The 453,737-nt window shown below is 64.4% G+C and carries 426 protein-coding genes, 5 tRNA genes and 1 pseudogene (2 of these 432 cut by a window edge); 227 read left to right on the forward strand and 205 right to left on the reverse strand.

Features of this window, described 5'->3' with window-relative positions; all coding sequences use genetic code 11:
- The 3 genes from V8V93_RS01855 to V8V93_RS01865 all read right to left on the reverse strand — a co-directional run.
- Positions 1-270 carry the 5' portion of an Hsp20/alpha crystallin family protein gene (locus tag V8V93_RS01855; protein ID WP_338668669.1) on the reverse strand. Its footprint begins 99 nt before the window's first position, so 270 of the gene's 369 nt are visible here — the first part of the coding sequence; it begins with the start codon at positions 268-270; the stop codon falls past the left edge of the window.
- A gap of 10 nt (positions 271-280) precedes the next feature.
- The gene (locus tag V8V93_RS01860; protein WP_338668670.1) at positions 281-694 is read right to left on the reverse strand and encodes an Hsp20/alpha crystallin family protein; all 414 of its coding nucleotides are present in this window, start codon (positions 692-694) and stop codon (positions 281-283) included.
- A gap of 248 nt (positions 695-942) precedes the next feature.
- Positions 943-1,131: a Trm112 family protein gene (locus tag V8V93_RS01865; RefSeq protein ID WP_338668671.1), complete on the reverse strand. Its 189-nt coding sequence runs from the start codon at positions 1,129-1,131 to the stop codon at positions 943-945.
- Positions 1,132-1,265: 134 nt separating this feature from the next.
- On the opposite strand from V8V93_RS01865, the gene V8V93_RS01870 reads away from it, so the two are divergent.
- The 3 genes from V8V93_RS01870 to V8V93_RS01880 are packed head-to-tail and all read left to right on the forward strand — an operon-like array spanning position 1,266 to position 4,335.
- Positions 1,266-2,126, forward strand: a complete 861-nt coding sequence (locus V8V93_RS01870) for a PHP domain-containing protein (protein ID WP_338668672.1) — start codon at positions 1,266-1,268, stop codon at positions 2,124-2,126.
- Between the two features lie 6 nt (positions 2,127-2,132).
- Positions 2,133-2,885 carry a DUF362 domain-containing protein gene (locus V8V93_RS01875; protein WP_338668673.1) on the forward strand — a complete coding sequence of 251 codons (753 nt, stop codon included), beginning with the start codon at positions 2,133-2,135 and terminating at the stop codon, positions 2,883-2,885.
- A 55-nt stretch (positions 2,886-2,940) separates the two neighbouring features.
- Complete coding sequence (locus tag V8V93_RS01880; RefSeq protein WP_338668674.1) at positions 2,941-4,335, forward strand: peptidase U32 family protein; 1,395 nt, start codon at positions 2,941-2,943, stop codon at positions 4,333-4,335.
- A 296-nt stretch (positions 4,336-4,631) separates the two neighbouring features.
- Here V8V93_RS01880 and V8V93_RS01885 read toward each other — a convergent pair whose 3' ends face one another.
- The 5 genes from V8V93_RS01885 to ilvN all read right to left on the reverse strand — a co-directional run bounded on the left by V8V93_RS01885 (position 4,632) and on the right by ilvN (position 9,339).
- Entirely contained in the window at positions 4,632-5,852 is a 1,221-nt protein-coding gene (locus V8V93_RS01885) for an HDOD domain-containing protein (RefSeq protein WP_338668675.1), read from the reverse strand.
- 3 nt (positions 5,853-5,855) lie between these two features.
- A complete protein-coding gene (locus V8V93_RS01890; protein ID WP_338668676.1) occupies positions 5,856-6,728 on the reverse strand; it encodes a CheR family methyltransferase in 873 nt (290 codons plus the stop codon).
- A gap of 104 nt (positions 6,729-6,832) precedes the next feature.
- Positions 6,833-7,918 carry a butyrate kinase gene (gene buk, locus V8V93_RS01895; protein ID WP_338668677.1) on the reverse strand — a complete coding sequence of 362 codons (1,086 nt, stop codon included), beginning with the start codon at positions 7,916-7,918 and terminating at the stop codon, positions 6,833-6,835.
- Complete coding sequence (locus V8V93_RS01900; protein ID WP_338668678.1) at positions 7,915-8,859, reverse strand: bifunctional enoyl-CoA hydratase/phosphate acetyltransferase; 945 nt, start codon at positions 8,857-8,859, stop codon at positions 7,915-7,917. The genes buk and V8V93_RS01900 overlap by 4 nt, the downstream gene beginning before the upstream one ends.
- Positions 8,860-9,339, reverse strand: a complete 480-nt coding sequence (gene ilvN, locus V8V93_RS01905) for an acetolactate synthase small subunit (RefSeq protein WP_338668679.1) — start codon at positions 9,337-9,339, stop codon at positions 8,860-8,862. It lies immediately after the preceding gene.
- 135 nt (positions 9,340-9,474) lie between these two features.
- Here ilvN and V8V93_RS01910 point away from each other — a divergent pair, with 135 nt between their 5' ends.
- Positions 9,475-10,917 (forward strand): SLC13 family permease, encoded by a 1,443-nt coding sequence (locus tag V8V93_RS01910; protein ID WP_338668680.1) that lies wholly within the window; start codon positions 9,475-9,477, stop codon positions 10,915-10,917.
- 10 nt (positions 10,918-10,927) lie between these two features.
- Positions 10,928-11,860, forward strand: a complete 933-nt coding sequence (locus V8V93_RS01915; protein WP_338668681.1) for a universal stress protein — start codon at positions 10,928-10,930, stop codon at positions 11,858-11,860.
- 534 nt (positions 11,861-12,394) lie between these two features.
- Here V8V93_RS01915 and murI read toward each other — a convergent pair.
- The 6 genes from murI to hcp form a co-directional block, all read right to left on the reverse strand.
- Positions 12,395-13,234 carry a glutamate racemase gene (murI, locus tag V8V93_RS01920; RefSeq protein ID WP_338668682.1) on the reverse strand — a complete coding sequence of 280 codons (840 nt, stop codon included), beginning with the start codon at positions 13,232-13,234 and terminating at the stop codon, positions 12,395-12,397.
- 109 nt (positions 13,235-13,343) lie between these two features.
- Positions 13,344-14,594: an EAL and HDOD domain-containing protein gene (locus V8V93_RS01925; RefSeq protein ID WP_338668683.1), complete on the reverse strand. Its 1,251-nt coding sequence runs from the start codon at positions 14,592-14,594 to the stop codon at positions 13,344-13,346.
- A 51-nt stretch (positions 14,595-14,645) separates the two neighbouring features.
- Positions 14,646-15,557, reverse strand: a complete 912-nt coding sequence (locus V8V93_RS01930) for an HD domain-containing protein (RefSeq protein ID WP_338668684.1) — start codon at positions 15,555-15,557, stop codon at positions 14,646-14,648.
- 4 nt (positions 15,558-15,561) lie between these two features.
- On the reverse strand, positions 15,562-16,800 hold the full coding sequence (locus V8V93_RS01935) for an HD domain-containing phosphohydrolase (RefSeq protein ID WP_338668685.1): 1,239 nt from the start codon (positions 16,798-16,800) through the stop codon (positions 15,562-15,564).
- Between the two features lie 162 nt (positions 16,801-16,962).
- Positions 16,963-17,310, reverse strand: a complete 348-nt coding sequence (locus V8V93_RS01940; RefSeq protein ID WP_338668686.1) for a cupin domain-containing protein — start codon at positions 17,308-17,310, stop codon at positions 16,963-16,965.
- A 177-nt stretch (positions 17,311-17,487) separates the two neighbouring features.
- Positions 17,488-19,095 (reverse strand): hydroxylamine reductase, encoded by a 1,608-nt coding sequence (gene hcp, locus V8V93_RS01945; protein ID WP_338668687.1) that lies wholly within the window; start codon positions 19,093-19,095, stop codon positions 17,488-17,490.
- 302 nt (positions 19,096-19,397) lie between these two features.
- On the opposite strand from hcp, the gene V8V93_RS01950 reads away from it, so the two are divergent.
- From V8V93_RS01950 to V8V93_RS01965, 4 genes are all read left to right on the forward strand, one after another.
- On the forward strand, positions 19,398-20,084 hold the full coding sequence (locus V8V93_RS01950; RefSeq protein WP_338668688.1) for a VOC family protein: 687 nt from the start codon (positions 19,398-19,400) through the stop codon (positions 20,082-20,084).
- 80 nt (positions 20,085-20,164) lie between these two features.
- Positions 20,165-23,668 carry a PAS domain S-box protein gene (locus V8V93_RS01955; protein WP_338668689.1) on the forward strand — a complete coding sequence of 1,168 codons (3,504 nt, stop codon included), beginning with the start codon at positions 20,165-20,167 and terminating at the stop codon, positions 23,666-23,668.
- 98 nt (positions 23,669-23,766) lie between these two features.
- On the forward strand, positions 23,767-24,936 hold the full coding sequence (gene ercA, locus V8V93_RS01960; protein ID WP_338668690.1) for an alcohol dehydrogenase-like regulatory protein ErcA: 1,170 nt from the start codon (positions 23,767-23,769) through the stop codon (positions 24,934-24,936).
- The gene (locus V8V93_RS01965; protein ID WP_338668691.1) at positions 24,902-26,206 is read left to right on the forward strand and encodes a PAS domain-containing sensor histidine kinase; all 1,305 of its coding nucleotides are present in this window, start codon (positions 24,902-24,904) and stop codon (positions 26,204-26,206) included. The genes ercA and V8V93_RS01965 overlap by 35 nt, the downstream gene beginning before the upstream one ends.
- Positions 26,207-26,490: 284 nt before the next feature.
- On the opposite strand, the gene V8V93_RS01970 is transcribed toward V8V93_RS01965, so the two are convergent.
- Positions 26,491-27,252 carry a TrmH family RNA methyltransferase gene (locus V8V93_RS01970; RefSeq protein WP_338668692.1) on the reverse strand — a complete coding sequence of 254 codons (762 nt, stop codon included), beginning with the start codon at positions 27,250-27,252 and terminating at the stop codon, positions 26,491-26,493.
- Positions 27,253-27,488: 236 nt separating this feature from the next.
- Between V8V93_RS01970 and V8V93_RS01975 the strand changes: the two genes are divergently transcribed.
- Positions 27,489-29,081 (forward strand): LysM peptidoglycan-binding domain-containing protein, encoded by a 1,593-nt coding sequence (locus tag V8V93_RS01975; RefSeq protein WP_422394433.1) that lies wholly within the window; start codon positions 27,489-27,491, stop codon positions 29,079-29,081.
- A 428-nt stretch (positions 29,082-29,509) separates the two neighbouring features.
- On the opposite strand, the gene V8V93_RS01980 is transcribed toward V8V93_RS01975, so the two are convergent.
- Positions 29,510-30,415 carry an HD-GYP domain-containing protein gene (locus V8V93_RS01980; RefSeq protein WP_338668694.1) on the reverse strand — a complete coding sequence of 302 codons (906 nt, stop codon included), beginning with the start codon at positions 30,413-30,415 and terminating at the stop codon, positions 29,510-29,512.
- Positions 30,416-30,700: 285 nt separating this feature from the next.
- Here V8V93_RS01980 and V8V93_RS01985 point away from each other — a divergent pair, with 285 nt between their 5' ends.
- Complete coding sequence (locus V8V93_RS01985) at positions 30,701-31,462, forward strand: substrate-binding periplasmic protein (protein WP_338668695.1); 762 nt, start codon at positions 30,701-30,703, stop codon at positions 31,460-31,462.
- A gap of 98 nt (positions 31,463-31,560) precedes the next feature.
- Here the strand turns inward: V8V93_RS01985 and V8V93_RS01990 are convergent, their stop codons facing one another.
- Genes V8V93_RS01990 through V8V93_RS02000 form a run of 3 tightly spaced genes read right to left on the reverse strand, consistent with a single transcriptional unit; the run spans position 31,561 to position 35,374 of the window.
- Positions 31,561-33,123 (reverse strand): c-type cytochrome, encoded by a 1,563-nt coding sequence (locus V8V93_RS01990; RefSeq protein WP_338668696.1) that lies wholly within the window; start codon positions 33,121-33,123, stop codon positions 31,561-31,563.
- Positions 33,123-34,478, reverse strand: coding sequence for a cytochrome ubiquinol oxidase subunit I (locus tag V8V93_RS01995; protein WP_338668697.1), 1,356 nt, complete (start codon positions 34,476-34,478; stop codon positions 33,123-33,125). Before V8V93_RS01995 ends, V8V93_RS01990 begins: the two co-directional genes overlap by 1 nt.
- Positions 34,475-35,374 (reverse strand): c-type cytochrome, encoded by a 900-nt coding sequence (locus tag V8V93_RS02000; RefSeq protein WP_338668698.1) that lies wholly within the window; start codon positions 35,372-35,374, stop codon positions 34,475-34,477. The genes V8V93_RS01995 and V8V93_RS02000 overlap by 4 nt, the downstream gene beginning before the upstream one ends.
- Before the next feature lie 278 nt (positions 35,375-35,652).
- Between V8V93_RS02000 and V8V93_RS02005 the strand changes: the two genes are divergently transcribed.
- The 3 genes from V8V93_RS02005 to V8V93_RS02015 all read left to right on the forward strand — a co-directional run bounded on the left by V8V93_RS02005 (position 35,653) and on the right by V8V93_RS02015 (position 40,057).
- Entirely contained in the window at positions 35,653-37,077 is a 1,425-nt protein-coding gene (locus tag V8V93_RS02005) for a DNA integrity scanning protein DisA nucleotide-binding domain protein (protein ID WP_338668699.1), read from the forward strand.
- Between the two features lie 19 nt (positions 37,078-37,096).
- Positions 37,097-37,324 carry a competence protein ComEC gene (locus V8V93_RS02010; protein WP_338668700.1) on the forward strand — a complete coding sequence of 76 codons (228 nt, stop codon included), beginning with the start codon at positions 37,097-37,099 and terminating at the stop codon, positions 37,322-37,324.
- 177 nt (positions 37,325-37,501) lie between these two features.
- On the forward strand, positions 37,502-40,057 hold the full coding sequence (locus V8V93_RS02015) for a methyl-accepting chemotaxis protein (protein WP_338668701.1): 2,556 nt from the start codon (positions 37,502-37,504) through the stop codon (positions 40,055-40,057).
- Between the two features lie 446 nt (positions 40,058-40,503).
- Here the strand turns inward: V8V93_RS02015 and V8V93_RS02020 are convergent, their stop codons facing one another.
- The 5 genes from V8V93_RS02020 to V8V93_RS02040 all read right to left on the reverse strand — a co-directional run bounded on the left by V8V93_RS02020 (position 40,504) and on the right by V8V93_RS02040 (position 44,929).
- A complete protein-coding gene (locus tag V8V93_RS02020; protein ID WP_338668702.1) occupies positions 40,504-41,556 on the reverse strand; it encodes an ABC transporter substrate-binding protein in 1,053 nt (350 codons plus the stop codon).
- 101 nt (positions 41,557-41,657) lie between these two features.
- Entirely contained in the window at positions 41,658-42,701 is a 1,044-nt protein-coding gene (locus V8V93_RS02025; protein WP_338668703.1) for a GGDEF domain-containing protein, read from the reverse strand.
- 619 nt (positions 42,702-43,320) lie between these two features.
- Entirely contained in the window at positions 43,321-43,587 is a 267-nt protein-coding gene (locus V8V93_RS02030; RefSeq protein WP_338668704.1) for a hypothetical protein, read from the reverse strand.
- A gap of 71 nt (positions 43,588-43,658) precedes the next feature.
- Positions 43,659-44,096: a DUF2784 domain-containing protein gene (locus V8V93_RS02035; RefSeq protein ID WP_338668705.1), complete on the reverse strand. Its 438-nt coding sequence runs from the start codon at positions 44,094-44,096 to the stop codon at positions 43,659-43,661.
- Positions 44,093-44,929, reverse strand: a complete 837-nt coding sequence (locus V8V93_RS02040) for an alpha/beta hydrolase (protein ID WP_338668706.1) — start codon at positions 44,927-44,929, stop codon at positions 44,093-44,095. Before V8V93_RS02040 ends, V8V93_RS02035 begins: the two co-directional genes overlap by 4 nt.
- A 72-nt stretch (positions 44,930-45,001) precedes the next feature.
- On the opposite strand from V8V93_RS02040, the gene mobA reads away from it, so the two are divergent.
- Together mobA and V8V93_RS02050 are read left to right on the forward strand one after the other, a co-directional pair.
- Positions 45,002-45,607, forward strand: coding sequence for a molybdenum cofactor guanylyltransferase (gene mobA, locus V8V93_RS02045; protein WP_338668707.1), 606 nt, complete (start codon positions 45,002-45,004; stop codon positions 45,605-45,607).
- 81 nt (positions 45,608-45,688) lie between these two features.
- Entirely contained in the window at positions 45,689-46,480 is a 792-nt protein-coding gene (locus V8V93_RS02050) for an HAD hydrolase family protein (protein ID WP_338668708.1), read from the forward strand.
- Here the strand turns inward: V8V93_RS02050 and V8V93_RS02055 are convergent, their stop codons facing one another.
- Entirely contained in the window at positions 46,481-47,002 is a 522-nt protein-coding gene (locus V8V93_RS02055) for a thermonuclease family protein (RefSeq protein ID WP_338668709.1), read from the reverse strand.
- Between the two features lie 61 nt (positions 47,003-47,063).
- On the opposite strand from V8V93_RS02055, the gene V8V93_RS02060 reads away from it, so the two are divergent.
- A complete protein-coding gene (locus tag V8V93_RS02060) occupies positions 47,064-47,894 on the forward strand; it encodes an MBL fold metallo-hydrolase (RefSeq protein WP_338668710.1) in 831 nt (276 codons plus the stop codon).
- Between the two features lie 28 nt (positions 47,895-47,922).
- Here the strand turns inward: V8V93_RS02060 and V8V93_RS02065 are convergent, their stop codons facing one another.
- The 4 genes from V8V93_RS02065 to V8V93_RS02080 form a co-directional block, all read right to left on the reverse strand.
- The gene (locus tag V8V93_RS02065) at positions 47,923-48,258 is read right to left on the reverse strand and encodes a CPBP family intramembrane glutamic endopeptidase (RefSeq protein WP_338668711.1); all 336 of its coding nucleotides are present in this window, start codon (positions 48,256-48,258) and stop codon (positions 47,923-47,925) included.
- A gap of 321 nt (positions 48,259-48,579) precedes the next feature.
- Positions 48,580-49,200, reverse strand: a complete 621-nt coding sequence (locus V8V93_RS02070; protein WP_338668712.1) for a hypothetical protein — start codon at positions 49,198-49,200, stop codon at positions 48,580-48,582.
- Positions 49,201-49,301: 101 nt separating this feature from the next.
- Entirely contained in the window at positions 49,302-49,547 is a 246-nt protein-coding gene (locus V8V93_RS02075; RefSeq protein ID WP_338668713.1) for a hypothetical protein, read from the reverse strand.
- A gap of 43 nt (positions 49,548-49,590) precedes the next feature.
- Positions 49,591-50,424: a phage capsid protein gene (locus tag V8V93_RS02080; RefSeq protein WP_338668714.1), complete on the reverse strand. Its 834-nt coding sequence runs from the start codon at positions 50,422-50,424 to the stop codon at positions 49,591-49,593.
- A 256-nt stretch (positions 50,425-50,680) separates the two neighbouring features.
- Between V8V93_RS02080 and V8V93_RS02085 the strand changes: the two genes are divergently transcribed.
- The 11 genes from V8V93_RS02085 (at position 50,681) to V8V93_RS02135 (ending at position 60,595) form a co-directional block, all read left to right on the forward strand.
- On the forward strand, positions 50,681-51,727 hold the full coding sequence (locus V8V93_RS02085; RefSeq protein WP_338668715.1) for a tRNA dihydrouridine synthase: 1,047 nt from the start codon (positions 50,681-50,683) through the stop codon (positions 51,725-51,727).
- A 12-nt stretch (positions 51,728-51,739) separates the two neighbouring features.
- A complete protein-coding gene (locus tag V8V93_RS02090; RefSeq protein ID WP_338668716.1) occupies positions 51,740-52,375 on the forward strand; it encodes a cyclase family protein in 636 nt (211 codons plus the stop codon).
- Between the two features lie 92 nt (positions 52,376-52,467).
- Entirely contained in the window at positions 52,468-53,181 is a 714-nt protein-coding gene (locus V8V93_RS02095; protein WP_338668717.1) for a DUF6125 family protein, read from the forward strand.
- Between the two features lie 123 nt (positions 53,182-53,304).
- Positions 53,305-54,123: a bifunctional DNA-formamidopyrimidine glycosylase/DNA-(apurinic or apyrimidinic site) lyase gene (gene mutM, locus V8V93_RS02100; protein ID WP_338668718.1), complete on the forward strand. Its 819-nt coding sequence runs from the start codon at positions 53,305-53,307 to the stop codon at positions 54,121-54,123.
- 261 nt (positions 54,124-54,384) lie between these two features.
- Entirely contained in the window at positions 54,385-55,929 is a 1,545-nt protein-coding gene (murJ, locus tag V8V93_RS02105; RefSeq protein ID WP_338668719.1) for a murein biosynthesis integral membrane protein MurJ, read from the forward strand.
- Positions 55,926-56,699 carry a tRNA1(Val) (adenine(37)-N6)-methyltransferase gene (locus V8V93_RS02110; RefSeq protein WP_338668720.1) on the forward strand — a complete coding sequence of 258 codons (774 nt, stop codon included), beginning with the start codon at positions 55,926-55,928 and terminating at the stop codon, positions 56,697-56,699. The genes murJ and V8V93_RS02110 overlap by 4 nt, the downstream gene beginning before the upstream one ends.
- Positions 56,700-57,194, forward strand: a complete 495-nt coding sequence (locus V8V93_RS02115) for a C-GCAxxG-C-C family protein (RefSeq protein ID WP_338668721.1) — start codon at positions 56,700-56,702, stop codon at positions 57,192-57,194.
- Positions 57,195-57,308: 114 nt separating this feature from the next.
- Complete coding sequence (locus tag V8V93_RS02120; protein ID WP_338668722.1) at positions 57,309-58,667, forward strand: AAA family ATPase; 1,359 nt, start codon at positions 57,309-57,311, stop codon at positions 58,665-58,667.
- Positions 58,657-59,616, forward strand: a complete 960-nt coding sequence (locus V8V93_RS02125; protein WP_338668723.1) for a metallophosphoesterase family protein — start codon at positions 58,657-58,659, stop codon at positions 59,614-59,616. Before V8V93_RS02120 ends, V8V93_RS02125 begins: the two co-directional genes overlap by 11 nt.
- A gap of 37 nt (positions 59,617-59,653) precedes the next feature.
- Entirely contained in the window at positions 59,654-59,929 is a 276-nt protein-coding gene (locus V8V93_RS02130) for a hypothetical protein (RefSeq protein WP_338668724.1), read from the forward strand.
- Positions 59,930-60,595: a hypothetical protein gene (locus tag V8V93_RS02135; RefSeq protein WP_338668725.1), complete on the forward strand. Its 666-nt coding sequence runs from the start codon at positions 59,930-59,932 to the stop codon at positions 60,593-60,595.
- A gap of 33 nt (positions 60,596-60,628) precedes the next feature.
- Here the strand turns inward: V8V93_RS02135 and V8V93_RS02140 are convergent, their stop codons facing one another.
- Positions 60,629-61,408 carry a nitroreductase family protein gene (locus V8V93_RS02140; RefSeq protein ID WP_338668726.1) on the reverse strand — a complete coding sequence of 260 codons (780 nt, stop codon included), beginning with the start codon at positions 61,406-61,408 and terminating at the stop codon, positions 60,629-60,631.
- Positions 61,409-62,228: 820 nt separating this feature from the next.
- Here V8V93_RS02140 and V8V93_RS02145 point away from each other — a divergent pair.
- From V8V93_RS02145 to V8V93_RS02155, 3 genes are all read left to right on the forward strand, one after another.
- Positions 62,229-63,359, forward strand: coding sequence for an efflux RND transporter periplasmic adaptor subunit (locus V8V93_RS02145; protein ID WP_338668727.1), 1,131 nt, complete (start codon positions 62,229-62,231; stop codon positions 63,357-63,359).
- Positions 63,359-66,616, forward strand: coding sequence for an efflux RND transporter permease subunit (locus V8V93_RS02150; RefSeq protein WP_338668728.1), 3,258 nt, complete (start codon positions 63,359-63,361; stop codon positions 66,614-66,616). The genes V8V93_RS02145 and V8V93_RS02150 overlap by 1 nt, the downstream gene beginning before the upstream one ends.
- Positions 66,617-66,737: 121 nt before the next feature.
- Positions 66,738-68,126 carry a class II fumarate hydratase gene (locus V8V93_RS02155; protein ID WP_338668729.1) on the forward strand — a complete coding sequence of 463 codons (1,389 nt, stop codon included), beginning with the start codon at positions 66,738-66,740 and terminating at the stop codon, positions 68,124-68,126.
- Here V8V93_RS02155 and V8V93_RS02160 read toward each other — a convergent pair.
- Positions 68,123-68,716, reverse strand: a complete 594-nt coding sequence (locus tag V8V93_RS02160; protein ID WP_338668730.1) for a LysE family translocator — start codon at positions 68,714-68,716, stop codon at positions 68,123-68,125. The two genes, V8V93_RS02155 and V8V93_RS02160, sit on opposite strands and share 4 nt — an antisense overlap.
- A 149-nt stretch (positions 68,717-68,865) precedes the next feature.
- Between V8V93_RS02160 and V8V93_RS02165 the strand changes: the two genes are divergently transcribed.
- Complete coding sequence (locus V8V93_RS02165; protein ID WP_338668731.1) at positions 68,866-70,188, forward strand: PLP-dependent aminotransferase family protein; 1,323 nt, start codon at positions 68,866-68,868, stop codon at positions 70,186-70,188.
- A 39-nt stretch (positions 70,189-70,227) separates the two neighbouring features.
- Here the strand turns inward: V8V93_RS02165 and V8V93_RS02170 are convergent, their stop codons facing one another.
- The 5 genes from V8V93_RS02170 to V8V93_RS02190 form a co-directional block, all read right to left on the reverse strand.
- Positions 70,228-71,961 (reverse strand): PAS domain S-box protein, encoded by a 1,734-nt coding sequence (locus V8V93_RS02170; RefSeq protein ID WP_338668732.1) that lies wholly within the window; start codon positions 71,959-71,961, stop codon positions 70,228-70,230.
- A 615-nt stretch (positions 71,962-72,576) separates the two neighbouring features.
- Entirely contained in the window at positions 72,577-73,314 is a 738-nt protein-coding gene (locus V8V93_RS02175) for a LutC/YkgG family protein (RefSeq protein ID WP_338668733.1), read from the reverse strand.
- The gene (locus tag V8V93_RS02180) at positions 73,307-74,086 is read right to left on the reverse strand and encodes a 4Fe-4S dicluster domain-containing protein (protein WP_338668734.1); all 780 of its coding nucleotides are present in this window, start codon (positions 74,084-74,086) and stop codon (positions 73,307-73,309) included. Before V8V93_RS02180 ends, V8V93_RS02175 begins: the two co-directional genes overlap by 8 nt.
- A gap of 59 nt (positions 74,087-74,145) precedes the next feature.
- Complete coding sequence (locus V8V93_RS02185; protein WP_338668735.1) at positions 74,146-74,757, reverse strand: LUD domain-containing protein; 612 nt, start codon at positions 74,755-74,757, stop codon at positions 74,146-74,148.
- Position 74,758: 1 nt separating this feature from the next.
- The gene (locus tag V8V93_RS02190) at positions 74,759-75,505 is read right to left on the reverse strand and encodes a (Fe-S)-binding protein (RefSeq protein WP_338668736.1); all 747 of its coding nucleotides are present in this window, start codon (positions 75,503-75,505) and stop codon (positions 74,759-74,761) included.
- Between the two features lie 155 nt (positions 75,506-75,660).
- Between V8V93_RS02190 and V8V93_RS02195 the strand changes: the two genes are divergently transcribed.
- Positions 75,661-76,626, forward strand: coding sequence for an ABC transporter substrate-binding protein (locus V8V93_RS02195; RefSeq protein WP_338668737.1), 966 nt, complete (start codon positions 75,661-75,663; stop codon positions 76,624-76,626).
- Positions 76,627-76,707: 81 nt separating this feature from the next.
- Here V8V93_RS02195 and V8V93_RS02200 read toward each other — a convergent pair whose 3' ends face one another.
- The 3 genes from V8V93_RS02200 to V8V93_RS02210 all read right to left on the reverse strand — a co-directional run bounded on the left by V8V93_RS02200 (position 76,708) and on the right by V8V93_RS02210 (position 82,817).
- A complete protein-coding gene (locus tag V8V93_RS02200; RefSeq protein WP_338668738.1) occupies positions 76,708-78,738 on the reverse strand; it encodes a methyl-accepting chemotaxis protein in 2,031 nt (676 codons plus the stop codon).
- A gap of 252 nt (positions 78,739-78,990) precedes the next feature.
- Positions 78,991-79,599, reverse strand: coding sequence for an HD-GYP domain-containing protein (locus V8V93_RS02205; RefSeq protein WP_338668739.1), 609 nt, complete (start codon positions 79,597-79,599; stop codon positions 78,991-78,993).
- Between the two features lie 521 nt (positions 79,600-80,120).
- Positions 80,121-82,817, reverse strand: coding sequence for a cation-transporting P-type ATPase (locus V8V93_RS02210; protein WP_338668740.1), 2,697 nt, complete (start codon positions 82,815-82,817; stop codon positions 80,121-80,123).
- 187 nt (positions 82,818-83,004) lie between these two features.
- Here V8V93_RS02210 and V8V93_RS02215 point away from each other — a divergent pair, with 187 nt between their 5' ends.
- From V8V93_RS02215 to V8V93_RS02255, 9 genes are all read left to right on the forward strand, one after another.
- Positions 83,005-83,652 (forward strand): TetR/AcrR family transcriptional regulator, encoded by a 648-nt coding sequence (locus tag V8V93_RS02215; protein ID WP_338668741.1) that lies wholly within the window; start codon positions 83,005-83,007, stop codon positions 83,650-83,652.
- Positions 83,649-84,725 carry an HlyD family secretion protein gene (locus tag V8V93_RS02220; RefSeq protein WP_338668742.1) on the forward strand — a complete coding sequence of 359 codons (1,077 nt, stop codon included), beginning with the start codon at positions 83,649-83,651 and terminating at the stop codon, positions 84,723-84,725. Before V8V93_RS02215 ends, V8V93_RS02220 begins: the two co-directional genes overlap by 4 nt.
- A complete protein-coding gene (gene rbbA, locus V8V93_RS02225) occupies positions 84,722-87,463 on the forward strand; it encodes a ribosome-associated ATPase/putative transporter RbbA (RefSeq protein ID WP_338668743.1) in 2,742 nt (913 codons plus the stop codon). Before V8V93_RS02220 ends, rbbA begins: the two co-directional genes overlap by 4 nt.
- Before the next feature lies 1 nt (position 87,464).
- Positions 87,465-88,604, forward strand: a complete 1,140-nt coding sequence (locus V8V93_RS02230) for an ABC transporter permease (RefSeq protein WP_338668744.1) — start codon at positions 87,465-87,467, stop codon at positions 88,602-88,604.
- Positions 88,605-88,872: 268 nt separating this feature from the next.
- Complete coding sequence (locus tag V8V93_RS02235; RefSeq protein WP_338668745.1) at positions 88,873-89,829, forward strand: lysylphosphatidylglycerol synthase transmembrane domain-containing protein; 957 nt, start codon at positions 88,873-88,875, stop codon at positions 89,827-89,829.
- Between the two features lie 323 nt (positions 89,830-90,152).
- Positions 90,153-91,226 carry an NAD-dependent epimerase/dehydratase family protein gene (locus V8V93_RS02240; RefSeq protein WP_338668746.1) on the forward strand — a complete coding sequence of 358 codons (1,074 nt, stop codon included), beginning with the start codon at positions 90,153-90,155 and terminating at the stop codon, positions 91,224-91,226.
- A gap of 2 nt (positions 91,227-91,228) precedes the next feature.
- Positions 91,229-92,674 (forward strand): glycosyltransferase, encoded by a 1,446-nt coding sequence (locus V8V93_RS02245; protein ID WP_338668747.1) that lies wholly within the window; start codon positions 91,229-91,231, stop codon positions 92,672-92,674.
- Between the two features lie 237 nt (positions 92,675-92,911).
- The gene (locus V8V93_RS02250) at positions 92,912-94,339 is read left to right on the forward strand and encodes a B12-binding domain-containing radical SAM protein (RefSeq protein ID WP_338668748.1); all 1,428 of its coding nucleotides are present in this window, start codon (positions 92,912-92,914) and stop codon (positions 94,337-94,339) included.
- Between the two features lie 5 nt (positions 94,340-94,344).
- Entirely contained in the window at positions 94,345-95,847 is a 1,503-nt protein-coding gene (locus tag V8V93_RS02255) for a hypothetical protein (protein ID WP_338668749.1), read from the forward strand.
- 163 nt (positions 95,848-96,010) lie between these two features.
- Here the strand turns inward: V8V93_RS02255 and V8V93_RS02260 are convergent, their stop codons facing one another.
- Positions 96,011-96,961: a UDP-glucuronic acid decarboxylase family protein gene (locus V8V93_RS02260; RefSeq protein ID WP_338668750.1), complete on the reverse strand. Its 951-nt coding sequence runs from the start codon at positions 96,959-96,961 to the stop codon at positions 96,011-96,013.
- 225 nt (positions 96,962-97,186) lie between these two features.
- Here V8V93_RS02260 and V8V93_RS19455 point away from each other — a divergent pair, with 225 nt between their 5' ends.
- The 3 genes from V8V93_RS19455 (at position 97,187) to V8V93_RS02275 (ending at position 99,347) form a co-directional block, all read left to right on the forward strand.
- Complete coding sequence (locus V8V93_RS19455) at positions 97,187-97,450, forward strand: tyrosine-type recombinase/integrase (protein ID WP_422394434.1); 264 nt, start codon at positions 97,187-97,189, stop codon at positions 97,448-97,450.
- Between the two features lie 114 nt (positions 97,451-97,564).
- Complete coding sequence (locus tag V8V93_RS02270; protein ID WP_338668752.1) at positions 97,565-98,596, forward strand: virulence RhuM family protein; 1,032 nt, start codon at positions 97,565-97,567, stop codon at positions 98,594-98,596.
- 91 nt (positions 98,597-98,687) lie between these two features.
- Entirely contained in the window at positions 98,688-99,347 is a 660-nt protein-coding gene (locus V8V93_RS02275) for a hypothetical protein (protein WP_338668753.1), read from the forward strand.
- A gap of 105 nt (positions 99,348-99,452) precedes the next feature.
- Here the strand turns inward: V8V93_RS02275 and V8V93_RS02280 are convergent.
- Together V8V93_RS02280 and V8V93_RS02285 are read right to left on the reverse strand one after the other, a co-directional pair.
- Positions 99,453-99,528 (reverse strand) — tRNA-Glu (locus V8V93_RS02280).
- Between the two features lie 6 nt (positions 99,529-99,534).
- Positions 99,535-99,610: transfer RNA gene (locus V8V93_RS02285), tRNA-Lys, on the reverse strand.
- A 198-nt stretch (positions 99,611-99,808) separates the two neighbouring features.
- On the opposite strand from V8V93_RS02285, the gene V8V93_RS02290 reads away from it, so the two are divergent.
- Positions 99,809-101,074 (forward strand): phenylacetate--CoA ligase family protein, encoded by a 1,266-nt coding sequence (locus V8V93_RS02290; protein ID WP_338668754.1) that lies wholly within the window; start codon positions 99,809-99,811, stop codon positions 101,072-101,074.
- Positions 101,075-101,477: 403 nt separating this feature from the next.
- Here V8V93_RS02290 and V8V93_RS02295 read toward each other — a convergent pair whose 3' ends face one another.
- Both V8V93_RS02295 and V8V93_RS02300 read right to left on the reverse strand, forming a co-directional pair.
- On the reverse strand, positions 101,478-102,464 hold the full coding sequence (locus V8V93_RS02295; protein WP_338668755.1) for an arsenic resistance protein: 987 nt from the start codon (positions 102,462-102,464) through the stop codon (positions 101,478-101,480).
- An 18-nt stretch (positions 102,465-102,482) separates the two neighbouring features.
- A complete protein-coding gene (locus tag V8V93_RS02300; RefSeq protein WP_338668756.1) occupies positions 102,483-102,701 on the reverse strand; it encodes a hypothetical protein in 219 nt (72 codons plus the stop codon).
- Positions 102,702-102,805: 104 nt separating this feature from the next.
- Here V8V93_RS02300 and V8V93_RS02305 point away from each other — a divergent pair, with 104 nt between their 5' ends.
- Positions 102,806-103,453 carry a Crp/Fnr family transcriptional regulator gene (locus tag V8V93_RS02305; RefSeq protein WP_338668757.1) on the forward strand — a complete coding sequence of 216 codons (648 nt, stop codon included), beginning with the start codon at positions 102,806-102,808 and terminating at the stop codon, positions 103,451-103,453.
- A 596-nt stretch (positions 103,454-104,049) separates the two neighbouring features.
- On the opposite strand, the gene V8V93_RS02310 is transcribed toward V8V93_RS02305, so the two are convergent.
- Complete coding sequence (locus V8V93_RS02310) at positions 104,050-104,691, reverse strand: DUF2959 domain-containing protein (RefSeq protein WP_338668758.1); 642 nt, start codon at positions 104,689-104,691, stop codon at positions 104,050-104,052.
- 66 nt (positions 104,692-104,757) lie between these two features.
- Complete coding sequence (locus V8V93_RS02315) at positions 104,758-105,651, reverse strand: LysR family transcriptional regulator ArgP (protein ID WP_338668759.1); 894 nt, start codon at positions 105,649-105,651, stop codon at positions 104,758-104,760.
- A gap of 226 nt (positions 105,652-105,877) precedes the next feature.
- Here V8V93_RS02315 and V8V93_RS02320 point away from each other — a divergent pair, with 226 nt between their 5' ends.
- On the forward strand, positions 105,878-106,489 hold the full coding sequence (locus tag V8V93_RS02320; protein ID WP_338668760.1) for a LysE/ArgO family amino acid transporter: 612 nt from the start codon (positions 105,878-105,880) through the stop codon (positions 106,487-106,489).
- An 84-nt stretch (positions 106,490-106,573) separates the two neighbouring features.
- On the opposite strand, the gene V8V93_RS02325 is transcribed toward V8V93_RS02320, so the two are convergent.
- Together V8V93_RS02325 and V8V93_RS02330 are read right to left on the reverse strand one after the other, a co-directional pair.
- Entirely contained in the window at positions 106,574-106,858 is a 285-nt protein-coding gene (locus tag V8V93_RS02325) for a hypothetical protein (protein WP_338668761.1), read from the reverse strand.
- A gap of 107 nt (positions 106,859-106,965) precedes the next feature.
- On the reverse strand, positions 106,966-107,175 hold the full coding sequence (locus V8V93_RS02330; RefSeq protein ID WP_338668762.1) for a TOBE domain-containing protein: 210 nt from the start codon (positions 107,173-107,175) through the stop codon (positions 106,966-106,968).
- Between the two features lie 203 nt (positions 107,176-107,378).
- Between V8V93_RS02330 and V8V93_RS02335 the strand changes: the two genes are divergently transcribed.
- The 8 genes from V8V93_RS02335 to V8V93_RS02370 all read left to right on the forward strand — a co-directional run bounded on the left by V8V93_RS02335 (position 107,379) and on the right by V8V93_RS02370 (position 112,314).
- Positions 107,379-107,831: a cereblon family protein gene (locus V8V93_RS02335; protein WP_338668763.1), complete on the forward strand. Its 453-nt coding sequence runs from the start codon at positions 107,379-107,381 to the stop codon at positions 107,829-107,831.
- A gap of 22 nt (positions 107,832-107,853) precedes the next feature.
- Positions 107,854-108,672: an HD domain-containing protein gene (locus V8V93_RS02340; protein ID WP_338668764.1), complete on the forward strand. Its 819-nt coding sequence runs from the start codon at positions 107,854-107,856 to the stop codon at positions 108,670-108,672.
- Positions 108,673-108,719: 47 nt separating this feature from the next.
- Positions 108,720-109,331: a YigZ family protein gene (locus tag V8V93_RS02345; RefSeq protein WP_338668765.1), complete on the forward strand. Its 612-nt coding sequence runs from the start codon at positions 108,720-108,722 to the stop codon at positions 109,329-109,331.
- 93 nt (positions 109,332-109,424) lie between these two features.
- Complete coding sequence (locus tag V8V93_RS02350) at positions 109,425-109,871, forward strand: hypothetical protein (protein ID WP_338668766.1); 447 nt, start codon at positions 109,425-109,427, stop codon at positions 109,869-109,871.
- A 97-nt stretch (positions 109,872-109,968) separates the two neighbouring features.
- Complete coding sequence (locus V8V93_RS02355) at positions 109,969-110,568, forward strand: LemA family protein (RefSeq protein ID WP_338668767.1); 600 nt, start codon at positions 109,969-109,971, stop codon at positions 110,566-110,568.
- A gap of 13 nt (positions 110,569-110,581) precedes the next feature.
- A complete protein-coding gene (locus tag V8V93_RS02360) occupies positions 110,582-111,361 on the forward strand; it encodes a TPM domain-containing protein (protein ID WP_338668768.1) in 780 nt (259 codons plus the stop codon).
- 15 nt (positions 111,362-111,376) lie between these two features.
- Complete coding sequence (locus V8V93_RS02365) at positions 111,377-112,015, forward strand: TPM domain-containing protein (RefSeq protein ID WP_338668769.1); 639 nt, start codon at positions 111,377-111,379, stop codon at positions 112,013-112,015.
- 86 nt (positions 112,016-112,101) lie between these two features.
- The gene (locus V8V93_RS02370; RefSeq protein WP_338668770.1) at positions 112,102-112,314 is read left to right on the forward strand and encodes a hypothetical protein; all 213 of its coding nucleotides are present in this window, start codon (positions 112,102-112,104) and stop codon (positions 112,312-112,314) included.
- Positions 112,315-112,456: 142 nt separating this feature from the next.
- Here the strand turns inward: V8V93_RS02370 and V8V93_RS02375 are convergent, their stop codons facing one another.
- From V8V93_RS02375 to phnF, 7 genes are all read right to left on the reverse strand, one after another.
- Positions 112,457-113,464 carry a DEAD/DEAH box helicase gene (locus V8V93_RS02375; RefSeq protein ID WP_338668771.1) on the reverse strand — a complete coding sequence of 336 codons (1,008 nt, stop codon included), beginning with the start codon at positions 113,462-113,464 and terminating at the stop codon, positions 112,457-112,459.
- A gap of 414 nt (positions 113,465-113,878) precedes the next feature.
- Positions 113,879-114,058: a hypothetical protein gene (locus V8V93_RS02380; RefSeq protein ID WP_338668772.1), complete on the reverse strand. Its 180-nt coding sequence runs from the start codon at positions 114,056-114,058 to the stop codon at positions 113,879-113,881.
- Between the two features lie 62 nt (positions 114,059-114,120).
- On the reverse strand, positions 114,121-114,273 hold the full coding sequence (locus tag V8V93_RS02385) for a hypothetical protein (RefSeq protein WP_338668773.1): 153 nt from the start codon (positions 114,271-114,273) through the stop codon (positions 114,121-114,123).
- A 482-nt stretch (positions 114,274-114,755) separates the two neighbouring features.
- Positions 114,756-115,325 (reverse strand): phosphonate metabolism protein/1,5-bisphosphokinase (PRPP-forming) PhnN, encoded by a 570-nt coding sequence (phnN, locus tag V8V93_RS02390; RefSeq protein WP_338668774.1) that lies wholly within the window; start codon positions 115,323-115,325, stop codon positions 114,756-114,758.
- The gene (locus V8V93_RS02395) at positions 115,322-116,056 is read right to left on the reverse strand and encodes a DUF1045 domain-containing protein (RefSeq protein ID WP_338668775.1); all 735 of its coding nucleotides are present in this window, start codon (positions 116,054-116,056) and stop codon (positions 115,322-115,324) included. The genes phnN and V8V93_RS02395 overlap by 4 nt, the downstream gene beginning before the upstream one ends.
- On the reverse strand, positions 116,053-116,703 hold the full coding sequence (locus V8V93_RS02400) for a DapH/DapD/GlmU-related protein (RefSeq protein WP_338668776.1): 651 nt from the start codon (positions 116,701-116,703) through the stop codon (positions 116,053-116,055). The genes V8V93_RS02395 and V8V93_RS02400 overlap by 4 nt, the downstream gene beginning before the upstream one ends.
- Before the next feature lie 230 nt (positions 116,704-116,933).
- Positions 116,934-117,653 carry a phosphonate metabolism transcriptional regulator PhnF gene (gene phnF / locus V8V93_RS02405; RefSeq protein ID WP_338668777.1) on the reverse strand — a complete coding sequence of 240 codons (720 nt, stop codon included), beginning with the start codon at positions 117,651-117,653 and terminating at the stop codon, positions 116,934-116,936.
- Positions 117,654-117,734: 81 nt separating this feature from the next.
- Here phnF and phnG point away from each other — a divergent pair, with 81 nt between their 5' ends.
- From phnG to V8V93_RS02480, 15 genes are all read left to right on the forward strand, one after another.
- Positions 117,735-118,214, forward strand: a complete 480-nt coding sequence (gene phnG, locus V8V93_RS02410; RefSeq protein WP_338668778.1) for a phosphonate C-P lyase system protein PhnG — start codon at positions 117,735-117,737, stop codon at positions 118,212-118,214.
- Positions 118,215-118,223: 9 nt separating this feature from the next.
- Positions 118,224-118,820, forward strand: a complete 597-nt coding sequence (gene phnH / locus V8V93_RS02415) for a phosphonate C-P lyase system protein PhnH (RefSeq protein ID WP_338668779.1) — start codon at positions 118,224-118,226, stop codon at positions 118,818-118,820.
- A 1-nt stretch (position 118,821) separates the two neighbouring features.
- Positions 118,822-119,949, forward strand: a complete 1,128-nt coding sequence (locus V8V93_RS02420; RefSeq protein WP_338668780.1) for a carbon-phosphorus lyase complex subunit PhnI — start codon at positions 118,822-118,824, stop codon at positions 119,947-119,949.
- On the forward strand, positions 119,946-120,899 hold the full coding sequence (locus tag V8V93_RS02425) for an alpha-D-ribose 1-methylphosphonate 5-phosphate C-P-lyase PhnJ (RefSeq protein WP_338668781.1): 954 nt from the start codon (positions 119,946-119,948) through the stop codon (positions 120,897-120,899). The genes V8V93_RS02420 and V8V93_RS02425 overlap by 4 nt, the downstream gene beginning before the upstream one ends.
- On the forward strand, positions 120,896-121,678 hold the full coding sequence (gene phnK / locus V8V93_RS02430; RefSeq protein ID WP_338668782.1) for a phosphonate C-P lyase system protein PhnK: 783 nt from the start codon (positions 120,896-120,898) through the stop codon (positions 121,676-121,678). The genes V8V93_RS02425 and phnK overlap by 4 nt, the downstream gene beginning before the upstream one ends.
- Positions 121,679-121,686: 8 nt before the next feature.
- Entirely contained in the window at positions 121,687-122,394 is a 708-nt protein-coding gene (phnL, locus tag V8V93_RS02435; protein WP_338668783.1) for a phosphonate C-P lyase system protein PhnL, read from the forward strand.
- Positions 122,395-122,396: 2 nt separating this feature from the next.
- On the forward strand, positions 122,397-123,557 hold the full coding sequence (locus V8V93_RS02440) for an alpha-D-ribose 1-methylphosphonate 5-triphosphate diphosphatase (RefSeq protein ID WP_338668784.1): 1,161 nt from the start codon (positions 122,397-122,399) through the stop codon (positions 123,555-123,557).
- A 156-nt stretch (positions 123,558-123,713) separates the two neighbouring features.
- Positions 123,714-124,535, forward strand: coding sequence for a phosphonate ABC transporter ATP-binding protein (gene phnC, locus V8V93_RS02445; protein WP_338668785.1), 822 nt, complete (start codon positions 123,714-123,716; stop codon positions 124,533-124,535).
- 74 nt (positions 124,536-124,609) lie between these two features.
- Complete coding sequence (locus tag V8V93_RS02450) at positions 124,610-124,993, forward strand: MetQ/NlpA family ABC transporter substrate-binding protein (RefSeq protein ID WP_338668786.1); 384 nt, start codon at positions 124,610-124,612, stop codon at positions 124,991-124,993.
- A gap of 23 nt (positions 124,994-125,016) precedes the next feature.
- A complete protein-coding gene (phnD, locus tag V8V93_RS02455; protein WP_338668787.1) occupies positions 125,017-125,496 on the forward strand; it encodes a phosphate/phosphite/phosphonate ABC transporter substrate-binding protein in 480 nt (159 codons plus the stop codon).
- A gap of 2 nt (positions 125,497-125,498) precedes the next feature.
- Positions 125,499-126,602 carry a phosphonate ABC transporter, permease protein PhnE gene (phnE, locus tag V8V93_RS02460; protein WP_338668788.1) on the forward strand — a complete coding sequence of 368 codons (1,104 nt, stop codon included), beginning with the start codon at positions 125,499-125,501 and terminating at the stop codon, positions 126,600-126,602.
- A 452-nt stretch (positions 126,603-127,054) separates the two neighbouring features.
- Positions 127,055-127,765 carry a DUF429 domain-containing protein gene (locus V8V93_RS02465; protein ID WP_338668789.1) on the forward strand — a complete coding sequence of 237 codons (711 nt, stop codon included), beginning with the start codon at positions 127,055-127,057 and terminating at the stop codon, positions 127,763-127,765.
- Between the two features lie 10 nt (positions 127,766-127,775).
- A complete protein-coding gene (locus V8V93_RS02470; protein ID WP_338668790.1) occupies positions 127,776-129,077 on the forward strand; it encodes a ChaN family lipoprotein in 1,302 nt (433 codons plus the stop codon).
- On the forward strand, positions 129,078-129,560 hold the full coding sequence (locus V8V93_RS02475; RefSeq protein WP_338668791.1) for a hypothetical protein: 483 nt from the start codon (positions 129,078-129,080) through the stop codon (positions 129,558-129,560).
- Positions 129,561-129,620: 60 nt separating this feature from the next.
- Positions 129,621-130,163 (forward strand): acyloxyacyl hydrolase, encoded by a 543-nt coding sequence (locus V8V93_RS02480; protein WP_338668792.1) that lies wholly within the window; start codon positions 129,621-129,623, stop codon positions 130,161-130,163.
- A 96-nt stretch (positions 130,164-130,259) separates the two neighbouring features.
- On the opposite strand, the gene V8V93_RS02485 is transcribed toward V8V93_RS02480, so the two are convergent.
- From V8V93_RS02485 to V8V93_RS02535, 11 genes are all read right to left on the reverse strand, one after another.
- Positions 130,260-133,481: an efflux RND transporter permease subunit gene (locus V8V93_RS02485; RefSeq protein WP_338668793.1), complete on the reverse strand. Its 3,222-nt coding sequence runs from the start codon at positions 133,479-133,481 to the stop codon at positions 130,260-130,262.
- 18 nt (positions 133,482-133,499) lie between these two features.
- Positions 133,500-134,597: an efflux RND transporter periplasmic adaptor subunit gene (locus V8V93_RS02490; RefSeq protein ID WP_338668794.1), complete on the reverse strand. Its 1,098-nt coding sequence runs from the start codon at positions 134,595-134,597 to the stop codon at positions 133,500-133,502.
- Between the two features lie 12 nt (positions 134,598-134,609).
- Positions 134,610-135,245: a TetR/AcrR family transcriptional regulator gene (locus V8V93_RS02495; protein WP_338668795.1), complete on the reverse strand. Its 636-nt coding sequence runs from the start codon at positions 135,243-135,245 to the stop codon at positions 134,610-134,612.
- Between the two features lie 85 nt (positions 135,246-135,330).
- Positions 135,331-135,840 (reverse strand): DUF2867 domain-containing protein, encoded by a 510-nt coding sequence (locus tag V8V93_RS02500; protein WP_338668796.1) that lies wholly within the window; start codon positions 135,838-135,840, stop codon positions 135,331-135,333.
- On the reverse strand, positions 135,827-136,453 hold the full coding sequence (locus V8V93_RS02505; protein ID WP_338668797.1) for a TetR/AcrR family transcriptional regulator: 627 nt from the start codon (positions 136,451-136,453) through the stop codon (positions 135,827-135,829). The genes V8V93_RS02500 and V8V93_RS02505 overlap by 14 nt, the downstream gene beginning before the upstream one ends.
- Before the next feature lie 206 nt (positions 136,454-136,659).
- Positions 136,660-137,880, reverse strand: a complete 1,221-nt coding sequence (locus tag V8V93_RS02510; RefSeq protein WP_338668798.1) for an ABC transporter permease — start codon at positions 137,878-137,880, stop codon at positions 136,660-136,662.
- 12 nt (positions 137,881-137,892) lie between these two features.
- Complete coding sequence (locus V8V93_RS02515) at positions 137,893-138,558, reverse strand: DUF3431 domain-containing protein (protein WP_338668799.1); 666 nt, start codon at positions 138,556-138,558, stop codon at positions 137,893-137,895.
- Positions 138,559-138,560: 2 nt separating this feature from the next.
- On the reverse strand, positions 138,561-139,328 hold the full coding sequence (locus V8V93_RS02520) for a LarC family nickel insertion protein (RefSeq protein ID WP_338668800.1): 768 nt from the start codon (positions 139,326-139,328) through the stop codon (positions 138,561-138,563).
- 6 nt (positions 139,329-139,334) lie between these two features.
- Positions 139,335-140,087 (reverse strand): nickel pincer cofactor biosynthesis protein LarB, encoded by a 753-nt coding sequence (gene larB / locus V8V93_RS02525; protein WP_338668801.1) that lies wholly within the window; start codon positions 140,085-140,087, stop codon positions 139,335-139,337.
- Positions 140,084-140,845, reverse strand: a complete 762-nt coding sequence (larE, locus tag V8V93_RS02530) for an ATP-dependent sacrificial sulfur transferase LarE (protein WP_338668802.1) — start codon at positions 140,843-140,845, stop codon at positions 140,084-140,086. The genes larB and larE overlap by 4 nt, the downstream gene beginning before the upstream one ends.
- Positions 140,846-140,876: 31 nt before the next feature.
- Positions 140,877-142,274 carry an MATE family efflux transporter gene (locus V8V93_RS02535; RefSeq protein WP_338668803.1) on the reverse strand — a complete coding sequence of 466 codons (1,398 nt, stop codon included), beginning with the start codon at positions 142,272-142,274 and terminating at the stop codon, positions 140,877-140,879.
- 176 nt (positions 142,275-142,450) lie between these two features.
- Between V8V93_RS02535 and V8V93_RS02540 the strand changes: the two genes are divergently transcribed.
- The 3 genes from V8V93_RS02540 (at position 142,451) to V8V93_RS02550 (ending at position 144,108) form a co-directional block, all read left to right on the forward strand.
- Positions 142,451-142,966, forward strand: a complete 516-nt coding sequence (locus V8V93_RS02540) for a MarR family winged helix-turn-helix transcriptional regulator (RefSeq protein WP_338668804.1) — start codon at positions 142,451-142,453, stop codon at positions 142,964-142,966.
- Positions 142,967-143,441: 475 nt separating this feature from the next.
- Entirely contained in the window at positions 143,442-143,693 is a 252-nt protein-coding gene (locus V8V93_RS02545; RefSeq protein WP_338668805.1) for a helix-turn-helix domain-containing protein, read from the forward strand.
- Positions 143,694-143,703: 10 nt separating this feature from the next.
- Positions 143,704-144,108 carry a hypothetical protein gene (locus tag V8V93_RS02550; RefSeq protein ID WP_338668806.1) on the forward strand — a complete coding sequence of 135 codons (405 nt, stop codon included), beginning with the start codon at positions 143,704-143,706 and terminating at the stop codon, positions 144,106-144,108.
- A 351-nt stretch (positions 144,109-144,459) separates the two neighbouring features.
- Here V8V93_RS02550 and V8V93_RS02555 read toward each other — a convergent pair whose 3' ends face one another.
- The 3 genes from V8V93_RS02555 to V8V93_RS02565 all read right to left on the reverse strand — a co-directional run bounded on the left by V8V93_RS02555 (position 144,460) and on the right by V8V93_RS02565 (position 147,889).
- On the reverse strand, positions 144,460-145,755 hold the full coding sequence (locus V8V93_RS02555) for an ATP-dependent 6-phosphofructokinase (protein ID WP_338668807.1): 1,296 nt from the start codon (positions 145,753-145,755) through the stop codon (positions 144,460-144,462).
- 38 nt (positions 145,756-145,793) lie between these two features.
- Positions 145,794-146,807, reverse strand: coding sequence for a D-glycero-beta-D-manno-heptose-7-phosphate kinase (rfaE1, locus tag V8V93_RS02560; RefSeq protein WP_338668808.1), 1,014 nt, complete (start codon positions 146,805-146,807; stop codon positions 145,794-145,796).
- A 164-nt stretch (positions 146,808-146,971) separates the two neighbouring features.
- A complete protein-coding gene (locus V8V93_RS02565; protein WP_338668809.1) occupies positions 146,972-147,889 on the reverse strand; it encodes a ParB/RepB/Spo0J family partition protein in 918 nt (305 codons plus the stop codon).
- A 96-nt stretch (positions 147,890-147,985) separates the two neighbouring features.
- On the opposite strand from V8V93_RS02565, the gene V8V93_RS02570 reads away from it, so the two are divergent.
- A complete protein-coding gene (locus V8V93_RS02570) occupies positions 147,986-148,411 on the forward strand; it encodes a hypothetical protein (protein ID WP_338668810.1) in 426 nt (141 codons plus the stop codon).
- Positions 148,412-148,476: 65 nt separating this feature from the next.
- Here V8V93_RS02570 and V8V93_RS02575 read toward each other — a convergent pair whose 3' ends face one another.
- The 6 genes from V8V93_RS02575 to V8V93_RS02600 form a co-directional block, all read right to left on the reverse strand.
- Positions 148,477-149,250 carry a ParA family protein gene (locus V8V93_RS02575; RefSeq protein WP_338668811.1) on the reverse strand — a complete coding sequence of 258 codons (774 nt, stop codon included), beginning with the start codon at positions 149,248-149,250 and terminating at the stop codon, positions 148,477-148,479.
- A 229-nt stretch (positions 149,251-149,479) separates the two neighbouring features.
- Complete coding sequence (locus V8V93_RS02580) at positions 149,480-150,487, reverse strand: NAD-dependent epimerase (protein WP_338668812.1); 1,008 nt, start codon at positions 150,485-150,487, stop codon at positions 149,480-149,482.
- A gap of 358 nt (positions 150,488-150,845) precedes the next feature.
- Positions 150,846-151,544, reverse strand: coding sequence for a hypothetical protein (locus V8V93_RS02585; protein WP_338668813.1), 699 nt, complete (start codon positions 151,542-151,544; stop codon positions 150,846-150,848).
- Positions 151,545-151,546: 2 nt separating this feature from the next.
- Complete coding sequence (gene coaBC, locus V8V93_RS02590) at positions 151,547-152,773, reverse strand: bifunctional phosphopantothenoylcysteine decarboxylase/phosphopantothenate--cysteine ligase CoaBC (RefSeq protein ID WP_338668814.1); 1,227 nt, start codon at positions 152,771-152,773, stop codon at positions 151,547-151,549.
- Between the two features lies 1 nt (position 152,774).
- Positions 152,775-153,236 (reverse strand): hypothetical protein, encoded by a 462-nt coding sequence (locus tag V8V93_RS02595; RefSeq protein ID WP_338668815.1) that lies wholly within the window; start codon positions 153,234-153,236, stop codon positions 152,775-152,777.
- A 34-nt stretch (positions 153,237-153,270) separates the two neighbouring features.
- Positions 153,271-153,963 carry a hypothetical protein gene (locus V8V93_RS02600; RefSeq protein ID WP_422394409.1) on the reverse strand — a complete coding sequence of 231 codons (693 nt, stop codon included), beginning with the start codon at positions 153,961-153,963 and terminating at the stop codon, positions 153,271-153,273.
- 157 nt (positions 153,964-154,120) lie between these two features.
- Here V8V93_RS02600 and queA point away from each other — a divergent pair, with 157 nt between their 5' ends.
- Genes queA through V8V93_RS02625 form a run of 5 tightly spaced genes read left to right on the forward strand, consistent with a single transcriptional unit; the run spans position 154,121 to position 157,865 of the window.
- Complete coding sequence (queA, locus tag V8V93_RS02605) at positions 154,121-155,203, forward strand: tRNA preQ1(34) S-adenosylmethionine ribosyltransferase-isomerase QueA (protein ID WP_338668817.1); 1,083 nt, start codon at positions 154,121-154,123, stop codon at positions 155,201-155,203.
- Between the two features lie 43 nt (positions 155,204-155,246).
- On the forward strand, positions 155,247-155,480 hold the full coding sequence (locus V8V93_RS02610; RefSeq protein ID WP_071545384.1) for a 4Fe-4S binding protein: 234 nt from the start codon (positions 155,247-155,249) through the stop codon (positions 155,478-155,480).
- Position 155,481: 1 nt separating this feature from the next.
- Positions 155,482-156,552: a 3-methyl-2-oxobutanoate dehydrogenase subunit VorB gene (locus V8V93_RS02615; RefSeq protein WP_338668818.1), complete on the forward strand. Its 1,071-nt coding sequence runs from the start codon at positions 155,482-155,484 to the stop codon at positions 156,550-156,552.
- Complete coding sequence (locus V8V93_RS02620) at positions 156,553-157,323, forward strand: thiamine pyrophosphate-dependent enzyme (RefSeq protein ID WP_338668819.1); 771 nt, start codon at positions 156,553-156,555, stop codon at positions 157,321-157,323.
- Complete coding sequence (locus V8V93_RS02625; protein WP_338668820.1) at positions 157,323-157,865, forward strand: 2-oxoacid:acceptor oxidoreductase family protein; 543 nt, start codon at positions 157,323-157,325, stop codon at positions 157,863-157,865. Before V8V93_RS02620 ends, V8V93_RS02625 begins: the two co-directional genes overlap by 1 nt.
- Before the next feature lie 381 nt (positions 157,866-158,246).
- Here V8V93_RS02625 and V8V93_RS02630 read toward each other — a convergent pair whose 3' ends face one another.
- Entirely contained in the window at positions 158,247-159,416 is a 1,170-nt protein-coding gene (locus tag V8V93_RS02630; protein ID WP_338668821.1) for a homocysteine biosynthesis protein, read from the reverse strand.
- A gap of 368 nt (positions 159,417-159,784) precedes the next feature.
- On the opposite strand from V8V93_RS02630, the gene V8V93_RS02635 reads away from it, so the two are divergent.
- The 9 genes from V8V93_RS02635 (at position 159,785) to V8V93_RS02675 (ending at position 172,043) form a co-directional block, all read left to right on the forward strand.
- A complete protein-coding gene (locus tag V8V93_RS02635) occupies positions 159,785-161,083 on the forward strand; it encodes a DnaA ATPase domain-containing protein (RefSeq protein WP_338668822.1) in 1,299 nt (432 codons plus the stop codon).
- A gap of 147 nt (positions 161,084-161,230) precedes the next feature.
- Positions 161,231-162,400, forward strand: a complete 1,170-nt coding sequence (gene dnaN / locus V8V93_RS02640; protein ID WP_338668823.1) for a DNA polymerase III subunit beta — start codon at positions 161,231-161,233, stop codon at positions 162,398-162,400.
- Entirely contained in the window at positions 162,401-164,794 is a 2,394-nt protein-coding gene (gyrB, locus tag V8V93_RS02645) for a DNA topoisomerase (ATP-hydrolyzing) subunit B (RefSeq protein ID WP_338668824.1), read from the forward strand.
- A gap of 193 nt (positions 164,795-164,987) precedes the next feature.
- The gene (gene gyrA / locus V8V93_RS02650; protein ID WP_338668825.1) at positions 164,988-167,432 is read left to right on the forward strand and encodes a DNA gyrase subunit A; all 2,445 of its coding nucleotides are present in this window, start codon (positions 164,988-164,990) and stop codon (positions 167,430-167,432) included.
- Between the two features lie 5 nt (positions 167,433-167,437).
- Positions 167,438-168,262 (forward strand): tetratricopeptide repeat protein, encoded by an 825-nt coding sequence (locus V8V93_RS02655; protein ID WP_338668826.1) that lies wholly within the window; start codon positions 167,438-167,440, stop codon positions 168,260-168,262.
- 72 nt (positions 168,263-168,334) lie between these two features.
- Entirely contained in the window at positions 168,335-169,447 is a 1,113-nt protein-coding gene (locus tag V8V93_RS02660) for a glycosyltransferase family 4 protein (RefSeq protein ID WP_338668827.1), read from the forward strand.
- 1 nt (position 169,448) lies between these two features.
- The gene (locus V8V93_RS02665) at positions 169,449-170,042 is read left to right on the forward strand and encodes a histidine phosphatase family protein (RefSeq protein ID WP_338668828.1); all 594 of its coding nucleotides are present in this window, start codon (positions 169,449-169,451) and stop codon (positions 170,040-170,042) included.
- A complete protein-coding gene (locus tag V8V93_RS02670) occupies positions 170,042-171,202 on the forward strand; it encodes a glycosyltransferase family protein (protein WP_338668829.1) in 1,161 nt (386 codons plus the stop codon). The genes V8V93_RS02665 and V8V93_RS02670 overlap by 1 nt, the downstream gene beginning before the upstream one ends.
- Before the next feature lie 76 nt (positions 171,203-171,278).
- The gene (locus V8V93_RS02675) at positions 171,279-172,043 is read left to right on the forward strand and encodes an enoyl-ACP reductase FabI (RefSeq protein ID WP_338668830.1); all 765 of its coding nucleotides are present in this window, start codon (positions 171,279-171,281) and stop codon (positions 172,041-172,043) included.
- A gap of 387 nt (positions 172,044-172,430) precedes the next feature.
- Here the strand turns inward: V8V93_RS02675 and V8V93_RS02680 are convergent, their stop codons facing one another.
- Positions 172,431-172,607, reverse strand: a complete 177-nt coding sequence (locus V8V93_RS02680) for a hypothetical protein (RefSeq protein ID WP_338668831.1) — start codon at positions 172,605-172,607, stop codon at positions 172,431-172,433.
- Positions 172,608-173,024: 417 nt separating this feature from the next.
- Between V8V93_RS02680 and V8V93_RS02685 the strand changes: the two genes are divergently transcribed.
- Positions 173,025-173,906, forward strand: coding sequence for a LysR family transcriptional regulator (locus tag V8V93_RS02685; RefSeq protein ID WP_338668832.1), 882 nt, complete (start codon positions 173,025-173,027; stop codon positions 173,904-173,906).
- Positions 173,906-174,796, forward strand: coding sequence for a LysR family transcriptional regulator (locus V8V93_RS02690; protein ID WP_338668833.1), 891 nt, complete (start codon positions 173,906-173,908; stop codon positions 174,794-174,796). The genes V8V93_RS02685 and V8V93_RS02690 overlap by 1 nt, the downstream gene beginning before the upstream one ends.
- Before the next feature lie 3 nt (positions 174,797-174,799).
- Here V8V93_RS02690 and V8V93_RS02695 read toward each other — a convergent pair whose 3' ends face one another.
- Entirely contained in the window at positions 174,800-175,681 is an 882-nt protein-coding gene (locus V8V93_RS02695; RefSeq protein ID WP_338668834.1) for a LysR family transcriptional regulator, read from the reverse strand.
- A 175-nt stretch (positions 175,682-175,856) separates the two neighbouring features.
- Here V8V93_RS02695 and V8V93_RS02700 point away from each other — a divergent pair, with 175 nt between their 5' ends.
- On the forward strand, positions 175,857-176,018 hold the full coding sequence (locus V8V93_RS02700) for a hypothetical protein (RefSeq protein WP_338668835.1): 162 nt from the start codon (positions 175,857-175,859) through the stop codon (positions 176,016-176,018).
- Positions 176,019-176,235: 217 nt separating this feature from the next.
- The gene (locus tag V8V93_RS02705) at positions 176,236-177,135 is read left to right on the forward strand and encodes a class I SAM-dependent methyltransferase (RefSeq protein WP_338668836.1); all 900 of its coding nucleotides are present in this window, start codon (positions 176,236-176,238) and stop codon (positions 177,133-177,135) included.
- Positions 177,136-177,403: 268 nt separating this feature from the next.
- Here V8V93_RS02705 and V8V93_RS02710 read toward each other — a convergent pair whose 3' ends face one another.
- The gene (locus tag V8V93_RS02710) at positions 177,404-178,288 is read right to left on the reverse strand and encodes a DMT family transporter (protein ID WP_338668837.1); all 885 of its coding nucleotides are present in this window, start codon (positions 178,286-178,288) and stop codon (positions 177,404-177,406) included.
- Positions 178,289-178,396: 108 nt separating this feature from the next.
- Here V8V93_RS02710 and V8V93_RS02715 point away from each other — a divergent pair, with 108 nt between their 5' ends.
- Positions 178,397-178,984 (forward strand): TetR/AcrR family transcriptional regulator, encoded by a 588-nt coding sequence (locus V8V93_RS02715; protein WP_338668838.1) that lies wholly within the window; start codon positions 178,397-178,399, stop codon positions 178,982-178,984.
- 133 nt (positions 178,985-179,117) lie between these two features.
- Here V8V93_RS02715 and V8V93_RS02720 read toward each other — a convergent pair whose 3' ends face one another.
- The 4 genes from V8V93_RS02720 to V8V93_RS02735 all read right to left on the reverse strand — a co-directional run bounded on the left by V8V93_RS02720 (position 179,118) and on the right by V8V93_RS02735 (position 182,275).
- Positions 179,118-179,993, reverse strand: a complete 876-nt coding sequence (locus V8V93_RS02720) for a cell division protein FtsX (RefSeq protein WP_338668839.1) — start codon at positions 179,991-179,993, stop codon at positions 179,118-179,120.
- On the reverse strand, positions 179,990-180,724 hold the full coding sequence (ftsE, locus tag V8V93_RS02725) for a cell division ATP-binding protein FtsE (RefSeq protein ID WP_338670223.1): 735 nt from the start codon (positions 180,722-180,724) through the stop codon (positions 179,990-179,992). The genes V8V93_RS02720 and ftsE overlap by 4 nt, the downstream gene beginning before the upstream one ends.
- 111 nt (positions 180,725-180,835) lie before the next feature.
- Positions 180,836-181,333, reverse strand: a complete 498-nt coding sequence (locus V8V93_RS02730) for a rubrerythrin family protein (RefSeq protein WP_338668840.1) — start codon at positions 181,331-181,333, stop codon at positions 180,836-180,838.
- A 171-nt stretch (positions 181,334-181,504) separates the two neighbouring features.
- Positions 181,505-182,275, reverse strand: a complete 771-nt coding sequence (locus V8V93_RS02735) for an aminotransferase class IV (RefSeq protein WP_338668841.1) — start codon at positions 182,273-182,275, stop codon at positions 181,505-181,507.
- Positions 182,276-182,500: 225 nt separating this feature from the next.
- On the opposite strand from V8V93_RS02735, the gene V8V93_RS02740 reads away from it, so the two are divergent.
- Positions 182,501-183,277, forward strand: coding sequence for a transporter substrate-binding domain-containing protein (locus V8V93_RS02740; protein WP_338668842.1), 777 nt, complete (start codon positions 182,501-182,503; stop codon positions 183,275-183,277).
- Positions 183,278-183,350: 73 nt separating this feature from the next.
- Here V8V93_RS02740 and V8V93_RS02745 read toward each other — a convergent pair whose 3' ends face one another.
- The 4 genes from V8V93_RS02745 to V8V93_RS02760 form a co-directional block, all read right to left on the reverse strand.
- Positions 183,351-184,358 (reverse strand): MerR family transcriptional regulator, encoded by a 1,008-nt coding sequence (locus V8V93_RS02745; protein ID WP_338668843.1) that lies wholly within the window; start codon positions 184,356-184,358, stop codon positions 183,351-183,353.
- Between the two features lie 374 nt (positions 184,359-184,732).
- Positions 184,733-185,281 carry a hypothetical protein gene (locus tag V8V93_RS02750; RefSeq protein WP_338668844.1) on the reverse strand — a complete coding sequence of 183 codons (549 nt, stop codon included), beginning with the start codon at positions 185,279-185,281 and terminating at the stop codon, positions 184,733-184,735.
- Positions 185,282-185,501: 220 nt separating this feature from the next.
- A complete protein-coding gene (locus tag V8V93_RS02755) occupies positions 185,502-187,421 on the reverse strand; it encodes a methyl-accepting chemotaxis protein (RefSeq protein WP_338668845.1) in 1,920 nt (639 codons plus the stop codon).
- A 136-nt stretch (positions 187,422-187,557) separates the two neighbouring features.
- Positions 187,558-189,039: a GNAT family N-acetyltransferase gene (locus tag V8V93_RS02760; RefSeq protein WP_338668846.1), complete on the reverse strand. Its 1,482-nt coding sequence runs from the start codon at positions 189,037-189,039 to the stop codon at positions 187,558-187,560.
- A 164-nt stretch (positions 189,040-189,203) separates the two neighbouring features.
- Here V8V93_RS02760 and V8V93_RS02765 point away from each other — a divergent pair, with 164 nt between their 5' ends.
- The 3 genes from V8V93_RS02765 (at position 189,204) to V8V93_RS02775 (ending at position 191,593) form a co-directional block, all read left to right on the forward strand.
- Positions 189,204-190,739, forward strand: a complete 1,536-nt coding sequence (locus V8V93_RS02765) for a YifB family Mg chelatase-like AAA ATPase (RefSeq protein WP_338668847.1) — start codon at positions 189,204-189,206, stop codon at positions 190,737-190,739.
- Between the two features lie 380 nt (positions 190,740-191,119).
- The gene (locus tag V8V93_RS02770) at positions 191,120-191,359 is read left to right on the forward strand and encodes a hypothetical protein (RefSeq protein ID WP_338668848.1); all 240 of its coding nucleotides are present in this window, start codon (positions 191,120-191,122) and stop codon (positions 191,357-191,359) included.
- A 27-nt stretch (positions 191,360-191,386) separates the two neighbouring features.
- Positions 191,387-191,593, forward strand: coding sequence for a hypothetical protein (locus tag V8V93_RS02775; protein ID WP_338668849.1), 207 nt, complete (start codon positions 191,387-191,389; stop codon positions 191,591-191,593).
- A 151-nt stretch (positions 191,594-191,744) separates the two neighbouring features.
- Here the strand turns inward: V8V93_RS02775 and V8V93_RS02780 are convergent, their stop codons facing one another.
- The 5 genes from V8V93_RS02780 to V8V93_RS02800 form a co-directional block, all read right to left on the reverse strand.
- Positions 191,745-192,770 (reverse strand): caspase family protein, encoded by a 1,026-nt coding sequence (locus tag V8V93_RS02780; protein ID WP_338670224.1) that lies wholly within the window; start codon positions 192,768-192,770, stop codon positions 191,745-191,747.
- A gap of 11 nt (positions 192,771-192,781) precedes the next feature.
- On the reverse strand, positions 192,782-193,750 hold the full coding sequence (locus tag V8V93_RS02785) for a hypothetical protein (RefSeq protein ID WP_338668850.1): 969 nt from the start codon (positions 193,748-193,750) through the stop codon (positions 192,782-192,784).
- Between the two features lie 1,570 nt (positions 193,751-195,320).
- Complete coding sequence (locus V8V93_RS02790; RefSeq protein WP_338668851.1) at positions 195,321-195,959, reverse strand: LysE family translocator; 639 nt, start codon at positions 195,957-195,959, stop codon at positions 195,321-195,323.
- A gap of 2 nt (positions 195,960-195,961) precedes the next feature.
- Complete coding sequence (locus tag V8V93_RS02795) at positions 195,962-196,411, reverse strand: PACE efflux transporter (RefSeq protein WP_338668852.1); 450 nt, start codon at positions 196,409-196,411, stop codon at positions 195,962-195,964.
- A 69-nt stretch (positions 196,412-196,480) separates the two neighbouring features.
- Complete coding sequence (locus tag V8V93_RS02800; RefSeq protein ID WP_338668853.1) at positions 196,481-197,236, reverse strand: substrate-binding periplasmic protein; 756 nt, start codon at positions 197,234-197,236, stop codon at positions 196,481-196,483.
- Positions 197,237-197,396: 160 nt separating this feature from the next.
- Here V8V93_RS02800 and V8V93_RS02805 point away from each other — a divergent pair, with 160 nt between their 5' ends.
- Genes V8V93_RS02805 through V8V93_RS02825 form a run of 5 tightly spaced genes read left to right on the forward strand, consistent with a single transcriptional unit; the run spans position 197,397 to position 200,825 of the window.
- Positions 197,397-198,338, forward strand: coding sequence for a DUF134 domain-containing protein (locus V8V93_RS02805; RefSeq protein ID WP_338668854.1), 942 nt, complete (start codon positions 197,397-197,399; stop codon positions 198,336-198,338).
- Positions 198,335-199,201: an ATP-binding protein gene (locus V8V93_RS02810; RefSeq protein WP_338668855.1), complete on the forward strand. Its 867-nt coding sequence runs from the start codon at positions 198,335-198,337 to the stop codon at positions 199,199-199,201. The genes V8V93_RS02805 and V8V93_RS02810 overlap by 4 nt, the downstream gene beginning before the upstream one ends.
- Entirely contained in the window at positions 199,189-200,067 is an 879-nt protein-coding gene (locus tag V8V93_RS02815; protein ID WP_338668856.1) for an ATP-binding protein, read from the forward strand. Before V8V93_RS02810 ends, V8V93_RS02815 begins: the two co-directional genes overlap by 13 nt.
- A gap of 22 nt (positions 200,068-200,089) precedes the next feature.
- A complete protein-coding gene (locus V8V93_RS02820) occupies positions 200,090-200,464 on the forward strand; it encodes a NifB/NifX family molybdenum-iron cluster-binding protein (protein WP_338668857.1) in 375 nt (124 codons plus the stop codon).
- A 1-nt stretch (position 200,465) separates the two neighbouring features.
- Entirely contained in the window at positions 200,466-200,825 is a 360-nt protein-coding gene (locus V8V93_RS02825) for a hypothetical protein (protein ID WP_338668858.1), read from the forward strand.
- A gap of 421 nt (positions 200,826-201,246) precedes the next feature.
- On the opposite strand, the gene V8V93_RS02830 is transcribed toward V8V93_RS02825, so the two are convergent.
- Entirely contained in the window at positions 201,247-201,417 is a 171-nt protein-coding gene (locus tag V8V93_RS02830) for an HTH domain-containing protein (protein WP_338668859.1), read from the reverse strand.
- A 165-nt stretch (positions 201,418-201,582) separates the two neighbouring features.
- On the opposite strand from V8V93_RS02830, the gene V8V93_RS02835 reads away from it, so the two are divergent.
- Positions 201,583-203,223, forward strand: a complete 1,641-nt coding sequence (locus V8V93_RS02835) for a SpoIIE family protein phosphatase (RefSeq protein ID WP_338668860.1) — start codon at positions 201,583-201,585, stop codon at positions 203,221-203,223.
- Positions 203,220-204,629: a transglycosylase SLT domain-containing protein gene (locus V8V93_RS02840; protein WP_338668861.1), complete on the forward strand. Its 1,410-nt coding sequence runs from the start codon at positions 203,220-203,222 to the stop codon at positions 204,627-204,629. Before V8V93_RS02835 ends, V8V93_RS02840 begins: the two co-directional genes overlap by 4 nt.
- 66 nt (positions 204,630-204,695) lie before the next feature.
- Here the strand turns inward: V8V93_RS02840 and V8V93_RS02845 are convergent, their stop codons facing one another.
- Positions 204,696-204,956 (reverse strand): RNA recognition motif domain-containing protein, encoded by a 261-nt coding sequence (locus V8V93_RS02845; RefSeq protein ID WP_338668862.1) that lies wholly within the window; start codon positions 204,954-204,956, stop codon positions 204,696-204,698.
- 28 nt (positions 204,957-204,984) lie between these two features.
- Positions 204,985-205,061 (reverse strand) — tRNA-Met (locus tag V8V93_RS02850).
- 259 nt (positions 205,062-205,320) lie between these two features.
- Here V8V93_RS02850 and purD point away from each other — a divergent pair.
- The 10 genes from purD (at position 205,321) to V8V93_RS02900 (ending at position 214,067) form a co-directional block, all read left to right on the forward strand.
- A complete protein-coding gene (gene purD, locus V8V93_RS02855; RefSeq protein ID WP_338668863.1) occupies positions 205,321-206,598 on the forward strand; it encodes a phosphoribosylamine--glycine ligase in 1,278 nt (425 codons plus the stop codon).
- 310 nt (positions 206,599-206,908) lie between these two features.
- Positions 206,909-207,391: a 5-(carboxyamino)imidazole ribonucleotide mutase gene (gene purE / locus V8V93_RS02860; RefSeq protein ID WP_338668864.1), complete on the forward strand. Its 483-nt coding sequence runs from the start codon at positions 206,909-206,911 to the stop codon at positions 207,389-207,391.
- Between the two features lie 148 nt (positions 207,392-207,539).
- On the forward strand, positions 207,540-208,067 hold the full coding sequence (locus V8V93_RS02865; protein ID WP_338668865.1) for a hypothetical protein: 528 nt from the start codon (positions 207,540-207,542) through the stop codon (positions 208,065-208,067).
- Between the two features lies 1 nt (position 208,068).
- Positions 208,069-208,566 (forward strand): hypothetical protein, encoded by a 498-nt coding sequence (locus V8V93_RS02870; RefSeq protein ID WP_338668866.1) that lies wholly within the window; start codon positions 208,069-208,071, stop codon positions 208,564-208,566.
- A 3-nt stretch (positions 208,567-208,569) separates the two neighbouring features.
- Positions 208,570-209,316, forward strand: coding sequence for a hypothetical protein (locus V8V93_RS02875; protein ID WP_338668867.1), 747 nt, complete (start codon positions 208,570-208,572; stop codon positions 209,314-209,316).
- Between the two features lie 42 nt (positions 209,317-209,358).
- The gene (locus tag V8V93_RS02880) at positions 209,359-209,964 is read left to right on the forward strand and encodes a glycosyltransferase (protein ID WP_338668868.1); all 606 of its coding nucleotides are present in this window, start codon (positions 209,359-209,361) and stop codon (positions 209,962-209,964) included.
- A gap of 101 nt (positions 209,965-210,065) precedes the next feature.
- The gene (locus tag V8V93_RS02885) at positions 210,066-210,485 is read left to right on the forward strand and encodes a universal stress protein (RefSeq protein WP_338668869.1); all 420 of its coding nucleotides are present in this window, start codon (positions 210,066-210,068) and stop codon (positions 210,483-210,485) included.
- Between the two features lie 48 nt (positions 210,486-210,533).
- On the forward strand, positions 210,534-211,340 hold the full coding sequence (locus V8V93_RS02890) for a substrate-binding periplasmic protein (RefSeq protein ID WP_338668870.1): 807 nt from the start codon (positions 210,534-210,536) through the stop codon (positions 211,338-211,340).
- A gap of 233 nt (positions 211,341-211,573) precedes the next feature.
- Positions 211,574-212,917, forward strand: a complete 1,344-nt coding sequence (locus V8V93_RS02895; RefSeq protein ID WP_338668871.1) for a glutamine synthetase family protein — start codon at positions 211,574-211,576, stop codon at positions 212,915-212,917.
- A gap of 271 nt (positions 212,918-213,188) precedes the next feature.
- Positions 213,189-214,067 (forward strand): hypothetical protein, encoded by an 879-nt coding sequence (locus tag V8V93_RS02900; RefSeq protein WP_338668872.1) that lies wholly within the window; start codon positions 213,189-213,191, stop codon positions 214,065-214,067.
- On the opposite strand, the gene V8V93_RS02905 is transcribed toward V8V93_RS02900, so the two are convergent.
- The 5 genes from V8V93_RS02905 to V8V93_RS02925 all read right to left on the reverse strand — a co-directional run bounded on the left by V8V93_RS02905 (position 214,045) and on the right by V8V93_RS02925 (position 216,710).
- The gene (locus tag V8V93_RS02905) at positions 214,045-214,419 is read right to left on the reverse strand and encodes a putative zinc-binding protein (RefSeq protein ID WP_338668873.1); all 375 of its coding nucleotides are present in this window, start codon (positions 214,417-214,419) and stop codon (positions 214,045-214,047) included. The two genes, V8V93_RS02900 and V8V93_RS02905, sit on opposite strands and share 23 nt — an antisense overlap.
- Positions 214,420-214,442: 23 nt before the next feature.
- On the reverse strand, positions 214,443-214,673 hold the full coding sequence (locus V8V93_RS02910; RefSeq protein ID WP_338668874.1) for a thioredoxin family protein: 231 nt from the start codon (positions 214,671-214,673) through the stop codon (positions 214,443-214,445).
- A gap of 21 nt (positions 214,674-214,694) precedes the next feature.
- Positions 214,695-215,783, reverse strand: coding sequence for a permease (locus V8V93_RS02915; RefSeq protein WP_338668875.1), 1,089 nt, complete (start codon positions 215,781-215,783; stop codon positions 214,695-214,697).
- A gap of 79 nt (positions 215,784-215,862) precedes the next feature.
- Positions 215,863-216,165 carry an ArsR/SmtB family transcription factor gene (locus V8V93_RS02920; RefSeq protein WP_338668876.1) on the reverse strand — a complete coding sequence of 101 codons (303 nt, stop codon included), beginning with the start codon at positions 216,163-216,165 and terminating at the stop codon, positions 215,863-215,865.
- A gap of 95 nt (positions 216,166-216,260) precedes the next feature.
- Positions 216,261-216,710: a hypothetical protein gene (locus V8V93_RS02925; protein WP_338668877.1), complete on the reverse strand. Its 450-nt coding sequence runs from the start codon at positions 216,708-216,710 to the stop codon at positions 216,261-216,263.
- Between the two features lie 188 nt (positions 216,711-216,898).
- On the opposite strand from V8V93_RS02925, the gene V8V93_RS02930 reads away from it, so the two are divergent.
- Complete coding sequence (locus V8V93_RS02930) at positions 216,899-217,330, forward strand: MOSC domain-containing protein (RefSeq protein ID WP_338668878.1); 432 nt, start codon at positions 216,899-216,901, stop codon at positions 217,328-217,330.
- Here V8V93_RS02930 and V8V93_RS02935 read toward each other — a convergent pair.
- The gene (locus V8V93_RS02935) at positions 217,237-218,520 is read right to left on the reverse strand and encodes an ankyrin repeat domain-containing protein (RefSeq protein WP_338668879.1); all 1,284 of its coding nucleotides are present in this window, start codon (positions 218,518-218,520) and stop codon (positions 217,237-217,239) included. The two genes, V8V93_RS02930 and V8V93_RS02935, sit on opposite strands and share 94 nt — an antisense overlap.
- 157 nt (positions 218,521-218,677) lie before the next feature.
- On the opposite strand from V8V93_RS02935, the gene V8V93_RS02940 reads away from it, so the two are divergent.
- Positions 218,678-219,136 (forward strand): NfeD family protein, encoded by a 459-nt coding sequence (locus tag V8V93_RS02940; RefSeq protein ID WP_338668880.1) that lies wholly within the window; start codon positions 218,678-218,680, stop codon positions 219,134-219,136.
- 2 nt (positions 219,137-219,138) lie between these two features.
- Positions 219,139-220,137, forward strand: a complete 999-nt coding sequence (locus V8V93_RS02945; protein ID WP_338668881.1) for an SPFH domain-containing protein — start codon at positions 219,139-219,141, stop codon at positions 220,135-220,137.
- Between the two features lie 553 nt (positions 220,138-220,690).
- Here V8V93_RS02945 and V8V93_RS02950 read toward each other — a convergent pair.
- Positions 220,691-222,514, reverse strand: coding sequence for a hypothetical protein (locus tag V8V93_RS02950; RefSeq protein WP_338668882.1), 1,824 nt, complete (start codon positions 222,512-222,514; stop codon positions 220,691-220,693).
- A gap of 212 nt (positions 222,515-222,726) precedes the next feature.
- Between V8V93_RS02950 and V8V93_RS02955 the strand changes: the two genes are divergently transcribed.
- A complete protein-coding gene (locus V8V93_RS02955) occupies positions 222,727-223,353 on the forward strand; it encodes a chloramphenicol acetyltransferase (RefSeq protein WP_338668883.1) in 627 nt (208 codons plus the stop codon).
- Between the two features lie 97 nt (positions 223,354-223,450).
- Here the strand turns inward: V8V93_RS02955 and V8V93_RS02960 are convergent, their stop codons facing one another.
- A complete protein-coding gene (locus tag V8V93_RS02960) occupies positions 223,451-224,947 on the reverse strand; it encodes a sensor domain-containing diguanylate cyclase (RefSeq protein ID WP_338668884.1) in 1,497 nt (498 codons plus the stop codon).
- A gap of 249 nt (positions 224,948-225,196) precedes the next feature.
- Here V8V93_RS02960 and V8V93_RS02965 point away from each other — a divergent pair, with 249 nt between their 5' ends.
- The 19 genes from V8V93_RS02965 to V8V93_RS03055 all read left to right on the forward strand — a co-directional run bounded on the left by V8V93_RS02965 (position 225,197) and on the right by V8V93_RS03055 (position 244,280).
- Entirely contained in the window at positions 225,197-226,819 is a 1,623-nt protein-coding gene (locus tag V8V93_RS02965; RefSeq protein ID WP_338668885.1) for a glycosyltransferase family 4 protein, read from the forward strand.
- A 34-nt stretch (positions 226,820-226,853) separates the two neighbouring features.
- Positions 226,854-227,285 carry a 4Fe-4S binding protein gene (locus V8V93_RS02970; protein ID WP_338668886.1) on the forward strand — a complete coding sequence of 144 codons (432 nt, stop codon included), beginning with the start codon at positions 226,854-226,856 and terminating at the stop codon, positions 227,283-227,285.
- Positions 227,278-229,038, forward strand: a complete 1,761-nt coding sequence (locus tag V8V93_RS02975) for an aldehyde ferredoxin oxidoreductase N-terminal domain-containing protein (protein WP_338668887.1) — start codon at positions 227,278-227,280, stop codon at positions 229,036-229,038. Before V8V93_RS02970 ends, V8V93_RS02975 begins: the two co-directional genes overlap by 8 nt.
- 90 nt (positions 229,039-229,128) lie before the next feature.
- A tRNA-Phe gene (locus V8V93_RS02980) sits at positions 229,129-229,204 on the forward strand.
- 242 nt (positions 229,205-229,446) lie between these two features.
- Positions 229,447-230,232: a hypothetical protein gene (locus tag V8V93_RS02985; RefSeq protein WP_338668888.1), complete on the forward strand. Its 786-nt coding sequence runs from the start codon at positions 229,447-229,449 to the stop codon at positions 230,230-230,232.
- A 466-nt stretch (positions 230,233-230,698) separates the two neighbouring features.
- Positions 230,699-231,691, forward strand: a complete 993-nt coding sequence (locus tag V8V93_RS02990; RefSeq protein WP_338668889.1) for a BMP family lipoprotein — start codon at positions 230,699-230,701, stop codon at positions 231,689-231,691.
- Between the two features lie 169 nt (positions 231,692-231,860).
- Positions 231,861-232,850, forward strand: a complete 990-nt coding sequence (locus V8V93_RS02995) for a BMP family lipoprotein (RefSeq protein WP_338668890.1) — start codon at positions 231,861-231,863, stop codon at positions 232,848-232,850.
- A 1-nt stretch (position 232,851) separates the two neighbouring features.
- Positions 232,852-234,426 carry an ABC transporter ATP-binding protein gene (locus tag V8V93_RS03000; protein WP_338668891.1) on the forward strand — a complete coding sequence of 525 codons (1,575 nt, stop codon included), beginning with the start codon at positions 232,852-232,854 and terminating at the stop codon, positions 234,424-234,426.
- Positions 234,427-235,524, forward strand: coding sequence for an ABC transporter permease (locus tag V8V93_RS03005; RefSeq protein ID WP_338668892.1), 1,098 nt, complete (start codon positions 234,427-234,429; stop codon positions 235,522-235,524). It abuts the gene before it with no gap.
- The gene (locus tag V8V93_RS03010; RefSeq protein ID WP_338668893.1) at positions 235,521-236,495 is read left to right on the forward strand and encodes an ABC transporter permease; all 975 of its coding nucleotides are present in this window, start codon (positions 235,521-235,523) and stop codon (positions 236,493-236,495) included. The genes V8V93_RS03005 and V8V93_RS03010 overlap by 4 nt, the downstream gene beginning before the upstream one ends.
- On the forward strand, positions 236,496-236,909 hold the full coding sequence (locus V8V93_RS03015) for a cytidine deaminase (protein WP_338668894.1): 414 nt from the start codon (positions 236,496-236,498) through the stop codon (positions 236,907-236,909). It begins immediately after the preceding gene.
- 2 nt (positions 236,910-236,911) lie between these two features.
- The gene (deoC, locus tag V8V93_RS03020) at positions 236,912-237,697 is read left to right on the forward strand and encodes a deoxyribose-phosphate aldolase (RefSeq protein WP_338668895.1); all 786 of its coding nucleotides are present in this window, start codon (positions 236,912-236,914) and stop codon (positions 237,695-237,697) included.
- Between the two features lie 203 nt (positions 237,698-237,900).
- Positions 237,901-239,247 (forward strand): thymidine phosphorylase, encoded by a 1,347-nt coding sequence (deoA, locus tag V8V93_RS03025; protein ID WP_338668896.1) that lies wholly within the window; start codon positions 237,901-237,903, stop codon positions 239,245-239,247.
- On the forward strand, positions 239,247-240,467 hold the full coding sequence (locus tag V8V93_RS03030; RefSeq protein ID WP_338668897.1) for a phosphopentomutase: 1,221 nt from the start codon (positions 239,247-239,249) through the stop codon (positions 240,465-240,467). Before deoA ends, V8V93_RS03030 begins: the two co-directional genes overlap by 1 nt.
- Before the next feature lie 216 nt (positions 240,468-240,683).
- The gene (locus tag V8V93_RS03035) at positions 240,684-240,953 is read left to right on the forward strand and encodes a hypothetical protein (protein WP_338668898.1); all 270 of its coding nucleotides are present in this window, start codon (positions 240,684-240,686) and stop codon (positions 240,951-240,953) included.
- A gap of 1 nt (position 240,954) precedes the next feature.
- A complete protein-coding gene (locus V8V93_RS03040) occupies positions 240,955-242,706 on the forward strand; it encodes a portal protein (RefSeq protein ID WP_338668899.1) in 1,752 nt (583 codons plus the stop codon).
- Positions 242,699-242,929: a hypothetical protein gene (locus V8V93_RS03045; protein ID WP_338668900.1), complete on the forward strand. Its 231-nt coding sequence runs from the start codon at positions 242,699-242,701 to the stop codon at positions 242,927-242,929. The genes V8V93_RS03040 and V8V93_RS03045 overlap by 8 nt, the downstream gene beginning before the upstream one ends.
- Complete coding sequence (locus tag V8V93_RS03050) at positions 242,926-243,768, forward strand: hypothetical protein (RefSeq protein WP_338668901.1); 843 nt, start codon at positions 242,926-242,928, stop codon at positions 243,766-243,768. The genes V8V93_RS03045 and V8V93_RS03050 overlap by 4 nt, the downstream gene beginning before the upstream one ends.
- Before the next feature lie 173 nt (positions 243,769-243,941).
- Positions 243,942-244,280 (forward strand): hypothetical protein, encoded by a 339-nt coding sequence (locus tag V8V93_RS03055; RefSeq protein WP_338668902.1) that lies wholly within the window; start codon positions 243,942-243,944, stop codon positions 244,278-244,280.
- 562 nt (positions 244,281-244,842) lie between these two features.
- Here the strand turns inward: V8V93_RS03055 and V8V93_RS03060 are convergent.
- The 8 genes from V8V93_RS03060 to V8V93_RS03095 all read right to left on the reverse strand — a co-directional run bounded on the left by V8V93_RS03060 (position 244,843) and on the right by V8V93_RS03095 (position 249,810).
- Complete coding sequence (locus V8V93_RS03060; RefSeq protein ID WP_338668903.1) at positions 244,843-245,259, reverse strand: hypothetical protein; 417 nt, start codon at positions 245,257-245,259, stop codon at positions 244,843-244,845.
- A 77-nt stretch (positions 245,260-245,336) separates the two neighbouring features.
- The gene (locus tag V8V93_RS03065; protein ID WP_338668904.1) at positions 245,337-245,555 is read right to left on the reverse strand and encodes a hypothetical protein; all 219 of its coding nucleotides are present in this window, start codon (positions 245,553-245,555) and stop codon (positions 245,337-245,339) included.
- Positions 245,552-246,415 carry an NAD(P)H-hydrate dehydratase gene (locus tag V8V93_RS03070; RefSeq protein ID WP_338668905.1) on the reverse strand — a complete coding sequence of 288 codons (864 nt, stop codon included), beginning with the start codon at positions 246,413-246,415 and terminating at the stop codon, positions 245,552-245,554. The genes V8V93_RS03065 and V8V93_RS03070 overlap by 4 nt, the downstream gene beginning before the upstream one ends.
- Positions 246,403-246,954 carry a DUF3343 domain-containing protein gene (locus V8V93_RS03075; protein ID WP_338668906.1) on the reverse strand — a complete coding sequence of 184 codons (552 nt, stop codon included), beginning with the start codon at positions 246,952-246,954 and terminating at the stop codon, positions 246,403-246,405. The genes V8V93_RS03070 and V8V93_RS03075 overlap by 13 nt, the downstream gene beginning before the upstream one ends.
- A 2-nt stretch (positions 246,955-246,956) precedes the next feature.
- Entirely contained in the window at positions 246,957-247,175 is a 219-nt protein-coding gene (locus V8V93_RS03080) for a sulfurtransferase TusA family protein (protein ID WP_338668907.1), read from the reverse strand.
- Between the two features lie 9 nt (positions 247,176-247,184).
- A complete protein-coding gene (gene yedE, locus V8V93_RS03085) occupies positions 247,185-248,270 on the reverse strand; it encodes a YedE family putative selenium transporter (RefSeq protein WP_338668908.1) in 1,086 nt (361 codons plus the stop codon).
- A gap of 189 nt (positions 248,271-248,459) precedes the next feature.
- On the reverse strand, positions 248,460-249,398 hold the full coding sequence (locus tag V8V93_RS03090) for a PA2778 family cysteine peptidase (protein WP_338668909.1): 939 nt from the start codon (positions 249,396-249,398) through the stop codon (positions 248,460-248,462).
- A gap of 10 nt (positions 249,399-249,408) precedes the next feature.
- Positions 249,409-249,810, reverse strand: a complete 402-nt coding sequence (locus V8V93_RS03095) for a PA2779 family protein (protein WP_338670226.1) — start codon at positions 249,808-249,810, stop codon at positions 249,409-249,411.
- A 153-nt stretch (positions 249,811-249,963) separates the two neighbouring features.
- On the opposite strand from V8V93_RS03095, the gene rlmN reads away from it, so the two are divergent.
- Positions 249,964-251,004, forward strand: a complete 1,041-nt coding sequence (gene rlmN, locus V8V93_RS03100; RefSeq protein WP_338668910.1) for a 23S rRNA (adenine(2503)-C(2))-methyltransferase RlmN — start codon at positions 249,964-249,966, stop codon at positions 251,002-251,004.
- 3 nt (positions 251,005-251,007) lie between these two features.
- On the opposite strand, the gene V8V93_RS03105 is transcribed toward rlmN, so the two are convergent.
- Positions 251,008-251,832: a hypothetical protein gene (locus V8V93_RS03105; protein ID WP_338668911.1), complete on the reverse strand. Its 825-nt coding sequence runs from the start codon at positions 251,830-251,832 to the stop codon at positions 251,008-251,010.
- 222 nt (positions 251,833-252,054) lie between these two features.
- On the opposite strand from V8V93_RS03105, the gene V8V93_RS03110 reads away from it, so the two are divergent.
- The 3 genes from V8V93_RS03110 to V8V93_RS03120 all read left to right on the forward strand — a co-directional run bounded on the left by V8V93_RS03110 (position 252,055) and on the right by V8V93_RS03120 (position 254,027).
- Positions 252,055-252,336: a hypothetical protein gene (locus V8V93_RS03110; RefSeq protein ID WP_338668912.1), complete on the forward strand. Its 282-nt coding sequence runs from the start codon at positions 252,055-252,057 to the stop codon at positions 252,334-252,336.
- A 15-nt stretch (positions 252,337-252,351) separates the two neighbouring features.
- Positions 252,352-253,197, forward strand: coding sequence for a deoxyribonuclease IV (locus tag V8V93_RS03115; protein WP_338668913.1), 846 nt, complete (start codon positions 252,352-252,354; stop codon positions 253,195-253,197).
- A gap of 164 nt (positions 253,198-253,361) precedes the next feature.
- The gene (locus tag V8V93_RS03120; protein WP_338668914.1) at positions 253,362-254,027 is read left to right on the forward strand and encodes an HAD family hydrolase; all 666 of its coding nucleotides are present in this window, start codon (positions 253,362-253,364) and stop codon (positions 254,025-254,027) included.
- 128 nt (positions 254,028-254,155) lie between these two features.
- On the opposite strand, the gene V8V93_RS03125 is transcribed toward V8V93_RS03120, so the two are convergent.
- Positions 254,156-255,286 carry a tyrosine-type recombinase/integrase gene (locus V8V93_RS03125; RefSeq protein WP_338668915.1) on the reverse strand — a complete coding sequence of 377 codons (1,131 nt, stop codon included), beginning with the start codon at positions 255,284-255,286 and terminating at the stop codon, positions 254,156-254,158.
- A 1,291-nt stretch (positions 255,287-256,577) separates the two neighbouring features.
- Here V8V93_RS03125 and V8V93_RS03130 point away from each other — a divergent pair.
- A complete protein-coding gene (locus V8V93_RS03130) occupies positions 256,578-256,688 on the forward strand; it encodes a hypothetical protein (protein ID WP_338670227.1) in 111 nt (36 codons plus the stop codon).
- Between the two features lie 210 nt (positions 256,689-256,898).
- On the opposite strand, the gene V8V93_RS03135 is transcribed toward V8V93_RS03130, so the two are convergent.
- From V8V93_RS03135 to cooS (V8V93_RS03145), 3 genes are all read right to left on the reverse strand, one after another.
- Entirely contained in the window at positions 256,899-258,524 is a 1,626-nt protein-coding gene (locus V8V93_RS03135; RefSeq protein WP_338668916.1) for a sigma-54-dependent Fis family transcriptional regulator, read from the reverse strand.
- A gap of 169 nt (positions 258,525-258,693) precedes the next feature.
- A complete protein-coding gene (locus V8V93_RS03140; RefSeq protein ID WP_338668917.1) occupies positions 258,694-259,458 on the reverse strand; it encodes an HPP family protein in 765 nt (254 codons plus the stop codon).
- Positions 259,459-259,656: 198 nt separating this feature from the next.
- Positions 259,657-261,648 (reverse strand): anaerobic carbon-monoxide dehydrogenase catalytic subunit, encoded by a 1,992-nt coding sequence (cooS, locus tag V8V93_RS03145; RefSeq protein WP_338668918.1) that lies wholly within the window; start codon positions 261,646-261,648, stop codon positions 259,657-259,659.
- Between the two features lie 221 nt (positions 261,649-261,869).
- Here cooS (V8V93_RS03145) and V8V93_RS03150 point away from each other — a divergent pair, with 221 nt between their 5' ends.
- Both V8V93_RS03150 and V8V93_RS03155 read left to right on the forward strand, forming a co-directional pair.
- Positions 261,870-262,130, forward strand: a complete 261-nt coding sequence (locus V8V93_RS03150) for a hypothetical protein (protein WP_338668919.1) — start codon at positions 261,870-261,872, stop codon at positions 262,128-262,130.
- Positions 262,131-262,267: 137 nt separating this feature from the next.
- Positions 262,268-263,041 (forward strand): DUF169 domain-containing protein, encoded by a 774-nt coding sequence (locus V8V93_RS03155; RefSeq protein ID WP_338668920.1) that lies wholly within the window; start codon positions 262,268-262,270, stop codon positions 263,039-263,041.
- A gap of 141 nt (positions 263,042-263,182) precedes the next feature.
- Here V8V93_RS03155 and V8V93_RS03160 read toward each other — a convergent pair whose 3' ends face one another.
- The 4 genes from V8V93_RS03160 to V8V93_RS03175 all read right to left on the reverse strand — a co-directional run bounded on the left by V8V93_RS03160 (position 263,183) and on the right by V8V93_RS03175 (position 270,221).
- Positions 263,183-265,165: a hypothetical protein gene (locus V8V93_RS03160; protein WP_338668921.1), complete on the reverse strand. Its 1,983-nt coding sequence runs from the start codon at positions 265,163-265,165 to the stop codon at positions 263,183-263,185.
- Between the two features lie 1,234 nt (positions 265,166-266,399).
- Positions 266,400-267,305, reverse strand: a complete 906-nt coding sequence (locus tag V8V93_RS03165; RefSeq protein WP_338668922.1) for a TIGR01777 family oxidoreductase — start codon at positions 267,303-267,305, stop codon at positions 266,400-266,402.
- Positions 267,306-267,432: 127 nt separating this feature from the next.
- Complete coding sequence (locus tag V8V93_RS03170) at positions 267,433-269,622, reverse strand: sensor histidine kinase (RefSeq protein WP_338668923.1); 2,190 nt, start codon at positions 269,620-269,622, stop codon at positions 267,433-267,435.
- Between the two features lie 11 nt (positions 269,623-269,633).
- Positions 269,634-270,221: a DUF4390 domain-containing protein gene (locus V8V93_RS03175; RefSeq protein ID WP_338668924.1), complete on the reverse strand. Its 588-nt coding sequence runs from the start codon at positions 270,219-270,221 to the stop codon at positions 269,634-269,636.
- Positions 270,222-270,336: 115 nt separating this feature from the next.
- Here V8V93_RS03175 and V8V93_RS03180 point away from each other — a divergent pair, with 115 nt between their 5' ends.
- Positions 270,337-271,221 carry a universal stress protein gene (locus V8V93_RS03180; protein ID WP_338668925.1) on the forward strand — a complete coding sequence of 295 codons (885 nt, stop codon included), beginning with the start codon at positions 270,337-270,339 and terminating at the stop codon, positions 271,219-271,221.
- A gap of 18 nt (positions 271,222-271,239) precedes the next feature.
- Here V8V93_RS03180 and V8V93_RS03185 read toward each other — a convergent pair whose 3' ends face one another.
- Positions 271,240-273,036 carry a sigma-54 interaction domain-containing protein gene (locus V8V93_RS03185; protein ID WP_338668926.1) on the reverse strand — a complete coding sequence of 599 codons (1,797 nt, stop codon included), beginning with the start codon at positions 273,034-273,036 and terminating at the stop codon, positions 271,240-271,242.
- A 326-nt stretch (positions 273,037-273,362) separates the two neighbouring features.
- On the opposite strand from V8V93_RS03185, the gene V8V93_RS03190 reads away from it, so the two are divergent.
- From V8V93_RS03190 to V8V93_RS19465, 4 genes and pseudogenes are all read left to right on the forward strand, one after another.
- The gene (locus tag V8V93_RS03190) at positions 273,363-274,337 is read left to right on the forward strand and encodes an agmatinase family protein (protein ID WP_338668927.1); all 975 of its coding nucleotides are present in this window, start codon (positions 273,363-273,365) and stop codon (positions 274,335-274,337) included.
- A gap of 103 nt (positions 274,338-274,440) precedes the next feature.
- On the forward strand, positions 274,441-275,244 hold the full coding sequence (locus V8V93_RS03195; protein WP_338668928.1) for an ABC transporter substrate-binding protein: 804 nt from the start codon (positions 274,441-274,443) through the stop codon (positions 275,242-275,244).
- Between the two features lie 196 nt (positions 275,245-275,440).
- Positions 275,441-275,977: pseudogene (locus V8V93_RS19460) on the forward strand (amino acid ABC transporter permease); the annotation flags it as partial.
- 123 nt (positions 275,978-276,100) lie between these two features.
- The gene (locus tag V8V93_RS19465; RefSeq protein WP_422394435.1) at positions 276,101-276,886 is read left to right on the forward strand and encodes an amino acid ABC transporter ATP-binding protein; all 786 of its coding nucleotides are present in this window, start codon (positions 276,101-276,103) and stop codon (positions 276,884-276,886) included.
- A 55-nt stretch (positions 276,887-276,941) separates the two neighbouring features.
- On the opposite strand, the gene V8V93_RS03205 is transcribed toward V8V93_RS19465, so the two are convergent.
- On the reverse strand, positions 276,942-277,514 hold the full coding sequence (locus V8V93_RS03205) for a dienelactone hydrolase family protein (RefSeq protein WP_338668930.1): 573 nt from the start codon (positions 277,512-277,514) through the stop codon (positions 276,942-276,944).
- A gap of 141 nt (positions 277,515-277,655) precedes the next feature.
- Positions 277,656-278,288 (reverse strand): peroxiredoxin, encoded by a 633-nt coding sequence (locus V8V93_RS03210; RefSeq protein ID WP_338668931.1) that lies wholly within the window; start codon positions 278,286-278,288, stop codon positions 277,656-277,658.
- Positions 278,289-278,503: 215 nt separating this feature from the next.
- Here V8V93_RS03210 and V8V93_RS03215 point away from each other — a divergent pair, with 215 nt between their 5' ends.
- The gene (locus tag V8V93_RS03215; protein WP_338668932.1) at positions 278,504-281,413 is read left to right on the forward strand and encodes an insulinase family protein; all 2,910 of its coding nucleotides are present in this window, start codon (positions 278,504-278,506) and stop codon (positions 281,411-281,413) included.
- Between the two features lie 615 nt (positions 281,414-282,028).
- On the opposite strand, the gene V8V93_RS03220 is transcribed toward V8V93_RS03215, so the two are convergent.
- From V8V93_RS03220 to V8V93_RS03265, 10 genes are all read right to left on the reverse strand, one after another.
- Positions 282,029-283,057, reverse strand: coding sequence for a caspase family protein (locus V8V93_RS03220; protein WP_338668933.1), 1,029 nt, complete (start codon positions 283,055-283,057; stop codon positions 282,029-282,031).
- On the reverse strand, positions 283,050-283,952 hold the full coding sequence (locus V8V93_RS03225) for a hypothetical protein (RefSeq protein ID WP_338668934.1): 903 nt from the start codon (positions 283,950-283,952) through the stop codon (positions 283,050-283,052). The genes V8V93_RS03220 and V8V93_RS03225 overlap by 8 nt, the downstream gene beginning before the upstream one ends.
- A gap of 240 nt (positions 283,953-284,192) precedes the next feature.
- Complete coding sequence (locus tag V8V93_RS03230) at positions 284,193-284,933, reverse strand: hypothetical protein (protein WP_338668935.1); 741 nt, start codon at positions 284,931-284,933, stop codon at positions 284,193-284,195.
- Positions 284,934-285,444: 511 nt separating this feature from the next.
- Positions 285,445-286,680 carry a glycosyltransferase family 2 protein gene (locus V8V93_RS03235; RefSeq protein WP_338668936.1) on the reverse strand — a complete coding sequence of 412 codons (1,236 nt, stop codon included), beginning with the start codon at positions 286,678-286,680 and terminating at the stop codon, positions 285,445-285,447.
- Between the two features lie 4 nt (positions 286,681-286,684).
- The gene (locus V8V93_RS03240) at positions 286,685-287,401 is read right to left on the reverse strand and encodes a class I SAM-dependent methyltransferase (RefSeq protein WP_338668937.1); all 717 of its coding nucleotides are present in this window, start codon (positions 287,399-287,401) and stop codon (positions 286,685-286,687) included.
- A gap of 120 nt (positions 287,402-287,521) precedes the next feature.
- Positions 287,522-288,070 (reverse strand): MarR family winged helix-turn-helix transcriptional regulator, encoded by a 549-nt coding sequence (locus V8V93_RS03245; RefSeq protein ID WP_338668938.1) that lies wholly within the window; start codon positions 288,068-288,070, stop codon positions 287,522-287,524.
- A 2-nt stretch (positions 288,071-288,072) separates the two neighbouring features.
- The gene (locus V8V93_RS03250; RefSeq protein WP_338668939.1) at positions 288,073-288,588 is read right to left on the reverse strand and encodes a hypothetical protein; all 516 of its coding nucleotides are present in this window, start codon (positions 288,586-288,588) and stop codon (positions 288,073-288,075) included.
- A gap of 260 nt (positions 288,589-288,848) precedes the next feature.
- Complete coding sequence (locus V8V93_RS03255) at positions 288,849-290,249, reverse strand: sigma-54-dependent transcriptional regulator (RefSeq protein ID WP_338668940.1); 1,401 nt, start codon at positions 290,247-290,249, stop codon at positions 288,849-288,851.
- A gap of 102 nt (positions 290,250-290,351) precedes the next feature.
- On the reverse strand, positions 290,352-291,500 hold the full coding sequence (locus V8V93_RS03260) for an NAD(P)/FAD-dependent oxidoreductase (RefSeq protein ID WP_338668941.1): 1,149 nt from the start codon (positions 291,498-291,500) through the stop codon (positions 290,352-290,354).
- A gap of 25 nt (positions 291,501-291,525) precedes the next feature.
- Entirely contained in the window at positions 291,526-292,011 is a 486-nt protein-coding gene (locus V8V93_RS03265) for a hypothetical protein (RefSeq protein WP_338668942.1), read from the reverse strand.
- 172 nt (positions 292,012-292,183) lie between these two features.
- Between V8V93_RS03265 and V8V93_RS03270 the strand changes: the two genes are divergently transcribed.
- Entirely contained in the window at positions 292,184-293,953 is a 1,770-nt protein-coding gene (locus V8V93_RS03270) for a 6-hydroxymethylpterin diphosphokinase MptE-like protein (protein ID WP_338668943.1), read from the forward strand.
- On the opposite strand, the gene V8V93_RS03275 is transcribed toward V8V93_RS03270, so the two are convergent.
- Positions 293,950-295,608 (reverse strand): NAD+ synthase, encoded by a 1,659-nt coding sequence (locus V8V93_RS03275; RefSeq protein WP_338668944.1) that lies wholly within the window; start codon positions 295,606-295,608, stop codon positions 293,950-293,952. The two genes, V8V93_RS03270 and V8V93_RS03275, sit on opposite strands and share 4 nt — an antisense overlap.
- A gap of 306 nt (positions 295,609-295,914) precedes the next feature.
- On the opposite strand from V8V93_RS03275, the gene gmd reads away from it, so the two are divergent.
- The 27 genes from gmd (at position 295,915) to V8V93_RS03410 (ending at position 322,199) form a co-directional block, all read left to right on the forward strand.
- Complete coding sequence (gmd, locus tag V8V93_RS03280) at positions 295,915-297,009, forward strand: GDP-mannose 4,6-dehydratase (protein WP_338668945.1); 1,095 nt, start codon at positions 295,915-295,917, stop codon at positions 297,007-297,009.
- Positions 297,009-297,953 carry a GDP-L-fucose synthase gene (gene fcl, locus V8V93_RS03285; protein WP_338670228.1) on the forward strand — a complete coding sequence of 315 codons (945 nt, stop codon included), beginning with the start codon at positions 297,009-297,011 and terminating at the stop codon, positions 297,951-297,953. The genes gmd and fcl overlap by 1 nt, the downstream gene beginning before the upstream one ends.
- Entirely contained in the window at positions 297,953-298,774 is an 822-nt protein-coding gene (locus V8V93_RS03290; protein ID WP_338668946.1) for a glycosyltransferase family 2 protein, read from the forward strand. Before fcl ends, V8V93_RS03290 begins: the two co-directional genes overlap by 1 nt.
- A 90-nt stretch (positions 298,775-298,864) precedes the next feature.
- The gene (locus V8V93_RS03295; RefSeq protein WP_338668947.1) at positions 298,865-299,593 is read left to right on the forward strand and encodes a cytidylyltransferase domain-containing protein; all 729 of its coding nucleotides are present in this window, start codon (positions 298,865-298,867) and stop codon (positions 299,591-299,593) included.
- Positions 299,590-300,438, forward strand: a complete 849-nt coding sequence (locus V8V93_RS03300) for a hypothetical protein (protein WP_338668948.1) — start codon at positions 299,590-299,592, stop codon at positions 300,436-300,438. The genes V8V93_RS03295 and V8V93_RS03300 overlap by 4 nt, the downstream gene beginning before the upstream one ends.
- 42 nt (positions 300,439-300,480) lie before the next feature.
- Positions 300,481-301,467 (forward strand): UDP-N-acetylglucosamine 4,6-dehydratase (inverting), encoded by a 987-nt coding sequence (gene pseB, locus V8V93_RS03305; RefSeq protein ID WP_338668949.1) that lies wholly within the window; start codon positions 300,481-300,483, stop codon positions 301,465-301,467.
- A gap of 22 nt (positions 301,468-301,489) precedes the next feature.
- Positions 301,490-302,956, forward strand: a complete 1,467-nt coding sequence (locus V8V93_RS03310) for a DegT/DnrJ/EryC1/StrS family aminotransferase (RefSeq protein WP_338668950.1) — start codon at positions 301,490-301,492, stop codon at positions 302,954-302,956.
- Complete coding sequence (locus tag V8V93_RS03315) at positions 302,953-303,651, forward strand: formyltransferase family protein (RefSeq protein WP_338668951.1); 699 nt, start codon at positions 302,953-302,955, stop codon at positions 303,649-303,651. The genes V8V93_RS03310 and V8V93_RS03315 overlap by 4 nt, the downstream gene beginning before the upstream one ends.
- Positions 303,644-305,365 (forward strand): methyltransferase domain-containing protein, encoded by a 1,722-nt coding sequence (locus tag V8V93_RS03320; protein WP_338668952.1) that lies wholly within the window; start codon positions 303,644-303,646, stop codon positions 305,363-305,365. The genes V8V93_RS03315 and V8V93_RS03320 overlap by 8 nt, the downstream gene beginning before the upstream one ends.
- Entirely contained in the window at positions 305,362-306,198 is an 837-nt protein-coding gene (locus V8V93_RS03325; RefSeq protein WP_338668953.1) for an amidohydrolase family protein, read from the forward strand. The genes V8V93_RS03320 and V8V93_RS03325 overlap by 4 nt, the downstream gene beginning before the upstream one ends.
- A complete protein-coding gene (locus V8V93_RS03330; protein WP_338668954.1) occupies positions 306,195-306,920 on the forward strand; it encodes a WbqC family protein in 726 nt (241 codons plus the stop codon). Before V8V93_RS03325 ends, V8V93_RS03330 begins: the two co-directional genes overlap by 4 nt.
- Complete coding sequence (locus V8V93_RS03335; protein WP_338668955.1) at positions 306,917-307,981, forward strand: N-acetylneuraminate synthase family protein; 1,065 nt, start codon at positions 306,917-306,919, stop codon at positions 307,979-307,981. Before V8V93_RS03330 ends, V8V93_RS03335 begins: the two co-directional genes overlap by 4 nt.
- Before the next feature lie 56 nt (positions 307,982-308,037).
- The gene (locus V8V93_RS03340) at positions 308,038-308,877 is read left to right on the forward strand and encodes a sulfotransferase (protein WP_338668956.1); all 840 of its coding nucleotides are present in this window, start codon (positions 308,038-308,040) and stop codon (positions 308,875-308,877) included.
- Between the two features lie 45 nt (positions 308,878-308,922).
- The gene (locus tag V8V93_RS03345; protein ID WP_338668957.1) at positions 308,923-310,077 is read left to right on the forward strand and encodes a radical SAM protein; all 1,155 of its coding nucleotides are present in this window, start codon (positions 308,923-308,925) and stop codon (positions 310,075-310,077) included.
- 29 nt (positions 310,078-310,106) lie between these two features.
- Positions 310,107-310,817 (forward strand): acylneuraminate cytidylyltransferase family protein, encoded by a 711-nt coding sequence (locus tag V8V93_RS03350; RefSeq protein WP_338668958.1) that lies wholly within the window; start codon positions 310,107-310,109, stop codon positions 310,815-310,817.
- The gene (locus V8V93_RS03355) at positions 310,811-311,545 is read left to right on the forward strand and encodes a PIG-L deacetylase family protein (RefSeq protein WP_338668959.1); all 735 of its coding nucleotides are present in this window, start codon (positions 310,811-310,813) and stop codon (positions 311,543-311,545) included. The genes V8V93_RS03350 and V8V93_RS03355 overlap by 7 nt, the downstream gene beginning before the upstream one ends.
- Complete coding sequence (locus tag V8V93_RS03360; protein ID WP_338668960.1) at positions 311,545-313,170, forward strand: hypothetical protein; 1,626 nt, start codon at positions 311,545-311,547, stop codon at positions 313,168-313,170. Before V8V93_RS03355 ends, V8V93_RS03360 begins: the two co-directional genes overlap by 1 nt.
- A 10-nt stretch (positions 313,171-313,180) precedes the next feature.
- Positions 313,181-313,513, forward strand: a complete 333-nt coding sequence (locus V8V93_RS03365) for a hypothetical protein (RefSeq protein ID WP_338668961.1) — start codon at positions 313,181-313,183, stop codon at positions 313,511-313,513.
- Positions 313,514-313,569: 56 nt separating this feature from the next.
- Entirely contained in the window at positions 313,570-314,226 is a 657-nt protein-coding gene (locus tag V8V93_RS03370; protein WP_338668962.1) for an acyltransferase, read from the forward strand.
- Positions 314,227-314,234: 8 nt separating this feature from the next.
- Positions 314,235-315,095, forward strand: a complete 861-nt coding sequence (locus tag V8V93_RS03375) for a radical SAM/SPASM domain-containing protein (protein ID WP_338668963.1) — start codon at positions 314,235-314,237, stop codon at positions 315,093-315,095.
- Entirely contained in the window at positions 315,095-315,982 is an 888-nt protein-coding gene (locus tag V8V93_RS03380; protein WP_338668964.1) for a class I SAM-dependent methyltransferase, read from the forward strand. The genes V8V93_RS03375 and V8V93_RS03380 overlap by 1 nt, the downstream gene beginning before the upstream one ends.
- A 73-nt stretch (positions 315,983-316,055) precedes the next feature.
- Positions 316,056-316,838 carry a TylF/MycF/NovP-related O-methyltransferase gene (locus tag V8V93_RS03385; protein ID WP_338668965.1) on the forward strand — a complete coding sequence of 261 codons (783 nt, stop codon included), beginning with the start codon at positions 316,056-316,058 and terminating at the stop codon, positions 316,836-316,838.
- A gap of 9 nt (positions 316,839-316,847) precedes the next feature.
- Complete coding sequence (locus V8V93_RS03390; RefSeq protein ID WP_338668966.1) at positions 316,848-317,663, forward strand: glycosyltransferase family 9 protein; 816 nt, start codon at positions 316,848-316,850, stop codon at positions 317,661-317,663.
- A gap of 10 nt (positions 317,664-317,673) precedes the next feature.
- Positions 317,674-318,708 (forward strand): glycosyltransferase family 4 protein, encoded by a 1,035-nt coding sequence (locus V8V93_RS03395; RefSeq protein WP_338668967.1) that lies wholly within the window; start codon positions 317,674-317,676, stop codon positions 318,706-318,708.
- Positions 318,709-318,711: 3 nt separating this feature from the next.
- A complete protein-coding gene (locus V8V93_RS03400; protein WP_338668968.1) occupies positions 318,712-319,923 on the forward strand; it encodes a glycosyltransferase in 1,212 nt (403 codons plus the stop codon).
- Positions 319,924-320,067: 144 nt separating this feature from the next.
- A complete protein-coding gene (locus V8V93_RS03405) occupies positions 320,068-321,138 on the forward strand; it encodes a class I SAM-dependent methyltransferase (protein ID WP_338668969.1) in 1,071 nt (356 codons plus the stop codon).
- Between the two features lie 44 nt (positions 321,139-321,182).
- Positions 321,183-322,199 carry an elongator complex protein 3 gene (locus tag V8V93_RS03410; protein ID WP_338668970.1) on the forward strand — a complete coding sequence of 339 codons (1,017 nt, stop codon included), beginning with the start codon at positions 321,183-321,185 and terminating at the stop codon, positions 322,197-322,199.
- Here V8V93_RS03410 and V8V93_RS03415 read toward each other — a convergent pair.
- Complete coding sequence (locus V8V93_RS03415) at positions 322,147-322,470, reverse strand: hypothetical protein (RefSeq protein WP_338668971.1); 324 nt, start codon at positions 322,468-322,470, stop codon at positions 322,147-322,149. The genes V8V93_RS03410 and V8V93_RS03415 overlap by 53 nt on opposite strands.
- Positions 322,471-322,655: 185 nt before the next feature.
- Between V8V93_RS03415 and V8V93_RS03420 the strand changes: the two genes are divergently transcribed.
- From V8V93_RS03420 to V8V93_RS03440, 5 genes are all read left to right on the forward strand, one after another.
- Positions 322,656-323,786, forward strand: coding sequence for an amidohydrolase family protein (locus tag V8V93_RS03420; protein ID WP_338668972.1), 1,131 nt, complete (start codon positions 322,656-322,658; stop codon positions 323,784-323,786).
- A 22-nt stretch (positions 323,787-323,808) separates the two neighbouring features.
- Positions 323,809-324,738, forward strand: coding sequence for an aspartate carbamoyltransferase catalytic subunit (locus tag V8V93_RS03425; RefSeq protein ID WP_338668973.1), 930 nt, complete (start codon positions 323,809-323,811; stop codon positions 324,736-324,738).
- A gap of 246 nt (positions 324,739-324,984) precedes the next feature.
- Positions 324,985-326,268, forward strand: a complete 1,284-nt coding sequence (locus V8V93_RS03430; protein WP_338668974.1) for a dihydroorotase — start codon at positions 324,985-324,987, stop codon at positions 326,266-326,268.
- Between the two features lie 135 nt (positions 326,269-326,403).
- Positions 326,404-327,738 (forward strand): HD domain-containing protein, encoded by a 1,335-nt coding sequence (locus tag V8V93_RS03435; protein ID WP_338668975.1) that lies wholly within the window; start codon positions 326,404-326,406, stop codon positions 327,736-327,738.
- Positions 327,739-327,956: 218 nt separating this feature from the next.
- Entirely contained in the window at positions 327,957-328,802 is an 846-nt protein-coding gene (locus V8V93_RS03440) for a hypothetical protein (RefSeq protein WP_338668976.1), read from the forward strand.
- Between the two features lie 79 nt (positions 328,803-328,881).
- On the opposite strand, the gene V8V93_RS03445 is transcribed toward V8V93_RS03440, so the two are convergent.
- A complete protein-coding gene (locus V8V93_RS03445) occupies positions 328,882-329,775 on the reverse strand; it encodes a LysR family transcriptional regulator (RefSeq protein ID WP_338668977.1) in 894 nt (297 codons plus the stop codon).
- A gap of 111 nt (positions 329,776-329,886) precedes the next feature.
- Here V8V93_RS03445 and V8V93_RS03450 point away from each other — a divergent pair, with 111 nt between their 5' ends.
- Complete coding sequence (locus tag V8V93_RS03450) at positions 329,887-331,176, forward strand: APC family permease (RefSeq protein ID WP_338668978.1); 1,290 nt, start codon at positions 329,887-329,889, stop codon at positions 331,174-331,176.
- 121 nt (positions 331,177-331,297) lie between these two features.
- Here the strand turns inward: V8V93_RS03450 and folD are convergent, their stop codons facing one another.
- The 4 genes from folD to V8V93_RS03470 form a co-directional block, all read right to left on the reverse strand.
- The gene (gene folD, locus V8V93_RS03455; RefSeq protein ID WP_338668979.1) at positions 331,298-332,155 is read right to left on the reverse strand and encodes a bifunctional methylenetetrahydrofolate dehydrogenase/methenyltetrahydrofolate cyclohydrolase FolD; all 858 of its coding nucleotides are present in this window, start codon (positions 332,153-332,155) and stop codon (positions 331,298-331,300) included.
- Between the two features lie 177 nt (positions 332,156-332,332).
- The gene (eno, locus tag V8V93_RS03460) at positions 332,333-333,619 is read right to left on the reverse strand and encodes a phosphopyruvate hydratase (protein ID WP_338668980.1); all 1,287 of its coding nucleotides are present in this window, start codon (positions 333,617-333,619) and stop codon (positions 332,333-332,335) included.
- A gap of 777 nt (positions 333,620-334,396) precedes the next feature.
- Positions 334,397-335,167, reverse strand: a complete 771-nt coding sequence (locus tag V8V93_RS03465; RefSeq protein ID WP_338668981.1) for a type III pantothenate kinase — start codon at positions 335,165-335,167, stop codon at positions 334,397-334,399.
- A 98-nt stretch (positions 335,168-335,265) separates the two neighbouring features.
- Positions 335,266-337,479, reverse strand: a complete 2,214-nt coding sequence (locus tag V8V93_RS03470; RefSeq protein WP_338668982.1) for a methyl-accepting chemotaxis protein — start codon at positions 337,477-337,479, stop codon at positions 335,266-335,268.
- Positions 337,480-337,665: 186 nt separating this feature from the next.
- On the opposite strand from V8V93_RS03470, the gene V8V93_RS03475 reads away from it, so the two are divergent.
- From V8V93_RS03475 to V8V93_RS03485, 3 genes are read left to right on the forward strand one after another with little or no spacing between them, the layout of a single operon-like run.
- Entirely contained in the window at positions 337,666-338,709 is a 1,044-nt protein-coding gene (locus V8V93_RS03475; RefSeq protein WP_338668983.1) for a hypothetical protein, read from the forward strand.
- Positions 338,710-338,712: 3 nt separating this feature from the next.
- A complete protein-coding gene (locus V8V93_RS03480; protein WP_338668984.1) occupies positions 338,713-341,223 on the forward strand; it encodes a cytochrome ubiquinol oxidase subunit I in 2,511 nt (836 codons plus the stop codon).
- Positions 341,224-341,276: 53 nt separating this feature from the next.
- Entirely contained in the window at positions 341,277-342,137 is an 861-nt protein-coding gene (locus tag V8V93_RS03485) for a pirin family protein (RefSeq protein WP_338668985.1), read from the forward strand.
- Positions 342,138-342,305: 168 nt separating this feature from the next.
- On the opposite strand, the gene V8V93_RS03490 is transcribed toward V8V93_RS03485, so the two are convergent.
- The 3 genes from V8V93_RS03490 to rocD form a co-directional block, all read right to left on the reverse strand.
- Positions 342,306-342,635, reverse strand: coding sequence for a cupin domain-containing protein (locus tag V8V93_RS03490; protein WP_338668986.1), 330 nt, complete (start codon positions 342,633-342,635; stop codon positions 342,306-342,308).
- 15 nt (positions 342,636-342,650) lie between these two features.
- Entirely contained in the window at positions 342,651-343,838 is a 1,188-nt protein-coding gene (locus V8V93_RS03495; RefSeq protein WP_338668987.1) for an anaerobic nitric oxide reductase flavorubredoxin, read from the reverse strand.
- Between the two features lie 109 nt (positions 343,839-343,947).
- Entirely contained in the window at positions 343,948-345,147 is a 1,200-nt protein-coding gene (gene rocD / locus V8V93_RS03500; RefSeq protein WP_338668988.1) for an ornithine--oxo-acid transaminase, read from the reverse strand.
- Between the two features lie 171 nt (positions 345,148-345,318).
- Between rocD and V8V93_RS03505 the strand changes: the two genes are divergently transcribed.
- Positions 345,319-348,423 carry a PAS domain-containing hybrid sensor histidine kinase/response regulator gene (locus tag V8V93_RS03505; RefSeq protein ID WP_338668989.1) on the forward strand — a complete coding sequence of 1,035 codons (3,105 nt, stop codon included), beginning with the start codon at positions 345,319-345,321 and terminating at the stop codon, positions 348,421-348,423.
- Here the strand turns inward: V8V93_RS03505 and selD are convergent.
- The 11 genes from selD to V8V93_RS03560 all read right to left on the reverse strand — a co-directional run bounded on the left by selD (position 348,420) and on the right by V8V93_RS03560 (position 358,246).
- Positions 348,420-349,463 (reverse strand): selenide, water dikinase SelD, encoded by a 1,044-nt coding sequence (selD, locus tag V8V93_RS03510; RefSeq protein ID WP_338668990.1) that lies wholly within the window; start codon positions 349,461-349,463, stop codon positions 348,420-348,422. The genes V8V93_RS03505 and selD overlap by 4 nt on opposite strands.
- A 225-nt stretch (positions 349,464-349,688) precedes the next feature.
- Positions 349,689-350,321, reverse strand: coding sequence for a redox-sensing transcriptional repressor Rex (locus V8V93_RS03515; protein ID WP_338668991.1), 633 nt, complete (start codon positions 350,319-350,321; stop codon positions 349,689-349,691).
- 115 nt (positions 350,322-350,436) lie between these two features.
- Positions 350,437-350,748 carry an ATP synthase F0 subunit C gene (locus tag V8V93_RS03520; protein ID WP_338668992.1) on the reverse strand — a complete coding sequence of 104 codons (312 nt, stop codon included), beginning with the start codon at positions 350,746-350,748 and terminating at the stop codon, positions 350,437-350,439.
- Between the two features lie 73 nt (positions 350,749-350,821).
- Positions 350,822-351,544 (reverse strand): F0F1 ATP synthase subunit A, encoded by a 723-nt coding sequence (gene atpB, locus V8V93_RS03525; protein WP_338668993.1) that lies wholly within the window; start codon positions 351,542-351,544, stop codon positions 350,822-350,824.
- Positions 351,545-351,571: 27 nt separating this feature from the next.
- Positions 351,572-351,985 carry an ATP synthase subunit I gene (locus V8V93_RS03530; protein WP_338668994.1) on the reverse strand — a complete coding sequence of 138 codons (414 nt, stop codon included), beginning with the start codon at positions 351,983-351,985 and terminating at the stop codon, positions 351,572-351,574.
- Positions 351,957-352,259 carry an AtpZ/AtpI family protein gene (locus V8V93_RS03535; protein WP_338668995.1) on the reverse strand — a complete coding sequence of 101 codons (303 nt, stop codon included), beginning with the start codon at positions 352,257-352,259 and terminating at the stop codon, positions 351,957-351,959. The genes V8V93_RS03530 and V8V93_RS03535 overlap by 29 nt, the downstream gene beginning before the upstream one ends.
- A gap of 315 nt (positions 352,260-352,574) precedes the next feature.
- A complete protein-coding gene (locus tag V8V93_RS03540) occupies positions 352,575-353,768 on the reverse strand; it encodes a DUF3426 domain-containing protein (protein ID WP_338668996.1) in 1,194 nt (397 codons plus the stop codon).
- Positions 353,769-353,801: 33 nt separating this feature from the next.
- Positions 353,802-354,332 carry a hypoxanthine phosphoribosyltransferase gene (gene hpt / locus V8V93_RS03545; RefSeq protein WP_338668997.1) on the reverse strand — a complete coding sequence of 177 codons (531 nt, stop codon included), beginning with the start codon at positions 354,330-354,332 and terminating at the stop codon, positions 353,802-353,804.
- A gap of 14 nt (positions 354,333-354,346) precedes the next feature.
- Positions 354,347-354,805: an N-acetyltransferase gene (locus V8V93_RS03550; protein ID WP_338668998.1), complete on the reverse strand. Its 459-nt coding sequence runs from the start codon at positions 354,803-354,805 to the stop codon at positions 354,347-354,349.
- A gap of 5 nt (positions 354,806-354,810) precedes the next feature.
- On the reverse strand, positions 354,811-355,341 hold the full coding sequence (locus V8V93_RS03555; RefSeq protein ID WP_338668999.1) for a TlpA family protein disulfide reductase: 531 nt from the start codon (positions 355,339-355,341) through the stop codon (positions 354,811-354,813).
- 493 nt (positions 355,342-355,834) lie between these two features.
- Positions 355,835-358,246, reverse strand: a complete 2,412-nt coding sequence (locus tag V8V93_RS03560) for a homocysteine S-methyltransferase family protein (protein WP_338669000.1) — start codon at positions 358,244-358,246, stop codon at positions 355,835-355,837.
- A gap of 297 nt (positions 358,247-358,543) precedes the next feature.
- Between V8V93_RS03560 and V8V93_RS03565 the strand changes: the two genes are divergently transcribed.
- The 8 genes from V8V93_RS03565 to V8V93_RS03600 all read left to right on the forward strand — a co-directional run bounded on the left by V8V93_RS03565 (position 358,544) and on the right by V8V93_RS03600 (position 366,574).
- Positions 358,544-359,626 (forward strand): sigma-70 family RNA polymerase sigma factor, encoded by a 1,083-nt coding sequence (locus V8V93_RS03565; RefSeq protein ID WP_338669001.1) that lies wholly within the window; start codon positions 358,544-358,546, stop codon positions 359,624-359,626.
- A gap of 29 nt (positions 359,627-359,655) precedes the next feature.
- A complete protein-coding gene (locus V8V93_RS03570; protein WP_338669002.1) occupies positions 359,656-361,410 on the forward strand; it encodes a tetratricopeptide repeat protein in 1,755 nt (584 codons plus the stop codon).
- Positions 361,407-362,282, forward strand: a complete 876-nt coding sequence (locus tag V8V93_RS03575; protein ID WP_338669003.1) for a hypothetical protein — start codon at positions 361,407-361,409, stop codon at positions 362,280-362,282. The genes V8V93_RS03570 and V8V93_RS03575 overlap by 4 nt, the downstream gene beginning before the upstream one ends.
- On the forward strand, positions 362,279-362,608 hold the full coding sequence (locus V8V93_RS03580; RefSeq protein WP_338669004.1) for a hypothetical protein: 330 nt from the start codon (positions 362,279-362,281) through the stop codon (positions 362,606-362,608). Before V8V93_RS03575 ends, V8V93_RS03580 begins: the two co-directional genes overlap by 4 nt.
- Positions 362,605-363,045: a ribose 5-phosphate isomerase B gene (rpiB, locus tag V8V93_RS03585; RefSeq protein WP_338669005.1), complete on the forward strand. Its 441-nt coding sequence runs from the start codon at positions 362,605-362,607 to the stop codon at positions 363,043-363,045. Before V8V93_RS03580 ends, rpiB begins: the two co-directional genes overlap by 4 nt.
- 25 nt (positions 363,046-363,070) lie before the next feature.
- The gene (tkt, locus tag V8V93_RS03590; protein ID WP_338669006.1) at positions 363,071-365,032 is read left to right on the forward strand and encodes a transketolase; all 1,962 of its coding nucleotides are present in this window, start codon (positions 363,071-363,073) and stop codon (positions 365,030-365,032) included.
- Between the two features lie 9 nt (positions 365,033-365,041).
- Positions 365,042-366,025 carry a class II fructose-bisphosphatase gene (glpX, locus tag V8V93_RS03595; protein ID WP_338669007.1) on the forward strand — a complete coding sequence of 328 codons (984 nt, stop codon included), beginning with the start codon at positions 365,042-365,044 and terminating at the stop codon, positions 366,023-366,025.
- Between the two features lie 192 nt (positions 366,026-366,217).
- Positions 366,218-366,574 carry a PilZ domain-containing protein gene (locus V8V93_RS03600; protein ID WP_338669008.1) on the forward strand — a complete coding sequence of 119 codons (357 nt, stop codon included), beginning with the start codon at positions 366,218-366,220 and terminating at the stop codon, positions 366,572-366,574.
- 10 nt (positions 366,575-366,584) lie between these two features.
- Here V8V93_RS03600 and V8V93_RS03605 read toward each other — a convergent pair whose 3' ends face one another.
- The 5 genes from V8V93_RS03605 to V8V93_RS03625 all read right to left on the reverse strand — a co-directional run bounded on the left by V8V93_RS03605 (position 366,585) and on the right by V8V93_RS03625 (position 371,218).
- Entirely contained in the window at positions 366,585-367,472 is an 888-nt protein-coding gene (locus V8V93_RS03605; protein ID WP_338669009.1) for a DMT family transporter, read from the reverse strand.
- Between the two features lie 44 nt (positions 367,473-367,516).
- Positions 367,517-368,350: a substrate-binding periplasmic protein gene (locus tag V8V93_RS03610; protein ID WP_338669010.1), complete on the reverse strand. Its 834-nt coding sequence runs from the start codon at positions 368,348-368,350 to the stop codon at positions 367,517-367,519.
- A gap of 87 nt (positions 368,351-368,437) precedes the next feature.
- Positions 368,438-369,256 carry a TatD family hydrolase gene (locus tag V8V93_RS03615; RefSeq protein WP_338669011.1) on the reverse strand — a complete coding sequence of 273 codons (819 nt, stop codon included), beginning with the start codon at positions 369,254-369,256 and terminating at the stop codon, positions 368,438-368,440.
- 10 nt (positions 369,257-369,266) lie between these two features.
- Positions 369,267-370,253 carry a glycosyltransferase family 1 protein gene (locus tag V8V93_RS03620; RefSeq protein WP_338669012.1) on the reverse strand — a complete coding sequence of 329 codons (987 nt, stop codon included), beginning with the start codon at positions 370,251-370,253 and terminating at the stop codon, positions 369,267-369,269.
- Between the two features lie 278 nt (positions 370,254-370,531).
- The gene (locus V8V93_RS03625; RefSeq protein WP_338669013.1) at positions 370,532-371,218 is read right to left on the reverse strand and encodes a response regulator transcription factor; all 687 of its coding nucleotides are present in this window, start codon (positions 371,216-371,218) and stop codon (positions 370,532-370,534) included.
- A gap of 256 nt (positions 371,219-371,474) precedes the next feature.
- Between V8V93_RS03625 and V8V93_RS03630 the strand changes: the two genes are divergently transcribed.
- The 3 genes from V8V93_RS03630 (at position 371,475) to V8V93_RS03640 (ending at position 373,608) form a co-directional block, all read left to right on the forward strand.
- On the forward strand, positions 371,475-371,690 hold the full coding sequence (locus V8V93_RS03630) for a hypothetical protein (RefSeq protein WP_338669014.1): 216 nt from the start codon (positions 371,475-371,477) through the stop codon (positions 371,688-371,690).
- Between the two features lie 149 nt (positions 371,691-371,839).
- Positions 371,840-373,027 carry a GGDEF domain-containing protein gene (locus V8V93_RS03635; RefSeq protein WP_338669015.1) on the forward strand — a complete coding sequence of 396 codons (1,188 nt, stop codon included), beginning with the start codon at positions 371,840-371,842 and terminating at the stop codon, positions 373,025-373,027.
- Between the two features lie 134 nt (positions 373,028-373,161).
- Positions 373,162-373,608 (forward strand): VOC family protein, encoded by a 447-nt coding sequence (locus tag V8V93_RS03640; RefSeq protein ID WP_338669016.1) that lies wholly within the window; start codon positions 373,162-373,164, stop codon positions 373,606-373,608.
- Between the two features lie 61 nt (positions 373,609-373,669).
- Here the strand turns inward: V8V93_RS03640 and V8V93_RS03645 are convergent, their stop codons facing one another.
- On the reverse strand, positions 373,670-374,833 hold the full coding sequence (locus tag V8V93_RS03645) for a DegT/DnrJ/EryC1/StrS family aminotransferase (protein ID WP_338669017.1): 1,164 nt from the start codon (positions 374,831-374,833) through the stop codon (positions 373,670-373,672).
- A 130-nt stretch (positions 374,834-374,963) separates the two neighbouring features.
- On the opposite strand from V8V93_RS03645, the gene V8V93_RS03650 reads away from it, so the two are divergent.
- From V8V93_RS03650 to hisG, 3 genes are all read left to right on the forward strand, one after another.
- Positions 374,964-376,001, forward strand: coding sequence for a PrsW family glutamic-type intramembrane protease (locus V8V93_RS03650; RefSeq protein WP_338669018.1), 1,038 nt, complete (start codon positions 374,964-374,966; stop codon positions 375,999-376,001).
- Positions 376,002-376,137: 136 nt separating this feature from the next.
- Positions 376,138-376,491, forward strand: a complete 354-nt coding sequence (gene hisI / locus V8V93_RS03655) for a phosphoribosyl-AMP cyclohydrolase (RefSeq protein WP_338670229.1) — start codon at positions 376,138-376,140, stop codon at positions 376,489-376,491.
- Positions 376,488-377,366: an ATP phosphoribosyltransferase gene (gene hisG / locus V8V93_RS03660; protein WP_338669019.1), complete on the forward strand. Its 879-nt coding sequence runs from the start codon at positions 376,488-376,490 to the stop codon at positions 377,364-377,366. The genes hisI and hisG overlap by 4 nt, the downstream gene beginning before the upstream one ends.
- Before the next feature lie 1,767 nt (positions 377,367-379,133).
- Here the strand turns inward: hisG and V8V93_RS03665 are convergent.
- From V8V93_RS03665 to V8V93_RS03675, 3 genes are read right to left on the reverse strand one after another with little or no spacing between them, the layout of a single operon-like run.
- Entirely contained in the window at positions 379,134-379,859 is a 726-nt protein-coding gene (locus V8V93_RS03665; protein ID WP_338669020.1) for a TerC family protein, read from the reverse strand.
- 58 nt (positions 379,860-379,917) lie between these two features.
- On the reverse strand, positions 379,918-380,538 hold the full coding sequence (locus V8V93_RS03670; protein WP_338669021.1) for a class I SAM-dependent methyltransferase: 621 nt from the start codon (positions 380,536-380,538) through the stop codon (positions 379,918-379,920).
- Positions 380,539-380,540: 2 nt separating this feature from the next.
- Complete coding sequence (locus V8V93_RS03675) at positions 380,541-380,714, reverse strand: hypothetical protein (RefSeq protein WP_338669022.1); 174 nt, start codon at positions 380,712-380,714, stop codon at positions 380,541-380,543.
- Positions 380,715-380,825: 111 nt separating this feature from the next.
- Here V8V93_RS03675 and V8V93_RS03680 point away from each other — a divergent pair, with 111 nt between their 5' ends.
- Positions 380,826-381,485: a Crp/Fnr family transcriptional regulator gene (locus tag V8V93_RS03680; protein WP_338669023.1), complete on the forward strand. Its 660-nt coding sequence runs from the start codon at positions 380,826-380,828 to the stop codon at positions 381,483-381,485.
- Here V8V93_RS03680 and V8V93_RS03685 read toward each other — a convergent pair whose 3' ends face one another.
- Positions 381,486-381,734 carry a hypothetical protein gene (locus V8V93_RS03685; RefSeq protein WP_338669024.1) on the reverse strand — a complete coding sequence of 83 codons (249 nt, stop codon included), beginning with the start codon at positions 381,732-381,734 and terminating at the stop codon, positions 381,486-381,488. It lies immediately after the preceding gene.
- 434 nt (positions 381,735-382,168) lie between these two features.
- Here V8V93_RS03685 and cooS (V8V93_RS03690) point away from each other — a divergent pair, with 434 nt between their 5' ends.
- The 3 genes from cooS (V8V93_RS03690) to V8V93_RS03700 all read left to right on the forward strand — a co-directional run bounded on the left by cooS (V8V93_RS03690) (position 382,169) and on the right by V8V93_RS03700 (position 387,284).
- Positions 382,169-384,046, forward strand: coding sequence for an anaerobic carbon-monoxide dehydrogenase catalytic subunit (gene cooS / locus V8V93_RS03690; RefSeq protein ID WP_338669025.1), 1,878 nt, complete (start codon positions 382,169-382,171; stop codon positions 384,044-384,046).
- 287 nt (positions 384,047-384,333) lie between these two features.
- The gene (locus tag V8V93_RS03695) at positions 384,334-385,131 is read left to right on the forward strand and encodes an ArsA-related P-loop ATPase (protein WP_338669026.1); all 798 of its coding nucleotides are present in this window, start codon (positions 384,334-384,336) and stop codon (positions 385,129-385,131) included.
- A gap of 149 nt (positions 385,132-385,280) precedes the next feature.
- On the forward strand, positions 385,281-387,284 hold the full coding sequence (locus V8V93_RS03700; protein WP_338669027.1) for a methyl-accepting chemotaxis protein: 2,004 nt from the start codon (positions 385,281-385,283) through the stop codon (positions 387,282-387,284).
- 82 nt (positions 387,285-387,366) lie between these two features.
- On the opposite strand, the gene V8V93_RS03705 is transcribed toward V8V93_RS03700, so the two are convergent.
- On the reverse strand, positions 387,367-387,702 hold the full coding sequence (locus tag V8V93_RS03705) for a peptidoglycan-binding domain-containing protein (RefSeq protein WP_338669028.1): 336 nt from the start codon (positions 387,700-387,702) through the stop codon (positions 387,367-387,369).
- 325 nt (positions 387,703-388,027) lie between these two features.
- On the opposite strand from V8V93_RS03705, the gene V8V93_RS03710 reads away from it, so the two are divergent.
- From V8V93_RS03710 to V8V93_RS03750, 9 genes are all read left to right on the forward strand, one after another.
- On the forward strand, positions 388,028-390,208 hold the full coding sequence (locus V8V93_RS03710) for an MASE3 domain-containing protein (RefSeq protein WP_338669029.1): 2,181 nt from the start codon (positions 388,028-388,030) through the stop codon (positions 390,206-390,208).
- 145 nt (positions 390,209-390,353) lie between these two features.
- A complete protein-coding gene (locus tag V8V93_RS03715) occupies positions 390,354-391,463 on the forward strand; it encodes an NADH:flavin oxidoreductase/NADH oxidase (protein WP_338669030.1) in 1,110 nt (369 codons plus the stop codon).
- 230 nt (positions 391,464-391,693) lie between these two features.
- Complete coding sequence (locus V8V93_RS03720; protein ID WP_338669031.1) at positions 391,694-393,844, forward strand: methyl-accepting chemotaxis protein; 2,151 nt, start codon at positions 391,694-391,696, stop codon at positions 393,842-393,844.
- A 629-nt stretch (positions 393,845-394,473) separates the two neighbouring features.
- Positions 394,474-395,352 (forward strand): amino acid ABC transporter permease, encoded by an 879-nt coding sequence (locus V8V93_RS03725; protein WP_338669032.1) that lies wholly within the window; start codon positions 394,474-394,476, stop codon positions 395,350-395,352.
- 2 nt (positions 395,353-395,354) lie between these two features.
- The gene (locus V8V93_RS03730) at positions 395,355-396,125 is read left to right on the forward strand and encodes an amino acid ABC transporter ATP-binding protein (protein ID WP_338669033.1); all 771 of its coding nucleotides are present in this window, start codon (positions 395,355-395,357) and stop codon (positions 396,123-396,125) included.
- Between the two features lie 194 nt (positions 396,126-396,319).
- Complete coding sequence (locus V8V93_RS03735) at positions 396,320-397,168, forward strand: ABC transporter substrate-binding protein (RefSeq protein ID WP_338669034.1); 849 nt, start codon at positions 396,320-396,322, stop codon at positions 397,166-397,168.
- Between the two features lie 89 nt (positions 397,169-397,257).
- On the forward strand, positions 397,258-397,941 hold the full coding sequence (locus tag V8V93_RS03740; RefSeq protein WP_338669035.1) for an AroM family protein: 684 nt from the start codon (positions 397,258-397,260) through the stop codon (positions 397,939-397,941).
- Between the two features lie 46 nt (positions 397,942-397,987).
- Entirely contained in the window at positions 397,988-399,259 is a 1,272-nt protein-coding gene (gene hutI, locus V8V93_RS03745; protein WP_338669036.1) for an imidazolonepropionase, read from the forward strand.
- Positions 399,256-399,945 (forward strand): GntR family transcriptional regulator, encoded by a 690-nt coding sequence (locus V8V93_RS03750; RefSeq protein WP_338669037.1) that lies wholly within the window; start codon positions 399,256-399,258, stop codon positions 399,943-399,945. Before hutI ends, V8V93_RS03750 begins: the two co-directional genes overlap by 4 nt.
- Positions 399,946-400,263: 318 nt before the next feature.
- On the opposite strand, the gene hpsH is transcribed toward V8V93_RS03750, so the two are convergent.
- The 5 genes from hpsH to V8V93_RS03775 form a co-directional block, all read right to left on the reverse strand.
- The gene (gene hpsH / locus V8V93_RS03755; protein WP_338669038.1) at positions 400,264-401,199 is read right to left on the reverse strand and encodes a (2S)-3-sulfopropanediol dehydratase activating enzyme; all 936 of its coding nucleotides are present in this window, start codon (positions 401,197-401,199) and stop codon (positions 400,264-400,266) included.
- Positions 401,200-401,279: 80 nt separating this feature from the next.
- Positions 401,280-403,760, reverse strand: a complete 2,481-nt coding sequence (gene hpsG / locus V8V93_RS03760; protein WP_338669039.1) for a (2S)-3-sulfopropanediol dehydratase — start codon at positions 403,758-403,760, stop codon at positions 401,280-401,282.
- A 421-nt stretch (positions 403,761-404,181) separates the two neighbouring features.
- Positions 404,182-406,077, reverse strand: a complete 1,896-nt coding sequence (locus V8V93_RS03765) for a TRAP transporter large permease subunit (RefSeq protein ID WP_338669040.1) — start codon at positions 406,075-406,077, stop codon at positions 404,182-404,184.
- 77 nt (positions 406,078-406,154) lie between these two features.
- Positions 406,155-407,093 carry a TRAP transporter substrate-binding protein gene (locus V8V93_RS03770; protein WP_338669041.1) on the reverse strand — a complete coding sequence of 313 codons (939 nt, stop codon included), beginning with the start codon at positions 407,091-407,093 and terminating at the stop codon, positions 406,155-406,157.
- Positions 407,094-407,530: 437 nt separating this feature from the next.
- Entirely contained in the window at positions 407,531-408,367 is an 837-nt protein-coding gene (locus V8V93_RS03775) for an amidohydrolase family protein (RefSeq protein WP_338669042.1), read from the reverse strand.
- A 130-nt stretch (positions 408,368-408,497) separates the two neighbouring features.
- Between V8V93_RS03775 and V8V93_RS03780 the strand changes: the two genes are divergently transcribed.
- Entirely contained in the window at positions 408,498-409,235 is a 738-nt protein-coding gene (locus tag V8V93_RS03780) for a sulfite exporter TauE/SafE family protein (protein ID WP_338669043.1), read from the forward strand.
- On the forward strand, positions 409,232-410,671 hold the full coding sequence (locus V8V93_RS03785) for a sigma-54 interaction domain-containing protein (protein ID WP_338669044.1): 1,440 nt from the start codon (positions 409,232-409,234) through the stop codon (positions 410,669-410,671). The genes V8V93_RS03780 and V8V93_RS03785 overlap by 4 nt, the downstream gene beginning before the upstream one ends.
- A gap of 145 nt (positions 410,672-410,816) precedes the next feature.
- Here the strand turns inward: V8V93_RS03785 and V8V93_RS03790 are convergent, their stop codons facing one another.
- The 4 genes from V8V93_RS03790 to V8V93_RS03805 form a co-directional block, all read right to left on the reverse strand.
- Positions 410,817-412,682, reverse strand: coding sequence for a methyl-accepting chemotaxis protein (locus tag V8V93_RS03790; RefSeq protein WP_338669045.1), 1,866 nt, complete (start codon positions 412,680-412,682; stop codon positions 410,817-410,819).
- Between the two features lie 493 nt (positions 412,683-413,175).
- Entirely contained in the window at positions 413,176-414,126 is a 951-nt protein-coding gene (locus V8V93_RS03795; protein WP_338669046.1) for a site-specific integrase, read from the reverse strand.
- Positions 414,127-414,240: 114 nt separating this feature from the next.
- Positions 414,241-414,317, reverse strand: a tRNA-Arg gene (locus tag V8V93_RS03800).
- 58 nt (positions 414,318-414,375) lie between these two features.
- Positions 414,376-414,792, reverse strand: a complete 417-nt coding sequence (locus tag V8V93_RS03805; RefSeq protein WP_338669047.1) for a secondary thiamine-phosphate synthase enzyme YjbQ — start codon at positions 414,790-414,792, stop codon at positions 414,376-414,378.
- A gap of 397 nt (positions 414,793-415,189) precedes the next feature.
- Between V8V93_RS03805 and speD the strand changes: the two genes are divergently transcribed.
- Positions 415,190-415,597 carry an adenosylmethionine decarboxylase gene (gene speD, locus V8V93_RS03810; protein ID WP_338669048.1) on the forward strand — a complete coding sequence of 136 codons (408 nt, stop codon included), beginning with the start codon at positions 415,190-415,192 and terminating at the stop codon, positions 415,595-415,597.
- Positions 415,579-416,520, forward strand: a complete 942-nt coding sequence (locus V8V93_RS03815) for a spermidine synthase (RefSeq protein WP_338669049.1) — start codon at positions 415,579-415,581, stop codon at positions 416,518-416,520. The genes speD and V8V93_RS03815 overlap by 19 nt, the downstream gene beginning before the upstream one ends.
- Before the next feature lie 376 nt (positions 416,521-416,896).
- On the opposite strand, the gene V8V93_RS03820 is transcribed toward V8V93_RS03815, so the two are convergent.
- Together V8V93_RS03820 and V8V93_RS03825 are read right to left on the reverse strand one after the other, a co-directional pair.
- Positions 416,897-417,322, reverse strand: coding sequence for a pyrimidine dimer DNA glycosylase/endonuclease V (locus tag V8V93_RS03820; RefSeq protein WP_338669050.1), 426 nt, complete (start codon positions 417,320-417,322; stop codon positions 416,897-416,899).
- Between the two features lie 6 nt (positions 417,323-417,328).
- The gene (locus tag V8V93_RS03825) at positions 417,329-417,877 is read right to left on the reverse strand and encodes a hypothetical protein (protein WP_338669051.1); all 549 of its coding nucleotides are present in this window, start codon (positions 417,875-417,877) and stop codon (positions 417,329-417,331) included.
- A gap of 360 nt (positions 417,878-418,237) precedes the next feature.
- On the opposite strand from V8V93_RS03825, the gene V8V93_RS03830 reads away from it, so the two are divergent.
- Both V8V93_RS03830 and sppA read left to right on the forward strand, forming a co-directional pair.
- Positions 418,238-420,085, forward strand: coding sequence for a 30S ribosomal protein S1 (locus tag V8V93_RS03830; protein WP_338669052.1), 1,848 nt, complete (start codon positions 418,238-418,240; stop codon positions 420,083-420,085).
- Positions 420,086-420,103: 18 nt separating this feature from the next.
- On the forward strand, positions 420,104-421,000 hold the full coding sequence (gene sppA, locus V8V93_RS03835; RefSeq protein WP_338669053.1) for a signal peptide peptidase SppA: 897 nt from the start codon (positions 420,104-420,106) through the stop codon (positions 420,998-421,000).
- A 137-nt stretch (positions 421,001-421,137) separates the two neighbouring features.
- Here sppA and V8V93_RS03840 read toward each other — a convergent pair whose 3' ends face one another.
- The 7 genes from V8V93_RS03840 to V8V93_RS03870 all read right to left on the reverse strand — a co-directional run bounded on the left by V8V93_RS03840 (position 421,138) and on the right by V8V93_RS03870 (position 428,016).
- Positions 421,138-423,441, reverse strand: coding sequence for a PAS domain S-box protein (locus V8V93_RS03840; RefSeq protein WP_338669054.1), 2,304 nt, complete (start codon positions 423,439-423,441; stop codon positions 421,138-421,140).
- Between the two features lie 90 nt (positions 423,442-423,531).
- A complete protein-coding gene (locus tag V8V93_RS03845; RefSeq protein WP_338669055.1) occupies positions 423,532-424,410 on the reverse strand; it encodes a zinc dependent phospholipase C family protein in 879 nt (292 codons plus the stop codon).
- Positions 424,411-424,545: 135 nt separating this feature from the next.
- Entirely contained in the window at positions 424,546-425,355 is an 810-nt protein-coding gene (locus tag V8V93_RS03850) for an AraC family transcriptional regulator (protein ID WP_338669056.1), read from the reverse strand.
- A gap of 12 nt (positions 425,356-425,367) precedes the next feature.
- On the reverse strand, positions 425,368-425,751 hold the full coding sequence (locus V8V93_RS03855) for a cupin domain-containing protein (protein ID WP_338669057.1): 384 nt from the start codon (positions 425,749-425,751) through the stop codon (positions 425,368-425,370).
- A gap of 66 nt (positions 425,752-425,817) precedes the next feature.
- The gene (locus V8V93_RS03860) at positions 425,818-426,384 is read right to left on the reverse strand and encodes a GrpB family protein (RefSeq protein ID WP_338669058.1); all 567 of its coding nucleotides are present in this window, start codon (positions 426,382-426,384) and stop codon (positions 425,818-425,820) included.
- Complete coding sequence (locus tag V8V93_RS03865; protein ID WP_338669059.1) at positions 426,381-427,154, reverse strand: HD-GYP domain-containing protein; 774 nt, start codon at positions 427,152-427,154, stop codon at positions 426,381-426,383. Before V8V93_RS03865 ends, V8V93_RS03860 begins: the two co-directional genes overlap by 4 nt.
- Position 427,155: 1 nt before the next feature.
- Positions 427,156-428,016, reverse strand: coding sequence for an NmrA family NAD(P)-binding protein (locus V8V93_RS03870; RefSeq protein ID WP_338669060.1), 861 nt, complete (start codon positions 428,014-428,016; stop codon positions 427,156-427,158).
- Between the two features lie 227 nt (positions 428,017-428,243).
- Here V8V93_RS03870 and V8V93_RS03875 point away from each other — a divergent pair, with 227 nt between their 5' ends.
- The gene (locus V8V93_RS03875; RefSeq protein WP_338669061.1) at positions 428,244-429,947 is read left to right on the forward strand and encodes a hydantoinase/oxoprolinase family protein; all 1,704 of its coding nucleotides are present in this window, start codon (positions 428,244-428,246) and stop codon (positions 429,945-429,947) included.
- Between the two features lie 3 nt (positions 429,948-429,950).
- Positions 429,951-431,285 carry a histone deacetylase family protein gene (locus V8V93_RS03880; protein ID WP_338669062.1) on the forward strand — a complete coding sequence of 445 codons (1,335 nt, stop codon included), beginning with the start codon at positions 429,951-429,953 and terminating at the stop codon, positions 431,283-431,285.
- 57 nt (positions 431,286-431,342) lie between these two features.
- Here the strand turns inward: V8V93_RS03880 and V8V93_RS03885 are convergent, their stop codons facing one another.
- The 12 genes from V8V93_RS03885 to V8V93_RS03940 form a co-directional block, all read right to left on the reverse strand.
- On the reverse strand, positions 431,343-432,539 hold the full coding sequence (locus tag V8V93_RS03885; protein WP_338669063.1) for an MFS transporter: 1,197 nt from the start codon (positions 432,537-432,539) through the stop codon (positions 431,343-431,345).
- A gap of 39 nt (positions 432,540-432,578) precedes the next feature.
- Positions 432,579-433,988: a sensor histidine kinase gene (locus V8V93_RS03890; protein WP_338669064.1), complete on the reverse strand. Its 1,410-nt coding sequence runs from the start codon at positions 433,986-433,988 to the stop codon at positions 432,579-432,581.
- Positions 433,985-434,665 carry a response regulator transcription factor gene (locus V8V93_RS03895; RefSeq protein ID WP_338669065.1) on the reverse strand — a complete coding sequence of 227 codons (681 nt, stop codon included), beginning with the start codon at positions 434,663-434,665 and terminating at the stop codon, positions 433,985-433,987. Before V8V93_RS03895 ends, V8V93_RS03890 begins: the two co-directional genes overlap by 4 nt.
- 68 nt (positions 434,666-434,733) lie before the next feature.
- Positions 434,734-435,363 carry a DedA family protein gene (locus V8V93_RS03900; protein ID WP_338669066.1) on the reverse strand — a complete coding sequence of 210 codons (630 nt, stop codon included), beginning with the start codon at positions 435,361-435,363 and terminating at the stop codon, positions 434,734-434,736.
- Between the two features lie 29 nt (positions 435,364-435,392).
- Entirely contained in the window at positions 435,393-435,785 is a 393-nt protein-coding gene (locus V8V93_RS03905; RefSeq protein ID WP_338669067.1) for a hypothetical protein, read from the reverse strand.
- Between the two features lies 1 nt (position 435,786).
- Positions 435,787-436,392 carry a fused DSP-PTPase phosphatase/NAD kinase-like protein gene (locus V8V93_RS03910; protein WP_338669068.1) on the reverse strand — a complete coding sequence of 202 codons (606 nt, stop codon included), beginning with the start codon at positions 436,390-436,392 and terminating at the stop codon, positions 435,787-435,789.
- 50 nt (positions 436,393-436,442) lie between these two features.
- Complete coding sequence (locus tag V8V93_RS03915) at positions 436,443-436,985, reverse strand: hypothetical protein (protein WP_338669069.1); 543 nt, start codon at positions 436,983-436,985, stop codon at positions 436,443-436,445.
- A gap of 14 nt (positions 436,986-436,999) precedes the next feature.
- Complete coding sequence (locus tag V8V93_RS03920) at positions 437,000-437,752, reverse strand: ABC transporter permease (RefSeq protein WP_338669070.1); 753 nt, start codon at positions 437,750-437,752, stop codon at positions 437,000-437,002.
- Positions 437,749-438,675: an ABC transporter ATP-binding protein gene (locus V8V93_RS03925; RefSeq protein WP_338669071.1), complete on the reverse strand. Its 927-nt coding sequence runs from the start codon at positions 438,673-438,675 to the stop codon at positions 437,749-437,751. The genes V8V93_RS03920 and V8V93_RS03925 overlap by 4 nt, the downstream gene beginning before the upstream one ends.
- An 83-nt stretch (positions 438,676-438,758) precedes the next feature.
- Positions 438,759-439,175, reverse strand: a complete 417-nt coding sequence (locus tag V8V93_RS03930) for a PepSY domain-containing protein (RefSeq protein WP_338669072.1) — start codon at positions 439,173-439,175, stop codon at positions 438,759-438,761.
- Positions 439,176-439,394: 219 nt separating this feature from the next.
- Positions 439,395-439,970, reverse strand: a complete 576-nt coding sequence (locus tag V8V93_RS03935) for a flavodoxin family protein (protein WP_338669073.1) — start codon at positions 439,968-439,970, stop codon at positions 439,395-439,397.
- 9 nt (positions 439,971-439,979) lie between these two features.
- Entirely contained in the window at positions 439,980-440,489 is a 510-nt protein-coding gene (locus V8V93_RS03940; RefSeq protein WP_338669074.1) for a nitroreductase family protein, read from the reverse strand.
- Between the two features lie 164 nt (positions 440,490-440,653).
- On the opposite strand from V8V93_RS03940, the gene V8V93_RS03945 reads away from it, so the two are divergent.
- Both V8V93_RS03945 and V8V93_RS03950 read left to right on the forward strand, forming a co-directional pair.
- Positions 440,654-441,034 (forward strand): winged helix-turn-helix transcriptional regulator, encoded by a 381-nt coding sequence (locus V8V93_RS03945; RefSeq protein WP_338669075.1) that lies wholly within the window; start codon positions 440,654-440,656, stop codon positions 441,032-441,034.
- Between the two features lie 135 nt (positions 441,035-441,169).
- Complete coding sequence (locus V8V93_RS03950) at positions 441,170-441,493, forward strand: Hpt domain-containing protein (protein WP_338669076.1); 324 nt, start codon at positions 441,170-441,172, stop codon at positions 441,491-441,493.
- A gap of 84 nt (positions 441,494-441,577) precedes the next feature.
- Here the strand turns inward: V8V93_RS03950 and phoU are convergent, their stop codons facing one another.
- From phoU to V8V93_RS03980, 6 genes are all read right to left on the reverse strand, one after another.
- Positions 441,578-442,243 (reverse strand): phosphate signaling complex protein PhoU, encoded by a 666-nt coding sequence (gene phoU, locus V8V93_RS03955; protein ID WP_338669077.1) that lies wholly within the window; start codon positions 442,241-442,243, stop codon positions 441,578-441,580.
- Between the two features lie 27 nt (positions 442,244-442,270).
- A complete protein-coding gene (gene pstB, locus V8V93_RS03960; RefSeq protein ID WP_338669078.1) occupies positions 442,271-443,032 on the reverse strand; it encodes a phosphate ABC transporter ATP-binding protein PstB in 762 nt (253 codons plus the stop codon).
- Positions 443,033-443,152: 120 nt separating this feature from the next.
- A complete protein-coding gene (locus V8V93_RS03965; protein WP_338669079.1) occupies positions 443,153-443,854 on the reverse strand; it encodes an AMIN domain-containing protein in 702 nt (233 codons plus the stop codon).
- A gap of 74 nt (positions 443,855-443,928) precedes the next feature.
- Positions 443,929-445,077, reverse strand: a complete 1,149-nt coding sequence (locus tag V8V93_RS03970; RefSeq protein WP_338669080.1) for an Hpt domain-containing protein — start codon at positions 445,075-445,077, stop codon at positions 443,929-443,931.
- A gap of 127 nt (positions 445,078-445,204) precedes the next feature.
- Positions 445,205-446,044 carry an acetolactate decarboxylase gene (gene budA, locus V8V93_RS03975; RefSeq protein ID WP_338669081.1) on the reverse strand — a complete coding sequence of 280 codons (840 nt, stop codon included), beginning with the start codon at positions 446,042-446,044 and terminating at the stop codon, positions 445,205-445,207.
- A gap of 8 nt (positions 446,045-446,052) precedes the next feature.
- Positions 446,053-446,601, reverse strand: a complete 549-nt coding sequence (locus tag V8V93_RS03980) for a chemotaxis protein CheD (protein ID WP_338669082.1) — start codon at positions 446,599-446,601, stop codon at positions 446,053-446,055.
- A 196-nt stretch (positions 446,602-446,797) separates the two neighbouring features.
- Between V8V93_RS03980 and V8V93_RS03985 the strand changes: the two genes are divergently transcribed.
- Positions 446,798-449,401, forward strand: coding sequence for a PAS domain S-box protein (locus tag V8V93_RS03985; RefSeq protein WP_338669083.1), 2,604 nt, complete (start codon positions 446,798-446,800; stop codon positions 449,399-449,401).
- Here the strand turns inward: V8V93_RS03985 and V8V93_RS03990 are convergent.
- The 4 genes from V8V93_RS03990 to V8V93_RS04005 all read right to left on the reverse strand — a co-directional run.
- Positions 449,398-450,411: an HD domain-containing phosphohydrolase gene (locus tag V8V93_RS03990; protein WP_338669084.1), complete on the reverse strand. Its 1,014-nt coding sequence runs from the start codon at positions 450,409-450,411 to the stop codon at positions 449,398-449,400. The genes V8V93_RS03985 and V8V93_RS03990 overlap by 4 nt on opposite strands.
- Positions 450,411-451,559 carry an HD domain-containing phosphohydrolase gene (locus tag V8V93_RS03995; RefSeq protein WP_338669085.1) on the reverse strand — a complete coding sequence of 383 codons (1,149 nt, stop codon included), beginning with the start codon at positions 451,557-451,559 and terminating at the stop codon, positions 450,411-450,413. The genes V8V93_RS03990 and V8V93_RS03995 overlap by 1 nt, the downstream gene beginning before the upstream one ends.
- A gap of 2 nt (positions 451,560-451,561) precedes the next feature.
- Complete coding sequence (locus V8V93_RS04000; protein WP_338669086.1) at positions 451,562-452,815, reverse strand: response regulator; 1,254 nt, start codon at positions 452,813-452,815, stop codon at positions 451,562-451,564.
- Positions 452,816-452,935: 120 nt separating this feature from the next.
- Positions 452,936-453,737: the 3' portion of an MFS transporter gene (locus V8V93_RS04005; protein ID WP_338669087.1), read on the reverse strand. Its footprint extends 353 nt past the window's final position; the window shows 802 of its 1,155 coding nt (coding positions 354-1,155); the start codon falls outside the window, past its right edge — the gene reads right to left on this strand; it ends in the stop codon at positions 452,936-452,938.

Raw genomic sequence — 453,737 nt, forward strand, 5'->3', positions numbered from 1 at the left:
CCGGTCCACGATGTCGGAGATGGAGATGGACCGCACGTATTCGCACGCGCCGAACTGCGCCTCCACGAACTTCTCGCCCGAAACCGGGCACTGGGCCGAGCGGCCGGTCACGGTCAGTTCGTCCTCTTCCAGATCGATGGCCATGTCGTCCTTGCTCACGCCGGGCATGTCCATGAAGATGTGGAACCCGTCCTCGCGCTCCAGGATGTCCGTGGCCGGACGGAAGCGGCTCAGTTCCTTGCCTTCCTCTTTCTTCGCGACTTCGCTCATGACACCCTCCTTAGGCAACGTCGATGCTGATGGTGCGCGGCTTGACTTCGGCGGACTTGGGCAGGGTCACGGTCAGCACCCCGTCCCGCATGGCCGCGGTCACCTTGTCCCGGTCAACCGGTACGCCGATGTTGACAACTCTGTGGAAAATTCCGCTCGGGCGTTCCTGACGATAGAATTTGCCTTCCGGGGCGGTGCGCTCGCCCTTGATGACCAGCGTCTTGTCGGTCAACGTCAGTTCCACGTCGTCGATGGTCACTCCGGGCACTTCCGCGCGGACGTAAATGTTCTCATCGTCGTTGCTCAGATTGAGCGGGGGGTAGGCCAAACGCCGGTCGTCGCCCATGGGCGATCGCAGAATTTCCTCAAAGACACGATCCAACCGGGACGGAAAATTGTAGAGCGTATTGAAATCGATAACCATGAACGGCACCTCCTTTTCGTTCGTTCGAACTGAAAATAGGCACCATTCCCTGATCGTCAAGACTCCCTGTGGAAAAAATTTGGCTCTCGCTCGCGGTCTGCGATAACGGGCCGTCCGCGCCGTTTCCAAGGCTGCGGTAGCCGCCACCCCCCTCTCGCAAACCCGGCCGTGAGGAAAGCCCGCTGCGAAAAAGCCGTCCTGCCCGCAAATGCAGGCAGGACGGCTTTTTTTGCCGTTGAACCGGACGGCTACTTCGAGCCGGTCCATTCCTCTTCGGGCACTGCCTGGTCCACGAGCATGATGGGGATGTCATCCTTGACCGGGTAGACCACCTTGCACCGGGGGCAGGCCAGCCCGTCGCCGCCGGGTTTGGGCATGAGTTCGCCCTTGCACTGCGGGCAGGCCAGAATATCGAGCAGTTCTTTCTTCAGGGTCATGGCGTTCTCCTTTTCAGTGCGAGCAGGATAGCCTCGGGCGCGGAGATTGGCAACCACGCCGCGCTTTACCTCCATGCGGAGAATCTGTAACTTGATGCATTGAACAACCGACAATCTTACGGGACAATACATCCATGAGCATAGACCTGCACACACACACCACGGTCTCGGACGGCACCCTGACGCCCACGGAACTGGTCAAGCTGGCCAAGGAGAGCGGGCTGGACGCCATCGCGGTGACCGACCACGACACCTTTCAGGGCATCCCCGAAGCCCTGGAGGCCGGCAGGAAGTACGGCATCGAGGTCATTCCGGGCGCGGAGCTGAGCCTGGAATCCCCGGAGGGAACGGGCTGGATCCACATGGTCGCCCTGTGGCTGCCCGAACGGGCGGACGAACTCCAGAAGGCGTTTGACTGGGTCATCGAGGGACGCGCCAACCGCAACCACGAGATTGTGGCCAAGCTGCGCGCTCTGGGCGTAAACATCACCTACGAAGCCGTGGCCGCCCGCGCCGGCGGGACCGTCGGCCGCCCGCATTTCGCTCAGGAGCTGATGGCGCTCGGCGTGGTCTCGTCCATGGACGAGGCGTTCAAGGTCTGGGTCGGCGACAACGGCCGGGCCTACGTGCCCAAACGCAAGCTCACGCCCGAAAAGGCCCTGGCCATCCTGAAAAACATCGGGGCCACGTCCATCCTGGCCCACCCCTACGCCTTGAGGCTGAGCTACCCGGAGACCGAAAAGCTGGTCCGCCGCCTCATGGACCTCGGCCTGGACGGCATGGAGGTCATCTACTCCGAGCACTCCGAGGCCGACACCAAGGCCTTCGGCGAGATGGCCGACCGCCTGGGCCTGCTCAAGAGCGGCGGATCGGACTTCCACGGGACCAACAAGCCGGACATCAGGCTCGGCGTGGGCCGGGGCAACCTGGACATCCCCAACGAGCTGCTCGACAAAATGAAGGCTGCCCGGCGGGCCAAGGGCCTGCCCGTCTAAACGATCATGTCCGAAGTCGTCACCCTCCCCTGCGAAAGCTACGCGCAGACCGTCCGCCGGGCCTTTGAACAGGCGGGCGGGCCGGACGCGTTGGCCGGATTTGCGCGCATCCTGCTCAAGCCCAACCTGGTCAACGCCTCGCCGTTCCCGGTGACCACCCACCCCGCGTTCACGGCCGCGGCCATCGACGCCATACGCGCCCACACCGACGCACCCATCACCATCGCCGAGGGCACCGGCGACAGGGACAAGGAGACCGACGAGATCTTCGCCGTCCTGGGCTACCAGGAACTTGCCCGGTGCAAGGACGTCGACCTGCTGGACCTCAACCACGCCCCCCTGGTCGAGATATCGAAGCCCGGCTGTACGGTCTTCCCGACCATGTGGCTGCCCGAGGCCGCCTTTGACCACTGCATCGTGTCCCTGCCCGTGCTCAAGGGCCACTCCATGGCGGCCGTAACCGGGACCATGAAGAACATGATAGGCTTCGCCCCGCCCTCCCACTACCAGGGCGGCGGTTGGAAAAAGGCCCTCTTCCACCGCGACATGCACGGCTCCATCCGCGACCTGAACCGCTACGTCACCCCGCACTTCACCCTCATGGACGCCACGGTAGGGCTCAAGGACTACCACCTGGGCGGGCCCCGGTGCTGTCCGGAAGTGGGCATGATCCTGGCCGGGGCCGACCCCCTGGCCGTGGACCGCGCCGCCGCAGGACTGCTCGGCATCGACTGGCACGGCGTCGGCCACCTGCGCTGACCAGGCGCCAACATTCCCCTTGGCGAAACGAACCCCCATCAGGTATTCTGCGATCATGCCCGACTCCCCGTTCACCCCGGAACTGCTCGCCCCGGCGGGCGACATGGAAAAGCTCGAGACCGCCGTCCTGTACGGCGCCGACGCCGTCTACCTCGGCGGCGAAGGCCTCAACCTGCGCGCCGGCGCGGGCGGGTTCGACCGCCAGGCGCTCGAACGGGCCATCGCCCGCGCCCACCAGGCCGGGGTCAAGGTCTATTACACCCTCAACGTCTACCCGCGCCAGTCGCACATGAGCGCGGTGCACGAACAGATCGACACCCTGGGCGAACTTCGGCCCGACGCGGTCATCGCCGCCGACCCCGGCGTCATCCGCCTGCTCCGCCGCGAACTGCCCGAAATCCCGGTACACATCTCCACACAGGCCAACACCTCCAATGTGGAGGCCGTGCGCTTCTGGCGCGAAAACGGGGCCAAGCGCGTCAACGTGGCCCGCGAACTGCGCTCGGCCGAACTCGGCGAAATGCTCGACGCCTGCCGCAAGCAGATGCCGACCATGGAGCTCGAAGTCTTTGTCCACGGGGCCATGTGCATGGCCGTGTCCGGCCGCTGCTACATGTCCGCCCTGCTCAACGACCGGCCCGGCAACCTCGGGCAGTGCTCCCACCCCTGCCGCTACGAATACCGGCCCGTGTCCATGACCTTCGAGGAACGCACCCGGCCCGGCGAAAAGCTCTGGGAAATGCGCGAATACGAAAACCCCTTCACCGAGGACTTCACCTTCGACGCGCCCGACGACTTCGCCTTCTCCTCCCCGGACAGTGATTCCCCCGCGTCCCAGCCCCCGGCCGACCGCGCCCTGTCCGCCGCGCTCGACACCGACAACTGGACCAAGTTCTTCGCCGCCGAAGACCTCTGCCTGCTCCACTACCTCGAATGGTTCCGGGGCATGAAGGTCGCCTCCCTCAAGCTCGAAGGCCGGACCAAGAGCTCCGCCTACCTCGCCCAGGTCGTGGACGCCTACAAGACCGCCCTGAACCACGCCGCCACCGGCCGGTTCCAGCCCGAACTCTATTTGTCCGAACTGGTCAACGCCGCCTCCCGGCCCCTGACCACCGGCTTTTTCGACCCGGCCAACCGGGGCGTCATTGCCCAGCCGCCCGACGAAACCGAAAAACGCCCCGTGCTCGCCCGCATCCTCGCCCCCCTGGCCTCGGGCCGCTGGCTCGTCCAGACCAAGTCGCGCTGGACCACCGCCGAGCCCGTGGAAATCCTCGTGCCCGGCCTCATCCGGCCCCACATCTCCGCCGAAGACTACGGCCTGGTCAACGAACAGGGCCAAGGCGTGGACACCTCCCACCCCGGCCAACGCGCCGTGTTCATCTGCGACCACCCGGAAATCAAAACCGGCATGTTCATCAGAAAACCCTGGGATATGGACAGGCTCGACTAGCCAGGCCGGGGAGGAATGCCTCCGGCGGGCCCTCGCCGGGCGGCGTCTCCGACGGCCAAAGAACCTTTCGGAAAAGGTTCTTTGGAATCTCCAAAACTTTTTGGGTGCCTTCGGCAGGGGCGTGCGGGGACGGGGGAAAAAGGTCTTTCGCGGGAGGGGGGAGGTAGCTTGGCTGGCGGGGGCGGAACCCGCTAAAGCGCCCTTGCGGCGTTTTCTTACTTTCAAGAAACGGTGACGCCTTTCGCTCGCACCCTTTCCCCAAAAAGCACCCCGCGATTTCAGGCAGAAAAAACGGCCTAGAAAAAGGCGCTCATAACGATGTCGATCTGGCCGGCGTATTGGCTGACGGCTTCGTTCAGGACTTTTTCGGGGTCGATGCCGAGGAGTTCCCAGGCCTCCTCGTCGAGGCCCGGCATGACGTACATGCCGCCCTGGGCGATTTCCACGGCGTTGGTCAGGTTGTCGGCCACGTGGACGATGGCGGGTTCCAGGGGGTTGGGGTATTCCATGGGGTCGTGGTGGTAGTTGATCATCACGGCCAGGCTTTCGGGGAACTTCCAGGCGGCGAGCAGGGGTTTGCTGATGTCGGTGTGGCAGAACTCCATGACGGCCGTCTCGGCCTCGACCAGGGGCAGGCAATTTTCGCGGGCGAAGAGCATGGCCTCGGTGGAGGCGTAGGGCAGTTTCTTGAACAGGATGAGCCGGCCCACGTCGTGGAGCAGGCCGCCGATGAAGAACCGCTCCGGGGACAGGCCGCTCTGGGTCCCGGCGAGCATGCGGGCGAAGATCCCGCAGGTGATGGAGTGCCGCCAGAAGGACTGCATGTCCACCAGCTCGGGCGGGATGTCCTGGAAATAGTTGATGGCCGAGATGCCGAGCGCCAGGGTGGACAGCTCCTTGCCGCCCACCAGGGCCACGGCCCGGCTGATGGAGTCGATGGTCTGGGGGAAGCCGTAGAGCGGCGAGTTGACCAGCTTGAGGAGCTTGGCGGACAGGCCGACGTCGGTGCTGACCACCTTGGCGATGCGGTCCGCCGAGGCGGCCTCGTCTTCGAGGACCTCCTTTATGCGGAAGAAGATATCCGGGAAACTGGCCAGTTCGGTCTCGTGCTCGACGATGGTCTCGGGGGTGCCCATGCCGGTGACGAAGATGTCGTCCAGGTGCTCGACGTTGGAGGCCCGGCGCTCATTCAGGTCGGGCAGTTGCCAGCCGCCGGCTACCGCCCGTGCGGTCAGTTCCAGGGCGATGTGGAACATCTCGATGACCGCGGGGTGGTCCGGATTCACGTACAGGAAAAATTCGCGCACGTAATCTTCGATGGCCAGGACGTCGTCCTCGGTCAGGTCGGACAGGTCCGGGGCCACGTCGGCCTCGCCGATGCCCACGCGCTTGAGCAGCTGGATTTGGTTGTCCGCCAGTTCGGTGCCGCTCTTGAAGAGCAGCCTGCCGTCCTTGGCGATCAGGTCGGAGGCCAGGACCATGCCCGCCTTGAGCTCGTCTATGCGCTTCGTGCCCACGGCCTACTCCTCCTTCTTGTACGCGATGGCGCCCGCGTTGTGGATCGGCTTGAACGACCGGGATATCTTGTGCAGGGATTCGGAGTGCCCGACCAGCAGGTAGCCGCCGGGCAGCAGGTTGTCGTAGAACGCCTGCACCACCCTGCGCTTCATGGCTGCGTCGAAATAGATGATCACGTTGCGGCAGAACACGATGTGCGACCGGGGAACCCGCTTGACGGCCAGGGGGTCGTTCAGGTTCATGGGCGCGAAGTTGACCAGCTTACGGAGGCGCGGGTCGAGTTCCCAGCCGCCGTCGACCTCTTTAAAATAGCGCTTGCGGACCTCGTCCGGCGTGGTTTTGAAGGCGTACTCCGTGTAGATTCCGGCCTTGGCCCGGGCGATCATCTCCTCGGACAGGTCCACGGCGGTGATGTTGATCCGCCAACGGGCTATCTCGGCCTTGAGGGTCTCGAGCAGGAGGAAGACCAGGGTGTAGGGCTCCTCGCCCGAGGAGCACCCGGCGGACCAGATGTTCAGTTCGAGCTTGCCCGCCTCGCGTTGGCGGTCGAGGACCTCCTTGAGCAGGTTGTCCCGGAAGGAGGTGAGCTGCTTGGTGTCCCGCCAGAAGCTGGTCTCGTTGGTGGTGACCATCTCGAAGAGCTGCTTGAGTTCCGGCCCCCGGTCCACGCTGAGAAATTTGATGTAGTCGGTGAAGCTGGTCAGGCCGAGCTCGCCCAGCCGCCGGGAGAACCGGCTCTCGAACAGGTACTTGCGCTTCTCGTCCACGAAGATGCCGCTCTTGTCGTAGATGAAGTCGCGCAGCCGGACGAATTCCTCGTCCGTGATCTTGATGCCCTTTCGTAAGGCAGTGGATTTGCTAAACAAGGCCCCCATGCACCGTCATCCTTTTCGAAATACCGACCGATTCTCCACCCTGACCATTACTGCATAGCGTCCGGGGAAGACCAGTATTTATTAAGGAATATAATGACTGGCGGCTATTCGGGAGGATAAGTCCTCACGGGCTCGTCTCCGCACAGGGCTCGGGCCGCGCCTGCGGCCAGGGCGGACATCTCCACCTCGCCGGGGACGACCTCCACCGGGCCGAGAAAGCCCACCTGCCGGGCGATCTCCTCCACCAGCGCCTGGCTCCGTGAGAGCCCGCCGGTCAGGACCACGGCGGCCAGGTCCAGGCCGCCCTCGTCGTCGGCCAGGGCCGGGGCCATGGACGCGATGTACCGGGCGATGCCGTAGGCCATGGCCCGGAAGACCAGGCCCGCCCGCTCGTCGCCCTGGTCCATGCGGGCCAGGACCTCGCGCGGGTCGTTGGTGCCCAGGTGGGCCACCAGGCCGCCCCGGCGCAGGATGGTCGTGCGCAGCTCGGCGTAGTCGCGTTGGCCGTGGTGGACCATGTCCAGGACCGGCACCAGGGGCAGGCTGCCGGTGCGCTCCGGAGTGAACGGGCCCTCGCCGTCCAGGGCGTTGATCACGTCCACCACCTTCCCCTTGCGGTGCGCACCGATGGACACCCCGCCGCCCATGTGGCAGACGATGAAATTCGAGCGCTCGTAGCGGATGCCGAGCCGTTCGGCCACGATGCGGGCCACCCCGCGCTGGTTCAGGGCATGGAAGATGGACCGCCGCGAGAGCCCCGGCAACCCGGTCAGCCGCGCCTTGTCCATCATCTCGTCCGTAACCACCGGGTCGACCACGTAGGCGGGCACGTTCCACTGCCGGGCCAGGGCGCGGGCCAGGATGCCGCCCAGGTTGCAGGCATGTTCACCATACCGTGCGTCCAACAGATGGCTAACCATTTCGTCCGACACTTCGTAAACACCACCCTCCAGAGGACGGAGCAGGCCGCCTCGGGCGACCACGGCCTGGATGCGCCCGAAATCCGTGGCGGTCTTGCCCAGGAACTCGGCCACCACGCGCATGCGGAAATCGTACTGGTCCGCCACCCTGGGAAACCCGGCCATCTCCTCGCGGGAGTGTTGCAGTTCCTCGGCGGCCAGGGTGTCGCCTCCCCGATACAGGGCCACCTTGGTGGACGTGGAGCCGGGGTTGATGACCAGTATGCTCATGACCGGCTCCTTTTCGCCAGAACCGAGGCCAGGGCGATGGAGTGGAACTTGGACGCGTCCGAATCGCCCCTGGACGGGACCACCACCGGCACCCGGCTGCCCACGACCACGGCGGCCATGATGCAGCCGCACAGGGTGGACAGGGACTTGTACAGGACGTTGCCCGCCTCGATGTTCGGGGTGACCAGAATGTCCGCGTTCCCGGCCACGGGGCTGTCGAAACGCTTAGTGGCCGCCACCTTGCGGGACACGGCCAGGTCCAGCGAGAGCGGGCCGAGAATCCTGGCGTCGCCGAATTGGCCCTGGCGGGCCATCTTGGTCAGGATATCGCCGTCCAGGGTGGCGGGCATGGCCGGATAGTTGACCTTTTCCGTGGCCGCCAGGATGGCCGCCTTGGGCTCCTTCATGCCCAGGGTCCGGGCCACGTCCAGGGCGTTCTTGAGGATGTCCACCTTGCGTTGCAGGGAAGGCGCGATGTTCACGCCGGGGTCGGTCAGGAGCATCAGCCTGCCGTCCACCGGGGATTCGAACACCCCGACATGGCTGAGGATGCGCCCACCGTGGGGTACGCCGGTCTCCTTGTTGAGTACCGCCTTGAGCAGGGTGGCCGTGGGCACCAGCCCCTTCATGATCAACTGGGCCTCACCCTCGCGGAAGAGCCGGACCGCCTCGAACACGGCCCCGGCGTCGTCGGTGACGTGCACCTGCCGAAAGGGGGAGATGTCCAGCCCCCGCTCGTCCGCGATGCGCTTCGTCTCCTCCATGTCCCCGACCAGGACGGGCTCGGCCACGCCGCGTTCAAACGCCTCGATCCCGGCGCGGAGTACGAAGCCCTCGGCGGACCGGGCGATGGCCACCTTGGGCATGCTCCCGCCCCGGCCGTAATCCAGGGCGGCCTGGACCACCTCGTTCAGACTTGTGATGGGGGGAAAATCGGACACTTACTCATCCCCGCGCTTGAGCGCTATCATCCCGGACCGGCACATGGACTTGATCCCGTAGGGCACGAGCATCTTGATCAGCCCGTCCACGCGCTCCTGGTCGCCGGAAAGCTCCACCGTGACCGTTTCCTGACCCATGCCGACCACGTTGGCCCGGAAGACCTCGAAGACCTGCATCAACTGGCTGGTCTGCGCCGGGTCCATGGCCACCTTGATCATGACCAGTTCGCGGTCCACGAAGCCCTTGCGCGACAGGTCGTCCAACTGGATGACCGCGTCCAGGGACTCCAGGTAGCGGCCGATCTTGTCGACGGCCTCGTCGTCGCCGTCCACGCACAGGATGATGCGGGAGACCTGCGGGTTTTCGGTTTCCCCGGCGGCCAGGGAGAGGATATTGGCGTCGTATTTGCCGCATTCCCGGGCCATCATGGCCAGGACGCCGGGTTCGTTGCGGCACAGGGCGGACAGAGTGCGTTTCAAGGGAAATCTCCTCGTTGCGGTTGGCGTGCGCGGATTTCCGCGCCCAAGCACAATACCCGATACTCGGTTCAATGCAAATCTCGGCATGGGGCTGTCGTCCTGCTGCGCTTTCGACTGGCGGCGACCTGCCGGGACATGTATAGTGCCCGTATCGTGATCCACTTTCTCCGCGAAAAACGCTGGTTTTTCCTCACCCTGGCCATCCAGGCCGCCATGCTTCTCCTGCCCGCGCCCGAGGGCGTCACCCAGGAGGGCTGGCGCGTGCTGGTCATGACCGTGGGCGCGACCATCCTGTTCATCACCGAGCCCATCCCCCTGCCCGCCGTGGCCCTGCTCATCGTGCTCGGCCAGGTCTTCCTGCTCGGCCTGGACTCCTCGCTGGTGGCCAAGTCCCTGATGAAGGACTCGGTCCTGTTCATCATGGGCTCGCTCATGCTCGCCGTGGCCCTGGTCAAACAAAAACTCGACAAGCGCCTGGCCCTGCTGATCATCAAGGTCACGGGCTCCTCCACCTACGCCATCGCCTTCGGCATCTCGGTCTTCTCCGGCCTGCTGGCCTCGTTCATCGGCGAGCACACCGTGGCCGCCATGATGCTGCCCGTGGCCCTGTCCCTGATCCAACTGGCCACCAACGACCCCAAACAGCAGCGCGCCCTGGCCGTGCTCTTTCTCTTCTCCATCTCCTACGCATGCGCCATGGCCGGGATCGGCACCCCGTCGGGCGGCGCGCGCAACGCGATTATGATCGACTACCTGCGCGACTTCTTCTACGCCTCAGACGATCCGGCCACCTACGGCTACTCGGTCTCCTACCTGCACTGGATGATATACGCCTACCCCATCTTCCTCATCCAGCTGCCGCTCATGCATGTCATCCTGCGTTACACCTTCAAGACCGACCTGCGCGACCTCGGCCCGGCCGTGGCCAAGCTCAAGGAGCAGGTCGGCAGCGAAGGAGCGCTGACCGGCCGCCACTACGTGGCCATCCTCCTGTTCCTCCTGACGCTGGCGGGCTGGGTGGGATTCTCCTCGAAATACGGCATGGGCACCATCGCCATCCTCGGCGCGGTCCTCTTCCTGGTCACCGGCCTGGTCCGCTGGCAGGACCTCAACTCCGGCGTCAACTGGGGCGTGGTTCTGCTCTACGCCGCGGCCATCTCGCTGGGCGTGCAGATGCGCGACACCGGCGCGGCCGCCTGGGTGGCCGGCATGTTCATGGACGGGCTCGCTCCGTTCGGGCTGGGCTCCGGCCTCGGCCTGCTGGCCGCTATCATGCTCCTGACCACCTTCATCACCAACACCATGAGCAACGGCGCGGCCGTGGCCGTGCTCGGCCCCATCGTCCTGACCATCGCCCTCGCCACCGAGACCAACCCCCTGGCCGTGGGCATGGTCACCTCCATCTCCAGCGCCTTTGCCTATTTCACGGTCATCGGCACTCCGGCCTCCACCATCGTCTACTCCTCGGGCTACCTGCGCCCTTCGGATTTCATGAAAGTAGGCTGGCGCATGGCCCTCATGTCCTTTATCGTGCTCCTGGCGGCATCCAAACTGTACTGGCCTCTCATCGGCCTTTAAGGAGTTGTCCATGAACACGGACGACAAACTGCGAATCCTCATCTGCATCGGCGGCGGCCCCGAGGCCTACGCCAGCCTGCGCTACGCCGTCCGCCTCTCCAAGACCAGCTGTGCCGACATCGTCCTGCTCTACGTCCGCCCCCTGGACAGCGGCCTCAACTCCGGCGGCATGGAGGTGCGCGTGGCCCGCGAAAACGTCCTGGACTGGGGCCTCGAACTGCCCGGCCTGCGCCAGCTCAAGGCCGCCCGCGACATCCTCGTGGAATTGGGCGAGATCGAACCCGGCGAGCACCGCGAATGGAAACACCACGAACTCAAGGGCGACCCGGCGGGCGAATACATCCGCGACTACGAGAACCCCTGCGGCGGCATCGTCTCGCTCCGGCTGCGCACCGCCTCGGACGTAACCACCGCCGTGTCCGACGAGGCCAAGCGGTTCCAGGCCGACGTGGTCATTGTCGGCGCTTCGCCCGAACCCATGAGCGGGCTCAAGAAGCTCCTCTCCCGCAAGCCCCTGGCCCTCAAGATCGCGGCCCATGCGCACTGTTCCGTGATCGTCGCCCGGCACCTCGAACCCGGCCGCAACCACCTGGTCTGCGTCCAGGACACCGACCAGTCCCGGGCCATGCTCCCCATGGTCGGCCGCTACTTCCAGTCCTGCCAATACCCCGTGTCCATCCTGTCGGTGGCCCGCACCGAGGCCGATCTGGCCTCGGCCCAGAAGGCCGCCCAGGAAGCCGCCCAGATCCTCGCCGACCTCGGCACCCCCCCGGCCGAAATCCTCGTCGAGGTCGGCGACCCCGTGGAGACCATCATCACCATCGGCTACGACTTCTCCCTCATCCTCGCCTCCGAGTCCCTCAAACCCTGGTTCGCCAAAGGCTTCAGCGTGTCCCACGAAGTGGCCGAAAAAGCCCGTAATTCCGTCATGATCGTGAAATAGGCGGAAGAGAATGCCTCCGGCGGCCGGGGCGCTGCCCCGGACCCCGCCAAAGAACCTTTTGAAAAAGGTTCTTTGGAATCTCCCAAACTTTTTGTGTCGCCTACGGCGAAGGGGGGCGCGGGATGGCGGATTGTTGCGCGTGGGGTTGGGAGTCGTTTGGCCCTTCGGGACGGTTGCCAACGCCGCTGGCAGGCGTGGGCGGAACCCGAAAGAACGCCCTTGCGGCGTTTTCTTACTCCCGAAAAGCGATAGAGCTTTCCGCGCTCTGCCTTTCCCAAAAAACAACCCGCGATTTCGGGCAGGAAAAACGGCGTGCGTCTTCCGGTGAAGAAGCACGCCGCTTGATCCGTTGTTCCTGCCCGAAATCGCCCACCGGCACAGCGGAAGGCGTTCGCGTCTCGTCCTTCCGCGCCCGCACGTCCCTGAGCGAAGCGAACAGGGGATTCTTAAGGCCCTCGGCCTTAAGCGGGTGCAGGGCAGCGCCCTGCCCGTCGGAGACGCCCGCCCGGCGAGGGCCCGCCGGAGGCATTCCCCTTACAGATCGACCAGTTCCACGTCGGTCTCGGCGATGGGTGTGCCGAGGAAGCGGGAGCCGGTACGGGCGAAGCGGGGGACGTCGTCGGTGGTCAGGTAGCGGGTGGAGCCGCAGCCGTTTTCGGGTCGGCCGAGGCGCAGGCGGTCGAGTTCCCGGTACACGGTTTCGGCGGTGGTGGCGGCGGAGTCCACGATGGTGGTTGGGGCGGGCACCACGTTGCGGATGGCGGGTGCCAGCAGCGGGAAATGGGTGCAGCCGAGCACGAGGGTGTCGGGGATGACGGGGTGGCCGGTGCCGGACGCGGGTTTGAAGATGGGGTCGAGATAGCGGGCGGCCACGGCCTCGGGCACCTGGCCGTCGGTCCAGCCCTCTTCGGCCAGGGCCACGAACAGCGGGCAGGGGTGGCCGATGATCCGGGCCTGGGGCTTGAGGGCGTGGATGGCGCGCTGGTAGGCTCCGCCCGCGATGGTCGATTCCGTGGCGATGACGGCCACGGCCTGGTTGGCAGTGGCCTCGCAGGCGGCGCGCGCGCCGGGTTCGACCACGCCGATGACGGGCACGCCGGGGTTGGCCCGGCGCAGGGCGTCGAGCGCCACGGCCGAGGCGGTGTTGCAGGCCACCACGAGCAGCTTGATGCCGCGCTTGATCAACTCCGCGCCGCACTGCACGCCGTAGCGGGTGACGGTCTGGGGCGACTTGGTCCCGTAGGGCAGGCGCGCGGTATCGCCGAGATAGACGACGTCCTCGCACGGCATGCGCTCGCGCAGGGCCTTGAGCACGGTCAATCCGCCCACGCCCGAATCGAACATGCCAATGGGCAACTTTGCCTGATTTTTCATTTTTTCCGACTCCATGCGATGCGTTTCTCCCCTTCGCGCCTCGAAGTCTACACATTTTCATGAAAATGTCTAAATAATCGGGATTGTGGCGACGGGCCGGACTCGCGGGTCATTCGGCCTTGGAGTAGCCGAGCGTCTTCTGGGTCCAGCTACGGGACTGGATGTAGAGCAGTTCGGCCTGGAAGGAGTCCAGTTCAAGCCTCTTCAGGCGCTGCGAAGTCTCGCCCCACTGGCCACGCTCGTAGCTGGCGGCCAGGCGCAGGAGATCGTAGAGGTCGCCGGTGCCGTGCAGGGCCTGGACCACGGACTCCTCCAGGGGGAGGGCCTTGAGGATGTCGCTCATATCCATGCCGAGCATGGCGTCGAGCAGGGAGAAGAGCCCGGTCATGAACAGGGTGTCGGGCTCGCACACGGGCCGGTTGGAGCAAGAGCAGGCGGACTCCAGGAACTTGGCCCGGTGCACGGCCAGGTAGGCCAGTTCCGCGGCCCTGGGCGACGGGTTGAGGTCGGCGATGATCACGCTGCGCAGCCACTGCTTGGCCCGGATCATGCCGAGCATGTCGATGGCCCGCTTGGCCGAGGTGATCTTCTTGGCCAGGCCGAACCCGGCGGAGTTGACGTAACGGAAGAGGCGGTAGGTCAGGCTCGGATCGGACTGGAGGATGGCCGCCAGGCGGGCGGGCTCGAAGTCCGGCTTGGCCAGTTCGCCGAGGACCTGGAGCTTGGTGGTTTCGGCCGCGGTCAGCTTGCGGCCGGGGATGATCTCCGGGCGGCTGAAGAAGAACCCCTGGAACAGGGAGAAATCCAGGTCGCGCAAGGTCTTGAAGGTCTCGTTGTCCTCGACCTTTTCGGCCAGCAGGGTCAGGCCTTCGGGCAGCCTGGCGACAGCCTCCGTGATGCGCGCCGGGTCGGCGTCCAGGGCCAGGATGTCCATCTTGACGATGTCGGCCAGCTCCAGGAAGGGGCGTAGCGCGTCCTGGCCGAAGAAATCGTCCACGGCCAGCGTGTAGCCCGCGTCCTTGAGGCGGCGGGCCGCGGCCAGGGTCTTCTTGTTCGGGCGGACGTTTTCCAGGATCTCGATCACGCAACGGTCCCTGGGCAGGGCGAATCCGGCGTCGTCGACGAGCAGCTTTTCCGGGAAATTGATAAGGATGCGGGCGGCCTGATCCATACCCTCGGCGGCCAGGGTCAGGCCGTCGGCGATGACCGAGGCCGTGGCCTGGGACTCGTCGGCGATGACGGCCACGTTGTCCCGGCCGGCGCGGAAGAGCAGTTCGTATCCCCACACGGACTCGTCCGGCGTGAAGACCGGCTGCCGCGCAATGAACATGGATTCAAAAGGTTCGGTCTTGCCCTGCATATGTCGTCGTCTCCTGTATGGCCCTGTTCCGCGGGGGCCGGACGCGGCCCGTCAGCAGAGGGGCTCCTGGCTGTTGTTGCGCCTGAGCCCGGCCATGAATACATCCAGGTCGTCGCCGCATTCGGCCAGTATCTTGTCCAGGTAGGTCAGGTTGCGGTCTATGGCCTCCCGGTAGAGGTCCTTGTCCACTTTCCGGCGCGACCGGAAATAACCGAGCATGTTGCGGTCCGCGCCCTTGAATTCCTCGTCCAGCCGTTTGCGGGCCACGTCCTTGTAGAAGGACCGGGTCTTGAGCACCAGGTCGAAGGCGCTGTCGTAGCCGGGCAGCTTGGCCTCCTTGAACTCCTCGAAGAGCAGGAGGAGCTTTTCCAGGTAGTAGCGGTCGGCGATCTGGGCCAGCAGGTCGGCGGAACCCGTGAAATGACCCATTCTGCGCATGGCCTCGGTGCGGAAGACGATCTTGGACGGGGACATGGCCAGGATCGTGCAACGGATGCAGTCGGCGATGTCCTCGATGTCCTGTTCGTCCAGCACGCCGTCCAGGTAACAGCGCATGAACTGGATGGAGCGTTCCTCGTGGCCCACGGTGTGCTTGGCCCCGGTGCCCTGGGTGTCGTCCACGTCCTGGATCAGCCCGACGTCGTGGAACAGGGCGGCCAGCAGCCCCTTGAGGCAGTCGGCCTCGGCAAAGGGTTCGTCACCGAGCATGGCTCCGTAGATCAGCCGGGCCGCGGCCAGGACCACGGAGCAGGTGTGCTCGAAGTTGTGGTATTTGGTGTTGCTCGCCCGGTAGCCGGGGTAGCGGCCCGCGAAGAGCCGTTCCACGTCGTCGAAGGCGCGGCGAAAGACCCGGCCGTCGTAGTCGGGGAAGAAGGCCCGCATGAGGTCCTCGCTCTCCCGGCGCACGCACTCGGCGTCCACCGGGTCGACAAAGTCATACAGTTTCATCTCGGAGGATGCCATGCGCCTACGCCCCGGGGGTTTCCACCCACTTGTCGCGGATGGCCTTGATGACGTCGAAAATCTCCAGGAAGATTTCCACTATCTCGGGGTCGAAGTGGGTGCCCGCGTCCTTTTCCAGGATGCCCAGGCACTTCTCGTCCGGGAACGGGTCTTTGTACGACCGGGGGGAGGCCAGGGCGTCATACACATCGGCCACCGCGCAGATGCGCGCCGACAGGGGAATGCCCTCGCCGCTCATGGGCGCGCCGCCGATCTCCGGGGCCTCGGCCCAGACCTGGTCCCGGGGGATGGAGGGGTAGCCCCGGCCCGCCCATTTTTCGTGGTGGCACAGGGCGATCTCCATGGACATGCGGTCCAGTTCCGAGGTCTGGTTCTTGAAGAGCCGGGCCCCGTAGACCGTGTGCCACTTCATGATGTCGTACTCCTCGTCGGTCAGCTTGGCGGGCTTCTTGAGGATGGCGTCGGAGATGCCGACCTTGCCCACGTCGTGGAGCATGGCGGCCAGGCGCAGGTTGTCGCGGGTGTTCTTGATCTCCTTGGCGGAGTGACCCCGGCGGGCGGCCCAGGTGCCGTAGATTTCCGCGCAGTACGCGCCCACCCGCTGGACGTGCGCCCCGGTCTCGGCCGGGTCGCGCAGCTCGGCCATCTGCATCATGCGCAGAATGAGCTCGCGGTTCATGATGCCGCGCTCGATGGCCACCGAGGCGTTGTTGCAGAACAGGGGGATGTAGGTCCTGGCCTCGTCGGAGAAGGGAACCACCGCGCCGGACTCGTTCTTGGCGTTGATCAACTGCATGACCCCGACCAGCCTGCTCTCCTGGGCGATGAGCGGGATGGTCAGCATGCTGGTGGTCCGGAAGCCGGACTTTTCGTCAAAGGACTTGTTGAAGGAAAAGGGCAAGGTCGGGTCCAACTCGTAGGCGTCGTCGATGGCCAGGCTCTGCCGGGTCTTGGCCACGTAGCCGACGATGGACTGTTCGCTGATGGGGATGCCGAAATTCTGGTACAGGGCGGCGTTGGCGGCCTCGGCCTTGAACAGGGTGTCGTTCTGGACGTAGCTGAAGATCAGCCGGTCGTTGTCCACCAGGAATATGGACCCGGCGTCCGCGCCGGAAAACCGCCTGGATTCCTGGAGGATCTTGTCCAGGATCGTGTCCACGTCCTTGAGCTGGTTGACCTCGTCCGTGATCTTGAGAATCGTCAACACCGCGTCGTCGCGGCCCTCCAATCGTTCGATGCCCATGTCGGCCCCCTCCGGGTTGCTGCTTCTCCAACTATCCCCATTCCCGAGGATAAATCAATGATTCTATCGGGTGCGGCGTCTCCTGCGCGGACGCCCGCGCGGGGAAAAAGGGGTGGGGCCTTGTGCCGGGGTACCCTCCCCCTTTCCCCCGGACGCGGCGGCCTAGATTTCCGGAATGCCTTTGGGGATGAGGCAGACGAGAACCATGGGCACGTCGCCTGTGTTGACCACGTGGTGCTCCTCGTCCGGGGCTACGTAGACCACGCTGCCCGGCCCGAGGGCCAGCTTTTCGCCGTTCCTGACCACGTAGCCGGTGCCCGCGTGGTAGAACTGCTGGTGTTCCCACGGGTGGGCGTGAGGCGGGATCTGCGCGCCGGGTTCGAGCTCGATGACCCGCATGCAGAAATTGACGTCGTCGTCGGCCTTGCCGATGACCACCCGGCCCGTCACGCCCGGCCCGGCCACCTTCAGTTCCACGGGATCCACGTCCGTATACTGGATAACCTTCATCTCGTTTTCTCCTGTCTGTTGGCGTTGCGCCCCACCCTTGAACCGGATGGGCCAAGGCAGGCTAGCACAGCCCCGGAGCGGACGCCAGACGCGCAGGCCCGCTTCCGGACGGGCCTGCGCGCAAAAAAAAGCCCGCCGGTTCGCACCGGCGGGCCGTGTTTTCGTCGCGCCCTTGGGCTAGCCCAGGATCTCGGCCAGGTCGGCCTCGGGGGTGGTGATGGGGGCGATGTTGTAGTTCTCGACCAGCAGGTTGAGGACGTTGGGGGTGATGAAGGACGGCAGGGACGGCCCGAGCTTGATGTTCTTGATGCCGAGCGCGAGCAGGGACAGGAGGATGGCCACGGCCTTCTGTTCGTACCAGGACAGGATCAGGGAGAGCGGCAGGTCGTTGACCCCGCAGTCGAAGGCCTTGGCCAGGGCCAGGGCGATCTGGACCGCGGAGTAGGCGTCGTTGCACTGGCCCACGTCGAGCAGGCGCGGGATGCCGCCGATATCGCCGAGCTGCTTGTCGAAGAAGCGGAACTTGCCGCAGGCCAGGGTCAGGATGACCGTGTCGGCCGGGGCCTGCTCCACGAACTCGGTGTAGTAGTTGCGGCCGGGCTTGGCGCCGTCGCAGCCGCCCACCAGGAAGAAGTGGCGGATGTCGCCGGACTTGACCGCGTTGATAACCGTGTCGGCCACGGACATGACCGCGTTGCGGGCAAAACCGGTCATTACCGATCCCTTATCGATATCCGCTTCAAATCCCGGCATGGCCAGGGCCCGCTCGATGACGGGAGTGAAATCGTCATTCCCAACATGGACCGCGCCGGGCCAGCCCACCAGGCCGGTGGTGAAGATGTTCTCGATATACTTTTTGGGGTCCTGGATGCAGTTGGTGGTCATCAGGATGGCGCCCGGGAACTCGGCAAATTCCTTTTTCTGGTTCTGCCAGGCAGTGCCGTAGTGGCCGGCCAGATGCGGATACTTGTGCAGCTCGGGATAGCCATGGCAGGGCAGCATCTCGCCGTGGGTGTAGACGTTGATGCCTTTGCCCTCGGTCTGCTTGAGCAGGGTTTCGAGGTCCTTGAGGTCGTGGCCGGAGACCAGGATGGCCTTGCCCGCGGTGGGGCCGAGCTTGACCTGGGTGGGCACGGGATGGCCGTAGGCCGAGGTGTTGGCGTCGTCCAGCAGCTCCATGGCCCGGATGTTGATGCGTCCGCACTCGAGCCCGGCCTCCACAGCCTGCTCCAGGGTCAGGCCGGTGGCCAGGGTGGCGACCAGCAGCCCCTGGAACTTGGCGTACAGCTCGTCGTCCTCCTTGCCGAGGATGGCGGCGTGGTCCATGTAGGCGGCCACGCCCTTGAGGCCGTAGGTCAGGGTGTGCTTCAGGGACTTGATGTCCGCATTCGGCTCGGGGTCGGACTCCACGCCGACCGCCTTGCCCTGGGCCACCATGCCGGGGATGTCGAGGGCCGGGGCCATCGTGGCCGGGCCGCCGAACTCCACGCCCGAGACCTTGGCCTTGAGCCCTTCGCGCAGGGACACGCACTTGTTGATCAGGGTGACGAACCGGGCGTCGTCGAAATTCACGTTGGTCAGGGTGGAGAAGACCGCCTCGGAGATGAAGCGGTTCACCTCATTATCTTCAATGCCCTGTCCGCGGGCAGCCACGGCCACCTGGGCGAGGCCTTTGGTCAGGTGGAGGAGAAGGTCCTGGAGGGTGGCGGTGGAATCGGTCTTGCCGCACACGCCGATTTTGGTGCAACCGCCCTTGGCGGTCTGTTCACACTGGTAACAAAACATGGTTCGCTCCTTTGTTTTGATGAATTGCTCTCGATGCGTCCAAGGATAGGGCTCCCGGGGAAACGGGAGTATGATTTAAGTCAAAAAACAGGGAAAAAACGAAAAAGATCATCTCGACCCGCGGGTTGAGATTCAAGCCCGAAAGGACTATCCTCCCGGCATGACTCGAACAATCGCCGTCCTCCCGGCCGATGGCGCAGGCGCATAGCCGGGCGCGGGCAAGGAGCTGCCCGGAGGCCGCTCCGTGTGACAATACCGACGGCGATCGAACAACCTTTTTGTAGTACACGCGAGGCGGAGACATGCGTACCCGACTGGATCATATCGTCATTGCGGCCACGGACATGGAACAAGGCGTGATCTGGGCCGAGAAACGGCTCGGCGTGCGCGTGCCGCGCGGCGGAGTGCACGAGACCATGGGCACCCGTAACCACGTCATGCGCATCGGCGAGGAAATGTTCCTGGAGATCATCGCCATCAACCCGGACGGGCCGGTCCCGGCCAAGCCGCGCTGGTTCGGCCTGGACGACCCCGCGGTGCGCGAGCGGCTGGACCGTTCGCCCGCCTTCCTGGGCTGGGTGGCCAACACCGACGACCTCGACGCCTTCCTGGACGCGGCCCCCATGTCCTTTGGCCGGGCCACGCCGGTCAGCCGGGGCGAGCTCAACTGGCGGTTCGCCCTGCCCTCGGACGGGCGGCTCCTGGCCGGAGGCATGCTGCCCTACGCCATCCAGTGGCAGACCGGGTCCCACCCGGCCCTGGCCATGCCCGATCTGAACTGCCGCCTGCTCGGACTGGACATCTACCACCCGTACCCCGAGTGGCTGGGCGGAATCCTTGAGGCCGTGGGCCCGGTGGACATGGTCGAAATGCACCCTCTGCCGCCCATGGAGCTGCCTCGCATGGCCGCGCGCATCGACACGCCGGAGGGCGTTCGCCTGCTGGAGACCATGCCCGGCGCCTGCGGTTGCCCGCCGCACCGGGGATAGCACGACCAGACGGGCACCGGCTTTATTTATTCCCGCGCATTTGTTAAAGAACGGACGGTTGTCCCCTGCCAGGAGTGGTCATGCCCCAGCCGGATCGTTTTTCCAGGGTCTTTTGCCCCTTGCTGCTCGCCGCCCTGGCGCTGTGGGTCCTGCTCGCGCCCGCCACGGCGCGGGCCTCGGACAGCAAGCAGATCCTCCTGCTCAACTCCTTCCACCAGGGGTACCTCTGGACCGACGAGGTTGGCCGGGGGCTTAGGGACGTGCTGCGCCCGCGCGAGACGGGCATCACCCTGCACGTGGAGTACATGGACACCATGCGGGTGGAGTTCAACGGCCGCTACGAACAACAGCTCATGAACGTCTACGCCCACAAATACAGGGGCGTGGGCCTGGACCTGATCCTGGCCACGGACAATGCGGCCTACGAATTCCTGCGCCGCCACCACGACGAACTCTTTCCGGGCATTCCCGTGGTCTTCGGCGGGGTGAATTTCTTCCGGCCCGATCAGCTCAAGGGCCACCCCCTGTTCACGGGCGTGGCCGAGGTCCTGGCCGCCCGGCAGACCATCGACTGCGCCCTCAACCTCCTGCCCGGCACCAAGACCGTCTACGTGATCAACGACTACTCCTGCACGGGCGTGGCCGTGCGCAAGTCCATCGAGGCGCAACTGCTCGGCCTGGACCCGGCGATCGCGGTGGTCTTCTGCGGGAACTCGGACCTGGCCTCCATCCTCAAACACGTGGACCGGCTGCCGGCCAACGCCATGATCCTGCTCAGCGTGTTCAATCGGGACGGTTCCGGACGCTTCTACGACAAGAGCGAGGTGGCCGAAGCGGTCTCGGCCCGCGCCAAGGTGCCGGTCTTCGGCATCCTGCAGACGGACCTGGGCCACGGCATCGTGGGCGGCATGCTCTCCAACGGCCACGACCAGGGCCAGGCCATGGCCCAGATCGCCCTGCACGTGATGGCCGGCCGCGCCCCCCGGGAAATCCCGGTCCTCCAGGGCAGCGCCTATGTCCCCGAGTTCGACTACGCCCGGCTCAAACGCTTCGACCTCAACCTGGCCAAGCTCCCGGCGGGCAGCGTCACCCGCAACCGCCCCAATTCCTTTTACCGCGAGCACTCCGGCGTGCTCCTGGGCGTGGCCGGGTTCGGTATCCTGCAATCCCTGATCATCCTGGCCCTGGTCCTGAACATCACCCGCAGGCGGCGGGCCGAAAAGGAACTGCGCACCGCCCACCGGACACTGGAGCAGCGGGTCAAGGAACGGACCAGCGAGTTGCGCCAGTCCGAGGAGGTCATGCGGACCATCTTCGACTACTCCTATGACGCCATCATCATCCACGACGGGAACGGACACATCCTGGAAGTCAACCAACGCATGATCGAGATGTTCGGCCTGGAGGGCATGGACCCGTTGGGCGTGTCCCTGGCCCGCGACCTGTCGAGCAAGGACAACCCCCTGTACGCCATGGCCGGGATCATGCGCGAAGTCCTGGGCGGCAAGCCCCACCACATGGAATGGCGCGTACGCCGCTACCGGGACAGCCGGGAATTCGAGGTGGAGGTCCATCTGAGCCGCATCACCTACCGGGGCGAGGAGGCCATCCTGGCCAACATCCGGGACATCTCCGTGCGCAAAGAGTCGGAGAACGCCATCCGCCAGGACCTGGTCAAGTTCGAGGCCATCCTGGAGAACTCCCTGATGGGCATCGCCATGTCCGTGGGGCGCAGGATCGTGACCATCAACCGGCGCGGCGCGGCGATCTTCGGCTATTCCACGGAGGATATCCTGAACAACACCCTGGACCTGCTGCTCGGCCACTACCAGACCGAGGACGACTTCGTCCTGGCGGCCAAGAGTGCCCTGACCGAGCGCGGGGAGTTCAACACCGAGCAGGCCTTCCGCAGCAGGAACGGCTCCACGGTCTGGTGCCGCATGTACGCCAAGACCGTGGACCGCCGGGACCTGTCCAAGGGCGTCATCTGGGCCTGGGACGACGTCACCGAGAACCGGAGGGCCCAGGAGGACCTGCTGCGCACCCGCGAGGACGCCGAGGCCGCCAACCGGGCCAAGTCCGAGTTCCTGGCCGCCATGAGCCACGAGATCCGCACCCCCATGAACGCCATCGTGGGCATGACCGAGATCACCCTGCAGACCGACCTGACCGAGGACCAGCGCGACTACCTCAAGACGGTCAAGGACTCGGCCCAGCACCTCCTGTCCATCATCAACGACATCCTCGACCTGTCCAAGATCGAGGCCCGCAAGCTCGAACTGGACCACGTGGACTTCGACCTGCCCTTCCACGTCAAGACGACCATCAAGGGGCTGGAAATCCAGGCCCGGCAGAAGGGGCTCGACATGGCCCTGGAAATTGACGGGGCCGTCCCCCACTGCGTCAAGGGCGACCCCCTGTCGCTCAGGCAGGTGCTCGTCAACCTGGCGGGCAACGCGGTCAAGTTCACCCACCGCGGGACCATCACCATCCGCGTGCGGGGTGCCTCGGGCACGGCCCCGGACGAGGCCCGGACCGTGGGCGTGACCTTTTCCGTGGAAGACACGGGCATCGGCATCCCGCGCGAATTCCTGGACTCCATCTTCCAGAGCTTCTCGCAGTCCACGCGCGCCTTCGGCGGCACCGGCCTGGGCCTGGCCATCTGCAAGCAGCTCATCTCGCTCATGGGCGGGGACATCCGGGTGGACTCCACCGTGGGCAAGGGCAGCACCTTTTCCTTCACGGCCTGGTTCGAACCCGGCTTCTCCTGTCCCATCCCCGACGAGAACGACCTCGACCGGCCGCTCGACTCCCCGTCCCGGCCCGTGCGCGTACTCGTGGCCGAGGACAACGACGTCAACATCATGGTCACCACCCTCAAGCTTGAGGAGATGGGCTACACGTTCGCCGTGGCCAAAACAGGCCTCGAGGTCCTGGACCTGCTCAAACGAGAGCCCTTCGACCTCATCCTCATGGACATCGAGATGCCGGTGCTGGACGGCATCTCCACCACCAAGGCCATCCGCTCGGCCGTTCCAGGCGGCCCCATCCCGGACCCGCACATCCCGATTATCGGGGTCACGGCCCACGCGCTGAAGGAATTCCGCGACAAAAGCCTGGACGCGGGCATGGATGACTACGTGGCCAAGCCCGTGGATTTCCACGAACTGGCCGTGATCATCAACCGGCTCATCGGCGCCTCACCCGCGCCCCTGCCGCCCCCGGATGCGGGCACGACCCAGCCCGAGGCCGAACCCATGGACGCCCTGCCGCCCTGGACCCCTGAGTCGGCCATGGAGCACCTGGGCGTGGATGAGGCCATCTTCGCCGACTTCCTGGTCACGGCCAGAGGCGAGCTCGCGCTCCTGCTCGAAGAGCTGGAACAGGCGACCGGCGCGGGCAATACGGCCAAGGCCGGGGAACTCGCGGGCACCGCCCGGTCCGTGTGCACGGCCATCGGGGCCAACGCGGCCGCCCTGGCCGCCGCCACCATGGCCGCCGCCTGCACGGAGGGGGGCGACGAGAACGTCGCTTTCTCCCGGCTCCGCAACGAGATAGAGAGCCTGATGAAAATCATGGACTAAGATTTTACAGGGACATAATGTCCCAAGTAGAGGTGAGAGATGTCCAATCCACCATTGTCCAGGTCCACAGGCCCACGCTTTCGAAAAGGAGGGGATCCATGTCCGCGGAGGAGTTTGCCGAGTTACGAAAATTCGTAGCCCCGGAGTTCGTCTTCGGCCCGGGCGCGGCCATGCTGGCCGGACAATACGCCGCCAACCTGTCCTCCAAGAAGGCCCTGGTGGTCTCCTGCCGTGCACTGGAGGAAATCGGCTGCACCGGACAGGTCGTGGATTCCCTGACCCGGGAGGGCGTGACCTGCACGATGTTCTCGGACGTGACCCCGAACCCGCGCCACGAAGAGGTCATGGCCGGCGCCGAAGTCTACCGGCAAGAGGGGTGCGACTCCATCGTGGCCGTGGGCGGCGGTTCGCCCATGGACTGCGCCAAGGCCATCGGCATCGTCTGCACCAACGACCGGCACGTGCTCGAATTCGAGGGCGTGGACAACGTGGAGCGGCCCGGACCACCGCTCATCTGCATCCCCACCACCGCCGGGACGGCTGCGGACATCTCCCAGTTCTGCATCATCAACGACACCGACCGGAAGGTCAAAATCGCCATCGTGTCCAAGACCATGGTGCCGGACGTGGCGCTCATCGACCCCCGCCTGACCCTGACCATGGGCAGGCAACTCACCGCGCACACCGGCCTGGACGCCCTGACCCACGCGGTCGAGGCCTTCGCCTCCAACGCCTCTTCGGCCATCACCGACCTGAATGCCCTGGAGGCTATGCGCCTGATCCGCCTGCACCTGCGCAACGCGGTGGAACGGCCCGACGACATGGAGGCGCGCACCGGCATGATGCTGGCCTCCACCTACGCGGGCCTGGCCTTCTCCAACGCCATCCTCGGCGCGGTCCACGCCATGGCCCACAGCCTGGGCGGCCTCCTGGACCTGCCCCACGGCCTGTGCAACGCCATCCTGCTGGACCACGTCATCGCCTACAATTACGACGCGGAACCCGAGAAATACCGCCGCCTGGGCATCACGCTGGGCGCGGACATCCCGGAGGGGACTTCCATGGAGGAGGCCAGGGAGCGCACCCTGGAGGCCGTCCGCGCGCTGAAGCGGAGCGTGGGCGTGACCGACAACCTCTGCGACCTGGGCATGACCGACGAGGACCTGCCCCTGCTGGCCCAAAACGCCCTGGCGGACGCCTGCATGCTGACCAACCCCAAACAACCGACGGCCGATGAGCTCATCCAGATTTTCAAACAAACCTGCTGACCCCGAACCGGTCCAGGTCACGGAGCGCGAAAAGCTCATCGGGCTGGGCAAACGGTCCATCAGCAAGAGCTACTATCCGGAACTCAAGAGCCGGCTGGACGAACTCGAACATTTCCGCGCCCTGCTCGACAGGGTCAACGACGCCATTTTCGTGGTGGACGCGGACAGCGGCTCCATCCTGGACATCTCCGGCGCGGCCGACGCCCTGCTCGGCTGCGGCCCGGAGCAGCTCAGGGGGCTGTCTTTCAAGGAGATCCTGCCGCCTCACATCCGCCGCCACGCCGACAACCTCTTCCACAACGAGACCAAGACCGTGCGCATGGAGACCGAATTCTCCTGCCCCCTCTGTCCGGGAAAACCGCCGATCCCGGTGGACCTGACCCTCAGCCTGGTCTCCTTCCAAAACCAGCGCCAGGCCATCATCGTGGCCAGGGACATCAGCGAACGCAAACGCACGGAACGCGCCCTCAAGCGCAGCCACGACCTGTTGGAGATCCGGGTCCGCGAGCGGACCGAGCAATTGGACCGGGCCAACCGGGCCAAGTCCGAGTTCCTGTCCACCGTGTCCCACGAGCTGCGCACCCCCCTGACGGCCGTGCTCGGCTTTGCCAAGGTCACCCGCAAGAAGCTCGTCGGCTCCATCTTCCCGGCCGTGGACCGGATCGCGGACGAGGGACTGAAGAAGGAGATGGAGGTGGTCCGCAAGAACCTTGAGATCATCGCCGGGGAAGGCCAGCGGCTGACCATGCTCATCAACGACGTCCTCGACCTGGCCAAGATGGAGGCCAACCGCGTCGAATACGCCATGGCCCCCATTCGGCCCGAGGATTTCATCAACAAGACCGTGGAAGTCACCTCGTCCCTGTTCGACGACAACGACCTGGCCCTGAAACTGGACATCGAGCCCCACCTGCCCCAGGTCCAGGGCGACATGGACCGGCTCATGCAGGTCATGGTCAACCTCTTCTCCAACGCCGTGAAGTTCACCTCGAAAGGCGGGGTCACCTGCACGGCCCGGGCAGAGGGCGACGCCGTGCGCATCAGCGTGGCCGACACCGGCATCGGCATCCAGCCCGAGCTCCTCGAATCGATCTTCGAGGAGTTCACCCAGGCCGGGGAGCACCTGTCCAACCGCCCCGCCGGAACCGGCCTCGGCCTGACCATCTGCAAACACATCATCCACGAACACGGCGGCCGCATCTGGGCCGAGAGCAAGCCCGGACACGGCAGCACGTTCATTTTCACTCTGCCCGCCCTGAAAAGCGCCTAGCGACCTGGCGCAAGAGAGAATGCCTCCGGCGGGCAGGACGCTGCCCTGCACCCGCCAACGAATCCTTTGGAAAGGGTTCTCTGGACTCTCCCAAACTTTTTGTGTCGCCTGCGGCGAGAGGAAAAGGACTTGGCCCATGTCCGCACACGCCGTGAAGATTCAGGAACACCGCATGGGCAAGCGACATCCGTAAATCCGCACCCGCTTACCGCGAAGCGGCACCCAAAAGTTTAGGAAGGAAAGGGGGATGGGGGGGGCCGGGGGCGCCCCCCTGAATTCTCGTGTTATCCCAGCCGCCTGGCGAATTCCGAGACGATGATGGCGCCTGCCTGGGCCACGTTGAGAGAGTCGAATTCCCGCAGGAAGGGGATGTGGAGGCTGTGGTGCGCGAATTTGGCCACGCCGGGTCGGACGCCTTTTTCCTCGTTCCCGAGCAGGAGCACGGCCGGAGTCCGGAGTTCGGCGGTGTAGACGTTGTCGGAGTCGGGCGTCATGCGCGCGCAGTACAGGGTATAGTCGTAGTTGACGCAGTCCTTCATGGCGTTGGCGAGGTTGCCGACCTTGGCCACGGGGAGTTTGTTCAGGGCGCCCGCCGAAGAGCGCACGGCCCCGGCCCCGATGTAGGCGCCGTGGTGTTGGCAGACGATGAGTCCGGCCCCGCCCAGGGCGTGGACGGTGCGGGCGAGCACCCCCACGTTGCCGGTGTCCTGGACCTGGTCCAGGGCCACGATGAGCGGCAGGGGCGCTTCCGGGGCCTGTTCGAGGAGCCGTTCGAGCGGGGTGTAGTCGAGTGCGGCGCAGCGGGCGGCCACGCCCTGGTGGTTGCCCCGGTACATGTAGTCGAGGTCCTTGGCGGAAACGGACTTGTAGGGCACGTTGCCGGTGCGGCACAATTCCAGGATTTCCTCCATGGCCTGGTCGCGCCGTCCCTTGCGGAAGGCCACGAAATCCACCCTTTGTGGAGAGTCCAGCAATAGTTCCTTGACCGGCTTGTTGCCAACTATGTAGATTTTCGAATCTTTTTTATCCCGGCCGTGATCTTGCATAATTAATTCCTTATGATAAAGACAGCAAAATGCTGCACATGGTTGCATTCGGCAAGGGGCTCTAGTAGGCGTTTATCGCTCCTATTGCAATCCATGGCAAGGTGGGCTAGCTGGTAGTCTCACGCTTCCGGTACTCATGATTTTTTCTAGACTTTTCAAAGCCGGACTTATCTGATAATGGTGTGCCGAAGTCGGAGGATCGCTTGAGAGTTTTCAACTATGCATATTTACTTGCGATGGGTCTGCTCATCGCGAGCCTGGCCGCGGGATGCGCGCCCAAGACGCCCCAGGAGGCGGCCCCGCCCGTGGAGGAACAGGTCACCGAGAACCTGGTGCCGGATGACGCCGAGGCGCTCGAACCCGAGATCGAGGCCGCCCCGGAGGTGGCTCCCGGTGAGGACCTGACCCAGACCGAACAGGCCGTGCTCAATCAGCGCTTCGGCCTGCTCTTCGACCTGGAGCAGCACGAGAGCAAGGAAGTCGAGCTCTTCTTCACCTATTACAACCACAAGGCGCGCAAGACCATGGAGCGCTGGTTGGAACGGTCCCAGCCCTACCTGCCCTACGTGCGCCGCGTCTTCACCAAGTACGGCCTGCCCCAGGACCTGGTCCTGCTGCCCTTTGTCGAGTCCGGCTACAACGTCCGGGCCTACTCCTGGGCCGGAGCGGGCGGCATGTGGCAGTTCATGCGCGGCACGGGCCGGTTGTACGGCCTCAAGTCCGACTGGTGGATCGACGAACGCCGCGATCCCTACAAGGCCACGGACGCCGCGGCCCGCCATCTGAAGGACCTGTACGACAAGTTCGGCGACTGGTACCTGGCCCTGGCCGCGTACAACGCCGGTGAAGGCAAAATTTCCCGCGCCCTGAAACAGGCCAACTGCGACGACTTCTTCGAGTTGACCGAGAAGAACCGCAAGCTCTCCAGGCGCAACCGGTTGAAGCGGGAAACCCAGCACTACGTCCCCAAATTCATTGCCATTTCAAAGATCTTCCAGAACCTCGACACCCTCGGCTTCGAGCCCGTGTCCTGGGACATGGAATACGAGATCACCCCGGTCAAGGTGCCCGGCGGCACCGACCTGCTCGCCCTGGCCCGCGCCGGGGGCCTGTCCTGGAAGGAATTCCACGACCTGAACCCCGCCTTCCGCCGCCAGGTCAGCCCGCCGCACATGGAGGCCACCGCCTACCTGCCCACGGACAAGGCCGACAAGATGGTCGCCTACCTGAACGAACCCGGCGCACAACCCTATGCGGGCTACATCCGCTACCGCGTGCGCTCCGGCGATTCCTGGTGGCGCATCTCCCGGCGCTACGGCGTTCCCATCAACGTGCTCAAAAGCGTGAACAATACCCGCTCCAACACCCTGCGGCCCGGCCATTACGTCATGGTGCCCGGCCACGGATCGAGCAAGACCGTGACCGCGTCCGCCTCCCCGTCTTCGTCCTCCGCGGCCAAGACCCGGGCCATCGCCGCACAGCGCGGCAACTACGTGGTTCGCTCCGGCGACACCCTGTGGTCCATCGCCCAGTCCTTCAACACCACGGTGTCCACCCTGCGCAAATCCAACGGACTGCGCTCCAGCCGCCTCAAGATCGGCCAGAAGCTCTACATCCCCAACAGCTCCAGCGCGGCCACCAAACAGGCCGTCAAGGAAGCCGAAAAGGTCAAGGCTCAACTGGTCCAATACAAGGTCCGGCGCGGCGACAACCTCTACTCCATCTCCCGCAAGTTCGGCGTCAAGGTCTCCGACCTCTGCCACTGGAACGCCATCAGCACCAAGACCACCATCTACGCGGGCCAGAAACTCAAGGTCTACGTCCAGTAGTCTTACGCACGACTCAAAGGAAGTCCCGGCCAGCTTACCGCTGACCGGGACTTTTTTATGCCTCCGGCGGCCGGGGGAAGGGGATGGAAAACCCTTTGAAAAGGGCTTTTCCTTCCCCTTCTCCCGGACCCCCATCCCCTTCCTTTCCTAAACTTTTTAGCGCCGCTTCGCGGGGTGGGAGCACAAAAAAGACCTCCGACTCACCAACAAGTCGAAGGTCCAATCATTCTCTTTGGAGCGATTCGGGTGCGGCAGCACCCGACAGCGGCTCTCCGCGCTCGCACTAGGCTTTCGAGAGTGGGTCAGATGTGCATTTGTCGAGGGTTCGCCTGACCGCAACGTAGTGGGGTACGCTGCGGTCAGGCGAACCCTCGGGAAATGTGCAGATGGCCCGCTATCGGAAGCCGCCCTCTTGCAACACAATAGTATTAAATAATCTCAGCGCCGCTCAGTACCGCAACAAAACGCTTGAAGACATTCATATCCACATTCTCCCGCATCTCGTTGCGTATGAGGGAGAGGGCTTCGTAGGGCTCCATGGCTTCGGCGTAGGGGCGGTCCGTGGTCAGGGCGTCGTAGATGTCGGACAGGGAGATGATGCGGACCGGCATGGGCACGTTGTCTCCCTTGATGCCCGCGGGGTAACCCGAGCCGTCCAGGGTCTCGTGGTGGAACAGGATGCAGTTGATCGTGTTCTGGGTCATGGGCAGGTGCGCGCACATGGACACCCCGTGCACCGGGTGCTCCTTGATGATCTCGCGCTCCGCCGTGGTCAGCGGCCCGCGCTTGTTCAGGATGCGCTTGGGAATCTTGGCCTTGCCCACGTCGTGCAGCAGGGCGCCCAGGCCGTACTCGAAGGTCTCGCTCTCGGTCATCTCGAAAGTCTGGAACAGGGCCACGGAATAGACGAACACGTGCATGCAATGGGTGTACGTCTTGTAGTCGTGCGAGATGAACGGAGCCACGGCGGACAGGGAGTTGTCCTTGGCCAGAAATTTGATGGAGTTGCGCACGATCTCGGTGATGCGGTCCAGGTGCCGGGCCCGCAGCGCGCTCGGCAGCTTGCGGTCGAACACGTCCTGCAGGACCACCGTGGTGGCCTCGAAGAATATCCTTGAGCGGGCCTCGATGGGCAGGGTCTCGTCCAGCAGGATCTTGCCCAGGTTGCGTTCGATGTACTTCTCGTACTCCGCCCGCTCCGAGCCCTGGACATAGACTTCCTTGACCCCGTTTTGGTGCAGGGTCTGGCGGTGGCGGGTGGTGAATTTCTGGCCGGAAGCGGTGTACAGGACGAAGTCCCCACCCTGCCAGAGGTAGACGGAGAAGTTCCCCAAGGCTTCCGGAAAGAGCATGACCGGAGAGACGGGAAAGTAGGATACCGGCCGAGCGGCGCGAGAGTTCGTATCCATTTCCGCCATGCATATAATATTAGTTTGACGAATGCTAGTAAAAATCAGGAGAATGTCTAGAAGATAAAGTACAATCTATGTGACGAAATGTGTCGGACTGTGCACAAGAACGGCGATACTGCCGGTCCCGCGCCGGTTGCGGCTTTTCTTGTGCAATAATACGGAACACGGTAGGGTTGCTTGCACACCGTACCCTCCAGGAGCCCCTCCATGAAAAAATGCCTGATCGCCTGTCTGCTCGTCCTTTTCGCCGCCACCGCCAGGGCCGAAGACCCGCTCCACTTCGTCGCGGATGGGGATTTCGCGCCCTACTCCATGGTCATCGACGGGGTGCCCACGGGCATCGACGTGGACGTTTTCACCGAGGCCGCCCGCCGGGCCGGGCTCGAAATGGATATCCGGACCCACCCGCTGGAGACCGTCCTCGCCATGGTCCGTGACGGCCGCTGCGACGGGGCGCTGGCCCTGTTCCGCAGCCCGGACCGCGAACGCTACGCGCTGTTCATGGAAGCCACCCCGGTCCACTACAGCGACTACGTGCTCTTCACCAAGGTCGGCACCCGGTTCCCCTTCAACTCCTACCAGGATCTGGCGGGCAAGGTCATCGGTCTGGTCGCCGGCCTGGACCTCGGCCCGGACTTCGCCGCCGCCCGCGCCAAGGGCGACATGCTCGTCAAGGAATATCCCGACCAGCGGGCCATCATCGCCGGACTGCTCGGCGGCGAGATCGACGCCTTTGCCGGGAACATCGACGTCACCTACTACCGCCTCAAGGACATGGGCCTGACCAGCTCCATCGTCTATCTCAACCATAAGCTCCTGACCGGTAAACCCTCCTACGCGGTGATCTCTCGGGCCGCCCCGCGGAAGGACAAGGAAGAGATCATCCAGGCCCTGGAAAAAGCCCTCGACCAAATGGCCAAGGACGGCACCTACAACGCTATCGCCCGCCGCTACCTGTTGCGTTTCTAGGCTCGGACACCGGGACGCGGCATCAGCCGCAGGAGGCAAGACAAAGCCCCCGTTCCTTCGGGATCGGGGGCTTTGTCGGTTGTGTGCAGGCCGGAGAGTCAACGGCGCAGGTTGGCGGCGATGGCGACCAGATCGCGGCGGGTAGCCTCGGGCAGGGCGCGATAGGGCTGCATGACCGTGCCGGGGTAGCCCTCGGTGATGATCTGGAGGGACCGCTCGGGTTCAAGCGAGAACCGGCTGAGGTCCGGGGGCGCGGGCCGCAGGGTCAGGCCGAACGCGGAGGGTTGCCCGGTCGCGCCGTGGCAGGTGGCGCAGGTGTTTTTCCAGAGATCGCGGGCCTGTTGGCCGACCGCGCGCTTGGGCACGGTGGTCGGGCCGAACATGGTGAAGGTGGTGTTCAACTGGTCGAGCAGGGAGTCGATCTTGTCTTTGTCGAACACGGTGAAGTAAGGCATGCCCGAGCCGGGCCATCCGGCCAGGACGATCTGGCGCACGTAGTCGCGGTCCGCGCGCACGGCGGCGATGTCTTCGGCGCGCACGAGCAGCCGCGTGGCCGCCGGGCCGTCGCCCAGGCCGCCCACGCCGTGGCACGGCTGGCAGCTCTTCGCGTAGATGGTCGCCCCGTTGTCGTAGACCGTGGCCAGCTTGAGGCGGAAGGCGTCCAGGGCCGGTTTCTGGAATCGGCCGAGATCGGCGGACTCCTGGGCCAATGCGGTGCGGGCCTGTTTGTGCAGGGTCATGAGGGTGGCGTCCTGCAGGGACTGGCGGGCGGCGAGCATAGACACGAAAACGACCGGCAGCAGCAGGAGCAGGGCGCGGCCGCCCCGGATGGAGCCGTCGGTCAGGGTCATGACCGGTGCCGGACGCAGGGCCCAGGCCATGGCCATGGCCGCTGCGGACCCGAGGGTCACGGCGGCCAGCACGGTCCAGTTGAACACGTTGGCCACGGTGAACAGCAGCGGTACGCCCACGGCCACCTGGAAGAGGACGCCGCCGAACAGCCAGGCGCGCAGCCGGGCGCGTTTCTCGGTGTCCTGCCCGGCGGTGAAGAACAGGTGGAAGGCCGCGCCGAAGACGATGGCCGCGCCGAGCACGTGCAGGTAGCGGAAGAGCCAGTGCGGCAGGTAGATGGAGCCGGGCGCCATGGCCTTGGCCGCGAAGCCGGGCCATTCGCCGGGCCGCTCCATGAGCGACAGGGCCCCGGTGAAGATGGCCGGGACCGTGAGCAGCGCGCCCAGGCCGATGACGCCGCTGATAAACGGCAGCCACGGACGGGAGAGCATCTTGTGTTCGAACAGTTCGATGGCCAGGAAGGCGAGGATGAGCAGCGGGATGACCGACAGCCAGGTGAAGGCCTGCAACCCCGTGGCCGTGAAAAAGCCCAGGGAGTAGATGACCTGGATGATCAGCAGCGGGCCCACGCCCAGGACCACGGCCAGGCTCTTGAGGCCCAGGTGGGATTTAACCATGCGCTGGCTCCAGCCCATCTCCACCCGGTTGCCGGAGCAGCAGTCCTTGAGGAAGTAGGTGAAGCCGAGCATGGCGGTGCCGAGCATGAGCAGGACGAAGAGCAGGTGCAGGCCGAAGGTCACGAAGAGCAGGATGCGCAGCCATATCTCGGGCAGCGGCAGTGCGAGGAAGAGATCTTTCCAGGGTGCCATCACTTGACCTCCCCTTGGAGTTGCGGCCGGGGCAGGGTGTTCTTGTTGGCCATGGAATAGAGGTAGGTGGACATGGTCAGGCGTTCCTCCTCGGTGCCGTTGAACGGGGGCATGAACGGGACCATGCTCTCGGTGATGGAGGTCAGGGCATTGACGCTTTCGAGGGTCCGGCCCTGCAGCCGTACGGTGATGTCGTTGATCCCGCCGATGCTGTGGCAGACCCCGCAGTTGGCGTCGAACAGGGCGCGGCCCGCCTGGGCGGCCGGGGCCTTGTCCGTGGTGGTGTTGACCCAGTCCAGGGTGGCCAGCAGCGGGCGGACCTGCTGCAAAGCGGCCTCCTGGCGGACCATGCGCGTCTGGTTGGCGTACATGTAGCCGGGCAGGAGGTAGGGGCCGCGCACGAACTCGCGGACCCGCTCGAACTCGGCGACCATGCCCACGGCCAGGATCAGGGCGGGCACGAACAGGAGCATGGCGGTCCGGCGTTGCCGGAGCAGTCCGGCCAAGGCGGCCAGGGCCAGACAGGCCACGGCCACGCCGTTGAGCACGGGCAGCAGGTTCGGCACCTGGGACCAGACCGAGGTGGCCACCGCGAACTTCCAGTGGGTCAGGTAGGTCTCGGGGATGCGCGAGAAGTAGATCCAGGCGAACACGGCCGTGGAGGCCATGGCCGCGAGCATGACCAGGCCGGTCAGGCGCAGCACCCGGCCGCGCTCATTGGCCGTGCCCTTGAACCGCCACCCGGTCCAGCCGAGAATGAGCAGCGCGCCCAGGGCGATGCCCGCCGAGATGCGCAGCATGAACTGGGGCACGAAGGTCGGGTTGAAGTAGGCCTGGGTGAAGGTCCCGCCACTGGGCCAGCCGTCCGGGGTGAGCATGAACCCGAGGATGCCGGAGATGAGCACGGCGGAGCTCAGGGCCACGGCCACGTAGCCCCAGCCGAGCGCCATGAGCAGGCGCGGCCTGCGTTGGGCCAAGCGGTCCCACAGGAAGTAGTAGATGAGCAGGAGGACGACCTCGGTGGTGAAGGCCCACCACTCGATGAACCACGGCCAGAAGAAGAGGTGGATGAGCGAGCCGATGCCCTCGGGCGCGAGGATGCCGGTGATGAACCAGATGCCCACGCCGGTCACCGCACCCACCGAGGTGGTCACGATGACCACCGGCTTGAGCAGGGTGCGCGCGGTCTCCTCCCAGAAGCTGCCGCGGCCCGTGGCCCCGAGGTTCTGGAAGATGACGATGAGGATGGTCATGCCGATGGCCACGCCGTGGCTGATGAGCACGTGGAGGACGGCGTTCAGGGCGATGGTCATGCCGTCGCCGAGAACCGGAACGTGGATCAGGGGGAAGGTCATTGCTGCGCCTCCCCGGGGAGCGGGATGACGCGCTCGATCTTGTTCGGGTGGGTGGCCACGAACTTGGGCCGGGGCTGTTCATGGGCGTAGGCGGCCACGTCCAGGGCCTGTTCCTGGGTCAGGGTCGGGTCGGTCTTGGGCATGAACCGCCAGGCAAAGACCGCAAAGGTCCGGATGCGGTTCATTCCGGCCCCGTCGTTGTAAGCTCCGTCGCCCCATAGGGGCGGAGCGATGGGCGTACCGAGTCCGTCCTCGCCGTGGCAGCGCGAGCAGACGTCCGCGAAGACCTTCTTGCCTGCGGCGGCGTCCGGCTTGTGCGCGTTCTCCAGGTGGTGGGCCAGGATCGCCCACGGCGGGGTCGAGTAGATGGGGATGCCCTTGGATATCCATTGGTAATAGACCAGCAGGGACTGCATGATCTGGCTGTCCGGGGCCGGGGCCTTGCCGTTCATGCTGCGCTCGAAACACCCCTGGGTGCGCAGGGCCAGGTCGGCGGTGTACTCGCGGCGGGCCCGGTAGAGCGGATACTTGGCGGCCACGCCCACCAGGGAGATGGTGTCCTTGCTCCGCCCGCCGTCGAAGTGGCAGTTGGTGCAGGCCATGTCGTTGCCCACGTATCCGGGCGCGTATTTCTTGGTCTCGGTCATGATCTTGTAGCCGAGCAGGACCATGGGCCGGATCTTTTCGGGAGCGTCCTCGAGCGCCGGGGGGTTGAAGACCGGTTCGAGCGGCGCGGGGGCCGGCGCGGCGGCAGTGCCCGTCCCCGCCCCGGCCGCGGCCGGGGCGGCCACCCTGGGCATGGGCGCGGACCACTGGAAGAAGAACACCAGCCACGCGCCGAAAATCAGCAACAATACCAACAGGGTCAATGAGAAAAAGAGTTTTGCTTGATTCATGGGTTCTCCGTTTGAGCAGGCAGGGACATCATCATGACGGGCTTCCACACCGGCGGCCCGAGGGATCGCCGAGCCCATCCTATGCGATATTTATGTAATTGTTCAACCATCAATGCAGAAAGTTGCAATAGATTGCTCTTTCATGTTTTCCGCGTCAACGGCCGGCCGGTCCGCACTCGGTCGCTTTCCCGGTCCAACCTTTTCTGGACATTTTCGAGACTTTTGGTCTACGGATGGGCCAAGGTCGGAGCAGCAATTTGTCAGTGGGAGCGGGAAGCATGTCGCAAGCATCATTCGAGAACATCTGCATATTCCATATACTGGACGGCCTCCGGGAAGGGTTGTCGCACTTTTCGCCGCCGAGCCGGGTGGCCGTGGTCTACGCCGTGGGCCGGGGCGAGCCGCCGCGCATCTGCGACCCGCAGGGATTGCTCGAAGGGCACGAGCCCAAGCTCCAGGACTATTTTCTCTATTCGAGCCGCTGGCGGAGCAAGGACAGGGAGATCGAGGGGCTGCACATCCTCAGCCAGGAGGAAGCCGGCCTGGACCTGGCCGGGCTGATCACTCTGGGGGCGCGGTCCAATTCCGTGAGCTACCAGATGTGGTTCACCGAGGAACACCCGGACATGTGCTCGCTGGGCCCCACCCGGAGCTGGTTGGAATACGCGGCCGAGCTGCTGTCCCAGCACTTCGCCATCGGCAACGTCATGGGTCTGGACACCGCCGGGTTCATGCTCCAGCACTGCGCGGTCCACGCCATCCGCGACTTCATCGTGGACGAGCGCTCGCGCCTGGGCTGGCTGGACACCCACATCCGAGTCTACCCGTTCCTGGACGCCATCCTGGGCGTGTCGGCCACCAAGGAGGAGGGCGCGTCGCCCAGGGGCCGCATCGTGGTGGTGGAGCCCAACCAGTTGGACCAGGTGCGCTTCATCTGCCGCTTCCCGGAGAACGAGCAGCCCCAGACCGCAAATTTCAAGCACGTGCGCAAGCTGTTGCAGGCCGTGGAGGACTCGGGCCGTGTCCTGGTCTCCAACGGCACCTCGGTGCTCGGCATCGCCATCGGCCCCATGCCCGGCGCGTACCTGGCGGCCCAGTTCTCGGGCTCCTACGGGTTCTTGTGGATCCGCGACCAACTGGTCTGCAGCTTCTCCGACGGACGCTTCCACTCCTCCAACCTGCGGGCCAACCTGGTCCAATTGGAGGAGCAGATGCTGGAGTCGGACATGAGCATGGAGAAGCAGAACGCCCTGTTCAAGATCGCCTCGACCCTGGTCAACCGGGTCCGCGACCGCAAGCACGGCTGCACCCTGGTGGTGGACATGGCCCGCGAACCCATGACCATGTCCGGTCAGCACCTGGTGGAGCCCCTGGACCTGACCCGGTCCAGCCAGCTCAAGCTGGCCTGCTCCCTGGCCAAGCTGGACGGGGCCGTGCACATCGGCCGGGACCTCAAGCTGCACGGGTTTGCCTGCCTCATGGACGGCCGCAGCGTGCCCGGCGAGAACCGGGCGCGGGGGGCGCGCTTCAACTCCGCCCTGCGCTTCACGGCCGAGCACGGGGACCTGGTGGTCGTGGTCGTGTCCGCCGACCGGCCCGTGTCGATCATCAAGGACGGGGTGGAACTGACCGCGCGCTGCCATTTCCAGCACATCTGCGGGCTACGGCGGCCGCCGCTTTTGGCCGAATGGGTCATGAGCTAGCCGGGCCCGGTCTTCGAGCATGCGCGCCGACTGGCTGTCCGATCCCCTGTTCTGGGTCCTGGCCCTGCCCGCCCTGGCCGTGTCCGGGCTGCTCTTCCAGATGATCCTCTCCCTGTTCAACTGCTGCGCGGCCTTCAAATTCCGAGGCCGGGCCGTGCAGCTCAAATGGTGGATGATCCCGGCCGCTTCGGCCGTGAGCGGACTGTTGTGGCTGCTGGCCGCGCTGTATGCCGCGTTCCTCGCCTGACCCTTCCATCCCTTGATAATCATTACGGTTGTCGACGTAACAGAAAATCCCCCCAGATGTAACGTGAGTGTTACGCCACTGTAACAAATCGGGTCGCCAAAACCGTGCCCGCAGGTAGTCTTCCCCCTTCAATCGTACGCATCCGAGCGGCCCGGCGGCGCCGCACAAGGGGGGATAATGCGACTCAGCGTGAAGATGATTCTGTTCTGCCTGCTGGTGGCGATTGTGCCTTTGGCGGGCATGGCGGGTTACAGTTTGCACAACGCCTCGGTCAGCCTGAAGGAGCAGTCCTTCAGCAAACTGGTCTCGCTCCAGGAGGCCAAGTCCCACGAGCTGGACACCCTGACCGAACTGTGGAATCGGGACATCACCATGTATTCCGAGGCCAAATACGTGTACAGCGCCCTGGTCCGGCTTCGGGACATCATCTTCTACGCCGCACAGCCCGGCCAGCCCATGGACCTCAACGACGAGGACTACGCCCACGCCCTGAAGCGGGTCGAACCGGACTTCACCCCATGGGTCAAGGTGCGCGGCTATGCCGACGCCCTGATCTTGGACGACACCGGGCGCATCGTCTATTCCCTGGCCCGCGGCAAGGAGCTGGGCGAGGACATCGCCAAGGGACCGCTGGCCAAGAGCCAGCTCCTCGACGCCTGGAAGCGGGCCCTCAAGGGCGAGACCGTGTTCGTCGACTTTTCCCCCTACGCCCCGCTGAACGGCCAGCCCTGCGCCTTCATCGCCGCGCCTATCCGGCGCTACGGCGAGGGCATCGAGGGCGTGGCCATGCTGCGCATCCCCATCGAGTCCGTGAACACGGTCATGCGCACCCGAGCGGGCATGGGTGAGACGGGCGAGGCCTACCTGGTCGGCCCGGACGGGCTCATGCGCTCCGACCTCCACTCCGACCCCGACGGCCACAGCGTGGTCGCCTCCTTTGCCAATCCCCGGGGCGGGGACATGCGCTCCGAGCCCGCCCGGCGTGCGCTCGAAGGCCGGACAGGCCGGATGGACAGCGTGGATTACCGAGGCCGCGAGGTCCTGGCCGCCTATTCCCCGGTCAAGGTGGGCGGCACCTCCTGGGGCCTGGTGGCCAAGATCGATTCCTCCGAGGCCCTGGCCCCGGTGCGCAAGCTCAAGGAGGCCGCCATGGTCGTGAGCGGCGGATCGGTGGCGGGCATCGTCCTGATCACCCTGTTTTTCCTGCGCCTCGTCCTGCTCAAGCCGCTCAAGGAGCTGCGCGTCTACGCGGGCCGGGTGGCCGAGGGCGACCTGGCGGCCAGGCCGCGCGGACGGTTCAAGGGCGAACTCGGCGAGGTCACCGAGGCCATCGAGCGGATGGTTCACAATCTGGGCGAGAAGATGGAGGAGGCCGAGGAGGCCTCGCGCCTGGCCCAGACCCGCGCCGTCGAAGCCGAGGCCGCCGTGGTCCGGGCCGAGGGCGAACGCCGGGCGCGCACGGACGCGGCCCGCTCCCAGCGCGAGGGCATGCTCCAGGCCGCGGGCATGCTCGAAACCGTGGTTTCGGGTATGCGCGAGGCATCGGCCACGGTCAACCAGGAGTCCGACCGGATCATGGAAGGGGCCAACAGCCTGAGCACCCGGGTGGAGACCACGGCGGCCTCCATGGAGGAGCTGGCCGGTTCCATCCGGGAGGTGGCCGAGAACGCCGAGACCGCGTCCGAGGACGCGGCCAACGCCCGGCAGCGGGCCCAGGAGGGGTCCGAGGTGGTCCGCCGTACCGTGGAGTCCATCGGCGACGTGCACGCCATCACCGAAAAGCTCCGGGCGCAGGTCGCCAGTCTCGGGTCCAAGGCCGACTCCATCGGCAAGGTCATGAACGTCATTTCCGACATCGCGGACCAGACCAACCTGCTGGCCCTGAACGCGGCCATCGAGGCGGCCCGCGCGGGCGAGGCCGGGCGCGGTTTCGCGGTGGTCGCCGACGAGGTCCGCAAGCTGGCCGAGAAGACCATGGACGCCACCCGCGAGGTGGGCGGGTCCATCGCGGCCATCCAGGCCGACGTGCGCGAGAACATCAGGGGCATGGATCAGGCCGCGGACCAGGTGGACGTGGCCAACCGGCTGGCCGGGGAATCGGGCCGGGCCCTGAACGAGATCATGGAATTCTTCGAGACCGTGACCCGCCAGGTGGAGGCCATCGCGGCCGCGAGCACCCAGCAGTCCAACGCGGGCGAGGAGATCAACCGGGCCGTGAGCGAGGTGGACGCGGTCTCCACCCAGACCGCCGAGGCCGTGGCCCAGACCGGCGGGGCCATCGGCGAATTGACCGGCCAGATCGAGACCCTGTCCAAGCTCTACGGGCTGTTCATGCTCCTGGGCCAGGGCGTGGTCCAGAAGCAGGTCGAGTCCCTGGCCAAGGCCCCGGATCTGATCACCGGGAGCGCGGGGAAGCAGTTCGACCTGCTCCAACGGGTGGTCCGGGACAATCCCAGCCTGGAGATGGCCTGGGTCATCGACCCGCGCGGCGTGCAGGTCACGGAGTTTGCCATGGCCCACGGCAAGGGAGACGGCTCCAAGGGCGGCCCCGGCACCAGTTGGGCCGACCGCGACTGGTTTCGCGAGCCCGTGCGCACGGGCGAGAGCTTCATCTCGAACATCTACTATTCCAAGACGATAGACGACTACTGCCTGACCGTGGCCACGCCGGTGAAGAACCGCGAGGGGAGCATCCTGTCCGTGCTGGCCGTGGACGTCCGCCACGCGGGCTAGGCGACGCGGACCTGTCGGCCAATCGCCGCGAACCGGTCAGGAATCGATAGCGGCCGGGGACGAGTCTTCCCACTGAACCCCGCGCCGCAGGCGCATGAAAGGGAGGCAAAGGTGTGCCCCTTGCCCGCCGACCAATCCGCAGGACAGCGAATTTGGACGTTGCGGTCTTTCCGCAACGCCCCGAAGGGGTGAGCTCCCTGGAGGGGGCGAATCAAGGCGAAATCACCCGACAATGCCACGCAGCGGCCTTCCCTCCCTGATTTCCTCTTCAGAGAACCAACGCGGGAGAGCGCGATCTGATTCCAGCACAAGACCTATACGCATGAATTCTTCGCCGCCGAGTTGGGCGACCTGCGCAGGCTGTCCCGGACGGCCAAACGCGGCATGACTGCGGTGGCGGGCGTCGCGCTGCTGGCCATGGCCGTGGTGGCCCAGGCGTCCGTCATCTACGCCCTGTAGCGGCGGCGCAGAAGCGCTATCAGAGCGGCCATCGCGGCCAGTCCGGCGGCCCAGGCCAGGCCCGTGGCCGGCAGGACCGGGCGCTCCTCCACCTTTCCGGCGGGCGGGTTGACCACCTCGGCCTTGTCCGGCGCCTTGAGCCCGAACCGGGCCAGGGCCGTGCCGTCGAAGCGCAACACCGGCTGCGTGGACCGGGGCAGCATCTCGCGCACGTTCCCGCCCCGCAGGACCTTGAGGACCACGCGGGCCGCGTCCGCGCCCACCCCTTTGGCCGAGAGCATCCACCCCCCCACCGCCCCGGACCCGAAGACCGCGTCGCTGAGGAGATAGACGGGCGAGGCCGCCCGCTCACGGATCAGGGCGGCCAGATCCTCGTCCGAGACCGGGTTGCCGTCCCGGTCCTCGGCAAACCCCAGGAACAGCACCGCGCCCGTGGACGGTACGCTGGCCAGGGTGGTGCCCAGTTCGTGGAGGTCGAGCCCCCGGTCGTCACCCGCCTCGAAGCCGGGGAACATGATCTGCGCCCGGTCCAGATAGGGCCGCATGGCCTGGTCGACCCGGTCCATGAGCCGGGCCGATTCGGGTGTGCGGTCCGCGATGGCCACCACCAGCCGGGTCTCGGGGCGCATGGCGAAGATGAGGTCCACGCTCTCCCGCACGGCGCTGGCCGCGGACAGGCCGGTGCAGTTGCCGCACTCGGAAAGGGCCTCGGGATCGGGTCGGGCCATGGCGCAGAAGATCACCGGCGCGTCCGGAAACAAATTCAAGTACTTGCGGGCAAAGGCGAAGGCCACGGGCCCCTCGGTGACCACCGCCTCGGGCGCGTCCCCGGCCAGGGCCTCGGACAGGTGCCGGTAGACGTCGTCGTAGGCGTCCTCGTCCGTGCCGGTCGCCTGGAGAAAGGCTTGGCGCACGGAGGCCGCGCTGCCGAGCCCCTCGATGAGGCCCGCGGCCAGCCGCTGGTTCCAGGGCGTGGGGCCGGGCCCGGAATGGAGCAGAAGGACCTCGGCGGCCAGGGCCGGTCCGCAAAGCGACAGCAACCAGGCTACGACGAATACCGGTAATAATCGGAAGTGTATAACGCTTTCTTTTAACAAACGATTCTCCATCGACAGCTATCGATAACCGCCGATGTAGTGCGCTATTTCGGGGCCGTGCAGACCCGGTTGCGGCCCGAGTTCTTGGCCTGATACAGGGCGACGTCCGCGGCCCTGATCAGCTCCCCGGCGGACCAGCCGACCTTCAGGCGCGCCACGCCCACGGACACGGTGAAGTTGATGGGCGTGTCCAGTTGACCGTTGGTCCGGACGCGGAAGTCGTAGTGCTCCACGTCGGCCCGCAGGGCCTCGGCCTTGACCGCCGCCTGGTTCAGGTCCATGTCCTGTACGACCACGACCAGCTCCTCGCCGCCGTAGCGGGCCGCAAAGCCGCCGTACTGGATGGCGTGGGTGGTGACGATCCCGGCCAGGGCCCGGAGCACGTCGTCGCCCGCCTGGTGGCCGTGGGTGTCGTTGACGTTCTTGAAGAGGTCCACGTCGATCATCATCAGGCACAGGGGCGTGCCCGAGCGGGCGAACTCCTCCACCGCCGCCTTGAGGTGGGCCTCCAGAGAGCGGCGGTTGTGCAGCTCGGTGAGCAAGGGGTCGAAGTCGGCGGTCATGCGGAAATGCTCGGCCTTGGCGTTGAGCACGCGCGCCTCCTCGCGGAACTCCTCGATGAGCTCCTGGAACATGCCGCGCACCCTGGACAGGATATGGGATTTCTGGCTGCCCTCCCGGATGACCTCCGCGGTCTCCTCTCGGAAGGAGTTCAACCGGTGGTCCTGGCGCTCGTTGGCCCCGTGCATGCTCGTGATCATCTCGTTCATCTCGTTGATGAGCAGGCCGGCCGTGCGCTTCTCCTGGCTCAGGGCATCCTCCATCTCCAGGGCCCCGATGGTCTGCAACAGGTACCCGTCGAGCAGGGCAAGGACCGTCTCCAGCCGCTTCTCGGAGAAATCATTCTCCATGAGCTGCTCGCAGACCTCGAACTGGATCTCGGACTTCTTGTCGTCGGAATAAATGGTCAGTCGGGGGAGGAGGTTGCGGACGAACAGGATGACGGCCATCCACTCCCCCTCGTGGGGGTTGTCGGTTTCGTGCAGGTTCCTGAAAAAGAGATCGATCTCGCTGGAGCTTTTGGACATCGCTGAAGTTTCCCGGTGTGATGGACTCTGGAAATGCCCGGCCCCGCTGTCGGCCGGGTAAAAGCGCCGCCTTTCCGGTTTGATAGCACCGGTTGTCGTCCCGACTCAAGGGGAAAGGGGGACGGATGGGCATAAAAAAAGTGCGCCTTGCCGGGTTTCCCGGCGGGCATCAGGGCCTGACATTTCAAAATATGCACTTTATGACGGCCTGGTGCGTGGTTATTTTGGCGCACGGTGCTCTTTCTGTGAGCGGGGCGACTCCATTCGCCACATGTCTGTTCGAAGAAATCGGTGTCTATTTCCTCCCATCCTCCGTCTGCGTTCTTCGTAAGCCTCTTTCGAGGTCCCTTGCCGTTGAGTAAAATATACGCCCCCTGGAAATCGGACGCAAGGGTGCGGGCCGCACAAACCGTCACATTGGGCGCAACCTTCGGTCAGGCTTGGAGATAAAAATGCATTTTTGTCGGGAGGCGGGTCGGGTCACCGGGCAGGGACAGTTGGAAAAGAGAAGGTTCAATTATGACAATATATTGTGTCTACAACCAAAAAGCAAGCACAAAGGCGGACAGACCTATTTTCAGGCCTGCCCGAACCGTTTTCGTCGGACGAAATTCCGGATCTAGTCGTCTTCGAAGGGATCGCTGATCAGGTCCAGGACCCTGGCGTGGTCGAGGCGATGTGCGTCCGCCCCCTGCGCGGCCAGATCGAGGCCCAGGTCTCCCAGACTTCTTTCCGCCTCGGTCGCTTCGCGGCGGCCCAGGTTCCGGGTCACGGCGGACATGGCGTCGTCCAGGCCCTCGGTGGCCCGGGCCTTGAGTTGCTCTATGCGTTCACGGGCGGCCCCGGCCGCATCGGTCCGGGTCGAGACAGGTTGGATAGCGGGCATTTTCGTCTCCTTCTTGTTGGCTGTCCAACAGAAAGCAAGACCCGTGCTCCAATAAAAATATCCTTTTATATTTAGTTGTTGAGTTTTTCCCGGTCGCGCGGATCGGCAGGTTTTGCCGCCCGGCGGACCGGGACCAGGAGCAGGGTCAGGACAATAAGCCCGAAAAACAGGCCGTAGGCCACCGCGAACCAGACCGGCGCGAAGTCCAGAAAGAGCACGCGCCCCAGCCAGTAGCCCACGAACGAGGCAGGCTCATTGCCACCCTCGCCCGCAGCGCGCCGCAGGGCCGCCTCCCAGACGGTCAGCGGGCAGAGTTTCCCGGCCACGGTCTCGGCCAGGACAACGCCCATCAGTCCGGCATGGGTCCAGCGGAACCACGGGTTGCGCACGAACCGCCATCCGGCGGCCGCCCCGATCCAGATGACCGGCAATCCCAGGGTGAGGGAGGCCGCAATGCCGAAATGGATGACCAGGACCACGTCCGCCCAGAAAGCCGGGATTCCCGTCACCCGCACCGCTCCGACAGCCCGCGCAGGAACCGGCCCAGCCCCTCGGCGTATCCCGAGGTGCTCATGAACCCGCAGTTGTGGTCGCCGGACAGGGCCCAAAACAGCTTGGGCCCGGCATAGCCCTCGTACAGCGCCCGGCCCATGGAATAGGGCACCAGGTCGTCCTCCGGGCTGTGCAGGAACAGGGCGGGCACCCGCACCCCGCGCAGGGCATGCACGCTGTCGTACCGGTTCCGCACCAGCCAGCGGACCGGCAGCCACGGGTAGCGCGCCGCGCCCATGGCCGTGACCGAGGTGAACGTGGATTCCATGATCAGCCCGCCCGGCTCCGTGCCCGCCTTGGCCAGGTCCGCGGCCAGCCGCGCGGCCACGCCCCCGCCGAGGCTGCGCCCGAACAGGACCACCCGCCCCGGCGCGATGCCCTTGTCCCGGACCAGCCAGTCCCAGGCCGCCCGCGCATCGCTGCGGGTGGCCTTTTCCGACGGCCGCCCCCCGCTTCGCCCGTAGCCCGAATAGTCGAAGGACAGCACCGACAGCCCGAGATCATGAAAAATCCGGTACGTCTCCATCAGATACGAGACGTTGCCGCCGTTGCCGTGGCAGAGCAGCAACACCCGCTCCGCCCCCTCGCAGGGCAGCCACCAGCCGTGGAGGCGCGTGCCCTGCCCGGTGATCAGCCAGACGTCCTCGAACGCCAACCCCGCCTGGTCCGGGGTGGCGGCCAGCCCCCGCCTCGGGCAATAGACCAGCCCGCGCTGGGTGAGAAATACCCAGGCCGCGATGGCCGCGTACACCACCCCCGCGCCGCCCGCTATCTTCAACGCCGTCCACATGCGCGGACCATACACCCGGCAGCCCGATTTTGCACCCTTTCCATTTCCCGCCCCTTGTTCTATTTTGCCCCCATGGACATCGCAGGCATCATCCTGGCCGGCGGGCTCGGCACCCGCATGGGCCACGTCAAGAAGGCGTTCCTGACCATCAACGGCCGGACCATCCTCGACCGCCTGCTCGCTGTCTACCGGCCCCTGTTCACCGAAATCCTGATCGCCGCGCGCGACAAAAACGACTACAAGGCGTATGACTACCCGGTCGCCGAGGACCGGTTCGAGGCCCGCTCGTCCCTGACCGGCATCCACGCGGGCTTAAGCGCCATGCGCGCCTCCCACGGGTTCATGGCCGCCTGCGACGGTCCGTTCCTCCAGCCCGGCCTGGTCCGGGCGCTCCTCGACCAGGCCGCCCCGGAGGACGACGTCGTCGTCCCCCTCAAGGAGGACGGCTACGTCGAGCCCCTCTGCGCCGTCTACTCCAAACGCTGCATCCCCCATATCGAGGCCCAACTGAAGCGGGAAAATTTCCGCATCATCGGCTTCTTCGACCAAGTCCGCGTCAAAGAGGTCCCGGTCTCCCTGCTCCTTCCCGGCGACCCCCACCAGGTCTCCTTCTTCAACGTCAACTCCCCGGACGACCTGCGCCAGGCCGAACACCTGGCCGCCGAACTCGGCCTCTAGGCCGAAAGCTCCCCCCGGATGTTGCGCGGTGGGGCCCGGCAAGGTAGGTTATCCGGCAAACCGTGCAGCCAAGGAGTCGAGATGGCCACATTCCCGCCTGTCACCGTATTGGTTCGAAACATTGACAAATCCGCGCGCTTCTACAAGGCGGCGCTGGGGTTCGACCTGGCCTGGGACGGGCTGCTGGTCGGTCCGTACGGCCAGTCGCTGCGGTTGGTGGAGGGGCCGGGGACCACGGCCGGGGGGTGCGTCATCGTGACCATCGAGGTGCCGGACGTGGCCCGTGCCGTGGACGCCATTCTGGACAACGGCGGGGGCCGGGCCGAGAAGCTCATGGGCGACGCCCCACTGTACCTCGGACCGGATGGCGAGATGCTCGCCTTGTCCGGGCGCGGGCTGCCGGGTGCGGAGCGGATACGCATGGTCATCTACGACTTTGACGGGGTCATGACCGACAACCAGGTCCAGATCGACCAGGACGGGCGCGAGGCCGTGCGGGCCAACCGCAGCGACGGGCTGGGCGTGGGGCTCATCCAGGCGCTGGGCATCCGGCAGCTCATCCTGTCCACCGAGGCCAACCCCGTGGTCAAGGCCAGGGCGGACAAGCTCGGCCTGGAGGCGCTGCACGGCATCCGCCACAAGAGCTCGGCCCTGCTCGGGCTGGCGGAGAAGTACGGGATTTCCGTGGGCGACGTCCTGTTCGTCGGCAACGACATCAACGACGCCGGCGCCATGGGACTGGCCGGGTTCAAGGCCGCGCCCGCCGACGCCCACCCATCCATCCTGGCCATGGCCGACTACGTCACCGACGCCAAGGGCGGCTGCGGCGTGATCCGCGAAATGGCCGACGTGCTGACCGCGGCGCGGGAGTAACTATTTCCTGGGGTGGGTCCTGCGCCACCGGCCCGGGGTCATGTCCAGGCCGCCCTTGATCCAGAAACCGCGCTTTTCCCGGCGCGCCTCCTCTTCGGCCTGTTTGATCCGGTCGCAATACCGGGTGTTCGGCTTAATCCGCAGGGGGACGGCCAGCCCGGCGCGCACCAGCTCCTCGTTGAGCATGCGGCCGTCCGCATAGACGTAGGCCAGGGTGCGGCCGTAGCGGTCGCGGCGCTCCCTGTCGAACTCCAGACGCAGGGTCTTGCCCCGGCAGAAGCGCCGGGAGAAATCCCTGGCCTTGCGGCTGTATTCCTGCCTGTACTCCGGGGCATCCACGCCGATGAGCCGGACCTCCAGGACCTCACCCGCGTGATCAACGCGCAAGGAGTCGCCGTCCAGGGCCCGCAGGAAGCGGGCGTCCAGGCCGTTTGCCCCGGCTTGGGCGGATAGGAGGCAGGTCCAGGCGAAGACCAGGACGAGAAGAAACGCGTTGGGGAAAAGGGAGTTGCGGCGGCGCATGGATTGAGCATAGACTCTTTTCCCATGTCCTGCCAGTAGACCGAAACCACGGAGGCACCTGATGGAACTGACCTTTCTGATAGACAACAACGCCCTGGTGGGCACCCGGCTCCTGGCCGAGGCCGGGCTGTCCATGCTCATCGAAGCGGACGGCAAGCGTGTGCTGTTCGACGCCGGCTATTCGGACGCGTTCCTGGCCAACGCCCGGTGCCTGGGCGCGGACATGGACCACCTGGACTGGATCGCCCTGTCCCACGGCCACTCGGACCACACCTGGGGGCTGGGCATGCTGCTGCGGCACTACGACATGACCCCGTGCGGGGACCGCACCCGGGCGGGGCTGCTGGCCCACCCCAAGGCGCTGGGCACCAAACGGCACCGGGGCATCCCCGAGTTCGGCTCCTTGGTGGCCGAAGACAAACTGGCCAGCTATTTCGATTTGCAACTCACGGCCGAGCCCGTCCGGCTGACCGACTCCCTGTTCGCCCTGGGCGAGATCGAGCGGGTAACGGATTTCGAGAAGCCCGCGCCCCTGGGCGAGCGGCTGGAGGACGGCGCGTTCGTGCCCGACGACATCCCGGACGACACGGCGCTCGCGTACGTCACGGACACGGGGCTGGTGGTCATAGCGGGCTGCGCCCACGCGGGCATCTGCAACACCGTGGAGCAGGCCAGGCGGGTCACGGGCGTGGACAACGTCCGGGCGGTGCTGGGCGGATTCCACCTGCAAAAGGCCCGGCCCGAGCGGCTCGGCCCCACGGCGGACTACCTGGCCGCGCTCGACCTGGAAGGGCTGTGGTGCTGCCACTGCACGGACCTGGCCGCCAAGATCAGCCTGGCCGCCAAGTGCCCTGTCCTGGAGGTGGGCTCAGGGATGAAACTGGTGTTCTAGACCGGGCCTGCGGGATTCCGAAGCCGGGTCAGGCCCGAGCGAGCAGGTAGAAATCCAGGCAATAGTGGATGACCGTGGCGGGCACGATGCTCCCCGTCCGCAAGGTCACGGCCATAAACAGCAGGCCGTAGGCGAAGCAGTCGAGAATGTTCCCCAGCCCCGTGGACCAATGGACCAGGGCGAAGATCAGGGACGAGACCAGGAGTATGATGACCGGATTGCGGGTGAAGGGCTTCAGGGCGGACAGGGCCAACCCCCGGAAGACGATCTCCTCGCTCACGACCACCAGCCCCAGGCCCAGGGTCATATCCAGGGCGAACAGCGCCGATCCCCGATCGTAGGCTACTGACGATACCGCCCACACTCCATCCAGCGGCGCAAGCCATGGCCCGCTCGCCAAATGATAGCCAAAGCTCATGGCCGCCAAGAGCAGCGTCCAATACACCAATGCCCCTTTATCCCTGAAGGAAAGAAAGAGGTCCGCCGGCTTAAGGTTCCTCCGGCGGACCATCGCGGCGACAAACCCCAGCACGACCAATCGGCAGGCGTAGTCAATCAATACCCACTGACTGTAAGATGAACCGTAAACGTTGCTGAAGTCATTGAAAATAAAGGGAATGATCGCAATCAGGTAGATCATCCCTTTGCTCTTGCTTGCGTTTATCCTGACCTTGATCATACATCCCTATCCGCGAAGACCGGAAGTTCCACCTCGAGGCCTATCATCTCGTTCCTCCAGGCCATGCTCATGCAACCATTTCGTCACCCCTCGGAGCATACGGATCGTCGGCGACGCTGGTTCCCTGAATTTCTCTTCCGCTTTCAACTTCGCCGCATCCTGTGCCGAACTGCGTTGCACCGTGCCCGCATCCTGCTCAGTCTCTTGGTTCCTATCCGCATTGGAACCGGTTGGTCTTTGCTCCGCCAGGGCAGCCCCGTCCTCTTTTACCGCCTGCCCTCCCATGGCGAGCAGGGTGCGGGGCAGTGCTGTAGGCTGGGGCCCGGCGAACGCGGGCCGGTCCGTCGGCGCGTTCGCCTGTTTGCTCGCGGCCCCTTCCGGTCGGCCGTAGTCGTGATTCAGGGAGACCTTTCTCCCCTCCTCGGCGGGGTCCCAGTCGAGCGGCTTTTCCACGGTCCACCAGTCCAGGGACCGTTTGTTGCCGTGGAACTTCTTGGCCAGGCTGCCCTCCTTGCGGACCGGCTCCATCACGCCGTCCGCGTATTCGAGCCACTGCCGACGGGGTTCGCCGGTGAACCTGTCCACTCTTGTACGGGTAAATGCATCGCTTTTCAACAGGTCGTTCATATCGATTGTCCTTTCTAGGCTGTTTTCTTGTAAAAAGGGCCTCCCGAAGGAGGCCCATAGAGGGGGAAGTGCCCCCAACGTCAATCTCCTCTGTTTGTCCGTTAGGCGGTGATCACGGTGACCGCGCCGTCCGTGTTGGCCGCGACCATCAGGTCGATGGCGGCGGCGTAGTTGGCGCCGGTGCAGGCGATGACGATGTCGCCGGTCTCCAGATTGTAGTCCTCGGCCGCCTGGTCGAAGTAGCCCGGCCCGGATACGGTGGCCGCGTCGTCCTCGGTGCGGTAGATGAACAGCTGCTGGCCGGGAACGCCGCCCATGAGCCGCATGTCTTCGCTGGTGTATGCCATGGTGTGTTTCTCCTTTTGCGGTTGGTTGTGGTCGGTTGCGGTCCTAGGCGATGGCCGCGTCGTCGTCGCACTGAATCTGGACCACGCCGTCCGGATCGATGAGGCAGGCCCCGGCCGAGAGCATGTGGTCCACCATGTGGGCGGCCTTTTCCGGCACCCAGTCAACGAACGCCTGGACCTTCTGGCCCTCGGCCAGGCCCGCGGCGTTGCGGTGGTAGATGTAGCACTTGCGCATGCCCGCCTCGTCCAGCGGCAGGCCGGTGTGGAACATCCAGGTGATGCCCAGCCAGGTGCGGGACTCGGTGCCCTTGAGCCAGGCGTACTGCTCGCCCGCGTAGTCGCTGGACTTGAACTCCTGGATGTTCAGCAGTTCGTTCCACTGATGCGGGCCGACCACGGCGAAGCGGTGGCCGTCGTCGGGCACGTCGTTGGCGTTCAGAGTGCCGAAGGCCTGGAGGATCTTGTCCTTGGTCAGGCCGGTGGCCGCCTCGGCGACCACGTTGGTGGCCCCGTCGAGCTTGGTGATGATCAGTTCGTCGATCTTGCGGCCCAGCGCCCAGGCGCCCGCATTGGCGGCCACCTGCTTCTCGTCGCTCTTGTCCTTGAGCTCGTCGAGCTTGTCGATGTACTCGGCGGCGTACCAGTCGGACAGGGTGCAGGACACGTTTGAATGGTTGAGGTTCATGAGCGGCACGTTGCCGTGGCGGGTCTTCTTCCCGGCCGCGCCCTTGCCGACCTTCTGGAAGATGCACTTGGAGCCCTCCACCTCGGTCTGCAGGCGGACGGTCTGGCGCATCTTGGAGCCCTGGGCCTGATAGGCCTGATGGACCATCTCGACATACTGGGAGACAAAGGCATTGCTGACAGTCGTGGACATCGGTTTCTCCTTGTCCGTTGCGGTTGTGACAGGCCGGGTATCCGAGCTGCGTCCGCAGGGCGGGTGTCCGGGAGCGGGCGGGCGAACCGTTCGCCTCCACCACCGGGCCGCGTGCAAGACCTCCGGGCCGGGTGCGCAAACCGTACCACCGGTTTTTCGCAACTCCCGGTTTCGTTGAAGAATGTCAGGGAAAAACAGCCAGGAGGTATAAAAAAGCAACTTGACAGGGTTTCAAATCCGGGCAGATTCGGCCGGTATGCAACTGCTCGACGACAACCGCAAACAGAACCTGGCCGGACGCCTCGACCGACCGCTGGCCATCGGCTCCAAGACCGTGGCCAACCGCCTCTGGCTCGCGCCCCTGGCCGGGCTGGGCAACGTGGCCTTCCGCGAAGTGCTCGACGGCTACGGCGGGTGCGGGCTGATGTTCACCGAGATGTGCGGGGCCAAGAGCGTGCCCACCGAGAGCCCGCTGGTCTCGCCGGTCTTCCGCTGGCGCGAGGCGGAGTTGCCCCGCCTGGTCTGTCAGGTGGCGGGCGCCACCCCGGAGCAGATGGTCCCGGCCGCCCGGCGCGTCCAGGACTGCGGCTTCTTCGGCTTCGACATCAACATGGGCTGCTCGGTCTCCGGCATCGTCAAGAAGAACGCGGGCGCGGCCCTGCTCAAGGACCCGAACCAGGCCGTGCGCGTGGTCGAGGCCGTGCGCAAGGCCATCTCCATCCCCCTGTTCATCAAGTTCCGCACCGGCTGGACCCCGGACATCGAACCCGCCGTGGCCCTCGCCCGCCGGTTCGAAGACGCGGGTGCGGACTGCCTGGTCTTCCACCCGCGCATGGCCCCGGACAAACGCACCCGGCCGCCGGTCCGCGAACACATCAAGGCCGTGGCGGACGCGGTCTCCATCTCGGTCTTCGGCAACGGCGACGTGGTCACCCCGGCCGACTGCCTCGACATGCTCGAAACCACGGGTTGCGCCGGGGTCTCGGTGGGCCGCATGGCCATAGCCCGCCCCTGGCTGTTCGCCGAGTGGACCGCGGGCCACACCCCGGCCGAGACCTGCTTCCGCGACTACGCCCTGCGGCTGGCCGACGCCCTGGACCGCCACTTCGACCCGGTGCGCGCGCTCAAGCGCTACCGGCTGTTCACCATCTATTTCGCGGCCAATTTCCTGTTCGGCCACTCTCTGCAATCCCGGTTCCTCAAGGCCAAAAATATGGATGAAATACGAGACGTAATACGAGAGCACATCCAACCCGATCTGCAACTCGTCAAACGGCCGAACCTGAGCATGTACAATATCTGACGGAGGGAAGCCATGCAGACCATCGATCTCAGCCATACCATCCGCACCGGCATGCCAGTCTATCCGGGCGACGAAGCGCCCGTTGTCCGCCGCACCCATTTCATCAAAAAGCACGGGTTCGCCCAGACCGCCCTTGCCCTGCCCACCCATGCCGGGACGCACGTGGACGCGGCCGCACACCTGTTCCTCGAAGCGCCCGGACTGGACGGACTCGGCCCGGACAACTTCACCGGCTGGGGCGCGGTCCTCGACCTGACCGCGCTTTCGGCCCCGGTCATCGACCAGCCCGACCTCGCCGCCCTGGCCGACATCGACAGCCTGGACTTCGCCTTGCTGCGCACCGGCTGGGACCGATACTGGGACAGCGACCGCTACTACCGGGATTTCCCCGCCCTGACCCCGACCGCAGCCCGCTTCCTGGCCGGGCTCGGGCTCAAGGGCGTCGGCCTCGACACCCCGTCGCCCGATCCCGTGGATTCCCATGACCTGCCCGCCCACCGCATCCTCTTCGACCACGGCCTGGTGATCGTCGAAAACCTCACCCGCCTCGGCGAGCTGCCCGACGAAAGCTTCCTGTTCTGCTGCCTGCCCCTGAAGATAGCCGACGGCGAAGCCTCGCCGTGCCGAGCCGTGGGGATTGCCCTGTAGGGGATGGGCGAGGGGTCTCCCCGCCAGCCCTCCCTCGCCCTTGCCTCGGGCCCTGATTCCCGTGTAGTGCTGACCGAAACCGGGAGGCAGACGTGAGCGATTCGAGCGCGGACAAGGCGGCGGAGTTGGCCGGGGTGATCCGGCAGTTGGCGGCGCACTACGGGTTGTGGCTGGCCGAGAGTGTGCACCAGCTCGGGCTGGACGCGGCCCTTACCGCCGAAGGCGAGGCCGGGGACCGTCTGGAGTCGATCCTGCGCGGCAAGCTGGAGCGGGCCCTTGGCAGGGAGCCGGGCGGGCTGCTGGCCGGCGTGGCCCCGGCGGTCCTGGACGATGCGGCCCAGGCGTTGCGCACGGGCTGGCTGGCTGCGGACGGGGTCTGGTTCCAGGCCGTGGAGCGCATGGCGGGCATGGACGCGGCCAAGCGGGTCAACGACACTTGCTGGGCCCGGTTCGCGCCGCTGGAGGCCCGCCGGGTCAAGGCCCTGCTCAAGCTGCCGGAAAACGGCGGGATCACCGCGCTCAAGGCCGGGCTGGCCGCGCGCATGTACGGGCATCTCAATGAGTGGGAGTTCGTCGAGGAGACGGAGGACTCCATCGTTTTCCGCATGACCGACTGCCGGGTGCAGACCGCTCGCAAACGGCGCGGCCTTGCGGATTATCCATGCAAATCCGGTGGCACCACCGAATATGCCGGGTTTGCGCGCGAGATCGATTCCCGGCTGCGCTGCGAGTGCGTGGGCTGCCCGCCGGACCCGCACCCCGACGAATGGGCCTGCGCCTGGCGCTTCACCCTGGTGGAAGAGTAGGCCTGGACCGGATTTTCGGCCCGGCCTGTCATCGGGCCGGGCGATTTCCCCTTTGAAACTTCCGATGCCCGGAGCGGGGCGAGCCGCTTTTCACCCGCACGGATTTCGGGTACTCACCAAACCATGCCGGAACTGCCTGAAGTGGAAGTGATTGCGCGCGGGCTGAACGCGTCGGTAACGGGCCGGACCATCGAGTCGGTGGAGGTGCCGGGCCTGACGCGGTTGAGCGAGTCCGAGGAGACCCTGGTGCCCAAGGTGCTGGGCCGTACGGTCACGCGCGTCCGGCGGCGGGCCAAGGTCCTGCTCGTGGAGCTGGACAACGGCTCGACCCTGGCCTTCCACCTGAAGATGACCGGGCGCGTGGTCCACGGGCCCCGGCGCGCGGCGGAGAAACACGACCGCATCCTGTTCCACCTGGACGACGGTTCCTTGTTGTCCTTTGCGGACATGCGCAAGTTCGGCTACGTGCGCTGTTTCGGGCCGGGCGAGTTGGACTGCTGGGATTTCCTGTGCAAGGCCGGGCCCGAGCCGCTGGAGACCGCGCCCGAGCTGCTGGCCGAGCGGGTCACCGGGCGCAACTGCGCCATCAAGGCCCTGTTGCTGAACCAGTCGGTGGTGGCGGGCGTGGGCAACATCTACGCGGACGAATCCCTGTTCCGGGCGGGCATCAATCCCGAGACACGGGGCAGCCGGGTGGGCCGCGAGCGGGCGGTGAAGCTGTTCACCGAATTGCGGGCCGTGCTCGAACAGGCCATTGCCGAAAACGGCAGCTCCATCTCCGACTATGTGAACGCGCACGGCGACGCCGGGGCGTTCCAGAACAGCTTCAACGTGTACGGACGGAAGGGTCAGCCGTGCAAGCGGTGCGGCGGGACGTTGCGCGCCGTGACCGTGGCGGGCCGGACCTCCACCTTCTGCCCCCAGTGCCAACGCAGACGATGAATTTCGAACCGCAACGGCCCGCGAAAGGAGGTTGCGCTTCAAGCGCAGCGGTCGGGCCGGGTCCCGGACCGGGTGGACGGCGGTGCCGGGCGACGGTTGCAGCGCCGGGACCGGCGGCTCCTCAGCCGGTCGGTCGCGAAGGAACAGATGGATAAAACAGGCAGTCATTCCGGATGGAAAGATCATTTTCTAAAATTTTTCTAGAGCTTATCCTGTGCAGAAAATCGAACAACGGCGAAACGAATCCGGACGGTTGATCCAGTGAGCGATCACGGCAGGCGCATAGCCCGAAACGCGGCGGTGGTGGCTGGGGCCACCCTGGTCTCGCGCCTCCTGGGGTTCGTCAGGGACATCATCGTGGCCTTTGCCCTGGGCGCGGGGCTGTTCGCGGACGCCTTCTTCGTGGCCTTCCGCATCCCGAACCTGCTCCGGCGGCTGTTCGGCGAGGGGTCGCTGACCATGGCCTTCATCCCCATCTACTCCCGGATCATGGAGGAGGAGGGGGAGGAGGCGGCCCAGGCCATGGCTCGGTCGGCCGCGGCCTGGCTGGCCGTGGTGCTCATCGGCATCACCGTGGTTGTGGAGTTGCTGGCCCGCCCGCTGACCATGGCCATCGCGCCGGGATTTTTGGACAACCACGAGCAGTTCGCGGTCACCGTGGATTTGGTGCGCATCTGCTTCCCCTACGTGGTGCTCATCTGCGGGGTGGCCCTGTGCATGGGCATCCTCAACTCGCGCAACCACTTCCTGGCCCCGGCCCTGGCCCCGGTGGCCCTGAACGTCTCGCTCATCGGGGCGGCCCTGTTCGGTTATTTCATGGGCTACAACGTGGCCTACTGCATGGCCTACGGCGTACTCGTCGGCGGTGCGGCCCAGTGGCTGCTGCAACAGCCGTTTCTGGCGCGTACCGGGTTTTCCTGGCGCGGACCGTGGTCCTGGCACAACAAAGGCGTGGCGCGGATGGGCATGCTCATGCTGCCCACGGTCTTCGGCGCGGCCGTGTACCAGTTGAACATCCTGCTCGGCACCCTGCTGGCCTCGTTCCTGCCGGTGGGCTCCGTGTCCTATCTCTATTACGCGGACCGGCTGGTCCAGTTCCCGCTGGGCGTGTTCGGCATCGCCATCAGCACGGCGGCCCTGCCGTCCCTGTCCCGGCTGGCGGCCAAGGGCGAGATGGCGGAGTACGACGAGGCCCTGTCCGCGTCGCTCGGCTTGACCCTGTTCATCAGCCTGCCCGCCGCGGCCGGGCTCATCGGCCTGGCCGGACCGGTCATCGGCCTGCTCTTCGAACGCGGCGCGTTCACGCCCGAGGCGGTCACGGCCACGGCCAACGCCCTGGTGGCCTATTCCGTGGGGTTGCCGTTCATCGCCCTGTCGCGCCCGCTGGTGGCCGGGTTTTATGCCCTGGAGGACACCCGCACCCCGGTCAAGATCGCGGTCCTCTGCCTGGTGGCCAACATCGGCCTGGGCCTGTTGCTCATGCAGTCCCTGGCCCACGTGGGACTGGCCCTGGCCGTGAGCGCGTCCTCCCTGCTCAATTTCTGCCTGCTGTACGTGCTGCTGAGCCGCAAGCGCGGCTCGTCACCCCTGCCCGCGTGGGCCGCCCTGCGCATGCTGCTGCTGTCCGCGCTCATAGGCGGGGGCGCGTATATCAGCGCAGGCTGGCGGCCGTGGTGGGTGCTGCTCATCCCGGCCTGGGTCGCGGTCTATATGTTGCTGTCTCTGGCCCTGGGGTTGAAGGAGGCCCGCCTGTTCGTGGACATGTTCCGCTCCAGGGTGCGACGCAAACTGTCGGGCACCAAATGAACGGCGTGGACACCAGGACGATCCTCGACCGACGCGCCTATTTCCCGCGCGGCCTGGTCCAGCCCGAGAGCGGCTACCGCTTCTCCCTGGACTCCCTGCTCCTGGCCTCCTTCGCCAACGTGACCAGGGGCCAGAGGGGCGTGGACCTGGGCTGCGGCTGCGGCGTGATCGGCCTGGCCCTGCTCCTTCGTCAGCCTGGGCTCCGCCTGACCGGAATCGAACTGAATCCCCATGCCGTGGCGGCTGCCGAGGAAAACGCGGTCAATTTGCATCTTACCGATAAGTTGACGATAAGACAGGGCGACGTGGCCGACTGGCGGCCCGATGGGGTGGTCGATTTCGTGGTCGCCAACCCCCCCTACCGCAAACTCGGCAAGGGCCGGGCGAGCGCGGAAGCGGACCGGAGAAACGCCCGCTTCGAGGGGACCGGGACCTTTGCCGCCTTTGCCCGGTGCGCGGCCGTGGCCCTCAAGACGCGGGGCCGGTTCGCCTTCGTGCACCTGCCAGAGCGGCTGCCCGAGATCATGACCGACCTCGCCGAGGCCGGGCTGACCCCCAAGCGTCTGCGCATGGTCCACGGCAAGACGGACCAGGAGGCCCGCATGGTGCTCATGGAGACGGTCAAGGCGGCCGGGCACGGCCTTCGCGTGGAGCCGCCGCTGATTCTGCACGAGGGGACGGGAAAGAAGACCCGCCTGAGCGGGCAGGCCCTGGAGTTCTGTCCGTTTCTGGCCTGCAACCCCAAAGGGGACGAAGAAGAGGAGACATAGATGGCGAGCGATTTCGTGAAGGACCGGCTGCTGGAGCTGTTCGGGGATAATAAATTTCTGTGCGCCGAGTCCGTGGTCCAGGTCATTGCCGAGGCGGGCGGGCGCGAGAGCCGGGACGCGGTCCGCGCGGCCACGGGCTTTTGCAGCGGCCTGTCGCGGACCTGCGGCCAGTGCGGGGCCGTGTCCGGCGCGGTCATGGGCATCGGCCTGTACGCCGGGCGGAGCAAGGCCGGGGAGGACCACGAGGCGTGTTACGCCCTGGTCCAGGAACTGCTGGACCGCTTCGACGGCCAATACGGGTCCATCAACTGCTTCGAACTGATCCAGTGCGATTTCACCGACCCGGACGACAAGGCGCGCTACCGCCGGGACAACCTGCGCCGCGACTGCTACCGCATGGCCGTGTTCGCCGCCGAGACCGCCCTTTCCATTCTCCGGGAACACGGCTACCTTCCGGATGAGGCGGGCCGGGACAAGTCCGGTCTCGCTTCGTAAGAACTGCTTCGGGGCCAGCGCGCGGCCTCGCCGGAGGAAGGGCGGAAATATGCGCCGAAGGCGGTGCCGGGAATCGTATCGAAATTCAGAGGTAAGCAGGTATATCTTTAATATATGATTACTAAAATCATTATCGATAACTTCATGGCGCACGAGCACACCGAGCTTGCGCTCGGCCCTGGCGTGACCATCCTGACCGGCTCCAACAACACCGGCAAGTCCGCCGTGGTCGAGGCCCTGCGTTGCCTGGCCACCAACCCGGCGCGCAGCCCGAACCCGGCCCTGTACATCCGCCACGGGGCCAAGGAGGCGCGCGTGGAGGTGGAGGTGGACGACGGCACCCGCGTGGCCTGGGTGCGCACCAAACGGTGGGCCAAATACGAAGTCTGGGCACCGGGCGCCGAGGAGCCCGAGGAGTACCACAAGCTCCAGGGCAGGGTGCCCGAGGACGTGGCCAAGATCCTGCGCCTGGACCAGGTGGAGCTTGAAACGCGCAAGGACTCCGTGGACGTGCACCTGGGCAACCAGCGCGATCCGGTCTTCCTGCTCAACCAGCCCGATTCGGTCATGGCCGAATTTTTCGCCGCGTCCACCGAGTCCGCCCACCTGCTGGCCATGCAGAACGCCCTCAAGATACGCGTACGCGACGCCAAGCGCGAGGAGCGCGGCCTGGACGAGCAGGCCGGCCGCATCGGCTCGGACCTGGACCGCCTCGTCCCGCTGCCGGACATCACTCTGCGCATGGACGAGGCCGAGAACCTGGAGCGCGCCGCCACCGCATTGGAACAGGCCATCCCGGCCCTGGAAGCGGGATTGGCGGAGCATCGCACCCTGATCGCCGCCCTCGATCGCGAGCGGGCCGCGAGCGCGGTCCTGGAGGCGATCCAACCTCCCCCGTCGGTCCAGGACGTGGACCGGCTCAAGCAGTACATCGCGTCCATGGGCACGGTCTCGGCCCAGCGCGACCGGGCGACCCGCACCGCCGGCGCTCTGGCCGGGCTCGACACCCCGCCCGAAGCGGCGGACACCGGCCCCCTGCGCCATCTCCTGCGCGACCTGGCCCTGACCGGGGCGACCCTGCACCGGGCCTCGATCCATCAGACGGCCCTGGCCGGGCTGACCACCCCCCCGGACCGGGAGGACACCGCGCGGCTGGCCGGGATGGTGGACGAACTGTACGTCCTGCGCACCCGCAACAAGCGGCTGACCCGCCTGGAAGCGGCCTTGGGGAAGATTGCGGAACCGCCCGTGCCCGTCCCCCTGGTCGGCCTGGGCGGCACGGTCACTGAACTGGCCGGATTAACGAATAAAATTTCTGCGCGCCGGGCCGAGCTGGACGGCCTGGAGACGGACTTGCGGTCCGTTGTGGTCGCCATGGACGAGCGCATCCGGGCCGTCGGCTGCTGCCCGGTCTGCGGCGGCGACCTGACCACCGACTCCTTCCTGGACCACGGGTGCGGACATGACACTTGAGCATATCAAGGCGAACGGCCTGTTCCTGGTGGCCGACCCGCACCTGGCCGACCATCCGCCGGGCCAGCGGCTGGAGGGGTATCTGGACCAGATCATGGCCAAGCTCGCCGCCTGCCTTGCCCGGGCCGACGAACTCGGCATGGCCCTCGTCCTGCTCGGCGACCTCTTCCACTGGCCGCGCGACAACTCCAACCGCATGCTCGTGGAACTCATCCGCCTGTTCGGCGGCCGCACCGGCGATCAAACCGTGTTTGTGCTGGTGGGCAACCACGACAAGTACCAGTCGCGCTTCACGGACGACGTGTCCCTGGCCGTGCTCGAAACCGCGGGCGCGGTCCGGCTGATGAAGGAACTCGGCCCGCAGTTCGTCCTGGACACCCCGGACGGCGCGGTCCTGGTCGGGGCCAGCCCGGACGGCGCGCCCCTGCCCAAGGCCTACGAGCACGAAGAGGGCGACCCGGACACCGTGGTCTGGCTGACCCATCACAACATCCGCTTCCCGGAGTTCATCGACAAGGCCTACTCCATCAAGGAACTGCCGGGCATCGACTGGGTCGTCAACGGCCACATCCACCGGCCCCAGCCCACGGTGACCAAGGGCGGGACCACCTGGGCCAACCCCGGCAACATTACCCGCCTGACCTTCACCCGGCGGTCCATGGTCCGCGAACCCGCAGCCGCCGTCTGGACGCCCGGCTGCACGGAGCTGGAACCATGGGTGGTCCCGTACCTGCCCTTCGACCAGGTCTTCCCGGACCAAGACCTGCCCCCCGAGGAGCAGGAGGCCGAGGGCGAATCGAATTTCATCAAGGGGCTGGAACGGCTGGCCTGGCAACGTACCCACGAGGGCACGGGCCTGAAGCAGTTTCTGACCGAAAACCTGAGCACCGAAACCCCGGAAGGCAAGCTCATCTGGGAACTCTACGAGGAGGTCGTCAACGGTGAATAGCAACCCCAACCAAACAGGGACAACCAGGGATTCCCAGGTGGAACAGGAACTTAACACCCTGCGCCGCCAGTATGAGCAGTTGCGCGACCGCAAGGTGCGCACCGAAGAGGCCGTGGCCCAACTCTCCCACCAGTTGGAGACCCTGAAGCAACAGGCCGAGGCCGAGTACGGGACCAGCGACCTCAAGGAACTGCAACAGCTGCTTGAAGAGAAACGCAAGCAAAACGAAGAGGTTGTCGCCAAGTACCGCGAACACATCCAAGAGGTGCAGGCCGACCTCGCCCAGGTGGAAAACGCGGTGGAGGACGACTAGGTGCCCGTGTCCACGGACCTCAGCGAACTGCGCCGAGCCCGCCGGGAGGCCGAGGGACGTCTGCACCGGCTGTCCGCCCTGGGCGAGCAGTGGCACGCCGAGCACGGCCGCGTGCGCCGCAAGCTCGCCGAGATGCGCGAGTTCCTGGACCTCGCCCCCAAGGCGCGCGACACGCTGGAGGAGCTGTCCACCGCCCTGTTCGGCCGCATCCTCGACGAGGTGGAGGCCAACCTGACCCACGCCATCCGCGAGATTCTGGGCCAGGACCGGGTGGTGGTCACCGAACGCGAGGTCAAGAACAACCGCCTCCAGATCCATTTCCTGATCCGCAACCAGGGGCGCGAAGACGAGATCGAGGACATCATGTCCGGCCAGGGCGGCTCGGTCTGCAACATCCTGTCCGTGGGCCTGCGGCTCATCGCCCTGTCCCAACTGCCCGAGGTCTCTCACCGGCCGTTCCTGGTGCTCGACGAGCAGGACTGCTGGCTCAAGCCCGGCCTGATCCCCAAGTTCATGAAGCTGATCCAGGAGATCGCCACCCGGCTGGAACTCCAGCTCCTGGTCATCAGCCACCACCCGCTCGACCTCTTCGCCGGGTCGGCCGACCGCATCTTCGAGCTGACCCCGGACCGCGAGGCCGGAGCCGTGGTCAAGCAAGTGAAGTGACCCTCCCGCAGGAGGGCCACGCCATTCTTCCTCTTACAGCCAGGTGACCCGCGCCGCGTCCCGGGGCGGGATCAGACGGTGCTTCAGCCGGGGGTGCCCGAGCATGATCGCGCCGCCCACCTTGCTGCCTTCGGGCACGCCGAGCACCGGGAGCAGTTCCGGAACGACCGTGCTCGCGTATGTGACCAGCCCGGCCCAGCAGGTGCCGAGCCCCATGGTCGCGGCCAACAACTCCATGTAGGTCAGGGCGAGGGTGGAGTCGATGGCGGTCCAGAAAGAGCGCGCGGGCCCGTGCACTACGGCCAGAGCGGTGGCGTCGCGCAGGATCACGTCCCGCCCCTGCCGGGCGGCCTCCATGTAGTGCGAGCGCGCCGGGTTGGTGCCCATCCATTCGAGAGACAGCTCCCGAACGCGGTCGAGCCGTTGCGGATCCTGGATCATGGTCCAGGACAGCTTTTGGGCGTTGGACGCCGTGGGCGCGCACCGGGCCGTTTCCAGCAGCCGTTCCAACTGCTCCCGCTCGACCGGCTTCTTGCGGAAGGATCGCGCCGAGCGCCGCGAAACGAGCAGGTTCTCCATGGCCTCGGCGTCGGGCCGCTTGTCGGGCACCGGCAGGTACTCCCCGGCGGGCGTAAGCGCGTTGTCCAGGGCGCCCGTGGGGCATACGGCCACGCAGTGTCCACAGCGGATGCAGCGGTCGGCGGCCCCGTCGACCTCCTCGGGGAAGCCACCGTCCATCTTGATGATATTCACGGGACAGGCCAGGACGCAGAGCCCATCCTGGGTACATTTCCGGGCATCGATGGTGATCATGACAAAATATCTCCTGTATGTGGTCCTTGGATCCCGCTGACCATACCACTTGGCGGCCGCAAGACAAGAAGGCACGATGCGGTGCCCCGGTTTCCTGGCGGGAACCGCCCCACGGTACCCGCTTCCGTTGCCGATTTCGCTGGGCGGCCTCTGGACAAATCCGCCGGAGTGCTTACTTCTATAGTGCCAAAGATGGCCATAAGGGAAAGGCCCGAAAGGGATCGGCCCATGACATATATGACGACAACCCGAACGGAGGATTCCACCCGTTAAACCACAGCAGACCATATATCAGCGAATCGAGTCGCGCCCCCAAAAAGCATAGTGTGCGCATGGACCCCCGAGGCAAGCAGAGCCAGGGACCGCCGGGTAATCCGGCCAGCGCACTTTTTTTGCGCCCGATTTTCGGGAGAGGCCCTCGCCGGGCGGGCGTCTCCGACGGCCAGGGCGCTGCCCTGGACCCGCCAAAGAACCCTTATCGCTGCTGTCGCCATCTCTAAAGCTCGAAGACTCGCTAAGAGCTGCCGCTGAAAAGGGTTCTCCGGACTCTCCGAAACTTTTTGTGTGCCTTCGGCAGGGACGTGCGGGGGCGGGAGGGCATGCTTCTTTTTAGTTCAAAGGGCAATCTCCCGCGCTCCCTCCCCGCGAAGCGACGCCAAAAAGTTTAGGAAGGGAGAGGAGATGGGGGGGCCGGTGGAAGGGGAGAGGGGGACCCTTTTCTCAAAGGGTCCCCCTCTCCCCTTCCATCGGCCGTCGGAGGCACCCGCAAAGACATCTTCACCGTGGCGGGGGCGGGGGATTGTGTGGTAGGAGTTTGGTTATGCGAAAAATAATCCTGAACATATTGTCAATTGTCTTGTTCTCGGCCGTGCTGGCCGGTTGCGGGCAGGAGCCTCCGGCAGCGGTGAAAAGGGGGCCGGGGTACGAGCCCGAATCCTCGGCCGTGGCCGAACGCACGGTCCTGCCGCGCCTGTTCGACGCCGTGGGCACGGTCCAGGCCAAGACCGACATCCGGGTGGAGGCCCAGGTCACGGGCCGCGTGCTGGAAGTGCTCGTCCGGCCCGGCGACCGCGTGGCCAAGGGCGACAAGCTGGTGGTCCTGGACAGCCGCGCCTCCAACACCCGCCTGGAACGCTCCCGCCAGGCCCTGGCCTCGGCCCGCAGCCAGGTTGCCCAGGCGCGCGACGCACTGGATTCGGCCAAGGCCGCCTACAACAAGTCCGAATCCACCTACCGGCGTATGAGCACCCTGTTCGAACAGAAGGTGGTCACCGCCGAGGAAGTGGAAAAGGCCGAGTCCGCCTACCTGCAGGCCAAGGCCGCGCTGAGCCGGGCCGAGCAGGGCGTTTCCGGGGCGGAGGCCCAGGCCCGCGAGGCGGGCAAACTGGTCCAGGAAGCCGACATCGACATGGGCTACACGACCATCACGGCCCAAGAGGCGGGCGAGGTGGCCAAGCGGCTGGTGGAGCCGGGCGACCTGGCCTTTCCCAACAAGGCGCTGCTGATCCTGCACACGAGCGGGGCCATGCACCTGGAGGCCATGGTCCGCGAGGCGCTCATCGGGCGCATCAGGCTCGGCGACTCCCTGTCCGTGGTCATCACCGCCCTGAGCGACAAGACGCCCCTGACCGGCGTGGTCCAGGAGATCGAGCCCCTGGCCGATCCCGTGACCCGCTCCTTCCTGGTCAAGGTCCGGCTGCCCGACCGGCCCGGCCTGTATCCGGGCATGTTCGGCCGGTTGCTGATCCCCCTGGGCGAGCGTGAGACCGTGCTGGTGCCCAGGGAGGCCGTCCGCCACGTGGGCCAGCTTGAGACCGTCATGGTCAAGGGCGACGGCACGTGGCAGCCGGTCTACGTGCGTACCGGCCGGACCGTGAACGGCAAGGTCGAGATCCTGTCCGGCCTGTCCGGCGGCGAGACCGTGGGGTTGAGCCCGGAGGGAGGCCGTTGATGGAGCCCGACAAGTCCAGAGTCCAGGGACTGCTGCCGTCCTTTGTCCGCTATTTCCTGACCTCGCAGATGTCCATCATCCTGGCCCTGGCCTCACTTCTGGTCGGCGTGGCCGCCATCATGGTCACACCGCGCGAGGAGGAGCCGCAGATCGTGGTGCCCATGGCCGACGTCATGGTCCAAGTGCCGGGCGCGTCCGCCGAAGAGGTGGAAAAGCTCGTGACCACGCCGCTTGAGCGGCTGCTCTGGCAGATCGACGGGGTGGAGTACGTCTACTCCACGTCCAGCAAGGACCACACCGCCGTGACCGTGCGCTTCTATGTAGGCGAGAACCGCGAGGACTCGCTCATCAAGCTGTACAACACGATCATGAAGAACCAGGACATGGTGCCGTCCGTGGTCTCGGGCTGGGTGGTCAAGCCGGTGGAGATCGACGACGTACCCATCGTCACCCTGACCCTGCACGCGGACCACGGGTTTGAGGGCCGGTACACCGATTTCGACCTGCGGCGCATGGCCGAGGAGCTGTTCCACCGGTTGGCCGAGGTCGAGGATATTTCCAGGGTGCGCCTGTACTCGGGCCGCTCCCGCGAGGTGCGCGTGGAGCTGCACCCGGACCGCATGGCCGGGTTCCACGTCTCGCCCCAGGAGATCGCAAAAGCCCTCAAGGGCGCGGACAGTTCCCTGGCCGCCGGGCATTTCATGGCCGACGACAAGGACACCCCGGTGGTCAGCGAGTCCTTCCTGCTGTCCGCCGACGACGCCGCCTCCCTGGTGGTCGGCGTGTTCAACAACAAGCCCGTCTACCTGCGCGACGTGGCCGACATCATCGACGGCCCGGCCGAACCGACCAGCTATTCACGCATCGGATTCTCCGACCTGTACATGACCGAGCACGGCAAGGAGCCCGAGAACGTCTCCCGGCCCGCCGTGACCATCGGCTTGTCCAAGAAAAAGGGCGTCAACGCCGTGGGCGTGGCCGACGCGGTCATCAAGCGCGCCCATGAACTCGAACGCGACGTCCTGCCCGAGGGTGTCACCCTGACCGTGACCCGCGACTATGGCCAGACCGCCCACGCCAAGGTCAACGACCTGCTTTCCTCCCTGCTCTTCGCCATCATCACGGTCATCGCGCTCCTCGCCTTCACCCTGGGCTGGCGCGAGGCCCTGGTGGTCGCCCTGGCCGTGCCCATGAGCTTCTCGCTGGCCCTGTTCGTCAACTACCTTCTGGGCTACACCATCAACCGGGTCACCCTGTTCGCCCTCATCCTTTCCCTGGGCCTGGTGGTGGACGATCCCATCACCAACGTGGACAACATCCAGCGGCACATCCGCATGGGGCTGCGCGACCCGCTCGAAGCCACCCTGGCCGCCGTGAAGGAGGTCCTGCCTCCGGTCATCCTGTCCACTCTGGCGATCATCGTCTCCTTTGCCCCGCTCTTCTTCATCACCGGCATGATGGGCCCGTACATGGCCCCCATGGCCGCCAACGTCCCCCTGACCGTGTCCTTCTCCACCGTGGCCGCCCTGACCGTGGTGCCGTGGATGGCCTACTTGCTGCTGCGCAATCACAAGTTCAGGAAACCCGCGCCCAAGGACGGCACCTCCGGCGGCAAAACCGGCACCCGGCTCCAACGCTGGTACGGCGCGATCATCACCCCGTTCCTGAACAGGGCGCGCAACCGCTGGCTGCTGCTCTTCGTCATCCTGGCCGGGCTCGGCCTGTGCGCCGGGCTGGTGCTCATGCGCATGGTGCCGCTCAAGATGCTGCCCTTCGACAACAAGAACGAATTCCAGATCCTCGTGGACATGCCCGAAGGGACCACCCTGGAGCGGACCGACCGCGCCGTGCGCGACTTCGAGGCGTACCTGCGCACCGTGCCCGAGGTGACCGACTTCGTGACCTACGCGGGCACCCCCTCGCCCATGGACTTCAACGGCATGGTCCGCCACTACTACTGGCGCGAACAGCCCAACCTCGCGGACATCCGCGTCAACCTGAAGGACAAGTCCGAGCGCTCCATGCAGTCCCACGCCATCGGCCTGCGGCTGCGCAACGACCTCCAGGCCATCGCCGACCGCAACGGCGTGCGCATGAAGCTCGTCGAGACCCCGCCCGGCCCGCCGGTCATCGCCACCCTGACCGCCGAGATCTACGGCAGGCCCGGCATGGACTACCGTTCCCTCATCCAGGGCGCGCGCCACGTGGAATCGGTCATGTCCACCCTGCCCGGCCTGGTGGACCTGGACGACTCGTCCGAGACCGACCGGACCATGTACGACTTCGTCCTGGACAAGGAAAAGGCCGCCCTGCACGGCGTGACCACCGCCGATGTGGTCGATACCCTGCGCATGGCCCTGTCCGGGTCCATCCCGGCCAACGTGCACCTGCCCAACGAACGCCAGCCCCTGCCCGTGCGCATGGTTCTGCCCGTCGGCCTGCGCACCGGCCCCGACACCCTGGGCGAACTGCGCATGAAGACCGCGTCCGGGGCCATGGTCCCCCTGGCCGAACTCGGCTCCTTCCGTGAAGTTCCGGCCGAACAGCCCATCTATCACAAGAACCTCAGGCGCGTGGCCTACGTCTACGCGGAGACCGCGAGCATCCCGCCCGGCGAAGCGGTTATCGACCTCCAGTCCATGCTCAAGAAAGATCCCGCCCAACCCGGCCTGACCACCGAGTGGGCGGGCGAGGGCGAATGGAAGATCACCCTGGACGTGTTCCGCGACCTGGGCATTGCCTTCGCGGCCGCCCTGGTCGGCATCTTCATCCTGCTGGTCGGGCAGACCGGCTCGTTCGTCATGCCCACGCTGATCATGTCCGCCATCCCGTTGACCCTGCTCGGCATCCTGCCGGGATTCTGGCTGCTCAACCTGGTGGCGGGCGACACGGTCGGCGGGTTCGGCGACCCGGTCTTCTTCACCGCCACCTCCATGATCGGCATGATCGCGCTCGGCGGCATCGTCATCCGCAACTCGCTCGTGCTCATCGAATTCATCCAGTCCGAGGTCGAGGACGGCGTGCCCCTCAAACAGGCCATCGTCCAGTCCGGCGCCGTGCGCATGCGCCCCATCGTGCTCACCGCGCTGACCACCGCGCTGGGCGCCTGGCCCATCACCCTGGACCCCATCTTCTCCGGCCTGGCCTGGGCCCTGATCTTCGGGCTGGTCGCCTCGACCCTGTTCACCCTGGTCGTGGTCCCGAGCGGGTACTATGCGCTGTACGGCGGCAAGGAAAGCGACGGAGAGACGGCGTAGGGGATGCCTCCGGCAGCCTTCGGGGAGCCCCCTCGCCGGAGACACCGACAAAATCCAATCCATGTGTTGAGCAGGCCTCCCGTATGGGCTATTGTGGCGGGAAGCAGACATTGGAGGTCGCATGTTTCGAATCGAGACGGACAGCCTGGGCGAGGTCCGGGTGCCGGAAGAGGCGTTGTGGGGTGCGCAGACGCAGCGGGCGTTGACGCTGTTCACCATAGACGGCGAGCTGATGCCCAGGGAGATGATCCGGGCGTACGCGATCCTGAAGAAGGGATGCGCCCTGGCCAACGGCGGGGCCGGGAAGCTGGATGCGGAGCGGCGCGACCTGATCGTGGCGGCCTGCGACGAGATCCTGGACGGGCAGCACGCGGACATGTTCCCGTTGCCGGTATGGATCTCGGGCAGCGGCACGCAGTTCAACATGAACGTGAACGAGGTCGTCGCCAACCGCTGCTCGCAACTGGCGGGCAGGCCCATGGGCTCCAAGGAGCCGGTCCACCCCAACGACCACGTCAACATGAGTCAGTCAACCAACGATAACTTTCCGACAGTCATGTATATGGCTGTTGCAAATGAAATTATTGACCGGCTCCTGCCATCGTTAACCGCCATGCGCCAGGAGCTTTCGGCCAAGGCCGGTGCGTGGGCGGAGATCGTCAAGATCGGGCGGACGCACATGCAGGACGCCACGCCCCTGACCCTGGGGCAGGAGTTTTCCGGCTACGCCTCGATGCTGGAGGACGACGAGCGGCGCATCCGGGCGGCGCTCGAAACCGTGTTCGAGCTGACCTTGGGCGGCACCGCGGTGGGCACCGGGGTGAACAGTTGGCCCGGATTCGCCGAGGCGGCCATCGGGCATATCGCGGAACTGAGCGGGCTGCCGTTCGTCCCTGCCCGGAACCGGTTCGCGGCGCAGGGCAGCCACGACGCGCTGGTACACGTCTCGGCGGCGCTCAAGACCCTGGCGGGTTCCCTGAACAAGATCGCCTCGGACATCCGGCTGCTGTCCTGCGGGCCGCGCGCCGGGCTGGGCGAACTGATCATCCCGGCCAACGAGCCGGGCTCGTCGATCATGCCCGGCAAGGTCAACCCGACCCAGTGCGAGGCCCTGACCATGGTCTCGCTTCAGGCCGTGGCCAACGACCTGGCCGTGACCCTGGGCGGCACGGGCGGAGTGCTGGAGATGAACGTGTACAAGCCGCTGATCGTGCGCAACGTGCTCCACTCCGTGCGCCTGCTCGGCGACGGCATGAACAGTTTCACGGAACATCTGCTCAAGGGGCTTGAGCCCGACCGGGGACGCATTGCCGCCCACGTGGCGCATTCGCTCATGCTGGTCACGGCCCTGACCCCGGTCATCGGCTACGACAAGTCGGCCAAGATCGCCCTGCATGCCCATAAGACCGGGCAGAGTCTGCGCGAAGCGGCCCTGGAGCTGGGCTTCGTCACGGCCGAGGAGTTCGACCGGGTGGTGGTTCCCGAGGAGATGATCAGGCCCAAGGGCTAGACGAACAGAGCATACATGGTCGCCCCGACCATGACCGCCACGAGCGCGCAGTTGACCCCGGTGAGCACGGCCCCGGACTTGAGGGTGCGCAGGATGGCGGCTCCGGCCAGGCCCCAGGCCGAGTGGAAGGACACCTGGAAGACCATGAAGGTCAGGACAAAGACCGCGACCTGCCCCGGCAGCGGCAGGGACGGGTCCGCGAACTGCGTGAACCCGACCAGGGCCATGGCCCAGCTCTTGGGGTTGAGCGGGTGCAGGATGACCCCTTCCCAGAAGGTGAACCGGCGATTCACCGTGTGGCTCCCCAAGCGCATGGTCAGGAGTTTCCAACCGAGGTACAGAATGTAACACGTTCCGCAAACTTTCATTATCATCGCGAGGTTGGGTGAGGTCTGGATGATCTTTCCCAGGCCGAGCGCCACGGTGGTGTCCAGGCTGACCGCGCCCACGGTGGCCCCGATCAAAAAGGGGATGGCGGACTTGAAGCCCGTTGTCTGGCCGATGCCCATCATGGTCAGGTTGCCCGCGCCGGGCGTGCCGGTCATGACGATGACGAAGAGGACGAAGGCGGCGTATGTTTCCATGTTCATGGCGCTAACTCCCCGGACCGCCACGTTTTCGGGCGGTCCTGCTGCGATTTTTCGTCCTTAGACGACTACGGTTGACTTTGTGTGTAGTCAATGAATATATTGTCTGCATGACAATATACGCACCCGCACTGGGCAGGGATGAAGGTCCCTTGTACCTGGCATTGGCGGACGCCATCGAACGGGATATCACGGCCGGGACGCTCGCGCCCGGCGAACGGTTGCCCACGCACCGCGATCTGGCCGACGTGCTCCGGCTGAACGTGTCCACGGTGACGCGCGGCTATCGCGAGGCCGAGAAGCGCGGATTGATCTCCGCCACCGTGGGGCGCGGCACCTTCGTCACCTCGGACGCGGTGACGAACTCGTCCATGGTCTCCTTCGAGCCGTGTGCGCCCGGAATGCTCGAACTCGGGCTCATCGCGCCGCTCGACCACCTGGACCCGGAGATATCGGAAGGCTTCCGGCGCATTGCCCGGCGCAAGGACCCGTCCGCGCTGCTGCGCTATTCCGATCCCCGCGGCCAGGCCGAACACCGCAAGGCGGGCGCGCTCTGGGCCGAGCGGTACGGCGTCCCCGCCAGCGCGGAGGACATCATCGTCTGCGCCGGGTCCCAGCATGCCCTGACCTGCGCCCTCGGCGGCCTGCTACAGCCCGGCGACCGGGTGGCCGTGGACGGGCTGACCTATCCCGGCCTCAAGACCCTGGCCGCCATGCTCGGCCTGCGGCTCGTGTCCATCGCCATGGACGAATACGGCATGATCCCGGCCAGCCTGGACGCGGCCTGCCGCCGCGACGACATCAAGGCCCTCTACCTCATGCCCGGCGTGCACAACCCGACCACCGCCTCCCTGCCCGAAGCCAGGAGGAACGAGATCGCCCGACTGGCCGACAAGCACGACTTCATCCTCATCGAGGACGACGCCTACGACCTGACCGACCCCGGCCGCATCGCCCCGGTGGGCAACCGTGTGCCGCACCGCTCCGTGTACATCGCGGGCATGTCCAAGTCCCTGGCCGCAGGCCTGCGCGTGGCCTTCACCGTCGCCCCGCAACACATGCTCAAACCCCTGGCGCAGGCCGTGCTCAACACCATCTGGATGGCCCCGCCCCTGAACGTGGAACTGACCGCCATGTGGATCACGGACGGCACCGCCGACCGCGTCGTGGCCGCCAAACGGGCCGAGGCCGCCCGCCGATACATGCTCGCCTGCGACATTCTCGAGGGACTGCGCTTCCGCGGCAAAGGGACCGGCTTTTTCCTCTGGCTCGAACTTCCCGAGCCCTGGACCGGCTACGCCCTGGAACAGGCCGCCGCAAGGCACGGCGTCAACGTCTTCGGCGCCGAAAAATTCGTGGTCGGGCAAAGCCCCGCGCCCAACGCCGCCCGCGTCTCGCTCACCGGGACCGAGTCCCTGGACCAGTTGAAGCAGGGCTTGCTGACCCTGCGCGAGATCCTGCGGGGCCGTCCGTAGAGAGGAAGTGAGCCCCCCTGACGGCCGGAGGCCTCCCGATCAGATGGCGGTTTCGCCTCGGGGCAGGGTGACGCGGACAACGGTGCCGGTTTCCGGCGAGGTGTCCATGGCTATGTTGCCGCCGTGCGCTTCGGCGGCGAGGCGGGCGGAGTAGGTGCCCAGGCCGGTACCGTTGTGCTTGCCGTGGGTGGAGTACTTGTCGAAGAAGGAATGGCGGACCTCTTCGGGCACGGGCAGGTGGTTGCGGATTTCGAGTACGCAGGGGTCGCCGCTGGTCACGTCCACGCGCACGGGCTGACCGCCCGAGGCCTCGACCGCGTTCTTGAGCAGGTTGGCGGCCATGCCGTAAAGCAGGGTGCCGTCCCCCTGTATGACGAGCTGCATGCCCTTTTTTACCTTTTGGCCGTCCAGGGTGGTTTCCACCGAGCAGGCGGGTTCGCGGTGCATGGAGGTATCGCGCACGGCACGCATGATGATGGCGAGCCAGTCCACGGACTGGGGCTGGTGTTCGTAGGTCCCGGATTCGAGCTTGTACAGGGTCAGGGACTGGTTGATCAGGTCCATCATCTGCATGCCCGCCTCTTCGACCACCTGGAGCATCTCCTTTTGCCGGTCCGAGAGGTTCTCGTCCTCCTGCATGATGCGGGGCAGGCCGATGATGCCCATGAGCGGCGATTTGAGGTCGTGGCGGACGATGCGTTCCACGTCTTCTTTCAGTTTTTCCGCTGCCTTGCGTGCAGTGATGTCGATCCCTATGCAGAGGATGCCCGTGGCGTGGCCCAGCTCGTCCACGATGACCGAGGTGCCGAGCGACAGGGTGGCGCGGGTCTCGTTGCGGCGCATGACCTCCACCTCGGTGAAGGTGTGGCCCGGATTGCGTTCGAGCAGGTCCCGAAAATGGGCGCGCAGGTCGCGGCCCTGATCGTCGGTGGCGGGCAGGAGCAGCCCCACCGCGTCGCGGCCGGTCAGCTCCCCTTCGCGGAACCCGTAGAAGTCCAGCCCCCAGCGGTTGATGAAAAAGACCTTGCCCTCGGTATCCACCTCCAGGACGATGAAATGCGATTGCTCCACCAGGTCGCGGTACAGCCGGCGGCTCTCGCGCAGCCGGTTCTCGGCCTCTACCCGCTGGTCGATGATCCGGTTGCTGGCCCGTGCGCCCAGAAAGGTGCCCTCCTCGTTGGTCACCGGCACGCAGCGGTGGGACAGCCAGTGTTGCGTGCCGTCGGGCCGGATGATCCGGAAATCCAGGGTATCCGTCTCCAGCGTCCGGTGCTCGTTGAACAGGTGCGTCTTGACCATGGGCCGGTCTTCGGGATGCACCATCCTGAACATCAGGTCCGGGTCCTTCATGAACGCGGACGGGGGATACCCCGTAATCCGCTCGCACGACGGCGACATGTACAGGAATTCACCCTCAGGGCCGCGCCAGTACTCCCAGTCGTAGGTGAAGTCCGCCACGGTCCGGAACCGCTCTTCGCTCCGGGCCAGCTTCTCGTTGGCCGCCTTGAGCTGTCGGAAGATCGGCCGGATCTGCAGGACCCCGAGCAGGATGATGACCGAAACCAGCAGGCCGATGAGCTCGAAGGCCGGGTCGGGCTGTGCCCTGCCCTCCCAGAACATGTACAGGGTGTGCACCCGCCGATGGACCATGCCGATCAACCCCGCCGCGATCAGTATCCACGACCAGCGGCGGCCCGTCTCCGGGATCAAAAACAGCGCCAGCCCGGCGGCCGCAAGCTGTATGCCTATGGAAGCAATGATGATCAGGTCCATGCATCCCCCTGTACGTTGCAACGGAGCCCGTTCACCCAGCTTAGCCTTTAATCCATTTATTAGGCAAATACCATTCATGGACCGCCCCGGCGGCCTGCCTCCGGCGGCCGGGGCGCTGCCCCGGACCCCGCCAGGAAACCTTTTGAAAAAGGTTCCCTGGACCCTCCCAAACTTTTTGTGTGCTTTCGGCAGGGGTGAGTGGGTGCGGGGTGGAGGATTGCTGCGCGTGGAGGAGGGAGTAGCTTGGTCGGGACGGTTGCCAACGCCGCAGGCGGGACAGGCGGAACTCAAAGAATGGGGTTTGCGGCATTGGGGAACGGGGAGAGGGATTTTTTAGCAAGCTATTTCATTCCCCAAAAAAACAAAACTCGCGATTTCGGACGGGGAAAACGGCGCAATTCGTTGCGGGAAGCGGCACGCCCCCCCCCCACCGTTTTCCCCGCCCGAAATCGCCAACCGGCACGACGGAAGGCGTTCTCGTCGCGGTCTTCCGCTGCCGCACGCCCCTGAGCGAAGCGAACATGGGGGTCCAGGGGGCTTTGCTCCCTGGCAGGTCCAGGACAGCGTCCTGGTCTCTCCGAAGGAGCCCCCCGGGAAGGCCGCCGGAGGCAGCCCTTACCCCGTAATGACGACCAGGTGCATCTCTCTGGGGCCGTGTGCGCCGTGGACGAGCTGGGCTTCGATGTCGGCGGTCTTGGACGGACCGGAGATGAAGGTAAAGGAGGCGGGCAGGTCGCCGTAGTTTTCGAGCAGGGCGTAGCCTTCGGGCAGATCGGCCACGAGGCGGTTCAGGGGCAGGACAGCGATATGGATGGACGGGACCAGGGACACGGCGCGGCCGTGGCCGGGGCCGGACAGCAGGGCGATGGCCGCGCAGTCCGCGGCGCACCAGTCCACGCCGGTCAGGCCGATGTAGGCCTGTTCGGCGATGGCGCGGAGACGCTGCTTGCCCGCTGGTTCGTCCTCGCCGGGGTGGAAGCGGGCCACGTCCACGGCGATGGGGTCGTCGGCCAGGAGTCCGGGCAGGTCGAGACTGTGGAGCAGCGGGTCGTCGTGCATGAGGACGTGCTTGTCGCCGCCCCATTCGGTGTCCGAGGCACGGGCCAGATCGGCGATGCGGCGCCCGGCCTCCTGGACGTCCTCGGCCACGTGGACGTTGAGGTTCAGGGGCGCGGCGGATTGCTGGAGCAGGCCGAGGAGCTCGAGCCGCTCGTCGCGGCTGCGGTCGGCGCGCGAGAGCAGCCCTTCGAGTTCGCCTTGGGGGCGGCTGGTGAAGAGGGTTTCGGCGGCGGGCGCGCTTTTGCGGCCAAGGGCCTTGCGGATGCGTTTGAGGAAGTATTCTTCGTTAGTCATGATCGGTCTCGTTGAGGCGCTTGGCGTGGTCGGTCTTCCACCGTTCGGCGAAGGTCTTTTTGGCGACGGGCGGGAAGTCGCGGGTGGCGGTCCATTTGGCCAGCGGGCCGACGCCTTTGGAGAGCGCGCCGTCCTTGACGAACGGGGCCTGAGCGAGACGTCCGGCCTTGACCAGCAGGTTGTAGGCGATGCGGCTGGACATGGCCGCGCTCCAGGCCTTGAAGGCCCGCGCCTCGCTCCTGTCCACGGGTTCAACCTCCCAGGTCTCGTCGCCGTAGGCGAGCATGTGCCTGAGTTCGGAGAGCATGCGCGGCAGGTCGTTGTTGACCGGGCAGATGTCCTTACACGCGCCGCACAGAGACTCGCCCCGGCAGAGGTCGGCGTGCTGGTTGACGCCCTGGAACAGGGGCATGACCACCGCGCCGATGGGACCGGGGTAGGGGCCGTTGTAGGCGTGGCCGCCGATGCGGCCGTAGACCGGACAGATGTTCAGGCAGCCGCCGCAGCGGATGCAGGACAGGACCTCGCGGAACCGGGGGTCGGCGAGCATCTTCATGCGCCCGTTGTCGATGACGACCAGGTGGAATTCCTCGGGCCCGTCGGTCTCGCCGGGCTGGCGGGGGCCGCCCAGAAAGGAGACGTAGGTGGAGACCTTCTGGGCCGCGGCGCCTCTGGTCAGCAGGCGCAGGAGCATGTCGTGCTCGGCCAGGGTGGCGGTGACCCGCTCCATGCCCATGAGGGCGATATGCACCTTGGGCATGGTCGTGGACATGCGGATATTGCCCTCGTTGGACACCAGGCAGACGTGGCCGGTCTCGGCGCAGGCGATGTTCAGCCGCTCAGGCCCATGTCCGCGGTCAGAAGCTTTTCGCGCAGGGCCTTGCGGGCGGCCCTGGTCAGGGTGGGCGGGTCCTCGGAGTAGGGGATGCCGAGCTTTTCCTGGAAAAGCTTGCCGATCTGGCGCTTGTTCATGTGGATGCACGGGGCGATGATGTGCGAGGGCGTGTCCCCGGCCAGTTGGATGATGTACTCGCCGAGGTCGGTCTCGACCACCTCGATGCCTTCGCTCTCGAACAGGGGGTCCACGCCGATCTCGGCCGAGGTCATGGACTTGCCCTTGACCACGCGCCTGACGTCGTGCTTGCGGGCCACTTCCAGGCAGTAGTGACGCGCTTCCTCGGCCGTGGCCGCGAAATGGACGTGCCCGCCGCGGGCGCGGATCTTTTCGGCCAGCGCGGCCAGGACCTCGTCGAGGTTGTCCAGGGTGCGCAGACGCGCCTCCTTGGCCAGGCGGCGGTGTTCCGGGGTGATCTCGTCCCGCCACAGGGCCTGGGCGGACTTGCCGATGCGGTCCTGGATCATGCGGATAGCCGCGTGCAGTTCCTCGTTGCCGATGGCGTCGTGGGCCAGCTCGGCGTAGGTCTTGTCGCTCGGTTGGTTCATGCTATTTCCCCTCCCCGGCCAGGATTTCGGCGATGTGCAGGGCGCGCACGTTCGAGCCCAGGCGGGAGAGTCGGCCCTGGATGTTCATCAGGCAGCTCACGTCGCAGCCGACCACGGCTTCGGCCCCGGTGTCCAGGATGGTCTTGACCTTGTCGTCGACCATGGCCGTGGAGATTTCCGGATACTTGACCGCGAAGGTCCCGCCGAAGCCGCAGCAGCGGTCGGACTCGTCCATCTCGATGAGGGTCAGGCCGGGGGTGTTCTCCAGGAGCAGGCGGGGTTGCCGGCGGATGCCCAGGCCGCGCGACAGGTGGCAGGAGTCGTGGTAGGTCACGGCCCCGTCGAAGCGGCAGCCGAGCTGCGCGCCGGGGTCGGTCACGCCCAGGACGTCGACCAGGTATTCGGTGAACTCGAAGGTCTTGTCCGCGACCATGCGCGCCCGGGCCAGTTGGGCGGGCTCGTCGCGGAAGAGATCGAGGTAGTGATGGCGGACCATGTGCACGCAGGAGCCGGACGGGCAGACGATGGCCTCGCTGTTTTCAAAAATGTCGAGGAACCGTCGGGCGGCCTTGGCCGCTTCCCTGCGATACCCGGAATTGAAGGCGGGCTGGCCGCAGCAGGTCTGGTCCGGCGGGTAGTGCATGCGCACGCCGAGCCGTTCCAGCACACGGACCATGGCATCCCCGGTCTCGGGCGACAGGGAATCCACCAGGCACTGGATGAAAAGGGTCACGGTGGGTCGGGTCATTTTACAAAATCCGGAATGTAGGTAAGGGTGGCAGGGGCCGGATGTTGCACCCTTAGGCCGCAACTTGCAAGTCCTTTAATGTTGCTATAGAAAAATCGACACGTTAGCGGATTTTACGGGATTGTCCCAGCTTCTGTTCCTTTCGAGGGGGTTCCATGAAACGTTGTCTCTGTCTTTTCGCCATGCTGCTCGTTCTGGGCGCGGCGACGCTCGCCCACGCGGGCAAGGTTCTCATCGACATCAGCCAGTTCGTCGAGCACCCGGCCCTGGACGCCGTTCTCAAGGGGTTCCAGGATGAACTCAAGGACGGCGGGATCGACGCGGAATACAAGATCTACAATTCCCAGGGCAACATGAGCATGGCCTACCAGATCGCCACCCAGGTGGCGGCCGATAAACCGGACATGATCGTGGCCATCGCCACGCCCAACGCCCAGGCCCTGGTCAAGCAGTACGACAAGAGCGAGTCCCTCAAGGGCACGCCCATGCTCTTCACGGCCATCACCGACCCGCTGCTCGCCGGTCTGGTGACCAACTACGAGCATCCGGGCGGCGACGTGACCGGCGTGTCCAACCAGATGCCCATGGACAAGCACGTTGAGATGCTGCTCAAGTTCCTGCCGGACATGAAGAAGCTCGGCTTCCTGTACAACGCGGGCGAGATGAATTCCGTATCCAACCTGAAGCGGATCACGGTTGCGGCCAAGGAGCGGGGCATCGAGGTCGTGCCCGTCACGGTGAGCAGTTCCGCCGACGTGCAGCAGGCCGCGTCCAGCCTGGTGGGCAACGTGGACGCCATCTATATTCCCACGGACAACACCGTGGTCTCGGCCATGGAGGTGGTCGTCAAGGTGGGGCAGCGGAGCAAGACGCCGGTCTTCGTGGCCGACGTGGACTCCGTGACGCGCGGGGCCATCGCCGCGCTCGGCTTCGACTATTACCTGCACGGCCGCCAGACCGGGGCCATGGCCATCCGCATCCTGAACGGGGCCAAGCCCGGCGACACTCCCGTGGAATTCCAGAAAAAGCTCTCCTTCCACATCTACCCGGCAGCGGCCGGAAAGATGGGCATCAATATCCCTCCCGCGCTTCTTGAGGAAGCCGACGTGATCCACCAATAGACGCGGGTGCCGAACCGACGACAAGGGCCGCCCCTCCTGCGAGGAGGGACGGCCCTTTTCCGTCGGGATGGCGATGCCGGGCTAGAACCGCTCGAAATCGGCCGCGCCGTCGTCGTCCATGTCCAGATTCATACCTCCCTCGAGCCCGCCGGACGCGGGGGCCGGCCTGGCCGCGGGCAGGGCGGCCGCCGGGGTCTTGCGCACCTGTACCTTCGCGCGGCTGCCCCGGGCGGAGGTGCCCACGTTGAAGAACGACATGGTCTCCTGGAGCTGCTGGCTCTGCCCGGCCAGTTCCTCGCTGGTGGAGGCCATCTCCTCGGAGGCCGAGGCGTTCTGCTGGATGACCGTGTCGAGCTGGCTGATGGCCTGGTTGATCTGGGTCGCGCCCGCGTTCTGCTCGTTGCTGGCCGCGGTGATCTCCTGGACCAGGGAGGCGGTCCGCTCAATGTCCGGGACCAACTGGCCGAGCATGGTGCCCGCCTTTTCGGCCACCTCCACGCTGGACGAGGAGAGGTCGCTGATCTCGGCCGCGGCCGTGCCCGAACGTTCGGCCAGCTTGCGGACCTCGGCGGCGACCACGGCGAATCCCTTGCCGTGCTCCCCCGCCCTGGCGGCCTCGATGGCGGCGTTCAGGGCCAGCAGGTTGGTCTGCCGGGCGATCTCCTCGATGATGGAGATCTTTTCCGCAATCTCCTTCATGGCCTCCACGGTCTGGCCCACGGCCCCGCCGGTCTCGCGGGCGTCCGAGGCCGCCTTGGAGGCCAGAGCCTCCGTCTCGCGGGCGTTCTCGGCGTTCTGGCTGATGTTCGAGGCCATCTGCTCCATGGAGGAGGAGACCTCTTCGATGGACGCGGCCTGCTCCGTGGCCCCCTGGGACAGGGACTGGGACGAGGCGGACAGCTCGGCGCTGCCCCCGGCCACGTTGTGAGTGGCGGAGTCCACGTCGGCCACCACGACCTGGAGCCGGGAGACCATGTTGTTCAGGGCCTGGGCCAGGATGCCGATCTCGTCATGCTGGTCGATGGCCAAGGTGCTGGTGAAATCGCCTTCGCTCATGCGCTTGGCGAAGTCCACCCCCTGCAGGATCGGCCGGGTGATCATGCGCGTCAGCGCCCAGGCCAGGATGACCCCGATGAGGAAGGCGGCGCCCAGCCCGATGGCCATGACCATGGACGCGGTGTCCATGGACGTCACGGCGGCGTTGGCCCGGTCCTGGGTGGCCTCCACGCCCGCCGTGGCCGTGTTCCGGGCCGCATCGAGCACGGCCTGACCGGCCGCGTTCCGGCGCTGGTTCAGTTCGCTCAGCGACTGGAAATTGCTCGCGAATGCGCGCATGGCCGTGCCGTATTTTTCGCCGGAGTCCAGGATCGCCTGCAGTTGACGGAGGTTTTCGGCCCGCCGGGTGACGGCCTTGAGGGCCTCGTACTTGGCGCGCATGAGCGGGAAGCTCTCCAGGGTCGTCTTCATGATCTCGGGATCCCTGGCGGCCTGGGACTTGAAGTTGCCGATACGGATGGCGTTGCACAGGTCGATGAGCTCGTGGGCCATAGAGATCTTGTTGTGCCGCTCGGTGAGCTCACCCATGGTCGCGCCGGACGCGATCTCCCGCTCCAGGGCCTGGTCCTGCGAGCTCAGGAAATCCATGCAGTTCTTCATGAAGGCAGCCGCCGCCGCATCCATGGTCTGTCTGTTCCCGGCGATGTCGGTAATCAGCTTCCTGGTCTCGCCCGCCAGTCCGTCATACACGGAGACGCCCTGTTGGGCGGCCTCGGCGTCCTGTTTCAGCTTAATCAGGCGGGGGTATTGCTCGGCATGGGCCTTGGCCTTGCGCAGAGTTTCCCCGACCTCGTCCAGCCGTTTGCGGCCCTCGGTCCAATATGCCTCGGACTCGCTCAGGGAATAGCCCCGGAAGGCATACATGGTCAGCAGGGCGACCCGCTCCAACTGGTTGGCAATGGCCACCTCGGGGACGTACTCCTCGGCAAGTTGACGCGAATCCTCCCCCACGGCCAGCATGTCGTAAATGGCCATGCCGCCCAGCGCGGCGGCGATGAGTATCAGGCACCCGAAGCCTAATCCGAGCTTCAGGCCAAGATTGAGATTCTTGAACATATGCCCTCCAAGATGCGTGTTTGGTTGCCGGGGGAACCCCAGGGACCCCTGCTTAGGCACGGATCCCGCCTATATGTTTCATTGCATACCGGAGCGGGGTGCGCGCGGACTATTATATTTAGGTTATAAATGGGTTGGATAGATATAGCAGACCGCATTGGTGCGGTTTTCCCGACGCCGGGGCGGGGAATCAGCCTTCGGGGAAATACTGCACCACGGACCGGGAATCGAGGTATCCCTTGACTTCGCGGTCTATTCCCCCGGGTTCAGAATGCCGGTGATGGACAGGTCGATGTCCTCGCCCAGCCGGTAGATCATGGCGTCGCGCTTGGGGATGTTCGCGTCGTAAATGACCACTTCCGGCAACAGGGGGTTGGCCGGGTCCACCGAGACCACCACGCCCACGTCGCCGGAGCTGAACCGGCACACGGTGCCGGGCGGGTACACCCCGAGCATCTTGATGAAGGTCTCCAGGTATTCGCCCTGGAATTCCTTCCGCTTCTTGGCGAACATCAGGGCGAGGGCCTTGTGCGGGGCGAGCCCGCGCTTCACGTCCCGGGCGTTGACCAGCCGGTCGTACACGTCCGCGATGGCCACGATCTTGCTGAGGTCGGAGATAGTGTCGCACTTGAGGGCCTTGGGGTATCCCCTGCCGTGGCACTGCTCGTGATGTTGATAGACGATCTTCATGACCGTCGGGTCGATACCGGGCAGCTTGGAGAGCAACTGCACGCCGGTCAGGGGGTGCCGCTTGACGAGAATCCACCCGGCCTTGCTCAGTTTGGGGCTGCTCGCGATGCCTTCGGGCAGAAGCAGTTGCCCCACGTCGTGGAGCAGAGCGCCCAGGCTCAGGGGGTTCATGTCCTCCCTGGAGAGGCCCGACTGCCCGCCGGGCACGCAACTCCGATGCCTTTTCCCGCTTGCGGCGGGATTTGGTAACCGACCCCGCGCCGTGGGCGGAGGCCTCCAGGGCCCGATCCTCGGCAAGCGGGGTCGAACGGTTCTTCTGGGGATCATAGAGCACGGTGGCCCGGCCGATGGCCGTATGAAACTTCTTGCTTTCGTCGATAACGAGCAGTTGCAGCATGGGAGTGCTCCTGTGTTCCGTATAGGATTCGGATGTCGCTCCGCCTGGAAAAGAGGGCCTGAGGCGTCACTGGCAACTGCACGATCAGATGTAACGACCCACAACCTGTGGTGGCGGAAACCGCCGGTTGAGGGCTTCGTATTTTTTAATCAGTATAGTATAGTGTATATACCAGCGATTGGTAACAAGCTACAATAGTTACTATTTCCATAGATTCATAATTTGAATCATGGGTATATCTGTCAATGGTTACCGTTCTCTGATCGGCAACCTTCCGAAGCGGGGCCGCATACCGTCAGCCGTCCTGGGACGCACGCTTCTTGTCGAACTCCACGATGGCGTAGGCGGCCAGGCCGCAGCCGAGGACCCTGGCCCACTGCACGAGGCCCAGGGGCGCGCTGGCGAACAGTTGGTGCATGACCGGGGCGTAGGTGTACAGGAGCTGGAGGACGAACATCAGGCCGCAGCCGCCCAGGACCCACTTGTTGGTGCCCAGCCCCAGGGCCAGGGGCGAGCGGGTGAACGACCGGGCGTTGAGCAGGTAAAAGGCCTCGATGGTCACGAAGACGTTGACCGCCACGGTCCGGGCCACTTCCATGGACGCCCCGGCCGCCAGTTCCCATTGGAACATGCCGAAGGCGCAGGCGAGCAGCAGCAGGCTGACCACGGCGATGCGGCGCAGGATGGGCCGGCCCAGGAGGGGGCTGTCCGGCCGCCGGGGCGGGCGGTCCATGCTGCCCGGCTCCATGGGCTCGAAGGCGAGCGTGATGCCCAGGCAGCCGGCGGTGGTCATGTTGATCCACAATATCTGCACCGGCAGGATGGGCAGGGCCGCGCCGAACAGGACGGCGGTCAGGATGACCAGTCCCTCGCCCGCGTTGGTGGGCAGGGTCCAGGCGATGAACTTGACAAGGTTGGCGAACACGCCGCGCCCTTCCTCCACGGCGGCCTCGATGGTCGCGAAATTGTCGTCGGTCAGGACCATGTCCGCAGCATCCTTGGCCACTTCGGTGCCGGCCTCGCCCATGGCTACGCCGATGTCCGCCTGCTTCAGGGCCGGGGCGTCGTTGACCCCGTCGCCGGTCATGGCGCAGACCTCGCCGTTCTTTTGCAGGGCCATGACCAGGCGGAGCTTCTGCTCGGGCGAAACCCGGGCGAAGACCGGGATGCCGGGCACCCGTTCGATCAGCTCCGCGTCGTCCAGTTCGGCGATCTCGTGCCCGGTCATGACCGGGCACTTCCCGTCGCAGTCCCCGCCGCTCAGGCCGAGGCGCAGGCCGATGGCCTGGGCGGTCAGGGCGTGGTCGCCGGTGATCATCTTGACCTTGATCCCGGCGTGCAGGCAGGCGGCTATGGCCGCCTCGGCCTCTTCGCGCGGCGGATCGATCATGCCCTGGAGCCCGAGAAAGGCCATGCCCGCGCACGCGGCCGAGCGTTCAAGCCGCCCGTCGCCGGGCAGCTCCCTGCGGGCGAAGGCCAGGACGCGCAGCCCCTTTTCGGCCATGGCGCGCTGGGCCCGGATCACGGCCCCGGCATCCAGCTCCCCGACCTCGCCCGAGGGCAGCAAGGTCTCCTTGCAGCAGTCCAAGACCTTCTCCACCGCGCCCTTGAGATAGACCACGCGGCCCTCGTTGCCGGGCGCGTCGTGCAGGGTGGCCATGTACTGCCGCCCGGATTCGAAGGGCAACTCGTCCAACCGCGGAAAGGCATCGCGTTCCCGGTCCCTGTCCAGGCCGTACTTCCCGGCCGAGACCAGCAGCGCGCCCTCGGTCGGGTCGCCCTCCACCCGGTGGCGGCCATCACGGACGCCGATGCCCGCATCGTTACACAGCAACCCGGCCCGCAGGCACTCCGCGAGGGCCTCGCCGGGACCGTCCCCGCCCTCCGCCGGGGTGACCTCCCCCCGCGGCGCGTAGCCCAGGCCCGAGACCGCGTAGGCCCTGCCCCCGGCGTAGATCTCCTGGACCGTCATCTGGTTCTCGGTCAGGGTCCCGGTCTTGTCCGAACAGATGACCGTGGTGCCGCCCAGGGTCTCCACGGCCGGGAGCTTGCGGATGATCGCCTTGCGCCCGGCCATGCGCGACACGCCCAGCGCCAGGATGATGGTCACGGCCGCGGGCAACCCCTCGGGGATCGCGCCCACGGCCAGGGCCACGGCGGCCATGAACATCGCGGTCACGGGCTCGTCGCGGAGCACGCCCAGGACAAAGGAGGCCGCGGCCAGTCCCAGGATGGCCAGCAGGAGCACCCGGCTGAACCGGGCGATCTTGCGGGTCAACGGGGTCTGGAGCTCGTCGGCCGAGTCGATGAGCCCGGAGATGCGCCCGATCTCGGTGTGGTTGCCCGTGGCCACGGCCACGCCCGCACCCTGGCCCGAGCTGACCAGGGTGCCCGCATAGGCCATGTTCCGGCGCTCGGCCAGGACCGTGTCCGGGGGCAGGGGGGAGCCGTCCTTGGCCGCGGGCAGGGATTCGCCGGTGAGCATGGACTCGTCGATGCGCAGCTCCTTTTCCGAGAGCAGGCGCAGGTCCGCCGGAACCTTGTCGCCGGAACGCAGCAGGACCACGTCGCCGGGGACCACCTCGGGCGCGGGGAGCCGGACCGCCTTTCCGGCGCGCAGGACCCGGGCCTCGGCGCTCAGGTTGGCGGACAGGGAGTTCAGAGCCCTGACCGCCTTGGATTCCTGGAAATGCCCGACCAGGGCGTTGACCAGGACCACGCCGAAGATGACGCCCGAGTCTATCCACTCGCCGAGAAAGGCGGTCACCGCCCCGGCCGCGATGAGGATGTAGACCAGGGGCTGGTGGAACTGAAGCAGGAACCGGGCCAGGGCGGACGCGCCTTTCCTGCCGGAGATGCTGTTTTCGCCGAACCGCTTGCGCCGCCTGTCCACCTCGAACTCGTCGAGGCCCCCGGCCGGGTCCGTGTCCAGGAGACGGGCCGCCTCCGCGCCTTCGAGGTGATGCCACTGCTTGTTCAATATGGTTTCCATGGGGATCGTGCTCCGTGTGTTCTTCAGGGTCGGCCTCAGTATAAAGCCTGAAACAAAGGGGAGCCCGCGTCAAGGTGGCCTCGCGTTTCGGCCTTCCCGTTCCGGCTGCCCGAGAGGCTGTTCCCGCCCGTCCAGCTCCGCTCATCTCATCTTGACTTTCCTTAGTGAATGACCGTTAACTGACAACATGAGGAAACGTCTCGACAGCGACGTCCGCAGAGGACAGATAGCCGAAGCGGCCCTGGAACTGGTGGTCTCCGAGGGGATCTCCGCCCTGACGGTCAAGAACATCGCCAGCCAGGTGGGGGTCACGCCCCCGGCCCTGTACCGGCACTATGCGGGCAAGACCGAAATCCTGGCCGCCGTGGTGGATCACATCCTCGGCGTGTACACCGAGAGCCGGGATCGGGCCTTCCGCGAGGCGACCGGGCCGGTCGGCCTGCTGCGCGAGCTTTTCTTCTCCCATGTGCGCCTGTTCAAGCGGCACCCGGCCGTGCCGGTGCTCTTCTATTCGGACCTGCTCTGGCTGGAGGAGCCCTCCCTGGGCGAGCGCCTGAACCGCCACCTGGACGGGTTCGCGGACGAGGTGGCCGGGGTCATCCGCCGGGGCCAGGACGGCGGGCGCATCCGGGCCGACGAGACGGCCGAGCGGCTGTTCATCGCCTTTCTCGGGCTGTTCTCCACCCTCGGCATACTGGCCGGGCGGGGACTGTGCCAGGTGGACGTGGCCTCCCAGGCCGGGACCAACTGGAAAATTTTCGAAGACTACATCACCCGGACGGACGGACGCCCCTCGGAGGACGTCCAACGCGACAACTGCGAGGTGGTCCCATGAAACGCAAGTTCGGCCCGTTGCTGACGGGCATGCTCATTCTGATCGTCTTGGGCGGCGCCGGGGCCTGGTACTGGCTCAACCGGGACGTGACCGAGGCCGGGTTCGCCGAGGGCAACGGGCGCATCGAGGCCACGGAGATCGACGTGGCCGCCAAATGGGGCGGCAAGGTGGCCGAGGTCCTGGCGGACGAGGGCGACTACGTACAGGCGGGCGACGTGGTGGCGCGCATGGACATGCAGACGGAAAAGGCCCAGGTGGCCGAGGCCCGGGCCGACCTGGCCAGGGCCCGGAGCGCCTTGGAAACGGCCAGAGCCCAGGTCTTTCAGCGCCAGGCCGAGGTGGCCACGGCCCAGGCCGACCTGGCCCGGCAGCAGAGCGTCCTCGACGTGGCCCGCAAGAGCGACAAGCGCATCCAGACCCTGGTCAAGAGCGGGGTGGTCTCCCAGCAGGACGCGGACAACAGCCAGGGCGACCTGCGCACGGCCCAGGCGGCCTGGCGCGCGGCCCAGGCCCAGGTCAAGGCGGCCCAGGCGGCGGCCCAGGCGTCCAAGGCCCTGGTGGCCCAGGCCGGGGCGAACATCAATGCGGCCCAGGCCGTGGTCGACCGCCTGGAACAGGTCCTCGAAGACGGCGTGCTCCGCGCGCCCAAACCCGGCCGGGTCCAGTACCGCGTGGTCGAGTCCGGCGAGGTGGTCGCAGCCGGGGGCAAGGTGGTCAGCCTGGTGGACCTGAGCGACGTGTACATGACCTTCTTCCTGCCCGAGGTCCAGGCGGGGCGTGCGGCCATGGGCGGCGAGGCCCGCGTCGTTCTGGACGCCGCGCCCCAATACGTCATCCCGGCCAAAATCTCCTTCGTGGCCAGCGTGGCCCAGTTCACGCCCAAATCCGTGGAGACCAGCGACGAGCGCCAGAAGCTCATGTTCCGGATCAAGGCCCGCATCGACCCGGAACTGCTCCGGCGCTATGCCCGGTACGTCAAGACCGGCCTGCCCGGCGTGGCCTGGGTGCGCATCGACCGCGACGCCCAATGGCCCGACAGGCTGGCCGTGAAGCTCCCGGAGGAGAGGAAGTGAGCCACGCGCCGAGCGTCGGGGAGCGGCCGGACCCCGTCGTCCGGCTCAGGTCCGTGACCCACCGCTACGGCCGGACCCTGGCCGCCGACAACGTCTCCCTGGAGCTGCCCGCCGGGAAGATGGTCGGTTTCATCGGCCCGGACGGGGTGGGCAAGTCCACCTGGCTCGGGCTCATGGCCGGGGCGCGCCGCATACAGCAGGGCGCGGTCACTGTGCTCGGCGGCGACATGCGCTCCCGCCGCCACCGCGAAGCCCTGTTTCCGCGCATCGCGTACATGCCCCAGGGGCTGGGCAGGAACCTCTACCCGACCCTGTCCGTGCGCGAAAACATCGACTTTTTCGGCCGCCTGTTCGGCCAGTCCCGGCCCGAGCGCGACCGGCGCATCCGGGACCTGCTGCACAGCACGGGCATGAGCGACTTCGCGGACCGGCCCGCGCGCAAGCTCTCGGGCGGCATGAAGCAGAAGCTCAGCCTGTGCTGCGCCCTGGTCCACGACCCGGACCTGCTCATCCTGGACGAACCGACCACCGGCGTGGACCCCCTCTCCCGGCGGCAGTTCTGGGAACTCATCGAGCGCATCCGGGCCGGACGGCCGTCCATGAGCGTGCTCATCGCCACGGCCTACATGGAGGAGGCCGGGCGGTTCGACTGGCTGGTGGCCGTGGACGACGGCAGGAAACTGGCCGAGGGCCCCCCTGCGGAACTGCTTGAACGCACCGGGGCCGAGGACCTGGAAGGGGCGTTCCTGGCCCTGCTGCCCGAGGAGCGCAAGCGCGGCCACCACGAACTGCGGATACCGGCGCTCGACAAGGGCGAGACGGTCATCGAAGCCACGGGCCTGACCATGCGCTTCGGCAACTTCACCGCCGTGGACGACGTCAACCTGTCCGTGGACCGGGGCGAGATCTTCGGCTTCATCGGCTCTAACGGGTGCGGCAAGTCCACGACCATGAAGATGCTCACCGGCCTGCTCGAACCGACAAGGGGCGAGGCCCGGCTCCTGGGCCGCAAGCTGGACGCCCGGAACATGGCCACCCGGCGGCGCGTGGGCTACATGTCCCAGGCCTTCTCCCTGTACGGCGAGCTGTCCGTGCGCCGCAACCTGGAGCTGCACGCCAGGCTCTTCCACCTGCCCCCGGACAAGGCCGTCCGGCGCGTGGACGGGCTGGAGGAGCGTTTCGGCCTGGCGCGCTACCGCGACGACCGCCCCGACGACCTGCCGCTGGGCATCCGGCAGCGGCTGCAACTGGCCGTGGCCGTGCTCCACCGGCCCGACGTGCTCATCCTGGACGAACCCACCTCGGGCGTGGACCCCGTGGCCCGCGACCGATTCTGGGAGCTGATCATCGACCTGTCGCGCAAGGACGGGGTGACCATCTTCATCTCCACCCACTTCATGAACGAGGCCTCGCGCTGCGACCGGGTGGCCCTGATGCACGCGGGCAAGATCCTGGACACGGACGCCCCGCGCACCCTGCAGGAGAAGCGCCGGGCCGGGACCCTGGAGCAGGCCTTCATCGCCTACCTGGAGGAGGCCGCGGCCGAGACCTCCGGGGCTGGAAACGGAGAGGGCGTCTTCACGGCCGAGACACCGGGGAAGAGGGGCGTGCCCCACCCCCGGTTCAGCCCATCCCGGCTGCTCAGCTTCTCCATCCGCGAATCCATGGAGCTCAAGCGCGACCCCATCCGGCTGGGCATGGCCCTGTTCGGCACGCTCATCCTCATGCTGGTCATGGGTTACGGCATCAACCTGGACGTGGAGGACCTGTCCTTCGCGGCCCTGGACCAGGACCGGACCACGGCCAGCCACGGATACATCCTGGAATACGAGGGGTCGCGGTACTTCTCGCCGAAAAGACCGGTCCTGAGCCCGGCCGGGATGGACCGGCGCATGGTCGCGGGCGAGTTGTCCGTGGTCATCCAGGTTCCGCCGAACTTCGGCCGCGACCTGGACCGGGGCGCCGTGCCCGAGGTCGGAGCGTGGATCGACGGGGCCATGCCCAGCCGGGCCGAGATCGCCAGGGGCTATGTCCAGGGCGTACACGGCGAATACCTGTCCAGGCTGGCGGCCCTGTCCGGCAGGACGGCCTCCCCGTACGCCATGCAGGTCCGCTACCGCTACAACCCGGAGATGAAGAGCATCATCGCCATGGTCCCCAAGGTCATCCCCCTGCTCCTGGTGTTCATCCCGGCCATGCTCACCGCACTCGGCGTGGTCCGCGAAAAGGAGATGGGCTCCATCCTCAACGTGTACACCACGCCGGTGACCAAGTTCGAGTTCCTGGTGGGCAAGCAACTGCCCTACATCGGGCTTTCGCTGATCAACTTCGCCTTCCTGTTCGTCATGGCCGTGACCCTGTTCCGGGTGCCCTTCTCGGGCAGCCTGGCGACCCTGACGGCCGGGGCCGTGGTCTACGTGGTGGCCACCACCGGACTCGGGCTGCTGGCCTCGACCCTGACGTCGAGCCAGGTGGCGGCCATCGCGGGCACGGCCATCTTCACCCTGCTCCCGGCCATCCAGTTCTCCGGGCTCATCGATCCGGTCTCCACCCTGGAGGGCGCGGGACGGCTGGTCGGGTCCCTGTACCCGACCACCTACTACCTGCTCATCAGCGAGGGGACCTTCTCCAAGGGGTTGGGCCCGGCCCACCTGGCCGGGTTCTTCTGGCCGCTGCTGGCGGCCATTCCCGTGACCACGATCCTGAGCGTGCTCTTCCTCAGGAAACAGGGGGCCTAGGATGGCAAACGCGCTTTTGGGCAGCCTGTCCAACATCTTCACGCTCGGGGTCAAGGAGTTCCGCAGCCTGCTTTACGACAAGGCCATGCTCTTCCTGATCCTGTTCATGTTCACGGGCACGGTCTACGCCGACGCCAGGGCCAAGCCCGAGTCCCTGAGCCGGGCCACCGTGGCCGTAGTGGACGAGGACCGGTCCCAATTGTCCGGCCGGATCATCGCGGCCCTGCACCCGCCGCAGTTCATGTCCCCGGTGCTCATCGGCCTGGCCGAAATGGACAAGGGCATGGACTCCGGGCGGTACACCTTCGTCCTGGACATCCCGCCCGACTTCCAGCGGGACGTCGCCGCCGGGCGCACCCCTGACCTGCAACTGAACGTGGACGCTACGCGGTTGTCCCAGGCCCAGACCGGGACGGCCTACCTGCAGAACATCGTGGACGGGGAGATCCGGGCCTGGGCGCAGCGATACCAGTCCTCGGCGGCCGTGCCCGTCAAGCTGAACATCCGGGTCTTCTTCAACCCCAACGTCCGCCAGTCCTGGTTCGCGGCCATCAACTCCATCGTCAACAACATCACCCTGCTCGGCATCCTGCTGACCGGGGCGGCGCTCATCCGCGAGAGCGAGCACGGGACCATCGAGCACCTCCTGGTCATGCCCGTGACCCCGCTGGAAATCATGGTCTCCAAGGTCTGGTCCATGGGGCTGGTGGTCCTGGCGGTCTCGACCCTTTCGCTCCATGTCATGGTCCAGGGCGCACTCGGCGTGACCCTGAACGGCTCCACCCCGCTGTTCGCCTGCTGCACCCTGCTCTACCTCTTCGCCGCAGCCTCCATCGGCATCTACATGGCCACCCTGGCCCGGACCATGCCCCAGTTCGGCCTGCTGGCCATCCTGGTCCTCCTGCCCCTGGAGATCCTGTCCGGCGGGACCACCCCGCGCGAGAGCATGCCCCAGGTCATCCAGTGGGTCATGTCCCTGGCCCCGACCACCCACTACGTCTCCCTGGCCCAGGCCATCCTCTTCCGGGGAGCGGGCCCCTCGGTCATCTGGCCCGATTTCCTGGGCATGGCCGGGATAGGCGGGTTCTTCTTCTGGTTCGCCCACCGGAGGCTGCGCCGGATGATCGGCTCCCTGCACTGACCGGGCCGGCTGTCCAAGCCCGTTGACTCCCGGCCGGAAAATCCGCAGCAAGAGGGAGACGGCGGACGCTGCGGCAAGCCCCCCGAGGACCCGGAGGGCCGCTCCGCGTCCGGGAGCATGGCCGCAGCGCCCGGACCAGGAAAGCGGGGAACGGCCGCACGGCACTGCGTTCCGTGCCGGTCGACGGCGGGTGGACTTCGCCGGACATTTGCCAAACGGCGCCGAAGGGCATAAGTACGGGAATTCATCGGGACCGCCGAAACAGACCATGAAAATACGCATCCTCTTCATCCTCGTGCAGTTGGCCATTCTGGCCGCCTGCCTCTATTACCTCTGCACGGACGTGGATTGGCCGGTCCTGGCGGACACGTTCTCGCACTACTCGCCGCTCAGGGCGCTGGGCGTCCTGGCCTCGACCCTGCCCATCTACGCGTTCATGGGGCTGCGCCTGAGCCAGCTTTCGGAAGGGCGGCTGACGGTCGCCCTCGGGGTGTTGGGGACCCTGCTCGCCCTGGCCCTCAACAACGTCCTGCCGACCAAGTTGGGGGAATTCGCCAAGGCCGCGTATTTCAAACGCAAGTCCCCTCTGGGATTCTCCCGGTCCATGGGCATCATCTTTCTGGAACGGTTCCTGGACGTGAACATCCTGGCCCTGACCGGGCTGGCCGTGGCCCTGGCCTTCGGCCTGGGAGGGTATGCGCTGCCGCTGATCCTGGCCGTGGTCGCGGGCTGGGCGGTGCTGGCCGTCGCCGCCCGCCGCATCCCCCCGGAGGGGCTGCACCTGGCGCGCATCCCCAGCGAGCCGGTGCGCCGCTTCGTGCGCCTGGGGACCGCCGCCGTCCGCCAGGCCCTGCAGGGCCGGGTGCTGGTCAAGCCGCTGTGCTCCACGCTGGTCCTGTGGGTCTGCAATTTCTTCTACCTGGGCCTCATCCCCATCTGGCTGATGGGTATGGACCTCAGCGCGGCCCAGTTGCTGGGCGTATACGGCGCGGTGTACCTGGGGTTGACCGTGCCCGGCCTGCCCGGGGGCATCGGCATGACCGAGGGGGCCATGGTCGCCGTCCTCGCTCTGGGCGGCCTGCCCAAGACCGAGGCCCTGGCCATCGCCCTGACCGTCCGGGCCTACAATTTCATCCCGCCCACCCTCCTGGGGCTCGCCGTACTCGCCACGGCCGGACACTCAAGGGAGTTGCTCCACGTGCGCGAAAAGGACGCTGAATCCTGAGCCCCGCCTGTCGACGGGAGCGTCCCGGCGGACAATGCGGCTCCTTTCCGCCGCCAGCCCCCGCTTGCGGGGCCAAAACCGGCTTTTGCCTTGACAGAAACGGCGATTTGGGGTGAATCAATCTTTTTTATATTAAAAGTCCGAGAGACTTATTTTTCGCAACTATTCCGAAAGCAGACAATTTTTGACCGCATCCCGATCCGAGGTGCCTCGGTTCGTTTCCACCCCGGCCACTCCACGCACGGCGCAGGAACCCGACCCCACCCCCATATGATCCGAGACGGCGACCTTTCGGCAACAAACGGATTTAAGGAGAACCATACATGGCAGTCATCATCGTAACCGGCTCGTGCGGCCTGATCGGCGCGGAGACGGTCCGCTTCTATGCCGCCAAGGGATTCGACGTGGTCGGTGTGGACAACAACATGCGCTCGTATTTCTTCGGCGAGGAGGCTTCCACCCACTGGAGCCAGCTCAAGCTGGAACACGACCTCCCCCGATACACCCATGCCGCGATCGACATCCGGGACGAGAACGCCGTTGACGAACTTTTCGCCAAATATTCCAGCGATATCAGCGCGGTGATCCACACTGCGGCCCAGCCCTCGCACGACTGGGCGGCCCGCGAGCCGATCACCGATTTCTCCGTGAACGCAACGGGCACTCTGGTCCTGCTGGAGGCCACCCGCAAGCACTGCCCCGAGGCCGCCTTCCTGTTCACCTCCACCAACAAGGTTTACGGCGACACCCCCAACGCCCTGCCCCTGGTCGAGCAGGAAACCCGCTGGGAACTGGAGCCGTCCCACCCGTTCGCGGAACACGGCATCGACGAGACCATGAGCATCGACCGCTGCACCCACTCCCTCTTCGGCGTGTCCAAGGCCGCGGCCGACCTGCTGGTTCAGGAATACGGCCGGTACTTCGGCATGAACACGGGCGTGTTCCGCGGCGGCTGCCTGACCGGCGGCGGGCACTCCGGCACCGAGCTGCACGGGTTTCTTTCCTATCTGGTGCGCTGCTGCCTGACCGGCCGCCACTACTCGATCTTCGGCTACAAGGGCAAGCAGGTCCGCGACAACATCCACTCCTCGGACCTGGTCAACATGCTCTGGCACTTCCACCAGAAGCCGCATCCGGGCGAGGTCTACAACGTGGGCGGCAGCCGGCACTCCAACTGCTCCATGCTGGAGGCCATCGACATGTGCGAGCGGCTCACCGGCAAAAAGATGGACTACACCTACACGGACGACAACCGGATAGGCGACCACATCTGGTACATCAGCGACGTCCGCAAGTTCAAGGCCCATTACCCGGACTGGGAATACACTTACGACATCGAGGCGATCATCCGGGAGATCATCGACGGATGGCGCGTCCGAGGCGCAGAGCAGGGATAACCATGTCCACTATCTTCGAGCTGTACGAACAGTGCAGGAAAGAGCACCGGCAGGAATATATCGACGTCTACGGCGCCAGGGCCGAGGAGCGCATAAGCGACCTCTCCGGGGCCAAGGGATACCTCTACCGGAAACTGCGCGACATGGTGCGGTTCTACGTCGAGCCCGGCAAGCGCGTGCTCGCGGTCAACGCCGACGCGGGCCAGTACCTCGCCTGGACGGAGCCCTCCTACGGCGTGGGCGTCGAGACGGCGCCGAAGCTGGTCGAGGAGGCGCGCAGGGCGCACCCGGAATTCACCTTCCATACCTGCGCACCCGAGGAGTTCGAGGCCACCGAGCAGTTCGACTACATCCTCATCCTGGATGCGGTGAACAACATGTTCGACGTCCAGACCGCCCTGGAAAGGCTCCAGGGCGCCTGCCATCCCGGGACCCGGCTGATCATCACCTGGTACAACTTTTTCTGGAAGCCGTTCCTCCGGTTCGCGGAGCGGCGGGGCATGAAACGCCCGTCCACGCCGCAGAACTGGCTGTCCAAGGCGCACATCGAGCAGCTCGTCACCCTGGCCGGGTTCGAGCCGACCGCCCACACCCGCAAGATCCTCGCGCCCTACAAGGTCCCGATCCTCTCCGAGCTGGTCAACAACTACATCGCGGGCCTGCCGGTCATCAACCACCTGTGCCTGATGAACATCATGGTCGCCCGTCCGGTCCCGGCGGTGGACAGGGGCGAGTTCGGCGTATCGGTGATCGTGCCCTGCAAGGACGAGGCGGACAACATCGAGGCCGCCGTGCTGCGCACCCCCGAGATGGGCAGCCATACCGAACTGATCTTTTGCGACGACAAGTCCACGGACGGTACGCCGGACGTTGTCCGGCGTATGCAAAAAGAGCACCCGGACAGGGACATCAAGCTGGTCGACGGCCCCGGCATCAGCAAGGCCGAGAACGTCTGGACCGGCTTCAACGCCGCCACCCAGGACATGGTCATGATCCTGGACGGCGACCTGACCGTGCCGCCCGAAGACCTGCCCAAGTTCTACAACGCCATGGCGTCGGGCAAGGGCGAATTCATCAACGGCACCCGGTCGGTCTACCCCATGCGCGACGACGCCATGCGGCTGGCCAACATCTTCGGCAACAAGGCCTTCAGCCTGCTCTTCTCCTATATCCTGAGCCAGTCCGTCACCGACACCCTGTGCGGCACCAAGGTCCTCTGGCGCGAGGACTGGCTGCGGCTCAAGGAGCTGCTCGGCAGTTGGGGCATCGACGACCGCTGGGGCGACTACGAACTGATCTTCGGCGCGGCCCGCCTGGGCCTCAAGCATCAGGACCTGCCCGTGCGCTACATGGAGCGCGTCAACGGCGAGACCAAGATGACGGGGCGGCTGAAGAACGCCATGATCATGCTGCGCATGTGCTTGGCGGCGTACAGAAAATTCAAGTAGCGGCAGGGCCGGGCCGCTTCGCCGAGGCGTTCCTCGCGCGGCCGGGCCTTCGTACCGGCGAGAAGGCGGAGCCCGTGCGGCCCGCCATCCGCTGGAGCCTCCCCGCGCGACCTGCCGCCGGACTGGATTTTTTGCCTCCGGCGGCTTAAGGAAAAATTTCTGCGGCCCCTCGGTTCGCGGCAGGCGATGCCCGCCGCGAACCTTTTATGAACGACCACCCGAAGCGGATAACAGCTCATGGCAAACGTACTCCTGGTCCTTCCCTCCATTTTATCCAATGAAAACGACGGTATCGTCACCAAGACGACGGCCAGTTTCCTGCCGCCGCTCGGCCTGGCGTCCATTGCCGCCGTGCTGCGCGAGAACGGCCACGGCGTGGCCATCATCGACGGCGTGGCCGAACACACCCCGCTGCAGGAGATCGTGGACCGGGCGCGGGACTTCGACATCGTCGGCGTCAGCGCCATGACCGCCCACGCCAAGCGGGCCCACGAACTGATCCGCATGCTCCGTTCGCAGCTCGACAAGCCAATCATGGCGGGCGGCGTGCACGCCACCACCATGCCCGCAGAATTTCTGGAAAACGGCGCCGATTTCGTGGTCGTGGGCGAAGGGGAAATGACCACGCTGGAGCTGGCCCAGGCGCTGGACAGCGGCCTGCCGAGAGAGCGGTTCGCCGAGATCAGGGGCCTCTGCCTGCTGCGCGACGGCGAACTCTTCCGCACCCCGAGGCGCCCGCTGATCGAAGACCTCGACAGCCTCCCCCAGCCCGCCCGCGACCTGCTGCCCATGCACCTGTACAGCGCCACCGTGGCCCGGACCACCCGCCAGCCGTCCCACATGCTGCTCGCCTCGCGCGGCTGCCCCGGCGTGTGCAGTTTCTGCGTACACAAGCTCTTCGGCAAAAAGGTGCGCTACAACTCGCCGGAACGGATCATCGACGAGTTCCTCCTCCTGGTGAACGAATACGGGGCCAAGGACGTGGCCATCTTCGACGACAACTTCGCGGCCAACCGGGAGATGGTGATCAAAGTCTGCAACAAGCTCATCGAGCTGGACCTCGACCTGACCTGGTCCATCGAGTCCAGGGTGGACAACGTGGACCGGGAGATCCTGGAGTTGCTCGCCAAGGCCGGGTGCACCTTCATCGCCTACGGCATCGAGTCGGGCTCCCAGCGCGTCCTCGACCAGATGAACAAGGGCGTCACCCTGGACCAGATCCGCGAAGCGGTCAGGATCACCAACGAGGTGGGCATCAAGACGCGCGGCTATCTGATGCTCGGCCACCTGGACGAGACCCCGGAGGAGATGCGCAAGACCATCGAATTCGCCAAGAGCCTCGACCTGGACGTGGCCTCGTTCACCCTGTTCGTGCCCCTGCCCGGCACCCAGGACTACAAGCGCGCCCAGAAATTCGGCCAGTTCGATCCGCAGTTCTACATGAAGGACCTGCTGCTCGAATACAACATGCCCAAATACCCGGTGTACGTGCCCGCGGGCATGACCTCGGAAGAGCTCATGGCCATCCATCGCGAGGCGTACAACAAGCTGTACCTCCGCCCCGGGTACATCTTCAAAAAACTTTTCGAGGTCAGGAACTTCCATGACGTCCGGTCGCTGGTCAAAGGCGGCCTGACGGTGATGAGCAACTTCTTCAGGAGATAAGCCCCATGCCCTCCCGCCTCGACAGAATCTTCGCCTGGGCCGAGAGGCATCCCGCCCAGGTACTCCTCCTGCTTTTCCTGTTCAGCCTCCTGGTCCGGTTCGTGACGGCGGAATACCTGATGGACGGCGACAACGCCAGCAAGTGGATGGAGGCGCGCCGCCTGGCCGCCGGATTGGGCATCTCCCACTGGTACAACCACTCCATGCGCTGGGCCGTCATCCTGCCCCTGGCCGGGCTGATCAAACTCTTCGGGCCGAACCCCCTGTTGACCTATGTGCTGCCTTTCACCCTGGCGTCCGTGGCCTCGGTCTGCATCTGCCTCATCGGCGAGAAAATCCACTCGCTCAAGCTCGGCATCGCCGCTTCCCTGCTGACCACCCTGCTGCCGCTCATGGTGGTCACGGGCAGCCAGATATTTCCCGGCGTGTTCGAACTCGGGTTCACCGCGCTCATGGTCTGGCTGGTCATGGTCTGGATAGACAGGCGGTCCTCCTGGCTCCTGGTCCTGGCGGGCGTCTGCTTTTTCCTGGGCTGGGGGGCGCGCGTGACCGAGCTCTACACCTACCCCGGCATCATCCTGCTCATCTGGCTGCCCACACGCGACGTCAAGGCCGTGCTCCTGTTCACCGCCGTGGCCGCGGGACTGTGTTTCGCGGAGTGGGGCTGGTTCTGGTGGGATTCCGGCAATCCCATGGGGCGGCTCGGCCTGCTCAGCGCCACCAGGGGCGATCATCCGGACCTCCCCATCACCCTCAAGAACTACCTGCTGCAATTCGTCGAACTGAAAAAACTCAAGGGGCTCCTGCCCATAGCCGTATTGACCCTGGCCGCATCCGGAGCCGCCCTGCGCGACAGGGACATGCGCGTGCGCGGCCTCGGCGCGCTGTACCTGGGGTGCATGTTTCTGGTCCTGTACATGATCTCCGGGGTTGCGCCCCTCAAGCTGGCCCTGCCGTACGGCGCGCGATACTACCCCCAGATGGCCCCCTACGGCCTGCTGCTGCTCCTCTACTTCCTGTTCAAGCTGAAGGACCGCCACAGGCGCACGGGGATCGCGCTCATCGCCATCCTGTTCATCAGTTTCGCCGGGTTCTCCATCAAGCGGATTCCGCCCACCAACTCCCTGGTCCAGATGTCCCGCGATTACGCGCTTCTCAGGCCGGTACTCGCCGCGGACAGGCCCATCGTCCTGGTCAACGAGCCGTGGGAGCCCAATTTCATCGAAAAGATACTCATAGAAACCTTCACCAATCCAGCCAGGAAGAAACCTCGGGGTGACAGCTCCATACGCCTCGACATGAGCCGCGACCAGGAGCGCATGGGCGCCCTGTTCCTCGACGACATCGGTCGGTACGCCCAGTTCATCAACGCCCCGCTTGTCCGGGTGGAGAAGTACCGTTACATCCTTCCGTCTTCAAACGGCGGCATCGAGTCCCCAGCGGCCGAATCCGTCTTCGGTCGGAAACTGCACCGCGCGTTCCCCCTGCCTGCGAAAAGCGACTCCTGACCGCCTGGGCGGCCTTCTGCGGGCTGAACCGGACACAGGGGGATAGAAGAACGCCGCCGACGGTTCGCCGGTGTTAAGACCGGCACTCGATAGGGCGGGCATGCGGGGTTGCGCGCCGGACGAAATCCGGCCGCGGGACGTCGGAGCGAACGCCCCCGGGACGTCAGTTGTTTTTCAGGAATTCCTCGAAATAGGCGATCGTCTTGACCAACCCGTCGCGCAGGGCGACCTTCGGCTCCCAGTCCAGGGTCTCTTTGGCCAGGGATATGTCCGGCTTGCGCTGGGTCGGATCGTCCACGGGCAGGTCCTGAAACACGATCCTGGACTTGGAGTTGACCAGATCGAGGACGGTTTCGGCCAGTTCCAGGATGGTGAATTCACTGGGGTTGCCCAGGTTCATGGGGCCTGTGAAGTCATCCGGCGTCCGTTCCATGAACCGGACGAAGGCCTCGATCAGGTCGTCCACATAGCAGAAGCTGCGGGTCTGCTCCCCCTTGCCGTAGACCGTGATATCCTCGCCGCGCAGGGCCTGGACCACGAAGTTGGAGACGACCCGGCCGTCGTCCAGGGCCATGTGGGGGCCGTAGGTATTGAAGAGGCGGGCCACCTTGATGCGCAGGCCATGCTGGCGGCGGTAATCGAAGAACAGGGTCTCGGCGCAACGCTTGCCCTCGTCGTAGCAGGCGCGCGGTCCGATGGGATTGACGTGCCCCCAGTAGGATTCCGGCTGGGGATGGACGGCGGGGTTGCCGTAAATCTCGCTGGTCGAGGCCTGGAATATCTTGGCTCCGGTGCGCTTGGCCAGGCCGAGCATGTTGATGGCACCGTGCACGCTGGTCTTGGTGGTCTGCACCGGGTCGTGCTGGTAGTGGATGGGCGAGGCCGGGCAGGCCAGATTGTAGATCTCATCCACCTCCACATACAGGGGGAAGCAGATGTCGTGACGGAGGACCTCGAAATAGGGATTGTCCATCAGGTGGAGGATGTTGCTCTTCTTCCCGGTGAAGTAATTGTCCACACAGAGGACGTTCCGCCCCATGTCGAGCAGCCGTTCGCAAAGGTGCGAGCCGAGAAAGCCGGAGCCGCCGGTGACGAGGACACTCTTTTTCTTCATGCGGTGACTTCTTACAGTAAAACAGCGTGCTGTCAACTACCGGGCCCCGCGACTTGCCGTTCGCGGACCGGGCGAAATTGAAGTGCCCCCACTTCCGACCTGGATTTCGAGAATGGCAAGATCAGGCCGTGGGCTCGCAAGCGGGAGGGCGGTTCTCTGGAGTACGATTGGCTTCCGCTGACCAATCGACTGCGGCAAGCGCTTTCAGAACACCATAAACAGCGGATTGGTGAACATGTCTCCAGCACCGAGGACGGCTCCCCGTATAAGTGGCGACAGCACCTCATGAAAATCCTGTGCAAGCGGGCGGGAGTGAAGCACTTCACGTTTCACGGAATCCGACACCTGACGGCCTCCATCCTTGCGCAAGAGGGGGTGGACATCCCGACCATTCAAGCCATCCTGCGGCACAAGAACTCGATGACTACGACTCGATATATACACCGGCTGGGCATCACCAAAAATGTCTTGGAGGACGTGTTCGGTTAGCTGGCAACAGACCCCGCAAGTGGACGTCTTCAGGCTTTCCCTTCGTCCATGTGTACTTGTTGAGAATAGGCGCCTGTACTATGCTCGGCCAACCAATCTCAAAAAGGACCTATAATGAGTGATACTAAAGCCGCACCAGACTCTCGAATAGAGATATTCAACGCCCCGGACGGCGGAGTTTCCGTCAAAGTTCACGTGGAAGACCAGACAGTCTGGTTGACGCAGCGATCCATGGCCGAATTGTACCAAACCACCACGCAAAACATCGGAATGCATCTTAAATCGGTTTATGAGGAAGGGGAGCTGGATGAGCAAGCAACTTGTAAGGAATACTTACAAGTTCGAAGTGAGGGGAATCGCGAAATAAATCGCAATTTGAAGCACTACAGCCTGGATGCCATCATTGCTGTGGGATACCGAGTTCGCTCTGCCGTGGGTGTCCAATTTCGGCGATGGGCCACCGAACGGTTGCGGGAGTACATGGTCAAGGGCTTCACCATGGACGACGAGCGGCTGAAGAATCCCGGCGGCTGGGATTACTTCGATGAACTGCTTGAGCGCATCCGGACGATCCGGGCCTCGGAGAAGCGGTTTTACCAGAAGGTCAAAGACCTGTTTTCTCAGACCAGTGCCGATTATGACGGCAAGTCGGAAACAGCCCAGATGTTCTTTAAGACCATCCAAAACAAGATGCTTTTTGCCACTACGGGCAAGACTGCCGCAGAAATTGTGGTGGAACGCGCAGACGCGGCCCTGCCCAACATGGGGCTAACCAGCTTCAAAGGGGATGTGGTCCGCAAGGGTGACGTAATGACCTCCAAAAACTACCTCCAACAAGACGAACTCACCAAGCTGGACCGCCTTGTGGTCATGTTCCTCGACTACGCCGAGGATCGCGCCGAGCAGAGACAGCGCATCACTATGGACGAATGGATTGAAATGACTGACCGCTTCTTGACCTTTAACGAGCGCGACGTCCTCACCAATGCCGGGAAGGTCTCCCACAAGCAGGCTGAAAAGCATGCCCACGGTGAATACAAGACGTATGACGATGCTCGTAGGCGGCGTGAGTTGGAAGAGGCCGAAATCGAAGCCGAGCGGGACTTTGAGGAATTAGTGAAGGGGATTGAGCGGGGAAAAGCTTAATTGGGAAGGGGTTCCGAATGATAGCCACAATCAAAACCTGATCCATGGCTTGATATCGGTGTGAAATTTTTTTCACTAGCGAGGAATGTCTATGCCTCCAATCGACAGAAAAGCTATGCGGGCTAGTCTGAGGTCAACCCATGTGCGTATGATGAAATGTTGGCTTACGACTAACCCCTTCCCGACAAACCCGATCGAATATCATGAGTCTGAATGGGCTGGGTGGATTGACCGTGTGAAAGGTGGTGCAGAAGCTGCATTAAATGCTATTCCCCAGCTCCCAGCGGGTTGCCCCCCAGATTATTATGCCGAAGAGATTGTAAGAGAACGTGAGCTATCTCGGATTATGCTCGCAGCTTTAACCGTCGGAATGTGGGCAAAGCTTGAAGACTTTTTGAGACGCTGCATTAGAGCGTGGAACTATGATGCCCTCTCTCCAATTCAATACGATTGCCATAAGATAGTAGATTTCGTTAAGTGCTTTGACCAAGCTGTTGGCATAAAACTAGACGATCTCCCAAGATATGAATATGCCAATGCCATTAGGGTCCTCGCGAACACATTTAAGCACAATAACGGACGCTATAAACCAGATTCCTTTCCGATAAATACCACAATTGCAAAACGATGGGGAATTGAGGAGCGCCAAAAGGTGGACTATGAAGGACTGCCTTTTGCCGATTTACTGCTTGATTGTGGAGCATTTTGTGGCGAGTTGTCGGAAAGAGTGCGTTCCAAATTGACTATTTGAACCAGAAGGTTCGTTCTCTGGGGTTTTTCGGCATCATTTTACACGTAATTTTACACGCAAACAAAAACGGGCTACAGCGATTTGCTGTAACCCGTTGATTTGTCTTGGCGTCCCCAAGGGGGTTTGAACCCCTGTTGCCGGCGTGAGAGGCCGGAGTCCTAGGCCACTAGACGATGGGGACGCATTCTGGTGGGTCGTACTGGGCTCGAACCAGTGACTCTCTGCTTAAAAGGCAGATACTCTACCAACTGAGTTAACGACCCATGACCCGTCAGGGAAAGTATGAGTATCCATTTGGTATCCCGGTGTCAAGCATATTCTGCAACTTCCCGTTATGGCAAATTGTGCTTGCAACTGTTCGGAATGTCTGTAAAATTAAAGTTTTTCTTGCAAAATTATTCCGGTGTGTTATAGTCCCGCTCCCTGTCCGATATGGAATCCAAGCCACCAAGGAGCTACATATGACACGAAAAGACCGTACCGAGGGAATCTATTCCCGCCGCGAGGTGCTCGACGAGTCCGAGCGCAGGCAGTACTGCCAGTTGCAGTTAAAAGAGCTGCTTTCCTATGCCTACAGGTACTCCGAGGACGTCAAGAAGCGGTTCGACCGCGCCCAGTTCAACGTGGACAAGTTCCGCGTGCTCAACGACCTCAAGCATATCCCCATCATCAAGAAAAAGGAACTGATCTTTCTCCAGTCCATGGGCCCCCGCCTCGGCGGGCTGCTGACCAAGGACCTGGGCGAATTGCAACGCGTGTTCCTTTCCCCGGGCCCGATCTTCGACCCCGAAGACCGCTCCGAGGATTACTGGGGCTGGACCGAAGGCTTCTACGCCGCGGGCTTCCGCTCCGGCGACCTGGCCCAGATCACCTTCAACTACCACCTGGCCCCGGCCGGGCTGATGTTCGAAGAGCCCCTGCGCAACCTGTCCTGCGCCGTGGTGCCCGCCGGTCCCGGCAACACCAACTCGCAGATCGAGATCATGCAGAAGCTGCGCGTCACCGGCTACGTGGGCACCCCCAGCTACCTCATGCACCTGGCCCAGAAGGCCGAGGAAGCGGGCCTGTCCCTGCGCAAGGACCTGTTCCTGGAAGTGGCCTTCGTCACCGGCGAAAAGTTCTCCGAGAAGATGCGCTCCACCCTGGAAAAGAAGTTCGACTGCATCATGCGCCAGGGCTACGGCACCGCGGACGTGGGCTGCATCGGCTACGAGTGCTTCCACAAGTCCGGCCTGCACCTGTCCAACCGCGCCTTTGTCGAGATCTGCCACCCCGACACCGGCATCCCGCTCAAGGACGGCGAGGTCGGCGAGATCGTGGTCACCGCCTTCAACCGCACCTACCCGCTCATCCGCCTGGCCACCGGCGACCTCGGCTACCTGGACCGCACCCCGTGCGCCTGTGGCCGCACCTCCCCGCGCCTGGGCGGCATCGTCGGCCGCGTGGACACCACCGCCCGCATCAAGGGCATGTTCGTGTACCCGCATCAGGTCGAGCAGGTCATGGCCCGGTTCGAAGAGGTCAAACGCTGGCAGATCGAAGTCACCAACCCCGGCGGCATCGACGAGATGATCCTGTCCATCGAGGCGGGCCAGTTCAACCAGGAGGACGAACTCCTCCACCTCTTCCGCGAGAAGATCAAACTGCGTCCCATCCTCAAGGTCCTCGCCCCCGGCACCCTGCCCCCGCAGATCCGCCCCATCGAAGACAAGCGCACCTGGGACTAACCGTCCACTGACGCTCACAATAAACCCCGCCCGACGAGTCCGTCGGGCGGGGTTTTTTTTGATGCCTCCGGGCCTCCAGCCGTTGGCGAGTCTTCGAGCCCTACGGATGAGGACAGCAGCGATCGGCCAGGGGGAAACTTTTGAGAGAAAGTTTCCCCTGGACTCCCTTCCGACTTTTTGTCGCCGCTGTCGCGGGTCAGTGCTCGGTATGACGTGCCGTTTTACGAACAGGTTTCCCGACCCGTTACGATGGTACCGTGAAGCAGCACGCCTTGTCGTGTCCACACCCGCGAAGCGGCGCCAGAGAGTTCAGGAAAGGAGGGATGGGGGGCCGGGGAAGGGAGGAAAGAACCCTTTCCGAAGAGTTTTCCTCCCCTTCCCCGGCCGCCGGAGGCTTCTTCTCCTAAGCCGGTTGGCGGGCCATCTCCTCGGGCAGCCCGAAGACCTTGGGAGTGAAGCGGACGTACCAGGCCGCGGACTGGACCTGGACGATATAGGCCATGGCGATGACCAGGGCTGCGTCCGAGCCCTGTGTGCCGAAGGCGTTGATGGCGATGGCGAGCGCGATGGACAGGTTGCGCATGACCGAGCCGTAGACCAGGGCGATGGCGTCGCCGCGCGGCAGCAGGGATTTGCCGATGATCGTGGAGAGCAGGAAGTTGAAGCCGTAGAGCAGGAGCAGGGGCACGAGGATGTCCAGGAGCAGGCCGGGCGCGGCCGCGATGGTCCGTGCCTTGAGGGCCAGGGCCACGAACACGATGCCGAGCACGCCCACGGTGGACAGGCCCGGAAACTTCGGGCCGATGTCGCGCTGGAAGGCCTGTTGCCCGTAGCGCTTCACCAGGAACCGCTGGGTCAGGTAGCCCAGTGCCATGGGCAGGAAGACGATGAACAGGATCTGCTTGAACACGGCGGATAGCTGCATCTGGATGGCCGTGCCCATCAGGGCCTGGACGTAGAAGGGGGTGGTCAGCGACCCTGCGATGAGGCCGATGACGGTCATCTTGACCGCGGCGGACATGTTGCCCTTGGCGAACCCGGTCCAGGAGATGGTCATGCCGCTGGTGGGCACCAGCCCGGCCAGGAGCAACCCCAGGGCCATATACGGCCTGTCGCGGAAAAAGAGCAGGCCGACGCCGAAGGTCAGGAAGGGAATCAGCCCGAAATTGATGAGCTGGGTCAGGAATTGCGCTTTGGCGTCGCCCCCCTCGAAGACCTTGCGGATCTTGAGCGTGACCATCATGGGATAGACCATGAGGAAGGTGAACGGGATGATCGCGGTTTTCAGCCAGCCGGTATCCGCCCACAGGCCGTAGGCAAACCCGGCAACCATCATCCCCGGAATGGCGTAGATCAAGTTTCTGGTCAGTTTCTGCAATATGCCGAACATGGGATACTCCTTGCGGTGTTATTCCTGGCCCGACCCGGCCATTTCGGTGGCGCGGCACTCGGGGTCGGAGCAGCAGGGGGCCTCGCCGTCGCGGTAGACGACGACCCCGTGGCGCACCGGCTCGACGATGTACCGCCTGGAACATTCCTCGCAATTGACGTAGAAGGGGGCGTAGTTGTCGAATTCGCCCACCACCTGGCCTGCGTTGCAATACGGACAGCGGATGGTTGCGCTCATGGGGGGACCTCCTTGCTTTTTCTCGTTGTCGCCCCCAAACTAGGCGTGCGACGCCCCTTTTGCATTGATCTCGATCAACAATCAGCACTTTTTCGGGGAATTTCATGCCACCAAGCGAACTCAAGAGCGAAATCCGCGCGTTTCCCATCTTCGACCGGCTCGACGACGCCCAACTCGACCGCATCGCCTCGCACGCCGAGGTCCTGCGCTTTCCCAAAAAATCCATGTTCTTCAGCGAGGACAACTCGGCCCAGGGGCTGCACGTGCTCCTGACCGGGCAGGTCAAGCTCTTCCGCCTGGCCGAGGACGGCAAGGAACAGACCATCTTCGTGTTCGGCCCCGGCGAGCCGTTCTGCCTGTGCTCCACCTTCTCGGACGGCAAGCTGCCTGCCAACCTCGGTGCGCTTGAGGACAGCCGCGTCCTGTTCATCCGCCCCAAGGAATACGAACGCCTGGTGCGGGAGGACCCGTCCATCCTCCTGACCATGATGCGGGTCATGTCCCGACGCCTCAAGGAGGCCATGGACATGATCGATTCCCTGTCCCTCAAGCAGGTCCCCTCCCGGCTCATGGCCTACTTCGAAAGCCGGCACCAGGGCGGCCGCGTCACCCTCGATCTCTCCCAACGCGAACTCGCCAAGATCATCGGCATCACCCCCGAGGCCCTGTCCCGCACCCTGCGCAAAATGGCCGACAACGGCGACATTCGTATGGACGGGAACGACATCTTTCTGCTCGACATGGAGGCGTAGGGGGCTGCCTCCGGCGGCCCTCCCGGGGGGCTCCTTCGGAGAGACCAGGGCGCTGCCCTGGACCCGCCAGGGAGCAAAGCCCCCTGGACCCCCATGTTCGCTTCGCTCAGGGGCGTGCGGCTGCGGAAGGCTGCGACGGGACGCCTTCCGCCGTGCCGGTGGGCAATTTCGGACGGGGAAAACGGGTGAAAGGACGAGCCGCTTCTTGAAACGAATTACGCCGTTTTCCCCGCCCGAAATCGCGGGTTTTGTTTTTTGGGGAAAGATATAGCCTGCTAAGAAAGATTTCTTTCACTGTTTCAACACGCCGCAAACCCCATTCTCCGAGTTCCGCCTGTCCCGCCTGCGGCGTTGGCTACCTACGCGAACCCTTCGGGGCACCACCCGACCAAGCTACTCCCTCCTCCACGCGCAGCACTCCGCCATCCCGCGCCCGCACGCCCCTGCCGAAGGCACACAAAAAGTTTGGGAGGGTCCAGGGAACCTTTTCCAAAAGGTTCCCTGGCGGGGTCCGGGGCAGCGCCCCGGCCGCCGGAGGCGAAAAAAAGGGCCCGCAACCAGTGGTTACGGGCCCCCTTTATCGTCTGGAGTCAGTGTTATTCCAGGGTCTTGATGAAGGAGTCGGCCTCGGCGATGGACTTGTCCATTTCCTTGATGAGGGAGTCCACGTTGGTGCGGATGGAGGTGAGTTCGCCCTGGAGCGAGGCGATGGCTTTGGCGTTGAGGTTGTGCTTGAGATAGAGGACCTGATCGTGGAAGGCGTTGAGCACCGGGTGCATTTTCTTTTCGGCGTTGCGCATGGCCTTGATCAGACCGTTGTATTTCTTTTTGGTGGCGGCGAGTTTCTGTTCGCTGGACCGGCGCAGTTTGGCGCTGGAGTATTGTTTGATCTCGCCGCTCCATTCGTCGAACAGGGCGTTGGCCACGTCTTCGACGGAGTCGATGCGCGCCTTGACGTCGTCCGCCTGGTCCTTGCAGTCCTCGTATTCGCCATTGAGCTTTTCGTAGACTTCCTGGAGCTTGCCGCCGTCGAAGTCGACCACGGACTTGAACTGTTCCAGAGCGGAGGCAAACTGTTCCTTGGCGTCTTTCTGGGATTCGCGGGCGTTCTCGACCCGGTCGGACAGGATCTCGCGCTTGTCGTAGCCCATGGACTCCATGGCTGAATAGTAGGTCTTGGAGCAGCCGTAGGCGAGGAAGAGGGTGAGGATGGACAGGGCCAGGGCGAACCGTTTCATACGTAACTCCTTGAAGGCGGCGAATGTTTTTCCGGTAAATACAACAAAGGGTCGGGATGGGCAAACCTAAGTGCGCTGCGCGAGCAGGCTGCGCGCGCCCCGGACCAGGGCGTCGGTAAAGGAGGTCAGGCGGGCGGATTCGAGGTTCCAGCACTGCCAGTGCAGGCGCACGGTGAAGACGTGGCCCGGCAGGAGATCGACGAGTTCGCCGCGTTCCAGGTAGGGCGCGGCCTGCTGGTCCGGGAGCATGCCGGACACCCGGCCCGAAGCGATGGCCGGGGCGAACTTTTCGGACGAGGGCAGGTAGAAGGGCGACCGCAGGCCGGGCCGCTGCCCGAGGGCCTCGGCCAGGAGGAGCTCATGCATGACATCCTTGCGGTTGAAGACCAGAATCGGGGCAGTTTCAACGTCCTCCAACACTGCGCCGTTACTATACCATTTCATTTTGTATGACGGCGTAGCATACATTCGGTAATCCATGTCGCCGAGGTATTCCACGCGGCAACCCTGGACCGGTTCGGCGCGGTCCGCGACGCAGCCGAGGACGTCGCCGGCCTTGAGGAGTTTGAGGGTCTCGGCCTGGTCGTCCACGGACAGGTCCAGGAGCACGGGTTCGCCGTCCAGGTAGTCGTCCACGGCCGGGAAGAACCAGGTGGCCAGGGAGTCGGCGTTGACGCCCACGGCCAGGGTGTCGAACCCGGCGTCATTTTGGCCCAGCCCGGCACCCAGGTCCTCTTCGAGCCGCCGCACCTGGCGGAAATGCTTGAGCATGGCCTGTCCGGCCACGGTGGGCCGGGGCGGCGAGGAGCGCACCAGGAGCACGCACCCGGCCTGCTCTTCCAGCAGCTTGACCCGCTGGGACACGGCCCCCTGGGTCAGGTGCAGGACCCGCGCCCCCTTCTCGAACCCGCCCTCCCCGACCACGGCGGCAAAGGCCTCGACCAACTTGTAATCCAGCATCCTGCTTCATTAGCATTTCTAATGCACCCAGAAAACAATTAGTTTTACACCATCGCCCTTCCAGCTCTACAACGCCCCCAACAACAACCTGAACCAACACCCACCCCTCCCCGCGAAGCGGCCCAAAAAGCTCAGGAGGGAGAAGGGATGGAGGTCCGGGGAGGGAAGAGGGAAGCCCTTTTCAGAGGGTTCCTCTTCCCTTCCCCGGCCGCCGGAGGCACAACACATGACACCATTCATACAGGGGTACGCTATGGGGGGCGGGTTGATCGTGGCCATCGGGGCGCAGAACGCGTTCGTTTTGACGCAGGGGGTCCGGCGCAACCATCACCTGGCGGTGGCGGCCCTGTGCATCCTGTGTGACGGGCTGCTCATCGGCCTGGGCGTGACGGGCGTGGGCGCGGTGGTGGCGTCCAACCCGACTCTGGGGCTGGTCGCAGCCTGGGGCGGAGCGGCCTTTCTGGCCTGGTACGGGCTGGGCGCGCTTAGGGCGGCATTGCGCGGCGGTTCCATGGAGACGCGGCGGGAGGTGGAGCAGGGGCTCAAGCGCACCCTGGTCCTGACCCTGGCCGTGACCCTGCTCAACCCGCATGTCTATCTGGACACCGTGGTGCTCATGGGCTCGGTCAGCGGACAGTATCCGGGCTCGGCACGGTACGCCTTCGGCCTGGGTGCATTCGCGGCCTCGACCACCTGGTTCCTGGGCCTGAGCCTGGGCGGCCAAGTTCTGGCCCCGCTCTTTTCCCGCGACCTGACCTGGCGCATCCTGGACGGCGCGGTCTGCCTGACCATGTGGACCATCGCCGCCTCCCTGCTTCGGCCCGTGCTCTTTGCCTGACCAGCGGTGCTACCGGCCAGGAACGACATATAGCCTGCTATTTCTTTGGTCGGATGTTCCCGAAATACACTAATAAAATCAGTTCTATTCGTTGTCCTTCGACCGACCGTGAAGGAAGAGGCTCTCCCAGTCCAGGGGCACGAGGCTGCGGCTGTTCCGCCACTGGAGATAGGCCCACCCTTCGGCGGGAATGGTGCGCACCAGGACCTTGTTGACGAACTGCTTGCCGTCGTCGCCGCAGCACTTGCAGGCCCAGCCGCAGATGTCGCAGGTACAGCCGCCGGTCTTGACCATCTCCTTGTTGGTGCCGGAGTTGTCGCAGCAGGCATCGCACAGGCGCAGGTGGGGGGAATCGGTTTCTCGGGGCATGCTCCACCTCTACGGCTGGGCGGCGCGACGGTCAACCCCGCTCCATGGACGCAAAAAGGCGGACGCCCCGAGAGGCGTCCGCCTTGCTATCAGCCGTTGGGCTTCGGTTAGTCCTTGGCGATCATGACGCTGGTGGCCTTGACCATGGCGTCGACCTTGTCGCCGACCTTGATGCCCATGCGTTCCACGGAATTCTTGGTGATGACCGAGACCATCTCCACGCCGGGAGCGATTTCGATGACGACCTCGGCGTTGACCATGCCGATGGTGACTTCCTTGACGGTGCCGGGGATGAGATTGCGGGCGCTTAATTTCATGATTCCTCCAATGATTCAAATGTGTTCTATTTTGACGAATGTCAGTCTCGACGCCACGTTGGGCCGGACGGCATCATGCTGCTCCAGACATAATGTAACCTCCTCCGAAAAAAAGGGAAGCACAAGATGCACCCGGGGCGGAAAAAATACGGCGCGCTCGACCAAAGGCGGCCGGTGTCGTATAGGCGAGGTGGAGGCCGAGTATGACCATTCATTGCAAGACACTGAAACGCGCGTTGCGCGGGGAACCGGACCGTGATCCGCCGTCCTCCGGGGATTTGCCGGACGGTCCGGGTGCGGGCGCGCGTCTGGAGCCCGCGGCCGTGGAGACCGGCGGGGTGCTGGTCTGCCGGGCCTGCCGCAACCGGATCACCCGGCGCGACCTGGGCATGGAGATCAACGGCAGGCACCGACACGTGTTCTTCAACCCGGAGGGGCTGGTCTTCGAGCTGGGCTGCTTCGCCTCGGCCAGAAACCTGGCCCCGGCCGGGCCCGAGACCGACGAATTCACATGGTTCCCCGGCTACCGCTGGCAGGTGGTCCTGTGCACCGGCTGCTCCACCCAGTTGGGCTGGCGGTACGTGGGCCGAGACGGCGGGTTTTTCGGGCTTATCCTCAAGGCGCTGCGGGAGGAGGAACCGGGGATCCGGCCATAGCCCTCTGGCAAGCCGCGGCCACTTGCGCTACAACGTTGCCATGGATACCCGCATCACCCGCTGCCTCCGCTGGCTCGTCGACTATGCCCGGACCTTCGAGGACCGCGCACCCGAGGAACTCCGCGTCCGGGTCCGGCGCAAGATCGTCCACCCCATGCGCGTACTGGCCCACGTGCGCCACATCCTGAAAGAAGAACGGCCCACGCCGGAGCTGGCCCTGGCCGCCGAGATCGCGGCCATCCTGCACGACGCAGGGCGGTTCGCCCAGTTGGTGGACCGCAGGACCGCGGACGACGGCAGCGAATACGACCACGGCCGGGAGGGCGCGCGCATCCTGGACGGAAGCGACGTCCTCGACGTGCTGGACGGCCATTGGCGGTCGGTGGTCATCGAGGCCGTACGCCTGCACAATCGGGCCGCCCTGCCCGAAGGGATGGAACCGGACGCGCGGGTGGTGACCGAAATGGTCCGGGACGCGGACAAGCTCGACGCGGTGCGCAACAGCGTGGGCGGCCTGCTGCGCAAGGAACTGACCGGCAGGGCGATCAAGTACGGCATCACCGTGCACCCCACCGAGGTCTCGGCCGACACGGTCCGCCGCACGCGGGAGCGCAAGCTCATCCCATACGCGTCCATGCGCTGGTCCAACGACTTCGTCCTGTTCCTGTGCGCCTGGGTCCACGACCTGCACTTCTCCTACGCCTACAACCGGCTGATCGACACCGGCCACTTTGAGCAGTTGCTGGCCCTGCTGCCAAACCAGGGGGTGTTCCCGGAGCTCAAGGCGCAGTTGCGCGGCGACCTCCACCGGCTGGCCGGGCGGAAACGTACCGTGGCGTGAGCCGGGCCGGGGTTGACCCTGCTCGAATAGCCGGGCTACACCGGCCCATGGCCGAACGATACCCCATCCCCGCCGCCTTCCACAGGGTGGAGGAGACCATCAAGCGCAGCCGGTTCATGGCCTCCCTGGGCCACGCCCCGGACACCGAATCCGCCCGCGCGTTCGTGGCCGCCGTCAAAGCGGAATTCCCGGACGCCACGCACAACTGCTGGGCCTTCAACGCCGGTCCGCCGGGCGACACGGCCTGCGTGGGCCTGAGCGACGACGGCGAGCCGGGCGGCACGGCGGGCAAGCCCATGCTGGGCGTCCTGCACCACTCGGGCGTGGGCGAGATCGCCGTGGTGGTCACCCGCTGGTTCGGCGGCACCAAGCTCGGCACCGGCGGCCTGGTCCGGGCCTACGGCGGGATGGTCAACCTCGGCCTGGAAACCCTGCCCCTCCGCGACCGGGTCGTGACCAAGCGTCTCGGAGTTTCCCTGCCCTACCCGGCCGTGACCCTCTTCAAGCGGCTGCTGCCCGACTTCGAGGCCGAGGTGACGGAAGAGGCCTTCAGCGACGTGGCCGGGTTCGGCGTGGAATTGCCCGAGGAGCATGTGGACCCGTTTTCCGACGCCGTGGCCGAATTGACCGGCGGACGCGCGGAAATACACGAAAAATGATGGGTTCACCGGTTGCGGACCGCCCGGAAAATGGGCTAGCCTAAACTAGGCTTTTGATAATCCGGGGTAACAGCAAGGTGAAAAGCAGGTTCCATGTCCACACAAAAATTGCGAGCGATCTATAAACAACTTACCGACAAAATTGACATTTCAAAAGAAAAGGCCCTGTTTGAGATCAAGGAGCTGAAGACAGACCTCAACGAACTCCAACGGCACCTCTCCGGACGCAAGAAGGAGACCGACATCCAGCCGGAGGACCTCATGCGGTCCGTCTACGAGATCGCCCAGTTTCTGCGGGACATGCAGAAACGCGAGGAAATCCTGGCCGAGCTGGAAGAGGTGGCCGCCGAGACCGAAGCCGAGGAATACCTGCTCTCGCGCGGGGCCAAGCTCCTGACCCGGCCCGCCGGCTGGCACTTCCAGACCGCCAAGGAGCGGTTCCTGCTCCACGAATCCGACATGGTCAAGGCCGCGGCCGAGCTGCGCAAGCTCCTGGCCGCGGGCAAGCGGCTCAAGAAGCCGGCCAAGAAGAAAAAATAGCCGGATTTAGGGCAATCCTCCCGGCCCGCCTTGACTTTCGCGCCGCCGGGCGCATTTGTAACCCATGACGACAACCCCAACCAAGGGAAAACAAGCCATGCTCAAACGACTTGTCACGGTCCTTGCGGCCCTGTTTATCGCCGCGTCCCTGGCCGGATGCGGCTACAACTCCATGCAGCAGCAGGAGGAAGAGGTCTACGGCGCCTGGGCCAACCTGGAATCCGCCCTGCAACGCCGCGCGGACCTGATCCCCAACCTGGTGGAAACGGTCAAGGGCGCGGCCGCGCACGAAAAATCCACCCTGACCGCCGTGGTCGAGGCGCGCGCCAAGGCCACCCAGACCAAGCTCACCCCGGAGATGCTGACCGACAAGAACGCCCTGGCCAATTTCCAGGCCGCGCAGGGCGCGCTCTCCTCGGCCCTGTCCCGGCTCATGGTCGTGGTCGAACGCTACCCGGACCTCAAGGCCAACCAGAATTTCCTGGCCCTCCAGCACCAGCTCGAAGGCACCGAGAACCGCATCAACGTGGCCCGACAGCGCTACAACGAGGCGGTCAAGACCTTCAACTACTCCATCCGCAAGTTCCCGAACTCACTGACCAACTCGCTGCTGCTCCACCTGGAGCGCAAAGAGTTCTTCGAGGCCGAGCCGGGCGCCAAGACCGCCCCCAAGGTCAACTTCGGGTCCGAGTCCTAGGCGGGGAGTCACGGTGCGCTTCCTCAAGATCGGACTGTCCGCCCTCTTTCCGGCCCTGATCCTGGTCCTCGGCCTGAGCGCCGCGGCCCTGGCCCTGGACGTGCCCCCGTACACCACGCGGGTCAACGACCTGGCCAAAATGATGTCCCCCCGGACCCGGCAGACCCTCGAAAGCCAACTGGCCGCCCTGGAGGAGTCGGACTCCACCCAGGTGGCGGTCCTGACCGTCCCGTCGCTCAAGGGCGACTCCATGGAGGACTTCTCCATCCGCGTGGCCGAGGCCTGGAAGGTCGGCCAGAAGGGCTTCGACAACGGGGTCATCCTCCTGGTCAGCAAGGCGGACCGCAAGATCCGCATCGAGGTCGGCTACGGCCTGGAAGGACGCCTCACCGACGTCCTTGCCGGGCAGATCATCGACAACATCATCAGCCCGCAGTTCCGGGCCGGACGATTTGACCGGGGCTTCCTCGAAGGCGTCACCGCCATCACCGGGGCCGTGCGCGGCGAGTTTACCGCCCTGCCCAAGAAGCCCAAAAGCAAGCTCAACATCCTGGCCATCCTCATCGGCCCCATGATCTTCATCATCCTGCTGACCGAGAAGTTCGGCCGCCGCCGCATACCCGGCGCCGCTCAGGGGGCCGACACGGTCCGGCGCAGCGGCCCCGGCTTCATCTACATGCCCGGCCCGCGCAGCGGCGGCGGAGGCTTCGGCGGCGGTGGCTTCGGCGGCGGCGGATTCGGCGGGTTCGGCGGCGGCGGATTCGGAGGCGGCGGGGCCTCCGGCGGCTGGTAAACAACAGGACATCCCATGCGCAACGCAGAGACCTTTCTCACTCAAGCGGAACAGGACGCACTCGTACAGTGCGTGCAGGCGGCCGAATCCACGACCTCCGGCGAGATCGTGCCGGTCATAGCGACCATGAGCTACGACTACCCGAGGGCCGGGCTCATCGGCAGCCTCATCCTCGGCGCGCTCGCGGCCGTGGCCCTGACCCTGGCCCTGGGCCGCGAGGACATGTGGGTCTTCCTGGCCCTGTTCCTGGCCCTGTTCCTGTGCTTCTCGCGCCTGTTCGACGCCTTCCCGGCCCTCAAGCGCCCCTTCCTGTCCAAGCGCGAGATGCGCGAGGAGGTGGCCGAGGCCGCCTTCACCGCCTTCCACGCCCACGGCCTGCACGACACCCGCGACAAGACCGGCATCATCCTCTACGTCTCGGTCTACGAGCGCTCTGTCCAGGTCCTGGCCGACAAGGGCATCAACGACCTGGTCAACCCGCAGGCCTGGGAAGAGGTCGTCGCCATGGTCACCGAGGGCATCCGTGCGGGCAGGCCCGGGCAGGCCCTGTGCAAGGGCGTGACCCGCTGCGGCGAGATGCTCTCCGAACGGTTCCCCATCAAGCCCGACGACACCGACGAGTTGCCCAACCTGATCATCGAAAAAGCGGACTAGCCCCGGCAACGTCACCCAAGGGTCACCCGCCCTCCATACTCCCGTAACACCGGTCTGGTCTCCTGTGCCAAACATGGAGGTCCGTCATGTGTGCCGCCGTTCCGGTCGCGCTCCTGCTGCTCGTCGTCCTCGCCGCGCTCACCGTCCTGCGCCTGTCCAAACCCGCGCCCAACGCCCGGCTGCTGGCCGGGCTTCTCGATTCCGTCGGCCATGACGCCGCCCCGGCCGGCCGCCGCGACACGATGCCTCCCGCTTCAACCTCCAACCCCATCCGCGCCGGCAAGGCGGGAACCGCCTGACCAACCACCCCGCTCCCTGCCGCCGCGAACACGCGCGTCCTCCTCCGGGAGGGCGCGTCTCTTTTGGGGAGGACCGGCCGGAGGCACGAAAAAAGCCCCCAGCAGGTGCCGGGGGCTTGGAATGGACTTGTGGGCAGGAGCCCTAGAGGGTCTGCTGTTTGAGCTTGACGCGCATGACGCGTTCGATGTCGCGGACCTGGGTTTTGTCTTCACTGGTGACGAGGCTGACGGCGTGTCCGGAGCGGCCCGCCCGGCCTGTGCGACCGATGCGGTGGGTGTAGGTTTCCACGGTTTCGGGCATGTCGAAGTTGATGACGTGGGAGATGCGGTCGCAGTCGATGCCTCGGGCGGCGATGTCGGTGGCGACCATGATGTCGAACCGTCCGTTGCGGAAGCCGTCCAGGGCGCGTTGGCGCTGGCTCTGGCTCATGTTGCCCTGCAGAAAGGTGGAGTTGTAGCCGGAGTTGGCCAGCTTGCGGGCCAGGTTCTTGGCCTTGTGCTTGGTCCGGGTGAAGACGAGCACGCTCTGGCGGTCGCCATTGTCGAGGAGCCGGGTGAGCAGGTCGCCCTTGAGGTTGTTGGCGGTGGCGTAGAAGCAGTGTTCCACGGACTCCACGGGCTTGGTGTTGGCCACCTGCACGGTCTTGGGGTCGTTCAGGATGTTTTCGGCCAGCTTGCGGATGTCCTTGGGCATGGTGGCCGAGAAGAGCAGGTTCTGCCGCTTGGCGGGCAGCTTGGCCAGGATGCGCTTGATATCGGGCATGAAGCCCATGTCGAGCATCCGGTCGGCCTCGTCCAGGACCAGGGTATCAATGTGATTGAGGGACACGGCGCCCTTGCCGAGCAGCCGGACCAACCGTCCGGGGCAGGCCACGATGATGCGGCAGTGCCCGAAGGCCTTGATCTGCGGATTCATGCCCACGCCGCCGATGACCACGCCGGAGCGGATGCCGGTCTGCTTACCCAGATCGTTAAAGTTCTCGTCGATCTGCAGGGCGAGTTCGCGGGTGGGGGCCAGGACCAGGACGGTGGGCAGCGCCCGGCCGGACTTGTTGCTGGTCAGCAGCCGTTGCAGAATGGGCAGGGCGAAAGCGGCGGTCTTACCGGTGCCGGTCTGGGCCAGGCCCATGACGTCGTGGCCTTTAAGCACGAGAGGAATTGCCTGCTCTTGAATGGGGGTGGGGGTTTCATAGCCGCACCCTTTGATGCCGGCGAGAATACGCCGATCCAGGGAAAAGTTGGAAAAAGTCATATAAACCTTTGGTAAAAAGGGAATTTTTTCGACGGCGCGCGACAGCGGTCGGGGTCCGGGGCTGGCCCGGTGTATCGGAAGTGCTCTGGTACGGGAGTAAATCTTGGTTCGACGGGGTGTGGAACGTTGGGTGCCCAATGGGGGCTAAGAAGTATTCGTACGTCCAGTCACGCTGAGCTGACCCTTTATCGGCCTTCGGCCAGCAAAAGTAAAGGGGTTTTTTAAAGGGGTTCGCAGGCAAAAGACAAGGCCCCTGCAGGAGAGGGCAGGGGCCTTGCATTCGGGGCGTCTCCAGCCGGAAGGCCGGAGGGGTCAGCCTCGCTGCGGTGGACCGGGCACGACGCCGGGTTGCAGGCCGGACGAAGCCTGGCCGTTGGCACCTTTTTCTTCACGCTTGGGGGTGACGCTCGAGCGGCAGAGCGGGCAGAGCGTTTCGAGGATCAGGGCATCCCAGGTTCCGGTCCATTGGCATTTGTCGCATTCGTAAAACATACGTCCTCCTGAGTACTTTGGGCTCGACCAGCAAGCCGGGCCCGAGGGTGAGAGAGAGGGATTCAGGCCGTGTCCGGACTGTCGACGCGGACATTTCCACATCGGTTCTCCGGTTTGGCGGTCTCCTGCGCCGTTGTGCACGAGACGCCCTTGCCGAGCTTGGCGCTGATCCGGTAGCGGTCGAAATAGCCGGGCGAACAGGGTGCTATGGCCACCGATCCCCTTCCGGTTTTCCAGAATCCCTTTTGATACAGGACAAGGACTTCGGCCGTTCGTAACGGAAGAATCCTTATGCAGACGCCAAAGCGGTCAAGCCGGACGGCGTGTTCCTGGTTGGTGCCGCAAACGTCCGCCCCTTGAGGGGGGGGTGAAGACATCCGCGTGCGGGATTGCGTGAAACCGGGGTGTTCGGCGGGCAAGCTGCCCTGAGCCGGAAAACATGGATTCGACCATGTCGTCGAAGGCGGTGCGGAAGCGAACAAGCGGTACGGCGTTTGCGCCTTCTTCGGGTCGTCTTGTGGAGACGGATCTTTGCTTGTGTTCCTCCCCGCTTGAGCCTGTACCGGAGAGCGACCGGCTGGAACCGGAATGCGTTCCGGGACCGAGGCAAGGGGGATGCCTTTCGACTGTGCCCACTATAGCGACTATCGCGAGATAGTCAAGGCGGGGTCCCGACGCCCCACCCCCGTTACCCGGCTCAGACCGCCCGGCGCATGCGCGGCGGCCGCTTCCGGGCCAGCTCAAGCAGGGCGCGGCCGGCCGAGGACAGCTCCCCGCTGTTGTCGATGGTCCGCAGGGCCGGGTGGCTGACGGCGTAGTCCCCGGCGCGTTGCAACCGGCCTTCGACCTCTTCGGCGGTCTCCCGGCCGCGCAGGACGAGGCGCTGGCGCAGGATGTCCGGGTCCACGGTGACCAGCGCCGGAACAAGGTCCGGGTAGCGCCGGACGGCCTCGGGCAGATAGGCGCGGGAGCCGTTGACCACCACGTTCAGGCCCGCCTCCAGCCAGGCGTCGATCTCGATGCCCACGCCGTAGCGGTTGCCGTGGCTGTCCCAGGCAAGGGCGAACAGGCCCAGGTCCAGGCGGGCACGGTACTCGTCGGGCAGCAGGGCCACGTGGTTCTCGCCCCCGGCGTCGGCCGGGCGGGTGATGTAGCGGTGGGCGAAGGCCGCCTCGCTTCCGGGGCAGTGCTTGCGGGCGTAGAGCATGATGGAGTCCTTGCCGCAGCCGGAAGGACCGATGACGTAGATCAGGTTGCCTCGGGTCATGAATTCTCCTTGGTATTGCCGAGCCGGGCCCGGTAGGTCAGCCGAAACGGCGCGGACCGGTCGGGCTGGTGGAAGAGACAGAGTTCGCGGACCGGATAGGGGCGCCCGGTGACGGACGCGGCCAGGCCGGACAGGATGTCCGCAAGGCGTGCGCGCCGGTCCGGGTCCTCGACGCGACCGGTCAGGGTGATGTGGAAACGAAATTCCGAAAGCACGTAGGGGTAGCCCCACTCGTCGAGCAGGCGGCTTTGGGCCGGTGTCATGCCCGGGGTCCGGCGGGCCTCGTTCTCCTCGGGGGTGGCCGGAATCCGCAGGGGGGTCATGGCCCGCAGGCAGGCCTCGGCGGCCTCGCCCAGACGGACCTGGTCGGCCGGGACCAGGGCCAGGAACGAGCCTATCACGCGCACGGACAGGGAGGGCAGGTCGAACGGGGCCAGGGATCCGGCCAGGGTCTCCAGCCGGTCGACTATCCCGGCCTCGTCCACGCCGGGCAGGGGCGCGAAGGGTGGCATGAGCGTGCCGTGGAAGCCGTAGTGGCGCGGCGGCTCGGTGGCCGCCCGCCATGCCTCCGGAGACAAGGCCTCCGGAGAGAGGCCGTCCGGCGGGACCGGGGCGGCGGGCGGGACGGACTCGTTGTCCCGGCCGAGCCAGGCCGCGCCGAAGCGGTCCAGGTCGCCGCCCCGCTCCGGGGCGTAATAGACGCCGTAGCGTCCGCTCGTCTGTCCGGTCATGAGGCCGCGCCCCCCTCGTACTTGTCCAGGAACGCTTCGATGTCCAGTTCCCGGAAGTCGGGCAGCGCCTTGCCCAGGAAATCATGGGGCCAGTCCCACCAGGCCAGGCGCAGGAGACGCTGGCGCACCTCGGCCGGGAACCGCTCGCGGATCATCCGGGCCGGGACCCCGCCCACGATGGCGTAGGGAGGCACGTCCCTGGAGACCACGGCCCCGGCCCCGATGACCGCGCCGTGGCCGATGCTTACGCCGGGCAGAACCACCGCCCCGTGGCCGACCCAGACGTCGCAGCCGATGCGGGTGCGCTGGGTGCGCCGCCACTCGAACACGGCCTCGTCGTCCGGGCCGAAGCCGTAGCGCGTGCTGCGGTAGGTGAAATGGTGCTGGGACGGCCGCCACATGGGGTGGTTGGTCGGGCCGATGCGCACGTTCGACGCGATGGAGGCGAACTTGCCGATGTCGGCGTAGGCCACGTCGCAGCCGGGACTCAGGTAGGCGTAATCGCCCAGGACGGATTCGAGCATCAGGCAGTGCTCCAGGACCTCGGTGTAGGGACCGAGGGAACTGTCGCGGACGTCCGCCGTGGGGTGGACCGCGGGGTCCGGGCCGAGCCGGACGTCCTCTTGGGGGTACGGGTGCGTGTTCATGGCTCCTGACTGACAAATGCGCCGGGTTTGGAAAAGCACGGGAGCGCATCATTTCCGCGACGAATTTGACGGTTAGGTTACAACAAGTTGAAATCCCTGTCTAAAGCGGACAAGTGCGGAACTTGTCTAGTGTGCCTTGTCCGCCCTTGTCCTACCACGTTCCCGAACGCGGCCCGAACCCCGGGCCGGACAAACCCGAACCGCGGGCCCGAGGCACGGACATGACCCTATCACGGCTCCACCAGAATCTGCACCCAGTCGCTGGCGAACAGGCAGACCCCGAACTCCACGGGCACGCCGGTCTCGTCCACGTTGACGCTCTCGGTGACGAGCACCGGGCGGTTCCTGGGCTGGCGCAGCTCCCCGGCTTCCTCGCCGGTGGGCATGCGGGCGATGATCCGGGTCTGCTTGCGCGAATAGTCGGACACCCCGAAGTATTCGAGCGTACGGGTCACGGACTTCAATTCGCGGTAGACCCGGACCATGCCCGGAAACAGGGTCTTGGGGAAAAAGGCCGTGGAATAGCTGATGCGCCTGCCGTCCGCCTCGCCCGCGCTGGTGATGCGGGTGACGACCTCGCCCGGCTCGATGCCGAGGGCCTCGGCCACGCGCGGTTCCGCCTCGGTGTCCACGGCCTGGAGCAGGATGTTGCCCGGCGTGCGCCGCTGGCGGGACAGGTTCTCGCTGAACCGCGTCCGGCGGCTGACCGGATAGTGGATGACCGGTTCGCGCACGAAGGAGCCGCGCCCCTGTTCCACGCGGATGAGCCCGTCCTCCTCGAGCACGGACAGGGCGCGCCGGATGGTGTGGCGGTTGACCCCGAACTCCACGGACAGGCTGTTTTCCGACGGCAGCCGGTCGCCCGGCCCGAATCGTCCGGACGAGATGGCCGCCTCCAATTGCGCATGGATCTGCCGCCACAAGGCGACCCCGTTTCCGCGCGTGAGCATACATGTACCTCGACTCGTTTTTCGCCCGGCAGAGCACAGGCTTCGCCGGTTGTCTAGACAACTTATGAGGATTTCACAGAAATGAAACCCGATAGTGACATGAAGGCCCCCATGGACCGGCAAACCCGAGCCAGAAAGGAATGGATGGGGGTCCTCGCCCGGACCGGCACGGACCGCCTGGAGGCGGCCTACGCCCGGCTCGACCCCGAACCACGGTTCGAGCACCTGCGCCCGCCCGAGGTGGGCATGACCATGGTCCGCGCCAGGGCCGAGGCCCGCGGCGAACGGTTCAACCTCGGCGAAATGACCATGTGCCGCTGCTCGGTCCGTCTGCCGGACGGCAGCGTGGGCCACGGCTTCGTGGCCGGACGCGACCGGCGGCACGCCGAACTGGCGGCGCTGTTCGACGCGCTGCTCCAGGACCCGGACTCCGGCCCCGCCCTGCGCCGGGCCGTTATCGACCCGCTTTCGGCCTCCCTCGCGGAGGGGCGCCGCGGGCGGGCAGCCAAAACCGCAGCCACCAAGGTGAACTTCTTCACCATGGTTCGCGGCGAAGACTAGGGGGAACCCATGCAAGGACACGCCCTTGACGCGGCCAAAGAACCGCGCGAACCGGCCCTTGAAAACCAGCGCATATTCCGGGCCATACTCCTGACCATGTCCCATCCGGGCACGGTCACCGTGCTCGGCAACTGGCCCACGCCGCCCAAGGGGCTGCACCCGGCCGCGGCCGCGGTCTGCCTGGCCCTGGTGGACATGGACACGCCCCTGTGGATCGGGCCGAGCGCCCCGCTGGATATCCAGACCTACCTGCGCTTCCACTGCGGCTGCACCGTCTCCCGCAGACCGGAGAGCGCCACCTTCGGCCTGATCCCCGACGGGCTGGAGCTGCCGGACCTCGGCCAGTTCCATCCAGGCGATCTCGAATACCCGGACCGCTCGGCCACCCTGATCATCCAGGTCAAGGCCATGAACGTGGGCCGGGGGATTCCCCTTTCCGGCCCCGGCATCAAGGGCGAGACCCGGCTGCACGTGGACGGGCTGAACCCCGACTTCTGGCGGTCGCTGCAACGCAACGCCCGGCGATTTCCGCTGGGCTTCGACGTGATTCTGGCAACACAAACGGAGATCGTCTCCCTGCCGAGAACGATCCAGGTGGGAATATAACGTGTACGTAGCCGTCAAGGGTGGCGAACAGGCCATCGAAAACGCCCATCGGCTCATGGCCGAGGAGCGCCGGGGCGATCCCGGCGTCCCGGAACTGACCGTAGAACAGATTCTTGAACAGATGCGCCTGGCCGTGGACCGGGTCATGAGCGAGGGCGCCCTGTACGACCCCTGGCTCGCGGCCCTGGCCGTGAAGCAGGCGCGCGGCGACCTGGTGGAAGCGACCTTCCTCCTGCGGGCTTACCGGACCACCCTGCCCCGGCTGTACGACAGCCTCCCGGTGGACACCACGGCCATGGAGGTCCGCCGCCGCGTCTCGGCCACCTTCAAGGACATCCCCGGAGGCCAGGTCCTCGGACCGACCTTCGACTACACCCACCGGCTCCTGGACTTCGACCTGGCCGCCGGAAACCGCCCGGAGCCCGCGGCCACGGCGCCGGACGCCCCCCCGGACGAGACCGGCGGCGAGCCGCCCCTGTCCAGGGTCATGGACCTGTTGTCCGAGGAAGGCCTGGTGGACCGTCCCGGCGAAGGACCTGAGCGCGCGCGGCCCGTGGGCGACATCACCCGCGACCCGCTGACCTATCCGGCCGCCCGCGACGTGCGCCTGCAGAACCTGGCGCGCGGGGACGAGGGGTTCCTGCTGGCGCTGGGCTATTCCAGCCAGCGCGGCTTCGGCGACAACCACCCCTTTGCGGGCGAGATCCGCATGGGCGAGGTGGCCGTGTCCATCTGCCCGGACGAACTCGGCTTCGAGGTGGAGATCGGCGACGTGACCGTGTCCGAGTGCGAGATGGTCACCAGCTTCAAGGGCTCCAAGGACGAATTGCCCCGGTTCACGCGCGGCTACGGCCTGTCCTTCGGCTACAACGAGCGCAAGGTCATGGCCATGTCCCTGGTGGACCGCTCCCTCCAGGCCCGCGAACTCGGCGAGGACATCAACGCCCCGTCCCGGGACGAGGAGTTCGTCCTGTCCCACAGCGACAACGTGGAGGCCCAGGGCTTCGTCCAGCACCTCAAGCTCCCGCACTACGTGGACTTCCAGGCCGACCTGGTCATGGTCCGGGGGATGCGGGCCGAGATTCTCAAACGGGCCGAGTCCAAGGCCGAAACCGAGGAGGCCGCATGACCGCCGTCAAGACGCCCGCCGCCCCCGGAACGTCCGCCGTGGAAACGGGCTACAACTACGGCTACCTGAACGAGCAGACCAAGCGGATGATCCGCCGGGCCATCCTCAAGGCCGTGGCCATCCCCGGCTATCAGGTGCCCTTTGCCGGGCGCGAGATGCCCATGCCCTACGGCTGGGGCACGGGCGGCATCCAGCTATCCGCCTCCATCCTCGGGCCGGATGACGTCTTCAAGGTCATCGACCAGGGCGCGGACGACACCACCAACGCGGTCTCCATCCGCAAGTTCTTCGCCAAGGTTACCGGGGTCGAGACCACGGAGCGGACCGGTGAGGCCACAGTCATCCAGACCCGCCACCGCATCCCCGAGACCCCGCTCAAAGAGGGCCAGATCATGGTCTACCAGGTGCCCATCCCCGAGCCCCTGCGCTGGGTGGAGCCGCGCGAGACCGAGACGCGGACCATGCACGCCCTGGAGGAGTACGGGGTCATGCACGTCCAGCTCTACGAGGACATCGCCCGGCACGGGCGCATCGCCACCAACTTCATGTACCCGGTCAAGGTCAACGGCAGGTACATCATGAGCCCGTCGCCCATCCCCAAGTTCGACAACCCCAAGCTCGACGACTCCCCGGCCCTGCACGTCTTCGGCGCGGGCCGCGAGAAACGCATCTACGCCATCCCGCCCTACACCGAGGTCAGGAGCCTGGATTTCGAAGACTATCCCTTCGAGGTGGAGACCTGGGACGGGTGCTGCGCCCTGTGCGGGGCCGAGGACAGCTACCTGGACGAGATCATCCTGAACGACGCGGGCGAGCGCATGTTCGTCTGCTCGGACACGGACTACTGCGCCACCCGCCGCGCCCAGGGCCACACCGGCCCCATGGCCGACCAGGAGGAGTTGGCGGAACTCACGGGCAAGACGCCCGGCAAGGAAGGAAACAAGGCATGACCAAGCTGCCGCAACCCATGATCCGCGTGCGCAACGTCACCAAGAAATACGGCGAGATGATCGGCTGCCGCGACATCTCCTTCGACCTCTGGCCCGGCGAGGTCATGGGCATCGTGGGCGAGTCCGGCTCGGGCAAGTCCACCCTGCTCGGCTGCCTGTCCGGGAGGCTCGAACCCACCGCCGGATCGGTCGGCTACGCGTCCCGCGAGTTCGGCGACATCGACGTGCACGGCTGCGCCGAGCCCGTCCGCCGCAAGCTGCTGCGCACCGAGCTCGGCGTGGTCCACCAGAACCCGCGCGACGGCCTCAGGCTGGGCGTCACCGCCGGGGCCAACCTGGGCGAGCGGCTGATGAGCATCGGCGCGCGCCACTACGGCAACATCCGGACCGAGGCCCTCAAGTGGCTGGCCGAGGTGGAGATCGAGGCCGGGCGTATCGACCACTTTCCCAAGACCTTTTCCGGCGGTATGCAGCAGCGCCTCCAGATCGCCTGCAACCTGATCACCCAGCCCCGGATCGTGTTCATGGACGAGCCCACCGGCGGCCTGGACGTGTCCGTGCAGGCCAAGCTCCTGGACCTGCTGCGCAACCTGGTCTCCCGGCTCGGGCTGTCGGTCATCATCGTCACCCACGATCTGGCCGTGGCCCGGCTCCTGGCCCACCGGCTGATGGTCATGCAGCGCGGCGAGGTGGTCGAGACCGGGCTGACCGACCAGGTCCTGGACGACCCCCAACACCCCTACACCCAACTGCTGGTCTCCTCGATCCTGCAGGCCTAGGAACGACAATGCCCACCGACAACACCATGATTTCCGTCCGCAACCTGGACAAGACCTTCATCCTGCACACCCAGGGCGGCACGGTCATCCCGGTCTTTTCCGGCCTGACCCTCGACGTCGCCGCCGGCGAGTGCGTGGCCCTGGCCGGGGCCTCGGGCGCGGGCAAGTCCTCGCTGATCTGCTCGCTCTACGGCAACTACCGGCCGCAAAACGGTTCGGTGGCCATCCGCCACGAGGGCGGGATGGTCGACATCGTCAGCGCCACGCCCAGACAGGTCCTGGACATCCGCAGGAAGACCATGGGCTACGTCAGCCAGTTCCTGCGGGTGGTGCCGCGCGTCCCGGCCCTGGACGTGGTGGCCGAGCCCCTGGTCAGCCTGACCGGCGACGTGAAGGATGCCCGCGACCGGGCCGCCTTCCTGCTCAAGCGGCTGAACATCCCGTCCGCCCTGTGGTCCCTGCCACCGGCCACCTTTTCGGGCGGCGAGCAGCAGCGGGTCAACATCGCGCGCGGCTTCAGCGTGGAATACCCGGTCCTGCTCCTGGACGAGCCGACCGCCTCCCTGGACGCCGAGAACCGGCGGGTGGTGGTCTCTCTCATCAACGAAGCCAAGGCCCGCGGCACGGCCGTGGTCGGCATCTTCCACGACGAGGAAGTGCGCGACCTGGTGGCCGACAGACTGTTCGAAATGCGCAGCTTCAAGGAGGCCGCATAACCATGGACCGCATTCTCAAGAACGCCCGCATCGTCCTGCGCCACGAGGTCGTCACCGGCTCGGTCAGGATCACGGACGGGGTCATCCAGTCCATCGACCTCGGCCCGTGCAACGTGACGGGCGCGGAAGACCTGAACAACGACTATCTCCTGCCCGGCTTCGTGGAGCTGCACACCGACAACCTGGAACAGGAGCTGGAGCCGAGGCCGGGGGTCTTCTGGCCCGACCCCATCGGCGCGGTCCTGGCCCACGACAACACCATGGCCGGCGCGGGCATCACCACGGTGCTCGACGCGGTCTCGCTCGGCGAATACCACGACGGCCCCAACCGCTCGGAGATGATGGACATGTCCCTGCGGGCGCTTTCCCGGGCACGGGCCACCGGGGTGCTCAAGGCGGACCACCGGCTGCACCTGCGCTGCGAATTTTCCGACCCCAAGGTCCTGGACATGCTCCTGCCGCACATCGACGACCCGGAGCTCATGCTCGTCTCGCTCATGGACCACACGCCGGGGCAACGCCAGTTCACGGACACGGACAAGTACCGCAAATACTACAAGAAAGGCTGGAGCGACGAGGAGTTCGCCGAGATCGAAAAGCGGCTGCACGCCACCCAGCAGGCCTGCGCGGCCGGCAACCGCGAGCGCATCGTCTCCCTGTGCCGCGAGCGGTCCCTGCCCATGGCCAGCCACGACGACACCCTGGCCGAACACATCGCCCAGGCCGTGGCCGAGGGCATGGCCATCTCCGAGTTTCCGACCACCGTAGAAGCCGCCCGCCTGGCCCGCGAAGCGGGGATCCGCATCGTCATGGGCGGCCCCAACCTGGTCCGAGGCGGGTCCCACTCGGGCAACGTCTCGGCCCGCGAACTGGCCGAAGCGGACCTGCTGGACATCATCTCCTCGGACTACGTGCCGGGCAGCCTGGTCGCCGGGGCGTTCGCCCTGCACCACAGCCTGGGCTTCTCCCTGCCCGAGGCAGTGGCCCGGATCAGCGCCAACCCGGCCGAAGCCATAGGGCTGGCGGACCGGGGGAGTATCGCCTGCGGACTGCGCGCGGACCTGGTCCGGGTGCGCGAGATCGAAGGCGTACCCGCCGTGTTACGGACCTGGCCGGCCGAAACTTCCGGACCGCTTGAAATGACTGCTAAAAACGCGGCCTGAATGTGACAGCCGCAAGCGACGATTTCGTCAAACCGTCACCCGGTCACAATACCCCTGTTGCAGGGAGTGTGTAGACCCTTCACGGTGAGGGAAGCTGCCGCCTTCGGGCCGGGCGCCTCCCCCGAACATATCCACAGAACGAGTCGGGAGGCTTTCATGAAATCCATCAATATCCGCAACCGCCAGCAGCGCGAGGCCATCCAGGCCAAGGGGCTGAGCAAGGTCTACCCCAACGGCACCGTGGCCCTGAAGGACGTGTCCGTGACCGTCAACGCCGGCGACTTCTGCGTCATCATCGGCCTGTCCGGGGCCGGAAAATCCACGCTGCTGCGCTGCATGAACCGGTTGATCCGCCCGACCCAGGGGTCCATCGCCCTGTTCGGCGAGGACGTCACCCGGGTCAACGGCGGGCAGCTCAGGCAGGTGCGCCGCCGCGTGGGCATGATCTTCCAGCAGTTCAACCTGGTCCGCCGCCTGACCGTGATGGAGAATGTCCTGGTCGGCCGGTTGCGCTTCAACGCCCACCCGGTCAAGCGCTGCCTGTCCATGTTCCGCCAGTTCTCCAAGGCCGAACGCGAGTTCGCCTTCGAGTGCCTGCAACAGGTGGGCATCGGGGACCTGGCCTTCCGCCGGGCAGACGCCCTGTCCGGCGGCCAGCAGCAGCGCGTGGCCATCGCCCGCGCCCTGGCCCAGGAGCCCGAGGTCTTCCTGGCCGACGAGCCCATCGCCAGCCTCGACCCGCGCAGCTCGGAGACGGTCATGCAGATCCTGGCCAAGATTCACGAGGACAAAGGCATCCCTGTGCTCGTGAACCTGCACCACATCGATTTCGCCCAGCGCTTCGGCAAGCGCATCCTGGGCATGTCCAAGGGTGAACTGATCTTTGACGGCACGGCCCGGGACCTCGACGCCGAGACCGTGTCGTGCATCTACGGCGACAAGGCGGAGGAAGCCCTGGAAGAGCTCTCCGCCGCCTGATCCATATCCGGCAGCGAACCGGCCGCCGATCGGCAAGAACTGCGTCAACCTCAACAACCACAGGAGATTCCCCAATGTTCTCGAAACTGTCCAAAGTGTTCATGATGGCGGCCCTGGTCCTGACCGTGGCCCTGCCCGGCCTGGCCAACGCCGGCCCCGAACAGTGGCCCACCACCCTGAAGCTCGGCTTCATCCCCACCGAGGGCGCGGCCGACTCCGCCAAGCGCGCCAAGCCCATCGCCGCAGAACTGGAAAAGGACCTCGGCGTCAAGGTCGAGATCTTCACCGCCTCCGACTACAACGGCATCATCACCGCCATGGCCAACAAGCACATCGACCTGGCCTACTTCGGCCCCAAGAGCTATGTGGAGGCCGCTGAAAAGGCCAACGCCGAAGCCATCGTCATGGAGCTGAACAAGGACGGCCAGCCCGGCTACACCGGCATCATCATCACCTAAAGAAGGGTTCCGGCATCACCGACATGGAAAAGGCCAAGGGCAAGACCTTCGCCTTCACCGATCCCAACTCCACCTCCGGCTACCTGGTGCCCAACGTCATCTTCGCCCGCGACATGAAGGTCGATCCCGAGAAGTACTTCGCCGAAGTGCGCTTCTCCGGCTCCCACGGCGCGTCCATCCTGGCCGTCAAGAACGGCTCCATCCAGGTGGCCGCCACCAACAACATCGACATGGACCGCATGATCGAGAAGGGCGCCGTCTCCCTGCAGGACTTCAACATCATCAAACGTTCCGACATGATCCCCGGCGCGCCCATCGCCGTGCGCAAGGACCTGCCCGAGAGCCTGAAGTGCGCCATCGCCGGTTCCCTGCTCAAGATCAACGACGACCCCGAGGCCCTGGAAGTCCTGCAGAACGGCGGCTACCGCCACACCTCGGACAGGGACTACGACATGGTCCGCTACCTCAAGCGGCTCAAGGCCGAACTGGCCAAGAAGAAGTAACGATGACTCATGATCTGACACTCGATCAGGTCACCCCCAGGCGGAGCTTCCCCCGGAAGCTCGCCCTGGGGGGCCTGGTGGCCATCGTCCTGGCCGTACTCGTGGCCTCCTACATCTCCACGGACATCGACCCGTTCAAGCTCTACGCCAAGCGCCAGAACGCCTTCGAATATCTGTTCGGCAGGCAGCTCAACGACGCGGACAAGCAGGCGGCCCTGGACCAGGCCAAGCGGCTGCCCGCGATCATCGCCTTCGAGGAGTCCTACCAGGCCGTCAAGGCGGAATATGCCGCCACCGGCAAGACGCTCGACCCCGTGGCCATGCAGCGCGAGGCCCAAAAACGTGCCGACGCCCGCATGAAGGCCATGACCCCGGCGGACCGCGACCGTATCGTCCAGAGCGAATACGACCGCATCGCGGACGAAAAGACCGGCGGCTACTTCCCGCCCGAAACCGCCTGGCCGCACCTCATGGAGTACTCCAAGGCGCTCATCGAGACCGTGGCCATCGCCATATGGGGCACGCTCATCGCCTTTATCGCGGCCATCCCCATGGCCATGTTCGCGGCCAGCAACACGCTTGAGCTGATGGTCCAGGGCGACGGCGTCTGGCAACGCATGGTCCGCTGGTTCGGCCAGTTCGTTGCCCGGCGCATGCTCGACTTCTGCCGCGGATTCAACGAGTTCGTCATGGCGTTGATCTTCGTGGCCGTCATCGGCCTGGGCCCCTATGCGGGCGTCCTGGCCCTGGCCATCCACACCTTCGGCATCCTGGGCAAGGTCTTTTCCGAAGCCATCGAACAGATCGAACCCGGCCAGGTGGAGGCCGTTACGGCCTCGGGCGCGGGCCCGGCCCAGATCATGGCCTTCTCGGTCATCCCCCAGGTCATGCCGCTCGTGGTCAGCTACACCCTGCTGCGCTTCGAATCCAACGTCCGCTCGGCCACCATCCTCGGTTTCGTGGGCGCGGGCGGCATCGGCTTCCTCATGTTCGACAAGATCAACGGCTACCTCTACCGCGAAGTCTGCACCATGATGATCATGGTCATCGTCTCCGTGACCATCATCGACTACCTCTGCGGCATCTTGCGCCGTAAATTCGTGTAAAAGACGCCTCCGGCGGCCGGGGGAAGGGAAGGAAAACCCTTTGAAAAGGGCTTTTCCTTCCCCTCCCCGGACTCCCATCCCATCCTTTCCTAAACTTTTTGTGCCGCTGCGCGGATTCTGCGCGCGCGGTAACGTCACCCTGCTCCGCTGTCCCAAAACGCCGCGAAACCGCTTTGACGGGTCCCGCCAACCCCGCCTATGGCGTTGGCAACCGGCGCGAACACTTCGGGACACCGCACAGCCGAGCTCCTCCCACCACCACCACCCGCAAAACACCCCGCCACCGCGCCCGCACGCCCCTGCCGAAGGCACACAAAAAGTTTTGAAGGGGAGTCCAGAGGGGAAACTTTTTCAAAAGTTTCCCCTCTGGCCGCCGGAGGCATCTTCACCCCCCATGTGCGGACTGTTGCAGTTGGTTGCGACCGCTGCCCGGGGCGCGTATAGGTGCTGGTATGAAATTCGTGGGCGTGGACGGATGCAAGGCAGGCTGGTGCGCGGCCTGGGGGGCGGACGGCCGGTGGGACGTGGGCGTGTACCCGGCGTTTGTGGACCTGTGGGCCGAGCACCGGGACGCGGAAAACGTGCTGGTGGACATTCCTATCGGGCTGGCCGACGACGCGAACCGCACGGCCGAGGGACTGCTCCGGGAGCGGCTTGGGCCGAGGCGGAGCAGCGTGTTCAATACGCCCGCCCGCGCGGCGGTCCACGCCGGGTCCAAGGCCGCGGCAAAGGCAATCAACCGGAAAGCTTCCGGAAAGTCATTATCCGAACAATCTTTGGGCATTATGAAAAAGATCGCGGAAGTCGATCTGTTTTTATCCGCAAACCCCGAGGCTGTGGAAAAGGTGTTCGAAGCGCACCCGGAGCTGGCCTTCGCCATGGCCGGGGGAGGGCCCATGCGCTACCCCAAGCGGGACACGCCGGGCGTGGTGGAGCGGTATGAAATTCTGACGCGGTTCGTGCCGGACGTGCGCGGGCTGCTGGACCGGGTGCGCGAGACGCATCCGGCCTCACGGGTGGCCGGGGACGACGTGTTCGACGCCTTGATCCTGGCCGTGACCGGGCGGCAGGGCGCGGGCAGGCTCAAGTCCCTGCCCGAACCGGCGGAGCGGGACGCCACCGGGCTGCCCATGGCCATCTGGTACGCTGAATTCGACAACTAACGAGGTTTTCATGATCGAACATATCCTGCGAACCGCGCGCAAGAGTGCGTTGTGGCTCTGCCTGCCGGTCCTGGTCCTGGGATTGGGCGCGTGCGCGAAAAACGCGCCCGAGACGCGGCCCGACGCCATCGGCGATGCCCCCATGGCCGTGACCTTCCTGCCCCAGAAGGGCGACTTCATCTCCAAATATGGACAACCACTGAGCCTTAAGGAAGTCGCTGCCATGATAAAGGGTTACGACTACATCCTCATTGGCGAAGGCCACCGAAACCGGGTGGACCACAAGGTACAGCAAGCATTGCTGGAGGCCCTGTCCGACAACGGCGACGGGTTGTCCCTGGGATTGGAGATGGTCGGCGTGGACAAGCAGCAGGAGCTGGACGACTTCTGCAAGGGCCAGGTGAGCCTGGACGCGCTGCCCGCGGAGCTGGATTGGGCCAAGAACTGGGGCTATGATTTCGGGCTGTTCCGCGACCATTTCGCCATCGCCAAGCGCAACGGCGTGCCCGTGGCCGGGCTGAACGTGCCGTCCCAGGTGGTGCGCAAGATCACCAAGGACGGCCTGGACGGGCTGAGCGGCGAGGAAAAAGCGCTGCTGCCCAAGGAGATCGTGCCGCCCGCCACCGACCAGCGCGCCTTCCTGAACGCGGTCATGGCCATGCACCGGAACAAGGACGCCAAGGACGACAAGGAGCGCGAGCGGTTCTATCTGGTCCAGTCCATCTGGGACTCCAAGATGGCCGAAGAGGCCGTGCGGCTGCGCAGACAGTTCGACTGGCCCGTGCTGGTGGTGGCCGGGGCAGGGCACGTGGAATACGGCTGGGGCATCGCCAAACGCATCCGCTGGTTCGACCCGGCGGCGCGCATCCTGACCATCATGCCGTGGCGGGGCGGGGAGTTCGACGCCGAGGCCGGGGACGTGTTCTTCTATTCGCCGGACACCTACCGCTCGCGCATGGGCATGGTCCTGTCCGGCCAGGCGGACGGCATCCAGGTGGAGTCCGTGTCGCGCGGCTCCAGGGCGGAACGGGCCGGGCTGCGGCCCGGCGACCTGCTGACCGAGGCCTCGGGCATCCCGCTCCAGGGGCTGTTCAGCCTGCACATGGCCGGGACCAAGGTGCACGACGCGGACGAACCGCTGGTCTTCACGGTCCGGCGCGGCGGCAGGACCTTCACCGCCGACCTGGGCAAGCTCGGGAAATCCCGCTCCGGGAAAAAGTCCATGGGCAAACCCGCGGCGAAACCCGAACACATGCCCAAACCCGAATCCGCGCCCGAAGGCGGGGAAACCCCGAAAACGGAGGCAAAATAGATGCGCCGCGCCTGCCTGATCCCGTGTTGCGTACTGGTTCTCGCCCTGGCCGCTCCGGCCCTGGCCAACGACCTGTCCGGGCTGCTGCCCGAAACCGTGGGCGGACTGAAACGCGTGCAGTTGATCACCGGGGCCGCGGCCCAGGCCGAAGTCGACCGGCTGCACGGCAAGTCGCTTACGGCCGAGGCCAGCGCCATTGCCCGCTACGCCGAGGGCGGCGGGCGCCCGGCCGAGGTCTGGGTGTCGCGCGTGGCCTCCGAGGCCGAGGCGCGCCGCCAGACCGGGCTCATGGTCCACAAGATGTTCGAGAACCCCAAGTCGCCCTTTGGCAATCCCAAGCGGCTGGACCACGACGGACAGGCCGTGTACCGGTTCACCGGCATGGGCCAGGTCCATCTCATCTGGCACTCGGGCGACCTGGTCTGGTGGGTGAGCGCTTCGGAGGACGCGGTCCGGCCGTTCCTGGACGCCCTCTGCCGCTGACGTTTGACAGCAATTCCCCGCCTCCCGTATAGGGTGTAGGAACCCCAAAAGGATGGCGGAATGAACAAAGCCTGTATCGTCCCGGCCCTGTTGCTGCTTCTGGCCCTGACGGCCCTCCCTGCGTACGCCGAAGGAAATATCCTGTCCGAGATCCGGGGTGGGGTGTACGCCCACGACGTCCGTTGCTGGAGCTTCCACCGCGAGTCCGGCACGGACATCAACGGCGAGCTGCTCTTCGTCTCTCCAGCCTTCCTGGACGTGCTCTGGTCGCCGCGTCCGCACCTGGGCGCGACCGTGAACACCGACGGCAACACCTCCCACGCCTACGCGGGCCTGACCTGGGAACTGCCCCTGTTCTCCAGCGGCTTCTTCGTGGACGGCAACCTCGGCCTGTCCGTGAACAACGGCAGGCGGGACACGGACGACCCCGACCGCAAATCCCTGGGCTCCCCGGTCCTCTTCCGGCTGGGCGCGGCCCTGGGCTACGACCTGACCGAAAAGGTCAACGTCTCCCTCCAATTCGAGCACATGTCCAACGCCTACCTGGCCAACGAGAACGAGGGCATGGACAATTTCGGCGTGCGCCTGGGATACCGGTTCTAGCCCGGCCCGAAGCCCTGCCTCCGCTTATCCAGCGAATGATAATCCTCATTATTCCCGGCTGGCTTCCTACTTATCATAAATAAGTTTAGATTTACTCTAAACTTCACCGGCCTGCCCTTCGACGACCTCGATGCCCCGCTTTGCCGCCCGTTTCCGGTCCTTGCGCTCCCTGCGTCGGGTGACCAGGTCCCACAAGATAGGCATGACCAGCAGGGTCATGGCCGTGGCCACGCACAGGCCGGTGACGAAGGTCGTGGCCATGGTTCCCCAGACCACGGAGTAGTAGGGGATGCCGAGCGCCATGGGCAGGAGGCCCAGGGTTGTCGTCAGGGTGGTCAGGAGGATGGGGCGCAGGCGCACGCGCACGGCCTCGCGGATGGCGTCGATGCGCCGGTAGCCCTTGGCGTAGAGTCGATTGATGAAATCAAGCAGGACCAGGGAATCGTTGACCACGACCCCGGCCACGCCCACGGTGGCGATGAAGCTGTTCACCGTGAACAGGGAGCGGGTCAGGAAGGTCCCGAAGACCACGCCGATGAGGGCGAAGGCCACGGCGGACAGGATGATGGCCGGCTGGACGTAGGATTGGAACTGGCAGGCCAGGATGGTGTACATGACCAGGATGGCGATGCAGAAGGCGTACATCAGCGAGGTGAAGGACCGCCCCGTGGACTCGAACTCGCCGGCGAAACTGATGGTCGCGCCCGGATAGTCGTTCTGGATGGTCCGGTAGTAGGCCCGGACGTCGTGGACCACGCTGGGGGCGCTGACGGGTGCGCCCTCGCGGATGTTGGCGGTCAGGGCCACGGCCCGCTGCCCCTGGAAACGGTTGAGCTGGCCGGGCTCGCGGTAGGTGCGCACCTCGGCCAGGTCGCCCAGGCGCACCGGCCCGGTGTCGTTCTGGAGGATGGGGATGTCCAGGGCGTCCTCGGGAGTGGACAGGAACCGCTTGTCGATCTTCATGCGCAGGTCCACGTCCTCGTCGGCCGCTCGGAACTTGCCCACGAACCGCCCGTCCAGGATGCCGCCCGCCAGGGAGACCACCTGGGCCGGGGTCAGCCCGTACTCGGCCACCAGGCTCGGGATGGGAATGAACCGGAAGACGCGGTTGTCCGTGCCGGTGTCCGTGGCCAGGTCCGCCAGGTAGGGCGAGAGCTTCTTGTTGTTGCGTATCCAGTTGAAGACGTTGTCCTTCAGCGCCATGACCGCGTCCTGGTCCGGGCCGAGCACCCGGATGTTCACGTCCTTGCCCGCCGGAGGGCCGCCCTGTTCGGGCCAGACGCGAAACCGCCAGCCGCCCGAGGCCAGGGGTTCCAGTTTGGCGCGGATGACGTCCAGGAGCCTCTGAGGGTCGTTGTCGGGGTTGTCCACGAAGGCCTGCGCATCCCGGCGGGGCAACTCCACGATGACGATGGCCCGGTTGGGGCCGAAGATGTTCTCGTAGTCCTCGTTGATGTCCATGCCGCCCAGGCCGGAGCACGCCTTGGTCGTGCCGGGTCCGAGCGCCATGAGGGTCCTGGAGACCGCCTTGGCTTTGTCCGACGCCGTGTACACGTCCGTACCCACCGGGCCTTCCATGGACACGTAGTAGAGGGTGTATTCTTCCGGGAAAAACTTGATGCGCAGGAGCGGCATGACCCCGGTGACCGAGACCCCGAGCATGACCAGGGCCATGAAGAAGGCCACGACCACCAGCCCCAGGGTCTTCCAGCGGTGACGCAGGGTCCGTTGCAGGACCGCGTCGGTCCCCTTTTTCAGCCAGCCCATGAAGCGCGGGTCCCGTGCCTGGAGGTGTTCGGCGGCCTGCCGCCCGAGCTTGTCCGCGCCGGGCCAGTCCAGGAAATGCAGGGGCAGGATGGCCAGGCACTCGACCAGGGAGGCGATGATGGCGAAGGACACGGCCTTGGGCACCAGGGCAAAGAACTCGCCGGTGGACCCGGTCATGATCAGCATGGGCATGAACGCGGCCACGGTGGTGGAGGTGGCCGCCACGACCGGCAGGAATACCTCGCTCGCGCCGTCCACCACGGCCTCGCGCAGCCCTTTGCCGTCCTGGACGTGGCGGTAGATGTTCTCGACCACCACGATGGCGTCGTCCACGATGATGCCGCTGACCAGGACGAACGAGAAGAGGGTGATCTCGTTGATCGAATTGTTGGTGATCCACATGATGATCATGGTCACCAGGAAGGAGAAGGGTACGCCCACGGTGGTCAGCATGGCGTTGCGGAAGCCCATGAACAGCCAGATGCAGCCGCAGACCAGGACGATGCCCACCAGCAGGTTGGAGCCGAGCGTGTTGATGTTCTCGCGGATGTTGATGCGCTGGTCCTGGGTGACCACCGCCTGGACGCCCTCCTTGTCGAGCACGGGCTTGAAGTCGGCGACCACCTTTTCCACCGCGGCCCCGATGTCCAGGGCGTTGCCCTCGGGCGACTTGAGGACCTTGACCGACACGGCGTCCTTGCCGTTGACCGACGAGACCACGAACGGGTCGCGGTAGTCCATGCCCGCACTGCTCAACACGTCGCCCACGGTGACGAAGGAACCGTCCAGGTCGCGCCGGACAATGGTCCGGGCGACCTCGTCGCGGGATCGGAACTTTTCGTCGACCACGATGACGTATTCGCCTGAATCGCTGATGAAATCACCCGCCGGAACCGACACGTTGGCCCCCTGCAGGGCCTGGCCCACCTGATCGAAGGTGACCCCGAAACGCATCATCTTGACCGGGTCCAGGGCCACGTGGAACTCGCGGGTGTACTCGCCGTTGATCTGGACTTCCTTGACCCCGGGGATGGCCTGCAGGGGCAGCTTGAGCTCGTCGGCCATGAGACTCAGGGAACGGTTGGAGCGGTCCCCGAGCAGGTTCACGGACATGACCGGCAGCCACTCGGACACGCGGATGACCGTGAAGTCGGGCGGGTCCATGTCGGCGGGCAGGTCGTTCTGGATGGACAACACCTTGAAGCGCAACTCGTCATACAGCTTGTCGTAATCGGTGTCGTCCAGGAATTTGACCATGATGGAGCAGCGCTGCCGGAAGGAGCGGGAGCGGATGAACTCCACGTTCTCCAGGTCCTCGAGCGCGTCCTCGATCTTGCGCGTGACCAGGGTTTCCACCTCGTCCGGGCTGGCGCCGGGAAGGAAGGCGGAGATGACCACCTTGCCCATGCGCACGTCCGGATAGCGCTCCACCGGCAGGTTGAAGACGCAGAACGCGCCGACGACCATGAGCAGGACGAACATGAGGTTGACGAAGACCTTCTGGCCCAGGGTGAACCGGATCAGGGTCTGGGTGGGCGAATCCTTGTGCATGGCTCGTCTCGCCGGGGTTTAGGGATTGAGCAGGAAGACGCCGCCGGGGCGCACGTCCTGGCCGGACACCCGGCGCATGTCGTCGCCCGCCGAGCCGAGCAGGACCACGCGGACCCGCTTGCCCTCGGGCGTCATCAGGAAATACTCCTCGTACGCCTTGACCAGGGCGGACGCGGGCACGACCACGGCCCCGCCGGGATCGGGCAGGACCACGTCCAGCTCCGTGCGGATGCCGCCCCTAAACTCGAAGTCGCCCTTGGTGATCTCCAGGTCCACGTTGATCTTGCGCGTGACCGGGTCGAAGCCGGGCGAAACGCGGGCCACGCGGGCCTTGACCGTGCCGCCCAGGTCGGTCAGGCGCAGGGTCACGGTGTCGCCCATGGCCTTGAGGGCGCGGTATTCCTCGCTGGTCAGGGCAAAGGGCACGAGCAGGACGTCGTAGCGCCCCAGCTCGGCCACGGTCTCGCCCTTGGTGACCCACTCGCCGGGCTCGATGTCGCGGGCGATGACCTTCCAGCCGGGAGGGCCGACCAGCTTGAACCGCTTCAGCCGCTCCAACAGAACCTGTTCCTCCACCTGCTTGGCCCGCAACTGCTGCAAGGCGGCCTGGTGGGCCCGGATGTTGGAGTCCAGGGTGGACTGCGGCGCGGTGTCGGTCTTGACCAGCGCCTTGTAGCGGTCCATCTCCTTCCTGTTGTAGTCCAGGTCGCTCTTGAGGCGCAGCTGGTCCGCGCGGTTGGCGGCCAGGTCCAGCTCGATGAAGGTGGTGTCCAGCTCGGCGAACAGACCGTTCCGACCCAGGGCGTCGCCCACGTCGGCCAGGACCTTGACCACCCGGCCGGACTCCTCGCTGACCAGGCTCATGGAGCTGCGGGCGCGGGTGAAGCCGGTCAGGGACGATTGCCGGGCCGCGGGCCGGGCCGTGAAAGTCTCGGTGGACGCGGGCTTGGCCGGGACCGGAGCGGGCACCTCGGCCTGTGCGGCCTCGGCCAGGCCGCTGCCCGGCACAGGAGCCTTGCCCTCGCTCGCCTCGCCGAGCCGGTCGTTGCCGCAACCGGCCAACGCCAGGGCCGACAGCAGGGCCAGGGGGAGGAGGAACGCGCATATCCGTTTCATGAACTACCGCCTTTATGCTTCCGACTGAAATTGTTGAAAACCCGGTACGGGACGCAGGCCGAATTCGATAATCCTGCCCAGCAGGGCATCGAGGTCCGCGCCGTTGCTCAAGGCCGCCACCTGGCCGGTGGCGATGAGGTGCACCAGCCCGTGGAGTTGCCCCCACAGGGCAAAGACCAGGGCGTCCGGGTCCACCTCGCCGAACCGTCCCGAGGCCACGCACTCGACGACCATGTCCCGGAACATCCTGAAGGAGCGCAGCGAGCTGGCCGCCCATTCGCCGTCCAGGTCCACCTGCCCGCAACTGGTGCTGAACATGAGGTGATAGTGCTCCGGCTCGGACTGGGCGAAACGGATGTACTCGCGCGCCCCCGCCCGCAGGCGCTCGATCGGGTCCGGGAACGTCTTCCTGGCCCGCTCCTGCCGTTCCACGAAGCGGGCGAATCCCTCCTCGCGCAGGGCGGACAGGATCTCCTTCTTGTTCCGGAAATAGCGGTAGAGCGCGGCCGGACTGTATTCGATCCGGGTGGCGATACGCCGCATCGAAACATTGTCGAACCCCTCCCTGACAAAGAGCTGCCTGGCCGCATCCAGGATGCGGCGGCGCATCTTGTCCCTGTCTCGTTCGCGTCTTGTTTTCGTGGTCATGCCCGCCTTTAGCAAACCCCATTCACTGTGTAAACACTGTTCACACATGCGGCCGCGTATCGACTCGACGGCTCGCCCGCCATCGCTATCCGGCACGGCCGAGAACGGACCGCATGGCCGCGTGGACCACCAGGTGGTGGAAGGGCCGGATAATGTTGAAATACACACGTCCCGCCAGATTGTGGTAGCGGACCACGGTGATCGCGTAAAACCGGCTGCGCCCTTCCGGGAGCGGCGTTCCGCAAACAGCCAGGGCCGCCTCCAAGTGGGCTTCATTGCCCTCGACGATCCAGTATGTCTCGCCGTCCGTGCGGACCACGGTAAAGAACCCGACCTGTCCGCCCGGAGAGCGGGGCAGGGTCTCCGCAGTCCATCGCACCCGGTCCGGCACCGCGTGGCCGTCCTGGCCCAACGCCCGGAGCAGCCACACCCGGACACGCCACAGCAGGGTCATCCAGCCGGGACGGTAGGAGAGGATGCCCGAGGCCAGATCGAGCACCGTGCCGCTCCCGACCATACTGTGCGCGTCCACATGATCAGCGCCGTCGAGAAGTCCGTCCATGCCCGGCAGACACTTGATTTCATCGCATTCCACAACCACCTCCCGCAAGTATGCCGACCAGGCCCACTTCCAACCGGCCCATGACCGCGTCCACCTGAGCCTGCACATCGAACCGGTCGCGGTTCAGCCCGTCGATCAATCCGGCCGCGTACAACGACCAGCAGAGCAACGCCACATCCAGGCTCGAAACTTCGGGGCGGACCTCTCCGGCGGCCTTGCGTGCCTCCACCAGGGCCGCCACCTTGCCGACCACTTCTTCGAACTGGGCGTCAAACCTGTCCTTCCACGCGCCTGTGGCGAACAGGGCCTCTTTCACCACAGACCGCAGGAACAGGGTGTGCTCGGCATAGTAGCTGTACATTGTATGGAGCATATGACGAAATTGTTCTCGGATAGGGACGTCCTCGGGCACACCGTCCACGGCTCGGCGGGAGACCTCGCTGATGTCTTCGAAAAACGAGGAGAAGAGCAAGGATATCTTGTCCTGAAAGTGCAGGGCGACTGTCCCCACGCCCACCCCTGCCTCGCCTGCCAGGTCGCGCATGGTCGTGGCCTCGAACCCGTTTTGCGCAATCAACCGCCGGGCCGCGTCCTGAATTCGTTGCCGGGTCTCGGCCTTGCGCCGTTGCCGCAATGTTTCGCTCATGGCACCCTCTTTGAAATACTCACTGAACACGTTCATCTTCTGAACATGTTCAGTAAACAGCCCGTGCCGTTATGTCAAGCGGAACCGGTCAATGTGTTTGGACCACACACAATAGTATTCTGAACAGCAGGTTAACAACATCTCACAACAATACACAGCTTGCTATCCATAACCAGCAACCACCACATATAGCGAGACGAATCAGGTCACGACTTGAGAACATCGAGGATTTCGATGTGGGCGGCCTGCCAGGCGGGGTAGGCTCCGGCGGCCACGCCGAGGAGACAGGAACCCGCCAGGGTAATCGCCAGGCTGGCGGGGTCGATGATGATCGGCAGCTTGGCCACGGTGCAGCCCACCACGACCAGGACCACGGTCACGACCACGCCCAGGCCGCCGCCCACCGCGGCCATCAGACCGGACTCGAACAGGAACTGGCGGACGATATCGCGCCTGCGGCCGCCCACGGCCCGGCGCACCCCGATCTCGACCCGGCGGGAGCGGACCACGAGGATCATGATGGACAGGATGCCCAGGCCGCCCACGGCAAAGGAGATGGTCGAGGTGATGCCCCCCAGCGTGGTCATCAGATCCAGGGCCTGGCGTTGCAGCTTGATGGCGTCGGCCGCGGACATGGTGCTGAAGTCGTCGTCTTCGCCGGGATCGATCTTGTGCCGCTCGCGCATGATCGCGTTGGCCGCCTCGTTGACCTGGGCGAGCCCCGCCCCCTTGGCCAGGCGCAGGTAGACTCCGGAAATCCACCGTTGGTTGGAGGCCCGGCGCATGTAGGTGGTGATCGGCATGAGCAGGACCTCGTCCTGGTCCGTGCCGGACACGTCGCGGCCCTTCTCCTCCATGACCCCGAGGACCCGGAAGCTGGCCCGGAACATATAGACGTCCCGGCCCACGGCCAGTTCGGGTCTGTCGAACAGCCGCTGAGCGATCTTGCGCCCGAGCACGCAGACCTTGGCCCGTTCCTCGACCTCATTCCAGGTGAAGAAGCGGCCTATGTCCGGGCGGAAGCTGCGGATATCCTGGTAGCTGGGCCAACAGGCCATAATCTGGGCATTGACCGCGTTGCCGTTGCCGCGCACGGCCATGGTCGCGGTGACGAACGGCGTGCCCTCCAGGACCGAGGGCACGGAGTCGATCACGGCCTGGGCGTCGGACAGGACAAAGGTTCGCGAGCTGCCGCTGATGCGCATGGCCCCCCCGCGGGTGAAGCGGACGGATCCGGCCAGGACCGCGTAGAGGTTGGGGCCAAGCTTTTCCGTTTCCAACTCTGCCTGACGGACCATGATCTTGGACACGTGCTGCACCCCGGTGAAGGCCAGCGCCCCCAGGAAGACCCCGAGCATGGCCAACACGGCCCGCAACTTGTGCGCCGAGAGGGAGGAGATGGCGATGGTCAGGTTCAGGGGCAGCATGTCGTCTCTCCGCTACTCGTATCGATCCCGGTTCCAGGCCGTGTTGCCGTTGAAGATGTGCTGCCACAGCCGCTCGAAGGCGTGCCCGGTGTTGCGCTCGTCCCTGGGATCGTCCTCGATGAGGCGCAGGCAGAACTCGTAGAAGGCCTTGGGCCGGGTGCGGATGCGCTCGCCGGTCACGCAGAAATTGCCCGTGGGCGCGCGGCAGATAATCTCCCGCGGCATGGGCGCGCCGAAGATGCGCTCGAAGACCTCGCCCACCGGGATGTCCCGCCCCCAACCGGCCCAGCGGCCCTCGTTCTCGGGCTTGCGCAGGTCGTGCGGACGGCCTAGCCGGTCGCACCTGAGCTTGAACCAGGCCAGCCCCTTGAAGGGCACGTGTCGATCCGCAACATCTTCAAGCTGATCCCACAAATCATCCACCGTGGCCCGGCCGCGATCATCGATGTGATCAAAGGGATCGCCCTGCAAAAAGGCGTTCATGGGGAAGAGCGTGTCGTACTCGTTGACGATGTGGGTGAAGTAGGTATGGGCCTCGCGTCCGATATTCGGCAATGGGCGGGCATCAGGGCCTGCCCGGCCACTCTTGTCATACACCACGTAATCGCACCCGAGCCCGTCGGCCCAGGACACGTCCTCACGGTATCTGGCTATGATCACCCGGATGTCGTCACGCACGATCACGCTCCTTGCGAGGGCGCCCCTTCCGCAACCTTCTCCAAAAGCATGGCCCGGACATAGGTGGGTTGCTCGTCCGAGGAGCGGCCGCCCGATCCGTAGCCCACTCCCAGGAGGGATCCCAGGGGCAGGGAACCGAAGCTGTCCGCAACAGTCCGCAAGATAGCCAGGCCCGTGGGGGTCGCGCGCTCCATGGAACAGTCGGAACCAAAGGTGGCCAGTCCCTTGGCCAGTTCCGCGCAAGCCGGTGCGGGGACAGGCATTCTACCGTGTGCGCAGGTTACGAAACCGGACCCCAGATCGATCGGACTGCAGACCACTTCCACAGCCTCCATGGCGTCCAGCAGGAGCATGGAACCACAAATATCAGCAAGGGTATCCACAGCCCCGATCTCATGGAAGTGAACCTGTTCGAGGCCCACGCCGTGGACCTTGGCCTCGGCCTCGCCGAGCAGGCGCAGGGCCCGCAGGGACCGTTCCCCGGTACGCCCGCCCAGGCCGCTCTCTTGGATGATCCGGCACAGATCCGTGTAGTGGCGCAGGGGCTGCTCTCGGGTTTGGAGCACGTCCACGTGTCGGGTCCGGATGCCCGCGATCCGTTTTTCCGACCATTGCAGGCCGAAGCCGTCCAGGCCGAGCCGGTCAAGTTCCTTTTCCAGGAAATCGAAGCCGCTTCCGGGTCCGCGCCACTCCTCCAGGGCGTGGCTCAGGGCCGAGAGAAGCATGTCGCCGCTCACGCCCGTGGAACAATCGAGGTATACCGCGTTCATGGGTCGTTATCCGTCCTCTTTGCCAAGGGCCGACATATTGATTTTATGGGCAAGATAGCCGGCGCCGAAGCCGTTGTCGATGTTCACCGCACCAACGCCCGGTGCGCAGGAATTCATCATGGTCAGCAGGGCGGAAAGCCCCTGGAAGTTGGCCCCGTAGCCCACGCTGGTGGGTACGGCCACGATGGGCGGCCGGACCAGCCCGCCGACGACCGAGGGCAGGGCGCCCTCCATGCCCGCCACGGCGATGATCACCGAAGCCGCGCCGAGATCGTCCATGACCGAAAAGAGCCGGTGGATGCCCGCCACCCCGCAGTCGAAATGCCGGTCCACGCGGCTGCCCAGGAATTCCGCCGTGCCCGCCGCCTCCTCGGCCACCGGCAGGTCGGACGTGCCCGCCGAGACGACCGCCACCCTACCCGCCGGTTTCTCCGGCGCAGCGCCGATGGACAGCAGGCCGGACACGGGGTCGAAACGCGCCTCGGCCACCCTGCTGACGGCCTCGTAATGGTCCTGACCGGCCTTGGTGCCCAGGACCCGCCCGTTGCAGCGGTTGAGGTGATCAAAGATCGACGCCACCTGATCGGGGGTCTTCCCGGGGCAGTAGACTACCTCGGGCCCGCCGGTGCGCCATTCGCGCAACGGATCGATCTTGGCGTTTCCGGTCTCGATAAAGGACTGGCGGAGCAATTCCTGCTTCAATTTTTCCCGTGAAATCTGTCCCGCTTCAAAATCGTCCAGGAGACGGTCCAGGGTCATTCCACCCACTCCTTGAAGGAGCATGATTGCAGCCCGATCTTCTTTGCGAGCGCCACGATTTTATCACGATTTCCCGTTATGATTTCCGAGAATTGCGGAAGATACTCCACGGTTGCCATCAGATTATCAGGCCGGACCCGGACCGTGTTCAGGCCGAGGGTGTGCAGGTAGGATTCCAGGGCGGCGATCCGTCCCAGCCCTTCGGCGGTCAGTTCGACGCCGAGAGGGATGCGGGTGGCCAGGCAGCTCTCCGACGGGGCCTCCCAGTTGGGCAGCCCCGCGTCAAAGGCCAGGGCCCGAATGTGCGACTTGCCCATGGCCAGATCGGCCAGGGGAGAGAGGACCTGGAATTCGCGAACGGCTTTGAGCCCCGGACGGTCGGCGCCGTCGTCCGCGTTGGTCCCGTCCAGCAGCAGGTAGTCGGCACCGAGGGCGTCAAGCATGGTCTGAAAAACAAGGCACTTGCAGTGATAGCAACGGTCCGGAAGGTTGCGCCGCACCTCGGGCACGGCCAGGGCCGAGATTTCGAGCACGCGGTGTTCGATGCCGATACGTTCGGCCACCTCGGCAGCCCGCCGCCTGTCGCGCTCGGGGGTCAGTTCGCTGACCACGGTACAGGCCACGGCACGGGGACCGAGAGCAAGGTGCGCCGCAGCCGCCACCAGGCCGCTGTCCACCCCGCCGGACAGGGCAACGGCCGCTCGGCCGACGCCGCCCGCGCGCTCGGCAATATGCGTAGCAAGTTGTGCAAGGCTCATTCTTGTAGAATAGCCCACACGACTGCACGGTTCAACTCATTTCGGACTTTTCGCGACCGATGAGTTCGATCCTCCGCCAGGCCCCCTTGACGAAACGCGACGAGAACGTGGACGCCAGGATCATGACGTAGACGAGCAGGAATATCCAGGGCCCGTGGATGCTGGTCAGGCCCAGCCAGTTGAGCGCCAGCAGGGGGATGACGATGCAGACGATGGAGGCGGTGCTGATGACGACCATGATGAACCGCGTGTCGCCCGCGCCCTTGAGCCCGCCCATGTACACGATGGCCACCGCGTCAAGCAGGGTGAAGACCGCGCAGTAGCGCATCAGGACCCCCCCCATTTTGAGGACCGCATCGAAATCCGCACCGGCAGCGCCTCGAGCCCGGAACAGGCCGAGCAGAAACTCGGGCATGACCCAGAAGACCACCGCCATGATGCCCATATAGGCCAGGGCCAGGTGCAGGACGGAATGTGTGGAGAAGGCCGCCCGGTCCGGGTTGCCGTCGCCCATGGCCTGCCCGACCATGATGCTGGCCGCCACGTGCAGGCCGATGGTCGGGAGAAAGGCCAGGTTGTAGATGGAGAAGACCGCGCTGGTGGAGGCCAGCTCCACCGGCCCGAACCGGCCGACGATGAAGACGAAGAAGGAGATGGCGAACATGTCCAGGAAAAACTGGACCCCGCCGGGAAGCCCGAAATGGAGGAACCGGCCGAACAGTTCCCGGTCGAAGCGCCAGGCCGAACGGACCCTGAAGTGCGCCTCGTTCTTGCGGGTGAAGATGAGCAGGATGTAGACGATCAACGGCGCGATGAACCCGATGACCGTGGCGATACCCGCCCCGGCGATACCCATTTCCGGAAAGGGGCCGATACCGTTTATCAGGCAGTAATCCAACGGAACATTGAGGAAAATCGAGCCCATGCTGATGAGCATGACCGGCTTGGTCAGGCCGCGTCCGGCAAAGAAATTGGACAGGCACAGGCCGAGCAGGCAGGGCAGGCTGCCCACGGTGAGAATCTGGAAATAGATCACCTCAAGACGTTGGATGGCCGCCGGGTGCCCGCCCAGCCGGAACATGGGTTCGGCGATGAAGCACAAGGAGGCCAGGAACAACCCGGACGGGATGCAAAACCAGATCCCCTGCCACAGGGCGCGGCCCACGTCTGCCGGTCGGCACGCGCCGGTGTATTGGGCGATGAACACGTTGACGTATTCGGAAACGCCCATGAAAAAAGAAAGGAACAGGAAGGCCATGACATTGGCCGGCAGCGAGGCGCCCAAGGCCTCCAGCGAGTAGTTGCCGAGGAAGATACGGTCCGTAAAGGTCATGACCGTATTAGAGATCATGCTGACGACCAGCGGGAACCCTATGTTCAAGGCTTCCCGGTAACCGCCTTGCGCATGCCAACGTTTGACCATATTCATTGCATTGTCCTCGTGCCCGGCGGGCCCGCCCCAAACAGAGGCGCCCGGTCGGCCATGGGAACCTATCTCGGAGCGGCTTTACGGTAAAGCGGAATCGTTCTATTTCCCCATCTTGTAAAAAGAAAGACAGCATGCTATGGAAAGACACGTAGCAATTCGTAATAGTGAGTTAATCTGTGGATTACAAAGCGGAGTATCTTTTTTTCTCGACCATGTCTCGGTTTCACCGGCTCTATGCCAAGGGTCTTTCCAAGCGGCTGGACCCGCACGGTGTGCGGCCCGGTTATCTCGAGGTGTTCTTTCGGCTCTGGGAGAGGGACGGCATCACCCAGAAGGCGCTGCACGCGAGCATGGACGTTGAACAGGCCACTTTATCAAATACACTCAAACGGATGGAGCGTGACGGGTTCCTCCTCCGCAAGCGCAACCCCAAGGATCGCAGGCAGTCCATCATCGTACTGACCGACACCGGTTCGAACCTGCGCAAGCTGGTGCTGGCAGCCATTGACGATCTTCAGGCCGTGGTCAACACCCGGCTGAGCATCAACGACCGCCGCTATTTCCGCCGCATCCTGCAACAGATGATCGACCAACTGGTCCTGGACCTGGATGACGCCACCCTTGTCCTGCTCGACGAGGTGGACGATTCCAACGGCGATACCCTGATGCTCGTGGACGAAATCAAAGAATGACGCAAAAATCCATCCACAAATAACCACAAGCCATCTTGCGGTGCGTATCTCCCCGAATGACCAGCCTTGAATTCCTTTTTGCCGGGCAGGCTCCACACAATACCGCATTTATCTCCAAAAACGGACCCACGGCAAGAGCTGCACCCCCTGTGGGGCAGGGTATTTTGCTTAATTCTGTGTAAATTTTATCTTTTCCTATTTCCCTTCCGTCCTGGCCTTTGCTCGTGATTTTCCCCCTCTGTCTCTGTTGCGTCCCGTGCGACCGGCCCGAAAAGTACGATTTGTGTGTTTTTTCCATTATTTTTTCTGATGAAATCTGATATGCCTTCCCTAATTAACAACAACGTCCCGTAATCCTTTTTTATCGTGGTTTTTCCAGAAATTCTCTAGACATTGTGGGGCAACGTTGTACTTTGTTGACAATCTTTGACACCTTATGTCAATGAATGAACATCATAGGTCAGATTGTGACATTATGGACAACTCAGATGCACCCAGACCGCCGACCCTTCTTACCGTGCGGGAAGTTGCGGACTATTTACGGGTTCACCAGAGAACGGCCTACAGGCTGATCACCAACGGCAGCATCAGGGCCATCAAGATCGGTAGCCAGTGGCGCGTACCCGAACAGGCCTTGATGGATTTTTTAGAGAGTGGAATGAATGCCTCGGCACCTTCGGGCAAGAGGAAGGCCGAGCCGGATCAATTCAAACTCCCACTGGACTAAGGAGAGCGGCATGTCGAACAGAACGGTTGGCGGTTATGACGGGGGCGACCCGATCCTGAACGTTACCCTGCCCAACGATTTCGGCCAGGACCTTGAGGTCTCCGGCAAATTGATTGGGGAAGAAATGTATTTTGATGATGGAACCGGCATGCTGACCATGGAAAAGCTGTACCGGGACACGGACGGGGAGCTCGCCTACGGCATCATCTCGGCCATCGGTCACGCCCGCGAACGCCGCGCCTACCGTGTAGAAGAAGGCGAGGATAGCTGCATCGTCACCAACGGCAGCCTCAGCCTTGAATTCAACTACGACGACCTCTTCGAACTGCTGGCCGTCGCCTTGGAGTCTGAAAAGGAATCCACCGCCAGCCAGGTCAGCGAACAAGTTCGCCGCAAACTCGCCGTGAACGAGTAGATTTTTCTAAAAGTGCTATGAAATGGGGCCTTTTGGCCCCTTTTTTTCGCGCTTTTATAGCCTCCGGCGGCCGGGGCGCTGCCCCGGACCCCGCCAAAGAACCTTTTGAAAGAGGTTCTTTGGAATCTCCAAAACTTTTTGTTGCCGCTTCGCGGGAGGTGCGTGCGTGAAGCGGCCGCCCTTTGCCCCATAAAAAAGGAACGCGCAGCCGCACGCCGCATAGCGCCCGCACTCACCGCGCAGCAGCACAAAAAGTTTAGAAAGGGAAAGGGGATGGGGTTCCGGGGGAAGGAGAGGGAAACCTTTTCTCGAAGGTTTCCCTCTCCTCCTCGGCGCCGAGGCTCCCCCCGACTACTTCAGATGTTCGTGCTGGCCGGTGGCTTCCATGACGGAGGACCACCAGTCGGAGTTGATGTTGATGCGCCGGCGCTCGGTGGCCACCAGGTCCAGGGGGAGGTGGACCATGCTCGACTTGAGTCGGGACACGACCATGCCGGTCTTGCCGGCCATGGCTGCGTGCACGGCGTTCTGGCCCAGGAATCCGCAGTAGACCCGGTCGCCTGCATTGGCCGGGACGGACCGAATCAAGTAGCTGGGATCGATGAATTTTAAATTTATCTCGAAGTCCCTGGCCTGTGCGTATTCCTCAAGCTGGTCGATCAGCAGTCCGCAGATGTCGCCGAGCTTCGGGTTGCCGGAGGGATCCCGTTCGATCTCGCCGCCCAGCAGGTCCTGGCCTGCGCCCTCGGCGCAGACGATGATGGCGTGTTTGCGGGCCTTGAGGCGCGATTCCACGGCTTCGAGCAGGCCGCCCGGACCGGTCAGGCTGAAGGGCTGTTCCGGGACCAGAAGGAAATTGACCTCCTGCATGGCCAAGGTGGCCTGGGCCGCGATGAAGCCCGCCTCGCGGCCCATGAGTTTGACCAGGCCGACGCCCATATCGATGCCCGTGGCCTCCACGTGGGCGCACTGGATGACCTCGGCCGCCTTTTCCACGGCGGTATCGAAGCCGAAGGATCGGGTGATGAAGTTGATGTCGTTGTCGATGGTCTTGGGGATGCCGATGATGCCGATGTGGCGCTTGCGGGCCGAGACCTCGTTGACGATGGACTTGGCCGCACGCATGGCCCCGTCGCCGCCGATGACGAAGAGAACGTTGATGTTCAACCGTTCCAGGGAATCGACAATCTCCACGGGGTCCTGCAGGCCGCGCGAAGATCCGAGAATGGTCCCGCCGAACTGGTGGATGTGCGAGACCGTGTCCGGGGTGAGCTCCTTGACGTCATAGCCGTACTTGGGGATAAAGCCGCGCAGCCCGTTGGTAATGCCGAGCACGTGCCGCACCCCGTAGTGGTAGTGGGCCTCGTGCACGATGGCCCGGATGACGTCGTTGATGCCCGGGCAAATGCCGCCGCAGGTAACAATGGCACAGCGGGCCTTAGATGTATCGAAATAAACCCGCTCGCGCGGCCCGGCCTTTTCGAATTCCTTTTGCAGGACATCGGTGTCCAGCTCGGTCAGCTCGCCGGAAGTAAGCATCAGGGTGGACGGGCGTGATTCGTCCACAAACCGCGCTCCTTTGAGCGGCGATTTGATCTTGGGTGTGCCTAGATTCGGAATTTTAGTAATGAAATCGAGATGCTTCATTGTATTTCACTCCGTAAATCGGCCTGATAGACAAAAAGTCATTCCTGCCAATAGGTCACTTGGGGTTCCGGCAGTTCCGTGATGGTTTCCCGAAGGTCGTCCGGGGTTGCCGTTGCAGCGCCCACCTGGGCCACGACCACGCCCGCCGCATAGTTTGCCAAGGTGCAGGCGGTCAGCAGGTCCATGCCCGCGGCCAGGGCCAGGGCGGTAGTGGCAATGACCGTATCGCCTGCGCCGGTGACGTCGAAGACCTTGCGCGCGAAAGTCGGGATGTGCCGGATGGATCCTTCGCCCTCGAACAGGGCCATGCCGTCGGGCCCGAGGGTGATGAGCAGGTTTCGGCAATGCAGCCTCCTGAAGAGGGCCCGGCCCGCCTGGATGATGGATTCGCGGCCGGACACGGGCAGGTTCGCGCCCTCACTGGCCTCCTTGGTGTTGGGGGTCAACAGGTCCACGTCCTGATAGAGATCGTAGTTCACGGTCTTGGGGTCGACCAGGACCAGCGGCGGGGTGGACCTGCCCTGGACCATGGTCATGAAGCGATCCATGAATTCCTTGGAAATGAAACCCTTGCCGTAATCGGACAGGATGATCACCGGATAATCGGGCAGGTTCTCTTCGAGGATAACGAACAGGGTGTCCATCTCGCCGGGGGAGAGCGGGCCGACGCGCTCCTGGTCCACGCGGACCACCTGCTGGTTGTGGGCGATGATCCGGGTCTTGACCGTCGTGGGGCGGTCGCCGTCCTGGATGAGCCGGGTGCTCAACCCCGCCCGGCCGCAGAGGTCTTCGAGGACTTCGCCGTTGCGGTCCGTGCCCACGGCCCCGATGAGCAACGGCTTGCCGCCCAGGTCCGCAATGTTGCGGGCCACATTCCCCGCGCCGCCCAGGAGGTAGGACTCGTCCTTAACCTGGACCACCGGCACCGGCGCCTCGGGAGAGATGCGCTCCACGCCGCCGATGAGGTAATGATCCAGCATGAGGTCGCCTATGATCATGACCTTGTGCCCCTTGAGGGCTTTGACGGCTTCCAGAATCATTTCATGTGACATATTGTAAACAACCAATGTTTTTCTGCTGTTGGTTCAAGTTGTTATCAGATCATCATAGCCTGGGGAGGGCGGTCTTAGCCGTCCGTGGACCCGTGGCGTGATCACCAGGAATCAGTTGGTGCTCACGATCGCCCGCTCATAGCGATGCGACGCCGGGCAGGCCCTCAGTCGAACTGGACACCGAACTTTTCCGCAACGGACCGCAAGTCATCTTCAGCGGTGTAACTCACTGTCAACTTGCCTTTTTCAGGCGAACCGGAAATTTTAACCGTAAGGCCCAACATATCGGAAAGATCGACCTGGAGGGACTCCAGCCGGGGATCGAGGTGCTTGGGCTCGGACTTGGCCGAGCGGGAGGAGGGGGCGGCCCCGATCTCATCCGCTCCGGGGAGTCTGCCGTGCTGTTTGTAGAACGAGGCCTGGGCCTCTGCCTGGCGTACGGTCAATCCATTCTCCGCGATGCGGCGGTGCAGCTCGGCCTGAGGTTCCGGGTCGGGCACGGCCATGATCGCCCGGCCGTGCCCCGCGGACAAGACGCTCTGCTGGATAGCGACCTGCACGGATTCGGGCAGGTTGAGCAACCGCAGGGAGTTGGCCACGGCAGAACGGCTCTTGCCCACCTGGCGGGCCAGTTCTTCCTGGCTCAGCCCGAACTCCTGCTGCAACCGCTGGTAGCCGAGCGCCTCTTCCACGGCGTTCAGATCCTCGCGTTGCAGGTTCTCGATGAGCGCGATGGCCAGGCTCTCCTGGTCGGTCATCTCCCTGACCAGGGAGGGGATCTCGGTCAGACCGGCCTTCTTGGAGGCGCGCAGGCGCCGTTCACCGGCCACCAACTCGTAGTTGCCGCCGCCCAGCGGGCGAACCAGCACGGGCTGGAGCACGCCGCGGGTCTCAATGGACGCGGCCAGGTCGTTGAGCGCGTCCTCGGAGAACTCGCGCCGGGGCTGATGCGGATTGGGGGTGATGGCCCCCACCGGAATCAGACGCACCTCGGCGGCATCGGAAGTGACCTTCTCGTCCTCGCGCACGCCGCCCAGCAGTGCATCCAGTCCCCGGCCCAAACCCCTGTTAGTCGATGTCATATATCACTCCTGTCTCGCTTGTAGCTTGTAATTCATTCCTTGCCCAAAAAGGCCTGAGTGCCTATAACGCCCCGAAGATAACCCAATGGAGCGAATATGTCCGATCAGATCAACGAACTCTTCGATAAGGACGGCAACCCCCTCGGCGCCCTGCTGACCGCCGAGGCCTGGACCGCGGTGCGTGACCAGGTCATGGCCGCACTGGGCGTCGAGGAAACCCCGGTCATCCAGGAAAAGCCGGAACCCATTGCAGACTGGGAAATGCTGACCCAGTACTGGGATTTCCCCTATCCGGTCGACATGGACGTGGCCTGCGAAAACTGCGGCAGCAAGACCGACAACTGGACCGAAGACGACCCGCGCCTGTTCCGCCTGACCAGCGCCAACCTGGCCGGACTGGTCGCCTTCAAGTGCATGAACTGCCAGGCAAAGGTGGTCAAGAAGCACTTCAAGGACGAGATCGTCACCGAATGCACCCCCTACCAGGAGGAGAAGGTCACCTCCAAGGAAGGGCGGTACTGATCGCCGCCTGCTCACGTTCGCGCCGCCCGCTCACCACGGGGCGGCGCGGCTGTTAAAGAACCTGCCTAGGCCCCGGCCGTGGCGCTTCGCTCCACTTCCTGAGCCAGAGCGAGATACGCCTCCGCACCCCGCGATTTGATATCATAGTTGATCACCGGTTTACCGAAGCTCGGTGCCTCGGAAAGACGTACGTTTCTCGGGATGATCGTCTCGAACAGGTGCTGGGGAAACGCCTTGCGCACCTCGTTCTTGACCTGCCACGACAGCCGGTTTCTGGAGTCGTACATGGTCAGGACCACGCCGAGGATATCGAGGTCCTGATTGAGCCGCTTGCGGACCAGCTCGTACGTCATGAGCAACTGCGCAATGCCTTCCAAAGCGTAATACTCGCATTGTAGCGGGACAAGCAATTCATTGGCGGCACACAGGGCATTGACGGTCAGCAGTCCCAGCGAAGGAGGGCAGTCAATGAGAATGAAATCATACTGTTCGTCCACCTGGTCGATGAGTTCGCGCAGATAGAATTCGCGGCCGAACTTGTCCACCAGCTCAATTTCGGCACCCACCAGGTCCTGTGTGCCGGGCAGGATATCGAGAAAGGGCACGCCGGTCTGATAGATGGCCTTGCCGATGTTTTTCGGCTCGAAAAGCACGCTGTAGATGTTCTCGCGCTTGTCGGCGGGATAGAAACCCAGTCCGCTGGAAGCATTGCCCTGGGGGTCGCAATCCACCAGAAGAACCCGCTTCTCCATCACGGCCAGGGAGGCCGCCAGGTTGATGGCGGTGGTGGTTTTTCCCACACCGCCTTTTTGATTCGCAATCACGATTTTTCTCGCCACATGACCCTCGCTTTCGAGCTGCATTCGGTGCGTTCGAGACTCCGTCGCCTGTTTCACGTGAAACAATTTCCCCAAAATGAGAATGTTTCACGTGAAACACTGTCCTCTTGTCGTTTCAATTGTCGTAGGCTGAATGAAAAACAAAGGCAAGGGGCGGAGGCGGAATTGGGGGAAAAAGACACAAAAAAGGGCGGCTGTCGCCGCCCGTGATGATCGTGGTGATCACATCCTATTTCCCGTAATACTCGTTGTACCACTCGATGAACTTGCGGATGCCGTCCTCAATGCTGGTATCGGGTTTGAACCCGACATCGTTCTGAAGGTCGGAGACGTCCGCCTCGGTGGCCGGGACATCGCCCGCCTGCATAGGCATGTAATTGTAGATGGCCTTTTTGCCGACAACTTCCTCGATGACCTCGATGTAGCGGGACAGTTCCACAACGGTGTTATTGCCGATGTTGTATATCTGGTAGGGCACGGAGCTGGTGCACGGATCGGGATGATCGCCGTCCCAGTCGGGATTGGGGGCGGCCGTACGCTTCAAAACCCGGACTACGCCCTCGACGATGTCGTCGATGTAGGTGAAATCGCGGCGCATCTTGCCATAGTTAAAGACGTTGATGGGCTTGTCCTCGATGATGTTCTTGGTGAACAGGAAGAGGGCCATATCCGGGCGGCCCCAGGGGCCATATACCGTAAAGAAGCGCAACCCCGTGGTCGGCAGGTTGTACAGGCTCGAATAGGAGTGCGCCATCATCTCGTTGGCCTTTTTGGTGGCCGCGTAGAGACTCATGGGATGATCAACCCCCTCGTGGGGGTTGAGCGGCATCTTGGTGTTCATGCCGTACACCGACGAGCTGGAGGCATAGGCCAGATGCTCGACGCCATTGTGTCGGCACCCTTCGAGGATGTTCAGGAAGCCGACAACGTTGGAGTCGATGTAGGACCTGGGGTTCTCAATGGAGTAGCGGACACCGGCCTGAGCGGCCAGGTTGACCACGTGCGTGAACTGCTCGGCCTGGAAAAGCGCCGCCATGGGCACGGCATCCTCAAGGTTGATGTTCACATGCTTGAAGAGGGGGCTCTGCTCAAGGATCTTGAGTCGGTCCTTCTTCAGGTTCACGTCATAATAGTCGTTCAGATTGTCCAATCCGACGACCTCATGGCCCTCATCGAGCAAACGCCTGGAAAGATGAAAGCCGATGAAGCCAGCGGCTCCGGTCACAAGTGTCTTCATATGAATGGTCCTTATCCTGTTGATGGTCAGGTGGTTGTCGAGTGGCATCCCGTACCGGGTGTCAACGCAGTGCGTGGATCACCGGCTTCATACTCTACTCCATGCCCAGAGGGCAAGTTCGCAATATTCACTATACGATGCCGACTATGCGGTTATTGCCCAAGTCCTGTCGGCAGCCACTGACATACAATGCCTGTCGCCCGGAAACCCTTGTGGCACGGGCATTCCCGGACGCTTTGCTGAAATCGCCGGATGCGCGATTTTCGCAGAAAAAGCAGTCCATGGCCTGCCAAGGCAGGTAATTTGCGTCAAAATCGAAATATGCGCGAATTCCGGGGAAAGGGACCGTTTCGGCACCTTACAGCCGGATATTGACGATCGCGTCCACGGCCATCTGCTGTTCATGCGGCAGCATATCGACGAGCCGGTTGATAGGGGGCAGCTTGTGGACGATGACGTTTTCGAGGAGATGCGTCACGGCCCGAATGTCCGCATCGGGCAGGATGACCTTCAGCGCCTCGTCGCCGAAGCAGACAACGTGCGGTGTGTGCCACAGTTCCCACCCGCGCCAGAACATGGAGGTGTCGGGTTGCAATGCCCCATCGACCAGCGCGGCCGCTGGCCAGAAATTGATGGTTCCGGGCGGCCATTTCAAATGGGCCTGAAGATTCTTGAGCACGGAGCGCCGCCGCGGATCGGACTGTCCGCCCAGGTCCAGGCCGAGTTCCATGTAGGTCATGACCACCCGCGCATCGGGTTTGGTGAAGCGCAGAAAGGTCGACCACGGAGCCGGGAAATTTGCGGCTGCCCGATCCGACAGGCCTGAGGGGGAGGGCGGGGCCGACTGCGGCTGCGCGCTCGAAGGTCGACCTTGAGATCGGCGGGCCTGCGGTTGGGTCTGCAATGGCGGTGTATCGCCGGACCGGGTTGCGGAAACAGCCGCTTGCGCCGACGGTATGGCCTGGACCCGGTCGGGTTGCGCCTCGACGGTCAGGCCGCCGGGGACGTAGGCGTACTCCAGTCCGGACTCGAGCCAGGGGCGCAGGCTCTCGCGCACGTTCAGTCGAGCAGAAGGTGATCCCATAGTCTCCACGCCACTTCGGTCTTGGGCAGTTGCGGCCACTGTTCCTTGCGGCCCTTGGCGTCCAGAATGAACATCTCGTTGGTGGCGACGCCAAACCCGCTGCCGGATTTGGAGATGTTGTTGGCCGCGATGAGATCGAGGTTCTTGGCCGCCAGCTTGCGGGCTGCTTCGTCGCGGAGGTTGCCCGTCTCGGCCGCGAAGCCGATGAGTCTCTGGCCATCGCGCTTGCACTCGCCCAGGTGCTTCAGGATATCCGGATTGGTCTCGAACTCCACGGTGATGCCCGCACCCGCCGAGGTCGTCTTCTTGAACTTGGTCACGCCGAACGGCACGGGCCGGTAGTCTGCCACGGCGGCCGTCAGGCAGGCCATGTCCATGGACGGCCACAGGTCGGTACAGGCTGCATACATCTGCCGGGCGGTGGTCACCGAGACCACGGCCACGTCGCAGGGGAAATTCAGAGCGGTGGGCCCGGCCACCACGGTCACATCGGCCCCGCGCAGGTATGCGGCCATGGCCACGCACGCGCCCATGGTCCCGCTGGACGGGTTGGACCAGAAGCGGACGGCATCCCACGGTTCGCGGGTGGGGCCCAGGGTGACCAGGACCTTTTTGCCCGCCATGTCCTGAGGGGCCAGGGCCTTGAGGGTGGCCAGGAAGATCTCGTCCACAGGGGCGAGCCGTCCTGTGCCGGTGTCTCCGCAGGCCACGGAGCCTGCCTCGGGAAATACGCGGGTGTAGCCGAGCTCTTCGAGCATGGCCCAGTTGCGCTGGGTGGCCGGGGCCGCCCACATGCGCGGGTTCATGGCCGGGGCCACGATCTTGGGGCCGGGAAAGGCCAGGGCCTGGCAGGAGAGCATGTCGTCGGCCAGCCCGCAGGCGAGCTTGGCCAGGATGCTGGCGGTGGCCGGAGCAATGAGCAGGACGTCCGCCGCCTGACCCGGTTCGAGGTGGCCGAAGGTGGTATCCGCGTCCGGGGTCTCGCTGAACATGCCGGTATAGACCGGTGACGCGCCGAGCGCCTCGAAGGAGAGCGGGGTGACGAACTTCTCGGCCGCCCCGGTCAGGGTGGCCGAAACCATGCAGTCGGCCTGTTGCAGGGAGCGGACCAGGTCGAGTGCCTTGAACGCGGCGATGGAGCCGGTCACGCCCAGATGGACGCGCTTGCCCATGAATCCGGTAAAACCGTAGTGGGGTTGCATACTACTTTTTCTTCACGTCGCCGGCGTCCTTGACCTCCACCGCAAAGATCGTGGTGGTGGCCGAGGCGAAGGTGTCGTCGATCTCGATGACGCAGCTCTTGTTGTACTTCTCGAAGGTCAGGAACTGGACCGAGCTGGCCTTGTTGTTGGATACCAGCGTCCAGTTGTCCTTGGTCATGTTGTTGATGAAGTACTGGACCAACTCGGGAATCTCCACGCGGCCTTTGAACTTCATGATCGAGGCCCGGAACTTGGTGTTGTCCAGCTTGTAGGACCCCTCGTTCTGGTATTCGATCTCCTTGGGGATCATGATATCGTCGAAATCCAGATAGTAATCCGGCTCCTGGTAGTTCTGGGCCGCGGCCTGGTCGGAGCCCGAGGAGGATGTCGAGGATGTGGTGGTGCAGGCGGCGAGCACGCCGACGAGCATGAGCGGCAAAAGAAATTTGATGAAAGAACGCATGGTTTCCTCCCTCCGGTATATGCGGTGAAGCCGTTTACTGTTGCTGTTGGGACGCGGCTTCCTTGAGCCGGTCGATCTTGTCCTGCAGATATCTTTCCATGTCCCGCCGGTCCTTGCGCAGCCGGACGAGTTCGCTCTCCAGGATTTGCAATTTGGCCTTGATGTCCGACGTGTCGAAGGTCAGCTTCAGAGCCATCTCTTCAATCTCGGCGTCCTTCTCCTCCAGCGCGCGGGTCTGCTCCATGATCGCCTCCGGCAGGGCGGTCTGCCCGGCGGGCAGTTGCTTGATGCGCTTCTGGCTGCGGGCCAGGAGCACGAAGGCGGTCTTGAGCTTGTGGATGTCTTCCTGCTGCCGCTCGATGACGGATTTCTGGTCCGCGATGACTTCCATGCAGGAGGTCACCCTGGACAGGACGTCGTTGAAGGTGGACGCCAGGTCGGCAAATCCTTCAGGCGAGCTCCCCGCCATTGCGGCCGGTGTGTGTTCCACCTCGATGGTCCGGGGGAACTCGCTGCGCAGCCGGTCGTCTATCTCGCTGGTCACCAATCCGTCGCCGTAAAGCCGGGAAATGCGTTCGAAAATGACCATGGATTCCTCCGGGTATTTCGTCACGCGGCCGACCTTCCGCCCACCCAGGAAATCCTTGAACAGGGCGGCGTACCGACGCGCTGTCGGCGCGGGGATGCGGGTGCGTTTGGCTATCTCAGCCACGGAAAGCCAATTCATGCATATGAAATACCATGAATACGGCCAATATCAAGCCCCAGGCATCAAATGGCACAACCTTTGGCTAGCATCCCGATATCATTGTAAAAGAAAAAGATTCCGTTGAAATTCCAGGTGTTGTACAACCGGGTCCAACGATGAAATTGGACATATATTAATGGAAATACCCGAAGATTACCGACTGTCGAGCTACGACTACGACCTGCCCGAGGACCGCATCGCCCAGGAACCGGCCGTGCACCGCGACGGTTCAAAACTTCTGGTCCTGGACCGCGCTGACCGCTCCCTGACCCCGGCCCGGTTCACGGATCTCCTTGATTACCTGCCGGACGACTGTCTGCTGGTGGCCAACAACTCCCGCGTCATTCCGGCGCGCATCTTCGGCCGCAAGCCCACCGGCGGCCAGGTGGAGTTCCTGCTGCTCACGCCGCTGCCTCTGCTTGAACCGCGCGAGGAGGGCGGGTGGTTGACCGCCCACGCCGAAGGGCTGCTGCGCGCCTCCAAGGGTCCCAAACCGGGCACGTCCGTGACCTTTGCCGACGACTTCTCCCTGACCGCCGAAGAGGCGGGCGAGTTCGGGCGCTGGCAGGTCACCCTGCGCTGGAAGGGGGACCTGACCGGACTGTTCAACACCCACGGCCATCTGCCCCTGCCGCCCTACATCAAGCGGCCCGACGGGGAGGCCGATCGGGAGCGCTACCAGACCACCTACTCGAACACGGCCAAGACCGGGTCCGTGGCCGCGCCCACCGCCGGGTTGCATTTCACCCCGGAGCTGCGCGAGCGCATCAGGGCCAAGGGCATCGAATGGGCCGAGGTGACCTTGTACGTGGGCTATGGGACCTTCAGCCCGGTGCGTTGCCCGGACATCCGCGACCACCGCATGCACGCCGAATACATCGAGGTGAGCGCAGAGACCGCCGAGGCGATCCGCCGGGCCAAAGCCGAAGGGCGACCGGTCATCGCCGTGGGCACCACCAGCGCGCGCACCCTGGAAGGCATGGTCCGCGAGGCCGGTTCCATACGGCAATTCCGTGGAGAAACGGACATTTTCATCTCCCCAGGCTATACTTTCCAGGTTGTCGACGGTATTCTGACGAACTTCCATTTGCCAGAATCGTCGCTCATCATTATGATCTCGGCTCTTGCTGGCAGAAAAACGATTCTGGAAGCATACGCGTTCGCCCTGGAAAACCATTTCCGATTTTTCTCCTACGGGGACGCGATGCTCATCCTGTAAACGCGGCAACCTTTCATTATTACTAACAGAACTGGAGCAATTCATGTCTCGAATCGAGGTCCGGGAAGATCGGTGCAAGGGGTGCCTGCTCTGTACCACCGTCTGTCCCGTAGACATCATCGTCCAGTCTGACCGGTTCAACGTCAGCGGCTACAAGGTCGCCGAGGTGCCCGAGGCCGACAAGGACAAATGTACCGGCTGCGCATCCTGCGCCCAGATCTGCCCGGATGTGGCGATCAAAGTGTACAGGACCCCAAAGAAGAAAGAGGGGAAGTAGCATGAGCAAAAAAACCGAACGCATCTTCGTCAAGGGGAACGAAGCCATCGCACGCGGCGCCCTGGCCGCCAAGTGCAAGTGCTTTTTCGGCTACCCGATCACCCCCCAGAACGACATACCCGAATTCATGTCCTCCGAAATCATCAAGGCCGGCGGCGACTTCGTCCAGGCCGAATCCGAGGTCGCGGCGGCCAACATGCTGCTCGGCGCGGGCGCGACCGGCGTCCGGGCCATGACCTCCAGCTCCTCGCCCGGCATTGCGCTCAAGCAGGAGGCCATCTCCTACATGGCGGGCAGCGAGGTCCCGGCGGTCATCGTCAACATGAACCGGGGCGGCCCGGGCCTGGGCGACATCGGCCCGGCGCAGGGCGACTACTACCAGTCCACCCGGGGCGGCGGACACGGCGACTACCGCCACTTCACCCTGGGACCAGGCACGGTTCAGGAAGCCTACGACCTGACCATCAAGGCCTTTGACATCGCCTTTACGCACCGCACCCCGGTGCTCATCCTCGGCGACGCCATCCTCGGCCAGATGAAGGAGCCCATCACCCCTTGGGAGCCCGAGAACATCGACGAGGAAGCGGGCCGCGACTGGGCCATCACCGGCCGTACCGACGGCCGCGAAAAGCGCTTGATCAAGTCCCTGTTCCTCGAGGAAGGGGCCCTGGCCGAACAGAACAGGCACCTCCAGGCCAAGTACGACTCCTGGAAGGACCTGACCGAGGCCGAACAGTTCGAGACCGAGGACGCGGACCTGATCATCTGCGCCTACGGGTCCATCGGCCGCATTGCCAAGTCCGCGGTGCGCAAGTTCCGCAAGGACGGCAAGAAGGTCGGCCTGTTCCGGCCCATCACCCTGTACCCGTTCCCGTCCGACGAGCTCAAGGCTTTGGCCGAGCAGGGCAAGCGGTTCCTGACCATCGAACACAACCTGGGACAGATGCTTGACGACGTCCGCCTGGCCATCCGGACGGTCGCCGACTCCGACTTCTACCCCATCTATCCCGGCAACCTGCCCACCCCGGACGAGCTCGAGGAGCCGATCCTCAAATGCCTGGAGGGTAAATAAATGTCCGAAATGAAAGAAAAACTGGTCTTTGACCGGCCCGAGTCCGTCATCGACCGGCCCACCCATTACTGCCCCGGCTGCCACCACGGCATCGCCCACCGGCTGATCGGCGAGTTGCTCGACGAGATGGACCTGGCCGAAAAGACCCTGATGGTCACCTCCATCGGCTGCTCGGTCTTCCTTTACAACTACCTCAACGCCGACGCGGTGGAGGCCCCCCACGGCCGCGCCCCGGCGGTGGCCACCGGCGTCAAGCGCGCCCGGCCCGACAAGTTCGTCTTCACCTACCAGGGCGACGGCGACCTGGCCTCCATCGGCATGGCCGAGATCATGCACGCCGCCAACCGCGGCGAGAAGATGTGCGTGGTCTTCGTCAACAACACGGTCTACGGCATGACCGGCGGCCAGATGGCCCCGACCACCATGATCGGCCAGATCACCACGACCACCCCGGCGGGCCGCTGCCAGACCCATGAGGGCGCGCCCATCCGCATGACCGAGATCATCGCCTCCCTGGGCGGCACCGCCTTTGCCGCGCGCGCCGCGCTCAACACCGTGCCCAACATCAAGAAAGCCAAGAAGTACCTGAAAAAGGCGTTCGAGTTCCAGCTCAACGGGACCGGGTTCGGGTTCGTGGAGCTGCTCTCCGGCTGCCCGACCAACTGGAAGATGACCCCGCTCAAAGCCAACGAACGCATCAAGGACGAGATGATCCCGTACTTCCCGCTCGGCATCTACAAGGATGTGTCCGAGGAAGGAGGTGTCTGCTGATGCGCTACATGGATTCCATCATCGCGGGCTTCGGCGGCCAGGGCGTCATGCTCATCGGCAACCTGCTGGCCTACGCAGGCATGAAGGACGGCCTCAACGTCACCTATATCCCGGTCTACGGGCCGGAGATGCGCGGCGGCACGGCCAACTGCACGGTCGTGCTCTCCGACGAGGACATCGGCTCGCCCATCATCCACCGGCCCAAGTCCATCATCTCCATGAACCGCCCGTCGCTCGACAAGTTCCAGCCCCGGGTCGAGGACAACGGCATTCACATCATCAACTCGTCGCTCATCGACATGGACCTGGCCGATACCAAGCGCCTCCAATGCTACGGCGTACCGTGCAACGAGATCGCCGACGAGCTGGGCAACACCCGCATGGCCAACATGGTCGCCATCGGCGCCTTCGTCCAGGCCTCGGGCATCATCCCGCTGGACGCCGTCATCGGCTCGCTCGAAAACGTCATCTCCCCGCGCTACCACAAGCTCATCCCGGCCAACACCAAGGCCATCGAAGCCGGCGCCAAACACGTCTCCTAGCCGCGCACGGACACATGTACCAAACGCCCCTGCCGGATGCTCCGGCAGGGGCGTTTTTTCATGCCTCCAGCGGCCGGGGGAAGGGGAGGAAAAAACCTTTTCTCAAAGGATTCTTTCCTCCCCTTCCCCCGGACCCCCATCCTCTCCTTTTCCCGAACTTTTTGGCGCCGCTTCGCGGGGAATCCAGGTGCTTTTATGGAATGGGACAATTAAAACATCTTATGTAGACAATACACAAAATAAGGGCTGTTCCCATTCATGGAACAGCCCTTTGACTTTTCATTTTCACGCACCTGCCGAAGGCACATAAAAGGTTTGGAAGGGGGGTCCAGGGGGGAAACTTTTGAAAAAGTTTCCCCCTGGCCGCCGGAGGCATTCTTCTTAGAAGCTCGGGATGTCGTCCTGCTTTTCGGTCAGCAGGAACTTGCCGGCCAGGATCCATTCCTTGAGCTTGTCGGCCACTTCCAGGGACATGGAGTGGGAGGTCACGGGCACGGTGGCGGTCTTCTTCTCGTTGACCATGATTTCCCCGCTGCGCAGCTCGGCGAAGGACACGCGGGTGACCTCGCGCGGGATGCCGTTGGGGTAGTCATAGCCGTAGTCCTTGACCGGCATGGAGATGTCCTCGTTGGACACCCCGGTGAACCAGGCCAGCTCCTCGTTGAGCATGGGGATGGGGATGCCCACGCCGAGCGCCAGGGACACGCCGTAGCCGATGATCGACTGGGCGCGCACGTAGCGGGCGTTCATCTTCTTGAAATCGCCCTTGAGCATGAGCGTGCCCGAGCCGCCCTCGGGGATGCCGCGCTCGTTGCGCTGGGGCTTCTGCACGTGCTGGGTGCCCTCGCCGATGACGTAGCCCACGCCGCCTCCCAGGAAGATGCGCGTGCCCATGCCAATGGTCCGGAAGTACGGGTCGTTGAACAGCGGGGAGAGGGCGCCGGCGGTGGCGTAATTGACGTTGGACGCGTTGGCCTTGAGCGGGCCCATGTACGTGTAGATGGTCCGGTTGGTCAGGTTCACGGCCGCGTTGTAGTTCTGGTAGCAGTTGCGCGGGTTGAGCATGACCGCGTTGGGCAGGTCGGCCAGGGTGATGTCCTTGTCCAGCTCGCGGCGGGGGTAGCAGTCCGTGCCGTAGGCCTCGGCCCGCAGGTGCACCGCCTTGCCGCGCAAGAGGTCCTCCATGACGTGGGCTCCGCCGTAGGCGAAGCGGCCGGGGTGGACCTTGTTCAACGGGTCGTCGTCCGACGGCTCGGTGGCCCCCAGGTAGGCGTCTACGGCCGCGATGCCGCTGTAGCAGGGCACGTTGTTCAGCCACAGTTTGGAGACCTTCATGACCGGCGGCTGCTGGCCGATGTTGAAGAGCAGCCCGGAAGAGCACATGGGCGAGAAGGTGCCGGTGGTGACCACGTCCACTTCCTGGGCGGCCTTAACCTTCCCTTCCTTCCTGACGATCTCGATCATCTCCTCGGCATTGACCACCACGGCCTTGCCCTTGCGGATACGCTCGTTGATCTCCTTGACCGTCTTGTTCACTTTGAATTCTGCCATTTCTATCCTGCCTTCGCCCCCTGGGCCGCAGCCGGCGCGGGGTGTTGTTCCATACGTAAAGTCCACCCCTTGTAATCCAAATTCGCCGGAAGGAAAACCAGCTTGTTGTCCGGTCCCGGCCGACTCTGTGTATAACTCGCCAAACAGAGGAAAACCCCGCCTTTTCCTCATGTTTTCAACAGGCGTCGAGGGTTCGTCCGGAAAGCACGTTTTTCGGGCGGGAAATAAGGGAAAAATTGGCGGAAAAGCTTGGCTTTGGGGCCGTTTTGGGGTATAGAATCAAATAAATTTCGGGAAATTGTTTAGACTCGAATTTTGTTTTTTTAAAACAAGCAAATTCAACAAGTTATAAGTAGCACCCCCCTATTGTGAAAGAATCACTTCGGCAACATCTCCTCCAAACCTGCACGGACGAGGAACTCAAGCGCTGGTACGACCCGCTCTCCTTCGATTACTCCGAGGAAAACAAACGGCTGACCGTGGGTTTTCCCCATGCGTTTTTCGCCCGGTGGTTCGAGTCAGAAATCCAGGACAAGTTCGAGGCACAGTTGAACATGTTCCTGGGCAACGGGTATGTCGTCAGCTACAAGGACAGCGATACTCCGGAGCGGCTGCGCGGCGTGCAGGTGGCCGACGTGGTCAAGCGCATCGATTTCCCCTTCGGCCAGGAATTCACCTTCGACACCTTCCTGATCAACAAGAAAAATTATTTCCCCATCGCCTCGGCAAAGGAAGTGGCCAAGCAGTCCGGCTCCCTGTTCAACCCGTTCATCATCTGCGGGCCGGGCGGGTCGGGCAAGACCCACCTGCTCAAGTCCGTGGCCAACGAGATCGCCAAGAAACACGACTACTCGACCATCTTCATGGGCTCGCTCGAAGAACTCAACTCGCTCTATTCCATCCGCTTCAAGGGCGACCCGTTCAAGGCGCGCAACCATCTGTTCGAGTACAATTTCCTGTTCATCGACGACTTCCACAAGATCAAGGAACACCCCTATTTCCAGCAGGAACTGGTCAATATCTTCAATCACTTTTACGACAACAAGAAGCAGATGGTCCTGGCCTGCCGCGAAAAGGTGACCAGCTACGACTTCCTGGACGACAACCTGCAATCCCGGCTCGGCTGGGGGCTCATCGTCACCCTCAAGGAGCCGGACCTGGAAATCCGGGTGGGGTACATCCAGCGCCAGGTGCGGGCCAAGCGGCTCTCCCTGAGCAAGGAACAGGTCCTGACCCTGGCCCAGCGGTTTACGGATTTCCGCTATCTCCAGGGTATCCTGCTCAAGCTCTTCGCCTTCAAGGAGCTGGTCAAGCAGGACCTCTCCCAGAAGGATTTCGAACACATCCTCGCCAACACCGAGGAGAAGACCACCGACGACCTGACGCCCAAGAAGATCTTAAGCGTGGTGGCCGAACACTTCAGCGTGCACGTCAAGGACCTGACCGGCACCAAACGGCATCAGCACATCGCCCATGCCCGCCAGGTGGCCATGTACCTGTGCCGTCAGATGCTGAGCACCTCGTATCCGGCGCTGGGTAGGGCGTTCGGCGGAAAGGATCACTCCACGGTCCTGTACTCGGTTAAAAAAATCGATCAATTACAAGAAGATGACTTCGAATTGAAACAACTGTTGAAAACCTTGAAGAATAAATGTCGCATGTCGTGATCATTTTCGGAATCGGCCGTTTCAGGCACGTTCGGTTCCAAATTCATGACAACGTGTGTGCTTAAAAAAAACAACAATTACAAGTTCTTGATTCCGAAAGGAACAAAGGAACCGAGGTAATAAATCTCAATCAAGGAGATATTTTCTATGTTTCTGAAAGTGAACCGAGATGAAATCATCGAAGGACTCCAGAAGTCGGCGAATATCATCCCGGCCAAAACCGGCGCAGCCTTTCTGCGGACCATCTGGCTCCAGTGCGAAAACGGGAACCTGAACATCATGAGCACGGATTCCAACCTGGAGTTCATGGGTTCCTATCCCGCCGCGCTCGAAGGCGAGGGCCTGGCCGGCGTGCAGGGGCGCGCCTTCTACGACCTGGTCAAACAGCTCAAGTCCGACCAGGGCGAGCTGACCATCCGCACGGACGAGTCCGACCAGAACGTGCTGGTGGAGCAGAAAGCCCGCAAGTACAAGTTCCCGGTGAACGACCCCGAGTGGTTCCAGAAGTTCTCCTCCTTCCCCGAGGACAACACGGTCTACTGGTCCGGCGACTTCCTGCACGAGATCATCGACAAGATCTCGTTCTGCATCTCGGACGAGGATTCCATGGAGGCCATCGCCTGCATCTACATGGTCCCGCGCGAGAAGGACGGCAACAAGACCGTGGAGGTTTGCGGCCTGAACGGCCACCAGTTCGCCATGCTCAACTTCGTCAACGACGACATCTACGCCATGCTCCCGGAAGAGGGCGTACTCATCCAGAAGAAATACCTGACCGAGTTGAAGAAATGGCTGACCGCCGACGAGATCGAGCTGGCCATCTCCAACAAGCGGCTGTTCTTCCGCACCGGGGACAAGCGCGAGACCTTCACCCTGCCGTTGTCCTATTACCAGTATCCCAACTACAACAACTTCCTGGCGCGGCTCGGCGACGACAACGTCTCCACCCTGGAGGTCAACCGGCTGGACCTGGTGGACGCCCTGTCCCGCGTGGCCCTGTTCAACACCGACTCCAACCGCTGCGCCTACTTCTCGTTCGCGGACAACGAAGTTACGGTGTCGGCCCAGGGCCAGGAGACCGGCACGGCGCGCGAATCCATCGACGCCACCTTCACCGGCGACATGGCCCGGATCGCCTTCCCCACCCGGAACCTGATCGAGATACTCAACCACTTCGCCTCTCCCACCGTGAAGTTCACCCTGACCGGCACCGAGGCCCCGTGCGGCCTGACCGGTTCCGACGACAAGGACTACAACGTGATCGTCATGCCCATGATGATCCAGGAAGAGACCTACTATACCGAGGAAAACGCATAAATGAGCGAAAAACAGTACAACGCCGAGTCGATTACCGTACTTGAGGGACTCGAGGCCGTCCGGAAACGTCCGGCCATGTACATCGGGTCCACGGACATCCGGGGCCTGCACCACCTGGTCTACGAAGTCATCGACAACTCGATCGACGAGGCCATGGCCGGCTATTGCGACAAGATCAAGGTCACCCTGCACATGGACAACTCCTGCACGGTCACGGACAACGGCCGCGGCATCCCGGTGGACATCCACCCCAAGGAGAAGGTCCCGGCCGTCCAACTGGCCATGACCACGCTGCACGCTGGCGGCAAGTTCGACAACGACTCCTACAAGGTCTCGGGCGGCCTGCACGGCGTGGGTGTGTCCTGCGTCAACGCCCTGTCCGAGTTCATGGAGACCACGGTCCGGCGCGACGGCAAGACCTACCGGATGAAGTTCGAGCGCGGCCACGTGACCCACGAGTTGGAGGAGATCGGCCCGTCCGACGCCACCGGCACCACCCAGCGGTTCAGGCCCGACGAGGAGATTTTCGAGGTCAACCAGTTCGAATACGACGTCTTGCGCAAGCGGTTCCGCGAGCTGGCCTACCTCAATTCCGGCCTGGAGATCGAGTTCAAGGACGAGCGCAGCGGCAACGCCGAGACCTTCAAGTTCGACGGCGGCATCCGGCAGTACGTCCAGGACATCAACTCCAACCTGAACACCATCGGCGAGATCGTCTACGGCGAGGGCGAGTCCGAGAACATGATCGTGGAGTTCGCCCTGCAATATACGTCGAGCTACAAGGAAAACACCTACACGTTCGCCAATAACATCCGGACGATTGAAGGCGGCACGCATCTGGCCGGGTACAAGACCGCCCTGACCAGGGCGATCAACAACTACGTGCAGAACGCGGACCTGCCCAAGAAGCTGGTCCAGAAGCTGACCGGCGACGACGTGCGCGAGGGGCTGACCTCGGTCATTTCGGTCAAGCTGCCCGATCCGCAGTTCGAAGGCCAGACCAAGACCAAGCTCGGCAACTCCGAGGCGGCCGGACTGGTGGCGGGCGTGATCTACGAGAAGCTGAACACCTTCTTCGAGGAGAACCCCAAGGAAGCGCGGTTCATCATCGAGAAGGTGGTCGACGCGGCCCGGGCGCGCGAGGCGGCCCGCAAGGCCCGCGACCTGGTCCGGCGCAAGGGCGCGTTGTCGGACAACGCCCTGCCCGGCAAGCTGGCCGACTGCCAGTCCAAGAACCCCGCGGACTCGGAGATTTTCATCGTCGAGGGCGACTCTGCAGGCGGTTCGGCCAAGCAGGGCCGCGACCCCAAGATCCAGGCCATCCTGCCCCTGCGCGGCAAGATCCTGAACGTGGAGAAGACGCGCCTGGACAAGATGCTCGGCAACAAGGAAATCCGGGCCATGATCACCGCCTTCGGCATCGGCATCGGCCACGAGGAGGAGGAAAAGGATTACGACAAGCTGCGCTACCACAAGGTCGTGATCATGACCGACGCCGACGTGGACGGCTCGCACATCCGCACCCTGCTGCTGACTTTTTTCTTCAGGCAGTACGAGGAGTTGATCAACCGCGGCCACGTGTACATCGCCCAGCCGCCGCTCTTTCGGGCGAGCAAGGGCAAGTTCGAACGCTTCATCAAGGACGAGGTGGAGCTGGACAACTTCCTGCTCGAACGCATCGGCGGCGACCTCAAGGTCAAGACCGCAGGCGGCGCGGTCCTGGAAGGGGAAGGGCTTATGGATACCATGGCCAAGATCCGCTTCCTGCGCACCCGCTTCCACGAGGCCGAGACCGTGGGCATCGACGCGGTCCTGTACCGCAAGCTCATGGACTTCCCGGAGCGCATCTCGTTCACCTATTTCGAGGAGCACGACCCCGAGCAGTTCAAGAAGGACTTCGAGACCAACGGCTACCGGGTGGAGATCGAGTCCGAGCACGATCAGGAGCTGGAAAAGGACCGCACCTATCTCGTCTTCGAGAATGAGAACGGGCACCGTACCCGGCTGGCCATGGAATTCTTTTACTCCAAGCTCTACAAGTCGGCCTTCAAGACCTACGGCGAGCTCAAGGAGTCCTGCGGCGGGTTCGACTTCGCCCTGGACCTGAAAGAGGGCGAGCAGTCCGTTTCCGGCTTTTTCGGCCTGTACGACGCGGTCATCGAGGAGGCCCATCGCGGCTGGCAGATCCAACGTTACAAGGGCCTGGGCGAAATGAACCCGGAACAGCTCTGGGAAACGACCATGAACCCGGAAAACCGGACCATGCTCCAGGTGACCATCGAGGACGCGGCCGCGGCCAACGACATCTTCGTGGACCTCATGGGCGACAACGTGGAACCGCGCCGGGAGTTCATCGAAAAGAACGCCCTGGCCGTCCAGGATCTGGACATCTAGTCCGGAATCCAATCCGGAACCGTCGAAAAGCGACAGGATTTCTATTCAATGGAACCAGCGCCCCCGCCAAAGCGGCAAAGCGGGCGGCAAGACAACAACGTTTGGGATATTCCCGGGAACCCTGCACGGGGTCCCCGGACAGCCGGAACCGTCCCCCTTGCGGGGACCCGGCATCCTAGGAGGCAAGTAAGGAATGAGTGATACCATCACTATCGAGAGCGAACTCAAGAAGAGTTATCTTGAGTACTCCCTGTCCGTCATCATCGGGCGCGCCATCCCGGACGTGCGCGACGGGCTCAAACCCGTCCACCGGCGCATTCTGTACGCCATGCACGACCTGGGCAACTATCACAACCGGGCCTACAAGAAGTCCGCGCGCGTGGTCGGCGACGTCATCGGTAAATACCACCCGCACGGCGATTCCGCGGTCTACGACGCCCTGGTGCGCATGGCCCAGGACTTCTCCATGCGCGACATGCTGGTGGACGGGCAGGGCAACTTCGGTTCCATCGACGGCGACTCCGCGGCCGCCATGCGGTACACCGAAGTGCGCATGGCCAAGCTCTGTTCGGAGTTCCTCGGGGACATCGAAAAACAGACCGTCGACTTCACGCCCAACTACGACAACACCCTGCAGGAACCGTCGGTCCTGCCCACCAAGGTCCCGAACCTGCTCCTGAACGGCACCACGGGCATCGCGGTCGGCATGGCCACGAACATCCCGCCCCACAACCTGGGCGAACTGATCGACGGATCCATCCACCTGCTGGATACCCCGGATTGCACCATCGAGTCCCTGATGCACTACATCAAGGGCCCGGATTTCCCGACCGGCGGCACGGTCTTCGGCGGCCAGGGGTTGATCGACGCCTACACCACCGGGCGCGGCTCCATCAAGATCCGCGGCGTGGTCGAAGTGGAGGAGGCCAGGAAGGGCCACAAGGAAGCCATCGTCATCCGGGAGATTCCCTACGCCCTGAACAAGTCCACCCTGGTGGAGAAGATCGCGGCCCTGGTCCACGAGAAGAAGATCGACGGCGTGGCCGACCTGCGCGACGAGTCCGACCGCAAGGGCATCCGCATCGTCCTCGACCTCAAGCGCGGGGCCATCGCGGACATCATCATCAACTCGCTGTACAAGTTCACCCCGTTGGAGACCAGCTTCGGCATCAACATGATGGCCGTGGTCGGCAAGCGGCCCATGCTCCTGAACCTGAAGGAGGTCCTGGGCCACTTCCTGGAGCACCGGCGCGAGGTCATCATCCGCCGGACCAAGTTCGATCTCGACAAGTGCGAGAAGCGCGTCCATATATTGGAAGGGCTGCGCATCGCGCTGGACAACATCGACGAAGTGGTCAAGCTCATCCGCGCGTCCAAGACCCCGGACGAGGCCCGCGAAGGGTTGATGTCCCGCTTCAGCCTGTCCGACGTCCAGGCCAAGGCCATCCTGGACATGCGCCTGCAGAAGCTGACCGGCCTGGAGCACGACAAGCTCCTGGAAGAGCTGGCCGAGCTGATGAAGAAGATCGAATACTTCAAGTCCATCCTGTCCAACGAAGAGGTCCTCAAGGGCGTCATCCGCGACGAGCTGAACGAGATCAAGGACAACTACGCCACTCCGCGCAAGTCCGACCTGCTCAAGGCGGACCTGGACTCCATCGACATCGAGGACCTCATCCCGGACGAGGAGACGGTCATCACCCTGAGCCGGCGCGGCTACATCAAGCGCACCCCGCTGTCCAACTACACGGCGCAGAAACGCGGCGGCAAGGGCATCGCGGGCGTGCAGACCGGGGACGGCGACTTCATCCACACCTTCATGCTGACCACCAACCACCAGCATCTGGTGCTCTTCACCAACTTCGGCAAGATGTTCAAGATCAAGGTCCATCAGGTCCCCGAGGGGTCGCGCTACGCCAAGGGCGGGCACGTCAATAACCTCCTGCCCCTGGACAAAGACGAGAACATCGCCACCTGCCTGTCGCTCAGGGAGTTCGAGGACGACAAGTTCTTCCTGTTCGTGACCAAGAAGGGCATGATCAAGCGGTCGTCCATCGGGCTGTACGGCAACTGCCGGACCACCGGCATCCGCGCCGTGAACCTGCGCGACAACGACGAGCTCATGACCGTGCGCGAGATCGAGCCGGACGTGGACTGCATCCTGGCCAGCCGCGACGGCTCGGCCATCCGCTTCAACATCAACGACGCGCGGCCCATGGGACGCGCCACCGCCGGCGTCAAGGGCATGGCGCTGCGTCCCAACGACGAGGTCGTGGCCTGCGTGGTCACCGGCGAGGAGCGCGATCAGCTCCTGACCGTCAGCGAGGGCGGCTACGGCAAGCGCACGAGCATCGACCAGTACCGGGTCCAGACGCGCGGCGGCAAGGGTATCCTGAACATGCGCCTGACCAACAAGACCGGCCTGGTCGTGGGCGCGCGCATGGTCAGCGAATCCGACGACGTGATCCTGCTGACCTCCCAGAACAAGGTCATCCGCATGTCCGTGGCCGAGGTCAGCCAGACGCGCGGCCGGGCCACCCAGGGCGTGCGCCTGGTACGCATGGACGACGACAACAAGGTGGTCGGCTTCGACCTGGTCATGGACGATGACGAGGACCTGGGAGAGGTCCGGTCCTAGGAACCATGCGACGCATACTCGTACTGATACTGCTGGCCGCGACGGTGTTTGCCGTCGCGGCCTGCTCTTCGCCCTCCACGCCCGGCCAGGAGGATATCGAGCGGGCGCGCGACTCCTACTCCAAGGGGTTCTACCTCGAAGCGGAAAAGGACTACGAGCGCTACCTGCAGGTGGAGCCTCAGGGCAAGTTCCGCAAGGAGGCTTGGGACCGCCTGGCCGAGATCGCCATGTCGGTCAAGGGCGACTACGACCGGGCCGTGGTCCTGCTCGAGGCCATGTACCTGGAGCTGGGCAGCGACCCGGACACGGCCTGGAAGATCATGTTCCAGTTGGGTGAAGCCTATTCCGAGTTGGGCAACACGGCCAAGGCCATCGAGGCCTTCGAGAAGTGTCTGGACCAGGCCCAGGGCAACCCGGAACACATCTACAAGACCCAGTTGCGCATGGCCCGGCTGTACCGCTCCATGGGCAGCTACGACCTGGTGGCCGCCACCCTGGAGAACTGCGCGGACTCGGCCGCGGACGACGAAGCCAAGGCCAAGTGCCTCTACGAACTGGCCCAGAGCTACACCTTCATCTCCAGTTGGTCTCAGGCGGAAAAGGCCCTGGACAGCCTGCTCAAGCTCAAGAACATCTCGGACGAGACCCGCTCCCTGGCCATTTTCCTGGAAGCGGATATCGCCGAAAACGACCGGGACTACGCCAAGGCCAAGGAGCTGCTCGAATCCATCCTGCACACCTACCCGAACCCCAAGGTGGTGGAAACCCGGCTGGCCAACCTGCCCGAGGTGGAGCCCGAGCCGCTGCCCCTGGTACCGCCCAAGCAGTAGGGCCGGTTCGCTGGGGCCGGAAAAATGGTGTATTCCCATGACGGCGTCCCGATGCAAACCCGGGAGTGACTCGTGAAGATCGCCCTGTGCACTCCGTTCAAGCCGCTCGACAACGCGTCGGTCTCCGGCGACGTGACCATCGCCCGCGACCTGCGTGACGCGCTCGCTCGCCTGGGCAACCAGGTGGTTGTGGTGCCGCATTTCCCGTCCAAGGAGATATGGAAGCGCCCCGGCCGATGGTTCGGCGCGTACCGGGCCGCCGGGCGCATGGCCGAGGCCGCGCGCGGCTGCGCCGCCTGGCTGACCTACGGGACCTACTACAAGGCACCGGACGTGTTCGGCCCTGCCTGTGCGGCCCGCCTGGGCATCCCCTATGCCATCTTCCAGGCCAGCTACGCGGTCAACCGGGGCAAAAGACTGGCCACCTGGCCGGGTTACCGCCTGAACAGGCGGGCCATGCTCCGGGCGGACCACATCTTCTGCAACCGGCTCAACGATCTGCGCGGCTGCGCCAGGCTTGGGCTGCCCCCGGACCGGTACTCCCACGTCCCCCCGGGGTTGCCCCGGGGGCTGCTCACGCGCGACGGCGAGGCCGGGGCCGCCCTGCGCCGGGAATGGGGCGCGGAGGGCGCGAGAGTGGTCCTCACGGCGGCCATGATGCGCGCCGGGGTCAAGGCCGAGGGGCTGCGCTGGGTCTTCCGCGCTTGCGCCGCGCTCGTCGAGCGGGGCAGGGACGTCTTCCTGGCCGTGGCCGGGGATGGGCCGCGCCGGGCGGAACTGGAACCCGAGGCCCGGAACCTGCTCGGCGATCGGGTCCGTTTCCTTGGCCTGGTGGAGCGCGAAAAGCTCGGTACCTTCTTCGCGGCGGGCGACCTGTTCGCCTTTCCGGGTCTTGCGGAGAGCGTGGGCATGGTCTACCTGGAGGCCCAGCAGTGCCGCCTGCCCGTAGTGGCCACCGACGACGAGGGCGCGCCCCAGGTGGTGGCCCACAACCACACCGGGATCATCACCAAGGCGAATATCGACGATTTCACCCGGGGTGTGGACGAACTGGTCCGCGACCCGGAGCGGTGCCGGGCCCTGGCGGCCAACGCGCCGGGCCATGTGGCCAAAGAACACGACGCCGCGCGCAACTATGACCATGTGGTCGAGGTGCTGCGAGAACTGGCCGAAGCGAGGGCCTGACATGACGACATTTTTTTGCATGCGCCACGGGTTGACCGAATGGAACCGCGAATGCCGCATCCAGGGCAACAAGGACATAGGACTGTGCGACGAGGGTCGCGACATGGCCCGCAAGTGGGGCGAATCCCTTGCCGGAGAGGGGTTCGACTGCATTCTGACCAGCACCCTTTCCCGCGCAAAAGAGACCGGCGCTCTGGTCAACGAGGTCCTGGGCCTGCCCCTGTTCGAGGACGAGCGATTGGGCGAACAGGACTGGGGTCAGTGGACCGGCCTGACCAAGACCGAGCTCAAGGCCATGCGCAAGGAGGTGGGCAGGCAGGAGTACAAGGGGTTCGGCTTCCGGCCCGAGGGTGGGGAGAGCCGCGACGAAGTGCTCTGCCGGGCCTGCGACGCGCTCATCGACTTCGCCGCCGAGCACCCCGGGCAGTCCGTGCTGGTGGTCACCCACAACGGGGTGCTGCGCTGCCTGGCCCACGCCCTGTCCGGGTCCGAATTCCTGCCCGGCGATCCCGTGGCATATCTTCCCTACCGGCTGCACCGCATCGAATGCATCGAAAACGAACTCGCCCTGGGCGAGTTGAACATGGAGTTGTAATGCGCATCGTCTTCTATTGCCAGCACGTGCTCGGCGTGGGGCACATGTTCCGGTCCCTGGAAATCGTCAAGGCCCTCAAGGATCACGAGGTCATCCTGGTCACCGGGGGTGCCCACGTGGATTTCGACCCGCCCGCCAACATGACCCGCATCCAGCTGCCCGGCCTGATGATGGACGCGAAATTCACCCGGTTCATTCCCCTGGAGGAGGGGGCCGAGGTGGACGACGTCCTGGTCCGCCGCCTGCGCCTGTTCAAGGAGATCATGGCGAAATACCGGCCCGACATCTTCATGGTCGAGCTCTTCCCGTTCGGGCGCAAGAAGTTCCGCTTCGAGCTTTTGCCCATCCTCAAGAAGGTCCGCAAGGGCGAGTACGGCAAGTGCCGGTCCGTCTGCTCCGTGCGCGACATCCTGGTGGAAAAGAAGGACATGCAGCGCCAGGTGGAGCGCGTGCACGGCTACCTCAACCCCAATTTCGACCACGTCCTGGTCCACTCGGACCCCAACCTGGTGCGCCTGGACGAGACCTTCCCCGGCGTGGAGGGGATCGTGCCCGAGGTCCATTACACCGGCTACGTAGCCCGCAGGCCCGACCCGGCCGAGACCGAACGGCTGGCCGCCGAGCTGAAACTGGGCGACACCCCGCTGGTGGTCGTGTCCGTGGGCGGCGGGCACATCGGCCGCGACCTGCTGCGCGGCGCCCTGGCCGCCTCGCCCATCCTCAACGAAACCCACCCGCACCGGCTGGCCCTGTTCACCGGGCCCTACGCCGAAGAGGACGAATTCCGGCATCTTCAGGCCATTGTCGAAGCCCACCCGCATATCACCTTGAAACGGTTTACCAAGCGCTTCCTGGCCTACCTGGACCTGGCCCGGTTGTCGGTCTCGCTCGGCGGCTACAACACCACCATGAACCTGCTGGCCACCAACACCTTCGGACTCATGTATCCCTTTCTCCAGAACCGCGAGCAGAATATGCGCGCCCGGCGCATCGAGGAAAAGGGCGGGCTCAAGGTCATCACCCAGGACGATCTCGGCCCGGAACGGCTGGTCCCGCTCATGCGCGAAGGCCTGGACCGCCGGGCCGCGCCGCTCAACCTCGACCTGGACGGGGGCCCGAACTCGGCCCGCATCCTCGAGGAGATCTACGCCGCCATGTGACGGCCCTGTCCGGTCCATTTTTTCGTCGCCACAAGCCCACCGGCGGAGTATACTGCCGCCAAGCAAAGGAGACGACATGCTGCTCAAGGACAAAAAGGCCCTCATCTTCGGCGTGGTCAACGACCGCTCCATCGCCTACGGCATCGCCAGGCAGCTCAAGGAACACGGCGCACGCCTGGCCTTCAGCTATGCCGCCGATCCCATCGAGCGCCGCCTGGCCCCCATCTGCGAGGAACTCGGCGGTGAGTTCATGTACAAGTGCGACGTCACGTCCGACGACGAGATAGCCGTCGGCACCGACCTCGTGCGCGACAAGTGGGGCGACGTGGACATCCTCGTGCACTCCATCGCCTACGCCAACCGCGAAGACCTGAAAGGGCGGTTCATCGACACCAGCCGCGAGGGCTACAAGGTTGCCCTGGACGTCTCCTCCTTTTCCCTGGTCGCCCTGTGCCGCGCCTTCGAACCCCTGTTCAAACCCGGCGCGTCCGTGCTGACCATGAGCTACTACGGCGCGGGCAAGGTCGTGGCCAACTACAACGCCATGGGCGTGGCCAAGGCCGCGCTCGAGGCCTGCGTGCGCTACCTCGCCGTGGACCTGGGCGAAAAGGGCGTGCGCATCAACGCCATCTCCGCCGGGCCGGTCAAGACCATGGCCGCCTCCGGCATCTCCGGGTTCAAAACCATCCTCGGCCGTATCGAGGAAAAAGCCCCCCTGCACCGGAACATCACCATCGACGACGTGGGCAAATGCGCCCTGTACCTCGCCTCGGATCTGTCCTCCGGCACCACCGGCGACGTCATCTTCGTGGACTCCGGCTACAACATCATGGGCGTGTAAGGGCCTCCGGCGGCCGGGGCGCTGCCCCGGACCCCGCCAGGGAACCCTTTGAAAAGGGTTCCCTGGACCCTCCCAAACTTTTTGTGTCGCCTGCGGCGAAGGCGGGGCACGGGATGGGGTCTTGTTTTGCGGGGTTTGGGCGTGGGGGCGTTTTCGAACGAAGGAAGAGAAGGTATTTCCCTAGCTCGCACCATACGCGAAGCGGCCCAAAAAGTTTAGGAAGGGAGAGGGGATGGGGGGCCGAGGGAAGGGGAGAGGCGCGCAAAAAATAACCAAGGCCGGGCAGCGAGTTTCCGTGGCTTGCTGCCCGGCCTTGGCCGGAGAGGGACCTTTGAGAGGTCTGGATGCGGCGGGCCCGACCCGATCGGGCCCGCCGAAAGTTGTAGATTAGACGAGCTGGCTGATGCCTATGCTGAGGACCATGGACACGCCGGTCCATAACAGGAGCTTGACCAGGCCGAGGGGGCCGTTGGCGGCACGGCACAGATCGTTGCTCCACGGTGCGCCCGTGGAATCCTCGGGCAGGAACAGGTAAACAAGCGCATTCATGTTGGACTTCTTCATTTTCCCGACCTCCTTGAATAATCCGTTGAACGGGAACCAACCTCAGCCTCCTCGTATGCGCATTTGGGCAACACGGTCCAATAACGATGTGTGACGTGAGGTATAAGGATTATTTATGGCAAAGCTTCAGGAAGGGTAGCCCATGACGAGGCCGAAAAGTACGGCCACGGCGGTCCAGGGCGGGATTTTACCGATCCGCAGGAGGGCGGAGGGGGGTGTTGATGCGTGCCGTGCGAGCTGTCTTCGGGCGGTAAAAAATAACTCCAATCCGGGATATCGCTCATGGTTCGCCTTATTTTGGTGGTTATGGAGAGTCTTCTTGGCCTGAAAAGGGGTGTGCGGTCCGATTACAAAGGCGGACGCCGGGTATAAGGAATTGCGATTGCTCGTCCGGGACGGTGCGGGTATGAATGGTCCATGGAACTCTATCAGCTGAGAACGTTCGTGGCCGTGGCAGAAGAGGGCAGCATCACCCGTGCGGGCAAGCGGATCCACGCGACCCAGCCCGCGGTCAGCGCGCACATCAAGGCGCTGGAGGAGGAACTGGGCGTCCGGCTGTTCGACCGGGTGCCGCGTGGCGTGGAGCTGACCCAGGCCGGTGCCGAGCTGGTGCATGACGCCATCGAGGTGTTGGGCGCGGCCCAGACGCTGCTGGCGAGGGCCGTGATGCTCGGCGGCGAGGTGGCGGGCCAGGTGGCGCTGGGGCTGTGTACGGACCCCGCGTTTCTCAAGGCCACCAGCCTGATCGACCTGATGAGCGAGCGGTTCCCCAAGCTCAACCTCAAGCTGATTCAGTCGCCGTCCGGGGTGATCCTGAGCGAGATTCGGGCGCGCAACCTGGACGCGGGTTTTGTTTTCGCGGGCAATCCGTACCGGGATCTGGAGACCATCAAGCTGGCCGAGCCGGAGTATTCCATCATGGGCGCGGCGAGCGTCCGGGACGAGTTGGCCGAGGCCGACGCCGAGGCCCTGTCGGCCTTCACCTGGGTCATGCCCGCCAGCCACAGCCCGTTCCGCGAGTTGCAGCTGGATATCTTCAACCGGTTCGGGATCGTTCCGGCCCGGACCATCGGCGCGGATTCCGAAGAGGTCATCCGGGCCCTGGTGGTGGAGGGCAAGGCGCTGGCCCTGGTCCGCGAGGACGAGGTGGCGGCCATGCTCGACAGCGGGCTGGCGGCCGAGTGCGCGCTGGTCGGGCGGCATCCGGTGGAGGTGAATTTCGTGTACCGCAAGGGCGAGGACGAACTCCCGTCCCTGGCGGCTATCATCGAACTGGTACGGCGCACCTGGGAGGGGTGATGGAACTCTATCAGCTCAAGACCTTTGTGGCCGTGGCCGAGGAGGGCAACCTGACCAAGGCCGCCGAGCGCATTTACGCCAGCCAGCCTGCGGTGAGCGGGCACATCAAGGCGCTGGAGGAGGAGCTGGGGCTCCCGCTGTTCGTGCGCACCCCGCGCGGCATGCAGTTGACCGAGGTGGGCAAGGGGCTGAAGCTCAAGGCGGACTCCGTGCTCCTGGCCGCCGAGGACATGGCCAACCTGGCCGCCGGGTACCGCGAGGAGCTGACCGGGTCTTTGACCATCGTCCTGAACACGGACACCGCTTTCTTACGTGTGGCCGAGCTGTCGGCGGCCATGGCCGACGCTCACCCCAAACTGCGGCTCAAGTTCCTGCAGGGCAACTCCGGGACGATCCTCAAGGACGTGCGCGATCGGCGCATCGACGCGGGCTTTTCCTTTTCCGACAACCGCTACGCCGAGGTCGCGAACATCCATCTGAAGGAGATCCCGGTTCGCGTTGTGGCCCCGGCGGCCTGGGCGGCCCGCGTGCAGGACCTGCCCCTGGATCAACTGGCGACCCTGCCTTGGATTCGGCCGGACGTCGAGTGTCCATTCATGAAGGTGCTCGAGGGCGTGTTCGAAGGGTCGGGCATCAGCATCACCGATTTCATCGAGGCGGACTCCGAGTACGTCATCCGCGAGCTGGTGGCCGCCGGAAAGGGCGTGTCCCTGCTCAAGCAGGATGACGCGGACGCCATGGTCCGGGAGGGCGCGGCCGTGATCTGCGAGACCGGGCCCATGCTCTCCCTGAACATCGGTTTCGTGTATCCCAAGAGCCGGGAGAACGACCCGATCATCCGGGCCCTGACCGACGTGGTCCGGGGGCTGTGGCCGGAGGCCGCCTGCTGATCCCTATTCCACTTCCCAGCACCGTTTGACGTGGTCGATGACCGCGCGCATGACCGGGTCCTCGTCGTGCCGTTTGAGGTAGACGAAGTTGGCCTGGATGGACAGCTCGTCATAGGACAGGGAGTGCACTGGCTGGCCGATGCGGTTGGCCGCCAGGACCTCGTTTTTCCGCAGAAATGAAACCCCCTTGCCCGCGGCCACGAGCACGCGGATGACCTCGTCGCCGTCCACTTCCAGTTGGTTCGAGGGCTTGATCCCGTGGGACTTGAAGAACGGCTCTATGAGCTGCTGCAGCGGGTTGTCCGACGGGTCCATAATCCACGGCAGGTCGGACAGGCCCGCCAGCCCCTGGTCCATGCGGTCCTTCCAGATATCCGGCACGGCCACGTAGAAACGGGTATTTTCCAGGGGAATGGCGTTGATCTCCGGGAACCTCGGCTCGCCGAAGATGAACCCGCAGTCGAGCTCTCCGTCGCGGATGGCCCCCTGCACCGAGGTGGAGGCGCGCTGCTGGATCTGCAGGATGATCTTGGGGTGGTCCTCGCCGAGCGAGGTCAGCAGCGGCACGATGCGCAGGTACTCGGCGTCCGTGTTCAGCCCCATGGACAGGTCGCCCACCAGTTCGTCGCCCATGCTCCGCGCCTCCAGTTTCAGCTCGCGAGCCGCCTTGAGCACGTTCTCGGCCCGGTGCTTGAGGCGTTCCCCGGCCTCGGTCAAACGCATTCCCTTGGGCGTTCGGATGAACAGCTTGGTCTCCAGTTCCTCCTCCAGCGCCTTGATGTGCGCGCTGACCGAGGGCTGGCTGGTGTGCAGCCGCACCGATGCGCGGGTCAGGTGGCCTTCCTCGGCCACCACCACGAACGTCTTGAGTTGGTACAATTCCATACCCGATCAGCCTCCTTGATGTTCCTCATAACCATATCCGATTAAGATCGGAAATGTCATCAGAAAAACCGAACAAGTGCATCAAACAAAACAATTGGATTGATTTCGACAAGATCCGTAGTTGTGCAGATATGGAAAACCGCCCGGATGGTGGCGTCAAACAAGGAGCAAGAATATGAGCATGGACAACGATACCCGACTGGCCATGATGCATATGCGCAACGAGGCGCACCGCAACGGCAACGACCGGCCCCGCCGCAACAACAGCCGCCACGTGCGTCAGGCCGCTTCGGCCGTGGCCTCGTTCACGCTGTTGCTGTTCACCCGAGGCTTTTAATTTTTCGGGAGCCCTGCGCTCCCCGCGTACAATGCGGGTTGGAGGCGCTCTTGTCCGGGGGATTTACATCCTTTCCCCCTCGGACAAGAGCCCCTCTTTTTTTGGCCCACTAGCGAAAGCCTTGTGCGAGGGGGGCGGTCGCTCAGGGCACCGGCTTCAGGGGTGATCGGCAGGTTGGTGTTTCGGGGGAAATTGTGTAGCTTCTCGGGGATTGTTGATGAACCACAAGGAGCTGTGTGCCATGGAACTGGAGCGGTTGCGGGAAGAGACCATCGAGACGTCCAGAGGACGGAAGGCCGTGTTCGACATGATCCCGGAAGGGGCCTCGCGCATCCTGGAGGTCGGCTGCGGCTGGGGCGGCATCCTGCTCCGGTTGCAGCGGGACAAGGGGTGCACCGAGCTGTTCGGCGTGGACATGGACCCCGAGGCCGCCAGGAGGCTCAGCCCGTTCATCGACCGCATCGAGCTGCGGGACATCGAGCGCGGAGAGATTTTCTCCCCTGAATACAAAGGGTTTTTCAAGTACATCATCCTGCACGACGTGGTCGAGCACCTGTTCGATCCGTGGCTGACCATGACCCGCATCCGCGAGTTCCTGGCCGAGGACGGGCTGCTCATCGTGGCCACGCCCAACCTGCACTACTGGAGAATCCAGCACGAGATCATGTCCGGCCGGTTTCCCTACGGCCCCGGCGTGTGGCACACCGGCCACCTGCGCTGGTACACCCCGGTCAGCCTGCTCAACGTCCTGTCCATCGGCGGGTTCGAGGTCCGGGAGTACTGCCTGGAAATACCGGCCGACGTGGACATGAAGGCCCTGCACAGGCTGAGCCCGCTCCGGGAGGTCCAGTTCCCCCCGGCCGAGCTGCAGGGCAAGTATCCGGACAAGCCCGTGTACACCCTCACCTATCCGGAGAACGTCCGCCGCTATTACCCCGTCTTTTTCGCCGGCAAGCTCATCGCGGTCTGCGGCCGGGGCCGCCTCTTCTGGAAGCCCCAGGCCGCTACCTACAACTGCCCCCTGGTCGAACAACTGACCAAGACGGTCGACAACCCCTACGACGTCTTCAACCCCCCGCCCATGCGGCCCATCCAGCCTGGAGTGTTTCCTTCGTAAGGGAGCGGCGGCTTGCGATAGCGGGCCATCTGTACATCCGACCCACTCTCCCAAGCCTTGTGCGAGCGCGGTTAGAGAGCCGCTGTCGGGTGCTGTGCACCCGAATCGCTCCAGGTAAAAAAGGTCCCCGGTTCATTGCTGAAGCGGGAACATTCTTTTGCGGCCTACCCGCGTAGCGGACACAAAAACTTTGGGAAAGGAGGGATGGGGGCCGGGGAAGGGAGGAAAGAACCCTTTTCAAAGGGTGTTCCTCCCCTTCCCCGCTTCTTCATGGCCGTCTGGCGGTGGCGACGATGTAGGTGGCGATGGTTGCCAGGATGAGGGTGCCGCCGGCCAGGGTGGCGGTCGGGGGTTGTTCTCGGAACAGGAGGAAGACCCAGATGGGGGCGAGGACCGGGCTGAGCAGGGCATAGGTGGCCATTTCGGCGGCCGGGATGTAGCGCGAGGAGACCGCGTTCAGGACGCGGCCCGCCGGGGCGGAGAGCAGGCCCATGCAGGCCATGACCAGCCAGGTGCGTGCCGGGATGGCCGAGAGGTCGACCAGAAAGAACATGATCGCGGCCAGGAAGAAGCCGCCGTAGCCCACGACCAGCATCCGGCTCATGGACTTGAAGTGCCGCCACATGACCCCGTTTACGGCCAGGCAGGTCACACCCACCAGGGCCAGGGCGTCGCCGTGCACGTTGCCCGACTGGAGCGAGCCGGACACGACCACGGCCATGCCGCAGATCACGCCGACGATGGCCAGCCAGAGCCTGGCGGTGGTCCGTTCCCCGAGGACCAGCCAGGCCGCCGCTGCGGTCAGCACGGGCCGCCCGCTCAGGATCATCATGGTGTTGGCCACGCTCGTGTGTTTGATGCTGAGCACGAACATGGAGGCGCTGCCCAGGATGATCAGGCCGGAGACGAATGCCGGCCAGCCGCTCTCCCGGATCGTGCCGACAAGCCCGCGCGCGTCGGTCGCCTGGATCAGGGTGCCCATGGACAGGGCGGAGAACAGGCCGAACAGGAACGCGGTTTCGTACCCGCCCACGCCGGACAACCGGACGAAGATCGGGTCGAAGCTGAGCAGGATGCCGCCCATGATCGCCGCGGTCCGCCCCTTGGCCTGGGCATCTTCCGGGATAAGTGTCTTCAGTTGTGCTAACGTCATGGTCGCTCCTTTTAAAATCATACTGACTGGTATGATTTAAGGTCGGGGACGCACCTTGTCAAGAATATTCATACTGGGTAGTATGTTTTTAACAAAGGAGGTCCGGCCATGGCCAAGATGGAAGCAAAGCGGGAGCGGAACCGGTCCGTCATCCTGCGGGCCGCGCGGGAGGTTTTCCGGTCCGAGGGGTACATCGGAGCGGGCATGGACGACATCGCCCGGCGGGCCGGGGTGACCAAGCAGACGGTGTACCGGTATTTCGAATCCAAGGAGGCGTTGTTCCAGGCGTCCCTGGAGGTCCGGCGGGCGGATGGCGGGAGCGGGTTTCTGGACGCCCTGGACGAGGCGGACACGCGCGAGGCCTTGCTCCGTTTCGCCGAGGGGTTCCTTGAGGTGCATATGTCCGAGGACCATCTGGCATCGGTCCGCCTGCTGTTGTCCGAGGGGCCGACCGCTCCGGAGCTCACCCGCGCCTATTTCGCGGTGGGTCCCCGGCGGACCGAGGAGCGGCTGGCCGAATTCTTGCGGGAGCGGTTCCGGCTCGACGACGCGGAGTACGGGGTCCGGCTCCTGCTGGGCGGCCTGCTCTCCCTGCGCATGCACGTCTTGGTCGGCCTGATTCCCACACCGACCCCGGCGGAGCTCGCCGCCCACGCCCGCCGCATCGTTTCGGTCTTCATGCACTCCAAATCCTGATCCGCCCCCAAGTGCCAAGCCCCGCCGAAGGCGGCCCAAAAAGTTTAGGAATGAAGAGGAGATGGGGGGCCGGGGGAAGGGGAGAGGGAAACCCTTTGAGTAAAGGGTTTCCCTCTCCCCTTCCCCCGGTCTTCTACTTTATGGCCACCCAACTGGACAGGGTGGCGACCAGGGTGACGGCGCCGCCCAGGATCAGGACCTGGCCGGGCGGCAGGAATTGCAGGCGGATGAGGAAGGGCGGGAAATTCAGGACGTCGGCCATGGCCGAGTGGGCGGCGGCCAGCAGACCGATGCCGAGCCCCGCGCCGAGGAGGCCCTGGACCAGGCCGCCGACGAGCAGGGGCCAGCGGATGTACGTCGGGCTGGCGCCCACCAGGGAGAGGATCTCGACCTCGTCCAGGCGCGTGAGCAGGGAGAGCTTGATGGTGTTGTGGACCACCAGGGCGACGACCAGGGCCAGGAAGCCGAGGACCGGCCAGACGACCATGCCGGTCAGGGTGCGCCAGCCTTGGGCCAGATCGGCCTGGAACGGGGTGTAGTTGACCTTGTCCACGCCGGGCAGGGACTTGAGCCGGGTGAGCAGGTCGGCGGCCCAGCCCTCGCGCTGCGCCTCGGGCGGCACGACGAAGGCGGCCAGGCCGGAGTAGGGCAGGGGGTTGTTCCCGGCCAGCCAGGCGAAGTCGCCGGTCTCGCCCAGGGTGGTGGCCAGCTCGGTCAGGGCGGTCTTGGGGGTGAAGGTCTTGAAGGAGTCCAGGTGGTCCATGGCCCGGACGGTCTGCCAGTCCTTGTCCACCTGGGCGTCGGCGACCCCGGCCTTCCAATATATCTGGAACTCCACCTTGCCCCTGGACTTGAGCAGCTCCAGGTTGACGTTGTGCATGCCGAGCAGGATCAGCCCGGTGAGCAGGGTGACCATGCCCACGGCGAGGAGCGTGAGCAACTGGGCGAACGGGTGCAGGCGCAGGTCGGCCACGCCGCGCAGGGTCAGGCGGAGGAACGGTCCGATCACAGCCCCACCTCGCCGAATTCGGTCTCGTCGCCGTTTTCCTCCCCGTTCTCCGGGTCGAATCCGTCGCCGGAACCGTCGTTTTCCGCGATGCGCCCGTCCTGGAGGTGGAGGATGCGCGCGCCGGGCACGCAGTCGAGGACCTCGGTGGAGTGGGTGGCCATGATGACCGAGGTGCCGTAGGTGTGGAACTGCTTGAAGATTTCCATGAGGTGCAGGGTCAGGTCCACGTCCAGGTTGCCGGTGGGCTCGTCGGCCAGGATGAGCTCGGGGTTGGCGACCATGGACCGGGCGATGGCCACGCGCTGCTGCTCGCCGCCCGAGAGGCGCTCGCACAGGGAGTAGCTCCTGGTCTCCAGGCCGAGCGCCCGGATGATCGCCCGCACTCGGCGCTCCAGGTGGGTGCGCGGCATGCCCCGCACCTCGAGCGCCATGGCCACGTTGTCGAAGACCGTCCGCTCGGGCAGGATCTTGAAGTCCTGGAAGACCACGCCGACCTTGCGGCGCAGCCTGGGGATTTCGCGCTTCTTCAGGTTGTTGAGCTGGAACCCGGCGACCGAGGCGCGGCCGCGGTTGACGGGCAGCGCGCCGTAGAGCAGGCGCAGGAGCGTGGTCTTGCCCGCGCCCGAGTGGCCCGTGAGAAAGAGGAACTCGCCCTTTCCCAGGGTGAAGGAGATGTCCTTGAGGGCCCAGTAGGACCCGAAGTTGTAGGACAGTCGTTCCACATTGACCATCATGTCGGGTTATGTACCTGTCTCCATGCGGTTTGTACAGACGCGGAAATGAAACGCCGCCCCGTTCCGGGGGGAACGGGGCGGCGCGGGGATGTCCGGTCGGCGAAAGGGCTAGGCTTCCACTTTCTTGTAGGCCTTGACGGCCGCGCCGCAGATGGGACACTTGTCCGTGGGCTCGCCGTCCATGGTGTGGCCGCACACGGAGCAGATGTAAAACTCGGCGTCCGCGAACTTGTCCGGGTCGGCCAGGGCCTCGGAGTACAGTTCGGCGTGGATCTTCTCGGCCTCGTTGGCGAATCCGAAATAGCGCAGGATGGCGTTCTCGCCCTCGGCCTCGGCGTCCTTCATCATGTCCGGGTACATGGAGTTGAACTCGTAGGTCTCGCCTTCGATGGCGTCCTTCAGGTTCTCCTCGGTGGTGCCGATGCCCTTCATCAGGCGCAGGTGCGCGTGGGCGTGGATGGTCTCGGCGGCAGCGGCGGCGCGGAACAGCTTGGCCACGCCCGGCTTGCCCTCGGCGTCGGCCTTTTCGGCGTAGGCGAGATACTTGCGGTTGGCCTGGGACTCGCCGGCGAAAGCGGTTTTCAGATTCTCCATGGTCTTGGTCATTGGTCTTCTCCTGTATGTTGGTATTTGTCGGCTCGCGGGCCGATTGTGTGCCGTGAAAAAGTAGTAATGATTCCTATTTTAAAATGCAAGCAAAAAATGCAGGCAAGAAAGCGGCCCTCCTGCGGAGGCTGGCCCAGTACAATGGGTATTAGGACAAAAAGCGCGGAATGGCTAGTCGGAAGCGCCCAGGACCAGGGGGGAGACCTTGTCGCAGGCGGTGTCGTCGGGCACGAAGGCGGTCTCGCCGACGGCCACCACCGGGCGCATGCCGATGAGGGAGTTGAGCAGGTAGGCGTGCCGGAAGGACGGAAGATCGTCCAGGGGCACCCGCACGGGCAGGATGTCCAGGACGGTCCCGGCCAGGTCCAGGGCGATGGACGGCAGCCGGTAGGGGGAGTCCACGCACACGAACTGGCCCTGTTTTTCGAAGATCAGCGCACCGGTTGCGCCCTCCAGGATGTTGTCGTCCAGGTCGAACAGGGCCGCGTCGTCGAACCCGCAGGCTGCGGCCTGCCGCCGGGCCAGGTACGCGAACATCCCGTTGGTGGTCTTGTGCCCGCTCAGGGCCGAGACGTGCCGGTCCTCGCACAGGCACAGCCGGAACGCCTTGTACGGCTTGGGCTCGTACGGTTCGGCCAGGATCACCGGCGAGGCCGGTCCGCTCCCCACGGAATAGACGATGTCCACCCTGGCGGGGCTGCCCTCCAGCCCGTTACGGTTGATGACCTGGCCCGCCACCTCCGGGAAGTCCACCACGGTGTAGGCCAGCCCGTAGGAGCGCAGCCCGTGCAGCAGCCGGTCCAGGTGGCGGCCCAGATGGCACAACTCGTGCCCGTTGTAATAGATGGTCTCGTACAGCCCGGCCCCGAACCGGAACGCGGCCCCCGCGGGGTCCACCCGCACTCCTTCCGGCCCGTAGTCGCCGTCCTTGAAGTGGATCACGTTTCCCCCCAGATCCTTGCAGTGTTCCCGATCACGAATACACATCCGTTTCCGCGAAGTCCATTGCGGCATGGGGGTATGTTTTTGGGCGGGAAGGCGTCGGTTCCTTTTGCCAGCCCGTGCCGGTTGTTGTAAAAGGCCCTATACGTTGCCGTCCGTCCTCCGCGCGGGGGCCCGGCGATTTCACATATGTTCTGCATTCCATCAATTGAGGAGAGCTTTCCCATGTCCAAACTGTATTGCGCTTTGCTGGTGTGTTTCATGATCGTTTTATCCGTTACCGACGGCCAGGCCCGCAGCTTTGACGAGATCGTGGCCAGCGGCACGCTCCGCGTGGGCACCACCGGGGACTACAAGCCGTTTTCCTTCGACAACAACGGCACCTACGAGGGCTTCGACATCGCCGTGGCCCGGAGCTTCGCCGACCAGCTCGGCCTGAAGCTCGACCTGGTCAAGACCACCTGGAAGACCCTGATGGCCGATCTCAAGGCTGACAAGTACGACCTCGGGATGAGCGGCATCACCCGGACCATCGCCCGCCAGAAGGAGGCCCGCTTCTCCCAGGGCTACGTCATGTTCGGCAAGACCATCCTGGTCAACAGGGACGACGCGGCCCGGTTCGCGTCCCTGGCCGACGTGGACCAGAAGGGCGTGCGCATCGGCGTGAACCCCGGCGGCACTAACGAGAAATTCGTCAAGGCGAACATCAAGAATGCGGACGTGGTCGTGTTCGAGTCCAATCTGGCCATCCCCCCCGCCGTGGCCGCCAAGAAGGTGGACGTGATGATCACCGACAGCGTGGAGGCCCTGTACTACGCGGCCACCGACCCCAAGCTGGCGGCCCCGCTGGCCGGGGACCCGTTCACCCGCGCCGAGCTGGGCTATCTCATGCCCGCCTCGGCCGAGCGGCTCCAGGACACGGTCGACTTCATGATGGACCAGATGATCCTCAAGGGTGAAATGGCCGCGCTCAAGACGCAGTACCTGCACATGAGCGAGTAGTCCTCGGACCCACGAATGAACAAAGGCCCCCGCTCGAGCGGGGGCCTTTGTTGTTGCCGGAGGCGGGTGGGGCCTACGCCTTGTCCTTCACCTGGCGGAAGAACTCCTGGAGGAACTGGGGCGAGGTGGGTGCGCCGTTGATGTCGAGCTGTTTGAGCAGGACCACGAGGTTGCCGCGCGGGGTGGTGGTGGAGACGAAGTGCAGGGCGTGGGTTTCGCCGCCGGGCGCGGCCATGCTGAAGACCCAGGCCTCGCCCTGGCGGATCCACCGGGCGGCGATCTCGTCGGCCTCGTTGAGCAGGATGGAGACGAACCCGGCCAGGGGCAGCCTGCCGGGCACGCCGAGGAACTCGCCCTGGTCGTTGTGGATGACGATGGGCGTGTTCAGGAAGTCGTCCGAGGGGCGCTCTCCGGCCGGAGGCGCGTCCCGCTCCAGGGCGTAGGAGGCCACGTCGCCCTCGGGGCCGCGCACGTTGACGATCCGGCGCGCCCGCATGCGCGGCTCGGGCCTGGGTTCGGGTTCGGGCTCTGCGGCGGGCTCGGGTGCGGGGGCGGGCTCGACCGGCGAGGCGGCCGCGCCACCGGCCGGGCGGTCCAGGAGCCGCGCGAACAGGGCCTTGTTCTCGGCCTCGATCTCAAGCAGCTTTTCCAGGGCGGATTCGACCTTGCGCAGTCGCTGCTCGGCCTTGGCCTGGGCCGTGGCCAGCCCGGCCATGCCCTGCATCATCTGCCCGGCGGTGGTGAAGAATTTTTCGAGATACTCCGCGGAGACCCCGGCCGGTGCGGCGGACTGGGCCGGAGCGTCGGCGGGCGCTGCCGCGGGCGCGCGGCGCTGCCGGGCGGACGGCTCTTCCTTGAAGTGTTCCTTTAAGACCTTGTGGGTCTCGTTCACGGACAGCCCTTTGGCGAAGCAGTCGCGGATCTTGAGGCAGACCTCGCCCGCCTCGGACCTGAAGCGGATGGGCTTGCCCCGGGTGAGTACCGGGATGAAGCCGGGGAACTTGCGGCGGTAGCTCTTGATGGTGGTTTCGGAGACGCCGCAGAGACCGGCCAAATCCTTATGTGTATAGGTATCTGCCATGATAGCTGTTCATCCTCGGGGTTTGGGGAGGAGTGTTCCGGGTGGCCAGGGCCAGCCGGCGGGGCCTGTGCCGGAACCGGGTGTCCCAGATGCAGGAAACCGCCCTCGGGCGAGTGTTTCGGGTAAGGGGGAGCGTGTTCGTTTTGCCAAGTCTGACAACCACTTTCCGGGGTACGGAGCCAAACGCGAGTCGGATCACCTGTCCTCCCTGTGTGATAATCGTCACCAATCGTCACCCTTGTAAAACAAGGAAAATCAAGGAACGAAACTTACCGGTCTATTATCTAGAAAACATCTAGACGTCAAGACGGGAGGGCGAGTTGCGCCGCCGTCGCCGGGACGCGGGACGGGCCTGGGCTCCGGTGCGGACGGAGCTACTTGGTACCGAAGGCGATGCTGATCACCTCGTTCTTCGGGACCTCGGTCAGGACCTTGTCGAGGCGGTCGTCGAGGACGTAGAAGGCGTAGTTGCCGGACTTGCCGTCGCCCAGGTAGAGGTTGGCGTCCTGGAAGACCCATTCCTTGCCGTGGGCGTTGGTGATGGTGAAGGTGTGCGGGTCCTTGAAGGAGATGGATTTCCAGTTCATCAGGTCGCGGAAGCGAGTCAGGCTGACGACCGTGGAGGAGCGGCCGTTGAGCTTGCCGGAGACGTAGATCCAGTAGTCGCCGCCCAGTTTTTTCAGGGCTTCGATCTTCAGGGTGGTGCCGTCCTTCAAGAGCACCTTGCCCACCGGGCCGTCCGGGATCTCCTCCTTGATGGTGTGCGTGGACGCGGACGTTGTCGCGTCGGCGGCAGGGGCTTCCTGTGTCGCGGCGGCCTGGTCCGGGACGGGCTGTTGGACGGCCTCGTCCTTGGCGGAGCAGGCGGCCAGGGAAGCGGCCAGCAACAGGGCGAGGGTCAGGGCAAGCAATCGGGTGCGCATGTGTCCTCCATGGATGTCTTTGCGGCTTGGTTTTAACAGGGAACGGGCCGGGAATCCAGGATTGTATGCGGGGCGCACCGGCCGGCCGGCGGAGGCCGGGGAGCGGCGGCGTTTGGCGGCTGCCGGGTCGGCGGGTCGCGGCCGTCGGTTCATTCCACGGGCCATGAAAAGGCCCCCGCGCGAGATTTTGCACGGGGGGCCGATTGCGTTCCGGGCCGGGCTAGTACCGTTCCAGGCCGTCGTCCTTGTCGCCCAGCTTGAAGTGGCCGATGGCCTCGTGGAGGCTCTTGGAACTGTCGGACAGGCTGGCAGCGGTGGCCGCCACCTCCTCGGCCGTGGAGGCGTTCTGCTGAACCACGGATTCGGAATCCTGAATGCCCTTGGAGACCTGTTCGATGCCCTGGCTCTGCTCGCTGGCGGCGGCGGATATCTCCTGGATCAGTTCGGCCGTGTTCTTGATATCCGGGACCATGCGCTTGAGCAGTTCCCCGGCTTCCTCGGCCACGGCCACGCTGCTTGACGATAGTTCGCTGATGCCCGCCGCCGCCGTGCCGCTGCGCTCGGCCAGCTTGCGCACCTCGGCCGCGACCACGGCGAACCCCTTGCCCGCCTCGCCCGCGCGGGCCGCCTCGATGGCCGCGTTCAGGGCCAGGAGGTTGGTCTGGCGGGCGATCTCCTCGATGATCCCGATCTCGTCCGCGATCTTCTTCATGGCCTCCACGGTGCGGGCCACGGCCTGGCCGCCGGTCTCGGCGTCGCGCGAAGCCTTGGTCGCGGTGGTCTCGGTCTTGGCCGCGATGTCCGCGGTCTGCCGGATGGAGCCGGACATCTCTTCCAGGCTGGCGGCGATCTCCTCGATCCCGGCGGCCTGCCGATTGGCCCCCTGGGACAGGTTGTCGCTGGCCATGGAGAGCTCGCTGCACCCCTCGGCCACCTCGCCGGAGATGTCCCGGATATGGCTGATGGTGTCGGCCAGGTGGGCGTTCATGTCGCACATGCCCTCCAGGATGATGCCCATCTCGTCCGAACGCATCTTGCAGGTCCGGCTCTCCAGGTTGCCCTGGGCGATGTCCGAGGCCAGCTCGGCGCACTGCTGGATGGGCCGCTTCACCGAGTATTCCACCACCCAGAAGATGATCACGATGGGCACGACCACGACGATGAGCAGCCCGATGCCGATCATCCAGGCCACGGCGGACATCATGGCCTGCTGGCCGGAGATGTCCATGGACAGGACGATGGCCCCGATGGGCTCGCCCCGGTAATCCTTGACCGGGAAGGCGGCCACGCCGTCATGGCCGCTGACTTCCACCAGGGAGGACTTCATGCCCCGGTCCAGCAGGGTGGACGAGGCCAGCTCCCTGGCCGCGGCGTTCTTCTGGCCGTAGATGAGCACGAACCTGTCGTCCTTGACCGGGTTCTTGGCCGGGTCCTGCAACCGGGTGGTCACGGGCAGCAGCTTGGCGTCCATGTACAGCAGGGCCTTGATCGTGCCCGACGCCTCCATGGTCTTGAGGATGTTGTCGAAGCCGAGAAGCACCTCCACGGACCCGAGGTGCGCGCCGTCGGGCGCGGTCACCGGGGCCAGCCCCCGGATGGTGAACCCGCCCCGGCCCGGTTCGATGCCCAGGACCGGCTTGTGGGTCCGGTTCACGTCGATGACCGTATTGCGGAACCCGGACAGGTCGTCCGAGATGTCCACCCACTGGCCGTTCTTTTTGGCCTGCTTCTTGCGCCAGGTGCGCAGCAGGCTGCGGGCCGTGGGCAGGTGGAAATGGAGCTGGAAATCCTTGCCCACGTTCTCCTTGTAGCCCTTGAGAACGGGCGCGAGCGAGGTGCGCAGTTGCTCCCTGGCGGTCTGCAGCACGGGGTCGGCCTCGTTGTTTATGTCGCCCTGGTTGGCCTTGGCGTACGCCTCGACCACAGCGGGCATGCGGCTGAACAGGGCGGCCTGCTGCAGGGCGCTCTCCGAAATCTGGGTGATGGACTGCTGCACGTCCTCGATCTTGCCCCGCATGATCAGGGAGACGAAGGAGTCCTCCAGGTCGGTGAACTGGGATTTCAGCGTGAGATACCCGCCGACGAGCATGACCAAGGCCATACCCAGCAGGGGCAGAAATAGTTTCGAACGGATACCCATAGGGTGCTCCTTTGCGATGCGTATTCATGATCGAACGACACTATAATTGGGACGTACCGACACAACGGGCAATTATTTTCGGGAATCGTCTGCGAGGCGGTCCGGTGCGGACGGCCGGCCGGACCGGCGGGTAAGGCTACGGAGCGGCGACCCGCTTCTGTTCGGCCCGGATGTAGCCGAACAGCTTCCGGGTCATGTCTCCGTACACCCGTACGGCTTCCAGATCGAGGAGGATATCGATGTATTGCAGGAGGATGCGGTCCTGGCCTTCGTGGATGTGGGGCATGAGCCCGGCAAAGAAGAAGCCCATGCCTTCGCATGCCTCGACCACCTGCGGCGAGGCCGCAACCCCTGCGGGCAGGAAGGCGTAAACCGCGTCCATGCGCCGGTTGCGGCATTCGCGCAGCCCGTCAGCGATCTCGCGGACCGTGTCCGCACCGATGGCTCCGACTTCGATGAAGGCCACGTTGAGCTCGTCGGGCAGGGGGAAGACGCTCACTTTGGATTCGCCCGACAGCGGCCCCTCGTCCGGCTCGCCGAACGTGCGGGGCAGGTCCATCCAGCCGTAGATGTCTCCGGCCATGGCCCGGTGGCGTTCGGGCAGGTACACGGTGGCGGGGCTGCGGTCAAAGGGGAAGTAGTGGTTGACCACCGAGCCCTTCTCCTGCCGGGAGGTAGCCAGCTCCTTGGCCTGCATGCCCGAGGCGGCGATGCCCAACATCACGCAGCACGGGCGGCAGCCCATCTCCTCCTGCAGTCCCTTCTGCGAATAGATGTGTGTGGTCACCGAGCAGTCGAAGATGCCCCGGTCGCCCTGGGACCGGGCCATGTCGAAGAGCAGCCTGACCATCTTCGGGGCCAGGCCGGGCGAGCGATAGGCCGGGTCCACGAAGGCCAGGCCCAGCTCCGGCACCTTGACCGCCGGATTGTGGTACTTGAGCCCGGCGTGGCCGATAAGGGCTCCGCTCTCAGGGTCCGATCCGACCACAGACTTGAACTCCCCGGCTCGCACTTTTTTAGACAACATGTCGATATCATAGAGGAAATCTTCCTGAGTGAAGCCGTAGCAGCGCCAGGCCAGACGGCAGATTTCGGCCAGCTCGTCCTCGCGGGCCAGCCGGACCACCGGCTCCCGGACCGTGATCCGCCTCTTGCCGCGCAAGGCGGGACCGGTCTTCACCAGCTCCGGGGGCAGGGCGCCGTATCCGATCTTCCGGGTCAGCCGGACCTCCTTGCCTTCGCGTCCGTGCACGAACAGCTCCACCGAATCCATGGCCTGCTGCATGAGCAGGGAGCCCAGCCCCGGCTTGTCCGCGCTGTCCGGGTCGCCGGGCGTGAACCGCTCGGCCTTGGCGTGGTCGAAGGGTATGCCCCGCTCCCGGACCGAGAACTCCAGGTGGATGCGCTCGTCGTCCGCCGACCCGGCAAAGTGCTCCACCGCGTTGCAGAAGGCCTCGTCCACGGCCAGCTTGACCCGGTAGGTCTCCTTCGCGTCCAGGGACAGGACCCCGGCCACGTTCCCGGCGCACTCCCTGGCCGTGTTCGCCATGCACTTGCGCACCGGCAGCGAAAGCTTGGCCAGGAAGAGTTCATTCGTGTCCTCGGCGGTAACGGTCATCGGGTCCTCCCCCGTATTGATTCGAGAATTCACGTCCATAGCGTGATCCCTCATCCGAGTAAATCGGGGTATACCAAATAAACAGGAGTTTACAGGCGGTTGCATATCCGTGTACACGTTGTCTCAGCAACCCGCGTCAACCCATTGTCCCCACGGATGAAATCGTGATCGCCACCATCTCCTGCGCCGCCCTCATGGGCATCGATGCCTTCAAGGTCCAGCTCGAAGTCGACTTCTCGCGCTCCGGCATGCCCGCCTTCACCATGGTCGGCCTGGCCGAGGGCGCGGTGCGCGAGTCCAAGGAGCGCGTCTTCTCCGCACTCAAAAACTGCGGTTTCAAGGTCCCGCCCGCCCGGATCACCGTGAACCTGGCCCCGGCCGACGTGCGCAAGGCGGGCAGCGGCTACGACCTGCCCCTGGCCATCGGCATCCTCACCGCCATGGGCGTCATCGACCAGCGGGCCGTGGACGGCTGGTTCCTGGCCGGGGAGTTGTCCCTGAGCGGCGACCTCAAAGCCGTGCCCGGCGTCCTGCCGCTGGCCCTGGCCGCGCGCGAACAGGGCGGCCACGGCATCATCGTGCCCGAGGCCAACGCCCGCGAAGGCGCGGTGGCCGGAGACCTCGAAGTCATCGGGGCCGCCGACCTCGGCCAAGTGGTGCGCATGCTCCTGGGCGAGGACGCCATCGACCCCGCCCGTGTGGACATCGACACCCTGTGGAACGAACGGACCACCCACCTCGTCGACTTCGGCGAGGTCAAGGGCCAGGAACACGCCAAGCGGGCCATCGAGATCGCCGCGGCCGGCGGCCACAACCTGCTCTTCATCGGCCCCCCCGGCTCGGGCAAGACCATGCTCGCCAAGCGCATCCCCACGGTCCTGCCGCCGCTGTCCTTCGACGAGGCCCTGGAAGTGACCAAGATCTACTCCGTGGCAGGGCTGCTGCCCGTTGACCAGGCCCTCATGGTCACCCGCCCGTTCCGCACCCCGCACCACACCATCTCCGACGTCGGCCTGGTCGGCGGCGGACGCTACCCCCAGCCCGGCGAGACCTCGCTCGCCCATCGCGGCGTGCTCTTCCTCGATGAAATGCCCGAGTTCAAGAAATCCGTGCTCGAAGTCCTGCGCCAGCCGCTCGAAGACGGCGAGGTGTCTATCTCGCGCTCGCTCATGACCCTCAAATACCCGGCCGACGTCATGCTTGTGGCCGCCATGAATCCCTGCCCGTGCGGTTACCTGTCCGACGAGACCCACCCCTGCTCCTGCTCGCCGCTGGCCGTGCAGCGCTACCGCAACAAGATCTCCGGCCCGCTCCTCGACCGCATCGATCTGCACGTGGACGTGCCCGCCGTGCCCTACGAGGACCTGCGTCAGACCCGCTCCGAAATGGACTCCGCCACCATGCGCGCCCGCATCCTCAACGCCCGGCGCATCCAGGCCGAACGCTTCCAAGCCCGCCACTTCTCCCTCAACGCCGAACTCGACGGCGCCGCCCTGGAGGAGTTCTGCGCCCTGGGCGAGGCCGAACACCGCTTCCTGCGACAGGCCGTTGAAACCCTCGGCCTGTCCGCTCGCGCCTACACCCGCATCTTGCGCATCAGCCGGACCATCGCCGACCTCGCTGAGGCCCAAACCATCGGGCCCGACCACCTGGCCGAAGCCATCAACTACCGAAGCATGGACAGGGAAGGCGCGAGCTAGGCGGGGCGGGGGATGAGTGCCTCCGGCGGGCCCTCGCCGGGCGGGCGTCTCCGACGGCCGGGGCGCTGCCCCGGACCCCGCCAGGGAACCTTTTGAAAAAGGTTCCCTGGACCCTCCAAAACTTTTTGGGTGCCTTCGGCAGTGGCGTGCGGGCGCGGTGGAAGAGAGATTGTGTTGTGGGGGTGCGGCTTTTGTTCGGTGGTGTTGGCGGTGTGCGGGAATGCGGTGTCCCGAAGGGTTCGCGCCGGGCGGCCCTCCGAGGCCCGTGACCGTCCGGCGCGAACCCTTCGGGACGGTTGCCAACGCCGCAGACGAGGTGTTGCGGACGCGAAAGAACGGTTTTGCGGTGTTTTGGTACGGGGTGAGAGCCGGCAGTTTTTTTGCGCTATTTTCTTTCCAAAAAAACAAAACCCCGCGATTTCGGGCAGAAAAAACGGCGCGCCTCTTTTCGCGAAGAAGCTCGCCGTTTCAACCGTTTTTTCTGTCCAAAATCGCACACCGGCACGGCGGAAGGCGTTCTTGTCGCGGCCTTCCGCGTCCGCACGGCCCTGAGCGAAGCGAACATGGGATTCTTAAAAGTCCCACCACGTTTCAGGAAAGCCGCCCCCTGCCTTGATTAAAAATCAAGGCAGGGGATTACCTTTTTGGTGCTTTATGGTGATATTCAGAAAATTGTGGTGATTTTGGCTGGGAAATCACACATTCTTTCACACAGGGTGGCCAAAAAAAACAATGCATTATTCTATGCAATTACAGTAAAAACAACAAAAGTTGTCAATTTATTTAATGAGATTAACAAGGACATTCATGGTGCCGAAGAGACGACTCGATTCGGCGGCTCGGCAACTTCTTGATTTCGTGTGTCTATTCCTTGTCGAGGTGTCCTGCCTATATCAGAATTGACCGACTCCTTTGCCCTCCGTCAAGACAAGGACAACGGGGGCAGTTTGATGGTGAGGACGCTTCCCCGCCGAGAGCAAATCCTCCCAGTCTAACATGGTTGTCCTACTTAGCCGGAGCGACCAAAACCCTGTTGTCATTGTCAACGACGAAGACGGGATGCTGCTCTCGTCCGCTTAACCGTCTGGCCTTGTAAGGGACTTCGCCATCAACATATTTCTTGATCTCGGCAACGGTGATTTTGTGATCATTATTGGTATCGGCCTTTCCGCTCATGGCCTCCAGCAAATAGTAGGTAAACAGACTGTGCTCTTTCGCCGGGTACCAGTTACTCAGTTCGCCCACGGAAGTGCTGCTGATGACGCATGAGCGCTGGATTCGCTCCACGTGCGATGCCTCCTTGAGAAGCGCAGGAGAGACGTTTTTGAAGAGCATCCCGCTGGGCGAGTCGCCGCTGAAACAAGAGTCGATGATGACGACATTATCCACGGACGGGAGTTTTGCGATGTTGGCGTAAAGCGTATCGAGCGGGTACCCCGTTTCCGCAAGGTAGCTGGTCGAGGAGTCCACAGGGACCAGATACGCGTTTTTCCCGCTGATGCTGGGGGCACCATGCCCGGAGTAGTAGACAAAGACCTCTGACTGGTGCGGTTTGACCCAGTTGTAGAGTTTGCCCTTGTAATTTTTCTTTGTCCCGAAAATTGCAAAAAGTGCTGCTTGGGTGGCGTCTTCCACGTAGATGATATTGTCTTTGTCGATGCCCAGCCGGTATATGAACATATCCCTCACGGCTTGAGCGTCCCTTTGGGCATAGGAAACATCCGGGATACCGTTGTTGTAGCGGGCGTAATCTTTATTCCCAATGATCACACCGATGGCATTGGGGCGTCTTTTTACGGCAACCGTCACAACTTCCCGTTGCGGCGTTTGCACGGGGGCGGGCTGTGTCACAGCCGTTGTTTCGGCGTGGCTCGGCGCGGCTTGCGGGCTTTGCGTGGCAAATCTCTGAGCGACTTTCTTGTTATACTCCTCTGTCAAATCCGTGACCTTTTGCTTTGCAGAGTAAGAGCCACGGGCGGAACAACCTCCACAGCAGGAAAGAATCAAAATGGCGATCACGGCAAAAAGCATTTTTGGCACGGCTAACTCCCTACGCTGTATTTTACCATTTCTTCAAACACGAATCCAATGAGGTCCTTGGCCAATACGGTCATATACCCCCGCGGGGTAGTGTAGTACAGCACGTTCTGTGGCATCTGATTTCCCTTACGGCAAACTCCGATACAATCCAAAAGGGGCTGTCCAAAAGGCGTTTCTGGAGTAATGGTTTTATCCACAGCACCAGTGCGTGGGTTGTATACGACGATTTGTCCGGCAGCATCAGTATCGATGATGGGAATCACTACCGATGTTACTACCTGCTTAAAATCAGCAGCAACATGTGCAATGGGAGTTTTATCCAAATATTCAGCATCACAAGTTAAAGTTGATTCAAAGTTTCCATGCATCGTAAAAAGCAAATAGATTATTTTTTGGTCTGCAGCAATTGATTTTCTAAAAACGATAATTCGTCGGAATGGGATGTCAGGCTTGTTATTAATGGAAAGGTTTGCCTCCACTATGACTCCCCATCTCGCATCGGCCTTGTTGGAAACAGTAAGCCCTTGTGCAATATCTGCATTTGCCTCCTCAAGAATACAGGCAGCTTTTTTGATATGCAGCGCCAAGTGCATATCCTCGTTTGTTGACGGGCGAACAACCGTCATTCCATTTTCTTTAATTAATTGTAGTAAATATTTTTTTAAGGCACCTGATTCCTTGAATGCTGCAGATACTTTTTTCTTATTCCCCAAATCGTAATCTTCAATTGTGAAGGTCCCGTCATGCGCATAGGTGACATCAAGAGAGACCTTTTTCCCATTTAGCGAGGCAAAGGAAAGATCACATTCAGGCAATATTTGTGCCGTCTGCGGGGAAAAATCCGCATCCGTAAAGCGGTCAGGGAGCCCGTGTGCGCAACCCGCCAGCAAAAACAACAGCACAATAATTGTTTTTTTAAGCAGGTAAAAAGTTTCCCATCGCGGCTTCGGCGTGTGATTTGGGATTATCATATTGCTGGCAATTCCTTGGTTAATGACATCTAATAAGTAGAAGCACCGACACGAGAACCGGTGTCGATTTGCTCCGCCAGGGGCGAATATCTGGTAGAGAACTCGCTCAACCGCATGGCCCGGCGCGGCTCGAATTCATCCCTGCAGTCCTTTCCCCTTTTTCCGGGCAGGGCGGTAATAAAAAAACCTCCGCATTCCGGTATGGGAGGGGTGAATCAGATGAACCTTGGTACTGAGATAAAGCGAGCCAATGCGCTTTTTTCTTGGCGATATACCCACGGGAAAATTTTATGATGAAATCGGCAGCCAGTTTGCCGTCGGTGACCAGGCTTGATGAGACCACCCTCACAGCCTGTTCTATAGCCGCAGCCCGGGTTCGGTGTAGGGCTAGGTGCGAGGCCTGTTCCAGAGTCATGCCCACGATGGCGCAGGAGGCGCGGGTGGTGACGGTCCCGGTCCCGGCGTTGGCCGCATACGCGAAGCATTGCAGGATGAAAAATTGGCATATTCCCAAGGCGATCCGAAACACCAAAACCTCCGTCTGCCACGACACCCATAATTCGATAGAATTTACTAGGCATTACAAAATAACGGATGAATAGTGAAGGACAAATCGACGAATGATTCCCTCCGCTTTACGGTCCATGCCGTCAGCTTGTTGGTCCGCATTAACAGGGAGATGGAAACGGGAAGACGAGAAGCCGCCATCCCTTGAGCCGGAGTCGACCCCGCCACCCCTCTCGCCGTCGCCTGCGTGGATGACGACGCGAGCAAAGCCGCCGGGGCAAGGCCGGACCGCGAAGCGCCCGCCCGAAGGGGTTGGCCTTGCAGTGACGGCTGCTTGTGTCATACTCGCGGGAAAAACGGCGGGATGTGAAGAAACCGTGCCGCCGGAACTTGCGCGAAGGTTTTGCGGCGTCTTCTGGTGGGGGATATCTACAGGATAATCCCGTAACCAGAAGGAGGTAAAACGTATTGACGCGCGTCGTGAGTTCGTTATGAAGTCCGAACTGATGAACGCTTAAGCAGGCACTAACGTGCAGTAACACCTAACACTTCGCTGCCGTTCATTTCCAAACGGCACACTTTCACATCCGAACGCCAGGCTGAAACACAGCACCCCCGCCGGACAAACGACAGGTATCTAGAAATCTGCCGTTGTCGAAATTCCCCTACGGCCACCGTTTAATGCGCAGGACGAATGAGCCTGCGTGGTGGCACCCTTATTGCCGTGGGATTCTCAGGTTTTTTTTCTGTGGGAAACGAACACTGATTTGTCTCATGTCGGTTGTTGTGTGGCGTATTCGCGTCATGGGCAGGTCATTTCCCGGCTAACAGGGAAGGCCGCAGTCTGCATGTCCAGCACGGACCCAAAGGGGGACAGCCTAGGACGCCGTATAATTTGTCCGACAAACCGCAGAAAGCCCAAGAACGGGCGTTTCCATACGTCAGCCGATCGGACAGACCGGGGATTCTTAAGGTCTTCGGCTCAAGCGGGTCCAGGGCAGCGCCCTGGTCTCCCCGAAGGGGCCGCCGGAGGCCCCCCAACTATCAGTGTGGAGCGAGCCGTCTACCCGACGGGGTCGGACATGGCCAGGCGGATGCCGAGGCCGATGAACAGGGTGCCGGCGGCGCGTTTGGCCCAGGTGCCGAAGTTGCCGCCTTTGCCGAGGCGGGCGGACACGCGGGCGGCGGACCAGGCGTAGGCGAGGTTGACCAGGGTGCCGTTGAGGGTGAAGACCACGCCGAGGAAGAGGAAGGCGAGCGGTTTGTTGGGCGCGTCGGCGGCCACGAACTGGGGCAGGAAGGCCATGAAGAAGAGGGCGACCTTGGGGTTGAGGGCGTTGGTCCAGAACCCTTGGGAGTAGATTTTGCGCACGTTGACCCGGAAGAACTCGTCGTTGTCGGTATCGTGTCCGTTGCCGTTCTTGCGCCACATGGTCAGGCCGACCCAGATGAGGTAGGCGGCGCCCACGAATTTGACCATGGTGAAGGCCATGGCCGAGGTGGCCAGGATGGCGGACAGGCCGAGCGCGGCGGCGAAGACGTGGACGAAGCAGCCGGTGCCCACGCCGAGCGCGGCCACGGAGCCGATTTTCCAGCCGTGGGAGGCGCCCCGGCTGACGATATAGAAGACGTCCTGGCCCGGGGTGATGTTCAGGAGCAGGCCGGACAGGACGAAGAGGGCGAAGTCGTGGACGCCGAACATGGCTAGTCTCCCGCCGTTTCGGTTGCGGGCGCGGCGGGCATGGGGAAGACCGCGTCGTAGGCCCAGTTGTAGAGATAGGTATAGACCAGGAAGAAGCCGGTGTAGCCGAGGTCGGTGAGCAGGGCAGCCCACAGGGAGAGATCGAGCCACCACATGATCAACGGCACGGTCAGCAGGGTCAGGGAGACCTCGAAGCTGAGGGCGTGCAGGGCGCGCAGCCGGGGCGGTCGCACGTTCAGGGGTCGGCCGAGGCGCAGCAGCAGGTGGTCGAAGGCCAGATTGAACAGGTAGTTGCAGACCATGGCCGCGGCGGACATGGACACGGACAGCATGCCCACGCGCAGCAGGTCGCGGCCGAGCGCCCAGGACGCCAGGGGCGTGCACAGGAGGAGCCCGAAGAGCTCGTAGAGCAGGGTGTGGCGGAGCCGGTCCGCATGGGTGCGCATGGCCATGGTGATTACACCCGCCCGGCGCGGTTGTCCACGGGGCGGCGAGGGGGGCGGTGCGGGCGCGGCCGGGGATCAGTAGCTGTCGAAATCGGGGTAGACGTGGCCCCATTTCGCGTAGATGGGCCGGAGTTTGCCCTGCCGGTGCAGGGTGCGCATGCCGTCGTCGTACATCTTGACGACCCTGTCGCTGCGCGGGGTGGTGTTGAACATGGGGTGGTAGGAGCGGCGGCCCGCCTTGCGGATGTCGTATGCGGAAGTGTCGAACCGGGGGCTCTGGCGGGTGGAGTCCCGGATGAAGGCCATGTCGTCGACGTAGAAGTCCGAGCGCCCGAGCAGGACCATTTCCAGGCACTTGACCCCGGAGGCCATCTCGCGGATGCGCACGGGCACCGGGAAATCCCAGTCGTGGTAGAATCCCTTCTGGGCGACCACCTCCTTGCCGCGCAGGGACTCGGTCCCCTTCCACGGGCCGATCCGGTCCTTGTTGAAGAAGACGTGGTAATCGTTGACGTACAGGGGGTAGCGGGCCAGGCGCAGGGGCGGGTCGGCCCGGTCGTCGCAGAGCATCATGTCGGCCCAGCCCAGGCGGACCAGCTCGTCGGCCCGGTCCGAGGGCACGTACTCGTGCCGTACCGTGATTCCGTACAGGGCGAAGACCGCGTCCAGGACCTCGTGGTACAGCCCGGTGCCGTCCCGGTTGGTGAAAGTTTCCCAGGACGGACCGGCGGATATGACCACCGTGACCCTGTCGGCGGGCTCCATGCAACGGGCGGAAACCGGGAACAGCACCACCAGGAGCGCCGCGATGACGAGCGTTCTGATTCTCACTGGGAAAAAATGCCCCGGAACTGTCCCGCAAGTCAATTTATTTCCCGGATCGGGAAAATGTCCCGGATGATTTTTTTGGGCATATGCTCATTTTTATCCTTGACTCCGGGATTTCTGAGCGTATCTTCATTTGCGTAACTGTTCATACAAGCGAGGACCGATGGGAAGGCGGAAGATCAGGCGGACCGTGCAGCGGGAACCCGGCGCGACATACTACAAGCCGCAGGGGATCCCGATGCTCGAACTGCAAAACGCGACCCTGACCCTGGAGGAGCTCGAGGCGCTTCGGCTTGCCGACGCGCAGGGGCTGACCCAGGAGGAGGGCGCGCAGGCCATGGGTGTTTCCCGGGCCACATTCGGCAGGGTGCTCGGAGCGGCGCGGCACATCGTGGCCACGGCGCTGGCCGAGGGACAGGCCATCCGCATTGAGGGCGGCCATTACACCTTTGCCGAGGACGCCTGGGAGTGCCCCAAGATGTCACCGGACGCGATGTCCGAAACCATTGGAGATGACAGTATGCCCGGAATGGACGGAACCGGACCGCGCGGCGCAGGCGGCGGCGGACGGTGCATGGGCGGACGCGGCCGCGGAATGGGCCGTGGACGAGGCGTGGGTGGACAGGGACAAGGCATGGGCCAGGGCCGCGGAATGCAAGGCCAGAACATGGGCCAGGGCCGGGGAGCCGCACAGGGCTCCGGAACACAACAGCAAATCAAGGATACAGCCATGAGCAGGATAGCAGTGACCACCGAGGGACCGACCCTGGACGACCGCGTCGACCCCCGTTTCGGGCGGGCGGCCGGTTTCGCCATCGTGGACCCGGAGACCATGACCGTGGTCCAGTACGTGGACAACGGCGGGTCCCAGGCCATGGCCCAGGGTGCGGGCATCCAGGCCGCAGAGAACGTGGCCAACGCGGGCGCCTCCGTCCTGTTGACCGGCTACGTCGGGCCCAAGGCCTTCGCCGCGCTCGAGGCCGCCGGCATCGCCATCGGTCAGGACGTGGACAATCTGACCGTGCGCGAGGCGGTCGAGAAGTACGTGGCGGGGCAGGTCAACATGGCCGACACCGCCAACGCCCCGTCCGGAGGCAACAAGTGATCTACGCCGTTGCCAGCGGCAAGGGCGGCACGGGCAAGACCACGGTGTCTTCGTCCCTGGCCGCCCTTTGGGACGGACCGGCCACTTTGGTGGACCTCGATGTCGAGGAGCCGAACCTGCACCTCTTCCTCAAGCCCGAGCTGACCGACGTGCGCAAGGCCTGGATAGAGGTCCCCGAGGCGGACGAGTCCAAATGCACCCGCTGCCGCGCCTGTGCGGACATCTGCCAGTTCAAGGCGATCACTGTCATGGCCGACACCCTGCTCGTCTTCGCGGAGATGTGCCACGGCTGCGGCGGCTGCCTGGCGGTCTGCCCGGAGGGCGCGCTCTCCCCGGGCCGCCGCGAGCTGGGGGAGATCTGCCGGGGCACGGCCGGGCGGCACGACTTCGTCATGGGCCGGCTGCGTGTGGGCGAGGCCATGAGCCCGCCGCTCATGCGCCAGGTCCGCCGCCTCTTTCCGGAGCTGTCCGAAAAGGGCGACATCCTCATCGACGCCCCTCCGGGCGTGAGTTGCCCGGCCATCGCGGCCGTGACCGACGCGGACTGCATCGTCCTGGTCACCGAGCCTACGCCCTTCGGGTTCCACGACTTCAAGCTCGCCTGGGAGGCCTTCACCCCGCTGGGCAAGCCCATGGGCGCGGTCATCAACCGGTCCGACCTGGGCGACACCGCCGTGCGCGACTTCTGCCGCGAGAACGGCATCCCGGTCTGGGCCGAGATTCCCTACTCCAGGGAGGTGGCCGAGGCCTACTCGCGCGGCGAGGTGGTGGCCGACGCCCTCAAGGAGCTGGAAGGAACTTTTATCGGCTTGCGCCAACACATGCGCGCCGCGGCCGCAGGAGGTGACCCATGCGCGAGATAGTGGTCATCAGCGGCAAGGGCGGCGCGGGCAAGACCTCCATGGCCGGGGCGTTCGCCCACCTCGCGGAAAACGCCATTCTCTGCGATCTCGACGTGGACGCCCCGGACCTCCATCTGCTCCTCGACCCGCAGGTGCGCAGCGAGGAGGCCTTTTACTCCGGCCATGAGGCGGTCATCGATGCGGAGCGGTGCGTGGGCTGCGGGCAGTGCGCCGAGCTGTGCCGGTTCGACGCCGTCCGTGAGGACGGCGACGTCTACCGTGTGGACCCCCTGGCCTGCGAGGGGTGCAAGGTCTGCGTGGCCCTGTGCCCGGAAAAGGCCATCGACTTCCCCGAAAAGCACTGCGGCCAGTGGTACGTGTCCGACACCCGGTTCGGCCCCATGGTCCACGCCCAGCTTTTTCCCGGCGAGGAGAACTCCGGGCGGCTGGTCACCCTGCTCAAGCAAAAGGCCCGGGCCATGGCCGAGGAACGGGGGCTGGACCTGGTCCTGTGCGACGGCACGCCCGGTATCGGCTGCCCGGTGATCAGCTCCATGGCAGGGACCGACCTGGCCGTGATCGTCACCGAGCCCACCCCCTCGGGGCTGCACGACCTCAAGCGCGTGGCCGAGCTGTGCGACCGGTTCCGGACCAAGGTGGCCGTGCTGGTCAACAAGTGGGACGTCAACCCGGCCATGACCGGGGAGATCGAGGCGTGGAGCAAGACCAAGGGATACACCCTGGCCGGGCGGTTCCCCCACGACCGGGCCGTGGTCGACGCCATGCTCGAACGCAAGGTCCTGACCGAGACGGACAACGCCGAACTCTCGGCCATACTCAACGCATCCTGGGCCGGAATTCTGGCCCTTTTGGATACATGTAACTAACCGATTCAGGAGGAGTTTTACAATGAATACACGTATTGCGATCCCGTCCGCCGCCCCCGGCGGCATGGACGCCCCCATCGACGCCCACTTCGGGCACTGCGCCATGTACACCCTGGTCGACGTCGAGGACGGCGCCGTGAAGGAGGTCTCCGTGGTCCCGAGCTGCCCGCACGTGCAGGGCGGCTGCATGGCCCCGGTCAACTACCTGGCCGACAACAAGGTCCAGGCGCTGATCTCCGGCGGCATGGGCATGCGTCCGCTGATGGGCTTCAACCAGGTCGGCATCCAGGTCTATCACGGCTCGGGCGCGCCCACCGTGAACGTGGCCGTGGAGGCGTTCTTGCGCGACTCCCTGCCGGTCTTCACCGTGGACCAGACCTGCGGCGGCGGCCACTAGCATGTCCATCGTGCTGGCGACGACCCGGCCGGAAGCCCTGACCGGCTTCATGGACGGGCTGACCAAGGAAAGCGGCCAGGACATCGACGTGGCTCCCAGCGGGGCCGTGGCCCTGGAGTGGGTGGCCGCCAAGAAGCCGGCCCTGGTGGTCATCGACGAAGGGCTGCCCGACCACAAGCCGCTCGATCTGGTGCGCGAGATCATGATGGTCTCGGCCATGACCCTGACCGCCGTGGTCACGGCCATGTCCGAAGAGGAGTTCCACGAGGAGGCCGAAGGCTACGGCGTGCTCATGCCGCTCCCCGTCGACCCCGCCGCCCAAGACGGCGTGGAATTGGCCAAAAGGCTGTCCGGCATCTGATCGGCAGGCGAATGCATTGAAAAGGCCCTCCCGGATGAGTCCGGGAGGGCCTTTTGCCGTATCCGGAGTTGGGGGAAATCAGGTTAGGAAGGCCGCTTCGCGGTATTTGTCGGGTGACTTCGCCTCCGGCGGCCCAAGAACCTTTTGAAAAGGGTTCTTAGGGATCTCCAAAACTTTTTATTGCCGCTTCGCGGGGTCGTCGTGCCCGAGGGTTTTTTTTCAATGAAACCCTTTCGCCGAAGGCGACGATGGGATTGCAAAGGGCTCGCCCTTTGCCCGCCGGAGGCGAAGTCACCCGATCCTCGCCGCGAAGCGGCCTCCCAACCCTGGTTCTCTCCGCCAAAGAGTGAAGTCCCCGGTCTCGGGGGCAGGAGACCGGGGACTTCGGTATGGAGGAGGTAAGGGTGTGACTGTTGGTTATCTAGGCGGGTTCGTAGTAGCACCGTTTGGGCGAGACCACGCATCCTTCTTCTTTGAGGATCTTGATGGCTTTGGAAACTTCCTTGCTGTCCACGCCGAGCTCCTTGGCGATGTCGCCGGGGCGCACGGGCTTGGCGGCCGCCCGCATGGCTTTGAGAACCATATCCTTCATCAGAAAACTCCCGTTGGTTTGTGTTGGTAATAGGAATCATTCCTGACAAAAGGTTCCTTGTCAACACAAAAATAGCACGGTTGCCATCTTTGGGCCGAAAAGGTAGAAATACTGCACGGCTCCGGCCTCCGCCGGAAAGGCCCGATCCCCTTGCCCAGGAGTCCCATGGCCGAACCCGCCACCATGTCCCGACAAGAATTGCTCGACGAGATCGACCGCTTGCGCGCCGAGCTCGCGCAGTGCCGCAAGCGTGGTCCGGGCGAGCCCGCTTGCGGGGAGGCCATGGAAACGGAGATGGAGCAACTGCGCGAGGCCCGCGAGACCATGGAGGTTGTCAACGTCATCGTCGAAAACTCCCCGGCCGTGGTCTTCCGGCGGCTGGCCGACGACACCCACCGGCTGATATACATCTCCGAGAACTTGCGCCAATGGGGTTACTCCGCCGCCGACTTCCTGGCCGGGCGAATGGGCTTCGACGACATCCTCCACCCCGACGACCAGAAAAGGGTGGAGGACGAGATCGAGCAGTGCCGCCTGGAGGAGGTCGAGGAATACACCCAGGAGTACCGGGTCGTCACCGCGGACGGCGAGGTCCGCTGGGTCTCGGACGAGACCTCGGTGGTCAGGGACGGGGCGGGGCGGCGGGTCTACAACCAGGGCGTGCTGGTGGACGTGACCGCGAGCAAGCAGGCCCGCGAGGCGCTTGAAGCCAGCGAGTTCAAGTTCCGCCGGACCATCGAGGGCGCGGCCGAGGGGTACGTGCTCCTGGACGGCGATCTGACCATCCGCGAGGTCAACGACGCCTACTGCCGCATGCTCGGCTATGAGCGCGAGGAGCTGGTCGGGCGGCGTCCCCACGACTTCGCCACCCTGGATTACCAGCGCTTTCTGGAATCCAACCGGGAGCGGTTGCGCAATGAGAAGGGCCGCCGCTTCGAAGGCTCCATGATCCACCGCGACGGGCACGTGGTCCCGGTCCTGATCAACGCCAACACCCTGTTCGACGCGGACGGCGGCTTTCTGGGCAACGTGGCCTTCGTGGCCGACCTGACCGAGCAGAAAAAGGCCCTGAACCTGGCCGCTGAGGTCCAGAAGGGGCTGTTGCCGCGCCGGGCGCCGCGCATCCCTGGCCTGGACGTGGCCGGGCGGTCCGAGCCCAGCGAGCTGACGGGCGGCGACTACTTCGACTATTTCGAACCCGTGGACCCGGAGCGTCCGGTCCTGTCCGTGGCCGTGGGCGACATCTCGGGCCACGGCGTGGACGCGGCCCTGCTCATGACCACGGCCAGGGGCTTCTTGCGCATGCGCGCGGGCCAGCCGGGCAGCCCCGGCCAGATCGTCACCGAGATGAACCGCCACCTGGCCGGGGACCTGTACGGCTCGGGCCGGTTCATGACCCTGTTCTATCTGCGCCTGGACGCCGGCGAGGGCAAGGCCGCGTGGGTCCGCGCGGGGCACGACCCGGCGCTGATCTACTGTCCGGTCCATGACGACTTCACCGCGCTGGGGGCTGACGCCGGGCTGCCGCTGGGCGTTTTGCGCGAGACCCGCTACGGCGAGGAATCGGGCGACATCCTGCCCGGCCAGCTCATCGCCATCGGCACGGACGGCATCTGGGAGGCCCGCAACGCGGGCGGCGAGATGTTCGGCAAGGACCGGTTCAAGGCGGTCCTGCGCGGACACGCCGGGGAGTCCGCCCGCGAGGTCGTGGACGCGGTCTTCGACGCGGTCCGGGAATACTCCGGCGGAGCCAAGCTCGAGGACGACGTCACCCTGGTGGTCATCAAATACGGAGCAACGCCATGACCCGGTTTTTCCGAACGCTTGTCCTGGCCTGCCTGGCCGTGGCCGTTTCCTTTGCTTCGGCGCGCGGCGCCGAGCTCGGGCGGGTGGAACAGTCGTGGAAGGGCGACCTGTCCCGGATCATCGAGAGCCACCGGCCCATCCGCGTGCTGGTGGTCTACAACCGGACCAATTTCTTCATGAAGGAAGGGGTCATGCGTGGCCTCGAAGCGGACATGATGAGCGCCTACGAGAAGCACCTGACCAAGGTCTACAAGAAGGAGCTGGTCCGGCTGGTCTTCGTGCCCGTGCCGGTCAAGGAGCTGTTCCCGGCCTTGCTGGACGGGCGGGGCGACATCGCGGCCGCGGCCCTGACCGTGACCGAAGAGCGCAGCCGACAGGCGGCCTTTGCCGAACCCTACCGCACCGGGGTCAGCGAGATCGTGGTCGGCGGCCCCAAGAGCCCGGCCCTGGCCTCGGCCGAGGATCTGTCGGGCCGCAAGGCCACCGTGCTGGCCGGGTCGAGCTACGCCGAGCACCTGGCCGATCTGAACGCGCGCCTGAAAAGGCAGCGGAAAAAACCGGTCCGCATCGTCAACGCGGACCCCTACCTGGCCACCGAGGACCTTCTGGAAATGGCCGCCAGGGGCATCGTCCCCTACACCGTGGCCGACCATTTCCTGGCCGACCTGTGGAAGAAGGTCTTTCCTGAACTCAGGCTCTATCCGGACGCGGTCATACATGCGGACGGCAAGCTGGCCTGGGCCGTGCGCAAGGATTGCCCCGAGCTGCGCAGGAGCCTGTCCGAGTTCGCGGCCACCGTGCGCCAGGGCACCCTGCTCGGGAACATGTTCTTCAAGCGCTACTACGAGAACGACGACTTCATCACCGACCCGACCACCCAGGTGGCGATCGGCAAGCTCCGGCCCATGGCCAAGCTTTTCCAGAAGTACGCCAAAAAGTACGACTTCGACTGGCTCAAGATCGCGGCCATGGCCTTTCAGGAGTCGCGCTTCGACATGAACCGCAAGAGTTCGGCGGGCGCGGTGGGGGTCATGCAGATCAAGCCGTCCACCGCTGCCGGGCCCCATGTGGGCATCAAGGACGTCTACACCCTGGAGAACAATATCCACGCCGGGGTCAAGTACTTGCGCTATCTGGTGGACAACTACTTCTCCGACGTGGAGCCGGCGGCCAGGATGGACTTCGCCCTGGCCGCGTACAACGCCGGCCCCAACCGGATCATCCAGGTGCGCAAGCGGGCCGCGGAGATGGGGCTCGACCCCAGGCGCTGGTTCGGCAACTGCGAGTGGGCCGCATTCGACCTCATCGGCCGGGAGACCACGGGATACGTGGCCCACGTGCAGATGTACTACGCCGCCTACAAGGGAACGGAAGAGATCCTGCTCAAGCGGCAAGAGGCCATGTGACAGGGCGCATGACCAGACCCTGGGCGGCCGGGCCGTCCGGGAGCGGGGAGCAGCGTCCGAACCGGATCAATACCTGGGGCGGGGAGCGCGCGGTTTCGCTTCGTTGACCTTCAGGGGCCGCCCGGACAGCTCGTAGCCGTCCAGGGCCTCGATGGCCGAAGCCGCGTCCGCGTCCTCCATCTCCACGAAGCCGAAGCCGCGGAAGCGGCCGGTCTCATGGTCCTGGATCAGTTTCACGGCGGAGACGCTGCCGTATTGTCCGAACAGGTCGCGCACGTCGTTCTCGGTTACGCTGAAGGGGATGTTGCCGACGTAGATACTTTTCATGGCGATGAAGCTCCAACAAGATTGATCCTGGTAGCGGGGGAAGGATTTGAACCTCCGACCTTCGGGTTATGAGCCCGGCGAGCTGCCTGACCGCTCCACCCCGCGCCATTTCCGACACCCGTTTTCGCCGTCCGCCGACACCACCGAAGGCGGCCGTTTGTCCACGGGATTACTTAAGCCATTACGACGAGTTGCATTTTTCGTCAACCGGGGTTGGAATTTTGTTCCGTCCGCGTCGGCCGCGCTGCCCGGAAACCGTACGGGGCGCGGCACGGCGGGTCCGGAGCCTCGGGCCATAGTCCTTGAAAAAAGGCGTGAATTTCCTTACACCGTGTACATCCCGAAAACAGATTGGAGGGGAACAATGAAGATACTTGTTGTCGGTTCCGGAGGCCGGGAGCACGCCCTGTGCTGGAAGCTCGCCCAGAACCCGAACGTGGAGACCATTCTGTGCGCCCCCGGCAACGGCGGCACCGCCCAGGTGGGCACGAATATTCCGGTCAAGGACGACGACATCCCGGGCCTGGTCGCCCTGGCCAGGGACGAGGAAGTGGACCTGGTCGTGGCCGGACCCGAGCTGCCCCTGGTGCTCGGCCTGGAAAACGCGCTCCGGCAGGAAGGCATCCCCTGCTTCGGGCCCAACGCCTTCGCCGCGAACCTCGAAGGGTCCAAGGCGTTCTCCAAGAACCTCATGGCCGAGGCGGGCGTGCCCACCGCGCCCTTCCGCGTGTTCGACGAGTACGAGGACGCCGTGGCCTTCATCAAGGAAAAGGGCGCGCCCATCGTGGTCAAGGCCGACGGCCTGGCCGCGGGCAAGGGCGTGGTTGTGGCCGTCACCGAAGAGGAGGCCCTCGAAGCCGTGGAAGAGATGATGGTCAGGAAGGTCTTCGGCTCGGCCGGGGACCGCGTGGTCATCGAGGAGACGCTCAAGGGCGAGGAGGCCTCCTTTCTGTGCTTCTGCGACGGCGTCAACTACGCCATGCTGCCCTCCAGCCAGGACCACAAGGCCGCCTATGAAGGCGACACCGGACCCAACACCGGCGGCATGGGCGCCTATTCCCCGGCCCCGATCCTGCCCAAGGAGAAATACGCCGAGACCGCCGAGCTGTGCATCAAGCCGATCCTGCGCCACCTGGCCGCCAAGGGCGAGCCGTTCAAGGGCGTGCTCTATGCCGGGCTGATGTACACCGAAAACGGCCCCAGCGTGCTCGAATACAACGTCCGCTTTGGCGACCCCGAATGCCAGCCCCTGCTGATGCGCCTTCAGACCGACCTGCTGGAGATCATGTTCGCCTGCATCGACGGCAAGCTCGACAAGATCGAGGTCACCTCCAGCCCGCAGACCGCCTGCGGCGTGGTCATGGCCGCCGAAGGCTACCCCATCTCCTACCCCAAGGGCATGGAGATCACCGGCATCGACGAGGCCGACGCCATGGAAGGGGTCAAGGTCTTCCAGGCGGGCACCCGGATCGAGGACGGCAAGATCGTCGCCTCCGGCGGCCGCGTGCTCTGCGTCACCGCGCTCGGCGACGACCTGGCCGAGGCCCGCAAAAAGGCCTACGAAGCCGTGGACAAGGTCCACTTCGACAAGAGCTTCTACCGCCGCGACATCGCCGACAAGGGCCTGAAGCGGAGCAAATAATTTGATGAAGATGCGAGAGGGAGACTTTTGAAAAAGTTTCCCTCTCGCGCTCTCCCTTCAAAACTTTTTGGCGCTGCGCCGCCGGGAAAGGGGGAGTGGAGCGGATGTCCGTCATGGCGGCGCAGGGGCGTGAGCCCCGTAATTTTTCTATTTAACAAGACGCCTTCCGGCCACTGCCTCTCTCGCGGAGCGACCCAAAAAGTTTGGTAAGGGAGAGGGATGAGGATCCGGAGGAGGGAGAGGGAAGCCCTCTTCAAAGGGTTCCCCTCTCCCCTTCCCCCGGCCGCCGGAGGCACCCAAGGAGCACATCATGCCGCAGGTAGTGATTTTCATGGGGTCCGTTTCGGACGAGGAGAAGATGCGTCCGTGTTCGGACCTGCTCAAGGAACTGGGCGTGGACCACGTGTTAACGGTTTCTTCGGCCCACCGCACGCCGGAGCGCACGGCGCGGCTGGTGGAAGAGTATGAACAGGCCGGGGCCCAGGTGTTCATCTGTGCGGCGGGCCTGGCCGCGCACCTGGCCGGGGCCGTGGCGGCCAAGACCATCAGGCCGGTTCTGGGCGTGCCGTTGACCGCTTCGCCGCTGGGCGGCATGGACGCGCTCCTGGCCACCCTGCAGATGCCTCCGGGCTTTCCGGTGGGCACCCTGGCGCTGGACAAGGTCGGGGCCAAGAACGCGGCCTGGCTGGCGGCGCAGATCATCGCCCTGCACGACGAGACGGTGGCCGAAAAGATCAGGGCCGCGCGCCAGGGCTTCAAGGACGAGGTGGAACGGGCCGCGGCCGGCCTGTAGCCATTCCCGGCTGTTTGACGCGTCCTCGGAGGGCGTGCACCGAAGATTGCCCGGCTCCATCGCAAGGATTGTCGGCTTTCCTGTGCGGCAAGACGGCCCGTGCCTTGCCCGGCCCCCGGCTTTCGCGTAGTTATCCGGAGCAGGTACCATGACGACATCCACGACACAGAGCAGCGCCGGAAGCGGGGCGCCCGAATTCCGGTCCGGCAAGGCCTCCCGGCGGTTCATCCGCAATCTGGTCTGGGTCCTGGTCATCGGCGGTCTGTTCCTGGGCGGGCAGGGAGTGCGCTATTACCTGAACTACATGCAACTTGCGGCCATCCGCGCCCAGACCGGGAGGCTGTACCATTCGGTGCTCGGCCCGGACATCGGGAGTTCGCCCTTCGGGCGGTTGCAGTTCGAGCACGGCAAGCTGCTGGCCTCCAGGAGCATCGGCCTGGACCCGCTGGGCGTGCTCGCGGCCCTGAGCAAGCCCGCCGGCGAGGGGCTGCGCGTGGACGGCGTCAGCCTGACCGGAACCAGCGGGCGGGTGCGCGGCTATTTCAGCGGCGACGAGGCCGCGTTCATGCGCTACATGGAGAAGCTGTCCGACGACGACCGCTATCTCTTCTCCGTCTACAAGGTCGACGAACTGGGCGACGGCGTGTCCTTCAGCCTGAGCGTGGAGCCGAAATAGCATGGCCGGCAAACACTGCACATACCCGTGGACCTGTTGGCCGCCCGCCTCGCAGCAGCGGCTGTTCAAGTTCCTCCTGCTCGGGACGGCCGGGCTGATCTTCGCGGTCTTCGTGGGCGCGACCCTGTTCACCGGGGCGCTCACCCAGGAGATCGCGGCCGAGAAGGAGCAGTACAGCCTGGTGGTGCCGCTGGTCCGGGAGATCACCACCCTGCGGGCCGCCCAGGGGGACTTGGTCCGGCTCACCCCGGAGGAGGCGGTCCGGCGCATCCTCGACGACCGTTCCCTGAACGACTATGCGGCCTCCCTGCGTCCCACGCGCGTCGCCGAGGACCAGGAAGGGGTGGAGGTTACCCTGAACGGGCTGACCCTGATCATGCTCACGGATTTCCTACAGGATGCGCGCGAGCGGGCCAGTCTGCAGGCCCCGGAGTTCGTCCTGACCCGCAACCCCGAGGAGCCCCGCCTGGCGGATGTGCACCTCGTGCTGGCGAGGTAGGCGATGGCTGAGCGGCGCGCTCGATTTTCTTCCCTGCCCGGCCGCATCCTGGCCCGGCTGGTGCTGATGGCCATCGGCCTGGCCATCGGCGTGGTCCTGTTCACCCCCTGGAGCAAAATCTGGGCTTCGGCCCTGACCCGCCTGGACGAGAGCCTGCCCGGCGTGGGCCTGAGCTGGAGTTCCATCGACCGCGACGGGCCGCTCGGCTTCCGCGTGCGCGATTTCAGGATTTCCGTGGCCCAGACCCCGGGCCGCCTGCATTTCGAGCACGCCTACGTGACCGTGGGCTTCTCGCCCCTGGCCACGGTCCGGCTGGACACGGGCGGGCCGCAGTGCCGGTTGGAGCTGTTTTCGAACGGGGTCTTCGACTTCGAGGGCGACCTGGACCTGACCTACCTGCTCGGCAACAGCGACCTCAAGGGCGCGCTCCACGCCTCGGGCAGCCTGTTCCTGCCCGATGGAGCGCGGCTGCCTAAAAACGGCTGGGTGGACGTGCGCTCGGCCCAGTTGGTCCTGCCCGGCGACAAGGTGGTCGAGGACCTGGCCTTCACCGCGGAGATCGAGAACCGGAACATGGCCGTGCGCGACTTTTCCATGCGGCTGCCCCTGGCCTACAAGTCCACGGGCACGGCGGTCATCGACCCGGACAACCTCTTCCGCACCCGGTTCGACCTCAAGGGCGACATAACCGTGGGGCGGGACACCTTCCCCTACGAGATGCACGGGACCCTGGGCGACGCCGTCTGGTAGGCCCTTGTTTTCAAAGCGCAAGCCGTCTGTTACAGGACCGACATGAAGATCGCCGTCATCCACGAAAACGCCGAGGCCCTGCTGGCCGGATATGGTTCGCTGTTGGCAGCCATGGCGTCCATGGGCCACGCGGTCAACGCGCTGGCGCCGGGCAGCGGCCCGGACGCGGCGGCCGGGTTCGAGGCGCTCGGCGTGGAGTACGCCATGTATCCGCTCGCCCCGCACGGCCTGACGCCCGTGGGCGACCTGGGCACACTGCTCCACCTGAAGCAGGTCCTGTACCGCGTCAAGCCGGAGCTGGTCCTGTCCATGACCTCCAAGCCGGTGGTCTACGGCTCCCTGGCCGCGCGCATGGCCTGGGTGGGCGAGAAAAAGACGGTCTTCGCCCTGGTGGAGGAGCCGGGCTTCGCCTTTGCCGGGGGCGGCGGGCTCACGGGGCGGCTGCTCGCCCGGCTGGCCAAACCCATGTTCCGGGCCGGGTTCCGGTCCTGCGACGGCATCTGTTTCCGCTCCGCCGAAGCCGAGGCCATTTTCCGCGAGCTCGGCCTGCTCCTGCCGGAAGCCCGGACCGTGGTCGCGGATCAGGCCGACTTTGCCGCACGAGATCGGGCCGTGCTCGCCTTCCTGGGAATGATTCCGGCCGATTGATTGTACAATCGTGTTGGCAGCACCTCGCTCCATGGTGTATGCTTTGAGTGCGTTCTTGTTTGAAGGGCGCGACTTGCAAGCGAAAACCAAGGAGCGGACTCATGAAGATCTCCCGAATTCTCCTCCCCGTTGACGGGTCCCGACTGTCCGACGCCGCCGCCGACATGGCCATCGACATGGCCGGAGGTGAGGCCACCGTCGTCCTGCTGACCGTGCGCAGGACCGTGCCCACCGGCCTGGGCCAGCCCAACGCCAACGAATTGCTCGAATACCTGAACCAGGGTGCCGAGGAGGTCATGACCCATTACCGGGCCAAGCTGACCAACGCCAACGTGGATTTCCAGGAGCTGGTCATCGGCGGCGACGTGGCCGAGGTCATCAGCAACGTGGCCGACAACGAGCAGTGCGACATCATCGTCATGGGCTCCAAGGGCAAGTCCGACCTCGAAGGGCTGTTCCTCGGCTCGGTTACCCACAAGGTCCTCCAGACCACGACCAAGCCCGTGCTGGTGGTCAAGTAGGCCCTGCCGGGGCCTTTGCCGCGCACCCGCCTGCCGGGGATGCCATCCATGGAGACCGAAACCCACCCGTTTTTCCGGGCCCCGGCTCGGGGCCTTGCCTGGTGCCTTGTCTGGTGTCTTGTCTGGTGTCTGCCCGCCCTGGCTAAGGAACGCGTGGTCGTGGTCTCGGATAGCTGGATGCCATACAACGGCACGCCGGGCTCAAGCCGCGAGGGATACGCCGTGGAGATTTTGCGCGCCGTGTTCGAGCGGCGCGGCTTCACCGTGGAGTACCGCGAACTGCCCTGGAAGCGGGCGGTACGCGACGTGCGCTCGGGCCGGGCCGATATCCTCATCGGCGCGACTCGGGACGAACTGCCCGATTTTATTTTCCCCAAGACCTCCCTGGGCCGGAGCGAACTGTGCTTCTTCTCCATGGACGGCTCGTGGCGCTTCACCGGGCGGGAATCCCTCACGGGCGTCGTTACCGGATTTGTCCAGGGGCACAGCTACCCCCGCTGGTTCCTGGACGACATACGGCGCCATCCCGAGCGGTTCCACGCCCTGCACGGTGACGACGCCTTCGTGCGCATGCTGGCCATGCTCGCCGAGGGGCGGGTCCAGGTCATCCCCGGCAGCCGGGCCGTGGTCGATTTTTACGCGCAGCAGGCGGGCCTGGAGGACAGGGTGTTCCTGGCCGGATGCAGCCTGGAGGACGATCACGAGTTGTTCTTCGCCCTGTCGCCCGCCGACATGCCGAGGTCCCGGCTGCTGGCCGGCATCCTGGACCGGGGCGTCGACACCCTGCGCAACACCGGCCACCTCAACCACCTGCTCATCAAGTACGGTCTCAAGGACTGGATCAAGGTCCGCTAGGGGGGCCGGCCTGCTGCGATCCGGGCTGTAGCCGTCGCGAGCCTGTTTTCCGCAAAATCCCTGTTTTTCCCGCGGCCGTAACAAATTCAGGGACATTTCTGTTGATAGCGGCCCCGGAAAGCGGGTAAACATCTAGGCATATCATTTCGCAAAGCACCGGCATGGCCGTTTCGGCCCGAGGCCGCGCCCATGCGGACGGCCCGTTGCTCCAACATCATAACCGGAGGAGTCTTATGAGTATCCCTGTTTTCAATTGCAAGAACGCGGACGACGTGATGAAGGCGGTCAAGGACTACAACGTCAGCTTCATCCAGTACTGGTTCGTGGACATCCTCGGCACCCTGAAGAGCTTCCAGATCACCCCCAGCGAGCTTGAGGCTTCCTTTGAAGAGGGCATGGGCTTCGACGGCTCGTCCATCCTCGGCTTCTGCCGCATCGACGAATCCGACATGGTCGCGATGCCCGACCCGACCACCTTCCAGATCTGCTCCTGGCGGCCCTCGGAGAAACCGGTCGCCCGCATGTTCTGCGACGTGGTCAACCCGGACGGCTCTCCGTTCGAGGCTGACTCCCGCTTCGTGCTCAAGAAGGTCATGGCCCAGGCCGCGGAAAAGGGCTACACCTTCTATGTGGGCCCCGAGCTTGAATTTTTCCTGTTCGCCGACGACCAGGACACCGAGACCCTGGACGCGGGCGGCTACTTCGACGCCCCGCCGCTGGATCTGGGCAACAACATCCGCCGCGACATCATTTTCGCCCTGGGCGCCATGGGCATCCAGGTGGAGTACTCCCACCACGAGGTCGCCCCGTCCCAGCACGAGATCGACCTGCGCTACCAGGAAGGCATGAAGATGGCCGACACGGCCATGACCTACCGCGTGGTGGTCAAGGAGACCGCCCGCAAGTTCGGCTGCTACGCCACGTTCATGCCCAAGCCCATCTTCGGCGAGAACGGCTCGGGCATGCACGTCCACCAGTCCCTGTTCAAGAACGGGCGCAACGTCTTCTACGACGCCAACGACGAGTACCACCTGTCCAGCGAGGGCAAGGCCTACATCGCGGGCATCCTCAAGCACGCCCCGGAGTTCGTCTGCGTGACCAACCAGTGGGTCAACTCCTACAAGCGGCTGGTGCCCGGCTACGAGGCCCCGGTGTACATCGCCTGGGCGCGGCGCAACCGCTCGGCCCTGGTCCGCGTGCCCATGTACAAGCCCGGCAAGGAGAACGCCACCCGCATGGAGCTGCGCTGCCCGGACCCGGCCGCCAACCCCTACCTGGCCTTCGCGGTCCAACTGGCCGCGGGCCTCAAGGGCATCGAGGAAAACTACACCCTGGCCGACCCGGTGGAAGAGGACATCTTCGCCATGAACGACCGCCAGCTCAAGCGTAACAAGATCAAGGCCCTGCCCGGATCCCTGTACGAGGCGGCCATGAACCTGCAGAAGTCCGCCTTCATGAAGGAAGTTCTGGGCGAGCACCTGCACACCGCCCTGGTCGACAACAAGATCGCCGAGTGGGACGAATACCGCACCCAGGTCACGGAATATGAATTGGACAAGTATCTGCCGATACTTTAGGGCGCTCAAGCAACAACAAAAAGGGCCCGCTGCCGATGCAGCGGGTCCTTTTTTGTTGTGCTTTCGCGCAGGGGGGCGGCTTGCGATAGCGGGCCATCTGCACATTTTCCGAGGGCCCGCCTGATCCTCACGTACAGGGAGTACGCTGCGGTCAGGCGGACCCTCGAAAAATGCACAGCTGACCCACTCTCCCAAGCCTTGTGCGAGCGCGGCGGGAGAGCCGCTGTCGGGTGTTGCACACCCGATTCGCTCCAGGGAGGAAGAGGGCTTGTTGCGTTCGCACAAATTTGCCGAAGGCACACAAAAAGCTTTGAAGGGGAGTCCAGAGGGGAAACTTTCTCGAAAGTTTCCCCTCTGGCCGCCGGAGGCATGCTTCGCCACCGCCGGGGCGAATTACCGCGACTACCAGTACACCCCGGACAACCGGCTGATGCGCGCCGGGGGCGGGCAGTATTCGCATGATGAGCGCGGGTTCCGGTCCATCTGGTCGGACAAGGGCGTGTACACCCTGTACGAGTACAGCCCGGACTATCGGCTGCTCAAGGCCGAGGAGGAGGACCGGGACAAGGCCTTCACCTTTACCCACGACGAGGACGGGCGGCGCGTGGCCAAATACCTGAACGGCCAGCTCGTCGAGGCCTACCAGTGGCTCGATTTCGTGCGCCTTACTGCGTTTTATGACGGACAGCACCAATACGAATTCGCCTACCGAAACGGCGAGCGCACGTCCTTCGCCATGCGCCGCGACGACGGGACCGTGGCCGGGCTGTTCTACGATCAGGTCGGCTCCCTGCGCGTGGTTGCCGATATGGACGACAACGTGATAAAGGAGATCCTGTACGACCCGTTCGGCGGCATCATCGAGGACACCAACCCGGCCCTGCGTCTGCCCTTCGGCATCGCGGGCGGCCTGCACGACCGGGAACCTCGGTTTCATCCGCTTCGGCTGGCGGGACCCCGAAGGGGTGAGCGCCATGGACGGCCCGAATCACCACGACGTCAGGACCGGCCGATGGACCGCAGGCGATCTCCAAGGACGATTAGCCGTCGCGCCGAGCACGGTTTTTATTACGAAAAAGCCCCCTGCGGCGTGTGCGGCGGGGGGCTTTGTTCGCTTGTGGGGCGGGCTATTTCGAGAACGCTTCGGTGACGGCCCGCATCACGGTCTGGATGTTTTCCGGGGTGGCCGGGGATTCGCCTTTCTTGAAGCCGAGGTCGCCGAGTTGGATGTGGCCGAACTCGGTGAAGCCCGCCTCCTCCAGGGTCTTGCGCGCGCAGTTCAGCGGGCAGCCGTCGATGGCCACCACACGCTGCGCCGCCTCGGTGGACTTGACGATGCCGGACACCCGGCCGCCGATGCCGGCCAGGCAGAACATCTTGGCCGTACCCTCACGGGACACGCCGCGCGCGGCCTGGTCCGCCACCTCGCCGACGTCCGCCGCGCCGGAACAGGAGAACACGAATTTCGGGGCCGCCTGACACGAACAACCGCAATCGGACATGATGCCTTCCTCCTTGTATGCGGCTACTTCAGCCAGCTGAGAACTTCTTTCTTGGACGGGGCCTTGCCGACCACCTTGACCTCGCCGTCGATGACCACCGCCGGGGTGGAGAAGATGCCGTACTTGGCGATTTCCTGGAAATCCTTGACCTTTTCGATGTCCGCGGCGATGCCCGCTTCGGCCACGGCGTCGCGCACGGTCTTTTCGGTCTGTTCACACTTGGGGCAGCCGGGGCCCATGACCAGAATTTTCATGATAAACTCCTTTGAAATCGGTTAGATGATAGCATTGAAAAGATAGCCGACGATGAGGATGCCGCAGCCGACCACCCCGATGAAGGCGGCGATGAGCCTCGGCTTGAGGACCTTGCGCAGGATGACCATCTCAGGGAAGGACAGGGCGATGACGGACATCATGAAGGCCAGCGTGGTGCCGAGCGCCGCGCCCTTGCCGAGCAGGGCCTCGACCACCGGGATGACGCCCGCCGCGTTGGTGTACATGGGGATGCCGAGCAGCACGGACAGGGGCACGGACCACCAGGCCTCGCTGCCCATGATCCCGGCCAACTGCCCTTCCGGCACGTAGCCGTGGATGGCCGCACCCACGGCGATGCCCAGAACCACGTACTTCCAGACCCGGCCCACGATGTCGCGAACGGATTCGAGCGCGTAGGTGAAGCGGTCCTTCCAGGTCATGTGCGGCTCGTCGGCGGCCTCGCCCGCGCGGATCTCGCGGACCCAGTCCTCGACGTATGGCTCCAGGCGCATACGGCCCATGACCCAGCCCGCAACCACGGCGATGGAGATGCCGGTGGCGAAATACAGGGCCGCGATCTTCCAGCCGAGCAGGCCGTAAAGCAGGACCAGGGCGATCTCGTTGACCATGGGCGCGGCGATGAGGAAGGAGAAGGTCACGCCCAGCGGGATGCCCGCGGTCATGAACCCGATGAACAGGGGCACGGCCGAGCAGGAGCAGAACGGGGTGACCACGCCGAGCAGGGCGGCCAGCACGTTGCCCGCGGACTCCCGCTTTCCGGCCAGGAAGGCGCGGGTCCAGTTGACGGTCACGAACGAGCGCAGGATGCCCACGCCGTAGACCACGAGCAGCAGGAGCATGAGCACCTTGGGGGTGTCGTAGACGAAGAACTGCACGGCCGATCCCAGGTGGCTGGCCGGATCGAGCCCGAGCAGGCCGTAGGCGAACCAGTTGGAGAAGGGCAGCAGTTGCAGGTACAGGACGTACCAGGCAGCCACGGCCAGGACCTGCAGGAGCAGGATGCGCCCGACCCCGGCTCCCACGCCGGGCTTGGCGGCCTTGGGCGCACCGCCCTCGCAGGCGCAGGAGATGTTGTTCTGTTCAGACATGGATACCTCGGTTGGCGATTTCGCCAAGTGTTGAGCCAAAAAAAATATCAAGCCGTCCCAAGGGGACGTCCCTGTTCCCCTACTTCCCCTTGGCTTCGAGCACGGACTCGATGCAGTGGAAGAAGTTGATCACGCAGGGCACGCGCAGCCGGTAGTAAATCTGCTTGCCGCGCCGCTCGTCCTCGACGATGCCCGCCTTCTTGAGCACGGACAGATGCTTGGACACGGTGGACATATCCGCCCCGACCAACTCGCGCAGGTCACAGACGCACCGCTCGCCGCGTGACAGTTCGTCGATCATCTTCAGTCTCGACGGATGGGCCATGGCCTTGACCACCTTGGCCCGCTCCTCGAAACGGTCGGCCAGTAAGATTTCCTGCATTACGTGTACCTCCACGGTCTACACTTGGCAATATAGCCAAATGATCGGCCAAGTCAAGGGCGCAAGCGGGGGAAAGGCAAAAAAAGTTGTCGGGATCAGTCGCGGGGCTGGATGGAGGCCCGTCCGTGGCTGTAGGTCAGCCGGTAGGGCTCGTTGCGGACCACGTGGTCCAGGGCGGCGTTCATGGGCGTGAAGCTGGTGATGGCCCCGCCGTTGGTGGTCACGGTGACGAAGACCCGCTGGCCCGGCCGGGGGTTGAAGTAGACCATGCCCTCGGCGCGTTTCTGCCAGCCGCCGACAAAGGTCTTGCACCCGCCGACAAAGGCGTCGGGCACGTAGGGCGTGATGGCGTAGATTTTCTTGAAGGTCACGTTCTTGAGCGTGCCGTCGGAGTTGTGGGCCATGACCTGGACCTTGGACACGGTGGCGATGGCCTTGATCTCCGACTCCTGGGCCATGATGGACAGGTAGTCGGGATCCTGCGCCCGTGCGGGCAGGACCAGGGCCAGGAGAAACAGTATCGAAAGGAGTGTGCGAATTTTCATAAATATTTAGGGGTTCCGAGGATGAACAGGGGAAACGGAAGCACCCTAGCCCAGATGGTCGCCCGGCGCAACAATGTGCAAGCCGCCCGGTGCACAACGGTGGGGAAAACCCTTGGGGCTTGCCTTTGCGGCGCATCTGGGTAAATCTATACTTCAAAAGTCTGGAATTAAATCCCCCGGAGGCAACCATGGGAACGGTACAGGCGGTCAATATCAGCGACAGGACCGGCGAGAAGAAACATGAGGTGGACTCGATCACGCTCATCGAGGACTACGGCGTGGAACACGACGCCCACGGCGGGAGCGGGCGGCAGGTCAGCCTGCTGGCCCTGGAGCGCATCGAGGACATGAAGAAGGCGCTCGATACCCTCAAGGCGGGCGATTTCGCGGAGAATATCACCACCACGGGCGTGGCCGCGTCCGAACTCGCGCCCGGCATGCGCCTGGTCGTGGGCGAGGCCGAGCTCGAGATCACCCAGATCGGCAAGACCTGCCACCACGGCTGCGCCATCCGCAAGCAGGTGGGCTACTGCATCATGCCCAAGGAGGGCGTGTTCGGCCGGGTGGTCCGGGGCGGCAAGGTCCAGAAGGGCGACCCGATCGGAATTCTTCGGTCCTGATCCGGGCCGTTCGGGTTCTTGTCCTCTGTTATTCCGAATTCCTTGAGGATCTCAAGCGCTTCGGTGTTTCTGTAGGATTTGGCCCAATACAGGGCCGACCTCGCCTGGCTGTCGACGCTCCACGGATCGGCCCCCCGTTCCAGTAGCAGTCTCACTATCGCGTTTTTTCGACGGACCACGGCTTCATACAGGGGCTTGTAGCCGTGGCCGTCCTTTCCGTTTACCTCCGCCCCGTATCTCAGGAGCAGATCCACGCGCTCCAGATCATACTTGATGATGGCCTGCTGCAAGGCCGGGCAGCCCACCCGGTCGTACCCGTTGGGATCGGCCCCGTGTTGCAGCAGCAGTTCGGCGACCTCGGCTATTTTGGCCTCTTGCAGGGGCGTGGACCCCCAGATCAGCCGGAAGTTGACCTCTGCCCCGCCGTCCAGCAGCAGCTTAGCGATTTCCACGGCCTCTTCCTTCATCCATGTATGCTGCCCCAGCCCGGCGATGGGGGGATTCCCCCTGTCGTCGCGCGCGTTCGGATCGGCGCCGGCGGTCAGCAGGGCCTTGACCATGGCCGGTTTTTCGGCTCCGACGGCTATTCGCAGGGCCGTTGCGCCGCTGTCGTCCTTGGCATCGACGGCCGCGCCCCTTTCCACCAGGTAGGGGATCATCTTCGGGGTTCTCCCCAGGCCGACCACCTCATGGAGAATTTTGCCATGCCCGCTCTCGGCGGTCAGGTCCGCGCCGTGCTCCAACAGGAAATCGACGATCTCGAACCGGCCGTTGAGGGCCGCGACGTGGAGGGGCGTCTCTCCCGATTCCGTTCGCGCGTCCACGGGACAGCCATGCTCCAGCAGGAGCTCGACCATTTCTCTGTTACCCATCCTGCTTGCGGCATGAATGGGCATTTCGTCCTGATGGTTGATGTTCTCGGGGGCGGCCCCGTGTTCAAGCAGGATGCGGAGGCCTTCCACGTCATCGTGGTAGACCGCTGTATGGATGAGCGTGGTGTGAAAGCCCAGGCCGTTGGGATCGGCTCCCTGCTTTAGCAGTTCGGCCATGCGGACGTGGTCGCCGTGCTCGACCGCCCGGGCCAGGTCTTGGGACAGCGCCTTTGCGGGCGGGTCGGCCCGGACCGTGGCGCAGGCCGTGAAGAGGACGAGAAAAACAAAAAACTGCACGCGCAGGAGTCGAAATGCCATGGGAATCTCCCCTAACACTTCGGAAGCAGCGAGCACAGCCGTAATGTTTTTTATATCGAAGCACGGGTTGGCGTCAAGGAAGCTCGATACTTGCCGTTTAACGGAGTCGACAAGAACCAGTCCTGCGGGTATGTTGGAAAGTGACTCGGGAGGTCCCATGGATTACTTCGCCTCGGCGCAAAACATACAATGGCTCATCTGGCTCGGCGTGGGCGTGGTTTTCGTTATCGCCGAACTGGCGGTGCCCGCCTTCATCGTGGTCTTCTTCGGCGTGGGCGCGTTCATCGCCGGGGCCACCGCCTTTTTCGGGGCCTCGGTTCCGGTCCAACTGGTGGTCTTCGGCGTCTCGTCCGTGGTCCTGCTCATCCTCTTCCGCAAGATGATGGCCGCCACCTTCACCGGTGAAAAAGCCGAGGACGAGCAGGGACCGGACGTCATCGGCCAGCAGGCCGAGGTTGTGGACCCCATCCGCCCGCCCCAACCCGGCAGAATCAAGTTCCAGGGCTCGTTCTGGAGCGCCCGGAGCAGCGAACCCGTGGAGCCGGGCTCCATGGTGCGCATCGTCAAGCGTGACGAAAACGACGTGAACGCCTTCGTGGTGAAAAAGGAGCAATAGATATGGATCCCGCAACCATGACATCTCTGGTCACGGCCCTGGTTTTCGTCCTCCTGGTGGTCGTCCTGATCATCAAGACCGCCGTGGTCGTGCCCCAGAAAAGCCAGTTCGTCGTCGAGCGGCTCGGCAAATACGCCAAGACCATCGGCGCGGGCCTGCACATCCTCATCCCGTTCATCGACCGCATCGCCTACAAGCGGTCCCTCAAGGAAGAGGTCATGGACATTCCGGCCCAGACCTGCATCACCCGCGACAACGTATCCGTGACCATCGACGGCGTGCTCTACATCCGCGTCATGGACGCCAAGATGTCCGCCTACGGCATCGAAAACTACTACATCGCCGCGTCCCAGCTGGCCCAGACCTCCCTGCGCTCGGCCATCGGCAAGATCGACCTGGACAAGACCTTCGAGGAACGCGAGTCCATCAACGCCTCCGTAGTCCAGGCCGTGGACGAGGCCGCCCAGGAATGGGGCGTCAAGGTCATGCGCTATGAGATCAAGGACATCACTCCTCCGGGCACCGTCATGGCCGCCATGGAGGCCCAGATGAAGGCCGAACGCGAAAAGCGCGCCGAGATCGCCACCTCCGAAGGCGACCGCCAGTCGCGCATCAACCGCGCCGAAGGGTTGCGCCAGGAGGCCATCCACGTCTCGGAAGGCGAAAAACAGAAGCGCATCAACGAGGCCGAAGGCCAGGCCCAGGAAATTCTCCTCGTGGCCGACGCCACCGCCGAAGGCATCCGCAAGGTCGCCGAGGCCGTCAACCTGCCCGGCGGCCCCGAGGCCATGAACCTCAAGGTCGCCCAGCAGTATGTCTCCGAGTTCGGCAAACTGGCCAAGACCAACAACACCATGATCATCCCCGCCGACCTCGCCGGCATGGGCGGCATGGTCGCCACCGCCACCGAAATCATCAATACCGCCATGCACAAGGGCAGGGGCGGCAAGGGCGACTGCAAGGCCGTCCAGCCCGGACAGCCCGATTTAAAGATGGAATAACCGCGCCGAGCATCTCTGCGAAGAGGCCTCGTTCGGATCACCGAGCGGGGCCTTTTCGCGCGTCCGAAGGAGCGTGGGGATGCCTCCGGCGGGCCCTCGCCGGGCGGGCGTGAAAGGCATGCCTCCGGCGGCTTAAGAACCTTTTGAGAAAAAGGTTCTTAAGAATCTCCAAAACTTTTTGTGTGCCTTCGGCAAGGGCGTGCGGGCGCGGGGTGGCGTGCAGGTTGCGCGGAGGGTGTGGAGGGAGCTCGGCCGGACGGTGTCCCGAAGGGTTCGCGCCGGACGTCCACGGGCCTCGGAGGGCCGCCCGGCGCGAACCCTTCGGGACGGTTGCCAACGCCGCAGGCGGGCGTGGCGGGACGCGGGAAATGGGTTTTGCGGCGTTTTAAGACAGTGGGCGAAGAAGTACTTCCTCAGGCCTCCCGCCGCACGCGCGAATGCGCACACAGAAGGCTCGGAGGGTGAGAGGGGATGGGGGTCTGAGGAAGGGAGAGAGGGAAGCCCTTTTCGAAGGGTTCCTCTCCTCTCCCCAGCCGCCGGAGGCGCGGTCCTCCTACGCCAGGCCGCCGGAGTCGATGACGGCCTGGATTTGGTCGTTGACGGTATCGGCTTCAGTGCCGGTATGGAGGAACGTCTCCACGGCGGCGGGTTCCATGCCCACGAGGGTGACTTCGATGGAGCCGGTCCCGTCGCCGATGAGCAGGTGCAGGTCGCCGTCGGTGTAGGAGGAGCCTTGTAGTTGCAGGCCGTCGGCCAGGAAGAGGTGGTCCGAATTGAGCGACTCCCCGTTGTTCGGGGTGAAGTTTTCGACGGTCAGTTTTTCACCGTCCACCAGGGCGTCGCGGTTGAGGATGATGGCGTCTGCCCCTTCGCCCAGGCGTACGTAGTCGTTGCCGGAGCCTGGCAGGATGTAGCTCTGGCCCACCGGCTCGTCCGTGGCGTGGGATTCCTCCAGGCCATATGAGAGCGGGCGTCCGGCCACGATGAAGTCGTCGCCCGCGCCGCCGGAGATGACGGTCAGGAAGTTCTGTCCGCCGTACAGGGCGTCGTCGCCCGCGCCGCCGTCGATGACCTCGGCGTGGGAGTAGGTGTCGTCCACGCCGTCGACCACGGTGTGCGCCGAGCCGAAGATGGCGTCGTCGCCGTCGGTCCCGGCCAGGAACTCGGCATGGTGGATGTCGTCCGACTCCCCGCCCACGGTCAGGGTGTCGAAGCCGCGGTAGGCGGTCACGGCGTCGATCAGGGTGCCGTAGCCGTCGCTGTGGGCGGAAAATTCGGAGAAGGTCAGGGCGGCGTGGTCCTGGCCGGCGGTCAGGGTGAAGGCGAGTTCGGTCCAGTCCGTGGCGTCGGCCCCCTCGACGTACCCCCAGTTGGTGAAGTGGAAGCTGCCGGTCCCGCCGTCGGCCGTGGTTACGCCCTCGCCCATGGTCACCAGCCAGGTCCCGTCCCCGAAGGCCGCGTCCCAGGTGATCGTGGCCACGAGCTGGTCGCCCAAGGTGACCTGGAAATCGTTGCTGTCCATGCCCGGTGCGTCGATCCCGTCCACGCGCGGAGCGAAATGGAAGGCGATGGTCAGGGCCTCGCCCGCCTTGGTGGCGATGGCCTGGGACAAGGTGTCCACCGAGCCGGTCCGGGCGTCGAGCTCCATGAGCCGGTCGCCCTGAAGAGGTTTCTGGGGCATGTCCCGTCCCCAGGTCTTCATGGGGCTGTCCCCTGTCGGGGCCAGGCCCATGGGAGACATGGCCATCATGCGGTGGAATAGCTGGAGATTCGGTCCGTCCGGCCCGTCGGCCCCGCCGGTGTTCCGCCAGTGGTCCACGTCGTCGAGGTAGGACCAGCGGTCGCCGGTGTAGCCCGAGGCCTCGAAGTCCGGGTTGAGCACGATCTGCACAGGCGTGGTTTCGGGAAAGATGGTCACCGCGTCCTGGGCCGGAAGGGGAGCGCCCTCCACGGGCGGCGAGGACGGCGCATCGGCCTGGGGCGTGGCCGAGAACAGGGAGCTCTGGCCGTCCAGGGCGTCCAGGCCGCTGCCCAACAGCCCCGGATCGTCGGCATAGGCCCCGGCACCGGACCCGCCGGGCGCATCGCCGGCCGCGGTCTCGACCGCCTGGCCGAAAGCGAAGAGATAGACGTCGCCCGGCACCATCTGCCCGTCGAGCATCTCGAAGACCGGCAGGGCATCCTCCCCGGCCAGGGCCAGGTAGCCCAGCAGAACCACGGACCCGCCGCCGGGCAGGGAGATGACCAGGTCGTTTCCGGAGGCCGCGAAATCCGCCTCGGACAGGTCGAAGCCGAACTTCACCGGAACGCCCGCTGCCAGCCGATACGTCGCCGTTTCGCCGGATGCGGGAAGCTCCACCTTGATCTGTTCGGCCATGGCCGTGCTCCTCGGAATAGGGTCCTCTCAATGCCGCTGTGAATATTCCCTATCATGATTAGAATGGGCGCTAGTATTTGTCAATGTATGAATAACGCGTAATTCCCACGGGTTAGTTTGTGAAAAAACCACGGGTCAGGGATATTCCCCCACATCCGGCGGCCGGTATGCGGGCCTTTACAGCGGCGGGCCGGTCCCGTAAGCCGGAGAACATGAAGACCCTCGACATGCACGACTGGCCCCGCAAGAGCCTGTACGACTATTTCCGGACCCTGCCCTCGCCGCATTTTTCCCTGACCGCCGACGTGGACGTGACCGCGCTGATCACCACGGCCAAGCCGCGCGGCGTGTCCGTGTTCAACGCGGCGCTCTACGCGGTCATGCGCGCCGCCAACCGTATCCCCGAGTTCCGCCAGCGGCTGGACGGCCCGGACGTGGTCGAGTTCGACGCCGTTCATCCCGCGCCCACCGTACCCATCGACGGTGACCGCTTCGCCTTCTGCTATTTCGACTACGCCGACAACTGGCCCGACTTCGACCGGGCCTGCGCCGAAGCCGTCGAGGCGGGCAAACGGCAGACCGAACTCTCGGACGACTCCGCCCACCGCCTGGATCTCGTCTTCACCACCTGCCTGCCCTGGCTGCACTTCACCTCCATGCACCACCCCGTCCAGGGCCCAGACGACTCCTTCCCTCGCATCGCCTGGGGCAAATTCAGCGAGCGGAACGGCCGCTGGCTCATGCCCGTCAACCTCCAGGTCCACCACGCCCTGGCCGACGGCCTGCACGCCGGGCGCTTCTACGAGTATCTGCAGGAGACCCTGGACGAATTCGGGTAGGGCGCGTGCCCAGTCCCGCTGCTGATGCCCCCGGGGGCACGGGAAAGCCCCGCCCGGAGGGAACTCCGGGCGGGGCTTGTCGAGCATCGATGGCCTGCTATTGCAGGGCGTTGTGTGCGGCGGTGGATTTTTGTCCGGAGACCACGACCATGTTCCGGCCGTTGTTTTTGGCTTGGTAGAGGGCCTTGTCGGCCTTGAGCACGAGGTCGTCGTCGGTGGCGGCCAGGGAGCCGCCTTCCACGGAGGCGACGCCGATGGAGGCGGTCACGGAGAAGTTCTGTCCGCCGAAGTCGAAGGCGCAGTTTTCGATGGCGGTGCGCACGCGCTCGGCGAGTTTCCAGGCGGCCTCTTCGCTCGTGTGGGGCAGGAGCACGACGAATTCTTCACCGCCGTAGCGGGCGGCGAGGTCGGTGGTGCGGAACACGGTGGACAGGATCTCGCCGACCTTGCGCAGGACGAGATCGCCCGCCTTGTGGCCGTAGGTATCGTTGACGGATTTGAAGTGATCGAGGTCGACCATGAGCAGGGAGAGGTCGTGATGATACCGTGATCTACGCTTGATCTCGTAGACCAGGCGCTCGTCGAAGGAGCGGCGGTTGTAGAGCTTGGTCAGCCCGTCGCGGTCGGCGCGGAGCTTGACCTCCTTGAAGGCCAGGGCGTTGCGCAGGGCCAGGCCCACATGGTTGACGGCGGAGCGCAGGGTCTCGACCTGATCTTTGCCCAGCCGGTAGCCCGGTTCGCAGAGCAGGGCCAGGCAGCCGAAGGTCTGGTGTCCGGCGCTGAGCGGCATGGTCACGAGCTTGCCCTGGTCCGGGCTCAGGGAATATTCGGGCCGGCGCGCCGGGTCGGTGTAGGAAATCTGGAAGCCGTTGACCGCGCCCGAGCCCAGGGAGCCGGCGGAGGCCGTGATCCGTTCGATCCAGGCGGACTCCGAGGCCGGGGTCATCTTGCCGTTGAGGAAAATCTCCACATCGGCGGCGTTGTCCGAACCGGTGTTCCAGAAGGCGGCGTGGAGCACCTTGACGGGCAGGATAAGGCCCAGCGAGTTCTTGGCGTTGGCCAGGATGGTGGCGGCGTCGAGGCTTTCGGTGGCCGAGGCGAGCAGCCTGTTCAGGAACATGAGCTGGTCGGTCTTGCGGGCCAGGAGTTCGCGTTCGAGCATGATCTCTTCGGTCATCCGGTAGATGTCCGAGTAGAGGCTCTTGACCTCCTTGGCGCGGAACATGACGTCCTGGATCTTGGGCCGGGTCAGGGGCAGACCCACGGCGGTCAGGAACCCTTCGGCCAGGACCGTGTCCATTTCGAGTTCCGCGTCGCCGTCCTGGATGAGGATGCGATGGGTCTCGTCCTGGTCGCGGTATGCCTGCCTGCGGGATTCGGGGAAACCGCGCCAGACCGTCCAGGGTATCCAGGCGGCCGAGGGTTTCTCCTCCTGCTCCAGCTCGCGGGTCACGGGCAGGGCGCCCTCGGGAAAATTGCGGACGTGGAAACCAGGACCGACGCCGTCGATGATCTGGCGCACCATGGTCTCGCTGAGGCCGAGGCCCCACATGAGTTCGGGCCGCCGGCCTCGCTTTATGGACTGTCTAGGCATTCTGCATCGTACTCCTTTACGACGTCAAAACTTTGGCGGATCGTTCCGCCCCGCTTGAGATTCAGCAAAATCGGGGCCACACGGGGTGACGAACGGAAGACGGCGGCAGATCTTGATGGCAGCCAGTTGATATGGCAGGAGAAAATTGTACGGCATGGAGCCGGGAGGCGGACCGGGGAGGCACAATCTACCCCTTGGCGGGGGCGCCCGGCCATTGACAAACCGGCCGGGAACGGTCTTTACCTAGGCATGGCCGGAACAAAACGCATCTGGGGGACCCTGGACCCCTTCTTCGAGGGCGGGCCCGTCCTGGGCCGCACCGTGGCCAACGTAGGCTTCCTGGACGCCCTGCTCAAGGCCGATCCGTTCGACGAATACCACTTTTTCCTGCCCGGAGGGCAGGCCCTGGCCCCGTTGCGGCAGCACCTGGAGCGGACCGCGCCCCGCATGCTGGAGGGGGAACGCACCCGGCTCATGCTCCGCGACGCTCTGCCCGACCGGCTCAGGGACACGGCCTATCACTGCTTCCACCTGTCGGACTGCATCACCAGCCAGCCGTATCTTGCGCGCATGCGCAATCGCTTGAGCGAGCGCATCTTTCCGGTCACCGGGCCGATCCATTCCCTGAGCTACGCGGGCTATCCCAAGGCGTTTCTGCAGCATCTGTGGCCCGGCACCACCCGGCGCGACGCCATCGTCTGCACCTCGACCGCGGGCCGCCGCGCGGTCGAAGGGTACTTCGGGCAACTGCGCGCGGGGTTCGGTCTCGATGAGACGACCCATCCCGGCCCGAGGCTCGAATGCATCCCCCTGGCCGTGGACGCGGACGCCTACGCGCCCGGAGAGGGCGAGGAGGGCGGGCCGACGCGCGTTCTGGTCTTCGGACGCATTTCCCACCATTCGAAGATGGACCTGGTGCCCCTGGTCCGCGCCCTGCACCGGCTGGTCACGGACGGGCTCGACCCGCACGGCGTGGAGCTGGTCCTGGCGGGCTGGGCCGAGCAGGAGACGCACGTCCTGGACACCCTGAGCCACCTGGCGGCCAACGCGGGCATTCCCATGAGCGTGGTCCTGCGTCCGGACGAGGCGCGCAAGCGGGAGCTGTTCCGGCAGGCGGACGTGTTCGTGTCCATCGCGGACAATCCCCAGGAGACCTTCGGCATCACCCTGGTGGAGGCCGGGGCCTTCGGCCTGCCCGTGGTGGCCTCGGATTACGACGGGTACCGGGACATCGTGGTCCACGGCGAGACCGGCTGGCTGGTGCCGACCATGGGGCCCGCCGAGACCCCGGACGTGGACCTGGCAGCGCCGCTTAATTTCGACAGCCACTATCATCTCGCCCTGGCCCAGGCCACGGCCGTGGACATCCCGGCCCTGGCCGAGGCCCTCGGGCGGCTCATCCGCGACCCGGAACTGCGCGCGGCCATGGGCGCTGCCGGGCGCGACCGGGTCCGCCGCCTGTTCCACTGGCCGGCGGTCATCGGCCAATACGCGGCCCTGTGGGACGAGCTGTGGAAGGAGCCGGCCGAGGCCGACCCCTTGCGCGGCCTGGTCCATCCCCTGGTCCCGGAGTACGGGCGCATCTTCGGGCACTACCCGACGCGGACCCTTGACGATTCGGTGAAACTGACCGTGGGCCGGACAGGCGAGGCATTTTACCGGAACCGTGATTTTCCCAATCTGTACGCAGGGCTGAAGGGTGCCATCGACCTCGACGTGGTCCGGCGGCTGGCCTTTTTCGCCCGCAGCCCGGTTGACAGCGCCACCCTGATACGCAAGGTTTCGGACGTGGCGCCCGACCTGAATGTCACCCAGATCAAAAATCATATCCTGTGGGCGCTCAAACAGGATATCCTGCAAACCACGGAATGATATCAACCCGGCGTTCCCAACCCGGAGGCATACGATGAAAGCTCTCAGAGCAGCCCGCATGGAACGATGCATCGGCTGCCATTCCTGTTCGCTGGCCTGCGCGAGACAGGTCCATAAGGTTCTTTCCTGGAACAAGGCGGGCATCCGCATCTCGTCGTCCGGCGGGCTGTCCACGGGCTTCGAGGCGCGTGTCTGCCTGGCCTGCCATCCGGCCCCCTGTGCCGAGGCCTGCCCCACGGGCTCGCTGTCCCAGCGCCGGGACGGCGGCGTGATCCAGAAGCGGAACCTGTGCATCCGTTGCGGCCAGTGCGCCGAGGCGTGCCCGGTGGACGCCATCTTCCTCGATCACCTGGTCAACCCCTACGTCTGCATCCACTGTGGCCAGTGCGTGCCCTACTGCCCCCACGACTGCCTGGAGCTGGTGGACCTGCCACCCAAGGAACAGGAGGAGGCCCGCAATGATTAGAGACTTCTTCCGCGTCATGGTGGTCGACCTGACCTCGGGCAAGACCCGCCTCAAGGAGCTTCCCGGCCGGGGCGAGTACCTGGGCGGCTCCGGCCTGGCCGCGTACCTGTTCCGGGAGTTCGGACGCATAGACCGCGACTGGGACGACCCCGAGCAGCCCCTGATCTTCGCCATCGGCCCGCTGACCGGGTATTTCCCGCTGATGAGCAAGACCTGCTGCGCCTTCCGCTCGCCCTACCACAACCAGTACACCGAGAGCTACGCGGGCGGGAAATCCGCCCTGTCCCTGCGTTTCGCCGACCTGGACGCCCTGGTCATCACCGGCAAGGCCAAACGGCTGACGGCCATATGCGTGGGGTCGCGCCTGGTGGACGTCCGCGACGTGGAGTACATGCGCGGCTTCGACGCCATCCAGACCGGCCGGGTTCTGCGCAAGATATTCCCCGGCTCGGGACGCCGCTCGATCATGCGCATCGGCCCGGCGGGCGAGAACCTGTCCGCCTACGCCTGCATCAACGTGGACACCTACCGGCACTTCGGACGGCTGGGCGGCGGCACGGTCATGGGCGCCAAGAACCTCAAGGCCATCTGCGTGCTCGGCGACCGGGGCTTCGACCTGCCCGAGGGCAAGGCGTACCCCAAGCTGTACAAGCATATCTTCGAGCAACTGACCACCACCGAGATGATGGCCAAGTACCACGGCCTGGGCACGGCGGTGAACATCAACCCGCTCAACGCCCTCAAGTCCCTGCCGTGGAAGAACCTGCAGCAGACCTCGAGCCCGGCGGCCGAGAACATCTCGGGCGAGACCTTTGCCGACGACACCCTGCTGCGCAACGCGGCCTGCGCGGGCTGCCCGGTGGGCTGCATCCACGTGGGCTTCGTGCGCGAGCAGTTCCAGACCAACAACCAGTATCTCTACCGCCAGGTGGGCTACGACTACGAGCCCATCTTTTCCTGCGGCGGCATGCTCGAGGTGACCGACGCCCCCGAAGTCCTGCGCATCCTCGACGTCATCGAGAAGGAGGGGCTGGACTGCATGTCCGCGGGCGTGGCCCTGGCCTGGGCCACCGAGGCCCTGGAGCGGGGAGTCGTCTCCGAAAAGGAGACCCTGGTTCCGCTCAAATGGGGCGACTCCGAGACCTATATGCAGGCCGTGGAGCACCTCGGCCGTCCGGGCAACGACTTCTACCGGCTCTTGGCCCAGGGGACCATGAAGTGCGCCAAGGCGTACGGCGGCGAGGACTTCGCCTGCGTGCTCGGCCAGGAGATGGCCGGCTACGCCACGGGCGAGGTCTTCTTCGTGGCCGAGGGGCTGGGCTTCCGCCACTCGCACCTGGACTCCGGCGGCTACGCCTACGACCAGAAGCACGCCGAGAAGGATGTGGACAAGGCCCTGAACTTCCTGCTCCAGGACGGCCGCGAGCGGATCGTGCTCAACTGCATGGTCGGCTGCCTGTTCTCGCGCGGGGTGTACAAGGAGGACCTCCTGGCCGAGGCCCTGGAATCCGTGGGCTACGGCGAACTGAACGGGTCCGTGGACGACATCGGCAAACGGGTCCAGCGCATGCGCTGGCGGCTCAGGCTTCAGATGGGCTACCGCCCGGACGAGGTCAAGATCCCCAAGCGGTACACCGAGATCACCACCTGGAAGGGCCCAGTGGACGTCGACTACATGGACGCCCTGCGCCGGGCCTACGCGGCCAGCATTCTGGAAATGGGCGCGGACCCGGAGGAAGAGGGCGGAGAATAGCCCCGGTCCACGGCCAAAAAACCGCCTTCTTGAAAAAAAGGGGTTGCCAACCGCCCGCCATTTCGGTAAACCCCAACTTCTCGACCGGTTGCTCGGGTAGCTCAGTCGGTAGAGCAGGGGACTGAAAATCCCCGTGTCGGCAGTTCAATTCTGTCCCCGAGCACCATCTGGAATCAAAGGCTTTCACTCTTGCGAGTGGAAGCCTTTTTTCGTGGGCCGATCGGCAGGCAGGGCCGGTATGGGGGCAATGCGGGGGGGCGGCGGGGCATTCCGGTTACGCGGACAGGGAACGGCTGCTCATTCGCGGATTGATATAAGTCTTCGTTTATGGTTAATGTTGTTCCGAAATCGGCGTCGGGCCGGGCGGGAGCGTCAACAACCGAGGGGAGAACCGGGAGGAGCAACGTTATGCGTAGAATCGTCCTTCTACTCTGTCTTGTCTTGGCCATGCCGGCGGCCGCGCTGGCCGTATCCGACATCGTCGCCACCTACCAATACGCCGACGGGACCATGGTTACCCTTTGTGCCCGCGATGCGCAGCACGTGCGTATGGACACCTCGCCCACGGCCTACACCCTGCTGTCGAACGGCAAGGTCTATTCCGTGAACTGCGACTCCGGCCCGTGCCAGGTCTACGACCTCGGGGCCATGACCGCGGGCATGGCTGGCGGCCTGACCTCCATGTTCGGCGGCGGATCCGAGCCGGAATACGAGGTGCGCTACGAAAAGACCGGCAAGATCGAAACCATCGCCGGGTACAAGGGCAAGGTTTACAACGCCGTGGTCTTCGAGGACGGCAAGGTCGTGCGCCGCGACGAGATGGTCCTGTCCACCCACTCCAACATCAAGAAGGTCACCGACGCATGGATGGCCATGGCCGACGCCCTGACCCAGTCCATGGGCCGATCCTTCCAGGACTCCCTGGATGAGGCCAAGAAGATGGGCTACGGCGGCATCCTCCGCTACGGCAACGAAATGCGCCTGGCCAAACTGTCCGTGCGCAACCTCGACGCCGCCTACTACAAGCTTCCGGCGGGCGCCCAACAGGCCCGGCTGCAACAGCCTCCGCAGCAGAGCGACGATGATATGGGCCTCGACGACGACGCCAAGGAAATCGGCATGGACGCCAAGGAAACCACCAAGGACGAAATCAAGGGCAGCATCCGCAACGCCATCGGCGACCTCTTCAACTAGCCATCCCCGCCGTCCGCTATAAAACCCCGCCCCGCGAAAGGACTTCGCGGGCGGGTTTGCCTGCGGCAGCCAGGGGAAGGGGAGAGAGGGCACCCTTTGAAAAGGGCTTCCCTCTCTCCCCTTCCCCTGGACTCCCAACCCCCTCTCTCCCTCCTAAACTTCTTGTGCCGCTTCGCGGAGGGCATAGCGCGTGAAAGCGTCCTGTTACACGCCCGTTCCGAAACGCCGCGAGACCGGCTCAACGAGTCCGGCCCACACCCTCCGCGCAACAATCCGCCCCGGCCGCCGGAGGCCCCGCACGGCGTGACCCCGGCGGAACCATGTTCCGGTTGGCGTTCCGCCGGTGATGGCGTATAGCGTATTGTACCGCCGCGCCGTGCGGCGCGGGGGGGGGGGCGAACCGGCCCGATTGGAGTTTGTTGTGGCGGGAACGGGGGAGTTTCCGCGAAACCGTTTGGAGGGATGCATGTTCCGCAAGCTGATGATACCCGCCGTGGTTGCCTTGGTTCTGGCGTTTTTCGCCAGCAACGCGTTGGCTCTCAACCCGGCCGTAATCTATGATCTGGGCGGCAAGTTCGACAAGTCGTTCAACCAGGCCGCGCACATGGGCGCCGAGCGGTTTTCGCAGGAGACCGGCATCAAGTACCGGGACTTCGAGCCGACCAACGAGTCCCAGTACGAGCAGGCCCTGCGGCGGTTCGCGTCCCGGGGCAGCGACCTGATCGTGGTGGTCGGGTTTTCGTTCGCCTCGGCGCTGGAGAAGATCGCCCCGGAGTTCCCGGACACCAAGTTCGTGATCATCGACATGGTCGTTGCCCAGCCCAACGTGGAGTCCGTGGTCTTCAAGGAGCATGAGGGCTCGTTTCTGGTGGGCATGCTGGCGGCCATGAAGACCAAGACCGGCAAGATCGGCTTTGTCGGCGGCATGGACGTGCCGCTGATCCGCAAGTTCGCCCTGGGCTACAAGGAAGGGGCGCAGTACGTGAACAAGGACATCACCCTCTTCGAGAACATGACCGGGACCACCCCTGCGGCCTGGGGCGACCCGATCAAGGCGGGCGAGTTGGCCCGCTCCCAGTTCGACCGCGGCGCGGACGTGGTCTTTACCGCGGCGGGCGGATCCGGCATGGGCGTGCTCCAGGCCGCGGCGGACGCCAGGAAGTTCTCCATCGGCGTGGACTCCAACCAGAACTACATCCATCCCGGAAGCGTGCTGACCTCCATGGTCAAGCGCGTGGACCTGGCCGTGTTTGAGGCCATGCGCGATGCGCGCAACGGCGACTGGGAGCCCGGCCTGAAGGTTTTGGGCCTGGCCGAGGGCGGTGTCGACTACGCCATGGACAAGTACAACGAAGCCCTGATCACTCCGGAGATGAAGGCCAGGGTGGACCAGGCCAAGGCGGACATTATCTCGGGCAAGATCGTGGTCACCAACTACTTCGACATCATGGACCGCTAGCCGGTCCGGTCGGGTGGTTTTTCGGCGGCGGGCGCGGCTTTGCCGCCGGGCTCGCCGCCGGGCGGCCGCTTGGCTCGGCGCGGCGTATGGGGTATTGTCACCCACCGCGTCCCGGCCCCTTTTCGACAATCCTGCGGACCCGTCAGGTTCCGCTCCAGGTGGAGAACCCATGCCCCGCTCGCTCGTACCCGCCCTCATGATCCTGGTCCTGGCCCTGTGCTCCGGCCCCGCCTTCGCCTTCAAGCCCGCCTTGCTCTACGACCAGGTGGGCAAGTCCGACCGGTCGTTCAACGAGGCCGCCTATCGCGGCGCGGAGAAGTTCAGTAAGGAATCCGGGCTCCCGTACCAGGAGTTCACCCCGACCAACGAGTCGCAGTACGCCCAGGCCATGCAGCGCTTCGCGGCGCGCGGGTACGACCCGATCATCGTGGTCGGATTCTCCTACGCCTCGGTCCTGGAGCAGATCGCCCCGCAGTTTCCGGACACCCGGTTCGTCATCGTGGACATGGCCGTGGACCGGCCCAATGTGGAGTCCGTGGTCTTCAAGGAGCACGAGGGCTCGTTCCTGGTGGGCATGATCGCGGCCATGAAGACGAAGACCGGCAAGATCGGCTTTGTCGGCGGCATGGACATCCCGCTGATCCGCAAGTTCGCCCTGGGCTACAAGGAAGGGGCGCGGTACGTGAACAAGGGCATCACCATCTTCGAGAACATGACCGGCGACACCCCGGCGGCCTGGGGCGACCCGATCAAGGCGGGCGAGCTGGCCCGCTCCCAGTTCGACCGGGGCGCGGACGTGGTCTACCAGGCCGCGGGCAGCTCCGGGCTGGGCGTACTCCAGGCCGCGGCCGACCTGCACAAATTTTCCATCGGCACGGACGCCAACCAGAACTATCTGCACCCCGGGAGCGTGCTGACTTCCATGGTCAAGCGCGTGGACCTGGCCGTGTTCGAGGCCCTGCGCGACGCCGAGGCCGGGACCTGGAAGCCGGGCGTCCGGCTGCTCGGGCTGGCCGAGGGCGGGGTGGACTACTCGCTGGACCGGTACAACGAGGCCCTGATCACCCCGGCAATGCGGGCGCGCGTGGACAAGGCCAAGGCGGACATCATTTCGGACAAAATCGTCGTCACCAACTACTTCGACATCATGGACAGGTAGCATGGGCTCCACCGGCGACCATACGGCCCCCCCGGCGGTCGAACTGATCGAACTGAACAAGTCCTTCGGGCCGGTACGGGCCAACCGGGACGTGTCCATGGCGGTGGCCCGGGGCACCATCCACGGCATCGTGGGCGAGAACGGGGCGGGCAAGTCCACGCTCATGGGCATGCTCTACGGATTTTACCAGGCGGACAGCGGGCGCATCCGCGTGAACGGCCGGGACGTGAAGATCACCAGCCCGGCCCAGGCCATCAGTCAGGGGATCGGCATGGTCCACCAGCATTTCATGTTGGTCGAGCCGTTCACGGTGCTCGAAAACGTGGTCCTCGGGGCCGAGGAGGGCGGGTTGATCAAGACCTCCCTGCGCCACGCCCGGCGGGAGCTCGAACGGCTCGGCCGGGAGTACGGCCTGGAAGTGGACCCGGACGCCGTGGTCGGTGACCTGCCCGTGGGATTGCAGCAGCGCGTCGAGATTTTGAAGGCCCTGTATCGCGGGGCCGAGACGTTGATCCTGGACGAGCCCACGGGCGTGCTCACGCCCCAGGAAGCGGACCGGCTGTTCGCCATGCTCGACACCCTGCGCGGACAGGGACATACGGTCATCCTGATCACCCACAAGCTGCGCGAGATCATGGCCGCGACCGACACGGTATCGATCATGCGACGCGGGACCATGGTGGCCCACCGCAGGACCGCCGAAACGAGCAAGGAGGAGCTGGCCGAGCTTATGGTCGGGCGCAAGGTCCTGCTTCGGGTGGAGAAGGCCGAGGCCGCGCCCGGCGAGCCCATCCTGGAGCTGGACAAGGTGAATTTTTCCGACGCGGCGGGCGTGCCCCGATTGAGGGACGTCTCCCTGACCCTGCGCCGGGGCGAGATCCTCGGCGTGGCCGGGGTCTCTGGCAACGGCCAGTCCGAGCTGCTGGAGGTGTTGTCCGGGGTGGCCGCGCCGACTTCCGGGACCATCAGCTTCAAGGGCGAGGTCATCGCCGGGGACGGCAAGCGCACGAACCCGCTGGGCATGCACCGGCTGGGCGTGGGGCACGTGGCCGAAGACCGCCACCGCACGGCCATGGTCATGGACTTCACCGCCGCCGAGAACATGATCCTCGGCTACCATACCGGGCGCGACGTGAACGGAAGGGTGCTCATGGACCGGGGCAAGGTCCGGCGGCTGTGCCGCGACTACATGGACCGGTTCGACGTGCGCCCGCCCGACCCGGACCTCCCGGCCACGGGCTTTTCCGGGGGCAACCAGCAGAAGATCGTCCTGGCCAGGGAGATGGAGCGCGACCCGGACCTGCTCCTGGTGGGCCAGCCCACGCGCGGGGTGGACATCGGGGCCATCGAGTTCATCCACAAGCAACTCATCGAGCTGCGCGACCACGGCAAGGGCGTGCTCCTGGTCTCGGTGGAGCTGGACGAGATATTGTCCTTGGCCGACCGCATCGTGGTCATGTTCGACGGGCGCATCGTGGGCGAGATGGCGGCAGGGGATGCGGACGAATGCAGCCTGGGCCTGCTCATGGCGGGCTGTACCGGGGCCCGGGACAAAAACGGCGGGGAGGCGGCGTAGATGGCGCAGAGCAAACTCCCCGGCTGGGTCAACGCGGGCCTGATCCCGGCGCTCAACCTGCTGACCGCCTTCGTGGTCTCGGGCCTGGTCATCCTGGCCATGGGCCAGGACCCGGTCAAGGCGTTCGGCTACATGGTCTACGGGGCCTTCGGCTACGGCGAGGCCATCGGCTACACCCTCTACTACGCCACCAATTTCATCTTCACCGGCCTGGCCGTGGCCGTGGCCTTCCACTGCTACCTGTTCAACATCGGCGGCGAGGGCCAGGCATACCTCGGCGGGCTGGGCATCGGTCTGGTCTGCCTGTACCTGGGCGATCTGCCGTTCTGGGCCGTCCTGCCCCTGACCGTGCTCGGCGGGGCCCTGTTCGGCGCAGCCTGGGCGGCCATCCCCGCCTACCTCCAGGCCAGGCGCGGCTCGCACATCGTCATCACCACGATCATGTTCAACTTCATCGGCTCGTCGGTTATGACCTTCCTGCTGGTGGACTGGCTCAAGCGGCCCGGTTCCCAGTTGCCCGAGACCTCGCCGTTCCCGGAGTCCGCGTGGATGCCCAAGCTGCACGAGCTGGCCGGAGCGCTCGGCATCAAGATGGCCCACTCGCCCGCCAACCTGGCCTTGCTCATCGCGCTGCTCTGCTGCGTGGGCGTCTGGCTGTTCATCTGGCACACCCGCTGGGGATACGAAATCCGGGCCGTGGGCCGCAACCCGGACGCGGCCGTGTACAGCGGCATCTCCCCGGCCAGGGCGATCATGCTCTCCATGCTCCTGTCCGGGGCCCTGGCCGGACTCATGGGCGTGAACGAGCTCATGGGCGAGCAGCACCGGGTGGTCATCAACTTCACCAACGGGTGCGGGTTCGTGGGCATCGCCATCGCGCTCATGGGGCGCAACCATCCGGCGGGCATCGTGCTCGCCTCCCTGCTCATGGGCGCGCTGTTCCAGGGCGGGGCCGAGCTGGCCTTCGAGATGCCGGCCATCACCCGGGACATGATCTGGACCATCCAGGGCTTCGTCATCCTGTTCACCGGCGCGCTGGAGCATCTCTACCGGCCGCAACTGGAGCGGATCTTCCTGCGCGGGGAGGCCACGGCATGACCGACCTGTGGATGCAGTTTCTGCTCACGGCCGACGCCACCCTGCGCATCAGTACGCCGCTGATCCTGGCGGCCCTGGCCGGGCTGTGCTCGGAGCGGGCGGCGGTCATCGACATCGGCCTGGAGGGCAAGATGCTCGGCGGGGCGTTCACGGCGGCCACGGTCAGCTATCTGACCGGCTCGGTCTGGCTCGGTCTCATCTGCGCCATCCTCGCCTGCCTGCTGCTCGCTCTGCTGCACGGCTTCGCCTGCATCACCCACCGGGGCAACCAGGTGGTCTCGGGCATGGCCATCAACATCGTGGTCGCCGGGCTGGCCCCGACGCTGGGGCACGCCATCTTCCACATCAACGGCGACACCCCGCCCCTGCCGCAGGGCGCGCGGTTCATGGCCCTGACCCTGCCCGGTGCCGAGGCGTTGCGCGGAGTGCCGGTCCTGGGCCCGATCTACGCCGAGCTGATCAGCGGCCACACCCTGCTGACGTATGCGACCTTCGCCCTGATCCCGTGCGTCTCCTTCATGCTCTACAAGACCCGGTTCGGGCTCAGGCTGCGGGCCGTGGGCGAGAACCCCGAGGCCGTGGACACGGCGGGCATCTCCGTGGCCTGGCTGCGCTACCGGGCGGTGCTCATCGCGGGCGCGCTGTGCGGCGTGGCCGGGGCCAGCCTGTCCACCGCGCTCGGCGCGAGCTTCATTCGCGACATGACCGCGGGCAAGGGCTACCTGGCCCTGGCGGCCATGATCTTCGGCAAATGGCGGCCCGGTCTGACCGTGACCGCCTGCCTGCTCTTCGCCTTCACCGACGCGCTCCAGGCGCGCCTGCAGGGCGTGTCCCTGCCTCTGCTGGGCGAGATCCCCGTCCAGTTCATCATCATGCTGCCCTACGTCATGACCGTGATCCTGCTGGCCGGGTTCGTGGGCAAGGTCGTGGCCCCCAAGGCGGACGGCATACCTTACGTCAAGGAGCGCTAGATGCCCGATTTGCCCGATATCCCGGAACTTATCCGTCTGGCCGTCGCGGCCCGCGACCGGGCGTACTGCCCCTATTCGAACCACCCTGTGGGCGCGGCCCTGGTCACGGACGCGGGCGAGGTGTACACCGGATGCAACGTGGAGAACGCGGCCTATCCGCTGGGGAGCTGCGCTGAACAGTCGGCGATCAGCGCCATGGTCCTCGGCGGGGGCAGAGCCATCCGCGAGCTGGTGGTGGTCGGCCCGGACGACGCGCCGTGTACTCCGTGCGGCGGCTGCCGCCAGCGCATCCGGGAATTCGCCGGGCCGGACACCAGGGTCCACGCCTGCAACGAGCGCGGGGTCCTGCTGACCGTGACCCTGGACGAACTGCTGCCCGAGTCCTTCGGGCCGGAAAACCTCAACCAACGGTGATTATGAAAGATTTGAAGACATTGACGGCCGAGGCCGAACGGGTCCGGGCCGACGGGATGTACGCCCTGCGCACCCTGACCTCCATGGACCTGACCTCGCTGGGCGAGAACGACACCGACCAGACGATCCGCGACCTGTGCGCGCGGGCGGTCACGCCCAGGGGGCACGTGGCCGCGGTCTGCGTGTACGACAAATTCGTGCCCCTGGCCCTGAACGAGCTCAGGGGGACCGGGGTGCGCGTGGCCACGGTCTGCAACTTCCCGCACGGGTTGCCCGACGCGGCCCAGGCCGTGGCCGAGGCCAGCGCGCAGGTGGCGGCCGGAGCCCAGGAGGTGGACGTGGTCCTGCCGTACAAGCGGTACAAGGCGGGCCACCGCGACCAGGCCATCGCCCTGCTGCACCAGGTGCGTGAAGTCTGCGGCGAGACGGTCCTGCTCAAGGTCATCCTGGAGACGAGCCAGTTGCAGTCGCTCAAGATCATTGGCGAGGCCAGCCGGGACGCCATCGAGGCGGGCGCGGACTTCATCAAGACGTCCACGGGCAAGGTGCCGGGCGGGGCCACCCTGGAGGTCGCCGCCGTCATGCTCGACGCGATCCGCGAGATGGCCCCCAAGATCAAACGCACGCTCGGCTTCAAGCCGTCCGGCGGCCTCAAGACCGTGGCCGACGCGGCGGGCTACCTCTACCTCGCGGACAACATCATGGGCGAAGGCTGGGCCACCCCCCAGACCCTGCGCTTCGGCGCATCCGGCCTGCTCAACGACGTAAAAAACCACCTCGGCCTCTAAACCAGGACCCGAGCAAACGACAATTCCCACCCCTACACCCGCGAAGCGGCACCAAAGAGCTCAGGAAGGGAGAGGGATGAGTCCGGGAAGGGGAGAGGGAAGCCCTTTTCAAAGGTTCCCTCTCCCTTCCCCGGTCGATCGATGCTGTCATCATTCGTAAAGCTCGAAGACTCGCTAACGACTGAACCCCGGAGGCATACCGCATGACATTCATACCGCAGGAGATCATCCGCAAAAAGCGGGACGGGCTGGAGCTGTCCGAGGCCGACATCCGGGCCATGGTCCGGGGCATCACGGACGGCTCGGCGAGCGAGGGCCAGGTGGCGGCGTTCGCCATGGCGGTCTTTTTCCGTGGCATGACCCTGGCCGAGCGCATCACCCTGACCGAAGCCATGCGCGACTCGGGCCGGGTCCTGGACTGGCCGCAGCTCGGCATCGCACGCGGCGTGGCGGACAAGCATTCGACAGGCGGCGTGGGCGACAAGGTCAGCCTGATCCTGGGCCCCTTGGCTGCGGCATGCGGGGCGTTCGTGCCGATGATCTCCGGGCGCGGGCTCGGGCACACGGGCGGCACCCTGGACAAGTTCGACGCCATTCCGGGCTACGACACCGCGCCGGACCTGGAAACTTTTGCGCGGGTGGTCCGGGAGGCGGGCTGCGCCATCATCGGGCAGACGGCGGACCTGGCCCCGGCGGACCGGCGGCTGTACGCGGTGCGCGACGTGACCGCCACGGTGGAGTCCATGGACCTGATCACGGCCTCGATCCTGTCCAAGAAGCTGGCCGCAGGGTTGCAGGGGCTGGTCATGGACGTGAAGTTCGGCAGCGGAGCGTTCATGGAGGAGTACGGCGACGCGCGGGCCCTGGCCGAGTCCATCGTGACCGTGGCTTCGGGCGCGGGCGTGCCGACCACGGCCCTGCTCACGGACATGAACGAGGTCCTGGGCGACACCGTGGGCAACGCGGTGGAGGTCTGCGAGGCCGTGAATTTCCTGACCGGTGCAACCCGCGAGCCGCGGCTGGCCGAGGTCACCCTGGCCTGCACCGGCGAGATGCTCGTGCTGGCGGGCGTGGCCGACGACATGGCCGAGGCCTCGCGCAAGATGGAGACGGCCCTGGCCAGCGGCGCGGCGGCCGAGCGGTTCGAACGCATGGTCGCCGGGCTGGGCGGCCCCGTGGACTTTCTGGAGCGATCGGGCGAATACCTCGACGTCGCGCCCGTGAAGCGGCCTGTGTATCCCGACAGACCGGGCTTTCTCACGGCCATGGACAGCCGGGCCGTGGGCATGGCCCTGGTGGCCATGGGCGGCGGGCGCACCCGCGCGGACCAGGCCATCGACCACGGGGTGGGCATGACCGGCTTCGCCCGCATCGGCGATATGCTCGGCCCGGACAACCCCCTGTGCACGGTCCACGGCCGGGACGAGGCCCAGGCCGACATGGCCGCCGATCGCATCCGCGCGGCCGTGACCGTCGGCGACGCGCCTCCGCCACCCCGCCCGGTGGTCCGCGAACGGATCACCGCCCGCAACGCCGGGGAGGCCGTCTGATGCCGCGCGCCTTCATCCTGGTCCTCGACTCCTTCGGCGTCGGCTGGGCCCCGGACGCCGACCAATACGGCGACGCCGGGGCCGACACCCTGGGCCACATCGCCGAGGCCTGCGCGCGCGGCGAAGGGGACCGCAACGGCCTGCGCTCCGGCCCGCTCAGCCTGCCCTGCATGGCCTCCCTCGGCCTGGGGCTGGCCGCCCAACTGGTCACCGGGACCGTTCCCCCGAATCTCCAATCCCCGGTCCTGCGCGGCCGGTTCGCGGCGGCCCGAGAGATCAGCCGGGGCAAGGATACCCCCAGCGGCCACTGGGAGCTGGCCGGGGTGCCCGTGACCTTCGACTGGGGCTATTTCCCGCCCGACTACCCGAGCTTCCCGGAAGCACTGACCAAGGCCATCATTGAGCGGGGCGGCCTGCCCGGCATCCTGGGCAATTGCGCCGCCTCGGGCACCGAGATCCTCAAGGCGCTCGGGGAGGAGCACATGCGCACCGGCAAGCCCATCTGTTACACCTCGGCGGACTCGGTCTTCCAGATCGCGGCCCACGAAGAGACCTTCGGCCTGGACCGGCTGCTGGCCCTGTGCGAACTCGTGCGCGAGCTGCTGGACGGCTACAACATCGGCCGGGTCATCGCCCGCCCGTTCGTCGGCGAGCCGGGCCGCTTCACCCGCACGGCCAACCGCCGCGACTACGCCCTGGAACCGCCCGCACCCACCCTCCTGGACCGGCTCAAGGAGGCCGGGCGCGAGGTCGTCTCGGTGGGCAAGACCAGCGACATCTTCGCCCATCGCGGCATTACCAGGGCGGTCAAGGGGGCGGACTCGGCCGCGCTCTTCGACCTTGTGGAACAGGAAGCCGCCCACGCCCCGGACGGCGCCCTGGTCTTCGCCAATTTCGTGGAGTTCGACTCCGAATGGGGCCACCGCCGCGACGTGGCCGGGTACGCCGCCGCCCTCGAATACATCGACGCCCGCATCGCCGCCTTTATCCCCAGGCTCGGGCCCGGCGACCTGGCCGTGATCACCGCCGACCACGGCTGTGACCCCACCTGGAAAGGCACGGACCACACCCGCGAGTGCGTGCCCGTGCTCCTGTTCGGCCCGCCCGTCCTGCCCGGCTCCGCAGGCCTGCGCGACACCTTCGCCGACGTCGGCCAGACCGTGGCCCGGCATCTGGGGATCGAACCGCCGGGGAGCGGGAAGCCCATTCCCCTGGATTAGGAAGACGCCTCCGGCAGCCCTGCCGGAGGTTTTTTTGCGTCGTCGTCCCGACCTCTCCGGCCCGCCTTCTCCCGCCCCCTGTCAAGTTGATTTTTTATACCTCTCAAGCGCTTTTCCCATACATTCGCCGACATTTCGGGGGTGCCGGAAAAAGCGGGGCTATGCTTCCTCCAAACACTTTAACAGGAGGATTCACGCATGGGAGGATCTGCAAGTTTGATCGGAAGCGTTTTCGGGGGCCTGACCGGCCTGTTGGGCGCCGGTAAGGGGCCTGACAATTCCATGAAGGAAGAGCGGGAGGCCCGTGAGCGCGAGCAGGCCCGCCAGGAGGCCGATGAGCGCCGCCGGGACCGTGAGAAGGTTTTGGAGGCGCGCGAGCTGGAGAGCAAGCGGCGGACGGAGAGTCTGCTTTCCCAGGGCGCGACGGCCCTGAAGGACGCCCCGGAGGTATCCGGCAAGGCGCTGAAGACCAGGTTGGGGGAGTAGCATGGACAGAACAGAACTGGCCCGTTCCCTGCTTGCGCGCTTCTCCGGGTTGGAGGAGGCACGCCGCCCGTGGGTGGGCTCGTGGCAGGAACTGACGGAATACATGCTGCCCCGCAAGAACAGCTTTGGCGGGCTCGGGGGGCACACCCTCGGGCGCGGCCGGGTGGGCGACGAGCGCATCTTCGACTCCACGCCGCTGCACGCGCTGGAGCTTTTGGCCTCGTCGCTGGGCGGGTTGCTGACCAACCCGTCGCTGCCCTGGTTCGACATCTCGGTGAAGGACCGGGCCGTGGGCGACGGGGACGAGGTCCGCGCCTTTCTGCAGGAGGCGCGGGAGCGCATGGTGGCGGTGTTCAACAGCGAGGACACCGGGTTCCAGGCGCACGTGCACGAACTGTATCTGGACGCGGCCCTGCTCGGCACGGCGGTCATGTACGTGGAGGCGGACCCGACCACCGTGGTCCGGTTCTCGTCCAGGCCGCTGGGCGAGGTGTTCGTGGCCGAGTCCGCGCGCGGCCGGGTGGACACCGTGTATCGCAAGTACGAGCTCACGGCCCGCCAGGCCATTCAGGAGTGGGGCGCGGCCTGCTCGGACGAGACCCGGCGCAAGGGCGAGGACCGGCCCGAGGAACCGGTGGAGGTCCTGCACGCGGTCTTTCCGCGCATGGACCGCGATCCGGCGGGCTTCGGCGCGGCGCACTTCCCGTTCGCCAGCGTGTATCTGGAGGTCAAGAACAGCCACGTGCTGGAGGAGAGCGGGTACCTGGAGATGCCGTACATGGTCCCGCGCTGGGCCAAGGCCGCGGGCGAGACCTACGGCCGGGGGCCGGGGCAGACCGCGCTCTCCGACGTGCGCGTGCTCAACGCCATGGCCCGGACCGCGCTCATGGCCGCGGAGAAGATGTCCGACCCGCCCCTGATGGTCCCGGACGACGGCTTCCTCGGCCCGGTCCGGTCCGGGCCGGGCGGGCTGTCCTATTACCGGGCCGGGTCCTCGGACCGCATTGAGGCGTTGCCCGTGAACGTGGACCTGCGCGCGGCCGAGGAGATGATGAACGGCCGCCGGGAATCCATCCGGCGGATATTCCTCGGCGACCAATTGGCCCCGGAGGGTCCTGCGGTCACGGCCACCGAGGCGGTCATCCGCCAGGCCGAGAAGATGCGCGTGCTCGGTCCGGTGCTGGGCCGCTTGCAGACCGAGTTCCTCGGTCCGCTGGTCCGGCGGGTCTTCCGCATCATGCTGCGCGGCGGGGCGCTGCCGCCGTTCCCGGAGGGGCTCGCGCCCGGCGACCTGGAGGTGCGCTACACCTCACCCGTGTCCCGCGCCCAGAAGCAGTACGAGGCCCAGGGGCTGGCCCAGGTCATGGAGTACCTCTCGCCCCTGGTGGGCGGGCAGGACGCCTTCGGGATCATGGACAACTTCGACACCGACCGGGTGGCCCGGCACGTGACCGAACTGTTCAACACCCCGTCCGACTACCTCAAGTCCGAGGCGCGCGTGGCCGAGGACCGGGAGGGAAAGCAGCGGGCCGCGAGTTCGCAGCAGACCGCGTCCACCGTGGCCAGCGTGGCGGCCATCGCCAAGACCCTGTCCGAGGCCTACACGGACCGGCCCAGCGCCCTGACCGAGCTGTGGGGGATGCTGACCAACATGCTCGGGGCCCAGGCCGGGGCCGACGCCGCGCCCGCCCCCGCACAGCCCTATTCCGCACAGGCCGCCCCCTCAGCAGACGAGGAGGCTCCTCATGCCTGAGACCAGCCCGCTTGAGCTGCACCGGGCCTACCGTCGGCTCTTCGAGTCCGCCGACGGGCGCACGGTCATGGCCGACCTGGAGCGGCGCGGCTGCTTCCTGCGGCCGACCTATTCCACGGACCGGGGCCGGACCGAATTCAACGAGGGCCGCAGGTCCCTGGTCCTGCACGTGAAGCAGATGCTTGAACCCGACAACTTCATCGAAAAGGAGAACAACCGATGACCGACAAGAATGAGAAACAGAAGAATTGGCGGATGACCCTGCCCGAGGAGTGGACCGTCCGCCATATGGGCGAGGACGGGACCGAGACCGAGATTCCCCTGCGCGACCACCCGGCGCTGGCCAAGTACGCCACCAAGGACGAGGCCGTGAAGGCCCTGGTCCATGCCCAGCGCATGCTCGGCAAGACCCCGGAGGGGTTTGTCCGCGTGCCCGGCGACCAGGATGCGCCCGAGGATCTGGCCGCCTTTTACGCCGCTCTGGGCAGGCCCGATAAAGCGGACGGCTACGAACTGCCGGATATGGAGCTGCCCGAGGGGTTCGCCCTGCGCGAGGACCTGGTCGGCGGCCTGCGCGAAAAGGCCTTTGAACTGGGGCTGACCCCCAAACAGGTGGCAGGGCTGTACCAGTGGTTCCTGCCCCAGGTCCTGGACACCCACCACGCCATGCAGGCCGAGGCGGGCAAGCTCAGGGAATCCGAGCTGGAGTCCCTGCGCTCCGTGCACCGGGGCGACACCCCGTCCCTGCTCGATTCGGCCCTGCGCGCGGCCGAGGCCGTGGGCGGCGAGGAGCTGCTGGCCGCCCTGGACGACACGGGCGCGGGCAACCGGGCTGCGGTCATCGGCGCGTTCGCCAGGATCGCGCCCCTGGTCCTGGAGAGCGGCCTGCGCGGCTCGGCCCGTGGCTGGGGCGAGGACCTGACCATCGAGCGGTTGCGCGAGATGATGCAGGACCCGCGCTACAAGGACCCGACCAAGCGCGAGGATTCGTTCGTGAAAAAAGTCAATCAGGGCTTCGAGCTGCTCTACCCCGGCGACTACGTGCCGGGCAGCCGCATTTAAGACTGTTGAAAAGGGGCTGTCTGCGTCGTTGCTTCGGATAACATCCAACCCCTTTTGAACAGTCTGCAAGATGGTGCGAGGGACCCCGCCGGTCCCTCTTGGTCATACCCCCTGGAGGGCCGGGGGCGAAAGCCTCCGGCCCGTAATCAAAGGATAACAATATGAATTAATTATTGAATACCGATACATTCACCCGCATCGACACGGACAGGCTCACCGGCCAGCCCCGGCGCAAGTGGATCGAATACGCCGACGGCGTCATGGAGCCGGTGCGCAGGGATGGCAACCTGAACAGGAAATACCACGGCAACAAGCGCTCCCTGGACTGGTGGACCGTGGACAAGCCCGTGGACTGGAACCCCCGCGACGAGGGCAAGCGGGTTTCCCTGAACCACGACTATGGCAAGCGGGACACGCCCGCCGGGTCCGATGGCGCGGGCGCGGGCACCGGCAAGGCCGCTGGTCCGCCCCGGCTCCGGCCAGGGCCAAGCCAAAGGGCAGGAGCACCCTGAACCAGGGGGCCGACGGATTCTGGGAATACGAGGCCCGGCGGGAGGCCGAGGCGCAGCCCCGGTCCGGCCCCACCCCCTCGCCCGACCCGGCCGGTCCCGGAGCGGGCCGGACGCCGGGCTCCCCGAGCGGCAAGGCCGAAGAGGCCAACACCGCGGCCGCTGCCAGCGCCGGATCTCTTGGGGGTATGGTGCAGTCCAAGGGGCAGCATGGGAAGGGGAAGGTCACCGGCAGCGATGAAATAATTAATACATTTAAAAAAAGTATGGGTCTGCTGATTTTAATAGAAAAAATGAACTTACTGAGGAGTTTAAAAAAGATATAGACGATCTAAAAGCTGCAGCAAAACAGGCGACGGGAAAGGAACGGAAAAAGCTACTTCGGCGGGCGGATCAGTGGAAGGGGGTGCTGAAGGTCATCACCGACAAAAAGGTCCGGCCGGGTGCGCCGTTGATGTTGTTCAATAGTCCCTTGTTTCAGCGATTGCTCGAAAATCACTTCACCGACCCCCGCGTTCCAGACAAGACGTAAGCTGAATGGGCGGCCTTCGTGCCGCCTCTCGCTTTAAGTATGTTCAACGACCAGTTTGCCGCCAATCAGAGAGGCTGTGTAAAATTGGTCTTTCATACGGCGTACGTTTTCCGCTTCTTCCAGGTCTTTGAGCCAGCAGGCGAAGTGGTTCAGTAAGTCTTTCTCCTCGATGCACTCTTTTATTCGTTGGGACACAGCGATCGGAATGGCTATGATGGTGATGTCGGGAAAGGTTCGTGACCAAACTCCGCTTTGGCTTGCTTCCCGGAGCATTCCTGCCGACAGAAATAATTCTTGGCCTAGGTGTTTTGGGTTGCAACTGAAGGAGACAAACTGTAGCTCCGAGACCTCTGCCCGTTCCAGTGCCGCGTCCAGGTCCCCCCGCTTGATGGGGTAAGTGTGGCCCTTGACCAGTTTGTCCCGGCCCAGGAACTCGTATTCCAAGACCATGGCGGCCTCCTTTGTCGAGGCAATATATTATATTCGATAGCAGGGAGCAAGGGGGCCCGGGTGGCCCGGCGGCCGGGCTACCGCGTCTCTTTCGAAGCAGCGGCGTCGAGGTCGGCCAGGAGCGTGTCGAGGTCCAGGCCGTAGCGGGCGGCCACGTCGGCCACGGTCTCGAACAGGGCCTTGCAGAGCAGGCATTCGCCCGCCTGTTCGTCGCGGGCGCGGAAGACCGCTTCGGTGGCGCGGTATTGGTGGACCACGTCCAGGAGGGTCATGTCCGGGGTGATGGGTTTGGTCACAGGATCTCCCCCATGGCCCGGGCCAGGGCCTGCGGGATGTGCGGGACCAGCTCGCCGATCTGCGAGGCCGGGGTGGGGCGGGCGGCCTCGCCCGCATACCGGTTGGCCTGGGCCGCCACGTGCGCGGCCTTGTGCGCGGACAGTCCGGAGGCCATCAGGGCGCAGGCCATGCCCGTGACCGTGTCGCCCGTGCCGCCCATGGCCTCCATGGCCTCGACGGACGGGGCGGAGACCTCGGCCAGGATGCCGGTGCGGTCCGCGATGCGGTCCACGCGTCCCTTGACCAGCAGGCAGCGGGCCGCGTTGTCGTGCGCGTAGGCACGCTGGATCAGCTCGGGTACGCGGTCCTCGTCCTGGAGGATGAAGCCGCGCGTGTAGAAGGGGTGCGGCGCGGCCTCGTCGGCCAGGAAGGCCAGCTCCCCGGCGTCGGGGGTGAACAGGGCGTATTCCCCGGCGTACCCGCTCATCTTGGCCGCGTACATGAACCCGGCGTCCGCCACCAGGGCGGGCGGCCCGGCCATGGCCTGGGCGGCCATGAGCACGCGGTTGTGCCCGTCCACGTCGGGCTGGAGATAGTGGAAGGCCAGGACCGTGCAGCGCCGCGAGGGCAGGACCTCGGCCAGGTGGCGGTAGAGCGCCCGGCTGCCGTTGCCGAGCCCCTCGTCGCCGACCAGCAGGGCGTGGGGCGGGTTCTCGCCGAGAAAATCGCAGGTCATGGCCGCCGCGGCCAGCAGGGCCGGGGTGCCCCGGTCCGGGGGCAGGGCGCGGCCGCCCACGGTGAGCGCGTTGCCCGCCACCTCCACCAGCGCGTCCAGCACGGGCACGGTCGGGTCCGGTATGGTGCCGACTACGATGAGCATAGCCGCCGCATCTCCTCGAAGGCCAGTTCCAGGGCGTAGCCGCACAGGGTGTGGCCGATCTCCCTGGGGGCCGGGGCCTCGTCCAGGGTGCGGCCGATGAGCCGGGCCGCGATGTACGGCACGTCCGGGCAGCCGCCGCCGGACACGTTGACGATGGTCCGGGTCTTTTTCTCCACGGTCAGCTTCATGTTGGCCGCGCGGACCATGAGATGGTTGCCGAAATCCTTGACCTGGAAGAGGTCCACCGGATCGAGCAACGGGCCGGTCACGGGCACGCTTTCCATGGGCGGAATCCCGGCCTCGTCCAGGGTGCGCAGGATGTCGAGCTTTTCCATGAGCGGGAACTCGACCACCAGGTCGCAGCCCCGCTGGATTTCCGGGGGCGGGCCCATGACCCGGATCTCCCGGCCGGACGCCTTGAGGATTTTTTCCGCCCGGATGACCTCGCTGGTGTGCTCGAACACGAGCAGGCCCCGGTCCGCCCGCGCCTGGGCGGACGGGCCGGAAGCCTTTCTTTTGAACAGGTTCGTCAGGGCCAAGCCTAGCCCCCGAGCAGTTTCAGGCGGTACTCGCCGCCCTCCTCGGTGATGGATTCCACCTTCCAGCCCTTGCCCTGGGCGGCGCGGGCCACGTTTTCCTTGGACGCCTCGGTGTCTACCAGGACTTCGAGCTCGCCCGAGCCCATGGCCGCGATCTTGGCCATGGTATCCAGTACCGGCTGGGGACAGGACAGGCCCCGCGCGTCGACTAATTCACTCATGCCGTCCTCCTATGCCGCTTTCTTGCGCATGGTAAAACCGATGAACAGGCAGACCGCCAGGCCGATGAAGACCGAGGCGATGCCGTGCGGGCCCACGCCCTTGGGCGAGCTGGCCAGGCCGAAGTTGTGGGAGAACGCCGCGCCCACGATCATGCCGAGCACGAACACGGCGGCGTCGCCGTCGCCCTCGCCCGCCATGAACAGTTGGCGGCCCGGGCAGCCGCCGGCCAGGGCGAAGCACAGGCCGGCCAGGACCATGCCCATGAAGTTCCACAGGCTCTGGGTATGGGCCACGGGTTGGTTGGCGAAGCCCACGTGGAACTGGCCGAGGATCAGGTTGACCGCGAAGGCGGCCACCAGCAGGGCGATGACCCCCGAGAGCAGGTGGACCTGCTTGAACAGGATCAGGTCGCGGAAGGCCCCCATGGTGCAGAACCGGCTGCGCTGGGCCAGGATGCCGACCAGCAGGCCCACGCCCAGGGAGATGAACAGGGGCGCGTGCATGGCGCCGGGGCCCTTGAGACTGTAGAAGAGCACGCCGGACTTGGCCTCGTCGGCCACCTGCGGGTAGAGGAACATGAGCGCCAGGAACCCGGCCATGATCAGGGGCATGATCAGCCCGACGGACGAGTAGGTCTTCTGGGCCCGGCCCAGGTTGTACCCCTGGCGGAAGAACAGGGTGCCGATGCCGATGCCGACGATCAGCCCGGCGATGCCGTACAGGGCGTTCAGGTCGCCGCCCGCCAACCGCAGGATGGCCCGCCACGGGCAGCCCAGGAAGACCAGGGCCCCGATCATGGCGAACACGCCGAGCACGAAGCGGACGATGGGAGCGGAACCGGCCCTGGGCCGAAAGTCCCTGCCCATGAAGGCCGCACCCAGCGCGCCGAGCACGAAGCCGATGATCTCCGGGCGCATGTACTGGACCACGCCCGCCCGGTGCAGCCCCACGGCCCCGGCGATGTCGCGTTCGAAACAGGCCACGCAGATGCCCATGTTCCCCGGATTGCCCAGGTATTGCAGTATTGCGGCCAGACAGCCGATGACAAGCCCGACGGAAATGATCCCTTTCCGTGAGGCGAAAAAGTTGGTCATACCTCCTCCTTGTGTAAAAGAACGTAACTTCCCCCAATTCCGCTACGAAACATAGAGGAATACAACTGCCCGAGCCAATTCTTTCTATATACGCAAGCTTCTACACCTATAGATTTTTTGAATAAGTCAAGACGCAAGCATGGGTGCGCGGAGATGGAACGCGGTAGGGGAAGCGGACCGCGGAGACGGCTATTTCTCTATGTCGGACAGGGTCTGGCGGAAGGTCTCGATCTGCGGTCCGCCGAGGGATACGGCCTTTTTTGCGGCGGTCAGGGCCTCCTGGCGGCGACCCAACTCGTCCAGGACGAAGGCCAGGTTGTTGAAGGCGATGCCGCTGTCCGGGCTGATCTCGGTGGCCCGGCGGAAGGCCTCGGCCGCGCCTTCGGCGTTGCCCAGGGAGTAGCGGGCGTTGCCCAGGCCGATGAAGGCGTCGCGGCTCCGCGGCCAGCGTCCGGCAGCGGCGGAGTATGCCTGTTCGGCGGCGGCCCACTGCCCGGCCCGCTCCAGCCCCACGGCCCCGTCCAGCCACTCCTTCTCCCGCACCGTGGCGGGCAGGCGCGAGGGCGGCAGGACCAGGAGCCCCCAGAAGTCCGGGCCCCAGGTGTTCTCGAAGACCCGCCAGGGGGTGCGCTTGGACCGGGTGGTGCCGGAGTTGAGCAGGACCTCGCCGGTGTCGTGGTCCAGGCCGGTGACCACGGCGTAGTGCCACACCGGGTACCAGGACAGGCCGAGGTTCTGGAGGACGACGACCGGGTTGCCCGCATTGATTTCGGCGGACAGCCGGTCTCCCCCGTGGATGACGTAGGCCATGCGCCCGTGGCGGCGGGCGGCGGTGATCATGTCGGGCTGGATGCTGCCGTGGCTGGCCGGGGTGTAGACCTCGGCGGTCAGGTCGCCGGGCGCCACCCGGACCCCGCTCCAGGTCATGGCCATGGCCAGGGCGGCCGGGCCGCACTGGTACTCCTCCTGGGCGTAGAAGGGCACGTCGGGCACGCGGGTCAGGTCCGCGCCCGAGGGCGAGGGCGGCATGACGCCGCCGTACAGGCTGCACCCCGCCCCCAGGGTCGTGAGCAGCAGGGCGAGGCAGGCGGCGGCCAGGGAGCCGCCGCCGGATATGATGCGGTGCATGTCGGTTCGGCTATTTTGCCTTTTTCACGAACGGGAAGACGTCGGTGGCCCCGGTCATGTCGGTGATGAGCAGGATGATGAAGACCAGAAGCGCAGCACCGACCAGCACGCCGATGACGCTGCCGCCCGCGGGCATGTCGTTCATGCGGTCGGCGATGCGGTTGATCTCGGCGTCGGACAGGGCGTTGACGCGCTGTTCCACTTCGGCCACGGACAGTCCCTTGCTTTCGAGGACCCGGCGCACGTCGTCGCGCTCAAGTTGGGCCAAGACCATGGCCCGGTTGTCCGCGTTGCGGCCGGCCGCCATGGCCGCCTCGGTGGAGACGAGCCCGGCCCGGGCTGTGGCGACGTTCAGGACGAGCAGGGAAATGACCACGGTCAGACAGACGATTCTGCTGAACTTGTTGTACATTTTCAAGGTTCCTCCGGGTTGTCGTTTTTCTCGGTCTTGCGTGTTATAGCCTACGGCGGAGCGTATCGCAATTGGCGGTTCAATCTTTTAGGGTAAGAATCCGGCCCGCGTCCGGCCTTGACACCGCGTGCCCCTGTCCTGCAAGGAACGCCCATGCACAATCTCATCGAGCTGAACAAGAATGACCTCGAGGCCTTCGTGGCCGAGGATTTGAAGGAACCCCGCTACCGGGCCGAGCAGATCTGGCAGTGGCTGTGGCAGAAGCGCGTGCGCGACGTGGAGGCCATGACCAACCTGTCCAAGCCCCTGCGCGAGAAGTTGGCCTCCATGGCGGACATCAATTGGCCGGAGATCGCCCGCGTGGCCGAGAGCCGGGACGGGACCATCAAGCTGCTGCTCCGCCTGGCCGACGGCAAGCTCATCGAGACCGTGCTCATCCCCATGCAGGACCGCTACTCCCAGTGCCTGTCCACCCAGGTGGGCTGCGCCATGGCCTGCACCTTCTGCAACACCGGCAAGCTCGGGTTCGAGCGCAACCTGACCTACGGGGAGATCATGGGGCAGATCCTGGTGGGCCGCCAATACCTGGCCGACCGGGGGATGAACGAGCTCAAGAACCTCGTGTTCATGGGCATGGGCGAGCCGCTGCTCAACCTGGACACGCTCATCAGGGTCCTGACCGACCTGCCGTGCGAACGCGGCCTGTCCCTGTCCTGGCGGCGGTCCATGGTCTCCACCGTGGGCTTCCCGGACAAGCTCAAGATCCTCGGCGACCTGGAGATCGCTCTGCCCGCCATCTCCCTGCACGCGCCCACCCAGGAGCTGCGCGCCAAGATCATGCCCAAGGCCGCCAAGGTCCACCTGGACGACCTCATGGCCGCCCTGGCCGCCTATCCCATGCGCCCGCGCGAGCGCATCACCTTCGAGTACCTGCTGCTCAAGGACGTCAACGACTCCATGGAGCATGCGGACCAACTGGCCCGACTCATCGACCGCAGGAAGGGCAAGATCAACCTCATCGCCTACAACGCCACCGAGGGCATGCCCTATGGCGCACCCGACCGGGACCGGGTCGAGGCCTTCGAGAAGCGCCTGTGGGACCATGGCCTGACCGCCTTCATCCGCCGCTCCATGGGCGCGGACATCAAGGCGGCCTGCGGCCAGCTCAAGGCCGAAAGCCTCGAGAAAGGGTAGGGGCTAGCGGCCCAGGCCGTGCTTCCGCTTGAGGGAGTCCACCAGCGCGGACCGGGTCTTCAGGAACTCGTCGAACTCCCGCATGACTAGGGGGCGCTTGATGCTGGACAGCCGGTAGTCCCCGGTCATGTGCGGCAGACCGGGGTCGAGGACCAGCTGGTCCGTGCGGTCCATGGCCGAGAGCAGGTGGCGGGCCACCTCCACGTTGGCGTAGACGCCGTCCACCCGGCCCATGAGCCCCTTGCCCAGCAGTCCCGAGATGGAGGCGTTTTCCGATACCTTGATCGACTTGGGGTCGATGGGCGGGTCGAGCAGCCACGGCTTGAACCCGGCCAGGATGCCGAGCGTCTTGATGGCCCCCATGCCCTTGCCCAGGTTTCCGGGCTTGACCAGGATACCGTCCGTGTACGAGCAGGCCGGAGCGGAATAGACGATGCGCAACCCCTTGCGTCTGCCCGAATGCCAGTCCGGGGAGTCCGGGAACTTGAGGTCCAGGGTGCGCGCCTCCAGGAAATCCTGGTACAGCCGTTTTATGGGCAGGGGCACGTAGACCATGGTGTAGCCGTATTCGATGGCAAAGGAGTCGAGCAGGTCGCGGGCGTATCCCTCGTAGTCGCCGTGCCGGAAGGAGCCGTAGGGCGGGTAGTCGATGCGCTCCACGCCCACGGTCAGTTCGATGCGCTCGGCCACGGCCGGTCCGGCGTACAGCAACGTCAGGGCGCACAGGAGCAGCAGGGCGCAGAGGGTCGGCAGCACGGGAGCGGGGACGCGCAGGCGGCGCAGGGCAGGGCTCGTCGCGGGGGGGCGTCTTACGTATGGGTTGGGCATGTTCGTCGTCGTTTCCTCGGCTCGGCTCCCTCGGGCCTCGGCAGGGGGATACCCCGTATTCGCACGGCTGACAATGCCCGGGTTGTCTTCGGCACGCCGTATTCCGGTCTGGTCCGCCCCCCGGAAAGGCCCGAAATCCGGGGGTTGCCATCCCTCCACTACATAGGTATGGGTAGCGCCAGCCGCAGAAACACTGCGGACATCATATATCAGGAGTGCAGCATGGCAGCCACCGTGGACGAAATCACCATCAACTATTCCGAAGACAACCAGCTCATCGTCAAGGAGCTGGACAAGGTCGTTCTTTCCAAGGGCGCCTGGACCACCATCGTGTTCCGTTACCAGGAACTCAACCGCGCCAAGGGCGAGTACGGTCCGGACAAATACACCATCCGCCGTTACCAGAAGGTGGACGGCACCTACCGGCCCAAGTCCAAGTTCAACATCTCCTCCCAGGCCCAGGCCAAGAAGATCGTGGAAGCCCTGAGCGGCTGGACCGACTAGCGGGCGGACCGTCCCATGTACCTGGGCGCGCACATGTCCATCGCCGGGGGCCTGCACATGGCCTTCGAGCGGATCATGCGGGTGGACGGCACGGCCCTGCAGATCTTCACTCGCAACCAGCGGCAGTGGAGGGTCCCGGAGCTGACCGAGTACGACGCGGAACTGTTCGCGGCGGCCTGGTCGCAGTGGGGCGACTATCCGGTGGCGGCCCACGACTCCTACCTGATCAACCTCGCTTCGGACAAACCCGACCTGCTCAAGCGCTCCATCCTGGCCTTTGCCGAGGAACTCCGGCGCATCGAGACCCTGGCCGTCCCGTATCTGGTCACCCACCCCGGTTCGCATCTGGGCGCCGGAGTCGAGACGGGCATTAAGCGCTATACGGCCAACCTGGACCGGGCCATCGAACAATCCGGAACCAAGCAGGGCATGGTCCTGCTCGAAACCACCGCCGGGCAGGGGACCAACCTGGGCTCCACCTTCGAGGAACTGGCGGCCATCATCGGGGCCTCGGCCCACCCTGACCGGCTCGGCGTGTGCTACGACACCTGCCACACCTTCGCCGCCGGGTACGACATCCGCACCCCGGAGACCTACGCCGCCACCTTCGAGGTCTTCGACCGGATCATCGGTCTCGACCGCCTGAAGTTCTTCCACCTGAACGACACCAAGAACGAGTTCGGCTCGCACAAGGACCGGCACGAGCACATCGGCCAGGGCGAGATCGGCGTGGAGGGGTTCCGCAACCTCATGCGCGACCCGCGCTTCAAGGACATCCCCAAGACCCTGGAGACCCCCAAGCAGGAGGACCTCCAGGACGACGTCCGCAACCTGACGCTCTTGCGCGAACTCGCAAAATAGTCTTTCATACCCGGAACACCCGAACCCGAACCACACACCCACCCCGCCCACCTTGCGCGAAGCGCACCCAAGAAGTTTGGGAAGGGAGAGGGATGAGGGTCCGGGGAAGGGAGAGGGAACCCTTTCGAAGGGTCCCCTCTCCCTTCCGCCGCCGGAGGCACCCCTTGAAACTCGACGCCATCATCTTCGACTTTGACGGCACCCTGGCCGACGTGCCCCTGGACTTCGACTTCATGAAGACCAAGATCGCGGCGCTCGGCGAGGTCTTCATGGACGAGCGCCCGGTGCCGGACGGCACGCCCGCCCTGGAATGGCTGGACAAGCTGTCCGCCCGGGTCATGGAGCGCGACCGGGCCGAGGGCATGGAGTTCCTTTCCCGCGGACGGCTGGTCATCGCGGCCATGGAACTGGACGCGGCCCGCGACGGCTGCCTGTACGAGTTCACCCGGCCCGTGCTCGACGATCTCAAGGCGCGCGGCGTGGCAGCAGGCGTGATTTCCCGGAACATCTCGGCGGCCATCAGGAAAGCCTTCCCCGACATCGAGGACCATCTGCAGGTCTTCCTGCCCCGAGAGAGCTCGGACCGCCTCAAACCCGACCCCGCGCACCTGCTCCGGGCGCTCGAATGCGTCGGCGTCCCGCCCGGACGGGCCCTCATGGTCGGCGACCACCCCATGGACGTGGAGACCGGCAAACGCGCCGGAACCCTGGCCGCGGGCGTGACCACCGGCCGCATCGGGGCCGAGGGCTTCGCGAGCCTCGACCCGGACTTCGTCGCCACCGACGTGGCCGCGCTTATGAGCGAACTCAAGCGGCGCGGGCTGATCTGAGCGTTCTGTCCGGTGTGGGGAATGCCTCCGGCGGGCCTACCGGCGGTCTCCTTCGGAGAGACCAGGGCGCTGCCCTGGACCCGCTTAAGGCCGAGGGCCTTAAGAATAGTCACACTCTTCGTGTGTGGCTACTCGGTCTTTCCTTTGGTTTTCAACGGCTTGCAGGTGAGTACCCACAAGCCGTCTTGTCGTTGTGTGTAAACCGCATGTGTGAAATTGTCAGGCGACTTTGTCATCATCCTTGCGGCTTTCCCGTTCGTAGACGTCCATAGCGTCGCGTTCCACGTCGCGGAGTTTTTCCAGATAGATCTCCGTGCTCCGCCGGTCCGCGTGGACAAGGTTGTGCCCGACGCTCGGGAGCGGTGGAAGGTGTCGTAATCCACCCCCGCATCCCGGCAGAGTTTCTGGAGCATGGAGTATCGGCCGCGCTTGTAGGGGCCTTCTTCCATCCTGCCGGTCTCGGCGTTGTAGCTCCGAGTCCAGAACACCCATTCCTTGCCGGGATCACGGTCGGCGTACAGGCTTGAGAGGACTTCGTACAGCTTGTCCGTCATCGGCACCCGGCGCAGTACCGGTTCCCGGTTCTTGTTCTTGCGCGTTTCCAGTTCGACGTACCGTTCCTCGAAGTTGACCCGATTCCAGGTGAGCCGATGAACCTCGATGCTTCGCGCCAAGGTTTCCCGCAGCACCCACAGGTAGGGGCGGTGCTTGGGCTGGGCCGCTTCGATCATCCGGTCCAGTTCGTCGCTTCTGGGCGTCTTCTTCCGTTCCTTGGACTTGTTGCTGGGGCACGTCTCCAGCCCCGCAAAGGGATTGTCCTGGATAAACCGTTGCCCCCGCTTCATGCCCCAGGAGAATGCCGCCCGGAGCACCTTGAGGTCGTTGTTGCCGGCGACTGGGGTCCGTTCCTTCACCATGGCCATCAGGAACTCGTCGGCCTTCAGGCGGGTGATGGCGGAACACGGCACCTTGCCGAAGTAGTCAAGCAGCCGCTGGGCCGCGAGCTTGGTCTTCTTGTAGTGCGACTCCGAATACGCACGGTCCTGCAAATAATCCAGCCGCAGGTTGAGCAAATCAAGCAAGGCCATGTCGCCCGTCGCTTCCAGTTCCAGTTCCAGTTCCTTTTCGACGGCCTCCCTTCTTTTGACTTCGGCCGTTTTTGCGGCCTGTTTCCCCTTGAACCACGCCTTGGTGTAGCGCTTGCCCTTTACCATGAAGTCGTACCGGTACCCTTTTCCGGCCTTGAAATAGACGGTCATAGATGTCTTCCTCGTTCGGAAAGAACCATGACCCACCACGTTTGACGCCGCCGACGGCTTCGGCATGGTCGTAGACCCAGTCCACGCTTTTGCCCAGGAACGCGGCAACGTCCTTGGCGCATAATACGCGGGTCTTCAGATTGGTGTCAAAAGTCATGTGCCTTCCGGATTGTCTTCGTTTCCCATAGGGCGGCCTCCGAACCACCCGCCAACTCGGCCAACCCTTCAGTCTGATCACACCGGCACCTTTGAACTCAAGGAATCGGGATAGGGTATTTTCACTCGTTCTTGAGGGAACGGAGAGGTCATTGAAAAAGGCATCTCCCCAGAGGGCGATCCAGTCCGCATAAAAGCCCTTTCCGCTGGTCGGCCTCAAGCCGACATGCGGGAAGGGCGGTTGTCCGGTGGGGCGGACTTGTCAGCCCCGCCGGACAACCTGAAACTGGATTTTTTGTCCTGGGTGGGTATTCTGCGGGGATGCCCCGGCGCTATGTCGTGTTTTTCGTTTTCCAGGCCGATGGATTTCAATGGAAGATCCCTTCCTGAAGTTCGGGGCAGTGCCCCGGGACAAAGCAGATCAGACCTTCCCCGTTTGCCGGGGAATGACCTGCCTATGGCGCGAACGCGCCACACAACAACCGACACGGGACAAATCAATGTCTATTTCCCACAGAAGGAAAAATCCTGAGAATCCATTCAATAAGGGGTGCCACCACGCAGGCTCGTTCGTCCCCCGCATAAAGCGGTGGCCGTGGGGGAATTTCGACAACGGCAGATGTTTAGATATCTGTCGTTTGTCCGGCGGGGGTGCTGTGCTTCAGCCTGGCGTTTGGATGTGAAAGTGTGCCGTTTGGAAATGAACGGCAGCGAAGTGTTTGGTGTTACGGCATGTTAGTGCCTACTTAAGCGTTCATCAGTTTAGACTTCCTCAAAACTTATGAACGCGCCTTGGGTGCGTTTTACCTCCTTCTGGTTACTCAACCTGACTGGTTATGCCCTGTCGTATCACCCCGGGAAATCGCCGCGCAAGGTTCGGCGGAGGGGGTTCTGTCCTCCCGCCGATTTTCCCGCGAGCATGACGCAAGCAGCCGCCACGGCAAGGCCAAGCCCTTCGGGCGACCGGCTTTGGCCGGTCTGCCTTGCCCCGACGACTTTGCTTGCGTCGTCATCCACGCAGGCGGCGACGAGAGGGATGGCGGGTTCGACTCCGGCTTAAGAGATAGCTCAAGAAAGGCTAAAACCGATGAAGGTAGTAGAAGCTCCGATTGCCGCATTGAGCAAAGAACGCGTCATGATTTTTGATTTCTTCTCTGGAACCGCGACCCTCGGGGTAGCATCCAATACGTTGGGCCGGAAATTCAAGATGGTCGAGTACGGTTTTCGAAACCACATTGCGACATGAGATGGTGTCTTCTGGGTCGATCGGAGCTAGGTTCAACCCAGTCAATTCAATATGCAAGGCAAAGTCTACCGCTCGGTTCGACTCCATCCGAGGGAAATCATGTTTCAGGTCTCGCTGCAACCTTCCCGGTAGAAGACGTCAACCAAGCGGTCCAGCCTTTACGGTGTAAACAAGAATTCCGTTGCCTGACAGTCCGCATCTCCCTGGCGGCTACTTTGCGACTCGCCGGATATTCATCTTTCGTATTCGCGTCGACAAGGTGGTCGGCTTCAGCCCCAACAGGGCGGCGGCGCCGTCGGGGCCGTAGATCTTCCCTTTGCACCGCGCCAATGCCTTGGCTATGTTGTTCGCCTGCAACCGGATCATTTCCTCCTCGGTCAACACAGCGTCACCCGCCTCTGAAACGACCGACCCGGGACAGGGCTTACGTTCTTCCCCGATTCCACCGAACAACTCGACCCGAGCCGCCCCCGCAATGGACGAAATGGCGAACCGTTCGACAATGTTTTGCAGTTCGCGGACATTTCCCTGCCAATTGTACTCGACAAGTTGGGCAAGCTGTTCCGGATTGAATCTGAGAGCCGGGCGATTCATGGCCTTCAGGGAACGCTTGAGAAAGTACTCGGCCAGCGGGGCGATGTCCTCTCTCCGGGCGCGCAGGGGCGGGACCGTGATGGGGAAGACATTGAGCCGGAAATAGAGGTCCTCCCGGAATCGCCCGGCCTCGACTTCCTTTTGCAGGTCCCGGTTGGTGGCCGCAATGACGCGTACGTCCACCTTACGGACCTTTTCCTCTCCAATCCGTTCGTATTCCCCTTCCTGAAGGACGCGGAGGAGTTGGGCCTGGAGTTCGAGCGGGATTTCGCCCACTTCGTCTAGAAACAGGGTCCCCTGGTTGGCGACACCGAACTTGCCTTCCCGGTGGGTGTGCGCCCCGGTGAACGCTCCCTTGACGTGACCGAAAAACTCGCTGGCGAAGAGTTCCTTGGGAATCGATGCGCAATTCACTTTGATGAGCGGCTTGTTGCTCCGTTCGCTTCGCTGGTGCAATTCGCGAGCGACCAGTTCCTTGCCGGTGCCGGACTCGCCCTGGATAAGCACGTTGGCATCGGTGGGGGCGACCAGGTCGATTTGCTGGATAATACGTTGCAGGGCAAGGCTGCGGCCTATGAATCCCCCATAAAAACTGGTCTCGCTCAGTTCTTCGCGCAGGAGACTGTTTTCGGCTTCGAGCTGGCCTTTCAGTTTTTCGATTTGTTCGAATGCCCTGGTATTCACAAGGGCGGTGGCTGCGTGGTTGGCGAGGATCTGCAAAATGTCCAACGCCGGTTTGTTGATTTTCGTCGCCGTGAAGACGGCCAGCACGCCGAGGATCTCGCCGTGAAATCGCATGGGTTGTCCTGCGAAGCCGTTGATCCCTTCCTCCTTGGCCCACTCCGGGTAGGCTATCCATTTGGAGTCCTCGGGAATCGACTCGACGACCACGGGTTGCCCCGTAGCCGCAATATGCCCGACCTTTCTCACGCCCATGGGGAACCGTTTGAACTTTCCGTCCAAACGACTCCAGTCGAGGGTCTCTCCACAGGACGAATGTCCAGCGCTGGCAACCAGATGCAGGCAGAGCTCCCTGTTTGGGCACTCGTCGGCCATGAGGCAGGAGGAGCAGATGTCCCCTTCCTTGATGAGCCAGATCCGAGCGAGCAACACTTCCTCGAATGCGAAAAGGCGATCGACGACAAGGCTGAAGAGCGCCTCGGTCGAACGTTGCTCCCCCATCGCCAGAAGTAACGACTGAATGTCCATATTACTGAAATGAAAAGTTTGATCGGCAGTCATGGCGTATAATTAAACGAAACGACCACCCATCACAACACAAATGGTTCTCGCGCGGGCTCTGGTGAAGAAAGGGGGGCGCACCATACGGGAGGGAGCCAAGGGAGGTGACGAGACGACTGTAGGTCTGGCTCGACGCGCCCTCCCTTTCTTCAGGCCGGGTGTCTATGATTTACGTGGCGCGCCGCAGTCCGAAAAAATGATGGGTGCCAAGGAGCGCAACCCCCAGAAGCATGACCGCTGTTCCCGCCGTATGCGCCTCGGGGAGGAAGCGCTGCAGGCACAAGAGCGCGAAGCCGGTCGCGCACACAGCCAGGCCCACGATTTGCGGCAGTTGCATATACAGGCCGCAGGTCTTTTCCCGGTGGTCGATATCGGATGCCGGGAACTCGAACCACAGCCGGTTCCAGGCCAAGGCGAATAACACGGCCAGGGTGGCTCCCCAGGCCATGTGGACGGGCAGTAGATAGGCGGGCATGGGCAGCGGCAGGATGGCCGGAATGGCTGCCGTAGCGGCGGCCGGCGGATGGTCGGCGTCGAAAATCTGCATGAGGGCGGCGGCGAACATCACCGCGAAACCGAGCTTGAGCGCGACCGCATACCCGATTTCCGCCCCCAGAAGAGAACCTGCCCAACACCCCGCCAATCCGCCTATCGAAGCGACGAAATGCCCGACGATTACGGGCTTGGGCCGGGCCACCCGAAGGAAGACGCAGGTCGAATTGATGAAGCACGTCGCGGCCAAGGGAGGGAAAAGGACCGCAATGCCAGTCAGCTTGGAGGCGATGGCGATGACCGCCAGCAGCAGGCCGCCGCCGAGCGACCCCCACAACAGGCGCGAAAGGGAGATCACCCCCGGGCGGTAGACCTCGGGCGCGAATTCCTCCCGGCACAGGGAGGCCACTCTGAATTGCACTGAACCGGATTTGAACAACATCGATACGTCCTTTTTTCCCCACGGCCCGCCACGGTCGGCGGAGCCGGAGGTTTGCACGGCCCGCTCCCGAACGGCGCCCCGCTGGACGGAGGCCGGGAGCGGGCATGCAGGCTGTTGGTTAAAACCGTTCATGGAAGGGGAGAAGGCCCGCGCCGTAGGGGCGCCTCGGACGCGGACATCCTCCCTCCTCCGGCCAGGCTACGCCCAGCCCAGCTTCCTGCGGGCGGCCTCGAAGTCGTTGATGATCATCGCGGCAACCTTCTGCGGGTCGGGATCAACGTTCATGCAGGAGCCGAGCAGTTCTCTCGTACCGCCGTAAAGGAAGTCGCGGACCTTTTTCGACCCCTGCACCGGGGCGTGCACGCAGTGATAGGAGTCAAAGCCGAGCATGCGGAAGGCCAGCGCCGCGCCCACGCCCTTCTCGTTGGACCATTCCGGCGTGACCTCGGCAAACGGCATGTCCTTGATGGGATGCCCGGCGAAGCCGGCTATGGTCGCGAAGGTGCCCACGGCATGCGCATTGTCGATGCATTCGCCGAAGTGCAGGACCGGCGGCAGGTTGTCGCCGAGGAACGCCTTGAGGCTGTCACCGCACTTTTCCCGAGCCTCGGGCCTGCAGTAGCCGAGCTTGGCCATGGGGAATGAGGCGCAGCCGTTGGTGAAGACCAGGATGTTGTTCTTCAGCAGGATGTCGACGATGTCGACGATGGCCTTTTCGAAGACAATGCGGGTATTGGTGCAGCCAGCCAGGTTGATAATGCCCCGGATCTTGCCTTCCTTCAGGGCTTCGGCGATGGGTTCCACGCTGCCGTGGAAGTGTTCGCTCAGCACCTCAAGGCCGAAGCCGACCTGGGCCTCCATCTCGTAGGGCGGGATGTGCCGTTTAACATCACGGCGGTTGGTGAAGCTCTCGATGGCGCGGGTGACGATCTTCTCGGCCAACTCGGGCAGCTTGTCCAGATCCTCCAGGTCGCGCTTGTAGCCGATGTGTTCGGCCCCGGGCAGCCGGTTGGACTCGTTGGTGGTCACGACCACGGTCTTGTAGCAGTTGGCCACGTCCATGATGCCGGGGAAGACCTCCTGGATGTCCGCCAGCCACAGGTCGAGCGCGCCGGTGGCGACCACCAGCTCGGAGCCGTTGGCGTTGGACAGGGGAATGACCCCGCCCAGGCGGTACATGGAGGACAGGCCGGAGCAGCAGATGCCGTAGAACTGGATGCCCTTGGCCCCGGCCTCCTCGGCCATCTTGACGAACTTGTCTGTGCGGGCGGTCTCAATGACCTTCATGGCCATCATCGGGGCGTGGCCGTGAATGGCGATGTTGACCGTGTCCGTGCGCAGTGCACCCAAGTTGGCCTTGATGGTGCTGCGGTGCGGGACGCCGTAGAGGCAATCCTGGGCGATGGAGCCGCCGACCACACTATTCATGGAGAAGGTCAGGCCCAGGCGAAGGAAATGGTCCATGGCTTTGCGCCAGTCGCCCTGGGTGCCGACCGTGGTCTGATGCAGCGCCTCAAAGACTTCATGATAGGAGCTGATCGGGGTCAGGCCGAGCTCTTCCCATACCTTCTGGCGCTCGGCCGGGGCGATGGCCTTGAGGGTCTTGTGCGTGCCGGGCACGGTCCGGCTCATGTCTTCGAGCAGGATGTCGGCGATCTCGCCGGCCAGGGCCTCGACAGTCTTGCCCTCGGTCTCCAGCCCGTAGGCCTTGGCCACGCCCATGACCTTGTCTTTGCCGACGATGGGCAGATCGACATTGCCCTCGGCGGCCTTCTTCATGGTCAGCATGACCTCGCGGGCACGGGCGCCGTGTCCGGCCACGCCGCCGGCCGCTGAACGGACCATGTTGCGTGCCACGATAAGATCGGCGTTGGCCCCGCAGGTTCCCCTCGGGGAACGCTCCGTGATCTTGCACGGCCCGAGCGAGCAGATGCGGCAGCAGACTCCGGCCAGGCCGAAAGTACAGTGCGGTTTCTGCTTGTCGAACCGATCGAAACAGTTCTCCACACCCTGCTCGTCCATGTACTTGAGCATCTCCCGGACCGCCGGGTCCGGGGCGTGGTTCATCACATCCTCCTTGCTGGCGAAGGACTCGCGGTAGGCTTTGACCGCATCCTTGTAGTCGGTGAAATCGTTGTCATGGTGGTGATGGCCGTGACCATGGTCATGCGAATGGTTGTCGCCGCACATAAAAGCACTCCTTGGCTTGAAGATTAATCAGCAAGCGGCGGCGCGTATCGCAAGGCCGGACGGAAAACCCGCCTGGACCGAGCGTCCTTCCCGGACAGCGCCGCCAGACCGCAAACCCTCTTGACCTAAGGCAATCGCCGTGCCAGCGCCGTGTGGGGCTTAACTGCTTGAGATGACGGCGCATTCATTAAAGAGCACGTTTGCGGCACAACGCGATTACGTTGGAAATCAACATTCCGTTTTCTCTTCAACGTTATTTTGTTGTGCAGCCCGATGACAAAGGGGTGGGAAGCACGAACGAGCGGCCGCCGTCGGAGGATTTCAGATCGCCGAAGGATGAAATTGCAGTTCGCTCGAAAGCTGTGACGCAAGACAACCGCGCGCTGTCATGGGACTTTTTCCGCATCAATCCGGACCCTGGCCAAAATGGGTCCTGCCTTGGTGGCGAGGGGCGAAACCAAGGCATGCTCCTTGCTTTGTGAGGAAGACTCATTGCGAGTATCCATTCCAAAAGTTCACTCCCGCAGGTCGGCAGAGACATAATAAACGCCATCAACCAGCCTAAAACTCACCGATTTTGTACTGCGGGAGTGAACAACAAACTCAGGAGACAGACAGTATGACCTATAGCGAGATGCAAACCGTGTTGATGAAAGAGCTGCGCCTGTACCATTACCCGGTCGCGGTCAAATTCTTCTTCGACGAGAACGAGCTGAAGGAATTTCAGGAGAATGCGCCGGAAATACACGCGCCGCTCAAGCCCATGACCTTCTGCCAGTGGGAGATCGCGGCCCGCATGCAGGGTCAGATCGTCTACGGCGATGTTGACGGCCTCGGCTGCGGCAATGCCCGCTTCTGTTTCGGATGGAAGGACCTGGATGATGCCGAGATCAAGGGCCACGCCAAGTATGTCCAGGATCTTGAACAGGCGAAACGCTTCGTCGTCAGCAAGCCCATGCTCGAGACCAAGCCGCTCGGCATCGCAGTGGCCCCGCTCGGCTCCATCGACGGCCTGTACGAGCCGGACACGGTGCATTTCTACTGCGACAACATGCAGGCCTACCACTTGGCCGTGGATTACATGGCCGCGACCGACACCCATCCGCTCCGCCCGAACATCACCATGAACTCCTCCGCCTGCGGCGGAAACGTCTTCAGTTTCGTCGAGCAGGAGTTCAACATGCTTCCCGCCTGCTCCGGCAGCTACAATGCGGGCAAGACCGAACGCGGCGAGATCAACGTGATCATTCCCGGCAACAAGTTCGCAGTCACCTTCCAGCGGCTCATGGACCGCATTAAGAAGGCGAGCAGCTCCATCACCCGTCCCGGTGACGGGTTCCCCGGCGCGGACATCTGCAAGAACTGTCCGCTGATCATCTTCAAGAAGCAATAGACCGCATCCAGACCATAAGATGACAGGCGGCTCCCGACGGGGCCGCCTTTTTTCGCGCCGACGACCGACGCAAAAATATGGGGCGGCCCGCTTGTTCGGCGGGCCGCCCCTTTTACGTCGCGTGTCGGGCTATGCGAGGGACTAGCGCCAGCACAGGTTCGACCGCGCCTCGTCGAAGTCGGCGAGGATCATCGCGGCGAGCTTCTTGGGATCGGTGTCCACCTTCATGCTGGAGCCGAGCAGCTCCCGGGTGCCGCCATAGAGGAAGTCCTGCACCTTTTCCGAGCCCTGTACCGGCGCGTGCACGCAGTGGTAGGAATCGAAACCGAGCATGCGGAACGCCAGCGCAGCGCCGACCCCCTTCTCGTTGGACCATTCCGGCGTGACCTCGGCAAAGGGCATATCCTTCATCTGATGCCCAGCGTACCCGGCGATCTCCCTGAACGTGGCCACGGCGTGGGCGTTGTCGATGCATTCACCGAAATGCCATACCGGGGGTAGCTCTCCTCTGAGGAATATCTGCAATCGCTCGCCGCACTTGTCGAGGGCCTTCTTGTTGCAGTATCCCAGCTTGGCCATGGGGAACGAGGCGCAACCGTTGGTGAAGACCAGGACGTTGTTCTTCAGCAGGATGTCGACAACTTCCACAATGGCCTTTTCGTAAACGACCCGGGTGTTGGTGCAGCCCGCCAGGTTGATGATGCCCTTGATCTGCCCGTTGATGATGGCGGACGCCACGCGCTCCATGCAGCCGTAGTGGGCGTCGAGGGTCTCCAGGCTGAAGCCCACTTCGGCCTCCATCTCGTGGTCGGGGATGTGCCGCTGGACATCCCGGCGATTGCTGAAGCTCTCAATGGCGCGGGTGACTATCCTGTCCGCCAGCTCGGGGAGCTTGTCCAGATCCTCCAGGTCCCGCCGGTAGCCGATGTGCTCGGCCCCGGGCAACCGGTTGGATTCGTTGGTGGTGACGACCACCGTCTTGTAGCAGTCGGCCACGTCCATGATGCCGGGGAAGACCTCCTGAATGTCCGCCAGCCACAGGTCGAGGGCGCCCGTCGCGAGCACCAGCTCCGAACCGTTGGCGTTGGAAAGGGGGATGACGCCGCCGAGCCTGTAGAGCGAGGACAGTCCCGAACAGCAGATGCCGTAGAACTGGATGCCCGCGGCACCGGCTTCTTCCGCCATCTTCACAAACTTGTCCGAGCGGGCCGCCTCAATGACCTTGGTGGCCAGCATGGGGGCGTGTCCGTGGATGGCGATGTTGACAGTGTCCGTCTTCAATGCACCGAGATTCGCCTTGACCGTGGTCCGTTTCGGGGTGCCGTAGAGACAGTCGCTGGCGATGGAGCCGCCGACCACGCTGTTCATGGAAAACGCGATGCCCAGCCGCATGAACTGATCCATGGCCTTGCGCCAGTCGCCCTGGGTGCCGACCGTGGTCTGGTGCAGCGCCTCGAAGACCTCATGATAGGAGCCGACAGGCAGTATGCCCAGCTTCTCCCAGGTCTGCCTCCGCTCGGGAGTGGCGACGGCCTCCAGCGTCCTGTGCGGCCCCGGCACAGTGCGGCTCATGTCCTCAAGCAGGATGTCGGCGATCTCGTTCGCCAGATCTTCAATGCTCTTGTCCTTGGTGACCAGGTTGAAGGCGGCGGCCATTTTCCTGACCGCCTCCTTGCCGAGGATGGGGAGGTCGACTGCCCCGGTGGCGGCCTTCTTCATCGTCAGCATGACTTCGCGCGCCCGCGCCCCATGGGCCGCCACGCCGCCCGCCGCCGCGCGCACCAGATTGCGGGCGACGATCAGGTCCGCATTGGCCCCGCACGTGCCCCGGGGTGAACGTTCGGTTATCTTGCACGGCCCGAGCGAGCAGATGCGGCAGCAGACGCCCGCAAGGCCGAAGGTGCAATGCGGCTTCTGCTTGTCGAAACGGTCGAAGCAGTTCTCGACGCCCTGCTCATCCATGTATTTGACCATCTCCCGAACCGCAGGGTCCGGAGCCTGGTCCATCACGTCCGCCTTGCTGGCGAAGGTCTCGCGGTAGGCCTTGACCGCTGCGGTGTAGTCGGTGAAATCATTATGGTCATGGTGGTGGCCATGCGCATGGGAATGCTGTTCTTTTGCCATGTAATACCCCTTCTGGCTGTATTGCTCGATAAGGCTTCGGAACACGCTTGCGTTCACTCAGGCCTTTCGCGAAGTAGAGTCGTATTCAGGCAAGAGGCGTGCCAGAGGGGATGCTTTCATTACTTACTGAATTTGTTGGGAATTTGTTTCTGGAACCAAAAGTCGGGGACGGAATTCCGTTGATTTCAAAGATTCACGCTGTCAATACAACGGAATACCGTTTTCGCCGCTGAAAAGGAAAGGATGACAAATTGATTGTTGTCTCTATTGAAATTCTATCTTTGATTTCACGGACACACAGCACAATCACTATTGGGAGGCCCTTCGACGAGCTTCCGGCCGAACTGGCGCATCTGAGCTCAAACAGTCGCGATTCGCTCAGACCACGTATCTTCCAAGTGCTATTCCAAGCGGCACCCATGGTTTTATTGGTACATATGGCGTTGCAACTCATTGAAATACCGTAAGCAAGCGGCCCACAGTTTGATTTTTTACAGTTTTCCACGAAGTTAACACCTGCCTAAATCGAAGTATTCCTTGCTTCATGAAGCCATGCCCGGGCTGTGTTTACATCGGCTAGAGTTGGTACTTTAATTTACTAAAATAAAAGGATATTCCTATCAAGACATGTGTGAAAAAATGTGTAACAACATCCCCGAAATTCCCGAAAATCACTAGGGATCACCATAAATCACTTAAAAGTAAGTCCCTGCCATATTTAAAAAACACGGCAGGGACTAGGTTTTCAGAAACGTGGTGGGTACTTTTAAGAATCCCGTGTTCGCTTCGCTCAGGTTCGTGCGGCGGCGGAAGGCCGCGACGGGGAGGCCTTCCGCCGTGCCGGTTGGCGATTTCGGGCAGGGGAAACGGGTGTGACGCCGTGCGAATTTCCACAAGATCGCCCGCCGTTTCCCCTGCTCGAAATCGCGGGTTTTGTTTTTTGGAAAGGGCATGGCGCGATGGGCACTGCCGTTTTTCAGAAGTAAGAAAACGCCGCAAGGACGCTTTGGCGGGTTTCGCCCATGCTCGCCTGCGGCGTTGGCAACCGTCCCGAAGAGGCGGGCTACTTCCACTCCCCACAGAGGAAACCGGCCATCACCCCAGCGCCCCCACCTTCGCCGCAGGCGACACAAAAAGTTTGGGAGGGTCCAGGGAACCCTTTCCAAAGGGTTCCCTGGCGGGGTCTGGGGCAGCGCCCCAGCCGCCGGAGGCGCCCGCCCGGCGGGGACATTTTCTACCGCAGCACGTCGCGCAGGGCGTCGGACAGGTCCGGGAAGGTGAACTCGAAGCCCGCCTGGGTGAGGCGTTCGGGCAGGACGAGTTGTCCGGACAGGAGCACCTCGTCGGCCATTTGGCCGAAGAGCAGGCGCAGGGCGAAGGGCGGGACCGGGGTCTTGTAGGGGCGGCCGAGGACGGTGCCGAGGACGTGGGCGAACTTGGCGAAGTTGACCGGGTTGGGGGCGCAGAGGTTGTAGGGGCCGCTGGCTTCGGGGTTTTCCATGAGGAAGCGGATGGCCCGGACCTCGTCCTTGAGGTGTATCCAGGAGACGCCCTGGAGGCCGGTGCCGGGGGGGCCGCCGAGGTAGTACTTGAAGGGCGGGAGCATGCGCGGGAGGGCGCCGCCGTGGCCGAGGACCATGCCGGTGCGGATGATGCAGCGGCGGGTGCCTATCGTTTCGAGGACGGCGGTGGAGGCCTCCCATTGCCTGCAGACATCGGCCAGGAAGCCGGAGCCGGACTCGGCGTATTCGTCGACCGGGGTGGTGCCGCGCGGGCCGTAGTAGCCCACGGCCGAGGCCTGGATGAGCACGCCCGGCGCCACGCCCGCCTGCTCCACGGCCTGGAGGATGCGTTCCCCGGCCTTGACCCGGCTCTGGAGAATGCGGCGTTTGCGTTTGCGGGTCCAGCGTCCCCCGGCGATGTTTTCACCGGCCAGGTTGACGATGGCGGTATCCGGGCCGAGCACGTCGGGCCAGTCGCCGTTGTCCCAGGGCATGCCGATGACGCCCCCGTTTTCGAACACGGCGGCGACCTTGCCCGGGTTGCGCGACAGGATGAGGATTTCCCAGTCGTGTTCCCGCAGTTCGCGGACCAGTTCCCTGCCGATGAAGCCGGTTCCTCCGGCGATTATTGCGCGCACTTGTCGTTCACCTTGTCAGCATTGCGTCATTGAAGCGTCCTATCCGGTGACCAGAATATCACGTGTGGATATTCATTGCCAGACACTAATAAATTTTAGGATGTTGTGAAGAAGCGGGGAGGGCGGGCTAGGCGTCGTGCAGCTCGACGATGAAGACCGTGCCGCGGGGGTGGTTGGAGGCGGCGCGGACCATGCCGCCGTGGTCGGCGATGATGGACCGGACGATGGTCAGGCCCAGGCCGGTGCCGCCCTTTTTCTCGGTGTAGTAGGGCTCGAACATGCGCGAGGAGTCCTTGGGCAGGCCCGGGCCGTTGTCGGCCACGGAGATGGTCACGGTGCCCGCGTCCGGGTCGTGCGAGGCGGTGATCCGGACCTCGCCGCCCTTCATGCCCTTGAGGGCCTCGGCCGCGTTGGTGAACAGGTTGATGAGCACCTTGCGGATGCCCTCGCGGTCGAAGGGGAACTCGGGGATCTCCGAGACGGACAGGTCCCATTTGATCTTGCGGTGGGTGTTGGCGAACATGGCAGTGACCTCTTCCAGCAGCGGGGCGAGCTTGTCCGGCCGGGGCTGGACCTCGGGCAGCTTGGCGTAGGCCGAGAATTCGGTGACCATGTTCTGGAGCCGCTCCACCTGGTTGACGATCAGTCCGGTGCACTCGTCGAAGGTGCCCTCGGCGATGCGCTCGCCGTATTTGCGTTGCAGCCGCTGGGCGGACAGCTTGATGGGCGTGAGCGGATTCTTGATCTCATGGGCGATGCGCCGGGCCACCTCGCGCCAGGCCGCCAGCCGCTGGATCTTTTCCAGCTCGGTGATGTCCTCGAACACGGCCACGTGGCCCGCGTCGCGCCCGCCTACGTTCTTGAGCGAGACCACGTTGACCAGGACCTTGATCAGCTTGCCGCGCACGGGCAGGTCGATCTGCCGCTGCCAGACCCCGCCGGGTTTGTTGGACAACTGGGCCAGGGCCGCCTGGACCATGGCCGCGAAGTCGCCGGACAGGAAGCGGTAGGGGACCTTGCCGATGAGGAACTCGCCGGGGATGCCGAGGATGCTTTCGGCCGCAGTGTTGACCGTGCCGATGCGCCCTTCGGCGTCCATGGAGATGACGCCCGAGGTGATGTTGTTGAGTACGGCCTCGATGTACTGGCCGCGCCGTTCCAGCTCCTGGTTCTGCTGGGCCAGCCGCTCATTGGCCTGCTGCACGGAGTTCTGGCTCTGCTCCAGGTCCTCGGCCATGCGGTTGAAGGACTGGACCAGGAAGCCGAGCTCGTCGTCCGAGCGGTCCTCCAGGCGCACGGACAGGTCGCCGCGCCCGATGCGTTCCGTGCCCATGGCCAACGCCTGGACCGGGGCGGACAGCTCCTTGGCCAGCCGGAATCCGAACCAGATGGCCCCCAGGATGATGAGCAGGGCCATGACCCCGAGGGTCAGGTACAAGTTCATTTTCCACGGGTACTTGCGTGTCTTGAGCTTCTTGTACTCGTCCAGGCCGCGGACGATCTGGTCGAGCCGGTGCAGGAGCCCCTGGCCCACGGTCTCGCCGAGCACCAGATAGCCGGTCCTGCCCTCATCCACCGGGGTTACGCCCAGGACCAGGTCCGAGCCGGGCTTGGGGATGATCGTCGTCCACGAGCGCGGGTCGGCTCTCAGGGACTGCCAGTCGATCTTTTCCTTGATCTCGGGCCAGGCCTGGCTCCATTGGGCGGTGGCGTGGGTGTTCTGCTCGTTGCCCTCCGGAGTGATGACGCCCACCAGGCTCAGGTCGTACTCGTCGAATTTGCGGTTCAGGTACTTGTCCATGGCCTTGCCGCCCCAGGCGAACTTGGAGTCGATGATGTCCTTGATCATGACCGCGCCGCGCCGCTCCAGCCGGTCCTGGGCCGAGCCGTAGAAGGCCCGTCCGAGTTCCAGGGCCTGCTCCATGGACTCCTCCACCTGGCCCTTGAACCAGTAGTCCACCGAGGTCTGCACGAACTTTACCGAGACCAGGTAGATGAGCACCGTGGGGATGAGCGACAGGGAGATGAAGGCCAGGACCAGCCGGGTGCGCAGCTTGGAGCCGAGCACCCTGCGGCGGCGTTCCAGGACCAGGCGGACCGCGTTGCGGGCCACGTAGAAGAGCATGGCCAGCAGGAAGACCACGTTCAGGATGAGCAGGTTGAGGATCAGGTAGTAATCGCCGCTCAGGTATTTGAGCTCGGCCCAGGTCAGCCCGATGATGAGGACGATGAAGATCAGCGCGATGATGTATTCGCGCCGGTGCCGTCGCTGGTCCCTGCTGCTGGTGGAACTGATGCGGATCGGATCGGGCGTCACGCGTCTGCCCCCTAGAAGGTGAAGTCCAGCTGGAAGGCGTTGTCGGCCCCGGCGTCCCAGGACCAGAAATAGAAGAAGCGCATCAGCCCCTCGGGCGCGTCCTCCTCGTTCATGGAGGTGTGCAGGCGCAGGGAGTATTTCTTGCCCCGGTCGAGCAGAGCCCAGGAGCCCAGGGTCGTGCCGATGGTCCCCCAGCCCTCGTTCAGGATCGCGCTCAGGTCCTTGCCCCGCAGGGGCGTCTGCCTGTCGGGCAGGGTCATGACGAACTCGCGGGTCAGAGGATCGAAACTCAGGCGGCTTTGGAAGTGGACCTCGGTGATTTCCCGGTCCAGCCAGTAGTCGCGAGGCTCAAGCAGGCTGACCTGGCACTTGAGAACCAGCACGGCCCCGTCCTCCAACTCGCCCTTGAGGATAGGCTTCTCCTCGACCACGATGCCGAAGCGCGCCGTGAGCCGCCCGTTCACGTTGGCCAGGGTCGGGGCCTTCAGGCTCAGGCTCTGGGCCATGGCGGTGCCCGCCAACATCAGGACGGCCAGGATCGCGGCGGGAAGGAGAACGGCCGGGAACGATCCGGCCCGCTTGTGGTCAGGGGTGCGCATTGTCCTTGAGGATGTATCAGCCCCCGTTTTAAAGGACAAGTGCCGGGCCTTGTCTTTTCCCGGCTCCGCGCGTTATGGCTGTGCGAGGATTCCACCCCGCAACAGGAGTTCTCCCGTGCAGAAAGAACTGCTCCTCGCCATCGGCGACGACCGCGCCGCCTCCTACAATCTCCGGTTTCTCAAGGACACCTTCGACTCGTTCTGCGACCTCGGACTGACCCTGTTCTACGCCGCGCCGCGTTCGGCCCTGTGGGACCGTCAGGAGGCCGGGCTGCCGACCTCGGACGAGGCCGTGGAACAGATCGTGGCCCACAAGAAGGGCAAGGGCAGGAAGGCCCTGGAAGACGCCAAGCGCTGGATCACGGAGATCGCCGGGTGCGATGGCGAAAAGGTCCGCACCAAGGTCGTTCATTCCCGCATGGGCACGGCCCGCGAGCTCATCTGCGAGGCTCGCGAGGGCCTCTACGACGCGCTGATCCTCGGCCGCAAGGGGTTCACCTGGTTCGAGGAGATCTTCGAGAACTCCGTGTGCCACGAACTCCTGTGGCAGGACATCGATTTCCCCATTTGGGTCTGCAAGCGTCCGTCCCAGGTCTCGCACCAGAACGTCCTGCTCTGCCTCGACGGTTCCGACCCGTCCCTGCGCATGGCCGACCACGCCGGGTACATGCTCGCCGAAGAGCCGCGCCAGTCCTTCACGCTCTTCCACGTGGCCCAGAAGGGCTATGGCGACGCCCGGTCCGCCCGCATCTTCGACGAGGCCCTGGCCATCCTCGCCGAGCACGGCATCCCGGACGAACGCATCGACATCAAGATGGTCACCGGCAAGAGCCCGTTCAAGGCCATCCTCAAGGAGGCCCGGGCCGGGCACTACGCCGCCGTGGCCGTGGGCCGCCGCGGCGTCGGCAGCCAGACCCGCATGGAGAACCTGTTCCCCAGCACCGTGTCCGTCAACCTCCTGCGGCATCTGCAGGAAACCGCGCTGTGGATCAGTAAGTAGGGGGCGCCGCCTCGGGCATCAAAGTCGAGGCTGCAACAGGCTGTCGGCTTTTTTCGCGGAACGGGGCTGCCCGCCCGGCCGTTTGCCGCCGATGCCGTACTGCTTCAACTTCCTGGCGACCGAGGCCTGGCTGATATCCAGGGCCTCCGCGATCTGCTGCTGGGTGTGGCACTGTTCGTACGCCTCCAGCAGCAGCGCCTTTTCGAGTTGTCCCATCGCCTGCTTCAGGGTGGTGTTGGTCTCGCGCATGGACTGGAAGGAGATGTAGTCCCGGCCCGTGGTCACCTCGTTCATGAGATCGTCCCGGTCGATGAGCTGGTGCTCGGTCATGACCACGAGCCGCTCGCAGATGTTGATCAACTGCCGGACGTTGCCCGGATACGGGTACGCCGCGAGGGCGTCGAGGGCCGACCCCCGGAGCCGTTTCGGCGAATTGTACTTGTTTCCGTACAGGGTGAGGAAGTGGTTGAGCAGCGCGGGAATGCATTCCTTGCGTTCCCGCAGGGGCGGGATCTGGATGGGGATGATGTTGAGCCGGTAGTACAGGTCCTTGCGGAAGGAGCCCTCGTTGGCCATGGTCCGGAGGTCGCGGTTCGTCGCGGCGATGACCCGCACGTCGACGTGCTTGCCCTTGGTGGCTCCCAGCCGGGTGAAACGCCCGTCATCGAGGAATTTCAGCAACTTGACCTGTGTCTGCAGGGGCAGTTCGGCGACCTCGTCGAGGAAGAGGGTGCCGCCGTCCGCCACTTCCAGCAGCCCCGGCTTACCCGCCTTCGCTCCGGTGAACGCGCCTTGCTCGTAGCCGAACAGCTCGGCCTCCACCAGGGTCTCAGGAATGGCGCCGCAGTTCAGGGAGAGAAGCGGTTTGTCGTGCCTTCTCGAATGGTTGTGGATCAGTTCGGCCAGGATGCCCTTGCCGGTCCCGGATTCGCCCAGCAGGAGGATGGATGCCTCGGAGTTGCCCGCCTTGAGGGCCTGGTGCAGGACCGACAGCATTTTCGGGCTGCGGGCGATTATCTCGCGGTCCGAGGCCAACTGGTCCTGCAACTCCATCAGCTTGCTGCGGTAGTTGTCGGCCAGGAATTCCTGTCGCTCCAGATCGCGTCGGAGGTTGTCGACCTCGGTGGCGTCCTGGGTGCTGACCACCACGCGCTGGAGCACGCCGTTGGAGTCGAAGACCGGGGTCCCGGTGGAGGTCAGTTTCCTCCCGTCCCGCATCTGCAGCAGGCTGACGGGCTGCCCGGTGCGGACGACCTCCACGGCGGCCGAGCGGTCGATGAACCCCTCCTTGAGCAGGTCGTGCATGTTCCTTCCGATCACGTCTTGGGCAACGATGTTGTTGACGCGCTCCGCGGCCGGATTGACGAGGGTGACGAATCCCTGCCCGTCGCAGACCCAGATGCCGTCCGAGGTGGCGGTGACGATGGCGTCCAGTTCCATGGACCGGCTGAGGTTCCTTTCGAGCCGGCGGCGGCATTCCTCCGCCTTGCTCCGGTCCGTGACGAGCATCACGGCCAAGGCGGGGCGGAGGTCGGGGAACGCATAGACGGTCAGGGCGCAGTCGCGGCCGTTGAGCGAAAAGGACTCCCGGTGCGACATGCCCCGCTTTTCCAAGGTCTCCCGGCAGAGGGCGCGCAGTGCCTCCTGTTCGGCGGGGGAGGGCAGGAAGTCCGGTTCGGGGACGCTCCAGGTAAAGGCGCCGTCCTGCAGGATGCCCGCCTGCAGGATGTTGCCCTCGCAGAGGCGGGCAGGCGGGAGGACCTGGGTGCTCCTTCCTTCGGCTACGGACGGAAGGCGGGGGTCGTTTTTATTCATAATTTAATTTGCTGCGGGGTTGTAAGGCCGTTATTCGGCGGATAAAAAAACACAATATACTGAAATAAAATATATAAATGTGATTTATACTTTTTTGAATCAAATATTCATCGCTGATAGCAAAATATTACAAATTCGGCAAGAGGAACAGGGCGCCGTGCGCCGATATGGAAAAATAAAAATGTAATATCAATTTATTATGAGCTTTCCTGGCACGGAGATGATGCTTTGGCACGGCCCTTGTTATAGAGGCCTGACAACATTTTACCGACAAGGAGAGTTTGGTGTCGAAGTCAAAATATGATGGGCGCAAACCGGTTTGTTATGTGCCTAAAAATAGCTATCCACAAATATATCAGGGTGTTCCCACATTCCTGAGTTCGGATTCCATTCGCGAGGCGGCCGACCTGGCCGGGTACGACGCCGCCGTTATGGGCGTGCCGTGGGAGGGGCCCGTCACCTGGGGCGGGCCGTCCGGATGCGAGCTGGCGCCCAAGACCATCCGCGAGGCATCCCTGCGCTACGGAGGGTATCTGCCGGAGTTCGATTACGACCTGTTCGATCACATCAACGTCTGTGATTTCGGTGACGTGGCGGTGGTCCCCGGCGACGGCGTGGAGACCAACCGGCACATTCGGGACAAGGTGTCCGCCGTGCTGGCCCATGGGGCCACGCCGATTATTTTCGGCGGCGACCACTCCATCACCGTCCCGGCCGTCGAGGCGCTTGCCCAGGCGCACCCCAAGCGGGTCGGCCTGATCCACCTCGACGCGCACATGGACAATATGGAGTTTTTCGGCGAGGAACGGTTTGCCCGGTGCTGCCCCATGCACCGCATCTACGAGAACGTATCCATGGACCCCGCCAAGATCATCCACATGGGCATCCGCGGCCCGCGCAACAATCCGGACCAGATGCGGTTCGCCAGGGAGGCGGGCTCCCATGTCATGACCGGGTTCGAGATCAAGCGGAAGGGCGTGGAGTACGCCCTGGAAAAGGCGCTGGACGTGGCCGGAACCGATACGGACGCCATATACGTCACCGTGTGCAGCGACATCCTCGACGTCGCGTTCAACCCCGGGGGGCCGCCGGATCTGAACGGCCTCACCTCCTACGAACTGTCCTATCTGCTGTACAATTTCGCGGTCAGAGGCATCGGCGCCTTCGATTTCGTCGAGATTTATCCCCCCACCGACCGGAACAACGTGTCCAGCCATACCGCCGCCTGGATGGGGATTTACGTCATGAGCGGCATGGCGAAGAGGAAGATGGACTCCGGCCGGGTGCCGGAGAACGCGTGATAATGGTTAAGGACCGCCATATTTGCAATGGCCCGGAATCAACCGATGAGAGGAGAGAGAGATGAATTGTGCAACGAACGCATGGAAATGTTGTAAGAGAGCGTTGGTCATATACTGTGTGGCCCTTGCCCTGGTGGCCGGCACGGCGGTGTCGTCCCGGGCGGCCGCCACGATCACGCCCGGCGTGATCGCCGTGGGCACGGACCTGACGTATCCCCCGTACAACTACTTTGACGACAACGAGAAGCCCGCCGGGTTCGATGTCGAGCTGATGACCGCCATCGCCGCGAAGGCGGGCATGAAGATCGAGTTTCACGACACCCGGTTCGAAAACCTGATCATGGGCGTTCGCGGCGGGCAGTTCGACGTCATCGCGTCCACGCTCTACGTGAAGCCCGCCCGCGCCAAGCAGATCGATTACATCCCCTACATGAAGACCGGTGTTTCCATTGCGGTGGCGACCTCCTCCGGCCTTTCCTTCGCGGCCCCGGAGAACCTGTGCGGCCGCAAGGTCGGTTCCATCAAGGGCGGTGCCTGGATCGAAAAACTCAACGGTCTGGCCGAGGGCGTCTGCAAGGACAATCCCGTCGACTCCAGGGAGTTCCCCACTTCTCCCGAAGTGACTCAGGCCCTGCTCTCCGGCGGCATTGACGCCCAGATGGAGGATTCCGCGGTCCTGCAGAGCGCCGTGGAGAAGCTGAATGGCCGGTTGAAGGTCACCTCCAAGGAAAACCTGTACCCCGTGGTCGTCGGCTTCGGCGTGCGCAAGGGCAATACCGAGCTGGCCGACCTCCTCCGCAAGACCCTGAAGGAACTTGAGGCCGACGGGACGTATCCCGCGCTGCTGAAGAAGTACAATGTCTCCAAGCCCACCGAAGCGGAATTCAAGGCCGCCGTCGGCGAGTAGCGAAACCATCCGGGCGGCCCGCACCGACGCGGGCCGCCCGGTCCCTTCCGGGAGAACGGAGTGCGCAGCAGGCAGCGGACAGCGGCCGCGCCGGACGGTTTTCGGATAATATCATAGAGAACTAGAGGTCTTGATGTCGTTTGATTTGAAATATCTCATAGGGCTTTTCAGTTACGCCCCGTTTTGGGAAGCCACTATGCTGGTCGCCGTCTTGAGCGTGCTGTCCTGGTCCATCGGCTCGGTGCTCGGTTTCGGCGTGGCCCTGGCCAAGACGTCCAACAACGCGTTCCTGCGGCACACGTCCTCGGTCTATGTCTGGTTCTTCCGCAGCCTTCCGCTGCTGGTCCTGCTGATTTTCGTCTACAACCTGCCGCAGATCATGCCGAGCCTGCGCCCGGTGTTGTCCAATCCCTTCTGGGCGGGGCTCATCGCCCTGGTCATGAGCGAGACCGCGTACCTGGCCGAAATCCACCGCGGGGGATTGCTGGCCGTGCGCAAGGGGCAGCACGAGGCGGCCCTCGCCCTCGGCATCCGCTCGCTGGGCAAGTACCGGCTCATCGTCATCCCCCAGGCGGTCCGGGTCGCCTTGCCCGCCCTCGGCAACGAGTTCATCACCATCGTCAAGCTGACGTCCCTGGTGTCGGTCATCTCCCTGGCCGAGATCCTGCTGGTGGGGCAGCGGCTCTATACCCGCAACTTCCTGGTCATCGAAACCCTGGTGGCGGTCTCCTTTTACTATGTCCTGCTGGTGACCGTCTTCACTCAGATTCTCGGCAGGCTCGAACGTTCCATGGACATCCGGAGCAAGTCCGGGGTCGAGACCGTTGCCGAGGCGCAGCCCGCCGCGCTCCCCGCCGTGTCGCCCGAGCGGAAAAGGAAGGGCGCCAAGGGGGATCTCGTCCTCGAACTCCGCGACGTCAGCAAGGCCTTTGGCGAGAAGACCGTGCTTGACGGTATTTCCTTCAAGGTCAAGGCAGGTGAGGTGGTCAGCGTCATCGGCCCGTCCGGTTCCGGCAAGACCACCCTGATCCGGACCATCAATTCCCTGCAGGATATCGACGGCGGCGCGATCCTGTTCAACGGGAACCGCTGGCTTGACAACCACGGGGAATACTGGCGCTCGCCCGATTTCTACGAGGAAGTGACGCGCATCGGCATGGTCTTTCAGTCGTTCAACCTCTTCCCGCACCGCACCGTGCTGGAGAACGTGGCCCTGGCCCCACGCTATCACGGCCTGGGCTCCTCCCGGGCGCTGAAGGAACTGGCCCTGCGGAACCTGGAAAAGGTCGGGATGGCCTGCCACGCGGACAAGTATCCCCACCAGCTTTCGGGAGGCCAGAAACAGCGCATAGCCATTGCCCGCGCCCTGGCCATGCAGCCCAAGGTGCTCCTCTTCGACGAGCCGACTTCCGCGCTTGATCCGGAACTGGTCGGCGAGGTCCTGCAGACCATCGAGCTCCTCGCCCACGAAGGCATGACCATGATCATCGTGACCCACGAGATGCGTTTCGCCACGCGCATCAGCGATCGCGTTGTAATGATGGAGGACGGCAAGATGGTCGCCGATCTCACCCCGGAACAGCTCGCCGACGAACCCGACGACAGCCGGATACGGCGCTTCATCGCAACCGCGCTGCATTAGCGCGGCCCGCGCGCAACGAAAATTCCGCCATGCCCCGCGGGGCCGTCGGCGGCGTCTACGCCCGCGAGGATGCCTCGGCCAGGCGCACCAGCCAGGCTGTCCAGCGGCGGCCGGCGGCTTCGTCGTAGTTTTCGGACAGGGGGTTCATGAAGCCGTGGCCCGCGTCGGCCCGGCGGCAGGTGACCAGCGGCTTGGCCCGGAGGGCGGCGGCCAGCGCGTCCACGTCGAAGTGGGGCTCACGGTCTGGGAAGATCAGGTCCACGGGGGCGAGCGGGGCGCGGTCGGCCATGGTCCGGATGGCCGAACCGTAGAAACAGCAGGCCCTGCGTAGGGGAACGCCTGGGGTGCAGGCGGCGGCCCAGGCCGCTCCGGCCCCGGCGCTGAAGCCGATGAGCAGGACCGGACGCGCGGCCTCGCGGACCAGGTCCGTGACCCGGCGGGCGTAGGGTTCGAGTCCGCCGTGGTCGAGATAGGCGGCGTAGGCCTGTTCTTCTGTGGCGAAGTGCGGGTCGCGGCCGTCAAAGGGATCGGCCACGGTCACGCGGTCGGCGTGCGGGCGCAACCGCCCGGCCAGGGCGTCGATGTGGGGCGTGCGCCCCCAGATTTCGGTGGCCAGAATGATTTCCACGTACGCTCCGCGGCTGTGGTTTCGGGAAAGCCGAACATAGGCCGTGAGCTGCCGGGCCGCAACAAAAACAGCCCCCCGCCGGACCATCCGGCGGGGGGCGTTCTATGCAACAGGTCAGCGAGAGTGTGAGATCGCTGCCGTCTAGTCGTTAAGGGCTTCGTAGACCTTGCCGACCATTCCGTCGTTGGGGGTCAGGGTCTTGTCGCCCGGGGTCCACTTGGCAGGGCAGACCTCGGCCGGGTGGTCGATGAGATAGGTGTTGGCCTCCACCTTGCGGACCAGCTCATCCGCGTTGCGGCCCACGTTGTAGAAATTGATCTCGGACGAGACCAGCACGCCTTCGGGGTTGATGACGAAGGTGCCGCGCAGGGCCAGGCCGGTCTCGAAGTCCCAGACGTCGAAGAACCGGGAGACCTCGCCGGTGGGGTCGGCGGCCATCTTGAACTTGACGTTTTCCAACATGCGCTCGTCGGACTTCCAGGCCATATGGGAATATTTGGTGTCCGTGGACACGGAGATCACCTCGGCCCCGAGCTTCTTCAGGTCCTCGTGTCGACCGGCCAGGTCGGCCAGCTCGGTGGGGCAGACAAAGGTGAAGTCCGCGGGATAGAAAAACAGGATGGCCCATTTGCCTTCCTTGCGCAGCGCGCCCAGGTCCACCTCAGTGAAGCCGCCCTCGGCGGGGTCGAAGGCCTCCAGCGTGAATGCGGGTACGGGCTGGCCCACTTTGGCGAAATCAGGCATGGTGTCGTTGGGATCGAAATCGTTGCTCATATTAAATTCCCTTTCTTTTTCAGAGGTTGAAATTTTTATAGGAATGATTACCGTTTTCAAGAGACTAAGGGCGGGCCGGTTTGCCGTCAAGGGTTTTTTGCATTTTTCTCCACTTTGCCCGGCGGGTCATGCTAGTGTATACCGAGGCTTCCCGCAGGGCGGCCCGAACCGAGGCACCCGCGCATGACAAAATACAAAAAGAAAAGAGAGCGTTTATGACTTTCGGCTTCACCAAGATACGGGAAATGGAAATCGCGGAACTGGCCAGCACGGCCATCGTCTACCGCCACGACAAGACCGGGGCGCGCGTCCTGTCCATGATCAACGACGACGAGAACAAGGTCTTCGGCATCTCGTTCCGCACCCCGCCCGAGGACTCCACGGGTGTGGCCCACATCCTGGAGCACTCGGTGCTCTGCGGCTCGGACAAGTACCCGGTGCGCGAGCCGTTCGTGGAGCTGCTCAAGGGGTCGCTCCAGACCTTCCTGAACGCCCTGACCTTCCCGGACAAGACCTGCTATCCTGTGGCCTCGGCCAACGTGCAGGACTTCTACAATCTCGTGGACGTGTACCTGGACGCGGTCTTTCATCCCCGGCTGACCGAGAACACCCTCAAGCAGGAGGGCTGGCACTACGAGCTGGAGTCCCCGGACCGCGACATGACCTACAAGGGCGTGGTCTTCAACGAGATGAAGGGCGCGTACTCCTCGCCCGACTCTCTGCTTTACGAACACTCCCAGCAGTCCCTGTTCCCGGAGACCACCTACGGCCTGGACTCGGGCGGCGACCCGGCGGTCATCCCGGACCTGACCTTCGACAAGTTCATGGCCTTCCACCGCGATCACTACCACCCGTCCAACGGGTACGCCTTCTTCTACGGCGACGACGACCCGGAAAAGCGCCTCGAAATCCTGGACGCGGTCTTTTCGCAGTATGAGGCCATCGACGTGGCCAAGACCCGGGTGCCTCTCCAGCCGCGCTTCACCGAGGCCAAGGCCGTGCGCAAGGGCTACCCGGCCTCGGACCGGCTGGCCAAGGGCATGTTCACGGTCAACTGGCTGCTGGCCGAGACCGCGGACGCCAACCTGAACCTGGCCCTGCACATCCTGGAGCACATCCTCATCGGCCTGCCCAGCTCGCCGCTCAAAAAGGCGTTGACCGACTCCGGCCTGGGCGACGACCTCGCGGGCGTGGGCCTGGAAGCCGACATGCGCCAGATGTTCTTTTCCGTGGGCCTCAAGGGCATGCACCCGTCCAACGCGGTCAAGGTGGAGTCGATCATCTTCCATACCATCAAAGAACTGGTCGAGAACGGCATCGACGCCCGCGACATCGAGGCGGCGGTGAACTCCGTGGAGTTCTCCCTGCGCGAAAACAATACCGGCTCCTACCCGCGCGGCCTGTCCCTCATGTTCCAGGCCCTGTCCACCTGGCTCTATGACGACGACGAGAACGAGGGCGACCCCCTGGCCCTGCTGTCCTTCGAGAAGCCGCTGGCCAACGTCAAGGCGTGGCTCGAAAATGGCGACAAGATATTCGAGGAGCTGCTGGCCCGGCTCTTCCTGCACAACCCGCACCGGACCACCGTGCTCCTGGAGCCGGACCACAAGCTCGCCCGGACCCTGGCCAAGGCCGAGTCCGACCGGCTGAAGGCGGCCAAGCAGGCCATGACCCCGGACGAAGTCCAGGCGGTCGTCGATGACGCCGCCGAGCTCAAGCGTCTCCAGGCCGAGCCCGACGCGCCCGAGGCCCTCAGGACCATCCCGCGCCTGGCAGTGGCCGACCTGCCCGCCGAGAACCGGCCCATCCCCACCGAGGTGCGCACCCTCGGAGGACGGGAGCTGCTCTTCCACGACCTGGCCACCAACGGCATCGCCTACCTGGACTTCGGCTTCGACCTGGCCGTCATCCCGGACGAACTGCTGCCCTATGCCGGGGTGTTCGGCCGCGCCCTGACCGAGTCCGGCACCACCGAGCGCGACTACGTCGACCTGTCCCAGCGCATCGCCCGGACCTCGGGCGGCATCTGGGCCCAGCCGTTCGCCTCGCCCGTGCGCGGCTCCAAGGACGCTGCGGCCCGGCTGTTCCTGCGCACCAAGGCCACGGGCGAGCGCATCACGGACACCTGCGGGATCGTCACCGAGATCCTGACTTCGGCCAAGCTCGACAACAAGGAGCGCATCGGCCGGATCGTGGCCGAGGCCCGCGCCCGCGCCGAACAGCGGCTGGTACCCTCGGGCCACATGATCGTGGCCACCCGGCTGCGTGCCCGGACCCACGCCGCCCACGCCATGGACGAGGCCATGACCGGCCTGACCAACCTGTTCTTCCTGCGCGACCTGGAAAAGCGTATCGAGGACGACTTCCGCACGGTCGCCATGGAGTTGGAGCAGTTCCGCACGCTCCTGCTCAACCAAAACACCCTGATCCTCAACGCGACCATGGATCAGGACCTCTTCGCCCTGGCCGAGCCCGCCATGCGGGCCGTGGTCGAGGCCCTGCCCGCGGACGGCCCGGCCCCGGCAAAGCGCGCCATCCCGTCCCTGCCCGCCCGCGAAGGGCTGGCCATCCCGGCCCAGGTCAACTACGTGGGCAAGGGCTGCGGCGTGGCCGAACACGGGATTCAACTCACCGGCGCGGCCCAGGTGGTCAACAAGCTCATCCGCACCGGCTATCTCTGGGAAAAAGTCCGCGTCCAGGGCGGGGCCTACGGGGCGTTCTGCATCATGGACCGCCTGGCCGGAGCGCTGGCCTTCGTGTCCTACCGCGACCCCAACGTGGCCGACACGGTCAAGGCCTTCGACGGCCTGGCCGAGTACCTTGAGACCATGAACATCGACGCGGACGAGCTGGAAAAATCCATCATCGGCGCCATCGGCGAGATCGACGACTACCAGTTGCCCGACGCCAAGGGCTTCACCGCCCTGGCCCGCCATCTGACCGACCAGGACGACGGCTACCTGCAGACCGTGCGCGAACAGGCGTTGCGCGCTTCGGAAAAAGACTTCCGCGAACTCGCCCTGGCCGTGCGCACCGTCGCCCAAAACGGCGACATCTGCGTCCTCGGCGACGCCCTCGCCATGGAGAACAGCGGTCTGGATCTGGAGATCAAACAGGTCTTGTAGAAGAGCGCCTCCGGGCGGACGATCCCGACGCTTCCCGCCGAAAGCCCGCGAGCGCGGTGCCGGAGGCGGGAAGCGCCGTCCCCGGCTCAGGGGATATTCCCCGGCCTTGGCGGGACTGCTCCCCGCTCCGTGGGGACAATGGAAAAATTGGAAAGTTCCGGGGCAGGCCGAGGATTGGCCGCCCCGTCCCGGAGAACGGGATGGCCTCTGCCGAATGGCCGGGGAAAGTGCGTTGATGCGGGCAGGCATCGGCCCGGCCGACGGTCGCGCCGTTACCGAACCGGGAGTGTCCTATTGGCTCGGCCTTGCACCGGGGCCGGCGCAGAACCCGCCGGTCCGGCTGTGCGGCCGATCGTTGCGCGGGCATGCAGGTTTTCCCGCCTGGGGGCAGCAAGCGGTGCGTCCTCCATGCCACGCGAAAATGCCCGGATGGCCGATCGGATAGGCACGGTCTAGCGGAGGATCGCCTCACTGCCCAATGAGTGCAGAGGGGGGAGGGCCGCCGAAGCCGCCGCGACAACCACGGCAAGCAGCATGACGATGAGAAGCCATTTTTTCATACGCCGATTCCTTATTGCCGACTCACCGCCGCAACATAGAGGGGGTTGCCTGCCGTCACTTTACAGTGGCCACAACCTTTTCCATGTTGCGCGCCATGAAAACAGGCGTCTGTTCTCTTCCGCTCAGCCTCTTGGCCCTGTAGCTCACTTCTTCGCACACGTACCGTTTCAGCTCCGACAAGGTAACGTTATTGTCGTCGTTTACGTCAGCCTTGCCGCTCAAGCCGCTCAGCAGATAGTAGGTGAAGAGACTGTGTTCCTTTTGGGGATACCAATTGCTCAACTGCCCGGCGGACGTGCTGCTGATCAGGCACGTCTTCTTGATCTGCTTGGTGTGGGATGCATACCGCAACATCGCCGGGGAGACATTTTTGAAAAGAGGTCCCCCCGAAGAATCGCCGCTGAAGCACGCATCGATGATCACGGTGTTTTCTTTTGAGGGAAGTCTTTCAATGTTCTTGTACAGCGTGGTCAATGAATAGCCGGTCTCGTTCAGGTAGTTGACGGACGCATCGACGGGAATCAGAAAGGCGCTCTGGGTCGTCTGGCTCGGTGCGCCGTGCCCGGTGTAATAAATATACACCTCCGACACATTCGGCTTGATCCAATTGAACAGCTTCCCCTTGGGGTTGTCCTTGGTTCCGAAAACGGAAAACATCGTCGCCTGGGTAGCGTCTTCGACGTAAATGATATTCTCCGGATCAAGCCCCAATTCGGTAACGAAGACCTTTTTCATTGCCTGGGCGTCGCGATGGGCGAAGTTGACGTCGGGGATGCCGTTCCGGAATTTCGCATATCCCCCGTTGCCGATGATGACACCTATTGCATCCGGCTTGGTCACCTTGGCGTTTCTCCAGGCAAACTCCTGGCTGCCCGCCGCATCCCCGCTTTCCGGCTGGGCAACGGCCGTCTGCGTGGTCGCGGGAGGAGGCGCGGCCTCGGCCGTGGTGGTGGAACCGCTCTTGTACGACTGCTCCAGCATGGAAACCTTTTCTTTCGCGGTATAGGACATCTTCGTCGTGCCGCACCCGGCCACCAGGAAAACCAGGACCAGACCGATGGAAAGGAGAATGAGTCTACCCATTGACCGTGTCCTCTGCCATGGCGGCTTCTTCGAATATGAACTCCATGAGATCGTACGCCAGGATGGTGAAATATCCTCTCGGCGTACCGTAGTAATCCAAGGCCTTGGCCTTCTTTTCATCGGTTATTTTTCCGGTCCAGACGTCATCCCAGTCCTGGTCGCTGTCGAACGACAGGCTTTTTTCCTTTGCCCCGGTATGCGGGTCGTAAATGGTGATGTTTCCGGCCCAATCGTTGCTGACAAAGGCAAACAACGCCGCGGTGAATTTTTGTTTCTGGACGATCGCGCAGTTGGCCAATGCCGCGCCATCGGCGTACGTGGCGTGCATCTTGGTCGTCAGTTCCGTGTCCGTATGCGCGGTTACGACCAGATAGGTTCCGGTCCGCTTCAATTTCACGTCCTTGTTCAGGACGACGATCCGGCGGAAGAGGTGGGGGCTGCCTCCATTGATGCTCACATTGGCCTCGATCACAATCCCCCAATTCATCTTTGCCCAGTTGTCGAGGTTGAACCCGAAATTGTCCCATTCACAGTCGAAGTTTTCAAAAGCGGAGGAAATCTTCGTCACGTCGACCACGACGCTCGTGTCCGCCTTTTCAGGGGAGCTGACCATGTCGACTTTGGATTCCTTGAACAGGGATACGATCTTGTCCTTGAGCGCGTTCGACTGCTTGAATTCGTTTTGCGTCTTTTTCAGGCTGACGATGTTGTAGTCTTCAATAAAGAATTCCCCCTCCTTATCGAAGTTGATGTCGAAGTATACTTTCTTGCCGGCCAAGGTCGCAAAAGAGAAATCGTGCTGCGGCAGTATCTTTTCCGTGTCTTGCGAAAAATCCGCAGCGGTGAATTTCATCGGAAGGCCATTCGTCGGCGAGCATCCGACGACCAGCAGCAAACACAGCATCGTTGAGACAAGGACAGCTCTCACAGTAACCCCCATGGAATAGACAGCAAACAGACGGAACCTCTAGACCCGAATACCAATACATTGCCGGTTCGCCGGCATCCCCTTCTCCCTCACGTCAAACCCCATACCTTCTCCCGTAAGCGGCTGACTCATCAGCATACACGCCCCGACTTACCTTCATCTCTCGCGGCGGCATCGGACCCTGCCGCGAGGACCGCTTGCCGGTGGTCATTTTTCCCTTGCGATGACCTCGTACGAGAGGACGACCTCCTCGGAATACACCGAGAGCCGCGCGTATTGTGAAAAAAATTCAGTCACATCCATATACCGGCCGGGCACAAACGCTTCGAGCCACCGTGCCTTTTGGGCTACAGGCAGAGCGGCGACAAAGAACCCCTCGGCGTCCTGCCTGTGGTCGGGGAGCGTCACCATGGTGAGCTCCATGCCGGACTCGGCCGTGGGCAAGGAGATGGAAGCGCCCTTGCCTTTGGTCACAACCTCGCGATTCCCTGAGGGAAACACCATCATGACCCGTCCGTCGGCCGTGAAGTTGAACACGCCGATGCGGGCCGGGTTGCGGGTGCTGACGGTCAGGGTGCACAGTTCGCCCGAGCGGAACAGCGTGTGGTTCATCGACGCCCGCAACCCCAGGGAGGGCGCCTGCTTGTCCGGGACAAAGACCGTTGCCGCCAGTTGCACGCCGTATTCGGGCACTGGCGGGGAATCGGGTGTCCTCTGGTACTGTGCCAAGGGAAGCCAACGCACTTTTTCCTTGATGACGTACCCGCGGGAAAAGCTCTTGATGAAGTCGGCGGCCAGTTTGCCGTCGGTGACCAGGCTCGACGACACTATGTGGACGCCGGTCGCCTGTTCAATGGCCGCGGCTCTCGCCCGTTGCAGGGCCAAGTACGAAGCCTGTTCCGGGGTCATGCCTACGATGGCGCAGGAGGCATGGGTCGTGATGGCCACGGTTTTGGCGCCGGCGGTGCTCGCGAAGCATAGCAGGAAGATTAACAGGCACGTCCCCAAGGCTATCCGCAACGTCACGACCTCCAAAGTCATTACTCGAATAATTGCTGAAAGTTGTAATCCAATACAGAGGGGCGAACAAAAAGTGAAGGATAAATTCGATAAATAATACCCACGCACTCCGTCTTGCGTATCGGTCCCCACTGGCGCGGCCAATGGTACATGGTCTACCTGCGGGCGCACTGTTCAAGGGCGTGCGAGTACTATTTGCTGTAACGAGAAAATGCCGCAAACCGGGGCACCCTCGGCCCGAGCTGCTTTCACTCCCCACGCAAAACAATCTCCCACCCCGACTTCCGTCCCATTCGCTGCATGCGGCATGAAAGGTTTTGAAGGGGCCGAGGGGCCTTTCTCCGGGGCGGTTCTCGGCGAGTCGTGGAGCGCTGGAGCGGTCGGCTGCGGGGATAAGGGTCCCCGGCGGAGGCGGGGGAAACGCCCCGATCCCCCCGACCTATTCGGCCAGGAACGGCTTGAGCTGCCGACGGACGGCTGCGTCGCGGGTGGTGCGGAGCAGGGAGCGGGCCTTTTGGCGCAGCCCTTCGCGGTCGGCCATGGTCTGCTCCAGGGCGCCGAGCCGGGCGGCGAAGCGGTCGGCCAGGTATGGCACGTTGCAGAGGCGCAGCAGGCGGGTGCACTCCCGGAAGGCGTCGAGGCCGGGACAGAGCAGGGTGCGGAGGTAGGCCGCGGGCATGGCCTCGCGGGGGCGGCCCTGTTGTTCGAGCAGGGCGGCCAGGCGGGCGTGGCCCCGGTCCCACAGGGGGTCATGGAGGAGCAGGGCGCGCAGGCGGTCGGCGTCCGGGTCGGCATCGAGTTCGGCGTTCAGTTCGGCAAGGCGGGTCTCGGGCAGCCGCACGGCGAGGTCGAGCCACGGGGTCAGGGCGGGTTCGAAGCCGTCTTCGCGGAGCAGGGCGCAGAAGTCTTCGCGGGCATCGCGGCAGCGGGCGCGGAGCAGGCGCAGGTTGTCGGACTCGTGGTCGAAGCGGCCCTCGGTGCCGTGGGTGTGGTGGTGGACGACGCTATGCGGCACGACCGAGAAGCGGCCGCCCTTTTGGGCGATGCGGCAGCACAGGTCCACGTCCTCCATGCCGTTGACGAATCCCTCGTGAAAGCCGCCGTGGGCGAGGAAGAGCGGCGCGGGCATGAGCAGGGCGGCGGCGGTGATGACGCTGAAGGAGCGTTGCCGGAGCACGGCCGGGTGGCTGCGCGGGAAGTATTCGTAGAGGTGGCGGAACTCCATGTTGTCCGCCACGGCGATGCCCAGGTGCTGGACCCGCCCGGCGCGCACGGAGTCGTCGTCCGGGAAGAGGAGCAGGGGGCCGACCCCGGCCAGGCGGCGGTCGGCGCGCAGCCCGTCCAGGAGCGGCGGCAGCCAGTTTCGGGTGACCTGAGTGTCGTTGTTCAGGAAGAAGAGGTGCGCGGCGGAAGCGGCTTTCGCGCCCGCGTTGCAGGCCTTGGCGAAGCCGAGGTTTTTGGGCAGGCGGTGGTGGACGAAGCGGTCGCCGAACAGGGCCCGGCCGAGGGGCGGGACGGCGGCCGGGGTCTGGTCCGTGGAGCCGTTGTCGGCCAGGATCACCTGGAAATCGTCGCCCGGGGTGTGCTCGGCCAGGGAGCGCAGGCACGGTTCGGTCAGGTTCCAGCCGTTCCAGACCGGGATGACGATGGACAGGTGGAATCGGGACGGGGCCATGCGCCTAGCCCATTTCGGGTTCGCTTTTCCAGGCGAAGAGCGGGGTGAGCGGCTTCATGTTGGTGAAGTCCACGCGCACGGCCACGAACGCGCCCAGGGCCGGGGGCAGCAGGTGCCCGTTGGCCAGATTGGCCAGGCCGGTGGACTTCCAGGTCTTCATGGGCCCTGCCAGGACCGAGCGGGCCAGTGTGGGCCGAAAGCCCGTGGCCTTGTGGATGAGGTCCTGCATCTCGCACCAGGTGAACCAGTGCGCCGAGGCCATGGAGGATTCGGTGCCCCGTATGTTCAGGAAATAATAGAGGGAGTTTTTGTTCAGGAAGCCGACGAGCAGCCCCTTTTCGGCCACGCGCGCGGCCTCGGCCAACATGGCCTCGGGCTCGGCGGCGAATTCGAGCACGGACCACAGCAGCGCGTAGTCGAACTCGTTTTCCGAGTAGGGCATGTGTTCGCCGTTGCCCACGTTCAGTTCGGCCCGGTTGCCGAACCGTTGGCGCGCGGCCTTGATCATCTCGGGCGAGCGGTCCATGCCGGTCACGTCGAGTCCCATCTGGTAGAGGGTCTCCAGGAACAGGCCGGTGCCGCAGCCGATCTCCAGGATCTTGCGCTTGCGCCGGGGCCACCCGGCCAGAACGTCCTGGAGCAGCATGATTTCCCGATCCAGGGCGTAGCGCCCCTCGGGGGTGTCGAACCATGCTTCGTATTTATCCGGGTCCCAGCTCATGTCGGCGTCCTTGGTCGGTTTCGTCCTCTCCCGAAAGTATGACCATCATACCCCCCTCTGTAAATAGGGGGGCCGGAAAAGTTGGACGAATCCGTCCGGAGGACGCCGATGTGCGGACGGTCAGCGTCCGCCGCGTCGCCCGCGCCCGAAGCCGTTGCCGCGTCCGCCCCGGCCCTTGCCGAAGCCGTTGCCGCCGGGGCCGTTGCCGCGTCCGCCCCGGCCGAAGCCGCGTCCGGGGCCGCCGGTGGCGGGGTCCTCGCGCAGGGAGGCGACGAGCTTGCCGAGGATGGTGCGCAGTTGATCGCGCTCGGCCTGGTCCAGGCAGTCGAACTGGCTGTCCGCCTCGCCGCCGTCGTCCGGGGCCAGGCCGCGCGCCTGGTCCGTGGGGGAGATGATGAAGCCGCGCCGGTCCTCGGGGTTGCGCTCGCGGAGGATGAGCCCGCGGTCCTCGAGCTTGCGCAGCAGCTCGCTCAGGGAGGAGGAGCGCACGTCGAGGATTTCGAGCAGCTCGCCCTGGGGCAGGGGCCCGTTTTCGAGCAGGATGGACAGGACCAGGTGCTGGGCGTGGTGCGCGGAGTCGCGACGGTGCGAGGCCCGGGCCATGAGCCGAGAGGCCAGGCGGAACAGCCCGGCCAGCTCGGCATTGTTTGCGGGATTGGCGGGGCTCATGGTTAGCGAACCCTCGCGGCGTAGGCCTCGCCCCTGGGGCAGGAGGGGGCATCCAGGGGGCAGTGCTTCTCGCACAGTGGGCAGAACCCGGTGCCGGGCTCGAAGCCGGGGCCGAAATCGTCGGCAGCGTTCATGGCCGCCCGGAATGCGCCGCCCCGGCCCGGCCGGAACCGGTTCAACCCCATGCCGCACGGCCCGCGCCCCATCCGGCCCTGGCCGAAGTCGTCGAACCGTCCTTGGCCCCGGCCCAAGCCCGGACCGAAACCGTTGCTCCGGCCCAGGCCGCAGCCGAATCCGTTGCCGAATCCGTTGCCGAATCCACCGGAGCCGTCGCCGGATCGGTTCCGCCCGCGACCCTGTCCGCGCCCGAACCCCTTGCCCGACCGTCCCCGGCCGTTGCCAGCGCCTGGGCCCTGGCCGAACCCGGCCCCCGCTCCGGCGCGCCGACCCCGGCCCTGTCCGCCATTGCCGCGTCCGGATCCCCAGCCGCCATACGAATCGTTATTCCATCCAAACATGATCTTACTCCTTTCGGTTCATGGTTATGGCACCCGATTGAGTAGGTACCTTCCTTTTCTTCACGAATATAGTCCCCCGATCCGGCCTGTCAAGATAAAAAGGTACCTTCCTATTCAAATCTTGTTATTTTGTTCCAGTCATCATCCATAGAATCGCCAAGAAAGCAGTCCGTTAAACTACTCCCGCAACCCCGCGAAGCGGCGCCAAAAAGTTTGGGAAAAGGGGGGGGGATGGGGGTCCGGGGGAAGGGGAGGCCTCTTTAATCCGTCTGGATATTGTAGGTCTTGAGTTTGCGGTAGAGCGAGCTGCGTTCCAGGCCGATGGCCTTGGCGAGTTGGGAGATATTGCCGTCGAACTCGCGCAGTTTGGCTTCGAGGAACCGGGCCTCGAAGTCGGCGCGGGCCTGTTTGAGGTCGGCCGGGCCCTGGCTGATGAGGTCGTCCAGGGGGGTGGGTTCGGGTGCCGGGACGTCGGGCGCGGCGGCGCGGGGTGCGGGCTTGAACTCGGGCGGCAGCCGGTCGGCGGTGACGGTGTCGCCGGCGAACATGATGAACATGCGTTCCACGAAATTCTTGAGTTCGCGCACGTTGCCGGGCCAGGGGTACTGCATGAGCACGTCGAGGGCCTCGGGCGCGAAGGCGATGGGTTTGAACCCGTGCTGGCGGACCAGGGTGTCCATGAAGTCGGAGATGAGCAGCGGGATGTCCCCGGCGCGGTCGCGCAGGGGCGGCAGCTCCAGGGGAAAGACCTTGAGCCGGTAATAGAGGTCCTCGCGGAAGTTGCCCGCCTCGATCTCCCTGGCCAGGTCCTTGTTGGTGGCCGCGATGACGCGCACGTCCACCTTGATGGTCTTGCGGCCGCCCACGTGTTCGAAGGCCTGTTCCTGGAGGATGCGCAGGATCTTGGCCTGGGTCTTGAGGGACATGTCGCCGATCTCGTCCAGGAACAGGGTGGACCCGTCGGCCAGCTCGAACTTGCCCTCCTGGGCCTTTTCCGCGCCGGTGAAGGCCCCTTTCTCGTGGCCGAACAGTTCGGACTCGATGAGCTCCTCGGGGATGGCCGCACAGTTGACGGCCACCAGGGGACGGTCGGCGCGGGTGGACTGGTTGTGGATGGACCGGGCCACGATCTCCTTGCCCGTGCCGTTCTCGCCGGTGATGAGTACCCAGGACTCGGTCGGCGCGACCCGGCCGATGACCGCCTTGAGGTCGGCGATGGGCTCGGACTCCCCGGTCAGGGTCACGGGTTGCTCCGAGGAAATGCGCGTCTTGAGCGCCAGGTTCTCCTGGCGCAGGCGGGAGAACTCCAGGCCGTTGCGGGCCGAGACCACGACCTTTTCCAGGGACAACGGCTTTTCGATGAAGTCGAAGGCCCCTTTTTTCAGCGCCTTGACCGCGGTCTCGATGGTCCCGTGGCCCGAGATCATGATCACCGGCAGCCCCTCATAGTCGCGGGAGATGATCCCGAGCGCCTCCAGGCCGTCCATGCCGGGAAGCCAGATGTCCAGAAAGACCAGGTCCGGGATGTCGGTGCCGAGCAGTTCGAGTCCTTCCTCGCCGGACTCGGCCTCTACCACGGAAAAGCCCTCGTCTTCCAAGATGCCGCGCAGGGAGAGGCGGATGGTCTCTTCGTCGTCGATGATCAGGATGTTTGCGGCCATGGATGCTCCCTTGCAAGGTCGTGCGGCGCGGGCGCGCCGTCCCCTCTTATAGATGACCCTGCGCGATGATTCAAGCCGGAGGCTGGTCCAAGGCCGGGACTCTCAGAATCCCCAGTCCTTCTTCTTCAGCCAGTGGTAGGAGCGCTTGCCGTGGACCATGTCGCCGAACGGGCCCGCGCCCAGGCGGACGAACCGGCCGATGGCCCCGTCGCCGAACAGCTTCATGGCTCGGAACAGGAACCAGCGCAGGGAGTTGGAGCCGCGCAGTTCGGGCAGGATGGTGCGGTGCAGCAGGCGGAGATATTCGGGGCCGGGATCGGTCCCGGTTTCGAGGGCCTCGGCCACGGCCCGGCCCGCGTACATGCCCGTGCACAGGGCGTAGAAGATGCCCTCGCCGAAGAGCGGTTCCACATAGCCGCCCGCGTCCCCGGCGAGCAGGGCGTTGGCGTGCACCGGGTCGTGCAGGTAGCTGCCGTATGGCAGGGGATGTCCGCGCTGGCAGCAGAGCACGGCCGGGTCCACGCCGAGCACGTCGAGATAGGTGCGGAACAGTTTGGCGAAGTGGATGTCCCCGCGGCGCAGGCCGCAGATGCCGATGAGCACGTGGTCCCCGTTGGGGAAGACCCAGCCGTAGCCCGCGTCCACGAAGCCGACGTACAGGATGGGACGGTCCACCGTCTCGGGGAAGTCGTTTGCCGGAATCCGGACCTCGATGGTCGCGGCCGTGAACCGCCGCATGGCCCGGAGGTTCACCTCGGGAAAGGCGGCGCGCACCGTGGAGTGGGCCCCGTCCGCGCCGATGATGTATTTGCCGCGGAAGACCTGGCCGTCCTTGAGGATCACTTCGCCGGACTTCGGGTCGCAGCCGGCCACCTCCTCGCCTTCGCGGACATGGGCCCCGGCCCGGCGCACGTGGTAGAGCAGTCGGTTGTCCAGCTCGGCCCGGTCGGTCAAGTGGAAAGGATAGGACACGGTGCCCTCGGCCAGGGTCGAGGTGAAGGTGCGGATGGCGTAGCGGTCCGAGACGTAGCGGAGAATTCCGTGTTCGCGCATGGTCTCGGGGGTCTCGCCGAACAGGACGTCCAGGAGGCGTACGGTCTTCCAGGTGAGCAGCCCGCCGCAGAGCTTGGAGCGCGGGAACTCGGCCTTGTCCAGGACGAGCACGGAGCGCCCCTGCCGGGCCAGGGTCACGGCCGCGGCGCTGCCCGCCAGCGAGCCGCCGCAGACGATGGTATCGAAGGTCTTGGTCATAGCGTTCGCATGCCCCGCAGGGCGGTCACATGGTGTTGATCATGGACGAGGGATTGCGCCCTTCCTTTTTCAGTTTCTGGTAGGCGCGCAGGTCCTTGTCCAGCTTGTTCAGCAGGGAGACCACCAGGTCGCGTCGGGGCACGCGGTGGGCCGGGGTGGAAAAGGTGAACCCGTCGGCCATGGCCACGTGGAGTTCGAAGACGATGTCCGTGTCGGGCGTGACCGCCTTGTAGCGGTCCTGGGACGAGGCATCCACCCTGACCTCCTCGAAGAGGTCGTTGCGCGCCTGGATGTAGCCCAGCATCCGCTCGATCTCCCGGCCGGTGTAGGCCTTGCGGCCGAGCCCCCCGGAGAACTTGAGCTTCTTGGCGGCGTTGTTGGTGAACACGGACTCGCCCTTGCGCACGAGGTCCAGGTTGAAGAAAACGTAGATGACGGCGGCGGCCGCCAGGATCATGACGAGGTTCCTGGTCCATTCCGCCGATTTGTTCCGCCGGGGCGAGTTGTGCATGCGTCCTCCCTGAAAGCCGTGCGCCGCGTTGCTCCTATACTATGAAACCGGGGAAGAAAAAAGCCTTGCCTGCGCCCGAAGTCCGGAGAGGCCCGGTTACCTTGACAAAAGCGGGGGCCGAGGCCAAGTTGCACAGTGGTGGAGCCGTGACCTGGAGCGTTCTGGAGGACCCATGGAGAACAGCAAGATAGCCGCCCTGGTGGAGCTCGGCATCCTGTGCCGGGGGGGGCAGGTGGAGCCCGTAGGGGACGGTCGCGCCGACCCCGGCCCGCATCGTTTTTCCGAACACTCCCAGCTATGCCGGTTCGAGAATCCGGCCTTCCGCCATCCCTTCGAGGACCCGTCGGTGGCCGTCTACTCCCTGTTCGCGCCGGACACCACCATCGAGGCGGCGCTTTCCGGCACCCGGCTGGTGGTCCTGCTCGGCGCGGCCGACACCCCGCAGTTGCGCGCGGCCCTGGCCTCCAATGCCACGGTGGTGATCCTGTTCGAGCCCGACGAGCGGGTGCTCGCCCACTTCCTGGAGCGGTTCCGGCTGGCCGGGCTGAACCGGCCCAACCTGTTTTGCTTCACCGGCGAGCCCCGTTCCTTCGACCCGCCGTTGCAGGACATGCTGCCCGGCGACATGTTCCGGTTGGGCACCCCGGCCTTCTTCGTCACCGACCGCGTGCGCGGGCTGTACGGCGGCTGGGCCGACCGGGTGGTGTCATATCTGGAGACCCTGCACTACCGCCACGCCATCTACGGGGTGTCCGGCCAGGCCCTGAGCCTCTCGCGGCCCCTGCGGAACATCCATCGGGGGCTGTTGTACGACCAGCAGGTCCACGCCTTCGAGAACGTGCCCGCATACCTGGCCGCGCCGTCCATCGGCGGGCTGCGCAACCGGCTGCCGGGGGCCGAGGCCATCCTGGTGGCCGCCGGGCCGGACCTGCCGGAAAAACTCGACTGGATCAGGCGCAACCGGGAACGCGGTGTGATCATCTGCGTGAACAACGCGGTCAAGCCCCTGGCCGAGGCGTTCATCCAACCGCATTTCGTGATCATCAACGACACTTCCATCGACTCCGGGAGGGTCTTCGGGCACATCCCGAAGCTGCCCGAAGCCATCCTGGTCGGCCATTGCCTGTCCGACCTGGGCGGCGACCGCTTCCGGCAGAAATACCTGTTCGGCTCCTTCCTGCCGCAGATTTTCGGGGAAAGGGAGGACCTCCGGCTCCACGGCTCGGTCATCTCCACGGCCTTTTCCCTGGCCCGGCACCTGGGATGCTCGCGCTGCGTGCTGGTCGGTGCGCAACTGGCCTCCACCGACCCGTGGAGTCTGAGCTACGCCCGCGGCACGGTCATGGACGCGCCCGAGGGCGCGGCGCGGGAGCTGGTTCACGAATATCCCCAGCTCTGCCCGGTGACGACGCCCTTCGGGGAGCCGCTGTTCACCACGCTCAATTTCCTGGACGCGGCCCTGTGGCTGGCCGAGGAGATCCGCGTGTCCGGGGTGCCCTGCGTGAACACCTCCAGGGCGAGCATCCTGTACGGGGAGGGCATCGAGTACGACGGGGAGCCCGTGCTTTCGGGCCGCGTGCCGAACATGAAGGACCTGTTCCGGCCCGAGCCGCCGCGCGTGGACCGAGGGGAGGCGGGCCGCTGGCTGCGCCGCGAGGTCCGGCTGTGGACCAGCGTGGGCGAGGCCGCACGGACCCTGCTGGCCGACGATACCCCGGCCATGGCGGCCAAGGGCATGGCCATCCTGGAGCAGTTGGACAGGAACAACGTCACCTATCTGGCGGAACGGCGCGGCGGGTTCAACAATCGGGAATTCTACCGGCTGGTCTTCGAGGGGGACGAGCCTTCCCGGCGCAAGGGGCTGCGCACGTACTTCCGCGAGGTCCTGGCCATGAGCGGGGAGTTCCTCGCCCTGCTGCGCCGGGCCGTCGAATCCCTCTAGAGATCGCGGCGGCAGGCCAGGGGCATGCGCCAGCCCGTGCCGAAGGAGCGCGGGGTGAGCTTGATGCCCGGCGCGGCCTGGCGGCGTTTGAATTCCGCTCCCCGCACCAGGTTGAGGACCCGGCTCACCGTGGCCTCGTCAAAGCCCGCCGCGATGATCTCGCCGCGCGACTGGTGGTGCTCTATGTGCCGGGCCAGGATGGCGTCGAGCACGGCGTAGTCGGGCAGGGAATCCTGGTCCTTCTGGTCCGGCCTCAGCTCGGCGGACGGCGGCTTGGTGATGATCGCCTCCGGGATGTGCGGGGCGACGTTCGCGTTGTACCACTTGGCCACGTTGAACACCCCGGTCTTGTCCACGTCCGAGATGACCGCGTACCCCCCGGACATGTCCCCGTAGATGGTGCAGTAGCCCACGGCCAGTTCGGATTTGTTGCCCGTGGTCAGGAGCAGGGCGCCGAACTTGTTGGACAGGGCCATGAGCAGGTTGCCCCGGATGCGCGACTGGATGTTCTCCTCGGTGGTGTCCGGCTCAAAACCTTCGAAGGGACCCGCCAGGGTCTTCTCGAACTGGGCCATGATCGGCTCGATGGGCAGGGTCAGGGTCTTGACCTCGAGATTCTTCGCCAGCTCTAGTGAATCGTCGATGGACCCCTTGCTCGAATAGGGCGAGGGCATGAGCACGCAGGTCACGTTGTCCGCGCCCAGCGCCTCGGCGGCCACCGCGGCGGTCACGGCCGAGTCGATGCCCCCGGACAGGCCGACCAAGGCCTTGGAAAAGCCGCTTTTGCGCACGTAGTCGCGGGTGCCGACGACCAGGGCGCGCCAGGTCTCGGCCTCGCGGCAGAAATCGTCGTCGGCCACGGTGTTGGCCGAGGGGGCGTCCGTGTTTACCAGGATGACGTCCTCCTCGAACCCCTTGGCCCGGGCCATGAGCCCGCCGTCGGGCGTGAACGCGCAGGACCGGCCGTCAAAGACCAGGTCGTCGTCGGCCCCGGCCTGGTTGACGTAGACCATGGGCGCCCCGTACTTGCGGGCCACGGCCCCGAGCATGTCCTCGCGCAACTGCTGCTTGCCCAGGAACAGGGGCGAGGCGGAAAGGTTGATTATGATGTCCGGGCTCTGGGCGGCGGCCTCCTCGAGCGGGTCGCGCGCATAGGTCCGGGTGTCCCAGTAGTCCTTGTCGTTCCAGGCATCCTCGCAGATGGTCACGGCCAGGGTCAGGCCGTTCGTGCGGATGATGTTGGCCTCCGGGTCTCCCTCCGGGGCGGGCTCGAAATAACGCGCCTCGTCGAACACGTCGTAGGTGGGCAGCAGGGTTTTGCGCACGGACCGCTTTACCTCGCCGCCCTCGCAGAACAGGGCGCAGTTGAAGACCGGCTTGCCCTGGCCCGTGCGGTTGCGCTCCACCGCGCCCAGCAGCAGGGGCGGGCCGTCCGCGAGCGCCTTGGCCAGCTCATCGGCCCGGTCGCGGACGCGGTCCACGAATCCCTCGTAGAGCAGCAGGTCGCGGGGCGGATAGCCGGTCAGGGCCATCTCCGAGGTTACGCAGATGTCCGCGCCGAGGGAGCGCGCGCGGCGGGCCGCGTCCAGGATTCTGGCCGCGTTGCCGTCCAGGTCGCCGACAATGGGATTGAGTTGCAGGAGGCCGATTTTCATGGGGACGTGATACGCCAAAGCCGCGCCGGGGGCAATACGCGGGGCCGCTTCTTGTCGCCCGGAGCGAGGCGGAGCGGACTAGGCCCGGTCCTTGCATTGGGAAATTTCCGGCGTCAGGCAAATGTCATCGGGCCGTGCGGACCGGCCCCGTTTTCGGCTCGGGAATCGTTTGGCGGGTAAATAAAAAGTGCGGAATATCTAAAGCTATTTGGCTTTTGCGTCGAATAATCATACGGTCGGTGTATAATCGAAATGAACATGCAGCGAGAAAATTGTCTCGAAACCGTTGGTGCCGACAGGTAAAATATGAAAAAAAAGGCTTTGATTACAGGGGTAACCGGACAGGACGGTTCCTATTTGGCGGAGCTTCTGCTCGACAAGGGCTATGAGGTGCACGGCTTGAAGCGCCGGGCCTCGCTGTTCAACACCGAGCGGGTGGAGCACCTGTACCAGGACCCCCACGAGGCGGACCAGCGGTTCATCCTGCACTACGGCGACATGACCGACGCCACGAACCTCATCCGGGTGGTGCAGGAGGTGCAGCCTGACGAGATCTACAACCTGGCGGCCCAGAGCCACGTCCAAGTCTCCTTCGAGACCCCGGAATACACGGCGGACAGCACCGCGCTGGGCCCCCTGCGGTTGCTGGAGGCGATCCGCATCCTCGGCCTGGAGAAGAAGACCCGTTTTTACCAGGCGTCCACCTCAGAGCTGTTCGGCAACTCCGGGGTCAATTCCCAGAGCGAGTTGACTCGGTTCAGCCCGCGTTCCCCCTATGCGGCCGCCAAGCTGTACGCCTACTGGATCACGGTCAACTACCGCGAGGCCTACGGCATGTACGCCTGCAACGGCATCCTTTTCAACCACGAGTCCCCGCGCCGGGGCGAGACCTTCGTCACCCGCAAGATCACCCGCGGCCTGGCCCGCATCGCCGCCGGTCTGGACTCCTTGGTCTGGCTCGGCAACCTCAACGCCCGCCGCGACTGGGGCCACGCCGCCGACTTCACCGAGATGATGTGGCTCATGCTCCAGCAGGACGCGCCCGACGACTACGTCATCGCCACCGGCGCCAGCTACTCGGTGCGCGAATTCGTGGAGATCGCGGGCCGCAAGCTCGGCATGGACATCCGCTGGCAGGGCGCGGGCAGGGATGAGGTCGGCATCGACGAGAGGACCGGCAACGCCGTGGTGCGCATCGATCCGCGCTACTACCGCCCGACCGAGGTCGACAGCCTGACCGGCGAGGTCGCCAAGGCGCGGCGCAAACTCGGCTGGACCCCGAAGATTTCCTTTGAATCCATGGTCGAGGAGATGGTCGCCTCGGATCTGGACCGAGCCAGGGTCGAGGTCCTGTGCCGCGAGAACGGCTTCGACACCGTGAACGGCTGCCTGGGGGAATGATGGATTCGAGCGCGCGCATTTTCGTGGCCGGGCATCGCGGCCTGGTGGGATCGGCCATCGTCCGCCGGCTCGAGGCCGAAGGGGCGGACAACCTGCTCCTGCGCACCCGCGCCGAGCTGGACCTGACGGATCAGGCGGCCGTGCGCGGCTTCTTCGAGCGCGAGCGGCCCGAATACGTATTTCTCGCCGCGGCCAAAGTCGGCGGCATCCACGCCAACGACGCCTACCCGGCGGACTTCATCCGCGATAACCTGCTGATCCAGACCAACATCATTGACGCGGCCTTCCAGTCCGGGACGCGCAAGCTTCTCTTCCTCGGCTCGTCGTGCATCTACCCGCGCGAGGCCCCGCAGCCCATTCCCGAAGGCGCCCTGCTGACCGGGCCGCTGGAGCCGACCAACCAGTGGTACGCCGTGGCCAAGATCGCGGGCATCAAACTCTGCCAGGCCCTGCGGCGCCAGTACGGCTTCGACGCCATCAGCGCCATGCCGACCAATCTGTACGGGCCGGGCGACAATTTTCACACCGAGAACTCCCACGTCATCCCCGGCCTGCTGCGGCGCTTCCATGAGGCCAAGGCGGCGGACGCGGACGCGGTCGAGGTCTGGGGCACCGGCAACCCTCTGCGCGAGTTCCTGCACGTGGACGACCTGGCCGACGGGCTGGTCTTCCTGATGCATGAATACTCCGGCGAGGAGATCGTCAACGTCGGCTCCGGCCGCGAGGTGACCATCCGCGAGTTGGCCGAGACCGTGGCCAACGTGGTGGGATTTCAGGGCAAGATCCGGTTCATTCGTCCCGAGATGGACGGCACCCCGCGCAAGCTGGTGGATTCGGCCCGCATCCGGGCCATGGGCTGGAGTCCGGCCATCGACCTGGAGCCGGGGCTGGCCGGGACCTACGAATGGTACGTCAACAACCGCATCGAAAAGGGCGGGGCATAATGCGCGAAGCCAAGAAGATTTCCGTGGTCGTGCCGACCTACAACCAGGCCCAGTACCTCTGGCCGTGCCTGGACTCCATCTGGTTCCAGGACTACCCGAACCTCGAGATCATCGTGGTGGCGGACCCGTCGCCCGACAACACCGCCGAGGTCCTGGCCGATTTTCAGCAGGCCGTGAAGACCGACACCGTGTCGCACGCCGCCCGGCTGGCCGACGACGGCACCGTGATCCGGGCCGAGTACCCCCGGTACCGCGCCGAGGGCCGCGAGCTGGTCATCTTCGAGAGCGAAACCCGGCTGGGCCACACGCCCGCCTACAACAAGGGGTTCGAGCTGGCCACGGGCGACTACTGCACCTACATCGCCTCGGACGACCTCTGCCACCCGCAGATGCTCTCGGAGATGGCCGGGCCGCTCGACCGCGACGAGGCGGATTTCGTCTTCTCGGACATGTTCGTGGTGGACGACGCCATGCGCGTCCTGCGCGAATTTCGGCTACCGGACTACAGCTTCGAGAAGAGCTTCTGCGACTGGTACCTGTGCGGCGTCTCCAAGCTCTACCGCCGCTCCCTGCACGAGCGCTTCGGCTACTACGACAACAACTATACGGCCAACGACCACGAATGCTTTCTGCGCTTCGCCCTGAACGGCGCGCGCTTCCAGCACCTCCCCAAGACCCTCTACTCCGTGCGCAGCCACGACCAGCGCGGCCAGGACGTGCACAGCGAGGCGAGCTGGAAAAAATTGCTGGCCGAGTCTTCGGGCCTGGTGGAGAAAGCGCGGGGATTTGCCGCGAGGCAGGGGCTTTTGGGCGATCGTTAGGTGAGTTAATGGTTTTGGAATGAGAATTGCTTTTGAATGCAGGTAGGATGATTCCTCCCCCGGAAACGTCAAAAAACTGGATCAGGCGATATGGACCCGACGCAAAACGCACCCGAAGGCGGCAAGGCCATCATCTACATCCCAGCGCGGGCCAATTCCTCCCGGCTGCCCGGCAAGGCTTTGGCAGACCTGGGCGGCCATCCGCTCATCGCCTACACCGTTCGGGTGGCCAAGGCGATCAAGGGCGTGGACCATGTCCTGGTGGACACGGACAGCCCGGCCATCCGCGAGGCGGCCCTGGAATACGGGGCCGAGGTGCCGTTCCTGCGCGACCGGGCCCTGGCCGGGGACAAGACCTCCTTGGACCAGACCGTCAACGTCTTCATGGAGCGCGTCCGTGAGGTCTTCGGCCCTGTGTCCAAAAAGATCAGCATGCTTCCCACCAGCCCGTTTCGGAACGTGGCCGATGTGCAGGAGCTGGTCGACGCCTTGGAAAACCACTTGTCGGTCGAAACGGTCCTGGCCACCGACTCGGACTTGTCCACCCAATATTTCGTTCGTGACGGGGAGGTCCATTCCCTGCTTGAGGTTTCGGAATACAACCCCCTGCAATACCATTGGATCAAGGGGCTGGGGTATTTCCATGCCTACTACATGGCCGGAACCTCTCCGCGGCATCTGTGGCTGTACAACAACTTCAAGTACCACGTGCTGACCAACCCGGTGGAACTCATCGACATCGACACCTTGAGCGACCTGGAGGTGGCCAGGCGGGTGATGGACGCCAACCTCTACGATTTCGGGATGGAGATGCAATGATCGCCCTGTTGAGTCTTGCCTTGCCGGGCGATGCCCGCAGCCGTGTTTTCCTGGATTCCCCGGCCCTGCTCCGGGAGATGATTGAATACGTTCATGCGGTCGTGGCTGAACGGATGCCCGCCGTGGTGGTCGCGAATCCGGACGTCCTGCCGTTTCTGTCCGACGTGAATCTGTCCGCTGACGTTATCGTGGACCGTGCTCCTGCCGGTCCCGAAGGGGTTGCGGACTGGGCGCTGACGGTTGTGAATCCGTCGCCGGATGAACCGCTGCTGGTGGTGTCCCCCTTCCTGGGCGTGGTCAGCCCGGAACGGCTGGATGCTTTTCTTGAGCACAAGGGCGGCGGATGTCCCCTGATCTCGGCCAGACCGGTCACGGCCAACGTCAATCCCTTCTGGATGAACATGATTTCTCCCACGACCCGGGTGGGGCGGTCCTCCTACGTGGATCGGAACAAGACCAAGTTGCCGAAATTCACGCAGACCGCCAGCATTATCAACCAGGAGCGGTGGCGGGAACTGATCGGCGACCTCGAAATTTACGGCAGCCAGTGGCTGCCCAAGCTGCACAAGCTGGACGGCGCTCTGGCCCTGGTCCAGTCCCAGGCAGGGGATTTTTCGCCTGTGCTTCTGGACGAGCCGGGACTTGAGGGGTTGCCCCTGCTCTACCAACTCCCTCTTTTCGATATGGCGACCGACATTCCCGCCTCGCTCAGGCGGTCCGTCCCGTCGGAGAACGGGACGATCAGACTGGAGCAGGCCCGGACGGCCATGCGGTCCATGGGATACGACGACGGCGGCACCAGCCACCTTCCGACGTTGCGGCCTGCCGGACACTACCGTTCCTGACGCGACTGACGGAATCAAAACAGCGAAACGCGAGGCGTGAACATGCTCAATGGGAAGAACATCATACTGGTCGGCGGCACCGGGTCGTTCGGCAACAAGCTGGTGGAGACGGTGCTGGCGCGGTACAAGCCGTCCAAGGTGATCGTCTTCAGCCGGGGCGAGCTCAAGCAGTACGAAATGGCCCAGCGCTTCAGCCGGGCCGAGTACCGTTGCATGCGCTATTTCATCGGCGACGTCCGTGATCTGGAACGCCTCCACCGCGCCTTCAAGGACGTGGACGTGGTCGTCAACGCGGCCGCCCTCAAGCACGTTCCCATTGCCGAATATAACCCGGAAGAGGCGATCAAGACCAACATCATGGGCGCAATGAACATCGTCAACGCGGCCATCGACGCGGGTGTCGAGAAAATCATCAACCTGAGTACGGACAAGGCTTCCAATCCGATCAACCTGTATGGGGCGACCAAGCTGTGCGCCGACAAGCTGTTCATCGCCGGGAACAACCTGGTGGGTAAGCAGGATACGGCATTTTCGGTCGTGCGTTACGGCAATGTGCTCGGCAGCAGCGGGAGCGTTATTCCGTTTTTCCGCCAGAAATGCCAGACAGGACGGTTGCCGGTTACGGACAAGCGCATGACCCGGTTCTGGATATCCCTCCAGGACGGCGTGGACTTCGTCCTGGACTGCCTGGAGCGGATGGTCGGCGGCGAGATTTTCATTCCCAAGCTGCCCAGCACGAGCATCGTGGATTTGGCCAAAGCCATCGCCCCGGAGTGTGAGGTCGACATGATCGGCATCCGGCCCGGCGAAAAGCTGCACGAAGTCCTGGTCCCGGAGGACGAGGCGCGCTGCACCGTGGAACACGACAACCACTTCGTTATCCAGCCCGATTTCGAATTCTTCCGCCGTCGATTCAAGGCGGACCAGTACAAGCCCGTGCCCGAGGGGTTCAGCTACGCCTCGGACACCAACCCATGGAAGCTGGACGTGTCTCAGATTCGCGAGATACTGAAAAGGAACCACCTGTAAGATCACAGCATCGAGACTCGGCATGAAGGGCATAGAACGTACCGCTTTGGCAGAGATTTTGTCCGCCCCTCAAGGAGAGGGCGTACGGATGCTCATGGCCGGAGACGTCTCTTTATTGACTTCCCGCGAGGAAATCCTGGCCGCCGTGGATCAGTGCCCCGAACCTGAGCAGGCGGCCCGGACCGTGGCCGACCTGTTGACCGCAGGCCGTCTGACCCTGGCCTCGGTGGATGACGCGACCTTCGTCAAGGCCCTGCGCGAAGACGGGGCGAGCCCTGCCGCGACCGGGCGTACCCTGCTTCGCGAGGCGGGCGTGACTGAAATCGTTCCTTCAGTGCATGAACAACGCCCGGCCTACGCCTCCTATGGACGCCAGCAGGTGACCGAGGCGGATCTGCGGGCCGTGCGCCGTGCGCTCTTGTCCGATTTCCTGACCTGCGGCCCGGCTGTGGCCGAGTTCGAGGCGGCGGTCAGCCGTCTTTCGGGCGTGGCCCACGGGGTGGCCGTTTCCAGCGGCACGGCCGCGCTGCACTGCGCCATGCATGCCCTGGGTATCCGGCCCGGCGACGAGGTCATCGTCCCGCCCCTGACCTTTTCGGCCACGGCCAACTGCGTGCGCTATCTGGGCGGCACCCCGGTCTTTGCGGACATCGATCCGGAATTCCTGACCATCGACCCGGCCTCGGTGGCGGCGCGCATCACCTCCCGCACCAAGGCCGTGGTGGCCGTGGACTACGCGGGCCAGCCCTGCGATTACGCCCGGCTGCGGGAGCTCGCCGGGGATCATGGCCTGGCCCTGGCGGCCGACGCCTGCCACTCCATCGGCGGGTCGGACAACGGCCGTTCGGTCGGTACCCTGGCGGACCTGACCGTGTACAGTTTTCATCCGGTCAAGCACTTGACCTGCGGCGAGGGCGGCATGGTGGTCACCGACGACCAATCCCTGGCCGACCGGGCTCGCGCCTTCCGCAGCCACGGCATCACCCGCGATTTCCGCGACCGGGCCTCGGTCGGGAGCCACGCCTACGACATCGAGGAGATCGGCTTCAACTACCGGTTGCCGGACATCAACTGCGCCTTGGGCCTGTCCCAGCTCGACCGTCTGGGCGTGAGCATCGCCATACGGCAGGCTTTGGCGGCCCGCTACCGCGAGGGGCTGGCGGCCATCCCCGGCATTACCGCTCCTTCCGAGCGGGCCGGGGTCAACCACGCCTACCATCTTTTCGTCGTCCAGGTGGACCGCGACCGGTTCGGCCTGAGCCGCGACGAGCTCTTCACCGTCCTGGCCGACAGGGGCATCGGGGTCAATGTCCACTACCCGCCGGTGCACCTGCTCTCCGCCTACCGCCGCGAACTCGGCACCGGGCCGGGACTCTGCCCCGTGGCCGAGGCCGCCTGCGAACGACTTCTGACCCTGCCGCTCCACCCCGGCATGGACGCCGCGGACGTGGAATACGTGGTCCAAAGCATCACTGAGGTGGGGCAATGAGCGCGGTCCGTATTCAGCTTTTGGGCAAGGGCCTGAACCAGGACGGCTGGAAGCCGGTCATCGTCTTGCTGGAGTCCCTGGGCGCGGCCTGCACCGTTCACGAGGACCACACGACTCTGGACCCGTCCGGCGACATGATCGTCCTCCTGGGATACGACCGCATGGTTCCGGAATCCCTGGTTGCCGCGCCGAGGCTCGGCACCGTGCTTTTCCATTCCAGCGACCTTCCCGAGGGGCGGGGGTGGGCGCCCATATATAACACCATGATTCGCGGGCTGGGCCTGACCCAGACCATGCTCTACGCGGTCGAAGCGGCGGATGCCGGACCGATCGTGGCCAAGGCTCGGTATCCGCTGGCTGGTAACGAGATCGAGTCGGAGGTGCGGCGCATCGATGACCGATTGACCCTGCGGATGCTGGAAACGGTCCTGCCCGACCTCCTCCAAGGGAGGGTTGAAGGCGCGGTTCAGGATGAGGGAGCAGCCACTTACTGGCCCCGGCGCACTCCGGAGGAGTCGCGTGTCACCGAGGACATGTCCATTTCCGACCTGCTGCGCCACCTGCGTGCCTTGCCCGAGTCTGCGCCCGCCTTCATCTTTATCGGGGCAAGGCGGTTCCAGCTGCGTCTGGCGGCGGCCGAGGCGGGGGAAACCTTTGACCCGGACAGGGTCGTGATCGAGCGGTATTATGCGTGATCAGAGGGACGACAATTCGACCCGGCGGATCACCGTCCTGTGCGACGCCGTGTCCGAACTGGGCATGGGCCATCTGGTGCGCTGCTCGACCCTGTGCCGCGCCCTGGCCGAGGCCGGTGCCGGGGTGGACATGGTCCTGCTGCACGGCGGGCGCGCGGACCTGGTCGATCTGCCCGGCGTGGACGTCCGGGTCATGACCGTTGCACCCCAGGACGGCCCGGAAGCGGCTCGTGAATTTTTGTCTCTCATCCCTGAAGACGCAGCCCTGGCCGTGGTGGACAACTACCGGCTCGGCCGCGAGTTCTATCAGACCCTGCGCGCGCTTTGCCCGGAGTTGGGCGTGGTCGCTTATGACGATTTCGGCGAGAAGGCAGGGCTGCCCCTGCTCGGGGTAATCAACGGCGGCCTCTCTTCGGCAGAGGTGGCCTACCCAGGCCGGTATTCCCTGTACTCGGCCGTGGGCCTGGAATACGCGGCCCTGCCCGAACGCTGCCTGGCGGTTATGCCCAAGGCGGACTGGGCTGCGTCGGTCTCCCGCATTCTTCTGGTCATGGGCGGCTCCGACCCCGAACGCCAGACTCTGCGCCTGGCCCGCATCCTGGAGACCCTGGATCCGGCTCTGCGGATTGAGGCCGTCCTCGGTCCCCTGTTCGGGGAGCGGGACCCGGGCTTCGAGGCCCTCGGCCCGTCCGTGATGGTGCACGAGGCACCATCGGATTTCCTCGGGCTGGCGGCCTCCTGCGACCTGGCCGTGACCGGCGGCGGGTCCACCTGCATGGAGCTGCTCTACCTGGGCGTGCCCATGGCCGTGCTCTCCCTGGCCGACAACCAGGACCTGATGACAGAGACCATTGAGCGCAACCGCGTCGGCTTCTCCTTGGGGCGGTTCGACAAGGTCTCCGACCGAGCATTGCACGAAGCCCTGACCAGCGTCCTGGCCCGTCCGGACGAACTGGGCACCCGAGCCCGGCGCGGCCGCGAGACCGTGGACGGACAGGGCGCTTCGCGTCTGGCCCGGCGCATCCTGGCTGCGTCCGACCTGTTCAACGGGCGCGGCTTTGGCCTGGCCCAAGTGGTCCGCGAGTACCATGAGGCGTCGTTCAACGAACACCACCATGAGATGGGGTTGTGGGGTTCGGAAGAGGGCATGCGTAACCGTTTTCGGCTGGCCATGCAGTTGCTCGGCCCGGGGCGGGAGCCGTCCTGGCTGGACGTGGGATGCGGCCCCGGCGATTTTCTGACCGAGGCGGCCGCCGCGCTGCATCCGGCTTCCTTCACCGGTCTGGACCTCTGCGGCCGGACCTTGGAGCTGGCTCGTTCGGTGGTCCTGCCGGACACGGAGACCCGCCTCTTCGAACAGGATTTTCTGGAGCCGGTCCAGGGTGAGCCGTTCTCCCTGGTCACCGGCCTCGGCGTGCTGCACAAGTGCGGCCATTCCCTGGACACGGCCGCCCGCCGACTGGCCGGGCTGGTCGCACCGGGCGGCAGGTTGTTGCTGTCCACCAAGCATCTCGGCTGGAAACGCTTCGACGACCCCGATTTTCTGCCCTATGCCGGGCACGCCTGGTTCTTGCCGGAGCAGGTGGCCTCGGCCCTGGCGCGACACGGTCTGGAGGTGCCCGAGATACGCGGCTTCGAGCCGAGGACCGGGACCTGGGTTCCCCTCGGGGAGGCCCATTCCATAATGATCCTGGCCGAGAGGAGGGGAGCATGATCGACGCCCACGTCTATTCCGTGCCGCTGGATCTGCACGCAGAGACCCCGCTCGTTCGGGACGAGGGGGCGGTCCTGGCCGCGCTGCACCGCCACCCCGAGGGGCCGGACGCCCTGGCCTTGAGCCTGCCCGAGGCCATTGCCGAGTCCATGGACCGGGCCGGGATCGACCGCTCCGTGCTGGTCTCCCTGCCGTGGACGAGCCTCGACCTCTGCCGTCGCAACAACGACCACGTGCTGGCCGCAGCCGCCGGGTCCGATCGCTTTCTGGCCGTGTGCTCGGTCCAGGCCCTGGATTCGGGCTGGCGCACCGAGGTGGACCGGGCACGCGAGGCCGGAGCCGTGGGCATCAAGATCAACACGGGCTGGCAGGGAGGCGCACTCGATTCGTCCACGACGCATGATCTGGCTCGGTACGTCGCCGAAAGCGGACTCTTTCTAATGACTCATGTGGACCATGCCTTCCGGGCGTCCGATACCGGGCCGTCCGGGCTGTACGGGCTGGCCTCGGCCTGTCCCGGGACCCGGATCGTGGCCGCGCACCTGGGTGGGCTGCTCGGGCTGTACACGCACCATCCGCCTGTGGCCGAGGCCCTGGCCAACGTCTGGTTCGACACCGCCGTCTCCTCCACCCTGGAGATGGTCCGCTATTACGCCCAGGCGGGGTTGGGCGACCGGCTCCTGTTCGGCTCGGACTTTCCCTTCAACCACAGCCATTCCCAGGCGCAGGTGATGGCCGGGCTCAAGGCGCTCGATCTCCCGCAGACCGCGCTCGACGGCATCATGGAGAACAACTTTCTTGGGCTGGTGGAGCGGCAGAGGGGGCGGTCGTGATCGTGGTCAGCGGCCATCAGCCCGCCTACCTGCCGTGGCTCGGCCTGCTGCACAAGGCCAGCCTGTGCGACGTGTTCGTGTACATGGACGACGTCCAGTTCCTGACCCGGGATTTCAACCACCGCAACCGGGTGGTCACCCCCTCGGGCCAGGTCCTCTGGCTGACCGTGCCCGTGGACCGCAAAGGGTCGCCGTCCGACCGCCTCGCGGACATCCGCATCGGCCGTTCGCAGGACAGGAAGGGGTGGCAGGAGGAACACAGCCTGACGCTGCGCTCGTGCTATGGCAAGGCGCCGTATTTCAAGGAGTATTGGCCGTTCTTCGAATGGTTGTACCACGACAGTGAATGGACCCGCCTGGCTGATCTGAACCTGGCCATGCTCAAACAGGCCTTCGATTGGTTCGGGCTGAGTCCGCGCATCGAGATAGGTTCCGAGTGCGGGTTCACCGGGCGCAAGTCCGATCTGGTCCTGGAACATGCCGAGACCTTCGGGGCGGAAGTCGTCGTCACCGGGGCCATGGGGCGGGATTATATCAGGATCGAGGACTTCGAGGGCAAGGGGATCAAGGTGATTTTTCAGGAATACAACCACCCTGAATATTCCCAGGGTCGCCATGCATTCGCCTCGCCCATGGCCTTTGTGGACCTGTTGTTCCGTCACGGCCCTCAGAGCGCGGAGATCGCATTCGGGCAAAACATGATCAAGGATGAATTGTTGTGAACAGTGATTTCGCACGGACCCTGACTCTCGGCGAACGCGTCGTCGGCCCCGGCCATCCGGTGTTCATCATCGCGGAGGTCGGCGTGAACCATAACGGCGACATGGATCTGGCCAAAAAGATGGTGGACGTGGCGGCTGACGCCGGGGCGGATTGCGTCAAGTTTCAGACGTTCCGTTCCGAGGAGTTCATGGCCGACCGGGACATGATCTACGAATACCGGAATCGGGGCGAGACCGTTCGCGAGTCCATGTACGAGATGTTCAAGCGGCTGGAGTTCCCTCTGGAGCGCCATCGGGAGCTCTTTGACTACGCCCGAAGCAAGGGGGTCGTCCCCTTGACCTCGGTGGCCGATCCCATCTGCATGCGCGCCGCCATCGAGAGCGGGGCCACGGCCCTGAAGCTCGCCTCCGAGGACCTGATCAACCTGCCGCTGCTTGGCGCGGTGGCCGCACAGGGATTGCCGCTGATTTTGTCCACGGGTATGGCCGACGAAAGGGAGGTTCGGGATGCCATGGAAATCCTTTATGAAAACGGTTGCATGGATACCGCATTCCTGCACTGCGTCTCCCTCTATCCCACTCCGGACAGCGAGGCCAACCTAGCCCGTATGCGGGACGTGGCGAACCTGACCGGGGCCGTGACCGGATACTCCGATCACACCTCGGGCGTGGAGGCGTGCCTCGCGGCGACGGCGCTCGGGGCGCGCATCCTGGAAAAGCACTTCACCCTGGACAGGGGCATGACCGGCCCGGACCATGCCTTTTCCGCCGACCCGGTCGAGTTTCGCGCCCTGGTCGAAGGGGTGCGCAGGGTGGAGCGCCAAATGGGCGCGGGGGGCCTGGTGCCGGGTCCGGTCGAAGAGCATTTTCGGCATGAATTTCGCAGGTCAGTGGTTGCCGCACGGGATCTCCCGGCGGGCGCGGTCCTGGGACCGGACGATCTGGCCTTGAAGCGGCCGGGCAACGGCATTCACCCTCGGGATATGCGCTCGCTCTGCGGGCGGACCCTGAAAGCGGCCCTGCGCAAGGATGAACAGTTGACCAGGGAGACAGTCGAGTGATGAACCAGGCAACGAACCGATTTTTTATCTTCGGGGTCCCGAGGAGCGGCACTACCTTGCTTTCGAACCTGTTGTCGCAGCACCCCAACGTGCACGTGCTCATCGACAGCATGCTCTTCCAGAAGACCAAGCGCGCCTACGAGATGTTCGAGAAGCGCTGCTTCGTGGACCGGCGCCTGCCGGATGTGGACGCGCCGCTGACCTATCTCCAGGCCAAGTACGTCCTCTCCATCGTTATGTTTTGGCTTCTGGAGATTCAGTACGACATGCCCTTCCGGGACGACGTCTACGGCTCGTGGCTGCCGACCTACCAGCAGCGCATCGACCCGTATCCCTTGCTCAAGGAAGCCAGGACACGGGCCCTGACCCTGCGGGACATCCTGGACGCGGTCTATTTTCAGCTGCTTGGCGAGATCGACCCGGCGGTAACCTGCTTCGGCGAGAAGACCCCGTCCAATTCGCTGTTCTGCGACTGGGTGGCCGCGGCCTATCCCGAGGCCAGAATCATCCTGAACATGCGCAGCCCGCTGAAGAACATCGCCTCCATTCGCAACCGGTCCGTGGACCGCGATCTCGACGCGGCCATCGAGCTCTACCTGCGCTTCTACGCCTGCCTTGAGCGGATCATGGACCTGCCGCAGGTGCGGATTCTCCGCCACGAGGAGCTTCTGGCCGATCTCGAAGGGACCGGGAAGTCGCTTTTCGCGCATGTCGGCGTCGAGCCCATGGGCTTTCGGACGGAATTCAAGCCCATCCTGCGCAAGGATTACGTGGGCACGACCGTGACCAGCGACCGGGACAGGAAGCTCGGCGAGGCCTTCGACGACAAGGAAAAGGACATCATCAGACGCCGTTGCGAAAAGGCCTTCCGGCGTTTTTACCCGAAAGAGCTCTGATGCGGGCGGACCGCGTGCCTGCCACAAACACCCCTGGGAGAAGATATGAAACGATATGAAGCGGAAAGGCAGTTCGAGGCTCTGGTGGAGCGGTTCGTCTCCCAGGCCGTGTATTGCCGCGAACCCGGCGAGGAGAGCCCGTACTTTCCCGCCCAGGTCCACATAGAACCGACCAATTCCTGCAACCTGCGCTGTACCCATTGCCACCATTACCGGGACGAGCACGGCAGGAACAAGTATACCCGCAAGCTCGGGCTCATGGACGTGGACCTGTTCAGGAAGATCCTGGACGAGATCGGCCCCCTGGGCTGCTCAGTCACCCTGAACGTCCAGGGCGAACCCCTGCTGCATCCCCGTATCGTGGAAATGGTCCGCATAGCCAAGGGCCACGGCATCTATCTCTCGCTACTGACCAATGCCACCCGGCTGACCCGGGAGCTGACCACCCGGTTCCTCGACGCCGGGCTGGACCGCATGGTCTTTTCCTTCGACGCCTGCACCAAGGACGTCTACGAGTCGGTGCGGATCAACTCCAAGTTCGAGCCGACCATCGCCAACATACTCGACTTCCTGAACGAGAACGAACTGCGCGGCCACCCCACGCACGTCTGCGTCTCCGGGGTGCAACAGAGCCGGACCATGCCGCACACCGAGGAGTACCGGACGTACTTCGGCAAGCTCCCGGTGGACAAGATCTTCCTCAACCCCATGCTCAACCTGTGCGGGGTGTCCGGCACGGCCGACGAGATCGACATGGCCCGGTACATGGACATCGCCCCGCAGGACCGTCCGGTCTGCCGCATCAGCTGGGAGAATCTGGTGGTCAACTGGGACGGCCTGGTCTCGCCCTGCCCGGTGGACGTCAATGTGCTCGCCCCGGTGGGCGACGCCAACACCGAGCGGCTCCAGGACATCTGGAATGGCGAGCGCATGCGGGAGTTCCGACGGGCGCACCTGACGCGCGACTATTCGGCCATCGAAAAGAACGGCCCGGTGTGCAGCGCCTGCAACTGCCTGTTCGACGAGGAGTATGACCTCTTCAAGTTCCAGGGGTACGCGGTCAAGGCCATCGCCCGCGCCGCAATCCATCATGCGCATCACCTGGCGCAGGGTGCGGCCGAGGCCGGGGCGGACGATGAGGCGCGTGCCGCGTTCCTCCGCTCCGAGCGCGAGAAATACCCTCGCGAGGACCCGGCGTGACAGCGCCGGAAAGGGCAAGGCGGAGCGACATGACGCGGCAACCCGTACTGACCATCATACCGGCCAAAGCCCATTCGCGCAGGGTGCCGGGCAAGAACATGCGCTGCGTGGGGGGCGTGCCCCTGATGGTCCGCGCTGTGGAGCAGGCCCGCACCTCGGGTGTGTGCGGCCTGATCCACGTGGCCACCGACGACGAAGGCATCGCGGCCTTGGCCCGTGAGGCCGGGGCGGACGTGCCGTTCCTGCGCCGGGACGACGTGGACGACGTGACCTCGGTGGGCCGCGCCGCGGCTAACGCCCTACGCCGCTACCGCGAGGAACTGGGCGCGCGCTTCGATTACGTCTGCCTGCTGTTGGCGACCTCGCCCCTGCGCGCACCGGAGGACATCGTCGGCTGTCGGGATTTGCTGCTGGCCGATCCCGGGCTGGACGCCGCCGGGAGCGTGGTCCAGGCCGAGAAGCACCCGGCCTGGGCGTGGACCGTCGACGCCGCCGGCCGGATGGTCTCCCTGTTCCCCGAACTGCGCGACATGGAGCGCGAGGACTTGCCCCCGGCATATTTCTACGACGGGGCGGTCTACTGGGCCAAGGCCGATTTCTTCGAGTCCGTGGACGGCAACCAGTATCGGGGCGGGATTGCCCCCTACGTCATGCCGCCGGAGCGGGCGGTGGACGTGGACACTCCGCTGGACCTAGCCCTGGCCGACCTGCTCGCCCGCAAGGAGGACGCCCCATGCTGATGCTGGACAGGAACGCGCCGGTACTCGTCGTGGCCGCGCATCACGACGACGAGGTCCTTGGCTGCGGGGGGACCATGGCCCGACTGGCAGAAGCCGGGCATCCAGTGGTCTCGGCCGTGCTCGGGCAGGGCGCGGTTTGTCGCGAGTCGGCCATGGACGCGTCCGAACGGGAGGCCGTCGAGGCCATGATGGCCCGCCAGGCCGCCGCCGCCGCGCGCGTCCTCGGAGCGAAGTTCGTGCAGACGGGCATGTTCCCGGACAACGCCTTCGACTCGGTTCCGCTGCTGGACATTGTCCGCTGCGTGGAGTCCGTGATCGAACGGGTCCGGCCGCAGCTCATCCTTACGCACCACGGCGGGGACCTGAACGTGGACCATCGTCTGACCGCCAGGGCTGTGCAGACGGCCGCTCGTCCGCTGCCGGGGAGTGGCGTGCGGACCATCTTGGCCTTCGAGGTGCTCTCATCCACGGAATGGACCCCCGTCGAGGAGCCGGGATTCAGGCCGGACGTCTTCGTGGACGTGGCCGCGCGCCTGGACCGGAAGATCGAGGCCATGGGCTGCTACGAGAGTGAATTGCAGGCGTTTCCCCACCCCCGTTCCGAGGGGGGGATCCGCCATCTGGCCGGGTTCCGGGGCGGGTCGGCCGGGCTGGCTGCGGCCGAGGGGTTCGCACTGGTCCGCTCCGTGCCCGTTTTCGGCTTCAGCAAGGCGGAGGAGGGCGTCTGATGACGGATACCGTGCCCCAGTGGGAACGGGAGTTCCTGGATTTCAAGGAGCAGGTTTCGCTTGAGGGCCGGCCCGCACCAGCAACTCGCGAACCGATCCTGATCTGGTCCGTGACCTCGGGGGCGGTGCATCTGCTCAAGCGCGACCTGTTTTGGGGGCTGCTTGCGCGCAACCACGGTTACGACGCGACCATGGTTTTGTGCGACGGCTCGCTCGGGGCGTGCATCCTGAACAACGTCTTCGGCGGGGGCAAGCCGGACCGGTGGGAGCGGACCTGCGCCAACTGCCGGGTGATCGGCCGGGAGATCATGGAGGCTTCGGGCATGCCCTACGTCATGCTCGGGGACGCGCTCGAACCGGCTGACTTTGACGAGGCCGAGGCCTACGCCCGCGAATTCGACCCTGAGAAGCGGCTCCACGAGCAGCTCGCCGGGGTCAAGGTCGGGATGTACTCCATGGCCGCCCTGGGTCGGTACGGCCGCTGCCCATATCCCCTGGCCGTCGAACGCCACGCCGGGCTGATACCCCGGTTCGTCCGGAGCGGCCACCTGTCGGCCACGGCCTCAAGACGGCTGCTAGACAGGTTCGACCCCGCCCTCGTGGTCACCGGCCACAAAACCTACACCGAGTGGGGGCCGATCTGGGATATGCTTAAGGCTGAAAACCGCGCGGTCATGATCTGCCAGCCGGGCATCGTCGCGGGGAGCGTTGTCATGAAGGTCGTTCGGGACGAATACGCCTTCGGGTCCTACGCCCTGTCTGGCCCGGAGTGGGAGGCCCTCCTCGCACGCGGCATGGACGCCGGGCGCGTTGGGGAGCTGGCGGACTATGTGTCCCGCTACAAGGCCGGACAGAGTCAGCGCGAGAATTTTTTTGACGGTGACGAGCCCGAGCTTGACGACCTACGCCGCGAGCTGGGGCTCACCGAAGACAAACCCGTCTGGTGCGTCTACACCCACTTGGTCTGGGACGCCCAGATGTCCGAGGACATGGTCTACCCCGGGATCGACACTTGGCTCCGCGAGACCTGCCGCATCATCGCAGAGGTCACCGATGTGGACTGGATCATCAAGATCCACCCGTCAGAGCACCTCAACCAAACGGAGTCTGGGGCCCGGGAACTGGTGGACGAATTTTTCGTGGACGGTCTGCCCGGGCATATCCGGGTCATCCCGGCCACCAGCCGGGTGAACTCCTACCATCTCCACGAACTCGTCGACGGCGGCGTGACCGTGCGCGGCACGGTGGGCATGGAGCTGACCCTGATGGGCAAACCGGTCATCCTGTGCAGTGTCAGCCACTACGGTGGCAAGGGCTTCACCTGCGACTGCGCGACCGAGGATGAATACCGCGAGGCCCTGCGCACGGCGGCTGCCTGCCCCCGGCTAACCAGAGCGCAGCGGGACATGGCCATGACCTACGCGCACAGTTTTTTCGTGGATCGGCAGATCCCGATGGATTTCGAGGCGCTGATGCGGGGGCGCACGGCCCACGCGGATTTTGTCCCCGGGGCGGACCCCTTCAACGACAGGGTTCTCGAAGCGGTCATGGACGCGGTGCGCGGCGGGGGCTCGCACTGCCTCACTCGCACGGTACTGGGAACCAGCGACAAGCCGCACAGTTAAGGAGGACAACATGAACAAATCCGCTTGCCACCACGGCGACAACAGCTTTTTCCCCGAGATGAACGGATTGCTGCGGAGCCTGCATTCCCTGGCGCTGGGGATTCTCGACGACCTGCACAGCGAGGACCTGGATGCTGAAGCGGTCGGGCAGATCGTGGACGCCTCGACCTTCCTGAGAACGACCGGCCGGACCGAAGGGCGGGAGGACAGCCGCTCCCACTTCCTGAAGGGGCTGATCGATGACTGGCGCAATCACCTGGATGACAAGGCGCAGGATTTCGTCAGGGAGACCGGCGGGGAGCTGCTCGTCGAGCTCGGCTACGAGCGGAGCCTGAACTGGTAGTGGACGGACGCCGCGGGAGACGGATGGAGACCATGAAGGAAGAGGCGAATGGAGCTATGCTGCGTAGGACTTTTCCGGGGGTGACCTTCGGCGCGCTGGTCCAGGTCCTGGGCCTGGACGGGGTGTCCATCGGCGAGGGGACGCTCGTGGGCGACGGGACGTGGCTCAACGTCTGCTCCCGGGCCACGGGCAGCGCCATCTCGGTAGGCCGGTGCGTTCAGCTCGGCCGGTACGGCATGTTCAACTCGGGCGGGTCGATTTCGATCGGTGACTACTGCCTGTTTGGCCCCCATGTGGTCGTCTCCAACGCGGACCACGTCATTGACGACGTCACCCGGCCCTACGTGGACCAGGGAGCGCATCTGGGCGGGCGGACGGTCATCGGCGACAACTGCTGGATCGCGGCCAATGTCTGCATCCTCGGCAGCCTGGAAATTGGGCGGGGCAGCGTGATCGGCGCGGGCAGCGTGATCGCCCGCGACGTGCCCCCGTTTGCCGTGGTCGCGGGCAATCCGGGACGGGTGGCCAAGCTCTACAATCCGCTCTCCGAGCGGTGGGAGCGGGTGGCCAGCGAGGTCGAGCGCGCTGTGATTTTCGAGGCCCGGGAACGGGCCCCGCTGCCCGATGCGGAGACCTACCGGCGCCAGTTGGCCGAACGGAGCGCGACAAGGACCCTGCCCCCGGAATTCGCGGGCAACGGCGTCTGCTATTAGGAGGGAGCATGAAGCTTTTTGAAGTGGAGATAGAAACCCATACCGTGTGCAACGCGCGCTGCCGTTATTGCGCCTATCCGGGCATGGCTCGGGCCGTGGGCAACAAGTTCATGGAGCCGGAACTTTTCGACAGAATCCTGGAGGAATTGGATTTCGCCCGCGCCGACCTGGAGCGCATCCATCTGCACCATGTCAACGAGCCCTTTGTGAACAAGGACATGCCGCTTCTGGTGGCCAAGGCCAGGAAGGCGTTTCCCGAGAAGCGCGTGGGGTTTTCCACCAACGCCATCCTGATGACGCCGGAGCGGGCCGAGGCTGTGCTCAAGGCCGGGCTGAACATTCTGTATATCACCATTCCGAGCAGCGATCCCGAGGCCTACGCCCACATCATGGGCGTCAAGGCGGACGTGGGCCGGGTCATGGACAACGCCATGACCTTCATCAGCATGGCCGGGCCGGACGTGCGCATCGTGGTCCGCAGCCCGCTGGGGTTCGACGCGGGGCTGAACGAACGCTTCGGCCACCTGGACAACATCGTCATGGAGCACGTCCCCCTGTCCGACCGGCTGGGCAAGGTCGACGCGGATCTGCTGGACGGCAGGCCCGTCCGGCGGCCCGGCGAGCCGATTCCCTGCACCCGGTCGTGGATGTTCAACTCGCTGGTCATCCTGCACAACGGCGATGTGCCCCTGTGCTGCAACGACCAGGAGCACACGTTCATCGTGGGCGATATCCGGGACAGGAGCGTCGAGGCCCTGTGGACTTCGGAGCGTTACAAAAAGGTCCGGCGGTGGATGCGCGGCCAGGGCCGCCCGGCGGATATCCCCTGCAACGTCTGCGAGTACGGCAGCAAAGGCGGTGGGGCGTAATGGCGACGACGAAACCGGACCTGCGCACACGGGTGCGCCGCTTTTATCATCATATCAGGACCAATTGGCCGTGGACCCTGTACCAGCGCGCGGGCATCAACAACCTGGTCACCAACCGCAAGCTTTATCCCGTGGAGGGCGGTGACGGCGAACCGTGTCGCCTGGTCCGCGCCGATTACGACGCCCTGCTCGCCCTGGACGTCATGGAGCGCTTCAGGAAATACCCCTTCGTGTTCGACAAGGTCCTGGAATACGCGGTCAGCATCCGCCTGCTCGGGCTTGAGCCCGGCAAGGTCCTGCTGGATGCGGCGGGCGGCTTCGGCGAGTACGCGGCTGCGGCCCTGGAGTTGTGCGGCCTGGAGCGGGTCTACTGCCTGGATGCGGTCAGGCTGCCCGACCGGGGCGACGGCGTGGAGCGCCTGGTGGGCGACGTTTCGGCCATTCCGCTGCCCGACGCCTCCCTGGACGCGATCAGCTGCCATCACTCCTTCGAGCATTTTCAAGGTGAGGCCGACGTGGCCTTCATCCGGGAGATAGGGCGGGTGCTCCGTCCCGGTGGACGGGCCTGCATCATCCCGTTTTTTCTGTGCAACCGCTACGCCGAAATCCGCAATGTGCGCGGCAGGGCCCTGTTCGATCCCAAGGCCATGGCGGTCTACGACCCCTTCGGGACCTTCCCTGGCTGGGGGCCGTTCGAGCGGTTCGCCCGGGTCTACGACCGGCAGGCCTTCGAAGGGCGCCTGCTGCCCGCAGCCGAGGGGCGGCTCGACGTCTCGGTCCACCCCGTGTTCTTCGAGTCCGAGCCATGCCCGGACATGAGCCGCAACCATCACCAGCCCAGGCTCAACGGCCTGCTGAAGGCGCTGATCCTGACCCGGAGGGTGTGAGCATGACGCCGCGTAATAAAAAGACTGACACCTCGGCGGGGCCCCGCGCCGCCGACAAGCATGAGGAGCCGTCGTGAGCAAGGACCTGACAGGCATCGCCGTCAACGAGGAAGACATGGTCACCTATCTCCGGGAGCGGGGTTACGTGGTGGAAAAGGTCGTCGGCCCCGGTGAGATTCCGGACCGGAACAACTACCGGCCCTATGTCAACCCGTGGACGACCTTCCTGCCTTGGGTGGGCCGCGAGGACGTGTTCAGCCTGCACCGCGAGCTGGCCGAGAAGGGGGCCGCATCCCTGGTGGGCTCGGACCGCATGTGGACCTTGCGCACCTGCCTTGAGCAGGTCGCCACCCTTGACGGCGAGGTCTGGGAGATGGGCGTGTACAAGGGCGGCACCGGGCTGCTGTTCAAAAAGGAGCTGCTGCGCCTGCACCCGGACGACACGCCTCGGCTGCGCCTGTTCGACACCTTCGAGGGCATGCCCGAGGTGGAGGCCGAGGTGGACTGCCACCAAAAGGGCGACTTCGACGACACCTCCCTGGAGACCGTGCGCCGCGTGGTGGGCGATGACGAATTCATTCGCTACCACCAGGGCTTCATTCCCGCGACCTTCGCCGGGCTGGATGGTTACCGGATCAAGCTGGCCCACGTGGACGTGGACATCCACCGGAGCGTCCTGGACTGCTGCGAGTTCGTCTACCCGAGGCTGGTTCCCGGCGGCGCGATGGTCTTCGACGACTACGGCATCCACACCTGTCCCGGCGCGCGTCGGGCCGTGGACGAATATTTCGGGGACAAGCCCGAATGCCCGCTGATCCTGCCCACGGGGCAGGCCGTGGTCTTCAGATTGCCCTGAGGGGATGGAATGGACGGGACCCTGACCATAAAACGCACCCACGGCTTGGGCAATGTGCTGCTCCTGCTGCCGGTCCTGGAATTGCTGCGGGACCGGGGCGAGTCCGTCCGGTTGCTGACCCGTCTCGAGTGGGTCGGAGCCGTGGCCGCGCTCGTGCCGGGGGTGAAGGTCCAGCTTCTGGAAGGCCCGCTCCCCGCCGGGGCCGTCGACCTGGACGTCATGACCCTGTCCATCAAGCCGGTGGAGCACCGGACCCTGGAGCTGGCCCGGCTGCTCGGGATCGACGGCGACATTCCGGCCCGCAGATACACGGTCCCCGAGGCTTGGGGCAGGCCGTTCGACAGCCTGGCCGGATGCGTCATCCTCGCCCCCGAAGCGGGACATCCCGCCCGGCAGTGGGCGTGGAAATACGTCCGCGAGCTGGCTGCGAGCCTGACCGGCTCCCCTCTGGTCCTGACCGGGACGGCCCCCTCGCGGGAGGTGGTCTGCGACCGCGACCTGCGTGGTGAACTCGATCTGGCCGGGATGCTCGGCCTGCTCTCGCGGGCCTCGGCGGTCGTGACCCTGGATTCCGGCACCCTGCACATGGCCACCAGCCTCGGCGTGCCGAGCGTGGCCGTGTTCGGTGGTGTGAACCCGCGTTTTCGGGTGCGCGAGAGCCAGCGCGCGGTGGTCCTGCAGGCAGACATGGCCTGCGCCCCCTGCGACAAGAACGAGACGTGCGACGGGCGTGTGCCCTGCCTGCAGCGGCTGCGGCCGGAGCACGTTCTGGACGCCCTGCGCGCCCTGGACGGCTGTCGCGGCCTGGAAATACGAAGGATATAGCGAGGCCGACATGAGCAAGCATCTGCTGATCGTCCCGGAGCGCTGGGAACACCACATCGTCCAGTCGAGCATCGACTACATGCTCGAATTCCTCGACGGCTACACCCTGTTCGACGAACCCGAGGGCGAGCTGTCCAAACTCCCGCCCGACTTCTTCCGCTCCCAGGGCATGGTCCCCAATCTGCGCACGGCGTATGCGGAGCGCTCGTTCCGCCGCGAGCTGTCCCTGATAGCCCGCCTGGCCGGGGAATCCGGCACCCTGGTACATTTCCTGAACGGGGAGTCCGCGACCTACCTGACCCCGCGCCACAAGAACGGCAACACGGTCCTGGCCACCTACCACCAGCCGCCCGCTTTCATGGAAGAAATCATTCCGGACAAGTCGCACTACCCGCTGCACGACGGGGTCATCGTCATCGCGCCCAACCAGATCGACTATTTCGAGTCCATCACCGGCAAGGGCAAGGTCCACCTGGTCCCTCTGGGCGTAGAGCCCGCCTTCTTCCCCTTTGGCCGGCCGCAACAGCGCGTCCCGCGCGTCCTGTTCGTTGGCAACTGGCTGCGCGACTTCCCCACGCTGGTGGGCGCGATCTCGCGCATCAGGGCCGAAGCCCCCGAGGTCGAGGTCGTCTGCGTCACGCCGGAAAAGAACCACCCCCTGTTTGACGGCCTGGGCTTGCGGCTGCTGACCGGCATTCCCACCGACGACCTGCTGGAGCTGTATCGGACTTCGTCCGCGTTCCTCTTTCCCGTGGCCGACTGCACCGGCAACACCGCGCTGCTGGAGGCCATGTGCTCCGGCCTGCCCGTGGTCACCAACCGGAAGGTGCTGGAGACCGGCTACGTCAACGAGGAGAGTGCCCTGGTTGTGGACGATGGCGATGCCGCGGCGATGGCCCGCCACTGCCTGGACTTGGCCCGCGACGCCCGTTTCCGCAGGCAGCGGAGCGAGGCGGCCAACCAGTGGGTCGCGGACCGGTTCAACTGGCGGCGGGTGGCCGAGATCCAGAAGGACGTCTACGCTCGATTCGGCTGGCAGGGGTAGCCCGTGCGGGTGCTGTTGATTTCCGACACCGAAGCCAAGGGCGGGGCCGCCATCGCCGCTGCCCGTATGGCCTGTGCCCTGGGCAAGGCGGGCCACGAGGTCGGCATGGTTGTCAACGACCCGCAGGAGGGGCTCCCGGCTGGTCCGTGGCAGCGGTATGTGGTCCGGGCCGAGGAGAGCATCCCCTGGAACCGGGTCCCCGACGCGTCCCTGGAGGCCGAGGCCCTGGGCGGACTGGAGCGGACGCTCAACGAATTTTCCCCGGACGCGGTCTCGGTACACAACATCCACGGCGGGGCGCGGGTGGGCTGGTCCGTGGACCTGGTTCGGCTGTGCGCCGGGCGGGTCCCCACGGTTTGGACCCTGCACGACACCTGGAGTTTCACCGGGCGCTGCGCCTACCTGGACGGCTGTTCCCTGTTCAGGGACGGTTGCGACGAGCGCTGCCCGACCACCGGGGAATATCCGTTCCTGCGGCCGGGCGGGGTGTCGGCTGAATTTTCCCGCAAGGCCGGGGTGCTGCGGGTATCCCCCGGGCTGGCGGCGGCCGCGCCGTCTCGTTGGATGGCCGAGCTGGCCGCTTGCGGGTTGTGGCGTGGGCGTGAGGTGCGGCTACTGCCCAACTGCCTGGACACGGCGGCCTACGCCCCCGGCGACCGGGCCGAGGCCCGCCGTGCCCTGGGGCTGGCCGTGGAGGGCAGGGTGCTGCTCCTGTGCGCCGCGAATTTCGGCGACCCGCGCAAGGGCGTGGGCATGGCCCGGGAAGCCCTGAAACGGCTGGGCGCCCCCCTGACGCTGCTGGTCATGGGGCGGGCCGATGACTTGCCGGACCTGCCGGGCGTGACCGTCAAGCGGCTCGGCTTCGTGGCCGATCAGGCGCGTCAGATCATGGCCTACAGGGCGGCGGACGCTATGCTCCACCCGGCCCTGCAGGACAACCTGCCCAATACGGTGCTGGAGTCCCTGGCCTGCGGCACCCCGGTGGCGGGCTTCGATGTCGGCGGCATGGGCGATCTGGTCTTGGACGGGTTGACCGGCAGGCTGGCCGCAAGCGTCACGCCCGAAGGGCTGGCCGAGGCCGCGATCGACTGCCTGGAGCGTAGCGAGACTCTGGGCGCGGCCGGGCGGGCCCATGTGCTGGAACAGTTTTCCGAGGCGTGGATGGCGGCCCGCTGGACAGCATTGATCCAAACGCTGCAGGGAGGAGCGGCATGAGTCTGACTCTTGGCGTCCCCGATTCGGAATATGACCTGATCCAGTCCTCGGGGCAGTGCGCCGCCAAGGCCCGGGCGGCCCTTGAGCGGTTTCTGGAGCAATCCCCGTACAAGCGTATCCAGCTCTGCGGAGTGGCGACGGGTCATGGGCTACATTCCCCTGCACCTGCGCTACGAGGATTTTTATGCCGACTTCGACGGGACCATGGAAACCTTCGAGCGGCTGCTCGGAGAACGGCCCGGGTCTAGTATCCGGAAAAACGGGAGGCGTGAGATGCAATTTCTGAAACGGCTGCTGGATGAGTTTGAGGTGCGCGGCGGTGTCGCCGAGATAGGCTATTTCCATGGCGAGGGCTCCACCCCGGTCCTGCTCGACCACGTCCGGGAGCACGGCGGGAGCTTCTGCACCATGGATATCTTCCCGGAGGACGCGTATTACCGGAAGGCTCTGGATCAGGTGAGCCTGCCCGGCTGCCGGGTGATCAAGGGGTCCAGCGTGGTGGCGGGCAAGGAATGGGAAGGCGGTCGGCTTGACTTCCTGTTCGTGGACGGCGATCACGGGTTCCCCCGGATAGGCCCGGATGGCGAGCAGTCCGGCATCGCCCTGGATATCCTGGCCTGGCACGACCACCTCAAGGTCGGCGGGGTGATGGTCTTCCACGACTATACCGGCACGGAGGAGGCCTACGGCGAGGCCAGCCTCCTCGCCGTGGAGCACGCCGTGGACAGCCTGATGGGCGAGCCCATATACTCCTTCATCGGCCGCGATACCATCCTGGTGGCCTTCCGCAAGGAGCGCGAGGGCGTGCTCCTGCCCCAGTGGAGGCAGAAGCGCGCCCCCTTGGAATACGCCGACGCCTGGGCGTCCCTGGACAAACAGCGCGGCCGGCTCGGTGAGTTTCTGATCTACGGCACGGGCTCGGCGGGCAAGCAGGTCATGGACTGCATCCGCCAGGTCTTCAGCAGGGAGGCGTCCATCTCCTTCACCAACTCCACGGCCGCAGAGCCGGGCAGCGTCTTCGGCTGTCCGCTCATTCCCTTTGCCCAAGCCGGGGATTTCCCGGGTACGGTGGTCATCGCCTCGATCCACGAGCGGGCCATGGGCGAGGCCCTGGAGGGCATGGGCAAACGCCGTCTCAAGGATTTTTACCGCTACTACGAATTCGTGGGCTGGTGTCACGTGGGCCGCTACGGATACTACGGCGGGGGAGCCTAGCCGGAATCCGTGCAAAGCGGCGCAAAAGGCCGTATGCTCCGGCCATGCGCTTCACCCATCCCGAACCGCCTCCGGCGTCCGCCCGCATCTGGCCGGTCTTCCTGCCGTTTGCGGGCTGTCCGCACCGCTGCGCGTTCTGCGCCCAGGACAAGCAGACCGGGCGGGACCATGCGGACCTCTCCGCCATCGCCGAGAGTCTCGAAACCGATCTCCAAGCCGCTTTGGACCGGGCGCGCGGGCCGTATGAGCTGGCCTTTTACGGCGGCACCTTCACGGCCCTGCCCGCGCCGTGGCCCGAGCGGTTCCTGAACTTGGCGGCGGACTTCCGCTCGCGGGGGCTGATTTCCCGCGTGCGCTGCTCCACCCGGCCCGACTGTGTGGACCCGGACGACCTGAAACGCCTCGCCGCCCTCGGCCTGGACATGGTCGAGCTGGGCATCCAGTCCTTCGACGACGAGGCCCTGCGCGCCTCGGGACGGGGGTATTCCGGGGCGACGGCCCTGGCGGCCTGCGAAACCGTGCGCGCCTCGGGCCTGGCCCTCGGCGTCCAGCTCCTGCCCGGCCTGCCCGGCGACCGGCCCGGCCTGTTCCAGGCCGACGTGTGCGCGGCCGCCGACCTCAAACCCGAGACGGCCCGGCTCTATCCCTGCCTGGTGGTTCGGGGCACGCCCTTGGCCGACCTTTGGGGGCGGGGCGGATATCAACCGTGGAAAACGGACCGTGCGGTGCGCGAATTGGCCGAGGCCCTGCCCGTGCTCTGGACAAAAGGAGTCCGGGTCATCCGCCTGGGGCTGGCCCCGGAGCCGACCCTGGATGAGAATATCTTGGCTGGGCCGCATCATCCGGCCTTGGGTCAATCCGCTCGCGCCCTGGCCCTGTTCGAGGTCGTCAAGGGCAAGGTCCGGGAGCTGGGCCGCAGGCCATCCTTCCTCGAAGTCCCGCGCCGTTACTCGGGCGAGTTCTACGGCCATGCGCGGGAACTGGCCCCGGCCTATTTCGAGCTGGGGCTTACCAGGGACTCGATCCGGTTTGCGGAGGCGGAGCGCTTTCTGCTGGAGTGACCTCGTCCGCGACCATGGCCAGCCGGAAGCCCTTGAACCGTTTCCGGAAGGCCGTCTTGACGATGAGCAGGAAAACCACGTTGCCGACGATAAAGCCGGTGACCTGGGCGAATCCCGTAATGGATTCCTGCGGCATGCCCATCAGGCCGCCGATGACGCCGACGAAGGCCCCGAACAGGCCGCCGCCGAGGACGGACAGGGTCAGGCTGCGCCAGAGCAACAGCCACCAGACTTTGAATGTGCGGTTCCAGGTCACGGGCAATTCGGTCACGGCAAAACTCCTTTTTACGATATCCGTTGTCTTGTAGGCGGTGCGGGCGGCCCGGTCAACCGTCGAGCGTCTTGCCGGTTTTTCTTTACCCCGGCCGCAAAACATACTACGAAATATTCTCAGCCCGTGCGCGGGCACTTCACCGTAGACATCAAACCGAAAGCAGGGGAGACGAATTAACCGAAATGGTTGAACTCGTTCGCGCGGCCAGAGCCGCGACCATGATACCCGGCGCGCCCGTCATCGACGACGCCGCCATCCTCGTCGAACAGGGGATCATCAGGGAAGTCGGCACGTTCGGCTCCCTGCGCAAGACCCATACCGACGGCGTCCTCGATCTCGGGGACGTTTTTCTGTGTCCCGGGCTGGTCAACGCCCATTCCCATCTCGAACTGGCCCACCTGCGCGGCAAATGCCCCGCCGGGCAGGGGTTCGTCACCTGGGTGGAAGACCTGCTCAAACAGCCCATCTTCGACCTCGAACCGGACCTGCTCGACCAGGCCGTGCAGGAACTCAAACGAACCGGCACCGTCATGGTCGGGGACATCGCCACCCGTTTCGCCAAGGAGATGGCCGGAATGCTCGAAGCTTCCGGCCTTTTTTTCGCGGTCTTCTGCGAGGCCATCGGCGAGACCGTGCCCAAGAAGACCTTCATCCCGTCCGGTGAGTTCCAGGCGGGCTTCATCTCCGTGGCCGGACATTCGCTGTACACCACCCACCGCGACGTGCTCCGGGCGGCCAAGGCCGAGTCGCGCGAAAAGGGGCTGCCCTTTTCCCTGCACCTGGCCGAACACGACGACGAGACGGCCATCATGGCGGGCGAGCCCAGCGCCTTCCTGGACCTGCTCCAGGCGCGCGGGCGGCTGCTCGACTTCGAACCGCCGGGCAAGCGCCCGGTGGAGCAGGCGTCCGCACTGGACTTGCTGGACGAGACCACCCTGGCCGTGCACTGCGTCAAGGTCACGAGTGATGACATCGACACCGTGCGCGGGTCCGGGGCCACGGTCTGCCTCTGCCCGCGCTCCAACGAGTTCATCGGCGTGGGCCGCGCCCCGTGGGAGAAGTGGTTCGCGTCCGGCACGCCCCTGTGCCTGGGCACGGATTCTCTGGCCTCGAACACCGACCTCGACCTGTGGAACGAGGCCCTGTACCTCAAGGAAAATTTCAACGGCGGGCTGTCCCTTGACGACGTGCTCGCCATGGTGACCCGCAACCCGGCGCGAATCCTGGGCGCGGGCAACACCCTCGGCACGCTGGAACCGGGCAAGGTCGCGGCCTTCGCCATGGTCCCGGAGACACTGCAAGCGTTATTCTAGGATGCCGGAGGCAAGAAACGACATGAAATGGTTACACAAGGATCTCCTGGACGTGTCCCAGCTCTCCAAACCGGAGGTCATGGCGATCTTCGAGACGGCGGGGCGGTTCCAGGAACTGCAGGAGAGGCCGGTCAAGAAGGTGCCCACCCTCAAGGGCCGCAGCGTGGTGCTCTTCTTCGCAGAACCGAGCACGCGCACCAAGACGAGTTTCGACGTGGCCGGAAAGCGGCTGTCCGCCGACACCTTCTCCCTGGCCAAGAGCTCATCCAGCCTGACCAAGGGCGAGTCCCTCAAGGACACCGCCCTGACCCTCCAGGCCATGGCCCCGGACGCCATCGTCATCCGGCACTGGTGCTCGGGCGCGGCCCGGTTCATGGCCGACCGGCTGGATTGCTCGGTCATCAACGCGGGCGACGGCCGACACGCGCACCCCACCCAGGCCCTGCTCGACTCCTTCACCCTCCACCAGGAGTGGGGCGACGTGGCGGGCAAGACAATCCTCATCCTCGGCGACATCGCCCACAGCCGCGTGGCCCGGTCCAACGTCATCCTGCTGACCCGGCTCGGGGCCAAGGTTCGCCTGTGCGGCCCGCGCACCCTGCTGCCCCCGGCGCTGAAAACCTGGCCGGTCAAGGTCTTCTCCGACCTGAACGAGGCGGTCAAGGGCGTGGACGCGGTCATGTGCCTGCGCCTGCAACTCGAACGCCAGAAGGACGGACTGCTGCCCGACCTGCGCGAATACTCCCGGACCTTCGGCCTGGGCGCGCGGCACCTGGAACGGGCCAACCCGGACGTGCGCATCCTGCACCCCGGCCCGCTCAACCGGGGCGTGGAAATCAGCTCGGAACTGGCCGACTCGGCGGGCTCCCTCATCCTCGACCAGGTCGCCAGCGGCGTGGTCGTGCGCATGGCTTTGTTGTTCCTGTACATGACCAGGAAGGGCGAAGAATAGGGGATGCCGCCTGCGGCGGCGATAGTCGGGTGACTTCGCCTCCGGCGGGCAAAGGGCGAGCCCTTTGCAATCCCATTGTCGCCTTCGGCGAAGTTGTTCATTCAGGGAAAGGCCGTTGCGGGTGATACTCCCCGCGAGGCGGCGACAAAAAGTTTTGGAGATCCCTAAGAACCTTTTCCAAAAGGTTCTTAGGCCCCCGGAGGGGCCCCCGGCAGGGCCGCCGGAGGCACACACAGGAGGCTCAATATGGCCAAGATCGATTTGATAGTCAGGCGCGCCAAACTGGGCGGCAAGGACGTGGACGTTTTCGTATCCCGGGGCAAGATCGTCGAGGTGAAACCCTCGGCCGAGTCGCTGGACGCGGGCGACGCCACGGTGGAGGAGGCCTTCGGGCTGACGCTGCTGCCGTCGTTGACGGATGTGCACGTGCATCTGCGCGAGCCGGGGTTCGAGTACAAGGAAGACGTGGAGTCCGGTCTGCGGGCCGCGGCCTGGGGCGGATTCTCGAACATCATGTGCATGGCCAACACCAAGCCGGTGAACGACAACGGCTCGGTGACCGAACTGATGCTGGAGAAGGCCCGCAGGTACTGGCCCAAGGGCCCGAGGTTGTTCCCCATCGGTGCGTTGACCAAGGGGCTCAAGGGCCAGGAACTGGCGCCCATGGCCGAGTTGGCCCAGGCGGGCTGCGCGGCTTTTTCCAACGACGGCGTGCCCGTGGAGTCGACCAAGATTTTTCGCCTGGCCGTGGAGTATGCCTCGGACTGGGACCGCGTGGTCATCGACCACTGCGAGGACCCGTACCTGGGCGTGGGCGTGGGCGTGAACGAGGGCGAGGTGTCGAGCCGCCTCGGGCTGCCCGGCCAGCCGGATGTGGCCGAGGCGTTGCAGGTGGCCCGCGACGTATTGCTGGCCGAGTACCTGGACCTGCCCATCCACCTGGCGCACATCTCCTGCCGCAAGTCCGCGGATCTCATCCGCTACGCCAAGGCGCGCGGGGTGAAGGTCACGGCCGAGACCACGCCGCACTACCTGACCATGACCGAGAACATTTTGGAGGCCGAGGCCACGGAATACGACGCCCTGGCCAAGGTCAATCCGCCCCTGCGCCCCGAGGACGACCGGCTGGCCATGATCGAGGCATTGAACGACGGGACCATCGACTGCCTGGCCACGGACCACGCGCCCCACGCGGGCCACGAGAAGGAGACCGAGTTCGACGTGGCCCCATGCGGCATCACCGGCCTGGACACGGCCCTGTCCGTGACCTGGGGGCTGGTCAGGGACGGCGTGTTGACCCGCGAGACCTTTCTGCGCGCCTGGACCACGGCCCCGTGCAAGGTCTTCAACCTGCCGGTGAACACCTTCGCGCCCGGCGATCCGGCGGACTTTTTCCTGTTCGACGAGGCCGAGGAATGGACCGTTTCGCCGTCCACCCTGCATTCCAAGGGAAAAAACACGCCGCTGCTCGGTTCTGTGCTGAAAGGGCGGGTAAAAACCCATTTCATTGCGGGCAAAAAGATTGTATAAAAGGGATTCCCGCCGGCCGACTAGGAGCCGGGGAATCGCGCCGGGGCAGAGCCTGTCCGCGGGGCGCCACCTTGCAACGATTCAATGTGAGGCCGTACGCCCCGAAGCGGCGCGGGCGGCCGAGAGAGGAGAGATATGAGTCAGCCTTTCAAAGATGCTGTCGGCTTTTGCAAAACCATAATGCGCAACGGGTTTGATGCCTATATCATCAACGTCCGGCTCCAGGCGCTCACCCTGGACGAAACGGGCAGCGAGCAGGAACTGGATATCTGCACCGAGGCCCCGTTCGACGAGTTGAAGAAATATTTTCCCAGCATGGAGGAATCCGGTGACAAGGACATGGTGGGCACCCTTGTTGAAGGGGGCGTGACCTACTATTTCTATCCCGCTTCCACCGAAGAGGCCGCCTATACGGACGAGGCGGTCTCGACCATGACCCCGCGCCTTTTGAAGCGGCTGGAGCAGCGCGGCGACATCCCGTTGTCCTCGGTCTGCCCGTTCATCCCCCGGGCCAAGGAGACCTACGCCGATTTTGCGGACTTCTCCGAGGGCCAGATCCGCTTCAAGGGCATCCCGGACCAGGTCCTGAAAAAGGACTACTCCCTGGCCTACCGGGCCATGCGCTTCGCCGCCAACTTCGACAAAGAGATCGAGGCCAACTCCTGGGCCGCCATCGTACGCTGCTCCCGGCGCGTGCTCGACTACGTGCCCATGTCCGACTTCCTGGACGAGTGGCGCAAGGTCGAGGCCGAGGCCATGTACAAGTTTTTCGGTCTGCTCTTCGACTCCATGCTCCTGCACGGGCTCATCCCCGAGATCGCGGCCCTGTCCCGCGTCTCCCAGATCAAGAATCCGGAGGAGGGCACCGAGGAGACCGTCCTGGTGCACACCCTGGACGTCATGAAGACCTATCCCGAGGAGCTGCCTTACGACTGGTTCGGCACCGTGGCCTGTCTGTTCCACGACATCGGCAAGCTCTACACCGCCGAATACTACGACGGCCGCTGGAATTTCCTGCAGCATCATCGCGTGGGCGCCAAGGTCACCCGCAAGGTCCTGAAAAGGCTCCATTTCGAGGAGCAGGACATCGATCTGATCTGCGATCTGGTCCAGAACCACATGCGTCCGCACTTCATGCTCACCGACAAGGGCATCCGCCGACTGCGCTCCCTGGACGAATACCCGCGCATCATGGAGATGGTCCGCGCCGACATCAAGGCGCGCAACGGCTCCTGGCGCGAGTTCAACCACAACCTGAAGATGGCCGAGCGCGCGGATATCCCGGACCTTGAGCTCGAACCGCTGCTCGACGGCAACCGGATCATGGAACTGGCCAAGCTCAAGCCCGGCCCGACCATCGGCAAGATCCGCGACCAGCTCCTTGAGGCCCAGGTCCGCGACGACGTCTCGACCGTCGAAGAGGCCGAAGACTTCGTCCTCGATTACGTAGAGGAACACCGCCTGTACTAAAAAAGGCGACAGCACACTGAGAAAGCCCCGGTCCGGCCCCGCCGCACCGGGGCTTTTGTCGTGCAGCCGCCTCCGGCCCCTCCCCATCTCCTCTTCCTTCCTAAACTTTTGGGTGCCGTTTTGCGGGGGAGCGGGGGCGGGGAATTTTTTTTTGTTACGGGCATAAAGAAAAGGGGAGGGGCGTCGATAAAGTGGGTATGCAAATCTCCGGCGCACATATGAACTATGGGTTCATGCACCAGCTCAAGACGCGGAAGGACCAGGGCCAGGACGTGGGGACCGCGGCCTCGCTGCTGGATAATTCACCGGGCATGCGCCTCGGGAAGATGGCGGAGATCAATCCGGCCAAGGACGGACTGACCCCGGCGGCCATGGCCCTAGCCAATGCGCCGGGTCAGGCGGACAAGCTGTCCGAGGACTTCCCCCGCACCCTGGGCGAGACCTTCGCCAACGAGATCGTCCGCCGCATGGGCGAGGTCAAGGACGAAAACGGAGAGGTCAAGGACAGCGACGGCCTGCGCGACCAACTGGCATCGACCATGGACTGGGTCCGCGAGAAGTTCGGCGACGAAACCGCCGCAGCGGCCGCGGGCATCGTCATCAAGGCCACCTCTTCGGGCGTCAACGAGGACTCTCTGGGCAACGGGCTGCTCAACGTCCTCAAGTTCATCGACCGGAACTTCGGCACCAACGCGGGCGACACGGCCATTGCCCAGTTCAACTCGGGCATCAACACCGCCCTGAACGATTTCTTCGACAACGGTCAGAACGAGATTTTCCACGTGGCCGAGTCCACGGGCGAAGCTTCGGCAACCCAGGCCGCCGGGGCGCGCATCTTCTCCCAGATCGCCCAGGAAACGGACTCCGCCGACACCCTGGACCAGCTCAACCAACTGCTCGAACAGCTCAAGGGCGAGCTGGACAACACCGCCCAACTCCAGGATCTGACCACCCAACTGGAGGAGCAGTTCGACCCGGCCAACGCAACCATGGACCAGGCCGTGGCGGCCTACCAGAAGGTGCCGGGCGACACCTCGCCCCAACTGACCAGCATAACAGTCTAGGCTCCACCCTGCCGGACTTTTTGCGAGCCGACTCGTCGTGAGTCGGCTTTTTCGTGCGCAAAGTCCGGACCCCGGCGGATCAAGCCACCATGCGCCGGTCCACGTCCCAGACCGTGCGCACGGCGTCGCGGAACTCGCGGATGGGCGAGCGCGCCCCCTGCGCCTCAAGGAAGGACAGGCAGAGCGGGACCTGAAGGCTCTCGGGCCAGAGCACGGCCAGACCGGCCGCCGCCAGCCGCCTGCCCTCGTCCTCGCGCAGGACGGCCACGCCCATGCCCTCGGCCACCAGCTCGCGCATGATCGCCTCGTCCACGGTCTGCTCCACCGGGTTGGGCTCCACTCCGAAGGCCGACATGCGCTGGCGCAGGGCCACGTGGAAGGGACAGCCCCGGAAGGTGTAGATCCACGGCAGGGCGGCCAGGGCGCGCCAGTCGCCGGGGACCAGGCCCTCGGCCAGGGCCGTGGGCACGGCGATGACCAGCGGCACCGAGGCCACATACTCGTCGTGCACCCCCTCTTCGTTCCACAGGCCGAAGCGGAAGCCCACGTGCATCTCGCCGGAGCGCAGGGAGGCCGCCGTGTAGCGGCTCTGCGAGACGATGAACGACGGCTGGACGCCCGGTGCGCCGGCGCGCATGATCCGGGCCAGCTCGGCCATGCGCAGGAAGGCCGGGTCCGAGTTCAGCCCGATCACCAGCCTCGAGGACGCGGTCCGCTTGAGCCCCTCGCCCCGGACGCGGAAATCCTCCATGGCCTGGATGGCGGCCCGGGCGTATGGCAGCAGCGCCTCGCCCTCGGGGGTCATGAGCATGCCCCGGGCCTGGCGTTCGAACAAAGGGTAGCCCAGCGTTTCCTCAAGTTGCTTGATCTGTCCGCTCATGGCCGATTGGCTGAGAAAGACCGTCTCGGCCGCCCTGGTCAGGTTCCCGGCAAAGGCCACGGCCACGAAGCACTGCAAGTTGCGTATATCCACGTCATCGCCCCTTTCCGCGTTCCGGTTTTCCGAAGGGATGCCCGGAAAATTCGAATTGGATTTTTCATTCTTTCGCATGATAGCAGTGGCAAATCAAGAAGGAGAGGTTTGATGAGCCAACGGAAAATCGGAACGGTTCCTTTATCCTGTCTGATGACGGGGGCGGTGCTCGGCTCGGGCATCATCATCCTGCCGCCCCTGGCCATCGAGGTGGCCGGGCCGTGGGCCTTGCCCGCCTGGGGCGCGACCATGCTCTTCGGCGCGGCCTTCGCCTACATCTTCGCCAGGGTGGGGACCCTGTTTCCGGGCGAGGGCGGCGCTGCCGACGCGGTGGCCAGGGCCTTCGGGCCGTGGGCCAGGGACCTGGGGGCCTACGCCCTGGCCGGGGCGGCCCTGTTCGGCCCGGCGGCGGTCATGTTGACCGTGGCCGACTACCTGCCTCCGGGCCTGCTGCCGGACACCCCGGCCGCGCACGGCGCTGCCGCCGCAGCGGTCCAGGTGGGCAGCGCCCTGCTCCTGGCCGGAGGGCTCAGGACCATGAGTCGCGTGACCACCGTCCTGGCCGTCTCGGCCACCATCCTGCTCCTGGCCGGGGCCGCGGTCACCCTGGCCTTGCATCGATCGTCCGAGGCCGCGGCCGCGCTGCTCGCTCCGCCGCCGCTGTCCGTCCCGACCCTGGGCTACACCCTGCTTTTGCTCTTCTTCGCCGTGGTCGGCTGGGAGGTGGTCGGCAATTACGGGGCCGAGGTGCGCGACCCGCGCCGGACCATGGTCCGGGCCGCCCTGCTGGCCGGGGCGGTCGTCGGTCTGGTCAGCCTGGCCGTGGCCGCCGGGCTCCAGCTCGGCGCCTTCCCGCAAGGGGCGGGGCACGGCGTGGCCGGGCTGCTCCACCCGTTGTTCGGCCCGGCGGCCCCGTGGATCATGGCCGCCCTGGTGGCGGCCCTGTGCGTGACCACTTACCTCATGTTCGTGGGCGCGGTCGTCCGCCTTGTGGCCCACCTGGCCCGGCAGGGCGGCCTGCCAGCCTGGGTCGGCCGGCGCAACGGGCGCGGGGTGCCGGTGGCCATCCTGGCCGTCTACACCCTGGTTCACCTGGGCCAGCTCGCCCTGGTCTCCCTCGGGGTGCTCGACATGGCGGGCATCCTGGCCATCGCTGACGGCTTTTTTCTGGTCAACGCCCTGCTCGGGGCCCTGGCCGCCGCCAGACTCCTGGCCGCGCCCCTGCCGCGCGTGGTGTCACTGGTCCTGGCCCTGTGCCTGTTCGCGGTCCTGCTCACTTCCCGCTGGCCGGTGCTGGCGGCCATCGCGATCATGGCTCTGGCCCTCGGCCTGCGTTCCGCACGGCATCGGCGTCCCGCACGAAAGGGGCCTGTCGTGGAGCGGGTCAAGCCCGGACCGTAGGCCCGCCGCCCCGTACGGTTTTCGCCCAATGAAAAAGGGCCGGATAATTCCGGCCCTTTTTCATTTTTTCTACTCCCCCTCGCGGCAAGGCTTGTGCGGGTGGGGCGGGTGTGGCGTTCGTCTAGGCACCCACGTGGAGCTTGAAGGCCTCCAGCGTGTTGACCATGAGCTGGGCGATGGTCATGGGGCCGACGCCGCCGGGGACCGGGGTGATGGCGTGGACCTTGTCCTTGAGGGCTTCGAAATCGCAGTCACCGGCTAGGCCCTCGTCGGTCCGGTTGATGCCCACGTCGACCACGACCGCGCCTTCCTTGACCATGTCGGCGGTCACGAACTTGGGCTTGCCGATGGCCGCGAAGATGTAGTCCGCTTCCAGGCATTCGGCCTTGAGGTCCGGGGTGCGCGAGTGGCACAGAGTCACCGTGGCGTTGGCGCAGGGGCCGCTCTGGGAGAGCATCATGGCCAGGGGCTTGCCCACGATATTGGACCGTCCGATGACCACGGCCTTCTTGCAGGCGGGGTCCAGGCCGTAGCGTTTGAGCAGGTTGATGACGCCGGCCGGGGTGCAGGGCTTGAAGCCGGGCAGGCCCAGCGACATCTTGCCCACGTTGACCGGGTGGAACCCGTCCACGTCCTTGTTGGGGTCGATCATATCGAGAATCTTCTGGGAGTCCAAACCCTTGGGCAGGGGGAGCTGGACCAGGATGCCGTCCACGGCGACGTCCTTGTTGAGCTCGTTGATGAGGCCTTCCAGCTCAAGCTGGCTGGCGGTCTCCAGGCGGTGGGGGATGGAGCGGATGCCGCAGTCCTCGCAGGCGCGCTCCTTGTTGCGCACGTAAACCTGGCTGGCCGGGTCTTCGCCCACCAGCACCACGGCCAGTCCGGGCTTGCGGCCGTATTTGGCCGTGAGTTGGTCCACTTCTTCCCGTATCTCGGCGCGAATGGTCGCGGCCGTTTCCTTTCCGTCAAGCAGGATCATGTCTCTCTCTCCGCGTTTGAAATATTGGGATGCCGTACACGTGCTGGTCGCTACGTAGAGAAAAAGGCACCGGATGGCAAGCCGCCGAGGGCGCTCGCCCGATTTTTCGCCGCCCGCCGCTGCGCGGCGCAACGAAGAGGGGGAGAGCCGCGCGGCCCTCCCCCTTGTCGTTTTCTTCTATTCGTCGAAGAAACTGCCCGCCAGGATGGGGCCGTAGTAGACGCCGTCCTCGTCGAGTTCCTCCTCGATGCGCAGGAGCTGGTTGTACTTTTCGAGCCGGTCGGAGCGGCACAGGGAACCGGTCTTGATCTGGCCCGCGTTCACGGCCACGGCCAGGTCGGCGATGAAGGTGTCGCCGGTCTCGCCCGAGCGGTGGGAGACCACGTTGGTGTAGCCTGCGGTCTTGGCCAGCTCGATGGTGTCGAGCGTCTCGGTGACCGTGCCGATCTGGTTGAGCTTGATCAGGATGGAGTTGCAGATGCCGCGGTCGATGCCCTCGGCCAGGATGTCCGGGTTGGTGACGAAGATGTCGTCGCCCACCAGTTGGATGCGGTCGCCCATCTTCTCGGTCATCAGGGAGAAGCCGTCCCAGTCGCCCTCGGCCAGGCCGTCCTCGATGGAGATCAGCGGGAAGCGGGAGACCAGGTCGTCGTAGAAGTCGATGAGCTCCCCGGCGGTCAGGATCTTGTCCTCGCCCGCCAGGACGTACTTGCCGTCCTTGTAGAACTCGCTGGCCGCCGCGTCGATGGCCAGGCCCACGTCGCGGCCGGGTTCGTAGCCCGCGGCCTCGCAGGCGCGGATGATGTACTCGAAGGCCTCGGCGTGGGAGGCCAGGTTCGGGGCGAAGCCGCCCTCGTCGCCAACGCTGGTGACGTGCTTGTCCTTGGCCAGGATGGATTTCAGGTTGTGGAAGATTTCCGCGCCCATGCGCAGGGCCTCGGCAAAGGTGTCCGCGCCCACGGGCATGATCATGAATTCCTGGATGTCCAGGTTGTTGGGCGCGTGCTCGCCGCCGTTGATGATGTTCATCTGCGGCACGGGCAGGAGCTTGGCGTTGGTGCCGCCCAGGTACTGGTACAGCGGCATGCCCATGAAGCTGGCGGCGGCGCGGGCCGCGGCCATGGACACGCCGAGGATGGCGTTGGCGCCCAACCGGTCCTTGTTCTCGGTGCCGTCGAGGTCGATGAGCGCGTTGTCCAGGGTCAGTTGGCGCACGGCGTCCATGCCGATGACCGCGCCGGCGATCTCGCCGCGCACGTTCTCCACGGCCTGGAGCACGCCTTTGCCGCCGTAGCGCTCTTCCTTGTCGCGCAGCTCAAGCGCCTCGCGCGAGCCGGTGGATGCGCCCGAAGGCACGGCCGCCCGGCCGATGTCGCCGGATTCCAGAACCACTTCGCACTCCACGGTGGGATTGCCGCGCGAGTCGAGAATCTCTCGCGCCCAGACGCCGGTGATGATGCTCATATCGAACTCCTTGAACTCAGGGTTGTACACGTTGCAAACAGCGAAAGCGGGCGGATTCTAGAGGATTTTCGCCCAATGCTCAATTCCTTACTACGGATGCGCGGAAATGGGCAGTTATTATTTTTGAAACGATACGGCGACAGAGAACGCTCCCGGCGGGCCCTCGCCGGGCGGGCGCCTCCGGCGGCTGGGGGCGCTGCTCAGACCCGCCAGGGGAACCCTTGAAGAGGGTTCCCTGGACCCCTCCCGAGCTTTTTGCGTGCCTTCGGCAGGGCGTGCGGACGCGAGGTGACGAAGTGTTGCGCGTGGAGTTGGGAGTAGCTTGGCAGGGCGGTGTCCCGAAGTGTTCGCGCCGGGCATCTTCGGCGCGCGGAAAGCTGCCCGGCGCGAACCCTTCGGGACGGTAGCCAACGCCGCTGGCGGGATGCCGGACGCGGCAAATCGACTTTGCGGCGTTTTCGGTCGGTGGCGAAGAGTTTTTTTTAACGGGCAACTTTCTCTTTCAACAAAAACCGCGAGTTCGGATAGAAAAAACGGCGTGCGCCTTCATGCGAAGAGGCACGCCGTTTCACCCGTTTTTTCTATCCGAAATCGCCAACCGGCACGGCGGAAGGTGTCCCGAGCCAGCCTTTCGCGTCCGCACGCCCTTGAGCGCAGCGAACATGGGGGTGCAGGGGGCTTTGCTCCCTGCCGGGTCCAGGGCAGCGCCCTGGTCTCTCCGAAGGAGACCGCCGGTAGGCCCGCCGGAGGCATCCTCCAAGCCGGGCCCCGATCGGCCTATCTGTTGTAATAGGCCATCCACAGTCCTTCCATGACCAGGTCGGGGCGCAGTTCGTTGATGGACTCGGAGAGCTGGGCGATGGTCGGGGCCAGGCCGCCTGTGGCGACCACGAAGGGGGTTTTGAGCTGGACGGAGAGCTTTTCGATGAGGCCGTCGATCATGGACGCGAACCCGAAGACGAAGCCCTGGTTGAGGCACTCGGCCGTGCTGGTTCCCCAGTGCAGGGTCGGGCCGGTGACCGTGAGGTCCACCTTGGGGAGCTTGGCCGTGCCCGAGGCCAGGGCCGAGGCCGAGGAGAGCAGGCCGGGGCAGATCAGGCCGCCCTTGAAGGCGTTGCCCTGGATGCAGGCGCAAGTGGTGGCCGTGCCGAAGTCCACCACGATGAGGTTCTTCTCGTCGTAGGTCATGCGCGCGGAGTAGCAGCCGACCAGGACGTCCGCGCCCACCTGTTCGGGATGGGCGTACTCGTTGTCGATGTCCAGTTCCAGGTCGCGGCCCGCGAACAGGCACTCGCACTCCAGGAAGCGGGCGGCCATGCTCTTGATCAGCGGGTCGAGCGGCGGGACCACCGAGGAGATGACGCACGCCTCGATGTCGGTCGGCTCCACGCCCTCGCGCAGGAGGATGGATTCGATCTTGAGGCCCCAGTCGTCGTCGGTGTTGGCCGGGCGGGTGGGGAGGGTGTAGCACTCGTTGAGTCCCTGGTCGTCGGCCAGGCAGAGCTTGGTGTTGGTATTGCCCGCGTCGAACAGCAGCGTCTTGCCCATAACGTGTCTCCTTTCGGAGTGTTTCTATCCTTTTTCAGGCAAAAAACAAGGCCCGCGCCCTGGAGGGAGGAGGCGCGGGCCTTCGGTCTGCGGGACCGTCAGAACTTTTCGAAGTCGGTGTCGTCGTCCATGTCCCGGGCCATGTCCAGGTCCAGGCCGCCCGCGTCGGCGTGGCCAGGAGGCATGGCCTTGGGCGTCGCCTTGTGCGCGGCCTTGGCCGGGCGGGAGGGCAGGGGCTTGGCTTGGGGCCGGGAGGCCTTGACCGAGACCTTGGGTCTGGCCGGAGCGGCGCCGGGGCTGCCCAGGCGGAAGTAGCCGATGATCTGCTGCAACTGCATGGCGTGCCCGGACAGGGTCTCGGAGGCGGCGGCTACGTGCTCGGACTCGGCCGCGTTCTGCTGGACCACCCGGTCCAGCTCCAGGACCGCGTCCTTGATCTGGGTCGCGCCCGTGTTCTGTTCGTCGGAGCTCGCGGCGATTTCCTGGATGAGTTCGGCGGTGCGGGTGATGTCCGGGACCATCTTGTCGAGCATGGACCCGGCCTGTTCCGCGATGGCCACGGAGTTGGCGGACAGTTCGCTGATCTCGGCCGCGGCCACGCCGCTGCGCTCGGCCAGTTGGCGGACCTCGGCCGCGACCACGGCGAAGCCCTTGCCGTGCTCGCCCGCGCGAGCCGCCTCAATGGCCGCGTTGAGCGCCAGGAGGTTGGTCTGGCGCGCTATCTCCTCGATGATGGCGATCTTGTCCGCGATCTGGCGCATGGCCTCCACGGTCTGGGTCACGGATTTGCCGCCTTCCTCGGCGTCGCCCGCCGCCTGGCGGGCGATTTTCTCGGTCTGCTGGGCGTTGTCCGTGTTCTGTTCGATATTGGCGGTCATTTCCTCCATGGAGGCGGAGACCTCTTCCACGGCGCTGGCCTGGTTGGACGCGCCCTCGGCCAGGGCTTGGGAGGTGTCGGTCAGCTCGCCGCTGCCCAGGGTCACGGACTCCGCCGCAGCCTGGACCTCGGAGACCACCTCGCGCAGCTTGTCGCCCATGGCGTTGACCGCCGCGCCCAGGTCGTCCATCTCGTCGCGCATGCGTCCGGTGCGCGCGGCCAGCCGGGGCACGTCCAGGTCGCCCTGGTTGATGTCGGCCATGACCGTCACCGTGGCCCCGATGGTCCCGCTGACCTTACGGGCGAAGAGGATGAAGACGAGCACGCCCAGGAGGAGCATGACCACGCCGATGCCCACGGTCCACCAGTTGGTGGACGCGAGCGCGTTCTCGGTGGCCCGCTGGCCTTCCATGAACTCGTCGAGATAGCCCGTGCCGAGGATGACCCAGTCCCATGGCTTGAAATACACGGCGCTAAGGATGGCCGTGCGAGACCCCTCGGACGCCTTCAGGTCGGTCTCGATGGTGACCACCTTGCCGTTCCCTTCCTTGGCCCGGGCGGCCAGGTCCCTGTACACGGGCCTGCCCGAGGCGTCGGTCTCGTCCAGGAGGTTGGTGCCCTCGGCCTTGTCGTCCTTGTGCATCTTGACGATGCCTTCGGACGATCCGGACCCGCCGAACACGGTCAGGAAGCCGGTGCGCCCGAGCTTGACGTTCTTGAAGGCGCGGCGCAACTGCTCCACGCCCTCCTGGAGGATGCCCACGTACAGGCAACCGATGACCTTGCCGGACCCGTCCTTGATGGGCCGGTACTGGGTCAGGTACCAGGCGTTGACCACGAACGCCGTACCCCGGTAGGTCTCGCCGGACATGACCGTTTTGGCCACGATCGATGAACCGGGGATGTAGGTGCCCACGGCCCGCTTGCCGTCGGTCTTGAGGATGTTGGTGGCCACGCGCAGGAGGTCTCCCTGGTCGTCCATGGTCTGGAAGACCGTGCAGGTGGTCCCGGTCAGCTTCATGATCTCGTCCACCAGGGGGGTGGGCGTGTTCGGGTCGCTGTTCCGGCCCAGCCAGGTGGACCCCAGGGCCATCCTGGGCAGGGACACGGTGGTGGCGGCCTTGGTTATCTGGTTGACCGCGTTCCACTCCACGGTCCCGTCCAGGAGCTTCAGCCCGCCGCCGCGCCTCTCCAGGTCGAGGACCACGCGCATGTCGTTTTCGAGCTGCTTGGCCAGGGTGGCGTGCTGGGTGTCGAGCAGATTGCGGGCGTCGGCCACGGCCAGGGTCATCTCGGCCTGGGCCTGGAGATTGAAATATTTAGTCAGTGTTTCTGAGACTTTGGAGCTCTGCCACAAGAGGATGCCGAGGATGCAGGCCACGGTCATACTTACGAGGGCGGTGCCGAGCATTGTCAGTTTGGGACCTATCTTCAAGGAGTTCTCCCCGTTTCGAATTGTTATATTTGAATAAATGATAGCAGGGCGGAACCGTGGAGCAATTATAATTCAAGCAAAAATATAACCGTGCACATTCTCGATAATGACCGGCCTTGTTGTGCCCGCTCATGAAATCACCTATAAGGTCAAAGTCGTACCAGTCATGCCACAAGGAGTGTTGTCGTGAATCCTGCCTCCCTCATCCCGATGGCCGAAGCCATACCCATACATTGGGCCTGGTTTGATGTGCTGCTCATAACCACCTTTGCGGCCCACGTGCTGTTCATGAACGCCCTGCTCGGATCGGCGGCAATCGGGCTGGTCCAGGCGGCGCGCGGCCAGGCCGGGCTCATCCGCGAGGTGGGCATGAAGCTGCCCCCGCTGCTCGCCCTGACCATCAACCTGGGCGTGGCCCCGCTTCTCTTCCTCCAGGTCAACTACGGCAACTTCGACTACGTCAGTTCCGTGCTCATGGGCGGCTGGTGGTTGGCCGTCATCTTCGTGCTGCTTTACTCCTACTACGGGTTCTACCTGTACAAGTTCAAATACGAGACCATGGGCAAGGGGTTGCGCCTGGTCCTGTTCGGCTCGTCCGTGCTCGGCCTGGTCTATGTGGGCTTCATGTTCTCCAACAACATGACGCTGATGCTCCGGCCCGAAGGCTGGCAGCCCTATTTCGACGGCTACGGCGGCTTCCTCAACTGGCGCGACCCGGCCCTCTATCCCCGCTTCCTGCACATGATGGTCGGAGCCCTGGCCGTGGGTGGGCTGTTCGTGGCCCTGCTCGGGAAACACATGAAGAACGACGGGTTCGTCGAGACCGGCATGTGGTGGTTCATCCGGGCCACCATGGTCAACCTGGCCGTGGGCGTCTGGTTCCTGATGGCCCTGCCGGACAAGGTCATGCTGGCCTTCATGGGCGGCAACCTGCCCGCCACCCTGACCCTGGTGGCCGGATTGGCCTCGGCGGGCGTCCTGCTCTACGCGGGCTTCCGCATGGAACCCATGCGGGTCGCGGGCTGGGCGGCGCTGACCGTCTTCCTCATGGCCTTCGTCCGCCACTGGGTGCGGGTCCTGTACCTGGACCCGTGGTTCACCATGGACTCCGTGCCCGTGACCAACCAGTACGGCTCCTTCTACCTGTTCCTCGGCTTCGTGGCCGGGGGCGGGGCGCTCATCGCCTACATGCTCAAGCTCTACTACAAATCTAGGCAGGGGAGGGCGTAGACCATGGAATATCCCATCTGGCACCTGACCACCCTGGGCGGCGGCTTCTGGATCGCGCTGATCGCCACCCTGCACGTCTACGTGGCCCACTTCGCCGTGGGCGGCGGCCTGTTCCTGGTCCTGACCGAACGGGCGGCCTACAAGTCGAACAACATCCACCTGCTGGAGTACGCCAAAAAGCACACCCGCTTCTTTCTGCTCCTGACCATGGCCTTCGGCGGCGTGTCCGGCGTGGGTATCTGGCTGACCGTGGCCCTGCTCGCGCCCGAGGCGACCATCACGCTCATTCACCAGTTCGTCTTCGGCTGGGCCGCGGAGTGGGTCTGCTTTCTGGGCGAGATCGTGTCCCTGATCATCTACTACTATGCCTGGGACCGCATGGACCGCCGCGACCACATGATCGTGGGCTGGCTCTACTTCCTGTTCGGCTGGCTGTCCCTGTTCCTGATCAACGGGATCGTCGGCTTCATGCTCACCCCCGGCGACTGGCTTCAGACCAAGAGCTTCTGGGACGGCTTCTTCAACCCGTCCTTCTGGTCCTCGCTGGTCTTCCGTTCGTTCTTCTCGGCCGTGTGCGCCGGGCTGTTCGGCTTCGTCACGGCCACGCGCATCCCGGACGAGCCCACCCGCCTGCACACCGTCCGGGTCTGTTCGGCCTGGACCGTGCTCGGCGTGTTGGCCGTGTTCCTGTCCGGCTGGTGGTACGTGGCCTCCATGCCGCCCGAGCAGTACGAGATGATCGTCTACAAGTCGAACCGCGTCGCCCAGTTCATGCAGTACTTCTGGATCTTCGGCACGGCCACCTTCATCGGCGGGCTGCTCATGGCCCTGAAGACTCCCAAGACCCTGTCCTTCACCATGGCCCTGGTGGTCCTGCTCATCGGCCAGGGGCTGTTCGGCTCCTTCGAATTCATCCGCGAGGCGGGCCGCAAGCCGTACCTCATCTGGGATACGGTCTACTCGTCCTCCATCCTCAAGGCCCGCGTCCCGGTCATCGACCAGAAGGGGGCCATCGCCTCGGCCAAGTGGGCTCCGCCCGAACTGGCCGGCGGGGTCACCGACGCGAATGCCAAGGCCGCCGGCGCGTTCCTGTTCCAGCTCGAATGCGCGGCCTGTCACTCGGTGCACGGCCCCATGAACGAGATCACCGGGCGCACCGCCCAGTACGACGTCAACGGCATGGATGCCTTCCTGACCGGCATGGGCAAGCTGAACAAGTACATGCCGCCGTTCATCGGCACCCCGGCCGAGCGCATGGCCCTGGCCCGGTACATCGCCGAGGACCTGAACGGCAACGCGCCGGTGGAGGCCCCCCCGGCCCCGGAGCAGGCCGAACCCGCGTCCGCGCCCTTCGATCCAGCGACCTCGGAGTACATCCTGGTGGGCTGGTGTTCGCGCGGCATGGGCTTCTTCTCCCAGAACGACACATGGACCCTGCTGCCCCCGTCCAATGTCATCCGCGCCCAGCTCGTGCGCCGCGATCCCTCGCCCGAACGGGTCATGGACGACGTGACCATCACCTACGCCATCGAGCCCGACCAGGCCGACCAGGCCCTGACCGGCACCCTTGAACTGAACGAGGACGCGGGCCGCTATGAGGCCAGGGTGGCCATCCCGCCCTACGTCAAGAACGGCGATTACAACCCCCTGCCGCTGGTCACCCTCACGGCCACGGACGGTTCCGGCAAGGTCCTGGCCACGGCCAAGCTGGTCGCGCCCACCTCGGACCAGATGGGCTGCTTCAACTGCCACAGCGGCAAGTGGCGGCAGGACGGCTCGGGCGTGACCAAGGGCACGGTGGAGAACATTCTGGTCACCCACGACCGCATGAACTCGACCCGGCTCGCCCGGACCCAGGGCGTGGTCGAGTGCACGGCCTGTCACGACGATCCCATCCAGGGCGTTGAAGAGAACAACAACAAGCCCAACCTGTCCGCCGCCATCCACGGCGTGCACGCCATCTACATGGCCGGGCGCGGGGCCGAGGGCTCCTGTCTCAAGTGCCACCCGCAGTCCACCCTGCGCGGCCAGCACGAGGCCGTGGGCTTCACCTGCACCGACTGCCACGGCATGATCGAGGATCTGGCCATCTCCCTGCTCAAGGCCGAACAGGCGCGGGACGTGCCCGGCGCGGGCCGCATCATGGCCCGGATCACTCCCAGGACCCTGCCCAACAAGGAGGCCATCAAGCCTCGCAAGCCGTGGGTCAACGAGCCCGACTGCCTGACTTGCCACGTGGACTTCGGCGCGCCCGACAAGGACTCGGCCTTCAACGTCTGGACCAAGGACGCCGACGGGCTCTTCGCCGCCCGGCGCGATGACATGGACGCCATGCACTGCGGCGCGTGCCACGGCTCGCCCCACGCCATCTACCCGGCAACGCCGCGCGACAACGTCATGCCCCTGCAGTACATGAAGGAAGCCAGGCCGCTGGGCGCGGGCGGCAACTGCACCGTCTGCCACAAGGAAGCCATGGATTACCCGGCCCACCATCCGGGCATGGGACTGGAATAGGGCGGAACACCCGCCGGAAGGAACGGAACGGGCGGCGCGGCCGCCGGGAGGTCATGATGCAACGGACGATCAGGCAGGTCTTCAAGGGACACCCCGTCACCGAGGGCGCGGGCGTCAAACTGCGGCGGCTCTTCAGCAACTACGAGACCGAGCTGTTCGATCCGTTTCTCATGCTCGACGACTTCCGCTCGGACAATCCCGAGGACTTTCTGGCCGGGTTCCCCTGGCACCCGCACCGGGGCATCGAGACCATCACCTACGTGACCATGGGCGACGTGGAACACGGCGACAGCCTCGGCAACAAGGGCGTCATCACCACCGGGGCCGTGCAGTGGATGACCGCCGGGAGCGGCATCATCCACCAGGAGATGCCCAAGGGCGACGCCCAGGGCCGCATGCACGGCTTCCAGCTCTGGGCCAATCTTCCGGCCTGCGACAAGATGATGGACCCGCGCTACCGCGACATCACCGAGGCCGACATCCCCGTGGTCCGGCGGCCGGACGGGACGACCATCAAGGTCATCGCCGGGACCGTGGACGGCACCAAGGGCCCCATGGATGAGATCGTCATCGAGCCCGAGTACCTGGACTGCGCCCTGCCCCCGGACAGCGTCTTCCTGCACCCGACCCGGCCCGGCCACACCGTGTTCGCCTACGTCATCGGCGGCGGCGCCGAGATCGACGGCATGACCGTGGCCGACCGCGACCTCGTCCTGTTCAACGACGGCTCCCAACTCCTGGTTCAGGCCGGGGGAACCGGCGTCCGCTTCCTGCTCCTGTCCGGCGCGCCCCTGCGCGAACCCGTGGCCTGGCGCGGGCCCATCGTCATGAACACCGAGGAGGAACTCGACATCGCCTTCGAGGAATACCGCAACGGCACGTTCATCAAACACGCGCCCGAGGGCAAGGCGTAGGGGATGCCTCCGGCGGGCCCTCGCCGGGCGGGCGTCTCCGACGGCCAAAGAACCTTTTGAAAAAGGTTCTTGAGAATCTCCCAAATTTTATGTGTGCCTTCGGCAGAGGCGGGCAAGCGCGTAAGGACGTCGTGTCCTTACGCGCTTGGTGGTCTTGCTGTATCTATTTTATTCACCGCGGATCATGGTCAGGAGCATCTTGAATTTTTGCTCCGCCTGGAGGGCGTGCGGGACATTCGCGGGCATGATGACCATCTCGCCCGCGCCGACATTGAGGGACTCTCCGCCGATCGTGATTTTGGCCTGCCCATCCAGGATGAGGACAACGGCTTCAAAGGGGGCCGTGTGTTCGCTCAATCCCTGCCCTTCATCAAAGGCGAAAAGAGTGATCGTTCCCGTATCCTTGTTGAGCAGTGTCTGGCTTACCACGGAGTCGTCGGCATATTTGATGGCTTCCTCCACAGGAAAAGCGACCCCGAGCTTTTTCGTATCACCCATATCAACTCCTTTCGGTTATAGATGGTCTGCGAGCTGCCGGCCGTAGGCTTCGCATTCGCGACGGCCCGCATCGTCAGGTTTCCACAATGTCTTCAATCCGTCCGCGACCACTTCGATCCCGGCCTCCGCAAGGCTGTTGGAAATCATTTTCACACTCTCGCCGGACCAGCCATAGGACCCGAAGGCCGCGCCTTTCTTCTTCTTGAAGGAGAGCCCGTGGATCATTTCGAGCATGCCCGCCATATGGGAGAGGATTCCCTTGTTGATGGTGGAGCAGCCCGCGACGACCATTTTCGAACGGAATATCTCGGTGAGAATGTCATTCTTGTCCCGTTGTCCGACATGGAGCACCTTGATGACGACGTGCTCGTTGGCTTGGCGGATGCCCGCCGCGACGGCTTCGGCCATGTCCCGCGTGCTGTTCCACATCGTGTCGTAGATTATGGTCACCTGATCTTCCTGGTAGTCGTCCGCCCATTCCAGGTATTTCCGGACGATCTGGAGAGGATCGTCGCGCCACATGATGCCGTGGCTCGGGAAGATGAAGTCGACCGGCAGGTTCATCGCTATGATTTCGTTTATTTTCTTGGTCACCAATTTGCTGAAAGGGGTGAGAATGTTCGCATAATATTTGATGCACTCGTTCATGAGCTCGTCCTGGTCCACCAGGTCGTTGAACATCAGGTCGGACGCAAGGTGGTGCCCGAAGGCGTCGTTGCTGAAGAGGACGTTTTCCTTGTCCATGTAGGAGAACATGGAGTCGGGCCAATGGAGCATGGGGGCGGACACAAAGGAAAGGGTCTTTTCCCCCAAAGAGAGGGTGTCCCCTGTTTTGACCACCCGGAAATTCCAGTCCGAGTGGTAGTATCCCTTCAGGATTTTCACGGCTTGAGCGGAACAATAAATCGGGACATCCGGAATGCGGCGCATGAGTTCGGGAAGGCCGCCGCTATGGTCCACCTCGCAATGATTCATGACGATATAGTCAATCATGTCCAGGTCGGTCTCTCTTTCCAGGCCGGCAACGAATTCTTCGCCGAACGGGCCATAGACGGTGTCTATCAAGACTGTTTTTTCGTCCCGGACCAGGTAGGAATTGTAGGAGGACCCTTTGAAGGTTGAGTATTCCTCTCCATGGAATTTTTGCAATTCCCAATCTGTCTTGCCGACCCAGGTGACGCTCTCCGTCAGTTCAACACGCATTTTTCCCCCCTTTTTTGGGTAGCCTTCGTTCACTGTAACGGACCCCATGGCCCGCTGAATTATTGTATCGCCCGGCCTCGGAAATTCTCCGAAGGGGCCGCCCGAAACCTCATTCGCTCAGCACGGGCGCTATCCGCTCCAGGGCCCAGTCTACGTCCTCCTTCGTGATCACCAGCGGCGGGGCGAAGCGGATGATGGTCTCATGGGTCTCCTTGCAGAGCAGGCCGACTTCCTTGAGCCGTTCGCAGTATTGGCGCGCGCCGCCCGCACCGGGGTGGAACTCGACGGCGATGAGCAACCCCTTGCCCCGGACATCCCTGATTTTGGGATTCTCTATCCGTCTGAGGCCGTCCAGGAAATAGTCGCCCAGGGCACGGGCGTTCTCCACCAGGTGCTCCTCGGTCAGGACCTTGAGCGCGGCGCGGGCCACGGCGCAGGCCAGCGGGTTGCCGCCGAAGGTGGAGCCGTGTTCGCCGGGTTTGAGCACGCCGAGGACCTCGGTGTTGGAGAGCACCGCCGAGACCGGGTAGAAGCCCCCGGACAGGGCCTTGCCGATCAGCGTCAGGTCGGCCTCGATGCCTTCGTGCTCTTCGGCCAGGAGCGCGCCGGTGCGGCCCAGGCCGGTCTGGATCTCGTCGAGGATGAGCACGATGCCCGCCTTATCGCAGATGCGCCGGACCTCCTTGAGGTAGCCTTTGGGCGGGATGATCACGCCCGCCTCGCCCTGGATGGGTTCCACGAGGAAGGCCACGGTGTTGGGAGTGATGGCCTCCTCAAGGGCCGTTGCGTCGCCGAAGTCGATGACCTTGAAGCCGGGGGTGAACGGGCCGAAGCCGGTGGTGGAGACCGGGTCGGTGGAGAACGAGATGATGGTGATGGTCCGGCCGTGGAAGTTGTTGCGGCAGACGATGATCTCGGCCTTGTCCTCGGGCACGCCCTTGACCTGGTAGCCCCACTTGCGCACGGCCTTGATGGCGGTCTCCACGGCCTCGGCCCCGGAGTTCATGGGCAGGACCTTGTGGGAGTTGGTCAGGTCACAGAGCTCTTTGTAGAGCGGCCCGAGCTGGTCGTTGCGGAAGGCGCGCGAGGTCAGGGTGAGCCTTTCGGCCTGTTCGACCAGGGCCCGGCGGATTTTCGGGTGGCAGTGGCCCTGGTTCACGGCCGAGTAGGCGGACAGGCAGTCCATGTACTTGTTGCCGTCCACGTCCCAGACCCAGATGCCGCGGCCGCGCTCGATGACCACGTCCAGGGGCTTGTAGTTGTGCGCGCCGTATTCGTCTTCGAGCAGGATGTATCGGTCGGATTGCATGGCGTTCCTCGGGGTTGCGGTTGTCTCGCGGCCCGCTCGGCAGAGAGGGGCCCATCAAACCTACCTTTCATTTCCGCCGGATTCAACACGGAACGAAATATTGTGGGTTTTTGAGTGGAAAGAAACCTCAAAATCCAGTAGGTGATAGGTACTGTTACATGGAAAGGGCCTATGACGCATCCTGAAGCGAGCGAAAGGGACAAAAAACCTCCCGAAGAATCGCCCCGGTCCTGCCGGGGAGAGTCCTTTATCGATCCCGCCTGTTTCAAGGGGCTGTGTGACGCATTGGGCGACGGCGTGGTCAAGACCGACGCCAAGGGGGTCATCCTTGAGGCCAACCGGGCCTTTTGCGGTCTGATCGAGCGCGACCGGGAGGACGTGATCGGCAGGACCGTGCTCGACTTCACGCCCGAGAGCGAGTGGGAACGCGAGCGCGGGATACTTCGCCGCCTGTTGAAATCCGGCCATTCCTCCAACGATTTTGAAAAGAGGCTCGTCACCGGCGGCGGCCGGGAGCTGCTGGTCCAGGTCAGTTGTTGGCTGCAACGCGGCGAGTCGGGGGAGCCCGCGGCCCTGTGGGGCATCTTCCGGGACATCACCGATCGGCGCAAGGCCGAGAGCATGGCCCGCGACCACCTCGAAAAATTTCAGTTTCTGGCCGACAACGCGGCCGACGTCATCTGGACCATGGACAACGATGGCCGGTACACCTACGTCAGCCCGTCCGTGGAGCGCGTCCGGGGGTTCACTCCCGAGGAGATGATCGGCATGAGTGCCAACGAGGCCGTGTCCGCCGAATCCCTGACCGCCAGTCGACAGGCCTGGATCGACGTGGACGCCGGCGCGGACGGCCCCGTGGACACCTCGTCCACCATACGGCTGGAGATGCGTTTCCGGAAGAAGGACGGCTCCATGATCTGGGGCGAGTCCGTGGCCAAGCGGCTGTGGGACGGTGGCGGCAACGCCGTGGGCTATATCGGCACCACCCGCGACATCACCGAGCGCAAGCGGATCGAGGAGCGGTTGCGCACCAGCGAACATTTCCTGCAGGCCATGATCAACGCCACCGAGGATTCCGTGGGGCTGTTCAAGGTGGACGGCACGGTCCTGGCGATGAACAGGAACATGGCCCGGTTTCTCGGCCTGCCCAAGGAGGCGGACGCCGGGCGGAGCGTCTTCGATTTCATCCCGGAAGGGGTGCACCCCATGATCCGCGAAACTTTTGCCCGGGTGGTCGAGACCTGCGCCCCGGTGACCGAGCAGGTGGTCTGGTCCGGCAGGATTCTCGACGGGGTCATCTATCCCGTGGTCGACGGGAGCGAGGCCACGGCCATCGCCGTGTACGGCCGGGACGTGACCGAAGCGCGGTTCGCCGAGGAGGCCCGCAAGAAGACCCAGGAGCAGTACCGGCTCATCGTCGAGACCGCCAACGAGGGCATCCTCGGTCTGGACGCCAACCAGGTCATCACCTACGCGAACAAGATCGTGGCCGACTTCTTCGGCTGCCGGGTGGAGGAGATCATCGGCCGGAGCCTGCTCGACTTCGTGGCCCCGTCGGACTGGGAGGACAACCTGCGGCGCATCGAGGAGCGTCGGCTGGGCCAGCGCGAGCGGTACGAACGCCGGTTCCAGCGCAAGGACGGCACCGAGGTCTGGGGCATGGTCTCGTCCACGCCGCTCATGGCCGAGGACGGCAGGCTGCTCGGGGCGTTCGCCATGATCGCGGACATCACCGAGGTCAAGCAGGCCCACGAGCGGCTGCTGAACATCCTGGACGGGATCAGCGCGGACATCTACGTCAGCGATTTCGTGACCAACGAGATCCTGTTCATGAACGCCGACATGCGCGATCACTACGGCCCCATCCAGGAGGGTATGGCCTGCCACAAGGTCATCCGAGGCCTGGACGAGCGCTGCCCGCGCTGCCCCAAGCCCGGGCTGGTGGACGAGAACGGCGAACCCGTGGGCACCCTGGTCTCGGAGCGGTACTACGAGAAACTCCAGCGCTGGCACCTCAACCACGACCGGGCCATCCGCTGGCTGGAGGAGCGGCTGGTGCACATGCACATGGCCGCGGACATCACCGAGCTCAAGACCATGGCCGCCGACCTGGAGAAGGCCATGGCCAAGGCCGAGGCCGCCAGCCTGGCCAAGAACGAATTTCTGGCCAACATGAGCCACGAGATCCGCACCCCGCTCAACGGGCTGCTGGGCATGCTCCAGCTCATGCAGTTGAGCGAACTGGAGCCCGTGCAGCGGGACTATCTGGAAACGGCCCTGAACTCGGGCCGCAGCCTGCTCCAGGTGCTCAACGACATCCTCGACCTGTCCAAGGTGGAGTCGGGCAAGCTGGAGTTGGAGTCCATCCCCTTCGAACTGGGCGAGGTCCTGGACCAGGTGGTCTCCACCTTCCGCCATTCGGTGGAAGAGCGGGGCGTGGCCATGCGCTGGGAGATCGGCGAGGACCTGCCCCGCCATTTCGTGGCCGACAAGGGGCGGCTGCGGCAGATCCTCTTCAACCTGGTGGGCAATGCGGTCAAGTTCACGGAGACCGGCTCCATCGTGGTCAGGGCCCACCCTCTCAACGTGCCTGCGGAGGACGGCTCGGTCCGCCTGCTCTTTGAGGTGGCGGATACCGGCATCGGCATCCCCCACGACAAGGTCAACGCCGTGTTCGACCCCTTCACCCAGGTGGACGGCTCAACCACCCGCAAATACCAGGGCACCGGCCTGGGGCTGGGCATTGTCCGGCGGCTGGTTCAGCTCATGGGAGGCGCCATCAGCGTGGACACCGAGGAGGGCGAGGGGACGGTCATCTACTTCACCATCGAGGCCCGTCCGGCCGAGCCGCCGGACGATCCGGCACGCGCCCCTGCGGCGTTTTCGGACAACGGCGGCCTGTCCATCCTGGTGGCCGAGGACGAACGGGTCAACCGCGTTGTCGTCCAGCGCATTCTGGAAAAGCTCGGCCACAGGGCCGTGTGCGTGGGCAGCGGGGAGGAGGCCATCAAGGTCCTCAAGGAACGGTCCTTCGACCTCTTCCTGTCGGACATCCAGATGCCCGGCCTGGACGGCGTGGCTACCACCAAGGTCATCCGTGGCGAACTCGGCCTGGACATCCCGGTCATCGCCCTGACCGCGCACGCCATGCAGGGCGACCGCGACCGCTTCATCGCGGCGGGCATGAACGGCTATGTGTCCAAACCTTTCGAAATAGACCGGTTGCAGCAGGAAATCGAACGGGTCCTGGACGGATCCGAATCCCGGGAATCCTAGACGATGGCCAGGGGCAGGTCCCCCGGAGGCAGCGCCTGCCCCACCAGGGCGGCGGGTTCGCCTGCGTCCAGGAGCATGGCCATGGCCCGGTCCACGAGCCCCGGTGCCACGGCCAGGAGCAGGCCGCCCGAGGTCTGGGCGTCGAACATCATGTCGAAGTGGATGGGGTCGAGCCCGTCCGCGGATTTGACCTTGGGCAGGTAGTGGCGGCGGTTGCAGATGGACCCGGCGGGCATCAGCCCCATGGAGGCCATGTCCAGGGCACCGGGCAGAAGCGGCACGTCGCGCATGCGCAGCTCAAGCGTCACGCGGCTGGCCTCGGCCAGCTCGATCATGTGCCCGCCCAGGCCGAACCCGGTGATGTCCGTGGCCCCGGTCAGGCCGAGTTCGCGGATGACCGTGCCGCCGGTCTTGTTCAGCCGCCCGCAGGTTTCGAAGAGCAGGTCCTCCATCTCGTCGCAGCCGGGCATCTCGCCCTTGACCGCCGTGGCCAGCACACCCGTGCCGATGGGCTTGGTCAGGATCAACTGGTCGCCGGGCTTGACGCCCCGGTTGGAGGCGAAGCGATCCGGGTCCACGGCCCCGGACACGGCCAGGCCGTACTTGATCTCCGGGTCGTCCACGCTGTGCCCGCCGCTGGGCACCGCGCCCGCCTCCTCCACGGTGTCCTTGCCGCCGCGCAACACCTCGGCCAGCACGGACATGGGCAGCCGGTCCGCCGGAAAACAGACGATGTTCATGGCCGCCCACGGTTCCCCGCCCATGGCGTAGACGTCGGACAGGGCGTTGGCCGCGGCGATGCGCCCGAAGCGGTAGGGATCGTTGACCACCGGAGTGAAGAAATCCACGGTCTGGACCAGGGCCTTGCCCGCGGGAAAAGACAAGATGGCCGCGTCCTCGTTGTCGCCGGGGCCTCCGGCGAGCACGCGGTTGTCGGGCCGGACCCCAAGGCCCGAAAGTGCGATCTCCAGGTCCCCTGGAGTGATCTTGGCCGCTCAGCCCGCGGCCTTGACCATCTGGACCAGCTTCAGCTTTTCCATGGCTTTCTCCCTAAGGTGTTTTCTAACAGAGGCCGGGGCGGAGGGGAAGGGGGCAGGGGAGCGGCCTTCCCTGGGGGAATCCGGGAGGGTACGGGAGACCGTCCCGGGGCGCAGCCCGTACCATTTTCCCTGCGCCGGAGACGGAGGGAATACGCACCATGCACAAAAGGCGCGCCCGGGGCGCGCTCTCCAAAATACGCGGGGCGAACCCCGCGATGCCGCCGTCTAGTCGTTGCCGAGGGTTATTTGGAACGCAATGGAATAGAGATGATCGAAGAAGTCGACGTACTCCACCGGGATGTGCTTGGGCACATTGATCCTCGACGGGGCGAAGTTGATGATGCCCCGGATGTTGGCCTCCACCAGGTGGTTGGCCGCGCGCTGGGCGCGATCCGGGGGCGTGGCGATGATGCCTATCTCAAGGTTGAGCTCGGGAGCCTGCTCCTTGAGGTGCGTGGGGCAGATGATCTCCATGCCCTCGAACTCGAGCCCGATCTTGTCCGGGTCGCAGTCGAAGGCCGCGCAGATCTTGAACCCGCGTTTCTCGAAGTCGTGGTGCCTGAGCAGGGCGCTGCCCATGTTGCCCACGCCGATCAGGGCGCACTTCCACTGCCGGTCGATGCCCAGTGACTGCTTGATGGAGGTGATCAGCTCCTGGACGTAGTAGCCCACGCCGCGCACGCCGAATTCACCAAAATAAGCAAGGTCCTTCCGGATCTGGGACGAGTTGACAGAGCAGGCACGGGCCAGACGCTCCGAGGAGATGACCTCGTTGCCGTCCCGCAACAGGTTTTCGAGGACCTGGATGTAGACGGCAAGCCGTCCGATGGTCGCTTTGGGGATGTGTTCGCTTTTCATATTTTAATGCTCTTCCCGGTCAAGATCGGCCCAGCCATGTGAAATTCTTAACATGAAAGAGGCTGAAAAAGGGAGGCCGAAGCCTCCCCTTCAAAAGCTTTTCGTAAACCTGAAACTAGACGACGAAGAGCAGGATCAGGTTGACGACCAGGGCGTAAATGGCCAGAGACTCGATGAAGGCCAGGCCGAGGATCAGGGTGGTGGACAGCTGGCCACCGGCTTCGGGGTTGCGGGCGATGCCTTCGCAGGCGCCCTTCACGCCCATGCCCTGGCCGATACCGCACAGACCGGCGGCGATGCCCATGCCGATGGCGGTGGCGTAGGCCTTGGCGGCCATGACCGGGTCACCGGCGCCTTCGGCGGCGAAAGCAACGGAAGAAACCAGGACCATAGCCAGGGTGGTGAACAGAATCTTAACGGTTTTCATGTGAATCCTCCAAAATGGATACGTAATATTGTTTTGGTCCAAGGACCATTTCCCCAAGGTAAGCGGTCTTCCTCTAGTGCGCGTGCTCGATGGCACCCTGCAGGTACAGCATGGTCAGCATGAAGAAGATAAATGCCTGAATGGTCTTCGCCAGGATGAACAGGAAGTACATCGGCAGGGAGCCGAGGACCGGCGCCAGGAAGAACATCAGGATCAGGACGATTTCCTCGCCGCGGATGTTGCCGAAGAGACGAAGCGTCAGGCTGAGCGGGCGGGCGATGTGGGAGATCGGCTCAAGGATGAGCATGAGCGGGGCCAGGAAGCCGACCGGGCCCATGAAGTGCTTGATGTAGCCGAAGCCCCATTTCTTGATGCCCACGAACTGGTAGAAACAGAACACGATGATGGCCATGGCCGCCGGCGTGTTGATGTTCGCGGTGGGCGCGTCGCAGCCCGGCACCAGGCCGAGCCAGTTCATGCCCAGGATGAAAATGAAGATGGTAACCAGGAGCGGGATGAACTGGCGGCCTTCCTCGCCCAGGTTGGCGATGACGAAGTCTTCCAGCCCGCCGATGATGGTTTCGAACACGTTCTGCATTCCGCCGGGAACCAACTGCAGGCGGCTGCGGACCATCAGGCCCAGGCCAAGGATGATGGCCATGACCAGCCACATGTAGAGGACGTGGTTGATGCTGTCCACGCCCAGGGCCTGTTCAACGTGTGCGCCCCAGTGGCCGATGCTTTTCAGCATGTCCATGTACAAGAGAGGATGCGGCAATCCGCCTGCAAAACCCATATCGAAGCCTCCTTAAAAGCAGCTCGGCTATTTTTTCCCCAACTGACTCAGGCCTGTTGCCGTGATGTTGACCACCACGGTGCCCAGACCCGCTATCAACCCCCAGTGGGGAACCCGTTCGACTCCAATCAGCCACCAGAGGGCCAGCCCGCTCAGAGTCATTTTTCCCATGAATATGACAAACAGTAGGTATGGTCCCCTCTTCCGGTCATAGACCAACGACTGGGTCACGCGGGCGAGCGTCCAGAAGTTGGCCAGGGCGATGACCGCCCCCGCCAGATAGGCCAGGGACCACCGGGAAAACAGTGTTATCAGCATGATCACTAGAGAGGTCCCCAGCGACACATAGATCTGATTGCGGACAACGATGCGTACGTCCGGTTTGGTGAAGCCGCTCCTGACGAGCAGCCGCTCAAGCCTTTGGTTCATCCTGCCCAGCACTCTCTTCTCCGTCCTGTTTCAAAGAACTTGCTTTACTTGCCTCTTCGCGCCTCTGGAGACGTCGGAAATCCTCGAACATCATCTTGAACCCGGCGATGACCCCCAGAAAGAAAAAGATCATTATCAGCCAGGGCTTGGTCCCGAAGTAGTCATCCAGGAAATACCCGATGGTCAGGCCGACGACGGTGGCCGACACGATGTGCAGTCCCATCGTTCCGGCGGTGCCACCCAACTGGGTGATCCTGACCACCTTGTCGTCTTTTGAAAAGAGCATGTTCGCACCTCGCGAAGATTGTTTCCCACGCACGCCAACGGCGGTCTAAAACCCTGCACCGGCATTTCGTGCAATCCTTCACAAGTGGAGGAGGAGTAGCACACGCCGTCGATTCCCGTCAACGTATTTTTCCGAAACAACGGGACTTTTCCGCGTCCTGAACCATGGACAGAATGTCTGTGGTTCCGCAGGGTTAGGGCCTGTAAAAAAGCTACATGTGAAAATTATCCCGATTTTTGTTCCGGGTCGATAAAAAAGCGGGTGGACGTCGGTATCCACCCGCTGAATTTTCCGTTTTGCGGCCGGCCGGGCTCCCTATTTCGGGTCGCCCACATCCACCACCTTGACCATGAACTCCTTGACCCCCTCGGGCGGCGCGAAGAACACGGCCATGAACGGCGTGGACGCGCCGGGCCGGATGAAGGTGTTGTTGGACAGGATGCCCACGTCCGAGGCCAGGCCGTCCTTGATTTCCTTCTCGGTCTGCACCTGGAGCTGGAACTGGGAGAGCACGTTGCCGCAGAGGAAGGATTGGGAGGTCAGGACGTTGTTGGCAGCATCGTAAAGGATGACCTCGACCTTGATCCGCTCCTTGGGCTTGGAGAACTTGTTGACCGCCTTGCCCTCGACCACGAACAGGTTGCCTACCTTCTCATTGGCCACGTAGTACTGCTTGACGTTCTTGAGCTCGATCTTGCGTACGCGCTCGGCCGGGGACTCGCCCGGGGCCGGGGCCTCGTCGCCGCCGGTCTTCTCCATGAACATCTGGCCCACGAAGGGCACGTTCTTGAGCATGTCGGCCAGGTCCACGCCCACATAGGTCCAGACCCGGAAATAAATGGCCGCGCCGATGCCCACCGCCAGGACAAGCAGGACGATCAGGCAGCCCAGGGATTTGCGGTTGCCGGGTTCCGGCTCCTCGTCGAGTTCCAGGCTGCCGCCCAGTCCGCTCACCGGCTCGTCCTGGTCCGGTTCCTCGTCCTCCGCGCCGAACACCGCCTGGGAGTCGTCCTCCTCGGTCTCGTCGCCGTCCTCGAAAAGATCGCCGTCGTCCTCCTCGCCCTCGTCGGCGAACAGGTCGTCGGACTCCTCGTCCTCCCCGCCCATGTCGGCGAACAGGTCGTCCTCGTCCGCTTCCGTGCCCCCTTCCGCTTCGGGCTCCTCGTCCGCGTCGTCGAAGAGATCGTCCGTGTCGGGCATATCCTCCACGACCTCGTCGGCCGGGTCGGACACCGGAGGCTCGGCCTCGCCGGGCTCCGCGCCGTCATCCTTGGCGATGCCGGCGGCCACGTCGTCGAAGGTCTCGTCGAACGCCTCGCCCGCATCGGTGCCCACGCCGCTCCCCTCGTCCTCGAGCAGGGCCTCGACCTCCTCTTCGGGAGTCGCGGGGGGCAGGTCGACCTTGAACACATGCGCGCACTTGGAGCACTTGACCTTGGCTCCGGCGGCCGGAATTTTCTCATCGGGCAGGTTGTAGCTGGTCTCGCAATTCGGGCAGGTGACGATCATAGCAAGATCTCCAGAAAATCCGGTTAATTGGCTCTAAGACTCGTTGGACAGCTCGAAGATTCCGCCCAATTCCCTGTACCGCTCGTCATAGTCCAGGCCATAGCCGACAATGAACCCGTCGTTCAGCTTGAAGCCGGCGAAATCGACGGTCACGGCTTTTTCCCGTCGCTCATGCTTATCAATAAGCGCACAAATTTTCAAACTCTTTGGATTTCTCCGTCTGAGCACATGGAGCAGGAAATCCATGGAGTGGCCGGTGTCCACGATATCCTCGATGACCAGGACGTCCTTGCCCTCGATGGAGATCTCCAGGTCCTTGGAGAAGACGATGTCCTCGGAGCGTGACGTGGCCGAGCCGTAGCTGGCCAACCGGACGAAATCGATCTCTATCTCCCGGTCGATCCTGCGGATGATGTCCGCGAAGAAGAGGAACGCGCCCTTGAGTACGCAGATGCAGACCAGGGGATCGTCGCCAGAGTAGGATTCGGTGATTTCGCGGCCGAGTTCCACATTGCGTCCGGCGATCTGTTCGGCGGTGATGAACGGTGTGAGTTTATGTGCCATTGCGCTGTCGGGGTTTACAGGTTGATGATCATGGCTACTTCGTTGCAGTGGTCCGGGAACCTCGGGCAGTTGAGGCAATCCAGGAAGATCTTCTGGTTCAGGGTATCCATCTCCTCCTGCGCGAAGCCCACTCTTTCGAAGAAGCCGGGCACCTCGGTCAGGGTATAAACCTTGTAGATGCCGAGCGTGACGGCCTCGGACAGGCAGGTCTCGACCAGCTTGCGGCCGAGATTCTTGCCGCGGTGCGTGGAGGTGACCACCAGGGAGCGGATCTCGGCCAGGTTGTCCCAGATGATGTTCAGGGCGCAGCAGCCGATGATCGTGCCGTCGTCGTCCGTGACGACCACGAAGTCGCGCAGGTGCGAGTAAAGCTGGCTGAACGACCGGGGGAGAACCAGGCCGTCATGCTGGTCGGTGAGCATGAGCAGCCCGTGGATGGCCTTGACGTCCTCAATGCGTGCCTTGCGGATCATGTTTTCTACTGGTTCAGTTTGTCGGCCATGGCGCCGAGCATGGAGGCGGGGAAGACCCCGGCCTGGGCGAAGATCTGTTTGCCGGTCTTGTCGAAGATGATCAGGGTGGGGATGGCCTCGACCCGGAACTTGCGCGCCAGGTCCTGGTTGCCCCAGTAGACGGGCACGTCCATGGGGTGCTTGGCCAGGTACCGATCGAGGGCGCTCTCGCTCTCGTCCACGGACAGGGCGACGAGGTTGATCTGGCCGCCCTTGTCCTTTTGCAGCGTCTCCAGCTCGGGGATCTGCTGCTTGCAGGAGGGGCACCAGGAGGCCCAGAAGAAGAGCATGGTGGGCTTGCCCGCGTTGGTCTTGAGATATTGATCGAGTTCGGCCACGCCCATGTACGGACGGGCCTCGCCGGAGGAGGCGACCGCCGCGTGGGAGGGGGCCATGGCCGTCCCGCCGGTCTTGGCGTCGTCGCCGGATTCGCTTGAACAGGCGGTCAGGGCCAGGAGCCCCAGGGCCAGTGCGATGATGAGCCACGTTTTTTTCATGAAGCACCTCGGGAGTGTGTTTGCGCCACTCTACCAGAGTTGATTGCCAAATTGAAGCAAGGCCCTCTCTCAAAACATTGACGGCCCTCAAGGTCAAGCAACTTTATCCGGGGGCGGCTTCCGATAGCGGCGCATCTGCACATTTTTCCCAGGAGGCTTTTATCCTCACGTAGACGGCTACGCTGCGGTGAAAGCCCCCTGGGGGAAATGCACAACTGCACCACTCTCGAAAGCCTCGGCCTTGGAGCACGCGCGGGGAGAGAGCCGCTGTCGGGTGCTGCGCACCCGAATCGCTCCAAAGAATGAAGAATTGTGTCCTCGGCCCAAGAAAAGCCGAAAATCCATATATACGGTTCCCGCCCCGCGAAGCGGTCACAAAAAGTTTAGGAAGGAAAGGGGGATGGGGGTCCGGGGAAGGGGAAGGGGAAGGGGGAAGGGAAAGCTCTTTTCAAAGGGTTCCCTTTCCCCCTTCCCCCGGCCGCCGGAGGCACGCTTACTGCGTCAATCTTTGCGCCAGCTTGACGGCGGCGACGGCGTCGGTGGACCAGCCGTGGGCGCCGATGGCCTTGCAGAATTTTTCCGTGACCACGGCCCCGCCGATGATGACTTTCGCGCGAAGATTGCGCTCGGCCACAAGTTTGACGGTGTCTTCCATGCGCACCATGGTGGTGGTCATGAGCGCGGACAGGCCGATGAGCGCGGCGTCGTGTTCCTCGGCCGCGGCCACGATCTTGGCGGCGGGCACGTCCTTGCCCAGGTCCACGACCTCGAAGCCGTAGTTCTTGAGCATCAGGCAGACGATGTTCTTGCCGATGTCGTGGATGTCGCCCTCCACCGTGGCCATGACGACCACGGGCTTGGCCCCGGCCTCGCCGTCCTCCTCCAGCAGCGGCTTGAGGCGCTGGAAGGCGGTCTGCATGGTCTCGGCGGACTGGAGGAGCTGGGGCAGGAAGTATTCCTTGGTCTCGTACTTGTCGCCGACCACCAGGATGCCGGGGATGAGCAGGTCGTTGACCACGTCCATGGCGGACACACCCTTGTCCAGCTCGGCCTCGACCAGCCTGACCACGTTGTCCTTGTCGCCCTTGACCACGGCGGCCTGGACCGGCGGCATGGCAGCGGTCCCGGACGGGGCGGCCTGACTCTGCGTGGCCTGGACCCCGCCCCCTCCGGTCCAGCCGGAGAACCTGTCGATGTAGCGCGCGGCCTGGGGGTCGCGGCCGAGCAGGACCTCGGCGGCGTGCAGGGACTCCTGGATGCGCGCGGAGTTCGGGTTGGAGATGAACGAGCACAGGCCCGCGCCCATGGACAGGGAGAGGAAGGTCGAATTGAGCAGTTCGCGGGCAGGCAGGCCGAAGGAGATGTTGGACAGGCCGATGGTCGTGGGCAGGCCCCATTCGTCGCGGCAGTGGCGCATGACCTCCATGGAGTGCCGGGCCGCCTCGGGCTTGGACGAGACGGTCAGGGCCAGGGCGTCGACCATGATCAGGCGGCGCGGGATGCCCAGCGCATCGGCCTGGGCCAGGAGGTCTTCGATGACTTTGATCCGTTCGGCCGCGGTCACCGGGAGCTTGTTGCCCACGATGGGCAGGAGGATGAACGGCGCGCCGAAGAGCTTGCACAGGGGGCCGAGCCGCTCCATCTTGCCCGGTTCGCCGGAGATGGAGTTGACCAGGGGGGAGCCGGGATAGGCCCACAGCCCGGCCTCCACGGCCGCGGGGTCGTTGGAGTCGATGGACAGGGGCGTGGTCACGCGGCCCAGCAGGGAGGTGATCAACTCGGGCAGGAGCGCGACCTCGTCGACCAGGGGCGCGCCCACGTTGACGTCGAGCACCGGCGCGCCCAGCTCGGCCTGTTCGGCGGCGAAGCGGTGCGCCTCGGTAAAGACGGACTCCTGGAGTTCGGCGGTGAGCTGCTTCTTGCCCGTGGGGTTGATGCGCTCGCCGATGATCACGCCGGGGTGGTCGAAGCCGACCGGCACGGAGACCGAGCGCGAGGTCAGGACCAACTGGGCGTTGTCGGTCTTGTGCGGGCGCTGCCAGGCCGCGTCGCCGACCTTGTTGCGCAGGGCGCGGATGTGGTCGGGCGTGGTCCCGCAGCAGCCGCCGATGAACTTGGCGCCCAGGTCGACGAACTGCGCGGCCTGTTCGGCAAAGGGCTCGGCCTGGAGCCGGAAGGCGGTGTTGCCGTCCGCGTCCAGCTCGGGCAGGCCTGCGTTGGCCTCGGCAAACGTCGGGGTCTGAAGGCGCGGGGCCCAGGCGCGCAGGGTGTCGCGCATCTGCTCGGGCCCGGCCGAGCAGTTGGTCCCGATGAGCTCCACGCCCATGTTCTGCATGGTGTCCACGAAGGTCTGCGGCGAGGTGCCGGTCAGGGAGGCCTCGCCCTCGAAGGTCATGGAGACGGCCACGGGCAGGTCGCAGACCATGCGCGCGGCGATGACCACGGCCTTGGCCTCGGCCAGGTCGAAATGGGTCTCGCCGAGGATCAGGTCCGCGCCCCCGGCCACGCAGCCCTCGATCTGCTCCTTGAAGATGTCGACCAGCTCGCGGAAGGTCATCTCGCCGAGCGGCTTGACGAAGTGCCCGGTGGGGCCGATGGACGCGGCCACGAAGGCGTTGTCCCCGGCCACCTCGCGGGCGATGGCGGTCATGGCCCGGTTGAGCTCGAAGGGATCGGCGTTCAGGCCGAGTTTGGGCCGGGACCCGCCGAAGGTGTTGGTGGTCAGGATGTTCGCCCCGGCCTCCAGGTAGTCGCGGTGCACGGCGCGGATGACGTCCGGCTCCTTGAGCCCCCACAGCTCCGGGGAAAGCCCGGCGGGCAGGCCCCGGCTCTGCAACAGGGTGCCGTAGCCGCCGTCGAAATAATAGATCCTGTCGTCGTCGAGTATTGACCTGAAATCGGGCACTGGTATCCTCCGTCTGGTCGGGCGCGCGGCCGGCCGGAACCCCGCCGGTCGATCCGGCAGTGCGTCCGGGCCGATGTATTCTTATATCAAGATATCTCGATATAGCTTCGGCGCACCCGGAAATCAAGCTTTTTTTCGTTTGGGGCCGGTCCCTCCGAACGCGGTGGACGCATGGTTTTGCACAAGTTGCCCTTACCTGAAAAACATTGATAAGGTCGGACAAAATCTATAGTGTGTTTTTCTTGCTCTTATATTTGTATTGAACCGGGCGCCCTTGCGCCGCATCCATACGTAACAATGACATCTGAAAAAACGACCGCGGTGGTCGAACCGGAAATCGTCGAGGACGATCTCGAGGAGACCGACTTCAACGAAGACGACTTCAATGAAGACGACTTTGACGAGGATGAACTCGACGACGACGTTGCCGCCGATATATCCCCCAATGCCCCGGCCAAGGCCGAAGGGCTGGAGAGCAAGCTCCCGGCGCTGAATCTCGCCCCGTCCTCCAAGGCGGTGCGGATTCGCGATCCGTTGCAGTTGTATCTCAAGGAGATCGCCCGGTTCCCCATGCTGGAGCCGGAAGAGGAATACGCCCTGGCCAAACGGGTCCAGGAGGACAACGACCAGGACGCGGCCTTCAAGCTGGTGTCCTCGCACCTGCGCCTGGTGGTCAAGATCGCCATGGACTTCCAGCGCCGCTGGATGCAGAACGGCCTGGACCTCATTCAGGAGGGCAACGTCGGCCTGCTCAAGGCCGTGACCAAGTTCGACCCGGAGAAGGGGATCAAGTTCTCCTACTATGCGGCCTTCTGGATCAAGGCGTACATCCTGAAGTACATCATGGACAACTGGCGCATGGTCAAGATCGGGACCACCCAGACCCAGCGCAAGCTGTTCTACAACCTGAACAAGGAGCGCCAGCGCCTCCAGACCCTGGGGTTCGACCCCTCGACGGAAGCGCTGAGCGAGCGGCTCGGCGTGTCCGAGGCCGAGATCGACGAAATGGACCAGCGCCTGTCCAAGAACGACATGTCGCTGAATACCCCGCTGGGCGAGGATTCCGACGCCACCAAGATGGATTTCCTGCCGTCGCTCTCTCCGGGCGTGGAGGAGTCCATCGCCAACGACCAGATCGTCGACCTGCTCCTGGACAACATCAGGGAGATTCGCTCCTCCCTGAACGAAAAGGAAGTGGCCATCCTCGACCGCAGGCTGCTCTCCGAGGACCCCGTGACCCTGCGGGAAATCGGCGAGGAGTTCGGCGTCACCAGGGAGCGGGTGCGCCAGATCGAGGCCCGGCTGATGGCCAAGATCCGCGAGCACCTGACGGACAAGGTCAAGGATTTTTCCAGAGACTGGGTGCTGGAACACGACTAATCGGCGGCGACGCCAATCGGGACGGACGGATGAAACGATTCTCTAGGCCTGACTCACATACCGCACTGGCTGCCCTGGCGCTCTTCGCGCTCCTGGCCGTGGCCGGTTGCGCCGCAAGGACGGGCGCGACCCGGTCCCTGCCCGCGCCGCCCATGACCGACACGGCCCGGCTCGACTACGACTACCTGGTCTACCAGGACCTCCTGCACCAGTTGCAGAAGCACGCCCAGGAGGGCGAGCGGTCCACCCTGACCAAGCAGGAAGTGGGCGACATCCACGCCCGTGCCGTGGCCGCGCTGGACCGCGTCCTGGCCGCAGCCCCCACGCCCGAGCTGTACGTGGAGAAGGCGGGCATGTTCTGGAACCACCCCGAGGGCACCAGCCGGTCCCGCGCGGCCCTCAAGGAGGGGCTCGACAAATTTCCGGACAACCGGCTGCTGACCGTGTACCTGGCCAACTCCTACGTGGCCGACAACCGCCCGGACGACGCCATCGCCATCATGGACGGCTTCCTGCGGCGGCATCCGGCCGACATGGAGGCCCGCGAGCGGCTGGGCCAGATGCTCATGGACGCGGGCCAGGACGCCAAGGCCCTGGATGTGCTTAAGAAGATCCCCGAGAAGCAGCGCTCGGCCGACGCCCTGTACGCCATGGGCCGGGTCCAGGGGAACCTGGGCATGCGCAAGGCGGCCATCGGCAACCTGAAGAAGGCCGTGGCCATGGACCCGGAGTTCACCGAGGCCATGGTCGAGCTGGCCTACCAGTACGAGCTGGCCAAGGACTACGTGGCCGCCGAGCAGATCTACGGCTCCATCCTGGAGCAGAGCGACTCCTTCCCCGAGGCGCGGCTGCGGCTGATCAACCTGAACCTCAAGCTGAACGACCCGTCCAAGGCCCTGGAGCTGGCCCTGGACGGCCCGCCCACCAAGTCCTTCATCCTGGACGCGGTGCTCTTGTTCATCAACGACGGGTTCTTCGCCCAGGGGTCCACGGTCCTGGACCGGCTGACCACCGGCGGAACCGTGCCCGCCGAATACTATTTCTACAAGGCGGTCATCGCCGACGAGGGCGAGAACGACCCGGCCAAGGCCCTGACCTATCTCGACGAGGTCAAGGCGGCAGACCGGCTCTACCCCCACGCCCTGCGCTTCAAGGCGCAACTGCTGGCGGCCCAGGGCAAGGAGGACGAGGCCCTGGCCCTCGCCGCCCAGGGCAAGGGGCTCTACCCGGACGCCTCCATCTTCTACATCCTTGAAGCCGGGCTGAAGAAACAGCAGGGCGACCTCAAGGGGGCCGAAGCCTCCCTCAAGGAGGGGCTTGAGCACCTCAAGAACGATCCCGAGCTGACCTACGAACTGGCCATGATCTACGAGGTCACGGGCCGCCGTCCGCAGGGGCTGGCCCTGATGGAGAGCGTAATCCGCGCCCACCCCGACCACGCCAACGCGCTGAACTACGTGGGCTACACCCTGGCCGAGGAGGGCCGCGAGCTCGACCGCGCCCTGGTCCTGGTGACCAAGGCCTCCAAGCTCGACCCGGAAAACGGCTACATCCTCGACTCCGTGGCCTGGGTCCATTTCAAGAAGAAGGAATTGGAAAAGGCCTGGGAATACATCGGCTACGCCGTGGACGTGGTCGACAAGGACCCGACCATCTGGGAGCACTACGGCGACATCGCCGCGGCCATGGGCAAGACCAGGGAAGCGCGCAAGGGCTACAACTACGCGCTCAAGTACCACTCGCCCGAGGCCAAGGCCGTCAGGGAGAAGCTGAAGAAATTATGAGCCGCCTCGGATCGACGCTCGTTCCGGCGGCGACCCTGGCCGTCCTGATGCTGGCGGCCCTCTCGGGCTGCGCCACCAGGATACCGCCCGGCCTCGCCCTGGACACCCCCAAGGCGGCCTGGTCCGCCTTCCGCCAGCACTACTGCGTCCGGCCCGAGGGCAAGGCGCTGCGAGTCCGGGCCAGCCTGTACTATTCCCGGACCCGGCCGACCAGGCGGACCAACCGGACCCTGATCTCCCTGTGGGGCGACTTCGACGGGCCCATGCGGCTCGACGTGTCCGCCTCCATCGGCACGCTCCTGGCCCACATCCGCGAGGACCGGTCCGGGCTGCTGGTCTTCTACCCCGAGGATCGGAAGGCCTATGCGCACAAGAACTCCGTACTCGGGGCCACGCGCCTGGGCATGCCCTTTCCCTTTTCCCTGGCCGAGCTGGGGCACGCCCTGATGGGCGACTTTGCCGCGCTGGCCCCCCGGCGCTACGCCACGGCCGAAGCCGAGGGCGAGAACTACGCCTATACCTTCTCCGGCGGGCTGACCCGGCGCATCGTCCTCGACCGTCTGGGCCGCCCGGTCCGGCTGGAGGGGCTGACCACGGACGCGCAGGACGCCCGGCAGTGGGTCTTCACCATCGACCGCTACGAGGACGTCCCCGCCGGACAGGTCCCCCTGCCCGATAAGCTGACCCTGTCCATGGACAACGGGGAGCGCGGCGTCTTGCACATAAAGTCACGGGAGCTTATGCTGGCCTCCTGGCCCGCCCGGTCCCTGGCCCTGGAATTGCCCGAGGATATCGTCCCCATCCGGCTGGACAACGGGTACACGGATGAAACAACCGGGGATATCCCCGTCGCACACGAGGACAAGCAATGAACGAACAGCCGCGGGAAACCGTGATGGAAATTTTTTTGCTCGGCCTGAAGACGTGGCTGGCCGAGATGAAGTGGCTGGTCCGCTCCCTGTCCGGGAGGTTCGAGGTCGGCAGGCTTGAAAAAGAACTGGAACGGGAATATGGCATCCTCGGGCGTATCGCGGAGGCGCCCCGGGGCAAGAAGGCGGAGAAGGAACTCTGCCTCAGGCAGATCGACTTCCTGAAGGAGGAGATCGCCGCCCTGAAGGAAGAATTGGCCAATGACCGCGAAGAGCGCATGAAGCACGTCCGCCGCGAGGACGGCGGCGCACAAGGGGAGGAACAGTGAACAAGACCATCGTCATCGGCTCCGATCACGGGGGCTACCATCTCAAGAAAGCGTGCATCAAGGCTCTGACGGACTGGGGCTACATCGTGGAGGACGAGGGGCCGGACTGCCTGGACTCCTGCGACTACCCCGTCTATGCGGCCAAGGTCTGCAACAAGCTCAAGGCGGACGGGACCAAACTCGGCGTGCTCATCTGCGGCACGGGGCAGGGCATGACCATGACCGCCAACCGCATGGGCATCCGGGCCGCCCTGTGCACCAACGAATTTCACGCCCGCATGGCCCGTGCGCACAACGACGCCAAATGCCTGTGCATGGGCGAGCGCGTCACCGGGCAGGGGCTGGCCTTGAGCGTCCTCAAGGTCTTCCTGGAATCGACCTTCGAGGGCGAGCGGCACCAGCGGCGCATCGACCTTATCGACACCGTCTCCCAATAACCTCACTAACCAAGGGTATCGACCAATGACACAGACGGACAAGACCATCGCCGTGGTCAAGGGACTGATCATGGACGGCGTGGCCAAGGCCAACTCCGGCCATCCGGGCGGGGCCATGTCCTCCGCCGACTACGCCACCATCCTCTTTTCCGAGTTCCTGAACTTCAATCCCGACGACTCCAGGTGGTTCAACCGCGACCGCTTCATCCTCTCGGCCGGGCACGAGTCCATGCTGCTCTACAGCCTGTTGCACCTGAACGGCTTCATTTCCATCGAGGACATCAAGAATTTCCGCCAGTTCGGCTCCCTGACGCCGGGCCATCCCGAGGTCCATCTGACCCCCGGCGTGGAAGCCACCACCGGCCCGCTGGGCCAGGGCCTGGCCATGTCCGTGGGCTTTGCCACGGCCGAGGCGTACCTGCGCGAGAAGCTCGGCGCGGACGTCATGGACCACTACACCTACGTACTCTCGTCCGACGGCGACCTGCAGGAGCCCGTGGCCATGGGCGCGGCCGCCCTGGCCGGCCTGTGGAACCTGGGCAAGCTGATCGTCTACTACGATTCCAACAAGATCCAACTGGCCGGACCGACCTGCAAGGCGGACTGCACCGACCACCGCAAGGTTTTCGAGGGGCTGTGTTGGCAGGTCCTGGAGGTGGACGGCCACAATCACGACGAGATCCGCAAGGCCATCCGCGACGGGCAGCTCGAAACCGGCAAGCCCACCCTGATCATCGGCCACACCACCATGGCCAAGGGCTGCGCCACCATGGAAGGCAGCCACAAGACCCACGGCGAGCCGCTCAAGGCCGACGAGATCAAAGCCACCAAGAAGAAGCTCGGCCTGCCCGAGGAGGAATTCTACGTGCCCGGGGACGTGGTCGACGCGTACCGCTCCCGCTTCGACGGGCTGCGCAAGAACGCCGCCGACTGGCAGGCCATGGTCGACGGCAAGCTGGCCGACGCCGGTTTCGCCGAGATGTGGGGCCACGTGACCAAGCCCCGGCCCGAGCTGTCCATCGACTGGCCCGAGTTCACCCCCGGCGAGTCCATGGCCACCCGCAAGGCCTGGGGCACCTGCCTGGACGCGGTCATGGAATCCCTGCCCACCCTGGTGGGCGGCTCCGCCGACCTGGACCCGTCCAACCAGACCGCCAATTTCCGCAACACCTACGGCGACTTCGCCGTGGACGGCTTCGGCGCGCGCAACCTGGCCTTCGGGGTGCGCGAGTTCAACATGGCCGCGATCATGAACGGCATCCAACTGCACGGCGGCCTGCTCCCGTTCGGGGCCACCTTCCTGACCTTCTCGGACTACTGCCGCAACGCCATCCGCATGTCCGCCCTGCAGGAGCTGCCGGTCCTGTATGTCTTCACCCACGATTCCTTCTGGGTGGGCGAGGACGGTCCCACGCACCAGCCCATCGAGCACGTCAGCTCCCTGCGGCTCATCCCGGACCTCATCGACCTGCGCCCGGCCGACGCCAACGAGACCAAGGCCTGCCTGGACATCGCGCTGAAGCAGGAGAAGATGCCCTCCACGCTGTTCCTGACCCGCCAGGGGCTGCCCATCCTGGATCCGGCCGAATACCCGGCCGTCACGGACGGCCCGCGCAAGGGCGGCTACGTGCTCAAGGACTGCGAAGGCACTCCGGACCTGATCCTCATCGCCTCGGGCTCCGAAGTCTCGCTGTGCCTGGAAACGGCCAAGCTGTTCAAACGCAAGGTTCGTGTGGTATCCATGCCTTCGGCCAAACTGTTTGACGATCAGCCCGAATCGTATAAAAATGACGTATTGCCGCCCGAAGTGACCGCGCGGGCCGCGGCCGAAGCCGGCCGGACCACCCTGTGGCACAAATATGTCGGCCTGAACGGCGTTGTTCTCGGCGTCGACCATTTCGGCGCCAGCGCCCCGGGCAAGATCCTGTCCGACAAGTACGGGTTCACCCCGGAGAACTTCGCCCGGATGATCCGGGAGAAATACTAGGAGACGCACATGGAAGCACCACAGAAAAACCTCGCACTGGACCTGGTCCGTGTCACTGAAGCCGCCGCCCTGGCCTGCGCCCGCTGGCTCGGCAAGGGCGACAAGATCGCCGCCGACCAGGCGGCCGTCGACGCCATGAGGCTGTGCTTCAACACCCTGGAGATCGAAGGCCAGATCAAGATCGGCGAAGGCGAGAAGGACGACGCCCCCATGCTCTACGCCGGGGAGAAGCTCGGCCTGGGCTCCGGCCCCAAGGTGGACATCGCCGTGGACCCGCTGGAGGGCACCAACCTGCTGGCCAACGGCCGGCCCAACGCCATCTCCGTGGTCGGCGTGGCCCCGGCCGGCGCCATGTTCGATCCGGGCCCGAGCTTCTACATGCAGAAGCTGGTCGTCCCGGCCCACGCCAAGGACGTGGTCGACATCGAGGCCCCCACCGGCCACAACCTGAAGCTCATCGCCCGCGCCCTGGACAAGGATGTGGACGATCTGGTGGTCTTCGTCCTGGACAAGCCGCGCCACAAGAAGCTGATCTCCGAGATCCGCGAGGCGGGCGCGCGCATTCAACTGCACACCGACGGCGACATCACCGGTTCGCTCATGGCCATCGACCCGCGCTGCGAGGTGGACGTCATGATGGGCACCGGCGGCACCCCCGAGGGCGTGCTCTCGGCCATCGCCATCCGCATCATGGGCGGCGAGATGTTCGCCAAACTCGATCCCCAGAAGCAGAAGGAAAAGAACAACCTGGCCGAGTTCGGCATGGACATCCGCCGGGTCCTGACCGTGGGCGACCTGGTCAAGTCCGACGACCTGTTCTTCGCGGCCACCGGCATCTCCGGCGGCACCTTCCTCAAGGGCGTGACCTACCACGGCCACGGCGCCGAGACCTCGTCCCTGGTCATGCGCGGCAAGACCGGGACCATCCGCTACGTGGAGGCCATCCACAACTGGGATACCCTGATGCGCTTCTCGGCCGTCGAGTACGACTAGGCCGATCTTCGCAACGACTTCAAAAGGCCGGTTCCCACAGTGGGGACCGGCCTTTTTATGGCGATCCATCACGCTGCGAGCGCATCGACGGGGACGAGGGGCGCACTCTTGTCCGGCGCGGCCAATCCCTTCACGGAAACGTTGAGTCCGCTCCGCTTATTGTGATATGGTTCCCAGTAAGAGGACTCCGCCATGGACAGGAACAAGCGAAACAGCACCCGCATAGAGGCCGATTTCGAAGCCTATATCACCATCGGCGAGGTGGTCACGCCCGTGTCCACCCGCAATCTCAGCCTCAAGGGCGCGCTGCTCTACGGCTGCGAGGACTGCGTGGCCGGGACGCCGTGCGAACTGCACCTGCCGCTGTCGCCGGGCATCCGCATCGTGGTCTCGGGCGAGATCGTGCGTATCAAGGGAAGCTATGCGGCCATGTCCTTCAAGGAGATGGACGAGTTGTCCTTCACCTTTTTGCACCGGCTGGTGACGCTGAATGCGGACCACCCCGAAGAAGTGGACGAGGAACTCTTGCGGATATTCGAGAAGTTCTGAGCCCGCCGGATCAGGCTGCTTCGCGCTCGCGCAGCCGCTCCCGGACCCCGCTGCGCCCGAGCAGGAGGATGCCGAAGACGATCAGCGTCCCCCCCCCGATGGTCCACAGGTCCGGGATTTCTCCCAGGAACATCATCCCCCACATGGCCGCGAACACGATCTCCAGGGTGGACACCCCGCTGATGCGCGCCGCGGACTCAATGGCGTATCCCTTGGTCATGAAGAACTGGCCCACGTTCATGAACAGTCCCACCCCGCAGAGCACCCCCCATTCGGTGAGGGTCGGCGCTACCCAGCCGTCGGCGAAGAGCGGCGAGAGCAGGGAAATGGCGATGGGCGGATAGAGCATGACCACGGCGGGTCGTTCGGTCTTGGCCAGGACCCGTACGGCCAGGATGGCCCAGGAGGTCAGGAACACGCTGAGCAGTGCGGCCAGCAGCCCCCAGGTGTCCAGGTCCGGGCTGCCCGCCCCGAACAGGAAGTCGGGCCGGCAGACCAGGGTCACCCCCGTCACGGAGGCCAGGATGGCGGCCACTCCGCCCCTGGACAGCGTCTCGCCCATGAGCAGCCAGGCCAGCAGGGCCACGGTCACGGGATGGGAGAAGATGAGCACCAATGCGTCGGCCAGGGGCAGGTGCACGATGGCGTAGAAGTCGGCGAACATGGCCCCGAACCCGAGCAGCCCGCGCGCGGCCAGCAGGAACTTGCGCTTGCCGAACATGCCCGCGCCGGACTTGCGCAGCATGATCAGGCACAGGACCACGCCGATGAGCCCTCTGAAGAAGAGGATCTCCATGGTGGGCAACCTGCTCCCGGCCAGTTTGACGAAGAGCGAGCCGAAGGAGAAGAAGAAGGTGCCGAGCAGCATGAAGCGCATGCCGGGAGTCAGAAAATTCATGGGCGGAGACTATGCCTTTCCCTTTCCGAGTCAAGCGGAAAGCGCTACTGCGCGGCGTCGAGCAGGGGACAGGAACCGGCCAGCTTGCCATAGTGCACCTGCATCATGTGCAACTCGATGTCCTTGATCCGGCCCTCGGCGGCCATGTCGTGCAGCACGGCGTCGATTTTGGGCACCAGGTCCGCGTGCCGCCGGTTCAGATAGTGGTACATGGGGTTGACGGCCATGGGCTCGCAGAGCATGCGTACGCCGCCCATGTCGATCTTGCCCAGGGTGGGCAGGATGTCGAAGAACTCGGCCAGGGCCACGTCCACCCGCCCGTTTTTGAGCAGGTCGAGCATTTTCTCGTAGGACGAGACCTGGTGGCAGTTTTCGCCCTGCACCCGGCTCTCCAGGAATTTGTAGCCGTTGCGGATGCACGTCCGGTAGTGGGCGAACTGAGCCCACCCCTTGGCCGGATCGATATCCGCGTTCACGGTCAGGACCGCGATGCGGTTGACGTAGATCGGCGTGGGCACCCGGATGAGGTCCGGGTAGCTCTTTTCCACCACGCTCACCCGGCCTGCCTCGCCGTCCACCAGCCCGTCGTTGGCCATGAGCAGGGCGCGCTCGGCCGGGTAGCCCTGCAATTCGACCTCGTAGCCGAGCCGGGCGTAGGCCTCGCTCAGGATGTGGTCGAACAGGTCATGCAGGCCGCCCGCGGGAAAGGTGGAGAAGACCAGTCGATGCTCGATGCCGTGGCGCTCGGCCCAGGCCCGGTGCGGTGAAAGCAGGAGGGCCAGGCCAGCCAGGGCAAGGCAGGCCAGCACGAGCACCGGTACCCGGCGGAAGGGGGTGCGGCGCCACAGGGCGACTGAAGGGGGGGCGGTTTCCAACATCGTAGGCAACCGTAGCCTCAAATCGCCTCCAGCGGAAGGGGGTTGCGAAATTTTTTGCGCCCTTCGGCGGGCCGGTCAGGGAGGCGCCTACAGGCCGAAGAAACGCCGCGCGTTGTCGCCGGCCATGCGCCAGACGTCCTCCAGGGGACGGCCCTTGATCTGGGCCACGCGGCGGGCGGTGAACACGGACAGCGCCGGGTGGTTGCGCTTGCCCCGCCACGGCTCGGGCGCGAGGTAGGGACAGTCGGTCTCAACGAGCAGCCGCTCGAAGGGGATGCGCGCCACGGCGGCCTGCACGTCGTCGGAATTCTTGCGGAAGGTCACCGGGCCGGGGATGGAGATGTGCCAGCCGTTGGCCACCATCCGCTCGGCCAGGCCGATGCCTGCGCCGAAACAGTGCCACAGCAGCGGGTAGTCCCTGAATCCCTCGGCTTCGAGGATGTCCACGGTGTCGTCGTTGGCGTCGCGCGAGTGGATGACGATGGGCAGGGAGAGTTCGCGGGCCAGGCTTATCTGGCGGACGAAGGCGTCTTTTTGCACGTCGTGGGGTACGCGCTCCCAATAGTAGTCCAGGCCGATCTCGCCCACGCCCTTGAGGCGCGGGTCCGCCCGGAACTGGGCGCGCATCCGTTCCAGCGCCGCGTCGGTCAACAGGTCCGCGTCGTTGGGGTGCACGCCCATGATGAAGCTGACCTCCGGGTGGGCGTCGAACAGCCTGCGCCCGCGTTCATAGGCGTCCGGCCCGAGGAAGACGTTGACGATGCGGCTCACGCCCGAATCCAGGGCGCGGCGGATGATCTCCTCGCGGTCGTCGTCGAAGTCCTCCAGGTCCAGGTGGGCGTGGGAGTCCACCCCCACCGGCGGCAGGTTCAGGGATTCGGGTTCGGGTCGCTTGGTCTTTCCCATCGGTCCGCGCTCACAGTTGTTCCCACAGGTCGAGGATGGCCGTCTTCTGCGCTTCGAGGGAGTAGGCGTTGGCGGTCTTCTGGCCCGCGGCCAGGGCGACCATCAAGGACGGGTCCCGTTCCTGGAAGAGGGTCATGGCTTCACCCAGGCAGAGGGCCGCGTCGAGCACGTCGCTGTCCGCGCACCACAGGCCGTTGCCCTTCCATGGGACCTTGCGCAGGGGAATCCACGGGGTGTAGCGCGGCTTCTCCTTCACCTGGCGCATGTAGTCCCAGCCGCCGAATCCGGCGAAGCCCACGGGCAGGCAGCCGCAGGCCATGGCTTCGAGCGGCGGCAGGGGGCATCCTTCGGGAAAGCCGGTGGCCAGGAAGATGTGCGCCGTGCGCAGAGTCTCGGCCACGCCGTGGGCGTCCATCCCGTCTATGGGCATCCAGTTGACCTGGTGCGCGCCGCAGCGGTGCTCGTGGATGGCCTTGATCTGCTCCACCAGGGCCTTGTTCTTGCGCGGCATGAAGGCCACGTTCACCCGCCCGCCGGGTTTGGACTCGGGCGCGTGGAAGATGGACCGGTCGATGCCGGGGCGCAGGATCGGGGCGTCCTTGCAGGTGGTCTCCTTGATGAATTGGGAGACCGGGTCGGACACGGCCAGGAATTCCACGGGCAGGCTGTGCCAGTCCACGCCCTCGGGCATGGACGAAAAGAGGTAGGCCCAGTTCTGGACGTAGCTGAAACAGTGGGCGTTGGCGTACAGCCCCGGCGCCAGGGCGTTGATCCACCCCTCGGGGACCACCCAGGCGTCGGATTCCCTGAGTTTCAGGGACTGCCATTCCAGCACCGGGGCGGCGTCGGCCAGCCCCTGGGGCCGCCAGCCTCCCCGTTCCCGGGCCACGAGAAACGCCTCGTGACCGGATTGGTGAAGGATGTCGGCCAACTGCCGAAGCACGGTGACGCCCCCGGTCGGTTTGGAGACCGGCGGCAGGAAGATGTAAGTTCGCATGGTCGCTTTCTGTGAACCACAAACGGGCATGTTTGGCAAGGAGAGGCTGCGGGGCGGGTGTGCAATGGGGAGGCCCGCCCCGCAGGGAGGGAAGGAGTTTTACTTCCGTGCTGGCTGAATATGTTCTACCCGCCCTTCGGGCGGTGCGCCCGTCGATTCCATCACGACCGGGCGACAATCGCGCAACGTCGGCGTGCCGGGAGACCCGGCGTCAATAAAAAAAACTCCCGGCGAACACAGGGCTCGCCGGGGAGTCGGTCATGGGCAACGGGTGCCGGCTAGGCCTTGAAGCGGTAACCCACGCCCCGGATGGTCTCGATCCAGGGAGCGTAGGGGCCGAGCTTCTGGCGCAGCCTGCGTACGTGGGTGTCCACGGTGCGGGAGTAGCCCTCGAAGTGGGTGTCCCAGACCGTGTCGAGCAGATTGTCGCGGGTCTGGACCTTGCCCGCGCCGGACACGAGCACGGTCAGGAGCTTGAACTCCGTGGCCGTGAGGGCCGTCTCCTCGCCGTCGATGGTGATCTGGTGCGCCTCGAAGTCGATGCGCAACCCCTCGCGCTCCCAGAGCTTGGGGGCGTTGGGTTCGGGCGCGCCGTAGCGGCGCAGGATGGCCTTGATGCGCAGGACCAGTTCGCGCGGGGAAAAGGGCTTGACCACATAGTCGTCGGCCCCGAGTTCCAGGCCCACGATCTTGTCGACCTCCTCGCCCTTGGCGGTGAGCATGATGACCGGGATGCGGGCCGTGGCCGGGTCGGCCTTGAGTTGGCGGCAGACCTCCAGGCCGTCGGTGCCGGGCATCATCAGGTCGAGGAGCATGATGTCCGGCTTGAAGGCATGGGCCAGGTTGAGGCCGAGCTGGCCGTCCTCGGCGGCGGCCACGTCGAACCCGGCGGCGGTGAGGTTGTATTTCAGCAGTTCACGCGTGTCTCTGTGGTCTTCGACCACCAGGATTTTCTGGGCTGACACTGTTGGCTCCTTTCGGTGTGATGGGACTGCTATACCCCATGTCTGTAACAATCAGTGTTACATATGGGCAACAATTTCGCAACTTGGCATCCCTGCGGCATCGTTTCGGAAACGACTGCGGGCCGGGAATCGACCGTCTATCCAAGCCGTTGAAATCATGTGCCAACAATCTCGTACGCGGGCATAAAGGGGATCGCCCGGGCGGCCGATAAGTAGGCATCGTCCGGAACCATCAAGCATCATCGGAGCACGCCGCATGTATTATCACGGATTCGACAAGAAGTTTCCCTCGGGCAGCAAGTACTGGACCCTGTACGACGACCAGCTCATCGGCATGCTCTTCTCCAAGATCGTGAACAAGACCGTGAGCGTGGAGTCGGACACCGCGAGCCGGGAGGGCATGGTGGACGAGATGGTCCAGAACCTCTTCGACCTCTGCTTCTACATCAACAAGGATTTTCACGACTGCTAGCCGCAGCCCCGCCGAACATGTTTGAAGAGCCCGGTTCTCCGGGCTTTTTCTATTTTCGGCGGGGTAACAATTGACTCCGGTGCGGACTTGAGCAAAAGTCTGGATTGTCGAAATAGTCTTTGCGATATCCTGAGCCGGAGGGCCCGCCCATGCACATGCAATCCAAACTGACCGCGAGCTTCGCCGCCATCGGCATCATCGCCTGCCTGACCGCCGTGTTCATCGCCCGGGACATGATCCGGAGCGAGTTCGGGGACTATGTGTTGCAACGGGAATTTTCGCTGTTCCGCGCCGACTTGGCGGAGTATGCCGCCCGGTACGGCGGCCTGGATCGGGCCATGCACATGGCCCCGTTCAGCACCTTCGCCGCGCCCGCCGAGGAGACCCGGCGGTGGCAGGGCCAGCCGTTCCGTTTTCTGGTCATGGACCAGGCCGGGACCGTCCTGTTCCCCGCGGGCGGGTACAAGGCCGGGGAAACCGTGCCCGGCGAGGTCCTGGCCGGGGCCGAGCCCGTGACCGTGGACGGCAAGGTGGTGGCCCTGGCCGCGCATACCGGGCTGCGGCGGATGGCGGCGGGCGACGCGGCCTTTCTGGGCATGGCCGATTCGTCCCTGGCCATCGGCGCGGCGTGCGGGGCCGGGCTCGCCGTGCTCCTGGCGCTGGCCCTCGGGTGGCGGCAGTCCGCCCCGGCCCGCAAGGTGATCCGGAACGTCCGCACGCTGTGCAGCGGGGGCGGCGAAGGCACCTGCATCGAGGTGCCCGTGGACGAGGACATGGGCGAACTGGCCGAGGCCTACAACGCCATGAGCGAGGAGCTGTCCCGCTGCCGCTTCGAATTGAGCGAGCTGTCCGTGCTCGACCCCCAGACCAGCCTGTACAACCGCCGCCATTTCGACGAGCAAGCCCGCCAGTTTTTCGAGAACGCCAAGCGGTATGAGCAGCCCATGTCCGTCGTGATGGGCGACCTGGACCATTTCCGCGCCCTGAACGAGAGTTTTTCCCGCGAGGTGGGGGACATGGTCCTGGAAAAGGTGGCCGAGCTGTTCACCCGGAACACCCGCAAGAGCGACGTGGTCGCCCGCTACGGGGGCGAGGAGTTCGTGGTCCTGTTCACCAACACCGCCCGCGACAAGGCGGCCATCGCCTGCGAGAACATCCGCCGCGTCGTGGAGGAATATCCCTGGGAGGAGTTCCATCCCGGCCTGAAGGTCACCCTGTCCATGGGGCTGGCCGACAACGCGGACCTGGGCAGCGCCGCGTCCATGGTCGCCCGCGCCGACCAGTACCTGTCCGCGGCCAAGGCCGGCGGCCGGAACCGCCTGGCCGGGGCCGAGTAGGACCGATCGGCCGTCACCGCCCACGCTGGCTCCGCCACGGATTGGAGCGGGAAGAGATGCCCGTCTTCAATGCCGGTGCAGGATGTTCAAGCGTCGGGAAAAGAAGAAATTTCCTTTAACACACTGAGAGATATATGCCGCATGCCATGCCGGATGGAATCAACGTATTGTTTGTCGCCGGGTTCGGCCCCATTGTGACCGACCAGGAGAAGAGCGAACAGCTTTTTAAGGATATCCTGGGCCTGCCGCTGGTCTCGATCGAAGGGTATGCGGGCTACCTGTATTCCGCGGACATCCAGGGAGTGAAGCACTTTGCGCTGTGGCCGCTGGACAAGGCGGCGCTCTCCTGCTTCGGCAAGCCCGAATGGCCGGAGGACGTGCCCGTGCCCCAGGCGTGGCTCGAGATCGATGTCGCCGACATCGAATCCGCGACGAAAATCCTGGAAGCGCACGGATATGACCTTCTGACGCGCTTGCGGGAAGAGCCCTGGGGGCAGACCGTCACGCGTTTCCTCAGCCCGGAAGGCATTCTTCTCGCCGTTACCCATACACCCTTTTTGAGGGACGAGGAAACGGACTAGGCACGGCGGACGAGCGACCCTCTCCCCGGGGGCGGCAGCCGGTCTTCCGGGCGCGGCGGCGCTAGGCCCCCAGGCAGAGGTTCACGGCCTCGATCACGTCGGCCACGTCGTCGTCGGTCAGCTTGGCGGACAGGGGCAGGCTCAGGGTCTCGCGGCCCAGGGCCACGGCGTGCGGGGTGTCTTCAAGCTTCCAGCCATAGCGATCCCGGTAGTAGGGATGCTCGGGCACGGCCAGGTAGTGGACGCCCGCGCCGATGTTCTCTTTCGTCAGCCGGACCAGGACCTGATCGCGGTCCAAGCCGCAGGCCACGGGGTCGATCATCAGGGTGTACAGGTGCCGGGCGTGGCGGGTGTCCGGCTCTTCCGGGGCCGGGGTGCCGACCGGCAGGGCGCGGAACGCCTCCTGGTACATGTCCCAGATCTCGCAGCGGCGTTTGAAATTCTCCTCCACCCGCTTGAGCTGGTGGATGCCGATGGCCGCCTGGATGTCCATCATGTTGTATTTGAACCCGGCATGAACCACCTGGTAGTGCTTGTACCCCTCGTCCGAGAACCGTTTCCAGGCGTCGGCCGACATGCCGTGCAGGCCGAGCACCTTGATGTTCCGGATGTCCGCCTCATCCCGGGCGATGACCATGCCGCCCTCGCCGGTGCAGACGTTTTTGGTCACGTAGAACGAGAAGCAGCCGAAGTCGCCGAAGGTGCCCGCGTGCCGCCCCTTGTAGGTGGTCTCGATGGCGTGGGCGCAGTCCTCGACCACCTTGAGGCCGTGCTCGTGCGCGATGGCCATGATCGGGTCCATGTCGCAGGACCGGCCCGCGAAGTGCACGGGCAGGACGGCCTTGGTGCGCGGGGTGATCTTCTCGCGGATGGCCTCCGGGTCGATGTTCTGGGTGACCGGGTCCACGTCGGCCAGCACGGGCGTGCCCCCGGCGTGGATGATGGCGTTGACCGAGGCGCAGAAGGTCAGCGGCGTGGTGATGACCTCGTCGCCGGGCTCAAGGCCCAGGGCCACCAGGGAGAGGTGCAGGGCGGCCGTGCAGGAGTTGCAGGCCGCGGCGTGGGTGGCGCCCACGTAGTCGGAGAAGTCCTTCTCGAACCGGGCCACCTTGGGGCCGGTGCCGAGCCAGCCGGACTTCATGGAAGCCACGACCTCGTCGATTTCGTCCTGGCCGATGAGGGGGGCGCCGAAAACCAGAAAATTATCCTTGGAACGAACGGGCATGTCCGTATCTCCTTGTATGGGTTGCGTGTGGCGAGGTTTAGCAGATTCCCGCCGGGGGGTAAACGTTGACCGTCCATCCCGCCGTCGGCTATCGAATACGGGTCGCGTTAAAACCTGACAAGGGGCTCCCGTGGGTATTCTGCTCTTCCTCATGGCCGTGGTGCCGTCCGCCGTGCTGCTGTGGCTCTTCCTGTCCAGCGACAAATATCCGGAACCGGCCGGGGCCCTGATTTCGTCCTTTCTCCTCGGGGTGCTCATCGTCCTGGGCATCTATCTGCTTTATCCGTTCCTGTCCCTGGTGGCCTCGGGCCTGCCTGCGGGCAACCCCTATGTGGTGGGCGCGACCCACGCCTTTCTCCTGGCCGCCGTGCCCGAGGAGGCCTTCAAGTTCATCATACTGCGGCGCTACTGCGTCAACCACCCGGCCTTTGACGAGCCCATGGACGGCATCGTCTACGGCGTGACCGTGTCGCTCGGGTTCGCCACGGCCGAGAACCTGCTCTACGTCCTGGACGGCGGCATGCACGTGGCCGTGGGCCGGGCGTTCCTGGCCGTGCCGTGCCACGCCCTGGTCGGCGCGGTCATGGGCTACCACGTGGGGCTGGCGGCCTTCTCGCGCGGGGAGCGCAGCGGGCTCTACGCCAAGGCGTTGCTGCTGTCCATTCTGTTTCACGGGCTGTACGACTTCGTGCCCATGACCTTCCGCAACGCCCAGGCAATGGGCGTTGCCATCCCCGCAACGGTGTCGTTCGGCCTGAACATCCTGTTCGGCGCGGTCCTCTTCGTCCTGATCCAGTACGTGGCCGTGCTGACCCGGTCCATGAAGGCCATCCAGCGCGAGCAGACGGGCCCGAGCTTCGGCTTCAGCCGGGTCCTGCCCAACCGGGTGCGCACCCTGGACCCGGCCGTCCGGCGCAGCCGAGTCCGGCGGTGGATCAAGGCCTACAAGGACGAGACCGCGCCCATGGACCTGCTCTTCTCCGCCCTGTGCCTGGTGGGCGTGTTCTGCGCCCTGGCGGGCGCGGCCCACATGGGCGCCCCCGGCGACCCCCTGTCGCGTATCTCCCTGGTCGTCGCCGTAATCTTTTTTGTCTACGGCATCGGGTTCGCGGCCCGGGGCATGGGCAAGCTCACGGTCAAACTGCTCCGGGACCGTGACGGCCGATGACGATCGGGTGACGCCCGGGTGCGCAGGTTGCGCTTTGGCACGGCATTGGCTATATAGCCTCCCCCGGCCCAATCCAGGGCCGTTGAAACACATCTGATACGAGGTACCGCAAGTGATCAGACCAGATTTCGAAAAGATGAACGGACTTGTGCCCGCCATCGCCCAGGACGCCGAGACCGGCGAAGTCCTGATGATGGCCTACATGAACGAAGCGTCCTGGGATAAGACCTTGGAGACCGGCGAGGCCCATTACTGGAGCCGCAGCCGTCAGGAGCTATGGCATAAGGGCGGTACCTCGGGCCATACGCAGAAGGTGAAGTCCATCCGCATTGACTGCGACGACGACACCTTGGTACTTCTGATCGAGCAGATCGGCGGCGCGGCCTGCCACAAGGGTTACCGCTCCTGCTTCTACCGCGAACTCAAGGACGGCGTGGTCAGCGAATGCTCGCCCTACGTCTTCGACCCCAAAGAGGTATATAAGAAATGAGTGAACAATTCCTTCGACTCGGCGTTCCCAAGGGCTCCCTCCAGGACGCGACCATAAAACTGTTTGAAAAGGCCGGCTGGAAGATCAAGCTGCACGAGCGCAACTACTTCCCGGATATCGACGACGACCGCATCAAGTGCTCCCTGGCCCGCGCCCAGGAGATGTCCATGTACGTGGAGAACGGCACCTTCGACGTCGGTCTGACCGGCATGGACTGGATCCGCGAGAACAAGTCCGACGTGGTCGTGGTCGACGACCTGATCTATTCCAAGGTCTCCAACCGCAAGGCCCGCTGGGTGCTGTGCGTGCGCGGCGACTCCCCGTACAAGCGGCCCGAGGACCTGGACGGCAAGAAGATCTCCACCGAGCTTATGGGCTTCACCAAGGAATACTTCGAGTCCCAGGGCATCAACGTGGACGTCTCGTTCTCCTGGGGCACCACCGAGGCCAAGGTGGTCGAGGGACTGTGCGACGGCATCGTCGAGATCACCGAGACCGGCACGACCATCAAGGCCAACGGCCTGCGGATCATCGCCGAGCTGATGCAGACCAACACCCAGATCATCGCCAACAAGGACGCCTGGGCCGACCCCAAGAAGCGCCAGCTCATCGAGGAGATCAACCTGCTCCTCCAGGGCGCCCTGCGCGCGGGCAAGATGGTCGGGCTCAAGATGAACCTGCCCAAGGACAAGCTGGCCGAACTCAACGGCACGCTGCCGTCCCTGAACTCCCCCACCGTGGCCGAGCTTCAGGACCCCAACTGGCTGTCCGTCGAGGTCATGGTCGAGGAGAAGATCGTCCGCGAGCTGATCCCCAGGCTGGTCGGCTTCGGCGCAGAGGGCATCATCGAGTACCCGCTCAACAAGGTCATCTAAACGGACTGACCCTGTTTTTGAAAGAACAGGCCGGGAGAAGCGTTGCTTCTCCCGGCTTTTTTTGTTGGCCGCGCATTCGCGTCTGGGTTGAGATGGTCCGCCTGGCGGCGGGCCTTGTTGCGCTCGGGGGGATGGCCGCGCATCCGCGTCCGGGCGTTTGGCTGTCCGCCTTACTTAATGATTTCGCCTTTACGGCGACTTCCTTTTTTGCTGGCGCAGAAAAAAGGAAGCAAAAACTGCGCTGCGGTGCGGCCGCGCGGAAGCGGACCCAAGAGCCCGTAGGCGGCTTTCGCTGGCCGGATGGATGTCTGCTGTGCAGACGCGATCCGGCCTGCGCTTCGCCGCCGGGAACGGGCTCTAGGGTTCGCTTCCGATTGCTGATCTCCGTTTGTTGGGAATGCATTGCCGCGAAAAGCCCGACGTAAGAAGTCGTACACCGATGATTGGCCGCGCATCCGCGTCGGGGTTGGGGTGGATCGCCTGGCGGCGGGCCTTGTTGAGCTCGGGGGATTGTCCGCGCATTCGCGTCCGGGCGTTTGGTTGTCCGCCTTATTTAATGATTTCGCCTTTACGGCGACTTCCTTTTTTGCTGGCGCAGAAAAAAGGAAGCAAAAACTGCGCTGTGGTGCGGGCGCGCGGAAGCGGACCCAAGAGCCCGTAGGCGGCTTTCGCTGGCTGGATAGATGTCTGCTTCGCAGACGCGATCCGGCCTGCGCTTCGCCGCCGGGAACGGGCTCTAGGGTTCGCTTCCGATTGCTGATCTCCGTTTGTTGGGAATGCATTGCCGCGAAAAGCCCGACGTAAGAAGTCGTACACCGATGATTGGCCGCGCATCCGCGTCGGGGTTGGGGTGGATCGCCTGGCGGCGGGCCTTGTTGAGCTCGGGGGATTGTCCGCGCATTCGCGTCCGCGCGTTTGGTTGTCCGCCTTATTTAATGATTTCGCCTTTACGGCGACTTCCTTTTTTGCTGGCGCAGAAAAAAGGAAGCAAAAACTGCGCTGTGGTGCGAGCGCGGCGGAAGCGGACCCAAGAGCCCGTAGGCGGCTTCCGCTGGCCGGATGGATGTCTGCTGCGCAGACTCGATCCAGCCTGCGCTTCGCCGCCGGGGACGGGCTCTAGGGTTCGCTTCCGATTGCTGTTCTGCGTTTGTTGGGAATGGGGCTGCCGCGAATGGGCTGGCGGAAGAGGCTTTGCGCGGGAGTTTGGCCGTACTTTGCGGCAGAGTGGATTGGCCTTCCGCGTTCGGCTCGGCAAAAGGCCCGGCAGGAACTCACTACTGTGGCCATGGAGCGATTCGGACGCGAGCGTCCGACAGCGGCTCTCCCCCGCCCCGCGCCATGGCACGCCTCACCGCATCCAACCACACCTCTTCCCTGCACCCAAACGAGCCCTTGATCGGGGGGGTTAGAAGCTGACGATTCGGGGCGGCGGCTCTTCGATTCGCAGCGAGCGCAGCGAGCCTCGAATCGGGAGCCGACCCGAATCGATCAGCTTCTTATCCCCCGATCTCCGGGCGGCCGCGTCCCCCCCCCAAGGCCCTTTTTTTCGTCTATTTTTTTGGGCCAGCAAAAAAATGGACCCCGCCGGGAGGGCAGGGAGAATTGTGTGGGGCTTCAGCCCCACACAGCGGCTCTCGGAGGTTGAAGGGGGGCAACCCCTTCACCGGCTCTCCCGCGTCGCAGGCGCGTCCCGGAGCGAGCGGGCTCTGCCCGCAAAGCGGCTCTCAAGCGCCGCAGGCGCGCTCTTCTCTTCCATTTCGCCTAAGTTCAGGAAGCGGCCGCCTTCCCCCGCTTCCTGACCTTGAGATTCATGAACTCCACGAACAGGGAAAACGCCATGGCGAAATAGATGTACCCCCTGTCGATGTGCTTGTGCATGCCCTCGGCCATGAGAAATATGCCGACCAGCAGGAGGAAGGAGAAGGCGAGCATCTGTACCGTGGGGTGGGCGGACACGAACGTGGAGACCGGCCCGGCGAACAGCAGCATCACCCCCACGGCCACCACGATGGCCGCGATCATGACCGTCAGGTGCTGGGCCATGCCCACGGCGGTGATGACCGAGTCGAGCGAGAAGACCATGTCCAGAAGCACGATCTGGATGATCGCCCCGGCATAGGAGTGCACGGCGCGGGCCGCGCCCTCGCCCGCGGGCGGTCCCTCCAGCTTGTCGTGAATCTCGTGGGTGGCCTTGGCCAGGAGGAACAGCCCGCCGGTCAGCAGGACCACGTCGCGGCCCGAAACCACGTGGCCGAACACGGTGAACAGCGGGGCGGTCAGGCCCATGATGGCCGAGATGGCCAGCAGAAGCGCGATGCGGGTGAGCATGGCCAGACCGATGCCCAGCCGTCGGGCCGTGGCCCGCGATGCCTCGGGCAGCTTGTTGGTGACCACCACCACGAAGACGATGTTGTCGATGCCGAGCACGATTTCGAGCCCGGCCAGGGTGATCAGGGCGATGAGGTTTTCCAGGGTCCACAGTCCTTCGAACATGACGCTCCCTCGGTCGGAATTTTCGATGTGGAGACTATGAAGAATGCCGGGCGCGAAATCAATCGCTTCGGGACGCCGTGGACAGGTACAGGCCGACCCAGCCGTCCATGAAGGTGCGTTCGAGCCGCTCGGCCAGCCCGGCGCGGACCAGGAGCGGAACCGCGCCGCCGTTCGCCATGTACTCCAGGAAGCGGGCGTGGTGGTCGCGCCCGGCCAGCCGTTCCACCAGCCGGATGGCCCGGCCGGTCAGCCAGGACTGGCCGGGGCCGGGCGGCAGGTAGTCGGCGACCAGGACCGGGCCGCCGGGCCGGACCACGCGGCGCGCCTCGGCCAGGATGGCGCGGGCCGTGTCGAGCGGCTTTTCGTGCAGGGCAAAGCTGATGGCAGCGCCGTCAAAGGCGTTGTCCGGCAGGGGCAGGGCGGCGGCGTCGGCCAGGATGTATCTCGCGCCGGGCCGCTTGGCGCGGGCCACGGCGAGCATGTGCGGCGAGAGGTCCACCCCGGTCACGGCCAGGCCGCTTTCCAGGGCCTGTTCGGCCAGCAGGCCGGTGCCGCAGCACAGGTCCAGGACGGTCACGGCGGTCCGGGCCAGCCGCTTGGCCATGGCCCGGTGGATGGGGCGCAGTGGGCGGCCCACCAGGGGGTCGTACACGGAGGCGATGCGGCCGTACTCGTCCATGGTCAGGGTGCGTCGGCGTTCAGGATGTGCCGGATGCGGTCCTCGGGCAGGCCGTATTTCCGGAAGATGGCCGCCCGTTCGCCGGACGCGGCCAGGGTGGGCTGCGCGGCCAGGAGCAGGGCGAACAGTACGCCGGCGAGTATCCGCAGGGGTGTCATGGACAGGGATGCTATCATCCCCGGAGAATCAAGTCACTCACCTTGCCCGGTGTCGAATCGGAACACGGGCGCGGCCATTGGACGTCGTATCGGCAGGCATGCTATCTTGATGGATCAAAGGGGGAAGGCATGAAATTCACCGGGGTCAATCTGCTCGATGAGTTGGAGCGGCCGGAACTGGCCGACCTGCGCGCGGTCTTTCGCAAACGGGCCGTGGACAAGGGCGAGGTCGTGTTCCGGCCCGACGGGTCCGAGGACCTGGTCTTCGTGGTGGCCAAGGGCAGGATGCGGGTCTACCTGGCATACGAAGACAAGGAATTCACCCTGGCCATCCTCAACCCCGGCGACCCCTATTCCACCCACTCCGGGTGCTACATCCAGGTCCTGGAGGACGCCGAACTGCTGCTCACGGACGTGCGCTCGGTCAAGCGCTGCATGACCGACATCCCGCTGTTCACCCGGACCATGGTCCGCGTCCTGGGCCACATCCTGCGCAATTCGTTCTCGATCATCGGCGGGCTGGCCTTCAAGGACATCTATAACCGGCTCATGGATTACATCCTGAACGAAGCGCGCACCTCGGGCACACCCGAGAACGGCGGGCGGCTGCTCGAACTGAACCTGACCATTGAGCAGTTGTCCCAACTCATGGGGGCCACCCGCCAGACCGTGTCCACACTGCTCAACGATATGGAGCGCGCGGGCCTGATGTTCAAGCGCGGGCGCGGCGTCTATTTCATCCCCAACCTCGACGCTCTGGCCGAGGCCGCCGGGGATGATTTGAAGTGATCAATCGAACCAGTTGGTGATGCGCTCATAGACCGGCCCGCTGACGACCAGGTCGCCGCTCGCGGGGAAATCGCCTCTCCAGAAACGGGCGCGGGTGTTGATCGCCCGGAGCACGTCCCTGGCCTTTTTCTCCGAAATGTCCAGTTCACCCACAATGTCGGCAACCGTGAAGCTGAAGGAGTCGTCGCCGTCGGAATAGCCTTGCCGGATGAAGTCCAGGGCCCCTTTGATGTCATGGTGTTTCGCCATCTTTCTCTCCTCGGTACGAAGTGTATGCTGATATCCGTTCGTTGGTGTCCCTCTGCCGATAGAATTACGCCCAGCCTATGACACTTGGCACAATGTGTCACCAGGGAAGTTGGCGATTTCTTCCGGATTGTCCCTCCCGGCCCGCGACACGCGCCTTCAGGCTTCCTTTTTGACTGAACGGATTTTCATCTGTTCACGCTTCCAGGGTCAAATTTGATCCGTTTTCCTGCCGGTTTTATAAAAAATCACATTCAGAACCCCTCTTTTCGTTGTTGTTTTTTCGGTAAAACCGATTTTTCGGCCTGTTTTGTCGGCCAGCCGACATACAGGATCGTCCCGATCTGATACCCTGAAATCCACTATCGGCATTACCAATTGTACGGCCGGGGGGTTGCTATTGATCGGACCCGGCGAAAAGGGACAGGAGGTACATTTTGGCTAAGGAACCGAGACCTATTGATGAACTGACCATTTGGGACGACGCGAAGGCCATGCTCAAGAAGGCGCGCGCCGAAGGCATCCAGACCGTGCACGACCGGCTGGACCGGCAGACCCCGCACTGTAAATTCTGCGAGCTGGGGACCACCTGCCGCAATTGCACCATGGGCCCGTGCCGGGTCAGCGAGAAGAACCCGCTGGGCGTATGCGGGGCCGATGCCGACGTCATCGTGGCCCGCAACTTCGGCCGGTTCGTGACCGGCGGCGCGGCCGGCCACTCCGACCACGGCCGCGACCTGATCGAGGTCCTGGAGGCCATCGTCGAGGGCGAGACCAAGGACTACAGGATCACCGACGAGAACAAACTGCGCGCCATCGCCGGGGAGATCGGCATTCAGACCGACGGCCGCCCGGTCATGGACGTGGCCCGCGACGTCATGGAGTGCTTCTTCGCGGACTTCGGCTCGCGCAAGAAGGAGGTCTCCTTCCTGTCGCGCGTGCCCCAGGTGCGCAAGGACAAGTGGGCCGGGCTCAAGATGACCCCGCGCGGCGTGGACCGCGAGATCGCCGAGATGATGCACCGCACACACATGGGCTGCGACAACGACGCGCCCAACACCATGGTCCACGCGGCCCGCACGGCCCTGGCCGACGGCTGGGGCGGCTCCATGATCGGCACCGAACTGTCCGACGTCATTTTCGGCGTGCCCACGCCCAAGATGTCCACGGCCAACCTGGCCGTCATCAAGGCCGACAAGGTCAACCTCCTGGTCCACGGGCACAACCCCGTGGTCTCCGAGATGATCCTGGCCGCCGCCCGCGAACCCGAACTGGTCGCACGGGCCAAGGAGCTCGGCGCCACCGGCATCAACGTGGCCGGGCTGTGCTGCACCGGCAACGAACTGCTTATGCGCCAGGGCATCCCCATGGCGGGCAACCACCTGATGACCGAGCTGGCCATCATCACCGGCGCGGTCGAGGCCATCGTGGTCGACTACCAGTGCATCATGCCCTCGCTGGTCCAGATCTCCGGCTGCTACCACACCAAGTTCATCGACACCGCCAACAAGGCGCGCTTCACCGGTGCGATCCACTTCGACTTCCAGCCCAGGACCGCCATGAAGCAGGCCCGGGAGATCGTGTCCATCGCGGTCGAGGCCTTTGCCCAGCGCGACGCGAGCCGCGTCGACATCCCCGGCGAACCCATCGAGATCATGACCGGCTTCTCCAACGAGGCGGTCACGGCCGCCCTCGGCGGGTCTCTCGACCCCCTGGTCCAGGCCATCGCCGCGGGCGACATCCGGGGCGCGGTCGGCATCGTGGGCTGCAACAACCCCAAGATCAAACAGGACTCCATGAACGTGAAGCTCGCCGAAGAGCTGATCAAGAAGGACATCCTCGTGCTCGTCACCGGCTGCGTGACCACGGCCGCGGGCAAGGCCGGGCTGCTCATGCCCGACGCCATCGAAAAAGCCGGGCCGGGCCTGAAAAAGGTCTGCGGCGCGCTCGGCATCCCGCCGGTCCTGCACTACGGCTCCTGCGTGGACAACGCCCGCATCCTCCAGCTCTGCGCGGCCCTGGCCAACGCCCTGAACGTGGACATCTCGGACCTGCCCGTGGGCGCCTCCTCGCCCGAATGGTATTCGGAAAAGGCCGCCGCCATCGGCCTCTACGCCGTGGCCTCGGGCATATACACCCACCTGGGCCATCCGCCGAACATCCTCGGCTCGGAAACGGTCACCAACCTGGCCGTGTCCGGACTCGAAGACCTGGTCGGCGCGACCTTCTTCATCGAAGGCGACATGGTCAAGGCCGCCGACATGTTCGACGACCGCATCAAGGCCAAACGCAAGGCCCTGGGTCTGAGCGAGTAGGGAATGCCTCCGGCGGCCAGAGGGGAAACTTTTGAAAAGTTTCCCCTCTGGACTCCCCTTCAAAACTTTTTGTATGCGCATCCGCGCGTGCGGAGGGTCGCGGAGGGGAGTGCCGGGGCACCCGGCTCCTCACGTCATCGTCAGTACGGCAGGACACTTCGCCGCTTCCGTTTACCCCTCGCGAAGCGACACAGAAAGTCTGGAAAGGAGAGGGATGGGGGTCCGGGGAAGGGGAGAGGAAACTTTCCCGAAGTTCCCTCTCCTTCCCGCCGCCGGAGGCATCTTCCATGAAAATAGCGTTTGCGGGCAAGGGTGGCGTGGGCAAGACCTCGTTGTGTGCGTGGGTGGCGGACTGGCTGGCCCGCAGCGGGAAGAACGTCTGGCTGGTGGACGCGGACACGGCGTTGTCGTTGGGTCAGGCCTCGGGGCTGGGTGCGGACGCGCTGCCCGAGCCGCTGGTCCGGCGCGGGGACCTGGTGCGCGAGCGCATCCACGAGGGCGGGTTTCTGAATCTCAACCCCGAGGTGGGCGACCTGCCCGAGGAGCTGGCCGTGGACGTGCCGCTCGGCGGCGAGCCGTTGCCGGGCGTGGAGCCGGGGCGCAAGCGGCTGATCGTCATGGGCGCAGTGACCAATGCGGGCGGCGGGTGCGCATGCGACGCCAACGCGTTGTTGAAGGCGCTCTTGGCGCACATCGTCATGGACCGCGACGAGTGGGTCTTGGTGGACCTGGAGGCGGGCGTGGAGCACCTGGGACGTGGCACCGTGGCCCACGTGGACGGGTTGGTGGTGGTCTCGGAGCCGAGCATGCGTTCGCTCATGACCGGGGCCGAGGTCGGACGCATGGCCGCGGACCTGGGGCTGGAAAACCAGGTGCTGGTCCTTAACCGACACGCGGGCGGGGAGCCGCCCCGACTGGACGGCCTGCCTGCATGGCGGCTGTCCGTACCGTCCCTTGAGGGGCTGACCGGGCGTCAGATGACGGACGCATCCGTGCTCGGACTGCCCGAGAGCGAGCTTCTGGACGGACTGGTGCGTACCCTGTTGGACCGGCTTGCCGCCTGCGAGACCGAGGATAGAGGATAGGCTATACTGTAATTTTCGTATCTTCCCGGAGATTTATAATTGCACAACCCCATATTGAGGAACAAGTTTCTGCATAGGGATATGGGCTTGATATGTGATGACGAGTGTCCGGGAGGTGTCCGATGGGTTGGAAGGATTGTAAACTCTGCTTGAAATTCGGTATTGGTTTCGGTTCGGTATTGCTGTTGCTGCTGGTGCTTGGCGGCTGGTCGCTGTTCGGCATCAGCGGCATCGTGAGCAATGCCAAGGAGGTCATTACCGGCAACAAGCTGCGCGGCAACTTCACGCAAAAGGTGGTCGACCACCTCAAATGGTCGGAGAAGGTCAACGAGCTGCTGACCAATCCCGATGTGAACACGCTGAACGTCCAGACCGACCCGCACAAGTGCGCCTTCGGCAAATGGTTTTACAGCGATGCCCGGGCTGCGGCCGAGAAGTTGGTGCCGGGGCTGAAGCCGCTCATGGCCGAGATCGAGAAGTACCATAACACGCTGCACGAATCGGCGGTGGAGATCGGCGAGAAATATGCCCCGGCGGATGTGGCGCTGGGGTCTTTTTTGCGCGACAAGAAGCTCGACCACCTGCGCTGGATGGGCAAGATCAAGGACGCGCTCATCGACCCCGCGAGCACGAGCACCGGGGTGCAGACCGACCCGCACAAGTGCGCCTTCGGCAAGTGGCTCTATTCCGATGCGACGGCCCAACGGATGAAGGACGATCCCAAGTTCGGGGCTCTGGTCCAGAAGATTTTCGAACCGCACCGCTCCCTGCACGAATCCGCCGCCGAGATCGACACCGAACTGGCCGCGGGCGACCGGGCCAAGGCCCAGGAGTGGTACCGGGACATCACCGCGCCGCTGGGCGATGAGACCCTGTCCGCCATCGACGGCGTGCTCAAGCTGAACGATTCCCGGATCAAGGGGTATGAGGCGGCCAAGGCCATCTATTCCGGGGTCACGGTGCCCGCCCTGAACAAGGTTCAGGAACTGCTGAACAAGAGCATGGACCTCATTTCCGCAAATATCATGACCGACGAGGAGATGCTCCAAAAGGCGGCAAGCACCCGCATGGGCGTCATGATCTTCGGCATCGTCTCCGTGCTGGTCGGCGTGTTCCTGGCCTGGATCATCGCCCGCGGCATCGTGGGGCCGCTGCGCAAGGGCATGGATTTCGCCCGGATCGTATCCACCGGCGACCTGACCGCCACGGTGGACCTGGACCAGAAGGACGAGGTCGGCCAGTTGGCCGCCGCCCTGACCTCCATGGCCGATCGGCTGAACAAGGTCGTGGCCGATGTGAACGCGGCCACGGACAGCGTGTCCGCGGGCAGCGAGGAACTGTCCGCCTCGGCCCAGTCCCTGTCCCAGTCCGTGGTGGAGCAGTCCGCGTCCATCGAGCAGATTTCCGCCTCCATGGAGGAGATGAGCGCCGGGGTGCGGACCAACGCCCGCTCCGCCCAGGAGACCGAGGCCATCGCCAGCAAGGCCGCCGAGGGGGCCAAGGAGAGCGGCCAGGCGGTGGAAGAGGCCATGGGCGCGCTCAAGTCCATTGCCGAGCGGATCACCATCATCCAGGAGATCGCCCGCCAGACCAACCTGCTGGCGCTGAACGCGGCCATCGAGGCCGCCCGGGCCGGCGAGCACGGCAAGGGGTTCGCAGTGGTCGCGGCCGAGGTCCGCAAGCTGGCCGAGCGCAGCGGCAAGGCGGCCGAGGAGATCGGCGACCTGTCCTCGGCCTCCATGGGTGTGGCCGACAAGGCGGGCCGGATGCTCGACGAGCTGGTACCGCAGATCGGGCGCACCGCCGAACTGATCCAGGAGATCGCCTCCAGCTCCCTGGAGCAGGAAAAGGGCGTGAACGAGATCGGCACGGCCATCACCCAGCTGGACGACGTGGTCCAGGGCAATGCCTCGGCCTCGGAAGAGATGGCCTCCACCAGCGAGGAGCTGTCCGCCCAGGCCCAGGCCCTGGCCGAGGCCATGACCTTCTTCAAGGTGGCGTCCAACGGCGGCGGCCGGACCACGGTGGTGGCCCGGCGGACGGCCGCCAAGTCCCTGCCTGCCGCGCAGCCCAAGGCCAAGGGCGGCACCGGGGCCAAGGGTTCCGGCCTGGCCCTGGACATGGGCGACGACGAGGATTTCGAAAAGTTCTAGGACTTCGGGCCCGGCTTGGGAGCGCGGGCGGCCGTGCCGGGGGCGCCCGGAGGGCCCGCGCGGACCCTCCGGGCCGAAGCGGCTAGAGGCGGGCCCCCCGGAAGAGCAGCATCTGCATGTTCACGGTCCACAGCCCCCGTTGCAGGTTGTGCCGGTCCGCGAAGACGTCGAACGCCTGCCGGGTGCCGGGGCCGATGGTCCCGTCCTCGGCCATGGAGTAGAGGCCGATGGCCTTGAACCGTTGCTGGATGACCCGCACGTCGGCCGGGTTGGTCAGGTCGAGGCGGGCACGCAGGCTGCGGCCGCGAAGAGCACGGCCGGGAGCCACAGGGCCGCGCCGGGCGAACAGCGGGTACGCGGCCTGGAACATGAAGCCCACGTTCATGGTGATCAGGAAGCTGGACAGGTACAGGACCATGAAGTGGCGCTATAGCCCGGGGCATCGAATTGCGATGGGCAGGCCGTCCGGTCCGGAACCCTCAGGCGCAGCAGGAGCAGCCGGTGTACCGCCCATGCCGCTGCGGCCCGAATCCGGCCCTGATCCACAATCCGTGGGCATCTTGTTTGTCTTGATGCAAGACACTATGTCTTGTCGCCACCTTCCGGCCGGACCGCTGAATTCTACCCCACCGTCACCAAACCTTCCCTGTTATAATTGTACATTGTCGCCGGGATTCTATATAAGGATGTTGGACTCCCGACTGGCAGGTATGAAGAAAAGCGCCGCAACCTCCGAGGAACCCTTGCACACGAAATCCACCTCCCTCTTCTTCAAGACAACGCTCGCGGTCGTCGTTCTGCTCGGGCTGTACCTGGCCAGCCTCCAAAATTACCTCCTCTTCCATACCCTGGTCGAGATGTTCTCCATCGTGGTCGCCTTCGGCATCTTCACCATCGGCTGGAACTCGCGATACTACATCAAGAGCAACTATCTCCTCTTCCTGGCAATCGCCTACCTGTTCATCGCCTTTCTCGACCTCCTGCACACCATGTCCTACAAGGGCATGGGCATCTTCACCGATTATGACTACTACGCCAACCAGGTGTGGATAGCCACGCGCTACATGGAGAGCCTCTCCCTGCTGGTCGCCTTCGTGTTCCTGAGGGAGAGCCGGTCCGTGAACGCGGTCCGCGTCTTCTCGGCCTATTTCGCCATCACCGCCGTGATCGTGGCCGTCATCTTCTGGTGGAAGATATTCCCGGTCTGCTTCGTGGACGGGACCGGGCTGACCCCGTTCAAGAAGATCAGCGAATACATCATCTGCCTGATCCTCGGGGCGGCTGCCTGGCTGCTCTTCCGCATGCGCGACCGGTTCGACCCGGTGGTCCACCGTTGGCTGGTCTGGTCCCTGCTGTTCACCATCCTCTCGGAGCTGGCCTTCACCTTCTACATCAGCAACTACGGTTTCTCGAACCTGCTGGGCCACTACTTCAAGCTCTTTTCCTTCTACTTCATCTACCGGGCACTGGTGGCCACGGGCATCACCGCCCCGCACGCGGTCCTTTTCCGCGCCCTGCAGGACTCGGAGACCAAGTTCCGCGGACTGGTGGAGAGCTCGCGGGACCTCATCTGGGAGGTGGACGAGGGGCTGCGCTACACCTACGTCAGCCCCCTGGCTCCGGCCATCCTCGGCTACGCCTCCGAGGAGATGCTCGGGATGACGCCGTTCGACTTCATGCCCGCCGATCAGGCCGGACCGGCGCGTGAGGCCTTTCGCCGTGCCGCCGGGAACCGGGAGCCGGTGCACCGCGAGAACACCTTCCGGAGCGTCGAGGGGCGAGAGGTGATCATGGAGACGCGCAGCGTGCCCATCCTCAGCGCCGACGGCAGCGTTGCCGGGTACCGGGGGGTGGACCGGGACGTGACCGAACGCAAGCTCCACGAGCTTGAACTCCGGCAGCTCCAGCGGGCCGTGGAGAGCAGTCCCATCGGCATCGTCGTCACCTCCGTCGAGGGGGTCATCGAATACGGCAACCCCGCCTTTTACAGCCGCCAGGAGATCACCGGCGCGGACGCCTTGGGCCGCGGCATCGCCCTGTTTTTGGCCGACGATCCGGAGGCCCCCGTGGCCCGTGAGGTCGGGGAGGCGTTGCGTGTCGGCCGCCTGTGGCAGGGGGACGTGTCCCGCCGCAACGGCCGGGGGGACCGCTTCTGGGAGCACGTCATGGTCGCGCCCGTGACCGACCGGCAGGGCGCGCTGGTCAACTTCGTGGCCACCTTCGAGGACATCACCGACCGCAAGGCCCTGGAAAAACTCAAGGAGGATGTGGAGCAGATCATGCGCCACGATCTCAAGAGCCCGCTCAACGGGATCATCGGCATCCCCCAACTGCTTCTGGACGAAGGGAACCTGTCCGAACAACAGACGACCCTGGTGCGGCTCATCGAGAGCACGGGGTATCGGATTCTGGACATGGTCAACCACTCCCTGGACCTGTTCAAGATGGAGACCGGGGTCTATGAATACACGCCGGCCGACGTGGACGTCGTCGAGGTCGTCCAGACCGTGCTCAACGACCACGCCGGTCCGGCCCGGACCAAGGGAATCCCCCTGGACCTGTCCGTGGAACAGGCGGCCTGCGGCCAGGGATGCCTGATCCGGTCGGACAAGGACCTGTTCTACCATATGCTCAGCAACTTCGTGGCCAACGCGGTGGACGCCTCGCCCGACGGCTATCCGGTCGAGGTGAGCGTCGAAGGGATTCCCTGCCGGGTCATCAGCATCCGCAACAGAGGGGCGGTCCCGGCCGAGATCCGCGATCAGTTCTTCGAGAAGTACAAGACATGGGGCAAGAAGCGCGGCACCGGGCTCGGCACCTATTCCTCCAAGCTCATGGCCGACGTCATGGGCTACGGCCTGCGCCTCGACACCTCGGACGAGGACGACGTCACGATCATCTCCATTCACCTGCCCGGGGCGTGACGGTCCCGCCGACCTTCCCCTTTTTTCCCAGATTGGCCGTGACAAGGCCGCCTACCGGGCCTACCCTGGCGGTAGGGCGTGCCCCGAGGCCGGGGCGCGTCCCGTAGCCGCGACAACAACCCGACAAGGACATATCGGAGGGATCATGGCCAACGCATTTGATACATTCACGTTAAGGGACGTCACCTTGCGCAACCGCATCGTGGTGCCGCCCATGTGCCAATACCAGGCCGTGGACGGGGTACCCAACCTGTGGCACGAGGTCCACTATCCTTCCATGGCCCGAGGCGGAGCCGGACTGGTCATCGTGGAAGCCACGGCGGTCTCGCCCGAGGGACGCATCTCGCCGGGCTGCACCGGTCTGTGGAACGAGGCCCAGGCCGAGGAGATGGCGAAGATCGCGGCGAGCATCAAGCAAGCCGGGGCCGTGCCCGGCATCCAGCTCGGCCACGCGGGCCGCAAGGCGAGCGCCAACGTGCCGTGGGAGGGCGACGACCACATGGCCGAGGACGACCCCAGGGCCTGGGAGACCATCTCCCCGTCGGCCGTGGCCTTCGGCGCCAACCTGCCGCGCGTGCCCAGGGAGATGACCCTTGAGGACATCCGGCGCGTTCAGGCGGACTTTACCGCCGCGGTGCGCCGCGCCCGCGACGCGGGGTTCGAGTGGCTGGAGCTGCATTTCGCCCACGGCTACCTGGGGCAGAGCTTTCTGTCCGTGCACGCCAACAAGCGCACGGACGAATATGGCGGCGATCTGGCCGGACGCGGCCGGTTCCTGCGCGAGACGCTGGCTGCGGCCCGCGAGGTCTGGCCCGAGCGGTTGCCCCTGGCCGCGCGGCTCGGGGTCATCGAGTTCGACGGCAGGGACGAGGAGACGGTCGCGGACGCCGTGAGCCTGGTCGGGGACTTCAAGGCACTCGGCCTGGACCTGCTCGACGCGAGCCTGGGCTTCTCCACCCCGGACGCGAACATCCCCTGGGGCCCTGCCCTGGTCGTGCCCTATGCCGCGCGCATCCGCCGCGAGGTCGGCATCCCGGTGTCCGCGGCCTGGAACGTGGACACTCCGGAGATCATCCGCGACGTCCTGGCGAACGACCAGCTCGACCTGGTCATGCTCGGCCACCGCCATCTGTCCAATCCGCACTTTCCCTACGCCCTGGCCAAGGCCTATGGTATCGAAAACCCCGGCTGGGCCACCCTGCCCGCGTCCTACGCCCATTGGCTGGACCGCTACAAGGCCAGCGACGAGCGTTAGGCTCAAACGCAGGCGACAGGTTGGACGGCGCCCCGGAAGTCAAGGCTTCCGGGGCGTTTTTGCGTTGCGGCCCCGGTGCCGCCGGGTGAGAGAATAGTATGTTCCCGTTGCGTTATAATAATGGATCAGGCCGAATTGTCCGGGTATCGTCTATTCATGTGGCAGTATCTGTAGGGGCCGCCGGCTCCGTGAAAGCCGGTGGAGAGTCCGACAAAACAGCAGGTGAGGATATGCAGTTCAAATCCATCAAGACGAAGATCGTCGTCATGGCCGGAGGATGTCTTCTTACAACCGTCGTGGTGCTTGTCGGCATCCAGATGATTTCGCAGTCGCGGTCGGAACGGTTCGTGGGGGAAAAAGTCAATGCGCTCATCGAGAAGCAGACGCGCCAGAGCCTGACGGCCGTGGCCCAGCGCGAAGCCGGGAACATCAGCCAGAAGCTGAACATCAACCTGGACACCGCACGGACCATCGCCGACTCCTTCAATGCGGTCAGGAAGGCCTCGGGCGCCGGGGCCACCTTCGACCTGCGCACGGCGTTCAACGACATCCTGCTCAAGGTCCTGGAGAACAACCCGGAATTTTTGGGCGCCTACAGCGCCTGGGAACCCAACGCCCTGGACGGCCAGGACTCCCTCCATGCCGGGAACAAGTCCACGGGACACGACGACACGGGGCGGTTCGTTCCCTATTGGAACCGGGACGAGAACGGGCGCATAGCGCGACAGGCCCTGGTCGGGTACGAGGACGCCTCGAAGCACCCCAACGGGGTGACCAAGGGTGGCTGGTACCTGTTCCCCCGCCAGCGGCATAAGGAGAACATTCTCGATCCCTTCCCCTACATCGTTCAGGGCCGCCAGGAATGGCTGACCACCATGTCCGCCCCGATCATGCTCGACGGGAAGTTCCTGGGCGTCGCCGGCACCGACCTGCGGCTCAAGTTCATCCAGCAGCTGAGCGAGGAAGTGGCCAAGTCCCTGTACGGCGGCAAGGCCCGCGTGCAGGTCATCAGCTATCTCGGCATCGTGGTCGCGGACAGCCGGAGTCCCGAGGCGGTGGGCAAGCCGTTCAAGGATATTTACCAGGGCGACTGGAAAACGATCGTGGACAGCATCCAGGGCGGCAAGTCCTATGTCGACATGGATCCGGACAAGGAAAACGTTGACGTCAGCGCCCCGATCCAGCTGGGCCGGACCGGGACGCCCTGGGGCATCCTGATCGAGGTCGACCGCGCCGTGGTCTTTGCCGACGCCCGGCAGCTCGCGGAGTTCATGACCGAGAGTTCCCGCCAGAACATCATCATCGGCGTGAGCGCCGGAGCGGGTATCGTGGTCCTGGCCTGCCTGGTCCTCTGGTTCCTGGCCAACGGCCTGGTCGCCCCGGTGCGCAAGGCCGTGGCGTTTGCCGAGAAGATCGCGGGCGGCGACTTCGTGGACAACCGCATCGACGTCAAGCAGAAGGACGAGATCGGCGCCCTCTCCCGGACCCTGAAGGATATGGCCGATAAGCTCAAGGACGTGGTGGTGGACGTCAAGTCCGCTTCCGGGAGCGTGGCGGACGGAAGCTCCGAACTGTCCTCCTCCTCGCAAGCCGTGTCCGAGGGCGCGACCGAACAGGCCGCCTCCATCGAGGAGATCACCTCGTCCATGGAGGAGATGACCGCGAACATCGCCCAGAATGCCCATAACGCCCAGGAAACGGATACCCTGGCCACCAAGGCGGCGGATGACGCGCGGGTCAGCGGCGAGGCCGTGGAAAAGACCGTGGTGTCCATGCGCAGCATCGCCGAGAAGATCTCCATCGTTGAGGAAATTGCCAGACAGACCAACCTGTTGGCGCTGAACGCAGCGATCGAAGCGGCCCGCGCAGGCGAGCACGGCAAGGGCTTCGCGGTCGTGGCCGCCGAGGTCCGCAAGCTGGCCGAGCGGAGCGGTACGGCCGCCGCCGAGATCAGCGAGCTGTCCTCCAGCAGCGTCGAGGTCGCCGAGCGGGCGGGCGAGATGCTCAAGCTGTTGGTGCCGGATATCGAGAAGACCGCTACCCTGGTCCAGGACATCACTGCGGCCAGCAACGAGCAGAACGCCGGCGCGACCCAGATAAACCAGGCCATCGCCCAGCTCGACTCGGTCATCCAGCAGAATGCCTCTGCGTCCGAGGAAATGGCCTCCACCTGCCAGGAGCTGGCCAGCCAGGGCACGCACCTGCAGGAGGTCATGGCCTTCTTCCACGTGGACGACGGCGGCCTCCGCCGCACCTCCACCACCAAGGTGGTCAAAAGAAAGCCTGCCGCCATTCCCCAGAGCAAGCCCGCCCCGGCCAAGTCCCAGGGGTTGGCCCTCGAAATGGACATGGACGACCAGAACGACTTCGAACGCTTCTAGACGATTCGAACAACTATAACAGAGGGGCGGGACCGCAAGGTCCCGTCCTTTTTTTTGAAATCCGCCGCCAGCCGCATGCCGGGGGCCCAGCCGTCCCAAGAAAAAGGATTTGCAGCCGCAACTGCAAGTCCTCGTGAATGCACGGCGCGTCATAGGGAAGGATGCCGCTGACCTGTTCATCTTTCGTCAGGCAGTCTCCCTGCCAGCCACAACGGCAGTACTGCCGGCGCGGACTTGGGCGTGCATCCCGACCAGGGTACCCTCCGGCTGACAGTCGGTCCGAAAGGGCTGCGGGGTGAGCACGAATATAAGGAAGGGGATACAGTTTCAAGATGGCAGTCGTGCCGGGAAGGGGGAGCCGGGAGGAGGGTGTACGGAAGGGAAGGGCGAAGCCTTGGAAATGGCCGTAGTAGCCCGCTCATGGGCTGGCCGAGCTATCACGGCGGGAAACAGGGAATGCGAGCGGTTGGCCGTCCTTGCGCGGTACCCCGTAAGTTCCGCTTGACGTGGAGAATATTGTAGGACAAAGATTGTAGGACAATATTGACCGTTTCGACCTGTACCCCGTGGAAGCGGGCTGATTGCACAGCCGGAATGGATCGCGGCAACACGGACCATTTGGAATCGAGATGGAAACAAGCGACAAGATCATTCCCCTTAGACATTACGGGCGCTGGGTTTCGGGCGCAGTCCTGGTCGCCCTCCTTTGCCTCATCATCAATGCATTCATTGTCGGCCAGATAGACTGGCCTGTGGTGGGTAAGTTCTTTTTCTCGCCCGCACTCATGCGAGGCTTGGGGAATACCATCCTCATCACGGTCTGTTCCATGGCGGTGGGCCTGATTCTGGGCGTTGTCTTTGCCGTGATGCGGCTGTCGAAAAATCCCGTTACACGCTGGTTTTCCGGCCTGTATATCTGGCTCTTCCGCGGCACCCCCGTGTATTTGCAGCTACTTATCTGGTTCAATCTGGCGCTTATCTTTCCTGTCGTTAACCTGGGCTTCGCAGAGTACAGGATGGTGGACGTCATGACGCCATTCGTTGCCGCGCTCTTCGGCCTCGGCCTCAACGAGGGCGCGTATATGACCGAAATCGTCCGCAGCGGCATTCTCTCCGTGGACAAAGGGCAGGTCGACGCCGCAACGACCTTGGGGATGACCCGTCTGACAGCCATGCGGCGCATTGTCTTGCCCCAGGCAATGCGGGTCATCGTCCCTCCCGTGGGGAATGAATTCATAGGCCTCCTGAAGACCTCCTCCATGGCGAGCGCCATTGCCTTTACCGAGCTCTTGCATCGGGCCCAGCTTATCTACTTCGTCAATGCCAAGGTCATGGAATTGCTCATCGTCGCCACAGGCTGGTACCTGATCGTCGTGACGTTGCTGAGCTTTTGCCAGGTGGGAATCGAGCGTCGGTTCAATCGTGGACACACGTTCACCGCCCGGCGGAGCCTGCTCGCCGTCTTCAAGTCGAATCTTCTTTGTCGAAAGCAACAGGGGAGCGCCTAGCCATGCCTCGAACCGAACCGATGCTTCGGGCGTTGAACGTCCATAAGTCTTTTGGTGAACACGAGATTCTCAAAGGAATTAATCTCGAAGTGAACAAAGGCGAGGTTTTGTGCCTGCTGGGGCCTTCCGGCTCCGGCAAGAGCACGTTTCTTCGTTGCATCAATCATTTGGAAAGCATTGATGCCGGCCGGATTTATGTTGGCGGCGAGCTTGTGGGCATGAACGAGCGAAATGGCAGACTGTACGAGCAGAATGAAAGCGGGCTCTGCAAGATGCGCATGAAAATCGGAATGGTTTTCCAGAATTTCAATCTCTTCCCGCACATGACGGCATTGGAAAACGTCATGGAAGGACCTGTCACCGTGTTGAAGAAAGAACCGGAAACGGTCAAGGCCCGCGCCTACGACCTGTTGGCCAAGGTGGGGCTCCGCGACTGGGCCGACCGGTTCCCCAAACAACTTTCGGGCGGTCAGCAGCAACGCGTCGCCATCGCCCGTTCCCTGGCCATGGAGCCGGAACTCATGTTGTTCGACGAACCCACGAGTGCCTTGGATCCTGAACTGGTGGGGGATGTCCTCAAGGTCATGCGCGACCTTGCCGAAAGCGGCATGACCATGGTTGTGGTCACCCACGAGATGGAATTTGCCAAGAATGTGGCTCACAAAGTGGTCTTCATGGACGAGGGCAACGTGTTGGAAGAGGGAACCCCGACTGATATCTTCGAGAACCCCCGGCATGATCGCACAAGGGCTTTTTTGGGTTCCATCGATTGATCCCAGAGTGCTTCGACAAGAAAAGTATTCATAAATTATTTAATGATTACAGCGGATACATGGTCAGGTGCTTGCCGGAAGATGCACTCCTCCGTGAGGAGGATGGGTACGTTTCCGTTCAGACCGATGCCTTGTGCCGCATGACGCATGAACTGTAACCCATTCAATGGAACGTGTTGAGAGGAGAGAGCGTTTTGAAGAAAGTCATCGCCATTGTCTTGTGTTTGCTTGTCCTGGGTCTGGTTGGGACGGCCTTTGCCTCCGAAAGCCATGATCTGTTGCCTGACTCCATCAAGAAAGGCGGAAAGATCATCGTCGGCATCAATGGTATTTTCCCGCCCATGGAATTCAAGAAGCCCGGTACCGACGCCCTGATCGGCATTGATGTGGAGCTGGTCGAGGCCATTGCCAAAGAGTTGGGCGTCAAAATCCAGTTCGATGATCAGCAGTTCGACCAATTGATCAACTCCATCAACACCAAGCGTGTCGACATGGTCATCTCCGGCATGTCCGACAGCGCTGTCCGCCGTCAATCCTTGGATTTCATCGATTACTTCAATTCCGGGACCCAGTGCTTCACCACAAAGGCTCTTGCCGGGGAGATCACCGGCCTCGAGGCCCTGGATGGCAAGACCCTGGCTGTTTCCGCTTCCACGGACTATCTGACCACCATGCAGAAGTGGAATGAGGACAACCTGGTCTCCAAGGGCAAGGAGGGCATCAACATCATGGCCGTTGACTCCGCCGCTTCCGCCCGCATGCAGATGCTGCAGGGCCGCGCGCAGGCCTCCGCTCTGAGCCCCGAGGCCTTGGGCTGGGCCAATGTGCAGCAGAAGGGGGCTTTTGTGGCGGTCGGACCGCTGCTGGAGTCCAATCCTTACGGCATCGCCTTCAGCAAAGACAACGTCCAGCTGCGTGACGCGGTGTACGCCGCCCTTCGGAAGGTCTTTGCCGACGGCACGTATATGACGATCATGAAGAAGTGGGGCGCCGAGTCCGGCGCTCTGCCCCGTCCGCTCATCAACGGCAAAGTCGTCAATTAGGATTTGTGGAATGATATGGAGGAGCCACTCTTGTCCGAGGGTGGCTCCTCCTTGCCTGGCAACAGGAATTTTTCCCCTGACAGGGATATATGAACGATACGTTTACACTTGGTATACTGACTCTCGGCCAATCGCCCCGTACGGATGTGGAACCCTCCCTGCGCGGAATCCTGGGGGATGATGTGCGGTTCGTACAGCGGGGCGGGCTTGACGGATTGTCCGAGGAATCCATAGCGGATCTTGCTCCCGTTGAGGGGGAACCCGGCATAGAGACATGCGTGCTCAGGGGGGAGGGGGAGCCCAAAGGCGTGTGCGTCGCGAAACGGCATTTGCTTCCGCGCCTGATTGCCGCGGCGCGGGAACTTGAAACGCAATGCGATATTTTTTTTCTGCTTTGTTCCGGTGAATTCCCGGCGCTGAAGGAAGCCGTGCCCCGGCTCATAGAGCCCATTGCGTTCATTCGTTCCGTTGTCGCGACAGTGGCCCGGCATTCGCACCTGTGCGTGATCGGACCGGAGTCCGACATGGCCGCCGCTCCGATGCAGTGGCAGCCCTACGCGGCCCGGGTGTCGACAGCGATTTCTTCTCCGTATGACGGAAAAGAGCGCCTCTTCGAGGCGGCACGCAGGGCGCAAGCGTCGGGGGCTGAGTATATTTTGTTGGATGACATGGGGTTTACGGTAGAGCAGCGCCAATTGGTGCGTAACGTGTCGGGGATTGCGACATTGAATGCGACCAGCATCACGGCCCGTATCCTTCGGGAGTTCCTATGACCTGCCGGTGGCGCGTCGTATACAAGTTGGCTGAGCAGAGGGTGAAGTGAACGGCAACCTTACCATAGTGCATGCGAAGAGTCTGGTCTGCGTCTCGGACGACAACCAGCCGAGAGCGGGAAGGACCCAGAGCGAGTTGAACATCATCCCCGACGGAGCCGTGGCTATCCGGGGCGGGAAGATCGTTGCCGTGGGCCCGACCGAAAGTGTTTTGCGAGATTTCGGCGATCACGCCCTCGTCTTGGACGCAACAGGCAAGACCGTCCTGCCCGGGCTGGTGGAGTGCCATTCGCATCCGATTTTTGCCGGGAACCGCCACTGGGAATACGTTCGCAGGCTCGAGGGGGCCAGCGGCAGGGACATTCGCGCGGAAGGCGGCGGCATCTGGTCCACTATCGAGAGTACCCGCAAGGCCAGCGATGAAGAACTCGTGCGGCAGGCCGAGTGGGCCTTTGCGCAGATCGCGGCGGGCGGGGTGACCACGCTCGAGGTGAAGTCCGGTTACGGGCTGGACACCAATGGGGAACTGCGCCTCTTGCGTTTGCTCAAGGAGGCGTCCCGGAAGACCCGGATGGACATCGTGTTCACCTTTCTTGGGGCCCACATCGCCCCTCAGGACGGCCGCAGTTCCGAAGAGTTCGTGGAAAACGTCAAGAACGAGATGCTTCCGGCAGTGCTCGCGCAGGGCATTGCGGAGTCCCAGGATCTTTCTTGTGAAAATGGTGATTTTTCCAGGAGCCAGGCAAAGGAACTTATTGAATATTCACACTCCGTCGGCTTACCCGTGCGTGTCCATGCGGATGCCTCTTCCGACTCGCTTGGTTGGCGTACCGCAGTGGAGGGAAAGGCCCTTTCCGCGGACCACCTGACCTACACGCCGGATGCCGAGATCAATGCCGTGGGAGCGACCCGAACCGTTGCCGTGCTGCTGCCGATAGCCGAGCAGTTCTACCTTGATGACAGAAAGGCCAACGGGAGGCTGTTCATCGAGAACAACGTGCCCGTGGCCGTGGCGACCGACTACTGCTCGTCCTTCCAGGCCACCTCTTTGTCGTTGACCATCGCGGCGGCGTGTTCCTGGTTTCGATTTACGCCCGCGCAGGCCATTGTGGGCGCGACCCTGAATGCCGCATATGCCCTGGGCAGGAATCAGGACCGGGGGTCACTGGATGTGGGCAAACGCGGAGATGTGACCATTTTCCGTTGCGGGCACCCCAACCAATTGGGTACGGCCATAGGCGCCCCGCTTGTGGATGCGGCGATATCTCAGGGGGACGTTATTTGGGAAGCGAGAAAGCAGGAGTTAGGAACGTTATGAAAGCCGAGCTGACGAATAGAACCGAGGTGAGCGGCGTTGAGAAAATAGCCGAAACACTTCGGCGCGCTATTTTCAAGGGAGCCTTCTTGCCAGGAGATCAACTCAAGGAAGTTGCTCTTTCCCGTTCTCTCGGTGTTTCTCGCGGATCGGTGCGGGAAGCCCTGCGTATCTTGTCGACGGAAGAGCTTGTGGTGCATTTGCCCAACAGGGGGGCATCGGTCCGGAAATTGAGTCTCGATGAAATAGACGACATCTTCCTGACCCGCCACATCTTGGAAATCAAGGCCTGCGAGTGCATTCCCACGACCTCCGATCACTTGTTGCGCGCCCTGGAAAACAGCACGTCCGCCTATGAAGCCGCCGCAAATCAGGATGACCCGGTGGTTATCGCCAATGCGCACATCAATTATCACAAGGCCCTTGTTGGACTAACGGGGAGTTTGAAGCTTGCGGAACTGGAAGAAAGCCTGATGCAGACCCTGCAGGTCATCATCGCCTGTATCGAGAACGATCGGGATGATACGCAAAAAGAGGTTGCCAATCATCGTCGGATGACGGAGATGGTTCTCAAAGGTGACGTGGAAGGTGCCAAAAAGTGGGTGGATGATTATATCCCCAACGGGAAAGATTTCGTAACAGCGCAGATACGTTCACAGGAACAGGAACCCCGCCTGGGCCGTAGATGAACTCTGTGAGGTTGAAGCGGAGGTGAAAGCCGCCTGCTCTTTTCCAGATTGCGGATCGGTATCCGAGTGGGGCATGGAGATCTTTCTTGGACGCTTTCCTTCCCCGCATGCCACGCGCTATTCCCGATGGACCGCGATGAATTGTAGCTGAAATTGCTGCAAGTCATTGTTTTGGTGGGAGCCGGAAAGGGGATTTGAACGCGCGGCCTGCTGATCACGAAAGTCTTTTCCGGTGATAACGCAAGCAGAGCCGCCTGCGATGTTTGCAGCCGGCTCTGCCAGTGTGACGGAGAGGATCCGTCGTGAAGCCTGTGAAAGTCATTCGCCGTTTTTGTATTGCTCTTCAAGCTTTTTGATTTGATCAACCAGTTCGTCGTCCAGCTTGACGATGTCGGCATAGTCGTATGTCTTGCCCAGGTTGGTGTATTTGGGTTGCCCCATGCGGTGGAAGGGCAGGGCCTCGTATTCACATTTCTCGCCGGGCAGGGATTTTATGAATTCGATGATGGCCGCGATGTCTTCCACCGTGTCGTTGAAGTCGGGGATGACCGGAGTCCGGACCCTGATCTTCATTTTGGGATAGGCCTCTTTGATTTTCGCCAGGTTTTCCCGAATCCGTCTGCCGCTTCGGCCTGTCTTCTCCTCGTGTCTTTCATCATTCATGGATTTGATGTCGTATAGAAAGTTGTCCACGAAGGGCAGGCAGGATTCGATCACGGACCAGGGCGCTTGACCGCAAGTCTCGACGGCGGTGTTGATGTGTCGGCGCCGGGCTTCGCGCAGCAGCGCCAGGGCGAATTCGGGCTGGGCGAACGGTTCGCCGCCGGACAGCGTCAGGCCGCCGCCGGAACGGGCGTAAAAGCGTTCGTCTTCCTCGACCCGACGAAGGACCTGATCCACGCTTTGCTCCTCTCCATAGACAATGATGGCGTTGCCGGGACAGACATCGGCCAGGGAAAGATCGTTGTGCACCAGGCTGTGGTCCATGCAGACCTTGCCGTCGTCGCCCACGGTTATGCCTCCAGTGGAGCAGTGCTTTATGCAGTGGGAACACTTGTCGGCGCCGATGCAGTTGTTGCTGTTGTAGGCCAGCTGCGGAGCAAATTCCTGCGATTCCGGGTTGGAACACCAGGCACAGTGCAACGGACAGCCTTTCATGAATACGATGGTCCTGATGCCCGGCCCGTCATGGACAGAGTATTTCTGGACACTGAACACTGTCCCGGCCGTCTTTTTGTCTAATATCGAACTCATTTATGTTTTCTCCCTGATCTCTCGGAAAGTGAAAAAGGGACAGGGGAGTTTCCCCTGTCCCTTGCAGACAGACCGGCGTGTTAGACAGACTCGTGTGCCGTCCTGGCGATCAGGTCGTCCTGAAGGTCCTTGGACAGGTCGCAGAAGTAGGCGGAGTACCCGGCGATACGCACGATAAGATTGCGATATTGCTCGGGGTTCTTCTGAGCCTTGATCAGGGTTTCGGCGTTGATCACGTTGAACTGGATGTGCCACAGGCGCAGATCGCAGTAGGCGCGGATCAGATCGACCAACTTCTGGGTACCTTCCTCACCTTCCAGGCACTTGGGCGTGAACTTGATGTTGACCAGGCGGGCGGCGCGCTCGCGGTGATCAAAGTTCTTGGTGGTGTAGTTGGACATGAGGATGGCGGTAGGTCCGTTCTTGTCGGCCCCGTGGGAGGCGGAGGAGCCGTCGGACAGGGGGTACCAGGCTACGCGTCCGTTCGGGGTGGCGGAGACCACGCGGCCGAAGGGCACGTGGGAGGTGAAGGGCACGTAGCGCACATCCAGATGCACGCCCAGCTCATCCTGATATTTTTCAGCGAACTCGACGCTCAGGGAGTCGACGTACTTGCCGATCTCATCAGCGTACGGGTCGTTGTTGCCGTAGCAGGGAGCCGTCTTGAGCAGGGCCTGAACATCCTCGTAGCCCTCGAAGTTGGCCTTGCAGGCGTCGATGACCTGCTGCATGGTCAGCTTCTTGTCTTCAAAGACGAGCTTCTTGATGGCGGCCAGGGAGTCGACGACGGTACCGAAGCCGATGACTTCGAAATAGCCGAGATCGATGCCTTCGGGAACGTCGGGCTGGTGGATGTCGACGCAATGCTTGCGGCAGAGGGCATGCATGGAGTCGGCCAGCGGAGCGGCGAAGTGGTCCTTGCGCAACTTGATGACGCTCACTTCCTGCGCGAAGCCGTGCTTGAGCAGGTTGCGGTGCTGGATGGTGTAGGCGGCCAGGAAGTCGTCGAAGTTCTCGAACAGGGCCGGATCGCCGGTCTCGGGAGCGAGCTGCTTGTCGCCGTACTTGAGCATCTTGCCGTTGTACAGGACCATTTCCACGGCGGCCGCGAAGTTGATGTAGGGGCAGCCGGAGGTATACGTGTCGCGGTTGGGCATGCGGATTTCGGCGCAGCCGGAGATGGCATAGTCGTAGATCTCCGTGAACTTGGCGCCCTTGGCCAGGTGCAGAGGAATGACTTCCTCGTCGTTGATCAACTTCGGGAAACCGGAACCTTCCTTGATGGTTTCCGCGATTTCGGCCAGGAAACGCTGGGGAGCGCGGGCGTGAATGCGGGCGGCCAGGTCGGGGTAGTGGTGCGGGAACTCGCGCTTGGAACGCAGGAACAGGTAGGACAGTTCATTGGTCGCGTCGAGGCCGTCCTTGGTCTGGCCGCCGATGGTCACTGCTTCCCAGTGGGCGTACCCTTCGTTGAAGTCGCCGCCTTGAGGGGAGATGTAGAGGTCGATGAACTGGGCCATGCTCACGAACATGCACTCGATCAGCTCCATGGCCTTGATCTCGTCCATGGTCCCGGCCTCGACGTCCTTTTCATAATAAGGGTAGAGGTACTGGTCCATCCTGCCGTTGGAGACGATGGTGCCGGTCTTTTGCTCAAGGCGGGAGAACATCTGCGTGAACCACTGGGACTGCACGGCCTCGTAGAAGGTCTCGGCGGGATGCTCGGGGACTTTGCTGCAGATGCGGGCCATTTCCAGCAGTTCGGCCTTGCGGACCGGGTCCTTCTCGTCAGCGGCCTTCTTCCCGGCCAGGGCGGCATGGCGGTTGGCCCACAGGATGATGGCGTCGCAGACCAGGATGATGGCCTCGATGAAGGGCTTCCTTTCGACATTGTCCACCGGGGAAAGCGGATCCAGAGCGTCGAGCTTTTCCTGCATTTCCTTGCGGATACCGCCGAATCCCCGCTTCAGGATGACTTCGTAGTCGTGCACCCACTGGAGGCAGGAGCGGAAGGAGGAGGTTTCGTTGACGATGTACCGGGAGTGCAGACCGTTGGGGTCATCATAGGTCAGCGCGTGGGTCTCGGGGGCGAACGCATTGTTCAGCGCCTCGTGGTAGGTCTTGCCCTTCCAGTACGGAGCGATCTCGTTGACCACGGCGTCGGCGTCGGCCTGGGAGATGGTGAAGGGGGAACTCTCACGGCTGGGCAGTTCCTTGAGGGCCAGGTCGAGGAAGTCGCCGTCCAGTTCGGGGTAGAGGATGCCGTAGCGGCCCTGGGCGCCGGCGCGGCCGCAGAGAAGGTTGTCGTCGTCGATGTAGACATCGATGTTCTCCGCGATCTTGTACAAGGCCTTTGCCCAGCGGAGGGTCAGGTGCTCACCTTCGGTCTCCTGCATGGACTGGGTGAAATACAGTGCGCGCTGGATGTCGATGGAAGGGGTCAGGTTCTCGATGGTCTCAAGGATCTTGAAAACGCGTTTGTGGGTTTCACGATAAGGGTTGTCGAGCCCCTTGATCTTGTTTTCCAACATCTGTTCTTGGTGTGAAAGGCAGCATTCCATCTGTCTCTTCTCCTATTGATGTGTTTTGATTTCTCGTTACGATGGCCTTGGGTGGTTGGGAGCCGTATTGCTTATTAAGCATACGCTGTGCCAATCAATTTTATGCGTATAACATGTTCATATAATAGTATTTTTCAAAACAGACTTATGCGATGTCCCGCGTCTTTGAATACGATGGTGCGGGGTCGCATCATTTTTTGGGGCCGAGATTTTTTCCACAATAAATAAAGGTGGATACGGAGGCGTTGCGTTTTGACATCCTGCTCGACGAATGGTGCAGAATTGAAACGCGTTCGCGAAATCAGGCTAATATGTTTATATTAAAGCAGTTAATGTGCAAAAAATCCATCTTTGGGGCTAACGGCCGAAAGAAAAGCCCCGCGACGTATCGCGGGGCTTTGGCTGTTTGCGGTTGAAGTCCTCAGCGGATGACGAACATGGATATGGACGGGATGTAGGTCACCAGCAGCAGGACCACAATCATCAGGGCAAGGATCGGCCAGATCTGTTTGCTGATGTCGTCCAGTTTCACCTTGGCAACGCCGGAGGCGACGAACAGGTTGACGCCCACGGGCGGGGTGATGAACCCGATGGCCAGGTTGACGACCATGATGATGCCGAAGTGGGTCGGGTCGATACCGACCTTGGTGGCGATGGGAAGCAGGATGGGAACCAGGATGACGATGGCCGCCAGCGCTTCCATGAAGGTGCCGATGAACAGGAGGAAGACGTTGAAGAGCAACAGGATAATGATCTTGCTGCTGGTCAGGCCCAGAATATACGAGGCGATCTGGGCCGGAATTTCCTCCACGGTCATGATTTGACCGAACACTTTGGCCATGGCCATGAGAATGATGATGATGGCCGAAGTGGAGCAGATCTCCAGCATCGTGGGAATGATGTTGTCCTTGTTCAGGCCCTTGTAGACGAACATGCCCACGATCAGGCCGTAGAAGGCGGCCACTGCGGCGGCCTCTGTCGGGGTCATCAGGCCGCTGTAGATGCCGCCCAAAACGATGACGGGGACCATCAGCGCCAGCTTGGCGTCCCAGATGGCCTTGACGAACGTGCCGAAGGTCCTCGTTTTTTTCTCTCCCATCCAGCCGTTTTTCTTGGAGTACCAGAAGCTGTAGCCCATCAGGACCAGGCCGGTGAGTATGCCGGGGATGATGCCGGCGAGGAAGAGGTCGCCGATGGAGGTCTGCGACGCGATGCCGTAGATGACGAACGGGTTGCTCGGGGGGATCATGACGCCGATGGCGCCGCCGGCAGCCACGATGGCGCAGGCGAAGTATTTATTATAGCCGCGTTCGATCATGGCCGGGATGGTCAGGGACCCGATCGCGGCCACGGTGGCCGGGCCGGAACCGGAAATGGCGGCAAAGAACATGCACGTGGCAACGGATGCTATGGCCATGCCGCCGGGTAGGGCGCCCAGCATTTCGTCGGCCAGGGCAAGCAGTCTGGATGAGAGCCCCCCCGCACCCATGAAAATGCCTGCGGCGACAAAGAAGGGGATGGCCATGATCGGGAAGCTATCGATGGACGTGAAGCTGATTTGGGCGATGTAGCCGAGATCAATGGTGCCGGTGGCCAGGATGGTCAGCAGGGAGGCGAGGCCCAGGCCGATGCCGATGGGGACGCCGATGGCGATGACCAGCAGGAAGTAGCTGAAGAGAACTATGGTAGCCGAGGGCTCGAAATTTTCAAAGGCTTGGAAATCCGGCAGATACCACATTATATAGGCCGGAGCGACGATGATCGCGGTCACGAAGATGGCCGTAACCAGCCCCTTGATCCCGCAGGTTTTCACTTCCAGGAAAATGTCCTGAAGCAGGCGGAAGCTGATGAGCGCAAAGCCCAGGGGAATGATGCTGTAGGGGATGTAATACGGAATTTGCATGGCTGGCGCCATCTGGGGATAGCGCATCCCCTCGCCGATCATGTGGACGCCCAGGCAGGTCACGTAGACGCTGAGAAAGAAGAAGCAGAGGTCGTTGACGACCCAGAAAATGCTCTGCCACTTGGGGCTGAACTTGTCGTAGAGAACGTTGACGCGGATATTCTCCCGGTTCTTGATGGCCAGCGGAACGGCTAGATAGGATATCCAGATGAAGATGAAACGGGAAAGTTCTTCGGTCCAGACCGCTGCGCTGGCTGTGTCGGAAAAGTTGACTATCAGATACCGGTAGGCGGTCTGGAACGTGATGATGAGGATGATCGCCAGAAGCCCGATGCACAGAAAAGGCTTTTCAGCATTTTCGTCTAGCCAGGTCAGCCAGCCTGTTTTGTTGGGGACTGTGGGGGACGTGGTCATTCTGCTATCCTTTTGACCTGCCGCACCCCCCTGTCCAAAAGGGGAGGGCGGCAGGTTATATCGTTTCTGTGGGGGGCCTATTTCTGGGTGGCTGCGATCAGGTCGAAGAGTTCCGCCGGAATGTCCTTGCGGAATTTGTCCCAGACGGGGCGGGTGACCTTCTGGAACTGGGCCAATTCGGCGTCGGTCAGCTGGTGGATCTGAATGCCTTCGTCGATCATTTTCTGAGTGGCCTTGGCTTCCAGTTCGGCGGAGATGCCACGCTGGTATACCAGGGCTTCATGAGCCGCCTGCCTGATCCACTTCTGCTGCTGGGGCTTGAGCCCTTTCCACCAGTCGTTGTTGCACATGAGAATGTGCATGCTGTAGTTGTGCCGGGAATCTATGGCGTATTTGATGACTTCATCGTGCTTGGCGTCGCAAAGCAGGGAAAAGGTGTTGCCCTCGGCGTCGACGGTACCCTGCTGCATGGCGGTGTAGACCTCGGCCCAGGCGATGGGTGTGGGGTTCATGCCAAGCGCCTTGGCGGTTTCGACTTCAACGGGGGAGGCCGTGGTGCGTACCTTCAGTTTTGCGAGGTCGTCGACCTTGGTAATGGGTTTGTCGGAGGTCACGAAGTTGCGGTAGCCGTATTCACTGAACATGATCGGGCGCAGGTTGATCTCTTCCGCCAGGTCGTCGAAGTACTTGCCGAGCGCTCCCCCGTCGAGAGCGGCGTACAGGTTTTTCTGATATTTCCTGTTGGTGACATACGGAAGGTCGAAGATCAGGAATTTTTTCGAAAAGTTGGCCATGTTCGGGGAGGAACTGGAAGCCATTTCGATGGAGCCGCGCTGGGTCGCTTCCATGCCGTCCCGGTCGGAGCCCATCATACAGTTGGGAAAAAGCTGAACCGTGATCGTGCCGCCGGAAACCTTCTCCAGGACCTCCTTGAATTTTTCATACCCCAGGGTCACGTTGTTGCCGGGGGCCATGGGGTGGGCAAGGCGGATTTTCAACTTGCGAGCGTGGGCCATACCGGGATTGGCTCCCAATACGAAGATCGCGCAGACGAAAAGTACGGCAGCTATAAAGCCTTTTCGGGTTATGGACTGTGTCATTGGTTCCTCCAAGTTTTGCGGTTGCTGTATGGTCTTTTTTTCACATGACAAGCAAGGAGCATTCCATGATGCAGTTCGGACGTCGAGCATGTGTTCCGGCCTGGTTGTGGCGAAATCATCGGCACTTTCGATGGATGGGGATGCCCCCCTCCTCCGGGAAGACGACGTTGATGTAGTTCTGCACCGTGTTATTGTGCGGGAATTCACATTTATCTGGTACGGCTCTGATTTTCAAAGGAATTTCTCCCGACGTTGCAACTCTGCACCATGTTGCAAAAAAAAGACGTATTTATAACCTATTGAAATAAGAAGTTTTCAAGGAAGCTTTCTGGGAAAGCCCGTCGCCGGTGGGATTATACGCCCAATACTCGGGCGGCATTCTTATACATGACCTTTTCGTAGACTTCCTTTTCAAAGGGCAGGTTCGCATACTTTTCGAGTTGTTCGCGGTAATCGATAAAGGGATGGGCGGAGGCGAAGAGCATCTTGTCGGCAATGAGTTCGTTGGCGGCCTTGGTGTAGGCTTCGGCATGGGGCCACAACTCGTATTCGGACATTTCGATGAAGACGTTCTTGTTGCGCTGGGTAACGATGATGGCCTCGTCCACCCAGGGGTAGCCACCGTGGCTCATGATGATCTTGAGCTCGGGGAAATCGCGGGCGACATAGTCGATGTAGCGGGGGGCGACATGGTCGATCACGGCGCCGGGGACAAAACTTGCGGTGCCGGTGGTCATGATGATGGGAATCTCGAGTTCGCAGCACTTTGCGTACACCGGGTAGTACTTGGCGTCATTGGAATAGATCTTCGCGAGATAGGGGTCGATGGCCGCGCCCCGGATGCTCTCGTTGTTTTGTACCGCCTGCTCCAGGTCGCGGATGGCGGCCATGCCCTTGTGCGGGTCGATCCCCCAGAACCCGATGAATGTATCGGGCGCTTTCTCACAAAATTCCAGCAGGCTGCCGTTGCCGTTCGCCATGGATGCATAGGTCGTTTCGCAGTCGCGGCCGGTGATGACGGCCTTGACGACATGGTGCGCGGCCAGGCCCTTGACGATGTCGTCAAAGGGTTCGGGGCGGCACTTGTCGAAGTGGGTCGCCTCACACAGGTCCTTGAACATGGCGCTTGTGGCAATGCCGTTGACGACTTCCGGGGTGTGGGGCCTGAATCTGAAATCGATAACTTTCATGAGGATTGCTCCTTTGAGGGTTTAAAATCAAGTTTTTGGGCAAAAGCAAAAAACAGGCCAAGAATAGCGAGGGTTTTCGGCCTGTTTTTTGCTTTTTCAGATAAAAAACTGTTCGAATTACGAGATCGGAATGACTTTAATCGTTTTTACCCTGTCCTGGTGCATAGCCGGGTTCGTGAATCATGTGGTCGGGCTGGGAGCCGCCATGGTGGCCATGCCCATCGTGGTCCATTTCCTCCCCCTGGAGCTCGCCGTGCCCAGCTCCACGCTGATCGTGCTGGTGTTGAACCTCCAGCTCGCCTGGAATCACCGGCGGAGCATCCGCTGGCAGCATCTCGCCTATGTATTTATAGGAGGCGTCTTGGGGGTGGTCGGGGGCATTTTTCTTATAAGAATGTTGAATAACGACTGGTTGAAAGCGTTGATGGGCGCCTTCCTTATTGCCTACGCCTTATACGCGCTGTTTTTTGAGAAACGGGAACCTCGACACATTCACCCGTTGTGGGCGATACCCACGGGGATATGTTCGACCTTTTTCGGCACAGCCTTCGGCTTCAACGGCCCGCCCCTGGCCGTATTCTCCGCCATGTCCGGATGGAGCGCGGACGAAGCCAAGGGGTTTCTCGGCGCTTCCTTCATCCTCAGCGGGATTGCCATTGTCTGCGGCCAGTTCCTGGCCGGGCTTCAGACCACACAAACCCTGAGCTATTTTCTCGCGGCATGCCCGGCTTCGCTTCTGGGCGGTCTCTTCGGAATCAAGTTCTCCAGGCGGTTCGCCGCGAAGTCCAATCGGCGCCTGCTGCTGTGCGTGTTGCTTTTTGCCGGAATATCGCAAATAATGGGTACTTTTCAGGAGCTTATCAAATGAGTTTCAAAATGGTTCACCAGCAGCACATCCTACAGGAGCGCAAGAGTTTTATCGCGACCTATCTTTGCCACATCTTTGATACCCTGAGCGATGGACTCTACATCACGGACAAGAACGGAATAACCCTGGCCGTCAATTCCATGTATGAGAATCTAACTGGTTTGAAATCAGGGGATCTCTTGGGAAAGAACGTCGCCGACCTCGTGGCGCAGGGGGTCTTCGACCTGGCGTTGAACGGGGAAGTGGTCCAGACCAAGAAAACCGTGACGGCGGTCCAGGTCAACCGCAACAACCGCAAGGTCATCCTGATCGCCCACCCCATTTTCGACTATGACGATGATGTCGAGATGGTGGTCACCTACGTGCGGGACATCGCGCTCATTTCCCAGCTCAAGAACCAGGTTTCGGCCCAACGGCAACTGATCGACTCCTTTCAATACGGCATCCGGCAGGAGGATTCCTCACTCTACCTGAATCCCAAGAGCGCCGTGATGCGGGAACTGTTTCGGCAACTCCACAAGATCGCCAAGACCGACGCCACGGTGCTTTTCCTGGGGGAAACCGGTGTCGGCAAGGATGTCATGGCCAGGGAGTTGCACAACAACAGCACCCGAAAGGATAACCCTCTGGTCAAGGTCGACTGCACCTGCATCCCCGAGAGCCTCATCGAGTCGGAACTATTCGGTTATGCGCCGGGGGCCTTTTCCGGCGCCGATCCCAAGGGGAAGCCAGGCCTCTTCGAGATGGCGAACAAGGGAACCCTGTTTCTGGATGAGATCGGCGAACTTCCCTTGCCCCTGCAAGGCAAGCTGTTGCGGGTCCTCCAGGACGGCGAGATTCAGCGGATAGGGGCGACCGCCGCCAAGAAGGTGAATGTCCGGGTCGTCGCCGCGACCAACCGAGATCTGGCGGAGGAAACGGAGAACGGCGATTTTAGGAGCGACCTCTTTTACCGGCTCCAGGTTGCGGTGATCAATATTCCGCCGTTGCGCGAAAGGGGAGAGGACCTGCTGGAGTTGATTTCCTTTTTTTTCGAACAGTTCAATACACGCTACAAAAGACGCGTTCGCCTTTCCGCAATGGCCGAAGAGCTCATGCTCAATCATGCCTGGCCCGGCAACCTTCGGGAGTTGGAGAATCTGGTCCACAGCCTCGTCGTCACCTGTGACAGCAACATGATCCAGGTTGCGGATCTGCCTTGCTCCATCGTGGCGAAGAGCTCCGCGGGCGATTCGCGCAAGACCGTGACATTTGGGTTAAGTGATTTTAACGGGCTGGATTTCAAAGAAATAATGGGCCAATTGGAGATTCAGATCCTGAAAGACGCGGTCTCGGCCTATGGTTCGATTCCCAAGGCGGCCCAGGCGTTGGGTCTGAACCGGAGCACCGTCTTCAGAAAGTTGCAGAAAGCGGAGCCCGTTGAATCGGAACGATGAGCCTCGGCGCGTGCGCGCATTTTGACATGCCGCTCCATCCGGACAACAGGAGATTCTCCCCTGCCGGGAAGGGTATGGGAAAGCCCCATGGAATTCCATGGGGCTTTCTTGTCGTAGGGGGGGCTCCGCTTGTGTTCGAACCCGGCTAGAATTTTTCAAATCCTTCAGTTCCGACAGTGTGTTCCGGAAGTGCGTCCCGGTGTGCGGCCATTACCGTCACGGTGCTCCCGGGCTGATCGATTTTGAAGAATGCCATGGTCTCCTTCAAGCTGTCGACTTGGGTGGTCAGCTCCTCTGAAGTCGAAGCCACCTGTTCAGAAGCCGATGCAGCCTGTTGAATGACTTGATCAAGTTCCTGGATCGCTCTGTTGACCGTCTCGGCGTTGCTGTTTTGTTCCTCGGAGGACTCGGTGATAGCCGCAATGAGTAAGGCGGTATGCTTGATGTCCGGGACCATCTTGTTGAGCATCAATCCCGCGTCCTCGGCAACCGAGACGCTGTTTGCCGAAAGTTCACTGATTTCCGCCGCCGCGCCGCCGGACCGTTCGGCCAGTTTCCGGACTTCGGCCGCGACCACGGCAAAGCCCTTGCCGCTTTCGCCGGCGCGGGCCGCTTCAATGGCGGCATTGAGCGCGAGCAGATTGGTCTGGCGGGCGATCTCTTCAATAATGGATACCTTGTCCGCAATTTTGCGCATGGCGCTCACGGTCTTGTTGACCGATTCACCGCCCTTTTCGGCGTCGACGGCGGAAGAGCGGGAGGTTTGTTCCGTCTTTCTGGAATTTTCCGTATTCTTGCCGATAGTCGTGACCATATGGTCCATGGAAGCCGCGACTTCCTCCACATTGGCCGCCTGCTCGGTAGCTCCTTGGGCAAGGGTGTCGGAAGTCGCGGCCAACTCCTGGGCGCCCCTATACACACTGTCGACCGCATAGCCGACTTTGCCGACGATGTTTCGGAGTTTTTCGCTCATTTCCCGCATGGCCAACATCAGCTGTCCGATTTCATCGTTCCTTATTGAGCCGGAGTCCGCTTCAGCTCGGAGATCACCGCCGCCTATGCGCTGGAGGGTCGTTTTGACGGACTCGAGCGGCTTGAAGATCAGTGCCGATGCGAAGTAGTAAACGATGAGCGCGGACAGCAGCAGGACGACGACGGCCATTATGCCGTTCATCTGGAGGTTCTTGGTCGAGTCGGCCTTGATCTCGGCCAGTCTCTCGAAAGCCCAGACTTTCCAGTTCAGCCCCTTTATGACGTAAATGCTGCCCTGGTAGACTTCTCCATCATTGGTGAATTGGATTTGGCCGGCGGAAGACTGATCGGCGTACCGCTTGAGGGAAGGAACGACTTCCCACAGGCTTTTGCCGATATGCTTTTCGTTCGGGCTGGCCATGATGTAGCCATCGGCCCTTGTCAGGAATATATCCTTGAAATCAAGCACGCTGTTCGTGAATTGGGTTATGTCGGTCAGCCCCAGGTTGATGCACAGGGTTCCCCAGATGGCGCCGTTCTTTTGCAGGGGAACGCCCGCCGCCATGACCGTCGCACCAATGGAAGAGGTGTAGGGCGTCGTCATGATGCGTTTTTCGCCGGCCCATATGCGCTGGTACCATTCGCGCTGCACCGCCTTTTCCTTGAAGTTGGGGATAGGGCCTTTGAGTTTAGCTGTGACCGTGGTGCCGTCTTTCAACCCATAATAGGCTTCACCTGCGCCCGTCTGTTGTATGAGTTTATCAAGTAGATCAACCCGGTATGCATCCTGTGCAGCTCCAGTTAGTTCCTGCGCCCCGTTGAACATCTTTGATGCAAGCTCCAGGGAGGTGAAATATGTCTCTGTCTTTTCTGAAATGGCCTTGCCGACAGCTCTTGCAATCGTATCAAGACTTTCTTTCTTCATTTTTTCGGAAGAGTCACTGAAACTTCGATACGAGACGGCACTCAGGGCTAAGACACCCAACGTAAAAAAAGTTATAACACTCAAAATCATCTTGCTTTTGACACTGATTGTCATATGGTACTCCCCGGAAAATAGTGTTTCTACTATTGATGCACAATTTGTTATAAGCACGTGCTATTGTCTCATGATGTACATCGTGCACATGAGATGTGCCGTTATCTACAATAACTGTGCCATGGAGGCTGTGAAAGGCAGATCCTGATTTTGGCCTTCCAGCAAAGCAGACCCACTTCTTGCGCAGGTCGCCCAATCTTCAATCTCCGCCGAGGGCGACGTCATCATCCGCTCCGACCCCGACGCCGGGCTGGAGGGCTTGAATCGCGATCTGGCCAAGGCGCAGGAGATATCCGAGGGTGGGAGGCTATCGGTTGAGTGCATCCGGACATAATTGCCAGAAGGACCGCATGATTGGCGCAAACACATGGAAGGTTGAGGACAAAAGATAAAGGATCCAGGCAACCGCCTGAATCCTTATATTTTATAAATCTGGAAAATCTGGGGCACAATACTATTTGGAGCTGAGGGGCTCTCTATAAATCCGTTTCTTCTACATGAGTCGTTTTAATATTACGGGTTCGGCCAGTTCCCCGAATCGTTGTCCCACCTTCACCTCCATGAAGTCCAGATCGGTATTCTCAAATAGCCTGGAAGTCGCTTCATGCCGCAGGTCGTGAAAGCGTAAATCCTTCAGATCGGCATCATCCGCAGCCGCTCTAAACCACTTTGAAATGGTGTCGGGGTGAAGAGGAAAGACATCCCCTTTAATCCGTCTTGGGATGCTTTTTAGAATATCCAGCGCAGCCGGAGAAAGGGGGACTGACCGTGCCTCCCCGTTCTTGGTCTTCGGCAGGTGGACATACCGTTTTTTCAGGTCCACATGTTCCCAGCGCATCATGGCTATTTCGCCCCGGCGCATTGCCGTCTCCAGGGCCAGCAGGATGATCGGCTTCAACTCCTCAGGAGCTTTTTCCAGCAGCTTCTTCTCCTCCCCTTTTTCGAGGCGTCTGGTGCGGCCTTTGTTCTGCTTCGGTTTGTTGACGCGTTGGGTGGGGTTGTGCAGGGATTCCATGCCCCAGTCTTTTCGGGAAATCTCGAATACGCGTGAAATTAGGTTCACTTCGTGGAGGATCGTCTGGGAGGCGCGCCTTTCTTCTTCGCGGCTCTTGATGAAGTCCGCGACGTCTTTGCCTCGGATAGAGGCCAGGGGCATCAGGGCGATGGGACGTTCCTTGATGATCTTGATTCGGCTTTTGATTTGTTTCGGCTGGGCATAGCCATCAAGGAATTCCTCCTCGAACCGCTCAAGGGCATCTAGCAGTGTGGTCGATTCGGCTTCCTTGCGGGAGACGAAGACGCTGCGTGTCATTTCGGATTCGATGTCCCGCGCCCATTGGTCGGCGTCAGTCTTTCGGGAGAACGTTTTGCAGTGCGTGGGGTAGCCCTTTTTGCGGATTCTGACTTCCCATTGGTAGGGGCCGCGCTTGCGAATGGTCGCCATGTCATTGCTCCTTTTCTTGGAGCAGTGGAGCAAATTTGGAGCAAGAAATCGATATGGCTAGCGTGGAAAAGAGAAAAGGATTCAAACATTACGCTTGAATCCTTGTCTTTTTGATGGTGCGCCAGGTAGGATTCGAACCCACGGCCGTCGGCTTAGAAGGCCGATGCTCTATCCACCTGAGCTACTGGCGCGTGTGGATGTCTCATTAATCAAGGCGGGCGGCAGAGGTCAAGGATATTCGGCGGGGCGTCATTCGCCGATGATCTTGACCAGGACCCGTTTTTTGCGGCGACCGTCGAACTCGCCGTAGAAGATGCGCTCCCAGGTGCCGAAGTCGAGTTTGCCCTCGGTCACGGCCACGACCACCTCGCGGCCCATGACCTGGCGCTTCATGTGCGCGTCCGCGTTGTCCTCGTACCCGTTGTGCCGGTATTGGGAGACCGGCTCGTGCGGGGCCAGCTTCTCCAGCCAGACCTCGTAGTCGTGGTGCAGGCCGGATTCGTCGTCGTTGATGAAGACCGAGGCGGTGATGTGCATGGCGTTGACCAGGCACAGTCCCTCCCGGATGCCCGATTCGCGCAGGCAGGCCTCCACGTCCTCGGTGATGTTGACGAACGCCCGGCGCGTCGGGACCTCGAAGAAGAGTTCTTTGCGGTAGGATTTCATGCCTCTTCCCTAGCACAACCGCGCCCGGCGGACTACGAAAAAACGGCCGGGGCCGGCCCCGTGCGGCACAGCTCGAACCGTTGCCCGGCGCGGGGTTCGTCACAATTCGGGGAAAGCGGTAAATAATGCTTGCATTCGCGAAATTCTTGCGTACAAGCTCCATCCATTGGTTCGCCGTCGCGAGGATTGACCGATCCGAACGACGGCGGGCGCGCGGGACGCCCCCGGGGTATGCACTCCCCCGGATGCGGCTCCCGCCGGGTTCGCGCCATGTCGGCGCGGGCCAACCGTACCAAGGGGGTTTTATGTGTTTAGTTGAAGGCGGGGCAAACGGCCCGGCCCGTAAGGCAAGGAGGTGTTTCGGTCACTGAACCATTTAATCACGAGGTGTTGATGAATGAACACTGTCGGTGTGCATTGTATTCTTGAACTCAAAGGTTGTCCTTCCCATCTGCTCGACGACGAGCAGCTCATTCTCGAAACCATGGTCGCCGCGTCCCAGCGGGCCATGTCCACCCTGCTCGATATCACGAGCCATAAATTCGAGCCTCAGGGCGTCACCGCGCTGGCCCTGCTCGCGGAATCCCATATTTCCATCCACACCTGGCCCGAATCGGGCTACGCGGCCGTGGATATCTTCACCTGCGGCGAAACCGCCAGGCCCCGGCTCGCGTGCGAATACTTCGTGCGCGAATTCCAGGCCGCGGACCACACCCTGACCGTGCTGCCGCGCGGCAACGGCTGCGGGTGCCATCACCCCCTGACCCCGACCGAGGAGGCGACGCTGTGGCAGGCTCGAAGCTGAGTAGCGACTACTGGATCACCGAATACATGACCGAGGACGACGTCCACCTCCACGGGGTGGAGCAGATCCTCGATTTCAAGCGCACCGAATATCAGGAGATGTCCATCGTCCGCTCCAAGACCTTCGGCACCGGCCTGGTCCTGGACGGCAAGTGGCAGGTCTCCGAACGCGACGAGTTCCTCTACCATGAGCCGCTCGTCCACACCGCCCTGTATCAGCACGGCGCGCCCTCGCGCGTTCTGGTCCTGGGCGGCGCGGACGGCGGGGCCGTGCGTGAGGTCCTCAAGTGGCGGTCCGTGACCAAGGCCGTCCAGGTCGAGATCGACCGGGTCGTCTACGACGCCTGCCAGGAGCACCTGGGCACCATCCATCAGGGCTGCTTCCAGAACCCGCGCGCCGAGATCCGTTTCGGCGACGCCTTCGAAGTGCTCGAAAAGGAGGGCGGCTCCTGGGACGTGATCATCTGCGACCTGTCCGACCCGCTCGAGGACAGCCCGGCCATGAACCTCTTTACCAAAGAGTTCTTCACCACCTGCCGCGAGGCCCTGGCCCCCGGCGGCGTGTTCGTCATCCAGGCCGGGCCGGTCACGCCCCCGTTCGACGACGGCCACGCCCGCATCGTGCGCACCCTGGGCGCCGTGTTCGAGAACGTCACCCACTTCTTCTCCTGCACACCCACCTACGTGGTCCCGCTCGGCTTCGCCCTCGGCTCGCTCAAGCCCATCGACACCGACCCGGAACCGGCCAAGGTGGACGGTTTCCTGGCCGAGAACGTGGACGGCGAACTCAGGTTCTTCGACGGCATCGCCCTGCGCGGGCTCATGAGCCCGCCCAAATACCTGCGCGACAAGGTGGCCAAGGGCGAGACCCTGTCCACCCTCGACGATCCGGCCCGCTATACCGGCACCGGCGTCAAGTCCTAGGCGCGCGTGCGTACGTATATAAAGGGCCGGGCGGTGCATGCGCACCGGCCCGGCCTTTTTTTGATGAATGCCTCCGGCGGCCAGAGGGGGAAACTTTCGGGAAAGTTTCCCCCTTTGGACTCCCCCTTCAAAGATTTTTGTGTGCCTTCGGCAGGGGCGTGCGGGTACGGGAGGGCGAGGGATGGGGAGGATTGGGCGCGCCTGGCCTCCGCGAAGCGGCACAAAAAGTTTAGGAAAAGAAGGGGATAGGGGGCAGGGGGGGGCGGCAGCTCTTGGCGAGTCTTCGAGCCTTAGAGATGGCGACAGCCGCGATAGGGGAAGAATCAACCCTTTTCAAAGGGTTCTTTCTCCCTTTCCCCCGGCCGCCGGAGGCCTCTTACACTCTTTCCCAGTCCCGCACCTCGCCCTTGATCAGGACGAACAGCGGGTGGGGTGCGGGGCGTAGGTTGCGGGAGTCCTCGAAGCGCTCGGGGTCGCGTTGTTCGAGCTTTTTGAGCAGGTGGCGCCACTCGTAGTCGAGTTGGCCGGTGGTTTCGCGGATGGGCGCGGCCTGGGCGTGTTCGTCGATTTTCGAGGCGTCGAAGTTGTAGCCCCGGTTGCGGGCCTCGTTCAGGACGGCCGCGAGAAAGGCGTCGATGGCCGAGAGCGGGTCCGGGTGGTTGCGGAAGCGGATGAGCTGGGGGTGGTTGGTGTAGCCCCTGGTCTGGCCGTGCAGGACCTTGCGGGCCAGCAGGCCTTCTCGCCACACGGCGGTCAGCCCCTTGACGTCGAGGAAGCGGGGATGGACGGTCCACAGCCGCATGGCTGCCTACCTCGTCTCGGCCAGGTAGCCCAGTTCGCGGGCGAAGTCGTCGGTCCCGGCGGGCAGGCCGTGGAGCAGGTGCCCCAGGCGCATCATCTCACCGGCCGGGAAGTCCTTCTGCCAGCGGGCGTAGTAGCCGGTGAAGCCGTACATCCAAAGCATCTCCGAGGCCTGGGTAAAGACCTGGCGGGCGAATTCGTCCCAGGTGGTGGAGGTTTCGATCTTCCAGACGGGATATTCCTCGCCGCCCACCTCGCGCTTGCCCTTGAAGTCGACCACGATGTCGAGCACGCCGCCGGGCCGGGGAGTGACTCCCCAGTAATAGAGCCAGCCCTCGCCGCCCCATTCGAATTCGGTATGCCGGTAGTCCACCTCCATGTCGGTGGGCCCGTCGAGACCGTGCACGTCGTACAGACAGCGGAACAGGTCTTTGATGGGCTCGGAAAAATTGGAATTGACGCTCAGGTCGAAGTGGGAATCGTTTGACACCAGCCGGGCCTCCAACCACCCGGCCCGCGCTTCGGTCAGGAAGATTTCAAAACGATTTTCAGGCATTCCGTCCTCCATGTCACAGTCTTTATGCACATTACACAACTCGCCGGGGATAGGCAAAGGGTGAGTGGCGCGGGGCCGCCTCCGGCCGGTGCCGAATCCTTGCCAAAAAATGGTTTACAGGGTCCTATATTTCCGCTACGTACATGACTCTTCTTATTATGGGAGAATAGCTTATTCATAACATATTTGAATTGCTTGTTTTCCTCAAAAGGAGCGTAAAGATGTCGGGATCGGCCGCCCAGGCCGACCGTGCAAACGGGGCTCGCCTGCCTCGGAAACGATGACCCGCCAGCACGGAACCCTCATCTTGAAAATATACGTTAAAACTACTTTGCCCGAGGTCCGTTGTGGAGGTAACCCATGGAAAAAACTAACGAATCTGTTGAAATGCCTGAAATGGAAATGAACTTTGCCGATGCTCTCGACGAGTATCTGAACTCCGATTTCGGAGATCTGGACGAAGGGACCATTGTTGCGGGCGAAGTCGTCAAGGTCGACAAGGACTACGTGCTGGTCGACGTGAACTTCAAGTCCGAAGGACAAATCCCCGTTTCCGAATTCACCGAGCCGGACGGCACCGTGACCGTGTCCGTCGGTGAGAAGGTCGACGTGTTCGTCGCCCGCAAGAACGAAGCCGAAGGCACCATCTACTTGTCCCGCGACAAGGCCAAGCGGATGCAGCTTTTTGATAAACTGGAAGAGCTCCAGGAGAAGGACGGCGAAGTCGTCGGCCGCATCATCCGCCGCATCAAGGGCGGTTACACCGTCGATCTCGGCGGGGTCGAGGCCTTCCTGCCCGGTTCCCACGTCGACCTGCGTCCGGTTCCGGACATGGACGCCCTGGTCAACCAGGAGTTCGATTTCAAGATCCTGAAGATCAACCGCCGCCGTTCCAACGTCATCGTGTCCCGCCGCGTGCTCCTTGAGGAGATGCGTTCCGAGCAGCGCGAGAAGCTGCTGGAGACCCTCGAAGAGGGCCAGGTGGTCCAGGGCAAGGTCAAGAACATCACCGAATACGGCGTGTTCATCGACCTCGGCGGCCTCGACGGCCTGCTGCACATCACCGACATGTCCTGGAAGCGCATCAAGCATCCCAAGGAGATGGTCAGCCTGGGCGACGATCTGGAACTGAAGATCCTCAACTTCGACCGCGAAGGCCAGAAGGTCTCCTTGGGCCTCAAGCAGCTCGTGCCCGATCCGTGGGAAAACATCGCCGAGAAGTACCCCGAGGGTTCCCGTTTCACCGGCGTCATCACCAACCTGGCCGACTACGGCGCGTTCGTCGAGTTGGAGAACGGCGTGGAAGGACTGGTCCACATCTCCGAGATGTCCTGGACCCGCAAGCTCCGCCACCCCTCCCAGATGGTCAAGGTCGGCGAGGAAGTCGAAGTCGTCGTGCTCGGCGTCGATCCCGAGAAGAAGCGCATCAGCCTCGGCATGAAGCAGATCTCCCCGAACCCGTGGGACGTGGTGGCCGAGAAGTACCCCGAGGGCACCGTCCTCGAGGGCGCCATCAAGAACATCACCGAGTTCGGCGTGTTCATCGGCATCGAGGAGGGCATCGACGGCCTGATCCACGTGTCCGACATCTCCTGGACCAAGAAGATCCGCCACCCCTCCGAGGTCTACAAGGTCGGTGACTCCGTCCAGGCCAAGGTCCTCACCGTGGACAAGGAGAACGAGAAGTTCACCCTGGGCGTGAAGCAGTTGACCGAAGACCCGTGGACCCAGGTCCCGGCCAAGTACCCCGTGGGCCAGAAGGTCACCGGTACGGTCACCAACATCACCGACTTCGGTCTCTTCGTCGAGGTCGAGGAAGGCATCGAGGGCCTGGTGCACGTCTCCGAGATCAGCCGCAAGAAGATCAAGTCCCCCTCCGAGATCTACAAGGAAGGCGACACCATCGAGGCCAAGGTCATCCACGTGTCCGCGGACGAGCGCCGTCTGGGCCTGTCCATCAAGCAGACCAAGGAAGAGCCCGCCCGTTCCGGCGGCGGCAAGTCCAAGTCCTTTGGCGGCGACAGCGTGAGCGCCGGTTCCACCCTGGGCGACCTGCTCCGCGAGAAGCTGGAGGAAGCCGCCGGTGACGCCCTGGCTGCCGCAGAGGAAGAGGCCGAGGCCGCCGTCGAGGAAGCCCCGGTCGAAGAGGTCGTCGAATCCGAAGCTCCGGCCGAGGAGGCCGCTGCCGAGGAAGAAGAGACCAAGTAAGGTAACAACGTCATGCGCATGGCAGGGACCAAAGACCGTTTCTCCCAGCGCCACCCCCTTCTGTTCGGGGTGTTGATGATCATATTGGCCATGGCCCTCATTACGGGGGTCATGGCCTTTTTCCGTTCCATGGGCTGGACGCCCGGCTCCTTCGCCCTGTCCGGCGACAAGATCGGCGTCGTCCATGTGGACGGCATGATCGTGGACGCCTCCAGGGTGGTCGGGTTCATCCGCACCCTGGAAGAGGACGACGCGGTCAAGGGCGTGCTGCTGCGGGTCAACTCCCCGGGCGGGGCCATCGCCCCCTCGCAGGAAATCTACGCCGCCGTCAAAAAGCTCAACGAGGCCAAGCCGGTCATCGCGTCCTACGGTACGGTGGCCGCGTCCGGCGGCTACTATTCCTCGTGTCCGGCGAGGCTCATCTACGCCAATCCGGGGTCCATCACCGCGTCCATCGGCGTCATGGCCGAGTTCGTCACCGTGGCCGACGCCATGGAGAAGTTCGGCATCAGGCCCGAGGTGCTGACCACCGGCAAGTACAAGGCCGCGGGTACGCCCCTGCGCAACCTGACCGACGCCCAGCGCGAACAGATGCTCGACCTCATGCAGGACCTCCACGACCAGTTCGTGGACGACGTGGCCGAGGCGCGGGGCATGAACCGCGCCCGGGTGGCCGCCATCGCCGACGGCCGCGCCGTGACCGGCCGCCAGGCCGTGTCCCTCGGGCTGATCGACCGCATCGGCACCCAGGCCGACGCCATCGACGAGCTCAAGAAGGAGACCGGCATCACGGGCCGCGCCCGGCTGGTCGAAGGGCCCGTCGAAGAGCGCACCTTCGTCCAGGAGCTCATGGGGTCCCTCAAGCTCGATCTCTCCTCCAGCCTCTCACAGGGCTGGTCCTTCTTCTATAAATAGGCCGGGCGATTGCCCGACAGCGGATTTGGCCGCGCGTTCGACCGTGCCCCGAGCCGCGCGGCCGACGCATGCCCATGGCCGATTCCTTTCGCTTCGGGACTGGGGCGGCCGTGCTCAGGCACACGCCGCAGGGGCGGTCAGGGCAGGGTCACGATTACGCTGGTCTCGCCCGGATTGGTGGTCACGACCCTGATGTCGCCGCCGTGGGTGCGGGCGATGAGGCGGGCGGAGTAGGTGCCCAGGCCCGAGCCCCGTGCCGGGCTGGAAGTGGAGTACTTGTCGAAGAAGGTCTCGCGCACGGACAGGGGGACTTCGCCCTGGTTGCGGATGGTGATGGCCAGCCCGTCGCGTTTTTCGAGGACGATGGACACGGACGCGGACTCCGGGGAAGCCTCCAGCGCGTTGAGGACGAGGTTGCAGAGCATGGAGCGGAAGAGCTCGGCGTCGACGGACACGGGCAGGGTCCCGTTCACTTCGCCGTCCAGGACCTCAATGCCCACGCTGATTCCCTTTTCGCTGATGTGCGGCAGGGCTTCCGCCTTGATCTGTTCCAGGACGTCGAGGACGTCCACGGAGGTTCGGGCCAGGACGTAGGTGCCGCACTCCATCTTGTAGAGATCCAGCGAGCGGTTGATCAGTTCCAGCATGGAGGCGCCCGCGTGTTCGATGGTCGCGAGCATGGTCTCCTGGGCACTGTCCAGGTTGCCGCGGCGTCGGATTTCGTCGGGCAGGCCGATGACCGCGCCGAGCGGGGTCTTGAGATCGTGGCGGGCCATGCGCTCCACGTCCTCGCGCAGGGCCTCGGCCAGCTTGCGGTCGGAGATGTCGCGGCTGACGCCCTGCAGGCCGATGCGTTCGCCCTCCTCGGAGAAGAGGATGCCGAGGCGGGATTCGAGCCAGACCGATGCGCCGTCCGCGCAGGTGAACTCGAAGTCTTCGGTCGCCGAGGCGAGATGGTCCTGGCTCTCCGTCAGGTCGTCAAGTACGCCGAGGATGTCCTTGAACCGGGTCCTTGAGGCGGGGGTGAGGAAGTCCTGGATGTGCCGTCCCAGGACATCGGCGCGTTTGAAGCCGCGCACGGCCTCGTCCGAGGGGCTGACGTAGGTGAAGCGGTAGTCCGCGTCCAGCCCCCAGATGATGTCGGTCACGTTTTCGGCCAGCAGTCGGTACTGCTTTTCGCGTTGGCGCAGGGCCTCCTCCATGAGCTTGCGGTCGGTGATGTCCGTGCCCACGCAGAGCAGGCCGATGCTGGTTCCGTCCTTGGCGCGCACCGAGTCGTTGGCCCAGGCCACCCAGACGATCTCGCCGTTCCGGCGCACGTTCATGGTCTCGTTGAACGGATGGGCCGTGGGGTTCATGAGCAGCCGGTCGAGGTAGCGGCGCATGGAGCGGCCCTCAAGGGTCCTGCGCGGGACCAGGGTGCCGACCAGGGGCTTGCCCAACAGTTCGCCGGGTCCGTACCCGTAGAAGTCCTCGGCGTATTCGTTGCAGAAGACGATGTCGCCGTCCATGTTGATGCGCATGATGATGGACTTGGCACTGTGCACGAGCTGATAGTAACGCTCGCGATCCTTGAGGCGGCCCATGACGATGGCGGTCACGGCCCACAGGGAGGCTGGGATGAACACGACGGCCAGGAGGCCGAAGCCGAGGATGTAATTGCGGTAGGGCGAATCGGTCCAGCCGCCGCTCGGCGCCGCGGCCAGAAGCCAGACGCCCGACGGGACGTGGACGCTGCGCACCAGCGGGTCCATGTCGAAGACCACGGGGTCGCCCGCGAGTTGGGCGTCCCCGTTGTCCAGGGGATGCGCTTCGCGCAGGGCGAGGAGGACGCCGCCCGTCTTGCCGATGCCCGTCGCGCGGAACAGGGCCGTGGCGTCGAGGTGAACGCTGATCATGCCCCAGTAACTTTCCGGGAGGGCCTTGCCGGGCAGGAAGACCGGGGCCAGGATGACGATTTCCTCGGCCTCGAGGGCGTGCTGGACCGGCGTCAGGGTCTGCCGCCGCCCAGTGGACTTGGCCCGGTTGTACAGGCCGCGCACGGCCATGGGCCCGATTCGGGTCAGCTTGCGTCCGAAGGATTTTTCCGCGCTCCAGGAGGGATAGGCGTGGGACACGATGTCGTCTTTGGCCAGTTGCAAGGAGCGCACCGCGGGCATGTTCACCAGCAGGGCGTCGGCCAGGACCGCGAACTGGGCCTGACTCAGGTCCGGGTTGACCTTGAGGAAGGCCTCCATGGCGCTGACCAGGTGGACGCCCGAGCCGATAGCCGAATCCAGGTCGCTCTTGCCCTCGTTGAGGGCCTGGACCACCCTGGCGCGGACCGTCTGGGCGTAGTTGTCCTGAACCGCGCGATAGCCGACGTAGACCATCACGGCGACCATGAGGCCGATGACCGGGGGGATCAGGTAGATGATGCGCTTGAGCATGGAAACAGCCATCCGTGTTTACGGCCGGGTGTCGCGCCGTACGATACCGACTATAACAAAAGGGCGGCTGAATTGAAACGGACGAGAAGGCCTCGGCGCGGATCAGCCCCCGACCTCGGCCAACGGGGCGTCGGCCCCGTCCACGGCCGGGCGCGGGACGGACAGCAGGGACTTGTCCGGGGAGAACGGGGCAACGGTCCGCCGTTCCAGGCGCATTTCGCGCACCAGGCGGAGATGGCCGCTGCCGATGGGGTCGAAGGACACGGCCGGGGAGAGGTCCGGGCCATTCAGGAAATCGAAGACCAGGTTTTCGGACAGGGAGAACATGTCGTCGAGCTGGCGGTTGACCTGCGAGGAGTGGAGCAGCCGTTCGGCCAGCCGCAGGGAGCCGGTCCAGGATTTGCGTCCGGTCACGGAGAGGCTGCCCTTGAGCAGTTGTTTCTTGACCAGGAAAGGCAGGCGGTGGCGGTCCATGGCCAGGAGCAGACTGTCGTCCTGGTCGCGGTTGGGCATGCGCAGCAGGGCCAGGGCGGTCTCCTGCTCGTTGCGGAAGCGGCGGTCGGCCTGGGCCTCCACATAGACGTGGGAGAGGTTGGAGCCGGATTTCATGGCGGCCAGGGCGTTGGGAACGAAATAGTTGTGGGCGACCACGTCGGCGGTCAGGTGGGTCAGGTAGCCGTAGGCATAGGCCGCGACGCGGGGGTCGCCGGCGGACTTGAGCAGCTTGAAGCCGGTCACCCAGTTGTGGCTGTGGCCGGGCTTGATGCGGGTGCCCTTGCCGATGAAGATGTCGGCGGACAGGGAGCCGTAGAGGAAGGCCTCGCGGTAACGCGAGATGATTGCGGCCAAAAGCGGCGGCAGGCAGCCGAGATTGGACAGCACGGCATTGCCCAAGGCCAAGTGTACGCCCGGCCCCCAGGCGAGGGCCTGGTCGGGCAGGAGCGCCACGAAAAGGCAGGCAAGGATCAGAACGAGCTTCATCGGATAGGGTCTCTCCGGGGGAAACGTAAGGGTCTGGTCCGAAAAGTCAACGATAATCGTGTAAAGATTCCTCTTCGGAGAACCGGGAGTTTCGGCAACCGCCCGTTCCGGCAGGACAAAGGGCGAAGCGAGTTTTCAGCCGTTTTTCGCGGCAAAGATCCCGGCGGCGAAGACCCCCGGCGTCATGCCCATGACCTTGCGGAAACAGCGGGTCATGTGGCTCTGGTCCGAAAACCCGGCCTCGGCCGCGCTTTCGGCCAGTCCCAGCCCTCGGCGAATGCACGCCTTGACCAGCCGGACCCGTTGCAGGACCTGATACTCGTGTGGCGGCATGCCCACGGTCCGGGCAAAGAGCCGGTTCAACCTGCACGGGCTGCACCCGGCCAGTCCGGCCAGGTCTTCGAGACGCACGTCCTCGGCACAGGCCGCCTCCAGGTGGCGGCGGACCGCCGCGATCCGGTCTGGCTCGGCGGGGTCGTCGGAATCAACGGGGAATTCCCCGTCCCGGCACAGAGGTTCCATGACCGCGAGCAGGGCTGCCTGCCGCTCCAGGTTCGAGGCCGCGCGCCCGGCCATGTCGGCCAGCCGGAGCACATCCCCGAACCGGGCGGGGTCGTCCACGACCACCGGCCGGTCCGCCGGAAGGCGCGGGGGCAGCCCGGCCGAGGCGAAACAGGCCGGGGCCAGGCTGACCACGACGTACTCGATCTTCCCGGCGTCCAGGCAGAGGTGGGACAGTCCGGCCGGGACCGCCAGGACCTGCCCGGCACCGGCCTCCCAGCGGCCGCCCGCCGTTTCCATGGCCCGCATCCCGGACAGGATCGCGACCGCGCACACGGACTGGTGGGCGTGGCGCGCCCCGACGGGCGCGGCGCCCGCGTGACGGACCACGCCGACGCCCTCCAGACCGGGGATCTCGCGGTATTCGGTGACGTGATCGGCCATGGACGTTCCTTGTCAGAGCAGGGCGGGCACGAACTTGGCCAGCAGGCAGAGCCCGTCCCGTCCGGCCTTTACCCGGTGCGCGGCCTTCAGCGGCATGACCGCGACCCGTCCCGGTTCATAGGGAATGGCCTGCCCTTCGAGCAGGCACTCCCCACTGCCCGAGGCCACCTCGTGCAGCTCCCAGCTGGTTTCGTGGACATGGTCGCCGATTTCCGCGCCGGGTTCGAGCCGGACCAGGTGGGCGCTGAACGCGCCGTCGGTCTCGGCCCCGGTGAGCAGGTGCTTGAGGGCCACTCCGGCAAAGGTCGGGTGCTGGTGCCACGGCAGGTCCGCGGCGGATTTGGCCGCGCCGTCCACGGTCACGGCCCCGGTATCGAACAGGGAAAAGAGTTGCATGATGCCTCCTTGGTTTTTTCAGGAGGATAGGCCGACGGGCGCGGCCGGTCTTGTACGATCTTGCCGTCAGCTTCCGGCGGCACGGGCCGCTATCTCGCGCACGAAGTCGATCTTGCCCAGAGTATACGCCACCCGGTCTCCCGGATGGTCGGCGATCAACCGCCGCTTGAGCCGCTCGTACTCCGCCGCCGCGTCCGGGTGGGCCCGCAGGTAGTCGCGGAAGACCAGCCCGGCCCACAGGGTGGAATCGGCCACGGTCATGTGGATGTGGTGGGTGCGCTCGCCACCCGGCCCGCGCCGGATGAACCAGGGATAGTGCGGCGGGGTCGATCCCTCGGGCTGGGGCCGCCAGAAATAGTCGCAGCCCTGCGCCTCCAGGATGGGTGCGGCCTCGTCCCGGGCCCGCTCCAGGTCCGCGACCTCCACGAGCACGTCCACCACCGGCTTGGCCCAGATGCCGGGGACGGCGGTGCTGCCGTAGTGCTCGACGCGCACGATCAGCCCCTCGGGCAGGGTGTTGAGCAGGCGCGCCTTCTCCTCCGCGAACAGGCCGGGCCAGGCCGGATCGGGCGGGACCAGCTCGATGCGGTCCTTGAGGACGCGCTCGATCTTCTGATCCAGGGTCTCGGTCACGGCCGCTCCGCCGTGCCGTTCTCCTCGACCTCGACGATGAAGGTCTCGACCAGGTCCGGGTCCAGGGACGATCCGGCCAGGCTGCGCAGGATGGTGAAGGCCTCTTCCACCGAGCGGCCCCGCTGGTAGGGCCGGTCCGTGGTCATGGCGTCGAAGTAGTCGGCCACGCACAGGATGCGCGCGCCCAGCGGGATGTCCTCGCCTTTGAGCCCGCGCGGGTAGCCCGAGCCGTCCATGAGCTCGTGGTGGGCGTAGACGTATTCCAGGGCCGGGCCCAGGAAATCGAGGTTCTTGAGGATGTCGCGCCCCCATTCCGGGTGGCGGTGGATCTCGTCGACCATCTCCTTGGTCAGGGGCGTGTCCTCGCTGGAGAAGATGCGGTCGGAAAAGCCGATCTTGCCGATGTCGTGCAGGGTCCCGGCAACGCGGATGCGCTCCACCTCGGCCGCGGGCAGCTCCAGCCGCTGGGCCAGCCGCCGGGCGTAGACCCCCACGCGCTCGCCATGGCCCTCGGTGTAGGCGTCGCGCGCGCCCAGGGCGTGGGCCACCGCCGTGATGGTGTTGACCGTGTCGCTGCGGATCTTGGCCAGGAGCTGTTCCAGCCGGTCCTCTCTCGCCTCGATCTTGGCCAGCATCAGGGCCACGGCCTCGGCCAGCTCCTGGATTTCCGGGTCGTACTCCGGCCCGGTCAGGGCCTCGATGCCGTCGGCCGGTCCGCCGGACGAGATGGTCCGGATGATCCGCAGCAATTCCTCCCGGCCTTTGAGCATGCTACCTCCAGGCGTCCGCGTGGTCGGCCGCGAACTCGGCCAAGGACCGCGCCGGGGTGTCCGTCAGGTATTCCACGGCCTGGGTGACGTTGCCCATCATCCCGAGCTTGACCACCCGGCTCAGGGAAACCAGCATGTTCCGGTTCCACTCGGGCACACCCGCCCGGTCCAGGCCCTCGATGAACGCCTCTTCCTCGATGGGGGTGTAGCGCACCTCGATCCCGGCGGCCGCCCCGATGGTCTCGGCCACGTCCGCAAGGGTCAGCGCATGGGGCCCGGTCAGGGCGTAGACGCTGTCCGTATACCCCTCGTTGTCGTGGAGCAGCCGGGCCGCGCAGGCCGCGATGTCGCGTACGTCGATGTAGCTGACCTTGTAGTCCTCCTCGGGCAGGGCGATGACCCCGGCCTTGATCGAGGCCGCGAAGATGGTGCTGAAATTCTGCATGAAGGTGTTGGGCCGCAGCACGGTGAACGGAATCTTGGAGTCCTCCACGAACTGGTCGATCATGCCGCTCTCGCGCCCCAGGCGCCAATGGGCATCCGCGGACGCGCCGTAGCCGCTGGACCGGACGATGTATCCGATGCCCGCTTCCTTGGCCGCGTCCACGGCCAGCCGTCCGTACCGGGTCATTTTCTCAGTCATGGGCACGACCAGGAACAGGCGGTCGCATCCGGCCATGGCCGCGACCATGGAGTCCTTGTCCTCGAAGTCGAAGGCCCGCGCCTCCACACCCCCGGCCGAGACGGCCTCGACCTTTTCCGGGGAGTGCACCCCGGCCACGATTTCCGCCTTGTCGGGCAGTGTATCGATCAGGGCCGAGCCGATGTTTCCGGCCGCGCCCGCTATGAAAATTCTGCTCATGGAACCGCTCCTTTCCCGCGCGGACCGAATCCGTCGCACGGGGATTTTCCTTGTGACTTTCGCACGCTACACGAAGAGGGCAGGGAAAGGCAAACGGTCCGCCGCCGGGCCGGAACCCTTTCGCGACCATTCCCCGGCCCTATTCGACCATTGACCGAAAGGACACTTGCGCAGCGCGCCCAAGGGGGGTAACCCGGAGAGAAGCCAGAAAAAACCATGGAGTGGAAATGCTACTAGGAATCGACGTGGGCGGCACCCACACGGACGCGGTCGCCATCGACATCGGGGACGCTCCCGCCGTGGCCGCCTCCTGCAAGGTGCCCACCCGGCATCACGACCTGCTCTCCTCGGTCACCGAGGCCCTGACCACCATCCTCGGCCAGGTCGACAAGAGCGCGGTCACCCAGCTCAACCTGTCCACCACCCTGTCCACCAACGCCATCGTCCAGAACAAGACCGAGGACGTGGGCGTCATCGTCTCGGCCGGACCGGGCATCGACCCGCACAATTTCATGCCCTGCAAGGACTTCCACGTCATCGACGGGTCCATCGACCACCGGGGCAACGAGGTCCGCGCGCTGTCCACCCGCCAACTGGCCGAGGCCGTGGACGCCTGCCGCGGCAACGGCGTACGCGTCTTCGCCGCGGTCTCCAAGTTTTCCACCCGCAACCCGCGCCACGAGAACCTCATCCGGCGCACGGTCTGCAACTGCAAGTCCGTGGACGTCTGCGAACACGCCGACTTCGTCACCCTGGGCCACCAGCTCGGCGGGGCGCTCAACTTCCCGCGCCGGGTGGCCACGGCCTACTTCAACTGCGCGGTCTGGCGGCTGTACAACGAGTTCGCCACCGCCGTGGAAGAGGCCCTGGACGAGATGGGACTGGGCCACGTCAAGGTCAACATCCTCAAGGCCGACGGCGGGACCATGCCCCTGCCTCAGTCCCGGACCCTGCCCGTGCAGTCCATCTTCTCCGGCCCGGCCGCCTCGGTCATGGGCATCATCGCCCTGACCGACATCTTCCACGACTCGGTCATCCTGGACATCGGCGGGACCACCACCGATATCGCGGTCTTCGCCGACGGCGCGCCGCTCATCGAGCGCGAGGGCATCGACATCGGCTCGCATCCCACCCTGGTCTCGGCGCTCAAGGTCCACTCCATCGGCATCGGCGGCGATTCGGCCATCTCCGTGGTCGGCCCCGAGGTCCGCGTCGGCCCCAACCGGCTCGGCCCGTCCGTCTGCCTGGGCGGGGAGCGCGTCACCCTGACCGACGCCCTGAACTATGTCGGGGCCTGTAAGGTCGGCGACGTGGCGGCCTCCCGCAAGGCCGTGGACGCCTACGCCGCGGCCCGCACCCTGACCGGCGAAAAGCTGGCCCAGGGCGCGGTGGCCTATGCGGCCCAGGCCATCCAGGACGCCACCCGCGCCCTGGTGGAGGAGATCAACTCCAAACCGGTCTACACCATCCACGAGCTGCTCGAAGGCAAGAAGATCGTGCCCAAGAAGGTCTACCTCATGGGCGGTCCGGCCGAGGCCATGCGGGAGGAGCTCTTTCAGCGCTTCCAACTGTCCACCGAGGTGCCCGCCAATTTCGACGTGGCCAACGCCATCGGCGCGGCCCTGACCCGGACCACCTGGGAGCTCGAACTGTTCGCCGACACCCAGCGCCACGTCCTGTTCATCCCGACCCTGTCCTACCGCGAAAACGTTCCGTCCGGGTACGACCTGGACGACGCCAAACGGGACGCCGTCAACCAACTGACCATGCAGCTCGACTCCATGGGCGTGTTTCTCAAGGCCGAGGACGCCCAGATCACCCACGCGTCGAGCTTCAACATGGTCGAGGGATACGACCGCGTGGGCCGGAACATCCGCGTCAAATGCCAGGTGCGGCCCGGCGTAATCAAGACCTTCGGGGAGGGGCGCTAATCCATGCTCAAATCCAAGAACACCCTCGGCATCATTTTTTTCCCGGCCTTTGACTGGGCCATCTCGCCCACCCACCCCGAGCGGCAGGAACGGCTCCTCTACACCCAGGACCAACTGCGCGAGGAGGGGTTGTTCGACATCGAAGGCATCAGTGAGTACAAGCCCGACGTGGCCTCGGTGGAGGACGTGGAACGCGTCCATTTCTGCTTCCCGGACGTGCCCTCCGTGGCCACCCGCTCGCACCTCATCTCGGCCGGCGGCGCCATGAAGGCGGGCGACCTGGTCATGGAAGGGAAGACCGACCGCGCCTTCGCCATGGTCCGGCCCCCCGGGCACCATGCCATGAAGGTGGTCCACGGCTCGCGCGGCTTCTGCACCATCAATATCGAAGCGATCATGATCGAGCATATCCGGGAGCAGTACGGGCACAAGCGCATTGCCATCGTGGACACCGACTGCCACCACGGCGACGGCACCCAGGACATCTACTGGCACGACCCGGACACCCTGTTCATCTCCCTGCACCAGGACGGCCGGACCCTGTATCCCGGCACCGGCTTCCCCCGCGACCTGGGCGGACCGAACGCCATGGGCCGGACCCTGAACATCCCGCTGCCGCCCAATACCTCGGACGAAGGGTTTCTCATGGCCGTGGAGCGCATCGTCCTGCCCATCCTCGCGGATTTCAAGCCGGACCTGGTCATCAACTCCGCCGGGCAGGACAACCACTTCTCCGACCCGATCACCAACATGAACTTCTCGGCCGGGGGCTACGCGGCCATGAACGACATGCTCAAGCCGGACATCGCCGTGCTCGAGGGCGGCTACTCCATCCAGGGCGCGCTGCCCTACGTCAACCTCGGCATCTGCCTGGCCATGGCCGGCGTGGACTACTCCCACGTGCGCGAGCCCAATTACAACGCGGAGCGCATCCGCCAGGACGCCCGGACCACCGAGTACATCACGGAGCTCTGCAAACAACTCCCGGCCCTGTATTTCGATCCGCCCGAGTTCGTGTCCAGGGACGACAGCCGCCAGGGGATCATCTCCGGCGACAAGTTCGTCCGCCACAAGCAGATTTACTACGATACCGACGGGATCAACGAGGTCCAGCAGGAGTCCGTGACCCTGTGCAAGCAGTGCCGGGGACTCTACAAGGTCGAAACCCGCGCCGACTCCGGGCCGTTGTGCCTCGGCGTGGAAATACCGGTGGACGCCTGCCCCGAATGCCGCGCCAAGGGCTACCAGACCGTGGAGGACGCCCAGATCAAGGGCACCTACCGCTACATTCAGCTCATCAACCGGCTGGACAAGGAGTACGTCCGCTACGGATTCTAGGCCGGCCTCCCGCCGAGGGCCCGCGCGGGACGTTTCCCGCCGGGAGCCGGGGGGCGGCTAGCGGGCGTGGCCGCCACGGGGCAGGACCAGGGCGGCGACCACGGCCAGCAGGGCGAGCGCGCCGCCCATCAGGAACGGGGCGCGCGGGCCGATCAGGTCCCAGGCGAGCCCGGCGGCCAGGTTCCCGAGCAACGAGAGCAGGCCGGTGAGCATGAGGAAGAATCCCATGGCCGTGCCCCGGCGCTCCGTGGGCAGCCCCGAGGCGATGATGGCCTTGCCCACCCCCTCGGTCAGGCCCATGTACAGGCCGTAGACCGGGAACAGCACCCATATCCAACCGGGCCCGGACAGGGCGAAGCCGAAATAGGTCAGGGCGTAGACGGTCCAGCCGCCGAGCATGATCCGCCACCGGCCCACGCGGTCGCTGACGATGCCCGCCGGGTAGGCCGTGGCCGCGTAGACCATGTTGAACAGGACATAGGCCCCGATGACCTGGATGTCGCTGAACCCCAGGTCCCGCGTACGGAGCAGGAGCAGCGCGTCGGTGCTGTTGGCCAGGGCGAACAGGGACAGCAGGGCCAAGGCGCGCCAGTAGGACCGGGGCAGCCCCCGCAGGGATTCGCGCAACGGTCGGCGCGGCGATGCCGCCTCCTTTTCCCACTCCTTGTCCTTCAGCCGGAAGGTGAACCAGACCGCGACCAGGCTCGGCAGCGCGGCCAGCAGGAATATGGTCCGGTATGCTCCGGGCAGCAGCGCCAGAAGCCCCATGGACAGCGACACGCCCACGATGGCCCCGGCCGTGTCCATGGCCCGGTGGAACCCGTAGGCCCTGCCGGCGATGGCCGGGGGCGCCGCGTCCGCGATCATGGCGTCCCGCGCCGTGGTGCGCAGCCCCTTGCCCGAGCGGTCGATGACCCGCGCGGCAAAGACCATGGGCCAGGAATTGGCCAGGGCGAGCAGCGGCTTGGACAGCGCGCCCAACCCGTACCCGGCGCGGACGAACGGGGTGCGCCGTCCCATGCGGTCGCTGTGCCAGCCCGAGGCCCCCTTCATCAGGCAGACCACGGCCTCGGCCGCCCCTTCCATGGCCCCGAGCACCGTGGCCGGGGCCCCGAGCACCGAGACCAGGAACAGGGGAACAACGGGGTAGACCATTTCCGAGGCCACGTCGGTGAAGAAACTGACCCAGCCCAGGGTGCGGATGGAACGGGGAAGCGAGGGCTCAGGCCCTGTCCTGCGGAAGAAGTGTCGCATGCTGCATCGTATCCGGTTGCAATGTTGCCGCTCCGGGCGCTAGTCCGGGCGGGCCGTGTCGGGGCCGCCGTGCTCCGGCAGGGTCACCGTGACCGAGGTGAGCCCGTCGGGGTGGTTTTCGAAGGTCGTCGTACCGCCGTGCAGCTCCACGATCCGCTTGACGATGGCCAGCCCCAGGCCGGACCCGCCGTGTTGCTGGGACCGGGATTTCTCCACCCGGTAGAACTGCTCGAAGATGCGGGGGATGTCCTTATCCGGTACGCCGGGGCCGGTGTTGGCCAGGGTGATGGTCAGATTCGGTCCGGACCGCGCCCCGGTGACGGTCACACTGCCGCCCTCGACGTTGTATTTGACGGCGTTGTCCAGGAGGTTGGAAAACGCGCGGGTCAGCTTGTCCGCGTCGCCCTCCATGTCCAGCCGGCCGGGCAGGTCGGCGCGCAGCCCGATGCCGCGCGCCTCGCCCAGGAAGCGGTAATCCTCGATCAGCGCGTTCAGGAGGGCGGCGAGGTCCAGGGGCTCGCGGGCCGCCGCGGCCTCGATCTCCAGGGACGACAGGTCCAGCAGGCTCTTGACCAGCCGGTCCATGCGCAGCACCTGCTCGGTCATCCGCTCGTGGCTCTCGGCCTGCGGGTCGGGCCCGCCGTCGCCCGCGCCCGATCGGATCGCGTCCAGGGCCAGGCGCATCATGGTCAACGGCGTCTTGAGCTCGTGCGAGGCGTCGGCGAGCAGCCGCTTCTGGCGCAGAAAGGCGTGTTGCAGGCGGTCGAAGACGTTGTTCAGCGTCTCGGCCAGGGTGTTGAATTCGTCGCGTTCGCCGGTAGTGGGCATCCGCCTGTCCAGGTGCTTCTCGCTGATGTCCCTGGCCTGGGCGTTGAGCTCCCGGATGGGGCGGAGCATCAGCCCGGCCAGGAAATAGCTGATCGCGGCCAGCAGCAGGACCGAGAAGGCCAGCCCTCCGGCAATGCCCGAGACGGTGTCCCCGAGTTCGTCCTCCAGGTGCTCCACCGGGCGGCCCGCGCTGGCCTGGTAGTGGTGCCCTTCGAGGGAAAAGGCGGTGGTGTACACGCGGAAATCGACCTTTTCCCGTTCCTTATCGCGTCCCGCCGCGTCCTGCCCTTCGGCAACGGCGGAGACCGTCCTGCCCCGGCCCGCCCGGGGCGGTTCGATCCGGTACGTTCGGGCCAGGCCGGACCGGTAGAGGACTTCGCCCGTGGCCGGATCCCTGACCTCCAGCCAGTAGTGGTCGCCGTCCGCGAACCCGGGGCCGCCCTCGTCGCCCATTCCGGCCATGACCGCCTGGCCGATGCGCGGACCGGCAACCTTCAGGTCCGCGTCGATGAGCCGGAAGGGCTGTTCCACCATCTCCCAGAGGATGATGCAGGAGAAGACCAGGCTGGCCACGAATCCGGCCGCCGTCATCAGCAGGGTTATCTTCAGCCGGACCGTCATGGCGCCTCGTCCTTGACGATGTAGCCCACGCCCCGGATGGTCCGGATGACCGAGCCGTCCGCGTCGCCGATCTTCTTCCGCAGGTTCTTGATGTGCACGTCCATGAAGTTGGACATGCTGAAGGGATCGAAGGCGTCGCCCCAGACGTGCTCGGCGAGGCTGAACCGGGAAACGGCCCGGTTCTTGTTGTAGAGGAAAAATTCCAGGATGGAGAACTCCCTGGCCGTCAGGTTCAGGGGTTCCCCGCCCCGGCTGACCTCCCGGCTCACGGTGTCCAGGCGCAGCTCGCCCGCCCGGAGCACGGACCCTGCCTGCCCGCCGGAGCGCCGGAGCAGGGCCCGGACGCGCGCCAGCAGCTCGTCGAAGGAAAAGGGCTTGGCCAGGTAGTCGTCCGCCCCCAGGTCCAGCCCCTTGATCTTGTCGTCGATGTCGCCCTTGGCCGTGAGCATGAGCACGGGGGTGGCGTCGCCCTCGCCCCGCAGGGCGCGCAGGACCTCCAGGCCGTCCACGCCGGGGAGCATAATGTCGAGGATGACCAGGTCCACGGGCGTTTCGAACAGCTTGTCCAGGGCCGCCTCCCCGTCCAGGGCGGTTTCGACCATGTACCGCTGTTCTTCCAGCCCCTTTTGCAGTTGGTCCAGCAGGGTCTGTTCATCGTCGACGATCAGTATGCGCATGTCGGTATCTTGAGCCAAAAAAATGGATTGTACAACAATGCGGATGGCGGAAACGGAACGGAAGTCCGTCAGACGCCGGTCCGCCGTTCCGCGTTCCGGGCTTGGCGTCCCTTCCACCACCGGCGGTAGGCCAGCAGGATGGCCGCGCAGACAACGGCCAGGGCCAGGGTGGCCCAGTGCAGGTTGCGCAGGACCAACCGCTCGTTCCGGCCGAAGCAGTAGCCCAGCCCGGCCAGGACCAGCACCCAGACCCCCGAGCCCAGGACCGTGGCCGCGCAGAAGGCCGGGAAATTCATCCGCGTCAGCCCGGCCGGGAGGGAGATGTACTGGCGGATGACCGGCAGCAGGCGGCCCGTGAAGGTGCTGATGTGCCCGTGGCGGGCGAAGAATCGCTCGGCCCTGGCCAGGGACTCCGGGTTGACCAGCATGCGGCGGCCGTACCGCTCGAAGAACGGTCTGCCGAAGGTCAGGGCCAGCCAGTAGTTGAAGACCGCTCCCAGAAGGCTGCCCAGGGCGCCGCAGAGGACGACCATCCCGATGCTCATCCTGCCGCTTGCCGCCAGGTAGGCGGCGGGCGGGATGACCACCTCGCTGGGGAACGGGAACAGGGAGGACTCCAGGGCCATGAGGACCACGATTCCGGGGTATCCCCAATGGCCCACCACGGCCACGATCCAGGCAACGGCTTGATGTATCACGTCGGACGGTTCCTGTTGAAGGTTTGCGGTCAGCGGCGGTTCTCGAAACGGTAGCCGCACCGGGCGCCGCATTTGCCTACCTCGTCGATGTCCCGCTGATCAATGGGAAAGACTCGGCATGAGCGCGGGCGGCAGACGCCGTAGGCCACGCACCGCCCCTCCCTGGTCAGCAGCGGGCAGGTGAAGAGCATGTTGCAGCAGAATCCGCACTGGCGGCACGCACCCTCGCGCGCCCGCAATTGGGCGCGGACGTAGTCCTTGCGGAAGTGGACCAGATAGAAACGCCGAGCCTTTCCGGTGGCGTGCAGAAAGACGCGCGAGGCCGCCACCGGCCGGACCAGCAGGACGTGGACACGGTCAAGCAGCATGGCCGCGGCCGCCCGCGCATCCATTCGGCGCAATCCCTGTGTGATGAATGACATGTCATATCTCCTTGTGGGCCGGGGCCGGGATGCCGGTTTCCACGGCACGGCCTTCGGCGGGGTTCCAGTGATCGAAAAAGGCGTCCAGGACGGTGGTCGGCCCCACGGGCACGTGGCCGTAGCGCAGGGAGAGCTGTTTGCGCGCCTCGGAGGCGGGCGCGCCGTCGACCATGGTCTTCCACAGGGCCGCGGCCAGGCCGGAGCGGTCCGCCCCGGCCCGGCAGTGCAGCAGGACCGGGCGCGGGGCCATGGCGAACAGCTCCAGCAACTCGTGCACCTGGCGTGGCGAGGGCGCGCGGGTCGCCCTTATGCCGCCGAAGTCGAAGTGCCGGATGCCCAGTTCGCGGGCGGTGGCGATCTCCTCGCGGTACCAGGCTTTCTCCGGCCTGTCGCCGCGCAGGTTGATGATCGAGCGGATGTGGTGCCTGCGGACGTAGTGCGCCAGCTCGTCCCGGTCCAGTTGGGCCGAGCGGTACGCCTCGCCGACCGTTATCGCATGGAAGTTGCCCTGCTCTTCGAGATACCAGACGCGCGCCGCGAACAGGACCGCGAGTACCCCGAGGGTGGCCGCGGCCGTGCGCAGGAAGGATTTTCGCCGGAATGTCATGTCGACCTCGTTGGGTGTCTTTGTTGGTTATGCCGGACAGGCCCGCCGAATCAGCCGTGCCGGGCGCGTTGCCGCCGCTTCAGGACGAGCAGCAGGGCCAGCAGGATCACGGGCACGCCCGCCGCCACGGCCACCACCCGTCCGGCCTTGAGCATGGGCTTTTGCCGGACGTGAAACTGAACGGTCGGGCTGGTGTAGACCCGGTCGCCGCCCCGATCGGTGACGCTGACGATCACACGGTAGTCTCCGCTCCTGATCAGCCGCATGGGCCAGTCGGTGCGCAGGGTCCCGCCCGGTTCCAGGGTCGCCCCGGCCACGGCCTTGTGGGCGCTCCAGTCCTCCAGGTCCATGGGCTGTTCGTTGCCCTTGTCGACCTCGACCAGGCTTATCCAGGCCACCAGCCCCCGGACGGGCCGCGTTCCATTGTTGGTTATGGTGCTCCAGAACCGCAAATGGTCCCCCATGATCGGTGACGCGGGGTTCCCCGCGTCGGGGCCCAGGTCCAGGGTCACCGGGGCCGGTGCGGCCACGGCGGCCGTGGCGAGCAGCAGGATGACGGCCACGGCGGGAAGCAGGGTCTTGTGAATCTTCATGGTGCGCTCCCTTGTTAGAAGTTGGCCTTGGCGGCGCTGCGGCGTGCCAGGAACAGGCAGAGGACGAGCCAGGCAGCGACCAGGAACAGGCGGAAGGCCTGGGCCGAGAACGGGTCGCCGTCGATGATCACGCTGTCGAAGGTGTTCAGGGCTCCGGCAAAGGGGTTCACGGCGTCCAGGATCCGCCCGATGGCCGAACTGCGCAGGCTCGGGCCCACCACCAGCGGGCTCGCGGCCAGCATCAGCAGCGTGACCGTGCCGAGCAGCGAGCTCATGACGCTGCCGGTGCGGGCGGACAGGGCCAGCGCCAGGTAGCCGAAGCCGAGGACCACCGGGGTGCCGAACAGGGCCAGGTAGACCAGGGCGGCCCCGAGGTTCTGACCGCCCGCGCCCACGGCCCAGAGATAGGGCACGCTCATGGCGTACATGACGCCCCAGGCCGCGAGCATGCCCGCCGCCTTGCCTTCGAGCAGGACGCCGGGCCGCACCGGGGCGCAGAGCAGCGGCACCAGCGTGCCCCGTTCCCTTTCCCCGGCATACCCGTCGCTTCCCTGGATGGCGGCCAGCAGGGCCCCCGCGGCCAGGACCGTTCCGGCCATCATGTAGACCACCTGGGCGTTGTCGAGCAGGCTCAGTTCGGTGTTGCTGACCAGCAGCAGACTGAAGGCCGAGAGGACCGCGCTGAACGTGGTCAGCCAGAGGATGCCCCGTCGGCTGAGCAGCATCTGCGCGCTTTCCTTGCTTGCGATGGCTATGGTAGTGTTCATTGCGTCACCTCCTGCGCCGACGGCTCGTTTCGGCCGGTATGGCGCATGTACAGCGCTTCGAGGTTGGAGGCCTCGGAGCGGATTTCCTGAATTCTCCATCCCCGCCGCCACAGTTCGCCCCAGAGCCCGGCAACGTCGCCCGACCGGGTGCGCACGCGCCACCAGCCGTTCTCGTTGTCCAGGACCGTGATCCCGTCCGGCAGGTCCGAGACGTCCGGCTCAGCCTCCAGGCGCAGGCGGTGATTCAACTCCCGGCCCGTCTGCGACAGCAGTTCGCCGATGGCCCCTTCGATGCGGGTCCGGCCGCCCTCGATGATGCCGATGCGGTTGCACAGCCGGTCCACGTCGTCCAGGAGATGGGTGCACAAAAGCACCCCGGCCTCGTTGGTCCGGGCATACTCCACCAGCAGATCATGGACCTCGCGCCGCCCCTTGGGGTCGAGCCCGTTGGTCGGTTCGTCCAGGATGAGCAGCCGGGGGTGCGGCAACAGCGCCCTGGCCACGGCCAGGCGCTGGCGCATGCCCCGGGAATAGGTGGCGACGGGATTCCCCTTTTTCGCGCCGAGGCCGACCCTGTCGAGCAGCGCGTCGAGCTCTCCGGCCGCGGGTTCGAAGCCGTAGAGGTGCGCGTACCACCCGAGATAGTCGGGCGCGGTCATCCATTCGTAGAACCCGGCCTTCTCGGGCATGACGCCCACCTGCCGCCGGATGGGGATGGGGTCCTCCGCCGGGTCGCCGCCAAGTATCCTGACGTGCCCGCCGGAATAGGGCCGCAGCCCCAGCAGGGCGTATATGGTGGTGGACTTCCCGGCGCCGTTGGGCCCGAGCAGGCCGTAGATGTCGCCGGATTCCAGATGCAGGTCGATGCCGTTGAGCACGTCCTTTCCATCGATGCCCAGGCGGATGTTTTCCATTGTGATCATAGCAAGTACCTCGCTGGTCGGCCGTGGATGCGTCCCGGCCCCCCCCCCCGGGGGGGCCGGGCCGGGACACGGGGTGCGGGAGATTATTCCTCGCCTTCGTGGCCTTCCCGTTCGTCGTGTTCGCGGCCTTCGCCGTCGTGCTCGTGCCGGTCGGCCTTGTCCTTGCGCAGGGCCAGGACCTTGCCCGAACCGGCGTCGATCTTCACGTCCGTGACGGTCTGGTCCCGGCCGACGACCTCGATGCCGTAGACCAGGAAGCCGTCCTCATCGTCGAGCCCGGCCTTGAGGACCCGACCCGGTACGGCGGCCACGGCGTCCTGCATGGCCTGGTTCAGGGTGATTTTGGCCATGCCCGGATACGCGGCCTCGGCCTGTTCGGCGACCGGGATGGTCCCGGTGATGCGCTGTTCCTGTTCGGACTTGGCGAAACCGACGCCCGCCGTGGCCAGGCCGATGATCATGGCCCCGCTTCCGATAAGGGCTATCCATTGCTTTTTCATGATAATGCCTCCTGATGTCGTTGCGTTGTGGCAGCGGAGCCGCCATGGCGGCGGCGTCCCGTTCCTGCCGTTCGAGGCCAGAATACGGGGACATCATGAAGGGAAGATGAAGAGAGGTGGGAACGATTCGGGGAGCCCCAAGGCAACCCGCGCGCACGCGACAAGGCCCGATCCGGTCTTGCCGGATCGGGCCTTGCGGGCAGGGGAGGAGACGGTTTGTCAGGCGTTCAGTTTATGCATGAGCCAGGCCATGTTTTCGCCCAGGATGTCCATGGTCTGCATGCCTTCCTCGTCCTTGAGAACCTCGCCTTTCTCGCGGCCGAAGCCCATGTTCCAATAGCGGGAGCCGGGCACGACCATCTGTTGGATGAAGAAGAAGGAGTTGAGGGTGTTGAAGGTCTGCATGGCCCCGCCTCGGCGGGCGGCGACGATGGCGGCGCCGACCTTGCGGGCGAACATGGAGCCGTTGACCAGGCCGACCATGCCGGCGCGGTCGATGAGTGCGCTCATTTCGGTGGTGATGGTGGCGAAGTAGGTGGGCGAGGCGAGAAGGATGCCGTCGGCCGCGTCCATGGCCTCGATACATTCATTAACGAAGTCGTTTTTGACGGCGCAGCGGCGGTCCTTGTTTTCCGCGCACTTCATGCAGGCGATGCAGCCGTGCATTTTCTTGCCCCCAAGCTCGATCATTTCGGTCTCGATGCCCTGGGCTTCGAGTTTGGCCAAGGCGCGTTTGATCATCTCCGCGGTATTGCCGCCCTTTCGGGCGGAGCCGTTGAATGCGACAACTTTCATGGGTGACTCCTAGTAGTTGTTGTAGTGGACTCGGTTGGGGTTGAAGCGGCTTTCGGACTTGGGCTGCTGCGCGGGCCAGCCGATGGGCGCGAAGCCGAGCGGTATGACGTGGTCCGGGATGTTGAACATGGCCCGGTATCCGGTCACGCGGTCTTCCTTGGGGTAGATGCCGGTCCAGACCGCGCCCAGGCCGAGGGCGTGTGTGGCCAGGAGCAGGTTCTCCATGGCCGCGGCGCAGTCCTGGACCCAGTAGCCGGGGTACTTTTCCTTGGTCAGATCACCGCAGACGATGATGCCGACCTGGGCCTGGAGGACCATCTTGACGTAGGGGTGCAGGTCGACCATGGCGTCGAGCCGGGCTCGTTCGTTGACCACGATGAACTGCCAGGGCTGGCCGTTGCCTGCGCTGGGGGCCATCATGGCCGCTTCGAGGATCTGCCGGACCATCTCGTCGGAGACGGGCTTGTCAGTGTATTTCCGTATGCTGCGCCTGGTGCGCAGGGCTTCCAGGGTATCCATGTTCATCCTCCGTGTTCGGGGTGCTGGGCGCTATTTACCTTGATCATGTTCTCTGCTAATGGAGAGAAAAGATCAAGTACGCACTTCAGAGTTCTATAGTAACCCAAAATATACCACTGAGGCCGACGGACAGACCGGGCGGGTGTCGGTCGGCGGGAGGAATCATGGACGCGGCGTGTTCGCAGAAGGTTTGCGGCGACAAAAAATACTATTGTTCCATGGAGCTGACCCTGCAGGTCATCGGCGGCAAATGGAAGCTGATCATCCTGCACAAGCTGGGCAAGGAAGGGACCATGCGCTTCAGCGAGGTCAAGCGGTCCATCCCGAACATCACCCAGAAGATGCTCACCCAGCAGTTGCGCGAACTGGAGTCGGACGGCGTGGTCCGGCGCGAGGTCTATCCCCAGGTGCCGCCCAAGGTGGAGTATTCCCTGACCGGGATGGGGGAGAGCATCCTGCCGCTCATCGACAGCCTGTGCCATTGGGGCGAGCGGTATGCGGAGTGGTTCGACGGGCAGCGGCAGCCCGAGGCAGAGGCGGTATAAACGGCTGGTCGAGGGACGGCGTCACCGGGATTTTCGCTTTGCTCCCGTGGGGCGGCGCGGTATGGTATGGGACATAGGGGACAAAAAATGCAGAGTAATTTCAGACAGAATGGGGGAACTCTTCCGGGAGGGGCCGTGTTCGACGCGGTTTCGGCCAGCGCGGACATAGGGCTGACCCTTGAGGAATTCGCACCGCTTCTGACCAAGGCGGCCGTGGAGATTCGGCTGCGGATGGATGCCGTGAGGCGGGGCATGGCCGAGGGCGACCTCCGGGCCGTGGCCCTGAACAGCCACACCATGAAGAGTGTGGCCGCGACTCTGGGGGCCGAGGCCGCCCGTCGGGCGGCGTTCGACCTCGAATGCTGCGCCAAGGGCGGCGACCCGGCGCGTAGCCCCGAGCTGTTCGCGGAGCTGGAGCTTCGGGCCGGGGAACTGCTGGCCGAGCTGGATCGCGCCTAGTTCTTCCGAAGCGGTAAATTAAAAGGAAAGCCCGCCGCGTCCATATGGACGCGGCGGGCTTTTGATTCGTTCCGGCGGGCGTGATCAGCCGCGGCAGTTGTGTTTCATGCTCGTGCCTTCGACGATGAAGACCACGGTCTCGGCCACATTGGTGGCCAGATCGCCGACGCGCTCCAGGTGGCGGGAGCCGATGATGGCGTGCACGCCCCGCTCAACGATGCGGGACTCGGAGACCATGTCGGAGACCATCTGGCGCAGGATGGCGATGGTCAGGTCGTCGGCCTTGTCGTCCATGCGGCAGATCTGCCCGGCCAGGCTGACGTCGTCGTCCACGTAGGCCTTGAGCGCCTCTGAGAGCATATTCTTGACCGTGTTGGCCAGGTCTTCCATCTTGGGGTTGTGGGGCATGGGCGGCCTGGTGGACAGGAAGATGGCCCGGTGGGCCAGATTGACCGCCTCGTCGCCGAGCCGCTCCAGGTTCACCGTGATGCGCTGTGCGCCGACGATGGTGCGCAGGTCAACGGCCATGGGCTGGTCCAGGGCGAGGAGTTCCAGGCTGAAGTTGTCGATCCCGTCTTCCATCTCGTTGATGGCTTCATCGCCGACAATGACCGCTTCGGCCAGGTCGGCGTCGTTCTCGAGGTAGGCCCGGATGGCCTTGTGCACGGCGGATTCCGAGAGGGCCGCCATGCGCAGGACCATGACCTTGAGATCCTCGAGTTTTTTGGAAAAATGTGCGCGTTGTTCCATGATGCGTTGCGTCCTTTGCTGTTCAGCTTAACCGAAACGGCCCGTAATGTAATCTTCCGTCTGTTTATTGGCGGGGTTGGTGAACATGGCCTTGGTGTCGTCCACCTCGATCAGTTTGCCCATGTAGAAGAAGGCGGTTCGATCGGACACCCGTGCCGCCTGCTGCATGGAGTGGGTCACGATGATGATCGTGAATTCCTTTTTGAGTTCGTGGATCAGGTCCTCGATCTTCTGTGTGGCGATGGGGTCCAGCGCCGAGGCGGGTTCGTCCATGAGCAGAACCTCGGGTTCCACGGCCAGGGCGCGGGCGATGCACAGCCGCTGTTGCTGTCCGCCGGACAGCCCCAGGGCGGAGGTGTGCAGCCGGTCCTTGACCTCGTCCCACAGGGCCGCACCGAGCAGGCTCTCCTCGACCTTCTGCTCCATGAACTGCTTGTCCTTCATGCCGTTGACGCGCAGGCCGTAGGCCACGTTCTCGAAGATGGTCTTTGGGAAGGGATTGGGCTTCTGGAAGACCATGCCGATGCGGCGCCGCAGGGAGACGACATCCAGGCCGGGGGCGTAAATGTCCTGGCCGTCCAGGGTCATCTTGCCGTCCACCTTGGTGCCGGGGATGAGGTCGTTCATGCGGTTGATGCAGCGAAGATAGGTCGACTTGCCGCACCCGGACGGTCCGATGAGCGCCGTGACCCTGTTGGACTCGAAGTCTATGCTGATGTCCTCCAGGGCCTTGAAGTCACCGTAGTGGAAATCGAGGTTGATGGAAGACACCTTTATGGTCGTCGTCATTGTTCGTGCTCCGTGGCAAATGAAATGATGTGTTCCGCCAGCGGCGCAACGCACCACGAGTAACCCGGTGGAGTTACGAGCCAATGACTCGTTTGTGACAATTGCGTAACAGCCTTCGCGCTAGGGCAGGGCGACCAGGACATGCACTTCGTCCCCGGCTTTGCGGATATCGGGCGTGAGTGTCTTTTTCGGCGGGGTGCGGAAGTGGACGACCATGCGGAAGCGGTCCGGGTGCTCGCCCATGACCACGTGTTTGACCACCCCTTCGGAGCGGAGCACATTGCCGTCCCGATGGGACCACTTGCCCAGGAAATCCACCACCAGCCGTCTGGGGTTGTTGAGGTTCATGAACGCGATCTGGCCCACGGGCCGGTCGGCGACCACCTTGAGGGTGAAGCCCCGCGCTGACTCGTCCAGGGACACCGAGCGGATCACGCCGGGTTCCTTGACCGGGGTGACGGCCGGGATTTCCGCCTGTTCGGCGGGCGCGGGTTTCGGGGTGGGCCGGGTCTCTGCGGTCGGGACGCGGTTGTTCGCGGCAGGCTTTTCCGAAGGCGCTGCGGCGTCGGCCGCGTCCGGGAGGGCCTGCTCCGGGGTGAGCGGTTCCTCGGGGGGCGCGGCGGACGATGCCGGGGCCTCGTTGCCGTCGGGCAGGACCTTGGGCAGGACCGTGAAATCCACGTCCATGCGCACCTCGTTGCGCGGCCCGCCGGTCGTCTGGCTCTGGGCCAGGCCCGGTTGGACGGTCAGGGCCAGGGCCAGGAGCCCGGCCATGGCGCAGGCCGCCGGAAAAAGGAACCAGTGCCTGAACGTATTCGACATGCATACCCCTCGCTGATTGAAAAACTCCAAAGGTGTATACTGGAATTGTCGTCCAAAGGCAAAGCCGGAACCGATCAGAGGGAGTCGTAGTAGTCGGCCAGATCCGAGGCGATGCGCCGGTCGGACCAGCACGACTCCATGAAGCGGCGGCCCGCCTCCCCGGCCTGTTCGCAGTAGCCGCGGTCCTTGGCCAGGTGCTGCAGCAGGGTGCCCAGCTCGTCCTGGTTGGTGGCCGAGAGCCACGGCAGGTCGTCGGTCCCGGCGAATTCCGCGATGCGGGCCCGGTTCCAGTCGTCCAGCCCGGCGAGGACGGCCAGCCCCTGGGAAAGCCCCTCCAGGCTGGACACGCCGTAGTAGCCCTGCATGTGGTCGAACAGGGCGTGGCAGCGCCGCTTGCGGGCCAGGCACTCGTGGTTGGGCGCGTCGTCGACGAGGTCCACGGAGAGGTACACGTTGCGCCGGTTGACGTACTTGACCGCGGCCAGGAACTCCTCGGTGTTCTTGAGGTCCTTGCGGGTGGGCGAGTGGCAGACCTTGAGCTGGCCCGGATCGTCGAAGCGGCCCCACATGGGCGTCAGCAGCGGGTCGTCGATGGGCACCAGGTTGGGCTGCCAGCGGGCCTCGGGCAGGAGCTTGAGCAGGTCCGGGGTGGACACGAGCAGGTTGGTCCGGCCGCGCTCGCGGTATTTCTCGCGGAAGGATTCGGGGTGGGCGCGGAAGTCGTGGTGCCCGTGATGGTGGTGGACCACCGCCTTGCCCTTGAGGTAGTCGGCCGGCTTGAGCGGACCGAAGGGCTGGTTCTCGTCGCAGGTCATGTGGAAGTGGAAGACATCGGCCTCGCGCATGAGGATGGCGACTTCCTCCATGCCGTCGGGGCCGAGGTCCGGGACGTGCAGGTCCTTTTCCCAGCAGTGGGTGTAGCGGGTCTCCAGGGTGACCAGCCGGGCCGAGTGCCCGGTGTGGCGGTTGAGCGCCTTGCAGAACTGCACGGCGGTCCCGGCGGGGTCGTTTATGGCGAGCATGAGGATGCGCATGGCAGGCTTCCTTTCTTGATAACTGATGTCCAGGTTGTCGATATACTCCCCCACGGCATCGGCCAGCCGTCCGGCCGTTGCCGCATCCCTCCGCCGCCCCGCGTCCTCGACGGCAGCGCCCAACTGGGTCAGCCGGGCCAGGCCAAAGGAACCGCCGCTGCCCCTGAGCACATGCCCCTGGAGGACCACGGCCTCGAAATCCCCCGCTTCCGCGGGGTCCGTAGTTTCGCGCGCCCCTCCCGCCGCAACGCCAGATAGCGGTTCATGATGGGCGCAAGCTCGGAATCGACGGTCACCGGGTATTCCGGCATGGCGGCTACTCCGTTTTCGAGGTCCCCTTTTCCACGGTCTGCAACGCCTTGCTCCTGTCGTCCGCCAGGTCGAGCCCGTCAAAGGCGCGCGAATCGGGCAAGTCTAGCGTGAAGGAGCGCATGCCGTCCAGGCGGGCCTCGGCCGAGGCGAAGGCGCAGTCCAGGACGTGGCCGCCCCCGGTGCGGTCCCCGGTCAGGAAATGCCAGTGGAAGCCGGGCACGTTGACCCCGTTGACAAAGGGCGGCGAATAGAGTCCCACCAGGGTGCCCGGGCCCGAGAAGTCCGTGACGACCTGCTGCTTCGTGACCTCGGCCAGGGGCGCATACGGCGGCGTCTGCCGGGGGATGGCCCTGGTCCGCACGCGGTCGAAGCGGGCATCGATGCGGATGGCGTAAAAGCGGTTTTTGGTGGGCAGGTGCGCGGACACGGCCGCGTTCAGCGCTTCGAGGCCGTCGATGCCGTTGAGGGCCAGGCTGGTCCCGGGCGCGAAGCGGGTGACGCAGGCGAAGGGGGTCCGCGTCGACCCGGCCGGGACGTCCACCCGCCCGCCGGCCGCCGCGTGGTAGGCCACGCCGTCCAGGACGACCAACTCGCCGTCCAGGCCGTTCAGGGTGCCCAGGCCGAAACCGCCGCGCGCGAGCAAATGGTCCATGGTCAGGCCGCCGTCGTAGACCCCGGCCAGCAGGGCGTCGATGGTCGAGTACTGGTAGAGGCCGCCGCCGGCCCATGCCGGGGCCGCCCGGAGCGCGGGGGCGAGCAGCAGGGCGAGCGCCAGGACGGCGGCGCGCAGCAGCGGGTTTCGGAAAAGGGCGGCAAGGGAAGAGGCGGACCGTTTCGGACGCATGTCGGTTCCTAGAATTTGGAGCCCGGAGAACCGCTGTTGCCTGCGGCCGCGAGCTGGGATTTGTTCAGTTTCTTGACCCAGACATCTCCGGTCTGGGTGTTGAACATGAGCTTGCGCCCCTGGGCGCCGCCCACGTCCTGGGCCTGGATGTCCAGCCGGGCGAACTTGAGCAGCTTCTTGGCCATCTCGATGTTGCGCCTGCCGATATTGTACGAGCCCGAGGGCTCCATGTTGTTGACCGCCACACCCTGGCCGCCGCCGAACATCTTGATGCACAGCTCCCGGCGCGGCACGCCGATCTTGTCCATGGTCTCGAGCATGTTCTGCAGGGCCGTATCCACGAAGCGGCAGATCTGCGGTTCGGGGTTCTGCTGCCGGGTGGCGGAGCTGTCCGGCAGAAAGGCATGGCAGATGGTGCCTATGCCCATCTTGGGCGCGTGGATGGTCACGGCCAGGCACGAGCCGAGGACCGTCGTCACCAGGGTGGGCTGCACCCCGATGAAGCAGTCGCCCGTCTGCAAAAAGACTTTGGCCATACCCGGCCCGATCGTTTTCATTCGTTTCTCCGGTTCCTGGGCGGTGCCCCAGGCATTTCTCATACTATAAAATGCTTTATTTTTGTGTCGAAAGTCAACCGCGCTGTGGATTGCCGGGCAGCCTTGTACACAAAAATATCCGGAAATCCAAATTATAAAAGGGCGCGTATGGAAAATACGCCATTATTCATGTAATCAGGGGATTGCGGAGGTGTCCATGCAGGGACGGAATCGGAGAATCTTTTCGCTGTTGCTCATCATGGTGGCGCTCGTGGCGGCGGTCTCCATGTACGGCACGCGGTTGTTGTTCAATACGGCCATCAAGGAGGAGCGGGTTCGGCTGCAGGAGTTGGTCCAGAGCCAGGCCAGCCTGGCCGAGGAGATGGGCTGGATGGCCGTGGCCGGGCAGGCATCGGGCGGGCCCGACGCCACCCGCGAGACGATCCTCGGTCACATCGCCCGGGCCCAGCGGGACTTCGAGCTCCAGAGCCGGACCGGCGAATTCGTCGTGGCCCGGCTCGACGGCAAGGACATCCTGCATCTGCTGGAAAACGGCAGACCCGTGCCCGAGTCCTCGCCCGGCGCGCGGATTCCCCTGGACGGCGGCGGCGAGGAGCCCATGAAGCGCGCCCTGTTCGGGGAGACCGGGACCGTGGTGGGGCCTGACCACCAGGGGGTCGAGGTGGTGGCCGCCTATGCGCCCATCCGCCTGCGCTCCGACAGGCTCGGTCTGGTGGCCAGGATCGACCTGGAGGAGATCCGCGCTCCGTTTCTCCGTGCCAACCTGAACATCTTCGGGGTGGGCGTGGCCCTGACCCTCCTCTGCGCCTTCCTGTTCATCAAGGTCAGCGAGCCGCTGATCCACGATCTGCAACAGAGCGAGAAGAGCTACCGCGACCTGGTGGAGGGGGCCAACAACCTGATCCTGCGTATCAACGAGGCGGGCAAGATCACCTTCGCCAACTCCTTTGCCCGCACCTTCCTGGCCGGGGACGACGGGGAACTGCTCGGGTACACGCTCATGTCCTTTTTCGACGTGGCGTCCGAGGGCCAGGGGCTGGACGCGGTGGTCGAGGTCATCGGCGGCGAGGGCCGCCAGAACGAGATCCCCGTGCGCATGGCCGACGGCCGGGTGGGCTTCGTGTCCTGGACGGTCAAGCTGGTCATGGACCAGGGGCGGCCCGCCGAACTGTTGTGCATCGGCAACGACGCCACCCGCATCCACAAGGCGAACACGGCACAGCGGGAGTCCGAAGAGCGCTTCCGGGGGCTGGCCAAGGCCTCTCCCGTGGCCATCATCATCACCGACATCGCCGGGAACCTGCTCTACGCCAACGAGAAGATGCACGAACTGACACGGGCCACGGCCGTCCAACTGGCGGGCCAGGGCTGGTTGAACAGCGTGCACCGCGAGGACCGCAAGCTGGTCTGGAAGCACTGGCTGGAGCGGGTCGGCCCGGCCACGGACAAGGTCGAGCTGCGGCTCATGTCCGGCAACGGGGAGTTCGTCTGGGCTCTGTGGCAGGTGGTCGAGATGGGCAACACCCGGGGCGAGGCCGCCGGGAACATCCACACCTTCACCGACATCACCGAGATCAAGGAGGCCCAGTTGGCCATGAGCCGCCTGACCGCGGCCATCGACCAGGCGGCGGAAATGATCGTCATGACCGACCTCAAGGGGGTCATGACCTACGTGAATCCGGCCTTCGAGGCGGTCTCGGGCTTTTCCCGGGCCGAGGCCGTGGGGAAGACGACCAATATTCTGGCGGGCGGGGAGCAGACGGATGATTTTTTTGCCAACATGTGGGCGACTATTACCGGCGGCAAGGTCTGGAAGGGCCGCATCGTCAACCGGCGCAAGAACGGCGAGCGGTACACCCTGGAATCGAGCATTGGGCCCATCCGCAACCACGCGGGCGAATTGATCGGCTTCGTCGGCGTGGGCCGGGACATCACCCAGCAGTTGGTGGTGGAGTCGCAACTCAGGCAGTCCCAGAAGCTCGAATCCATCGGCGAACTGGCCGCGGGCATCGCCCACGAGATCAACACCCCAACCCAGTACGTGACCTCGAACCTGCAGTTTCTGCACGATTCCTGCGGGACCTATTCCAAGACCATCGAGCGCTGCCGCGAGCTGGTCGGCTTCGTGGCCGAGCACCCCGACCTTTTCCCGGACGCGGACTTCCGCGAGCGGGCCGGAGCGGCCATGGACGAGGAGGAGATGACCTACCTGGCCGAGGACGTGCCCGCTGCCCTGGACGAGTCCGCGTCCGGGCTCAAGCGCATCGCCGAGATCGTCCGCTCCATCAAGCAGTTGGCCCATCCCGGCGAGCTGGCCAAGGCCTTCCACGACCTCAACGAGATCGTCCGGAACGCCATCACCGTGTCCACCAACGAGTGGAAATACGTGGCGGGCATGGAGTTTTTGCCGGACGACACCCTGGCCCCGGTCTTTTGCCTCAAGGGCGAGGTGGGCCAGGTGGTCCTGAACCTGATCGTCAACGCGGCCCATGCCATCGAGTCCAAGCTCAAGGGCGGCGACGGGCAGGGGACCATTACCATCCGGACCCGGAGCGAAGGGGAGTTTGCGGTGCTCGAAGTGACGGACACGGGCACGGGCATGTCCAGGGACGTGGCGGCCAAGGCGTTCGATCCCTTCTTCACCACCAAGGAAGTGGGCAAGGGCACGGGCCAGGGGCTGGCCATCTCCCACAACGTGGTCGTGGGCATGCACGGCGGCCGCATCGAGATCAGTACGGTGGAGGGCCAGGGCACGACCTTCACGGTCCGGCTGCCCTTTGAGGAGCCCGCCGCGGACTAGTCGCCGGGCTCCCGGATGCGCCCCTCCTCCATGAGCGACAGGGCGGTCTCCACGACCTCCACGTCGAATAACCGCCCCTTTCCTTCGAGCAGGTAGCCGACGGCCTCGCCCTTGCCCAGTCCGTGGCGGTAGGGCCGGTCGGTGATGATGGCGTCGATGATGTCGGCCACGCACAGGATCTTGGACTGGAGCAGTATCTCGTCCCCGTTCAGCCCGTCCGGATAGCCGGACCCGTCCAGCCGCTCGTGGTGCTCCCGGATTATCCGGGCGATGGGCCATTCCACGCCCAGCCCCTTGAAGATCTCGGCCCCCACTTCGGCGTGGGCCTTGATGATCGAAAATTCGGCGTCGGTCAGCTCCCCGAGCTTGTTCAGGATGTGCGACGGCACGGCCACCTTGCCGATGTCGTGGACCATGGCGGCCAGGCGCAGCCCGGCTATGTCGTCCTTGTCCATGTCCATGCGCTCGGCGATCATGACCGCGATGTCCGCGGTCCGGTCCATGTGGCCGGAGGTGTACGGGTCGCGGAATTCCACCAGCCGGGTGAAGGCGTGCAGGGTCCGCTCGAAGCCGTCCTTGAGCCTGCGCACGATCTCCAGCTCCCTGGCGGACTGGACCATCTCGGCATGTTCGATGCCCGCGCAGATGGCCATGACCAGATCGTCCGGTTCGGACGGCTTGGTCAGGAAGCGGAAGATGGCCCCGGTGTTCACGGCCCGGATGGCGGTGTCCATGTCCGCGTAGCCGGTCAGGATCATGCGCACGGTGTCCGGGTACAGGGCGGCGACTTTGGCCAGCAGGGCGATGCCGTCCATGTCCGGCATCTTGAAGTCCGAGATCACCACGGTGAACGGGCCGTGGGCCTCCATGGCCTCCAGGGCCTCGGTGCCGCCCAGGGCGGTGTGCAGGTCGAAACGGGTCCGCAGGGTCCTGCGGTGGGCGTCGAGGACCTTGGACTCGTCGTCCACCAGGAGCACCGGGACGGTCTTGTATGCTTCGCGCCAGGCCATCAGTCTGCCGTCTCCGGCACGAGCACGGTGAAGGTCTCGGGAATGCCGACCTTTTCCGCGAACATGTGCATGCGGTCGATCTTGTCCTTGTTCAGTTCCAGGCTCTTGCGCACCAGCAGGGCTCCCTGCTTGGAGACCACGTCCTCGTGCAGGACCATGCCCGGCTTGAGGTCATGGAGGGGCACGGTGCGGATGGCGTAGCGGGCCTCCACCCCGAGCATGCCCTCGAGATAGTACATGAGTTCGGGGTCGTATACTTCGAGGTCGTCCTCCATGCTGAGGAAGGCTTTTTGCGGGTTTTCCTCGCGCTGCCGGGCCATGTCGTAGTCGAGCGCGATCCGGAGAATGCGCCCGCCCAGCGGGATGTCCTCCTCCTTGACGTTGTCACGCGGGGTGCCCGTGCCGTCGAACCCCTTGAGCTGGTAGGCGATCATGTCCGCGATGGACTTGAGCCGGGGCAGCCGGGTCACCAGGCTCTGGGCGATGACCGGATGCATCTCCCACATTTGCTCCTGCTCGGGAGACAGCTCCCCGCCACCCTCCAGGGTCTCCAGGGTGCCCGGCGGCAGGATGAGCGTGCCGAGCTGGCAGAGCATGGCCGCGATGTCGTAGCGCCAGAGGTCCTTGAGCCCCTTCTTTTCGGCAAAATAGCGTACGTAGCGGCGCACCCGGTTGATGCGTTCGCCCGCGTGCGGGTTGACCATGGCGGTGATCTCGCTCAAGAGGTCCACGCTGCCCTTGAGGGTCTTTTCCAGCAAAACCCGCTTGGCGGTGACCAATTCGAACTGGCGGACCGCGTCGGCCACGTTTCTGAGCAGATTGTCCCGTTCGCAGGGCTTGGTCAGGAAGCGGAAGACGTTGCCGTCGTTGACCGCGCGGATGGCGTTGTCCAGGTCCGCGTATCCGGTCAGCATCAGCCGGGTGGTGTCCGGGCTCAGGGTCTTCATCTCGTTCAGGAACTCGATGCCGTTCATGCCGGGCATGCGGTAGTCCGAGACGGCCGCGGCGTAGGGCCTGGCGCGGTCCAGTTGCTTCAGGGCCTCGGCCGGGGAGGACTGTACGTCGACCTCGTACTGCTCGCGCAGTTGGCGGCGCAGGGCGGAGAGGACGTTGGGCTCGTCGTCGACGAGCAGGATGCGCGGTTTCATGGCTACCCCCTGTCCAGGATTTCGTTAAGGAGATTCTCGTCGGCGCAGTCGAAGTCGTCGATGTCCTGCCAGTGATCGGAAATGTAGTCCAGCCAGGTGTGCAGCTTCGTCTCCTCGAAAAGCTGCGGCGCGATGTCCTCCCTGATCCTGATTCGGGAGTAATCCTTGTGGAAGATCACGCAGTGGTGGTCGATGGCGTTGGCCGCGGTGATCACGTTGGGGATGTACCCGCCCGAGGGCCGGTGGTCGTGGTGATACCCGATGGCGTGGACCACCTCGGAGGACATGCCCCACAGCCCCATGAGGTAGGCGCCCATCTCGGCGTGGGTGGTGCCGAAGACCTGGCGTTCGACTTGGTAGACCGGGCCGCCGCTCTTGCGGACCGTCTCCAGGACCTGCCCGTACCTCTCGGGGAAGAAGTTGATCAGGATGAGCTTGCCCACGTCGTGCAGCAGCCCGGCCATGCGGCAGTTGACGATGACGTTCTTGTCCGCCTTGTCGCACTCGGCGATGAGCCGGGCGATGTTGGCCACCCGGAAGCAGTGTTCCCAGAGCATGTTCAGCTTGAGCCCGGACAGGGCGTGCCCGTCGTAGGAGGTGAACAGGTGGGTGGACAGGATCAGGGCCTTGATGGTCTCCAGCCCCAGCATGGTGATGGCCTTGTGCATGGAGTCGATGTGTGACGGCAGCCCGAAGAAGGGCGAGTTGACCAGCTTGAGGATTTTGGCCATGAGCCCCACGTCCTGGGTGATGGAGTCGGCGATGCGGTCGATGGACGGTTCCGGCTTGGCCAGTTCGTCTCGGATCTCCTGGAATATCCTCGGAATGACCGGCAGGGCGTCGATCTCGGTGACCAGCTTGAGCATCTCGGGGTCGGTCAGGACCTCCTTGGACTGGAGGGCGCCCTCGATGCGGGCGATGAGATCCTCTGCGGAACACGGCTTGGAGATGTACTGGTGCACGGAGCGGATGGAGCGGATGACCTCGTTCAGGTCCACCTGGCCGGACAGGGCGATGCGGATGGTTCCGGGGTGTGCGTCCTTGACGCGGGTGAGCAGTTCGGCCCCGTCCATGCCCGGCATCTTGATGTCGGAGATGATGACGTCGAAGGGGGCCTTGTCCAGGGCCTCCAGGGCGGCCTGGCCGGAGTTGACCAGCGCCATGTCCCAATGATCCTTCTTGTTCCGCAGCATTCGGCGCAGGGCGGCGAGGACGTTGGTTTCGTCGTCCACGAATAACAGGCGTATTTTCTTCATCGGATGGCGTTCCTTGTTCCGGTGCGGGAAAGCATGTTTCCAATACACCGTACACGAAGACGCGCGCGAGGAGAATTATAAGATGCCCATCCCCCGGGCTCGTTGCGGCCGGTCTGGAGATCAGCCCTGTTCGTGGGCGCGGATCTGCCCGGAGACCAGTTGGGCGAGCGCCAGGGAGACCAGGGAGAGGCCCACGGCCACCATGAAGACCAGCCTGTAATCGGCCATCCAGATGAGCCCGCCGGTGACCGGCACGACCACGGCCGCGATGTGGTTGATGGTGAAGCCCACGGCCATGCCCGAGGCGATGTCTTGCGGGTCGGCGATCTTCTGGTAGAAGGTCTTGATGGCGATGGCGAAGTTGAAGACGATGTTGTCCAGGATGTACAGGCCGGCCGCGAGCAGCGGGCTCTCGGTGAAGGCATAGCCCAGGAAGATGACGGCCAGGGCGGCGTACTCTACGGTCAGCACAGGGCGTTCGCCGAACCGGTTGATGGAGCGCCCGATGATCGGGTTGGCGAAGTAGTTGATGACGTTGTTGCAGACGAACAGGATGGTCACCTGCTGGATGGAGTAACCGAACTTGGTGACCAGCAGGAACACGGCGAAGACCGTGAATATCTGCCGCCGGGCGCCGCTCAGGAAGGTCAGGGCGTAATAGAGCCAGTAGCGGGAGCGGAAGGTCATCTTCTTGAGCTGGGGCGGCAGGTCGGCGCGGGACGGGTCGCGGGTCAGCCCCCACAGCCCGGCGGCCGCGGCCACTCCGCCGAGCAGGGCGAACATCTCGGTGTAGCCCAGGGCCTTGGCCAGGAAGTAGATGACCGCGCCCACGCTGATGTTGGTCAGGGCGGTGATGGACCGCAGCCGGGCCATGACCACCGGGGCCTCGGTCTTGTCGAAATACTGGAGGGTCAGGGACTGG

Source organism: Pseudodesulfovibrio sp. 5S69 (assembly GCF_037094465.1).
GTDB lineage: Bacteria > Desulfobacterota > Desulfovibrionia > Desulfovibrionales > Desulfovibrionaceae > Pseudodesulfovibrio > Pseudodesulfovibrio methanolicus.

Coding starts and splice junctions, on each gene's coding strand:
- V8V93_RS01860 (WP_338668670.1), bottom strand. CDS start 694: ATGGTTATCGATTTCAATACGCTCTACAATTTTCCGTCCCGGTTGGAT.
- V8V93_RS01865 (WP_338668671.1), bottom strand. CDS start 1,131: ATGACCCTGAAGAAAGAACTGCTCGATATTCTGGCCTGCCCGCAGTGC.
- V8V93_RS01870 (WP_338668672.1), top strand. CDS start 1,266: ATGAGCATAGACCTGCACACACACACCACGGTCTCGGACGGCACCCTG.
- V8V93_RS01875 (WP_338668673.1), top strand. CDS start 2,133: ATGTCCGAAGTCGTCACCCTCCCCTGCGAAAGCTACGCGCAGACCGTC.
- V8V93_RS01880 (WP_338668674.1), top strand. CDS start 2,941: ATGCCCGACTCCCCGTTCACCCCGGAACTGCTCGCCCCGGCGGGCGAC.
- V8V93_RS01890 (WP_338668676.1), bottom strand. CDS start 6,728: ATGGGGGCCTTGTTTAGCAAATCCACTGCCTTACGAAAGGGCATCAAG.
- buk (WP_338668677.1), bottom strand. CDS start 7,918: ATGAGCATACTGGTCATCAACCCCGGCTCCACGTCCACCAAGGTGGCC.
- V8V93_RS01910 (WP_338668680.1), top strand. CDS start 9,475: ATGTATAGTGCCCGTATCGTGATCCACTTTCTCCGCGAAAAACGCTGG.
- V8V93_RS01915 (WP_338668681.1), top strand. CDS start 10,928: ATGAACACGGACGACAAACTGCGAATCCTCATCTGCATCGGCGGCGGC.
- murI (WP_338668682.1), bottom strand. CDS start 13,234: ATGAAAAATCAGGCAAAGTTGCCCATTGGCATGTTCGATTCGGGCGTG.
- V8V93_RS01925 (WP_338668683.1), bottom strand. CDS start 14,594: ATGCAGGGCAAGACCGAACCTTTTGAATCCATGTTCATTGCGCGGCAG.
- V8V93_RS01930 (WP_338668684.1), bottom strand. CDS start 15,557: ATGGCATCCTCCGAGATGAAACTGTATGACTTTGTCGACCCGGTGGAC.
- V8V93_RS01935 (WP_338668685.1), bottom strand. CDS start 16,800: ATGGGCATCGAACGATTGGAGGGCCGCGACGACGCGGTGTTGACGATT.
- V8V93_RS01940 (WP_338668686.1), bottom strand. CDS start 17,310: ATGAAGGTTATCCAGTATACGGACGTGGATCCCGTGGAACTGAAGGTG.
- hcp (WP_338668687.1), bottom strand. CDS start 19,095: ATGTTTTGTTACCAGTGTGAACAGACCGCCAAGGGCGGTTGCACCAAA.
- V8V93_RS01950 (WP_338668688.1), top strand. CDS start 19,398: ATGCGTACCCGACTGGATCATATCGTCATTGCGGCCACGGACATGGAA.
- V8V93_RS01955 (WP_338668689.1), top strand. CDS start 20,165: ATGCCCCAGCCGGATCGTTTTTCCAGGGTCTTTTGCCCCTTGCTGCTC.
- ercA (WP_338668690.1), top strand. CDS start 23,767: ATGTCCGCGGAGGAGTTTGCCGAGTTACGAAAATTCGTAGCCCCGGAG.
- V8V93_RS01965 (WP_338668691.1), top strand. CDS start 24,902: ATGAGCTCATCCAGATTTTCAAACAAACCTGCTGACCCCGAACCGGTC.
- V8V93_RS01970 (WP_338668692.1), bottom strand. CDS start 27,252: ATGCAAGATCACGGCCGGGATAAAAAAGATTCGAAAATCTACATAGTT.
- V8V93_RS01975 (WP_422394433.1), top strand. CDS start 27,489: ATGGGTCTGCTCATCGCGAGCCTGGCCGCGGGATGCGCGCCCAAGACG.
- V8V93_RS01985 (WP_338668695.1), top strand. CDS start 30,701: ATGAAAAAATGCCTGATCGCCTGTCTGCTCGTCCTTTTCGCCGCCACC.
- V8V93_RS01990 (WP_338668696.1), bottom strand. CDS start 33,123: ATGGCACCCTGGAAAGATCTCTTCCTCGCACTGCCGCTGCCCGAGATA.
- V8V93_RS01995 (WP_338668697.1), bottom strand. CDS start 34,478: ATGACCTTCCCCCTGATCCACGTTCCGGTTCTCGGCGACGGCATGACC.
- V8V93_RS02000 (WP_338668698.1), bottom strand. CDS start 35,374: ATGAATCAAGCAAAACTCTTTTTCTCATTGACCCTGTTGGTATTGTTG.
- V8V93_RS02005 (WP_338668699.1), top strand. CDS start 35,653: ATGTCGCAAGCATCATTCGAGAACATCTGCATATTCCATATACTGGAC.
- V8V93_RS02010 (WP_338668700.1), top strand. CDS start 37,097: ATGCGCGCCGACTGGCTGTCCGATCCCCTGTTCTGGGTCCTGGCCCTG.
- V8V93_RS02015 (WP_338668701.1), top strand. CDS start 37,502: ATGCGACTCAGCGTGAAGATGATTCTGTTCTGCCTGCTGGTGGCGATT.
- V8V93_RS02025 (WP_338668703.1), bottom strand. CDS start 42,701: ATGTCCAAAAGCTCCAGCGAGATCGATCTCTTTTTCAGGAACCTGCAC.
- V8V93_RS02030 (WP_338668704.1), bottom strand. CDS start 43,587: ATGCCCGCTATCCAACCTGTCTCGACCCGGACCGATGCGGCCGGGGCC.
- V8V93_RS02040 (WP_338668706.1), bottom strand. CDS start 44,929: ATGTGGACGGCGTTGAAGATAGCGGGCGGCGCGGGGGTGGTGTACGCG.
- mobA (WP_338668707.1), top strand. CDS start 45,002: ATGGACATCGCAGGCATCATCCTGGCCGGCGGGCTCGGCACCCGCATG.
- V8V93_RS02050 (WP_338668708.1), top strand. CDS start 45,689: ATGGCCACATTCCCGCCTGTCACCGTATTGGTTCGAAACATTGACAAA.
- V8V93_RS02055 (WP_338668709.1), bottom strand. CDS start 47,002: ATGCGCCGCCGCAACTCCCTTTTCCCCAACGCGTTTCTTCTCGTCCTG.
- V8V93_RS02060 (WP_338668710.1), top strand. CDS start 47,064: ATGGAACTGACCTTTCTGATAGACAACAACGCCCTGGTGGGCACCCGG.
- V8V93_RS02070 (WP_338668712.1), bottom strand. CDS start 49,200: ATGAACGACCTGTTGAAAAGCGATGCATTTACCCGTACAAGAGTGGAC.
- V8V93_RS02075 (WP_338668713.1), bottom strand. CDS start 49,547: ATGGCATACACCAGCGAAGACATGCGGCTCATGGGCGGCGTTCCCGGC.
- V8V93_RS02080 (WP_338668714.1), bottom strand. CDS start 50,424: ATGTCCACGACTGTCAGCAATGCCTTTGTCTCCCAGTATGTCGAGATG.
- V8V93_RS02085 (WP_338668715.1), top strand. CDS start 50,681: ATGCAACTGCTCGACGACAACCGCAAACAGAACCTGGCCGGACGCCTC.
- V8V93_RS02090 (WP_338668716.1), top strand. CDS start 51,740: ATGCAGACCATCGATCTCAGCCATACCATCCGCACCGGCATGCCAGTC.
- mutM (WP_338668718.1), top strand. CDS start 53,305: ATGCCGGAACTGCCTGAAGTGGAAGTGATTGCGCGCGGGCTGAACGCG.
- V8V93_RS02110 (WP_338668720.1), top strand. CDS start 55,926: ATGAACGGCGTGGACACCAGGACGATCCTCGACCGACGCGCCTATTTC.
- V8V93_RS02115 (WP_338668721.1), top strand. CDS start 56,700: ATGGCGAGCGATTTCGTGAAGGACCGGCTGCTGGAGCTGTTCGGGGAT.
- V8V93_RS02120 (WP_338668722.1), top strand. CDS start 57,309: ATGATTACTAAAATCATTATCGATAACTTCATGGCGCACGAGCACACC.
- V8V93_RS02125 (WP_338668723.1), top strand. CDS start 58,657: ATGACACTTGAGCATATCAAGGCGAACGGCCTGTTCCTGGTGGCCGAC.
- V8V93_RS02140 (WP_338668726.1), bottom strand. CDS start 61,408: ATGATCACCATCGATGCCCGGAAATGTACCCAGGATGGGCTCTGCGTC.
- V8V93_RS02145 (WP_338668727.1), top strand. CDS start 62,229: ATGCGAAAAATAATCCTGAACATATTGTCAATTGTCTTGTTCTCGGCC.
- V8V93_RS02150 (WP_338668728.1), top strand. CDS start 63,359: ATGGAGCCCGACAAGTCCAGAGTCCAGGGACTGCTGCCGTCCTTTGTC.
- V8V93_RS02155 (WP_338668729.1), top strand. CDS start 66,738: ATGTTTCGAATCGAGACGGACAGCCTGGGCGAGGTCCGGGTGCCGGAA.
- V8V93_RS02160 (WP_338668730.1), bottom strand. CDS start 68,716: ATGAACATGGAAACATACGCCGCCTTCGTCCTCTTCGTCATCGTCATG.
- V8V93_RS02170 (WP_338668732.1), bottom strand. CDS start 71,961: ATGGACCTGATCATCATTGCTTCCATAGGCATACAGCTTGCGGCCGCC.
- V8V93_RS02175 (WP_338668733.1), bottom strand. CDS start 73,314: ATGACTAACGAAGAATACTTCCTCAAACGCATCCGCAAGGCCCTTGGC.
- V8V93_RS02180 (WP_338668734.1), bottom strand. CDS start 74,086: ATGTCCACGACCATGCCCAAGGTGCATATCGCCCTCATGGGCATGGAG.
- V8V93_RS02185 (WP_338668735.1), bottom strand. CDS start 74,757: ATGAACCAACCGAGCGACAAGACCTACGCCGAGCTGGCCCACGACGCC.
- V8V93_RS02190 (WP_338668736.1), bottom strand. CDS start 75,505: ATGACCCGACCCACCGTGACCCTTTTCATCCAGTGCCTGGTGGATTCC.
- V8V93_RS02195 (WP_338668737.1), top strand. CDS start 75,661: ATGAAACGTTGTCTCTGTCTTTTCGCCATGCTGCTCGTTCTGGGCGCG.
- V8V93_RS02200 (WP_338668738.1), bottom strand. CDS start 78,738: ATGTTCAAGAATCTCAATCTTGGCCTGAAGCTCGGATTAGGCTTCGGG.
- V8V93_RS02205 (WP_338668739.1), bottom strand. CDS start 79,599: ATGAACCCCCTGAGCCTGGGCGCTCTGCTCCACGACGTGGGGCAACTG.
- V8V93_RS02210 (WP_338668740.1), bottom strand. CDS start 82,817: ATGGAAACCATATTGAACAAGCAGTGGCATCACCTCGAAGGCGCGGAG.
- V8V93_RS02215 (WP_338668741.1), top strand. CDS start 83,005: ATGAGGAAACGTCTCGACAGCGACGTCCGCAGAGGACAGATAGCCGAA.
- V8V93_RS02220 (WP_338668742.1), top strand. CDS start 83,649: ATGAAACGCAAGTTCGGCCCGTTGCTGACGGGCATGCTCATTCTGATC.
- V8V93_RS02230 (WP_338668744.1), top strand. CDS start 87,465: ATGGCAAACGCGCTTTTGGGCAGCCTGTCCAACATCTTCACGCTCGGG.
- V8V93_RS02235 (WP_338668745.1), top strand. CDS start 88,873: ATGAAAATACGCATCCTCTTCATCCTCGTGCAGTTGGCCATTCTGGCC.
- V8V93_RS02240 (WP_338668746.1), top strand. CDS start 90,153: ATGGCAGTCATCATCGTAACCGGCTCGTGCGGCCTGATCGGCGCGGAG.
- V8V93_RS02245 (WP_338668747.1), top strand. CDS start 91,229: ATGTCCACTATCTTCGAGCTGTACGAACAGTGCAGGAAAGAGCACCGG.
- V8V93_RS02250 (WP_338668748.1), top strand. CDS start 92,912: ATGGCAAACGTACTCCTGGTCCTTCCCTCCATTTTATCCAATGAAAAC.
- V8V93_RS02255 (WP_338668749.1), top strand. CDS start 94,345: ATGCCCTCCCGCCTCGACAGAATCTTCGCCTGGGCCGAGAGGCATCCC.
- V8V93_RS02260 (WP_338668750.1), bottom strand. CDS start 96,961: ATGAAGAAAAAGAGTGTCCTCGTCACCGGCGGCTCCGGCTTTCTCGGC.
- V8V93_RS02270 (WP_338668752.1), top strand. CDS start 97,565: ATGAGTGATACTAAAGCCGCACCAGACTCTCGAATAGAGATATTCAAC.
- V8V93_RS02275 (WP_338668753.1), top strand. CDS start 98,688: ATGCCTCCAATCGACAGAAAAGCTATGCGGGCTAGTCTGAGGTCAACC.
- V8V93_RS02290 (WP_338668754.1), top strand. CDS start 99,809: ATGACACGAAAAGACCGTACCGAGGGAATCTATTCCCGCCGCGAGGTG.
- V8V93_RS02295 (WP_338668755.1), bottom strand. CDS start 102,464: ATGTTCGGCATATTGCAGAAACTGACCAGAAACTTGATCTACGCCATT.
- V8V93_RS02300 (WP_338668756.1), bottom strand. CDS start 102,701: ATGAGCGCAACCATCCGCTGTCCGTATTGCAACGCAGGCCAGGTGGTG.
- V8V93_RS02305 (WP_338668757.1), top strand. CDS start 102,806: ATGCCACCAAGCGAACTCAAGAGCGAAATCCGCGCGTTTCCCATCTTC.
- V8V93_RS02310 (WP_338668758.1), bottom strand. CDS start 104,691: ATGAAACGGTTCGCCCTGGCCCTGTCCATCCTCACCCTCTTCCTCGCC.
- V8V93_RS02315 (WP_338668759.1), bottom strand. CDS start 105,651: ATGCTGGATTACAAGTTGGTCGAGGCCTTTGCCGCCGTGGTCGGGGAG.
- V8V93_RS02320 (WP_338668760.1), top strand. CDS start 105,878: ATGACACCATTCATACAGGGGTACGCTATGGGGGGCGGGTTGATCGTG.
- V8V93_RS02325 (WP_338668761.1), bottom strand. CDS start 106,858: ATGCCCCGAGAAACCGATTCCCCCCACCTGCGCCTGTGCGATGCCTGC.
- V8V93_RS02330 (WP_338668762.1), bottom strand. CDS start 107,175: ATGAAATTAAGCGCCCGCAATCTCATCCCCGGCACCGTCAAGGAAGTC.
- V8V93_RS02335 (WP_338668763.1), top strand. CDS start 107,379: ATGACCATTCATTGCAAGACACTGAAACGCGCGTTGCGCGGGGAACCG.
- V8V93_RS02345 (WP_338668765.1), top strand. CDS start 108,720: ATGGCCGAACGATACCCCATCCCCGCCGCCTTCCACAGGGTGGAGGAG.
- V8V93_RS02350 (WP_338668766.1), top strand. CDS start 109,425: ATGTCCACACAAAAATTGCGAGCGATCTATAAACAACTTACCGACAAA.
- V8V93_RS02355 (WP_338668767.1), top strand. CDS start 109,969: ATGCTCAAACGACTTGTCACGGTCCTTGCGGCCCTGTTTATCGCCGCG.
- V8V93_RS02365 (WP_338668769.1), top strand. CDS start 111,377: ATGCGCAACGCAGAGACCTTTCTCACTCAAGCGGAACAGGACGCACTC.
- V8V93_RS02370 (WP_338668770.1), top strand. CDS start 112,102: ATGTGTGCCGCCGTTCCGGTCGCGCTCCTGCTGCTCGTCGTCCTCGCC.
- V8V93_RS02380 (WP_338668772.1), bottom strand. CDS start 114,058: ATGTTTTACGAATGCGACAAATGCCAATGGACCGGAACCTGGGATGCC.
- phnN (WP_338668774.1), bottom strand. CDS start 115,325: ATGACCCGAGGCAACCTGATCTACGTCATCGGTCCTTCCGGCTGCGGC.
- V8V93_RS02395 (WP_338668775.1), bottom strand. CDS start 116,056: ATGACCGGACAGACGAGCGGACGCTACGGCGTCTATTACGCCCCGGAG.
- V8V93_RS02400 (WP_338668776.1), bottom strand. CDS start 116,703: ATGAACACGCACCCGTACCCCCAAGAGGACGTCCGGCTCGGCCCGGAC.
- phnF (WP_338668777.1), bottom strand. CDS start 117,653: ATGCTCACGCGCGGAAACGGGGTCGCCTTGTGGCGGCAGATCCATGCG.
- phnG (WP_338668778.1), top strand. CDS start 117,735: ATGAAACCCGATAGTGACATGAAGGCCCCCATGGACCGGCAAACCCGA.
- phnH (WP_338668779.1), top strand. CDS start 118,224: ATGCAAGGACACGCCCTTGACGCGGCCAAAGAACCGCGCGAACCGGCC.
- V8V93_RS02425 (WP_338668781.1), top strand. CDS start 119,946: ATGACCGCCGTCAAGACGCCCGCCGCCCCCGGAACGTCCGCCGTGGAA.
- phnK (WP_338668782.1), top strand. CDS start 120,896: ATGACCAAGCTGCCGCAACCCATGATCCGCGTGCGCAACGTCACCAAG.
- phnL (WP_338668783.1), top strand. CDS start 121,687: ATGCCCACCGACAACACCATGATTTCCGTCCGCAACCTGGACAAGACC.
- V8V93_RS02440 (WP_338668784.1), top strand. CDS start 122,397: ATGGACCGCATTCTCAAGAACGCCCGCATCGTCCTGCGCCACGAGGTC.
- phnC (WP_338668785.1), top strand. CDS start 123,714: ATGAAATCCATCAATATCCGCAACCGCCAGCAGCGCGAGGCCATCCAG.
- V8V93_RS02450 (WP_338668786.1), top strand. CDS start 124,610: ATGTTCTCGAAACTGTCCAAAGTGTTCATGATGGCGGCCCTGGTCCTG.
- phnD (WP_338668787.1), top strand. CDS start 125,017: ATGGAAAAGGCCAAGGGCAAGACCTTCGCCTTCACCGATCCCAACTCC.
- phnE (WP_338668788.1), top strand. CDS start 125,499: ATGACTCATGATCTGACACTCGATCAGGTCACCCCCAGGCGGAGCTTC.
- V8V93_RS02465 (WP_338668789.1), top strand. CDS start 127,055: ATGAAATTCGTGGGCGTGGACGGATGCAAGGCAGGCTGGTGCGCGGCC.
- V8V93_RS02470 (WP_338668790.1), top strand. CDS start 127,776: ATGATCGAACATATCCTGCGAACCGCGCGCAAGAGTGCGTTGTGGCTC.
- V8V93_RS02475 (WP_338668791.1), top strand. CDS start 129,078: ATGCGCCGCGCCTGCCTGATCCCGTGTTGCGTACTGGTTCTCGCCCTG.
- V8V93_RS02480 (WP_338668792.1), top strand. CDS start 129,621: ATGAACAAAGCCTGTATCGTCCCGGCCCTGTTGCTGCTTCTGGCCCTG.
- V8V93_RS02485 (WP_338668793.1), bottom strand. CDS start 133,481: ATGCACAAGGATTCGCCCACCCAGACCCTGATCCGGTTCACCCTGGGC.
- V8V93_RS02490 (WP_338668794.1), bottom strand. CDS start 134,597: ATGAAACGGATATGCGCGTTCCTCCTCCCCCTGGCCCTGCTGTCGGCC.
- V8V93_RS02495 (WP_338668795.1), bottom strand. CDS start 135,245: ATGACCACGAAAACAAGACGCGAACGAGACAGGGACAAGATGCGCCGC.
- V8V93_RS02505 (WP_338668797.1), bottom strand. CDS start 136,453: ATGAGCGAAACATTGCGGCAACGGCGCAAGGCCGAGACCCGGCAACGA.
- V8V93_RS02510 (WP_338668798.1), bottom strand. CDS start 137,880: ATGCTGCCCCTGAACCTGACCATCGCCATCTCCTCCCTCTCGGCGCAC.
- V8V93_RS02520 (WP_338668800.1), bottom strand. CDS start 139,328: ATGAACGCGGTATACCTCGATTGTTCCACGGGCGTGAGCGGCGACATG.
- larB (WP_338668801.1), bottom strand. CDS start 140,087: ATGACCCTGGACCGTCTCCTGGACGATTTTGAAGCGGGACAGATTTCA.
- larE (WP_338668802.1), bottom strand. CDS start 140,845: ATGAGCCTTGCACAACTTGCTACGCATATTGCCGAGCGCGCGGGCGGC.
- V8V93_RS02535 (WP_338668803.1), bottom strand. CDS start 142,274: ATGAATATGGTCAAACGTTGGCATGCGCAAGGCGGTTACCGGGAAGCC.
- V8V93_RS02545 (WP_338668805.1), top strand. CDS start 143,442: ATGGACAACTCAGATGCACCCAGACCGCCGACCCTTCTTACCGTGCGG.
- V8V93_RS02550 (WP_338668806.1), top strand. CDS start 143,704: ATGTCGAACAGAACGGTTGGCGGTTATGACGGGGGCGACCCGATCCTG.
- V8V93_RS02555 (WP_338668807.1), bottom strand. CDS start 145,755: ATGAAGCATCTCGATTTCATTACTAAAATTCCGAATCTAGGCACACCC.
- rfaE1 (WP_338668808.1), bottom strand. CDS start 146,807: ATGTCACATGAAATGATTCTGGAAGCCGTCAAAGCCCTCAAGGGGCAC.
- V8V93_RS02565 (WP_338668809.1), bottom strand. CDS start 147,889: ATGACATCGACTAACAGGGGTTTGGGCCGGGGACTGGATGCACTGCTG.
- V8V93_RS02570 (WP_338668810.1), top strand. CDS start 147,986: ATGTCCGATCAGATCAACGAACTCTTCGATAAGGACGGCAACCCCCTC.
- V8V93_RS02580 (WP_338668812.1), bottom strand. CDS start 150,487: ATGAAGACACTTGTGACCGGAGCCGCTGGCTTCATCGGCTTTCATCTT.
- coaBC (WP_338668814.1), bottom strand. CDS start 152,773: ATGCAACCCCACTACGGTTTTACCGGATTCATGGGCAAGCGCGTCCAT.
- V8V93_RS02595 (WP_338668815.1), bottom strand. CDS start 153,236: ATGCGTTCTTTCATCAAATTTCTTTTGCCGCTCATGCTCGTCGGCGTG.
- V8V93_RS02600 (WP_422394409.1), bottom strand. CDS start 153,963: ATGAATTGGCTTTCCGTGGCTGAGATAGCCAAACGCACCCGCATCCCC.
- queA (WP_338668817.1), top strand. CDS start 154,121: ATGGAAATACCCGAAGATTACCGACTGTCGAGCTACGACTACGACCTG.
- V8V93_RS02610 (WP_071545384.1), top strand. CDS start 155,247: ATGTCTCGAATCGAGGTCCGGGAAGATCGGTGCAAGGGGTGCCTGCTC.
- V8V93_RS02615 (WP_338668818.1), top strand. CDS start 155,482: ATGAGCAAAAAAACCGAACGCATCTTCGTCAAGGGGAACGAAGCCATC.
- V8V93_RS02620 (WP_338668819.1), top strand. CDS start 156,553: ATGTCCGAAATGAAAGAAAAACTGGTCTTTGACCGGCCCGAGTCCGTC.
- V8V93_RS02625 (WP_338668820.1), top strand. CDS start 157,323: ATGCGCTACATGGATTCCATCATCGCGGGCTTCGGCGGCCAGGGCGTC.
- V8V93_RS02630 (WP_338668821.1), bottom strand. CDS start 159,416: ATGGCAGAATTCAAAGTGAACAAGACGGTCAAGGAGATCAACGAGCGT.
- dnaN (WP_338668823.1), top strand. CDS start 161,231: ATGTTTCTGAAAGTGAACCGAGATGAAATCATCGAAGGACTCCAGAAG.
- gyrB (WP_338668824.1), top strand. CDS start 162,401: ATGAGCGAAAAACAGTACAACGCCGAGTCGATTACCGTACTTGAGGGA.
- gyrA (WP_338668825.1), top strand. CDS start 164,988: ATGAGTGATACCATCACTATCGAGAGCGAACTCAAGAAGAGTTATCTT.
- V8V93_RS02655 (WP_338668826.1), top strand. CDS start 167,438: ATGCGACGCATACTCGTACTGATACTGCTGGCCGCGACGGTGTTTGCC.
- V8V93_RS02665 (WP_338668828.1), top strand. CDS start 169,449: ATGACGACATTTTTTTGCATGCGCCACGGGTTGACCGAATGGAACCGC.
- V8V93_RS02670 (WP_338668829.1), top strand. CDS start 170,042: ATGCGCATCGTCTTCTATTGCCAGCACGTGCTCGGCGTGGGGCACATG.
- V8V93_RS02675 (WP_338668830.1), top strand. CDS start 171,279: ATGCTGCTCAAGGACAAAAAGGCCCTCATCTTCGGCGTGGTCAACGAC.
- V8V93_RS02680 (WP_338668831.1), bottom strand. CDS start 172,607: ATGAAGAAGTCCAACATGAATGCGCTTGTTTACCTGTTCCTGCCCGAG.
- V8V93_RS02685 (WP_338668832.1), top strand. CDS start 173,025: ATGGAACTCTATCAGCTGAGAACGTTCGTGGCCGTGGCAGAAGAGGGC.
- V8V93_RS02690 (WP_338668833.1), top strand. CDS start 173,906: ATGGAACTCTATCAGCTCAAGACCTTTGTGGCCGTGGCCGAGGAGGGC.
- V8V93_RS02695 (WP_338668834.1), bottom strand. CDS start 175,681: ATGGAATTGTACCAACTCAAGACGTTCGTGGTGGTGGCCGAGGAAGGC.
- V8V93_RS02700 (WP_338668835.1), top strand. CDS start 175,857: ATGAGCATGGACAACGATACCCGACTGGCCATGATGCATATGCGCAAC.
- V8V93_RS02705 (WP_338668836.1), top strand. CDS start 176,236: ATGAACCACAAGGAGCTGTGTGCCATGGAACTGGAGCGGTTGCGGGAA.
- V8V93_RS02710 (WP_338668837.1), bottom strand. CDS start 178,288: ATGACGTTAGCACAACTGAAGACACTTATCCCGGAAGATGCCCAGGCC.
- V8V93_RS02715 (WP_338668838.1), top strand. CDS start 178,397: ATGGCCAAGATGGAAGCAAAGCGGGAGCGGAACCGGTCCGTCATCCTG.
- ftsE (WP_338670223.1), bottom strand. CDS start 180,724: ATGGTCAATGTGGAACGACTGTCCTACAACTTCGGGTCCTACTGGGCC.
- V8V93_RS02730 (WP_338668840.1), bottom strand. CDS start 181,333: ATGACCAAGACCATGGAGAATCTGAAAACCGCTTTCGCCGGCGAGTCC.
- V8V93_RS02740 (WP_338668842.1), top strand. CDS start 182,501: ATGTCCAAACTGTATTGCGCTTTGCTGGTGTGTTTCATGATCGTTTTA.
- V8V93_RS02745 (WP_338668843.1), bottom strand. CDS start 184,358: ATGGCAGATACCTATACACATAAGGATTTGGCCGGTCTCTGCGGCGTC.
- V8V93_RS02750 (WP_338668844.1), bottom strand. CDS start 185,281: ATGCGCACCCGATTGCTTGCCCTGACCCTCGCCCTGTTGCTGGCCGCT.
- V8V93_RS02755 (WP_338668845.1), bottom strand. CDS start 187,421: ATGGGTATCCGTTCGAAACTATTTCTGCCCCTGCTGGGTATGGCCTTG.
- V8V93_RS02760 (WP_338668846.1), bottom strand. CDS start 189,039: ATGACCGTTACCGCCGAGGACACGAATGAACTCTTCCTGGCCAAGCTT.
- V8V93_RS02780 (WP_338670224.1), bottom strand. CDS start 192,770: ATGCTTTTTGCCGTGATCGCCATTTTGATTCTTTCCTGCTGTGGAGGT.
- V8V93_RS02785 (WP_338668850.1), bottom strand. CDS start 193,750: ATGATAATCCCAAATCACACGCCGAAGCCGCGATGGGAAACTTTTTAC.
- V8V93_RS02790 (WP_338668851.1), bottom strand. CDS start 195,959: ATGTTCGGCGTCCACGACTTCGCCCTCTTCGTCCTGTCCGGCCTGCTC.
- V8V93_RS02795 (WP_338668852.1), bottom strand. CDS start 196,411: ATGGCCATGCGCACCCATGCGGACCGGCTCCGCCACACCCTGCTCTAC.
- V8V93_RS02805 (WP_338668854.1), top strand. CDS start 197,397: ATGGGAAGGCGGAAGATCAGGCGGACCGTGCAGCGGGAACCCGGCGCG.
- V8V93_RS02815 (WP_338668856.1), top strand. CDS start 199,189: ATGCGCGAGATAGTGGTCATCAGCGGCAAGGGCGGCGCGGGCAAGACC.
- V8V93_RS02820 (WP_338668857.1), top strand. CDS start 200,090: ATGAATACACGTATTGCGATCCCGTCCGCCGCCCCCGGCGGCATGGAC.
- V8V93_RS02825 (WP_338668858.1), top strand. CDS start 200,466: ATGTCCATCGTGCTGGCGACGACCCGGCCGGAAGCCCTGACCGGCTTC.
- V8V93_RS02830 (WP_338668859.1), bottom strand. CDS start 201,417: ATGAAGGATATGGTTCTCAAAGCCATGCGGGCGGCCGCCAAGCCCGTG.
- V8V93_RS02835 (WP_338668860.1), top strand. CDS start 201,583: ATGGCCGAACCCGCCACCATGTCCCGACAAGAATTGCTCGACGAGATC.
- V8V93_RS02840 (WP_338668861.1), top strand. CDS start 203,220: ATGACCCGGTTTTTCCGAACGCTTGTCCTGGCCTGCCTGGCCGTGGCC.
- V8V93_RS02845 (WP_338668862.1), bottom strand. CDS start 204,956: ATGAAAAGTATCTACGTCGGCAACATCCCCTTCAGCGTAACCGAGAAC.
- purD (WP_338668863.1), top strand. CDS start 205,321: ATGAAGATACTTGTTGTCGGTTCCGGAGGCCGGGAGCACGCCCTGTGC.
- purE (WP_338668864.1), top strand. CDS start 206,909: ATGCCGCAGGTAGTGATTTTCATGGGGTCCGTTTCGGACGAGGAGAAG.
- V8V93_RS02865 (WP_338668865.1), top strand. CDS start 207,540: ATGACGACATCCACGACACAGAGCAGCGCCGGAAGCGGGGCGCCCGAA.
- V8V93_RS02870 (WP_338668866.1), top strand. CDS start 208,069: ATGGCCGGCAAACACTGCACATACCCGTGGACCTGTTGGCCGCCCGCC.
- V8V93_RS02875 (WP_338668867.1), top strand. CDS start 208,570: ATGGCTGAGCGGCGCGCTCGATTTTCTTCCCTGCCCGGCCGCATCCTG.
- V8V93_RS02880 (WP_338668868.1), top strand. CDS start 209,359: ATGAAGATCGCCGTCATCCACGAAAACGCCGAGGCCCTGCTGGCCGGA.
- V8V93_RS02885 (WP_338668869.1), top strand. CDS start 210,066: ATGAAGATCTCCCGAATTCTCCTCCCCGTTGACGGGTCCCGACTGTCC.
- V8V93_RS02890 (WP_338668870.1), top strand. CDS start 210,534: ATGGAGACCGAAACCCACCCGTTTTTCCGGGCCCCGGCTCGGGGCCTT.
- V8V93_RS02895 (WP_338668871.1), top strand. CDS start 211,574: ATGAGTATCCCTGTTTTCAATTGCAAGAACGCGGACGACGTGATGAAG.
- V8V93_RS02905 (WP_338668873.1), bottom strand. CDS start 214,419: ATGTCCGATTGCGGTTGTTCGTGTCAGGCGGCCCCGAAATTCGTGTTC.
- V8V93_RS02910 (WP_338668874.1), bottom strand. CDS start 214,673: ATGAAAATTCTGGTCATGGGCCCCGGCTGCCCCAAGTGTGAACAGACC.
- V8V93_RS02915 (WP_338668875.1), bottom strand. CDS start 215,783: ATGTCTGAACAGAACAACATCTCCTGCGCCTGCGAGGGCGGTGCGCCC.
- V8V93_RS02920 (WP_338668876.1), bottom strand. CDS start 216,165: ATGCAGGAAATCTTACTGGCCGACCGTTTCGAGGAGCGGGCCAAGGTG.
- V8V93_RS02925 (WP_338668877.1), bottom strand. CDS start 216,710: ATGAAAATTCGCACACTCCTTTCGATACTGTTTCTCCTGGCCCTGGTC.
- V8V93_RS02930 (WP_338668878.1), top strand. CDS start 216,899: ATGGGAACGGTACAGGCGGTCAATATCAGCGACAGGACCGGCGAGAAG.
- V8V93_RS02935 (WP_338668879.1), bottom strand. CDS start 218,520: ATGGCATTTCGACTCCTGCGCGTGCAGTTTTTTGTTTTTCTCGTCCTC.
- V8V93_RS02940 (WP_338668880.1), top strand. CDS start 218,678: ATGGATTACTTCGCCTCGGCGCAAAACATACAATGGCTCATCTGGCTC.
- V8V93_RS02945 (WP_338668881.1), top strand. CDS start 219,139: ATGGATCCCGCAACCATGACATCTCTGGTCACGGCCCTGGTTTTCGTC.
- V8V93_RS02950 (WP_338668882.1), bottom strand. CDS start 222,514: ATGGCCGAACAGATCAAGGTGGAGCTTCCCGCATCCGGCGAAACGGCG.
- V8V93_RS02955 (WP_338668883.1), top strand. CDS start 222,727: ATGAAGACCCTCGACATGCACGACTGGCCCCGCAAGAGCCTGTACGAC.
- V8V93_RS02960 (WP_338668884.1), bottom strand. CDS start 224,947: ATGCCTAGACAGTCCATAAAGCGAGGCCGGCGGCCCGAACTCATGTGG.
- V8V93_RS02965 (WP_338668885.1), top strand. CDS start 225,197: ATGGCCGGAACAAAACGCATCTGGGGGACCCTGGACCCCTTCTTCGAG.
- V8V93_RS02970 (WP_338668886.1), top strand. CDS start 226,854: ATGAAAGCTCTCAGAGCAGCCCGCATGGAACGATGCATCGGCTGCCAT.
- V8V93_RS02975 (WP_338668887.1), top strand. CDS start 227,278: ATGATTAGAGACTTCTTCCGCGTCATGGTGGTCGACCTGACCTCGGGC.
- V8V93_RS02985 (WP_338668888.1), top strand. CDS start 229,447: ATGCGTAGAATCGTCCTTCTACTCTGTCTTGTCTTGGCCATGCCGGCG.
- V8V93_RS02990 (WP_338668889.1), top strand. CDS start 230,699: ATGTTCCGCAAGCTGATGATACCCGCCGTGGTTGCCTTGGTTCTGGCG.
- V8V93_RS02995 (WP_338668890.1), top strand. CDS start 231,861: ATGCCCCGCTCGCTCGTACCCGCCCTCATGATCCTGGTCCTGGCCCTG.
- V8V93_RS03000 (WP_338668891.1), top strand. CDS start 232,852: ATGGGCTCCACCGGCGACCATACGGCCCCCCCGGCGGTCGAACTGATC.
- V8V93_RS03005 (WP_338668892.1), top strand. CDS start 234,427: ATGGCGCAGAGCAAACTCCCCGGCTGGGTCAACGCGGGCCTGATCCCG.
- V8V93_RS03010 (WP_338668893.1), top strand. CDS start 235,521: ATGACCGACCTGTGGATGCAGTTTCTGCTCACGGCCGACGCCACCCTG.
- V8V93_RS03015 (WP_338668894.1), top strand. CDS start 236,496: ATGCCCGATTTGCCCGATATCCCGGAACTTATCCGTCTGGCCGTCGCG.
- deoC (WP_338668895.1), top strand. CDS start 236,912: ATGAAAGATTTGAAGACATTGACGGCCGAGGCCGAACGGGTCCGGGCC.
- deoA (WP_338668896.1), top strand. CDS start 237,901: ATGACATTCATACCGCAGGAGATCATCCGCAAAAAGCGGGACGGGCTG.
- V8V93_RS03030 (WP_338668897.1), top strand. CDS start 239,247: ATGCCGCGCGCCTTCATCCTGGTCCTCGACTCCTTCGGCGTCGGCTGG.
- V8V93_RS03040 (WP_338668899.1), top strand. CDS start 240,955: ATGGACAGAACAGAACTGGCCCGTTCCCTGCTTGCGCGCTTCTCCGGG.
- V8V93_RS03045 (WP_338668900.1), top strand. CDS start 242,699: ATGCCTGAGACCAGCCCGCTTGAGCTGCACCGGGCCTACCGTCGGCTC.
- V8V93_RS03050 (WP_338668901.1), top strand. CDS start 242,926: ATGACCGACAAGAATGAGAAACAGAAGAATTGGCGGATGACCCTGCCC.
- V8V93_RS03060 (WP_338668903.1), bottom strand. CDS start 245,259: ATGGTCTTGGAATACGAGTTCCTGGGCCGGGACAAACTGGTCAAGGGC.
- V8V93_RS03070 (WP_338668905.1), bottom strand. CDS start 246,415: ATGCTCATCGTAGTCGGCACCATACCGGACCCGACCGTGCCCGTGCTG.
- V8V93_RS03080 (WP_338668907.1), bottom strand. CDS start 247,175: ATGAGTGAATTAGTCGACGCGCGGGGCCTGTCCTGTCCCCAGCCGGTA.
- yedE (WP_338668908.1), bottom strand. CDS start 248,270: ATGACCAACTTTTTCGCCTCACGGAAAGGGATCATTTCCGTCGGGCTT.
- V8V93_RS03090 (WP_338668909.1), bottom strand. CDS start 249,398: ATGCACCGCATCATATCCGGCGGCGGCTCCCTGGCCGCCGCCTGCCTC.
- V8V93_RS03095 (WP_338670226.1), bottom strand. CDS start 249,810: ATGTACAACAAGTTCAGCAGAATCGTCTGTCTGACCGTGGTCATTTCC.
- rlmN (WP_338668910.1), top strand. CDS start 249,964: ATGCACAATCTCATCGAGCTGAACAAGAATGACCTCGAGGCCTTCGTG.
- V8V93_RS03105 (WP_338668911.1), bottom strand. CDS start 251,832: ATGCCCAACCCATACGTAAGACGCCCCCCCGCGACGAGCCCTGCCCTG.
- V8V93_RS03110 (WP_338668912.1), top strand. CDS start 252,055: ATGGCAGCCACCGTGGACGAAATCACCATCAACTATTCCGAAGACAAC.
- V8V93_RS03115 (WP_338668913.1), top strand. CDS start 252,352: ATGTACCTGGGCGCGCACATGTCCATCGCCGGGGGCCTGCACATGGCC.
- V8V93_RS03125 (WP_338668915.1), bottom strand. CDS start 255,286: ATGACCGTCTATTTCAAGGCCGGAAAAGGGTACCGGTACGACTTCATG.
- V8V93_RS03130 (WP_338670227.1), top strand. CDS start 256,578: ATGATTTTTGATTTCTTCTCTGGAACCGCGACCCTCGGGGTAGCATCC.
- V8V93_RS03135 (WP_338668916.1), bottom strand. CDS start 258,524: ATGACTGCCGATCAAACTTTTCATTTCAGTAATATGGACATTCAGTCG.
- V8V93_RS03140 (WP_338668917.1), bottom strand. CDS start 259,458: ATGTTGTTCAAATCCGGTTCAGTGCAATTCAGAGTGGCCTCCCTGTGC.
- cooS (WP_338668918.1), bottom strand. CDS start 261,648: ATGTGCGGCGACAACCATTCGCATGACCATGGTCACGGCCATCACCAC.
- V8V93_RS03155 (WP_338668920.1), top strand. CDS start 262,268: ATGACCTATAGCGAGATGCAAACCGTGTTGATGAAAGAGCTGCGCCTG.
- V8V93_RS03160 (WP_338668921.1), bottom strand. CDS start 265,165: ATGGCAAAAGAACAGCATTCCCATGCGCATGGCCACCACCATGACCAT.
- V8V93_RS03175 (WP_338668924.1), bottom strand. CDS start 270,221: ATGCGCACCCCTGACCACAAGCGGGCCGGATCGTTCCCGGCCGTTCTC.
- V8V93_RS03185 (WP_338668926.1), bottom strand. CDS start 273,036: ATGAATAAAAACGACCCCCGCCTTCCGTCCGTAGCCGAAGGAAGGAGC.
- V8V93_RS03210 (WP_338668931.1), bottom strand. CDS start 278,288: ATGAGCAACGATTTCGATCCCAACGACACCATGCCTGATTTCGCCAAA.
- V8V93_RS03215 (WP_338668932.1), top strand. CDS start 278,504: ATGACTTTCGGCTTCACCAAGATACGGGAAATGGAAATCGCGGAACTG.
- V8V93_RS03220 (WP_338668933.1), bottom strand. CDS start 283,057: ATGGGTAGACTCATTCTCCTTTCCATCGGTCTGGTCCTGGTTTTCCTG.
- V8V93_RS03235 (WP_338668936.1), bottom strand. CDS start 286,680: ATGGCCCCGTCCCGATTCCACCTGTCCATCGTCATCCCGGTCTGGAAC.
- V8V93_RS03240 (WP_338668937.1), bottom strand. CDS start 287,401: ATGAGCTGGGACCCGGATAAATACGAAGCATGGTTCGACACCCCCGAG.
- V8V93_RS03245 (WP_338668938.1), bottom strand. CDS start 288,070: ATGAGCCCCGCCAATCCCGCAAACAATGCCGAGCTGGCCGGGCTGTTC.
- V8V93_RS03250 (WP_338668939.1), bottom strand. CDS start 288,588: ATGTTTGGATGGAATAACGATTCGTATGGCGGCTGGGGATCCGGACGC.
- V8V93_RS03255 (WP_338668940.1), bottom strand. CDS start 290,249: ATGGCCGCAAACATCCTGATCATCGACGACGAAGAGACCATCCGCCTC.
- V8V93_RS03260 (WP_338668941.1), bottom strand. CDS start 291,500: ATGACCAAGACCTTCGATACCATCGTCTGCGGCGGCTCGCTGGCGGGC.
- V8V93_RS03265 (WP_338668942.1), bottom strand. CDS start 292,011: ATGCACAACTCGCCCCGGCGGAACAAATCGGCGGAATGGACCAGGAAC.
- V8V93_RS03270 (WP_338668943.1), top strand. CDS start 292,184: ATGGAGAACAGCAAGATAGCCGCCCTGGTGGAGCTCGGCATCCTGTGC.
- V8V93_RS03275 (WP_338668944.1), bottom strand. CDS start 295,608: ATGAAAATCGGCCTCCTGCAACTCAATCCCATTGTCGGCGACCTGGAC.
- gmd (WP_338668945.1), top strand. CDS start 295,915: ATGAAAAAAAAGGCTTTGATTACAGGGGTAACCGGACAGGACGGTTCC.
- fcl (WP_338670228.1), top strand. CDS start 297,009: ATGGATTCGAGCGCGCGCATTTTCGTGGCCGGGCATCGCGGCCTGGTG.
- V8V93_RS03290 (WP_338668946.1), top strand. CDS start 297,953: ATGCGCGAAGCCAAGAAGATTTCCGTGGTCGTGCCGACCTACAACCAG.
- V8V93_RS03295 (WP_338668947.1), top strand. CDS start 298,865: ATGGACCCGACGCAAAACGCACCCGAAGGCGGCAAGGCCATCATCTAC.
- V8V93_RS03300 (WP_338668948.1), top strand. CDS start 299,590: ATGATCGCCCTGTTGAGTCTTGCCTTGCCGGGCGATGCCCGCAGCCGT.
- pseB (WP_338668949.1), top strand. CDS start 300,481: ATGCTCAATGGGAAGAACATCATACTGGTCGGCGGCACCGGGTCGTTC.
- V8V93_RS03310 (WP_338668950.1), top strand. CDS start 301,490: ATGAAGGGCATAGAACGTACCGCTTTGGCAGAGATTTTGTCCGCCCCT.
- V8V93_RS03315 (WP_338668951.1), top strand. CDS start 302,953: ATGAGCGCGGTCCGTATTCAGCTTTTGGGCAAGGGCCTGAACCAGGAC.
- V8V93_RS03320 (WP_338668952.1), top strand. CDS start 303,644: ATGCGTGATCAGAGGGACGACAATTCGACCCGGCGGATCACCGTCCTG.
- V8V93_RS03325 (WP_338668953.1), top strand. CDS start 305,362: ATGATCGACGCCCACGTCTATTCCGTGCCGCTGGATCTGCACGCAGAG.
- V8V93_RS03345 (WP_338668957.1), top strand. CDS start 308,923: ATGAAACGATATGAAGCGGAAAGGCAGTTCGAGGCTCTGGTGGAGCGG.
- V8V93_RS03350 (WP_338668958.1), top strand. CDS start 310,107: ATGACGCGGCAACCCGTACTGACCATCATACCGGCCAAAGCCCATTCG.
- V8V93_RS03355 (WP_338668959.1), top strand. CDS start 310,811: ATGCTGATGCTGGACAGGAACGCGCCGGTACTCGTCGTGGCCGCGCAT.
- V8V93_RS03360 (WP_338668960.1), top strand. CDS start 311,545: ATGACGGATACCGTGCCCCAGTGGGAACGGGAGTTCCTGGATTTCAAG.
- V8V93_RS03365 (WP_338668961.1), top strand. CDS start 313,181: ATGAACAAATCCGCTTGCCACCACGGCGACAACAGCTTTTTCCCCGAG.
- V8V93_RS03370 (WP_338668962.1), top strand. CDS start 313,570: ATGCTGCGTAGGACTTTTCCGGGGGTGACCTTCGGCGCGCTGGTCCAG.
- V8V93_RS03375 (WP_338668963.1), top strand. CDS start 314,235: ATGAAGCTTTTTGAAGTGGAGATAGAAACCCATACCGTGTGCAACGCG.
- V8V93_RS03380 (WP_338668964.1), top strand. CDS start 315,095: ATGGCGACGACGAAACCGGACCTGCGCACACGGGTGCGCCGCTTTTAT.
- V8V93_RS03390 (WP_338668966.1), top strand. CDS start 316,848: ATGGACGGGACCCTGACCATAAAACGCACCCACGGCTTGGGCAATGTG.
- V8V93_RS03395 (WP_338668967.1), top strand. CDS start 317,674: ATGAGCAAGCATCTGCTGATCGTCCCGGAGCGCTGGGAACACCACATC.
- V8V93_RS03405 (WP_338668969.1), top strand. CDS start 320,068: ATGGGCTACATTCCCCTGCACCTGCGCTACGAGGATTTTTATGCCGAC.
- V8V93_RS03410 (WP_338668970.1), top strand. CDS start 321,183: ATGCGCTTCACCCATCCCGAACCGCCTCCGGCGTCCGCCCGCATCTGG.
- V8V93_RS03420 (WP_338668972.1), top strand. CDS start 322,656: ATGGTTGAACTCGTTCGCGCGGCCAGAGCCGCGACCATGATACCCGGC.
- V8V93_RS03425 (WP_338668973.1), top strand. CDS start 323,809: ATGAAATGGTTACACAAGGATCTCCTGGACGTGTCCCAGCTCTCCAAA.
- V8V93_RS03430 (WP_338668974.1), top strand. CDS start 324,985: ATGGCCAAGATCGATTTGATAGTCAGGCGCGCCAAACTGGGCGGCAAG.
- V8V93_RS03435 (WP_338668975.1), top strand. CDS start 326,404: ATGAGTCAGCCTTTCAAAGATGCTGTCGGCTTTTGCAAAACCATAATG.
- V8V93_RS03440 (WP_338668976.1), top strand. CDS start 327,957: ATGAACTATGGGTTCATGCACCAGCTCAAGACGCGGAAGGACCAGGGC.
- V8V93_RS03450 (WP_338668978.1), top strand. CDS start 329,887: ATGAGCCAACGGAAAATCGGAACGGTTCCTTTATCCTGTCTGATGACG.
- folD (WP_338668979.1), bottom strand. CDS start 332,155: ATGATCCTGCTTGACGGAAAGGAAACGGCCGCGACCATTCGCGCCGAG.
- eno (WP_338668980.1), bottom strand. CDS start 333,619: ATGAGCATCATCACCGGCGTCTGGGCGCGAGAGATTCTCGACTCGCGC.
- V8V93_RS03465 (WP_338668981.1), bottom strand. CDS start 335,167: ATGGGCAAGACGCTGCTGTTCGACGCGGGCAATACCAACACCAAGCTC.
- V8V93_RS03480 (WP_338668984.1), top strand. CDS start 338,713: ATGGAATATCCCATCTGGCACCTGACCACCCTGGGCGGCGGCTTCTGG.
- V8V93_RS03485 (WP_338668985.1), top strand. CDS start 341,277: ATGATGCAACGGACGATCAGGCAGGTCTTCAAGGGACACCCCGTCACC.
- V8V93_RS03490 (WP_338668986.1), bottom strand. CDS start 342,635: ATGGGTGATACGAAAAAGCTCGGGGTCGCTTTTCCTGTGGAGGAAGCC.
- V8V93_RS03495 (WP_338668987.1), bottom strand. CDS start 343,838: ATGCGTGTTGAACTGACGGAGAGCGTCACCTGGGTCGGCAAGACAGAT.
- rocD (WP_338668988.1), bottom strand. CDS start 345,147: ATGCAATCCGACCGATACATCCTGCTCGAAGACGAATACGGCGCGCAC.
- V8V93_RS03505 (WP_338668989.1), top strand. CDS start 345,319: ATGACGCATCCTGAAGCGAGCGAAAGGGACAAAAAACCTCCCGAAGAA.
- V8V93_RS03515 (WP_338668991.1), bottom strand. CDS start 350,321: ATGAAAAGCGAACACATCCCCAAAGCGACCATCGGACGGCTTGCCGTC.
- V8V93_RS03520 (WP_338668992.1), bottom strand. CDS start 350,748: ATGAAAACCGTTAAGATTCTGTTCACCACCCTGGCTATGGTCCTGGTT.
- atpB (WP_338668993.1), bottom strand. CDS start 351,544: ATGGGTTTTGCAGGCGGATTGCCGCATCCTCTCTTGTACATGGACATG.
- V8V93_RS03535 (WP_338668995.1), bottom strand. CDS start 352,259: ATGCTCTTTTCAAAAGACGACAAGGTGGTCAGGATCACCCAGTTGGGT.
- V8V93_RS03540 (WP_338668996.1), bottom strand. CDS start 353,768: ATGATCGTCACCTGCCCGAATTGCGAGACCAGCTACAACCTGCCCGAT.
- hpt (WP_338668997.1), bottom strand. CDS start 354,332: ATGGCACATAAACTCACACCGTTCATCACCGCCGAACAGATCGCCGGA.
- V8V93_RS03550 (WP_338668998.1), bottom strand. CDS start 354,805: ATGATCCGCAAGGCACGCATTGAGGACGTCAAGGCCATCCACGGGCTG.
- V8V93_RS03555 (WP_338668999.1), bottom strand. CDS start 355,341: ATGAAAAAAACGTGGCTCATCATCGCACTGGCCCTGGGGCTCCTGGCC.
- V8V93_RS03565 (WP_338669001.1), top strand. CDS start 358,544: ATGACATCTGAAAAAACGACCGCGGTGGTCGAACCGGAAATCGTCGAG.
- V8V93_RS03570 (WP_338669002.1), top strand. CDS start 359,656: ATGAAACGATTCTCTAGGCCTGACTCACATACCGCACTGGCTGCCCTG.
- V8V93_RS03575 (WP_338669003.1), top strand. CDS start 361,407: ATGAGCCGCCTCGGATCGACGCTCGTTCCGGCGGCGACCCTGGCCGTC.
- V8V93_RS03580 (WP_338669004.1), top strand. CDS start 362,279: ATGAACGAACAGCCGCGGGAAACCGTGATGGAAATTTTTTTGCTCGGC.
- tkt (WP_338669006.1), top strand. CDS start 363,071: ATGACACAGACGGACAAGACCATCGCCGTGGTCAAGGGACTGATCATG.
- glpX (WP_338669007.1), top strand. CDS start 365,042: ATGGAAGCACCACAGAAAAACCTCGCACTGGACCTGGTCCGTGTCACT.
- V8V93_RS03600 (WP_338669008.1), top strand. CDS start 366,218: ATGGACAGGAACAAGCGAAACAGCACCCGCATAGAGGCCGATTTCGAA.
- V8V93_RS03605 (WP_338669009.1), bottom strand. CDS start 367,472: ATGAATTTTCTGACTCCCGGCATGCGCTTCATGCTGCTCGGCACCTTC.
- V8V93_RS03610 (WP_338669010.1), bottom strand. CDS start 368,350: ATGTTGGAAACCGCCCCCCCTTCAGTCGCCCTGTGGCGCCGCACCCCC.
- V8V93_RS03615 (WP_338669011.1), bottom strand. CDS start 369,256: ATGGGAAAGACCAAGCGACCCGAACCCGAATCCCTGAACCTGCCGCCG.
- V8V93_RS03620 (WP_338669012.1), bottom strand. CDS start 370,253: ATGCGAACTTACATCTTCCTGCCGCCGGTCTCCAAACCGACCGGGGGC.
- V8V93_RS03630 (WP_338669014.1), top strand. CDS start 371,475: ATGTATTATCACGGATTCGACAAGAAGTTTCCCTCGGGCAGCAAGTAC.
- V8V93_RS03635 (WP_338669015.1), top strand. CDS start 371,840: ATGCACATGCAATCCAAACTGACCGCGAGCTTCGCCGCCATCGGCATC.
- V8V93_RS03640 (WP_338669016.1), top strand. CDS start 373,162: ATGCCGCATGCCATGCCGGATGGAATCAACGTATTGTTTGTCGCCGGG.
- V8V93_RS03645 (WP_338669017.1), bottom strand. CDS start 374,833: ATGCCCGTTCGTTCCAAGGATAATTTTCTGGTTTTCGGCGCCCCCCTC.
- hisI (WP_338670229.1), top strand. CDS start 376,138: ATGAACGGACTTGTGCCCGCCATCGCCCAGGACGCCGAGACCGGCGAA.
- hisG (WP_338669019.1), top strand. CDS start 376,488: ATGAGTGAACAATTCCTTCGACTCGGCGTTCCCAAGGGCTCCCTCCAG.
- V8V93_RS03665 (WP_338669020.1), bottom strand. CDS start 379,859: ATGTTCGAAGGACTGTGGACCCTGGAAAACCTCATCGCCCTGATCACC.
- V8V93_RS03670 (WP_338669021.1), bottom strand. CDS start 380,538: ATGGACGAGTACGGCCGCATCGCCTCCGTGTACGACCCCCTGGTGGGC.
- V8V93_RS03675 (WP_338669022.1), bottom strand. CDS start 380,714: ATGATAGCATCCCTGTCCATGACACCCCTGCGGATACTCGCCGGCGTA.
- V8V93_RS03680 (WP_338669023.1), top strand. CDS start 380,826: ATGAAATTCACCGGGGTCAATCTGCTCGATGAGTTGGAGCGGCCGGAA.
- V8V93_RS03685 (WP_338669024.1), bottom strand. CDS start 381,734: ATGGCGAAACACCATGACATCAAAGGGGCCCTGGACTTCATCCGGCAA.
- V8V93_RS03695 (WP_338669026.1), top strand. CDS start 384,334: ATGAAAATAGCGTTTGCGGGCAAGGGTGGCGTGGGCAAGACCTCGTTG.
- V8V93_RS03705 (WP_338669028.1), bottom strand. CDS start 387,702: ATGGTCCTGTACCTGTCCAGCTTCCTGATCACCATGAACGTGGGCTTC.
- V8V93_RS03715 (WP_338669030.1), top strand. CDS start 390,354: ATGGCCAACGCATTTGATACATTCACGTTAAGGGACGTCACCTTGCGC.
- V8V93_RS03720 (WP_338669031.1), top strand. CDS start 391,694: ATGCAGTTCAAATCCATCAAGACGAAGATCGTCGTCATGGCCGGAGGA.
- V8V93_RS03725 (WP_338669032.1), top strand. CDS start 394,474: ATGGAAACAAGCGACAAGATCATTCCCCTTAGACATTACGGGCGCTGG.
- V8V93_RS03730 (WP_338669033.1), top strand. CDS start 395,355: ATGCCTCGAACCGAACCGATGCTTCGGGCGTTGAACGTCCATAAGTCT.
- V8V93_RS03740 (WP_338669035.1), top strand. CDS start 397,258: ATGAACGATACGTTTACACTTGGTATACTGACTCTCGGCCAATCGCCC.
- V8V93_RS03750 (WP_338669037.1), top strand. CDS start 399,256: ATGAAAGCCGAGCTGACGAATAGAACCGAGGTGAGCGGCGTTGAGAAA.
- hpsH (WP_338669038.1), bottom strand. CDS start 401,199: ATGAGTTCGATATTAGACAAAAAGACGGCCGGGACAGTGTTCAGTGTC.
- hpsG (WP_338669039.1), bottom strand. CDS start 403,760: ATGGAATGCTGCCTTTCACACCAAGAACAGATGTTGGAAAACAAGATC.
- V8V93_RS03765 (WP_338669040.1), bottom strand. CDS start 406,077: ATGACCACGTCCCCCACAGTCCCCAACAAAACAGGCTGGCTGACCTGG.
- V8V93_RS03770 (WP_338669041.1), bottom strand. CDS start 407,093: ATGGCCCACGCTCGCAAGTTGAAAATCCGCCTTGCCCACCCCATGGCC.
- V8V93_RS03775 (WP_338669042.1), bottom strand. CDS start 408,367: ATGAAAGTTATCGATTTCAGATTCAGGCCCCACACCCCGGAAGTCGTC.
- V8V93_RS03780 (WP_338669043.1), top strand. CDS start 408,498: ATGACTTTAATCGTTTTTACCCTGTCCTGGTGCATAGCCGGGTTCGTG.
- V8V93_RS03785 (WP_338669044.1), top strand. CDS start 409,232: ATGAGTTTCAAAATGGTTCACCAGCAGCACATCCTACAGGAGCGCAAG.
- V8V93_RS03790 (WP_338669045.1), bottom strand. CDS start 412,682: ATGACAATCAGTGTCAAAAGCAAGATGATTTTGAGTGTTATAACTTTT.
- V8V93_RS03795 (WP_338669046.1), bottom strand. CDS start 414,126: ATGGCGACCATTCGCAAGCGCGGCCCCTACCAATGGGAAGTCAGAATC.
- V8V93_RS03805 (WP_338669047.1), bottom strand. CDS start 414,792: ATGAAATCCTACCGCAAAGAACTCTTCTTCGAGGTCCCGACGCGCCGG.
- speD (WP_338669048.1), top strand. CDS start 415,190: ATGAACACTGTCGGTGTGCATTGTATTCTTGAACTCAAAGGTTGTCCT.
- V8V93_RS03820 (WP_338669050.1), bottom strand. CDS start 417,322: ATGCGGCTGTGGACCGTCCATCCCCGCTTCCTCGACGTCAAGGGGCTG.
- V8V93_RS03825 (WP_338669051.1), bottom strand. CDS start 417,877: ATGCCTGAAAATCGTTTTGAAATCTTCCTGACCGAAGCGCGGGCCGGG.
- V8V93_RS03830 (WP_338669052.1), top strand. CDS start 418,238: ATGGAAAAAACTAACGAATCTGTTGAAATGCCTGAAATGGAAATGAAC.
- sppA (WP_338669053.1), top strand. CDS start 420,104: ATGGCAGGGACCAAAGACCGTTTCTCCCAGCGCCACCCCCTTCTGTTC.
- V8V93_RS03840 (WP_338669054.1), bottom strand. CDS start 423,441: ATGGCTGTTTCCATGCTCAAGCGCATCATCTACCTGATCCCCCCGGTC.
- V8V93_RS03845 (WP_338669055.1), bottom strand. CDS start 424,410: ATGAAGCTCGTTCTGATCCTTGCCTGCCTTTTCGTGGCGCTCCTGCCC.
- V8V93_RS03850 (WP_338669056.1), bottom strand. CDS start 425,355: ATGGCCGATCACGTCACCGAATACCGCGAGATCCCCGGTCTGGAGGGC.
- V8V93_RS03855 (WP_338669057.1), bottom strand. CDS start 425,751: ATGCAACTCTTTTCCCTGTTCGATACCGGGGCCGTGACCGTGGACGGC.
- V8V93_RS03865 (WP_338669059.1), bottom strand. CDS start 427,154: ATGCTCAAAGGCCGGGAGGAATTGCTGCGGATCATCCGGACCATCTCG.
- V8V93_RS03870 (WP_338669060.1), bottom strand. CDS start 428,016: ATGAGCAGAATTTTCATAGCGGGCGCGGCCGGAAACATCGGCTCGGCC.
- V8V93_RS03875 (WP_338669061.1), top strand. CDS start 428,244: ATGCTACTAGGAATCGACGTGGGCGGCACCCACACGGACGCGGTCGCC.
- V8V93_RS03880 (WP_338669062.1), top strand. CDS start 429,951: ATGCTCAAATCCAAGAACACCCTCGGCATCATTTTTTTCCCGGCCTTT.
- V8V93_RS03885 (WP_338669063.1), bottom strand. CDS start 432,539: ATGCGACACTTCTTCCGCAGGACAGGGCCTGAGCCCTCGCTTCCCCGT.
- V8V93_RS03890 (WP_338669064.1), bottom strand. CDS start 433,988: ATGACGGTCCGGCTGAAGATAACCCTGCTGATGACGGCGGCCGGATTC.
- V8V93_RS03895 (WP_338669065.1), bottom strand. CDS start 434,665: ATGCGCATACTGATCGTCGACGATGAACAGACCCTGCTGGACCAACTG.
- V8V93_RS03905 (WP_338669067.1), bottom strand. CDS start 435,785: ATGTCATTCATCACACAGGGATTGCGCCGAATGGATGCGCGGGCGGCC.
- V8V93_RS03910 (WP_338669068.1), bottom strand. CDS start 436,392: ATGACATTCCGGCGAAAATCCTTCCTGCGCACGGCCGCGGCCACCCTC.
- V8V93_RS03915 (WP_338669069.1), bottom strand. CDS start 436,985: ATGAAGATTCACAAGACCCTGCTTCCCGCCGTGGCCGTCATCCTGCTG.
- V8V93_RS03920 (WP_338669070.1), bottom strand. CDS start 437,752: ATGAACACTACCATAGCCATCGCAAGCAAGGAAAGCGCGCAGATGCTG.
- V8V93_RS03925 (WP_338669071.1), bottom strand. CDS start 438,675: ATGATCACAATGGAAAACATCCGCCTGGGCATCGATGGAAAGGACGTG.
- V8V93_RS03930 (WP_338669072.1), bottom strand. CDS start 439,175: ATGAAAAAGCAATGGATAGCCCTTATCGGAAGCGGGGCCATGATCATC.
- V8V93_RS03935 (WP_338669073.1), bottom strand. CDS start 439,970: ATGAAAGTTGTCGCATTCAACGGCTCCGCCCGAAAGGGCGGCAATACC.
- V8V93_RS03940 (WP_338669074.1), bottom strand. CDS start 440,489: ATGGATACCCTGGAAGCCCTGCGCACCAGGCGCAGCATACGGAAATAC.
- V8V93_RS03945 (WP_338669075.1), top strand. CDS start 440,654: ATGGACGCGGCGTGTTCGCAGAAGGTTTGCGGCGACAAAAAATACTAT.
- phoU (WP_338669077.1), bottom strand. CDS start 442,243: ATGGAACAACGCGCACATTTTTCCAAAAAACTCGAGGATCTCAAGGTC.
- pstB (WP_338669078.1), bottom strand. CDS start 443,032: ATGACGACGACCATAAAGGTGTCTTCCATCAACCTCGATTTCCACTAC.
- V8V93_RS03965 (WP_338669079.1), bottom strand. CDS start 443,854: ATGTCGAATACGTTCAGGCACTGGTTCCTTTTTCCGGCGGCCTGCGCC.
- budA (WP_338669081.1), bottom strand. CDS start 446,044: ATGCGTCCGAAACGGTCCGCCTCTTCCCTTGCCGCCCTTTTCCGAAAC.
- V8V93_RS03980 (WP_338669082.1), bottom strand. CDS start 446,601: ATGAAAACGATCGGGCCGGGTATGGCCAAAGTCTTTTTGCAGACGGGC.
- V8V93_RS03985 (WP_338669083.1), top strand. CDS start 446,798: ATGCAGGGACGGAATCGGAGAATCTTTTCGCTGTTGCTCATCATGGTG.
- V8V93_RS03990 (WP_338669084.1), bottom strand. CDS start 450,411: ATGGCCTGGCGCGAAGCATACAAGACCGTCCCGGTGCTCCTGGTGGAC.
- V8V93_RS03995 (WP_338669085.1), bottom strand. CDS start 451,559: ATGAAACCGCGCATCCTGCTCGTCGACGACGAGCCCAACGTCCTCTCC.
- V8V93_RS04000 (WP_338669086.1), bottom strand. CDS start 452,815: ATGAAGAAAATACGCCTGTTATTCGTGGACGACGAAACCAACGTCCTC.